General features: G+C 42.3%; 413 protein-coding genes, 2 tRNA genes and 3 pseudogenes (1 of these 418 cut by a window edge). 232 read left to right on the top strand and 186 right to left on the bottom strand.

Features of this window, described 5'->3' with window-relative positions:
* Window positions 1-42 precede the first annotated feature (42 nt).
* From OCU77_RS20975 to cutA, 3 genes are all read left to right on the top strand, one after another.
* Window positions 43-966: a DMT family transporter gene (locus OCU77_RS20975; protein WP_048900537.1), complete on the top strand. Its 924-nt coding sequence runs from the start codon at window positions 43-45 to the stop codon at window positions 964-966.
* Window positions 967-1,241: 275 nt separating this feature from the next.
* The gene (locus tag OCU77_RS20970) at window positions 1,242-3,233 is read left to right on the top strand and encodes an alpha-amylase family glycosyl hydrolase (RefSeq protein ID WP_084711882.1); all 1,992 of its coding nucleotides are present in this window, start codon (window positions 1,242-1,244) and stop codon (window positions 3,231-3,233) included.
* 137 nt (window positions 3,234-3,370) lie between these two features.
* Window positions 3,371-3,688, top strand: coding sequence for a divalent-cation tolerance protein CutA (cutA, locus tag OCU77_RS20965; protein ID WP_048900539.1), 318 nt, complete (start codon window positions 3,371-3,373; stop codon window positions 3,686-3,688).
* A gap of 95 nt (window positions 3,689-3,783) precedes the next feature.
* Here cutA and OCU77_RS20960 read toward each other — a convergent pair whose 3' ends face one another.
* Window positions 3,784-5,448 carry an electron transfer flavoprotein-ubiquinone oxidoreductase gene (locus OCU77_RS20960; RefSeq protein ID WP_048900540.1) on the bottom strand — a complete coding sequence of 555 codons (1,665 nt, stop codon included), beginning with the start codon at window positions 5,446-5,448 and terminating at the stop codon, window positions 3,784-3,786.
* A 219-nt stretch (window positions 5,449-5,667) separates the two neighbouring features.
* On the opposite strand from OCU77_RS20960, the gene OCU77_RS20955 reads away from it, so the two are divergent.
* Both OCU77_RS20955 and OCU77_RS20950 read left to right on the top strand, forming a co-directional pair.
* Window positions 5,668-6,435: an electron transfer flavoprotein subunit beta/FixA family protein gene (locus OCU77_RS20955; RefSeq protein ID WP_107302734.1), complete on the top strand. Its 768-nt coding sequence runs from the start codon at window positions 5,668-5,670 to the stop codon at window positions 6,433-6,435.
* Window positions 6,432-7,433 carry an electron transfer flavoprotein subunit alpha/FixB family protein gene (locus tag OCU77_RS20950; protein WP_048900541.1) on the top strand — a complete coding sequence of 334 codons (1,002 nt, stop codon included), beginning with the start codon at window positions 6,432-6,434 and terminating at the stop codon, window positions 7,431-7,433. The genes OCU77_RS20955 and OCU77_RS20950 overlap by 4 nt, the downstream gene beginning before the upstream one ends.
* Window positions 7,434-7,640: 207 nt before the next feature.
* Here the strand turns inward: OCU77_RS20950 and OCU77_RS20945 are convergent, their stop codons facing one another.
* From OCU77_RS20945 to pdhA, 4 genes are all read right to left on the bottom strand, one after another.
* A complete protein-coding gene (locus tag OCU77_RS20945; RefSeq protein WP_048900542.1) occupies window positions 7,641-8,441 on the bottom strand; it encodes a hypothetical protein in 801 nt (266 codons plus the stop codon).
* 302 nt (window positions 8,442-8,743) lie between these two features.
* Entirely contained in the window at window positions 8,744-9,964 is a 1,221-nt protein-coding gene (locus OCU77_RS20940) for a dihydrolipoamide acetyltransferase family protein (RefSeq protein WP_048900543.1), read from the bottom strand.
* A complete protein-coding gene (locus OCU77_RS20935) occupies window positions 9,961-10,944 on the bottom strand; it encodes an alpha-ketoacid dehydrogenase subunit beta (RefSeq protein ID WP_048900544.1) in 984 nt (327 codons plus the stop codon). Before OCU77_RS20935 ends, OCU77_RS20940 begins: the two co-directional genes overlap by 4 nt.
* On the bottom strand, window positions 10,937-12,037 hold the full coding sequence (gene pdhA, locus OCU77_RS20930; protein WP_107302733.1) for a pyruvate dehydrogenase (acetyl-transferring) E1 component subunit alpha: 1,101 nt from the start codon (window positions 12,035-12,037) through the stop codon (window positions 10,937-10,939). The genes OCU77_RS20935 and pdhA overlap by 8 nt, the downstream gene beginning before the upstream one ends.
* 470 nt (window positions 12,038-12,507) lie before the next feature.
* On the opposite strand from pdhA, the gene OCU77_RS20925 reads away from it, so the two are divergent.
* The 4 genes from OCU77_RS20925 (at window position 12,508) to OCU77_RS20910 (ending at window position 17,349) form a co-directional block, all read left to right on the top strand.
* Window positions 12,508-12,960 carry an MOSC domain-containing protein gene (locus OCU77_RS20925; protein WP_048900545.1) on the top strand — a complete coding sequence of 151 codons (453 nt, stop codon included), beginning with the start codon at window positions 12,508-12,510 and terminating at the stop codon, window positions 12,958-12,960.
* 119 nt (window positions 12,961-13,079) lie between these two features.
* Window positions 13,080-13,535: a hypothetical protein gene (locus tag OCU77_RS20920; RefSeq protein ID WP_048900546.1), complete on the top strand. Its 456-nt coding sequence runs from the start codon at window positions 13,080-13,082 to the stop codon at window positions 13,533-13,535.
* A 246-nt stretch (window positions 13,536-13,781) separates the two neighbouring features.
* Window positions 13,782-14,696, top strand: coding sequence for a cation diffusion facilitator family transporter (locus OCU77_RS20915; RefSeq protein WP_048900547.1), 915 nt, complete (start codon window positions 13,782-13,784; stop codon window positions 14,694-14,696).
* Window positions 14,697-15,894: 1,198 nt separating this feature from the next.
* A complete protein-coding gene (locus OCU77_RS20910) occupies window positions 15,895-17,349 on the top strand; it encodes an EAL domain-containing protein (RefSeq protein WP_239686062.1) in 1,455 nt (484 codons plus the stop codon).
* A gap of 109 nt (window positions 17,350-17,458) precedes the next feature.
* Here OCU77_RS20910 and nagZ read toward each other — a convergent pair whose 3' ends face one another.
* A complete protein-coding gene (nagZ, locus tag OCU77_RS20905; RefSeq protein WP_048900549.1) occupies window positions 17,459-18,463 on the bottom strand; it encodes a beta-N-acetylhexosaminidase in 1,005 nt (334 codons plus the stop codon).
* 356 nt (window positions 18,464-18,819) lie between these two features.
* On the opposite strand from nagZ, the gene OCU77_RS20900 reads away from it, so the two are divergent.
* Complete coding sequence (locus tag OCU77_RS20900; protein ID WP_048900550.1) at window positions 18,820-19,308, top strand: DUF1097 domain-containing protein; 489 nt, start codon at window positions 18,820-18,822, stop codon at window positions 19,306-19,308.
* Window positions 19,309-19,492: 184 nt separating this feature from the next.
* On the opposite strand, the gene OCU77_RS20895 is transcribed toward OCU77_RS20900, so the two are convergent.
* Together OCU77_RS20895 and OCU77_RS20890 are read right to left on the bottom strand one after the other, a co-directional pair.
* A complete protein-coding gene (locus tag OCU77_RS20895; protein ID WP_048900551.1) occupies window positions 19,493-19,882 on the bottom strand; it encodes a hypothetical protein in 390 nt (129 codons plus the stop codon).
* A gap of 371 nt (window positions 19,883-20,253) precedes the next feature.
* The gene (locus tag OCU77_RS20890; protein ID WP_048900918.1) at window positions 20,254-20,883 is read right to left on the bottom strand and encodes an outer membrane beta-barrel protein; all 630 of its coding nucleotides are present in this window, start codon (window positions 20,881-20,883) and stop codon (window positions 20,254-20,256) included.
* 317 nt (window positions 20,884-21,200) lie between these two features.
* Here OCU77_RS20890 and OCU77_RS20885 point away from each other — a divergent pair, with 317 nt between their 5' ends.
* Complete coding sequence (locus OCU77_RS20885; protein WP_048900919.1) at window positions 21,201-21,449, top strand: hypothetical protein; 249 nt, start codon at window positions 21,201-21,203, stop codon at window positions 21,447-21,449.
* 95 nt (window positions 21,450-21,544) lie between these two features.
* On the opposite strand, the gene OCU77_RS20880 is transcribed toward OCU77_RS20885, so the two are convergent.
* Window positions 21,545-22,297: a 1-acylglycerol-3-phosphate O-acyltransferase gene (locus OCU77_RS20880; protein ID WP_048900920.1), complete on the bottom strand. Its 753-nt coding sequence runs from the start codon at window positions 22,295-22,297 to the stop codon at window positions 21,545-21,547.
* A gap of 754 nt (window positions 22,298-23,051) precedes the next feature.
* Between OCU77_RS20880 and OCU77_RS20875 the strand changes: the two genes are divergently transcribed.
* Together OCU77_RS20875 and OCU77_RS20870 are read left to right on the top strand one after the other, a co-directional pair.
* A complete protein-coding gene (locus OCU77_RS20875) occupies window positions 23,052-23,567 on the top strand; it encodes an NlpC/P60 family protein (protein ID WP_390624783.1) in 516 nt (171 codons plus the stop codon).
* A 97-nt stretch (window positions 23,568-23,664) separates the two neighbouring features.
* Window positions 23,665-24,144 carry an aminoacyl-tRNA deacylase gene (locus OCU77_RS20870; RefSeq protein ID WP_048900921.1) on the top strand — a complete coding sequence of 160 codons (480 nt, stop codon included), beginning with the start codon at window positions 23,665-23,667 and terminating at the stop codon, window positions 24,142-24,144.
* Between the two features lie 71 nt (window positions 24,145-24,215).
* On the opposite strand, the gene OCU77_RS20865 is transcribed toward OCU77_RS20870, so the two are convergent.
* The 4 genes from OCU77_RS20865 to OCU77_RS20850 all read right to left on the bottom strand — a co-directional run bounded on the left by OCU77_RS20865 (window position 24,216) and on the right by OCU77_RS20850 (window position 27,436).
* Window positions 24,216-24,902: a DUF2076 domain-containing protein gene (locus OCU77_RS20865; RefSeq protein WP_048900922.1), complete on the bottom strand. Its 687-nt coding sequence runs from the start codon at window positions 24,900-24,902 to the stop codon at window positions 24,216-24,218.
* A gap of 436 nt (window positions 24,903-25,338) precedes the next feature.
* Window positions 25,339-25,908 carry a YceI family protein gene (locus tag OCU77_RS20860; protein WP_048900923.1) on the bottom strand — a complete coding sequence of 190 codons (570 nt, stop codon included), beginning with the start codon at window positions 25,906-25,908 and terminating at the stop codon, window positions 25,339-25,341.
* Entirely contained in the window at window positions 25,905-26,447 is a 543-nt protein-coding gene (locus OCU77_RS20855) for a cytochrome b (RefSeq protein WP_048900924.1), read from the bottom strand. Before OCU77_RS20855 ends, OCU77_RS20860 begins: the two co-directional genes overlap by 4 nt.
* Before the next feature lie 287 nt (window positions 26,448-26,734).
* On the bottom strand, window positions 26,735-27,436 hold the full coding sequence (locus tag OCU77_RS20850; RefSeq protein ID WP_239686091.1) for an HAD family hydrolase: 702 nt from the start codon (window positions 27,434-27,436) through the stop codon (window positions 26,735-26,737).
* A gap of 344 nt (window positions 27,437-27,780) precedes the next feature.
* Here OCU77_RS20850 and OCU77_RS20845 point away from each other — a divergent pair, with 344 nt between their 5' ends.
* Entirely contained in the window at window positions 27,781-28,584 is an 804-nt protein-coding gene (locus OCU77_RS20845) for an EAL domain-containing protein (RefSeq protein WP_048900926.1), read from the top strand.
* 20 nt (window positions 28,585-28,604) lie between these two features.
* Here the strand turns inward: OCU77_RS20845 and OCU77_RS20840 are convergent, their stop codons facing one another.
* The 3 genes from OCU77_RS20840 to OCU77_RS20830 all read right to left on the bottom strand — a co-directional run bounded on the left by OCU77_RS20840 (window position 28,605) and on the right by OCU77_RS20830 (window position 31,718).
* On the bottom strand, window positions 28,605-29,990 hold the full coding sequence (locus OCU77_RS20840; protein ID WP_048900927.1) for a class II fumarate hydratase: 1,386 nt from the start codon (window positions 29,988-29,990) through the stop codon (window positions 28,605-28,607).
* A gap of 9 nt (window positions 29,991-29,999) precedes the next feature.
* Window positions 30,000-30,383, bottom strand: coding sequence for a hypothetical protein (locus OCU77_RS20835; protein ID WP_048900928.1), 384 nt, complete (start codon window positions 30,381-30,383; stop codon window positions 30,000-30,002).
* Window positions 30,384-30,752: 369 nt separating this feature from the next.
* Complete coding sequence (locus OCU77_RS20830) at window positions 30,753-31,718, bottom strand: LysR substrate-binding domain-containing protein (protein ID WP_048900941.1); 966 nt, start codon at window positions 31,716-31,718, stop codon at window positions 30,753-30,755.
* Window positions 31,719-31,970: 252 nt separating this feature from the next.
* Here OCU77_RS20830 and OCU77_RS20825 point away from each other — a divergent pair, with 252 nt between their 5' ends.
* The gene (locus tag OCU77_RS20825; RefSeq protein WP_048900929.1) at window positions 31,971-33,341 is read left to right on the top strand and encodes an MATE family efflux transporter; all 1,371 of its coding nucleotides are present in this window, start codon (window positions 31,971-31,973) and stop codon (window positions 33,339-33,341) included.
* A 178-nt stretch (window positions 33,342-33,519) separates the two neighbouring features.
* The gene (locus OCU77_RS20820; protein ID WP_048900930.1) at window positions 33,520-34,461 is read left to right on the top strand and encodes a LysR family transcriptional regulator; all 942 of its coding nucleotides are present in this window, start codon (window positions 33,520-33,522) and stop codon (window positions 34,459-34,461) included.
* Between the two features lie 144 nt (window positions 34,462-34,605).
* Here OCU77_RS20820 and OCU77_RS20815 read toward each other — a convergent pair whose 3' ends face one another.
* On the bottom strand, window positions 34,606-34,905 hold the full coding sequence (locus tag OCU77_RS20815) for a DUF1330 domain-containing protein (RefSeq protein WP_048900931.1): 300 nt from the start codon (window positions 34,903-34,905) through the stop codon (window positions 34,606-34,608).
* Window positions 34,906-35,304: 399 nt separating this feature from the next.
* Here OCU77_RS20815 and OCU77_RS20810 point away from each other — a divergent pair, with 399 nt between their 5' ends.
* Both OCU77_RS20810 and OCU77_RS20805 read left to right on the top strand, forming a co-directional pair.
* Complete coding sequence (locus OCU77_RS20810) at window positions 35,305-36,339, top strand: zinc-binding alcohol dehydrogenase family protein (protein WP_048900932.1); 1,035 nt, start codon at window positions 35,305-35,307, stop codon at window positions 36,337-36,339.
* Between the two features lie 203 nt (window positions 36,340-36,542).
* The gene (locus OCU77_RS20805) at window positions 36,543-37,460 is read left to right on the top strand and encodes a LysR family transcriptional regulator (protein WP_048900933.1); all 918 of its coding nucleotides are present in this window, start codon (window positions 36,543-36,545) and stop codon (window positions 37,458-37,460) included.
* A 113-nt stretch (window positions 37,461-37,573) separates the two neighbouring features.
* Here OCU77_RS20805 and OCU77_RS20800 read toward each other — a convergent pair whose 3' ends face one another.
* From OCU77_RS20800 to OCU77_RS20790, 3 genes are all read right to left on the bottom strand, one after another.
* Complete coding sequence (locus OCU77_RS20800; RefSeq protein ID WP_107302732.1) at window positions 37,574-39,103, bottom strand: YfcC family protein; 1,530 nt, start codon at window positions 39,101-39,103, stop codon at window positions 37,574-37,576.
* A 297-nt stretch (window positions 39,104-39,400) separates the two neighbouring features.
* Window positions 39,401-40,963: a glutamate synthase-related protein gene (locus OCU77_RS20795; RefSeq protein ID WP_048900934.1), complete on the bottom strand. Its 1,563-nt coding sequence runs from the start codon at window positions 40,961-40,963 to the stop codon at window positions 39,401-39,403.
* A gap of 307 nt (window positions 40,964-41,270) precedes the next feature.
* Complete coding sequence (locus OCU77_RS20790; protein WP_107302731.1) at window positions 41,271-42,233, bottom strand: agmatinase; 963 nt, start codon at window positions 42,231-42,233, stop codon at window positions 41,271-41,273.
* A 209-nt stretch (window positions 42,234-42,442) separates the two neighbouring features.
* Here OCU77_RS20790 and OCU77_RS20785 point away from each other — a divergent pair, with 209 nt between their 5' ends.
* Window positions 42,443-43,333, top strand: a complete 891-nt coding sequence (locus OCU77_RS20785) for an ArgP/LysG family DNA-binding transcriptional regulator (RefSeq protein WP_048900935.1) — start codon at window positions 42,443-42,445, stop codon at window positions 43,331-43,333.
* A 9-nt stretch (window positions 43,334-43,342) separates the two neighbouring features.
* Here the strand turns inward: OCU77_RS20785 and OCU77_RS20780 are convergent, their stop codons facing one another.
* From OCU77_RS20780 to OCU77_RS20770, 3 genes are all read right to left on the bottom strand, one after another.
* Window positions 43,343-44,290 (bottom strand): FAD:protein FMN transferase, encoded by a 948-nt coding sequence (locus tag OCU77_RS20780; RefSeq protein WP_048900936.1) that lies wholly within the window; start codon window positions 44,288-44,290, stop codon window positions 43,343-43,345.
* A 179-nt stretch (window positions 44,291-44,469) separates the two neighbouring features.
* Window positions 44,470-47,484, bottom strand: a complete 3,015-nt coding sequence (locus OCU77_RS20775; protein ID WP_048900937.1) for an NADH-dependent flavin oxidoreductase — start codon at window positions 47,482-47,484, stop codon at window positions 44,470-44,472.
* Window positions 47,485-47,953: 469 nt separating this feature from the next.
* A complete protein-coding gene (locus OCU77_RS20770; RefSeq protein WP_048900938.1) occupies window positions 47,954-48,487 on the bottom strand; it encodes a dihydrofolate reductase family protein in 534 nt (177 codons plus the stop codon).
* 129 nt (window positions 48,488-48,616) lie between these two features.
* Here OCU77_RS20770 and OCU77_RS20765 point away from each other — a divergent pair, with 129 nt between their 5' ends.
* From OCU77_RS20765 to OCU77_RS20750, 4 genes are all read left to right on the top strand, one after another.
* On the top strand, window positions 48,617-49,186 hold the full coding sequence (locus OCU77_RS20765; RefSeq protein ID WP_048900939.1) for a TetR/AcrR family transcriptional regulator: 570 nt from the start codon (window positions 48,617-48,619) through the stop codon (window positions 49,184-49,186).
* Between the two features lie 395 nt (window positions 49,187-49,581).
* A complete protein-coding gene (locus OCU77_RS20760) occupies window positions 49,582-50,961 on the top strand; it encodes a metal-dependent hydrolase family protein (RefSeq protein ID WP_107302730.1) in 1,380 nt (459 codons plus the stop codon).
* 50 nt (window positions 50,962-51,011) lie between these two features.
* Complete coding sequence (locus OCU77_RS20755; protein WP_048900609.1) at window positions 51,012-51,647, top strand: DUF3299 domain-containing protein; 636 nt, start codon at window positions 51,012-51,014, stop codon at window positions 51,645-51,647.
* Window positions 51,648-51,723: 76 nt separating this feature from the next.
* A complete protein-coding gene (locus OCU77_RS20750) occupies window positions 51,724-52,968 on the top strand; it encodes a carbohydrate porin (RefSeq protein WP_107302729.1) in 1,245 nt (414 codons plus the stop codon).
* 68 nt (window positions 52,969-53,036) lie between these two features.
* On the opposite strand, the gene OCU77_RS20745 is transcribed toward OCU77_RS20750, so the two are convergent.
* Window positions 53,037-53,288: a hypothetical protein gene (locus OCU77_RS20745; RefSeq protein ID WP_048900610.1), complete on the bottom strand. Its 252-nt coding sequence runs from the start codon at window positions 53,286-53,288 to the stop codon at window positions 53,037-53,039.
* Between the two features lie 755 nt (window positions 53,289-54,043).
* Here OCU77_RS20745 and OCU77_RS20740 point away from each other — a divergent pair.
* Entirely contained in the window at window positions 54,044-55,012 is a 969-nt protein-coding gene (locus OCU77_RS20740) for a diguanylate cyclase (protein WP_048900611.1), read from the top strand.
* Window positions 55,013-55,148: 136 nt separating this feature from the next.
* Here OCU77_RS20740 and OCU77_RS20735 read toward each other — a convergent pair whose 3' ends face one another.
* From OCU77_RS20735 to OCU77_RS20715, 5 genes are all read right to left on the bottom strand, one after another.
* Window positions 55,149-57,437 (bottom strand): glycoside hydrolase, encoded by a 2,289-nt coding sequence (locus OCU77_RS20735; protein ID WP_048900612.1) that lies wholly within the window; start codon window positions 57,435-57,437, stop codon window positions 55,149-55,151.
* A 128-nt stretch (window positions 57,438-57,565) separates the two neighbouring features.
* Window positions 57,566-58,411: a DUF2861 family protein gene (locus OCU77_RS20730; RefSeq protein ID WP_048900613.1), complete on the bottom strand. Its 846-nt coding sequence runs from the start codon at window positions 58,409-58,411 to the stop codon at window positions 57,566-57,568.
* A complete protein-coding gene (locus OCU77_RS20725; RefSeq protein WP_048900614.1) occupies window positions 58,408-59,073 on the bottom strand; it encodes a response regulator transcription factor in 666 nt (221 codons plus the stop codon). Before OCU77_RS20725 ends, OCU77_RS20730 begins: the two co-directional genes overlap by 4 nt.
* On the bottom strand, window positions 59,070-60,569 hold the full coding sequence (locus OCU77_RS20720; RefSeq protein WP_084711887.1) for an ATP-binding protein: 1,500 nt from the start codon (window positions 60,567-60,569) through the stop codon (window positions 59,070-59,072). Before OCU77_RS20720 ends, OCU77_RS20725 begins: the two co-directional genes overlap by 4 nt.
* Before the next feature lie 90 nt (window positions 60,570-60,659).
* Complete coding sequence (locus tag OCU77_RS20715; protein WP_048900615.1) at window positions 60,660-61,571, bottom strand: LysR family transcriptional regulator; 912 nt, start codon at window positions 61,569-61,571, stop codon at window positions 60,660-60,662.
* Between the two features lie 220 nt (window positions 61,572-61,791).
* Between OCU77_RS20715 and OCU77_RS20710 the strand changes: the two genes are divergently transcribed.
* Window positions 61,792-64,710 carry an MGH1-like glycoside hydrolase domain-containing protein gene (locus tag OCU77_RS20710; protein WP_107302727.1) on the top strand — a complete coding sequence of 973 codons (2,919 nt, stop codon included), beginning with the start codon at window positions 61,792-61,794 and terminating at the stop codon, window positions 64,708-64,710.
* A 225-nt stretch (window positions 64,711-64,935) separates the two neighbouring features.
* A complete protein-coding gene (locus tag OCU77_RS20705; protein ID WP_048900650.1) occupies window positions 64,936-66,111 on the top strand; it encodes an MFS transporter in 1,176 nt (391 codons plus the stop codon).
* 141 nt (window positions 66,112-66,252) lie between these two features.
* Here OCU77_RS20705 and yghU read toward each other — a convergent pair whose 3' ends face one another.
* Entirely contained in the window at window positions 66,253-67,110 is an 858-nt protein-coding gene (yghU, locus tag OCU77_RS20700) for a glutathione-dependent disulfide-bond oxidoreductase (protein WP_048900616.1), read from the bottom strand.
* Between the two features lie 133 nt (window positions 67,111-67,243).
* Here yghU and OCU77_RS20695 point away from each other — a divergent pair, with 133 nt between their 5' ends.
* Complete coding sequence (locus tag OCU77_RS20695) at window positions 67,244-68,455, top strand: DEAD/DEAH box helicase (protein WP_048900651.1); 1,212 nt, start codon at window positions 67,244-67,246, stop codon at window positions 68,453-68,455.
* Window positions 68,456-68,561: 106 nt separating this feature from the next.
* Here OCU77_RS20695 and OCU77_RS20690 read toward each other — a convergent pair whose 3' ends face one another.
* Window positions 68,562-69,797 (bottom strand): leucine-rich repeat-containing protein kinase family protein, encoded by a 1,236-nt coding sequence (locus tag OCU77_RS20690; RefSeq protein ID WP_107302726.1) that lies wholly within the window; start codon window positions 69,795-69,797, stop codon window positions 68,562-68,564.
* A gap of 249 nt (window positions 69,798-70,046) precedes the next feature.
* On the opposite strand from OCU77_RS20690, the gene OCU77_RS20685 reads away from it, so the two are divergent.
* The gene (locus OCU77_RS20685; protein ID WP_048900617.1) at window positions 70,047-70,649 is read left to right on the top strand and encodes a 2OG-Fe(II) oxygenase; all 603 of its coding nucleotides are present in this window, start codon (window positions 70,047-70,049) and stop codon (window positions 70,647-70,649) included.
* A gap of 274 nt (window positions 70,650-70,923) precedes the next feature.
* A complete protein-coding gene (locus OCU77_RS20680; RefSeq protein ID WP_048900618.1) occupies window positions 70,924-71,547 on the top strand; it encodes a PEP-CTERM sorting domain-containing protein in 624 nt (207 codons plus the stop codon).
* 120 nt (window positions 71,548-71,667) lie between these two features.
* Here the strand turns inward: OCU77_RS20680 and OCU77_RS20675 are convergent, their stop codons facing one another.
* The 3 genes from OCU77_RS20675 to OCU77_RS20665 all read right to left on the bottom strand — a co-directional run bounded on the left by OCU77_RS20675 (window position 71,668) and on the right by OCU77_RS20665 (window position 75,283).
* A complete protein-coding gene (locus OCU77_RS20675; protein WP_048900619.1) occupies window positions 71,668-72,303 on the bottom strand; it encodes a CatB-related O-acetyltransferase in 636 nt (211 codons plus the stop codon).
* Window positions 72,304-72,718: 415 nt separating this feature from the next.
* Entirely contained in the window at window positions 72,719-73,810 is a 1,092-nt protein-coding gene (gene aguA / locus OCU77_RS20670) for an agmatine deiminase (RefSeq protein ID WP_048900620.1), read from the bottom strand.
* A gap of 54 nt (window positions 73,811-73,864) precedes the next feature.
* Window positions 73,865-75,283, bottom strand: coding sequence for an APC family permease (locus tag OCU77_RS20665; RefSeq protein ID WP_048900621.1), 1,419 nt, complete (start codon window positions 75,281-75,283; stop codon window positions 73,865-73,867).
* A 296-nt stretch (window positions 75,284-75,579) separates the two neighbouring features.
* Here OCU77_RS20665 and arcC point away from each other — a divergent pair, with 296 nt between their 5' ends.
* The 5 genes from arcC (at window position 75,580) to OCU77_RS20640 (ending at window position 81,546) form a co-directional block, all read left to right on the top strand.
* A complete protein-coding gene (gene arcC, locus OCU77_RS20660) occupies window positions 75,580-76,500 on the top strand; it encodes a carbamate kinase (protein WP_048900652.1) in 921 nt (306 codons plus the stop codon).
* A gap of 31 nt (window positions 76,501-76,531) precedes the next feature.
* Complete coding sequence (locus OCU77_RS20655) at window positions 76,532-77,155, top strand: TetR/AcrR family transcriptional regulator (RefSeq protein WP_048900622.1); 624 nt, start codon at window positions 76,532-76,534, stop codon at window positions 77,153-77,155.
* Window positions 77,156-77,492: 337 nt separating this feature from the next.
* The gene (gene ptcA, locus OCU77_RS20650) at window positions 77,493-78,539 is read left to right on the top strand and encodes a putrescine carbamoyltransferase (RefSeq protein WP_048900623.1); all 1,047 of its coding nucleotides are present in this window, start codon (window positions 77,493-77,495) and stop codon (window positions 78,537-78,539) included.
* Window positions 78,540-78,774: 235 nt separating this feature from the next.
* Window positions 78,775-80,622 (top strand): M3 family metallopeptidase, encoded by a 1,848-nt coding sequence (locus OCU77_RS20645; RefSeq protein ID WP_048900624.1) that lies wholly within the window; start codon window positions 78,775-78,777, stop codon window positions 80,620-80,622.
* Window positions 80,623-80,706: 84 nt separating this feature from the next.
* Window positions 80,707-81,546 (top strand): hypothetical protein, encoded by an 840-nt coding sequence (locus tag OCU77_RS20640; RefSeq protein WP_244915171.1) that lies wholly within the window; start codon window positions 80,707-80,709, stop codon window positions 81,544-81,546.
* A 164-nt stretch (window positions 81,547-81,710) separates the two neighbouring features.
* On the opposite strand, the gene OCU77_RS20635 is transcribed toward OCU77_RS20640, so the two are convergent.
* Entirely contained in the window at window positions 81,711-82,130 is a 420-nt protein-coding gene (locus OCU77_RS20635) for a DUF3010 family protein (protein ID WP_048900626.1), read from the bottom strand.
* Window positions 82,131-82,229: 99 nt separating this feature from the next.
* Between OCU77_RS20635 and OCU77_RS20630 the strand changes: the two genes are divergently transcribed.
* The 3 genes from OCU77_RS20630 (at window position 82,230) to OCU77_RS20620 (ending at window position 85,051) form a co-directional block, all read left to right on the top strand.
* The gene (locus OCU77_RS20630; protein WP_107302725.1) at window positions 82,230-82,682 is read left to right on the top strand and encodes a methyltransferase family protein; all 453 of its coding nucleotides are present in this window, start codon (window positions 82,230-82,232) and stop codon (window positions 82,680-82,682) included.
* A 295-nt stretch (window positions 82,683-82,977) separates the two neighbouring features.
* Window positions 82,978-84,297: an L-cysteine desulfidase family protein gene (locus OCU77_RS20625; protein WP_048900627.1), complete on the top strand. Its 1,320-nt coding sequence runs from the start codon at window positions 82,978-82,980 to the stop codon at window positions 84,295-84,297.
* Window positions 84,298-84,550: 253 nt separating this feature from the next.
* Window positions 84,551-85,051, top strand: a complete 501-nt coding sequence (locus OCU77_RS20620; RefSeq protein WP_048900628.1) for a GNAT family N-acetyltransferase — start codon at window positions 84,551-84,553, stop codon at window positions 85,049-85,051.
* A gap of 150 nt (window positions 85,052-85,201) precedes the next feature.
* On the opposite strand, the gene OCU77_RS20615 is transcribed toward OCU77_RS20620, so the two are convergent.
* The 6 genes from OCU77_RS20615 to OCU77_RS20590 form a co-directional block, all read right to left on the bottom strand.
* A complete protein-coding gene (locus OCU77_RS20615) occupies window positions 85,202-87,238 on the bottom strand; it encodes a methyl-accepting chemotaxis protein (protein WP_048900629.1) in 2,037 nt (678 codons plus the stop codon).
* A 481-nt stretch (window positions 87,239-87,719) separates the two neighbouring features.
* Window positions 87,720-88,793: a hypothetical protein gene (locus OCU77_RS20610; protein ID WP_048900630.1), complete on the bottom strand. Its 1,074-nt coding sequence runs from the start codon at window positions 88,791-88,793 to the stop codon at window positions 87,720-87,722.
* A 300-nt stretch (window positions 88,794-89,093) separates the two neighbouring features.
* Window positions 89,094-90,494 carry a fructose-specific PTS transporter subunit EIIC gene (locus tag OCU77_RS20605; RefSeq protein WP_048900631.1) on the bottom strand — a complete coding sequence of 467 codons (1,401 nt, stop codon included), beginning with the start codon at window positions 90,492-90,494 and terminating at the stop codon, window positions 89,094-89,096.
* A 12-nt stretch (window positions 90,495-90,506) separates the two neighbouring features.
* Window positions 90,507-90,947: a PTS sugar transporter subunit IIA gene (locus OCU77_RS20600; protein WP_048900632.1), complete on the bottom strand. Its 441-nt coding sequence runs from the start codon at window positions 90,945-90,947 to the stop codon at window positions 90,507-90,509.
* Window positions 90,948-91,218: 271 nt separating this feature from the next.
* Window positions 91,219-92,457, bottom strand: coding sequence for a mannose-6-phosphate isomerase, class I (manA, locus tag OCU77_RS20595; RefSeq protein ID WP_390624782.1), 1,239 nt, complete (start codon window positions 92,455-92,457; stop codon window positions 91,219-91,221).
* Window positions 92,458-92,624: 167 nt separating this feature from the next.
* Entirely contained in the window at window positions 92,625-94,538 is a 1,914-nt protein-coding gene (locus OCU77_RS20590; protein WP_048900633.1) for a PTS fructose transporter subunit IIABC, read from the bottom strand.
* Window positions 94,539-94,906: 368 nt separating this feature from the next.
* On the opposite strand from OCU77_RS20590, the gene OCU77_RS20585 reads away from it, so the two are divergent.
* Window positions 94,907-95,746 carry a helix-turn-helix transcriptional regulator gene (locus tag OCU77_RS20585; protein WP_048900654.1) on the top strand — a complete coding sequence of 280 codons (840 nt, stop codon included), beginning with the start codon at window positions 94,907-94,909 and terminating at the stop codon, window positions 95,744-95,746.
* Between the two features lie 61 nt (window positions 95,747-95,807).
* Here the strand turns inward: OCU77_RS20585 and OCU77_RS20580 are convergent, their stop codons facing one another.
* Together OCU77_RS20580 and OCU77_RS20575 are read right to left on the bottom strand one after the other, a co-directional pair.
* A complete protein-coding gene (locus OCU77_RS20580) occupies window positions 95,808-96,584 on the bottom strand; it encodes a PTS sugar transporter subunit IIA (protein WP_048900634.1) in 777 nt (258 codons plus the stop codon).
* Between the two features lie 16 nt (window positions 96,585-96,600).
* On the bottom strand, window positions 96,601-96,903 hold the full coding sequence (locus OCU77_RS20575; RefSeq protein WP_048900635.1) for a PTS fructose transporter subunit IIB: 303 nt from the start codon (window positions 96,901-96,903) through the stop codon (window positions 96,601-96,603).
* Window positions 96,904-97,171: 268 nt separating this feature from the next.
* On the opposite strand from OCU77_RS20575, the gene OCU77_RS20570 reads away from it, so the two are divergent.
* The 6 genes from OCU77_RS20570 (at window position 97,172) to OCU77_RS20545 (ending at window position 105,292) form a co-directional block, all read left to right on the top strand.
* Window positions 97,172-99,040: a fructose-specific PTS transporter subunit EIIC gene (locus OCU77_RS20570; RefSeq protein WP_048900636.1), complete on the top strand. Its 1,869-nt coding sequence runs from the start codon at window positions 97,172-97,174 to the stop codon at window positions 99,038-99,040.
* A gap of 188 nt (window positions 99,041-99,228) precedes the next feature.
* On the top strand, window positions 99,229-99,744 hold the full coding sequence (locus OCU77_RS20565; protein WP_048900637.1) for a GNAT family N-acetyltransferase: 516 nt from the start codon (window positions 99,229-99,231) through the stop codon (window positions 99,742-99,744).
* Between the two features lie 159 nt (window positions 99,745-99,903).
* Entirely contained in the window at window positions 99,904-100,161 is a 258-nt protein-coding gene (locus tag OCU77_RS20560; RefSeq protein ID WP_048900638.1) for a YdcH family protein, read from the top strand.
* Window positions 100,162-100,468: 307 nt separating this feature from the next.
* Window positions 100,469-102,448 (top strand): HAMP domain-containing methyl-accepting chemotaxis protein, encoded by a 1,980-nt coding sequence (locus tag OCU77_RS20555; RefSeq protein ID WP_048900639.1) that lies wholly within the window; start codon window positions 100,469-100,471, stop codon window positions 102,446-102,448.
* Window positions 102,449-102,450: 2 nt separating this feature from the next.
* Entirely contained in the window at window positions 102,451-103,791 is a 1,341-nt protein-coding gene (locus OCU77_RS20550) for an ABC transporter substrate-binding protein (protein WP_239686067.1), read from the top strand.
* 331 nt (window positions 103,792-104,122) lie between these two features.
* The gene (locus tag OCU77_RS20545) at window positions 104,123-105,292 is read left to right on the top strand and encodes a tyrosine-type recombinase/integrase (protein WP_048900640.1); all 1,170 of its coding nucleotides are present in this window, start codon (window positions 104,123-104,125) and stop codon (window positions 105,290-105,292) included.
* On the opposite strand, the gene OCU77_RS20540 is transcribed toward OCU77_RS20545, so the two are convergent.
* The 7 genes from OCU77_RS20540 to OCU77_RS20510 form a co-directional block, all read right to left on the bottom strand.
* A complete protein-coding gene (locus OCU77_RS20540) occupies window positions 105,255-105,719 on the bottom strand; it encodes a hypothetical protein (protein ID WP_048900641.1) in 465 nt (154 codons plus the stop codon). The two genes, OCU77_RS20545 and OCU77_RS20540, sit on opposite strands and share 38 nt — an antisense overlap.
* Window positions 105,720-105,887: 168 nt before the next feature.
* Window positions 105,888-106,106 carry a hypothetical protein gene (locus tag OCU77_RS20535; RefSeq protein ID WP_048900642.1) on the bottom strand — a complete coding sequence of 73 codons (219 nt, stop codon included), beginning with the start codon at window positions 106,104-106,106 and terminating at the stop codon, window positions 105,888-105,890.
* On the bottom strand, window positions 106,099-106,716 hold the full coding sequence (locus OCU77_RS20530) for an MT-A70 family methyltransferase (RefSeq protein ID WP_048900643.1): 618 nt from the start codon (window positions 106,714-106,716) through the stop codon (window positions 106,099-106,101). Before OCU77_RS20530 ends, OCU77_RS20535 begins: the two co-directional genes overlap by 8 nt.
* Window positions 106,716-107,834, bottom strand: coding sequence for a hypothetical protein (locus OCU77_RS20525; RefSeq protein ID WP_048900644.1), 1,119 nt, complete (start codon window positions 107,832-107,834; stop codon window positions 106,716-106,718). The genes OCU77_RS20530 and OCU77_RS20525 overlap by 1 nt, the downstream gene beginning before the upstream one ends.
* A 63-nt stretch (window positions 107,835-107,897) precedes the next feature.
* On the bottom strand, window positions 107,898-108,722 hold the full coding sequence (locus tag OCU77_RS20520; protein ID WP_048900645.1) for a DUF2303 family protein: 825 nt from the start codon (window positions 108,720-108,722) through the stop codon (window positions 107,898-107,900).
* Window positions 108,722-109,147, bottom strand: coding sequence for a hypothetical protein (locus OCU77_RS20515; protein WP_048900646.1), 426 nt, complete (start codon window positions 109,145-109,147; stop codon window positions 108,722-108,724). The genes OCU77_RS20520 and OCU77_RS20515 overlap by 1 nt, the downstream gene beginning before the upstream one ends.
* 294 nt (window positions 109,148-109,441) lie before the next feature.
* Window positions 109,442-110,077, bottom strand: a complete 636-nt coding sequence (locus OCU77_RS20510; RefSeq protein ID WP_048900647.1) for a helix-turn-helix domain-containing protein — start codon at window positions 110,075-110,077, stop codon at window positions 109,442-109,444.
* Between the two features lie 447 nt (window positions 110,078-110,524).
* On the opposite strand from OCU77_RS20510, the gene OCU77_RS20505 reads away from it, so the two are divergent.
* The 15 genes from OCU77_RS20505 (at window position 110,525) to OCU77_RS20435 (ending at window position 119,225) form a co-directional block, all read left to right on the top strand.
* On the top strand, window positions 110,525-111,286 hold the full coding sequence (locus OCU77_RS20505; protein WP_107302723.1) for a hypothetical protein: 762 nt from the start codon (window positions 110,525-110,527) through the stop codon (window positions 111,284-111,286).
* On the top strand, window positions 111,283-112,026 hold the full coding sequence (locus OCU77_RS20500) for an ATP-binding protein (protein ID WP_048900914.1): 744 nt from the start codon (window positions 111,283-111,285) through the stop codon (window positions 112,024-112,026). Before OCU77_RS20505 ends, OCU77_RS20500 begins: the two co-directional genes overlap by 4 nt.
* Window positions 112,016-112,354, top strand: coding sequence for a hypothetical protein (locus OCU77_RS20495; RefSeq protein WP_048900913.1), 339 nt, complete (start codon window positions 112,016-112,018; stop codon window positions 112,352-112,354). Before OCU77_RS20500 ends, OCU77_RS20495 begins: the two co-directional genes overlap by 11 nt.
* Window positions 112,355-112,431: 77 nt before the next feature.
* Entirely contained in the window at window positions 112,432-113,274 is an 843-nt protein-coding gene (locus OCU77_RS20490; RefSeq protein ID WP_144414942.1) for an antA/AntB antirepressor family protein, read from the top strand.
* Between the two features lie 25 nt (window positions 113,275-113,299).
* Window positions 113,300-113,968 carry a hypothetical protein gene (locus OCU77_RS20485; RefSeq protein WP_048900911.1) on the top strand — a complete coding sequence of 223 codons (669 nt, stop codon included), beginning with the start codon at window positions 113,300-113,302 and terminating at the stop codon, window positions 113,966-113,968.
* 198 nt (window positions 113,969-114,166) lie between these two features.
* Window positions 114,167-114,472 (top strand): hypothetical protein, encoded by a 306-nt coding sequence (locus OCU77_RS20480; RefSeq protein ID WP_048900909.1) that lies wholly within the window; start codon window positions 114,167-114,169, stop codon window positions 114,470-114,472.
* A 64-nt stretch (window positions 114,473-114,536) separates the two neighbouring features.
* The gene (locus OCU77_RS20475; protein ID WP_048900908.1) at window positions 114,537-114,848 is read left to right on the top strand and encodes a hypothetical protein; all 312 of its coding nucleotides are present in this window, start codon (window positions 114,537-114,539) and stop codon (window positions 114,846-114,848) included.
* A 182-nt stretch (window positions 114,849-115,030) separates the two neighbouring features.
* Window positions 115,031-115,342: a hypothetical protein gene (locus OCU77_RS20470; protein WP_048900907.1), complete on the top strand. Its 312-nt coding sequence runs from the start codon at window positions 115,031-115,033 to the stop codon at window positions 115,340-115,342.
* Window positions 115,343-115,580: 238 nt separating this feature from the next.
* The gene (locus OCU77_RS20465; RefSeq protein WP_048900905.1) at window positions 115,581-115,958 is read left to right on the top strand and encodes a hypothetical protein; all 378 of its coding nucleotides are present in this window, start codon (window positions 115,581-115,583) and stop codon (window positions 115,956-115,958) included.
* A 125-nt stretch (window positions 115,959-116,083) separates the two neighbouring features.
* Window positions 116,084-116,497, top strand: a complete 414-nt coding sequence (locus OCU77_RS20460; protein WP_048900904.1) for a hypothetical protein — start codon at window positions 116,084-116,086, stop codon at window positions 116,495-116,497.
* A 2-nt stretch (window positions 116,498-116,499) separates the two neighbouring features.
* A complete protein-coding gene (locus OCU77_RS20455) occupies window positions 116,500-117,000 on the top strand; it encodes a hypothetical protein (RefSeq protein ID WP_048900903.1) in 501 nt (166 codons plus the stop codon).
* Window positions 116,987-117,286, top strand: a complete 300-nt coding sequence (locus OCU77_RS20450; RefSeq protein WP_048900902.1) for a hypothetical protein — start codon at window positions 116,987-116,989, stop codon at window positions 117,284-117,286. The genes OCU77_RS20455 and OCU77_RS20450 overlap by 14 nt, the downstream gene beginning before the upstream one ends.
* A gap of 559 nt (window positions 117,287-117,845) precedes the next feature.
* A complete protein-coding gene (locus OCU77_RS20445) occupies window positions 117,846-118,457 on the top strand; it encodes a hypothetical protein (protein ID WP_053111904.1) in 612 nt (203 codons plus the stop codon).
* Window positions 118,458-118,495: 38 nt separating this feature from the next.
* Window positions 118,496-118,798, top strand: a complete 303-nt coding sequence (locus tag OCU77_RS20440; RefSeq protein WP_048900899.1) for a hypothetical protein — start codon at window positions 118,496-118,498, stop codon at window positions 118,796-118,798.
* Complete coding sequence (locus OCU77_RS20435) at window positions 118,791-119,225, top strand: hypothetical protein (protein ID WP_048900898.1); 435 nt, start codon at window positions 118,791-118,793, stop codon at window positions 119,223-119,225. Before OCU77_RS20440 ends, OCU77_RS20435 begins: the two co-directional genes overlap by 8 nt.
* A 204-nt stretch (window positions 119,226-119,429) precedes the next feature.
* Here OCU77_RS20435 and OCU77_RS20430 read toward each other — a convergent pair whose 3' ends face one another.
* Complete coding sequence (locus tag OCU77_RS20430) at window positions 119,430-120,461, bottom strand: STAS-like domain-containing protein (RefSeq protein ID WP_048900897.1); 1,032 nt, start codon at window positions 120,459-120,461, stop codon at window positions 119,430-119,432.
* A 307-nt stretch (window positions 120,462-120,768) separates the two neighbouring features.
* Between OCU77_RS20430 and OCU77_RS20425 the strand changes: the two genes are divergently transcribed.
* The 26 genes from OCU77_RS20425 to OCU77_RS20300 all read left to right on the top strand — a co-directional run bounded on the left by OCU77_RS20425 (window position 120,769) and on the right by OCU77_RS20300 (window position 146,184).
* Complete coding sequence (locus OCU77_RS20425; RefSeq protein ID WP_048900896.1) at window positions 120,769-121,323, top strand: hypothetical protein; 555 nt, start codon at window positions 120,769-120,771, stop codon at window positions 121,321-121,323.
* 54 nt (window positions 121,324-121,377) lie between these two features.
* Window positions 121,378-121,857: a hypothetical protein gene (locus tag OCU77_RS20420; RefSeq protein ID WP_107302722.1), complete on the top strand. Its 480-nt coding sequence runs from the start codon at window positions 121,378-121,380 to the stop codon at window positions 121,855-121,857.
* Window positions 121,858-121,905: 48 nt separating this feature from the next.
* The gene (locus OCU77_RS20415) at window positions 121,906-122,193 is read left to right on the top strand and encodes a hypothetical protein (RefSeq protein WP_048900894.1); all 288 of its coding nucleotides are present in this window, start codon (window positions 121,906-121,908) and stop codon (window positions 122,191-122,193) included.
* Between the two features lie 345 nt (window positions 122,194-122,538).
* Window positions 122,539-122,961, top strand: coding sequence for a hypothetical protein (locus OCU77_RS20410; protein ID WP_204375187.1), 423 nt, complete (start codon window positions 122,539-122,541; stop codon window positions 122,959-122,961).
* Window positions 122,962-122,996: 35 nt separating this feature from the next.
* Window positions 122,997-123,920, top strand: a complete 924-nt coding sequence (locus tag OCU77_RS20405) for a hypothetical protein (RefSeq protein ID WP_048900892.1) — start codon at window positions 122,997-122,999, stop codon at window positions 123,918-123,920.
* Complete coding sequence (locus tag OCU77_RS20400; protein WP_239686090.1) at window positions 123,913-125,691, top strand: terminase; 1,779 nt, start codon at window positions 123,913-123,915, stop codon at window positions 125,689-125,691. Before OCU77_RS20405 ends, OCU77_RS20400 begins: the two co-directional genes overlap by 8 nt.
* Window positions 125,692-125,700: 9 nt before the next feature.
* Window positions 125,701-127,806 (top strand): portal protein, encoded by a 2,106-nt coding sequence (locus tag OCU77_RS20395; protein ID WP_107302721.1) that lies wholly within the window; start codon window positions 125,701-125,703, stop codon window positions 127,804-127,806.
* Window positions 127,807-127,809: 3 nt separating this feature from the next.
* On the top strand, window positions 127,810-128,310 hold the full coding sequence (locus OCU77_RS20390; RefSeq protein ID WP_048900891.1) for a hypothetical protein: 501 nt from the start codon (window positions 127,810-127,812) through the stop codon (window positions 128,308-128,310).
* Entirely contained in the window at window positions 128,307-128,924 is a 618-nt protein-coding gene (locus OCU77_RS20385; protein ID WP_048900890.1) for a Gp49 family protein, read from the top strand. Before OCU77_RS20390 ends, OCU77_RS20385 begins: the two co-directional genes overlap by 4 nt.
* The gene (locus tag OCU77_RS20380) at window positions 128,917-129,402 is read left to right on the top strand and encodes a hypothetical protein (protein ID WP_048900889.1); all 486 of its coding nucleotides are present in this window, start codon (window positions 128,917-128,919) and stop codon (window positions 129,400-129,402) included. The genes OCU77_RS20385 and OCU77_RS20380 overlap by 8 nt, the downstream gene beginning before the upstream one ends.
* 612 nt (window positions 129,403-130,014) lie before the next feature.
* A complete protein-coding gene (locus OCU77_RS20375; RefSeq protein WP_048900887.1) occupies window positions 130,015-131,136 on the top strand; it encodes a hypothetical protein in 1,122 nt (373 codons plus the stop codon).
* A gap of 14 nt (window positions 131,137-131,150) precedes the next feature.
* Window positions 131,151-132,383 carry a phage capsid family protein gene (locus tag OCU77_RS20370; protein WP_048900886.1) on the top strand — a complete coding sequence of 411 codons (1,233 nt, stop codon included), beginning with the start codon at window positions 131,151-131,153 and terminating at the stop codon, window positions 132,381-132,383.
* A gap of 56 nt (window positions 132,384-132,439) precedes the next feature.
* Complete coding sequence (locus OCU77_RS20365; protein WP_048900885.1) at window positions 132,440-132,853, top strand: hypothetical protein; 414 nt, start codon at window positions 132,440-132,442, stop codon at window positions 132,851-132,853.
* Window positions 132,854-132,988: 135 nt separating this feature from the next.
* Window positions 132,989-133,462, top strand: coding sequence for a hypothetical protein (locus OCU77_RS20360; protein WP_048900884.1), 474 nt, complete (start codon window positions 132,989-132,991; stop codon window positions 133,460-133,462).
* 2 nt (window positions 133,463-133,464) lie between these two features.
* Complete coding sequence (locus OCU77_RS20355; protein ID WP_048900883.1) at window positions 133,465-134,043, top strand: hypothetical protein; 579 nt, start codon at window positions 133,465-133,467, stop codon at window positions 134,041-134,043.
* 9 nt (window positions 134,044-134,052) lie between these two features.
* Window positions 134,053-134,718, top strand: a complete 666-nt coding sequence (locus OCU77_RS20350; protein WP_107302720.1) for a phage adaptor protein — start codon at window positions 134,053-134,055, stop codon at window positions 134,716-134,718.
* Between the two features lie 9 nt (window positions 134,719-134,727).
* Window positions 134,728-138,174: a hypothetical protein gene (locus tag OCU77_RS20345; protein ID WP_048900881.1), complete on the top strand. Its 3,447-nt coding sequence runs from the start codon at window positions 134,728-134,730 to the stop codon at window positions 138,172-138,174.
* Window positions 138,175-138,176: 2 nt separating this feature from the next.
* Window positions 138,177-138,785: a hypothetical protein gene (locus OCU77_RS20340; protein WP_048900880.1), complete on the top strand. Its 609-nt coding sequence runs from the start codon at window positions 138,177-138,179 to the stop codon at window positions 138,783-138,785.
* A 29-nt stretch (window positions 138,786-138,814) separates the two neighbouring features.
* Window positions 138,815-139,042: a hypothetical protein gene (locus OCU77_RS20335; protein WP_048900879.1), complete on the top strand. Its 228-nt coding sequence runs from the start codon at window positions 138,815-138,817 to the stop codon at window positions 139,040-139,042.
* Entirely contained in the window at window positions 139,042-140,655 is a 1,614-nt protein-coding gene (locus tag OCU77_RS20330) for a hypothetical protein (protein WP_048900878.1), read from the top strand. Before OCU77_RS20335 ends, OCU77_RS20330 begins: the two co-directional genes overlap by 1 nt.
* On the top strand, window positions 140,655-143,252 hold the full coding sequence (locus OCU77_RS20325) for a phage tail protein (RefSeq protein ID WP_107302719.1): 2,598 nt from the start codon (window positions 140,655-140,657) through the stop codon (window positions 143,250-143,252). Before OCU77_RS20330 ends, OCU77_RS20325 begins: the two co-directional genes overlap by 1 nt.
* A gap of 369 nt (window positions 143,253-143,621) precedes the next feature.
* Window positions 143,622-144,326, top strand: coding sequence for a hypothetical protein (locus OCU77_RS20320; protein WP_048898931.1), 705 nt, complete (start codon window positions 143,622-143,624; stop codon window positions 144,324-144,326).
* The gene (locus OCU77_RS20315) at window positions 144,317-144,730 is read left to right on the top strand and encodes a hypothetical protein (protein WP_048898932.1); all 414 of its coding nucleotides are present in this window, start codon (window positions 144,317-144,319) and stop codon (window positions 144,728-144,730) included. The genes OCU77_RS20320 and OCU77_RS20315 overlap by 10 nt, the downstream gene beginning before the upstream one ends.
* A gap of 3 nt (window positions 144,731-144,733) precedes the next feature.
* On the top strand, window positions 144,734-145,396 hold the full coding sequence (locus OCU77_RS20310) for a hypothetical protein (protein ID WP_048898933.1): 663 nt from the start codon (window positions 144,734-144,736) through the stop codon (window positions 145,394-145,396).
* 7 nt (window positions 145,397-145,403) lie between these two features.
* Window positions 145,404-145,928 (top strand): hypothetical protein, encoded by a 525-nt coding sequence (locus OCU77_RS20305; protein WP_107302718.1) that lies wholly within the window; start codon window positions 145,404-145,406, stop codon window positions 145,926-145,928.
* Between the two features lies 1 nt (window position 145,929).
* Window positions 145,930-146,184, top strand: a complete 255-nt coding sequence (locus tag OCU77_RS20300) for a hypothetical protein (RefSeq protein ID WP_048898935.1) — start codon at window positions 145,930-145,932, stop codon at window positions 146,182-146,184.
* Window positions 146,185-146,216: 32 nt separating this feature from the next.
* On the opposite strand, the gene OCU77_RS20295 is transcribed toward OCU77_RS20300, so the two are convergent.
* Window positions 146,217-146,558 (bottom strand): hypothetical protein, encoded by a 342-nt coding sequence (locus OCU77_RS20295; RefSeq protein WP_048898936.1) that lies wholly within the window; start codon window positions 146,556-146,558, stop codon window positions 146,217-146,219.
* 195 nt (window positions 146,559-146,753) lie between these two features.
* Between OCU77_RS20295 and OCU77_RS20290 the strand changes: the two genes are divergently transcribed.
* From OCU77_RS20290 to OCU77_RS20250, 9 genes are all read left to right on the top strand, one after another.
* Window positions 146,754-148,415 (top strand): hypothetical protein, encoded by a 1,662-nt coding sequence (locus OCU77_RS20290; protein WP_048898937.1) that lies wholly within the window; start codon window positions 146,754-146,756, stop codon window positions 148,413-148,415.
* Window positions 148,416-148,551: 136 nt separating this feature from the next.
* Window positions 148,552-149,358 (top strand): S1C family serine protease, encoded by an 807-nt coding sequence (locus OCU77_RS20285; RefSeq protein ID WP_107302717.1) that lies wholly within the window; start codon window positions 148,552-148,554, stop codon window positions 149,356-149,358.
* Between the two features lie 175 nt (window positions 149,359-149,533).
* Complete coding sequence (locus OCU77_RS20280) at window positions 149,534-160,420, top strand: PLxRFG domain-containing protein (protein WP_107302716.1); 10,887 nt, start codon at window positions 149,534-149,536, stop codon at window positions 160,418-160,420.
* A gap of 80 nt (window positions 160,421-160,500) precedes the next feature.
* Window positions 160,501-160,677, top strand: a complete 177-nt coding sequence (locus tag OCU77_RS20275; RefSeq protein WP_160314711.1) for a hypothetical protein — start codon at window positions 160,501-160,503, stop codon at window positions 160,675-160,677.
* 146 nt (window positions 160,678-160,823) lie between these two features.
* Window positions 160,824-161,486 (top strand): response regulator transcription factor, encoded by a 663-nt coding sequence (locus tag OCU77_RS20270; protein WP_048898941.1) that lies wholly within the window; start codon window positions 160,824-160,826, stop codon window positions 161,484-161,486.
* Between the two features lie 95 nt (window positions 161,487-161,581).
* Window positions 161,582-162,985, top strand: coding sequence for a sensor histidine kinase (locus OCU77_RS20265; RefSeq protein WP_048898942.1), 1,404 nt, complete (start codon window positions 161,582-161,584; stop codon window positions 162,983-162,985).
* A 260-nt stretch (window positions 162,986-163,245) separates the two neighbouring features.
* Complete coding sequence (locus tag OCU77_RS20260; RefSeq protein WP_107302715.1) at window positions 163,246-165,231, top strand: hypothetical protein; 1,986 nt, start codon at window positions 163,246-163,248, stop codon at window positions 165,229-165,231.
* 318 nt (window positions 165,232-165,549) lie between these two features.
* Entirely contained in the window at window positions 165,550-167,532 is a 1,983-nt protein-coding gene (locus tag OCU77_RS20255) for a hypothetical protein (RefSeq protein ID WP_048898945.1), read from the top strand.
* A gap of 32 nt (window positions 167,533-167,564) precedes the next feature.
* Complete coding sequence (locus tag OCU77_RS20250; RefSeq protein WP_048898946.1) at window positions 167,565-168,134, top strand: hypothetical protein; 570 nt, start codon at window positions 167,565-167,567, stop codon at window positions 168,132-168,134.
* A 76-nt stretch (window positions 168,135-168,210) separates the two neighbouring features.
* Here OCU77_RS20250 and OCU77_RS20245 read toward each other — a convergent pair whose 3' ends face one another.
* Window positions 168,211-168,648, bottom strand: coding sequence for a hypothetical protein (locus OCU77_RS20245; protein ID WP_048898947.1), 438 nt, complete (start codon window positions 168,646-168,648; stop codon window positions 168,211-168,213).
* 279 nt (window positions 168,649-168,927) lie between these two features.
* Between OCU77_RS20245 and OCU77_RS20240 the strand changes: the two genes are divergently transcribed.
* The 21 genes from OCU77_RS20240 (at window position 168,928) to OCU77_RS20140 (ending at window position 189,465) form a co-directional block, all read left to right on the top strand.
* A complete protein-coding gene (locus OCU77_RS20240) occupies window positions 168,928-171,021 on the top strand; it encodes a TonB-dependent siderophore receptor (protein ID WP_107302714.1) in 2,094 nt (697 codons plus the stop codon).
* A gap of 165 nt (window positions 171,022-171,186) precedes the next feature.
* Window positions 171,187-171,966: a DUF3450 domain-containing protein gene (locus tag OCU77_RS20235; protein ID WP_048898948.1), complete on the top strand. Its 780-nt coding sequence runs from the start codon at window positions 171,187-171,189 to the stop codon at window positions 171,964-171,966.
* Between the two features lies 1 nt (window position 171,967).
* Window positions 171,968-173,296, top strand: a complete 1,329-nt coding sequence (locus OCU77_RS20230) for a MotA/TolQ/ExbB proton channel family protein (RefSeq protein ID WP_048898949.1) — start codon at window positions 171,968-171,970, stop codon at window positions 173,294-173,296.
* Entirely contained in the window at window positions 173,296-173,850 is a 555-nt protein-coding gene (locus OCU77_RS20225) for a MotA/TolQ/ExbB proton channel family protein (protein WP_048898950.1), read from the top strand. Before OCU77_RS20230 ends, OCU77_RS20225 begins: the two co-directional genes overlap by 1 nt.
* Entirely contained in the window at window positions 173,850-174,254 is a 405-nt protein-coding gene (locus OCU77_RS20220) for an ExbD/TolR family protein (protein ID WP_048898951.1), read from the top strand. Before OCU77_RS20225 ends, OCU77_RS20220 begins: the two co-directional genes overlap by 1 nt.
* Window positions 174,254-174,868, top strand: coding sequence for an energy transducer TonB (locus OCU77_RS20215; RefSeq protein WP_048898952.1), 615 nt, complete (start codon window positions 174,254-174,256; stop codon window positions 174,866-174,868). The genes OCU77_RS20220 and OCU77_RS20215 overlap by 1 nt, the downstream gene beginning before the upstream one ends.
* Window positions 174,865-176,085 carry a tetratricopeptide repeat protein gene (locus OCU77_RS20210; RefSeq protein ID WP_048898953.1) on the top strand — a complete coding sequence of 407 codons (1,221 nt, stop codon included), beginning with the start codon at window positions 174,865-174,867 and terminating at the stop codon, window positions 176,083-176,085. Before OCU77_RS20215 ends, OCU77_RS20210 begins: the two co-directional genes overlap by 4 nt.
* 476 nt (window positions 176,086-176,561) lie before the next feature.
* Window positions 176,562-177,536, top strand: coding sequence for an autoinducer 2 ABC transporter substrate-binding protein (locus tag OCU77_RS20205; RefSeq protein WP_048898954.1), 975 nt, complete (start codon window positions 176,562-176,564; stop codon window positions 177,534-177,536).
* A gap of 61 nt (window positions 177,537-177,597) precedes the next feature.
* Window positions 177,598-179,091, top strand: coding sequence for a sugar ABC transporter ATP-binding protein (locus OCU77_RS20200; protein ID WP_107302713.1), 1,494 nt, complete (start codon window positions 177,598-177,600; stop codon window positions 179,089-179,091).
* A complete protein-coding gene (locus tag OCU77_RS20195; RefSeq protein ID WP_048898955.1) occupies window positions 179,084-180,082 on the top strand; it encodes an ABC transporter permease in 999 nt (332 codons plus the stop codon). The genes OCU77_RS20200 and OCU77_RS20195 overlap by 8 nt, the downstream gene beginning before the upstream one ends.
* Window positions 180,082-181,041 (top strand): ABC transporter permease, encoded by a 960-nt coding sequence (locus OCU77_RS20190; protein WP_107302712.1) that lies wholly within the window; start codon window positions 180,082-180,084, stop codon window positions 181,039-181,041. Before OCU77_RS20195 ends, OCU77_RS20190 begins: the two co-directional genes overlap by 1 nt.
* A 13-nt stretch (window positions 181,042-181,054) precedes the next feature.
* Complete coding sequence (locus OCU77_RS20185) at window positions 181,055-182,689, top strand: FGGY-family carbohydrate kinase (protein ID WP_107302711.1); 1,635 nt, start codon at window positions 181,055-181,057, stop codon at window positions 182,687-182,689.
* 148 nt (window positions 182,690-182,837) lie between these two features.
* Entirely contained in the window at window positions 182,838-183,464 is a 627-nt protein-coding gene (locus OCU77_RS20180) for a PepSY-associated TM helix domain-containing protein (protein ID WP_193391660.1), read from the top strand.
* An 87-nt stretch (window positions 183,465-183,551) separates the two neighbouring features.
* Window positions 183,552-184,082: a DUF2271 domain-containing protein gene (locus OCU77_RS20175; protein ID WP_048898956.1), complete on the top strand. Its 531-nt coding sequence runs from the start codon at window positions 183,552-183,554 to the stop codon at window positions 184,080-184,082.
* 17 nt (window positions 184,083-184,099) lie between these two features.
* Complete coding sequence (locus OCU77_RS20170; RefSeq protein ID WP_048898957.1) at window positions 184,100-184,936, top strand: DUF4198 domain-containing protein; 837 nt, start codon at window positions 184,100-184,102, stop codon at window positions 184,934-184,936.
* A gap of 62 nt (window positions 184,937-184,998) precedes the next feature.
* Window positions 184,999-185,316 (top strand): hypothetical protein, encoded by a 318-nt coding sequence (locus OCU77_RS20165; protein ID WP_048898958.1) that lies wholly within the window; start codon window positions 184,999-185,001, stop codon window positions 185,314-185,316.
* The gene (locus OCU77_RS20160) at window positions 185,313-185,939 is read left to right on the top strand and encodes a DUF6162 family protein (protein ID WP_048898959.1); all 627 of its coding nucleotides are present in this window, start codon (window positions 185,313-185,315) and stop codon (window positions 185,937-185,939) included. Before OCU77_RS20165 ends, OCU77_RS20160 begins: the two co-directional genes overlap by 4 nt.
* Window positions 185,940-185,989: 50 nt before the next feature.
* The gene (locus OCU77_RS20155) at window positions 185,990-186,946 is read left to right on the top strand and encodes a metal ABC transporter solute-binding protein, Zn/Mn family (RefSeq protein WP_048898960.1); all 957 of its coding nucleotides are present in this window, start codon (window positions 185,990-185,992) and stop codon (window positions 186,944-186,946) included.
* 2 nt (window positions 186,947-186,948) lie between these two features.
* Window positions 186,949-187,698 (top strand): metal ABC transporter ATP-binding protein, encoded by a 750-nt coding sequence (locus OCU77_RS20150; protein ID WP_048898961.1) that lies wholly within the window; start codon window positions 186,949-186,951, stop codon window positions 187,696-187,698.
* Window positions 187,698-188,573 (top strand): metal ABC transporter permease, encoded by an 876-nt coding sequence (locus OCU77_RS20145; protein WP_048899049.1) that lies wholly within the window; start codon window positions 187,698-187,700, stop codon window positions 188,571-188,573. Before OCU77_RS20150 ends, OCU77_RS20145 begins: the two co-directional genes overlap by 1 nt.
* Before the next feature lie 55 nt (window positions 188,574-188,628).
* Entirely contained in the window at window positions 188,629-189,465 is an 837-nt protein-coding gene (locus tag OCU77_RS20140) for a metal ABC transporter solute-binding protein, Zn/Mn family (RefSeq protein WP_107302745.1), read from the top strand.
* Window positions 189,466-189,622: 157 nt separating this feature from the next.
* Here the strand turns inward: OCU77_RS20140 and OCU77_RS20135 are convergent, their stop codons facing one another.
* The gene (locus OCU77_RS20135) at window positions 189,623-190,078 is read right to left on the bottom strand and encodes a MarR family winged helix-turn-helix transcriptional regulator (RefSeq protein ID WP_048898963.1); all 456 of its coding nucleotides are present in this window, start codon (window positions 190,076-190,078) and stop codon (window positions 189,623-189,625) included.
* 415 nt (window positions 190,079-190,493) lie between these two features.
* On the opposite strand from OCU77_RS20135, the gene OCU77_RS20130 reads away from it, so the two are divergent.
* Window positions 190,494-191,033 carry an NUDIX hydrolase gene (locus OCU77_RS20130; RefSeq protein WP_048899050.1) on the top strand — a complete coding sequence of 180 codons (540 nt, stop codon included), beginning with the start codon at window positions 190,494-190,496 and terminating at the stop codon, window positions 191,031-191,033.
* 188 nt (window positions 191,034-191,221) lie between these two features.
* Here OCU77_RS20130 and OCU77_RS20125 read toward each other — a convergent pair whose 3' ends face one another.
* Together OCU77_RS20125 and OCU77_RS20120 are read right to left on the bottom strand one after the other, a co-directional pair.
* On the bottom strand, window positions 191,222-191,611 hold the full coding sequence (locus OCU77_RS20125) for a VOC family protein (protein ID WP_048898964.1): 390 nt from the start codon (window positions 191,609-191,611) through the stop codon (window positions 191,222-191,224).
* Between the two features lie 60 nt (window positions 191,612-191,671).
* Complete coding sequence (locus tag OCU77_RS20120) at window positions 191,672-192,079, bottom strand: helix-turn-helix transcriptional regulator (RefSeq protein WP_048898965.1); 408 nt, start codon at window positions 192,077-192,079, stop codon at window positions 191,672-191,674.
* A gap of 224 nt (window positions 192,080-192,303) precedes the next feature.
* Here OCU77_RS20120 and OCU77_RS20115 point away from each other — a divergent pair, with 224 nt between their 5' ends.
* The 8 genes and pseudogenes from OCU77_RS20115 (at window position 192,304) to OCU77_RS20080 (ending at window position 198,303) form a co-directional block, all read left to right on the top strand.
* Window positions 192,304-192,909, top strand: coding sequence for a YceI family protein (locus OCU77_RS20115; RefSeq protein ID WP_048898966.1), 606 nt, complete (start codon window positions 192,304-192,306; stop codon window positions 192,907-192,909).
* Between the two features lie 40 nt (window positions 192,910-192,949).
* Complete coding sequence (locus OCU77_RS20110) at window positions 192,950-193,177, top strand: DUF3820 family protein (protein WP_048898967.1); 228 nt, start codon at window positions 192,950-192,952, stop codon at window positions 193,175-193,177.
* Window positions 193,161-195,197 (top strand): recombinase family protein, encoded by a 2,037-nt coding sequence (locus tag OCU77_RS20105; RefSeq protein WP_084711787.1) that lies wholly within the window; start codon window positions 193,161-193,163, stop codon window positions 195,195-195,197. The genes OCU77_RS20110 and OCU77_RS20105 overlap by 17 nt, the downstream gene beginning before the upstream one ends.
* A gap of 120 nt (window positions 195,198-195,317) precedes the next feature.
* Window positions 195,318-195,605, top strand: a pseudogene (locus OCU77_RS20100) (M48 metallopeptidase family protein); the annotation flags it as partial.
* An 11-nt stretch (window positions 195,606-195,616) separates the two neighbouring features.
* Entirely contained in the window at window positions 195,617-196,543 is a 927-nt protein-coding gene (locus OCU77_RS20095) for a COG2958 family protein (RefSeq protein WP_048898968.1), read from the top strand.
* Window positions 196,544-196,554: 11 nt separating this feature from the next.
* A complete protein-coding gene (locus tag OCU77_RS20090; protein WP_162845620.1) occupies window positions 196,555-196,728 on the top strand; it encodes a hypothetical protein in 174 nt (57 codons plus the stop codon).
* Entirely contained in the window at window positions 196,721-197,560 is an 840-nt protein-coding gene (locus OCU77_RS20085) for an HNH endonuclease (protein ID WP_048898969.1), read from the top strand. Before OCU77_RS20090 ends, OCU77_RS20085 begins: the two co-directional genes overlap by 8 nt.
* 395 nt (window positions 197,561-197,955) lie before the next feature.
* Entirely contained in the window at window positions 197,956-198,303 is a 348-nt protein-coding gene (locus tag OCU77_RS20080) for a hypothetical protein (RefSeq protein WP_048898970.1), read from the top strand.
* 169 nt (window positions 198,304-198,472) lie between these two features.
* Here the strand turns inward: OCU77_RS20080 and OCU77_RS20075 are convergent, their stop codons facing one another.
* The 5 genes from OCU77_RS20075 to OCU77_RS20055 form a co-directional block, all read right to left on the bottom strand.
* Window positions 198,473-199,855 (bottom strand): relaxase family protein, encoded by a 1,383-nt coding sequence (locus OCU77_RS20075; protein ID WP_048898971.1) that lies wholly within the window; start codon window positions 199,853-199,855, stop codon window positions 198,473-198,475.
* On the bottom strand, window positions 199,852-200,199 hold the full coding sequence (mobC, locus tag OCU77_RS20070) for a plasmid mobilization relaxosome protein MobC (protein ID WP_048898972.1): 348 nt from the start codon (window positions 200,197-200,199) through the stop codon (window positions 199,852-199,854). The genes OCU77_RS20075 and mobC overlap by 4 nt, the downstream gene beginning before the upstream one ends.
* Window positions 200,200-200,854: 655 nt before the next feature.
* Window positions 200,855-202,549: a DUF3987 domain-containing protein gene (locus tag OCU77_RS20065; protein ID WP_160314712.1), complete on the bottom strand. Its 1,695-nt coding sequence runs from the start codon at window positions 202,547-202,549 to the stop codon at window positions 200,855-200,857.
* 507 nt (window positions 202,550-203,056) lie between these two features.
* Window positions 203,057-204,913, bottom strand: coding sequence for a UvrD-helicase domain-containing protein (locus OCU77_RS20060; protein ID WP_107302710.1), 1,857 nt, complete (start codon window positions 204,911-204,913; stop codon window positions 203,057-203,059).
* The gene (locus OCU77_RS20055) at window positions 204,913-207,066 is read right to left on the bottom strand and encodes an ATP-dependent nuclease (RefSeq protein ID WP_107302709.1); all 2,154 of its coding nucleotides are present in this window, start codon (window positions 207,064-207,066) and stop codon (window positions 204,913-204,915) included. Before OCU77_RS20055 ends, OCU77_RS20060 begins: the two co-directional genes overlap by 1 nt.
* Before the next feature lie 514 nt (window positions 207,067-207,580).
* On the opposite strand from OCU77_RS20055, the gene OCU77_RS20050 reads away from it, so the two are divergent.
* From OCU77_RS20050 to OCU77_RS20040, 3 genes and pseudogenes are all read left to right on the top strand, one after another.
* Window positions 207,581-208,651 (top strand): HNH endonuclease family protein, encoded by a 1,071-nt coding sequence (locus tag OCU77_RS20050; RefSeq protein WP_048898975.1) that lies wholly within the window; start codon window positions 207,581-207,583, stop codon window positions 208,649-208,651.
* Window positions 208,648-209,226, top strand: coding sequence for a class I SAM-dependent methyltransferase (locus OCU77_RS20045; RefSeq protein WP_048898976.1), 579 nt, complete (start codon window positions 208,648-208,650; stop codon window positions 209,224-209,226). Before OCU77_RS20050 ends, OCU77_RS20045 begins: the two co-directional genes overlap by 4 nt.
* Window positions 209,227-209,416: 190 nt before the next feature.
* Window positions 209,417-209,524, top strand: a pseudogene (locus tag OCU77_RS20040) (putative quorum-sensing-regulated virulence factor); the annotation flags it as partial.
* 42 nt (window positions 209,525-209,566) lie between these two features.
* On the opposite strand, the gene OCU77_RS20035 reads toward OCU77_RS20040, so the two are convergent.
* Window positions 209,567-210,100, bottom strand: a complete 534-nt coding sequence (locus OCU77_RS20035) for a hypothetical protein (RefSeq protein ID WP_048898977.1) — start codon at window positions 210,098-210,100, stop codon at window positions 209,567-209,569.
* Window positions 210,101-210,102: 2 nt separating this feature from the next.
* Complete coding sequence (locus OCU77_RS20030; protein ID WP_239685971.1) at window positions 210,103-211,074, bottom strand: helix-turn-helix transcriptional regulator; 972 nt, start codon at window positions 211,072-211,074, stop codon at window positions 210,103-210,105.
* A gap of 126 nt (window positions 211,075-211,200) precedes the next feature.
* Between OCU77_RS20030 and OCU77_RS20025 the strand changes: the two genes are divergently transcribed.
* The 3 genes from OCU77_RS20025 to OCU77_RS20015 all read left to right on the top strand — a co-directional run bounded on the left by OCU77_RS20025 (window position 211,201) and on the right by OCU77_RS20015 (window position 216,377).
* A complete protein-coding gene (locus tag OCU77_RS20025; protein ID WP_204375166.1) occupies window positions 211,201-211,902 on the top strand; it encodes an SIR2 family NAD-dependent protein deacylase in 702 nt (233 codons plus the stop codon).
* Between the two features lie 311 nt (window positions 211,903-212,213).
* Entirely contained in the window at window positions 212,214-214,406 is a 2,193-nt protein-coding gene (locus OCU77_RS20020) for an immunoglobulin-like domain-containing protein (RefSeq protein WP_048898978.1), read from the top strand.
* Window positions 214,407-214,805: 399 nt separating this feature from the next.
* The gene (locus OCU77_RS20015) at window positions 214,806-216,377 is read left to right on the top strand and encodes an ATP-binding cassette domain-containing protein (protein WP_048898979.1); all 1,572 of its coding nucleotides are present in this window, start codon (window positions 214,806-214,808) and stop codon (window positions 216,375-216,377) included.
* 84 nt (window positions 216,378-216,461) lie between these two features.
* On the opposite strand, the gene OCU77_RS20010 is transcribed toward OCU77_RS20015, so the two are convergent.
* The 3 genes from OCU77_RS20010 to gloA all read right to left on the bottom strand — a co-directional run bounded on the left by OCU77_RS20010 (window position 216,462) and on the right by gloA (window position 218,489).
* Window positions 216,462-216,806, bottom strand: a complete 345-nt coding sequence (locus OCU77_RS20010) for a hypothetical protein (RefSeq protein WP_048898980.1) — start codon at window positions 216,804-216,806, stop codon at window positions 216,462-216,464.
* A gap of 174 nt (window positions 216,807-216,980) precedes the next feature.
* Window positions 216,981-218,093, bottom strand: coding sequence for an alkene reductase (locus OCU77_RS20005; RefSeq protein WP_107302707.1), 1,113 nt, complete (start codon window positions 218,091-218,093; stop codon window positions 216,981-216,983).
* A gap of 18 nt (window positions 218,094-218,111) precedes the next feature.
* On the bottom strand, window positions 218,112-218,489 hold the full coding sequence (gene gloA, locus OCU77_RS20000; RefSeq protein ID WP_048898981.1) for a lactoylglutathione lyase: 378 nt from the start codon (window positions 218,487-218,489) through the stop codon (window positions 218,112-218,114).
* A gap of 414 nt (window positions 218,490-218,903) precedes the next feature.
* Between gloA and OCU77_RS19995 the strand changes: the two genes are divergently transcribed.
* Window positions 218,904-219,455 (top strand): sugar O-acetyltransferase, encoded by a 552-nt coding sequence (locus OCU77_RS19995; protein WP_048898982.1) that lies wholly within the window; start codon window positions 218,904-218,906, stop codon window positions 219,453-219,455.
* A 180-nt stretch (window positions 219,456-219,635) separates the two neighbouring features.
* Here OCU77_RS19995 and OCU77_RS19990 read toward each other — a convergent pair whose 3' ends face one another.
* Complete coding sequence (locus tag OCU77_RS19990) at window positions 219,636-220,892, bottom strand: serine hydrolase domain-containing protein (protein ID WP_048898983.1); 1,257 nt, start codon at window positions 220,890-220,892, stop codon at window positions 219,636-219,638.
* A gap of 258 nt (window positions 220,893-221,150) precedes the next feature.
* Here OCU77_RS19990 and OCU77_RS19985 point away from each other — a divergent pair, with 258 nt between their 5' ends.
* Window positions 221,151-221,978, top strand: coding sequence for an SDR family NAD(P)-dependent oxidoreductase (locus OCU77_RS19985; RefSeq protein ID WP_048898984.1), 828 nt, complete (start codon window positions 221,151-221,153; stop codon window positions 221,976-221,978).
* A gap of 65 nt (window positions 221,979-222,043) precedes the next feature.
* On the opposite strand, the gene yddG is transcribed toward OCU77_RS19985, so the two are convergent.
* Together yddG and OCU77_RS19975 are read right to left on the bottom strand one after the other, a co-directional pair.
* Entirely contained in the window at window positions 222,044-222,928 is an 885-nt protein-coding gene (gene yddG / locus OCU77_RS19980) for an aromatic amino acid DMT transporter YddG (protein ID WP_048899054.1), read from the bottom strand.
* 248 nt (window positions 222,929-223,176) lie between these two features.
* On the bottom strand, window positions 223,177-223,578 hold the full coding sequence (locus OCU77_RS19975; RefSeq protein ID WP_048898985.1) for an ACT domain-containing protein: 402 nt from the start codon (window positions 223,576-223,578) through the stop codon (window positions 223,177-223,179).
* A gap of 140 nt (window positions 223,579-223,718) precedes the next feature.
* On the opposite strand from OCU77_RS19975, the gene OCU77_RS19970 reads away from it, so the two are divergent.
* From OCU77_RS19970 to OCU77_RS19945, 6 genes are all read left to right on the top strand, one after another.
* Window positions 223,719-224,723: a LacI family DNA-binding transcriptional regulator gene (locus tag OCU77_RS19970; protein WP_048898986.1), complete on the top strand. Its 1,005-nt coding sequence runs from the start codon at window positions 223,719-223,721 to the stop codon at window positions 224,721-224,723.
* 327 nt (window positions 224,724-225,050) lie between these two features.
* Window positions 225,051-225,374, top strand: coding sequence for a PTS sugar transporter subunit IIB (locus tag OCU77_RS19965; protein WP_048898987.1), 324 nt, complete (start codon window positions 225,051-225,053; stop codon window positions 225,372-225,374).
* 4 nt (window positions 225,375-225,378) lie between these two features.
* On the top strand, window positions 225,379-226,713 hold the full coding sequence (locus tag OCU77_RS19960) for a PTS sugar transporter subunit IIC (RefSeq protein ID WP_048898988.1): 1,335 nt from the start codon (window positions 225,379-225,381) through the stop codon (window positions 226,711-226,713).
* Window positions 226,713-227,090 carry a PTS lactose/cellobiose transporter subunit IIA gene (locus OCU77_RS19955; RefSeq protein WP_048898989.1) on the top strand — a complete coding sequence of 126 codons (378 nt, stop codon included), beginning with the start codon at window positions 226,713-226,715 and terminating at the stop codon, window positions 227,088-227,090. The genes OCU77_RS19960 and OCU77_RS19955 overlap by 1 nt, the downstream gene beginning before the upstream one ends.
* Window positions 227,071-227,952, top strand: a complete 882-nt coding sequence (locus tag OCU77_RS19950; RefSeq protein WP_048898990.1) for a DUF7916 family protein — start codon at window positions 227,071-227,073, stop codon at window positions 227,950-227,952. Before OCU77_RS19955 ends, OCU77_RS19950 begins: the two co-directional genes overlap by 20 nt.
* A gap of 143 nt (window positions 227,953-228,095) precedes the next feature.
* Window positions 228,096-230,873 (top strand): family 20 glycosylhydrolase, encoded by a 2,778-nt coding sequence (locus OCU77_RS19945; RefSeq protein ID WP_107302706.1) that lies wholly within the window; start codon window positions 228,096-228,098, stop codon window positions 230,871-230,873.
* Window positions 230,874-231,007: 134 nt separating this feature from the next.
* Here the strand turns inward: OCU77_RS19945 and OCU77_RS19940 are convergent, their stop codons facing one another.
* The 7 genes from OCU77_RS19940 to OCU77_RS19910 all read right to left on the bottom strand — a co-directional run bounded on the left by OCU77_RS19940 (window position 231,008) and on the right by OCU77_RS19910 (window position 241,727).
* Window positions 231,008-235,117 (bottom strand): DUF3859 domain-containing protein, encoded by a 4,110-nt coding sequence (locus OCU77_RS19940; protein WP_048898991.1) that lies wholly within the window; start codon window positions 235,115-235,117, stop codon window positions 231,008-231,010.
* A 215-nt stretch (window positions 235,118-235,332) separates the two neighbouring features.
* The gene (locus OCU77_RS19935; RefSeq protein ID WP_048898992.1) at window positions 235,333-235,833 is read right to left on the bottom strand and encodes a hypothetical protein; all 501 of its coding nucleotides are present in this window, start codon (window positions 235,831-235,833) and stop codon (window positions 235,333-235,335) included.
* A 197-nt stretch (window positions 235,834-236,030) separates the two neighbouring features.
* Window positions 236,031-237,566 (bottom strand): winged helix-turn-helix domain-containing protein, encoded by a 1,536-nt coding sequence (locus OCU77_RS19930; protein WP_084711791.1) that lies wholly within the window; start codon window positions 237,564-237,566, stop codon window positions 236,031-236,033.
* Window positions 237,567-237,735: 169 nt separating this feature from the next.
* Window positions 237,736-239,055 carry a DASH family cryptochrome gene (locus tag OCU77_RS19925; protein ID WP_048898994.1) on the bottom strand — a complete coding sequence of 440 codons (1,320 nt, stop codon included), beginning with the start codon at window positions 239,053-239,055 and terminating at the stop codon, window positions 237,736-237,738.
* Between the two features lie 180 nt (window positions 239,056-239,235).
* A complete protein-coding gene (locus OCU77_RS19920) occupies window positions 239,236-240,345 on the bottom strand; it encodes an alkene reductase (protein ID WP_048898995.1) in 1,110 nt (369 codons plus the stop codon).
* A 10-nt stretch (window positions 240,346-240,355) separates the two neighbouring features.
* The gene (gene grxB / locus OCU77_RS19915) at window positions 240,356-240,985 is read right to left on the bottom strand and encodes a glutaredoxin 2 (protein WP_048898996.1); all 630 of its coding nucleotides are present in this window, start codon (window positions 240,983-240,985) and stop codon (window positions 240,356-240,358) included.
* 73 nt (window positions 240,986-241,058) lie between these two features.
* Entirely contained in the window at window positions 241,059-241,727 is a 669-nt protein-coding gene (locus OCU77_RS19910; protein ID WP_048898997.1) for an SDR family oxidoreductase, read from the bottom strand.
* A gap of 132 nt (window positions 241,728-241,859) precedes the next feature.
* Here OCU77_RS19910 and OCU77_RS19905 point away from each other — a divergent pair, with 132 nt between their 5' ends.
* Both OCU77_RS19905 and OCU77_RS19900 read left to right on the top strand, forming a co-directional pair.
* The gene (locus OCU77_RS19905) at window positions 241,860-242,801 is read left to right on the top strand and encodes a LysR family transcriptional regulator (protein ID WP_048898998.1); all 942 of its coding nucleotides are present in this window, start codon (window positions 241,860-241,862) and stop codon (window positions 242,799-242,801) included.
* 41 nt (window positions 242,802-242,842) lie between these two features.
* Window positions 242,843-243,319, top strand: coding sequence for a peptide-methionine (S)-S-oxide reductase (locus OCU77_RS19900; RefSeq protein WP_162845619.1), 477 nt, complete (start codon window positions 242,843-242,845; stop codon window positions 243,317-243,319).
* 81 nt (window positions 243,320-243,400) lie between these two features.
* Here OCU77_RS19900 and OCU77_RS19895 read toward each other — a convergent pair whose 3' ends face one another.
* Both OCU77_RS19895 and OCU77_RS19890 read right to left on the bottom strand, forming a co-directional pair.
* Window positions 243,401-244,339: an ornithine cyclodeaminase family protein gene (locus tag OCU77_RS19895; RefSeq protein WP_048898999.1), complete on the bottom strand. Its 939-nt coding sequence runs from the start codon at window positions 244,337-244,339 to the stop codon at window positions 243,401-243,403.
* Complete coding sequence (locus OCU77_RS19890) at window positions 244,339-245,325, bottom strand: threonine/serine dehydratase (protein WP_048899000.1); 987 nt, start codon at window positions 245,323-245,325, stop codon at window positions 244,339-244,341. Before OCU77_RS19890 ends, OCU77_RS19895 begins: the two co-directional genes overlap by 1 nt.
* A 429-nt stretch (window positions 245,326-245,754) precedes the next feature.
* On the opposite strand from OCU77_RS19890, the gene OCU77_RS19885 reads away from it, so the two are divergent.
* Complete coding sequence (locus OCU77_RS19885; RefSeq protein WP_048899001.1) at window positions 245,755-247,152, top strand: glycoside hydrolase family 1 protein; 1,398 nt, start codon at window positions 245,755-245,757, stop codon at window positions 247,150-247,152.
* Between the two features lie 47 nt (window positions 247,153-247,199).
* Here OCU77_RS19885 and OCU77_RS19880 read toward each other — a convergent pair whose 3' ends face one another.
* Window positions 247,200-247,997, bottom strand: a complete 798-nt coding sequence (locus OCU77_RS19880; RefSeq protein ID WP_048899002.1) for an AraC family transcriptional regulator — start codon at window positions 247,995-247,997, stop codon at window positions 247,200-247,202.
* A gap of 77 nt (window positions 247,998-248,074) precedes the next feature.
* The gene (locus tag OCU77_RS19875; protein WP_048899003.1) at window positions 248,075-248,383 is read right to left on the bottom strand and encodes a DUF6506 family protein; all 309 of its coding nucleotides are present in this window, start codon (window positions 248,381-248,383) and stop codon (window positions 248,075-248,077) included.
* 186 nt (window positions 248,384-248,569) lie between these two features.
* Between OCU77_RS19875 and OCU77_RS19870 the strand changes: the two genes are divergently transcribed.
* A complete protein-coding gene (locus tag OCU77_RS19870) occupies window positions 248,570-249,043 on the top strand; it encodes a PaaI family thioesterase (protein WP_048899004.1) in 474 nt (157 codons plus the stop codon).
* 54 nt (window positions 249,044-249,097) lie between these two features.
* Here the strand turns inward: OCU77_RS19870 and OCU77_RS19865 are convergent, their stop codons facing one another.
* The 7 genes from OCU77_RS19865 to OCU77_RS19835 form a co-directional block, all read right to left on the bottom strand.
* Window positions 249,098-250,426 (bottom strand): heavy metal sensor histidine kinase, encoded by a 1,329-nt coding sequence (locus OCU77_RS19865; protein ID WP_239685972.1) that lies wholly within the window; start codon window positions 250,424-250,426, stop codon window positions 249,098-249,100.
* Between the two features lie 20 nt (window positions 250,427-250,446).
* Window positions 250,447-251,130, bottom strand: a complete 684-nt coding sequence (locus OCU77_RS19860; RefSeq protein WP_048899005.1) for a heavy metal response regulator transcription factor — start codon at window positions 251,128-251,130, stop codon at window positions 250,447-250,449.
* A 188-nt stretch (window positions 251,131-251,318) separates the two neighbouring features.
* Window positions 251,319-251,699, bottom strand: coding sequence for a DUF3316 domain-containing protein (locus OCU77_RS19855; protein WP_048899006.1), 381 nt, complete (start codon window positions 251,697-251,699; stop codon window positions 251,319-251,321).
* 112 nt (window positions 251,700-251,811) lie between these two features.
* On the bottom strand, window positions 251,812-252,522 hold the full coding sequence (locus OCU77_RS19850) for a 3'-5' exonuclease (RefSeq protein WP_048899007.1): 711 nt from the start codon (window positions 252,520-252,522) through the stop codon (window positions 251,812-251,814).
* 4 nt (window positions 252,523-252,526) lie between these two features.
* On the bottom strand, window positions 252,527-254,386 hold the full coding sequence (locus OCU77_RS19845) for a DUF294 nucleotidyltransferase-like domain-containing protein (RefSeq protein WP_239685973.1): 1,860 nt from the start codon (window positions 254,384-254,386) through the stop codon (window positions 252,527-252,529).
* A gap of 69 nt (window positions 254,387-254,455) precedes the next feature.
* A complete protein-coding gene (locus OCU77_RS19840; protein WP_048899009.1) occupies window positions 254,456-256,087 on the bottom strand; it encodes a sodium/sugar symporter in 1,632 nt (543 codons plus the stop codon).
* 481 nt (window positions 256,088-256,568) lie between these two features.
* Window positions 256,569-257,309 (bottom strand): TrmH family RNA methyltransferase, encoded by a 741-nt coding sequence (locus OCU77_RS19835; protein ID WP_048899010.1) that lies wholly within the window; start codon window positions 257,307-257,309, stop codon window positions 256,569-256,571.
* A 160-nt stretch (window positions 257,310-257,469) separates the two neighbouring features.
* Here OCU77_RS19835 and rlmE point away from each other — a divergent pair, with 160 nt between their 5' ends.
* Entirely contained in the window at window positions 257,470-258,090 is a 621-nt protein-coding gene (rlmE, locus tag OCU77_RS19830; RefSeq protein ID WP_048899011.1) for a 23S rRNA (uridine(2552)-2'-O)-methyltransferase RlmE, read from the top strand.
* Between the two features lie 358 nt (window positions 258,091-258,448).
* Here rlmE and OCU77_RS19825 read toward each other — a convergent pair.
* Window positions 258,449-258,539, bottom strand: a tRNA-Ser gene (locus OCU77_RS19825).
* 186 nt (window positions 258,540-258,725) lie between these two features.
* On the bottom strand, window positions 258,726-259,040 hold the full coding sequence (locus OCU77_RS19820; protein WP_048899012.1) for a DUF3081 family protein: 315 nt from the start codon (window positions 259,038-259,040) through the stop codon (window positions 258,726-258,728).
* 247 nt (window positions 259,041-259,287) lie between these two features.
* Between OCU77_RS19820 and OCU77_RS19815 the strand changes: the two genes are divergently transcribed.
* The gene (locus OCU77_RS19815; protein WP_048899013.1) at window positions 259,288-260,469 is read left to right on the top strand and encodes an amino acid aminotransferase; all 1,182 of its coding nucleotides are present in this window, start codon (window positions 259,288-259,290) and stop codon (window positions 260,467-260,469) included.
* A 76-nt stretch (window positions 260,470-260,545) separates the two neighbouring features.
* Here the strand turns inward: OCU77_RS19815 and OCU77_RS19810 are convergent, their stop codons facing one another.
* The 4 genes from OCU77_RS19810 to OCU77_RS19795 all read right to left on the bottom strand — a co-directional run bounded on the left by OCU77_RS19810 (window position 260,546) and on the right by OCU77_RS19795 (window position 264,376).
* Complete coding sequence (locus tag OCU77_RS19810) at window positions 260,546-262,267, bottom strand: ATP-binding protein (protein WP_107302705.1); 1,722 nt, start codon at window positions 262,265-262,267, stop codon at window positions 260,546-260,548.
* Between the two features lie 2 nt (window positions 262,268-262,269).
* Window positions 262,270-262,809 carry a heme NO-binding domain-containing protein gene (locus OCU77_RS19805; RefSeq protein WP_048899014.1) on the bottom strand — a complete coding sequence of 180 codons (540 nt, stop codon included), beginning with the start codon at window positions 262,807-262,809 and terminating at the stop codon, window positions 262,270-262,272.
* A 128-nt stretch (window positions 262,810-262,937) separates the two neighbouring features.
* A complete protein-coding gene (locus tag OCU77_RS19800) occupies window positions 262,938-263,456 on the bottom strand; it encodes a hypothetical protein (RefSeq protein WP_107302704.1) in 519 nt (172 codons plus the stop codon).
* 191 nt (window positions 263,457-263,647) lie between these two features.
* A complete protein-coding gene (locus OCU77_RS19795; protein ID WP_107302703.1) occupies window positions 263,648-264,376 on the bottom strand; it encodes a nitroreductase family protein in 729 nt (242 codons plus the stop codon).
* 251 nt (window positions 264,377-264,627) lie between these two features.
* Here OCU77_RS19795 and OCU77_RS19790 point away from each other — a divergent pair, with 251 nt between their 5' ends.
* Window positions 264,628-265,419, top strand: a complete 792-nt coding sequence (locus tag OCU77_RS19790; protein ID WP_048899015.1) for a hypothetical protein — start codon at window positions 264,628-264,630, stop codon at window positions 265,417-265,419.
* Between the two features lie 218 nt (window positions 265,420-265,637).
* The gene (sgrR, locus tag OCU77_RS19785) at window positions 265,638-267,332 is read left to right on the top strand and encodes an HTH-type transcriptional regulator SgrR (protein WP_107302702.1); all 1,695 of its coding nucleotides are present in this window, start codon (window positions 265,638-265,640) and stop codon (window positions 267,330-267,332) included.
* Window positions 267,333-267,522: 190 nt separating this feature from the next.
* On the opposite strand, the gene OCU77_RS19780 is transcribed toward sgrR, so the two are convergent.
* The 4 genes from OCU77_RS19780 to OCU77_RS19765 all read right to left on the bottom strand — a co-directional run bounded on the left by OCU77_RS19780 (window position 267,523) and on the right by OCU77_RS19765 (window position 271,257).
* A complete protein-coding gene (locus tag OCU77_RS19780; RefSeq protein WP_048899016.1) occupies window positions 267,523-268,728 on the bottom strand; it encodes a serine hydrolase in 1,206 nt (401 codons plus the stop codon).
* A gap of 188 nt (window positions 268,729-268,916) precedes the next feature.
* Window positions 268,917-269,411 (bottom strand): hypothetical protein, encoded by a 495-nt coding sequence (locus OCU77_RS19775; protein ID WP_048899017.1) that lies wholly within the window; start codon window positions 269,409-269,411, stop codon window positions 268,917-268,919.
* A complete protein-coding gene (locus OCU77_RS19770; RefSeq protein ID WP_107302701.1) occupies window positions 269,408-270,415 on the bottom strand; it encodes an ABC transporter ATP-binding protein in 1,008 nt (335 codons plus the stop codon). The genes OCU77_RS19775 and OCU77_RS19770 overlap by 4 nt, the downstream gene beginning before the upstream one ends.
* Entirely contained in the window at window positions 270,412-271,257 is an 846-nt protein-coding gene (locus OCU77_RS19765) for an ABC transporter ATP-binding protein (RefSeq protein ID WP_048899018.1), read from the bottom strand. The genes OCU77_RS19770 and OCU77_RS19765 overlap by 4 nt, the downstream gene beginning before the upstream one ends.
* 298 nt (window positions 271,258-271,555) lie before the next feature.
* Here OCU77_RS19765 and nhaD point away from each other — a divergent pair, with 298 nt between their 5' ends.
* The 6 genes from nhaD (at window position 271,556) to OCU77_RS19735 (ending at window position 279,642) form a co-directional block, all read left to right on the top strand.
* Entirely contained in the window at window positions 271,556-272,983 is a 1,428-nt protein-coding gene (nhaD, locus tag OCU77_RS19760; protein WP_048899019.1) for a sodium:proton antiporter NhaD, read from the top strand.
* Window positions 272,984-273,372: 389 nt separating this feature from the next.
* Window positions 273,373-275,499 (top strand): TonB-dependent receptor plug domain-containing protein, encoded by a 2,127-nt coding sequence (locus OCU77_RS19755; RefSeq protein ID WP_048899020.1) that lies wholly within the window; start codon window positions 273,373-273,375, stop codon window positions 275,497-275,499.
* Window positions 275,499-276,029, top strand: coding sequence for a YfiR family protein (locus OCU77_RS19750; protein WP_048899021.1), 531 nt, complete (start codon window positions 275,499-275,501; stop codon window positions 276,027-276,029). The genes OCU77_RS19755 and OCU77_RS19750 overlap by 1 nt, the downstream gene beginning before the upstream one ends.
* The gene (locus OCU77_RS19745; RefSeq protein ID WP_048899022.1) at window positions 276,022-278,055 is read left to right on the top strand and encodes a diguanylate cyclase; all 2,034 of its coding nucleotides are present in this window, start codon (window positions 276,022-276,024) and stop codon (window positions 278,053-278,055) included. The genes OCU77_RS19750 and OCU77_RS19745 overlap by 8 nt, the downstream gene beginning before the upstream one ends.
* A 183-nt stretch (window positions 278,056-278,238) precedes the next feature.
* Window positions 278,239-278,541 (top strand): hypothetical protein, encoded by a 303-nt coding sequence (locus OCU77_RS19740; protein WP_048899023.1) that lies wholly within the window; start codon window positions 278,239-278,241, stop codon window positions 278,539-278,541.
* A 261-nt stretch (window positions 278,542-278,802) separates the two neighbouring features.
* The gene (locus tag OCU77_RS19735; protein WP_048899024.1) at window positions 278,803-279,642 is read left to right on the top strand and encodes a 2OG-Fe(II) oxygenase family protein; all 840 of its coding nucleotides are present in this window, start codon (window positions 278,803-278,805) and stop codon (window positions 279,640-279,642) included.
* Between the two features lie 144 nt (window positions 279,643-279,786).
* Here OCU77_RS19735 and OCU77_RS19730 read toward each other — a convergent pair whose 3' ends face one another.
* Window positions 279,787-280,512 carry a TetR/AcrR family transcriptional regulator gene (locus OCU77_RS19730; RefSeq protein ID WP_048899057.1) on the bottom strand — a complete coding sequence of 242 codons (726 nt, stop codon included), beginning with the start codon at window positions 280,510-280,512 and terminating at the stop codon, window positions 279,787-279,789.
* 161 nt (window positions 280,513-280,673) lie between these two features.
* Here OCU77_RS19730 and OCU77_RS19725 point away from each other — a divergent pair, with 161 nt between their 5' ends.
* The 4 genes from OCU77_RS19725 to OCU77_RS19710 are packed head-to-tail and all read left to right on the top strand — an operon-like array spanning window position 280,674 to window position 286,168.
* Window positions 280,674-281,756 (top strand): efflux RND transporter periplasmic adaptor subunit, encoded by a 1,083-nt coding sequence (locus tag OCU77_RS19725; protein ID WP_107302700.1) that lies wholly within the window; start codon window positions 280,674-280,676, stop codon window positions 281,754-281,756.
* Window position 281,757: 1 nt separating this feature from the next.
* Window positions 281,758-282,837, top strand: a complete 1,080-nt coding sequence (locus OCU77_RS19720; RefSeq protein WP_107302699.1) for an efflux RND transporter periplasmic adaptor subunit — start codon at window positions 281,758-281,760, stop codon at window positions 282,835-282,837.
* Window positions 282,834-283,100, top strand: coding sequence for a hypothetical protein (locus OCU77_RS19715; RefSeq protein WP_048899025.1), 267 nt, complete (start codon window positions 282,834-282,836; stop codon window positions 283,098-283,100). Before OCU77_RS19720 ends, OCU77_RS19715 begins: the two co-directional genes overlap by 4 nt.
* A complete protein-coding gene (locus OCU77_RS19710) occupies window positions 283,097-286,168 on the top strand; it encodes an efflux RND transporter permease subunit (RefSeq protein ID WP_048899026.1) in 3,072 nt (1,023 codons plus the stop codon). Before OCU77_RS19715 ends, OCU77_RS19710 begins: the two co-directional genes overlap by 4 nt.
* Window positions 286,169-286,279: 111 nt before the next feature.
* Here OCU77_RS19710 and OCU77_RS19705 read toward each other — a convergent pair whose 3' ends face one another.
* The 4 genes from OCU77_RS19705 to msrP form a co-directional block, all read right to left on the bottom strand.
* Complete coding sequence (locus OCU77_RS19705; protein ID WP_204375167.1) at window positions 286,280-287,689, bottom strand: amidohydrolase; 1,410 nt, start codon at window positions 287,687-287,689, stop codon at window positions 286,280-286,282.
* A 185-nt stretch (window positions 287,690-287,874) separates the two neighbouring features.
* The gene (locus OCU77_RS19700; protein ID WP_048899028.1) at window positions 287,875-288,507 is read right to left on the bottom strand and encodes a hypothetical protein; all 633 of its coding nucleotides are present in this window, start codon (window positions 288,505-288,507) and stop codon (window positions 287,875-287,877) included.
* A 199-nt stretch (window positions 288,508-288,706) separates the two neighbouring features.
* The gene (msrQ, locus tag OCU77_RS19695) at window positions 288,707-289,336 is read right to left on the bottom strand and encodes a protein-methionine-sulfoxide reductase heme-binding subunit MsrQ (protein ID WP_048899029.1); all 630 of its coding nucleotides are present in this window, start codon (window positions 289,334-289,336) and stop codon (window positions 288,707-288,709) included.
* On the bottom strand, window positions 289,336-290,355 hold the full coding sequence (msrP, locus tag OCU77_RS19690; protein WP_048899030.1) for a protein-methionine-sulfoxide reductase catalytic subunit MsrP: 1,020 nt from the start codon (window positions 290,353-290,355) through the stop codon (window positions 289,336-289,338). The genes msrQ and msrP overlap by 1 nt, the downstream gene beginning before the upstream one ends.
* Window positions 290,356-290,614: 259 nt before the next feature.
* Here msrP and OCU77_RS19685 point away from each other — a divergent pair, with 259 nt between their 5' ends.
* The 5 genes from OCU77_RS19685 (at window position 290,615) to OCU77_RS19665 (ending at window position 295,534) form a co-directional block, all read left to right on the top strand.
* Window positions 290,615-291,040, top strand: coding sequence for a MarR family winged helix-turn-helix transcriptional regulator (locus tag OCU77_RS19685; RefSeq protein WP_048899031.1), 426 nt, complete (start codon window positions 290,615-290,617; stop codon window positions 291,038-291,040).
* Window positions 291,041-291,089: 49 nt separating this feature from the next.
* Window positions 291,090-292,496, top strand: coding sequence for an MATE family efflux transporter (locus OCU77_RS19680; RefSeq protein WP_275576063.1), 1,407 nt, complete (start codon window positions 291,090-291,092; stop codon window positions 292,494-292,496).
* A gap of 108 nt (window positions 292,497-292,604) precedes the next feature.
* Window positions 292,605-293,093, top strand: coding sequence for a hypothetical protein (locus OCU77_RS19675; RefSeq protein WP_048899032.1), 489 nt, complete (start codon window positions 292,605-292,607; stop codon window positions 293,091-293,093).
* A gap of 143 nt (window positions 293,094-293,236) precedes the next feature.
* On the top strand, window positions 293,237-294,361 hold the full coding sequence (locus OCU77_RS19670) for an acyl-CoA desaturase (RefSeq protein ID WP_048899033.1): 1,125 nt from the start codon (window positions 293,237-293,239) through the stop codon (window positions 294,359-294,361).
* Window positions 294,362-294,622: 261 nt separating this feature from the next.
* On the top strand, window positions 294,623-295,534 hold the full coding sequence (locus OCU77_RS19665; protein ID WP_048899060.1) for a L,D-transpeptidase family protein: 912 nt from the start codon (window positions 294,623-294,625) through the stop codon (window positions 295,532-295,534).
* A gap of 402 nt (window positions 295,535-295,936) precedes the next feature.
* Here the strand turns inward: OCU77_RS19665 and OCU77_RS19660 are convergent, their stop codons facing one another.
* The 5 genes from OCU77_RS19660 to OCU77_RS19640 form a co-directional block, all read right to left on the bottom strand.
* Window positions 295,937-296,200, bottom strand: a complete 264-nt coding sequence (locus tag OCU77_RS19660; protein WP_048899034.1) for an Lpp/OprI family alanine-zipper lipoprotein — start codon at window positions 296,198-296,200, stop codon at window positions 295,937-295,939.
* Between the two features lie 178 nt (window positions 296,201-296,378).
* A complete protein-coding gene (locus OCU77_RS19655) occupies window positions 296,379-296,849 on the bottom strand; it encodes a copper chaperone PCu(A)C (RefSeq protein ID WP_048899035.1) in 471 nt (156 codons plus the stop codon).
* 19 nt (window positions 296,850-296,868) lie between these two features.
* Window positions 296,869-297,486 carry an SCO family protein gene (locus OCU77_RS19650; RefSeq protein ID WP_048899036.1) on the bottom strand — a complete coding sequence of 206 codons (618 nt, stop codon included), beginning with the start codon at window positions 297,484-297,486 and terminating at the stop codon, window positions 296,869-296,871.
* Window positions 297,483-297,944, bottom strand: coding sequence for a hypothetical protein (locus OCU77_RS19645; protein ID WP_048899037.1), 462 nt, complete (start codon window positions 297,942-297,944; stop codon window positions 297,483-297,485). Before OCU77_RS19645 ends, OCU77_RS19650 begins: the two co-directional genes overlap by 4 nt.
* 200 nt (window positions 297,945-298,144) lie before the next feature.
* Window positions 298,145-299,059, bottom strand: coding sequence for a DUF368 domain-containing protein (locus tag OCU77_RS19640; protein ID WP_107302698.1), 915 nt, complete (start codon window positions 299,057-299,059; stop codon window positions 298,145-298,147).
* Between the two features lie 453 nt (window positions 299,060-299,512).
* On the opposite strand from OCU77_RS19640, the gene OCU77_RS19635 reads away from it, so the two are divergent.
* Entirely contained in the window at window positions 299,513-299,911 is a 399-nt protein-coding gene (locus OCU77_RS19635) for a VOC family protein (RefSeq protein WP_048899038.1), read from the top strand.
* A 385-nt stretch (window positions 299,912-300,296) separates the two neighbouring features.
* Window positions 300,297-300,626 (top strand): hypothetical protein, encoded by a 330-nt coding sequence (locus OCU77_RS19630; protein ID WP_146156700.1) that lies wholly within the window; start codon window positions 300,297-300,299, stop codon window positions 300,624-300,626.
* Window positions 300,627-300,684: 58 nt separating this feature from the next.
* Here OCU77_RS19630 and OCU77_RS19625 read toward each other — a convergent pair whose 3' ends face one another.
* The 3 genes from OCU77_RS19625 to pdsR form a co-directional block, all read right to left on the bottom strand.
* Window positions 300,685-301,317 (bottom strand): hypothetical protein, encoded by a 633-nt coding sequence (locus OCU77_RS19625; protein ID WP_144414907.1) that lies wholly within the window; start codon window positions 301,315-301,317, stop codon window positions 300,685-300,687.
* A gap of 400 nt (window positions 301,318-301,717) precedes the next feature.
* Window positions 301,718-303,898 (bottom strand): proteobacterial dedicated sortase system histidine kinase, encoded by a 2,181-nt coding sequence (pdsS, locus tag OCU77_RS19620; protein ID WP_048899041.1) that lies wholly within the window; start codon window positions 303,896-303,898, stop codon window positions 301,718-301,720.
* A gap of 51 nt (window positions 303,899-303,949) precedes the next feature.
* Window positions 303,950-304,639: a proteobacterial dedicated sortase system response regulator gene (pdsR, locus tag OCU77_RS19615; protein ID WP_107302696.1), complete on the bottom strand. Its 690-nt coding sequence runs from the start codon at window positions 304,637-304,639 to the stop codon at window positions 303,950-303,952.
* A 289-nt stretch (window positions 304,640-304,928) separates the two neighbouring features.
* Between pdsR and pdsO the strand changes: the two genes are divergently transcribed.
* Both pdsO and OCU77_RS19605 read left to right on the top strand, forming a co-directional pair.
* Window positions 304,929-305,663 (top strand): sortase-associated OmpA-like protein PdsO, encoded by a 735-nt coding sequence (gene pdsO, locus OCU77_RS19610; protein WP_048899042.1) that lies wholly within the window; start codon window positions 304,929-304,931, stop codon window positions 305,661-305,663.
* A 17-nt stretch (window positions 305,664-305,680) separates the two neighbouring features.
* Window positions 305,681-305,905: a hypothetical protein gene (locus OCU77_RS19605; protein ID WP_048899043.1), complete on the top strand. Its 225-nt coding sequence runs from the start codon at window positions 305,681-305,683 to the stop codon at window positions 305,903-305,905.
* A gap of 34 nt (window positions 305,906-305,939) precedes the next feature.
* On the opposite strand, the gene OCU77_RS19600 is transcribed toward OCU77_RS19605, so the two are convergent.
* Window positions 305,940-307,151 carry a glycosyltransferase gene (locus OCU77_RS19600; protein ID WP_048899044.1) on the bottom strand — a complete coding sequence of 404 codons (1,212 nt, stop codon included), beginning with the start codon at window positions 307,149-307,151 and terminating at the stop codon, window positions 305,940-305,942.
* A gap of 377 nt (window positions 307,152-307,528) precedes the next feature.
* Window positions 307,529-308,485 (bottom strand): chemotaxis protein CheV, encoded by a 957-nt coding sequence (locus OCU77_RS19595; RefSeq protein ID WP_048899045.1) that lies wholly within the window; start codon window positions 308,483-308,485, stop codon window positions 307,529-307,531.
* A 444-nt stretch (window positions 308,486-308,929) separates the two neighbouring features.
* Between OCU77_RS19595 and fdhF the strand changes: the two genes are divergently transcribed.
* Window positions 308,930-313,108 carry a formate dehydrogenase subunit alpha gene (gene fdhF, locus OCU77_RS19590; protein WP_107302695.1) on the top strand — a complete coding sequence of 1,393 codons (4,179 nt, stop codon included), beginning with the start codon at window positions 308,930-308,932 and terminating at the stop codon, window positions 313,106-313,108.
* A 197-nt stretch (window positions 313,109-313,305) separates the two neighbouring features.
* Here fdhF and OCU77_RS19585 read toward each other — a convergent pair whose 3' ends face one another.
* The 3 genes from OCU77_RS19585 to OCU77_RS19575 form a co-directional block, all read right to left on the bottom strand.
* Window positions 313,306-313,713, bottom strand: coding sequence for a hypothetical protein (locus OCU77_RS19585; RefSeq protein WP_107302694.1), 408 nt, complete (start codon window positions 313,711-313,713; stop codon window positions 313,306-313,308).
* A 178-nt stretch (window positions 313,714-313,891) separates the two neighbouring features.
* Window positions 313,892-313,966 (bottom strand) — tRNA-Gly (locus OCU77_RS19580).
* A 222-nt stretch (window positions 313,967-314,188) separates the two neighbouring features.
* A complete protein-coding gene (locus tag OCU77_RS19575) occupies window positions 314,189-314,353 on the bottom strand; it encodes a hypothetical protein (protein WP_162845618.1) in 165 nt (54 codons plus the stop codon).
* A 359-nt stretch (window positions 314,354-314,712) separates the two neighbouring features.
* On the opposite strand from OCU77_RS19575, the gene OCU77_RS19570 reads away from it, so the two are divergent.
* Window positions 314,713-315,099: a LexA family protein gene (locus OCU77_RS19570; RefSeq protein WP_048899046.1), complete on the top strand. Its 387-nt coding sequence runs from the start codon at window positions 314,713-314,715 to the stop codon at window positions 315,097-315,099.
* Window positions 315,099-316,403 carry a Y-family DNA polymerase gene (locus tag OCU77_RS19565; protein ID WP_048899061.1) on the top strand — a complete coding sequence of 435 codons (1,305 nt, stop codon included), beginning with the start codon at window positions 315,099-315,101 and terminating at the stop codon, window positions 316,401-316,403. Before OCU77_RS19570 ends, OCU77_RS19565 begins: the two co-directional genes overlap by 1 nt.
* A 436-nt stretch (window positions 316,404-316,839) precedes the next feature.
* Here the strand turns inward: OCU77_RS19565 and OCU77_RS19560 are convergent, their stop codons facing one another.
* Window positions 316,840-317,820, bottom strand: a complete 981-nt coding sequence (locus OCU77_RS19560) for an integron integrase (protein WP_048899047.1) — start codon at window positions 317,818-317,820, stop codon at window positions 316,840-316,842.
* Window positions 317,821-318,462: 642 nt separating this feature from the next.
* Window positions 318,463-318,660 carry a hypothetical protein gene (locus tag OCU77_RS19555; RefSeq protein WP_048901139.1) on the bottom strand — a complete coding sequence of 66 codons (198 nt, stop codon included), beginning with the start codon at window positions 318,658-318,660 and terminating at the stop codon, window positions 318,463-318,465.
* Window positions 318,661-318,772: 112 nt separating this feature from the next.
* Between OCU77_RS19555 and OCU77_RS19550 the strand changes: the two genes are divergently transcribed.
* From OCU77_RS19550 to OCU77_RS19540, 3 genes are all read left to right on the top strand, one after another.
* Window positions 318,773-319,381: a hypothetical protein gene (locus OCU77_RS19550; protein ID WP_048901124.1), complete on the top strand. Its 609-nt coding sequence runs from the start codon at window positions 318,773-318,775 to the stop codon at window positions 319,379-319,381.
* Between the two features lie 252 nt (window positions 319,382-319,633).
* On the top strand, window positions 319,634-319,831 hold the full coding sequence (locus OCU77_RS19545) for a hypothetical protein (RefSeq protein WP_048901125.1): 198 nt from the start codon (window positions 319,634-319,636) through the stop codon (window positions 319,829-319,831).
* Between the two features lie 306 nt (window positions 319,832-320,137).
* The gene (locus tag OCU77_RS19540) at window positions 320,138-320,278 is read left to right on the top strand and encodes a hypothetical protein (RefSeq protein WP_162845642.1); all 141 of its coding nucleotides are present in this window, start codon (window positions 320,138-320,140) and stop codon (window positions 320,276-320,278) included.
* A gap of 334 nt (window positions 320,279-320,612) precedes the next feature.
* Here the strand turns inward: OCU77_RS19540 and OCU77_RS19535 are convergent, their stop codons facing one another.
* On the bottom strand, window positions 320,613-320,810 hold the full coding sequence (locus OCU77_RS19535) for a hypothetical protein (RefSeq protein ID WP_048901141.1): 198 nt from the start codon (window positions 320,808-320,810) through the stop codon (window positions 320,613-320,615).
* Between the two features lie 116 nt (window positions 320,811-320,926).
* On the opposite strand from OCU77_RS19535, the gene OCU77_RS19530 reads away from it, so the two are divergent.
* Both OCU77_RS19530 and OCU77_RS19525 read left to right on the top strand, forming a co-directional pair.
* Window positions 320,927-321,667 carry a hypothetical protein gene (locus OCU77_RS19530; RefSeq protein WP_038886908.1) on the top strand — a complete coding sequence of 247 codons (741 nt, stop codon included), beginning with the start codon at window positions 320,927-320,929 and terminating at the stop codon, window positions 321,665-321,667.
* Window positions 321,668-321,815: 148 nt separating this feature from the next.
* Window positions 321,816-322,490 (top strand): hypothetical protein, encoded by a 675-nt coding sequence (locus OCU77_RS19525; RefSeq protein ID WP_107303186.1) that lies wholly within the window; start codon window positions 321,816-321,818, stop codon window positions 322,488-322,490.
* Window positions 322,491-322,598: 108 nt separating this feature from the next.
* Here OCU77_RS19525 and OCU77_RS19520 read toward each other — a convergent pair whose 3' ends face one another.
* Window positions 322,599-323,156: a hypothetical protein gene (locus tag OCU77_RS19520; protein ID WP_048901091.1), complete on the bottom strand. Its 558-nt coding sequence runs from the start codon at window positions 323,154-323,156 to the stop codon at window positions 322,599-322,601.
* Between the two features lie 888 nt (window positions 323,157-324,044).
* On the opposite strand from OCU77_RS19520, the gene OCU77_RS19515 reads away from it, so the two are divergent.
* The 4 genes from OCU77_RS19515 (at window position 324,045) to OCU77_RS19495 (ending at window position 326,851) form a co-directional block, all read left to right on the top strand.
* Window positions 324,045-324,767 carry a DUF5677 domain-containing protein gene (locus OCU77_RS19515; RefSeq protein WP_048901089.1) on the top strand — a complete coding sequence of 241 codons (723 nt, stop codon included), beginning with the start codon at window positions 324,045-324,047 and terminating at the stop codon, window positions 324,765-324,767.
* A 736-nt stretch (window positions 324,768-325,503) separates the two neighbouring features.
* Window positions 325,504-325,818: a N(4)-acetylcytidine aminohydrolase gene (yqfB, locus tag OCU77_RS19505; RefSeq protein ID WP_048901088.1), complete on the top strand. Its 315-nt coding sequence runs from the start codon at window positions 325,504-325,506 to the stop codon at window positions 325,816-325,818.
* Between the two features lie 219 nt (window positions 325,819-326,037).
* Entirely contained in the window at window positions 326,038-326,667 is a 630-nt protein-coding gene (locus tag OCU77_RS19500; protein ID WP_048901087.1) for a mobilome CxxCx(11)CxxC protein, read from the top strand.
* Window positions 326,648-326,851 carry a hypothetical protein gene (locus OCU77_RS19495; protein WP_107303185.1) on the top strand — a complete coding sequence of 68 codons (204 nt, stop codon included), beginning with the start codon at window positions 326,648-326,650 and terminating at the stop codon, window positions 326,849-326,851. Before OCU77_RS19500 ends, OCU77_RS19495 begins: the two co-directional genes overlap by 20 nt.
* Window positions 326,852-327,375: 524 nt before the next feature.
* Here OCU77_RS19495 and OCU77_RS19490 read toward each other — a convergent pair.
* Complete coding sequence (locus OCU77_RS19490) at window positions 327,376-327,573, bottom strand: hypothetical protein (protein WP_048901141.1); 198 nt, start codon at window positions 327,571-327,573, stop codon at window positions 327,376-327,378.
* Window positions 327,574-327,679: 106 nt separating this feature from the next.
* The gene (locus OCU77_RS19485) at window positions 327,680-328,867 is read right to left on the bottom strand and encodes an IS4 family transposase (protein ID WP_211320084.1); all 1,188 of its coding nucleotides are present in this window, start codon (window positions 328,865-328,867) and stop codon (window positions 327,680-327,682) included.
* A gap of 200 nt (window positions 328,868-329,067) precedes the next feature.
* Between OCU77_RS19485 and OCU77_RS19480 the strand changes: the two genes are divergently transcribed.
* A complete protein-coding gene (locus OCU77_RS19480; protein ID WP_048901136.1) occupies window positions 329,068-329,790 on the top strand; it encodes a hypothetical protein in 723 nt (240 codons plus the stop codon).
* 162 nt (window positions 329,791-329,952) lie between these two features.
* Here OCU77_RS19480 and OCU77_RS19475 read toward each other — a convergent pair whose 3' ends face one another.
* The 3 genes from OCU77_RS19475 to OCU77_RS19465 form a co-directional block, all read right to left on the bottom strand.
* The gene (locus tag OCU77_RS19475) at window positions 329,953-331,140 is read right to left on the bottom strand and encodes an IS4 family transposase (protein WP_211320084.1); all 1,188 of its coding nucleotides are present in this window, start codon (window positions 331,138-331,140) and stop codon (window positions 329,953-329,955) included.
* A gap of 149 nt (window positions 331,141-331,289) precedes the next feature.
* Complete coding sequence (locus OCU77_RS19470; protein WP_048897943.1) at window positions 331,290-331,793, bottom strand: ankyrin repeat domain-containing protein; 504 nt, start codon at window positions 331,791-331,793, stop codon at window positions 331,290-331,292.
* Window position 331,794: 1 nt separating this feature from the next.
* Window positions 331,795-332,262 (bottom strand): hypothetical protein, encoded by a 468-nt coding sequence (locus OCU77_RS19465; protein WP_053111771.1) that lies wholly within the window; start codon window positions 332,260-332,262, stop codon window positions 331,795-331,797.
* Window positions 332,263-332,595: 333 nt separating this feature from the next.
* On the opposite strand from OCU77_RS19465, the gene OCU77_RS19460 reads away from it, so the two are divergent.
* Window positions 332,596-333,021 (top strand): hypothetical protein, encoded by a 426-nt coding sequence (locus OCU77_RS19460; protein WP_048897942.1) that lies wholly within the window; start codon window positions 332,596-332,598, stop codon window positions 333,019-333,021.
* Window positions 333,022-333,153: 132 nt separating this feature from the next.
* Here the strand turns inward: OCU77_RS19460 and OCU77_RS19455 are convergent, their stop codons facing one another.
* Entirely contained in the window at window positions 333,154-334,020 is an 867-nt protein-coding gene (locus OCU77_RS19455) for an IS110 family RNA-guided transposase (RefSeq protein WP_390624781.1), read from the bottom strand.
* Between OCU77_RS19455 and OCU77_RS19450 the strand changes: the two genes are divergently transcribed.
* The 3 genes from OCU77_RS19450 (at window position 333,955) to OCU77_RS19440 (ending at window position 335,679) form a co-directional block, all read left to right on the top strand.
* Complete coding sequence (locus OCU77_RS19450) at window positions 333,955-334,374, top strand: hypothetical protein (RefSeq protein WP_162489932.1); 420 nt, start codon at window positions 333,955-333,957, stop codon at window positions 334,372-334,374. The genes OCU77_RS19455 and OCU77_RS19450 overlap by 66 nt on opposite strands.
* A gap of 88 nt (window positions 334,375-334,462) precedes the next feature.
* The gene (locus OCU77_RS19445; protein ID WP_048897941.1) at window positions 334,463-335,254 is read left to right on the top strand and encodes an aminoglycoside phosphotransferase family protein; all 792 of its coding nucleotides are present in this window, start codon (window positions 334,463-334,465) and stop codon (window positions 335,252-335,254) included.
* A gap of 248 nt (window positions 335,255-335,502) precedes the next feature.
* Entirely contained in the window at window positions 335,503-335,679 is a 177-nt protein-coding gene (locus OCU77_RS19440; RefSeq protein WP_048897940.1) for a restriction endonuclease subunit S domain-containing protein, read from the top strand.
* A 520-nt stretch (window positions 335,680-336,199) separates the two neighbouring features.
* On the opposite strand, the gene brnQ (OCU77_RS19435) is transcribed toward OCU77_RS19440, so the two are convergent.
* From brnQ (OCU77_RS19435) to yjjG, 3 genes are all read right to left on the bottom strand, one after another.
* Window positions 336,200-337,498, bottom strand: coding sequence for a branched-chain amino acid transport system II carrier protein (gene brnQ / locus OCU77_RS19435; RefSeq protein ID WP_048897974.1), 1,299 nt, complete (start codon window positions 337,496-337,498; stop codon window positions 336,200-336,202).
* A 491-nt stretch (window positions 337,499-337,989) separates the two neighbouring features.
* Window positions 337,990-339,288, bottom strand: a complete 1,299-nt coding sequence (brnQ, locus tag OCU77_RS19430; RefSeq protein ID WP_048897939.1) for a branched-chain amino acid transport system II carrier protein — start codon at window positions 339,286-339,288, stop codon at window positions 337,990-337,992.
* 368 nt (window positions 339,289-339,656) lie between these two features.
* Window positions 339,657-340,337: a pyrimidine 5'-nucleotidase gene (gene yjjG / locus OCU77_RS19425; RefSeq protein ID WP_107302625.1), complete on the bottom strand. Its 681-nt coding sequence runs from the start codon at window positions 340,335-340,337 to the stop codon at window positions 339,657-339,659.
* A 238-nt stretch (window positions 340,338-340,575) separates the two neighbouring features.
* Between yjjG and ribA the strand changes: the two genes are divergently transcribed.
* Entirely contained in the window at window positions 340,576-341,628 is a 1,053-nt protein-coding gene (gene ribA / locus OCU77_RS19420) for a GTP cyclohydrolase II (RefSeq protein WP_107302626.1), read from the top strand.
* 82 nt (window positions 341,629-341,710) lie between these two features.
* Here the strand turns inward: ribA and OCU77_RS19415 are convergent, their stop codons facing one another.
* Window positions 341,711-342,469, bottom strand: coding sequence for a substrate-binding periplasmic protein (locus OCU77_RS19415; RefSeq protein ID WP_048897938.1), 759 nt, complete (start codon window positions 342,467-342,469; stop codon window positions 341,711-341,713).
* Between the two features lie 78 nt (window positions 342,470-342,547).
* On the opposite strand from OCU77_RS19415, the gene OCU77_RS19410 reads away from it, so the two are divergent.
* Window positions 342,548-344,974 carry a response regulator gene (locus OCU77_RS19410; protein ID WP_048897937.1) on the top strand — a complete coding sequence of 809 codons (2,427 nt, stop codon included), beginning with the start codon at window positions 342,548-342,550 and terminating at the stop codon, window positions 344,972-344,974.
* Here the strand turns inward: OCU77_RS19410 and OCU77_RS19405 are convergent.
* The gene (locus tag OCU77_RS19405; RefSeq protein WP_048897936.1) at window positions 344,971-345,276 is read right to left on the bottom strand and encodes a hypothetical protein; all 306 of its coding nucleotides are present in this window, start codon (window positions 345,274-345,276) and stop codon (window positions 344,971-344,973) included. The two genes, OCU77_RS19410 and OCU77_RS19405, sit on opposite strands and share 4 nt — an antisense overlap.
* Before the next feature lie 204 nt (window positions 345,277-345,480).
* Between OCU77_RS19405 and OCU77_RS19400 the strand changes: the two genes are divergently transcribed.
* A complete protein-coding gene (locus OCU77_RS19400; protein WP_048897935.1) occupies window positions 345,481-345,729 on the top strand; it encodes a GlsB/YeaQ/YmgE family stress response membrane protein in 249 nt (82 codons plus the stop codon).
* Window positions 345,730-346,227: 498 nt separating this feature from the next.
* Complete coding sequence (locus OCU77_RS19395; RefSeq protein WP_048897972.1) at window positions 346,228-348,573, top strand: glycosyl hydrolase family 18 protein; 2,346 nt, start codon at window positions 346,228-346,230, stop codon at window positions 348,571-348,573.
* A 157-nt stretch (window positions 348,574-348,730) separates the two neighbouring features.
* Here the strand turns inward: OCU77_RS19395 and pfaD are convergent, their stop codons facing one another.
* The 4 genes from pfaD to OCU77_RS19375 are packed head-to-tail and all read right to left on the bottom strand — an operon-like array spanning window position 348,731 to window position 366,056.
* Window positions 348,731-350,368, bottom strand: coding sequence for an eicosapentaenoate synthase subunit PfaD (gene pfaD, locus OCU77_RS19390; protein ID WP_107302627.1), 1,638 nt, complete (start codon window positions 350,366-350,368; stop codon window positions 348,731-348,733).
* Window positions 350,369-350,383: 15 nt separating this feature from the next.
* Complete coding sequence (locus OCU77_RS19385) at window positions 350,384-356,245, bottom strand: beta-ketoacyl synthase N-terminal-like domain-containing protein (protein ID WP_107302628.1); 5,862 nt, start codon at window positions 356,243-356,245, stop codon at window positions 350,384-350,386.
* A complete protein-coding gene (locus OCU77_RS19380; RefSeq protein ID WP_048897971.1) occupies window positions 356,242-358,281 on the bottom strand; it encodes a PfaB family protein in 2,040 nt (679 codons plus the stop codon). Before OCU77_RS19380 ends, OCU77_RS19385 begins: the two co-directional genes overlap by 4 nt.
* A gap of 26 nt (window positions 358,282-358,307) precedes the next feature.
* Window positions 358,308-366,056 carry a type I polyketide synthase gene (locus tag OCU77_RS19375; RefSeq protein ID WP_107302629.1) on the bottom strand — a complete coding sequence of 2,583 codons (7,749 nt, stop codon included), beginning with the start codon at window positions 366,054-366,056 and terminating at the stop codon, window positions 358,308-358,310.
* 723 nt (window positions 366,057-366,779) lie between these two features.
* Here OCU77_RS19375 and OCU77_RS19370 point away from each other — a divergent pair.
* The gene (locus OCU77_RS19370) at window positions 366,780-367,655 is read left to right on the top strand and encodes a 4'-phosphopantetheinyl transferase family protein (RefSeq protein WP_053111770.1); all 876 of its coding nucleotides are present in this window, start codon (window positions 366,780-366,782) and stop codon (window positions 367,653-367,655) included.
* Between the two features lie 24 nt (window positions 367,656-367,679).
* On the opposite strand, the gene OCU77_RS19365 is transcribed toward OCU77_RS19370, so the two are convergent.
* The gene (locus tag OCU77_RS19365) at window positions 367,680-368,084 is read right to left on the bottom strand and encodes a thioesterase family protein (protein WP_048897934.1); all 405 of its coding nucleotides are present in this window, start codon (window positions 368,082-368,084) and stop codon (window positions 367,680-367,682) included.
* Window positions 368,085-368,263: 179 nt separating this feature from the next.
* The gene (locus OCU77_RS19360) at window positions 368,264-368,941 is read right to left on the bottom strand and encodes a cupin domain-containing protein (protein ID WP_048897933.1); all 678 of its coding nucleotides are present in this window, start codon (window positions 368,939-368,941) and stop codon (window positions 368,264-368,266) included.
* A gap of 87 nt (window positions 368,942-369,028) precedes the next feature.
* Here OCU77_RS19360 and OCU77_RS19355 point away from each other — a divergent pair, with 87 nt between their 5' ends.
* Entirely contained in the window at window positions 369,029-369,250 is a 222-nt protein-coding gene (locus tag OCU77_RS19355) for a DUF7661 family protein (RefSeq protein ID WP_048897932.1), read from the top strand.
* Between the two features lie 119 nt (window positions 369,251-369,369).
* Complete coding sequence (gene efpL, locus OCU77_RS19350; protein WP_048897931.1) at window positions 369,370-369,936, top strand: elongation factor P-like protein EfpL; 567 nt, start codon at window positions 369,370-369,372, stop codon at window positions 369,934-369,936.
* Between the two features lie 58 nt (window positions 369,937-369,994).
* Here efpL and OCU77_RS19345 read toward each other — a convergent pair whose 3' ends face one another.
* Window positions 369,995-370,876 carry a LysR substrate-binding domain-containing protein gene (locus OCU77_RS19345; RefSeq protein WP_107302630.1) on the bottom strand — a complete coding sequence of 294 codons (882 nt, stop codon included), beginning with the start codon at window positions 370,874-370,876 and terminating at the stop codon, window positions 369,995-369,997.
* A gap of 199 nt (window positions 370,877-371,075) precedes the next feature.
* Between OCU77_RS19345 and nagE the strand changes: the two genes are divergently transcribed.
* Window positions 371,076-372,536, top strand: a complete 1,461-nt coding sequence (nagE, locus tag OCU77_RS19340) for an N-acetylglucosamine-specific PTS transporter subunit IIBC (protein WP_048897930.1) — start codon at window positions 371,076-371,078, stop codon at window positions 372,534-372,536.
* 169 nt (window positions 372,537-372,705) lie between these two features.
* Here the strand turns inward: nagE and OCU77_RS19335 are convergent, their stop codons facing one another.
* Window positions 372,706-373,527, bottom strand: a complete 822-nt coding sequence (locus tag OCU77_RS19335) for a DUF2797 domain-containing protein (protein ID WP_048897929.1) — start codon at window positions 373,525-373,527, stop codon at window positions 372,706-372,708.
* Window positions 373,528-373,697: 170 nt separating this feature from the next.
* Entirely contained in the window at window positions 373,698-374,372 is a 675-nt protein-coding gene (locus OCU77_RS19330; RefSeq protein ID WP_048897928.1) for a tRNA (adenine(22)-N(1))-methyltransferase, read from the bottom strand.
* Between the two features lie 385 nt (window positions 374,373-374,757).
* Here OCU77_RS19330 and OCU77_RS19325 point away from each other — a divergent pair, with 385 nt between their 5' ends.
* The gene (locus tag OCU77_RS19325) at window positions 374,758-375,207 is read left to right on the top strand and encodes a c-type cytochrome (RefSeq protein WP_048897969.1); all 450 of its coding nucleotides are present in this window, start codon (window positions 374,758-374,760) and stop codon (window positions 375,205-375,207) included.
* A gap of 110 nt (window positions 375,208-375,317) precedes the next feature.
* Here OCU77_RS19325 and OCU77_RS19320 read toward each other — a convergent pair whose 3' ends face one another.
* The 7 genes from OCU77_RS19320 to maoP all read right to left on the bottom strand — a co-directional run bounded on the left by OCU77_RS19320 (window position 375,318) and on the right by maoP (window position 384,752).
* Window positions 375,318-375,872 carry a protein disulfide oxidoreductase gene (locus OCU77_RS19320; protein ID WP_048897927.1) on the bottom strand — a complete coding sequence of 185 codons (555 nt, stop codon included), beginning with the start codon at window positions 375,870-375,872 and terminating at the stop codon, window positions 375,318-375,320.
* Window positions 375,873-375,875: 3 nt separating this feature from the next.
* Window positions 375,876-377,996 (bottom strand): protein-disulfide reductase DsbD family protein, encoded by a 2,121-nt coding sequence (locus OCU77_RS19315; protein WP_371703621.1) that lies wholly within the window; start codon window positions 377,994-377,996, stop codon window positions 375,876-375,878.
* A gap of 51 nt (window positions 377,997-378,047) precedes the next feature.
* Entirely contained in the window at window positions 378,048-378,518 is a 471-nt protein-coding gene (locus tag OCU77_RS19310; protein ID WP_144414890.1) for a hypothetical protein, read from the bottom strand.
* A gap of 285 nt (window positions 378,519-378,803) precedes the next feature.
* Window positions 378,804-380,732, bottom strand: a complete 1,929-nt coding sequence (locus OCU77_RS19305) for a carboxylesterase family protein (RefSeq protein ID WP_048897926.1) — start codon at window positions 380,730-380,732, stop codon at window positions 378,804-378,806.
* Window positions 380,733-381,295: 563 nt separating this feature from the next.
* Window positions 381,296-383,278 (bottom strand): flavohemoglobin expression-modulating QEGLA motif protein, encoded by a 1,983-nt coding sequence (locus tag OCU77_RS19300; RefSeq protein WP_107302631.1) that lies wholly within the window; start codon window positions 383,276-383,278, stop codon window positions 381,296-381,298.
* Entirely contained in the window at window positions 383,262-384,290 is a 1,029-nt protein-coding gene (gene gshB / locus OCU77_RS19295) for a glutathione synthase (RefSeq protein ID WP_048897925.1), read from the bottom strand. Before gshB ends, OCU77_RS19300 begins: the two co-directional genes overlap by 17 nt.
* Before the next feature lie 123 nt (window positions 384,291-384,413).
* Complete coding sequence (gene maoP / locus OCU77_RS19290; protein ID WP_048897924.1) at window positions 384,414-384,752, bottom strand: DUF413 domain-containing protein; 339 nt, start codon at window positions 384,750-384,752, stop codon at window positions 384,414-384,416.
* 169 nt (window positions 384,753-384,921) lie between these two features.
* Between maoP and hdfR the strand changes: the two genes are divergently transcribed.
* The 3 genes from hdfR (at window position 384,922) to OCU77_RS19275 (ending at window position 388,858) form a co-directional block, all read left to right on the top strand.
* Entirely contained in the window at window positions 384,922-385,782 is an 861-nt protein-coding gene (gene hdfR, locus OCU77_RS19285) for an HTH-type transcriptional regulator HdfR (protein WP_048897923.1), read from the top strand.
* Between the two features lie 305 nt (window positions 385,783-386,087).
* The gene (locus OCU77_RS19280; protein ID WP_162845616.1) at window positions 386,088-386,249 is read left to right on the top strand and encodes a hypothetical protein; all 162 of its coding nucleotides are present in this window, start codon (window positions 386,088-386,090) and stop codon (window positions 386,247-386,249) included.
* Between the two features lie 776 nt (window positions 386,250-387,025).
* The gene (locus OCU77_RS19275) at window positions 387,026-388,858 is read left to right on the top strand and encodes an Ig-like domain-containing protein (protein ID WP_048897922.1); all 1,833 of its coding nucleotides are present in this window, start codon (window positions 387,026-387,028) and stop codon (window positions 388,856-388,858) included.
* A 74-nt stretch (window positions 388,859-388,932) separates the two neighbouring features.
* On the opposite strand, the gene OCU77_RS19270 is transcribed toward OCU77_RS19275, so the two are convergent.
* From OCU77_RS19270 to OCU77_RS19255, 4 genes are all read right to left on the bottom strand, one after another.
* Window positions 388,933-390,093 carry a chemotaxis protein gene (locus OCU77_RS19270; protein ID WP_048897967.1) on the bottom strand — a complete coding sequence of 387 codons (1,161 nt, stop codon included), beginning with the start codon at window positions 390,091-390,093 and terminating at the stop codon, window positions 388,933-388,935.
* Between the two features lie 283 nt (window positions 390,094-390,376).
* Window positions 390,377-390,658 carry a hypothetical protein gene (locus tag OCU77_RS19265; protein WP_048897921.1) on the bottom strand — a complete coding sequence of 94 codons (282 nt, stop codon included), beginning with the start codon at window positions 390,656-390,658 and terminating at the stop codon, window positions 390,377-390,379.
* A 109-nt stretch (window positions 390,659-390,767) separates the two neighbouring features.
* Window positions 390,768-391,421 carry a MarC family protein gene (locus OCU77_RS19260; protein ID WP_048897920.1) on the bottom strand — a complete coding sequence of 218 codons (654 nt, stop codon included), beginning with the start codon at window positions 391,419-391,421 and terminating at the stop codon, window positions 390,768-390,770.
* Between the two features lie 79 nt (window positions 391,422-391,500).
* Window positions 391,501-392,109: a LysE family translocator gene (locus tag OCU77_RS19255; protein ID WP_107302632.1), complete on the bottom strand. Its 609-nt coding sequence runs from the start codon at window positions 392,107-392,109 to the stop codon at window positions 391,501-391,503.
* Window positions 392,110-392,216: 107 nt separating this feature from the next.
* On the opposite strand from OCU77_RS19255, the gene OCU77_RS19250 reads away from it, so the two are divergent.
* A complete protein-coding gene (locus tag OCU77_RS19250) occupies window positions 392,217-393,125 on the top strand; it encodes a LysR family transcriptional regulator (protein WP_048897919.1) in 909 nt (302 codons plus the stop codon).
* A gap of 118 nt (window positions 393,126-393,243) precedes the next feature.
* Window positions 393,244-393,705 carry a GNAT family N-acetyltransferase gene (locus tag OCU77_RS19245; RefSeq protein ID WP_107302633.1) on the top strand — a complete coding sequence of 154 codons (462 nt, stop codon included), beginning with the start codon at window positions 393,244-393,246 and terminating at the stop codon, window positions 393,703-393,705.
* A gap of 59 nt (window positions 393,706-393,764) precedes the next feature.
* Here the strand turns inward: OCU77_RS19245 and OCU77_RS19240 are convergent, their stop codons facing one another.
* Window positions 393,765-394,154 (bottom strand): c-type cytochrome, encoded by a 390-nt coding sequence (locus tag OCU77_RS19240; protein ID WP_048897917.1) that lies wholly within the window; start codon window positions 394,152-394,154, stop codon window positions 393,765-393,767.
* Window positions 394,155-394,352: 198 nt separating this feature from the next.
* On the opposite strand from OCU77_RS19240, the gene OCU77_RS19235 reads away from it, so the two are divergent.
* Together OCU77_RS19235 and gloA2 are read left to right on the top strand one after the other, a co-directional pair.
* Complete coding sequence (locus OCU77_RS19235) at window positions 394,353-394,919, top strand: hypothetical protein (protein ID WP_048897916.1); 567 nt, start codon at window positions 394,353-394,355, stop codon at window positions 394,917-394,919.
* A 14-nt stretch (window positions 394,920-394,933) separates the two neighbouring features.
* Window positions 394,934-395,320, top strand: coding sequence for an SMU1112c/YaeR family gloxylase I-like metalloprotein (gene gloA2, locus OCU77_RS19230; RefSeq protein WP_048897915.1), 387 nt, complete (start codon window positions 394,934-394,936; stop codon window positions 395,318-395,320).
* 74 nt (window positions 395,321-395,394) lie between these two features.
* On the opposite strand, the gene OCU77_RS19225 is transcribed toward gloA2, so the two are convergent.
* Together OCU77_RS19225 and OCU77_RS19220 are read right to left on the bottom strand one after the other, a co-directional pair.
* On the bottom strand, window positions 395,395-396,081 hold the full coding sequence (locus tag OCU77_RS19225) for a cytochrome b/b6 domain-containing protein (RefSeq protein WP_048897914.1): 687 nt from the start codon (window positions 396,079-396,081) through the stop codon (window positions 395,395-395,397).
* 367 nt (window positions 396,082-396,448) lie between these two features.
* Window positions 396,449-398,830 (bottom strand): fatty acid cis/trans isomerase, encoded by a 2,382-nt coding sequence (locus OCU77_RS19220; RefSeq protein ID WP_048897913.1) that lies wholly within the window; start codon window positions 398,828-398,830, stop codon window positions 396,449-396,451.
* A 207-nt stretch (window positions 398,831-399,037) separates the two neighbouring features.
* Between OCU77_RS19220 and OCU77_RS19215 the strand changes: the two genes are divergently transcribed.
* Window positions 399,038-399,340, top strand: coding sequence for a hypothetical protein (locus tag OCU77_RS19215; RefSeq protein ID WP_048897912.1), 303 nt, complete (start codon window positions 399,038-399,040; stop codon window positions 399,338-399,340).
* On the opposite strand, the gene OCU77_RS19210 is transcribed toward OCU77_RS19215, so the two are convergent.
* Together OCU77_RS19210 and OCU77_RS19205 are read right to left on the bottom strand one after the other, a co-directional pair.
* Complete coding sequence (locus tag OCU77_RS19210; RefSeq protein WP_107302634.1) at window positions 399,317-400,594, bottom strand: winged helix-turn-helix domain-containing protein; 1,278 nt, start codon at window positions 400,592-400,594, stop codon at window positions 399,317-399,319. The two genes, OCU77_RS19215 and OCU77_RS19210, sit on opposite strands and share 24 nt — an antisense overlap.
* A gap of 180 nt (window positions 400,595-400,774) precedes the next feature.
* Window positions 400,775-401,227: a DUF3069 domain-containing protein gene (locus tag OCU77_RS19205; protein WP_048897910.1), complete on the bottom strand. Its 453-nt coding sequence runs from the start codon at window positions 401,225-401,227 to the stop codon at window positions 400,775-400,777.
* A gap of 265 nt (window positions 401,228-401,492) precedes the next feature.
* On the opposite strand from OCU77_RS19205, the gene OCU77_RS19200 reads away from it, so the two are divergent.
* Window positions 401,493-402,440 carry a diguanylate cyclase domain-containing protein gene (locus tag OCU77_RS19200; RefSeq protein WP_048897909.1) on the top strand — a complete coding sequence of 316 codons (948 nt, stop codon included), beginning with the start codon at window positions 401,493-401,495 and terminating at the stop codon, window positions 402,438-402,440.
* Window positions 402,441-402,635: 195 nt separating this feature from the next.
* Here OCU77_RS19200 and OCU77_RS19195 read toward each other — a convergent pair whose 3' ends face one another.
* The gene (locus tag OCU77_RS19195; protein WP_048897908.1) at window positions 402,636-403,241 is read right to left on the bottom strand and encodes a DUF2238 domain-containing protein; all 606 of its coding nucleotides are present in this window, start codon (window positions 403,239-403,241) and stop codon (window positions 402,636-402,638) included.
* Between the two features lie 287 nt (window positions 403,242-403,528).
* Between OCU77_RS19195 and OCU77_RS19190 the strand changes: the two genes are divergently transcribed.
* Window positions 403,529-404,866 (top strand): DEAD/DEAH box helicase, encoded by a 1,338-nt coding sequence (locus OCU77_RS19190; RefSeq protein ID WP_048897907.1) that lies wholly within the window; start codon window positions 403,529-403,531, stop codon window positions 404,864-404,866.
* Between the two features lie 98 nt (window positions 404,867-404,964).
* Here OCU77_RS19190 and OCU77_RS19185 read toward each other — a convergent pair whose 3' ends face one another.
* Window positions 404,965-406,962 (bottom strand): TonB-dependent siderophore receptor, encoded by a 1,998-nt coding sequence (locus OCU77_RS19185; protein ID WP_315972522.1) that lies wholly within the window; start codon window positions 406,960-406,962, stop codon window positions 404,965-404,967.
* A 256-nt stretch (window positions 406,963-407,218) separates the two neighbouring features.
* Here OCU77_RS19185 and OCU77_RS19180 point away from each other — a divergent pair, with 256 nt between their 5' ends.
* The 7 genes from OCU77_RS19180 (at window position 407,219) to OCU77_RS19150 (ending at window position 413,867) form a co-directional block, all read left to right on the top strand.
* Complete coding sequence (locus OCU77_RS19180) at window positions 407,219-408,334, top strand: helix-turn-helix transcriptional regulator (protein ID WP_144414889.1); 1,116 nt, start codon at window positions 407,219-407,221, stop codon at window positions 408,332-408,334.
* A 96-nt stretch (window positions 408,335-408,430) separates the two neighbouring features.
* Window positions 408,431-409,870: a sensor histidine kinase VxrA gene (gene vxrA / locus OCU77_RS19175; protein ID WP_107302636.1), complete on the top strand. Its 1,440-nt coding sequence runs from the start codon at window positions 408,431-408,433 to the stop codon at window positions 409,868-409,870.
* Complete coding sequence (locus OCU77_RS19170; protein ID WP_048897905.1) at window positions 409,845-410,510, top strand: response regulator transcription factor; 666 nt, start codon at window positions 409,845-409,847, stop codon at window positions 410,508-410,510. The genes vxrA and OCU77_RS19170 overlap by 26 nt, the downstream gene beginning before the upstream one ends.
* A complete protein-coding gene (locus OCU77_RS19165; RefSeq protein WP_048897904.1) occupies window positions 410,510-411,397 on the top strand; it encodes a DUF2861 family protein in 888 nt (295 codons plus the stop codon). Before OCU77_RS19170 ends, OCU77_RS19165 begins: the two co-directional genes overlap by 1 nt.
* Before the next feature lie 160 nt (window positions 411,398-411,557).
* Window positions 411,558-412,763, top strand: a complete 1,206-nt coding sequence (locus OCU77_RS19160) for an NnrS family protein (RefSeq protein ID WP_239685881.1) — start codon at window positions 411,558-411,560, stop codon at window positions 412,761-412,763.
* A gap of 74 nt (window positions 412,764-412,837) precedes the next feature.
* On the top strand, window positions 412,838-413,032 hold the full coding sequence (locus OCU77_RS19155; RefSeq protein ID WP_048897903.1) for a YoaH family protein: 195 nt from the start codon (window positions 412,838-412,840) through the stop codon (window positions 413,030-413,032).
* Window positions 413,033-413,351: 319 nt separating this feature from the next.
* A complete protein-coding gene (locus OCU77_RS19150; protein WP_048897902.1) occupies window positions 413,352-413,867 on the top strand; it encodes a bifunctional (p)ppGpp synthetase/guanosine-3',5'-bis(diphosphate) 3'-pyrophosphohydrolase in 516 nt (171 codons plus the stop codon).
* Window positions 413,868-414,041: 174 nt separating this feature from the next.
* Here the strand turns inward: OCU77_RS19150 and nadE are convergent, their stop codons facing one another.
* Window positions 414,042-414,872: an ammonia-dependent NAD(+) synthetase gene (gene nadE, locus OCU77_RS19145; RefSeq protein WP_048897901.1), complete on the bottom strand. Its 831-nt coding sequence runs from the start codon at window positions 414,870-414,872 to the stop codon at window positions 414,042-414,044.
* 171 nt (window positions 414,873-415,043) lie between these two features.
* On the opposite strand from nadE, the gene OCU77_RS19140 reads away from it, so the two are divergent.
* Complete coding sequence (locus tag OCU77_RS19140) at window positions 415,044-415,568, top strand: nicotinate-nicotinamide nucleotide adenylyltransferase (protein WP_048897900.1); 525 nt, start codon at window positions 415,044-415,046, stop codon at window positions 415,566-415,568.
* A 46-nt stretch (window positions 415,569-415,614) separates the two neighbouring features.
* Window positions 415,615-416,145, top strand: a complete 531-nt coding sequence (locus tag OCU77_RS19135; protein ID WP_048897899.1) for a hypothetical protein — start codon at window positions 415,615-415,617, stop codon at window positions 416,143-416,145.
* A 134-nt stretch (window positions 416,146-416,279) separates the two neighbouring features.
* Here the strand turns inward: OCU77_RS19135 and OCU77_RS19130 are convergent, their stop codons facing one another.
* A complete protein-coding gene (locus OCU77_RS19130) occupies window positions 416,280-416,972 on the bottom strand; it encodes a hypothetical protein (RefSeq protein WP_048897898.1) in 693 nt (230 codons plus the stop codon).
* A gap of 283 nt (window positions 416,973-417,255) precedes the next feature.
* On the opposite strand from OCU77_RS19130, the gene OCU77_RS19125 reads away from it, so the two are divergent.
* On the top strand, window positions 417,256-418,365 hold the full coding sequence (locus OCU77_RS19125) for a 1-acyl-sn-glycerol-3-phosphate acyltransferase (RefSeq protein WP_048897897.1): 1,110 nt from the start codon (window positions 417,256-417,258) through the stop codon (window positions 418,363-418,365).
* Window positions 418,366-418,440: 75 nt separating this feature from the next.
* On the opposite strand, the gene OCU77_RS19120 is transcribed toward OCU77_RS19125, so the two are convergent.
* Both OCU77_RS19120 and OCU77_RS19115 read right to left on the bottom strand, forming a co-directional pair.
* Window positions 418,441-419,040 (bottom strand): OmpA family protein, encoded by a 600-nt coding sequence (locus tag OCU77_RS19120; RefSeq protein WP_053111769.1) that lies wholly within the window; start codon window positions 419,038-419,040, stop codon window positions 418,441-418,443.
* 144 nt (window positions 419,041-419,184) lie between these two features.
* Entirely contained in the window at window positions 419,185-420,111 is a 927-nt protein-coding gene (locus tag OCU77_RS19115) for a LysR family transcriptional regulator (RefSeq protein WP_048897896.1), read from the bottom strand.
* 181 nt (window positions 420,112-420,292) lie between these two features.
* Here OCU77_RS19115 and chrA point away from each other — a divergent pair, with 181 nt between their 5' ends.
* Window positions 420,293-421,447: a chromate efflux transporter gene (chrA, locus tag OCU77_RS19110; RefSeq protein ID WP_048897895.1), complete on the top strand. Its 1,155-nt coding sequence runs from the start codon at window positions 420,293-420,295 to the stop codon at window positions 421,445-421,447.
* Between the two features lie 184 nt (window positions 421,448-421,631).
* Window positions 421,632-421,928, top strand: a complete 297-nt coding sequence (locus OCU77_RS19105) for a hypothetical protein (protein WP_048897894.1) — start codon at window positions 421,632-421,634, stop codon at window positions 421,926-421,928.
* Window positions 421,929-422,020: 92 nt separating this feature from the next.
* On the opposite strand, the gene OCU77_RS19100 is transcribed toward OCU77_RS19105, so the two are convergent.
* Both OCU77_RS19100 and rpoS read right to left on the bottom strand, forming a co-directional pair.
* Window positions 422,021-422,569, bottom strand: coding sequence for a DUF1439 domain-containing protein (locus tag OCU77_RS19100; protein WP_048897893.1), 549 nt, complete (start codon window positions 422,567-422,569; stop codon window positions 422,021-422,023).
* A gap of 139 nt (window positions 422,570-422,708) precedes the next feature.
* Window positions 422,709-423,584, bottom strand: coding sequence for an RNA polymerase sigma factor RpoS (gene rpoS, locus OCU77_RS19095; protein WP_048897892.1), 876 nt, complete (start codon window positions 423,582-423,584; stop codon window positions 422,709-422,711).
* Window positions 423,585-424,177: 593 nt separating this feature from the next.
* Here rpoS and OCU77_RS19090 point away from each other — a divergent pair.
* Window positions 424,178-424,426, top strand: coding sequence for a DUF3297 family protein (locus OCU77_RS19090; protein WP_048897891.1), 249 nt, complete (start codon window positions 424,178-424,180; stop codon window positions 424,424-424,426).
* A 371-nt stretch (window positions 424,427-424,797) separates the two neighbouring features.
* Here OCU77_RS19090 and OCU77_RS19085 read toward each other — a convergent pair whose 3' ends face one another.
* Window positions 424,798-425,295, bottom strand: coding sequence for a GNAT family N-acetyltransferase (locus OCU77_RS19085; protein WP_048897890.1), 498 nt, complete (start codon window positions 425,293-425,295; stop codon window positions 424,798-424,800).
* Window positions 425,292-425,567 carry a type II toxin-antitoxin system TacA family antitoxin gene (locus OCU77_RS19080; RefSeq protein WP_048897889.1) on the bottom strand — a complete coding sequence of 92 codons (276 nt, stop codon included), beginning with the start codon at window positions 425,565-425,567 and terminating at the stop codon, window positions 425,292-425,294. The genes OCU77_RS19085 and OCU77_RS19080 overlap by 4 nt, the downstream gene beginning before the upstream one ends.
* Before the next feature lie 232 nt (window positions 425,568-425,799).
* Here OCU77_RS19080 and OCU77_RS19075 point away from each other — a divergent pair, with 232 nt between their 5' ends.
* From OCU77_RS19075 to OCU77_RS19065, 3 genes are all read left to right on the top strand, one after another.
* The gene (locus OCU77_RS19075) at window positions 425,800-425,943 is read left to right on the top strand and encodes a hypothetical protein (RefSeq protein ID WP_160314699.1); all 144 of its coding nucleotides are present in this window, start codon (window positions 425,800-425,802) and stop codon (window positions 425,941-425,943) included.
* 113 nt (window positions 425,944-426,056) lie between these two features.
* On the top strand, window positions 426,057-426,647 hold the full coding sequence (locus OCU77_RS19070) for a hypothetical protein (protein WP_048897888.1): 591 nt from the start codon (window positions 426,057-426,059) through the stop codon (window positions 426,645-426,647).
* Between the two features lie 174 nt (window positions 426,648-426,821).
* Window positions 426,822-427,313 carry a hypothetical protein gene (locus OCU77_RS19065; RefSeq protein WP_048897887.1) on the top strand — a complete coding sequence of 164 codons (492 nt, stop codon included), beginning with the start codon at window positions 426,822-426,824 and terminating at the stop codon, window positions 427,311-427,313.
* Window positions 427,314-427,436: 123 nt separating this feature from the next.
* Here the strand turns inward: OCU77_RS19065 and OCU77_RS19060 are convergent.
* Window positions 427,437-427,921, bottom strand: a pseudogene (locus OCU77_RS19060) (phage protein).
* Window positions 427,922-428,873: 952 nt separating this feature from the next.
* Between OCU77_RS19060 and OCU77_RS19055 the strand changes: the two are divergent.
* On the top strand, window positions 428,874-429,824 hold the full coding sequence (locus OCU77_RS19055; RefSeq protein ID WP_048897886.1) for a M23 family metallopeptidase: 951 nt from the start codon (window positions 428,874-428,876) through the stop codon (window positions 429,822-429,824).
* A 14-nt stretch (window positions 429,825-429,838) separates the two neighbouring features.
* Window positions 429,839-430,162 (top strand): bactofilin family protein, encoded by a 324-nt coding sequence (locus OCU77_RS19050; protein ID WP_239685880.1) that lies wholly within the window; start codon window positions 429,839-429,841, stop codon window positions 430,160-430,162.
* An 82-nt stretch (window positions 430,163-430,244) separates the two neighbouring features.
* Here OCU77_RS19050 and yciH read toward each other — a convergent pair whose 3' ends face one another.
* Window positions 430,245-430,568, bottom strand: a complete 324-nt coding sequence (gene yciH / locus OCU77_RS19045) for a stress response translation initiation inhibitor YciH (protein ID WP_048897885.1) — start codon at window positions 430,566-430,568, stop codon at window positions 430,245-430,247.
* A gap of 120 nt (window positions 430,569-430,688) precedes the next feature.
* Between yciH and OCU77_RS19040 the strand changes: the two genes are divergently transcribed.
* Complete coding sequence (locus tag OCU77_RS19040) at window positions 430,689-431,285, top strand: HAD family hydrolase (protein ID WP_048897884.1); 597 nt, start codon at window positions 430,689-430,691, stop codon at window positions 431,283-431,285.
* 113 nt (window positions 431,286-431,398) lie between these two features.
* Entirely contained in the window at window positions 431,399-431,914 is a 516-nt protein-coding gene (locus OCU77_RS19035; protein ID WP_107302637.1) for an ATP-dependent zinc protease family protein, read from the top strand.
* A 41-nt stretch (window positions 431,915-431,955) separates the two neighbouring features.
* On the opposite strand, the gene OCU77_RS19030 is transcribed toward OCU77_RS19035, so the two are convergent.
* On the bottom strand, window positions 431,956-432,324 hold the full coding sequence (locus OCU77_RS19030; RefSeq protein ID WP_048897883.1) for a DUF3319 domain-containing protein: 369 nt from the start codon (window positions 432,322-432,324) through the stop codon (window positions 431,956-431,958).
* Window positions 432,325-432,598: 274 nt separating this feature from the next.
* Between OCU77_RS19030 and OCU77_RS19025 the strand changes: the two genes are divergently transcribed.
* Window positions 432,599-433,540 (top strand): tyrosine-type recombinase/integrase, encoded by a 942-nt coding sequence (locus OCU77_RS19025; protein WP_107302638.1) that lies wholly within the window; start codon window positions 432,599-432,601, stop codon window positions 433,538-433,540.
* A 17-nt stretch (window positions 433,541-433,557) separates the two neighbouring features.
* On the opposite strand, the gene OCU77_RS19020 is transcribed toward OCU77_RS19025, so the two are convergent.
* The 4 genes from OCU77_RS19020 to OCU77_RS19005 form a co-directional block, all read right to left on the bottom strand.
* The gene (locus OCU77_RS19020) at window positions 433,558-434,196 is read right to left on the bottom strand and encodes a putative adenosine monophosphate-protein transferase Fic (protein ID WP_048897881.1); all 639 of its coding nucleotides are present in this window, start codon (window positions 434,194-434,196) and stop codon (window positions 433,558-433,560) included.
* Window positions 434,186-434,362 (bottom strand): YhfG family protein, encoded by a 177-nt coding sequence (locus tag OCU77_RS19015; RefSeq protein WP_160314698.1) that lies wholly within the window; start codon window positions 434,360-434,362, stop codon window positions 434,186-434,188. The genes OCU77_RS19020 and OCU77_RS19015 overlap by 11 nt, the downstream gene beginning before the upstream one ends.
* Window positions 434,363-434,448: 86 nt before the next feature.
* Window positions 434,449-435,441, bottom strand: coding sequence for a D-alanine--D-alanine ligase (locus tag OCU77_RS19010; RefSeq protein ID WP_048897880.1), 993 nt, complete (start codon window positions 435,439-435,441; stop codon window positions 434,449-434,451).
* Window positions 435,442-435,781: 340 nt separating this feature from the next.
* A complete protein-coding gene (locus OCU77_RS19005) occupies window positions 435,782-436,294 on the bottom strand; it encodes an SPOR domain-containing protein (RefSeq protein ID WP_048897879.1) in 513 nt (170 codons plus the stop codon).
* A 169-nt stretch (window positions 436,295-436,463) separates the two neighbouring features.
* Here OCU77_RS19005 and OCU77_RS19000 point away from each other — a divergent pair, with 169 nt between their 5' ends.
* Window positions 436,464-436,973, top strand: coding sequence for a DUF2301 domain-containing membrane protein (locus tag OCU77_RS19000; protein WP_048897878.1), 510 nt, complete (start codon window positions 436,464-436,466; stop codon window positions 436,971-436,973).
* 166 nt (window positions 436,974-437,139) lie between these two features.
* Window positions 437,140-439,872 (top strand): bifunctional acetate--CoA ligase family protein/GNAT family N-acetyltransferase, encoded by a 2,733-nt coding sequence (locus OCU77_RS18995; RefSeq protein WP_107302640.1) that lies wholly within the window; start codon window positions 437,140-437,142, stop codon window positions 439,870-439,872.
* A 79-nt stretch (window positions 439,873-439,951) separates the two neighbouring features.
* Here the strand turns inward: OCU77_RS18995 and OCU77_RS18990 are convergent, their stop codons facing one another.
* Window positions 439,952-440,836, bottom strand: coding sequence for a LysR family transcriptional regulator (locus OCU77_RS18990; protein WP_048897877.1), 885 nt, complete (start codon window positions 440,834-440,836; stop codon window positions 439,952-439,954).
* 443 nt (window positions 440,837-441,279) lie between these two features.
* On the opposite strand from OCU77_RS18990, the gene OCU77_RS18985 reads away from it, so the two are divergent.
* The 5 genes from OCU77_RS18985 to OCU77_RS18965 all read left to right on the top strand — a co-directional run bounded on the left by OCU77_RS18985 (window position 441,280) and on the right by OCU77_RS18965 (window position 446,412).
* On the top strand, window positions 441,280-441,609 hold the full coding sequence (locus OCU77_RS18985; protein WP_048897876.1) for a hypothetical protein: 330 nt from the start codon (window positions 441,280-441,282) through the stop codon (window positions 441,607-441,609).
* 353 nt (window positions 441,610-441,962) lie between these two features.
* Entirely contained in the window at window positions 441,963-445,301 is a 3,339-nt protein-coding gene (locus OCU77_RS18980) for a YdbH domain-containing protein (protein ID WP_048897875.1), read from the top strand.
* 47 nt (window positions 445,302-445,348) lie between these two features.
* Window positions 445,349-445,567, top strand: coding sequence for a YnbE family lipoprotein (locus tag OCU77_RS18975; protein WP_048897874.1), 219 nt, complete (start codon window positions 445,349-445,351; stop codon window positions 445,565-445,567).
* An 18-nt stretch (window positions 445,568-445,585) separates the two neighbouring features.
* Complete coding sequence (locus tag OCU77_RS18970; RefSeq protein ID WP_107302641.1) at window positions 445,586-445,909, top strand: YdbL family protein; 324 nt, start codon at window positions 445,586-445,588, stop codon at window positions 445,907-445,909.
* A 170-nt stretch (window positions 445,910-446,079) separates the two neighbouring features.
* Window positions 446,080-446,412: a PBPRA1643 family SWIM/SEC-C metal-binding motif protein gene (locus OCU77_RS18965; RefSeq protein ID WP_048897873.1), complete on the top strand. Its 333-nt coding sequence runs from the start codon at window positions 446,080-446,082 to the stop codon at window positions 446,410-446,412.
* Between the two features lie 178 nt (window positions 446,413-446,590).
* Here the strand turns inward: OCU77_RS18965 and OCU77_RS18960 are convergent, their stop codons facing one another.
* The 5 genes from OCU77_RS18960 to OCU77_RS18940 all read right to left on the bottom strand — a co-directional run bounded on the left by OCU77_RS18960 (window position 446,591) and on the right by OCU77_RS18940 (window position 451,273).
* Window positions 446,591-447,307 (bottom strand): class I SAM-dependent methyltransferase, encoded by a 717-nt coding sequence (locus OCU77_RS18960; RefSeq protein ID WP_107302642.1) that lies wholly within the window; start codon window positions 447,305-447,307, stop codon window positions 446,591-446,593.
* A 121-nt stretch (window positions 447,308-447,428) separates the two neighbouring features.
* The gene (locus tag OCU77_RS18955) at window positions 447,429-448,022 is read right to left on the bottom strand and encodes a GNAT family N-acetyltransferase (protein WP_107302643.1); all 594 of its coding nucleotides are present in this window, start codon (window positions 448,020-448,022) and stop codon (window positions 447,429-447,431) included.
* Window positions 448,023-448,207: 185 nt separating this feature from the next.
* On the bottom strand, window positions 448,208-450,457 hold the full coding sequence (locus tag OCU77_RS18950; protein WP_107302644.1) for a peptidase U32 family protein: 2,250 nt from the start codon (window positions 450,455-450,457) through the stop codon (window positions 448,208-448,210).
* Between the two features lie 101 nt (window positions 450,458-450,558).
* Window positions 450,559-450,798: a DUF3389 domain-containing protein gene (locus tag OCU77_RS18945; RefSeq protein ID WP_048897871.1), complete on the bottom strand. Its 240-nt coding sequence runs from the start codon at window positions 450,796-450,798 to the stop codon at window positions 450,559-450,561.
* 46 nt (window positions 450,799-450,844) lie between these two features.
* Complete coding sequence (locus tag OCU77_RS18940; RefSeq protein ID WP_048897870.1) at window positions 450,845-451,273, bottom strand: hotdog fold thioesterase; 429 nt, start codon at window positions 451,271-451,273, stop codon at window positions 450,845-450,847.
* A 197-nt stretch (window positions 451,274-451,470) separates the two neighbouring features.
* Between OCU77_RS18940 and OCU77_RS18935 the strand changes: the two genes are divergently transcribed.
* Window positions 451,471-452,265: a M48 family metallopeptidase gene (locus OCU77_RS18935; protein ID WP_107302645.1), complete on the top strand. Its 795-nt coding sequence runs from the start codon at window positions 451,471-451,473 to the stop codon at window positions 452,263-452,265.
* A gap of 175 nt (window positions 452,266-452,440) precedes the next feature.
* Window positions 452,441-453,367, top strand: a complete 927-nt coding sequence (locus tag OCU77_RS18930; protein WP_244915167.1) for a YeeE/YedE thiosulfate transporter family protein — start codon at window positions 452,441-452,443, stop codon at window positions 453,365-453,367.
* A 61-nt stretch (window positions 453,368-453,428) separates the two neighbouring features.
* Here OCU77_RS18930 and OCU77_RS18925 read toward each other — a convergent pair whose 3' ends face one another.
* Complete coding sequence (locus tag OCU77_RS18925; protein ID WP_048897869.1) at window positions 453,429-453,824, bottom strand: VOC family protein; 396 nt, start codon at window positions 453,822-453,824, stop codon at window positions 453,429-453,431.
* Between the two features lie 181 nt (window positions 453,825-454,005).
* Here OCU77_RS18925 and OCU77_RS18920 point away from each other — a divergent pair, with 181 nt between their 5' ends.
* Window positions 454,006-455,763 (top strand): ATP-dependent endonuclease, encoded by a 1,758-nt coding sequence (locus tag OCU77_RS18920; protein ID WP_107302646.1) that lies wholly within the window; start codon window positions 454,006-454,008, stop codon window positions 455,761-455,763.
* A 73-nt stretch (window positions 455,764-455,836) separates the two neighbouring features.
* On the opposite strand, the gene OCU77_RS18915 is transcribed toward OCU77_RS18920, so the two are convergent.
* The 7 genes in view from OCU77_RS18915 to OCU77_RS18885 are tightly spaced (at most 45 nt apart) and all read right to left on the bottom strand, a layout consistent with a single transcriptional unit that may run on beyond the window.
* Window positions 455,837-456,388: a DUF3833 domain-containing protein gene (locus OCU77_RS18915; protein ID WP_107302647.1), complete on the bottom strand. Its 552-nt coding sequence runs from the start codon at window positions 456,386-456,388 to the stop codon at window positions 455,837-455,839.
* Between the two features lie 45 nt (window positions 456,389-456,433).
* A complete protein-coding gene (locus tag OCU77_RS18910; RefSeq protein WP_053111767.1) occupies window positions 456,434-457,015 on the bottom strand; it encodes a chalcone isomerase family protein in 582 nt (193 codons plus the stop codon).
* A complete protein-coding gene (locus tag OCU77_RS18905) occupies window positions 457,012-457,557 on the bottom strand; it encodes a DUF2878 domain-containing protein (protein ID WP_048897868.1) in 546 nt (181 codons plus the stop codon). Before OCU77_RS18905 ends, OCU77_RS18910 begins: the two co-directional genes overlap by 4 nt.
* Before the next feature lie 36 nt (window positions 457,558-457,593).
* The gene (locus OCU77_RS18900; protein WP_107302648.1) at window positions 457,594-458,832 is read right to left on the bottom strand and encodes an SAM-dependent methyltransferase; all 1,239 of its coding nucleotides are present in this window, start codon (window positions 458,830-458,832) and stop codon (window positions 457,594-457,596) included.
* A 10-nt stretch (window positions 458,833-458,842) separates the two neighbouring features.
* Entirely contained in the window at window positions 458,843-459,748 is a 906-nt protein-coding gene (locus tag OCU77_RS18895) for a DUF1365 domain-containing protein (RefSeq protein WP_084711725.1), read from the bottom strand.
* Window positions 459,748-461,145 (bottom strand): NAD(P)/FAD-dependent oxidoreductase, encoded by a 1,398-nt coding sequence (locus OCU77_RS18890; RefSeq protein ID WP_107302649.1) that lies wholly within the window; start codon window positions 461,143-461,145, stop codon window positions 459,748-459,750. The genes OCU77_RS18895 and OCU77_RS18890 overlap by 1 nt, the downstream gene beginning before the upstream one ends.
* Window positions 461,142-461,373, bottom strand: the end of a protein-coding gene (locus tag OCU77_RS18885; RefSeq protein ID WP_107302650.1) for an SDR family NAD(P)-dependent oxidoreductase. The gene runs 515 nt beyond the window's last position; 232 of the gene's 747 nt are visible here — the last part of the coding sequence; its start codon lies off the right edge, out of view — the gene reads right to left on this strand; the stop codon is at window positions 461,142-461,144. The genes OCU77_RS18890 and OCU77_RS18885 overlap by 4 nt, the downstream gene beginning before the upstream one ends.

Here is a 461,373-nt window from a genome sequence, read left to right as displayed (position 1 = left end):
ATACTCTGCATAAAATTTTGATTGAATTTACGAGTGTGTTCAATGTCTAATAAGTCTGTTGGTTATGCGATGTTGTTGCTGATAGTCGGTAATTTAATAGCAGTATTTTCTGATGCGCTGATCAAAACGCTTGATGATGGTGTGGCTGTGTTTCAGTTTGTCTTTTTTCGCCAACTAACAGCCGTGATCATCTTGCTGCCATTTTGTGCCAAAAATGCGTTACCTTCTTTTACTCAAGGGCTGAAATGGCATGCGCTTCGTGCTCATATTTGGCTTTTTGGTGCTGTATTCATGGTTTTTGCTATTAACTCAATGCCACTTGCGACAGCGAATGCCATTTTTTATGCCGCTCCTCTTATTATGTTGCCGCTGGCGTTTGTTTTCTTCCGTGAAAAGTTGACTAAGAAATCCGTCATGACTGGTGTGGTGGGCTTTATTGGTGTGCTGGTGGTGATTCGCCCCACGCATATTGATTGGGCTGCAATTTCAGCTTTGGTGGTTGCGTTAACCTTAGCTGGAAATAACCTGCTGATCCGTAAGTTACCCACCAATCAAACTGTCGCGCAGACGTTATTGTTAACGAATGCTGTCGGTATGCCAGCATCATTAGGCTTAGCCTTGTGGGAAGGTGAAACATGGAACTGGACGCCGTTACTGACTGCTGCAGGCTCGAGCTTCTTTATTCTTATTTATGCCGCAACCTGCGTTGTTGCCTACCGTTCGGTTGAGAGTAATAAAATTGCCAGCGCTGAATACAGTGGTTTACTTGGTGCTGTATTAGTGGGCATTTTATGGTTTGGTGAAATACCCGAAGTGGAAATGTTGATTGGATCGGCTTTGATTATCTTGCCTTTGCTGTTACTGGCTAAAGTTGAGAGGAAGCAGAAAAAAGCTTGCGCCAACGCAGAGCAATCTACGATTGATACACCACTTGAATCTGAATTTTCACTGAGTACAGAACGGTAGATGCTGATAGTTCGTAGGTATAAATGAACGAGATTGGTGCCAGATAAAATGCAATAAAAACAAAGATTAGTATTAGTGAGGTGCTGAGTGTGACCTTGATCTCTCAGCCTTACTTCTACGCCTGTAATAAAGTGCTTTAAGGATGGGTTAATACTTGTCCATATCACAGATAATAACGATGAAATTATTGAGATATAAGACAAACAATAACAAGTAATAACTTATTGAAGGACTTCATCGTGAATAAAAGGATAGGAAAAACAACGTTAGCGATCATGGTTGCTACTGCGCTTGCGGGCTGCCAAAGCACACAAAATAGTGAAGCCTTAGGGTATCTCAGCGAGCCCTATGAATGTGCAGCACCTATGGTCGAACAATCGCAAGACCTACGTATTTATCAAGTGATGGTTGAAAGTTTTGTAAATGGTGATGACAGTATTGGTCACGGTACGGGTTACGGCACCAGTCACCATAAAGGTGATTTACAAGGCGTGATTGATTCACTGGATTATATTCAGTCGCTGGGTATGAATGCGATTTGGTTAACCCCTATTTTTAATTCTATTCCTGATGAAGGACAAAACCATTGGGCCGATCGGTTAGATGCAACAGGCTACTTTACCAGTGATTACTTTAGTATTGATCCACGCTTTGGTGATATGGATAAAGCGCGTGAATTGGTTGAAGCGGCACACGCGAAGGGGATGTATGTGTTCCTTGATGGTGTGTTCGGCCATCATAAAGATAATATCGTGCCGTCACCCCAAGGCCGCCTGCCTGCAGGAGACAGTAACCCTGTCGATTACCCAGAAAGCCTCGCTTTTTATCAGGAAGTCGCATCTTACTGGGTTAAAGAACTCAAGATCGATGGATGGCGTTTAGACCAAGCCTACCAAGTGCCACTACCTGCTTGGAAAGCGCTGCGTAAAAGTGTTGATCAAGCCTCACAGTCGGTGACATATCAAAATGCTGAGGGTGAATCTGTGCACCCATTAGGCTATATGGTTGCTGAAATTTGGAATAACGAAAACTACATTACTCGAACCGGCTACGGCCCAGAAAAAGATCCGGCTTTATGTTCGGCGTTTGATTTCCCTGTACGCTATCGCGTTGTAGAAACGTTCGCGGTTAATGAAAACAGTAATGGTGCTAAAGGTGGTGAGTGGTTAGCTGAAGGTATGAAGCTACACGATTTATATCCGCCACACGCTAAGCCAAACTTGATGCTAGGTAATCATGATCTCGTTCGCTTTGGAGATTTGTTGCAACGGGGCAACATTGCTAAACCTGATCAAGCTGAATACTGGGCACGTCATCGTGCGGCACTTTCTTTCTTAGGGGCGTATAACGGCCCGATCACCTTGTATTACGGTGAAGAAGTGGGTGATGAAGTGCCTAATTTTGCAGATAAAGCCAGCAGTGATATTTGCGCGCTGCAAGGTTATTGCGATGATCATGTAGCGCGTAGCAGTGCCAAAATTGATGGTGTAACGGCGCAATTAAACCCACAACAGACAGAACTACGAAATTATGTCGCTTCGTTAATGGCGCTTCGTGAACAACATCCGGCGATAGTGCACGGCAAGCGCACATCGGTATTAGCGACAGATGCTGTGTATGTTGATCATAAACAGAAAGGTGATGATGCCTTACTTTACATGGTGAGCACCCAAGCGAAAGCCAATATGTTAACCCTTAAAGCGGCTGATATTGCATCGGAAGGTGCTTTGGTCGATTTACAAACCCAAGCTCGTTTTACGCCAGTGAACGGTGAATATCAGATCCCATTATCGGGTTTTCAAGCGCGTTTTCTTGAAATTGAAAAACCATCGAGTATTGGGGTAACTGTTGAAACTGCCGCCGTAGTGCTAACGGGCAAGGGCTTTATGGCGCAGTGTGATAACCCTACTGTTGCAGAAGCAGGCCCTAAGACGGAAACCATGTATGTGGTGGGAGATTTTGCTGATTCGGGCTGGAAACATAAAGATAACCGTGCATACAGCTATAAAGGTGATAACACTTACCAAGTGGTGGTGGATGAAGTGGCAGGGGCCTATCGTATGCAGTACGCTACCAAAGATTGGTCACCACAATACACAGCTGAAGGGCTAGAACTCAAGCTAGGGCAAGAGAAAACCCTAGAGTTTGGTGGTTATGGTAAAGATACCGCTGTTACGCTGCCCGTTGCTGGACGTTATGTGTGGAGTTTGAAATTTAGCGATCAAGGTAGTCCGCGTCAGATCATGGTGTCTAAGTGTGCTGAATAGCCGAATACGCATCTATTATTAATGCCTATTTGTATAAGGGAGCGCTGAGCTCCCTTTTTTATTTGATATAAAATCGAGCGTAAAGAAAGAGATATAACCGTTATACTGTCGATACAGATATTAAAGAGAGAAAAATAATGACTGAGCAATACTGTGTTGTGATGACTACGTTCTCAGATGAAACAGTGGGTAAACGTATTATTGATGCTTTGATTGAGCAACGTTTAGCAGCCTGTATCCAAGTACAAGCCATCGAAAGCTACTATCACTGGAAAGGTGAAGTAAACAGCGATGCTGAAAAGCAAATGATGATAAAAACCAAGGTTTCTTTATACGGTGCAGTGGAAGCTGAAATTGTAAAGCTGCATGATTACGAAACGCCTGAGATTATTCAGTTACCTATTCAACACGGTTTGAAAGGTTACCTTGATTGGATCAATGAAGAGTGCCAATAGTTAGCCCTCCCATTGCCTGATTATTGCTGCCTAACCATTGCTGTCTAACTATTGTTGCTTGATTTTCGTTATCTGTATAAAAGAGATAAGGAAGATTACATATTGGGGTAATTCGGTCCGCCACCGCCTTCAGGTGGTCGCCAAGTAATGTTTTGGGAAGGATCTTTGATGTCACAGGTTTTACAGTGCAGGCAATTGGCGGCGTTGATTACCAAGCGTTCTTGGCCTGTATCCCCAATAATTTCATATACGCCAGCAGGGCAGTAATATTGGCTAGGCTCTCCGTTTTCAGCTAAATGCGATGTAATGGGTAGCATAGGATCCGTTAATAGAAGATGGCAAGGTTGGTTTTCTTCATGCTGAGTGCCAGAGAGGTATAATGACGAAGGCTTATCGAAGCTCAACATACCATCTGGTTTTGGGTAAGTGATAGGTTTACATTTAGCGAGTGGTTTTAAGCTTAAATGATCAGGCAAGTTGTCGTGTAGCGTCCATGTAGCACGATCTTTTAACCAGTTTTGTTCAATACTGGTGAGCATGCCTCCGAATAACTGGCCGTACTTATGGATGTTAGCCCCTACATTACGTGACTGGTAAAGCTCTTGGTACAACCAAGAATCATGAAATAACCGTTCATACCCAGGTACAGTGTGGGCAAAGCCTGCTGTGAGTTCATCATGTATTGCTTGTGCGGCGAGCATGCCAGATTTCATGGCGGTATGGCTGCCTTTAATTTTGCCAAAGTTTAATGTGCCAGCATCACACCCAATCAATAAGCCACCATGAAATTGCTGGCGAGGTAGTGAAGATAAACCGCCTTTCGTTATTGCCCTCGCGCCATAGCTGATGCGCTCACCACAGTGTAAATATTGGGCAAAGACAGGGTGGTGTTTCATTCGTTGAAATTCATCGAAGGGGCTTAGGTACGGGTTGTGGTAATTTAAATCGACAATTAACCCAACGGCGACATACTTCTCTTCCGAATGATTGCCTTCAAAGTGATAAAGAAAACTCCCTCCCGTTGTATCTGATTCACTGAGAGGAAAGCCCATCCCATGGATCACCAAGCCTTCGTGATGTTGTTCTGCTGGGATTTTCCATAATTCTTTGAGGCCCAGCGCATAGTGCTGGGGGGATTTGTTATTATCTAAATGGTAATGCGCAATAAGCTGTTTACCTAAGTGTCCGCGACTGCCTTCTGCAAAAATGGTGTATTTAGCTTTTAATTCAATGCCCGCTTCAAAAGTGGATTTTTCTTGACCTTGCTTATCTCGTCCCATATCTGAGGTTATGACGCCAGTGACTGCATTATTGTTGTCATAACAAATATCAGAAGCAGCAAAGCCCGGAAATATTTCCACTCCGAGTTGCTCTGCTTGCTTGGCCAACCAACGACACAATAACCCTAAGCTGATGACATAATTGCCATTGTTATTCATGCAGTCAGGCGCGAGGTGCTCAGGTACAACGAGGTGATTATTGGCATTGGTTAGCCAATAAAGGTGATTGCCCGTAACTTGAGAAACAATCGGCGCATCTGTGTGTTCCCAATCAGGAAAAAGCTCATCAAGAGCACGGGTTTCGAATACCGCGCCAGACAGAATGTGGGCGCCAACTTCAGTGCCTTTTTCAAGTACACAGACACTGGGTGGCGGTGTATTTTGTTGTTTTGCCATTAACATTAACTGGCAAGCCGCTGCTAACCCTGCTGGGCCAGCACCGATAATCACCACATCGAACTCCATACATTCTCGTTCCATCAAAGCGACCTCTGTGTGCGATTTACGTATATAGAAACTGGCGATTTACAGTATAAATTTAACTATAGCGTAGTTGAGCACAGTTGGATGCAGTTGACGTAAACGTAAATTAAACTAGGCTCAAAGAATCACTTTGAGGCACATGTGCCAGCCATAAAAGTAGAGAAAATACAGCGCATAAGGCTCTCAAAGATTTTTCTTTTTAAGAAGGAATACACTGTGAAAGTTCTGATTGCGATTAAACGTGTGATCGACCCTTATGTGAAAATTAGGGTTAAAACTGATGGCAGTGGCGTTGAAGATAACAACGTCAAAATGGCGATGAATCCATTCTGTGAGATAGCAATAGAAGAAGCGATTAGGCTCAAGGAAGCGGATATAGCGTCTGAAGTTGTTGTGGTTTCAATCGGTGACTGTGCCAGCCAAGAGCAGCTTCGAAATGCATTAGCATTAGGGGCTGATCGTGCTATTCATGTTGCTACAGCTGAAGTGTTAGAGCCATTAGCCGTAGCCAAGGTACTCAATGTTATTGTCCAAAAAGAACAGCCAGCCCTGACTCTATTGGGCAAGCAATCTATCGATACCGATAATAATCAAGTGGCTCAAATGCTGTCGGCGCTTACTGGCTACCCGCAAGGCACGTTTGCCTCTGAACTTACCGTTAATACCCAAGCAGTTACCGTTACCCGAGAAGTGGATGGTGGCCTGGAAACGCTATCTTTGCAGTTACCCGCGATTATCAGTACCGATTTGCGACTCAACGAGCCGCGTTACGCATCTTTGCCCAATATTATGAAGGCAAAAAAGAAGCCGTTAGCGGTGCTTGCTATTGAAGACTTAATACAGGAAAACTCTGGGATCGATATCGCGCCAAGGCAGGACATTCTGACCATTATGGTACCGCCCACACGCCAGTCGGGCATCCGTGTTGAATCAGTGACAGAGCTGGTTTCTAAATTGCGTAATGAGGCGAAGGTGATTGAATGAAAACGTTAATTATTGCAGAGCATAACGGTCAATCATTGGCGACTGATACACTTAAAACGCTAAGTGCTGCTTTCAGTTTAGCTCAGCCGATAGATATTTTAGTGGCTGGTGAAAATGTCGAGGCTGTTTGTGCACAAGCACAGAGAGTACAAGGAATACACTCAGTGTTGGTGGCTGACTCTTCTTGTTATCAATACGGTATCGCTGAAAATATCTCAGCGCTAGTCCATGATCTTGTTAATGAGCAAGCTGAGCAGGCATTGGTGGGGAGCTCGCCAATGGAGCAAAGTAAAAATACTGGCATGTATAGCCATGTTTTGGCCGCGGCCACTACCTTTGGTAAAAACATCTTGCCAAGGATCGCTGCATTGCTGGATGTGGGTATGCTGTCTGATGTCATTGATATTGAGTCGAAAGACACGGTTATTCGCCCGATTTATGCGGGCAATGCACTAGCACGGGTTCGCTCTAACGATAGGATTAAAGTGATATCGGTGCGGGCATCGGCGTTTGATGTTGCAGAGCAACGCACTGATCCGCAGGGAGCGGTTTCCGTGACGCCATTAGCAATAACTCACCAGTCTCCATTCGTTGAGTTTGTTTCGCAACAAGCGGTTGCGAGTGCCAGACCGGAATTGCCTGCGGCTCGTGTTGTGGTATCAGGAGGACGAGGGCTCGGCAGTAAAGAAAATTTTGCGATGGTAGAACAACTTGCTGATAAATTGGATGCGGCGATAGGAGCATCACGGGCCGCGGTAGATGCTGGCTATGTGTCTAATGATTTGCAAGTGGGGCAAACGGGGAAGATAGTTGCACCTGATTTGTATATCGCGATAGGGATTTCTGGAGCAATTCAGCATTTAGCGGGGATGAAAGATTCTAAGGTGATCGTTGCGATTAATAATGACCCTGATGCGGCAATTTTTGAGGTTGCAGATTATGGCTTGGTTGGGGATCTGTTCGAGATTTTACCTGATTTAATAGCAAAGCTTGACTAAGCTAAGCTCGGTTTCAGTCTAAAAATCCCATCTAAAAAACGGCACACATTCGTTGTGTGCCGTAGAGAAAGGCCTTTATTCGTAAAGGATAAAGCGTACTCAAAAGTACAAGTAATACCAAGCTAACTAAATAATGGTTAAACTATTTATTTGTCTTGGTATATCTGACTTGCGGCAGTGGATTCAATTTAATTCTAGTTCAAGAAATTAGCTTCGAGTAAAGCGATATGATTGAACCTTCACGTCTTGTCCATCGATTGCAGCCCAAGTATCAACCATCCATACATTGTTTCCCGCGAAACCGAGCTCTAAGCGAACTTGTGAGGCATCGACACCTTTAATCACGCTCACATCGGCTGATTCTGGGTAGAAGTTGTAGCGGTTATTGGCCGCTTGGTATTCACCGACAAATTGAGCAGTGCTGTTATCGACGTTATTTTTGACAGACAGTATGTAGCCGGATTCGGGTGTAAAGCTAAATTCAGCTGTCATTGCCAGTGAGTTGGCGCTACCGTTAACTTGTAAGTTATCAATGGCAATTTGTGCTGTAGTCGTTTTGGTTAATGAGCCAGCCGCATCGGCTTTCGCATTAATGGTTTCACCTGTTGTATTGCTCCAGATAGCCACTTGCCAGTTTCCTGTCAATGTATCGAGTTCTGCCCAAGCCTGTGGTTGAGTAGGGCTAGGTGCTGCGTTAGCACTTTGTTGCTGGTTATTGCCTATTTGAGCTATCGCTTCATCACGGCTTGTATGGCGTTGGTTGTTTCGATTGTTATCCAAATCGACCATAGAGCCGCTGACTCCGCCAGCAACGCCTCCCGCAATAGCCCCTTTAGCAGCAAGCTCGGCATCGCCAGTCAGCGCGCCCATGGTTAATCCAAGCAATGCGCCTCCGACAGCGCCTTGCTTAGTCGCTGCATTGGGATCGTTTTGATCAGGGTTAACACAACCTGTTAGTAAAGTAGCACTCAGTACAGCGGCGATAGAAGTTTTTAGAAAAAGAGTCATAGTTCGGTCCTGCTGGCTGTTGTTCTTTAATGTGGTGATAGTAAAGCGCAACACTGAACAGAACCTGAGTAATGAAACGTTGTTTTAATCACACAGGTGGAAATGTGTGAATGTATGAATGAGACGACAAGAAAACAGCGGCTTAGCGTATAATTGGTTATTATTTGTTACATGTCGCTTGATAGGAATATCGAACTATTTCGCTGAAAAGGAACTGAATAGCTGCAATGGATATTAAATAGAGCGTAGCCAAGCGTTCACTGTGGAACCCTTGGCTACAGTTAATGAGGTTTCGAGCCAGTCTAGCTTTCTAGTGCACTGACCAAAGCCTTCATAAATCGAGCGGCTTCACCGCCTGTACAGGCACGATGATCAAATGTCATTGAGAGTGGTAAGGCATTCACTTCTTTAGGCTTTCCGTTATCCATGATGAGTTTTTTGATAATTCGGCCAGCGCCAACAATGGCAACCTGTGGTGGCGAGACAACAGGGGTGGCATAAATACCGGCAATTGCGCCAAAGTTGGTCAGTGTAATGGTGCCGTGTTGCAGCTGCTCTCGACCAATTTTACGTGCTTTTATACCTGCTACAGTATCATTTATCCATTCTCGAATGTCTTCGGCATGAAACTCATCAGCATGACGTATCACAGGAACGTACAGGCCATATTGGCTATCTACTGCCACCCCAATGTTTACCATGCTGTGAACGCAGCGGGTCATGGTGTCTGGATCAAACCACGCATTGAGTGCAGGTTCCTTTTTACAGGCGACGACGATGGCTTGCACTAAGCGGGTTGTAATGTCTTCATTGGTTGCCCATGTGCTTAATATGGCTTCTTCTGTGATGGTAACGGCAGCGATTTGTTGGTGCGCTTTAGCCATACTGGCGGCCATACTACGGCGTGCCCCTCGAAGCATTTCAGTACCAGGTCGTTGCTGATCGCTAGCCTGATGTATATCACAGTCGAGGATCACTCCATCGGGGCCAGATCCTTGAATATGGTGCAAATCAATACCGAGTTTTTGGGCCAAAACGCGCGCAGATGGCAGGGCGGTGATCACCACTTTTTCATCGTGTGATTTTTCGCTTCCTACCCAATATTCATCAATATTGATGTTATGGCTTGCTTGAGACACATTACCGACAACGGTGGCGGCATCCTTAGTCACTGCTGGTGAGTTTGGCTTATCATTTTTTGAGGAAGCCTGCGATCTACTGCTTGTGGGTGACTGTGCTGTTTCACTCGATGCCGTATTAGTCACAGCGTGCGTTGTCGTTACGTTGGCATGTTCGTCAATTTCAACCAGTAGGCTACCAATATTAATGATGTCACCTTCATTGCCGTGTCTGCTGGTAATCGTTCCACTGTAAGGGGCTGGTACATCGACGGTAGCTTTTGCTGTTTCAACGGTAAGAATAACTTGATCGAGCGTGACAACGTCACCGATATCAACGTGCCAGGTTATGATTTCTGATTCAGCGAGCCCTTCACCTAAATCGGGCAATGTAAATGCTTTCATTTCCAACCCTCCACTAATTCCCTAGCAGCAGTAATAATGTCTGCTTCTTGAATCATGAAATAGTCTTCGTTGCGGTAATAAGGCATTACAGTATCCATTCCTGTAACACGCTTGGGCGGTGCTTTTAATAAACACATCGCGTGCTCAGCGGTACGGGCGATAATTTCGCCGCCGACACCACCTGTTTTGCAGGCTTCATGTACGATTAATAATCGACCTGTTTTTTCAAGAGACGCAAAGATGGTACGCATATCAAGCGGCTGAATAGAAGCTAAATCGATCACCTCAGCTTCGATCCCTTGCTTAGACAATTGATCGGCAGCTTGCAAGGATTCAACCACACATGCTCCCCAAGTCACTAAGGTAATATCGCGCCCTTTACGCAAGGTGAAGCAGGTGTCGAGGGGGAGCGCATGGCCATTATCTTCAACATTAGATTTTACTGTTCGATAGATACGTTTAGGTTCAAAAAACATTACAGGATCGTTGCTACGAATAGCGGCAAGCAGTAAACCATAAGCGCGTTGTGGTGAAGATGGGATCACGACCTTAAAGCCGGGCGTATGAGCAAACAGTGCTTCGACACTTTCAGAGTGGTGTTCTGGTGCATGAATACCGCCACCAAATGGGGCACGAAAGACTGCAGGGCAAGTCAAACGCCCACGGGTTCGATTGCGAAGACGGGCTGCATGGCACATTAGGTGTTCTAACGCAGGAAAAACAAAACCTTGGAATTGAAACTCCGCTACGGGGCGTAACCCTTGACTTGCCATACCTACGGTAACACCACCAATTAAGGCTTCAGCAAGGGGGGAGTCAATCACACGCTTACAGCCAAATTTGTCTTTAAGTCCAACCGTTGCGCGGAAAACGCCACCGTTATCGCCTACGTCTTCACCCAATACAATGACCTTAGGGTCACTGGCCATTTCATGATGTAAGGCAAGGTTAACGGCTTCCAGTAATGTTATCTCAGCCATGTTTCCCTCCTTGCATACGCATTGCTTTGTTGATGATGGTATCTCGTTGCTGGTGGAGATCGTCTGTGAGTGATTCGTACAAATAATCAAAGGCAGATTCGGGGGCTTGAGGGGTGATAGCGAGGTAACGCTCTACTGCCGATTCTACCGTTATACGGCACTGCTCAAGCCATTGGGTTTCGTGTTGTTCGCTCCATAAACCAGCCTGTATGAGGTAGTGTTTAAGGCGACTGATTGGCTCATATTGCCATGCTTGATGCAGCTCATCTTCACTGCGGTAGCGGCTGGCATCATCAGCTGTGGTGTGGTCACTTAATCGATAGCTAATTGCTTCTATTAGCGTGGCCCCTTTTCCTTTGTAGGCCTGCTCAAGCGCTGTACGTACGGCATCAAGCATGGCAACCACATCGTTGCCATCGACTGTGATCCCAGGGATCCCTGCGCCTTTTGCTTTGTCGGCAAGAAATGCTGCACCACACTGGATTTCTCGTGGGACTGAAATGGCCCATTGGTTGTTATTGATGACAAAAACCAGCGGGATATTCCAACTACCAGCGCAATTAATAGACTCTAAAAAGTCGCCTTTCGATGTCGCGCCATCGCCGCAGGTCACTAATGCAGCATGGTGCCCGCCTTCAATTTTAAGTGCTGCGGCAACACCCACAGCGTGAGTACATTGCGTTGCGATAGGGACACAAAATGGTAAATCACGAGAAGAAGGATGCTGCGGGGAGGATTCAGATTGAAAATCACTGCCACGTTCGTCACCTCCCCAATATTGGAGGTTTTTTTCCATGGCGATACCGCGTGCCCACATAGCTGGCATATCACGATAGTAGGGGATAAAAACATCGTCTTGTTTGAGCGTGCGACCAATGGCAATACCTATGGCTTCTGCGCCTAGGTGTGACGGGTAAGTACCGAGTTTGCCTGTACGTTGGAGAGCAACGGCTTTGTTGTCATATACACGGGTAAGCACCATATCACGGTAGTAATCCACTAACATGTCATGGGTTAGCCAAGCAGGGAGTGGAGCAACTAGCGAGCCAGTGTGATCAATAAATCGATGCATCGGCATTGCTTGAACATTCATCTCAAGCTCCTTGTCTCGCAACTGCAATTGTCAGCTGCAATAAATGAAAGCGAATGAATCAACGTTTATCGTCACAAACTCATATCAAGCGGCTATCCCTGCTGGTCTGACATCTTGTTCGAACATTTACCCTATCGTCAGAGTTTTAACTTGTTTGCTCCATCAAAGTTAGCAATAAGTGATGATAAACCTAATAGGTTAAGTGTAACTAAAATGTTAAATTGCGCTTGTGATAGTAATGAATTAATCAGTAAAGAATTCAATACAGTAGGAAATGCTAAAAACTAACAGCTTGGAGCCTTATTGTTAGAGGAATATCTCACTAATTCACGAAGTGAATAGGGTGATATGAAGAGATACCATGGGGAAAAGATCACTTTATAACAATAACTAACACGATAGAGGGTGGGTTCACTTAGAAAGTATGGCAAGATATATTACTCATCACATTGAATAAAAAAGGACTGTAAATGGAAGTTCTAGCGATTGCTAAACGTGAAAAATCTCGTGCGCCAATGGAAGAGATGACACAAGCTTTAATCACGACAGAGCAAGGTGTTGTTGGTGATTTTCGTGGTAAACCGGGAAAGCGTCAGTTAACGGTGTTGAGTGCTGAGTCATGGCAAGATGCTTGTAATGACGTTAATACCGATCTGCCTTGGACGGTGCGACGCTCGAACATCTTAGTTAGTGGTATGCGTTTTAGCGAAGCGAATGTGGGTGATGTGATTCAAATTGGCGAGGTGAAATTAGAAATTACTCGCGAAACCGATCCATGCCCGCGAATGGATGAACAGCATCAAGGGTTAACTCAAGCACTGATGCCTGATTGGCGTGGAGGTGTATGTTGCCGCGTGGTTGCTGATGGTGAAGTGAAGGTGGGTGACGAGGCTGTATTGTTATCTGCTGGTGGTGTTATTTAGCCAGACTCGCTAGCCTAAGGTTACATTTGTCTCACCCATGAGAAAAATAGCGCTTCGTCACACCGTAGCGCTATTTTCGGTCAATACTGACAATACGTATTGATGGGAAGGCTCTGATAATGAAAAGCATAGTGCTAGCTCTTTTAAGCTGTCTTACTGCATGTAGTGCCCAACAAGCTGCCAACCAACCGCTAAATGTGAGTCAATACGTCGAGCAAACTTGCTATAGCTCTGCTTCCGATGAATTATCTTCCTCGTTCGACATCTTTCTTGATGACCGTAGAGATGAGCTTGATGCGTTACGGCCAGAGCTTACCGATGAAAATTTTCAGCAATTGCACTTTGCACTACGCCATTTTTCTACCTATTGGGAACAGCTAGAAATTGAACGAAATCAAGCCTGTGAACAATGGGCTGCCTGTCAATATATCACCGCAACAAGTACCGCAACCTCTAGCATGCAACCATCGCCACATTGCGAAGCGCCAAACTTTGAATACAATGTCAGCCGCGTAAAAATGGTGACCTTTTTAAGTGATGTCGCGAACTTGCAACTCCAGCGTTCAGGCGAATAACTTTTAGGTGGTAGGCCGTTCAATGAAGCCGCTCAATACAGGCTTTAAACGGTTTTCGCCTTAAAATTTTATTTTATAAAATCACTCAATATTTGGCTATTAAGTATAAAGGCTTGATTTTAAAGCCGAGTTTACTTATACCTATTATATGCAATTATTTAACATTTAATATCATTGTCATTTTCGAAAATGATACTTAGAGTAACGTTACACATATTTTATTTTTCACTGGTGATAGGAGGTTCTATGGCTACTTGCCGTAAAATCAGTAAGGAACGTTTAGCACTTAAACTCTCTCTCGTGGGTACCATTTTGTTGGCTACCATGGGAATTGGCTATGGATTGTATGTCGGATCCAATGCCATATTGCTCGACGGCATGTTTTCACTTCTTAGCATGGGTATGACAGGGCTTAGCCTGTATACCGCTTACCTTGTAACCAAGCCTGACGACAGACAGTTTCAGTTTGGTTATGCGCATATCGAGCCTCTGATCAATGTCGTCAATGGCTTGCTTATCTTAGTAACGTGTCTTTGGGCGTTTATCGGTGGTGTGCAATCCATTGTCGAAGGCGGACACGATATTGTGCTCGAACATGCGCTTGTTTACGCTGTTATTTCAACCGTGAGCTGTTTTGCTATTTATTTTACCGAAACGCATATTGCCAAGAGTATCGAATCTGAATTGGTGCGTGTCGACTCGCAAGAGTGGATGATAGATGGTATTTTAAGTGCGGCCTTGTTAGTGGGCTTCCTTGTTGTTATGGCACTTGATTCACTTGGTTATTCTCGCTGGAATGCTTATGTAGATCCTATTTTGGTGTCTGCGTTGGCAATATCTGCATCTGTTTTACCTATTCGAGTATTAAGCCGTAACCTACGTGAAGTACTGCTTGTTGCGCCCAAAGGTAAGGTGCAAGATAGGGTTGATGGTGTTATCGCTGCAGTTTCAAAGCAGTATGAATTTGATGACTATACACACCATTTGGCCAAAACGGGTCGTCAGTACGACCTAGAAATTAATATATTGGTAGATGACAGTCCGCATTGGACAACGCAGCGGCAGGATGCGATTCGCCAAGTGATTTGGGATAAGCTGAAGGGGGAACTAGGAGACACTTGGTTATCCGTTAGCTTTACGACTCAAACTCGGTGGTTATAACACTAAAATGCTCATAACTATTTGAACTAAAAGCCAATAATCTCTTAACAGATATTATTGGCTTTTTGCTATTAGTTTTTCTTATTCCACCTTGGTAATTTATTCATTCGCGGCGAAACTTTTAGCAAGGCAAAATACAGCCCCTCGAAGAATGGGAAAAATTGGCTTGATAGCATAGTTTCGCTTTTTCTTGTCTTATACTTAAGACAATTCAAGTTAGAGAGTTGTTTTATTTTTGTACTAATGTTCGTTAGTTATTGGTTTTAGTCACGTGTAGTGCTCGTTTTATCGTTGTTTCACATATTGTGCTGAGGTAATTGTCTAATTCACGCATTACATGTCACAAGAAAATAACTTCCAGGTGTAAAAGTAAGCGTTTTGCGGTATCTTAATTCGAGTCTAAAAATTGCTTCTATTTGTCAATGAAGAGGCATTTTTTAGACCTAGTGGAAAAACTGCTTTTTGCTCATATTTGCAGTTTGATATAATTTAATCTTATAAGGTCAGTTTATGGAAATCGTTTTAGTTCTTGCATTTATTGTTGGTGGCATTTATGTCATTACGCGTGAAAAAAAATGCACTAAAAACGTTGATTACTCGCGCGACTCACTTTAATTCTCTTTTTGCGATAATCAAATCAATAATACCAATCTAAATGTCTGTTTAGATTGGTAGTTTTTAATATTTCTACTGTTCAGTACTTACTATTCTTTACCTCCTGCTTTTAACCAAATACCAGATCTGACATCCATTTCCCAGCCAACCCACGCTATGCTTTTTAGGTGATGCTTATGCGTACAAGCTATTTCATGTTTGTTCACAGTGCTGTCACTATCTGTCTGATTTTGTTTTGTATTTTTTGTAACGCATAATCCATAAAGACATGATCTATGTCGTATATATAGTGACGATTTTGCTTGTTAAGTTGTCAATTTATCAATATCGTTTATTAACACACGGATGTGCCTTGTTGCACATGAATAATGACATTTGATTTCTAATTATTTCATTGTATATGCCTTCACATAGTCAAACTTCACCAACATTGAAAATGAGCGCTTTGTTCAGCTCAATGAATCTAGGCAACTGGTTAGTCAGCCTGTTATTTATGTTTTTTTGCGGCGTATTACTTGTTTCGACAAGTGGTTATGTGTCAAAGCTTTATTTGCGGTACACCATAAGTAGCGATGCAAAAAACATGCTTCAACAGTACAGGAAGCAAGTAGACTCTTTTGATGGCAAGCTTGAGATGCTGTCGAAATTATTTTTGTTTGACTGTATGGCATTAGATCGCCATCAGCTAAAGCACATTACTTATAATGATTACGCATTGCGGCGTTTGTCACTGCATAACTTGGATGGTTCTCGATGCTCTAGCTTTGAAGGTGCAAGTGGTGAAGATACGCTGGCGCCTTTGATTCATGCGTTGTCTGCACGATCGTCTCTTTGGGTGACTTCTGGTTCGCGAAATGAACAAAATTTATTGGTTGCGCAGTGGAAAGGCGAGAAGGGATCGCTTTATGTACACATGGAACCAATAGTCACTGAGGCGATCCGCCACAAATATTGTGAAAACTGTGTATTAACCGCTATTTCAGCTGCTAATAACCCGACTATTTCATTTTGGCGAGGTGATGCGGCACTATTTTCACAGCCTATCTTGTTCAATACTCGTCTTGATAATGGTATTAGCATTCGGGTGTATGTCTCAGATGAACTGCTTTCTATTTACCACAACAAAACGATCCTTCCGTTACTGTTACTTGGCATAGGGCTCGGTTTTATTGTACTTGTGGTGCTCCGATTTTTTGAATACCGGAAAATGTCGTTACATGCTTTGGTTGAGCAGGGGATATTGCAGCGAGAGTTTATTCCTTATTACCAGCCTATTGTCGATGTTTCTACAAATAGTCTGTATGGCTGTGAAATGTTGGCACGTTGGAAGCGCCATGGGCAAGGTTTAATTTCACCTATGGAGTTTATCCCTTATGTAGAAAAAAGTGGGCAAATTTTACCGATTACAGAGCAGCTTATTGAAAAAGCGATCGGTGATGTTTCCAAGCTTAATTGGGGAAATACTCACCAAGTGATCAGCGTGAATATTGTGCCCGATCAGTTGGAACAGGTTGAAGTCTTGGCGAATTCACTTGCTGTATTGGATGAATCGCCACTGCTATCCTCGCAGCTTGCATTTGAAGTCACTGAGCGTAAGCGTTTTACAAATTTGGCTATGGCATCGCAAGTCATTGAAACGTTGCGCACACAAGGTATCGACGTGAAATTGGATGATGCAGGTACAGGCTATGGTGGCTTTAGCTATATTCAGCAGTTGGATATTCGTAGTTTGAAAATCGATAAAATGTTTGTCGAGACCATAGGAACCGCTGATCTTAAGCTGTCACTTTTAGACTCAATTATTGCGTTTGGCCGTGAAGCCAAGATGGAAATGATAGCGGAAGGCGTGGAAACCGAAGAGCAGTCTATCTATTTAGCTAAGCATGGCGTCACATTACAACAAGGGTTCTATTTTGGTCGACCAATGCCATTTAGAGATTTTGCGTATTACTGTAAGAGTATGGTTGCTCGTCAGTCATTAACAAAGCGCTTTCAGATACCACCAACGGTTTTGTATAACACTAACTTGGCTGATTAAGTGGTTGCTTTGGTGATTGTAATTCCAATAACTAGGTTTGTTAAATAACCCGTCAGCTAGGTGATCTGACGGGTTATTTAGCTAATACGCCATTAACGAATTGGAAACGCTAGGCATTGGCGGCAAGCCACTCTTCTCTTAAACGTTGAATCCTTATTTGGGTTGTTTTCCAACGCTCTGTGCGAATAAGATCGCGGTATTCACCGCATGGGCGCTTAAGTAAAGTGTCCAATATAGGCACTTGTGTTTGCGGTAAGCCGTCAAGCGCTTCAATGGCACCTTCGCGGTTATTACATAGCATAACCATGTCACAGCCTGCTTGCTGGGCGGCAATTGCACGCTCGCTATAATTTCCGAGCACGTCAGCCCCTTTCATATTCAGATCGTCAGAAAAAACGACGCCCTTGAAGCTAAGATCGTCACGAAGGACTTTTTTGAGCCAATATTCAGAACCACTTGCGGGCTGGTCATCATACGCATCAAACACAACATGAGCCGGCATCATTGCATCTAGCAGCTTGTGATCAATCAGTTGTTTAAATACTGTCATATCGTGCTGTTTGATGGTGTCACGAGAGTCAAAAGGCGTTTCTAAGTGAGAGTCGGCTAACACACCACCATGACCAGGAAAGTGCTTACCTGTTGTCGCCATTCCCGCTTCTTTCATACCTTTGATAAATTGTGATGCGTAAGTAAAGACTTGCTGAGGGTCATCTGAAAAAGCCCGGTCGCCAATGGCTTTACAGTCAAAGCCAAGGTCTAATACTGGAGCTAAACTGAGATCGATGTCCATTGCTAGTAGTTCAGCAGCCATAAGCCAGCCACCTTGTAACGCTAATGTTTGTCCTTCTTTTTGAGAAGCAAAGGCTTTTGCTGGTGGAAGCAGCGTGAATTCATCGCGGAAACGTTGGACACGTCCACCTTCTTGATCGACGGCAATAAGAAGTGGGCGGTTTGCGGTTTGACGGATGTCTTTGACTAATGCACGCAGCTGGGCGCGGTCATGGTAATTCCGAGCAAAAAAGATGATACCACCAACCGTTGGGTGTTGAATTATTTCACGTTCTTCAGCATCTAACTCGTAGCCAGATACATCAAGCATTAATGGACCCATGGTCACTCCACAGTAGTCTTTGTAACAGCGTCATCTTCTTGTATTTGGCTGTTACCAGTACATTATTTTTAATGGCAATAACTTAGCATAGTGGTGAATATCCGCAATTTATTATCGATAGTGGCAATAATTGTTTCTACTGGTGGATACTAAGGTGACAGGTATAAATTAACTATTAAGCAGTTATTGAGCGTTATTTATACGTGCCTGTTGTTTAATATCAATATTTGGTGATTGGCGTCACATGTTCAATGTATTGCTTGAGTATGATTGCTCATTTATGTGATCAGTGCTGCTGAGTTGATTGCCTTGCTTGTTTAGACTGTTTCCTTAATAAAATAGTTAGGTTGATTCATATGTCAGTGCTAGTTGCAATCGCAATCACTACGGGTATTTTGTCGGGAATTTGGGGGTGGGTTGCCGTCTCTTTAGGTTTACTCAGTTGGGGCGGTTTTCTTGGGTGTACAACGTATTTTGCATCACCAAAAGATGGGCTGAAAGGGCTTGGCTTGAGTATGGCGACCAATCTGAGTGGTGTTTTTTGGGCCATGGTTATTATCAAGCTTTCTAGCGTATTTAGCATAGAGATCATTGGCTATGTGGTAACTGCGGTTGTTGCATTCTTTATGTGTGTCCAAGCAAAGCAAACGTGGCTAAATTTTATTCCGGGCACCTTTATTGGGTCATGTGCAACCTTTGCTGCAAACGGTGACTGGCAGCTTGTTGTGCCATCTTTGCTATTGGGGGTTGTGTTTGGTTACTGTATGAAGTCTTCAGGTTTATGGTTAAAAGAAAAGTTAGATGTGTCGTCTAAAGCATTGAATTCAGTCGATGAAGCCCAGTAGGTATTATTGAGTGGCCTTTCAAGGAAGGTAGTCAGTAAGACGGGTGCAAAGAAGAAGTTTCAGAGGAAAGCCTCTCTCAACACTGTTGAGAGGGGCTTTTTGTTTTATACCGGTACGACTATGAAGAGCTGTACCGTAATGAGCAATCATAATATTGATAGCAATCTGTCTTATAAGATGAAATTTAAAGTGTTTCTGACAATTGCGGATATTCAATCTGTGTTGTTTCAGGTTTATGGTTAAAGTTAGGTACTGTAGTACGTCCCAACATGGATAGCGTTACAAGCCATGTTGCATAAGGGATTTTAGCTTCGCCATCACGCCAGCGCTTAATCATACGGCCCGCATTACCACGAGATGCTGAAGACCCCAGCATGTAAGCAATGTCAGTTTCTGACAGACCAAGTAGGGCTTTCAGTGAATCCAAAGCCTCATTGATCTCATCTTGTGACGGGTGTTGCCAGCCTATAAGTGGTGACTTGATATTTTGCGGAGCATTATGGTTGTCGGCTAACCATTGTAAAAACGTTGATGTTGATTTCATAAATCGGAAGTCGGTAGTTAATTTGTCCATAGTGAGTACGCTTCTTGTTTTTTCCATGATGGGGCTATGGCGACTTCTTAATGAGTCGCTTATAGCCAGTGGCTTTTATTCGTAATCTGCCTCTAAAGCTAGATGAACGAATTTAATGTACATAATTTTTTAAACACAGCATCCTGTATTTGAACGGTGTTTGATTGATGTGGATTCTATACCGATATAAGCATGTTTATCAATATTACTTTCTAATTAATACATATAATAAATTAGAATTGATATAACTTAAGATTAATAATCCTTTATAATCATGATTTAACATCCATTATGGATGTGCTTTGGCTAGTGATCTGGATTTTATAATTTTTAGCAATATTTGGAAAATTAGATTTCACTAAGAATATAGCTTAAAAACGATAGTTGGCACCAAAATATACAACGGTGAGCATGTTGTTTGTAATTTTTAGTGTATCACTTGACTGCTCTTTTTTATTTTTAGCAGTGCTCTGAAGTACGGAAAAACGCATGCCAAAATCGAGCGTAAAGTGTTTTCCTATACGGCCAGTAATACCTGTTTGCGCACCATAGGTAAAACCTGAAGAAGTAAAGCTGTAAAAGTCATTTTGACTGTCTACTGTCTCTCGTTGATGAAAGCCAGCGTGAATACCAGCATAAGGGTTCCAATGACGCTGAGGTAAGAATAGGTACTCTGCACTAATGAGGTGCTGAGATATACTATCGGTCGTCTTCATCATGAGACGATTATTGTCATTGTATAGCTCGGTTTCAGCATCATGCTGTTCAAGTGTGTAAAATATCCGATATTGATTGGTATCTGATATCCAGCCGATATCAATACCAAATCCACCGTAGACATCCGAAATCATTAATGGATCTTCATTTGTGTTGCCAGAATCAAGCTCTTGGTTATAGTCGATTGCACTCAGCCCTAACTTACTGCCTACGTATACAGAGGCATGTGCAGAATAAGATGAAAACAGTAAGGCTACAAAAATTATTCTTATAGTTTTAGTCATGACGAAAGCAGTTGTATTTATTGGAAAAGCGTATCATATACTGAGTTAGTGTAATAATAAAATATTGTTTTATTGCTAAGGTGTCCTTATTGGAAGTTGCCTTTGCTCATGTTGGTTTATATTTAACGGTGAGTGCTTAAAAATGCTTCTATATTATGAACTTGCGGAAGCTTTGCTTGTCGGAGCAGCCGTGTGAACTAATAATGAAATTAATTCAATAATTTCATTTCAAGTACAACTAACTGTTCATTCTGGGTTAAAAATTAAGCGTTAACAGCTATAGTTAATACGATAGAATCGCTATGAAGGAGGCAGTTATGGTGCTTTCAGAGTGTAAAAGTCTTTATCAAGATCAGCATTTTATTGAGGCTAGAGTTGTACATGACTTTCTAAGTGCGGGTTGGGGGGTACATTTTATTGACCAAGATGGGCAAGATCATCCTGTTACTGATACATATGGCATCCCTTGTAGCTTTGATTCTTTGCAGCAAGCAGAAGCCATTGTCCATCAAGTAGGGGATTGCCCTATTGCAATTGATTCGTTGTTCCGTTTTGCTGAACGGTAGCGTTTGATTCTTAATTTTTCGATATGAAGTGCTCGCCAATAAAAACAGCCCAAATTTGGGCTGTTTTTTTATTCTTATTTGAAGCGTTCTGATGTTTAGTCGGCTTGCAATGAAGCGCCTTGTTGGGCTTCTAATTGTTCAACTTCTTTATCGAGTTCTGCAATTTTGTCTGCCATCAGTTTGTGGCAGTGATCAGCTAAAGCTCGTGCATCATTGGTTGTGTATGCCGATACATCTATCGGTTCTAGCATTTCAGCAATCACGACACCGTTTGTGCGACGGTTTAGGTCAATTTTGTTATGGGTTGTGCTTACACACATAGGCACGATAGGAACACCTGCTTCAATTGCCATACGGAAAGCCCCTGTTTTGAATGGCAATAGACCACGGCCTTTACTGCGTGTGCCTTCTGGGTAAATCCACACCGACAGATTACGTTGATGAATCGCTTCAACAACTTGCTTGATGGTGTTACGTGCTTTTGATTTGTTTTCACGATCAATCAGGATATTACCTGTGATCCAATAAAGCTGACCGAAAAAAGGTAGCCACAATAAGCTTTTTTTACCGAGTGATACGGTGCGAGGTTGGAGCATGCCCGGCGCAGTGACGAAGTCAAACACGCTTTGGTGATTAGAGATATAAACACTGTTACCTGCATTTTTTACACGCTCTGTACCGCGCTGGATAAGTTGTAGCCCAACCAGTTTGTGAAGTTGATTAAACCAACGACAGAAAAAGTGGACGTGCTTAGGATCGCGCGGGCTGAATAAGCAATAAATAAGCGCGAAAAGTGTCATGAAGATGATAAAAAATGCCGCAAGCACTATGCGGATAAAACTAAGCACATTGACTCCCTAATCAAAGCTGAGGCCGTATCATACTGATACGAAAAAAGTATAAAAACAAGTTTACTTTACATAAGTAGGTTTAAGAGTTCTGGTTTTAATTCACAGAATGGTAACAAACTTATTTTTCAAAATAAGATGTAATTGACTGACGTGGTATTACATAAATCTTAATAAGAAACAATACACTAGTTGGATTGAACCACCATGTAGCATGCATTATGAAAGGAAATATCCGTGATAGCTAGGGGCTGTTGAGCATTCGTGGTGATTTTTACAGCAATTGTGGGTTCTTTATACAAGCTTGAGTCGGTGGGAAGCGTAGTACAACATAAACTCAACATACAAAATAGTTTATTCAGTCGGATTTATTTCCTCACTTTTTAGTACTTTCATTATTGAGTGTTAGAGCAGTATGACGTAGCAATTTGTACTCAGTGAGTCGAATGTTATTTCATTATATCTGTGATTTAAATCCAAAAGGTGAATATTTAAACGAATATGTGTTGGATATATTCATTGGCCATATGCAGTATGACTGAATGATTCAACAGCATCTTGTTTAGTAGATAATTGACTATGGTTGAAATATATTCAGTATTCTTCTTTAGGTGCTAAGTGTTTGATTAACATGGTTGAATTTCTTCTGTTGTGTGGAGTTTGAGGCTTACGCTTGTAAAGCCTCTTTTTTTTCCGATTTCTTCCTGTCTTTGTCACTCTTCGTCATCCATAATGAAGGTATCATTTCTTGGGAGTGTCACTGCGCGTGCTAAACGGATTTTATACTTCTACCTTGCTATTTTTCTTTCTCACCCTTACTGGATGTTCATCGTCAAAGCAAGTTGTTGCGCCGCAGCCCTCAACGTCGACTGTAACAACAACACCAGATATTCAGACTCAATCTCAGCTCAGTTTTGTTAACGTCTATGAAGAATGGAAGGGGACGCCGTACCGCTTAGGTGGAACAACTAAACGTGGTATTGACTGCTCGGCTTTTGTACAAGTTGGTTATTCTGATGTGTATCAAACACTGTTGCCACGGACGACGGGCGAGCTTGCAAAAATGGGAAAGTCAGTTTCAAAACAGCAGGCTAAGTATGGTGACTTAGTATTCTTTAAAACGGGTTATCGTTTGAGGCATGTGGGTATTTATATTGGCAATAATCAATTTATGCATGCGTCCACCTCTAAAGGAGTGATAGTTTCGCGTTTAGACAACCCTTATTGGCAACGAGCGTTTTGGCAAATCAGAAGAATGCCTATTCATTAACCTTGTTATCCACGCTTATTTTCCTGTTAGTTACTGCTCGCATAACCTGAAAACTAGGATCATACTTTAGCTGTCGTAATCTCTTTTGGAGGTGTCTATGGCTATGGCCATAACGGTGGGGCAATTCTTATGTGCTCACCATATCGATTTTAGTGTTGCTCACCACCGCCACACAGATACATCGTTTAGTTCAGCGGTGTCTGCACATGTACCTGCAGCTAATGTGACAAAAGCCGTGTTGCTTAAGACGGTTGCAAATGAATATTTGCTCGCAGTTGTACCTGCGAATCGTAGAGTCATGGTAGATAAGGTCAATATGCTGACAGGAAAAGTGTATACCTTAGTTGCAGAGCATGAGCTGTCGCAGATATTCCAAGATTGTGAACCTGGTGCGGTTCCGTCTTTGGGGCAGGCTTATTCAATACCTATGTTGGTCGATGATGCGCTGATCGATAAAGATGAGTGGTTTATGGAAGCGGGGGATCATGAAAACTTGATCCATTTGGATAAAAAGCAATTCATGAAAATTATTCGAGGGTGTCAGCATCGAAATATCAGTAGTTACGCAATGCCGTAATGTGATGTGTTGTTGTAAAAAAGGTAGATGAGAATCTACCTTTTCTTGTTGTGGTTCAGGGTAAAAAGCGATTAAACGTCGTCAAAGTCGCCAAAATCATCACCACCAAATCCCTCATCACCGCCGAAGAAGTCGCCACCCCCGCCAAATAAGCTGTCATCGCTATTATTTGCTAAGGTATCGTCATCAAAGCCAGCAGAGCCAAAACCACCGTCGCTTGAATCATTAAAGCCCGCGTCACCAAATCCGCCTGTGCTGCTATCGGTATAATCCGACGCGAAGCCACCTGTTGAATCATCAAGAAAGCTGCTAGCGCTGTCTTCTGCTGATGCCAGTGAATCTGCTGCAGCACCATCATCGTTATTGAAGAGTGCGTTGCTGATCATATTACCCGCCACCATACCAACAGCGACAGAGGCGGCTGTTTGCATAAAACTACCGAATGCACTTGGTTGATGCGCAGGTTGAGGCGGCTGTGGAGCCGGACGGTTGCCACCCATCATTTTGCTTAATGTGCCACGGTTGGCTTCTGATTTGTGGTGTTCAACACACTTTTCTAAATAATCATTTTTTTGTTTCAACTCTTTAAGCGCCATTTCTTGTACAAGCACTGCTTGAGTTAGCTTATAGATGGCGTCTTGCTGCGAGCCGATTTCATCTTTGATCAGCGTTTCTGCATCTTGATCTTTTGTTTTTTCAGGGCTTTGTTTTAGTTTGTTAGCCACATTTTGGATGAGTTCTTTTTCTTGTGGAGTCATGTTTACCTTCTCATTTCGCTAGTGGCGTCAGTTATGGGGAGTACCATAATGGCCATATATTCTGTTTTAGAACGCGTATTTTATTATGGTTACATCCTAGCGCACTGGAGATGTTTCTATCTGTTAAGTTACGTAAATCTTTTCGCTAATTGCAGTATTAATGCGCAGTTCAGCGCTTTTTAAGTGCAAATTCAGCATGTAGTCAGTATTCAGTGCACGGGAGAGAGTAAGACAAATAGGGGGATGACGCTAAGTAAAAACCTTGATTGATAGGACAAGAAAACTGAATCGACGTTTCTAACGTCGCAATGTAGAGAAAAAGAAAAGGATAAAAGGTAGTGTTGGGGGCTTTAAAACATAAGCCCGCAATAGCTGCGGGCTAGGTCGCTAAAATACAGCAAGATAACTTGTCGAAATTAGACGCTAATAAAGGTGCTTATTGGCGAATCCCCTCAACATGCAGTTCTAAATCGGCATAGCTTGAAGCCCCCATTACAGGAATGTCAAAGTCAGCCAACTCTATACGTGTTGTGCCGGTAAAGCCTGCACGATAACCACCCCATGGATCATCGCCTTCACCAACAAAATGTGCATCAATAGACAGTGGCTTGGTTTGGCCGTGTAGGGTAAGTTCACCTTGAATTTCGATGTTACCGTTGCCTTTATCTACAATTTTATTACTGGTGAAATTTGCTGTAGCGTATTTCTTTACGTCGAGAAAGTCGTTGCTACGAATATGCTTATCGCGTTCAGCATGGTTAGTATCCAAGCTAGTAGTATCAACGTTTACATTCACTTTTGATGCAGTAACATTCGCTGGATCGTAACTAAAAGTTCCATCGAAAGTGTTAAAACGGCCTTTGATAAAGCTATAGCCAAGGTGCTGAACTTTTAAGTTGATAGAGGCGTGCGCACCTTGTGTATCAATGACGTAATCAGCAGCTGTTGCTAGTTTAGGTAGCATAGCGGCAGAAAGTAAACTTAGAGCGATTAGAGGCTTTTTCATGACTTTGTAACTCCTAACATTTTTCTTAAAGTATTATCTTTATTTATGAAGTGGTGTTTTAACGCAGCAAGCGCATGCAGTGCTGATAGACCGATTAAGGCAAAGGCAATGTAGTAATGCACCTCACCTGCAAGATCGGCTTGGTTGTCAAACAACTCACCAAGTGCTGGTACTGAAAACCAATCAAATACGTCAATGGCACGTCCATCTGCTGTTGAAATCAGATAGCCTGAAATAAATAAACCAATGAGCAGTAGGTAGATAACGGCGTGTGCTAATTTAGCGCCGATTTTTTCCCAATTTGCGCCTTCAATGGGTGGGTGTGAAGCAAACAGTTTCCATATCAAACGAAAGAGGGTAACCGCTGCCAAACATAGACCAATTGATTTATGCCAATGAGGGGCTGGTTTATACCATTCTGAATAATAGTTGAGATCGACCATCCATAAGCCTAGTGCAAATAATCCAATCACAGTCAGCGCTGTCGTCCAGTGAAGCACGATTGATATCGGGTCATATTTTTTGACAGTGTGTTGCATAACCTTTGCCTTCATCTCATTAGGGGGCGAGCAATACGCTAGCCTTAACTGATGAATTTATTGTAGAAGGAAAATATTCAGAGAACAGGTGAGGGAGTTGAACAACTAGGTCAAAAAATTTGAATGAACTTAATAAGGTTCCCTTACCGGCACAAAAAAGCCCTCACCATGAGGGCAAACTTCAATATTATCAGGGTGATGTATTGAAGGTTTGGCGATAATTTTTATTGAACTCTTATGTACTGAATCGCTTGCTGCAAAAACTTAGTGTGCCATGCACGTTAGGGTTAACGCAGAATATTATTATCGTGACGCCATTCCATAATCGTCCAATCTTTCATTTGTGCGTGCATAGCCAGTGTTGGGTCGGGATTAACGGCGAATGGTTTGTCGACAGCATTGAGTAAGGGTAAGTCATTAATAGAGTCACTATAGCCATAACAGCCTTTATATTGGGCGTCATTAGAGGCTAGCCATGTCTTCATTCTGGTCACCTTTCCTTGTTGGTAACTGAGTACACCTTTGGTATTGCCAGTATAAATGTTATTCAGAGTCTCAAGCTCGATAGCGATGGCATCATCAGCCCCCAACATATTCGCGATAGGCTTTACGAGGTGTTCTGAAGTTGCTGAAGCGATGATGACGCTGTCACCTCGTTTTTTGTGCCATTCAATGCGTGCTAAACCATCTTGGTAAAGCGCCGGTTTGATTTTTTGCTCAATAAATTCGTTTACCAGCTCTTCAATTGCCGTTCTGTCTTTGCCAATCAGCGGTGCCAATGTTGCTCGCATGTAAGAATGCATATCCATATCGCCTTTGGCATAGGCTAACATCATCTCTTCTTCTTCAGCTTGTAATGCAGGTAAAGCAATACCTTGTTCGACTAAAAATGCGGTCCACAGACTTGCAGAGTCTGCCGCGATTAATGTGTCATCAAGATCGAAAATAGCTAAATAAGGACGATGCTTTTTTACTGTACTGTCTATCACCAAACTCTTTCCTTTGTTATGTCTGATTTTTGACTGATTTGATGGGTAAAGACTAGTGGTAATATGTGACATTTCTCTTTCAAAAATGTGTAATTTTAATTTTTATAGGCTGTGTAATCGTAGAAGTATGTTAGATTTGTTTCATATAGGGTGTTGAGCCGCGGTTTGAGGTGGCGAAAATTCGCTTTTAGTCAATAATTCGACACTTGGTTGTGTGTGTGATGGTTTTTTGACGTAATCTATATCTTATACTGATACCTTATGTAATTATCTAGCCTGTTTGGTACGACGGGCAGTATTTTTTGGGGATGTGGTCTTTATATGTTGTTAAATGAGTTTATGTAGTGAATAAAATATTGAGAACTGTTCACGATATAGAGCATTACTTACGTGGTACCACATCTGATGGTTTTAGCTTCGTATATCAAGATAAAGTCATTAAAAGCGCCTTTCAGCCGATAGTAAAACGCGATAAAACAGTCTTTGGTTATGAAGCCTTAATGCGCATTTACGATAAAGAAGGTTTACGTTTTCAAACAGAGCCGTTTTTTACGTCCCGACATTTACCTATTTTCGATAAAATTAATATTGATCGTCTTGCCCGTGTCATTCATCTTCGTAACTTTGCGCACTTTATTCGCCAAGGTGCGTTATTCCTTAACATGAGCCCTGATGCATTGATCGACAATCGTGACTATAAAACAGGTAATAACCTCTTGTTTCCTCGTGTGAAAGAGCTTGGGCTAAACCTTCACGATATTTACTTTGAGCTATTAGAACACCACTGTACTGATGACCATCGATTGAATAACGTGTTACGCAGTATGCGGGGGAAAGGGGTTAAGCTCGCAATGGATGATTACGGGAGTGAAGCCTCATCGGCAACACGTGCTTTAACGGTCAAGCCCGACATCATCAAAATGGATAAAAGTCTATTACAAGAATACCTTAGTGGTGCGCCAGAACGTTTAAATGATGCGTTGCGAATAGCAAAAAAAGTAGGGGCGAAAGTGCTGCTAGAAGGCGTGGAAGATCAGCATGCTTATGATGTCGCGATGATGCTCAATGTAGACTTTATGCAAGGGTACTATTTTGGTCGGCCTTTACTCTTAAATGAATTTGTGGAGCAATCGCGGTTAGTCAATTAACCGCGATTGTGTTTGAAATGCTATTGCGCAATCCCACCTTGAGTCAGCTTCGCTGGGTTGAGTAATCGTTCTAGCTCACTTCGGCTTAATGCAGTTTCTTCTTCTGCGACATCAATGATTGCCCGCTGTTCTTTATATGCTTTCTTGGCTATTTCTGCCGCTTTTAAGTAACCAATCACTGGGTTTAGTGCAGTTACCAATATTGGGTTTTTGGCTAGTGCTTGCTGAAGGTTATCGTCACGTACCATAAAGGTCGCAATCGCTTTATCGGCTAATAGGGTAGAGGCGTTGGCAAGTAGCTCCATACTTTGAAGCAGGTTATGGGCTATAACAGGTAGCATAACGTTTAACTGGAAGTTACCAGATTGTCCCGCGACTGTGATGGTAGCATCGTTACCTATCACTTGCGCAGCAACCATAGCAGCGGCTTCAGGGATCACTGGATTAACCTTTCCTGGCATAATCGATGAGCCTGGCTGCAAGGCTTCAAGCTCAATTTCACCTAACCCTGCCAGTGGGCCAGAATTCATCCAGCGCAAGTCATTGGCAATTTTCATGATTGCTACAGCTGTTGTTTTTAACTGGCCCGATAAAGCAACAATGGCATCTTGGCTACCAAGATTGTAGAAAAAGTTATCGCTAGTGGTAAAAGCGATTTCGGTTGATATTGATAGGTTATTAGCAAAAATAGCGGCAAATTGCGGATCAGCGTTGATCCCTGTGCCAACGGCTGTCCCGCCTTGGGCAAGCGCACTGCTATTTTCTAATGCGTGTTCAATGCCTAGTTTGGCTTTCTCAATTTGGGTTTTCCAGCCTTGTAGCTCTTGTGTGAGTGAAATCGGCATGGCATCCATTAAATGCGTACGCCCTGTTTTTATCACCCCTTCAACTTGAATACTTTTTTTATCGAGCGCTGTGTTTAGGTGGGACAACGCAGGTGATAGATGCTGGTGGTAGCTTAATGCGGCACTGACTTGAATTGCGGTTGGGATCACATCGTTGCTGCTTTGCCCCATGTTCACATGATCATTGGGGCTCACGGTTTGACCAAGCTGTTCACTGGCTAGTGTCGCAATTACTTCATTAGCATTCATATTTGAACTGGTTCCAGAGCCTGTTTGAAAGACATCTATAGGAAAATGTTCATGGTATTGCTTGTCGATGATCTTCTGGCAACTGTCAATGATTGCATGTGCAATGTCGTGATCGAGCAACTTTAATTCAAGGTTACTGCGTGCTGCCGCTTGTTTTATGTATGCCAATGCTTGAATGAAGGTGGTTGGCATTGGTATTCCGCTAATGGGAAAGTTATTGATAGCACGCTGTGTTTGAGCTTGATAAAGCGCGTCTTTTGGCACGTGCACATCGCCCATGCTGTCGGTTTCTGTTCGGTATTGGATAGTCATGAAAGGTCCTTAGAAGCCAGATGTATGTTGGACTTGTCTGATTTCTCGCTGTAATGAGAGGAAGCGCTGTTTACCTGTTTGCGAGTCGCCATAATATTTCTTTAAGGCGAGCAGCGGACAATGCAGATAATCCCAACAGACACGACGAAAAATACGCGAATGACCACGATGATCGATGGCTTTGAGTAGATTGAAAAACACCCGCCGTAGGAATAGTTCTTGTAGAAGCGGATTCGGGGTTTGGGTCCCTGATTGGTAACAAGCAGCAAGTGTTATCCCTGATTGAATAAAATCAACAATGACGTCTGGTTCAAAACCAGGAACGATGTGCGGGTTAAGAAAGCGATCTTCAGCAGAGAAGAAAGCTTGGTAGCAACTTGCTGTTTGTTTCATGCGAGATCCGATGTTTAATTTCTGTAGTGATAATTATTATCATTTAGGGTGGTTGCACGCAAGTAGAAAACACGATGTTTGTATAAATACCTACACCATTAATTTTCATCTCGTTCTTGTTGGTCAAGGTTACAAATAAGTACGTTATCGGTTTTGTCAGTAGAGCCACAACCTAACTGCAATTTTTGTTCAGTGCTAAGTGTTTCTTACTACGTAATATTCTGCTTAGTGAATCAAGAGTATGGATATAAACAAGCTTAGTGCTCTAGTCAGAATCTGCTATGAAAATGGTAGCATTTTAGGGAGGTGTAGAGGGAGCATTAGGTGGTGAGCCTTGGGCTATGCCCCTCTGATGTCTTAAGTATGATTTTATAGGGAAGCTGTTTGGATTTGCCAACCTTTGGTTTTGGCTAAGACTTCAAATTGTTCTCGTTCTAAAGCGACTTGCTCTTTGAGCCAAGTGATAAAGGTTCGTGTGATGGCATTTTGTTTTTGGCAAACATAGGCATAACGCCATGGACCCTCAATGATAGTGACGGGGTGAGGGAGTTGAAGAAACCCCTTCTCAAGTTCATTCACAACCAGTAGTAAGTCAGTCATTGCGATGCCTTGCCCTGCCATACAAGACGTTAGCGCCATATCTAAAGTGTCGAAGGTTAATCCATTGTCTTGATGTGAGAAGCGAATTCCTGATTGTGCAAGCCAATTGCGCCAGTCAGATCTGTCTTTAGTTGGGTGTAATAAGGGAAAACAAAGTGCTTCTTCGAGTGTTAGTTGTTGGGTTTCTGGTGCGATCAATGCTGAATAGACTGGCGCGAGTAGCTCATCACGTAAAAAGATCGAATCAAAGCGATTTTGAGGCTTATCTTCATAGTTATAGATCGCAATGTCGTATTCATCATTCGCGAGGCTAACCTCATCGCTGCTATTGCCTATGATGGAAGAGAGGACAATATCGATATCGGGCTGCTGTTCTTTAAATGAATGCAAGCGAGGAATGAGCCAGCGTACTGCTAAGCTCATGGCTACATTCAAGCGTAAAGTGTTGTCATCTTGGTGTTTAAGTTGATCAATATGACCATTTAGTTCGCTAAACTGGCGAGTTAGTAAATCAGCAAGTGATTTACCTTCATTCGTTAATGTTAAGGCTCTATGCTGCCTTATAAATAGTGCAATACCGATATTCTCTTCTAACTGTTTTATTTGGCGACTGACCGCACTTTGAGTCACATTTAGTTCTTCTGCTGCGAGTGTAAAGCTTAAATTGCGCGAGGCGGCTTCAAATACACGTAATGCGTTAAGTGATGATGGCAATGAAGCGTGTCTTTTTTTCAACTTAGCGACCTCTTGCATGAGTTTTATGAATGCAAGAGTGCCGAAAACTCGTTTGAAAATCAATGCGAATAGCACTACCTTGTGAGAGTAAGACGCAAGTTATTTTCACGCTGTAGCTAAAAAGCAGTTGAGGCAAGTATCGGTAACACACTTTTTCACTTCCCTCTGTCCATCGAGATAACTCACTGCCTAGCCATACAGTTCAATCGCATATTCAAGCAAATCTAATAATTCCGTGAGCACTAAAGACGAATGAAAAAGCTGATAAGCCTAGCTATACCTTTAATTATTTCTCAGTTGATTGCCCAACTTCTTATGTTCACCGATGTTTGGATGATGGCTCAACTGAACATTCTCGCAATCGCTGGCGGTGGCTTGGGTGCGTCTGTGTATTCGTTTATCTTCATTATTGCGGGCAGTACAGTTGGCTGTGTCGCTAACTTAATCGCTATTGCTTACGGTAAACAAGTGCGTCAGCCAGAAAAAGCTGATCAAGAAGTTCGTTCCTCGTTAAAGGGGGGGATTCTTCTTGCCGTGATATTAACGGTGGCACTGCAGCCGTTGTTTTACACTATGGATAACTGGTTACTGCATGCTAAACAAGATCCGCAGGCCGTTGTTCTCGCTATGGATTACTTTCATGCATTGAAATGGTCTATGTTGCCAACACTCTTTTTACTTGTATTACGTAGCCTAGTCAGTGCATTTGGTGATACACGCTCAGTTATGGTGATGTCATTAGCGACTGTGATGCTCAATGTCCCACTCAGTTATCTATTGGCATTCAAGCTAGATATGGGGATTGCGGGCTTAGGCTACGGCACATCGTTAGCTGCATTCATTATTATGTTGGGTTATGGCTTTTGGGTCTTTAGCCAACCACGTTATAAAAAATATAATCCTTTGATGTTAATAGGTGAGTATAAGCTGAATGCGATTACACCACTGCTAGGTATTGGTGTACCGATTATGATTGCCACCTTGCTTGAACACGCGTTGTTTTCTGGGGCGGCTTTATTAGCGGGTACCTTAGGTGCTGTGTCGTTAGCGATTAACCAGATTGCGATGCAATGCTTGAATTTCTCGTGGAATATCGCTTTTGGTTTTTCGCAAGCGACCTCTATTCTCGTTAGCCAGCATGTCGGCAGTAATGAACCGCGTTTGGTGCGTCATTATGCTAAACAAGGCTTGATCGTGGTGACAGCAACCAGTGCAGTGATCGGTGTGTTGTTAAGTATGTACCCAGAATTTTTAACACAGGTGTTTAGTGTGGAAGGGGATGCGTTAGCAACCGATCTTGTGAAAGCCTTACCTGGTGTCATGATCATGGTTGCATTGTGCTTTGTGGTCGATGCATGGCAACTGGCAGCCATTAGCATTTTACGTGGAATGAAGGTTGTGATAGCCCCAACCGTCGTCACTGTTATCGGTTATTGGCTTGTTGGCTTACCTGCTGCTTGGTTCTTAATGGATACGATGGGACTTGAAGGTATATGGGCGGGTGTGGCTCTGGGCTTAGCGGCAACCGGTATTTTGTTAATGGCTATTCTCTACAAAAGTGTGACTGACTTTCAACGTAAAGCCGAAGGCGTAGAAGCCCATTCCATGGGCGTAGCTGTCTAGGCCTCGATCTGCATACCATAAAGCGAACTGGGTGACATTTAGGTGGTTCGCTTTTCCTTTCGCGAGTGTTCTTCATTCGCTTTGTCTATCGTATCTGACAAGATTCTGAGTGTGATGATGGCAATATCGTCGTAAGATGAGAGTCATCTGATTTATGCAATAAGATCGAGGAAGATCGATGTCTATTACCAACCAGTTGTTATTGTTTCTGGATGTTGTACAGCAGGGGTCTTTTACGAAAGCCGCACTACTGCATGATATGGACAATTCATCGCTTTCGAAGCAGATAAAAAAACTTGAGCAAGTGCTTGGGGTGCAGTTATTGAATCGGTCAACCCGATCTTTTTCTTTAACGTCGGCAGGGGAAGAGATCTTAGAGCAAACACACACACTTGTGGAGACATTAGACAATATAAAAAATATTGCTGATGCTTACCAATCTGTGCCTAAAGGAGAACTGCGGATAACTTCTCCAGTCTATTTTGGGCAAGAATACCTGCAACCTGTGATTTCACAGTTTATGCAGCTGTACCCTGATGTAAAAATAAATCTATCTTTGGATGATAAGAAAGCCGATATTATTGGCGATCATTTCGATCTCGCTTTTCGTTTGGGTAAGTTAACAGAATCGAACTTAATCGCTCGTAAAATTGCAGAGACAAATTTTATTGCTGTTGCTGCCACCGCTTTTATTGAAACGCATGGACTTCCTCAAACACCAGACGAGCTGATCGCACTGCCTGCTGTTGTTTACAGCAATGGCACGCTTACGCTTGATCAATTGAGCACTCGAGAAAGAGGAAGCAGTAAGCCATTTGATATGTATAAAATGCAGGGAAATTATAAAGTCAGCGATGTGCGCACTATGATTGGCGCAGTAAGGGATGGTCTAGGCTATAGCCTAATTGATATTTCTAATTTAGATCAGCATATGGATGAACTAGGTTTGGTGCAGTTATTACCGCATTATGAAGTATCGACGAGAGAAACGGCTATTTATGCGATCTACCCTCACCGAAAGCAAACTATGCTAGTGAAAGAGTTTATCAAAGCGGTACAAGACTATATTGGTTCGCCTCCTCGTTGGGAATCGCACATTATCAGTGCTTCCAATACGTAGCCTGCATTTGGTGAGACAACTGTGTAATCGATCAAGTAAGCGGCAACATCAGATGTAAAGCAAAGGAAGAAAATAATAGCAAAGGCGAACTGCCAATCAGTTCGCTTTTTTATATGTTCTTACTCATTACGTTAGGCTAAGGCTTCATAGCTTATCGACAATGAATGCGTTTAGGTTTTTGGTTGATGCTAAGCGTATGGCTTTAGCGGGTGCATAATCTGGGTCATCAATCCACGCTTGTGCTGCCGATCGGCTTGGAAATTGGAGTACGACTTTGATATCAGCATCATGACCATCAAGTTGTAGGCCTTCATTGGTGGCGGCGAGTAGTGCACCACCATGTTTTGCAATAGTGCTGCCTGTTAGTTCGTTAGAGCCTGGATTGTATTTCGCATATTGTTCTGGATCGGCAATATCGTAAGTTAGAATAAAATAAGCAGTCATGAAGGTTAACCTTGTTCTTTTGTAGGTTCTCGTTTTGATTGATGAGAACTGTTTTGGAGGCGTTATCATGCCGTGAAGGACGGCTCTGAAAAATAGTTCTACTTTCCAATCATCTTGGAACTTTTTATCCATAATCTCGCGAGAAGTGAGAGAGAGCAGCCTTATGGTGTTGGTGGGTAATCATGCTTATTATCAAAAATAAATTGAAAGTATTTCTGTCATAGCATGGTTTTTCTTATGTAATCTTCACGTTATTGTTTATCCCATGCTTTATTTGAAAGCCTAGTGTTTAAAGCGCCCATACAAATTAACGCTGAGCGATAGTTTTAGACGGCTATGTATTGCGGTACTTAGCATAAAACCCGCAGGCGGATAACAATATTATCGGAGAAACATATCATGCCAGTCCCTTCTACAATGCAAGCTATCGGCTTTACTCAATCATTACCTATTGAACAGCCTGAAAGCTTGGTTGATTTCACAACAGCAATGCCAACCCTTGGTGATGATGATTTGCTGGTAAAAGTGAGTGCGAATTCGATTAATCCGGCGGACGCAAAAATTCGTGTACGTGCAGCGGCAGATAAAACATTAGAGCAGCCTCGTGTGCTTGGGTTTGATGCTGTGGGGATTGTCGTTGCGACAGGAAAAAACGTAGCGGGCTTTGCGACTGGCGATCGTGTTTACTATGCTGGCGATGTGACGCGATCAGGATCAAATGCAGAGTATCAAGCCGTTGACCACCGAATTGTGGCCCATGCGCCACTCAGCCTGACTGATGCAGAAGCTGCGGTAATGCCATTGGGCGCATTAACCGCGTGGGAAGCCTTGTTTGATCGTTTACGCATCAAGCCTACTGAGAAGAAATCCCTACTGGTCATTGGTGGTGCTGGTGGTGTGGGTTCTATTACTATTCAATTGGCGAAACAGCTGACTAATCTGACGGTTATAGCAACGGCTTCTCGTCCTGAAACCGAACGTTGGGTAAAGCAAATGGGAGCAGATCATGTTGTTAACCACCGTGATCTTGTAAATTCTGTGCGTGAGCAAGGGATCGAGCATGTCGATTACATTTTTAATGTTGCTGATACCAAAGGACATTGGGATGCCATGGTAGAACTGATTGCACCACAAGGTATGATCAGTTCAATTGTTGAATTTGATGGCGGCATCGACTTGTCTCAACTTCAAGGCAAATCGGTGGGCTTTATTTGGGAACTGATGTTTACTCGCTCGCTATTTAAGACGGATGACATGATTAAACAGCAAGAAATATTGTTCCAAGTGGCGAACTTGATTGATGCTGGCCGTATTCAAACGACGCTCACAGATACTATCGACGGTTTTGGTGCCGATGTGATGAAAGAAGCCCACCGTCGCATTGAGACTGGTGCATCAATCGGCAAAATTGCGATTAACTTTGCTAACAGCTAGGGTTAAGCTCTCAACAGACTTTCAATGACGATCAATAAGCCCGCTTATTGATCGTTTTTTGTTAGGGGCCCATTTGGCGCGTATTCATCTTACTTTTCTTTTATCTTGTATTGAGTAGGCATTCAAGTGCTTGAAGCATAAATTATAAGCATTATAATTTCCTCACTATTATCAAAAAATTTTAGACAATCAGTGAGAGAGATATGTTGCTAGAAGATCTGCAAATTATACTGAAAGTCGCTGAGTTCCGAAGCATAACAGCCGCTGCAGCAAATTTAGATATGCGCACAGCAACGGCGAGCGCTGCGGTAAAACGCGTTGAGAGCGCATTAGGTTTAGAGCTTTTTATTCGTACAACGCGTCATTTAAGGTTGTCGAGTGCTGGTGAACGTTATATCCCACAGTGTGAGCAAGCCTTACTCATGTTGGATCAAGCAAAGCAAAATATGAAAGATGGGTTAGACATCGTTGACGGTGAACTGCGTATCGCACTGTCATCGGATTTAGGTCGAAACCTTGTGCAGCCTTGGCTTGATGAATTTATGGATGCGTATCCTCAATTAAGTGTCCGCGCCAATATTAGTGATAGCAATGTTGATTTTTATCGAGACTCTGTCGATATGGCCTTGCGTTACGGATCGCCAACCGATGCCAATATGTACGGTTTTAAAATCTGCGATGTACCTCGTGTACTTTGCGCGACAAAAGCGTATTTAGCGCAACATGGAACACCTAGTGTACCGAGTGATCTTACTCAGCATAATGCGCTGCTTTATCAGCTTCATGATGTCATTCAGGATGTCTGGGAGTTTTCAGCAGATGGTGTTAAACATAAAGTGAAGCTAACCGGTAACAGGGCATCAAATGATGGCGATATGGTACGGCGTTGGTGTATCGCTGGACACGGGCTTGCGGTGAAATCCAGTTTAGATATGTCACAAGATTTGCTTTCAGGTAGCGTCGAAAGTGTCATGTCAGCATATCAGGCGACGCCTACTGAGCTGTGGTTAGTTTGCCCAAGCCGACAATCGATTACTCCGGCGGTGCGTTTGTTACGGGATGCTTTTAGAGAGAAAACAGCAGTGATACTTGAACAGCTTGCAGATAAAGGTGTTATTTAAGACTGTTGTACAATGCCGTAGAGCCTTGATGAAAGAATGCCGTTCATGATTTTGAACGGCATTGTTGTGCTTCACTTGAGCTTCTTAATCTCGCTTTGTTGAAAGATCAGCAATTAAATATACACACTGACTAGCAAGGTCGTGGCGGATAAGGCTATTAATATCCCTAGTAGTGGCAATACAAATTTAAGCCACTTATCAAAGGTGACATTCACCATCGCCAGTGATGCTAAGACTAAGCCTGTTGGGGTAATAAAGGCCATTAATCCCATACCAAATTGGTAAGCACTGACAATATTGTCACGAGGTACACCCACTACATCCGCTAACGGTGCCATGATAGGCATCGACAATACGGCTAAGCCTGAAGAAGACGGTACGAAGAAAGATATTCCCGCGAACAAGAACATCATCACTACGATAAACACGCCTTTGTCCATACCATCGACCATTGCGGCACTGGCATGCAAGATTGAATCACTGATCATACCGTTATCCATTAGCACAGTGACCCCACGAGCAATCGCAATGATCAAAGCGACCCCCAATAAGTCGTTAGCACCTTGGATAAATTCAGTCACAAACTGCTTTTCAGGAATGCGGTCAACGATGGCAATAATAATGGATGAAACAAAGAACAGCGTCGTCATCTCTTCAAACCACCAACCTAAAGATGATACGCCGTACACCATGATGAAGAAGGTTGATGCAAACAAAATCAGAATGAGTGAGTGATGTTTTTCAAGTTTACTGTGATCTTGGTCGGCTGACACATTTTTCAAGAAACGCGCTTCGATCTCTTTCTTTTGGTTATAGATCAAAGATTGAGTTGGATCGGCTTTTACTCGCTTAGCATAGCGAATGATGTACAGCATGCAGGTAACAGTACCAACAATAAGCAATGCAAGACGAGAGTTAAGCCCAAGTGTCCAGTTAATGCCTGCTGCGTTAGATGCGATGATGGTCGAGAACGGGTTCACGGTTGAACACATGGTACCGATTGAAGAACCTAAGTAGATAGCAGCAAGTGCAACGATAGCGTCATAACCTGCGGCGATAAAAATGGGCACTAGGATAGGGTAGAAAGCGATGGTTTCTTCGGCCATCCCAAAACTGGTACCGCCAAGGGAAATAAGCGCAGTAACAATCACAATTAACCAGGTTTCTCGGCCTGTCATCACATGTGATAACCGGTTGATCCCTGCACTGAAGGCTCCTGAGTGATTAACGATACCAATAAAGCCACCGATGACTAACACAAAGAAGACCACATCTATCGACTGATACATCCCTTGAATAGGCGCTTGGAATAAATCCATGATCCCTTGTGGATTCGGGTCGACGGCAGTATATGAATTGGGGATCCCAACAGGTTTATAGATATCCCCATTCACGAATTTTTCTAAGTCCGCTTTAATACCGACACTATCGAGACTGTCTTGCGTCGCGGGTAGATCTGAAGTGGTGCCATCAGCATAGGTAATTTCAAACTTATCGCCCTGATACGACAGTTTGTTATATACCCCCGCGTCAACCACCCAAGTAAGTAGTGCAACAATTGCCGCGACTGCAAATAACACAGTATAGGCGGATGGAAAGCTCAGCCCTTTTTTGGTGGGTGCTTGTGTCTCAGTATCACTCATACGCTAACAACTCCATGTTGGTGATTGTAGTTCATCGCTGTTTTGTTTGTTTCTTGCTCTTTTGTCGAGTTTATAGGCTGAATTTAATACTGTTCGCTAGATTAAAAATCGTACTATGTCGCAAATTTGTAGATGTATTAACTAATATTTACCGTTAAATCTTATATTTTCGACTTTCGGCATTCTCTGCAGTGTTCTCTTGAATGAGTGCATTATGAAATGACCGTTAAATCAATGAATCGAAACACAAGATGAGTACCTTAAGGCTTTAATCGTCAAGGGTTTATTAACTTGCGATCAGTCTTTGCTCTTTAATCCCGCGTACTTCACACCAGATAAATGCGCCATATCTTGATGCCAGGTTGCGAGATCATTTTTGTTGAAATCATGTAGGTGATGATGACCACAGGCACGGGCCATGACTTGCATCAGTTCGACAGAGGCTTCGAAAAAGTTATGTAATTGCTTGGCTGATTTCTCGACGTTTAAGCGCTGGCGCAAATCAGCTTTTTGGGTTGCAATCCCTGCGGGGCAGTTGTTGGTGTTACACATACGCGTAGCGACACAGCCGATTGATTGCATTGCACTGTTTGAAATTGCGACACCGTCGGCACCTAATGCCATGGCTTTGACAAAATCAATTGGAACTCGTAATCCACCAGTAATGATCAGGGTGACTGTGCCGCTCATGCCTTGTTGATCAAGATAATGCCGAGCACGGGCAAGGGCTGGAATAGTCGGTACACTGATATGATCACGAAACATTTCAGGGGCCGCACCTGTGCCACCACCACGGCCATCAAGGATGATGTAATCGGCGCTGGCATCTAAGGCAAATTGAATGTCTTGTTCTATGTGGTTTGCGCTGAGCTTAAAGCCAATAGGGATACCGCCCGTTATTGATCGAACATGATCGGCAAAACGTTTGAAATCATCGGCTGTGACTAAATCTTTAAAGGTGGGCGGAGAAATGGCCGCTTCACCTTCTGGAATACCGCGTACCTGAGATATTTTCCCGGTATTTTTATTGCCCGGTAAATGGCCGCCAGTCCCTGTTTTTGCGCCTTGGCCACCTTTAAAATGAAAGGCTTGGACATTTTTCAGCAAGTTTTCATCGTAACCAAATTGTGCGCTGGCAAGCTCATAAAAGTAGCGTGAATTTGCTGCTTGCTCCTCGGGTAGCATGCCGCCTTCACCCGAACAAATGCCCGTACCCGCAAGCTCAGCCCCTTTGGCGAGCGCTGTTTTAGCTTCTTCTGATAACGAACCAAAACTCATGTCTGAAACAAATAAAGGAATGGATAATTTGAGTGGCTTGTTAGCATTGGGGCCGATCACTAATTCAGTACCAACGGGAATATCTTCCAGTAAAGGTTTTGTGGCCATTTGGGCAACCATGATTTGCAGATCGTCCCAATGTGGTAGTAGGTGGCGGGGTACTCCCATGGATGTCATCGGCCCATGATGACCCAGTTTAGATAACCCTTCACGGGCAAGCTGATGGATAAAAGCAACGGTTGGCTCTTCTATGGTTGGAGTGGCTGCAGGCGCTGTTGTCGAGGGTGAACCGGTTGCAACTTGAATCTGCACACCAGGCCCTTCGTTACCGACTTGTTCTGCTGAAAATTGCTTGTGGGAGCCATCGCAGAAAGGGGCATTCGCAGTGTGTTTACATTGGCAGAGGTAACTGTCCCCCGTTTCTTCTGCGGTAAAGCTTTTGGGCTTGAACCCAGTTCCCGCATGTGAGCCGTCGCAAAAGGGCTGGTTGCTCGAACGTCCACAGGCACAAAAATAATATTCTTGTCCTTTTGTCAGTTCAACTTTTATGGGTTTGTTGTCCGCAACGATTGGTTTATCCATTCTTTTACCCTTATTGGTCAAATTGCTTCTATTTCATCAAGCGCACGATGCCATTGTTGCTATGGCGCGCTGATGAGTTTCCGCTGAATTCAGACAGTGGCACTGTGTGAAAGTACTGTGTGAAAGTTTTGACCAAGATTGGCAATCTTGCCATTTGTGAAGGAGTAATGGGGGAGGCTTCGGAGGGCTGTCGCGATAAGTTGACACGAACTAGCGAATTTACTTTATGAAATAGGCCAGTTCGTATTGGAATCAGTCGTTTTATATGGTGTATAGAGATCGAATGTGAAGAGGTGAGAGGAGGTGGTTAGTCATAATATCCCGCTCGTACCGTGGCGCCAATAAAGTTACAAAGTAGGCGTTCCGCATGGATCATAGAGATATTTCCCACATCGCATGAAGGCGTAATTTCGACCAAATCCATGCCTACTACACGACCTTTATTAACCAGCCCATGTATCAGCTTATGAAGCTGAACCCAGTTTAGCCCTCCTGCTGTTTGTGCCAGTACCGCTGGCATTATGGTTGGATCAATACCGTCTGCATCTATGGTTAAATAGTAAGTACCGCCATCAGGAATTGAAGCTAATACGTCATCCATGCCCTTATCATGTAATTGATAAGCTGTGGTAATTTTGCTGCCGTGAGCAATAGCATCTTGTACTTCTTGAGTTTGAGCGCTGCCAATACCTCGCATACCTATTTGATGAATGGCTTTGATGTGCGGAAGTTCAGAGGCTCTGCGTATCACGCTCGAATACCCATTCTTTTCACCATTGATTTCATCACGCCAATCAAGGTGAGCATCAATATGGATCAGTGTTATTTCTTTATCCAATACCTCTAAGGCTTTCATGATTGGAATAGGCACACCATGATCACCGCCTAAGGTGATAAGTACGGAGTTAGCTGAAAATGCGGTGCGAGCAATGGCTTCGGCATTCTCATAATGTACAAGAGGGTCGGTTAAACTGGCACGTGCATTGCCACAGTCGACGATGTTAAGGCTTTTGCCATCAAGCAATGTTCCACCTAAATCAAAATCGTAGTTGTTAAGCGTCATCTCAATTTCAGTTCTTGTCGACCAATGACGAATATGATCAGGGGCGAGGCTTTGGTCATTCGCCATGCCATCAACGCTATAAGCCATCCCAAAAGGTACGCCTAATATTGCTATATCCGCAGAAAAGTCATCGAAATTTTTAACCAGAGGAAAATTTAAGAAAGTTTGTGGCGCTTTTGTTGGTGCTTCATTGAGTAACTTGGACATACCTATTCCCTTGTCTATGTGATCGTAGAGAAGCTAGATGGATATAAAGTTGTGTTGTGAGCAGCGATAGTATGAAGTGATCGCTCTTTCTCTCGATGGCTCTATCAGAGAGTTGGTGTTTGAAGACATATTAAGTAGTGTTTATCGTTGAATAAAACTAAAAATACTTATATATCTTTAGTAAAACTAAATATGCAGGTGTGCTTGAGATGCTAGATCATCGAGAAATGGAAACGTTAATAGCGATAGTTGATGGACAAAGTTTTGATAGTGCTGCGCGTCATTTAAATATTTCGCCAGGTGCAGTGTCGCAGCGAATAAAGTCATTGGAAAATCGTGTTGGTAGCTCGGTGTTGATCCGTAGCACGCCCCCTAAAACAACAGCGGCTGGAGAGCAGGTCTTAAGCTATGCGCGTAGGATGTTTCTGCTGCAAAATGAAATGAGCTTAGCGTTGAAAAATCACCTATATTCCGGTGAGCTATCGCTTTCTATTGCCGTAAATCACGATTCATTAAGTTGTTGGTTTATCGATGTTGTCAGTTGTTTTAGTGATCACCCACACTTGTCATTTGATATTCACACCTCGAATACAGTCACTACCCAAGCCTTGCTGAAAACTGGGGACGTCATCGCTGCGATAACCTCTAACGGTAATCAGATAGCCGGCTGTAAGACACGATACTTAGGCAGGTTGGAATATATTCCTGTGTGCTCCCAGTCTTTTTATCAGTCGCATTTTTGTGCTGGTATCGATAAGCAAGCATTAATGACTGCTCCTATTGCTATTTTTGACAGAGAAGACGATTTAGCTGAGCGGTTTGTTGCGGGGTATGGCGTAAACGTTGAGCAGGTGAAAACGCATTATATTCCAAGTTCTCATGTCCTTTTAGATACGGTTAAAAAAGGGATAGGGTGGACCATGATCCCCAAGTTATTGATTGATGATCAGTTACTGAAATCTGAGTTGGTAGTGATGGATAATCAATCTTTGTTTGTCGAGCTGTATTGGAACACATGGGAGCAAGTATCAGAGGTGATATCGCAGGTAGAAAAGCAGGTTATTGCGGTGTCTAAAACAAAGTTGATCCAAAATGAGTAAAGCACTGTGCTATTTGGCGTAGCTGATAGCGCTTCCATTATCAATTAACCCTTGAGTCACGTGGACTTCCCCACGATTTGAAACAGCGATAGCTTCTATGCCTGCTTGCTGATTTAGGTAATGAAGCGCCTCGATTATCGAGGGTAGAAAGCCGGCGGTGCTCCATATTTCACCATCTATAGAATGTTTAGAAATGATCGTGAGGCTGGCAATGTCGGTTGAAATCGGCATGCCTGTTTTTGCATTCAACAGGTGATGATAGCGCTGGCCATTCGAATGGAAAAAGCGCTCATTTATGCCAGACGTCACCATAGATGCACCATGAAGAGGAACTGCGCGAATGATGGAACCTCGTTCCGCAAAAGGGTGTTGAATGCCGACATTCCATGCTTGGTTGGCATTGTTTGGTGAATGGCCGATGGTTAAGACATTCCCACCTAAACTGATAAAACCATGCTTAACGCCAGCGTTTATCAGTTGCTTTTTCACTTCATCAGCAAAAAAGCCTTTGGCAATAGCGCCTAGATCAATTTCCATATGGGGTTGGCTGAGGAAAACCGAGTGATTGTGCTCGTTTAAAATAATGTTTTTAGGATCAACCAAGGACAGTTTGGTTGCTATTTCCTCTGGTGTGGGCACCTTGGCATCATTAAAGCCGATACGCCAAGTTTTAACCAGTGGCCCTATCGCGATGTTAAAAGGGTTGGCAAGATCTTCACTGATTGTTTTGGCTATTTTGATCAGGTTAAAGAGATCGGGTTGGACCCTAACAGGTGAAATACCGGCATGACGGTTAACGCGCATTAATTCAGAATCAGCTTGATTCACGGTGAATCGCTGAGCGTATTGATGAAGTTGGCGATAAACATCTTGAATTAGTTGCTCACCGTTTGAATGGTGAACAACTAAGTCTATGAATGTTCCCATCATTTGGAATCTGGTTTGATACTTTGCCATTGAGGTGTGATTACCTGTGGGTTAGACGAAAAAGGGTCATGATTGAAACGTAAGAAGAGGGAAGCCGTGCCTCCCTCTGTGAATGCCAACCTTAATTTAACGTTAAGGAAATAGTGAATGTTTGCTCTGTATATTAATATCAAGCACCAAGGCACTATCTCCTTAGCGTCTCACTAGGCTTAACTGCGGTTGGCTGCACTTTCACCGGCAATACGACCATAAGTGAAGATATCAATTAATGCGTTGCCACCTAAACGGTTACCTGCGTGGATACCCCCAGTGATTTCCCCCGCCGCATATAAGCCCGAAATGATCGCACCGTCTTTGTTGATTACCCGTGCTTTTGTATCAATCTTTAGTCCCCCCATAGTGTGGTGAACAGAAGGTTGACGTGGCGTGGCATAGAAAGGAGCGTTTTCTACTTTTAAGCCAAATGCACTTTTGTTGAACTCAGGATCATGCCCTTGTTCGACACAAGCGTTGTATTGCTGGATAGTTTTCGTTAACTCCGTTTGTGGCATTCCAATTTTTTCAGCCAGCTCTTCAAGGGTATCAGCTTGAATGATGATGCCTTCTTTGATTTCTCGCTCGATAGTTTCCTCAGAGGTATTCGCAGCAGTTTGACGGATCTTGTCATCAGCAATCATATAAATCAGACCACCGTTATCAAAGAAAGCTTCAGATAGCACATCGCGACTGCCGCATTCATCCACAAAGCGTTTACCTTGTTGGTTAACGAAGACAAAGTTCTCTGGTGGAACGATCAGTCCAGTTAGCAATGCGCCAGATTTAGGATCACCGATTGGCATGAGTTGTACAAACCCCATACCGACCAGGTCTGCACCGGCTTTTTCACCAATTTCGATACCATCACCGATGAGTGCTGGGGAGTTGGTTGTTTTGATATCATCGGCGATCTCTTTCCAGTACGAGTTGTACTTTTTGATCATCTGTGTATTGGCACCAAATCCACCTGAAGCGAGTACGACACCATGATTCACTTTGATGACAAGTTTGGTACCGTTCGCTTGTGTTGCTTTGATACCGATGACTTTGCCATCTTCGATCATCAGATCTGTAGCGCGTGTATCGGTAATGATGCGGCCATTTTGTTCTTGAATACGCTTTTGCAGTTTATCAACAAACTCAACGCCTTTGGGGCGTTTAGGCTTGTGTGCGCGACGCCATAATGCCCCAACAGGGATTTCAACAACGCTGCGGTCAAAATCGATGCCTTTTTCGCTTAACCAGTCAATTGACTCCATTGCACGCGAGGTTAGGGTTTCGACTAAATCGTATTGGCCATAAATCGATTCACCGTTCAGGTCGGTGCGTTTACCACCGAGGTAAGTTTGAATACGGTGTAATTCAACAGAATCAAATAGGTATTGCTTGCCGCTTGCGAGAGCGCTGAAGTAAGTATCTAATTGTGATTTAAGTACTTTAAAATCAGCAAGGTACTCATCTGTAAATTCTGACTCTGGCGTTTGAGCCAGCGCCATTAGGGTTTCTTTTTCGCCTGGTAGTGCGGCGAAATCATTTTGCCATTCAGGTTCAGCGGCATTTACCCAACCACCAGTACGCACAGTGTTGCCACCAATTGCTGGGAATTTTTCGAGTAAAATAACCGACTTGCCTTTATCAAGTGCTGTCAGTGTGGCACTCAACCCCGCGCCGCCGCCACCAACAACGACGATATCTACGTTTTCTTCGATGGTTTTAGATGACCACTCAACCGCTTCTCGGGCTTTACAGCGTAGCGCTTCTGAGTTACCACCAGCGAGATCAACCGCATTGGACACACCATCGATAACGGCTTGGCTACTAACCGTTGCACCAGAGATCACATCAATATTTAAGGTTTGACCATCGATAATTTGTTGTGGAATACGTTCAAATGCAGGGTTGGCAATACCGTCTGATTCTTTTGATGAGTCAACCGTAATTTCAAGGATCTTATCTTCTGAGAAGGTCACAGTGACAGGTAAGTTACCATTATGACCACGGCCATAAGCGGTATACTCACCGGAATCAAACTTAATTTGAACGTTTTGTAACTCTTTGATGCGCTGGTGTTTTAGTGCTTCGGCAGCACTATCTACAATCATATAATCCATGATATCCCACAGTGGGGTAGGAATGAGCAAGGCTTCTTGCTGGGCAATGTCCGCAAATTCAGCACAGGTTTCATTCTTTAATGCTTTAGCGGCCCATGTTGGTTCGACTAAGTAGCCTTTACCCACACTCACCATGTCGTAGCCATGTGCGAGCGCCTTTTCTGCATCGGTCGTTTGTGCAATACCACCGACTCCAATGACTGGTATTTTGGCAACGGCTTCAGATTGAAGCTGACGGTATTTAGTGATGAGTGGCTCTTTATCGTCAGGGGTAACAATAGAATTACGTACCCAACTACCCATTGAAAAATGGAAATAATCCAAGCCGTGTGTCGCCAGCTTATCTAGCAGGTACATGGTATCGTCGAAGCGGATACCTGGCTCTTCAATTTCTTCAGGTGAGAAGCGATAACCGATGATGAAGTCCGACTTATTATGCGATTGTGCGACTTGTTTGGTTTTATCTAAAACGGCAAGTGGGAATCTTGTGCGTTTCTCAATATCGCCACCCCATTGATCATTTCTACGGTTGGAGTGTGGAGAGAAAAATTGTTGGATTAGATAGGTGTTTGCACCGTGGATCTCAACACCATCAAAACCAGCCAAGATGGCGCGGTTAACAGCATTACCGAAATGCTCAATCATTGCAGCAATTTGAACTTCGGTCATTTCAAGCGGTGTTTCAGCGTTATCCCTAAGTGCTGCAACTGGACTCGCTGAGATAGGTTGGTGACCACCATTGAATTCTGGGTTTGCCATGCGACCAGCGTGATAGATTTGCAAAATAGCTTTGGAGCCTTTTGCTTTGATAGCATCGGCAAGTTTTTTCAGTCCCTTGATTTTGCTATCAGTATCAATACCCAATGCTCCGGGGAAAGCACGGCCATAATTTTCTACGAAGGCACTTTCAACAATAATGGCGCCCGCATCACCGGCGCGAGAGGCGTAATAGGTGATCATCTCTTGTGTCACGCCGCCATCAAAAAAAGCGGATTGAATCGTCATTGGCGCCATTACGATACGATTCTTTAGCTGGACCCCTGATTGAAATACGATTTCATCGACTAACTGAGTCATCAATTTTTCCTTTTTACAGATTAATTTTCATATAAAACAAACCTGTAGGATTAGTTATTTTTGTTCAGGTACGTTTTATATGAAAACTGGGAATCTAAACTGGATATAAAGAGCAGGTATGAAAACACCATGACCCTGCGGTAACGCTTCACTGCGTCTATAACCACAAAAATTATATTGATTTAAAATTATGAGTAAAATGAATGGTTTGCATTGTTTGTATGACATAAACACATAAATGTTATTGTCTGATGATGAGAGAGCTTGGTAAACCTTGGGTAATCGTCAGTGAGGGCGTATACAAATCCCATTAATTATCAGTGTGTTAATATTGGTTGTTTAACAGGGAGGGAGGTATGACGTTTAGCGGTTTTCATCATTCATGATGAGTGGATGGCTTTGTTATTATCAACGCCGTTAAGCGCTGATAATAGGTATGTCGACTTAATTATCCGTAGTTTGGTATCAATTACTTATTACGTAAAAAGCGGTTTTGTACAATACAGCCTAAAAATTGCTGCGACTCAATATGCTTGAATTTTAACGGTGCTGCTAGTTCGCCAAACAGTGAAATACCACCACCAAGTAACACGGGAATCGTGGTGATGATCATTTCATCGATCATGTCTTCTTTCAGAAAGTTTTGGATAGTCACGCCACCATCAATGTAAAGGCTGTTGAAGCCTTGCGCATTAATTTGACCAACTACGTCTTTTAGCTCTCCCTTTACGAGGAAGATTTTGTCTTCATAGCCAGCAGGAACCTCCGCCATGGTGTTGCTCAAAACAAAAACAGGCTTTGGGTAGGGCCATTCACAGTCAAAACTGAGTACCATCTCCATAGTATTGCGGCCCATCACAAGGGCATCAATGCGATCGATAAATGTGCTGAACCCCATGTCAGATCCCTCAGGGTTCGGAATTTCGTGTAACCAATCAATTTTGTTGTTTTTGTCTGCAATATAACCATCAAGACTGGTTGCGATATAAACGATATTCGACATTTTTGACTCCGCGTACACTGATCATTTAATACCAATCATGACTTATCTAGATGGGTATCGGTTTGCAATTTATGTATAACACTATAAAATATTCTACAGTGTAGAAATTAATTGTAGCGAGTGATCTCCATGAGTGTCAACGATAAAAAACGAGGCCGTCCGAGCGGAAAGGGGAGCCAGCTTAGCCAAGCGGTTATTATTGCGCAGGCGAAGAGTTTAATGCAGGCAGAGGGGAAAACGCCGAGTATTCGTAAGCTAGCGTCGGCATTGAATGTTGATGCGATGGCGATTTACCATTATTTCAAGAATAAAGATGCGCTACTTGAAGCGATTACTGTTTCTTTAATTTCAGATGTCTATGAGCCCGTGGGTCACCAAGATTGGCAGAGTGAATTAGAGCAACTCTGCCACAGTTATTTGGCACTGTTAGGGCAGTATCCTGGTTTATTAGAAACCTTGTTAACGATGAAATCAGCAGGACCCGCTCAGGTTTTTATCGAGCGATTTGACCTTGTGGTTGCGCCTTTAGGTTTACAAGAAACAACCCGCACCGATGCGCTTAGCTTGCTGGTGGACTATTTACACGGCTTTGCATTGGCGATGAAGTGTAGCGATGGCGCATTGACTATCGATATGTGCCAAGGCGCTTTGACCCTGTATTGTCGTGGAATGTCGAGTGAAAGGGCGGTCAACATATAAGCCCGCGGTAATAACAAAGCGTTATGCATTGTTAGAGCATAGTCAGAAAAGAGTTCTATTTCTTAATATAAAGAAGTGCTTGTATATATGGGTTATTGATATTTTCTTATCTATTAACCTTATTATATTAAGGTTATTATATTAAGGTTATTATATTAAGGTTATTATATTAAGGTTATTATATTAAGGTTATACATGCTCAAACTCATGCTGTTAATATAATGCTGTTGTTTTGATTCTATATATTATTCTTAGTTCTTGAATTCTATTTTGTATACTTTATTGACAATATAATACGCATGGTCTTAACTTTTGATGAGATTTTCACCCTTTATATCTCAACTTTATGATTGTGATAGTAAAGGTGAAAATATTTTATATAAAAGGGACTGAACATGAAGATTGTTATTCTCGCGCCACTACTCATCTTAATGATATCAAAAGCTTTTTCTGCAGAGGAAAAACCTGTTGCACAAATACTATTCAAGAATGTCGATATATTTAATGGTATTGAAAATAAGTTGTTTGAAAATCATTATGTATTGGTTGAAGGGAATATCATTAAGACCATTTCTGATAAAGACATTAAAGTTCGAGATGACGCGACGACTATTGATGGGACGGGAAAAACCCTCACGCCAGGCTTTATTGAAAACCATGCGCACTTGATGCTCATGGGGCCAAATTTACCAGCAATGGAAGCAAATATGACTTGGGAGGATTTTGCTATCCATGGTGCTCGAATGGCAGAGATGTATTTGATGCAAGGCTTTACGACGGTACGTGACGCAGGTGGGGCAAACGGTGGCTTAAGGAGAGCCATAGACGCAGGGGAAATTGTGGGTCCACGTTATTATCCATCGGGTGCTTTTCTTGGTACTAGAGGGGGACACGCTGATTTTGCCAATTTCACGGCTCCAGTGGGTAGTGAAACCAATTTTGGACGCCTGAATATGGCGCAAGAAGTTGATAGTGTTGCTGACGTTAAAAAGTACGGAAGAAATAATTTCCGTATGGGGGCGACTCAATTGAAATACATGCAGTCTGGCGGAGTCGTGTCAGCATTTGACCCTTGGCAACTTTTGGCGGGTTCTCCTGAAGAAATCAAAGCTGCTGTTGCTGTCGCTGAGAGTTATGGTAGCTATGTAATGGCGCACTCTTACCGTAAAGAAGCCATTCTTAGTGCTCTTGATTCAGGAGTGATCTCGATTGAACATGGTTTTGCTTTTGACTGTGATATTGCCAAAGTCATGATTGAAAAAGGCGCATATATAACAACTAACTTAACGGCATTTGATCCCGGTCTTTTGGATATTCCTGCCGTTAAAAATGTAGCTTCGAGTTTAGCAAAAGCGAAATCAGCAAGTGAAACCTTTAAAAACTACATCCCTAATATGAAGAAGTGCCCAGTTAAACGGGGGTTTCAGACTGACTGTGTTGGCTCTGTAGATGCTTGCAACATTCAAATAGCTTACGAAAAACATTTAAATAATGCGTTCTTCGGCCCTTATGAATCATTGAAAACCCTGACGTCTGTAGGGGGCGAGATATCTAAATTAACCGGTGATTTTACTAATCCATACCCGAAAGCTAAGTTGGGCGTGATTGAAACTGGCGCGTATGCCGACATCTTGCTGCTTGATGGTAATCCCTTAGATGATTTTTCTGTCGTGGGTACGGGTGATAAATGGTTTGATGCTGAAAAGCGGCCTGCAAGCCCTGAAACTATTGAGTTAATAATGAAAGATGGCGTTATTTATAAAAATACCCTTTAGTTTTTATTGTGTTAATTACTGCCATTTGAGTGTTTGATGAAAGGGGCCGAATGTTGAAAAGACTTATTCCTTTTTTATTTTTTTTTATATCGTTAGGGTGTTTTGCTAACGATCCAATCACGCTTGATTGGCAAACATTAAGGCCTGAAGTAGGCCCTAATCCGGTGATACTTCCTGAACTCAGCGATGAAAATAGGCGCCAGATTCAACAGATTTTTACTTTGATGAAGTCTGATGATCCGCAAGCTTTGGACCGAATAACACTAATTAAAAAGCAGTTAAACGCTAAAGGTGTTGACGCAGATGAACTGCTTGAATTACGAAGGCTGTACATACAAGCGCAAAAAAAAGTGGCTGAAACGATCACTACGGCCTTCGATGGTAAGCATGTTCGCATTCCCGGCTTTCTTGTCCCCATTGAGTTTTCTGATGCTATGGTGGTGACTGACTTTTTACTCGTTCCTGTGGCTGGAGCTTGTATTCATATGCCGCCACCGCCAGCAAATCAGATAGTCCGTATATCTTTTCCTGAAGGTTACAAAATGAAAAACGTTCAATATCCAGTTTGGGTTGAAGGCGTCATTGCTTCATCTGTTGAATCGGAAGATGTCTATATCGTAGATGGAACCAGTAATATCACGATGGGATACAGTTTGAATGCTTCTAAAGTAGTTGATTACCAATAGCTTTAATTAGGAATGATGAGCAATCTAACTGTCGTGAATAATGCCTGAATGTTAGCGCGATTTGATAGGGCTAGTTATGCAATACTCGAGTATAAACCTTAGTGGATTACTGTTTACTTCACTGTTCTCTGCCTCGGTAGCAGGGGCAAATTTTGGTGGACCAGACTCTGTCGATAATACACTTTCAGAACAATCAACTGATAAACGTTCGTGGCGCGATGATCTCTCGCAAAGCGGTGTGAGCCTAGGGGCTGATTATAATGCTATCGGGTTTACCTCTGCCAATGGCAGCGACGGTAATCGAGTTAATACCAGTGGTGGTGTCGCTCGCTTTTATGGCCAATGGGACATTATTGAACTTGATACTAGTAATATCGGCAGCCTAGTGTGGAAAGTCGAACATCGTCATGCCTATTCAGATTACCCACCGAAAGATTTTAGTTTTATATCGGGTTTAAGTGGTGAAGAAGGCTTGGGCTACATTGGTCTTATTCAGCCTGCGTTTAATGATCAAGGCGCACGCCTTACGAATCTTCATTGGAAGCAGCGTCTCAATGACGGTAAAACCTCAATCATAATTGGCTTCCAAGATGTGACGGATTACGTTGATACTTATGCTTTAGCTAGTCCATGGACTGCTTTTTCCAATCTTGCATTTCAAACGGGTTCTGGCGCAATGGGTCTACCAGACGATGGACTTTTGGCGCTATCTGCGGCTCATATGGTTACCCAAAATTTTTATATTGTGGCAGGTTTGGCAGATGCCAATGGTCGCTCAGACATAGATGAGGTATTTAAAGGTTTTGAGACTTTGTTTAATAAACACGATCTTTTTACAACGTTAGAGGTGGGTTGGACTGCTTCGCAAGAACAAATATATACAGATAATATTCACCTGACGTATTGGCACATCGACCCAACCTTTAATGACGATGGCAGTACCAGGCACAGCGCGTTTGCAAGCCAAGGGCTGAATTATTCGTTGAGTTACTTTGCTACACCGCAGCTGATGCCGTTTTTTCGTGGTGGGTTTTCACTTGAAGGTGATGCAGCGTTATATGATGTTTCTGTCTCGGCTGGGCTTGGTTACTTTGGATTAGGTGCACCAACGCATAACCTTGGCGTTGCGGTGAATTGGAGTCAAGCAAATAAAGAGGCGTGGGGAATGAATGATAGTCAATCGGTTATTGAGGTTTTTTATAACATGCAGTTTGGAGAGTTTATTCAGCTGACACCGGATATACAGTGGATCAATAACCCTATACTTTCGACAGAGAGTAACGCCTTTGTCTTTGGGGTAAGAGGGCGGATTTTTATTTAAACGGTTTACGATGACATGGTTCGGTCAATAAAAACGCCACCCAATGGAAGGTGGCGTCATGTCTAAAATTAGTGCTTATTACGCTTTGGACCTGTGCGAACCATCTCTTTACCGTTTTCATAAACGTCTTGAGAAATCCAACGACCCAGCAGTAATTGATGCTTATCATCTAACACAGCAACAAACGGACGGCCGTCGGTGTTGTTGGTTGCCATTGCAATACCTGCAACGTTTGTTAGACCAAGACCACCGTCTTCAACTGAAATAAGAAAACGCTCAAGTTGGTCTAGGGTTTCGATTACATCATTTTCGATATTCATGATTACACTCTGTATTGTTACTTGTATTGCTAGTTTACGCCTAGCAAGAACGCTATATACCGCGTACTTTACAGGTGAATAGTCGAGAATAAAACTCTCAGCCTGCTATTCTGGTTACTCTATAACTATCGGTATGATTTCTGCTCATAAATTAGTGTATAGCCTTACATTAGAGGTTTGTCATAAGCATCTGGTATTGCGGGCTTGCATACGGCTGATATGTCCTACTGGATAAGTATGGCCACTATGTTGATTATCTTGGTTGTTGTTTCGAAAATGAGTATTTTCCATGCCGATTTTAGAGAATGGCATTAAGCATAAAAAGTTGTTATTCACGGTTAGTATATATTTAACTTTCTTCCTATTGTATATGCCTATTATTCAGTATACTTTATATTAAAGTGACATCTTAAATGCAAGGTAAACACCTAGAATAGTTTAAGCGTTTATCCAAGAAGACGTATTGCAGTTGTCATTTTAGCTATTGAGTTTTAATTGAAGGTTGGCAGTTAATAATTGCTCTTAAATATTATCTTTTACATTGTTGTACCTGCCATTTAGGCTGATTGTGATGGTAAATAAAAGATATAAGGAAGGACGTTATTATAAAAATATCATATAAAAAACACATCATAAATGTGGCATTGAGTTCGGTTGTTATCGTGTGTACATCTTTTGTTGTATTACTTTTCTATGAACATAAAAAAATTTACGAGAAAGTACACTTTGAAATAAATAAGGCAAAAGAGTATTCAGTGTTAAATAAACAAATAATCATTCACTCAGAACTAAAAGGAAAGGGAGATTTAGTTAAAACACTGTATATGATAAAGGAGTTTAAGACATTAAATGTAGCCTATGAAAATGGGACTAACATCTCTAACTCTGAATTAGTAACATCAGATTTTGATAGTAAGAGTCGATCATGGTACCAATGTGCAAGAAAAAAGAAGGCGAATGAATACTGTATAAGTAACGTATATGAGAATGCTTTTCCACCTTATGATTTAGTCTTTACTGTATCATACCCAATTTTTGTCAATGATTTACTTTTAGGGGTAGGGTTAACCGATATACGTAAAGAAAGTATAGATAAGGGTAATTATGTTCTTAAATTTAAGCGCTATGATCAAAAAAACAATGCAATTTACCTCGATTTTGAATTAGGTAGAGTATTTGATTTATTTACCTTGCTCGTGCCTCTATCTATCTTGCTGGTTTTTATTAAGTTGTTGATACTAAATTACTTGTATGGTCTTAAAATTGATGGCCTATCGGGGTTAAGAAGGAGAGATACATTTAAAGAGCATAAAGTAGACAAGAGAACAAAGGCATTCTGTTTTTTTGATCTTGATAACTTTAAAAAGATAAACGATAACTACGGTCATGATGTCGGTGATAAAACGATTAGAGCTTTTTCTGATTGTATTAAAACGAGTATCAGGGAGTCTGATGTGGCGTTTAGGTGGGGAGGAGAAGAGTTCTTAATTATTCTTCGAGGTAATAAAGTATCATCGTCAGATATCCACTCAATCTTAGATCGTTTACGTTATAAAATTGAGAGTATTGACCTAGAGGGAATCCCAAAATTCACCGTTTCTATTGGTTTTGCTGAATATAGGCATGGTATTGATATTGCTCAGTGTCTTAAAAATGCAGATGTTGCATTGTATCGTGCAAAGCAAGCAGGGCGAAATTGTGTCATGGGTTATCAGTATAGCTAGTGATTAACATTTTGTAACCATATTGCCGTTATATAATATTGTCATTGTGTTTTTGATTATATTTGCGCCGCGATATTTAGAATGAACACAGGTCAGTGACATTCTAAATGATGCGGCGCAGTCTAAGTGATAAAAGTTAATTAAACGCTTTACTCGACCAGTATACTTTTTCCCCTGTGATTAATTCAGCAACGAGGGAGTGTGCTGCTAATTGATCCTGACCATATTTAAAAGGTTCACCTGAAAAGTTAGCTGTAATTATACTGCCATCACTGAAGCGAGTTTGTTGGATGTTTCCTTTATTATCTAACCATTTAAAATCTATAAGCTGTTTATTCCACAGCTGTTGATGAATCGGTTCATAGCCTGCTTGGTAGTGTTTCAGTGCCTTTATTCTCGGACTATTGACACTTTTGGCTTCATCACGGCTGAGATGAATCATGGCTGGTGTGTTATAGAGCATCGAAATCAAATCACGCTCTGTTTGCACGTTACTGAACTTGAGGCTATCGCTGTGCCAGTGGTGGCTGTTAATCACTTCATCATGAAATACGGTTTGGTATAAGGGTACGCGGTATTGTGGTGCAAACAGCAGTGTTTTATAAGGCGCTTTTACCTTGGCTGATTTGAAGAAGAAATCAGGCTTATGATCGGGATACCAACGTCCAAGATAATACGGTGAGTTTTTATTACTCTTCATGTCTTTATCTGTCCAGCCAAAGCCGACTGTTTCTAAGCCATGAGCAAAAGCTGTCCCTGTCGTGGTTAAGCTATTGCCATCTTCTGAGCCTAATACTACCCCCGTATTTTTTGCTATCCAGTCCATGCGATTGTTAAACCCATTAAGCATCTGGGATTCATTACTTTTAGCATGGTAATCTTCACGTGCCATTGCAGTGCCATCAACATCTAAAAATAGGCTATTGAAACGCCCGTATTTCACTATGTCTTTGACCCTTTGCTGAACGTACTTTAAATCACATATCGGGTTGAGGTAGTAGCCATTGCCTCTAAAGCCTTTTTTCTTGGTGCCATCCGCAAGCTCAATGGCACATTGCTTACGCATCGCATTCGGTAATTGGGCTGTTAGCCAACCATCATTTAAGCCCAGCGGAATGGCGGTATTGTAAGAATCGTAGGTTGCTACAAGGTAGCCTGCTTGTTTGGCTTTATCGACCATCTCTGGTTGATAGAAAGCGGGTATCCAATTGTCTAGCCCTAGCCAGAGTTTGTGAATACCTGAGTTTTTGAGTGATGCAATCATGTCTTCTGACAGTGCCTGTCCCCACTTTTTACTATTATTCAGATAAGGCTGGGCATGCTGTGCTAACCATTTCTTTCGTAACTGAACGGCTTTAAATTGTGCTGCAATGCCATTGTTCGTCAGGGTTGGTAGAGGGGCCGGATACTTAGTGCGAAGCGAGGCATTAATACTGTCGACCAATAATTGTTTATGATAATGGCTTAGCCAATCCTTACCTTGAGTGAGTGCTTTGAGTTCCTTATTCGCTTCTGTGGGAATGGCAAGTGTTGAACGCGTAAAGTACCAGTCTTTAAGTTGCCACCAGTTAACCACGTCTTCTGGACTTATCCCGTCAGAACCGAATAGGTACACCTGAGAAGCGCCAATCATCTTTGCCACATTCGGCGTTGTTTTAATTTTTTCTGCAAGGGGAGTCGCTAAACCTTGATTGATTCGGTATTGGCGATAGCGTTTTGCGCCATCGAGGCGTTGATCATCAAGGCTGATCTGCACATCAAAAGGCTCGGTTTGATTTAGTGGTGTAAATTGGTGAGAAGCGAACATATCCACCTGCTTTTGAGTGCTGGAAAAAACTAAGCGGTTGTTTGTTGCATTCAGCAGCTGGACAGTGACATAACGGTCGCTGTTTTTCGCTGTCCAAAAAGGCATTTTTAAATCTTGAGTTGTGTTAGCACCCGAGTGGTTTTGCTCCAGATACTTGCCCCAAGTGGCATTATTAATGGGAATGCGCATCCCTTCACTAAAAGGCAAATAAAGCGTTTGGGTCTCTTTTTGTGGCAAATCAAACCATGCCAATGTCATTGGGTGATTTCTCGCGATAATGACGTTGTTATCGAGGCTAAAAGAGAGTGTTAGATTGTCTTTCAAGCTTGCTTTAACGTGAATGTTACTGGGTTTCAGCGTCCACTCGGCTTGATGAGGTGAAGGCTGAACGAGCTGATTGATGGTCTGAGGCTTTCCGTTGACCGTTAAGTTTGGTGAATTGACTGTCATGGAGGTTTGGTTCGTCGTTTGCCAGTCTAATTTTAGAGATGCAGGCGTAATCGTGACGACTTCAGCAGCATTTTTTAATTCGATGCTGAGTGCACGAGCATTTACTGAAGGCGCAGCCAATACGGCTATCAATGCTGCGAGTGGAAAAGGTTTTGTTACGAGTGACATGCTTAACTCCGTCTGTGTTTATTACGGTTATTAAACGTTATCTCTGCCTCTCAATTGTCACCTGTTTGTCTCTATTTCTGAAGTGATAATAGCTTGATGAGCTGTCTTAATAAAAAAGCTTCTGGTCGTTAAGGTTTAGCTGAAAAGGGAATGGCAACCCTATGGATATACTCAATTTTTACACCTGATTGGTACTCAAAAATAGAGGCTGATGCACTTAAATAGCTCGCCTTGTTGGAAGGTGGAGAAGGGATAAGCGTGTTTGTTTCTGTATCCGTTTTACTCTGCGTTACTTTTTTGAGATCTATAGGTCGCTTTAAGCCAATTTGGTTATAACCTTGATCAAACCACTGCCAGCTCAGCGCGGGTGGAGAGCAGTGTGTAACCGTTTCCGGCAAATGGGTTATAAGCTGGGGGTTACGCGTTCCCTTTCGGGCTAGCCAATTTTCAGTGTCATTGTCTGCAATAAGGAGTGGATAGCGGTTTGTACCAATCTCTAATTGATAAAGCCCTGCTTGGGGTTTCGCGAGCAGATCATCGGTTTCCCACTCTTGATAGCCACTATTAGGCAATAGCTTTCCTTCGAGTAGTTGCTTGCCCTGTGGGTTATACAGTGTAAAGTTTTGCATCAGGCTCGCTTGTTCAGCAGAGAACTTGATTTGATAGCCAAGGCTGGACAGCCCCGAACGACTAATGATGGCTAAAGATAGGGTCGCAGGTAAGTGTGGTGGATTACTCATTAACTCTTGCCCACAGCTTGTCTGTGCCATTATTTCATTTTTGATCGGTTGCCAATGAAGGCTATCTATATTGGATTGGCCAACTGCAAGCAGCAGCTCTTGCCAAGCTCGCTGCGGGTGCGCCGCGAGTAATGCATCGAGTGTTGGTTGTAACGGTGAGTTGGGAAACCAAGAAGCTCTCCCAGCGATTGGTGCTAGCAGGCACCCTATTAAGGCGAGTGTTTTTATTTTCATGACGTAGTTGCCTCCATTAGGCGGTAACCAATGCCACGATGTGTTTCTATATTGAGTTCAGGGAATTGCTGACGAAGTCGCAAAATATGATTATCGACAGTGCGTGTCGTTGGAAATGCCTGATAGCCCCAAATTTTGTTGAGTAGCTCTTCGCGATGAAAAACACGCCCTTGATTTTGGATTAATAAAAGCAATAGCTGAAACTCTTTAGGCTTGAGGTTTATCTCAGTGCTTTGCTGCTTAACAATTCGCTTAATAAGTCGTTTTGAGGGGTCAATGGTCAGTGATTGGTAGCTGATTTGCCCGGAACCTATAGGGCGCAGTTGGGTTATGATCCTTGCCAGTAACTCTTCTTGGGCAAAGGGCTTAGTCATATAGTCTTTTGCGCCAGTCATCAGCCCTTCTACGCGCTGCTCTACATCCACTTTTGCTGTCAAAATGATCACAGGTACTGCTTTCAAGTTAAGCCAGTACGGCAAATGTTTGAGGCTATCGCCATCATCCAGTTGGCGATCAAGTACCACTAAATCGGCTTTAAACCAATATTTCTCTACGTTGTGAGATGCTGTTACCCAAGTGCATTCAAAGCCATGAGCGACAAGGTACTGACGTAGGCCATCGCCTAGTAATACATCGTCTTCAATCAGTAATATATGGCTCATAACGGTAGCTCCAAAATACATCGGGTTGGTTTTCTTTTTATGATTAATCGTCCGCCCATTTGGGTCATTAATCGCGCGACGATGCTCAGCCCGATCCCCATATTGTTGGGGCGTTGTTTAGGCGATAACTCGGTTAACCAGCGTTCAAACAATGAAGGGAAATACCCATGATCGCAAACACTGATACGTAGTGTGTTTGGCGATTTTCCCTTGGCTTGTATTGTTGGTAGTAGCTCAACCTTAACGCTGACTTCACCTTTCCCATGTTGCTTTGCATTGTTGATCAAGTTGTCTAAGCAGAGCGACAGCCAATAAAAAGGCAAAGTAAGTGTACGGTTACTTTCATGTTGATAGCCACTGTATGTAAAATCGATCTCATGTTTATCACAAACATGTGTTAGCCATTCTTCGAGCTCTGCGGTTTGTTGTATCAACTGTTGGTTCTTATCGGTACTCAGGTAACCTTTGCTAGTCTCAGTTAGTTGGGCTAATCGTTGGTGATCGGCGAATAACCGCCACATTGCTTGCTGAGATGCTTGATTTAGATTATCGAATTCGTCCCTAAACATTTCGACTGTTAGCCCTAAACTTGCAATAGGTGTCCGTAGCTCATGGGTCAGCAGTTGTAGGATAAAACGCTTATCTCGATTTTGTTGCTGCCTTTGAAGCAGGCTTTTTAAGCCAATAATGACCATACCAAACAGAAGTAGTATTGAAATGAGCTTTAATGGCGTTGTATTTGGTTTCTGGTCGCTTAAACAGAGATTGCTGTAACGAAAGGCGCAGCTATTCCCATTCAGTTTGATAGCGAGATCATTAGCTATGGGTTGCCAAACCTTCGCGGGTATTTTTTTCCAGCCACTTTCGCCACTTAGCCATAAATCTTCTTTTTCGAGCCAAGCTCGATAACCATTTAATAGAGCATCACGTCCTTTCGGTGAAAGCTGATTAAAGAAGCCATGTAAAGGGTGCGCGGGATTGTCCGCACTTAAATAATTCTGAAAAGGAACACTGATATTGGTGATGCCTTTTTGCTCGAAGTAGCGATCAGCATAGCTTGCGCCAGCGGGATGGCGAAGGGCATGCTTACTAAACCAGCTTAAATCGAGTACATCGCTATCTTTTTTATCACTTTTTTTTCTTTGAATAGAACAAATCGCCAATTCAAACTCGATGGCCGTTTTAAGTTTCTCATTACTCGATGTAGGAGTTAAGCACGTTGAACTCACCGTGGCCAACTGTTGAATATCTTGCCAAGTGTAATGGTCAAAATCTGGGTATTGCACTGCAGATTGCAATAACGTGTTCGGGTATTGGCTTAGTAACTGTTGCGAAAGTGTCACAGGGTTATCGCGCCAATTTTGTTGATAAAAAGCCAGCCACTTATCTTGCAAACTCATTGTATTCGCGACGGCAGAAATACTCGTGATCAGTAGCACTAACAATAAAGAGACTTTTTGCCAATAGAAGCCGTTTGAAAACCGAGATAAGCGCATAAAGTGGCGATGAGATAAGAGAAGATGTACCTAATGGTATCGTTTTTTCGTTTTGATTTGTAACCCCAGTGTCAACATTGTCGTTAAGCCTTACGATAACTTAGCAGCGAGTTGAGTGATCTTTTCCATGAGTACCAAGTGAGATTCTGATGTCTCTCTTCGATGATGGTAAATGCCCACTGTGCCTGCATTGGGGGCTTTTTCCATGGTTAGACATCGTAGGCCAAAAGATTCCAGATACGTTTGTAGCGCTTTGGTGTAAGACATAATTGCCACGCTACTCTTAAGAGCATCGATACTGGCAAGTAAAGAATCCAGCTCATAGGTTGCGCGTTCATCAAGTTGCTGGCGATCACGCTCGTGTTGTTTTGGGGTTGGGTTGTCGACGATATGACTGAATTTCTTCGCATCATAAGTGACCGAGAGAGCTGGGTATTCGTGCAGCATGTCGTTGGTGACTGTTTTGCCTAAGAGCGGGTGATCAGGTGAGACAAAATAAGCGTCGGTCGTTTGAAAGAGAGGGATAAAAGTCACATCACATTTTTCAGATAACCCCACGATTTCATGGCCAATGAAAAACTCGATCTCTTCATTGATCAATGAGTCCATTAAGCAGAGGTGATTACCAAATTCAACATGGGTGGACGCTAGCGGTGACAGTGTAAGGTGTTCATCCAGTGCTTGCTTTACAAACAGTGGCCACCACGCATCGCCAGTGCCGATTTTAATTTTGCCCTCTTGATATTTTTTCCTCTCGCCAATGCTTTGTACCATAAGGTTGTATTCATGCTGCATCGCATTACTATGACGATAAAGAATACGCCCATATTCGGTTAATATCATGCCCTTCGATGTTCGTTCAAACAGCTCGACATCAAGGTTTTCTTCAAGTTTCTTTAGATTACTGGTGACTGTTGGTTGGCTCAGTCCTGCCATTCTTGCTGCTGCGCTAATACTTTTACAACGCGCGACAAGTAAAAACTGTTGTAGAGATTTATCCATGTCATATTCCTTAAAAGTGCGAGCCATTTTGCACAAATTTACTTGCAAATCACAAATTTGAAATCATGCTCAAGTCAGAATAAACATATTTCATGGATCTAGATCACGGCTGGTCGTCGCGATATAGCTTTTATCTATGACCTGGCGTATCCCACCTATTTTTCCTGCAAGAGTGAGTTTTTTACACTGGCGCACAAAATAATGAATGGAAGGGATGAAGATGAAACCGAGTATTATCGCGCTTGCTGTCGCATCATGTATCGGGCTTGCCGGGTGTAATTTTAACTCTGACTCACAAGAGAGTGTAAATATGCCGACTGTCGCACCGAAACCTGAGGATAAACCCATTATCAGCGAAGATTTGTATCTGCGCGGTTTAAATGGTGATTGGGGCACGGCAACGCATGCCAAGCTGAACTATTTAGGTGATAACAAGTACGAAACAGTACTTCGAGTGGCGCGCGGTAGTAACCAGTTTAAGATTGCCGATCCTGGTTGGCAGCTAGAATACACCCACTTTACTGAGCCCACTGAATTTGACGTAGCGCAGGACTACGATCCGAAACCGGACACAAATGAAAACTGCATGAACGATGACTGTAACTCAGTCATTACTTTTAAAGAAAAGGGCTATTACAAGTTTTCTGTCAGTTTTGCCGATGAAAGCCGTGCAACTATGACGGTAACCAAGGCGACTCAAGCTGAAGCCGAGAAGTATTATTCAGAGGCCATTATAGATCCAGCCATGGTTCACAAAGGCCATCAAAGTAAAGAAGCAAAGCAATTTTCCAACTTTGATGGCACTAAAGATACCGTGGTGTTCTCTGTTAAAGATCCACAAGCCAAACAGCGTGAATTCGGTATTTCAACAACGACAGAGTTACGCGATGCCTTGGATCAAGGTTTAATCGTCAACGAGCAAGCAGGCCCAAGAGTGGTGACGGGTGATCTTGCCTTTGATGCGCTGTTTGCGATGAGCCTGAAAGAGCTAAGTCAGTTGTCGGTATCTGAAATCAAAGACGGCAACTATAACTACAATAAGCCAATTAAAGCGGAAGTGTTTGAAACAGGTGCCAAGTGGCACTATGTGTGGACCCGTGATTTAGCCTATGCGGCAGATCTCTCGTTAGCATTGATGAACCCAACACGGGTTGAGAATGGACTTAATTTTAAATTGTCTGGCTTCCGTGCCAATACTGGAAAGCAATACGATGGCGAGCAAATTGTCCAAGATACAGGAACGGGAGGGAGTTGGCCGATCAGCACCGATCGTACAACGTGGGCGTTGGGTGCAGAGCGATTACTGTCTGCACTAGACAGTGAAGCGTATGAGCAATTTGCAGAACGAGCCTATAATGCGATCAGCAATACACTGGAAGCCGATCGCTTAGCGGCCTTTGATCAGCAATCTGGCTTGTATATGGGTGAACAGTCCTTCCTTGATTGGCGAGACCAAACGTACTCAACGTGGACACCGCAAGATGTGAACGCTATTGGTAGCAGTAAAGCCTTGTCGACGAATGTAACTCACTACCGAGCGATGCGTTTAGCGGCGAAACTGGCTGAGCAGTTTGATTCGAGAAATGCGGTTAAATATAACGAATGGGCTAAGCAGTTAAAATTAGCGATCAATGATAAGTTCTGGAATGCACAGCGTGGTATGTACGTTAGCTATTTATTTGATAATGGCAAAGATATCGCGGTAGATAAATATGACATGCTTGGTGAAGCATTAGCGATCATCAGTGGTATCGCGAGTGATGAGCAAGCCAAGAAGATCATGAGCAATTACCCACACAGTGAATTTGGTGTGCCCGTGTACTTCCCTCAGCAGCCTGATGTCCCCGTCTATCATAACCGTGCGATTTGGCCGTTTGTGACGGCTTATAGCTTGCGCGCAGCGAAGCAAACATTGAACGTGGCCGCAGCGAATAATGCGGTGCAATCTTTGGTGCGTGGAACAGCCACGAACTTATCTAATATGGAAAATCTCGAATGGCTATCAGGTAAGTCATTTATTATTCATAGCGATCATGGTGCGGATGCCAGTCTTGATGGCCCTGTGATTAATTCACAGCGTCAACTTTGGTCGGTTGGTGGTTACCTTAATATGGTGGTGGAAACGATTTTTGGCATTCATACTGAAACTGGACACATTGCCGTTAGCCCGTTTATTACAGGGTGGATCCGCAATAGTTTATTTGCGCATTCTCAGCAAATTACACTCGAAAACTTTAGCTTCAAAGATAAAACATTCTCAGTCACTATCGACTTGCCACCAGCGAACGATGATATGTCTGGTTACTACCCAGTTGATAATGTACAAACCGATAAAAACGGTAACTACCATGTCACTTTAGGTGCGTTGGTTGGAAATGATGACACGATCAAGGTTATCACGGGGGTGAAGCCTTACGCGAGTGATGATAGTCGTGTGTACTCACCGAAAGAGCCAATATTAACAGCAAAGGCGCTTGATAATGGTGGTGCTAAAGGCGTTGCGATTGATGTTCAGAGTAAATACAAGGTTAACTTGTACCGCAATGGGCAGCTTATTCAAAAAGGTGTCACAGCACAGCAATATACTGATACCTCACAAGGGTTTGCCTGCTACATCGCCGAAAGTGTTAATGACCAAGGTTTTCGTTCAAACCCAAGCCAACCTGTGTGTGTGGGTGATGAAATTCGCGTCAAACTTGAAGGTGATTACTACACACTTAAACAAGGCGTTTCTGTGGTAACGGTTGATCAAAATAGTGGGCCTGTAAAAAGTTTGACTAGCTTTGTCGTTCCTAAGACAGGGACTTATCAAATAGCCGCTTGGTATAACAATAACCTCGGTCAGCTTAATACAGGGATCACGAATACGGTGAAGAAGATCGAAGTGCTTGATGATGCGGCTAAGGTGGTTGGTCAGGGTTATATACAGATGGGGCATATTGGCGAGAACAAAGGGATGCGTTATTCAACCCCAGTTGAAGTCAGCTTAGAGCAGGGCAAGGTATACCAGTTTACGATTAAGGATCATTTTAATATGAGTTACCTTAAATCGAATGAAACATATATATACGCTGGTGGTGTTGATGGGATAAAGAATGAGGCGAAAATTGCTGATATTCGCATTACACCGTTACAGTAAATGCCTTAAACCATGTGTCTAGTAAATAGCCGTTGAAGTAATTCAGCGGCTTTTTCGTTTCTGCCGTTTCTAAAGTTATAACTTCCTTCTCTTAGTAGTCTTAAAATTGATTGTTCGTTTATGGTGAATAATGAATTCAAAATTTAATCAATTATCAAATTTAATTTAATGAATATACTGGCCCCATACTTTCCAAGACTCACTAGTAAAAGAATTGAGATGATTATGAAAAAAGAAAAAATGCCACTGCAAGTATGGATTTTGACCTTAGCAGCGTTTGCTATCGGTACTGCTGAATTCGTGATTGCAGGTCTGCTTCCGCAAATCGCAACCTCACTATCAATTACCGAGGGGCAAGCAGGCTACCTCATCAGTGCATACGCGTTAGCCATTGTTTTTGGCGGACCGATTCTGACTATATATCTCGCTCGATTTAATAAAAAAGCAGTACTAGCCAGCTTGATGGTGCTGTTTATTCTCGGTAACGCGATGTCAGCCTTTGCCCCTAACTACACAATTTTAATGATAAGCCGAGTGATAACCGGCTTAGTCCAAGGTCCTTTTTACGGTATTGGTGCGGTTGTTGCGACAAACTTAGTGTCTGAGAAAATGGCAGGCCGAGCGGTTGGTCAGATGTTTGCAGGTTTAACATTGGCGAATGTACTGGGTGTTCCTGGTGGCACTTGGATTGGCTTGCAATTTGGTTGGCACAACACTTTCATTACTGTTGCCGCTTTAGGTCTGATTGCTATGGTTTTCATTCTTAGCGTGATTAAATCAACAGGGCATGGTGAAGCGAAAGATGTGAAAGCACAGCTAATGGCATTTAAAAACCCAATGTTGTTGATGAGCTTGGCGATCACCGTATTTGCATGGTCTGGTTTCATGACGCTTTATGGTTACATTGCACCCATTGCTACTCACATTACAGGCTACGGTGAAGAGGCTGTAACATGGATTTTGGTTATCGTTGGTCTAGGCCTAATTGTAGGTAACACTGTAGGTGGACATTCTTCTGATAAAAACCTTCATAAAGCATCTATGTTCTGGGCATTTGCAATGATTGTATCTTTGGTGCTTGTTGGTTTAACTGTCGGTAATCAGTTGTTATTCGTTGCAGCAGCATTTGTTTTTGGTATCGCTTCTTTTGCAAACGTACCAGCAATGCAATTACGAGTTATGAATCATGGTGGTGAAGGTCAAGAGCTGGCTGCAACAGCAAATATTTCAGCATTTAACTTAGCGAATGCATTCGGTGGCTTCCTTGGTGGCATGGTGTTGGACAGTAACCTAGGCGCTGGCATGATTCCTTACGCAGCCATTATTGTTCCTGTATTGGGTTTGATATTGATTTCGGTTGCCAATAAACGTGAAACGTTAGCACTGGCTACAGCAAACTAATACTAAGTAACATCATCGAATCAAGTTGTTTGATAGAAAATAAATAATCCTACGCACGATAAGAAAAGCACCCAGCTGAGCTGGGTGCTTCTGTATTAAATATGGTGCAGTATTAAGAAGTGAGGCACTAACAAGCCTGTACTAGTTTTGCTTTGCCATTACTTTATTAATATCTTCTGCGCTATGGCGTTCAGGCACTTGTTCCCATTCTTCACCCCAAGCTCGATTAACTAACCTACCGCGCTGCACCGCTCTTCTTTCAGCAATTTTCTGTGCCCATCGCACAACATTTTTATAGCTGGCAACATCAAGAAACTCAGCAGCATCATACAGTTTGCCTAGCACCAAATTGCCATACCATGGCCAAGTGGCTATGTCCGCAATCGAATATTCATCGCCTGCTAAGTAAGTATTGTTGGCTAATTGTTTATCCAGCACATCTAACTGGCGTTTGGCTTCCATGGTGAAGCGATTTATCGGGTATTCAAATTTTTCTGGGGCGTAGGCATAGAAATGACCAAAGCCACCGCCTAAATAAGGTGCAGATCCTTGCAACCAAAAGAGCCAATTCATGGCGCTTGTGCGTGTTGCTAGGTCTTTAGGCAAGAAGTGACCAAATTTTTCTGCGAGATAGAGCAATATCGCGCCAGATTCAAACACGTTAATTGGTGTTTTACCTGAGTTATCGACTAATGCAGGGATTTTTGAATTTGGGTTTACACCGACAAAGCCAGATGAAAACTGGTCACCGTCGCCAATACGAATAAGATGAGCGTCGTACTCGGCCTCGCGGACCCCAACAGCAAGTAGTTCCTCAAGCATGATAGTCACTTTTTGCCCGTTTGGCGTGCCCATTGAATAGAGCTGTAATGGGTGTGAACCAACAGGCAGGGCTTGTTCGTGTCTTGCGCCAGAATCAGGGCGGTTGATGCTTGCCCATTCGCCACCATTGTTATCGTCCATTTCCCAAACGTTGGGTGGTGTATATACCTTTGCCATAGTGTGTCCTTTTGATAGTACAAGAAAAGAGATGCGGTGCATCTTAGCGGCAGATTCTGCTAAACTACGCGGCTATGCTTTCAGCCATGTTTTTATCATAGCTGCTAATTACTATTTTCTACCGAGATCCTACATGTCATTCTCTAAGCTTGGATTACACGAATCAATCCTAAAAGCCGTCACTGAATTGGGCTATACCAGTCCAACACCTATTCAAGAGAAAGCCATTCCCGCTATTCTGAAAGGGCGTAACTTAATTGCTGGCGCACAAACAGGTACGGGTAAAACGGCCAGCTTTGCACTGCCATTGCTAACAATGCTTGATGATGAAGTAGAGGTACGTGCAAAACGTATTCGTGCGCTTATCTTAACACCGACGCGAGAACTGGCGATTCAGGTAGAGAAAAACATTGCCCAATACAGCAAGTATTCTCAGCACACCTCTTTAGCTATGTATGGTGGTGTTGATTACGCCGATCAAAAGCAACGCTTGATTGATGGTGTTGATATTCTGGTAGCGACTCCGGGTCGTTTGCTGGATATGTATACTCAGCGTGCGTTGCATTTTGATGCGCTTGAAGTTTTGGTGCTTGATGAAGCAGACCGCATGCTGGATATGGGCTTTATTGAAGATATCAATAAAATCATGGAACGTTTGCCAGAAGATCGTCAGAACCTACTGTTCTCTGCGACGTTATCTAAGCAAGTCCGTGCGTTGGCTAAAACTGCAATCGAAAACCCTATCGAGATTTCAGTACAGGTTAATGCGGATACTGCACCTAAGATTGATCAATGGTTAATTCCTGTTGATAAAGACATGAAGTCATCATTGCTGAGCCATTTGATTAAAGAGAATCAGTGGGAACAAGCGCTGATCTTTATTGAGACCAAACACGGTGCGGCTAAGCTGGTTTCTCAGCTTGAAAAGCGTGGCATTGTGGCAGAAGCCATTCACAGTGGTCGTAGCCAAGCTGCGCGTGAGCAAGTGCTTGAGAAGTTCAAATCAGGTGAGCTGAAGTTGCTGGTTTCAACAGGTGTAGCTGCGCGTGGTATCGATATAGACGATCTTGATCGTGTTATTAACTACGATTTACCTTACCCAGCGGATGAATATGTTCACCGTATTGGTCGTACTGGCCGTGCGGGCGCATCGGGTGAAGCGATTTCATTAGTGTCGAAAGACGATTTCAAAAACCTGTGTATGATTGAAAGTCGCTTAGGTCACTTATTAACACGTAAGTTGGAAGAAGGGTTTGAGCCGCGTAAAGAGCTACCAATCTCGATTCTAAACTATGTGCCAAAGAACAAGCGTAAACCTGCGCGTGACAATAATAAGCGTCGTTAACACACAAAATTTGTTTGAGCACTTATATTGAAAATTCGTGCTTATAGCTAGAAATGGCGGACTCAACAAATGAGTCCGCCATTTTTGTTTTCGGCTTAGCTAGAGACTAGATACGTTCGAGTAAATCTTGGTAAGTCTTAGAATCTTTATCTGCGTCTGCACAAACACTCAGTAAGTCGTCGATAAAGTGGTGGAGTGCACGCTGCTCTATGGTACGTATTTGTTGTTGCTGTTGTGGCGTTAGCATGTGATACATAGACGCCGCACCAAAATCACCAAAAATGATGTTCGCATCAGCATCAAACAAGGTGTTGTGTGCATACAAATCACCGTGACACACTTGGTTATCATGTAAGTGGGCAAACACATCTTCCATTTGCTGGATAATCTTGGCGATATCCGCGATAGGTAGGGTAAAGCCGGCTGGGAATGTATCGCGCGTACAAGTCTTTAGGCTAGGGGGTAAACCTAGGTTGCTGAAGTGGGCTGGGATCAAATTCATGATCAGGGCCAGATAGCCATCTTCACTGACTTGGGCAAGTGATTGTACCAAGTTCGGGTGATTACCGACCTTTAAGCACGCTTGTAGCTCGTCTTCAGGGTAGCCATCACTGGTGACTTCGCCTTTAAATACTTTTACTGCAATATCCGCAGGAAAGCCTGCATGGTTACCGTTCCAGCTTGCTTTCGAAATAACACCTGAGGCGCCTTGGCCAAGTAATTCTGCCAGTTCAAATTGCTTAGATGATACTGATGGAACTGTTTTCACTTTCAATGTGGACAGGCAAAAAGGGTTACCAGCAAAAGCAAACCACGCCAGCTTCGGTAGCTGGAAAAGCTGCTCTGGACATTGTTGAAGGTTATTTGCTGAAATGCGCAACAACTCAAGGTTCTCTAACTTCGCCATGCTTTGTGGCAAAGCTGTCAAACAGTTACCGGCTAACGCCAACTTTTGTAGGCGAGGGCGCTCACCTAATGAATCTGGCATCACCTCGATACGGTTATCTGTCAGGATCAACCAGCGTAGCTTAGGGGGTAAAGACGCTTCTGGTACTTGATTTATATGGTTAGATTTAAAGCCAATCATTTCAAGTTCAGGGCATTGCCCCAGTACCGCAGGCAGCGTATCGAACTGGTTATTCGAAGCAAAAATGATTTTGAGTTTAGTTAACTTTGACAGTTCGTCTGGCAATGAACTTAGTGCATTACCTGATAAATCCAGCACTTCTAATGTATCAGCTAAGGTAAGAATTTCGAGTGGGAAAACTGTTAAGCCTTCTGCAAGCTTGAGGTGTTTAGTACCGATAAGTTCGCCAGATTTTAGCTGAGAAAGAGTATGCAAAATGATGGATCCGTATAGAGTGAAAATAAGCGGGTGTATTCTACTCGAAAATGAAGGAAAAAGGCTCAAAAGCAAAATCTTTATCAATAGCATAAAAACGTCCAATGATTCTTTCGTGGCTTTCACTGCTAATACATTGATTTAAAGGTAAAATAACGAGGCTTATCGTTACGATAAAGAAATTGAATTGTTGCGACGGGGGGATGGTTATATAACGCGCATCCCTGAATAATTCGCAATGAAATGTTGATGAACAAGTTAATTGAAGCGCTAGATACAAACGGTTACTACATCTGGGATGACTTTCTTTCAACTGAACAAGTAGAAGACTTAAAAGCATGCATGCCAGATGAATGGAAGAAGGCATGTATTGGTCGTAACGATGACGTGATGCGTGAAGCTTCTATTCGCAGTGATAAAATCCATTGGTTAGCTAATAGTCAAGGTGCTGCCGTGGACGATTTCTTGTCTCGTATGGAGTCCATTCGTCGTGCTGCTAATCAACATTTCTACCTTGGCTTATTTGAATACGAAGCGCACTTTGCCAAGTATGAAAAAGGCGATTTTTATAAAAAACACCTCGACTGTTTTCATGGTAACGAAAACCGCCGACTCACGACTGTGTTTTACATGAATGACAGTTGGAGTGAAGAAGATGCAGGTGAGCTAGTGGTCTATGATTTAGACGGTAATATTATTACAACGTTACCTCCGAAATCAGGCCGTCTGTTTGTGTTTTTATCTGAGCAGTTTCCGCACGAAGTGCTGCCAACCAATAAGCCGCGTTTTAGCATCGCTGGCTGGTTCCGCACTAATGGCGTGACTGGTAATCAATTGGATATCGCGCAGTAAATTTTATTGCAACTGATTATCACCCTTACTTCCCTTATTGTGGGAAGTAAGTCTATTGTTTGCTTAACGCATTCATTACGACCAATAAATTCGTCAGATTTTTTTACACCTTTGTAAAACGTCTTTTGCTAAAAATCTATTTATTCCTTTTAAATTAATACGTTAAATTAGTCTTAAAAATGGGCCTACAACTTGCAGTATCTCATGTGTTCAACAATACCTTGGTTGATTAAGCCAAAACTAAATTGCTAAAACACAAGACAAAGAGGTTGATATGGATTTTCATAAGACATTACTCGGTGCAGCAATTGTTGCAGGAAGTTTGACAGCGACAGGTGCCCAAGCAGCTATTATTGACATCTTTGAAGGTGTCGGAGCTGGCGAGTTGCGAGCCGATTGGGAAGCGGCTGTAGGCTCTTTCTCAGAAGAAGATTTTACGGGTTTTGCTAATGACGGCAGTGAGGACTTTATTATCACTACCCAAGGCAGTGGTCATACTGGTTTTGGTTTTGCGAGTGATCGTCTAAATGATCGATTAACACCAAGCAATAGCACAACAATCACTTTTGATTCTGATATTTTTGCGTTTGGTGCCAACTGGGATTTAACGCCTGCAGGGCAGGGACTTGGTATCCAAATCAACGCTGGCGGTGAACTTTTAGTAACAGAGATTCCTTCTTCATTCTCTGGTGAGTTTTTTGGCTTTACGTCTAACATGGCAATTACGTCAATTATCTTGACGGGGGGAACCGATCCTGGTGGCGTTGCTGAAACGTACAATGCAGATAATTTTGTATACAAAGTGCCAGAGCCAGCAAGTATTGCACTCTTGGGCCTAGGTTTAGCTGGCATCGGCTTTAGCCGCAGAAAGCAAGCAGTCAAACTTAATCAGTCATAGCGTAAATAATGGTCAACACGCTTTATTATTTTGATTATTAGCGTGATGTAGCCAGTAATGATAATCCCTTACTGGCTGCTTGTTAGCACAAAAATCTACCTTTTAATAAGGTATTATGACCTAACAATGACGCTCAAAGGCGAGATGAGCTCGCTCTAGTGCGTCGATATTATCGCTACAGATGAGATCTTTTAACGCTTCGAATTTGGTTTCTGACCAATCATAAATCTTTAAAACCAATAATCGTGCGATAACATCTTCTGCAAAGCGTGTACGAATTACTTTTGCTGTACTACCACCTACAATGGAATAAGGTGGGATATCCTTAGTGACTACGCTGTTTGCTGCAACAATGGCCCCTTCACCGACAGTAACACCTGGCATTATCATGGCGCGCATACCAATCCAGCAGCCATCTTCTAATATAGTGTCCCCTTTAGACTGATAGGCATCTTCAATTTTATCCATAAAAGGATACAGCGAGAACCAATCTGCACGGTGGGTATGGTTACCACCCATAAGAATGACGGCTTCAGCGCCAATACACACGTAGTCACCAATAAAGAGTTTATCTATCTCCCAGCGTGGCTCCCAGTGTTTACTGACTTCATCACCATGGAGGTAGCGTACGACGGATTGTTCAAAGCCGTTATCGTATGCACCGCTATAGTAACTGTGCGTTCCTTTTAAGGTGATATTTTTGTTTTGTACTGTCTCATGGAGCATTTCCATTTTTGACCAATGCTTAACTGTCATTGTATTGCCTTGTATTTGCTTGCTTTGAAGAATAGGCCGCAAATGGACTGCACGCAATCAGGTAGCCGTGACACATTAAGTGATTACGGATGAGTTCATAGTCGGCTGATTGTGTGTGTCTTTGGCGGCAGTAAATAGTGAATATTTACTGCCTTAGCTAAGCAATCAGCGGGCGCTGAAGGTAGGCGATAGGTGTAAAGAAGGTACGTAACGGAATACGTGTATTTATCAACATAGTATGTACCTCCTTTATTGGAAATTAATTGAGTAGCAAATGATAGCCCTTTCTTCGTGTGAGTCAATACATCAAGTGGAGCATGATGTATGACCATCATAAAAAGAAACGCCCTTTATCTTTGTGATGAAAGGGCGTTATTGTTCAAGGCTACTCACACTTTGTGAGGATCAGCGTCAATTACACTTGCGGAATTTGCTGGGTAATGCAGTGAATATTACCGCCACCTAGTAGGATCTCTCGTGCATTCACACCTGATACTTGATAGCCCGGATAGATCGTAGCCAGTAAATCGGCCACTTCATCATCATGATCTTTATCGAGTAGTGGGTAAATGATATGTTCATTCGAGATTAAGTAGTTAGCGTAAGATCCAGCTAAACGCTCACCTGCAACTCGCTCCATGCCATCTGATGCATCAATACCGCCGGCTTCATCTTCAGTGATAAAGAGAGGGCCTGGCATAGGTAACTTATGCACTTTAATATGACGTCCTTTGGCATCCGTTTCTGTTTCTAGTACGTCTAGCGCCTTACGTGAGATTGGGTATTGAGGGTCATTTTCGTCATCACACCAAGTGAGGGCGATTTCGCCAGGGCGAACCACGTGAATGAGGTTATCAACATGGCCATTGGTTTCATCGTTAAATAACCCCTGTGGGATCCAAATGACTTTTTCGATGGCGAGGTGCTCTTTCAGTACGGCTTCAATTTGTTCACGTGTTAAATCAGGGTTACGGCTTGGATGGAGTAAACACTCTTCCGTTGTATACAGCGTCCCTTCGCCATCAACATGAATAGACCCCCCTTCAAGCACGATAGGGGCACGGTAACTATTGTCACCGAGTGTTTCACATACTTTACGCGCAACAGCATCGTCTTTATCCCATGGGAAGTACAAGCCATCAAGTAAGCCTCCCCAAGCGTTGAAGTGCCAATCAACCCCGCGACGTTCACCATTATCATTTACCACATAAGAAGGGCCGATATCACGCATCCAAGAATCATCCGTGCTCATTTCGAGTAACTGAATGTTGCTGGGTAGCATGGTGCGGGCGTTTTCAAATTGATGCGCACTGACCACCATGGTGACAGGGGTTGTTTTGGCGATAGCGGTCGCGACAGCAACAAAGGTCGCTTGCGCTGGTTTACCACCGTAGCGCCAGTTGTCAGTACGCTCTGGCCATGCCATCCAAATTCCCGCTTGTGGCTCGTGTTCAGCAGGCATTCTGAATCCATCTTGTTTTGGGGTGGTATCTAATTGCTTAGTCATGATCATGTCCTTATTCGTTTTTGTTTGAATTCGCAGATAAAGCAGGGGGGGGTACTAAGCGGTGTGCTCTTCATAAGTCACCGTTTTCTCTGATTGTGCTTTTTTCTTAACAGCTAATGTAAGCAGGTACTCACCAATCCCGACTGTGAGCAGTACACCAATTAAAACGGGTGCGCTGTATACCCAATCGACAGAAAGCGTGAAAAGATCAGGGAAGATAAAGAGCACCACTGCTTGAGCAATAGTGAGGAAACAAACGATGCTGAGTAGCCACTGCACGCCCATGCCACCCGGTACACGGAATGGACGTTCACGATCACCATCTGCAACACGAAGTTTTAAGTATGATGGGAACATGAAAAGGTATGGCAGTAAGAAAATACAGCTAGAGAAGGCAAACACAGACCAGAACAGTTCATCACTACTTTGCGCAAAAATGGCATAGGCGATGATGACAACAGTCGATAAGATTCCTGTTATGTTGTTTGCGCCAATCGGTGTGTCGTGTTTTTCTGACATCTTAGCGACAGCATCAGGTAGCTCACCTTCACAAGCGGCTTCTGCAGCGGCACGGCTTGCACCCATTGTCCATGTCACCATGTTACCGATGAAGGTTAACAGTGCCATTGTACCAATCACATACACCATGCTTTGGCCAAATAGACCAGTGCCAAACAACTTACGTAATGTGTCAATAATACCTGCAACTAGGCCTATATCTTGAACGGGCAGTGCCATCAAAATACCCACAGTGCCAAAAACATAAAGGAAAGCGGTAATTGCAGCGGCAAGGAAAATTGACTTAGGCATGTCGCGTACGTCTCTCATTTCTTTGGTCATTGTCGCGACAAGTTCGAAGCCCATAAGGTTGAAAACTAAAGCAGGTAAAAAGGCAACCCCAGTATCTAAACTTGGCATCATGGCTGAAATAGAGAATTCATTGGCAACGCCGTGCTTAGCGGCATATATAAATCCGCCAAAACCTAACACTGAAATAACCGTGATTTTTAATATTGCGCCAATATTCGTTACCCAAACACCCACATCGACAGAGACATTACAAATCCATATGGTTAACCATGTTAATGCGATACAAATAATGATTTGCCAAAATAAAGAAAGGCCAGGTGCGAATAACTCGGCAAACATACCTGCAAACATAATATATACAGCAGGCATCCATAATCCGACATTTATCCAGTAGAACCAAGTGGTTCTTACCGCCCATTTATATCCAAATGCTTTTTTTACCCAGTCGTAAATACCACCATCACCAGGGTAAGTTGTACCTAACTCAGAAGTGATTAAACCGTAAGGAATAACAAATATAACAAGTGTCACTAACCACCAGCCGATGGAACTCACACCAATGGATGCTGAAGCAGTTAATGTATCAACGACGATAACGGCACATAAGCTAAATAATGCTAGGCTCGTTACCCCCATTTTTCCTTTGGATACTTGCGCGTCCATAATGATTCTCCGTATCTATATTATTTCATTTATTGGATGTTGCGAAACGTTGCTCTGGTGTTTATTTAAGCAGGGAGGGATATTTACTTTCGTTATGAGAATCACTTATCGGTTTAATACTGATATATGACGAGCAGGCCGTGATGGAATAACCATATTTTAGGGTGAAAATAGGTGAGACCGCGAAAATTGATTCTGATCAAATGAATAGTGTGCTGACAGACGTAAGTTTTTATTCAAACCCGTGGTGGTGAAAAACAAGAAAACGTGATTTGTTGATGAAAGAGGGTGAAAGCATGAGTGATAACAAACCTATTATTGTCGTGGCGGTTGGCGGTAACGCTTTGCTACAACGCGGCGAGTTGATGAGCTATGAAAACCAGAAAAGCAATATCGCAGTGGCAACACAGGCGTTGGCAAAATTAAGTGAAGCGTACCGTGTGGTCATTGTTCACGGCAATGGGCCGCAAGTAGGTTTGTTGGCGTTGCAAAACCTTGCTTATACTGACGCACCACCCTATCCACTAGATGTGCTTGGTGCAGAAACACAAGGCATGATTGGTTATATGATGGCGCAAGGTCTTCAGCAAGCATTGCCAAACGGTAAAGTCAGTACTGTGCTTACACAAATTGAAGTGGATGCGAACGACCCAGCATTTGATGAACCAAATAAGTTTATTGGCCCAGTTTACGACCATGAAACCGCACAACAGAAAGCGACACAATATGGTTGGTCTATCAAAGCTGACGGTGAGTATTGGCGACGTGTCGTGCCATCCCCTATGCCACAAAAAATTGTAGAGCTTGATGGGATACGCACATTATTAGCGGCGGATCATACGGTAATATGTTGTGGCGGCGGAGGGTGTCCTGTGATTAATGCTGGAGAGGAATTTGGCTACCAAGGGGTAGAAGCAGTTATCGATAAAGATTTATCAGCGGCAGTGCTTGCCAAGCAATTAGGTGCTGAACACTACTTAATCCTGACTGATGGTGAGTATGTTTGTGTGGATTGGGGTACACCAAACGAAAAAGCCTTACATCAGATCAGTGTTGAAGATATTCAGCAGTACACGTTTGCTGCTGGGTCTATGGCGCCAAAAGTTGAGGCATGTTGTGAGTTTGCGACAGCAACAAAAGGCATAGGTCATATCGGTTCGCTCCACAAAGCCAGTGAGATAATGGCTAATCAATCGGGTACACATATCCATTTATAACAATAAGCATAATGCAAAGTAGGAAGCACGCATGAAGCGAGAATCAACCGAGAAGCGATTGGAACGGATACACACAGCTATCACGAACTTAGTCGCGCACAGAGATGTTAACGCGATTTCAATTTATGATGTTGCTAAAGAAGCCTCAATTGCGGCGTCAACAGTTTATCACCATTATCCGAATATTGAAGCACTCATTTATGGACTGATGGAGGGCATATTTGCAGATTTTACCCATGTGTTAGATGAAGCGATAAAGCCAGAAGAGATCCGTCATTGGAGTGATATTAATCGGATGATAGAGCAAGGCTTTGTTGATTATTATCGAGGTAATCCGCTCGTGCAACGTATATTGCTTGGTCAGCATACTTATACTTCTATACGTCATGCTGATGCGCAAAATGATCTTTTGTTAGCGGAACATGTAGAAGCTATTTATCGACGTTACTTTGTATTACCTGAGCTGCCAAATGATGTGAATATTTTTGCTATTGCGCTACAGGTTGCAGATAAGGTTTATTCAATGAATTATCGCGAAAATGGCGATATACCACCTGAAATGGCGCGTGAAGCAAAAATATTAACGGAAGCCTACTTAGGCACTTATTTACCACGTAATCTTCCTCGAATAAAGGCAGACCCGACATTGAATTGATTACTACACTTTACTCATGATATTTATCACATTGTTTTTGTGATTGTATTGTTATTTAAGTCAGTACTTTTGTGCTGGCTTTTTTTTGCCTGTGACTTTTTAACGGTATCAGAATCAAATATCGATAAAGACAAATAACGCTGACTGATATTTGTGATGTTAATCAGGAACTAAATTAGCTTTTAGTATCACTGACCGATTAGTGATTCTAGTTTAAGATTTAGTTTTTTATTCTGGCAATAATGATTCCAACAAAGCGGGAAACATTAGTTTCTACTTTCAGTTAATACTTATTAAATTTGCAACTGAATATCATAAAGAATAAAAGGAATATATTATGAAAATGCCATCTTCAAGTGCAACTAACCTAAACAAAGAAGGTTTACGTCATTTCCTTAAAACTCAGGATTACACTAAAAAAGAATTGAACGATATTCTTGAGTTAATGGCAATGTTAAAAGAAGCACGTAAAGAAAATGCATTACCCCAGTTGTTTAAAGGTAAATCGGTTGCAATGATTTTTGAACAACCATCAACGCGTACTCGCGTCTCTTTTGAAACAGCGGCAACAATGTTGGGTGGCCATGCGCTATTCTTATCACCTAAAGATATTCATCTTGGCGCAAAAGAATCGCTAGAAGATACAGGTCGTGTTTTATCACGTATGGTAGATGTGATCATGGCACGTGTTGATGAGCACAGCACAGTCGCAGGGTTAGCTGAGCAAGCTAGCGTACCTGTTATCAATGGCCTGTGTGACTGGCTACACCCAACTCAAATCATGGCAGATTTATTTACTATGGTAGAGCACCTACCTGAAGGTAAGTCTTTGAGTGATTTGACGGTAGCCTTTGTGGGTGATGCGACCAATGTGGCTTCTTCGCTGATGTTTGCTTGCACTAAATTTGGCATGACATTCAAACACATTTGCCCTGAACGCTTTAAAGCGCCGCAAGAGTGGGTAGAAATTGCGCTGAACAACTGCGAAACATCTGGTGGTAAGCTGGTTATTACCGACAACACAGACGAAGTGGAAGGGTGTGACATTATCGTTGCTGATAGCTTCTACTGGTTTGGTCAAGAAGACGAAAAAGAAATTCGTCTATCAACCTTCATTCCTGAATATGTTGTGACGCAAGAATTGATGGATAAAGCAGGTCCAGACGCTATGTTCATGCACTGCTTGCCAGCGAACGATCAGCGTGAATGTACACGTGAAGTCATGGAGTCACCACGTTCGATTATCTTTGATGAGGCAGAAAACCGTTTAACAGCACAAATGGCACTTTTGGTGTACTTCACACATCACCATATTCAAGCGCCAACTGAAGCAACTTTAGCCATGCATAAAGACAAAATTGAAGGCTTCTTAAAAACGCTATAAAAAGTAAATATCTCTAAATAGACACCCCCTGCTTATAGAGGCTCGTTAGTGTAACGAGCCTTTTTTTATTTGGGCGTAAGTACTGCAGGTTCAATAAATGCGATGCTATGTGGCAATATCACTAAGAAAAGAAAGCGTTATCTTGCTGACTGTGCTAAAAAAACAGTGAATTATAAGGAATTTATTTGCTAGGCTTATGTCGTACTAGCCTAGATAGTCATAATAAGGGACGAGCATGACCGCAACAGCCTACCTCAATACATTAAACCAAGCATATCTAACCGTTCACCGTGAGAAAGAAGACTTTTTCTGGGAAACTTACATGGGAACCAGTGATGATCATGATGGTTCGGCAAAAGCCCAAACGGCATGGACAAACTTTATCAGTGACGCGGGAAAAATTGCTGAAGTAAAAGCACAATTAGCTGCTGCAGATGCGATTACTGATAGCAAAGAACGTGAACAAACAATCACTGGCTTGAAAGGGTGGTTAGCAACCTTTGAGTCGCATGCACTTGAGTCACAACAAGCTCAAGCCTTAAAAGCTGACATCATTAAGTTTGAAGCTGATTTGTTTGAGAAAAAACAAAATCACGCTATGTGCTATATCGATGAAAATGGTCAGCAGGCAGAAGGGTCGTTACCTGTACTGGGGGCGAACATTCGCAACAGTGGCGATGTAGGTGTTCGTCAGTCATCGCATCAAGCCTTGCTGGATCTTGAACAATGGTTATTAACCAATGGTTTCTTAGATTTGGTGAAGCTGCGTAACAAATTTGCACGCTCACTGGGTTATGACAACTTCTTTGATTTCTCGGTTGTAAAAACGGAACAAATGACGGCTAAAGAGCTGTTTGTGATCCTTGACGATTTTGAAACTCGAACACGTGCAAGTAACCAATCGAGCTTAGATGAATTAGCGAAAAATCTAGGCGAATCCGCGTTACAGGGTCACAACTTCGTGTATTCCTTCTCGGGTGATGCAATGCGAGACTTGGATGCTTATGTTCCTTTTTCACAATCACTGCGTCGCTGGGTGGAATCTTTTGGGCGCTTGAATATTGATTACTCGGGCGCTGAGCTTACGTTAGATTTACTGGATCGTAAGGGTAAGTATCAAAATGGTTTCTGCCATGGTCCTGTACCTTCATTTTATGACCAGGAAAGCTGGATCCCAGCCAAAGTAAACTTCACCAGTAACGCTAAGCCTGATCAAGTGGGTAGCGGTTACGATGGCATCAATACCTTATTCCATGAAGGGGGGCATGCTGCGCACTTTGCCAACGTTAAAATGAACTCACCGTGTTTTTCACAAGAGTTTGCCCCTACATCTATGGCGTATGCAGAAACACAATCTATGTTCTGTGACAGTTTGCTTGAAGATGCTGATTGGCTTAAACAATATGCATTGGATGCAGAAGGTCAGCCAGTACCCGATGAGGTAATTAAAGCCTTGGTGGATAGCCGCCAGCCGTTCCGATCTTATATTGAGCGTAGCATTTTGGTTGTGCCGTATTTTGAGCGTGCGTTGTATCAATTGCCTGAAGATCAATTAACACCAGAAAATGTTACTCAGCTTGCCCGTGACATGGAGCGTAAGATTTTAGGACTTGCGTGCAGCCCACGTCCGTTATTGGCTATTCCGCACCTATTGTCAGATGAAGCAGCATGTTCATACCAAGGCTACTTGTTAGCGCATATGGCAGTATTTCAAACTCGTGCTTACTTCACCGAGAAATTCGGTTACCTAACGGATAACCCAGAAATCGGCCCATTACTGGCTGAGCACTACTGGCATGCTGGTAACAGTGTTAATCATAATGGCACCATTATGCGCTTAACGGGTGAAGGGTTTAATGCCAAGTATCTGGCTGATGAGTGTAACTTATCGAAAGAGCAGGCATGGGCACTTGAAAAACAAAAAATTGCTGCATTAGCGGATCGTCGCCGCGCTGATATTTCGCCATTAAATGCCACGATTTCTATTGTGGATGGTGCGATGAAGCTAGCGGATAACAGTCAGTCTGATGGTGTGATGTGCCATGACTTTGAAACCTACATAGTGTCAACGTACGGCCGTTAATACATTTTTTTAGTGATATAAAGACCTGCCTCGTAATGTGTCGCAGGTCTTTATTGGTTGTAATTTGGGATGAGGAATGGGTAGATGCCAATGCATAAAGCTTATCAGTTGCTACCACTCAAGGCATCATTCTTGATGAGCTTGATATTGGGGACATTAACAGTAAGCGGGGGGGTGACCGCAGGTGAATTTGAGCCTAAAAGTCATGCTGTCGTTGGGTGCCCTGGCGCGATGTTTACCCAGCAAGCCCGTGTTTTTGATGCAATCACGATTTGTGCAACAGAAAAGGTCGGCATGGACAAACTTCACCATGCCGCTAATGTGACGGCGAAATGGCTTGATAACAATGATGATGGCATTGTCGATGAACCTGCTTTATTGCCAGCACTTCGCCAACAAGGTGCGATGTTGTTCATGAGCGCAGAAGGTTTTTCTGATGAGGCCTTTGATATTTTAATGCCTGAACTCGAACACCGTGTTGGGCAGGATCTTGCTGCAAACGAAACGGCACCCATGATAGGGCGAGACGCCTCGCAAGAAGAGATCCATCACCTTATCGTGAATGCGGGGTGGCAATTTGTTTATCCGCAGGTTTTTAGTAGTCAAAAAGACCAAGCAAGTGCTTTGTATCAACAATGGGAAAAAGCAGAAGCTGCGGGGTATTACGATTATGGCGATCCAACCTGTGATGATGAGTGCAAAACGGTTGAGTTCTTTTATTTAGCGACAGCGGCCTATTTAGGTTCTGATGCGGATTTAAAGTCTGATGAAATGCGGATTAAAGATAGACGTTCATTACGTCAGCGTCTTCCGGGTATTGTCGATTTAATGGAATCGTCTGACTACCATTATCCCACGTACATCTGGCCTGATGGCCAATATCAACATGCCAATAATATTCGCTATTACGGCACTGATCGCTAAATGTTTCGTAAGTAGTGCTAGGTAGTTGGGGGTATGAGTGCTGGCAAAAATAAAGCGAAGCCTGTTGGAACAGTACTTCGCTTTATTTGTATCATTACAGACCAGTTGCTAACGCAGCTTGGTGGGTTAGCCCATCACGCTGCTTGACTGATCATTGTCAGTAATTAGTTCAATTGCGCGTAAGCTGTTGTGAATGCAGCTTCTTGGAATTGGCGTAGGCCAGTGCTACGGAAATCAATCATCAGTGGGTTACGCTTAAGAGACTGTTTGATTTCAGCTGTGCTAATGAACTGAACATCAAGGCCATCGATAAGTTGGATTGCTGATTCAAGCTTAAAGCCAATCGCGCTGCCAGCAAACTTACCGCGTGTTTCACGGGTACGGATAACAACTTGATCAACTTGGTAGTCGTCTAGTAGCTTTTTAAATGCGAATTGGAAGTCACGCATTTCTTGGTTATCCAATGAATCCTTGATGATGAACTTTTGAGTTCGGCAATCAGGGATATCAATCATGCCACTATTTTTGTTTAACATGCAGATAATAGCTTCATTGCTACGTAACTCAACAGCACAAATTTTCATGTATTCACCTATCATTTGATTAGTGGGCAATTTTAAGCATTTTTGTGAAGTTTGTCAGTTGTGTTTTTCAGTTAAATCCGTTTTGGGTAGAAAAAGAGTATGTATTTAAAGTTACCACCACCGTTATTAATGATAATTACCTTTGGCTGTATGTATTTGTTGGCGCAACATTGGCCATTATGGGTGTTTTCTTTTTGGGGACAGCAAGCTGTTGCCTTGGTGTTATGTTTACTTGGTGCACTCTTGGGGTTATCAGGTGTGCTGTCGTTTTCCAGAGTACGTACGACGGTTAATCCGCACAAACCCAAAAATGCATCCAGTTTAGTGACGAGCGGCATTTATCAGTATTCACGTAACCCTATGTATTTAGGCTTAGTGCTCTTTTTGACTGCCGCATGGTTTTATTTAGGTGCGTTATCACCTGCTGTGATGATCATCATTTTTGTTAGCTATATGAATCATTTCCAAATTGAGCCTGAAGAAGAGGCGCTTAAGTTGAAATTTGGGGAGGCTTTTTCTGACTACTGCCAGCAAGTAAGGCGTTGGTGTTAATACTAACATTTCAACTAACTTATTATGCTAAGTTTGCAACTAACATGTAGCTTTTTAGCTCAACTTAGTAGGTTGTTGTTTTGTGATGCTCGTCATATTTAGAAATTTTCCCTCTTTTAGTTATATATTGAAGAAATATTTCCCATAAAGGGGCTGTTTTATATCTCATAAAGCAAACCTTTTTTATGAAGTTAGCGTTATATTTACCCACATAATAACTAAGGGCATGAATGCCTTTTCTAATAAGCACTTAGGCAGTGGCTACTGCCTTTCGCATACTCTAGTGGTGAATAACGTGAACAAGCAATTTTGGAATGGTTTTACTAATATCGTTAAGAAAGAAGTTGTCCCAGCACTCGGTTGTACTGAGCCTGTTTCTGTTGCGCTAGGGGCGGCCATTGCGATGCGCCGACTTGCCGATTTAGACCCGCTTCAAGACGAAGCTCGTAATGAGCAATTACGCATTGAAGTTTTGGTTTCACCTAACCTCATGAAAAATGGTATGGGTGTCGGTGTTCCAGGTACGGGTATGGTAGGGCTACCAATTGCTGCCGCTGTTGGCGCACTGGCGGGTGATCCTGATGCTGGTCTTGAAGTGTTAAAATCAATCACGCTTGACGATGTCGCTAAAGCAAAAGTGCTACTTGATGAGCAGCGTGTTTCTGTTGGTGTCGCGGCAGTTGCTCATATTCTTTATGCTCAAGTGACGCTATTTGTTAATGAACAGTCGGTTTCTGTCACTATTGCAGATGCGCATACTCAAGTTATCGAAATCCGACAAAATAACAGTATTATTTACACAGCAGAACCCGTTCAAGCGAGTGATAAATCGCAGCAAGATGCTTCACCGTTTGCCGATGCCACGGCACTTGATGTCTATGAGTTTGCAACGACAGCACCACTAGAGGATATTGCATTCATCGAGCAAGCTTATCAACTTAACGATGCCTTATCGTTAGAAGGGCTAACGGGTAAATACGGTCTGCAAATCGGTGCCACCTTCCAGCGCAATATCGACCGTGGTTTGCTAAGTAAAGACTTGCTGACTGATATTATGCGCCGTACGGCTGCAGCTTCAGATGCGCGCATGGATGGTGCCATGAAGCCCGCGATGAGTAATTCAGGCTCTGGTAACCAAGGTATTGCGGCGACTATGCCTGTTGTTGTTGTTGCAGAGCACTTAAAGGCCGATCGTGAAACCATGATCCGCGCATTGATGCTGTCACACTTAATGGCGATTTATATTAAGAGCCATCAAAACAAATTGTCAGCACTGTGTGGGGCGACAACGGCATCCATGGGCGCAGTGGCGGGTATGACATGGTTGCTTGGTGGTCAGTTTGCACATATTAGTGCAGCTATCTGTAATATGATTGGTGATATTACAGGTATTATCTGCGATGGTGCGAAAACCAGTTGTGCAATGAAAGTATCGTCTTCAGCCAGTGCTGCTATTAAAGCGGCAATGATGGCCCTTGATGGTATTCGTGTCACAGGCGAGGAAGGCATCGTTGATAATGATGTGGATGCGACGATTCGTAATTTATCCGCATTAGCCAATGGCGCAATGACACAAACAGATGTTCAGATTTTAGAAATCATGGTTCAAAAGTAAGGGCTTAAATTAAGCCGCACACTAGATTTATATGCTACTTATAAAGCCTTTCTACCTTTACGCTCGGTAGGAAGGCTTTTTGGGTTTTACTGCTGTGATGTTAACTTCAGCTGCGTGTGATCCCTGATTGACTCAAATTAGTAGTTAAGGTCTTTTGTCTACGTCCCTCTTATTAATCGTAATGATTTCAGCGACAAAGTTTCGTAAGATGCTGTTCTGATAATAAAAATGAAAGTAATAAAGACGCTTAAAAATGACTTTTAAAATAAGAAATGTATCTTTAGACGATGCTGAAGGTATTACGCAAGTGCTCAACCCTATAGTTGAAGAGGGCTTGTACACAGTCTTAGATACCACTTTTACTGCTGCAGAAGAAAAAGCTTTTATCCAAAGTTTTCCCAAGCGAGGCATTTTCACCGTTGCTGAACATCAAGAAAGTGGTGTAATTGCTGGTTTCCAACCAGTAGAGCCGTTTGCAGATTATACACGTGCCTTTGATCATGTTGGTATTATTGGTACGTTTGTGAGCAGTGATTTTCATCGCCAAGGTATTGCTAAGTTGATGTTCCAAGCGACATTTGAAGTGGCAAAAGAGAAGGGATACAGAAAGCTTTTTGCATACGTTCGTAGTGATAATGAGCGTGCTTTGGCTGCCTACCTTAGTCAAGGCTTTGAAGTGATAGGGACGGCAAAGCAGCATGCCAAAGTTCGCGGTGAGTATGTTGACGAAGTGCTTATCGAGAAGTTCTTGTAATACTTTTTCGATTCGCTTTTTTTCCTTGCAGGATCAAGCTAACAGAGCGGATGCCTAATTTATATAAACAAGCGAGATAAAAAAGGAGAGGCGAGTGCCTCTCCTTGTTTTTTGTCTTTGGCACTTTCTTTGTGCTAAAGCACGTTGCTGCTAGTGGAAGTAGTCAACTTGTTGTTGAAGTTCCTTCGACAACCCTTGCAGGTTATTAGCACTTTGCGATGTTTGAGCGGCAATATCGCGCCCTTGACGGTTCAGGTTACTGATCTCCGTTGCATTGGTGGCAATTTCTTGTGAGACTTGCGCTTGCTCTTCTGAAGTAGCAGCTATGACTTCTGATTGGGCTGCAATAGACGTCACCTGAGTCGTAATCCCTTCTAACGCTAAACCGGCTTGGGTTGCTTGCTCTGTGACTAGCTTCCCTTTCTTCTGGCTCTCAGACATCATGGTGACGGCACTGCTTGTACAGCCGCGTAGTTGTTCAATAATACCTACCACTTCTTTCACTGATTCTTGTGTGCGATGCGCCAGTGTCCGAACCTCATCGGCGACCACGGCAAAACCTCTACCTTGCTCGCCTGCTCGTGCTGCTTCAATTGCTGCATTCAATGCTAATAAGTTTGTTTGTTCAGCAATTTCATCGATCATGCGAGTCACTGACTGAATGTTATCGCTCTCATGGCTAACTCTATCAATAGCGTCTGCCGACTGTCTTAACTGATCATTTAACTCTGCGACTTCAACGCTAACTTGTGAAACTAACTCTGAACCCGAAGCGCTATCCTCATTAGCAGAACGGACGCTTTCAGCAATGGATTCAACTTGTTCAGCCACTGATTTCGCAGATGACGCCATCTCTTCGATAGCGGTAACAACTTGCTCTACTTGTTCTTGCTGAATATCTGATTGACTTAGACTGTGTTGCGCATCGTCAGAAACACTGGTTGCTTGGCCTTGAACTGATTCGCTGGTATTGCGAATTGAGCCAACCAGTTCATTTAATTTGGCGGCCATATTATGGACACCACCTGTAAGGCGTTCGATTTCATTACCTGAGTGGATATTACCTTGCTCCATAGATAGAGTGACTTCACCTTGGCCTAGACGATCCATGTAGCCTGCGAGTGTGGTTAGAGGTGTTGTCATTTTATTTAGGTAAAACCCTAAAATGATGAAAGTAATGATGCCAGCAACAAGTGCGACAATAACAATAATAGTCAGTAATTGCTGACTACCTTTGGTTACTTCTTGAATGAATGTGCCACCGAGTAGCTTCCAATTCCAGCCTGGAACTTCTGTATAGACAAGGTATTTTTCACCGACGACGCCATTATATTCAAATGGATACTTGATTAAGCCACTTGTGGATTCGAAGAGTTGAGCAAAAGGTTTGTTACCGTTGTAGTCGGCAACATTAAGAATAGATTCACCTTTCTGCTTTTTCTCTGGGTGGTACAGATATACACCTAGGTTACTTTTGTCATTATCAATCACTATGGTGTAGCCAGTATCACCCCAACGAACATTACTCACGCTCGAAAATACGGCTTTGGAAGCTTCTTCAATAGAAAGTCCAATAAAGGAAATAGCAACAACCTGTCCATTTGCATCTTTAATTGGAGAGTAATAGGTAAGGTAATCGTGGCCAAATAACACAACCTTGGCATAGTAAGGTTGGCCGTTCATCAGCTTGTTATAGCCAGGGTGGTTTAGCCCTAACTTACTGCCAAGAGCGCGTTGTCCGCTATTGTTTTTTAGTGATGTCGCTACGCGTACAAAATCGTTACCTGATGCTACAAAGAGGGTTGCGATAGCGGTTGTATTTTGAGTAAAACGGTCAACGACTTCAGTATCGTTGATCATTGATTTACCATTCAGAGTGACATTTTGTACGGACTGTCCAGCAAAGTTGACGGTATTGTTTTCAATTTTAAGACCGTGCATATAACCGAGACGAAATGCACTTTCCAGTTCTTTGGCACTTTCTAAATAAATATTGAATTGTCCCGCAATACTTTCAGCCATGGCTTCCAGTTTAGATTGTTGCTCTTGTAGTGTTTCTTCTAGCAAGATATCTGCGGAATTACGATAAACAATCGCAGCTACGGAAGAAAAAGCGATTATAAGTAATACGCTAATCACCAGCTTTAATTGGAAGCCGATGCTTTTATTATTAATTGTTTTCCACATTATGTTCTATCAAGGACTGAGATCCTATTACCCTCTGTAGAGATAAAGGCGCAATAATGTATTCGGCAAGGGTATGTGTAAATGATTGATTATTAATAAAAGTGACAATTGCGCCTTTTATTGATCTGTATTATTTAAACTTATTAAAAAGTGAAAAGTAAAATTACGCATTTAATGTGCAGCTGAGTTTATATTCTTTGGTGAAAAACTGATGCCGCATCATGGGTGTGAGTGATTATTGAACAGTGGTGAGATGCCCATTTTTATTATTTATAAGCTTATCGTCTTTTATCTGATTTTAATTTGATGACTATCACTTATTTTTATACCTCAAGGTGAAGAAAATAGTCAGCACTTACTTCGTTCATGCTATTAATGAGTAAATTAAGCCATGATCTTAATTATTTCCTCACGTTTTGCTGTGTATAAGCAATACGTGAGGAAGTTTGAATTCTGTTTTTATATTAGAATAGATGAGAGATTACATGCCGTTAATTACAGTATTTCGAAACGCTGCGTTGTCATCAAGACTATCGTAAGTAACGCTATAAGGTTGCATGACATAATCAAATGCAGCTTGGAATTTAGAGATTCCGGGCTCTGTATTTGGCGCAATATGATCGTCTATAGAGCCTGAAATAATGTGTCCGCGCCATTTTGTTGCACCTGATTGGTAAGTATCACTTTTGCCGCTGCATGACGTCGATTGTGGGTCGATAGGGTTCACCATTTCACCATTGTTAATTGCTTTTTGGTGAGCAGTTTTACAGCTTTGTTCAATTTGATTTATGACCTTAAAAACCTGCCAAAAATCTTGTGTGCGAGCCCCTTGCGTATTGAGGTAACGCAGTACCATATTGTATGCGCCATATTCACTGCTTGCGTCAGTGAGTTTTAAATTGACGGCCTGTTGCAACCCATCATGAGTGACTTGAGTTGGTGCCATACCTGTTTGTGTAATAAACGCATTAAGTTGGCTATCGCTAGCGGTCTCATTAGTAGAAAGTGCGGTTGCGACAGCTTCAGCAAACCAGGTGTGAGAATCATTGAGGCCAGTAGGACCGATCAAGCGTGCTTGGTAAGTGTGTTTGAGTTCGTGTTTGATCAGGTTATCTAAGTTTTCACCTGAACGATTTGGGCCAATAACAAAACCTAATGCGTTACCTGCACCGTTGGAGCCTTCACTGGCAATGACACAAACTTCTAGTGGATGTGTGTAATCAACGTTAAGATCTGCCCATGTATTCCAGCTGTAAGCTGCTAAGTCTATGTTGAACGTATTTTGTGCAATACGTACAATTTCTTGTAACTTATCGTCACTGACATTGCCTTTTTTACCAATAATAAAATGGTCAGTACGGAATTTTGCATTCTCATTAAAACAATGGCTGGTTGCATTCATCGCTGAGTCATCATTTTGAACCTTAATGTGCGGGTAAAGGTTACTGGGTTCAGATTGATTGTTACTCTCAGAGTTATCGCTATCACTTCCACAGCCATTTAACCCGATTGATGAAATTAAGCATAAGCCGATCAATTTTGTATTAGAACGCATAAATTCCCTTAATGTTTGAACTGTAAATAACGAAAAGGGATTGTAGATGTCTGATGCGACAGGGTTATGATTGGGGTCAAAAATATGCTTTGTTGTTATGATGGCAAGGGGCGTTTTGATTATATTCCCCCGGGGTAAGTGTGAATGGCAGATATGAAAAGGCGCTGATTACTCAGCGCCTTTTTGTAGAGAATATGGGGGAATCTTATTCTCCATACTTAGTTTTATACACTCAGGGTATCGTTTGAACAAGCTTTGCTAGCCAATGACTTTGTAAGTAATTACTAGCGTAAAGCCGTATTATCCTTGAATCAGTGTTGCTGCTTGTTTCATTGCTTCTTTGGTTGAACATTCGAAGACGTTAGCGTTTGCAAAGCGGTGTGCGTCTTTCACTTGGATGTCGTGCGCCAAGATAACAAGCCTTGCGTTAGCAACATCTAAGTCAGTAATGCGGTTTTGAATGCCATTTTGACCTTGGGTTTCAACTTTGATCTTGATGCCTGCCGCTGCGCCTGCTTTTTCTAGTGCTTTCGCTGCCATAAAGGTATGAGCTACGCCAGAAGGACAGCAAGTGACAGCAACAACATCGTATTCGCCTTCACCCGCAACAGGTGCTGCTTGTACTGGTGTTGTGTTTTGAACCAGTTCATCTTCCGCTTCTTCTTGTGCAACAGGTTTCCAGAAACCAACGATAAGTGCTGTTGTTAATGAGCCAAGTGCAATACCGACAACATACATTGGAATGTTGCTAGAAACTGGTGCTGTGATTAAGCCACCCCAAGGTGCATGTAGTAGTACATCGGTTAGGAAGCCAAACACACAGCCTACGATACCGCCGGCAACAATTGATGGAAGAACACGCATTGGATCATTTGCTGCGAATGGGATTGCACCTTCAGAGATACCAATAGAGCCCATGATCGCTGCCGCTTTACCTGCTTCTTGCTCTTGTTTGGTAAATTTCTTTTTGAACATAAAGGTAGCAAGTGCCATACCTAGAGGAGGAGTACAGATTGCAATGCCCACACCACCCATTAGCCAAGGTTGAGTATCAACTTGCGTTTGAGCAAATAGGGTTGCCACTTTGTTGATTGGGCCGCCCATATCAAAGGCCGTCATGCCACCTAAAATAGTACCTAGAACGATTTTTGATGCTCCTGCCATAGATGCCAGGAATTCGTTCATCGATGCCATAAAGAGCTTAATTGGCTCACCGATGCCCCAAAGAACAACACCAGCAGAAATTAGCGTGCCAAGCAGAGGGTAAATAAAGTACGCACCTAGCGCGGTCATATTTGCTGACAGTGGGATTTTCTTCAGTTGGAATACAACGCCACCAGCGATAAAGCCTGCCACGATACAGCCAAGGAAGCCACCGCCCATATCAGCCATGATTCCTGATGAAATCATCGCGGGTGCCAGTGCCGGTTTATCTGCAATAGAATATCCGATGAAACCACCCAAAATAATTGGGAATAACACTAAACCTTTAATACCGATATTTGAAATATCAGCTAATAATCCATCAGCTGGCACCGCACCTTTACCTGATGCCATTACTGCAAGAGCAAGTAATACACCACCCGCTACAATAAAAGGTAGCATGTGAGATGTGCCAAATAAAAGGTGACCTTTTAAAACACTTAGCGTCTTTTTAAAGTCGCTGTTATTGCTAGGTGCTTGAGCTGTTATTGTACTCATGATTATTGCGCCTTATGAATTAATTAAAGTAGTTAGAATTTGCTGTTCATCTTTCGCGTTATGGATATCTTCAATAAATTCTTCGCTGAATTTTCCAAATAATTCTTGAAGAACGTAAATATGGTGATCAGCACCGTTATCAGGCGATGCAATCATAAAGAATACGCTTGGTTTGATACCGTCTTCATCGTCGTAATCAATCCCGCCAGCCTTTACACCAACTGCGATTGCAGGCTCTATGACGGCTTTACTTTTTGAGTGTGGGTAAGCAATACCATCGGTTGATGTGACACTTATGGCTTCACGAGTTTCGACGTCGTCCAAAAAACTTTCTTTACTGTTGATACGATTATTATCAAACAACATTTGAGCAAGTTCGGCAAAAACTTCTTTTTTTGTATTCGCCGATAATTCTTTTTTAATAAGATTAACGTTTGTTAGTTTAGTGATCATTTTGTGACTCGAGAGGTATTTAAGTAATACGTTTAAATTAAGCCATGATGAGAAAATCAGAAATAGTAAAAAAAGACCATCAACTATACTTTTGTATCACCCTATTTTAAGTGTGACTAACGTCATTAATATTATATCGACAAGATCACATTAATTAAGCTGGTTCATCAAATGAAGTTATAATTTCAATTAAATGCCGAAATAAAAAAGCCTCGCATAAGCGAGGCATTGTTAGTGTTGAATCATTTTAGGGCGTATTTAGGCTTACCATTTAGTTATAAGCGCGTGCGACACGTCCAGCACAGTCAATTTGGTAGCTTTGTGCATAAGCAGGAATAAACACGGATTGGCCTTTTTCAATCACACAAGATTCACCGTCTGGGTGGGTGAGCGTCATGCCTTGGTCGAGCGGAAGTAAAATCTCAGCACTATGTGTGTACATTATCCTTTGGTGGGAATGTTGAATAATGGAAAACTTGAAATCATCAACAGGGATAGGGTAGTCCCAAATATCATCCGATTTATTGGGCTGCAACAATAAGCTATCAAAGGGCTTTTCATCAAAACGTGTACAGGCGACCAACTCGTCGATATCCATGAATTTAGGCGTCAGACCGGCACGCAGTACATTATCTGAGTTCGCCATGATTTCAAGACCAGTACCTTTGATATAAGCATGTGGAGTTTCCGCATCTAAGAACATGGCTTGCCCTGGTTCCAGCGTAATCACATTAAGCAGCAGTGGTGCAAATAAGCCGACATCGCCAGGGTATTGGTGCTCAAGTTCAGCAATTAAAGCAAACAGTGGGTCATCTGATTGATTGGTATATTTCTTGGCATATTCATTGGCATAGCTACTCAGTTTGGCAAGCGCCTGATCTTTTTGTTGGCCTGTCATCGACAGCAAAGCAGAAAAGAAAGTCGCGAGCCCTTGAGGGGTTAGGTTGGCTTTGAGTTCGTCTAACCATGCTTTGATCTCGGGGATCGCAAGCTGCTCAAAGTTGGCAATGATCTGATCGATTGATCGAAAGCCATTCATTGCTTGATATGAGGTTAGGGCGTAAACCAATTCGGGTTTGTGATTCGGATCTTTATAATTACGATTAGCCGCATCCAGTGGAATGCCTTGTTGTTGCTCTACAGCAAAGCCTCGTTCAGCTTGTGCTTTGTTAGGGTGTACTTGGATAGATAAGGCTTTTTCTGCGGCTAGAATTTTAAATAGATAGGGCAGTTCACCAAAACGGTTAGCGATCTGCTCGCTTAAAAACAACCTGTGGTTACAATCGATCAGCGTTGAAAGCTTGGTCGCGTGCTCACCATAGCCGACTGTCGAGCAACCATTAGGGTGTGCCCCCATCCATACTTCGGCTTGGGGCTCTGCGCTTGGATTTTTTATATCAAAAAGCTGATTAATGGATGATGTACTACCCCATGCGTAGTGTTGAATCACATTCGTCATTGGGAAAAATTTACGCATTAGTGTCGGAATGAGCGCGAGTTGCATCATCATTTGTTGTTGTTGGACAAGTTGCGCTGTTGCTGGGTTTATAGCTTGTGTGGAAGCAACCGCAGTGGCGAGAAGATCAGACATCAGAATCACCATGAGAATTTAGGGAAATATGAAATTGGCTTGAGCAGATCAGCTCAAGCCATTGATGAGTTACTTGGAGTAAGGCGCTAGGCAGTTACTGCGATGAGCTTTGCTTTGCGCATTTTTTTCAATGCGACACAAGTCAGTGCTGTTACGATTGCGCCAGCAGCCATACAGATCAGGGCCAGTAGTGGATGGTTCATCGCACCAAGCAAGGCAACAACAGGCCCCCCGTGTGCCACGCTATTTGTGATACCGAAAGAGAACGCCATCACCGCTGCTGTCATAGAACCAAGTACGTTTGCGGGAATGACAGAGAGTGGATCTTGTGCGGCAAAAGGAATCGCACCTTCAGAAATACCGACTAACCCCATGGCGCCCGCGGCTTTACCTGCTTCAATTTCTGATGATTCAAACAGTTCGAACTTACGGCCTAGCGCTGTAGCTAGCGCCATGCCCAAAGGTGCAACAGGAATGGCACATGCCATTGCGCCCATGAATTGGGTTTGGCCGCTGGCTATCATGCCCACAGAGAACAAGAAGGCGACTTTGTTGAACGGACCACCCATATCAAAGCCAGCCATACCGCCGAGTACGATGCCCAGTAACACTACATTGCCTGTACTCATGCTTGTTAATAGCTCGGTAAGACTTGTCATTAAATCAGCGATAGGGGCGCCAATAACAAAGATAAATAGACCAGCAATGAAGAGTGAGCCTGTAATTGGCGCAATCATAATAGGAACAAGTGGCTGGATAAATTTGTGGTAATTGATAGAGACAATAAACTTCACGAAGTAGCCGACGAGTAAACCCGCGACGATAGCCCCGATAAAGCCAGTACCTGCCTCTGCGCCATAGAATGAGCCATTGTTAGCTATCCAGCCGCCAATGAGACCAGGTGCAAGAGCTGGGCGATCAGCAATAGCGTATGCGATATAGCCTGCAAGAATTGGGATCATTAAGGTGAATGCCACGACACCCACATCTAAGATCTGATTCCACATGCTGCCAGCTGGGATTGCCATGCCAGCTTCTGAGGGTTCGCCGCCAATGGCTAACGCCAGTGCGATTAACAACCCCCCGGTTACGACAAACGGAATCATGTGTGAGACGCCGTTCATTAGGTAGCGGTAAAGATCAGAGCGTGCTTCAGAGGCTTTACTGGAGATTGAGGTTTTATCGGAAGTTGAGCTTGTCGATTCGGCTTCATAAGCGGGGGCCGCAAGCGCTTGAGTAATTAACCCCTGGGCATCACGAATTGGAGCTTTTACATTGGTTTTGATTAAGCGCTTGCCTGCAAATCGGGTTAAATCGACTTGTTTGTCACATGCCACAATAATGGCATCGGCTCGTTCAATCTCTTCTGGTGTTGGGCTGTTCTTAACACCGATTGAACCGTTGGTTTCAACCTTGATGCCGTAACCTAAAGCTTTGGCCCCTTTTTCTAAGGCTTCTGCTGCAAGGTAGGTGTGGGCAACACCTGCTGGACAACCTGTTACCCCAATTACAAAGCCTTGCTGTTGAAGGGAGTCTGGTGCTTCAACGGGTTGTTGTTTTTCGAGTAACAATGCTAAGGCTTGCTCGTTAGACGCAGCATTCATGAAGCGGTCGATGAAACCCTCTTCAATCAGTTTTGACGATAATTCAGCCAGCACTTCAATATGGTGATTATCACCACCATCAGGCGATGCAATCATGAAAAAGAGTTTAGATGGCAGCCCATCTTCGGCACCGTATTCTATCCCTGTTTTACTGACACCAATGACGACAGCTGGTGTGATAACGGCTGCGCTTTTTGCGTGAGGAAGGGCAACGCCTTCTTCAAAACCTGTATTACCTTGTGCTTCACGTGCCTGTATATCAGCAAGGAACTGTGCTTTATCAGAAATGCGACCTTGTGAAAAAAGAACCTCAATGAGCTCTTTAAATACCGCTTCTTTTGAAGTGGCTTGAAGATCCAATGTAATCAATTCTTGGTTGATTAATTTGGTGATCATGTTTAACCCCTAATACTTTTATTGTTGTGCTAGGGGTATTTTGAAAGTTAGTGGTAGGAGTCTGTAGTGCAGAAAAAATACATTTACTAGAGGATTGTAGCCACCGAATAAGAGTGTGATTTTGATCGTTAACCTTGCGGTTCTTTCAAGAAAACCAAGAGGGCTTGAACTGCTCTAGGCCAGTGACAGCAAGGTGTGGTGATATGTTGAGCCAATTTTTTTAGCGACGCACTTACTAGAGATTTACGTCTTTAGCTGGATTTTTGTAACCTTGAATAGAAATTGTGATTTTGCTCAATAGCTAATAATTAAGACAAGAGGTATATCTATACCGCATAGCATTACAAATGCGTTTTGAGAGTTTGAAAATGGTATTTCATGATTTAATTTCTTCGGTGCTTAACGAACGAGAGCCGTTAAGCAATATCTGGTTTGCGGGCGATTTCCACACACCGCCACAGTTTAGTTATCAGGTGAACTTTCCACGATTAGAGCTAGTGTTGGACGGTGAGTATATTAATGAATTGGAAAGCCATGAGCGGATGATCACTAAAATCACAGCCAAAACGGGTGATGCGATTTTTGTGCCGCCTAACTGTTGGAATAAACCTGACTGGGACACTAATTGCTCAGTGCTGAGCATGTTGTTTGGTCGTCGCCAATTAGGATTGAGTTTGGTGAGTAAACGAAAAGGTGAAGCCAGCTTTTATGATATTCAAAAGCACAGTATCCAAACACGTTCAGGTTTTGCTATCGATAATATTCTTGAGGCATTGAGTTCATTGGCACGCGAAAGTAATAAGAAGCCAATGGATGAACTCTTATTACAAGCCTTACTGCAGTACAGTAAAACCATGCTTGATGCTCCTATCGAGAAATCGCACAGCCGGGTACAAGACCTGTACCAGGGCATTTGTATCTATATTCAGGAAAACTTCCACCGCCCTATAACACGTGACAGTATCGCATCGCGTTTTAGTATTTCAGCTAATCATTTATCACGCTTATTTCGTCAGCAAGGTCACATGACTTTAGCTGATTATATTACTTGGGTACGTATAGATAGGGCGAAATTTATGCTCAAGAAGTACAACTTTAAGCTCAATGAAGTATCGCTTCGCTGTGGTTTTAAAGATGTGAATTACTTTTGCCGTGTATTTAAAAATCGTACGGGGCGCACACCAACAGATTACCGTGGATCTATTTGAATTAAAGAGGGGCTATTGAGTGAAATGAAATAGCCCCACACAAGCGTTGGCATGCACTGTGTTATGGCAGTAAGCGCGACATGGAGTACATCAATAAGGCTTGTAGATCGATACAGCTCTTAGTGAGAAGTAATCGTTCAGGAAGTTGCTCACACAATAAATTACGCGTCAGGTTCGTTGCAGAGATAATTTGTTCGCGGGTTGGTTTTGCAGGCATCACCAGTGCTATAGCGAGGTGAACTTCCCCCATTTTTGATTCCCAGTTAATCGGGTTATCACTGGAGATAACGGCGACAGAAATATGGTCAATGTCGGTAAACATCACATGGGGAAGGCCGATACCCGGTGCGACACAAGTTGATGACCGTTCTTCACGCTTGATGAAGGCGAGGATCAATTCATCCGGTTCTTGAGGGTGAATCAGCTGTGCCAGCCCCTTTAAACATTCAAACTTAGTTAATTCAGTCTGCGCTTTGGCATAGTGCCATTGGATCTCGCTTGGAGGGCAAATTTGAGGCAAACGTGCGGTTAACTGGCTCGAAAATTCATAATTAATGTGTGCGCCTATTAACGTAAAGTGCTCGGCAATGATGTCTTTAATCACAAAGCATGCTAATTCGGCATCAATGCCTACAGCCGTTATCTGACACAAATCACCATTAACCAAACCTACTTGTAGCATAGCAACAGATTTGGATAATTTGGCCGTACGATTACGCGTAATATTAATAATACGAAGTGTGCTTTTGAACTTTTTTGATAGATGAAGCAAAGGCTTAGCCACATACGCGCTGGCATTGGCATCATCGACAAAAAAGGTGATTTGGTATTCGTTCATTGGCTATATCGAGTGTTTATTCGCGGCAGTGAACGAGGAAGACTTTATCTACGTTGAGTAATACGTCTTCAATAGGAATACGTATGGTGTGCATTGCTTCGAAGCGTGCAGCATGTTCAACCTCAATGTCAGAGACGATTAATACTTTATCTGCTTGGGCGATATCATGCGGTGTCAGCTGGTTTTCAACCCCCATTGCACCTTGTGTTTCAACTTTGATGTGAACATTGTATTTGGGGGCTGTTTTCATGAGTGCATCTGCTGCCATGTAAGTATGCGCAATACCTGTAGGGCAGGCTGTGACAGCAACAATTTTCATAATTTTTCTCACGTCCATTTTTGCGGATATTAGCACAGCCGATACGGAATACATTATTTTGAATGCGTTAAATGAAAGACGCATATCACAGTTTGAATACCATGTTACATTTATCCAGTTAATGCTTCTTTAGTCCTATATAACCCACAGGGGCGGATCGCTAACCTAAGCCGAGCAGAACTCAGCTTGGACGTGCAACAAAGCGTGAAGACAGGCTAAGGTAATCATTATTTTTGACTGAGCATATAAGGGTAGTTTAGGGATAACAATGGACATTACAGACCTGATCGAACCAGAGATTATTTGCTTAGATCTACAGGCCAAAACGAAAGAAGCCGTCCTTCAAGAGTTGGTCGATTTATTGGATGGGGCTGGCAAGCTTGCCAATAAAGAACAATTCTTGGCCGATTTATGGAAGCGAGAGGAAATTGGCAATACCGGCTTTGAAGAAGGTATCGCTATTCCTCACGCAAAGAGTGATGCGGTGGCAAAGCCAGCGGTTGCGGTGGGGATCAGCCGAACAGGTATCGACTATGGGGCTGAAGACGGTGAATTATCAGATGTCTTTTTTATGCTGGCATCGCCAGATGGTCAAGATCATCATCATATTGAAGTGTTAGCTCAGTTATCCACTAAGCTGATTGAAGAAAGCTTTATCACTCAGCTTAAGGCGGCGGAGTCCATTGACGCTGCGCGTGCACTTTTAACCGATATAGAACCAAGCGCGCAGACCCAGCCGGCTTTTTCATCTTCGAATTTTGCGCCAGTGCCGCTTAGTCCTTTTAAGCAGCGTCTTGCGCACATTAAAGAGCACTTGCTATTTGGCACTTCTCATATGATCCCTTTCATCGTAGCGGGGGGCGTATTGCTATCCTTGTCTGTCATGATTTCAGGGCATGGTGGTGTGCCAGAGACAGGCGTGCTTGCCGATATTGCTCAAATGGGTATTGCTGGGCTGACTTTATTTACGGCCGTCTTAGGTGGTTATATTGCTTATTCCATTGCCGATAAGCCTGGCTTAGCCCCCGGTATGATAGGTTCTTGGGTTGCTGTTAATCATTACGATACCGGATTTTTAGGGGCCATTGTGGTTGGCTTTTTTGCTGGTTTTGTTGTGCGAACACTTAAGAAAATCTCATTGCCCGATAGCATGAGTTCACTTGGCAGTATTTTCATTTATCCGCTAGTGGGAACTTTTGCGACATGTGGTGCTGTGATGTGGGTAATAGGAGCACCTATTGCTGATGCCATGGTTACCTTAAATGCATGGTTAACGGGCATGGCGGGTTCAGGCAAAGTGCTGCTGGGTACGATTTTGGGGGGAATGACAGCCTTTGATATGGGTGGCCCGATCAATAAAGTGGCGACACTCTTTGCTCAAACTCAAGTCAATACTCAGCCCTGGCTTATGGGGGGCGTGGGTATAGCGATCTGTACACCGCCACTGGGGCTTGCTTTGGCGACCTTCTTATCACCGAAAAAGTTTAAGCGTGACGAACGTGAAGCGGGTAAAGCGGCTGGGATCATGGGAATGATAGGGATCAGCGAAGGGGCGATCCCTTTTGCGGCCGCTGATCCTGCGCGTGTTCTACCTGCGATTGTCGCGGGTGGCATCGTGGGTAATGTAACGGGTTTTATGTTTCATGTCCTAAATCATGCGCCTTGGGGCGGTTGGATTGTATTGCCAGTGGTTGATGGCAAGCTAGGGTACATTATCGGCACCTTAGCTGGAGCATTGACTACCGCTTGTATTGTCATCGCCCTGAAGAAGAACGTGGTTGAAGATGATCAACAAGACATAGCTGCGGGAAGCTACGGTTCGGTGGAAGGTGAAGGAGTAGCCGATATTCTTGCTGTTACCTCTTGTCCGTCAGGTGTGGCCCATACTTTCTTAGCGGCAAAATCGTTAGAGAAAGCAGCTTATGCGATGGGTGTGCAAATCAAGGTGGAAACGCAAGGTGCCAACGGCATAAACAATCGCATCAGTGAGCGAGATATCGCCCGCGCTAAACTTGTGATCTTTGCTCACGATGTTGCGATTAAGGAGCCTGAACGTTTTAAGAATATCGCCATTATTGATGTGAGTACTAAAGATGCCATGCTTAACGCCAGTGCTTTGATCCAATCGAAGCGTTAACCAAAATCACAGCCACAGAAGTAAAAAATCAAAACGTAAATGTTGAAATTTCTGTTTGACCTGTCTACAAGTTTACACTTTACAGTGCACGCCTTATCAAGAGTTGGTGATGTCATAAATCATCAACAGTATATTTAATACTTAGGCCATAAAGCGGCCTGTATTAGTGATTAGACGAAAGGTTTGTAATGAAAATTAGAGCGCAAGAAACGTCAGACAATAATGCAATAGAAACCCTTACTTATCGCGCATTTGAAGGTCATCCTCACCATGCTCCAGGTGCGAAGCCGACAGAGCATTTAATCATTAACGGACTCCGTAATGAGGGGGCTTTAACCCTCTCATTAGTTGCGGAAGATGCATCAGGCATTATTGGGCATATCGCTTTTTCTCCTGTTACAGTGGCTGGTATCACTTCTGCGTGGTTTGGGTTAGGCCCAGTGTCTGTGTGCCCCAATCGACAAGGTGAAGGCATTGGGAGTCAGCTGATAAATATTGGCGTTGAGATGATGAAAACGCGTGGAGCGGAAGGCATTGTTTTGCTTGGTGAACCAGAGTATTACGGTCGCTTTGGTTTTAAAGCTCATTCTAACCTGACACTTGCTGGTGTACCTGCTGAGTATTTTTTAATGAAACAGTTAAGCACCACGGATGTTGAGTTACCAACAGGAAATGTGGCTTTTCATTCCGCCTTTGATGGTTAAATTGAATGCAAAGTGCCAGCTTAATACGCTGGTGCTAGGTAGGGGGGGAGAGATAGTAAGGTGATAGCCTTAAACTTAGTTAGTTTGCGTGGCAAACCTCATTTCTTTCAATAAATTACTTCTATACTGATGAGTAATCTGACAGAAGAGGGAACGCGGATGCTAAATGAAAACCATGCTTTTATCTTAGATTTTCCTGAACTCAAATTAGATATTGTTCAACTTAATCATGATGACCCAAGCTTTAAGGCTGACCTTCAGCAGTATCATGAATTAGATTACGATATTCGTCAGTTGGAAGTGTCAGGTAGCCCGATTGATGATAACGACATGCACAACTTGAAACTTCAGCGTTTAAAACTGAAAGATCAGTTACATAAGCAGCTTATTCAACATCACGACAACGCAAATAGCTAGCTAATCCTACCGACTCATTAATTCACGGTTATACCTCGTAGCCAATTGGCGTCTATTTCATAAAGAACTAGGCGTCAATATCCTCACTTTTGTCTCTCAGACTGCTAGCGTTATCTTCACTCTTGCCGTTTCTGGTTATCTTACTCGTCTTGCTTGTTTTTATAAATCTGTGATCTATTTAATAAAATTGATTTTATTGCTTTTAATTCGAGGTGTGAAATAAGTATATTGCATGCTGATGGGATATTGACTGTTTGAACAGTAATTTCCACGCCATTACCGCTACGCATAATATAAGAAGTGAATTATGTCTCTCTCGATAGTACAAAGGACTATTGCTGGTTTCGCATTGATGTTTCTCTTAATCGCCATTGTTGGTGGTATTAGTTATAGCAACACCAATCGCATACATAGCCGTCTACTTGATGTAACAGAAAACTCTACGCCTATGGTTATTTCGTCGAGCCAGCTTTTGGCTAATCTTCTGGAAAGCCAGCTTATGCTGGTGGAATACAGAGCGACGGATGATACGTCAAAATTACCAGCACAAAAGCAGGCATTTGAACGAGCAAAAGCGCAGTTTGAACAAGCAAAAATGCACGTAATTTCACAAGCGAACAGCGAGCAAGCTCAGAACGCACTTCGCCCGGTATTAATTGCTTCTGAACGTTTCTTCCTATCCGCTGAGTCTGTGATTTCACAACATGATCAATTGGTTTCTGTGAATACGCAGCGGACTGAACTTAATGAAAAGTTTCTTCGATTAGAAGATACCTACCAATGGGCGGCTAATTTGTTGTTGCAACGTGCAAGCGTGAAGCGTTCTATGCACAATCGCGCAGAGTTGATTACTAGCGGTATTGGTCGAGATTTAAAAAATCTACGTCGAGCCAATGCAGAAACTGACTTAGGCGCATTAGGCAAAGTATTAGCAAAAGATATTGAAATCGCGAGTCAGCGATTAGCTCGCATTAATGTCGAATCGGATGTTAAAGCGCGTTACAGCCGCAACTTGAATAAAGTGCGTGATCTGACATTAGGCAGCCAAGGATTATTGGCTGTGATGGCTGAACAGCAAAGATTAGGTCATGCCATTTTAGCGCAAAACCAACAAGCGCTTGCGCATGTCGTTACGACCCAAAATGCGTTAGAAGATTACGTTAATTATGCACGTCAGGTAGCAACACAAAGCCGCCAAGCTGCGGATGAAGCGGTTTCAAATGCTGAGCTAATGATTTTGTTTGCTGCCTTTATTTCAGCGGCTGTTGCGTTGATCGTTGCCATTTCTACGGCAAAGAGCATACATACACCGTTAAAATCAATTAATGCTGTTTTACGTAAAATGACAGCAGGTGATATGACGCAACGAACAAACTACCAATCTTCTTGTGAGTTTGGGGCATTATCACAATCTATTGATCAGCTATCTCACAGTATGGCGGACATTTTAAAGCAAATTAATCAAGGTTCAGCCCGTTTAGTGGATGAAGCCAACAAAACAGCCAATATTAGCGAGCAGGCGATGGGGCGTGTAGAAGATCAAAAAGCACGAACCGATCAAGTGGCTGCTGCGATTTCTGAATTAGAAGTTAGCGCTAAAGAAATCGCTCGTTCATCGGATTTAACCGTTGTCGAAGTGAATGAAGCGAATTCAGCAACGCAAGCTGGGCGAGATCAAGTGGCACAAAACCGTTTGATCACAGAGCGCCTTGCTAACGACATCACTGAGGCCGCTGGCATAACCCGTCACTTAGAAGGTTTTAGTAATAATATTGGTAGCATCTTGGATGTGATCCGCGGCATTGCAGAGCAAACCAATCTACTTGCATTGAATGCTGCGATTGAGGCAGCGCGAGCTGGTGAGCAAGGGCGAGGTTTTGCTGTTGTTGCCGATGAAGTGCGCGCATTAGCCAATCGAACTCAGCAGTCGACGGAAGAAATTCAGCATATGATTCAAAACTTACAACAGAGTGCCGCCGAAGTGGTGTCTGTGATGGCTCGAAGTCAGCAGCAGACTGATGAGTGTGTTGAGCAAAGTCGTTTAACTGATCAAACTTTGCAGAGTATTGCTGAGCGCATGATGCAAATAAATGAGATGGCAGAACAGGTAGCACTTGCGACAGAAGAGCAGATCTCGGTAAGCCAACAAGTTGCTGAACACATCAATGGTATTGCGCATGTTGCTTATAACGCAGAAGCAGAAGCTCGAGAATCAGCAGATAGCAGCGAAGCACTGTCAATGCTGGCATCGCAACAACAAACATTAATTGAACGCTTTAAGGTGTAGTGATGATGGATCTACGTAATAAACAACCCATGCGTCGCTCACCGCGTACAATGACTACTTGGTGTCTAGCAACAGTCGTCAGCGTTGTGGCTTTAACTGTTAGTACGCCCGATGTTGTGGCTGCTGATGCTTCGATTCAAGGAAGTGTTGTGATTGACTCTTGGCGTAATGACAATGCGGTGTGGGAAAAAACGATTATTCCTGCATTCAACAAACATTACCCCAACATAAAAGTGGCGTATCGTGCGCCTACTGATCCTTCAACATTTAATGATCAGCTTGCTAAAGATTTGGCAGCAGGGACGGCGGGTGATTTGATTGCATGTCGCCCATTTGATGCCTCTTTGTCGCTATTCAAACAAGGTTATTTTAGCGATATTACTGAAATTGCAGGAATGGAGAACTTTCCTAGTTTTGCACTCGGCCCATGGCAAACAGATTCTGGCGCCCAAACCTTTTGTTTACCTATGGCATCGGTAATCCATGGTTTCTTTTACAATAAAGCCGTGTTTAAAGAGCTGGGGATGGAGGCGCCAACAACAACAGCGCAATTTACGCAGGTACTTGAACATGTTAAACAAAGTGGTAAGTACGTGCCTTTGGCTATGGGCACCAAAGATAAATGGGAAGCGGCTACTATGGGCTTCCAAAATGTGGGACCTAATCACTGGAAAGGTGAAGATGGTCGTTTAGCGCTTATTCGCGGTACGGAGCGCTTTTCAGATAAAGCCTACCAAGAAACATTTCAACAATTAGCATCATGGCAACCTTATTTAGGGCAAGGTTATCAGCAACGGGGTTATAACGACTCGATCACTTTATTTAAGTCGGGTAAAGCCGCTATTTTCCCGGCGGGCTCTTGGGATATTTCAACCTTTGATAGCAGCATTGAGCTTGGTGTGTTTCGCCCACCAGTTGAACATGCACAGGGAGAGTGTTACTTCAGTGATCATACTGATTTAGGTATGGGATTGAACAGCAAAGCGAAGGATGATCCAGCGGCCAATGCATTCTTACATTGGATGACGACTGCAGAATTTGCAGAGTTAATGACGAATGCGTTACCAGGCTTTTTCTCGTTATCAAATCACTTTTTTGATGTGAAAAACCCCATCGCAGCAGAAATGATGGCATGGCGTGATGAATGTGATTCTACAATTCGCAATTCAGCTCAAATTTTATCACGTGGTAAGCCAGAGCTTGAGAATCAGTTGTGGCAAACGAGTGTTGGCGTAATCAATGGCACTATGACACCAACTCAAGCAGCACAAACAATCCAGCAAGGGTTAGTGTCTTGGTATGAACCTCAAAAAAACGCAAAATCATCCCCTGTGTGCCAGTAAGCATTAATCACATTTAAAGTCACCGAAAGGCATTTTTGTAGATAAGCAAAAGTGCCTTTTTTGTTCCCTATTGACTGAAATCGCATTGAAATAATAAAAAATGACACTGATCATTGCAGCTAACAGAAAGGTTAATTAAAATACGAATAGTTAACTGACAAGATTCTGAAATATCTACCATCCCCTCGTGTAACCATGTAATATAGTTAAAACAGATAGTTATAGTGATTTTAAGTGCCATTTCATGGCAGTGGTGATCATTGTGTATCTATGTGTTCTACAAAAATGTGTGTGTATATTGTGTATATATACACACTCGCAAGGAGTGAGCATGGCACTAACAGACCGACTATTAAAATCTAAATCATCCACCCCTGAAGGTGCTCATAAAGACTATCCTGATGGTGGTGGATTGCTTGCAAGAAAATACAAAACAGGAGCAGTAGCTTTTTATTATCGTTATCGATGGTCAGGCAAACAGGCCATTGTGAAAATTGGTACTTATCCTGAAATGCCACTTAAGCAAGCAAGAGAAAAGCACCAAGAATTTAAGCGCCTTATCGATTCAGGTGTTGATCCTCGTAGGGATAAGCAGAGGCTAAAGGAAAGGATAACTTTTAAGGAAGGTATTGATTATTGGTATAAGCACTACGTGCTTAAAAATAGGAAGGAATGCGGGTGGATTATGGCTGCGTTTAAGCGCTGGCTCTATCCTACAATTGGTAATTGGGTTATCGAGGATGTTAACTCAAGTGATTGGATTAGTGCGTTTCAAAAAATAACTGCACCAATGATGGCTAAACAGTTATTTATGGAAACGAAGGGCGCTATAAATTACTTAATCGTTCTTGAGATAATTGATTCATCTAAGCTGCTGCATCTTAAGATGAAGAACATTGTGACGCTTCCGCCTCCTACCCGTAGGATCTATACATTTGATGAGTTGAGAAAAATGTATAACGTGATTAACAATGATTCAGTTGCTTACGAGAATAGGGCGGCTTTGCTGTTGGTTATGTTTTTCGGGTGCCGGATCGGTGAATTACGCCGGGCAAAAAAATCAGACTTTAATCTAAAAGAAAAGTTGTGGACTGTTCCCGTTGAAAACTCAAAGAATAAAACAACGATTACCCGGCCAGTTCCTGATTTTTTGGTGCCAGTTATAAAGCAACTTATGGCACTATCTTCAAATGATTTATTAATACATGGACGTCGAGGAGTTGGGTTAGATTCACCCGCCTTTAGTCTTAGGATGAAAAGGGCAGCTCTAGCCGCCGGGATAGATGATTTTCGCGCTCATGGATTTAGACACACCATATCAACAAGGTTAGCTGATATGGGTGTTGAACCGTATATTGCTGAAAAGTTGCTTGGTCATAAGATGGCTGGAGTGATGGCGGTGTATAACCAAGGCCAGTATATTGACCAGATTAATGCCGCCATGAATGCTTATCACGATAAAATTATCGGCACCAACGATCCTTTGTTGGTAGCGAGTTAACCAGTGAAATAATTGCGTCACATTGTTCTTCTGTGACGCTAACCCAATTGATCATACGTTCACTATTATCAAGAGAAATAAGGGTTGAGGCTTGACCTATTTTTTTTGCTAGTTTTAGCGCAATATCGTGTTCTTCGGATTGATCTCTTACTGTTAATGATTCACCGTGGACGTTAACTTTTTCACCTTCAATATGAGCTGTGAAAATGTTATATCCAGCTCGATGTTCTTTACCATCGCTCTTTCTAAAGCGTATTGTGCTTTTAATATCTAGGTTAGTTTCGCAATCAAAGAATTTCGCAGTGGTTGATGTAACTGTGACAGGAATGAAAAAAGTACCCATCGTTCTTCCGCGAGTCATACCTGCTAATGAAACAGCAATAGAGATAAATACCTGATCGCCTTTTTTAATGTGTTCAAACTTCATGGTCAATCCTTGTATTGCAATGTAAATATTTGTTTGCAGTGGCGACACCGATATTTTGGGTCGCCACTGGTATAGTTAATTATCTGTACTTGCCGAGTGCCACATAGTGGGCATGATACCCGTGGGAAGGTATTTATAATTCTTCCAAGCCTTCCGCCATAGTTGGATTTAGAGGAAGTCATACCCTTGTTCTATCTCCCATGCTTCAACATCTGCAATACGCCATACAAGGCGAGGGGTAGTAATAACAGGTTCTGGATAGCTTCTATTTTTACGCCAGTTATATAGACCTTTTTTTGTGAAGTTTTCACCATCTTTTTTTGCAAAAGGTGAGTATCGGATTAACAATGAATCCATGCTGATTAGTTTTGGTTTTTCATTATCCATTTTCAATTCCTTCTAGTTGTAATTCTAATTCGCAAATATGCGGCTCGCGCCACCCGTACTCGTCCAAAATTAAACTTGGGTATGATTGGTTACCAAATACAGACCAATTTCCTTTCGACACCCCACGGTGAAATAATTCGATTTTTCGTTTATAACCGAATAGTTCCATTATTTTGTCGCGAACTTCACTTGGTTTCTCGCTATGCCCGCCAACTGGCGATGAAAACACCGCACGAACAGAGCGGCTAAGAGGTTTCACAGTTCCTTTTATGGCTATTAGGCAAGATTCAGATCCGGCTCGCGTGTAGTAGCCCATACCGAAAAATGGATTGCCTAAAACTGTTTGCTTAATCCAAACAATCCCATTCATGTTCCTGACTTCAAAGCCCCATGCTTCTGCCAGTTCAAAGGCTTCTTTACCCATTGCACCAACCCACCACATGATTAACATGCAGTTATCAGCGGCCAGCTCTCCAACTGGCATTTCTTTTAGTTCTTCTAGTGTCATGGTGTCGTAAAGCTGCGATGCTCCACTTTTCATGCTTCCACCCGTTTTTTTGCTATTAAATTGCCAAGGAGGATCGCAATAAATAACATCGAATTTTTCCACTACTTAAGTCCTCGTTGTTCTCTTGTCCAGTTTGCTGACTCCCATTCCTTAACGTAGGTCTGATCTACACTTCGGCGGATTTTCTCGGCGGATTTTTCACTGATTCCTTTTACTGACTTAGCCAACTCGTGATCTGTAGAGTGCATAACTGAATAAACAGAAAAGTAATTAGCATCATTTAGTAGCTTGAGTTCGCGTGGTGTTATAGCCCTGCCGCATTCATCAAGTCCGGTTTCTTTTGCCCATTCCATGCGATCGATTAAATGAGAGTGAGAGACAGATAAGCGTTCGATGAATAGTTCTTGTAAGTCGCCATAAAGATCCGTTGGCATCTTTCCTTCAAGATCAGTACAAGATGGCATGAACGGAACAAGATAATCAGAAACAGATACGGTGATGTTAATCGCCCAATTGGTCCTAATAACAATATGGAAATCTAAATCGCTTATTACGCTTATGTTTCTAGCCACTGGAATGTAAGTTAGTCGCCACCCAAAGGTGTAGATGAAACATTCCAACCCATCTTTCCCGGAATAAACTTTATTTTTCACATCGCCATCAACATGTGTAATGCGTTCTTGTAGTGAATCAGCAAGCTCAGTAGCCTTTAGTGCGGTATCCATTAATTCAGCGTGGTCGCGTTTAAGTTTTACGTTATCTTTTCGATAAGCTGAGTTCTCACGCTTCATTGCATTTATTGTGTTAAGGCGTTCGTCTGCTACCTTGTTACGTTCTGATAATTTTCGCTTAAGAGCGTCAGGATCGAGAGATTTAAGTCGTTTTAGCTCTGTGCGCATATCGCTAAAGTCCTTAGTTCTTAATCTCAATGAGTTGAACTCAGAACGTAGTTTGGTAAGTTGCTCGATGTGGTTAAGGTCTTCTTCTTCTGCTGTCTTGATTAACTCAATGACTTTTAATTCTAACGTTTGGTTTTTTGCGTCAGATTCTTCCAGTTGAAGGATAAGAGCGTTGTATTCATCGGTATCTTGCGCCAAAGAGCCATTAACAAGTTCTGCATGAGTCTCAACAAGCGATGACACGTTTGATAGCTGGCTTTGAACCATGCGAAGTAAATTGTTAACTGACACATCAGTTGGTTGGTATTTCTCTGTTGTCATTGGTCATTCCTTGTTATTTAGGTGAAATCGCCGAATTATCGGCGATTTGTTTTTTATCAGTTATTAAAATTCACCAATGTACGTCGGTACGTTCATTTCCATGTCTGATTGTTTCTGAACGATGATTTCTAAGAACTCAAAAGCCATTAGTTCTTGGGTTTCTTCCAATCGCTTAATGCGTAGAGTTAGGATTTCATTGCGAACAATGGAAAGGCGCATTTCAAATTTACGTGACTCTAAACCGTGGTAGGGTTCACATGTAAATACAAATGCCGCAGGTATAACTAAATCTTCTTTTGTCTTCGTTGCAACACGTTCGTATTCACTTTGCTGTTGGCTAAAGTCTTGCACTTGGCGTTCAGAACCGCGAACTACTTCAAAGTTAAGATCACGAATGGCCGCGCTTGCTTTATCCATTTCGATGACTTTACCATCACTTGAAAATGCAGTTAGGAACTCACTGTAATCTTCCAACCACTCGGCCATTTCTTTTTGTGGCATTGGTGAGCCAGATAAGTTTAGGAGTGCTTTGTATGGCGCTGTTCGTTTTAATGACAAACTTGCACGGTGGCGTTGGTGTCCGGCCTTATCTCGTGTGCCAACATCAAAAATTGTTTCAGCTTTCATGGTATCGGCGTCAACAAATGTTTTGGTGCCATCTTCTGCATGGTCTTTATTGTATTTAATGAACTCATCGATAACATTTGTTTCAAATTTACCGCGCAAGCTGTTGCGGTGTTCTTGGTATGCTTCAAGATCTTGTAATTTGTACTCACTTGGAATTGCAATAACCTGGGAACTTGTCTCTGCATCCTTTAGTTGGTCAAGGAATAGGGGCGCATTGCCATTGTTAACAAGTGTTTGGATCGCTTCTGGAGTTAATGACATTAGTAATTTCCTACTTTCAATTGATTGATACCTGCTGGAATATCTAGCTGGCGCTGGTGGTTTACGTCCAATTTAGGGCGGTCATAAGAGAGTTTGCCGCCATAGCCAACAAAGGCCACGCTACCATATTGGAAATCTTCTACTTTAGAGCCATGGTTCACTTTTGGCTCTGTTACTTTAATGCTGCTGATCACGTCAACAATTGAGTTATCCGTGGTTGAGTTAGGCTTAATATCAAGCTTGAGTGTGATCGTGCCCTTTTTGTTTGAGTTGGCAACAGCAAGGGCAACGTTCGACAATGCTAAACCTAAGACATTGGCAATGACACCTGCATCAAGTTGCTGCATCAAGGTTGGGAAATCAGTTGTGCGATCTGGTGTTGCTTGTTTGCTGGTTTCTTGAACTTCTTCTATGGCTTCTGTCATGGTTTACTCACTGTTTTACTGTGGTAATATGACCAACGTTAAAGAGGTTTGGTCACTTCTTTAACGGTCAAACCGTTTTAATTTATGGTCTGGTCATACCTTGTGGAGATAACCGCCTTTAGGGGCGGTTTTCTTTTGTTTGTAATTCATCGAACGAATACAAGAATAATCAAACAAGGACAGGAAGGGAAGCGATTGGGAATAAATATTTTTGAAAATTTAGATTTCGAAATGTAACGGGCTTATTTAAAAGCCCGTTAAATAGCAGTAATTGGGGGAAGATTGGAGGATATGTTAAAAAATTGCGTAAGCGGAAAATGTAGCGATGAGAGTCTGATCATTTATTTCACTAAGCCTTAAGTCCATTGGTAGTTCATCATTTAGTGATTTCAAAAACTGTCTGCCATGGGCTGATTGGAACTCCATGACCTCTACATTAGATTCCGTCTTAACCAAGACAACTTGACCGCTCACAGGTGTCTTTGTGACATCAAACCACATATAACCACCCGCATAGTATTTGCCTAGTTTTTCAGACACTCTGATCACTATCTGATTGTGAGAATTACCAATTGGGCAAGGTAAACGTTCTCGATTGGTTTCTAGGAGCGTTTGTGTAAGCTCTGATAGGTTAGCATTAACTAATTCATTCAACGTCACTAAAGGTGCGCCGTGTTCAATTTTCGAGGCAATTATATATTCGTCTGCTGTTGGTGAGCCTTTCCCTGTCGCTAACCATTCCAACCTACATTGTAGTGATTCAGCAAGCCTAACTGCTGAATCTAGCATGATGCTTTTGTCAGGATTGTTTTTAATATTAGTTAAAACTGCGCGGCTAACACCACTATCTTTCGCTAATTTAATGCTCGTTGGGATCCCTAAATCACGCTTTCTTGTCTCAATATTACGAGCGAGAATTGACATCGTCATTGGCTATACCTCTGTTGTTGTTAAACGTTTAGTTGCGCATGGTATGCGAATAAGAAACATCGATTATAAACACAACGTGTGACTGTTCAACTCGACAAAATTGAGTCTTTGTTTGCTTTTAGATGCAATTCATCATTTGACAATCTTGATGTTTCCGATCAATGATTGCTGTCGTTGTTCGGGTCTTTTTTGGCTAGAACGAAAAAACCCACCGAGGAGGTGGGTTTTTACGGCAGCTAAGTATCTAATTTCTTTGGCGAGAAAATACTTAATTGCTACTAACAAACTGGGTCAGTCTAGCCGCCAATAGCTGACTATGCAAGAGGCACTTTTCGTGAATAGCTTAGTAGCACCTCACTTCATAATTACACTCTCTGATTTATATAAGTTGATGCCCATCACCTTATTCGTGCCCGCTTGTATCTCTATCTCCTTTGGGGGGCACATATGCAATATCTCGTAATGATTAACCAAGCAAAAGCCATTGAATGGGGGTTAAATGCCAACCAAGCCAGTCTTATGTCATTTGTCTATGATCTTGAATCGTGGGGCAGAGATGTTGTCGCACATGGGAAGGCTTACAAGTGGGTAAGTAAAAACAAAGTAGTCCAAGAATTACCGTTGTATTTTAACAAAGCCGATACGGTCCATCGTGGGCTAATTGAGCTTGAGAAAAAAGGGTTAATTTCTCGCAACTTCACCCGTTCTCAGTCATTGGTTAAGATTACAGATAAAGGCCGAGAATGGAGATTCGATGCCAGTCAAGGGTCGGATTTAAATCCGAGGGGGGTCGGATTTAAATCCGAGGGGGGGTCGGATCTAAATCCGACAGATCCTATAACCATAGATCAAGTAACCATAGATCCAGATCTAAAGCCTTTGTCTGAAACTGACGTTTCAAAAGATGCGATAGAAAAATCTTTCAAAATATTCTGGACTGCTGGGATGAGAAAGCTTGGCCGCAAGCAAGCACTCGCGGAGTTCAAAAAGCATGTCACTAAGAACAATCTCGACCATGAGCAATTTGCCACCATGCTGGCGGAAGATATTCGCAATAGGATTCAAGCGAGGCAGCAAGGTTTTGATCTGCTGCATCCTGAGCGGTATATCAAAAATGAACGCTGGACGGATGAATTAATTCAAAACCAAATGCCGCATGATCCTCATGCTATGGGAACGAACTATCGGAAACCAACGGGGTGGGCATGAGCATTTTCACTAAGATACTAAAACGCGCTGGTGATACGTCAGAGGTGAGTGTCAGTAAAGCCATAGAAAACCATAAGCGATTCAGGGAAGATGCTGAATCTAGGCAGTTAGAGCACTTTTCACGACAATTTAAGGAACACGCAATCAAAAATGCGCTAAGTGGTTCGAGCATACCTCCTATCCACCAGCATTGCAGATTTGATAACTACGAAATTTACGACAACAACCAAGTTAATGCTTTGGCGTTTGCCAAGTCATACGCAGAAAGAATCGGTAAAGACTCATATCAACCTAGCTTTATTTTCAGCGGAACTTGTGGAACAGGTAAAAATCATTTATCAGCGGCAATCTGCCTATCTGTTATTAATAACGGCGGAATGGCGAAGATGATAACGCTCAATGAACTACATCAACAATTTAGATCTAGGTGCTTTGGTGAATCGCCAACCATGAAAGAAACCATCTTCATGGAGAACTTAGCAAAATTGGACTTATTAGTTATTGATGAGGTAGGGCTACAGTCAAACAGCCCGGCTCAAAAGATTTTTATCGATCAGGTCATCAACGACCGAGCCAATAAAGCATTACCAACAGGAATGATTACTAACTTGGACTTTGAGGGATTCACTAGATCTGTAAGTGCTAGGGTGTTAGATCGTATGCAAGCGTATGGCGGCGCTTGGATTAATTTTGAATGGGAAAGCTACAGGACGAGAAAGGTTAATAATAATGAGCATTGAGCAGCGGTTGTTAAATATTGGCGAACGTCGTCAAAGGTTAGGGTGGTGTGCCGTACCGGAAGTTCCAGCGCTTGATCAAGAATTAGCTGACGCCATGCTTGGATATAGCAAATGTCTATACGAGGGCAAAAAGAAAGCGGCAGAGATCAACAATATTGCTATTAAAAATGGGTACGAGGTTTTGGGCGAGAATTTTGTTGATTCGTACAACTGGATGTATGACGAGTCACGGGTTATGCATGTAACTAACCTATCTCGATGCTTGCTTGAGTTGGATAGCCTCGAAGTTGTATTGGAATACTTTGAACGAGAAAAATGCCGGTTGTAATTTTTTTGCTAATTTGGTTGTCGAACGATGAATCTTGTCGTTTATTTGTATTTGAATCGTAATGAGGGTTTTTGATTGTGGACAAGGGGCGCAGGTTTTACACATTAGAAAATGTCAGTAAAAAGCAAATGGTACAAATTTTTGAGATAAGCCAGCATGAAGCGGGCTTGGTGATGAAGTATAGAAAGAAGTTACCTGTTCTATTTGATGAGGTTGATTCAGAGGAGGCGCATAGCGTTAATCTTCGTGAACTTCACAAGCAGTTAGAGGTTAAAGATCATTTTAGCGACTGGATTAAGCGAAAATCAGAGAGGTTGCAAGTCGTTGATTTAATTGAAACGGATATATCCGACCGAATGAAATCAATAGCTTACGACGCTGATATTTTAAAGGAAACACAGCTAACGGCTTATGGACAAGTGGATAGGATTGAATATCACGCAAAGCCTGATGCAGCAAAGATGATTTGTATGCAAGAAAACAATGATGTTGGTGATTTGGTTCGCCGTTACTTCTTGCTGTGCGAAAAACTGTTACATCGTATCGCCACGCGAAATCCCACGCGAGTTTCATGTATCGACACGTCTAATGCGATCTTCAAAACGTTAGCGGCACGTAAAACAGCGAACCCGGTAAAAATCAAGTCGGCTCTTGAGAGAAATGTTTGCCTAGTTGCTACCGGAGCGGTGCCGAAAGCTTGGCGCGATGTTTTGGGTGTTAAGAACGTGCGGGATTATTTAAAGCACCATGGAGATAGGAAAGAGCTACAGCGCTATGAGGAAGTATTACGTTCGTGTGATTTCTTAACAAAAGATCCCAGTGTTGGCTCTGTAAAGCTGGTGGCCGATCAGTTAAAGCGTGTCTTTGGTGAATCAAATATCTATGACAAATATCTGTCGATTCAGTCAGCACAGAAATAACAACTTCCATAAGGCTATAAGACCAATGAAAATCAAAACTCCGTATAAGAACTTCACGTTTAGCGACGATAAGAGCGATTGTAGGTTCAAATTAGATGTTAATGCGTCTGTCGTTTTAGATGGTCAATTGAATCGATTCACCATCGGACAAATAAAAATCTCTCCTTGGCCTCAAGACGTACCTAGCCAACTAGAGGAAATGATAGAGCGATTCATTGATAATTGGTTTGCTGATATTTGCCCACAACCAGAAGCTGATTATCTTGGGTTACTTGCACTGTCTGACTATAAGCCTTGGGTTGTTATTACAAACGCTCGTAAGTTGGGCAAGTCTTTTTTCGTCTCAGCTGATCTATCAAACTGGCTTCCGTACTACCGCCAATTAAAAATAACTAAGCGTGAGGTTGAAGCGCTTTATGAAACGAATGACGATTGGGCTAACCGTATTCTTGACGGTGCTTGTGTAAAAGCGATGGCGGGAGAACTTGAAAAAACCAAGATTTTACATCCTCTGTTTAGTGATTTGGAGTTACGTGAAAATGATGATTCATTTCAGCGATACGTTGACACCAAAAGAGATATAGAAAGCGCACTGGTTAGCCACGGTGTTGCTTATTGTCACATTTCGGCTGATGGCCTTGATCTTATTGATTCGTCAGAGGTTCGCAAAGGAAGCGGAAAAGGCGAATTATGAGCGCTTTTATCAATTGTAGTTGTGGCGGTAAGGCTTTATATGACTGCGACGGATGCGGCCACGAATGGGTAACATGCGAAACATGCAAGTTTGAAATTGAGCGTTACCAGTCAAAAAGCATAGAAGGTGATTGGGGTGAAGCGGTAAAAGAAAGGCACACCAACGCACCTTGTCGCAGGTACTTGAGGGTTAAAACCAATGAGTAAGCGATATAAGCACAATATCGGTGAGTCCTTTAGCTCTAAAGAGCTTTATGGAGCCATAGAAGATTACCCGGTTTACAAACCAACCCGTCACCAGTTAGCAAACCCGCCTCACAAGGTTATCACTTACGCTGAGGGCTACGGCCATGCAACTGCAACATTCTGGTGCCTTACGCATGGTGAGTGGTACACAGAATGGAAGGTTCACCGTCACATTGATCGTGTTGATTTTGCAAGCTGCCAGTGCCCGCAATGCATAGAGGAAGGTATCTATTCTCATGGTGCAAGTGTCATTGGTTAGATGTGACAATTTATTTTATCCGATCTGAAAAATTAGCGGGTACTTAGAACAAAAGGAAAACAAGATGAGTGAATTAATTAACAGAGAGCCATTACATTACTTTTACCTCGTTTCATTTGTGTGGTCTGGTTTTGATGGAGAAAAAAAACATGGAACTATAGAGATTGGTTTAGAACGTAAGTGGCACCCATTCATAACGAATGCTATTGACCAATACATTAAAGAACAGATCAATGTTCCTGTGGATATTTTCGCGGTCACATCAGTATTTGAACTTGGTTTATATAAGAAATCACAAATCAATGAATTAAAGAGGCAAGGCGAAATGATGTATCAATCTTTAGTTTCTAGTCAGCTACAGGTGAGAGGAGGTTAAATGCAATGGTTGCGGTTCAAGTCCTTTGATGTCTCTCACATAACTAGCAACCATGTAGAATTGAAACGTAAAGTTGCAGTATTTTCGTTTGAATATATAATCATCGTTCGTTAATCTACTGTTTGCGGGCGGGTTCGTTAGTTCTCGATTGCATACATAAAGGCTAAAGCAAGGAATGACCGATGACAGATGACACGAATAAAAGCACTGCTCGTGAAATGAAGCAAGAAGTGGGTGCGGTTGGCTTTAATGCTGCTCTACGTCTTATATCTATTAATAAATCATGCACTATAAATGAGGCCGCAGACTACGTATCTATTCGTCTTGATCGCGCCATTGAGCAGATAGAGCATTGGCGTAAACATGGTGTGCCTCCTCATCAAGTAGATCGCGTTGTTGAACTACTTAAAGAAAATAAAATACCGTTCGGACGCCATCAACTTAAGCCAACAAATGAAATTGTTGCTATGTACTACTGGCGTAATTCAAATTAAATAATGGCAGTAAAGCCAAACAAAGAAAGGTGAATAGTGATTGTTGTTTTGTTTGGCTTTGTTGTCCTTGGATTTGGTTGTGCTCTATTTGTAATTTCAGTTTTGTCTATCTTTGAGCACTACAAACTAACACTAACACCACAAGCAGCTTGGCGAGCATTGATTATCGCTATATTTCTAATGATTAGTGGCTTCGCAATTAGCCCTTTGTGGTTCTTACAAATGGCAGGATAAAAATATGATTGATAGTAAAGAAAATCTTAACCACTTCACTGACTTGGCATGTAAATCCGCTATTGATGACTTCGTTCTATCCGAAGGCGTTAAGATCACGCTTACATTGGCAAAGCCTGTTAAAAGTGGTGACAGTCTTATGATTAGTGCTGATGTTAATTACTTCCCTGTTACTAATGACGCACTACTTAACCACATTGGGGCGTTGTTAACGCCATTGATTGCTGAAAATACCGAAAAGCTAATACCAGAAATCGTTAGCTCAATAATTAAGGAAGCTAGTGATTTCAATCAAGGCTTGGGTGTCGATTGCGATTGCCCTCTCTGCTCGGTTGAACATGAAAAACATGCAGATGAAGAAGGAACCAAAACAACTCAATGATAAGCAGAAGGTATTTGAAGAAGCTAACCGCCTCGGATTGTATGGCTTCATTATTAATATGGCCGCTAATACAGGGCACTTACAAACAGTAATTATCTATGAGAACAACAAGGAATCAGCGAAATATGAATCTACCAGAGTTAACACCAAAAGAGCTGTTATTAGCGGAAGGGATTGCGGTTCGCAGCCAATCGCTTCAATCGGAAATTCTGGAACAGGAGTCAGAGCCAAGCCAGCCGCTACAGCTAATCACTACCGCCGGGGCAAAGGCACTTAGTCGTATTGAAGATGATCACACAGCATGTATTGTGATGGATTGCCTAATTGAAGCGTTGGCTTCTGCTAACGTTACGATCATCGTTCGTAACCAACTCGCACTTGAAAACAAACAACTTGGCGAAGAATTGCAGCAAACGAAGCATGAGCTTGAACAAGCCAATGAATTAATCGATATGAGCAAACCAAAGCCTGATGAAAATAACCAGGATGGTGATGTTGAAGGCATTGAAACAGGGCATTTTGAAGAAGTAGAGGCGTAACAATGGACGCATTACAAGCGAACAACATTCTTATGCGCGATATTCTAGGCTTTAACGAACCGGATTTTGCAACAGCTTATGTAACTATTGCTTATACCGACCAATCAGAGTTAGACGCTAAAGGGATCAATTGCAATGAACTTGCCATGCGTAAGAATTTGGCATCATTGTTATCCGAGCGTACCGGAACTATAACGGCGCTGGTGGAGGCTGCAATTCAAACTAAACCGCAGTTTTGCGCGTTTGCATTGACTAATCATCTTGCGTGGAAGTCGCTTGTAATGCACCGACTAAGCCAAGAACGTGCGCGTATTCCATCATTTGAGGTTGCGCACTTCTTTTTGTCTTATCCTGACTCGCCTAAATTTTCAGATGCGTGTGATTACGTCATGGAATCAGGAATTGACGTACCAAGTGAGTTTCGCAAAGAGTTCACTGAATTTTTTAATAGTTCTGTTCACGAATCACTCTACCAAGAGGGTCAAGGCGATGGAAAAGGATGATGGCAAAAGGCGACAAGTTTTGTCGCTAGTGGAAATGCTAAAAATTAGGCTTGATTACGTAAATATCGACAAAAATACCAAGGTTCAATTAGAACTACACCAACGTAACAACATAATGTTTTTATATCGCGAGCTTGGTATGGCTATTGATTGCAACCAAGCATTTAAGGCCACACATCTTAGTGGTTTACTTAAAGGGTTACTTGAGAGAAAGGTTAATCCTGACTTACGTTTTCAATATAAGAAAATTAACGAAGCAATACATGAGTTGGAGAGCCAATTATGAGTGTTGGGCAATACGGTTTAGCGGCCTTTCTTGAGCAGTTTAGTTTAACTATTAATGATCTTGTGGATGAATGCGGACGACCACGAGACACGCTTTACACATGGTTTAAGAATGATCGCCAATTACTTCTTTGTGTTATTCGTTCCCGGCTATCTTCTGATTTCGTATCGATTACGGATGATGTTAATAAAAAACTAACCTCAACGAGAACATAGTAAAAACATAAAAAGCCGCCTTTGTGCGGTTTTTTTGTATTCGCTCAATGCTCCTTGTTTACAAATAAATACATCAGGTATATATTTCATACTCAAACGTAAACAAGGAATGACCAACCATGATAACGGCTTTTCAATCAGACCAAGCTCTTAAGCAGCGTTTAATCGCATCCCGGCGTCCAGCGTCAAAACTTATCTCAGAAAAGCATAAGCGTATTGCTAAACAGCTTGTGAATGCGGGCTACTCAAAAAAAGCTGTTTGCACGCTATATAGCTGTACATACAAGGATCTTAAGTGACTAAACCGAAAAATATTGTATCGCTTTAAATATAGGTGAGGATTTATGGCAATAAGAACACTTAAATATGACGTTAAAAGAGGCAAGGAGCACCATCAGTTTGGGAGGCATCATAAGAACTACGTAAATATTTTAGGTATTAGGTTTGGAAAGCTTAAAGTTATAGAACAGAAAGCAGGATGTGGCGTTAAGTGTTTATGTGATTGCGGACGAGAGCATATTGAAAGTAATACTGTTTATCTTCGTAAAGGGACAAGAAAAAGTTGCGGCTTTTGCAACAATATGGCAAACCCAAAGTTTAACCGAGACGAAGATGCGGTAATTATAAACAATGCTGGAATATTAAGCACAAAAGAAATTGCGGATATAGTAACAGCAATAGGAAGGCGCATAGCAAGCATATCAACAATAAAAAATAGAGTTGCAAGAATAAATAAATCAAGGGTTGAGAAAATATCTTTAAGGCGTAAAGGTGAGTTATATCCACATGCTAAAGGTTCAGATTATGACGTTGAGCTTTGTAGGTCGCTGTACGATGAAGGTATTATGCCAAAGGAAATATCAGAAAAAATGGGAATGACTCGAAGTCATGTAAGTGCGATTGTTTATTACCACTCAAGGACTGAATCAGCAAATGGGTTTAATTTTCACATATAGCTGCACCTACAAAGATCTTAAGTAAAAAGGTGGTAATAATGAATAATGAAAGAATCGGCCAAGCAGTAACAATATTGGATCTTATTGAAGGTAAACAAGGTGATTTATACAGCACCTTAAAGCCTCTTTTAATTGGTGAACAAACTGTCGCCATTACAAGAGAGTGTATTGAGTGTACGGAAGATGATTTTGATGAAGATTGTGAAATTTGCGGCGGGAAATGTGAATACCAATACAATGTGGTAATACCGTGGACTACACAAAAAGAAACAATTGCAATGACTTTTAAGTACCTATTAAAGATTGCAGGAGTAGATAAAGGAGGTAAACACCATGCTTAACTGGATTACTGAAAATCAACACTTAATAATTAAGATTGTTGTCGCGTGTCTTCTTGGTTTCAATATGTGGCTGGCAAATTGGAATAGACGGCGCAATGAAATGTTTAAAAAGCTAACGTTAGTTGCTGAAACAGAGGTAAAACGTAATCGCGATTTAACAGAGTCTTTTGAGTCACTTCTGATGGTTAGCAAAATAGGGAAGGAAGAAAGAAACGGAATTTCTCTTATTTCAGAAGAATCAGTGCCATTTTTAACTGGTGAAGTGCTTTATAATTTTGGAAGGTCAGTAACTGTAAGCGATCTAAAAGAACGGCGTGAACGATTAAGTAGAATTGTAGATGGTGAAGGCGAAGCCGTGGAATACATGAGGATGGTTCACGGTGGTTATCACCAAGCAATGATAAAACTAATGAGAAAGAAAAGATAAAATAATTATGGGGTATCTCATAAGCCGCCAGTAAAATGGCGGCTTTTTCATTTCTGTAATCATTGCTCTTGTATTTTATCGCTTAACTGTATTTACAATCGTAAGTATGATGGTTCTGTTAAATATTTAAACTTAAGACAGTTTTTCTCAATGATACGGCCATCTATCTTATAATAAGAAGGATGGCCATTTTCAGAGTGAGAGTTAAGTGTTGATAGCTCGTTTGATCCAAGCTTCAACTTCAGGGTTAGCTTTTATGTAGTCAACATGAATATCTGGATTGCGTCGAGCGTAAACACGGAATATTTCATCTGTAAATGCTTGCCCAACGTACTCAACATCGTTGAAGTCAAAAATAACACTCTTAAAGTTCTCAATGCGTGTTAGAAGCCTTTTAGCTTGAGAGCGAGAAACTAGGTTCTCGTTCCCAAACTTGGCCAAACTCACAGGAATGATCGTTTTATTGAATGCAAAGCAATCATCATCATTATCAGTGAATTCCGCAAAAACGTTTTTATCAACTCTATCGGAGTCGATTGCAATGTCCATAAACACCCAAGTTCCCTCCTTATTTTTTTGGTCGTCAAACATGATATCCATGTCGATGTCACAGCGATGACCATATGAAAACTCGTGAGAGTCAATATAGAACTCGTCAAACATTCTTGATGTGAAGAAAATACCTTGACCAGAATGATTGTCAGGATCAGTTGTCAGCTTTCCTTTTGACAGTTCAACTATGGATTGTCTTTCATCAGGAAGATCCTTTAATCTCTTGATTCTTCGGAATATACCTTCCCCGTCATCATGAATAGCAATACGAACTACTTTTTCATCTCGATGAACAGCAGCATAGATGAACTCTCCATCAGAGTGATCTATTGCATTATTATATATTTCAGTAAACCCATAAAAAATGATGTCTGATACATTTTTGGGCACTCCCTCAGTAACCCATGAAAAGTTACTCATATACACTTGGTGTTCAGATAAAATTGGTGTAATTCGCATAATTAGAGAGTTATCTCTAACTGGACCTAACTGATAGACTTTGCTTCGAGTTGTCCCCGTTGCAATAATGCGCCCTTCTTTTTCAAGAGCCTTTATGTGCTTGTTTACTGCTTGTCTAGAAATATTAAATATATCAGATATGTGCTGAGCTATATCATTAGGGTGGTGCAGTACATCTCTAATTATTTGTTTTCTAATTTTTTGTGTGCGCTCAGTGATAGCCATGATACATCTCAAAGGAATAAATTGACAACTTAATGCTAGTTTATTGTCAACCAAAGTTCAATCATTTTGTCAACTTCTCATCTTTTTAGTGATCTTGCTGATGGATAATGTTGTGTTTAAAGGCGAAGCCGTGGATTACATGAGGATAGCTCACGGTGGCTATCACCAAGCCGCCAGTAAAATGGCGGCTTTTTCATTTCTGTAATCATTGCTCTTGTATTTGATCGTTTACCCGTGTTTACAAGCGTAAACACGGGGTTTATATTTAATATTCAAACATAAGACAGTTTCTCTCAAGGACACGACCATGAACAAAAATGAAGTGAAAGCTCGCCAGCTTAATGAACTAACGGAAACATTCCTTGTTCTTAAGAATTTCGTATCAAAAGAGCCAACCTTTGATGAAGTAAAACATAAGATTTACGAGTTGGAGAAAGGCGATAATTTGATTATTAAAAATATAATAAGAACGGCCTTTGAAACTGGCTTTGCTTTTGTCTCGTCTTTGGAAGGTATAAGAGAAGAATTGGACTCGATCATCGATGAGATTCAAACAGAAATTACATTTAGGAAAATGTCATTAGCCAACAATAAGGAGCTAGCGACAATTAAGGGAACATTGATTACTTGGGAGGTTAATCGAACAGCTAAGATTAATAGTGAAGAAATTAGCCGTTACTCAAAAGTCTTCACTACGCCAGAAGGCGCACAGCACTATTTAAATAAGCGTAAGGTAAAATTAACAGATACAAATAAAGACCTAACTGTTACCTCTGATGATCATGGTGAACTTGAACTATATAACTCGAAATTAAATAAAGAAATCACTTACCGTGTTGCTCCTCTGTATCTACACATTTAATCATATTCGGCTGGCGGCTACTATCTGCCAGCCGTTTAAGGCAAGGATAATACAATGCTTCTATCGAAAAAAGAAAAAGAACTTTTAGAAAAAAAAGTTAAAGAACTTGTCGCAAGAATTCAAACATCTTCAATTAACGAATCAGTAAAACTACAGCAAATGATTCAGCGAAATAAATCACGATTGGATCTACATGACGCTGTATGTCAATTCCCAAATCTTCGCATAGCGAAAAGGAGATTGATTGATTCTGTTTGGACGCTAGCTTTTTTAGATATTGGCAACAAGCAAGCACACGTCTTGTTGTATGGCCGTGAGTTTATCCCAAGCTATTGCATTGAGCGTGAACTACCATCGGTTAATTGTATAGAGAGTGATACATTTGTCAGTTCGAGAACGCTGGCAGCATTTGAGTACCAAGGTGAATATTTTGAAGTGTTAAATCTAAAAAATATTTTTTCTTACAATAGTTCGTTAGAGGAAGTTTCCCAACTTCTTGACGTTGCAAAATCTGTTTTAGAAACAGAAATGTGAAATCGATGGTCACTTTAATTTTGTTGGATAACCATAAGGTATTTAAGAATGAAAAAGTTAATAGGTTTATTTTTGGCAATGGTTGTTTTTAGTGGCTGTTCAACTATTCCTGAAGGTGCGCCAAAGTGTACAGTGCAAATTAGACTTGATACGCCAGTGTTTTGGTGCGGTGAGAATTGCGTACCTGTGATTGAGGCTCCATTGGTTAAAACATATAAGCGGTTTGATAAAACTCTTTACCGGGTTAGAAGTTTGAACGTTCACGGACTACTAAGTGAGTCAGATATTGTAACTATATTGCCTGAGAAAGAGATTTGTACAAAAGCCTACATGTGAACCTCTGCTAGAGGAAACAATAAGAACGAGACTTAGACAACCTCGATAAGCCTACCAACTCCAAGTGGTAGGCTTTTTTTTGTTTGTCATTTGCGAGTTGATAACGCTGTGTATTGCGCCGTGTATAAGTGCAGTTTTGTTTGAGTGTGAATTACGGTGTAACACTTTGATAAATAAAACATTGCCAAGTAAATACAACACTAATAGGAGATTAGTTAAAAAACAGGATATTTTTTGCTCTCGCTTGCCCTTGTTGGTAACAAAATGCATCGAACGCTTACTTTGCAGTGTTATTTGTTATCATCCATCTACACGGAATTGTGTATAACCAAGCAAAGGTGAGTAGTGACAGTTTTCATACCGATGAGGCACCTTGGCAGTCTCGCACCAAAGACAGAGAAGAAAACAAAGCCTAAGACCAAGGAAGAAATCAGAAAGGCATACATTAAGCTCCACGCTCGAATACAGCGTAACTTGCTTGGCTTACCTAAATTTGAGGCCGAAGTTCGTTTCCATCCTAAACGTATGTGGCGGATGGATTACGCATGGCCGGATCTTAAGATTGCTTTAGAGGTTCACGGTGGGCACCACGCTAATGGCCGTCACAACCGGGGCGTTGGTTTCGCCAAAGATAGAGAGAAGATGAACGAGGCGCAGCTTCTTGGCTGGCTCGTTATCGAAGTGACATCGGACAATATACCTCAAATGAGAGAGTGGATTGAACGCGCCATGGAACATCGAACGCGAACAAGTGGTGACGAACAGTGATAATATCGCGTGTTCAGTAGATCGGAGGTTTTCAGGTGAACACATACAATTGGAAAATTATTAAAAAACAATACATTAACGAACATGCTGAAACTGGTGTGGATGTTAAAACGTTTTGTGTTCGCAATGGTTTGAACTATTCAACTGCAAGAAAACACTTAAATAACAAGTTGTTAGGGAAAGAACAGAACAAAGAACACGAACAAGAACCAAAGAACACAGAACAAAACAAGAACACGGTATCGAGATCGGCGAAAAATAATAATGCCAACGTTAGAAAGTCAAAACGCCAGCCAGCAAAATCCGCCGATTCGCCCAAACAATCAAACAGAGGCGGGAAGCGTAGCGGTTCCGGTGCACCAAAGGGTAATAAGAATGCGTTTGTTCACGGCTTAATGAGCCGTGCCTTTGGTGATTTGGTGAAGTACAGCCACCAAGTCGATGACGAATTTAAGCTTGAGGTTCACAAGCTTGCCTCCATACAGGCGCTTGATCATTTCGTTAAGTACAAAGATGAACTTGAGCAGTTCCTCGAAGCGTTACCAGAAGACAAGGCACCGACAGAACTTGAACAGGAAACCATTGATAGGTTAGAGCGCCGTATCGAGTCCAGCTTTAACAAGGTGACTTATCACACCGGGAAGTTGGAGGCATTAGAAACATCGATGGCGAACCGTAGATATACAAACAGATCCACCAGCAAAGTGATCGCGCAAACTACTCATGTTGAAGTCGATACGAACCTCAAACGTAAAGGTATTGGTTTGGCCGAGGCCAACACGAAAAAAGCCACCGCACAAACAGAACTCACCATGCACGAATTGGACATGAAGCAGCGTGAAGGCTTGGGTGATGATGATGATTTGGGCATGTTGTTGGATGAGATACAAGACACTACCGATGATGAGATCTTGGAACGCTTCAAGGCACGTGGTGGAGAGCTAACAGAAGATGAGTGATTTTGTTGCTGCGGCCAAGGATGTGATCAACGGGAGTAAGTTTAACCCGGCAATGCCGATGCTTACTGATTTGCAATTCAAAGCATTGTCACGGCCAGAGAAGCGGCGATATTTCCGTACCTACATCGCCAATAAGCATTGGCGGTTAAATAATCTCTATAAAGTTGAGAATGAAACCGGGAAGGTAGTCACGTTTAAAATGCGTGATGCACAACGTGAGCTGTTTGAATCTGCGCACACGTTCGAGATTATCCTTAAGGCTCGCCAGCTTGGGTTTAGTACGTTTATTGATATTTACGCGCTTGATAGTTGTTTGTTCACCAAGAACTATAAGGCGGGCATCATTGCTCAAGATCTTGAGAGTGCCGGGGCTATCTTCCAAACAAAAGTAGTTTTCCCATATAACAACCTTCCAACCTACATAACGTCACGTAAGCGAGTGATACAACGTAACGGTGGTAATAATGGCGGTGGTTTGAAGTTCAGTAACGGATCAAGCATTCGAGTGGCTACTTCCTTCCGTTCCGGTACGCTTCAATTTCTTCACATATCAGAGCTAGGCCGTATTTGCGCAGGTGCACCACAAAAAGCTAGGGAGATTCAAACGGGTTCAATGCCTACAGTCCATGAAGGCAGTAAGTTGTTTATCGAATCAACGGCAGAAGGTGCAGCCGGGTTATTCTTCGACTTATGCAAGAAAGCACAAGAGAGGATCATGAGTGGGATACCTCTTGGTGCCAAAGATTTTAACTTCCGTTTCATACCTTGGTTTACGCATCCTAAGTACCATTCACCAGTGCCAGCGGCAGGACTCAAACTCTCAAAATACTTTAGAGACTATTTTCAGGCAGTCGAAGAAGCAACAGGGGTTGTACTGCGGGATACACAAAAACAGTGGTACATGGAAACCTATGAAAAGTACGAAGAACACACCAAGCAAGAATACCCGTCTACACCTCAAGAGGCGTTCTTAACATCCGGTCGCCGTGTATTCAGCCCTATTAGCTGTATGAGAGCAGAAGGACGAACAGAGAAACCACTGCTTGTTTATGACGTGAATCCTGCAACTGGGAAGATGGTCAATGTTCGCGATGAAGTGAATCGTGAAGGCCAAAGCGAGAACATGCAGAAAGGGTTGCAAGGTTATCTGCTTATTTGGGAGCTACCAAGTAGTGACAAAGACTATGCACTTGGTGCCGATGTTGCCGAAGGCTTAGAGCATGGTGATAGATCGTCAATTGATGTACTTGATGAAAACGGGGTACAGGTTGCCCACTGGTTTGGTCATCTTGATACGGACCAGTTCGCAAAGGTCATTGCAGCAGTTGGGAAAATGTATAAAGGCGCTGATGGCCGAGCAGCATACGCCGCACCAGAACGAAATAACCATGGTCATGCTGTATTGAATGTCTTACGTGATATTTACCCGTCAGGGCGAATATACGAAGAAGAACACCACGATAAAGAAGATGAAGATGAAGGCACCGGGAAACTTGGGTGGCTAACCACACGTAAATCGAAGCCCATAATTATTTCTAACTTGATTGAGCAACTGCGCAATAATACCGATGGCATTAGGTGGATTGGCACAGTTTCAGAACTCAATACATATGTTTTTGATTCAAAAGGAAGCATGAACGCCATCGCTGGCGGTTTTGATGATCAGGTCATGAGCTATGCGATTGCGCTTGAAATGGTTGTAAGAATGCCAAGAACAATTAAGAAATTAGCATCCCGCACCAAACGTAGTAGCGATTGGCGAACGAAGTAAGGGTAAAAAATGAATTTGAGTGACGACCATAGTAAATCGGACGGCAAAGGTTTTAACTTAACCCAGTTAAGCCGTCTATTGTCTGACATTGACGTACAACCAAACTGGCGAGATCCGGCACAAACATGTTGTGACTATTATGATGGACACCAGATAAGCTCTGAGGTGAAAGAAACATTAATCGATCGTGGTCAACCTGTCTTAATCAATAACCTTATTGCACCAACGATTGATGCAGTTTTGGGTATGGAGGCCAGAACACGAACGGATCTTATGTTGGCCGCAGATGATGATGACGGCGAACAACTTCAAGAAGCATTGCAAGAACGATTCAAGGACGCATGGCGATTAGCCAGAGCAGACCGAGCGAATGCAGACGCTTATAGTTCACAAATAAAGTCAGGCTTGGGATGGGTTGAAGTAACACGTAACGATGATCCATTTTACGGCGGTAAATACAAAGTTAAGCCTGTGCGCCGTCAAGAAATGTGGTGGGATTGGCACGCCAATGAAGCCGATCTCTCTGATGCCCGGTGGATTATGCGTAAACGTTGGGTTGATGCTGATGAAGCAATTAGTTTTTTCCCTGATCATGCCGAAATTATTAAACAAGCCATCAATAACTGGGCTGACTTTGCCGATGTTGAAAGTTACCAAGAACAGGATAGTGGGTTGTTAGCTGCATACCATGAGTTTGATAGTTGGGATCGAAACCAATCAGAATGGATGGATCAGGAACGTGGGCGGATTTGCCTCCAGGTTATTTATTACAAGACCTTTCGCCGTGGTTACGTGTTAGACCTACCAAACGGTAGAACGATTGAATATAACCCTACTAACATCGCTCAATCCGTTGCTGTGAAAATGGGTAAGTTTACACCGCGTGTTGCTGCATGGGCTGACATCCGTGAAGCGTGGTTTGTTGGTGTCCATAGAATTGTCGATCGTGAATGTGTTGCACCGACCGGATACTTTCCTATTGTACCTTTCCTTGGATACCGTAAAGATAAATCAGGTGAGCCATACGGCATCATTGACCGCATGATCAGCAGTCAGGATGAAATCAACTTTCGCCGCATGAAGCTCACTTGGTTACTACAGGCCAAGCGTGTTATTGCGGATAAGGACGCAACAAACATGAGCCGTGACGACCTTCTTAATGAGGTTGAACGTGCTGATGGTTACATTGAGTTGAACCCTGATCGTAAAAACAAGAAAACCATAAGTGAAGCCATCCAGATACAGCAAGACTTCAACATCGCAAGCCAGCAATTCACGGTTATGCAAGATGCTATGAGGCAAATACAGGATGTTGCCGGGGTTTATAACGCCATGATGGGGCAGGATTCCAGTGCCACCAGTGGTGTTGCTATCAACTCGTTAGTTGAACAAGGCGCGACTACGCTTGCAGAGATCAATGATAATTATCACTACTCGCGAACACGCGTTGCTGATTTGCTGATGGCCTACTTGATTGAAGATCTTGCCAAGCAATCAAATATCTCTGTGACCGTAAATAAAGACGATGTTCACAAGCGAAAAGTAGTTCAACTTAATGTTTCAAATGATGACGGTAGCGTAACCAATGACGTTAAGCGCTGGAAAGGTCACATTGCACAAGCCCCAGTCCAACAAACTGCAACATATCGCGCTCAAATGGCACAGCAGCTAACCGCGTTGGTTGCTCAGTTACCGCCAGAAATCCAAATGGCAACCTTAGATATGGTTGTTGAATTGATGGATATTCCAAACAAACAAGAGATCTTAAACCGCATCCGTCAAACGCTGAATATTCCTAAACAGCAAGAAGATATGACAGAGGAAGAACTTGCAGCACAGCAGCAACAAGCTGAGAAACAAGAGCAAATGGAACAGCTACAAATGCAGCAAGTGAAAAGTGAGGTTGATCTAGGGATGGCTAAGGTGGCCGAACTGCAAGCGAAGATTGAAAAACTTAATCGGGATATTGAATCAGCAGATGTTAGTGATCAGAAAGTCGAAGCGGATACGGCCAAAGTGTTAACCGAAGTTCAGCAAGTGAAGGCTCAAGCAGACAATGCGGTGAATGCCGTACTTGAAAATCTTGATCAGCAGTTGGCAACTATGGAGTTTTAACCTATGTGGGATGAAGTAAGAAAGATAGTTAGTAAAGCAGCACCTCTTGTCGGTTCATTGCTTGGTGGTGCACCGGGCGGTGCCGTTGGTTCAATGGTCGCTAGTGCGTTAGGGGTTGAAGATGACCCAAAGGCAGTTATGGCCGAGCTAAAGCGTAACCCTGACGCATTGCTCAAAGTTACACAGTTAGAGAATAGCAACGCAGAAAAATTACAGGAACTCGCGCTAGAAAAATACAAAGTAGAGCTAAATGATACTCAGGATGCTCGCCAAGAACATGGCGATCACTGGATGCCAGCCGCTCTCACTATGATTTTAGCGCTTATGGTAACTTTGATGTTCATTTCATTGATATGGGCGCAAATTCCAGAAGCGTATAGCCAAGTTGTGATCATGATTGTCGGTGCCGTTCTTGGTGCCTTTGGTACTGCTATCGCGTTTTGGCTTGGTAACAGTCGTGTGTCTGGTGTGAATATGCCAGCTTTTAAAAGGAATAAGAAATGAAAGAAGAACTTAAAAGCTATGTGGTAGAGCAAACTCGAATTAGCGAACTTATGCAAGAGTTTGGGTGTACGGGTAAGCATGTAAAGCCTAAAGATATTCTTGATCGCATTGTACAAGTTGAGTTCAAGACCGTGGTGATCTGCGGTAAGCAATTTATGTATTGCGGGATCGCATTAAAGAGCAATAACCCTAATCGACCTTTTGTTGTGGTTGGTAAGCCGTCAGTGTGTATTGATCCGGCGAACTGGCGTGATGCTATCGGCCATGAAGTAAGTTTTAACAACTCATTTGAGGAGATATACAAACTTGAAGCATATCGAATGATGACGGAGTACAAGCCTGTAGAGCCAGAGCATAACGTACCTAAAGGATTCACACGTTACAACGGTGTAAATATCACGCGTGATGCTTATCAGCTAAAAGATGAAGATACCAATAACTTTGGAGTTATTGGTAGTGGCCGTGCCATGTTGGAAATTGCCGGGGAGCAGATTAAATTTTCATTTAACTGCCAGTCAAACCAAATCAAACCGGGTGATTTCATCGTCTACTTAGATGATGAAGATATTTATCACTGTTCAGAGAAAGTTTTTACGGAGCGTAACTATGTTTGATCCAAGATTGCGAAGCTATAAGCCTAAATACTTTCAGACATTTGAGCTATGCAGCCGCCGGGCATATGCTCGCCGTGGAAATAAGGTGTTAACTGGTATTGATACCCGGTTACTTATCACCATGGATACATTGCGCGAAATATTAATGGAAATAGACCCAGATAAGGCCGCGCTAACTTGTTGCGATTGGTACTACGGCGGTAAGCGTCAATATAGTTGCTTGAGACTAGCCAATGAACCGTATTCAACTGACTTTTCACTGCATAGCCGGGGTAGTGCCGCCGACTTGATTAGTAAGCATTATATGGCTGATGAGTTACGGGCGATCATTATTAAGAATAGAGACCGACTACCATACTTAACAAGAATGGAAGAAGGTGTTAGCTGGTTACACATCGATGTTGCTAATTTGCCTGAAGAAGCATCGATCGATGAAATTATGATGTTTACGAAAACTGGCGAGGTTCGGTACATTTGACGTTACTTAACACAAGTCGGAGCATAATTCCGGCTTCAATCAAGAATATAAGGAAGTATTTGCCATTATGGATTGATGGGTATTCAATCCTTAATTTTGGTTGTGGGAAGTATTGGAGGTGAACTGATACCTATATAAAACAAAGGCTTAAGCCGATTTTGTTACATCATTATGATAAGTATGCTTGTGAGCCGTTCTATCCAGAGCGTGATATTAAAGCTCTATATGACAACTTTTATGATGTGGTATTTTGCTGTAACGTCTTAAATGTGAACGATGATAATAATTTACCATCGGTAATTTATGATTTACATTCGCTGAATTGTGGTACATTTGTCATCCAGATATACGAGGGCAACAAATCAGGTAATGGTGGTTGTACTCGTGATGGGTATCAAAGGAATGAGCCTGCGGAGAGTTACCGGGAAATCATCCATGAAGTTTTCGGTGATTCGACAATTGAAAGAAAAGGAAATGTCCTTTTAGTAACACGCTAAACAGGAACATAAAAAAGCCAGTCCACCGCCTTTGCGGGGGCTGGCTTTCTTGTTCGCAGTGCGGCGATAAGCACACCAACCAACGTAGCTATACGAAAAATAGCCAGAGGGGAAAATGACTACAGAACTTGACCAAGCACTTTTATCGGGAAGCGTTGACGATATTGATAAGTTACTCGAAGAAATGAACCTTGATGACGATCTAGGGATTTTGAGTGGCGATACAGGCGGCGACACGGACACTGGCAATAACGAAATGGCTGTAAGCAAGGAAGAACCAACGATCCCAGAGGTCATTGATACTACTAAGCAAAATGGTGACGGCAACCAAGTTGATGCAAATAGTGGCTCGGATACCCCGAACAATGGAAGTGTGAAAGAGATTGACGGACAACTGTATGTAGCAGTCGATCCAGAACAAGCGGCAATTGCCAGCAAGGACGGTAAACACACCATTCCTTATTCTGTTTTGGAAAAAGCGCGTAATACCTCAAGCGACTATCAAAGCAAAGTTGCTCAACTGCAAGAGGAATTAGGCCAAGCGACAACCGCTAAACAAAAGGCTGAATTGTTTGCCAAGCAACTGGAAGAAGCCGGGATCACTCCTGACAAATTACCAGATGAATTGCTTAGTGATCCAAGTGCCCTTGAGAGCTTGCAAGATGAAATGCCCGGCGTTGCTGGTCAGGTTATCGCAGCACTCGTTAAGCGACTACAACAGCAACCAGCACAAAGTGAACCAAGTACCACTAATGAAGCAAGTAATGTCGAATCCGCCTTACAAGCGGAGGAAATGGCAGAGCTACGCGGGTGGGAAACAGGCGATCCAGACCGTTGGGATATGGCGTTAATTATCGACAACAAGTTAAAAGATGACCCCGCGTTCTCAGCGATGCCACTTAATGCGCGTTTCGCAGAAGTTCAGCGACGTGTGAAAACAGCGTTTGGTGATCCAGTTCAGGAATCGATTCAACAAGAGTTGTCGAAGAATGATAAGGGTAATCAAGCGAACCAACCACCAGCGGAACAAGAGAAACAACCACTAGGTCAGGCACCGCAACAAAACATTATTCCTAATTCGCCATCACAGCTTGGCGGGAGTTCGACTGACACAACACAGGCAGCACATGAGGCACTGGCAAATCAAGATCCACTGGCTCTTGAGCGGTCACTATCTAGTATGTCGCCTGAAAAAGTAGAAGAATTTCTGGCTAACGCGGTGATTGCATTAGATTAGTCGGAGTTAATTAAATGACTGCTATCTCTAAATCGCAAGCTGCTAAAGCGTTTGGTGCGGCGCTATTTACATCTACGCGCCGCAAAAACACTTTTGTAAATATGTTGACAGGTTCAGCACCTCAATCTGTGCAAGCTGACCGCAACCGTAATAAATCACAAACAGAAGCGGGCGCTCCCGTAGTTATGGTTACTGACTTGTCACGACAAGCTGGTGATACCGTTGAAATGGATTTATTCCACAACCTTAATGGTCTGCCTACCATGGGCGATAAAAAGATCGAAGGTCGTGGTGAGTCACTAGATAAAGTTGAATTTGAACTAAGCATTAACCAAGGTCGCCATAACGTTGATTCAGGCGGCAAGATGTCACAGCAACGAACTAAGCAAAACTTGCTACAAGTTGCTCGAACTATGCTTGGCAACTATTTCAATGATCTACAAGATGAAATTGCCACTTACCACTTAGCGGGTGCGCGTGGTGATTTCATGCCGGAAGATATGATCGTTCCAACGGCAGATCATCATCTATTCGCTGAAACCATGGTTAACCCAATCACAGCACCAACAGCCGATCGTCACTTCTTTGGTGGTGATGCTGATGCTATCGATGGCGCTAACGGTATTGTCGCGGCGGATAAGCTAACGCTATCTAAAATCGATGAAATTGCGCTGTATCTCGAAGAAATGGCTCACCCAATTAAGCCCGTCCGTTTTGAAGCTGATGCGTTATACGGCGAGTCTCCATTCTTTGTGCTGTTCGTTACACCACGCCAATGGAATGACTTATGGACGGACGCGCAAGCAAACGGAAAGGTCACGGAATTAATTGCCAATGCTGTTAACCGCTCCAACGGCTTTAAGCATCCGCTATTCCAAGGTGATCGCTTAATGTGGCGCAACATTCTTGTTCGTAAATACAGCAAGCCAGTACGCTTTAATTCGGGTTCATCCGTTCAAGTTGGTAATGGTAACGGTGACGGCAAAGAAAACACCGTGACAGCCAAAACGTTAATTGAGCGTGCAATCTTGCTTGGTGCACAAGCATTAGCTAACGCATACGGCAAAACATCGTCAGGTGCGCAGTTCAACATGACAACTAAGAAAGTAGATCATGACAATGGCCGTGAAACGGTGATTGGTTGGATGAACGGCTTGAAGAAAGTACGTTTTGAAGAAAAGAGCGGCCGTGTTAACGATTACGGTGTAATGGTTCTCGATACCGCCGTGGGCGGTTTATCTAAGTAACCCGGTTGACTGGCAGAAATGCCAGTCATCAATGATTTTGGTAAAGGATAAAGATCATGGCTATTAAACAAGCTCCTACTTTAAAAGACGTTATTTATAACGGTACACATGGCAACTTATCGGTTGCTATTGGCAAAGTACCTCAAGGCGTATTTGCAGCAACTGATGTGATCGAGCTATTGAAACTTGATGCTGGCGTAAAGCTAGTTGATTTAACGCTAGTCGTTACTAACGTTGATGCTAAGGCTGCATCAGCAACCGTTGAAGCCGAGATTAAACCAAAAGGCAAAACGGCTATTAAGGTTTCAGATCTTGATCTTAAGGCTGTCGGTGATCAACGTGCAGAAGGTTGGTTCCCTAAAGAACTCTATGATGTGCCTTGTACGCTACAGCTTAAGGTTACTGGTGCATTTAAAGCGGATGATGAGGTTTACTTTAAAGCCTTCACCACTGCGGTTGGTTCTCTATAAGTTAACCGATAAGGCTAACTAGCCAGCCATAAAGTTGGCTGGCTTTTTTTTATGAATTTCCCCTCCTGGTTAATTTGATTACGGATAAAACAGGAAGGAAGCAACACCTTAATTTATAACAAAAGGGTTTTGATCATGACAGATAAAATGAAAATCGTTTGGATTGGTGAGAAAGATTTAAAAAAAGTAAATCGACAAGGCCGTGATTACTTCTTTCCTCGCGGTCAAGTTGTTAGCGTTCCAGAGCATATTGGTTATGACTTACTACAGCTTGTAACGTGCTTTGCTTTACCTGAAACAGCAGACAAGTTGATTGCTAAACAAAAAGAAGAAAAAGAAACTCGTGAACGTCTTGAAGCCGAAGCGATTAAAGCGAAAGAACTTGAAGACGCAAGCAAAACGTGGCGCGTATTCATTGATGGCGATGTATGTAACATTTCAAAATATGCAAAGGCTAAACTCGAAACTGTCATCGTTTCGGAAGAACTAAACATTGATCCACTAGACATTAACCAACCCCTTGGCGTTACAGCAACGGAAGCGCTACGCATGGCGGTGCGTGATGCTCTACATGCTAAAAGTGGCAACCCTGAGTTACAGGAAGCATAACAATGAGCGCACTATCTGATCTTTATCAAGTGGTGCGCCAGCGTTGCCCCGGCGTCATAGATTTTATGATGCTTGATGCTCTCGTTGATGCTTACCGCGAATTTTGTCATCAATCAGAATTCCTGATTGAATCGCAAGACTTGGTCCATCCAGCAGTAAATAAACCATTACCAATTACAGCAACAAAAGAACACACCATTCTAAAAATAGAATCGGTTAAAACTAAAGACAGTCGTGGTCGTGAAAAAGAACTTTATCAAGATTCTGATTATGATTTTGATGGAGGTTCAATCACGTTTAATAAACCTCACGATAACGCCATAGTATCTGTAGTTGTTAAGCCAAGCCGTGGTTTTGATTACTTACGAGTAAACGACTACTTAGTTGAAAATTTTGGTGAAGCAATTGCAGCAGGGGCGGCTAGTCGATTACGCCTCCAAGTTAACGAGAAGTGGTTTAATCCTGATCTTTCAGCAATGTATCAGCGTGACTTTATTGAAGGATACCGGGATGCATACAGACTGCGCCGGGAGCAATTTAATACTTTCCATAACAAAACACGAAAACGTCAATTTTATTAAGGTGATGAAATGGCAAATACACTAATTAAGGCATTTATTGACAAAGCCAAGGTGAGAGTCGTTGATGAAGACATGATCCGGTGGGATTTGCCATTTTGGATAACTGCATTGAATGATGCTATCAATGCAGTTATTACCATCAGGCCGGATGCTCACGCAAAAACAGCAGAGTTTTCTTGTGTGGCCGGAACCATACAAACGCTTGATGAAAACTTTAATATCTTATTAGACGTGATCCGCAATGTTAAAGGTAAAGCGGTTCGTGGCCTTGATGATATGGAAATGCTTAATAACTATAGGCCAGATTGGATTGAATCAATCGATCAGAAGGCCGCAGATTGTTATATGCAGGATGAGAGTAATCCGAACACGTTTTACATTTACCCCGGCGTTTCTGACAAGCACAAGCTATTAATTTCGGTATCAATGTTTCCTGATCCAGTAACTCAAAATGGCTATGCGAGTAATGAAACGATCTCTATTTCTCCTGCCTATGACAATGCGATTATCGAGTACATGATCTACTTGGCTTTCATCCGTGATGCTGAATTTGCATCAAATGCAAGCAATGCAGCTCTTGCACAACAAGCATTTTTTAGTTTGCTTGGTGTTAAGAGCAAAGCAGATTCTCAATTCTATAAAAGCTACCAGAGAAACCAGCAAACCCCAAAGTAAGGAATAACCATGGCAACTAATTGGTATCGAACCGGCACTATAAGTGTAACGGCAAATAGTAAATCCGTTGTTGGTGTAGGAACTAAATGGATTGACGCAGGGAACAAACCACTTGCTGGCGATATTCTTGTATTGGGTGGCGAGTTTCATGAGATTGAAACGATCACCGATAACGAACATTTATCATTGTTCACACCATTCTCTGGTTCTACGGGCAAAGGCTTAAAATATGCGGTAATAAGAAATACATCGCTAAATATTAGCTCGCGCATTGCCGCGTCTGTCTCTCGCGCAATCAACTCAAAGCAACAACTTCTTAATGAAATAGATGATTTTCTAACAAGCAATGCTAGTTCTGTGGTTATACATAACTCTTTCGGTGAGCCTATGTCATTTATTCCACTACCAAAGTTAACATCTATTCTTCAAACAAATATCAAGAACATAGCTAACTTACAGAAGATTTATAACGATGCTGTTTTAGCTAGAGATAAATCAAAAGCCTATGCGGATCATGCTGCGAAAAATCTAGCTGAAACGAAGAAAGTAAAATCTGATGTTCTGACGCTTAAAGGTGATACAAACACCATTAAGAACGAGACGAACACAATAAAAAACGATACTGCAAAAATTCAAGCTGAAACAGCTAAGATACGTGATGAAGCCAAAACAATTAAATCTGCAACAGTGCATGAAAAAGAACTTGCTCATGCAGAAGTTGTTAAGGCTGCTACAGAGGTTAGTAAGGCTACCGCAGAGGTTGTTAAGGCTAAATCACAGGTGGCTGCCGCAAAATCGGAAGTCGTGAAGGCCAAAGCAGAAAAGACCGCAGCGGCAGGAAGTGCGTCTGCTGCTGCTAATTCTGTTACTCAAGCCCAAGGAAAGGTTGCGACAGCTACAATCCTTGTAGCAAAGGCAAGAGAGTGGGCAGAAAAACAGCATTTGCATGCCGTTGAAACCGATCCTAAAGGGGCTAAACATTTTTCCTCACTTCATTGGGCGCAAGAATCACAGGCTGCCGCAGATTCTGCCGGGGACTCTGAAACAGAAGCAAAAGCCGCTCAGTCTGCTGTTAATAATGTAAAAAAAAGTGTGGTTGCTATGCAGAAAGCAATCGCGGTCGTTGAGGCTGGTGTTAAGTCAGATCTTTCTAAATCAAAAACACTAACGGCTCAAATTCAAGCGCAGCAAGCGAAAGTTATAGCTGATATTGCAGACGAGAAAAAACGCCACGGTGAAATTAAAACGATCGCAGCTCAGGTAACAGCCGATAAGAAAAATGTTGCTAGTCAGCTTATTACTGCTGCGAATATGTCCAGAGTCTGGAATGATGCCGGGAATTTCACCCCAACAGCAAAAAAAGAGTATCCAGCTCCACCAAGTGGGTCACTAACAGTTTTATACACGATTCGTGGCATAACAGGGGCTAATTACGAATTTAAAACTGGGGTATTAAAAGGCGTTCTTGCTAAAAATAGTGGGATATTACTTGGGTTCAAAACATCATCAGGTTGGCTATGGGAATACATGGCCAGCATCGATGGTAGTGCTTTTACAGTAACGATAAACAATAAAACAGGTCGAAACATTAAGCTTACTGCGGCAGATCTCGGTACGTTAACAAGCGCACAAATCAGCAGTAGCTACCGCACAAAAAGCGATTACAACTTCACAGCTAAAGATCTTGAGATAGCTAATAAAAAAATACTATCACATGGATCTCAAATACTGGTTGCCTCTGCATCGGCTAACCACTTTGGTAGTGAATCAAAACAGTTGGTTTTACATACTAAGGCTGCAACAAGCCCGCAAATTGTTGTTGGCCGAACAACTAAAACACTCGCTACAACGCAAGATATTACTTCTCATATCGCAACCTCAGCATTAAAAATTGATGGTTCTAACCAGATGGATGGAACTGTTACGTTTAAAGGATCTAGACCTCAAAATATATATGACCTAGTTAATTTATCCACTGGTGCCCGTGGTGCAAAAAACCTACTTCGTAAATTTCGAGGTGGTAACGGTGATACGATCTGGCATGAAACGGTAACGGGAGGCCATTATCGTTTGGCAACTGGTACCACAGATTCAGTTGAAATTTTAAGGCTAGATTCTACAGGTGGATGGCTTGGTGGACATCAGATCTTTACCAAGGGGTATAAACCAACAGCAGCAGATGTAGGTGCATTAACGCAAGCGACCGCAGACGGCCGTTATCTTGGTAAAACAGCTAAAGCAGTAGATAGCGCTAAGTTGGAAGGGAAGACGAAAGCGCAAGTTGTAGCGGAAGCTCGTAGCGGGTATTTAACCGCCGCAACTGCCAAAACTAGCTATTTGCCTATAAATGGGAAGGCTGCGGATTCAGCAAAACTTGAAGGTAAGACGAAATCAGAAGTTATCGCGGAAGCTCGTAGCGGGTATTTAACTGCATCATCGGCAACAACTAAATTCCTTGGTAAAACGTCAAAAGCTGTGGATTCAGCAAAACTTGAAGGTAAGACGAAAGCGCAAGTCGTTGCGGAAGCAAGATCCGGTTATTTAACATCAGTATCTGCAACAAGTAAGTTCCTAGGTAAAACGTCAAAAGCTGCGGATGCGAATCTATTGGATGGTATTAACAGCAATGGTTTTTGTCGTGCATATTCAGGATCAACTGGAACGGGAGCAGGTAATTGGACAACAGATCAATTTGTTACATGGCTAAAGTCTAAAGGTGCGTTTAACCAACCGTATTGGGTCATGAGAGGATCATGGGATTATGCTGGTAATAAAAAAATTACTGATACAGGAATTGGGATAATCCATCTATCAGGTTGCGTTATCGAAGTGATTGGAACGGTCGGTAATTACACTATACGAATAACTACGCCGACCACTTCTAGTGGTGGTGTTAATAATGCCCAATATACCTATGTTAATAATGGACCAACATATTCACCATCTTGGCATAGAGATTACAACACAACATATAAACCAACAGCAGCAGATGTAGGTGCATTAACGCAAGCGACCGCAGACGGCCGTTATCTTGGTAAAACAGCTAAAGCAGTAGATAGCGCCAAGTTGGAAGGGAAGACGAAAGCGCAAGTTGTCGCGGAAGCAAGATCCGGTTATTTAACATCAGTATCTGCAACAAGTAAGTTCCTAGGTAAAACGTCAAAAGCTGCGGATTCAGCAAAACTTGAAGGTAAGACTAAATCGCAAGTTATCGCGGAAGCTCGTAGCGGGTATTTAAGCGCAACAACCGCTAAAAGTAGCTATTTGGCTATAAAAGGAAAAGCAACGGATTCAGCAAAACTTGAAGGCAAGACTAAAGCGCAAATTGTTAGTGATGCCAGATCGGGATTAGCTTCAACATCTTTAATCAGTTCAAAAATTAAAGGTAAGGCAGGTAAGGGTGCTCCAACGGGAAGTGATATTCCAGCAGTCGGCGGTCTATTTGTTAGGTGGTAACTATGTCAGGTGAAATGTTTTTCAATGATAAAAATGTAAATAATAAGGCTAAGGAAGCTTGGTATAACGATAATGGGCACCAAAGGAAGGCAAAAGAAATTTGGTATAACAATAATGGTTCTTTAGTAAAAGTTTTCTCAGGACTTGAGTTTATCTGGTACAAGCGTGCTCGATATGGCTGGGGGTCAGTTAAAGGTGATATTGGGTTTCTTGATAGGAAAGTATATATAATGTTTAAAGGGCTAAAACAAGGCTTTAAACATCATATTCAGATTGGTAGTGATGGAAATCCAGACCATGAAAAGCCTATTAATATCGATGGTATATTTTCTCTTGATTTAGATAAAAAAGCATATGTACTAATAAAGAAGGGTAAATATTCAGATGATTTAGGCGACACAATACAAGCTAAGTTGTGGGTTGGGCATGACGATGTTAGCAAGGCTAAAATAATAACTTATGAAAAAACAGCAAGTATACCAAAGGGTTTTAATATGAATGGTGGGCATTTGTATGTTGCTGATGCGAAAGATAGCTCATTATTTAGATCTTCTTTTGCTGTTAATAGAACATACGTCAACTGGCAAATAGGTCGAGTTAAAAATATTTAAGTTATTGTTGATTTTTATAGGCTGAAATTATGTTCAATAAACTATTCGAAAATAATCCGCTTGGTATTTTAATGCTTTGTGCTTCTATTGTTGGGTCTGGATATGTAATGAATTACCGATTGGATAGTATTGATAAAAGCCAGCATGATATGGCAGAAGATATAGATACTATACAAAAAGATGTTGGAGACCTACAAAATGCAGTCTCGGCTTTGAAAGCTGTCAATGAATACAAAGAAAAATTGGAGGGTCATTGATGCCTGTTATAAATTTAATGGCCTTTGCTGGCGAGCGTCCAAAACAAGCACCTAGATCACTGCCAAATGAATATTCGACTAAGGCGCTAGATTGCGATTATCCTGTAGGGAATTTGGAGCCGTACAAAAAACCTAAAGTAATATCTGAGAAGTTATCATCGGTGAATAAAACGATCTTCAAATATGAAGATAAGTGGTGGTTTAAATGGGAGTCTGATGTCGATGTTGTTTTATCTCCAATAGATAATGATCCTTGGGGGCGTGTTTACTTCACATCAAAACAAGGTTTACGCGTTACAAACAACCAGATATTTAACGGTAAAAATGATTTACCCGCTGCAAGTTTTCCTCTTGGTGTTCCATCACCAAAAAATGGAGTAAATGGTGTCGTTGTTCCTCCGACACCAAAGCCTGCAAAAGATGAAGCAGAAGATGATGAAACTCGATTTTATGTATTTACTTATGTAACTGAACAAGGTGAAGAAAGTGCGCAATCTCCACTTAGTAATCAGCTTGAAATTAAGTATCCATCAAGTGAAGTTAAGATAACTTTCCCGCCACAAGGAAAGTTGCCCGGCAATGTAACTAAGCGGCGTTTATATCGTTCTGGTACTGGTGGTGGTGTTTCTGATTTTTATAAGGTTGGTGATTATAACTTAGCAACATTAAATATCATCGATAAGCTTGAAGAATCAGAGCTTGGTGAAACACTTCAATCTAGGAGTTTTGAGCCACCAAATAAAGCTATGAATTTTTTAACATTAATGCCTAATGGAATCTTAGTTGGTGGATACAAAAACAATGTATGTTTTAGTGAGCCGTATTTGTTACATGCTTTCCCGCCAGAATATCAACAGACTACTGAACATGAAATCGTTGCTATGGAGTCAGTTAGTAATCTTCTATTGGTTGGAACAAAAGGCTATCCATGGATATTTCAAGGCACATCAAGTGATGCTATGTCAGGGCGTAAACTCGAATCGATGCAAGCTTGTGTTAGTAAGCGTTCAATGAGAAACATTGACAACTTGATAATATACGCATCACCACATGGGTTATGTGCTTTCACAGGTGATGATGTCAAGTTAATAACGTCTGATGTAATTAATAGCTCACAGTGGGAGGCAATGAAGCCTGAAACAATTGAAGCATATTATTATGATGGTAAGTATCTAGCGTTCTATGGGGATAATCTTGATAAATCATTCACGTATAACCCAGATACAGGGTCATTAAATTTTTATTCATTTGGAACTGACTTAGGCTATACGGATCTTTTTACCGGAAAGTTCTATATGCGGTCAGAAGATGGTAAGTCAATTGCAAAATGGAATAACGGAGCAATCAAAGACTACGTTTGGAGGTCAAAAGAATATTATGGGTTATTGCCAACATTTAATACGCTGTATGTTAGGGCAAAAGATATTAGCTTGGTTGGTTTAAGAATCATTGTTGATGGAAAAGTCATACATACTTATACAGAAGGAAGCTTGAAAGATAAACCTGTTAGAATCCCACCAAAGCGCGGTAATACATGGCAGTTTGAAATTTTTGGAACTGGAATTGTTGAGCAAGTTTGTATTGCCACTAGCATGGCGGAGGTTTACGGGTAATGGTTGCCAAAACGCTACAAAATAAACGCTCGTCACAGGGCAAATTTTCAGCTATACCGCATAAAACTGGTAGTGATCAGGTAATGGATGCCGTGGCATCAAACTTGGAACAGTTAACTGGTATGCGTGGTGCTGGTGGTAAAAAAGCAGTATTGTGGGAAGATCTTAAAGGATTAGGAATTGCTGAATTAAAGAATGGTAAATCTAAAACTTTAATTGACCTAAAGCGACTTGCTAGTAGTAGAGCGTCTACTGGCAATAATACTGGAGGTGTCATCACTGGAGGTGATGTAGTAGAAACACCAACACAGCCTAGAAACTTAGTCGCAAGTTCAGGGTTTGGTGTGGTAACTCTAACGTGGGATACAGCACCATATAAAGGTCATGCATATACAGAAATTTATCAAGCTACAGAAGATAATTTCAGTAAGTCTGTTCGTATAGATACATCAGCATCTAATATTGACGCTTTGCCATTACCACAAAAAGGTGATTTTTACTTCTGGATCAAATTCATTAACGAAAAAGGTGCAGCCTCACCTATAAACTCAACAAATGGCACTCATGCAAAATCAGTTGTTGATACCAAATTCCTGTTAGATTTAATCAGCGGGCAATTAAAGCTTCATCCTGAGTCTTTAGGATTAAAACCTGAAAATTTAGGAATAGATTTAAGTAAGTTTGCAAATGCAGAAGTTGTGGAAAAACTTGATGTTCTTTTGGCAGAAGCTGCTCTTGAAAATTCACTTACCACCGATGAGCAGACAACATCACGTAGAATTGAGAATAAGGAATTAAGTGCAACTATAAAGCGTGATTATTACACTGCAATTAATACTGATAGTGCTATTGCTGCTGCTGTTCAGCAACTAAAATCTTCGATTGAAGATCCTAACGGCAATAGCGTTATGGCTACGCTTACTTCTCAGTACGCAACTAAGGCAACTTTAAATAAGTCTGTAACAAGCTTAACTAATAAGCTTAAAAGTGAAATTGGTAAGGTAAACGCAACACTTAAAAATGATTACGCAACCAATACAACTTTAAATAATGCGATTTCTCAGGCAAAAACATCATTGCAATCAAAGATCAATGATCTTGATAGCACGCTAACTACAGACTATAAGACGTGGGCAGATACTAATAAGGCTATTAGTCAGTTAAGGACGTCTCTTACATCAGCTATTAATAATGGTGGTGTTGCAAACAGCAATTTAAAAAATACAGTAGCTCAACTTAAATCAACGTTACAGCAAGATTATGCGACTAAGACAGAACAAAGCACTGCAATTAGTAATCTTAAAACAGCGTTAACTAGCACGATCAATGGGGTAAAAAGCGATTCAACTAAAGCATTGAATTTAGTTAAGTCAGACCTTACACAAAACTATGCGACTAAGACATCGCAGACTTCGGCTATTAGTTCTTTGCGCACTTCATTATCAAGCTCACTAACGAAAGATATAAATACAGCCGCCAGTTCAGCGGTAGCTGACGCTAAAAAGGAAACCACAAAACAAGTCTCGTCTTTGTCATCTAATATCGCGCAAAGTTATGTCACTAAAACAAGTCAGGGAACCGCACTATCTAATTTAAGTACCACATTAACGAGTTCGATCAGTAAAGCTGCAAAGAGTGAAACAACTAAGCAAGTAAATGCGGCAAAGGCTGCTGTTAATAAAGAAACAACTAAGCAAGTAACAGAGGCAAAGGCTGCTGCTGCCAAGTTGGTAACGGATGCAAAGGCTGCTGCTGCTAAGTTGGTTGCTGATGCAAAAACCTCTGCAAATAATGAAACAACTAAGCAAGTAACAGAGGCAAAGGCTGCTGCTGCCAAGTTGGTAACGGATGCAAAGGCTGCTGCTGCTAAGTTGGTTGCTGATGCAAAAACCTCTGCAAATAATGAAATAACTAAGCAAGTTAACTTGTTAAAGGCAACTCTAAAAAAAGACTATTTCACTAAAACTGGCACAAATTCAGCTATATCTCAGGCTACAACAACATTGAAAACATCATTAAATGGTGTGTCATCAAGTATCACAACGTTAAAGCAATCAATATCAAATGTTAAAGGTGGTTATACAGCATTATGGGGGGTTAAAGCTGACATAGGCAAGCTTCATGCAGCAGTAGGTTTAGTCGCTAAATCATCAAAAGACAATACAGTAGCTAATGCAGTCTTTACTATTAAGAACGCAGGTTTCAGAGTTGTATATGACGATGGAACGGGGAAGGAACACGCGACTCCAATTTTTGGAACGGTAAATAATCCTGACTACACGCCTAAAAACGGTAAGCCTAAGCAGTTACTCGCGATCAATACGGCAAGTATTAAGGTTGCGAATATAAAAGATTTGGTGACGGGCAGTATTGTGGCTGACTCGATTGTTGCTAGTAGTACAATCAGCGCACCAAAACTAAAAACACCGACCATAAACGATATTCACTCTAAATTTTACGTTGATAGCACAGGGCATGTTCAATTAAGGGATGTGCTGATTAAATCTGGTAGCGGTGCTTCACGTATGGTTATCACTCAAGACCGAATAGAGGTTTATGAAAATAATCATTTACGTGTGCGTTTAGGTCGTCTGTAAGGGGTTATAAGTGGCATTTGGAATAACTATCTATCTAAATGATGGTACTAATTTTTCTCATGGGTACATCCCAAGAAATGTTATTAGACAGCAGACTGTAAACACATCTACACGGTCGGGGCTTGGTAGGCATGAAACAGGAACTATTTACCGAGGTGTAACCCCAAACGTAGATTACAAAGGGAATTTTGAGTGGATCGTCGTTCCTTCTGGTACGCCAGCATATTGGGGTGGGATCTTTATTTGGCATCGAGGTGATAACATTTACTACGAGAAATGGCATTGGAATAACCAGGGGGGAAATCGCCCTAGTGGTTATGATCAAGTGTTTTATGCTCATTCAATTACAGCGATAGGGATAGTCACACGATGACATACGGTTTTCTTGTCACAAATAGCGCAGGCAAAGAGATCATTTACGGTAAAGAGTACATTCCTGTTTGCGTGTGGGCTGGATACTTAAATGTATCTCTTTCTAGGAGTGGTTATGTCGATCTTGGTGCTTCTTATGAGGGGGATTACATAATATTTGCCCGTCATGTTAGTGGTAGTGTGGTAGCGCCAACACTATATGCCTCCAATTCACGAGGAAAAATAAGAGTTAATTGGAGCGCCAAACCATCATCAGCTTCACAAGCGCCACAGGGCGTATTGCCATCGGGTAAAATCAAGGTTTATGTTGTTGGTAGAACGCCGAGAAATACCAACATATCAGGTAAGTGGGGCGTTGCGCTTTATGATTCAGATGGGAAATTAGTCTTTACTGGAACGCTTCCACCAGCGCCAATTATCGGAATGAATAGCAAGCAGAAAGGGTACCCAAGATTTGGTGCTCATAGCGCAGTTATACCAAACAGGTGTAGGCAAAAAACAGAGGCTCATGGGGTTATGAGGCCAAGTGGTACTGACGAGTATTATTACAACTGTATAGTGAGTGGGTCAGGAGTGGTTACTTATGGAGTGAGTATCTATATGAACACAGTGCCTCAACCAGAGGCTGCAAGTGGGGCGTGGGATATTCCTTATGCTCTGATCGCTATAGACACGACACATGCGGATCGGATATGGAAATAATATTTAAAAAAGTTAATTACGATATTTATCGTTCCATGCTTGAAAGGAAATTAATGTGTGTGGCGACTCGTGATGATATACCAGATCTTGTTGAAGACACGTTTAGATTATTGAGGGATGGTAAAGCTCATTTGTTCTTATGTCCTACTGGTGGAGCGATTTTAGAGCCTGTTATCGATAATGGTATTGCTTGTATCAATGTCGTGTTTGGTTGGAATACTAATGGACGAGGCATATTAGATTACAGCGGCGTTTATGAAAAATTGGCTCGTGATATTGGGGCAACTAGGATAATTAGCTTTGCTCGTAGAGAGGGGGTATTCAGGTTATGGAAGCGCCAAGGCTTTTATAAAGTGGGATACAATGAGCAAGGTCTTATTAAGTTTGCTAAGGATTTGAGGTGATATATGGGTAAAGGTGCCGGGAAAGTTGAAGAAACTGAATATCAAAAAGCCATAGGTAAGCGAGCAGGTGCCGAGTGGAATAGATACCAAGATGTATTTGTACCTGTAGAAAATGAGTACATTCGTCAGTCCAAAAATATGAATAGTAAGGAGACTTACAAAGGTGTTGAGGGTGATGTAAACCTTAATGCAAGATCTGCAAATGACGCAGTCACTGCGCAAGTCGAAAAGAGTATGAATGCAGCCGGGATAAATCCAAATTCAGGTAAAGCAACGGGTACGATAAATAACATATCCACTACTAATATGGGTAATCAAGATCAGGTTGCTGGTCAAGGACAACATAGTGCGACTGAGCGTTATATTGGTAATCAACAAAATGTTGTTGCCATGGGGCAAGGGCAGAAAACGACCGCAACTGCCGGGTTACAAGATATTGCCAGAGCATCCGGACGTAAAGCTACAGATTCCGCCATACGTGAAGCTAATGCCGTATCTATCCCTGCTGTAGCTGCTGGTGTTGGTGCGTCTGCCTTAGCTGGTACATCGGCAGGACGTGAAGGGTTATCTAATGTTGGTAAAAATATTAAAGCGGGTTTATCTGAATCTGGCGGTGTGCCTATTGGTGCAACCAACCAAGGTGGGTATGGAACAAGAATGGCGTAGGTGAACTATGAATTTAGATAGAAGCGGAAGGTTTGATAATTTTGGCAATGGTAGTGTATCAAGCAGTATCAAAAGGCCAAATGCTGATCTTGATACTGGGCGTTACCCGGATGGTGGGTTATCTGACCGTGGGAGGGTTGATCTAAGCCGTGGTGGATATTCGAATATGATGGCGCAGTTAACTAGGCAGCAATATGCAGATTATTTAAAACGATTCCAACCAACTGAAAATTCGCTAATAAAGAATGCTACAACTAACGATCTTTATGATTTGCAGGTGGCAAGAAATAATGAAATTACCTCAGGTAATTACAATAGAACAAATCAGCAACAGGCCGCAGCTCAAGAAAAGTATGGGTTAACTGATAGGCGTACAGATCAACAAAAACGAAATCTCGATACGACACGCGGTTTAGCTCTTGCTTCTATGAACAATGAGAGCAGACAGGCGATCGGTGATCTACAGCGAAATATTATGACTGGTGCTGCTGGTGGTACTCGACAACATATTAATAAATTGAGTGAGCAATAATATGGGTTATGGTTTAGTTGATGTCGGGAGAAATACTGCCCGTGGTGCTTTGAGTAGTTTGTCTGATCTTGATAAACAGCAGGCACAAAGAGAATCTACAAATGAAATGCTAAAGTCACAGAAGAAGAACCAAAGAGCGCAAATGGCTGGGTCTGGTGCCATGCTTGGTGCTTATGTTGCTGCTGGCACCTCGGTAGGTGGTCCATATGGTGCCGCTATAGGCGCTCTAGTTGGGCTAGCTGCTTCATACTTTTAGTTAAGGGGCGGTTTCGCCCTTTAGCCAACTGACTAAGGTTTGTAATTATTAAATTCAAACTTTCTAATATGGGCATTGCATCGCATTTTAAATATGAATTGCACTTTTTCAGTGCTTATTTTCTCAGGAACCTCTTTAACCTTATACACCTTTGCTCCCTCATTACCTATCTTGGAGTCTAATATTCCACACGAAACCATATTTTTTAAAATATGCCCAGTAAATGTATAACTTGATTTTGTCTTGCGAGATAAGTTAACCAATGTACGACCATCAATATAATATGGGTTTTCATTGATTGCATCGCGACAGAGTATTCTATAGATCTTCTTTGCCTTATATTTGATTTTTAATCTTTGAAATATCTTAAGCATTACCTTTACCATTAATTTTGTGCCACATTATTAGGGTAAATCATTTGATATTCAGTTAAATGGCTATAATTGGTATCTTATATACCATAGTTGGATTGATAATCATTCTCACTTTGCGCATTCAATAAATCACACCTAATTAGTGGATGTATTGATCGTATAATATTGACACAACTTGTATGTAGGTTAATTAGTATGGCGAATGTAGCTGGAAGTTTTGCACAAGGTATGCAGATTGGTGGCGGGCTTATTGATATAGCTAATCGTAAAGAAGATAGAGATAATAGGCTATCTAGAAACAAAGTTATTGAAGAACGTCAAGATACTCAATGGGAACAGTCACAGCAAGACCGTGAACAATCGCTTGCCGATAGAGATACAGCTCGTAAAGAGCACAATAAAGACCGTGATAGAATAGCTACTATTCAAGGCCGTGAAGATGTAGCTTGGAGACATCAACAAGAAGAATATAACCACCAGAAAAAACTTAAAGAGCGTCAAGAAGGGTATAATTCGGTCTTTTTGCCTGCAATTGATAAGGCAATCTCAAGTGGTGATTTTTCAGGGTTAGAAACCCCTGAATTTCATAGCTATGTAAAGAAAAATCCTCAGTTTGACTTAGAAAATATATTAGGTGATAAAACAGGAACTGCGCTTGGTGATGCAACTCAAATATTGCGTGGTGCTGCAAATGGTCAAATTCCTGATGAAGATGACCCCAAACTATTGGGTGCAGTAAATTCGTTATTTCCAGAAATTACTAACGCAGAAGGTTTGCCAAGTATTTATACCGATGGAAAAGGTAAGCAGTCAGGGATTACTGGCCGCCGTATATCAGCAGTGCATGTAATGCCTAATGGATCCTTAACTATCCAGCAAGAATTGACATTAGATGACGGCTCTAAGGTAAAGGTTCCCGTTACCGAAAATCGAAGTAGTGATCAGAATGATACGGTAATGCAAGTACCAATGAGTGTGTTTAGTGATCGTATGCACAGCTTGATCCAATCTCGAAACCACCTTAAACAGACTCAACTTAATAACTACCGTCAATTGCAAACAGGTAGATCATTAAACCTTGATAATGATGGAAAGGTTATTACTAAGAAGAATGGTCGAGGCAGTATACGTTCTGGTGGTTCATCTACCAGCACAAGCTCATTGGTAAAACAACAGCTATCAGAAGCCAATGATATAAATACTAGATATGATAAGCAAATTGCAGACATAAAAATGCAGGGGCTGGAACCAGAAGAAGAAAAAGCACAAATAGGTCAGGTTGAAAATCGCAGGGTATCATCAATAAAAGCTCATGATGATTTGTACTCAGGGTTAACAGACATTAGAAACAGTGATCTTCCAGAAGCTCGCCACCGCAGTGCAGCGGAGAAAGTTTTAAAATCTGTAGTTAAACAGTATGACGCTTATGAATTTGACGCCAACGACAAGTATCAAATTAAGCAATATGTGTTAAACAATCCAAGTGTAAGTTCTGACGATATTCAAAGTGCTATAAGTGCAATGATAGAAAGTGGTGATGTAACTAAGAAAAACAGCAATAACAATACAAGCTCAAGTGATCTCGTAGCTGAAATTATGAATAATGGAAGCAATCAAGATTCAGGCGCAGCAAGAAATAATAATTTAACAGAAGAAATTAAATCTCTACCATCAGGTAATGAGGTTCAACCGCAATATGGTGGTGAACTAGGTACAGCATTACCCGGATATGAAAGAGGGGAGGGGTTATCTAGCTATGGCCGTCGTGTTGCTGAAGGTGTTAGGGATGGGGCAAATAACTTTGTCGATACAGCTAACGGTTTACAGTCTAGCCTACAAAACTATGTTTCAAAATAGTTGATTTTAAACTCAGTGTGCAGCCATCCTTTAAGGATGGCTATTTTGTATGTGAAATATAAGAACTACGTTTAGTGTGATTAATACTTATTCGTATTGGGTTAAAATGCTATAAATTCAATAATAAAAAGCCAATATGATGGGATTTGAAATTTTACAAAATAAACACATAAAGTCAGTTTTTTGTATAGCTGCATTTTCATTGCAAGGATGCGCGATTAATCCATATACTGAATTTTATCAATCATATGTTGATGGTAAAGATTTGGGTAATTATTCATATGTTTTGAAAAAAGGAGAAGAACCAGAAGTTTTAAAAGGTGACTTTGATAAAGTAATCTCAATAAGAGATTCTTACTTAAGAAATAACTATAAACAGATTGGATACAGTAGTTTTAATGGGTCAAAAAGTAGTTCTGATAGTGCCATAAAACAAGCTAAGAAAGTTGGAGCTACTGTAGTTTTGATTGCATCTGAATATGCATCAACTGAAAATATACAACAAACACTTCTTTTGCCACAAACAAGCACCACAAATACTTTCGGTATGGTAGGAAACTCTACGGTTAATCTTTACGGCACAACGCAAAGCATGCAACAAACAACACTGAATAAAACTATTGATAGATATGATCAAGCCGCAGCTTATTTGGTTAAACTAAAAAAAGAACCAGTGTTTGGCGCTGTAGTTAGTGCACTAGATTTCAAACAAAAGCAAGAAATAAATAGTAATAAAGGTGTTGAAGTTAAAATAATTATAGATGGAAGTCCTGCATATTTAAACGATGTTTTAGAAGGTGATATATTGACAAAAGCTAATGGGAAGGAACTTTTAAACCCTGATGTTGCCGTTAATATTTTGACTAGCTTCAAACATGGAGATGTTGTTAACTTGGAATATTGGCGAAAAGGTGAAAAACACATAAAAGAAATAACGTTATAAGCTTATATTTTTGTATAAAAATTCTTATTAAAAAGCCAGATATTAGTCTGGCTTTTTATTGGCCGTAGTAAATGGTGTTTTTGAACGCGCCAGCGCTGTATTCGATGGTGAATCTTTATCACCGATGGTCAACATCAGATCGTATAATGAACCAAACTAAGTACAGGGGTGGTTCATGGATTTCAATGATGCAATGGCTAAAGTCCAAAAGGACAAGGCCAACCAGAACACATCAACGTTTGGTGATGTAGTTGATATGGCTCAACAAGGCGTCATCCAAACAGGCGCGGGTGTGGCTAACTTTTTCGGGGCTGAAAATACCGCCGATTCACTTAACAAGTGGGCGAACGAGCAATATGAAACGTTAACGCCAGAAATGAAAACCGCCATGACGAAAGATATTATCAATGATGATATGTCGTTTGGCGAAGGCGCTAAGGATTGGCGTACTTGGCTTGGTACCGCATCTAATATTATGGGCGGTATGGCTGCAACCATGGTTCCGGGTGGCCTTGCGGCAAAAGGTGTTTCAATGGCTGGCCGAGGAGCTGCGGCGCTTAATGTTGCCGGGCGAACTATCACCGCAGCAGAAGCGACCAATGTTGGAACCAACGCATTGCTTAACCTTGCGGCAGGTAACGGCGGTCAAGCGGCAAATGTTAGAAATGACATAGAAAACCTTTCTTACCAAGATCTGATGAGTTCACCAAAATTTCAGCAGCGTGTGCGTGATAACGTTACATCCGGGATGGAAAATGAAGCAGCACTTAATTCCGCACGATCTCAGATAGCACAAGAAGCGGGTGATTCCGTTCGTACCGACTTCACTTTGGGTGCCGTTAACCTTATCGCTGAAACATTGGGTGATCAGGCTTTCGGTAAACTTCTAAAGGGTTCAATTGGTAAAACCATCAAAGGCGCAATTGGTAAAGGTATGCTTTCAGAAGGCACAACCGAATCAGTGCAGGGCGCAACAGAGCAATATCGATCTAATGTTCGCACCAATGAAGCTATGGGGGTTGAGGGTGATAACAGCGAAGGAGTAGGAGCGGCCGCGCTCGAAAGTGGTTTACTTGGTGGGATGATGGGTGGTGCCGCTGGTGCGCCCGGTGGGGCTATTGCACGTAATCGCCGCCGTAAAGTTGAAACAAGCTTTCAGAAAGTAGCAGAAGATGCAGTAAGAGGTATGAAAGCGCAAGGTATGGATGAAAACGCCATAGCTAAAGCGTTACAACCTAAATTTGAAAATAAAGCAACTGAACTTGGGTTTGATGCAAATGAAGCTACCGCACTTGGTGCCCAAGCTGTAGCGCGTGCGTTTGGTAAACTTCCGTCAGCGCAAGAAACTCATGCAACAGAAGATCAGGCAGAAGCGGCAGCAGCACAGCAGCAACCAGAACAACCGCCGCAACAGCAACCGCAGCAACAGCCAGAACAACAACCGCAACAACCGTATTCAAGTACAGCTCATGGCGCGTTAACGAATGATGCTACAGATCTTATTCGCAGATTAAACGCATTAAAAAAACAAGCTGAACAAGGGGGTGATCGCGAGCTATCAAGCCAAATAGGGCAGGATATGAACCGTATCTTTAGCGGCCGTACTCGTTTGGTTAAAGATACTGAGGCAGAGCCAATTTATACGCCGGAAGATCGTGAAGGTTTCCGCAATATGATGTCTCGAATGAATGAGAGTTACTTCTCACAGCCAGTAGAAGCCCAAGCGGAACCGCAACAAAGTGCCATGTTTGATCCTGAGACTGGAGAAGTTATTGAAAGTGCGGTTCAGTCGCAACCAGTAATTCCCGAACAGCCGCAAGAGCAAGCGCCACAAAGTGAACCTGAGCAAAGTGAACAATTTCCGGCAGTAACAGAGGATGTTGACCAAGCACAAACTCAACTAGCCACCAGCATTAGCAATGGTGATCTTGGTTTTGCGAACGAACAAGCCCAAGGTGATGAGCAATTCAGAGCTGGCTTACGCCGGGCAATGGATATTTCACCAGCCGCAGTTGTTCAGGTAGCTGAAATGCGCAAGTCTGGGCAAATTAACCAAGAACAGGCTATCAGTGCACTACAGCGAATCATCAATTCAGTTGAGTTAAATCAGCGTGATCAGCTTGCCCCAACGGAACAAGAAAATTCATTACGTAATCAACAAGCATTAGAACGAAATTCACAAGAACAAGCTTATGAACGAGGACAGGGCGGAGCATATCAGCCTAACGTTGAGGAGTCAGAGGCGTTCAGACGAAATCAGGCTCGATTGCAACAAGGATTCCAAGAGCGAAGCCAAACAAACGCCGCTAGTGGCAATCAACAGTCTCCCGGTGAGCGTGATATTACACCGCAGCAATCCCGTGTAACAGATCAGACCGTTCGTAATGCACCACAAGTAGAATTTGATCGCTGGTCTGATTTTAATGCTGGCGATGAGAACGTTGATCAGCGTTATGATCGAATGGCGAATGAATATGAAATGAATCCGGAAGATGAGGAAGATACGTTTTTCCGCCGTGAACCTCATATTGTCGCCCAAGAGCCAGCACAGGCACCACCAGAGCCAGAGCAGCGCCGACCTCGCCATAATGCACGTCAGGCTAAAAAAGCAGAACAACGAAATGAGCAAGCAAGACAGGAACTTGAACAAAGTCGCTTAGACCAAGAAGAAGCAGAACGACAAGCTAATGCCCCAGTTTATCAAGCAGGAGAGGTTACAAATACCCCTTTCGCTATTGCATTGGCTAAACGAGCTAAGATCCCGAATGCAAACACTAGCACGTCAGGACACGCAGTTAACCAAAGCACACAAATGGGTATCAATAGCCGAGCGCTTGTTATGGCCGTTGGGGATGAAGTGGGTGATGTTGGTGTTTTGCCCGAAAACTCATTTGAAACGGTTTTTAATGGCCTAAGTAATGACGCACAGCGTGAAATATTCAATATGGTTTACCCTGACATTGAATACACCGGGCAGTCACTAAACGATAACTTTGACACGATTGAAATCAATAGAGCTTGGGAGTGGCGCAGAGAGGAAGCACAAAAACGTGAGAACGCCAGAATAAGAGCAGAAACCGCAACGCAACGTGAAGCGGCAGAGGCCAAGATTGAAGAAGAAAAGGCCATAGCCGCCGCCGCTAAAAAAGCTCGTCTAGCAGAAGAACGCCGGGCTAAAAGAGCTATCAAAGTTGGCGACAATATTCCTAATGTTGTTGTTAATCGCCTATCGACGTACCAAGTGAATATCACGCCAGTTAATGACGCTGAAAAGTTGCGTGGAAAGCCAATTAGAGTTGAGCGCAATACAGCTAATAAAACTATTACGGCCACCGAGTTGGGCAGTAACACCTTAATTCGCGCAACGTATGGAACTCGCGACCCGGAAGGGGTACGGGGTGTTGATCGTGCTTCTGCGGTAGTTGGTGATTTTGGCACGCTGTCGGATGCAATTGATTGGATTAATGAAGCCGTAAGTTATCGGTCTGAAATTCAGCTCGAAGCATTACGCCGCTACGAAGCAGACAAGGCGAGTAACAATACAGAGCAGCGCCAAGAATTTAACCGATCTTGGGATAATGTTTTAACTAAATCGGATCGCCGCCAAGCACTAAAAATTGCTTATCCAGACTTTGAAACGCATAACATTAGCGCCAGAGCTTCTTTATCGGGTGATGCTTTATCCGTTGAGGCATACAACAAGCTTGAGTCAATCATTTATAACTGGGGTAAAGAGACAGCACCAGAGCCAGAAACCGACACTAACGGTGATATTCAAATATCTCATGGCGGGTTAGGCGTTACATTCAAAGCCTTTGATAATGAGCTGAATAATGGTTACAACCGTTCAACCCATTTAGGTAAAGGTCGAGACTTTAACCAAGAGTTGCAAGATGGTGCCAAGGACATAATCAATCAACTTTCTTCTCGTAATTTACTTGATACGCCGGAGCGAAAAGTTAAAGCGAAAGAAATGATTCAGAATTGGATTTCACGCCAATCTGATTTCTTGGCTTGGGAGGCTCGCCATGCTGAGAAAAACCCTAGCTGGTTAGTCACAGGACGCGCCGGGCGCAACAATGACCGACACAATTCAGCTAATGAACGCCACATGCGCGATTTTAGTAACAAGGTTGATGCAGTAAGTAATTACCGTAAATCGATTGTTGGTGCGGTTGAGTCAATTCGTAATGAAGAACAACGAGCAGCACACCAAGCTAGTGGTGAAGAAACCGCAAAGAAAAATCTTGAAAGTGATGTTATAGGTTACATCGTTCGTGATGTTTATAACTACATCAAAGATGGTAAGGGGGTTGTGGCCGCCGATAATAAAAAGTGGGCGTTACCGAAAGCTAAAAAAGCGTTAGATAATTTAATTAGCTTGGATCCAAGCCGTGCGGATGAACTTATTAAGAAAATTGATAATTCAATTCAAACTGACTCACAGGGTAAATTCACACTTAAAAATGTTCTTGGTGGCCGCCGTTCAGCAGTTGGTAAGCTGGTGGATGATCGGGTCAGTGGTTCGGTAAGAGAGGAGGCGCAACAAGAAGCGCCAGCAACCGAGACACCAGCAAATAACGCTATTACCCCAGTAATGAGAAACGCTGTAATTCGTAAGCTTGCAAAAATTAAAACGGCAGAAGATAAAGCGAATACGCAATCAGAAAAGCGATATAAAACTGAATCACTTTTGTCTACAGAGCGAAGCAGTGCCGATAGTAATAACCCTAAGATGCGAGCAGCTAATCAAAGTTATAAACGCGCTCAAGAAGCACTCAAAAAAGCAGAGTCAGAGCTTGATGACTTATTTAAGCGTTACCGTGATGAACAAGGCGGAACAGAAAGTGCGTGGGATGATCTTGTTAATGGGCAACAAGGCCACTTAGATGTTAATTCATGGAGTGATTTAAATAGCGATAATCCACCAGCAGAAAGTAATACGGCTAATGAAGAATCAAATACGACTCAAGGAACGCCAACAGTTAATGAAGCGGCAAAAGCAATTGATAGCGTTCGTGAGTTAATTGCTGAAACATCATCCTATAAGGTCGGCCAGCGTGACAGGGCCATAATCGCTTTAAATAAGTTATTAAAGACCGCAGGGATTGAAACGCATGATGAATACGTTATCGGCACTAAGTTGCGTTCATCGTATGAGAGTGAGCGAATTGAAGGATTGAGACTTGCGGCTGAATTTCTTGGTGTGTCTTATGAGCCGGAGCCAACACCACCGACTGGTGGCGGGAATAACCCAAGTGGCAATACTCGCGAATCATCAACTCGAACGCAAACCAGCACACGCGGCCGTGGCCGATCTCGCCCTAGCTCAATCAATGGTTACATAGCTGAAATTCGCAAGGCGAATGATGGTGATTTGGAACGTAGCGAAGTGTTAGAGCTTATCGATCAATGGTCAGAAGATTCAGGCAAGTTGCTTGATGATATGGCATCAATGACGATACCTAACATATTCAAAGTTATGGGGGGCGGCTTTGCCGCTCGCTATAAAGGTGAGCGGAAGGATACCGTTGTTAAATCAGCGATTAATAGAATTGGTAGTGATTTTAACTTTGTAACCACCGCCGATGAAATGACAACGATAAGATCTTTGCCTTCGGTTCGCCTCGATGTGGAGAGTATGAGCGATGAAGAATTTAATGCCATTAGGGATAAGAAGAAAGCAGCGGCGGCAGAGGCTCAAGCGGAAACAGAGCGCCGTAAGTCAGCGCTTGGTAATCCGCAAACGTTGGATGACTACCAGCGCTACGCGCAAGCTAACGGTGGTGGTATTCAAGCTTTCAGTGATGAGCAATTAGCAACATTCGATCGTCTTTATGTTGAAAACCAACTTGAAAAACAGGCAGCAAGGCATGAGCGCCAGTTAGAGCAGCAAGCAACGGTTACAGCAGTTGAAACAAACGGTGATCTCTCTTTATCTAAGATTGATTCTTTCAATGATAAGAAGGGGGTAAATCGATTTGGTGCGGCCTTTGGTGATGTGGATTCAGACCAGTACGCTTTGATGAAAGATAAAGCGCGTCAACTTGGTGGTTGGTACGCTCGCAAGTGGCAGCAATTGCCGGCACGTTTTGATTTTAAGACAGAGCAAGCGCGTGATGATTTCTTGTCAGTAATGGGCGGCCTTAACGTTGATCAGTCAGAGCGTGTTCAGGCTAGGGCAGAAGTAAAAGCAGAAACGTTGCAAGAACACCAATTTAATACGTTAACCAAGAAGGCCGATTCGTTACAGATTAAAGCCGATGAGCTTCTTAATGGTGATCGCCAAACTAATACCGCTCGCCGGGCAGCTATGGCAGCAAGTGCGGTGGCAAAGGGTGATCGATTTGAAGCGCAAGCAAACATCATGCGTAAGATTGCAAGCGGTGTTAAATCCGGTGATTTTAAGATCCTTGGTAACTTAACGGATATTACCCAATTAGATGAGTTAACCGGGGTGATGAATCGCGTTAAGTGGGATATGCCAGAAGAAGTAAGGGAGAAGTACGCAAGCCGGGATAATAACGGCAACTGGAGCTTATTACCTGAAACAAAATTTAATGACATTGCTAGATACGTTAAATACCCGGCGGCACGATCTCGCCCGGAAAGCTTGCGATATATTGCCGATGAGATCAGAGATAAGCCGGGTTTTAAAGCCATTGCTAAAAAGATAGATAGCAACCTTAAGAATGTTGGCAACAATGAAATGATTAACCTTAATGGCTCTCAGTGGGATGGGGTTGTTAAGAAGGTGAGAGAGATTGCCCGTAATCCGGCTAAGTTTGGCATCTACCGCGCAGAACATATTAATGAAATGTTCAAAACTCAAGATCGTTTAAAGCGTATGGGTATCAATGGTGCGATTTCATTACGTGAGGCATTACGTGAATACGAACAAGCCAATAACGGCAAGATTAGCACCAAGCGAGAAGTGACTCGCCTTGAGACATTAACAAATAAGATCACTGATATTATTCGCGGCAATAGAAACGCGTTTAATGACTTTTTCCCTACACCAGAGAACGAAGCCCAAGACGTTGTGCAGCGTGCTGATATTAAGCCGGGAATGAAGGTTTTAGAACCTAACGCTGGTATGGGGCACCTTGCTGATTTGATTGCTGAAAAAGGAGCGGATCTTGATGTTGGAGAATTAGCCAACACAATGGCAGAACTACTTGAAGAAAAAGGGCATAACGTCGTTGCGGGTGATTTCCTTGAATATAATCCTGGGGAGATTTACGACCGTATTGTGATGAATCCTCCTTTTAGCAATGATTCCGATATTACGCATATAAATCACGCGTTAACAATGCTTAAGCCGGGTGGCAAACTGGTTGCTATTACCAGCTCGATGGCTGGCGATCGTGGAAACACCACGAACAAAAACTTTCGCCGATACCTTGACGAAGTTGGAGCCGTTGAAGAACTGCATGAACCGGGCGCGTTTAACCAAAGCTTAAATAAAACCGGAGTTCGCACAAAGGTTATAGAAATTGATAAACCCGATTCAGATGTAAATTTTGACAATATTCGTTTCAGCAAAACAAGTGAGGTTGAATCTAAACCACGCGCCAGCATGACGCCGGATTCAGTGGCTACAGTGGCACAAGCATGGTTAGATGATTATGAAGGCTTAAAGTCTGCGAATGTGACCGTTGTTCCTACTATGAATGATTTATATGACTTAGTGGAAACGGAAGAAAACGCGAATGTTAAAGGTGCATGGTTATCTGGTGATAACCGTGTCGTTCTGGTGGCCGAGAATTTGGAAAACATCGCGGATGTTCGTAGAACCTTACGCCATGAATTGATTGCTCATAATGGCCTGTATGGAAATCTCACCACCGAGCAACAAAAAGCACTGACACGCAAGGTTAACTCTTTACGTGGTAATAGTTCGTTAAACGATATTTTCACGAGTGTAGATAGGGCTTATAGAACAGCCCCAGCAGACGTTAAAGCGGAAGAAGTGATCGCTCGAATTGCTGAAAATGAAAGTGGTTCACTTAGAAAGTTAGCAGACAAGGTTATATCTTGGGTTATGGGCGCATTGCGTAAAAGCGGCGTTCTTAACCAAGAGCGAGTAACGCTATCAGAGATCCGCAATATGATAAATAACACGGATAGCGACTTAAGAAAGGCGAACGGAAAAACCACGTTAAGCAATATCGTTAGGTTCAGTAAAAAAATCTCAGACATGAGCGAAGACGAAGCCCAACAATCTGATCCAGCTATGAGCGTTGCCGATGCCTTAAGCGCCCAGAATGATAGCTACTTTAAACAGATGCTTGGTAAAACAAGTAACGGTTGGATCGCAAAAACATTCGATTCGATTAAAAACGGCGGATGGTCATTACTTAACTTGCGTCAAATAGCTGAGGTTGGGAGGAATCGTGTAGGTCAAGATGTTGGTAACATTCTTGATGGATATGTTGAGAACAAAGATTTATTCACTACGCGAAAAACGGACTTGATCGAAAAGGTTAGCAAACAAGCCGAGGCACTTAACCAATTCCGCCGGGATAATCCCGAAGAATCAGAACAGGTCTTTAACTTTCTGCATGACGCGACTTTAGCAGATATTGATCCGTCAGAAGAATATAGAGATCAGACGGCAGAGAAAACCGAAATGGTTAAATCGCTAATTCGTCTTTATTCTGAGTATGGCGGTGAAAATTCTAAAAGGGCGAAAGAAGTACGCAAAGAACGCGAGAAGTTAGAGAAAGAGATTAAGGGAGAAAAACGCCGGAAGATTAAACACCAAGCTTTGCGTGATAAATTCTTGGCTATGTCACCAGAACAGAAAAAAATATTTCAGGATGTTCGTGACCACTATATAAGCCAGCGTGAGGAAATGGATAAGGCGTTAGAGGACAGAATCGCAGATCTAGCTATGGCCGGAAGCGCTAAGTCTGGTGAAAATACTTACCATAGATATATGATGGAAAAATCCCGTCTTGGCTTTTATGTTCCTCTTGGCCGCTTTGGTGAGTATTGGTTATCTGTTATGGAAGATGGCGAAAGTCGTTTTCAGATGTATGAAACCGAAACGGACATGATGCAAGACTATAACAAGCTGGTGGCAGCGGGTTATCAGCCTAACATGGGTAAAAAGCTTGCTGATGCCCACTCTATGCAGAACGTGAGCACGGGTTTCGTGTCTGACGTTCTTAAATCGATTACAAGTTCAAATACTAACGATCAGGCCAAAGATGCATTGCGCGATGATATTTATCAGTTGTATTTGCAGACTATGCCGGATCGCTCTATTCGCCGTGCATTCATTCATCGAAAAGGGATCGCGGGATTTTCGGAAGATGCCGCTCGTGTACTTGCAGATCAAGGGGTAAGGCAAGCCAATCAACAAGCACGCCTTGAGACTGAAAAACGCTTCACTGACTTGATGGATACACTTAAAAAAGAGACAGAAAGTAGTAACAATGTTTCCGCTGGGCGGTTGTATAACGAAATGGGGTTACGTCACCAATGGATGCTTAATCCACAGCGTGCAAAATGGGCACAGAGTTTAACTGGGTTTGGTTTTTTCTGGCAAATTGGTGTGTCACCAGCATCCGCGCTTATTAACCTGTCTCAAAACTGGCAAGTTGCACTACCTGTTATTGGCTCAAAGCATGGCTTTAAAGATACGGCCGCAGAAATGGCGAGTTTGTCTACATTGTTTGCTAAAACGTTCGCAGCTAAAAAGCGTGAAGTTGGGTTTAATGGTGAAATTGATGTTTCGAATGGGATATTGGGTTCAGTCGTTAGTGATGATGAGCGAAAAGCACTTAAACATGCAATTCAGATAGGTGCAATTGATGTAACCCAAATGGCGGATTTATCCGGCATGGCTGAAAGCGATAGCACTAGCTATACAGGCCGCATGGCTAAGGTTCAGCAATGGATCGGTAAGCCGTTTCACTGGGCAGAAGTGTTAAACCGTGAGGTTGCGTTCTTGACAGCTTATCGTATGGCTAAAAAGAATGGCTCAAATAATGATGATGCGGTTAGGTATGCAGCGAAAGCAACTTGGGAATCACACTTTGATTACTCAAGCCGAAACCGTGCAAGGTTCATGCAAGGCGATGTTGCGGCTGTAGCGCTTCAATTCCGCCAGTACAGCCAGAACATGACTTACTTTTTAGTAAGTAATTTCTTCAAGGCGATTAAGGGTAACGATCCAGAAACTAAAAAGTTAGCGCGTAGACAATTATTATCAACCATGGGGGTTACGTTTGCTATTGGCGGTCTTAATGCAATGCCTATTGCAACACTAGCTGGGATTGCTAACTTGGCTTACGCGGCTGCGGGTGATGACAATGAACCATGGGATGCTGAAACCGAATTGAAAAACGCGATGGCTGAAACGTTTGGTGAGGATTTAGGCAAACATATTTATTATGGAACCATGCCGAGTGTGTCTAGCCGTATAAATATCGACTTCTTGCGCATGTGGGTACAAGAAAATAATGCGGATAACCCATACGACTGGGTACTAAATATGGGGCAGCAATCCATGGGTGTTACTTTCGGTACTGCTTTAAGTTTTGGCCGTGGCCTTGGGTATCTTGTTAACGGGCAGACTTTACGGGCGGCTGAGTACACGTCACCAAAATGGATTAAAGATGTTTTACGTACCGCTCGTTATGCTCGTGATGGTGGCAACGTTACTAATCGCAATGGTGAGATTTTAGTTGATGACATATCACCACTTGAATACGTTTCACAAGGGCTTGGTTTTACGCCTTCACGGTTAGTGATGCAATATGACATTAACAGTGCATTGAAAGGTTATGAGCGTGAGGCTATGAATCGTAGGAAAAGTTTGATGAATGCTTATTGGCTTGCGTATCGCAACCGTGATCATGATGGAGTTAAAAGTATTCAGGCTAAGTTGCGCGAATACAATAAATCGTCATGGGGTCGAGTTCGTCCGATAACATCGGACGTATTGAAAAAGTCAGTAAAGCAGCATCAAAAGTTATCGAGCAAGGCAGTTAACGGCGCGCATTTTAACGATAGTTACATTAAGTTATTGAATGAGAATCAATACTGGTAACGAACATTTCATAATTGGCTATTAAATCATATGCAGTAATTTGCTATTTTGTTGGAACGATTAAAAAAAAAGATGTGTATATGAAAGAGTTGGCTACTAATTTGAAAGTTATCGCACAGTTGATGGAACTTGAATGCATAGATGATAACAGCAAGGAGTTCATACAACTATCTGTCCTACGTGCAGCGGAAGTTATTGATATTAATAGTAAAGATGATGATACTTTAACTACAAAAACCGCTTTAATCGAAAACTAAAATTGTGTATATATGTGTGTATATGGGTGCTATTTAGGCACCCTTTTTTGTATCTATAAGTTGTTGAAATAAATGCATTTTAATATCTTGTTTGATAATCATTCATGAAATATAATACGAATAGTTTCTATTAAGGTGTAATTAACGTGTCTCGTGTTTTAGTCATTGATGATGATGTGCAGCTATGTGAATTATTGGCTGATGTATTGGCGGCTGAAGGCTATGATGTTGAATGTCGACATTGTGGCGAAACTGCGTTGGCATATATGCAAGATTATCCTGTGGATCTTGTATTACTTGATGTCATGTTACCGAATATTGACGGTATGCAAGTCGCACGTAGAATTTGTCAGCGCTTTGCTACACCGATTCTGATGCTAACGGCACTCGCAGATGAAACATCCATGATGGATGGACTACAAGCGGGCGCTGATCATTATATGCCGAAACCCTTTCGAGTGCCTGAGCTACTTGCACGTATGACAGCGATCCTACGCCGTGTTGGGTTAGAGCGACAGCGCCAATCTCAACATTGCAGCGAACAAAATTTATCACAGCAAATTGCACGTTTGCCTTTGACTGGTACAGAGTCAGAACTATTGGAATATTTGATTAAGCATCATGAAGTGGTGGTATCGAAAGCTGAACTTCAAAAAGAAGTATTGAAAAAAGACTTGAGCCCATTTGACCGCAATCTCGATATGCATATCAGTAATATTCGCCGGAAAATGGTGCAGTCTGGCTTATCCAAACAACATATCAAAACCATACGTGGTAAAGGTTACAGCTTTTTAGCCATGGCATCATAATCTGTTCTAATACGAAGATAACCACTGTGTCTATTTAAACTGGCACTCGATTTATTAGGCTGCGCAAAGCGTAGCCTTTTTTGCGTTGAGGAAACATGCAAAGCATTCAATCAGTCCGATTCTCCCCAAAAGCCTTGTTTAAGCTTAACCGACAGGGATCGTTAGCCTATAAACTCTTCTCGTACTTTGCTGTTATTTTACTGCTCATTTTGGGGCTACAAAACATTGCGGAACATGCATTGGTTAAGGCTCTGCTACATGTACCCAGTCGAGTACAGAGTGAAATGTTAGCCCTTTCACTTCAAGCTGAAGTCATGATTGCAGAGGGGGATATGGATGAGCTTGCCGATTGGGAAAGAGGCCAAGATTATTACCTTTTTGTGCTTGATAAGCAGCAAAACGTACTTAGTGGGCGTGAAATGCACCCACATTTTAAGTTCAAATTAAACTTTGTTCGTAGCCTAGATACAATTTTAGATGACAGAGTGAATCAGCCTATCATCGCTGTACCATTAGATGCCGGCAACCAGCTTGTTATTCAGTTTCCACACGAAAAACACCCAGCTCATACGTTTCGTTACTATTTTGCAATAAGCCAAGTTGTTATTGCAGCATTGATACTGACTGTATTTTCTGCATTATTAGCGCGTTACTTACAGCGTCCCCTGACTCAACTACAAGAAGCGAGCCGCCGTTTATCTGAAGGTGATTTCTCCGTGCGTGTTGCAAGCGAAGTGGGTGAAAGTGTCAAGGAGTTTAGCGAGCTCGCGAAAGATTTTGATCACATGACTCATCGTATCCACGAGCTTGCAGAAAAACAGAAACGTTTAATTCGTGATGTATCCCATGAACTCAAAACACCACTAGCGCGCCACGCTCTGGCTTTGCATCTCTTACGTCGTCATTTATCGGATGAACAGCAGATAATGGCTGATAGGCTAGAGAGGGAATCTGATGAGATGAATGATTTGGTTAGTGAAATTTTAGAATTCAGCCGATTAGAAAATGCGAGTTATGATCCACAGCTCGTACCTATTCAGCTAGAAGCACTATGTTCATTGCATGTACTGGAAGCACAACATAGTAAGCTTCCAGGGCAGACCATAACTAGCCATGTGAGTAAAGCGTTACCCCTAGTTATGGCTGATAATCGATTAGCTTCGCGGGTTATTAAAAACTTGGTGGGTAATGCGATTAAATATGCAGGTGAAAATGCCATTATTCATGTGTCTGCTTATGAAGCGGATAACCTCGTGAAATTAGAGATTACGGATAATGGGCAAGGGATCCCACCGTTGCACTTAAAACATATTTTCGACCCCTTTACTCGTATTGAAAATGCACGCGATAAGTTATCTGGTGGCAATGGGTTAGGGCTTGCGATAGTCAAAGAATCTATGGCGGTGATGAAAGGTAGCGTGACAGCAGAGAATTGCCAAAAAGGAGGGCTAAGGATAACTCTGCGATTCCCGAAATCACAACGAGATGACTTGAGATAAGGCTATTAATATTATTCATAAAAGGTATATTTTAATTCTTTTTGTGATTGCTAGGTGATAAATAAAATAACTTCAAATTCATATGAATTATGAATCTATATATCGACAACTATTGATAACTGAGTGCCAAAGCGTAAAATAGCAATCATTGAAGAAGTGCTACTCATCGTAGTTGGCAGATAACTAATTGTTTCCTAATCAAAGGGCGTGAAAGCGCCCTTTGTGCTATTGGGAATATAGAAATAGAAAGAAATTATTATATGCATAGATATGTTTATATTTTGTTGCTGACTGTATTTATTACGGCATGTGGCAGTGGTGATGGTAATTCAGAGCAGCAAAAAGTATCTAAGCCTCCGAAAGCGACCAATGTTGCACTGAGTGGTATTGAGCAAGGCGATCAGATTCAATCGGGTCAAGAAGCGATTGGTCAGTACAAGTTTAACTCTACGAGTGTTCCACCAGGGCTTGATGCCTCGATTGGCTACTGGGAAACTGAAGCCGGAATGAGTATCCACCGTGGATTTAAATACCGAATTCCTAAAGACAATAGCCTCGCGGGTATAAGAATCCGTTTCTGCGTTATTCCCTTCAATCGAGCAGATCGAAAAGCAGGAGAAAAAGCCTGCTCAAAATATGTGTTAATCTCACCAATATATTTTAACGATACAAATCATCTTGTTAAGATTTTATCGAATGCATATTCTCCTGAAGAAGTTGGGTCTGAATTATTAACCTTTGTTGTTGATAAAGATGGTGAAGCGCCAAATGAAGAGTTTACCTATCGTTGGTTGCGTGACGGCCAAATTATCCCTAATGAAAATCAAGCTTCTTATTGGCTGACAGTGGATGATGAAGGTAAGCATATTTCAGTATGTATTATAGATTTAACCACAGAAACCTTAGTTTCATGCTCAGAGGAAACAAATGCAATTAATGCCGCTACTGGCACTGCGCCTTTTGTGGTTATTAAGCCGTTACCCACTCAAGTAGAGTCAGGGAATACGTTAGTCCTAGACTATGAATTTGTCGATTTTGATAACGATAAAGAAGATATCAATATGACCTCATTCTCGTGGTTTATAGATGGTAACCGTACTTCATCGGACCAATCATTACATATTGATGATTCGATGCTTGATAAAAAAATAAAGGGTTGTGTTACGCCTTATTCATTAACGGGCTGGCCGAAATCAGGTGAAATGATCTGTACAGAGGAGGTTACTGTACACGCTATTCCTGATGGTATACCTCAAGCTATGAATGTTGCTATTTCAGGACATCGCTTTGAGGGGGAGCGGCTTCAAGGTACTTATGATTACTATGAAAGTAACAGTGTGCCAGAAACTCAAAGCGTTTATAGATGGTCCATTATTCATGGTGATATAGAAAAAGATGTAAGTAGTGAACCATATTACAGGTTACAAGCTGGAGATGAAGCCAAGGGGAATAAAATCCGTTTTTGTGTGACTCCCCAAAATAGTCATACTCAGGGGCTTCCTCGTTGCGTGACAGAAAACATAGCATGGCTTGATGGTGCCGGTGAGCTTAAAGAAGGTGGTGAGATAACGGCAACTCTTACTGGTTACCCTGAATTTCGTCAATCATATTGGCTATCAACCAATAAAAGTGCCGTATTTCCGCTGGCTATAAGTACAGAGCCGAATACTATTTCTCGACTTCTAATTGGTCCGACATTACCAAGCTTTATTAATTTAAGAGCGATAAGCTTATGTGTCTCTTTTGACAATGAAATATTAAATAGTGATGATGTATGCCGTGAACTACCAGCGAACCATAAATTAACACGATCTATTACAGTAAAAGGTGATAGTGGTTATCACGCTGCAATGAACATCAATAAATCAGTTAATATAGATCGTGGATATTATCTTCATCGCCCTGAAACTTGGGCGGAGTTTAGAACCTTGCCTGTAGAAATGAAAGAGAAATTTCGCAGTGCAGAAGCGTCATCTTTAGCGAATAGTGACTTAATCGGCTTGAAAATGACTCCTCAAGATGCGGATAGATATTGTCGATTGAAGTTTGGTGAGCCAGGTATTGCTAGCACATATATCTATAAGCGTTATGCAAATAATGATAACTATAATTGGCCCGAAGAACTTGTTGAACAAGAATTTGTAACTAAAGAGTTGAATGATTTCTTTGTTATAAAAAACGGGAATTTAGTCGCGGCCGACAGCCATAAAAAATATGCTTTTGAGTGTGTATCCCTAATACCATAATAACTTAAATATACATCCTTGCTTGGGATAAAACACAAGCAAGGATAGCCCCTGCCTAAAAGCCTCATTATTTTATCTTACGTCTTTTACATTAGTAAAAAAAGCCACATTTAATATGGATGTCTATCTGTGTCGGTTTGGATGATTTATTTAATGTTCTAATCCCTTTTTTCAATTACTTATGTTGCAGTGGATGTTTTTTAACGTTAATTTAATTTTATAGTTGGAAAATTTTTTATTTAAATTAAAATGTACACTGTACAATACCCTGGTGTTGTCTGCTTTAAATAGTAAAAAATAAAAGTAAAGTTGATTTTTATGTATAAGAAAATATCTGTGATGCTGCTTACCACCACCTTAGTTGCTTGTGGTGGTGAAGGTAGTGGAGCGAGCTCAACAAAGATTGTCTCTTACCCTGAAGCGGTAAATGTCGCATTTGAGAACCTGGAAGGAGATGTCATTGAAATTGGTGATAACCTGAAAGGGACCTATAGTTTTGTATCAAATACTACTCCTGAAGAAATGGATGGTTCTGATCTTTATTGGGAAATTGATGGCAGTAGTGTTTATAAAGGCAGTACCTATCGTATTCCAATTGATAATAATTTGGTAGGTTTAGAAATTAGATTTTGTGTTAAGCCTATTAATCGAGGCAACCGTGCTGAAGGCTCTAAAACCTGCTCAACATCGTTACCTATTGAGAGCAAGTACGTTCCTCAAACACCGAAGGTCTCGATTCCGAACGCAGCCACTAACAATACTGTTGGTTCGCCTTTAGATGTTTGGGTACTTGATAGCAGTGACTATGATACGCGTGTTCAGTGGTATCGAAATGAAAAGGCCATACAGGGCATTACTCAGCAGCAATATTGGTTGACGCGTGATGATGAAGGCCACCAGATTTCTGTTTGTGCATTTGATAAAAAAACGAACATTAAGTTAGCGTGCTCTGCTAAAACCAATGCCATTCAACCACGTACTGGTGAGCGACCTGATGTTGATATTACCGCGTTGCCAACCAAGATTGAGGTTGGTCAATCACTATATCTAGATTACGACTATTCCGATCGTGATAGCGATAAAGAAGATAAGAGTAGGGTGTCATTTGGTTGGTATCTAAATGATAAGAAAATAGCGACTACCCGTTCTTTATCACTAAATGAAAGCATGGCGGGTAACCGTGTAAAAGGGTGTGTAACGGCCTATGCGCAAACAGGCTTGCCTAAGAATAGTATTGAAACTTGTACAGCAACTGGAACGGTTTGGGCTATTAAAGGTTCGATTCCTCGAGCGATGAATGCTGGTATAGAAGGCGTTCGATTTGGTGGTCATAAGCTGACAGGTGTATATAAATACTATGATTTAAATAATGACCCTGAGTCTGATAGTCGTTATGAATGGAGTGTGATTAAAAATAATGTTGCCACTACGGTTAGTTCCGATCGCACTTATACCTTGCAGGTTAGCGATGAAGGTAAAGGCAATAAAATTCGATTTTGTGTGACGCCTGTTAATGCCAAAGAGCAGGGTAATACGGAGTGTGTAACAGAAGATATTGCCTGGTTTGAAGGGCATGGCCAACTGATTGAAGGGGGAGTGATAACACCACATCTCTCTGGCTACCCAGACTTCAAGCTTTCATATTGGATGTCAGCATCTAAGATGATCACTTCCGCTATGGAATTAGATTTTACAGATAATAAGGTAAAGCCTGTTAGTGTAGATAAACTAGCCCCTTCATTTAATAACTTATATCCAGTGTCTCTTTGTATTTCTTTAGATGAGGAAATACAGAATAGTGATGATATTTGTCGAGAAGTTAAAAGTAACGTCAAATTAACGGCTGGAATGATTTTTGATAATAGTGATAAAACTCGCGTTGCCATGAACTATAAGCGTGAAGTTAAGGTCACAGTATCAGGGAAAAAATATCGAATTCGTCGCCCTTATACATGGGAAGAGTTTAAAGAGTTAAACATGGATAAAGATCCAGGCTTTAGCTCAGCGGAGCCCAGCATTATTCTTGATGCATCCAATGTGGTAAAGGGACTGAAAATGACACCCAAGCAAGCTAATGACTTTTGCTTACGTACATACGGTGCACCTGGCGTAATTAGTTCGGCAATCAATTTTAGTGATGGTGTTATTCCCGGTGGTAGGCACCAGTGGCCAATTTATCTTACAACACAGCAATTTGTGACTAAAGAGCCTGACGGTAAGTATGTTGTTGATTCAAATGAATATGTTCCAGCTAAGATGGATAGCAAGTATGCTTTCGCATGTTTAGCTGTCGCTGAATAGTATTATTCATAAACTTATTTTGGTTATTGTCGATGTTAAATAGACTCATATTATTAGCAACACTGATGCTTTCTGGCTGCTCAACGCATTATGTTAACTTAACTTATAAAGGACATCATGTTATTCAGAAAACGCCAATCATTAATAAAGTGACAGTTTATGATGAAAGAGGCACTGATAAGGATTGGTTAGGTGCAATACGTCACGGTTGGGGCGGAAGTTTAAAAACATTACGCACAAAAACAGTTACGAGCGATACAATTAAAGGTATGTATATTGATGCCTTAAAGCAGCGTAACTTGTATACATCTGATGATCAGGCGCCTTACAAAATTGTGCTGACTTTAATGAAGGTTGATGCAAGTCAATATGTAAACCGTGAAGCAACAGCTTCGATTAAAGTGGATCTTTTGAATAATATAGATTCAAAGGTTGTCTTTTCTCAGTTGTTTGATAACTATCAAGTCTCTGATGGTAATGGATTTGATACCGCTTTCTTTGGTAATGTCGGAAAATTGCGCTTATTGGCAGAAGAAACAATTAATCAAACTATAGATAAATCTATTGAAAATGATGGGTTTACTCAGAAATTGATGAAATAGCCTTGGTGATACTATATAAAAACGGACCAGAAGGGCCGTTTTTATAATGAATTTAAGGTGTTCGCAAAATAGTAAATTATTTATCTGCAATAATTACATTTTTGTAATGTTTGGCACGTGCGCGAAGGTAATCGACATCAGGTGGAAAATCTTTATTAGATTTAGCATGGCGCATAACATCAAATACTTTAAATTCAGTCAAAATTGCATAGCGGTAAGGGGTAAAGTTGCCTTTGATTTGTAATGTAGGATCAAAGTACTCATCACCACGTTTAATAATCGCGTGATCAACAATCTCGCCTTCGTTTTCACAGCGGTAACCTAATACGTAACGATCGCCTTTCGTGAAGATTACATTCATATAGCTGTTATAAAAACTTTCGTCTTCTGTTGTCGTACAGCTTTCTAGTAGTTCTTCATCCATCGCGTTTACAGTTACAAAACGCATATTCTCAGGTTTAAGGTTTAAAGCGGCTAGTTGTTCATGCGCAGCTTCGAGAGTCAGTTGGGTCACTTTTTATACCGAATAATCAATAGAATCCACTACATTATACATCTTAATACAGCAAGTTCACCTCAAAGAATACGCATACGTTACTAGCACAAAAGTGCCAGTAGGACACATTGTCCGTTTACAAAACTTTACGAATGCAAAGAATGTAAATTTAACTGCAAATAATAATGGTTATCACTAATATTTCGCTAAATTTTGCAGTGGCCGAAAGGCTGTGATGAGTACTAGACCCTAATAAACAAAATAGCTCATTACACATTTATTTGGAGATAACGGATTATGTTTTCTAAAAGTCAGCTGGCTTTACTTATTGGTGCTGTGCTTACAGTGCCAGCAGCTTATGCAGAAACAACACAAGTTGATGAGCATATGGTTGTTACTGGTCGTGATCACGGCTACAAAGCGGATAACAATACGACTGCTATGCGTATTGAAGCAACCCAACTTGAAACCCCTGGACAAGTTGCCATTATTGATGAGCAAATCATCAATGAGCAGCGTGCAAGCACACTGGGTGAAGTGCTAAAGAATGATGCAAGTGTAAGTGCGGGTGGTGACAGCCGTAACCGTGAGCGTTTTTCACTACGTGGTTTTGAAGTAGGTAGCTCATCTGGCTTCTTACGCGATGGTAAGCAACATTGGTCACACTACCGTCAGCCAGTCGAGTTACTAGAGCGCGTAGAGGTATTAAAAGGCCCGGCAGGTTTGCTCTACGGTAAGTCAGCGCCAGGTGGCTTGATTAACATGGTTTCTAAGAAACCGACTCATGAAACACAAGTTAGCTTGAGCCAAGATATTGGTTCAAATAATGACTCTCGCACCGTCCTTGATGTGAGTGGCGCGTTAAACGAAGACGAAACGCTTCGCGCACGTACCGTTCTTTCTAAGCAGACGAAAGAATCTTGGCGTTCATACAGTGATGGCTCTACACACTCGACAGAGCGTGTCGTTGGCGGTGTGTTTGTTGACTATGACGTTAACAACGATATTACTGTTTCTGTGCATGCTGATAAGACAAAAGATCACGGTAACGTTGATTCAGGTGCTTATGTTGTTGACGGTAAAGTTATTGGTGGCGATGAGCGTATTTGGGATGCGCAATGGTCGAAAATTGAAAATGACGTAGAAAACTATGGCTTTGATGTAAATGCACAGCTTTCTACAAACTGGGCGTTAAAAACGGGCTATAACTACCAAGATTTTAAGCGTAATGATGTAGAAAGTTTCCCTGATTTCTCTAAGTACGCAACTGACGGCACTATTGGTCATGGTGGTAGCGATCGTAAAGATCACTGGGTATTCCAAACAGCTTACGTAGACTTCACTGGTGAAGCGAATGTACTGGGTATGGATCACCAGTTACTACTTGGTGCAAACTGGCTAGGCTACGATTATAAGCGTAACCAAGCTAGTTTCACGAAAGTATATGTTGAACCAGGTAATCCTGTACCATCACCTGAAATCAACACGAGTAAGAAAGTTAAGAAATCACATTCACACACTGATTCTTACGGTATCTACGTTCAAGATATGGTAACTATTACCGATCAGTGGAAAGCGTTGGCTGGCGTACGTTTTGATGAACAACGTGGTAACGGCATTAAAGAAACAGCGGTTTCTCCTAAAGCAGCAATTATTTATCAGCCAGTTGAGAATGGTTCAATTTATGTGAACTACTCTGAAAGCTTTGAGCCAAAAGGCCAAGTTTCTAACTCAAGCAGCCGTCAATATGTTAACGATGGTGAGCAACTAAAGCCTGTTAAAGGTAAGCAGTACGAGCTAGGTACTAAGTGGGAACTACTTGATAATAGCTTGTTCGTGAGCGGTGCTGTATTTGATATCACGGAAGTAAACTCACCACTAGATGTTGAATTAAGCAGTGGTAAGTGGAAAAAAACACAAGACGGCGAACGTGTTCACCGTGGTGCTGAGTTAGCAGCGCAAGGTTATGTAACTGAAGACTTCTCTGTAAGCGCAAGTGCTATGTACTTAGATGCTGAGTACACGAAACATGAAACTTACCAAGGTAACCGTCCTGTAGATGTACCTGAGTTTTCTGCAAGTGTTTGGTCACGTTATAGCTTCGTAACAGGTACTGATATGAACTTAGGTGTGATTTACGTTGGTGAGCGTTTTGGTGATGCGGCAAATACATTCCAAAAAGACAGCTACACGCGCGTAGATCTAGGTGTTGCACACACTTACAAATACGATGAGAAGTTAGACATTGTTGCTCGTCTAAATGTTGAAAACTTATTTGATACTGATTACCTAGCGGGTGGCGGTTCAACAAGTTCTAAATACCCAGGTGCGACAAATGTGGTTATCGGTGAAGGCCGTAACTTCATGGCTTCAATTCAATTCCGTTACTAATTGAATCTAAGGGGAGGGCAAATGCTTTCCCCTTTATTTGTTTAAATGAGATTTGTTTTCAATTAGAATCGATATGATTTTATAAGCCCGACTTGGTTCGGGATTCTTTATTTTTAGTTTTTATTATTTTTTCTATTACGTCATTTTATGTTTAAGAGTAAGAAAATGAAGGGATTTAAGCCTTCGCTAGTATGTCTAGCGCTTAGTATTGCCATGGGTGCACAAGCCAATAGCTTGGACAGTGCTCGTGCTGTCGAAAATAAGATGAACAAAGCTTCTGCTGTTAGTCAGACCAAAATTGATAAAAGTGCAGAAGCGACTTTGACGATGCAAGCTGAGATTGAGCAGCTTCAGGAAGAAGTGAAGAACTTGACGGTTTACCGTGATCACATGGCACGCTTAGTGGCGAACCAAGAGCAAGAAAGTGCCAGTTTAACCGACCAAATTCAGGGCATTAAAGAAACGCGTCAAGGTGTGGTTCCTTTAATGTACAAAATGATCGACGGGCTAAAAGTTATTATTGCTCAAGACAAACCGATCAAGCGTGATCAGCGCTTAGCGCGTATTGCCAAGCTTGAGTTGATGATGTCACAAGCCGATATTAGCGATGCTGAAAAGTATCGTCGTATTTTGGAAAGCTACCAAATCGAAATGGATTACGGCACTAAATTGGGTGTGTACCAAGGTGAGCTTACACTTACCTCAAACGACACGATTGAAGCTGAGTTGCTTTATCTGGGTCGTATCTCGCTAGTGGCTCGTAGTTTAGACGGTAAACGCTACTGGACGTGGAACGATCAAGATGCAGGGTGGCAAGCTCTTGATTCACAGTTTGCGTCGGGTGTGGATAAAGCCTTTGCGATTGCCAATAAACAAGTAGCACCAAGCCTGATTAACCTGCCTGTGTCTTTGAGTGCAGCATTAAACAACGTGGAGAAAAAGTAACATGAAAATCAAAGCGTTAGTTGCAGCACTTTGCCTATTTAGCTTACCGCTTACGGCAACAGCGAATACCGAATTATTACAAAGCACGCAACAAGAACAAAAAGTACAACGTTCGCACGACCAAGCGCGAGAGTCTGGCTTTAAGCGCACAGAACAAAGTATCAAGGCACAAAGAAACGCCCTGATTGCGAAGCGTAACCAATTACAGCAAGAAACAGAGCAGCTGAGCGATACCTTTAGTGATAATGAAAACAAACTTGCCATTCTTGAAGAACAATTACGTTTAGAAACAGGCAGCTTAGGTGAGTTATTTGGTGTGGTTCGTCAAGCCGCAAAAGACTTGAAAAGTGAGCTAGGTGCTTCTGTTACCGCCGCTGATCGTCACCAATATAATCAAGTGATCAGTGACATTGTTGATGCTAAAGCTTTGCCATCATTACCTCAGCTAACAGGCTTGTGGCTAAGTATGGAAGAGCAGATTAAGGCAAGTGGTGAACTTGCTGATGTCAATGTGCCATACATTAATGGTGAAGGGCACAAATCAAGTGTTCATGCGTACCGCTTGGGTAGCTTAGGGGTGATTGCCGATCACGGTTACATCGATTGGGATGGCGCTAAAAACACCGCAAAACCTTACTTAAAGCAGCCAGATAATGGGCCTGTATTTGCTGATTTTACTCAAGCAAATCAAGTGCAGTCGGTTGTGGTTGATCCATCACGCGGCATGATGTTGGCGCAACTGGCCAATGAACCCGATCTGAAAGATCGTCTCGCGCACGGTGGTGTCGTCGGTAAGATCATTCTTGGCTTGTTAGCGATTGGTGCTGTGATTGCTCTGTTCCGTGGCGGTAAATTGATGATCACTCGCCAACAGATCCGGGCGCAGTTGAAAAATCCAGAACAACCGGGCAATAACCCACTGGGTCGTGTCTTGTCTGTTTACGATAAAGAGCAAAATCGAAGTGTTGAAGCGCTTGAATTACGCTTACTTGAGACCATCGTTGATGAGCAGCAAAGCCTAGAGAAAGGCTTATCCATGCTGAAACTATTAGCGGCATTAGCACCTATGCTTGGCTTGTTGGGGACAGTAACCGGCATGATCGAAACCTTCCAAGTGATTACTCAGTTTGGTAACGGTGACCCGAAAGTGATGGCTGGTGGTATTTCAACGGCCTTGGTAACAACGGTTCTGGGTTTGATCTCTGCAATGCCACTATTGTTAGCGCATAACGTGTTAAGCACACAAGCTGAGAACATCCGTAATATCTTGGAAAAACAAGGCATCAGCCTCGTTGCTGAACAAGCCGAGAAAGTAGGAAAAGCAGCCTAATGGGATTCAGTCTTTCAGAAGCCTTGCATTCAACGGTTTTCGAAGCCTGGTGGTTGTCACTATCACATTTCATGGACCAAGGCGGCCTTATTTTATGGTGGTTGGCCGCCGTGGTTGTTCTGTGCTGGTTGTTGGTGATTGAACGCGTCTTGTATTTATTTGTGACGTATCCTGCTCAGAAAAAGCAGTGGTTAGCGCAATGGCATCAACGCGACGATCAAACATCTTGGTATGCGCATGCTATCCGTGATGGTTGGCTAAGCGAAGCGCGTATTGCCCTTAACCAGAATCTAAATTTGATAAAAGTGTTAGTGGCTATCTGCCCTATGTTGGGCTTACTTGGCACCGTAACAGGTATGATCTCGGTATTTGATGTGATGGCAACGCAAGGCAGTAGCCAGCCACGGTTAATGGCATCAGGTATTTCTTTAGCGACCTTACCGACGATGGCGGGCATGGTCGCTGCGTTAGCGGGCATGTTTGTTCACGCACGTTTAGCCAAAGCGTGCTTATGGCGTGAGCAAAAATTAGAAAAATTATTAAGGAGCCGATGATGAGACTTAGTCGTCCATCTTCCGCACGTGAAGAAGCGCAAATCGATATGACTTCGATGCTGGATATTGTATTCATCATGTTGATTTTCTTTATTGTGACGAGTTCTTTTGTGCGCGAATCAGGTGTTGAAGTGAATCGCCCACAAGCGAGTAATGTTGTGAGCAAAAAAGATGCAGGTATCTTCGTTGCGATTACTTCAGCCAACGATATTTATATTGATAAGCGTGTTATTGATGTAGAGCGTGTGCAAGCAACGTTAGAACATTTGTTGCTTGAACAACCGGAAGCCTCATTAGTGATTCAAGCTGATGAACACGCTTATAACGGCACCGTCGTTAAAGTGATGGATGCGGCAAAAGGTGCGGGCGTTAAGAGCATTGCATTGGCTGCGGAGAAGAGCTAATGCGTCGATTATTGATCGCTTTGCCTCTAGCGATTGTGGTGACTTTTGGTTTATTTACTTTTATGGCATGGATGGTCGATAACGGCCACCGTGGTAAACCAGAGTCTGATGAAGTATTGGCGTTTGATATGGTGATGGTAGAGCAAGAGCGTGATGCTCAGCGTCGTCAACGTGCCGTACCAGAAAAGCCTGATACTCCTGAGCCACCGCCAGAAGCGAAACCTATGGCGAAAGTACAAGCTGTTGCTACCTCTATGCCGAACACTCCGACCTTAGCATTAGATGTCGCTGCGACAGGTGTCGCGATTAGCATGCCTGAATTTTCGGATTTTGGTGCGAACCAACAAGCAATGCCTCTCTATCGAGTTGAGCCTCGTTATCCTGCACGTGCACTAAAGCAAGGTGCTGAGGGCTTTGTGGTGATGTCGTTTACGATTGATCCGCAGGGTAGGCCAACGGATGTCGCTATATTAGATGCAAAACCACGTCGCTTATTTGAAAAAGAAGCGATTCGAGCACTGCGTAAATGGAAGTACCAGCCTAAGGTTGTTGATGGTAAGGCGATTGCGCAAGTTGGACAAACGGTAAGACTGGAGTTCAAATTAAGCAAATGATCAAGACATTCACCAAAACCCTAGTGCTACCTTTAGGCGTAGCACTTGGTCTCGCTTTAAGTAGCAATATCGCCGTCGCAGGTGAACAGCTTTCGCAATATACGGCGGGCAAGGTTCAGCGTGCGCATCAGTTGCAGCAGGACGAAAAAGTAGCAGAGGCGATTGAGTTATTAGCGGCTTTAACGCCGTCAAAAGCTTATGACAAAGCCTTTGTCCAGCGCATGCTTGGTGTCTTTTATTGGCAGCAGGGAAATACCAAGTTAGCGATTAGTAATTTAAAAAAAGCTGTCGACAGTGGTCTGTTGCAAGATGAGCAAGCGTGGATCACCCAACGTATGCTTGCGGATATCTTGTTATCGAATGAAGAATTTAAACAAGCGTTACCGCATTATTACGCGTTAACCAAGGCTATCCCTGAGAATCAAAAAGCTGATGAGCTTTGGCTGCGCATTGCCCAGTCGCATTATCAGGTAGAAGAGTGGAAGCCTGTGCTGTCGGCAATGAAGCGTTATGAAAACCTACATCGCAAAGATGAAGTGCAACCATTAACCATTAAATTAGGGGCACAACTTCAACTGCAACAATGGAAATCATCGCTGCCAACCTTACAACGTCTGATCCTTTTAGAGCCGAACAAGCTAGTTTGGTGGCAACAAACCGCGGGGATTCAACTACGTTTAGGGCGATCAAAAGATGCATTGGCCACTTTAGCACTTGCTGATCGTCAAGGTGTCGTTTTAAGCCAACAAGATTTGCGAACGCTTGCGCAGCTTTATGCCCAGCAGGGTATTCCAGAACGTGCTGCTAAGACACTAGCAACTTTAGATAACGCTAAGACGGATCCACAATTATTGGCTGATCAAGCTTCTTACTGGCAAATGGCCAAAGAGTGGGATACATCTATTCACTATTGGCGTTTAGCGGCGGCGAAAAACAATAAGCACCGTTGGGCATTAGCACAATTACTCTTGCAAGAAGGGCAGCACAAAATTGCCTTAAAAGAGTTGGATAAAGTGTCAGGGCGAAAATCAGATGTAGAACTCGCGCGCGTACGTGCTTACTACAAACTGGAATCGTTCGAACAAGCACTTATTCACGCTAAACGCGCCAACAACATTGAAGAGAGTCCTGCGTCAAAAAGCTGGATTAAGTATTTAACGCAGATGCGTAAAATGCAGCAATCACAAGTGAACGAGCCGCAACTAACGGCAATTTAGCAGCAACCTTCTTTCTATCTGTACTTATGTAATAAAAGTACAGGTAACATCCTATCTGTTTGTCTAACTCCTGAAGCTCCCTCGATGTTTATCGGGGGAGCTTCACGTTTATTTGAGATGAAATGTAATACCGATGGAAAAATCAGACTTAAATCATAATTGAGAACTTTATTATTAATAGCAAGCTAGATTACACATGTCTCAAATGTTTTCGATAAATATTAAAGCTTGAAATGTTAATTTTATGTGAACGGTTCGATCTTAATATGTTGTTTTGCTCTTTATTTAGTTGGTTTAAATTACGTCGCACTTACATTTTAACAGTCTGATAACTGTGTGGTATCTGTGATGCTACACTAATGTGCATTCATCACACATTCCCGACCTGTTCCAGTTTGTGCTTGCTTAATCCCCTATATTCACCTCATCGAATCTCCAATGCTCTACACACATAATAAAAGAAAGGATTGATAACGATGAAAAAGGTTTTGTTCAATGTTGCAGCCCTTACACTTGCTTTAGCTACGGCAGGCGTTCAGGCAAAAGACTATGAAATTGTGAACGTCGTGAAGGTGTCTGGTATCCCATGGTTCAACCAAATGAACAAAGGTATCGATCAAGCAGCTGTTGATTTTGGCGTGAATGCGCGTCAACTTGGCCCATCAACCCCAGATCCTGCTCAGCAGGTTAAGATCATTGAAGATCTGATTGCCAAAGGGGTAGATGCAATCACAGTTGTACCTAACGATGTGACAGTTTTAGAGCCTGTATTTAAGAAAGCGCGTGATAAAGGGATCATTGTCCTTACTCACGAATCACCAGATGGCCACAGTGCAGACTGGGATATTGAAACAATTGATAATCAGGCCTATGCCAAAGCAACCATGGATGAGCTTGCTAAGAATATGGGCAAGAAAGGTGGATACGCGGTTTACGTTGGCTCCTTAACGGTACCGCTACACAATAACTGGGCGAACTTGGCCATTGATTATCAAAAAGCGGCCTACCCAGATATGTATGAAGTGACGAGCCGTATGCCGGTTGCAGAAAGCATTGATGCATCATACGCGGCGACCAATGATCTGATGAAAGCACACCCAGATATGGCAGGTATCGTTTCTTACGGTTCACTCGGTGCTATTGGTGCGGGTGAGGCCATTAAGAAGAAACGCGCTAAGAATAAAATGACCACGGTTGGCATCATGATGCCAAGTCAGGCTGCACCGTATTTGATGCGCGGTGAAATTGATAAAGGCTTCTTATGGAATCCAGCGGATGCGGGCTACGCCATGGTTGCTGTTGCTAAGCAAATGTTGGACGGGAAGAAAGTGGCTGATGGTGTGACTGTCGACAATCTTGGTGTGGCAGAAATCGATAAAGAAAATCGCGTGATCAAGTTTAACAAAATCCTTGAAGTAGATAAGTCAAACGCACGTGAATTAGGCTTTTAATCGCTCTATCTGTAAACCTATACAGGGCAGTGCAATGCTGCCCTTTAGCTGGAAATCCATCATGTCAAATGAAGCATTTATTACCTTAAAGCGTGTATCCAAACATTTTGGTTCCGTTAAGGCCCTTGATGGCATCAACTTAACCTTTAATAAAGGCGAAGTGCATTGTCTTGCAGGAAAGAACGGTTGCGGAAAAAGCACATTATTTAAAGTTATCTCTGGGGTTCATGCTCCTGAAAAAGGGGCTGAGATCATCTTGGATGGTAAAAGCTACTCTAAGCTAAATCCGCAACAATCCATAGAGCATGGTATCCAAGTTATTTACCAAGACTTATCGCTATTTCCCAACCTGACTGTCGCTGAAAATATTGCGGTACAAGATCATATGGCTTGGACCAAAGGTTTGGTTAAGCAATCTCGTCTAAATACTATTGCCCAAACTGCGATGGATAAAGTGGGCGTCTCGCTACCGTTAACCAAGCGTGTAGAGCAGCTGTCGATTGCTGAGTGTCAGTTGGTTGCTATTTGTCGCGCCATGGCCTCTGATGCCAAGTTGGTGATCATGGATGAGCCGACAGCATCGTTAACCCGTACTGAAGTGAATAACTTAATTAGTGTTGTTGCAGATCTTAAGTCAAAAGGCATCACTGTGGTGTTTGTTAGCCACAAGTTAGATGAGGTAATGGAAATTTCTGACCGTATAACGGTTATTCGTGATGGTAAAACCATAGGCACTTACCCAGCAGAAGAAATGGACAGTGATGAGCTGGCTTTCTTGATGACAGGGCAGCGTTTCGAATTTTCGCCCTTGGGTGAGTACACACAACAGGGTGACGTGAAATTAGAAGTGAACAACCTGACTAAAAAAGGTCAGTTTGATGACATTAATCTACAAGTACGTGCTGGTGAAATCGTGTCAATAACAGGGTTGCTTGGTTCTGGTCGTACTGAATTATGTCTCGCGCTATTTGGTATGACCAAGCCTGATAGCGGTCAAATAAAAGTGAATGGTAAACCTGTGACGTTTAGCTCGAATAGAGAAGCAATTGATCACGGTATTGGTTATGTGTCTGAAGACCGAATGAGCACAGGCTTAGTCATGGAGCAATCGATCCAAGACAACACAACAGCGACGGTTTTACCGCGATTAAGAAAACAAAATGGCTTCCTCGACCATATCAAGGCAACGCGTTTAGTTAGCCAGTTAATTTCTTCGCTATCAATAAAAGTGGCAGATCCTCTGTTACCTGTGACCAGTTTGTCGGGTGGTAACGCGCAGCGCATTTCTATTGCGAAATGGATTGCTGCAGAGCCTGAGGTGTTAATTCTCGATTCACCGACTGTCGGCGTAGATATTGCCAATAAAGAAAGCATTTACCAAATAGCCAAAGATCTCGCACTAAAAGGCATGGCCATCATTATGGTGAGTGATGAAATCCCCGAGGTGTTTTACAACAGTCATCGTGTCATTGTGATGAAAGATGGGCGCTTCTCCCATGATTTCCACTCTACGACATCATCAGAAAAAGAGATCATGGAGGCCGTCAATGCGTGATCGTATTCACTTAAATTGGACTGCATTAATCAAGCGTCATGAGTTTTATCTGGCCGCGCTGATTGCGTTGATGGTTGTTGGGTTGGCTGTTAGCTCAGAAGATTTTCTGACCTTAGGCAATATCTTTGATATGTCGGTAAGTTCAGCCATTTTAGGCATCATGGCTTGTGGGTTGTTTGTGGTGCTTATCGCGGGTGGGATTGATATTTCATTTCCAGCAACTGCTGCGATTGCTCAGTACGTGATGGCGACCTATGTGCTATCTGTGGGGGGCAATTTCTTTATTGCTTTTCTGATAGCCGCTGTTGTCGGTATGTTACTTGGTCTTATAAATGCAGTGCTGGTGTACAAACTCAAAGTACCAGCGATTATCATTACAATTTCAACGCTGAATTTGTTCTTTGGTTTGTTGATTTACTTTAGTGATGGCGCTTGGTTATACGGTTTCCCTGATTGGTTTATGGATGGGGTAGAGTGGTTTACGTTTGTTGGTAGCGATGGCTACGACTATGGGCTCTCACTGCCAATTATAACCTTGGTTGCCGTGGTTTTATTTACGTCATTCTTAATGTCTAAAACACGTCTTGGGCGTCAGATCTATGCGATGGGCGGTAATGCGGATGCTGCAAGTCGCATCGGTGTGAACTTATTTGGCATCAACTTATTTGTTTACGGCTATATGGGCGCTCTTGCGGGGATCGCTTCTGTGGTTCAAACCCAAATCACTCAATCTGTGGCGCCAAACTCATTAATGGGGTTTGAGCTGACGGTACTTGCTGCTGTGGTATTAGGCGGAACAAGCATGACAGGCGGTAAAGGAACATTGATGGGCGTGGTGCTCGGGGTGGCGTTACTGGCAATCATGAAAAATGGCCTCACTTTACTTGGTGTGCCTTCTTATTGGCATGCGGTTGTTACCGGTCTCATTATTGTATTCAGTATCAGTATGACTGCGCTGAATGAAAAGAAACAAGCATTACAGGGGGCATAATGGATCAGGTATTGAACGCATTAAAGCTACCGACGGACAGAAATATCCGTTATTTGTTAGTTATCCTCGTGAGTATTATTGCCATTATGGCAGTAGCAAGTGGTGATACCTTCTTCTCGATTGCCAATTTACAATCGATGTCATCGCAAATGCCATTGCTAGGAATGTTAGCGCTTGCTATGGCTGTGTGTATGTTAACGGGGGGTATTAATCTTTCTATTATTGCTACAACCAATGCCTGCAGCTTAGTGATGGCGAGTATTATCACCATGGCACCCGATAATACCATGGTACTGCTGCTGGCTTTGGTGGCTGGTTTGGTGACTGCGATTGTTATTGGCTTACTCAATGGTGCTTTGATTGCTTATGTCGGGGTTTCACCCATACTGGCAACCCTTGGCATGATGACACTGATCAATGGCCTGAATGTATTGATTTCTGGCGGTAGTGTGATGTCAGGTTTCCCTGATGCATTATTGGTGATCGGCAATGGTTCGATAATGGGTATTCCTATGCCATTGTTCCTCTTTGCCTTTTTCGCAATAGGTTTGTGGGGGTTACTTGAACATACCAGTCTAGGTCGCACTATTTATTTGATGGGGTCAAACGAGAAAGCAACGCGTTTCTCTGGCATTAACACCCAAAAGGCAGTGCTGTATGTCTATGCTATTTCATCGATTCTTTGCTGGGTTGCAGCTCTTATTATGATGGCAAAATTCAACTCTGCCAAAGCAGGCTATGGTGAGTCTTACTTATTAATCGCCATTTTAGCCTCGGTACTTGGCGGGATTAATCCAGACGGTGGTTTTGGTCGAATCATCGGCATTGGGTTGGCATTGGTTGTATTACAGACGTTAGAAAGCGGGTTGAACTTACTCGGTGTGAGCAGTTATCTAACGATGGCTCTTTGGGGTGGCATTTTAATTCTATTCATTACCCTACAGAAACGTAAAGCTTAGTGGAGAGAGCAAGATGAGTATTTATTTTATTGGCGTTGATGTTGGTAGTGGTAGCGCTAGAGCTGGTGTTTTCGATGCCTCTGGTCGAAAAGTCGGTGAAGCTAAGCGTGATACCCAAATGTTTAAACCACGGGCAGATTTTGTTGAGCAATCGTCAGAGAACATTTGGCAAAGTGTGTGTATGGCAGTAAAAGATGCTGTCTCTAAAGCGAATATTGACCCCGTCCAAGTCAAAGGTATTGGCTTTGATGCAACTTGTTCACTGGTTGTGCTTGATAAAAAAGGTCTACCACTCACAGTGAGTCCAACAGGCCGTAGTGAACAAAATATTATTATGTGGATGGATCACCGTGCAATAGCGCAGGCTGAACGGATTAACGCCACTGAGCACCCAGTATTGGCTTATGTTGGCAACCGAATTTCTCCTGAAATGCAAACGCCTAAGTTGCTTTGGTTAAAGCAAAACATGCCAAATACTTGGTCTCAAGCGAAGTACTTTTTCGACTTGCCTGATTTCCTTACTTGGAAAGCAACGTTTGATGATAGTCGCTCACTTTGCTCTACCGTATGTAAATGGACATACCTTGGTCATGAGAATAAGTGGGATGCACACTTCTTTGAACGTATTGGGTTAGAAGATTTATTGGCTGATGATGCAAAAGCCATTGGTAATGTGATTAAGCCTATGGGCGCGCCTGTTGGGGAAGGCCTGACGGCACATGCTGCTAATGATTTAGGCTTAATGCGTGGTACGCCTGTTGGTACCTCGATTATCGATGCCCATGCTGGTGGTATTGGCGTCTTAGGTGCGGCAGGTATGGCGGGCGAAACGGCTGACTTTAATAAGCGCTTAGCACTGATTGGTGGCACATCATCGTGCCATATGGCGGCATCAAAAACAGCACGCTTTATTGATGGTGTTTGGGGGGCTTATTACGGTGCCATGATCCCCGATCATTGGTTAAACGAAGGTGGACAGTCTGCGACAGGGGCGTTAATTGATCATGTGATCACTTCGCATCCACTTTATGAATCAATGAAAGTACAAGCAAGAGAAGAGGGAACAACGGTTTATCAGCTGTTGAATGATCACTTACTGAAGCTTGCTGGTACCAAAGAAAATATTGCGTTTCTGACCAAAGATATTCATGTGTTGCCGTATTTTCATGGTAACCGCTCACCACGCGCCAATCCGAACCTGACCGGTACAATGACAGGGCTAAAAATGTCGAAAACCATTGATGATATGGCGCTGGCATACCTAGCGACTATCCAGGCAATAGCCTTGGGGACTCGGCATATTATTGAGGTGATGAACCAAGCAGGGTATGAAATTGATACCATCATGGGCTGTGGAGGTGGTACGAAAAACACGATTTTCATTCAAGAGCATGCGAATGCAACGGGTTGTGTGATGGTACTGCCGGAAGAAAGTGAAGCCGTATTATTGGGCTCCGCTATGTTAGGCTCGGTAGCGTCTGGCTTTTATTCCGATATTCCTAATGCGATGAATGCGATGAGTCGTATCGGGCGCGCAGTGACACCTCAAACCGATAGAATTAAGCGTTTTTATGACATGAAATATCAAGTATTTCACCAAATGTATGAAGACGATATGAAGTATAAACAGCTGATGTCTGAATTTTAACCTTACCTCTCTATCGCCACCTCTTTACCCATAAGCCGCTGCCCAGCGGCTTTTTTTCGCCTAATGTAAACTTTGTAAATTGAATCACAATGAAAATTATTATCACTTAAAATACACTTCATTCTGATTCACCACTGAAACGTAATACATGCTTAAGAATAAAACAGTGCAGCTATGGTCACGTCGACTGCATATCTACATTTCCATGGCCTTACTACTTGTTGTGCTGTTTTTTGCCATTACAGGCATCACGCTTAATCGCCCACATTTATTCGTGAAAAGTCAGCCAGATATTACTGAGATTACCTTAGCCATCCCTGAAGGTTTATTACATTCAGATAAAGGGCGGTACAGCCCAGATGAAGTGCGTTTACTGGCTTATTTAACCAAAGAAGCGCAGGTTTCTGGCCAGCCTTCAGGCTTCAATGTTTACCGTGATATTGAAGATGGTGAATTAATCGAAGGCGAAATCGCTGTTGATTTTAAAGGCCCTGGCTTTAACTCGGCGGTTTTCATCGACATGACAACGCAAGAAGCGGTCATTGAGAAGACTCATTATGGCTTAGTTGCTGTACTGAACGATTTACACAAAGGACGTAACAGTGGGGAAGTGTGGCGTTGGTTCATTGATATTACCGCCTTATTAATGGTGTTTTTTGTTTTAACGGGCGTGTGTTTACTCATTCCTAAAAAGAAAACACTTAAAACATCCATGCAATGGATGACGCTAGGTACCGCCGTCACCCTAATTATCTTTTTTGTTGCAGTGCCTTAATAGCCAAATCGCTCTTTAGGCTTTGCAATCACAATGCGCCAAGTTAACTCACCTGAGTTAATTGCTCCATATATCAAGGATTATCTGATGAATTTGGCATTAAAAACCGTGTTGAAGTCCAGTGCACTTGTCGCTGCATTATCAGCACCCTTAATGGCACACGCAGCGCCACTTCCTACCAATGCGCAAATGGATGTGGAATTTGAAATACCTTATATCAAGGCATCGCCATACGCTCGCCCATATATTGCAGTCTGGATTGAAGATGCGAACCGTAAGCCGATACGTACCATAGAGTTATGGGTTGGTAAGGATGAGTGGCTAAAAGATTTGCGCACTTGGTGGCGTAAAGTGGGCCGTTATGATCGGGAATTGGTTGATGCTGTAACGTCTGCGACTCGTACTGTTGGTGAATACCGATTTACGTGGGATGGACTCGATGATTCAGGTGAACGTGTTGAGCAAGGTGAGTACACCTTCTATGCCGAATCTGTTCGTGAGCACGGTGGCCGTAGTGTTATTCGCCAGAAACTGAATTTAGCGGATAAACCTTTCAAAATTGATATTAAGCCAGCAGTGGAAATTGGCAACGTCGCGCTGACATACAAAATTAAATAGGACTTAAGAGAACAATCATGATCAAAAATAACAAAATGAAAGCGGCCGCTCTTGCGTGCACACTATTGACGGGTTTAGCGGTTTCAGCGTCTGCAAATGCACACCCTCGCTGGATTTTGCCTTCTCACTTTACCGTATCGAAAGAAGGCGGTGACTGGTTAACATTTGATGTGACAGCTTCACACGGTACCTTTGTGTTTGATAAGCCTGCGGGCAGTGAGTCAGCGCAAGTATTAATGCCTGACGGCCGTTTTGAGCGTCCAAACTTTGTGATTCGTGGTAAGCGCCGTTCTATTTTTGATTTCCACTTTTCAGAAGAAGGCACGCACAAAGTTGCTGTTAATAACGAGCCATCATACTGGACCGAATATAAAGCGGGTCGCCGTGACACCGTTAAATGGGTAAAAGCATCGAAAGCTGAGCGCGATATGTTACTCCCTGAGAAATCACGTGATGTTATTACTAAGATTAGCTTCACTCGTGCAGAGTCTTACATCACAGTGGGTAAGCCAACGCAAAAAGCATTGGAAATCGAAGGCAAACTGCTTGAGCTAAAACCAATTACACACCCAGCAGATATTGTTGAGGGCGAAGAAGTGACATTCCAAATGTTCTTCAATGGCGAGCCTCAAAAAGGTGTTACTGCCGATATCACACGTGAAGGTAGCCTTTACCGTAACCACCAAGAACAAATCGAAGTGGAAAGTGACAAAGACGGTTACATCCGTTTTGTTCCTGAACATGCTGGCCGTTACCTAATGCGTGCCCATTACAGCGGTGACCTTAAAAACCACCCGCTAGCAGATAAAGCTGGTGCGAATGTTCACCTAACGTTTGAAGCTGTTCTTCAGTAATTATTCTTAGTTTTCATAATAAGCCTGCCTCGGTAGGCTTTTTACTCTTTTTCGAGGTTGTTATGCAAAAGCAAATCGCGCTTTTCTTATTCTCATCAGCAGCGCTTTTCTCTACGTCTGCTCAGGCGCACTTTCCACTAATGAGCTGCTGGTTCGCATCTGATCAAGTTGTCTGTGAGGCGGGTTACAGTGATGGCAGTACAGCCATTGACTACGATATCAATCTTTACGATTACGATGATAATTTGATTGCAAAAGAAACAACAGATAAAGCATCTAAAGTGAGTTTTGCTAAGCCAGATACGGATTTTTACATTGTGTTTGATGCTGGCCACGAAAATCCAGTTGAAGTTGACGTTGTCGAGATCAAAGAGAAATGATCACCCAAACTGTGCGCTCCGATAACGGTGGCCGAGAAGGGAAGTGGGTTGCTTTATCCATTTTGCTGATCTTGATGATCTCGGCGGTATTACTTCCTTATCACCAGCAACAAGCAGGTACTGCCACGTTACCGTCTCACCAAATTGCGCTCACCGATATAGAGCAAGCGTCATTAGGACTCATTGCTGATTTACGTCTAGCGCATGAAGAAGTCAGAAACTTGTACTTTGATGCTCGCGATTTAAACGCATCTGAACAGCAGGCGAGTGTACTAGAAACTGAACTGACCAAGAGTTCATTAAGCCAATGGGCTGATATTGATGAACTGCGGGAAATGTGGCTGCCTCCTTTTATCGAAGACAAAAGCTGGGATTTCCAAGGCAAGCACCAGTGGACATTGATTGCACCTGCGACATACCAAGGTATTGCACAAGCATCTGGTGGCGCTAAGTCTTTGGTTCTTGTTGCAGTACATGAAACACCTGAAATTTGGTTAGATCTCAATAACAACGCAGCAGAACTTCTTGCATCAGAAACTGTGATTTCTGATAAAGCCTTGATTGATGCAGGCTGGATTCAAATTGCTTTTGAGCAAGCGAATGCTACCTCTCACGGACATTAAACTGTCTTTTTGCTTAATACATCGATACCCATACTGTCAGTGGTAACACAATGATAAAAATACTATCACCCGTAATTTCAGCTCAATCTGTTTTCTCCAAAGCACTTTTATGTAAAGTGGCTTCGCTATTTCTTCTTTCTGCTTTTAGCTCTTTTTCTCATGCTGCCGACAAACTCAATATCGGTATTACGTTGCAACCGTACTACAGCTATGTAAAAGCTGTTGTTGGTGATAAAGCTGAAATTTTGCCTTTGGTTGATGCCGGTTTTAACCCACATAACTATCAGCCACAGCCAAATGACTTACGCCGTCTACGCGAAATGGACGTGATCGTTGTCAATGGCATTGGTCACGATGATTTTGCAATGAAAGTGATCCAGGCAGCTAACCGCAGCGATCTTATTGTGATTGAAGCGAACAAAGACGTGCCTTTACTGCCAGCTATGGGTCAGTCTGTTGGTGATGGGGCGGTGAATCCACATACCTTTGTTGGTCTTTCAACCACGATTCAAAAGGTTTACACCATCGCCAATGAGATGGCGAAAATCGACCCAGAAAATGCACGTTATTACCGTGCTAATGCGCGTAAATACGCAACAACATTCCGCAAAATGAAACACAACGCCATGATGACGTTGGGCGACCTTGATACGGCCGGTATGACGGTAGCCACTACGCACAACGCGTACGGCTATTTACTGCAAGAGTTTGGTGTCGATGTCGCAACTGTAATTGAACCTGCACACGGTGTAGAACCTAGTGCGAGTCAGCTGCAAGAAACGATCGAGAAAATCCGTAAATCAGGAATTGATGTTCTATTTTACGAGCTAAACATGCCGAACCGTTATGTGGACACGATTGAGAAAGCAACGGGGGTTCAGCTATACCGTTTTTCTCACATGACACACGGTCCGTATGAAGCAAAAAAAGTGGAAGTTGAAACGCGAGAAAACCTAAATACCTTGGTTGAAGCCATGAAATTCGCCGCTGAAAAGAAAGGTAGCTAACTGTGGGACCTTCAATTGAATTAAGAAATGTTGGACTGACGTATGGTGAAAACGTCATCTTGCAAGACATTAATCATCGTTTTTCTGCTGGTCAGTGCCACATTGTTATGGGGCCGAATGGTGGTGGTAAAACATCGCTTTTGCGCTCAATTCTGGGGTTAACGCCTTTTTCGGGTGAAATTGACATTCAATGGGAGCAAAGCAAGGGCAAATTGGGTTACGTACCCCAAAAAGCCATGTTTGAAGGCAGTCTGCCACTGACAGTGATGGATTTCATTCTCTTAAACCAAAGCAGTAGCCCGTTGTTTTGGCGTCAAAATGCCAAGAATAAAGCGCGTGCGCTGACTCAACTTGAACGTGTTGGTATGGCAAACCGTGCTGATCGTCGTATGGGTCAGTTATCGGGTGGTGAGCAGCAACGTGTATTGTTTGCTCAGGCGCTGCTCGATGATCCTCAGCTACTAGTGTTAGATGAGCCGACCACGGGTATGGATGAGCAGGGGGTTCGCTATTTAGAGTCCTTGATTCATGAATTAGTAGCCGATAATCGCACAATTTTGGCGGTTCACCATGATGTAACTGCTGTACGCCGTTTAGATGGCCATGTGCATGTGGTTAACCGCAGTGTTATCGATAACGGCAGTGTCGCGGAAGTGTTGGTGCCTGAAAAAATTGAACGACTCTTTAATCATTACACTGCAGCACCTGCGGTATCTTCAGTCGACGCCGAAAACAAGAAGGAGGTCGCATGATGGATTTTGTTCGTCAGTGGGCACTCTTGGGTGTGGATGCAGGATGGCTTAGCGAGAGCTTTTCATATGCCTTTGTTGTAAATGCCGTTGTGGCAGCCTTGATGGTTGGTCCTTTGCTCGGTGGCTTAGGTACTTTGGTTATCGCTAAGCGCTTGGCTTTCTTTTCTGAAGCTGTAGGCCATGCTGCATTAACCGGCATTGCTCTTGGGGTTTTACTTGGCGAGCCGCCAGATAATCCAATTATTGGTCTGTTTAGTTTTTGTATGATTTTTGCGCTTCTGCTGCATTTTGTACGTAACCGAACCAATGTACCTTATGACACTTTAGTGGGGGTATTCCTTGCCTTAGCATTAGCGGTAGGTGCGGCTTTATTGATGTATGTGGCACGTAAGATTAACGTTCACTTACTCGAAAACGTCCTTTTTGGCTCGATCCTAACAGTAACAGACAGCGATTTACTGCTATTGGCAGGCAGTTGCCTGTTGATTGTACTGGTGTTGATCCCCACGTTTAATCGGATTTTATTAACCTGTATCAGCCCTGATATCGCCCGCGTACGCGGCTATGCGACTAATTTTTATGATTATCTATTTGTAATGATGATCACCTTGGTGACCATTGCTTCAGTAAAAATTATCGGTGCTGTGTTGGTCGGTGCGCTATTGCTGATCCCAGGTGCAACTGCTCGTTTGCTCACTAAAAATATGGGCAGTTTTGTGGTGTTATCGGCTGTGTTAGCCACTATTAGCTGCTTAATTGGAACCATTCTTCCAATGGAACTTAAATTGCCTGTCCCATCGGGTGCAGCGATCATCATCGTCTCCGCTATTTTCTTTTTGACTGCGACTTTCTATCGCATCGTACGTAAAGGGTAATCTTGTGCTTCAATCATTATCTACTAAAAGTGTACTTTCTCTTACTGCGTTAGCCATGGCGTTATCAAGTACAACGGCACTCGCAAAAGATATTCTCACGGCAACACCTGTGACTTATATGCTGGCGACAGAGCTGACGAAAGGCACAGAGTTAACGACTGAGTATTTACCGCCTAAGCGTTACGGTGTATCGCGTTTACCTAATTGGTTTAGTAACCAAGGGGCAGAGGCGACTGAGAAAGCGGCAAAAGAGGCGACGGTTGCATTAACCTTAGGTGCAGTTTGGGCAGCGGATCCTCTGTATGTTCATGCTCGCCAAGGCAATATTAATATTATCGAGGTGGATGCATCACAGGCGATATCACCGCGTGCCACAGGCGTTGCAGCCTTGCGTTTAGATGATGGTTCGTTATCCCCATTTGCATGGCTAAACCCTTCTAATCTAAGCCGCATGGCTGCGATTGTGAGTGATGATTTACAACGCGTATGGCCAGAGCAAGCTGCGGTGATTAATAAAAACCAGCAGTCGCTAATGGTGAATGTGCGCCAGTTGATAAACCAGCAGCAACAGCAACTTATCGAAGCTAATATTGATTCAGTTATTTTATTATCCACCGAGCTAGAAGATTTTGCGTCGGGTAATCAGCTGTTTGTTGTGGATCGTTTAACGACACCAGAGCTGGAATGGACTGATAAAGATAAAGCCAACTTGAAGTCTGCGTTAGAAGAAGACGAAACGTTATGGGTGCTAACAACCCGTAAAATGAGCGCTCAATTGAAATCGCTGGTTCCGAATGCAGAACGTGTTCTTGTGATTGACAGCGTAGATCGTTGGGGCAGAGCAGGCATTGATACTAAAGCGCCGCTTAAGCGTTGGCAGCTAGCGTTATAATTTGTTGTAACGTAAATAACTAAATGAGCCTGAGAAGTGATTTTCTCGGGCTTTTTTTTCAAAGCTTAAAAATCATATTGTTAGAATGAAAAAAGCTTCCGATGAAGGAAGCTTTTAAAATATGATTTGATGTTGTAGAGACATTAGCTGATCAGGCTTAGTCTAACCACTCGTCTTCACTCCAAATAGGGTTCAGGCGTTTGATGCAGGTAACAAAAGCTTTTTTCATTTCTTCTTGCTGTTCAGCAGGAATGTCTTGAACGCTTTCTTCTAGCATTTCTGTTAGTACAACAGAAAGTTCATCATGAATTACTTTACCTTTCTGAGTAATGAAAATGCGCTTTGCATTTTTATTTAGCTCATCAGGTGTTGTTGCAACTAAACCATGTTTTGTTGAGTGACGTAGGATACTACTGATAGTACCTTTAGATCTCCCCATACGGCGTGCAAGTACGCTAGGACGTTGTCCATCTTCAAAATCGAGTTCAATCAGTAACGCAAGACGTTCTACATTCAGTTCTGGGTGGCGACGTACCACTTCTGCTTGAACTTTGTTTTGTAGAAAGTGAGAAAAAGTTACAGATAACCCTGCTAGAGTTTCATGTGGTTTCATAATGCTCTCCTATATGTTTAACATCTTATATTGTTTATCGATAAATACAATCCGAGAGCCTTGTTTTTTTTATATATTATGAGATGTATTTAACTAAATCTATTTTTTGAGAAGAAAAAGGTACCGAACTGTCGCTTTTCACTATGCTAATAACGGCATGATTTATAGTGATATTGTTTGTGTTGATGAAAGTGATTTGTAGGAAGGTAAAAATGAGTATCAATGGATGCTGTATTAACAATTGCAACAAGATTTAAATTTGAACAATAGAAAATTTACATCCATTTTGCCCGTATTTTCTATTGCTCGACGTAATAATATGCCGCCTGATGCGTAGTGAGGTTCGGTGTGCCTCTGGTATCGTTGTGAAAAATCATTACAATGGCGCCTTCGTTTTTTATTGAGTGCCATCACTATGCGATTATTAAAGTCCTCTACACATCCTGATTTAACCGAGTTAGCGGGTTCGGTGTTTCATCGTCGTGCTGCGAGAGGAATCATTTTAGATGGCGACAATATTCTAATGCTTTATACCGAGCGTTATCATGACTATACCTTACCTGGTGGTGGGGTAGACGATGGTGAAGATTTGGTTGAAGGTCTGATCCGTGAGCTTGAAGAAGAAACGGGCGCGCAAAATATTCGCGATATTCGCGAATTTGGTATGTATGAAGAATATCGCCCTTGGTATAAGCCTGAGCATGATATTGTTCACATGGAATCTTACTGTTACGTTTGTACAATTGATGCAGAATTGGGTGAAACCAAGTTTGAAGATTACGAAATTAAAAATGGTATGAAGCCAGTTTGGATGAATATCTTTGAAGCGATTGCCCACAATGAAGACACCATGGCCAACAGCGATAAGAAAGGCATGTCAATTGAGCGTGAGACCTTCTTATTGAAGAAAATTGTCGAGGAGCTGATTGAACAGCCTCTACAGAAAGCATCATAAGCTTTACCGCTGATACTATGCTAAATGAAACCACCTTCGGGTGGTTTTTTGTTATTTGGTGTATTCTTTCTTCTCGGCTCTTAGCGCTAGTGTGAGGACATATGCCAAATACGAATCAGGTGATGTCACAATTCTGGCATCACCTGATGTGCCTATGATATGCGCTCTTTATATTTACTCTCTGAGCGCTATAGCTCCTGCATCAGCTGAATATAATTTCCACAGGTATCGTCTAATACCGCTATCATGACTGTACCCGCTTCCCTAGGCGCGATAGAAAATTGAACCCCCAGTTTTGTAAGCCTCTCGTACTCTTTCTTGATGTCATCGACAGCAAAAGAGGTCCAAGGGATCCCTGCTTCTTTTAAGGCGTTTTGGTATAACCTTGCTGGTTCAAATGCCATAGGTTCAAGTAATAGCTCAACCCCTGCTTGTTCTTGCGGAGAGACGACAGTTAGCCATTTGTGCTCACCGAGAGGGACTTCCGTTTTCTTGATAAAGCCTAAAATATTCGTATAGAAATTTAATGCCTTATCTTGATTTTCTACAGGAACGCTTGTTACGCAGATTTTGATCACTTAAATACACCTGTGCTGTTATGGAATAAGTAAACGATAGCCAAAGCGCCGATAAAAAACTTATTCCAGATTGCTTTTATGGTGTTTTTGGAACTCTCTTGGTGAGTACCCCGTACTTTTTTTAAAGACAGAAGAAAAGGTCGTGACGCTTTCATAGCCTACTTCAAAGCAGGTATGGGTGATGGAACGCCCTTGCCTTAGAAGCACTTTAGCTTTTGAAATGCGCATATCTTTCAGATAATGGCGCGGAGTGATCCCATACATTCTTTTAAATACGCGTACATAGTGGAAGCGAGACATAAATGCAGCTTTAGCGAGATCGTTTAATTCAATGTTTTCGGAATAATATTTCTCCATGAAGGCCTTGGATTGCCTAATAAGAGCGTATTGCTTGGGTTGTATTGAGTCCTCGCTGGCCAAACGATCGAGCTCTTTTTCATAATATGTCTTAGGAGGAGAGGAGGGCATTTAATGTCTGGAGTCTATGAAAAGTACACAATTAATTCTAACACGTTCATGCCTAATAGCTGTTAGCCCCTTCACTCTCTTTGCTCACCGTGTCCCCACATCATTGACTAAGCAAAACGCTTTATATTTTCTCTCATAATCTGATTAATCACTTCGCTGGTCCTGCCTTGAACGAGAAATCATCTATAGTTTTAATCATCACAACGTATTGTAAGGGAAAATGAATGTTTAAAGCTAAAGCGCTATTGGTTGCACTCGCTATGGTCAATGCCCCTGCGGCACTCGCGGATTGGGTGTTAGAGAATGACAGTTCATCGATAAATTTTTTATCCGTTAAAAATGCAAGTGTTGTCGAAACTCATCGCTTTTCGGCACTACAAGGCACGCTATCAGATTCGGGGAAAGCGCATGTTGTGATTAGTTTAGCGAGTGTTGATACCAATATAGACATTCGAGATGAGCGCATGCGTACCATGTTGTTCAATACTGATTTGTTTCCGAGTGCAATTTTGGATGCTCAGCTTGATCAGAAACAGTTAGCGGTAATGCAAGTCGGCCAAACCATGGTTTTACCAGTTTCTTTTACCTTAGAGCTTCACGGACAGCAGCAAACACTAGAAACGAATTTGCAGATCATCAAAGTTGAAAATGGTGACCTTCTTGCTAATTCTCTGCAGCCTGTGGTGGTTGATGCGGCCAAGTTTAAGTTAGATGAAGGGGTAGAGGCACTACGAGAGGTTGCTAAGTTGAATACTATAGTGCCGAGTGTACCTGTTTATGTTTCACTTCATTTTAAAAATACCCAAGTGCCATTAGATAGTGATAAATAACCTTGGTATTATCTATGCTTAGTTAATACAGGTTTGAGCTATGTTTCAGAAAGAACACTTGGTAAAGCTCGCGAACATGAAAATGCCATTTGGTAAATACAGTGGTCGCGTGCTTATTGATTTACCAGAAGAATACTTACTCTGGTTTGCCAATAAAAATCAGTTTCCCTCGGGTGAGTTAGGTGATTTAATGCAGCTCTGTTTAGCCCTCAAAATAGATGGCTTGGATTCTGTGGTGAGACCCCTTAAGTATGGAAACTACCCCTAAAATCTATAATTATGCTCGTGTTAGCACCACGAAACAGTTGCAAGGTGTTGGCTTAGAAACGCAGCAACAGAAAAGTGTCCTCGATGACTTATCCAAAGAACATAACCTTCCTATTGATGATGAGAATTTCGTTGATCAGGGGCTAAGCGCATACCATGGTAAACATAAGGAAGGGGCGCTTGGCCTTGTGTTATCTCGTATAGAAAGTGGTGAAATACCCTCGGGCAGTATTCTTGTTGTTTTCTCCCTTGACCGCCTTTCAAGAGAAACCGTTAACGTCGCAATGGAGCAATTACTTAGTATTATTAACCGTGGTGTGCGTGTGTATACGCATATTGATGGCAAAATGTTTGATGCTAAGAGCCAGAACTTGACAGCAGATCTTATTGTTTCGTTGATTACAATGCAGCGAGCAAATGAGGAATCAGAGACGAAATCGAAGCGCACCATTGCTGCTGCTAAGATTGCTTTAAAGCGCTGGAAAGAAACAGGTAAACCACAAGGTGCTCTTGGGCGCACGCCATTTTGGATAGATCAGCGTACAAACACGTTTAACATTAATGCAGACGGTGTACAGAAAGCGGTTGAAATGCGGATCGCTGGCTACGGCGACTTAAAAATCAAACAGTATTTAGATGCCAATTTCGAATACAAGCCGACAAGGCGGAAGGGCACAGTAAAACAATCCAAAACATGGGATTACATTGCAATCAGCCAGCTATGGGGAAAACGCTCATTGATTGGTGAAAAAACCTTTACGATAGAAGGTATTGCTCATGTTATGGAAAATTACTACCCAGCACTAATTGACGATTACACATTCCGTAAGCTCCAAATCCGAACAACTAAAAAGCGAGGAAGAGACACTGGAAGCGGCAAAATTCCATTACTAAAAAGCCTTGTTCGTTGTGATATTTGCGGTGGTGCAATGGTTTTTATGGACAAAGGCGGTGACAGAGTCAGCTATGTGTGCAATTTGGCGTTGAAGGGCGAGCATGAGCGCGAACTCTACAATGCCAATATGCTGGATTTGTTGACTCTAGGGATTTGTAAAGATGCTTATCTCATAGAATCTGACAAAGCAAATAACGCTACCCAAGAAAATAACAAGTTGAAGCTAGAAGCTGAGTTGGTTGCGGAAAAAGAGAACCGAGTCAAGTTATTAGAGTATTGCCGAAGAACGCCAAAAGAATCATTCTTTGAGCTTCTTGAAGAAAGTGAGAATAAAATTGACGAGCTTGAAGACAAACTGGATGCCCTTAACAACGCTGATGTAGTCTTAAGTGCAGATGAGTTAGCCAGCTTGCCTGATATTTTTACTGATGATGTTCGAAAAGACTACTTACACCCTGAACGGTTGGCAATTCGCAATAACCTCTATCGTTTTATTTCTTCAATTACTTTGAATCGTAAGTTTGAACCTTGCAGTGATGCCAAGACTAACTTCGCCAACTGCGTCGATATCACTTGGCACTTCAAAAATGGTCAAAAGCGAAGACTTGCGATGTTGCCCTACGAGTACACAAAGACTGAAGGTGGTGGCGAAGGGCTTTATCTGCCATTTGTGTATATGTATGGCAGCAAGAGCCTTATCAAAGTAGAAGATGGTGATCAGCTTTTGTCAGATATTTTGACGAAACTTCACAAACTAGACCTAACGAAGTGCCTGTATCCGAGCAAAGGGCAGTATCAATGGAGTCGACGTACTCTAGAGTGTGGGAAAACCTATTGGGTTCCGCTTGATGAGGCTGTCTTTATCGAAAAGGGGATGAAAATTGTCGCAACGAGTGTCAACGGTACTGAAAAGGAAGGTAAAGGTCTTAAGGCAGAAGAAAATTACCTTTCCCTGATGTTTAATGACCCATCAACGGATGATATCGTTTACGACTATCCTGATTCTACATTCATTGAATTAGTCTGTAAGTTTGGCTTCGCTGAAACGCGTGATTTTACAGATTTTTTACGGGATAATCACTTCAATAGAGAACTCTACTCATCACTCGACTTTTTGATGTCGTAAGAGTTGTTCGTTTTATTGTTGATAACGCTTCTAGAGCGCCGATGAAAGGCGAATAGAGGCGTTATCTTCCAGAGTACTTGATATTGATACGATTTCTATGGACAGCTTAACTCAACTTTTCTGCAGGCAACTTGGCTAGAAGGCATATCTTCATTTAGTATCATGCTAATGTAAAAACAATGGGGAAGCTGCTCAGCCAAAGGCACTTTGATGCTTAATCCTCACTTAATCAAAGCCCCCTAAAGAGTGGATTGATTACGTGATCTTACATGAACTTTGCAATATCGCAGAATACAACCACAGCGAGCGCTTCTAGCGCTTATTAACCAGCGTGATGCCTAACTGGAAAGAAGTAAAGAGCAAGCTAGATGGTATCTGGCTGAATTGTATTTGAATGAGCGAGAATAATAAGAACGACAATGAGTAAATTATCGCAATCAAAGAAAATAGCTATCTTCCTACAAGAGAATCCCAATCAGCGATACACGGCTAAGGCTATTGCAGAGGCGATCACTGCACGTTATCCAGAAGATTATTTAGATAAACGAGCGAATCCTCGCTTTGAAACCGAGCAAGAATTTATCTCACAAGTTGTCGCTGAAGTTGGCGCTCAAAAACAAAGTATTCTTAATCAATCAGATAAGATCAAATGGCAAGATAAACCACGTCCTAGAGTGTACTGGTTTGATGATGGCTCGTTGTTGGGGAATGACGAACCTCAACCCGAAGAAGAGCTATCAGACGAAGCGCCGATAAACAATACGTTGAGTGAGCATGATTTATATCCGATCTTAATGGATTACCTAAAGTCAGAGCATCAACTTTACTGCCTACGAATCGATGAAAAGCGGTCAAAGAATAATTTAGGTAGCGGTGGCAATCAGTGGTTGCACCCCGATATTGTCGCGATGGAACCTGTTGCGCAGCAATGGCATCAATACGTTAAAAGTTGCGTACTTCAAGGTGGCGGTCAAAGCGTTCGCCTGTGGTCATTTGAAGTTAAGAAAACCCTAACAATGGGCAACGTGCGTAAGTGTTTCTTCCAAGCGGTCAGCAACTCGTCATGGGCTAGCGAGGGCTACTTAGTGGCAACGTCGATTGCTGATAGCCGTGTTGAGCAAGAACTGCGTATGTTAAGCGCTTTGCATGGTATTGGTGTCATTCTGCTTTCTGTAAGCAATCCATCAGAAAGTGAGTTGCTGCTACCAGCTAAAAAGCGTCCTGAGGTTGATTGGCAGTCCGTGAACCGAATTGTCGAAGAAAATGCTGATTTCAAAGACTTTATCGATCTTGTTTCTAACTACTACCAAACAGGTCGTGTTCGCAGTAAAGATTGGAACCACTAAGGAGAGCCACTATGCATTGTCCCTCTTGCGAAAAGAGTCTTGATTGGGATTGGCTCGAAGATGAGTGTATCGAACCGCATGAAGTGTTTGAGTGTCCTCATTGTAGAGAAAATTTGCGTTACGAGATTGATGAAGGCACGTATCTTGGCGCACAACATGTAACGATTGAAGTTGTGGATGATTAAGAAAATGGCAAATACATACCTTTTTCAGGGTAACCCTAGATATTACGATATGGATACCTACTTGGCGACTCATTCATATATCTACTGGCGTTGTCCAAACTACAAAGACAAGATTCAAATCGGAGACAAAGCCATATTGTGGCGAGCTGGTAAAAAGGCAGGCATGATCGCTGTTGGGGTAATAGTCGAAATACCTACGCCAGCCTCAAAAATCCAATTTCCTGAATTGTTGGGACAACGTTTCTGGACTTCAGATGAAATGGATGTCGATGATATAAAGATCGGCATTAAAATTAAAGACGTTCGTTTAACTTATGATGAAAGTTCTACATCACGAGAACACTTCAAATTGAATCCCATAGTCAGTAAGCACCGCATCATAACTAACCCCACAGGAACAGTATTTAAACTCGAAGGTGCCGTAGCTGATGCAATGTTCTTGGATTGGAATAATACTAGTGACTTAGAAATAGGTGAGTCTACATCTAGTGAAATTTTTGATTCTGAGGGTAAGTATCGTTATGTGCTGCACAAGAGAAGAGAGCGTTCAAGTGCTTTGCGCAAGGCGAAAGTTAAGCATTTTCTGACAACCAATGACTTCATTCATTGTGAACTATGCCGTGTAAATCTAAACGAGAAATACCCAAGTTCTCTTTCTGAGGGATATATTGAAGTTCATCATATCAATCCAATATCAACACTGGCTGAGCACACACCGACTCACATCGATGATTTGATATTGTTATGTCCTAATTGTCATCGAATGGTGCATCGAACGAAAGATGCGGAGAAAAACTTGGAAGATTTGAAGGTGTGGTTTTTAGATAAGTAATATTTATTTAATGCAACTAAATATGGGGGGGATGTATTAACATACTATTATTAGCTCCAAGCTGAATAGTAAATATACATCAATCATCGCCAAGAAATAGCTTCTATTATTGCTTATTCTTGTTTCACGAAAATCCCTTTTGATACTATAACAAGCTTAAGTACCGCCTATGCGATGCGTTATTACCATCGGTTTTTATTCACTTATAAGCAGATGAATTGGCAGGTTCTCGATTACAATTAAAAAGTTGAGAAAAAAATTTGTATTTGGCGATGATAAGTCAAAGTATAACTAAACATCGAGCAAGAATTGATATTGCTAGTTTTAATATAACCAAGTTATCAAGTGATGATTGCACTTTTTTAATAGATTTTTTATTCTTATAAGAAATACTTATGGAAAACATTTCTAAAAAATGCAAGTCAGTTTATGAAGAAGCTTCTGATAATGCAGCAAAATATGAATACAGCAAACTGAAAGTAGAAGACTTAGTTATTGAACATTGTCTTGAAAAGGGCTTTATTACACCAAGTGATGTCACCGAAAAGAAACGTAAGTACCTATTAGTAAAAGGGTTTGTTGAAATATCACTTGACGCGTTTAGGCTTGTCGAGGATATTAATATAAATGATATTACTCAGCATAATCTTAATGATTATTTAGAATACAAAAAGAAATTATCAACACGAATTATTAAAGGGATGTCAGAAAAGTTGTTGGCTAGTTTGCCAGATTTTAGATGATAAAAGCATGGCATTAAAATTCAATGCGTTGCACGGTTCTTTGATTTTAAAATAAGTGAAAACTAATATATTGATGAGAGAAGTAGAGGTGTGATGCTGTATCCCTAGAGTTCTTTATTAATCTGACAGTAACCGCTTTGTGTGTGGTTACTGTCAGATTATATTTTGGCTAGATTTTTTGCTCGAATTGGCTTCCCATTCGTTTAGTGGGAGATACAATACAAACTTGCTTTAATTGTTTGAAAGCACGCTGGTGTTTCAGTTCAAGCCTCCACTTACCAGTTAATTCAAGTAATCTATTAAGGTCACGACAGTTGCATTGAGTTTCTTGATAGATGTCTCCAAATCCTCGCGCTTCTGCTTTTCTTCGGTTAATGCTTCCTGCAAGTGTTTTAATTGTATCTCTAAGTTTTGTGAGGACTTTAAATACCCATGTTGAAGAGCTTTTAAGTTGATTAGTATGGTTGTTAGCATATTGATTTATTTTGTTTTTATCCTTCTTTTCAAAGGTTTTGTTAACTGGCAATACAAGAGTTTTGGGTTCTCTTTTGATTTTACGATTTGATGACAAGGTTGAAATGGCGTGATTTCGTATTCCAGTGTCAGGTATCTTCCTAAGATTATTCCCGCAAGCAATATTGCTAGGCTCAGGCACATTGGATACAGCCAATTGTGACGGCGTTGATTTGCTAGGTGTTGGTCTATAGAGTTTTCGACGATGGCACGCGATATGCTCATTTCGTTCTTTAAGCTTTTGTTTGTTTGATTTAAGTCGTTCGTGATGTTGACAAGCAAAGCTTGCAGTTCTTTCTGCCTGTTTTGCTGTGCTAATTTCAATTCCTGTGTAAGATTTGCCATAAAGTTCGCCTTTGAGGCGTATAGGTTTTTGGTATCCGTCTGCTTTAAAAGAGATAGATGATTTAGTGTTGCGAGTGACAGTCACACCGTCAATTTTGTTTAATGCATCAATCACATCTTGCTGCTGATTCAAAATACCATTTGCGGCAAGCTCAAATAGATAAGCGTCTATTTGTGCCATCAGCTCTCGCCTTGATTTTGAATTGTTACCTGAAGTAAAAGTTCTAGCCCTTGATGGATCATTGGGATCGGTAAAACCAAAGGTGTCGTTGGCAATACATTTCCATGCATCAATACGCGTCATATCTCGTCTGTGGACGTATGGCGTTAACGCTTTTCCTGTGGTCAGTTCCATGTTCACTATATGGAAGTTCAGCTCCAGTCGCCCTTTGTCTCGGTGTTCAATCCAGACAATGTCGTATTGCTGTGAAGTAAGTCCGCTCATCAAAGTATGCTCAAATGAAACCATCAGTTGCTGTTTTTGATGAGCAGGAATGTCAACTTCTTCAAAGCTCAAACAGCCGTATGTGAATGCCTTTGAAAAGCGGCTTGCCTGCTTTAACCATTCCCTTGTTATTTCTGGGTTGCCAGATAGTAACTGAGGTGCAACTGAACGGCGTTTAGTGCCGCCTTCCAGGTACTTCAAGCCGTTCTGAGCAGATGAGTGATCACCTTTGAAAAATTTAACTATCATGGTGTTTGTTGGATTAAGGTACTTAGCTGTGAATTCATTAGTACAAGTTGTGCTTGCACCGCCACTAAATCCACGAGTGAACCAGATTTTTTCACACTATTTATATGGCGTGCGATTTGGTTAATGTTATTTCCAATCAATGCAACATGACGTATTAGTGCTGGATCTTGTTTGAATATTTTGTAGCGTGCTTTTGCGTGACAGGTGTTGGGGCTAAGTGCCACTGCACGCAACCACATGGATGTATTGCCATTTGCATTGGCAAAAATTTGCTGCTTTTCTTCTTTCGTGACACGTAACTGAATGTATTCCGTTCTGGTTACTTTTTTGATGCAGTTCATCATATTTCGGCTTTGCTTTTATGCTGCGCAGCAGCTTTAGGGAGGGGATTAAAGGGGTAGGAACGTACCACTTTGCCAGCGATTTGGAAATGTAAGGAACGTCATGACAAATCTATGCTGGCTAGATAATCACCTCTTTATAAATATAATAATTAAATTCAGAGGATGCAAATCATCGAATTGAATAGCTCAGTAACGGTGGTAAATTTAATAATTTGGTTTTCGTAAGGGTGCTGTTCTTGTTTGTATTAACACCGACGATAGCGCCTTGATACCAACGATCATTTTGAGGTAGGAACTTGCCAAGCTAAAGACTGGATTTATCGTATTCGTCAGAAAGGTATGGATATTTTTAGATCTAATCATTTGGAATGGATAAATGATTAACATTGATTTGTAGATTACCTAATTTGTTTTAGCTGTGATTGCATTAAAAAGAAAACATCAAGAATATTGAGGCTTGAACTTTTTAGGTGGTTGTAATTGAGTGGCTGATCAAAATTAAACATTGTGAATGTGAATGTGAATGTGAATGTTAGGGGGTATGTATGATCACTTTTCTTTGAAGCTGTGAAATTAAAAATATAAGCTCAGACCTTTTTGATGGGAATGAGCTTTTATTTAGAGATTATTTTGCAGGTGATGCAGGTGATGCAGGTTACTCTCCCTGATAATCGGTATGGACTAAATATCTTTTCGTGGGTTTATCTACTGAAATAATATATCCTTTTTTTTCTAGCAGCTTTAATGCTTCATCTCGCTCTGACGATTTTTTTAAATTCTTCCAGCCCTTTTGCGATAACTGGTGCTTAGTAAAGTCGGGGTAAAGCTTCGCTAGATTACTTTCTAGTGATAGGGCAGAAGGGCTCACAGTGTTGCAATTACTCATAGTTAATATTCTTTTAGTGTGGGATTTTAAGTATTTCATCCAAGAGATTGCTCGAACCAAACTTTTCTTCCCAACTTTTAGTGCTGGTTCAAAAGGTTGATTTTGCGAATGTGCAGCAGCTTCATCAATTAAATGAAAAGTAAGAGCTAGTTTTGCACAGTGTGCAGGGCGTTTAGCAAACATAGATTGCCATTGTTCTGGAACTGTTTTTTCTTCTTCGAGTGCTTGTTCAGACCACCTGTTCCACATCAATTGAGCATCCCTATTGAATGAAAATTGAGTAGGATTGAGTGGGGAATTTAATTCTGCTACTTTCTCATACATCATTTTCAATTTTTCAATTAACCAATAATTTGGCCTTTTATCGGTGATAAAGGACTTATTTGAATCGGGATATACAGACATTTGTAGTAAGCGTTCAAGTAGACCATCATCCTTACGCCCCGCCATTTTTTCAGTAACTAGCGGGAGTATTAAAGAAGGTTGAATTCCCCCGAAAACATTTACAATAACTCGTTCTAGCTCAATATTTTCTCGACTAATCCTTTCCTGAATATATTTATTTTTTGAGCCATTATAAGCTTCAAGGTAAAAAGAACGTTCATGCTCCCTACCTGTTTGATTTAGAGTAGAAAGCCATCCAGATAATTCATCTCGATAAAGCAATACGCCAGCAGGGTTTGACTTCAGCCTTTTACATAATGCTTCAACAGTGCAGTCGTTGATGTATATATTTCTTGCAAGAGCTTCAGTCGGCGGCGATAACTGTTCAATCTCTTCTAAGTAGCGCATACCCTCAGCATCTTTATTCGATTCAAAAGCCTGTTTGGACTTAGCCTCCAGAGTAGATACCTTTTGGTTATACATTGATTTTTTAATCTCATACGCACGTTTTTCAAGTCCAGACTGTTTAGAAATTACAGTATCCTGAACCTGTTGTAAGGGACCAATACCGCAACTTGCTGATGGTGTTTTATTACCTGAAGCGTTAGCAACCATTGCACCCCATATAGTTAGTGGAACAACCCAGTTGTCGTTTTGTTTAGGTCGAATTTCAACATTGCCCCCTGCAATGGCTGCAATAGAGATTATTGTGCTGATTGCAGAAAAGTCTGGGGCTGTATTATTGATCCTGTATGCATGTTCGAAAATACACTCTCTTATCGATGTAGGTAGCATCATACGATTTAGAGGCATGACTGGAGCTAATTTATTAACAATCAGAGGTTTTTTGTCTGTCCACTTTATTTGTGTTTCAGGTGTTTCAGGTGTTTCAGGTGTTTCAGGTGTTTCAGGTGTGTCAAGGTTACCTGCATTACCTGCATTACCTGCATTACCTGCATTACCTGCATCTATATAAGAGATATCAGTTTGACTATGTTCAGATAGATCGATAGTTAGTGTTTCGTTTTTCTCTTGATATGGGTTTAAAGTCTCTCGACTAACAAAATTATGATTGTTCATAGGTTTATTTTTTTGAATCATAAGATTTGATTTCGATTAAAGTCAAGGGGAAAGAATAAAAAAAGCAATTTATTTGACTTGGCTAGCTGTGGTTGACCAGACCAGACCAGAGTAGTGCCCTCTGTTTGTAAGGGCTTAAGCGCTTTTTGTCGATTTTCTGCTTGGTAGAATTTTACAATTCAAGGAGGAAATGAACTCTCAGAATTGAGAGGATCAGTTTAAAATTTGCTTCGATCCGAAGTAATTTACTAAAAGTAAGGACTTTCCGATAATGAGCTGGGTATGTTCATGGCTTTAATGTTGGAATATAAGATTAAAGGACTGGAAAGTGTTATTAGGACTTTGATGTGTGACTGACCTCGCCATAAAGAACCAAAGTGAGTTAGTGTAGGGAAGTTGAGTGTGGGTTATAGCTCAAGTGCAACAGCTTTGAATATAGTAGATATTCTTAAGGGGGGACTCGAAAATCCCTCCATCTTTATTTACTAAGATAGTTGTGATTATTCCTCAAAAAGTGTGAATACAACTTTCTTCAAAATATCCTTTTGAAATAATCGCAGCCTTAGCTATTTCAACATCAGGCACAAATAGTACTATAGCTAGATCTTTTTTTGCTCTAGAGCAGCAAACATAAAGAAGACGTCTTGTTCTGTCAGTTACAGAGTCATTACCACTATCTAGATTAGCTTGATCTTTTTCGGACAATGATGTGAAACCAAAAAGTTTTCCGTATGAAAAGCTATTATGGTTGCTTTCATCATCATTTATAACAAGTAATACTCTTTCAAATTGAGCACCTTTAACACCTTGTTGTGTAACAAATGGAGAAATATCATCAATGTATGATTTGTATGCAAGTATTTCTTTTGCTGGGCAATTAAGAAATGCATTAATTGCTGATGTTTGTTCTGATTCAACATAATCTCCATTTAAATAAGGAATAAACCTTTCATCAATGTTAATCGTTTTTCTATCATATATATATGCTAATAAATCCCTAAATGTCACCTGACTATCTGGTCTAAGATTGTTTGAAATATGGTAGATGTCATCAGACAGGTTATTCAAGGTTTGTGATAGGTCACTATCTAAAATCGATTCTGCACTAAGTAGGGGAGATATTGACCTTAATATTGATATTACTTCATAATCATCATTTCTTAAATGTGCTTCAACTAGTGGTAATATGGATTTTAAAAAGTCCTTTAAAACCCATGAAGTACCATCTAGTAATCCATTTTTTAAACTGTGGTTACCATTATCATTAAGTGCTGAATATATTGAGTCGAATTTTAATCGTAAAGCAGCCATTCTATGAATTAGAACTAACATTCTTATGTCTTTGTTATTGCTGTTCCATAATGGGTCTTCACATGTCTCTGATAAATAATTCCTAACATATTCTAATTTACTATGATGATTACTATCTTTGTTATAAATGAAGATGTTAACACTGCCGTCAAGAAGGTGAGGTGATCCATCTACTTCTAAAACACGTCCACCAATTTGTACAAGATCATCGCTTTCTGCTCTTATATTTTTGATTGTTTTTAAAACTTCTTGTGGACATCTGAAGTTTTCAGGTTTGTTAATGGTTAACCAACCTTCTTCAGGCACAATAGTGCCAACTCCTTCCATGTATATTTTTTGCATAGGATCACCAAAGAATCCTAGATAAAAATCAACATCTACAGTTTCATATATTTTCTTTAGAGCAATAACAATATTTTTGTTAGTGTCTTGACTTTCGTCTATGAATATAACGGGGAATCTTTTTGCTATAATCTTTCTTAATAAGATATTATTAAGAATTATTTCAGGTACCATCTTTAGAATATCACTATGTCCGAGAACTCCATTAACATAATCACTTCCCATTCCATAGCTTAGGCTTTCTAATCGAGATATTTGTGGGATTATTTCTTCATATCTTGCAATGTCTCGCCTTAATTTTACACGAGTGCGTTCCTGTGTTCTTTTCTTTGCAATTCTTGATTCTGCTTCAGTTATTTTATTATTAAGGTTATCTATTATCCATTGAATCATATCTTTCTTAAATGGTTGAATTATTCTCCAGAGAAAGCTATGAATTGTAGAAATATGGAAAAGTTCTGAATTACCAATATCATCAAGAATTTCATTAACGGCCACTTCAGTATATGTTATACATGCTATTTTCTTGTTTTGTGATAGATATTCCTTAGCCTTAACTTGCTTAAGGTGATCAAGTGCTTTAATTAGCGAAGTGGTCTTGCCCGAGCCTGCGCCAGCAACCATTACAAATCCAGATTTTTGCTCTCTAGATAATAGCTCTCTTAAATCAATGTCTGCTTGAGTATCAGGTGAATTAATTCTACTAGTCATTAGCCTCTCTCCGATAAATCGATAACAATCTTGCTTTCGAGCCAATCTAACCCTTCTTTTATATATGTAGGAACATTCCAATCATCTGTATCTTTCATTATTAAACCGAGAGCAAATTCAGTTTTGTTAAAATGCTTAGCTTTAACGCGGTTATGGATCTTCTCAATTAATACATCAAGTGACTTCTCATCATTCTTTGCAATTCTTAGCTTTATATCTTTTTGAGCATTGCTTTGACACCAAGCTAAATTATCAATTGCAAAAGAAACCTCAAGTGTTCGGCCTGTTATGTTTTTTGAAGAGTTATTCCAACTTACATTAGTTGGAGTTTGGTATGCGACTCTAACATAACCATTTTCGCTAGTTTTTTGTTCATTACTAGCTTGGATTAAGTCAGAAATTTGATTAAGTTCCGGTAACCACTGTATTAACATCTGATTGGATGTAACAGCATTTTCTGTTTCAACTAAGCATGCTGTTCCATTTACCTCATCTTCATCCTCCTCTTCATTAGATGTTTCTGAAGGAACTGAACCAGTAACACTATCAATATCTGTAATGATTAGAGTTGTTAGTCCTAGAAAATCAATTAAAGGTTTGAATTTATGTCCATAGGCACCACCAATTTCAAGTATTGTTAAGTAACATGATTTTAATTTTGGATTTGAGTTTTCAATCATTTGCGGTAAAAGTAGACGCTCAACATTCCCTTCAACTAATACTGCCGCGTCTGCAAAAAATAAATCACAATGTGTCAACTTCAAGTATTTTTGAAGAAAATCTCTTATTGGCTTTTCATCTTCTTCGAAATAGTTATAAAATTGACTAAGATTAAGAACTTTAGTTTCTTTATTATTTAAATCTCGTCGAAAGTATCTTATTGGAATAAACCCTTTCTCATATAATATGTGGGTAGAATGTGTTGTAACAACTAGTTGAGTTTGTAAATGTGTATCGGAGTGATCTAGTGCAAGTAGATCCATTACTTTTCGAATGAAAGCTTGTTGAAGTTGAACATGAAGGTGCGCTTCAGGTTCTTCAATAAATATTAAATGTAAAGCAGGGCGTGACTCTTCAATATCAAGCCATTGTGTATGGATATCAAGTAATTCGATTACCATATATATTAAGTTCTTATACCCTAATCCATTATATCTATCGGGTAGTATATGACTGCATCTATCGTCTTCTGTATCTAATGAGTAATATACCTTAGCCCCGTCATTATTCGATAATATTGTTGTAGGGTTTAATGATGATTTAATTACGAGGTTTGGGTTTGATAATCCGGGGTAACCTAAGTGTGATAGACTGTCTAAAGTTGGTTCAAAAACCTTAGCAAGATGGTCATTTAGTTTTGACTCAGAGGTTGAGAGTGCTTCAATAGTTTCATAGTCATCTTCGAGCTTTTCTAGATTTCGTTCATAGAAACGACTAAGACGTTTTGATAACTCCTCAGATCTGTTGCCTTCTGAGTTATCGGATAAGTGACGTTGTGCATGTAGAAAATCAACTTTTATTAAAGAGTTAATTAGCTCTTTTCCGCTTTTTCCTTTCTCCCTTGATATTAACTCTGGTTCATAATCTTCAGTTTCATTAAATTCCTCATTAAACTTGGAATGATCGAGAACATAATATTTAAGTTCATATTCTTTTTTCAGGTTTTGTTCTAGGAATTCTTTCAGGTTTTTAGGCTGAGGTTGAAATGTTATTTCTCCTGCTTCATTTGTTAAAGCATTAGATCTAGCTTCTGCTTTTGCTTCTTGGTAACGAACTAAGAGTGAGCGGATATCTATAGGCGAGAATTTGATTCGTATGCCTACGTAGTTTCCTTCCCATTGCAAACTTGGTAATAGTTCGATTATCCGATGTAAATTTTCTTCATTGACTTGTAGCCAGATGTCTAAAGAAATTGTCGGTGGCGTTGCTTCTCTAATATTGCCACCAACCTCTATATTATTCCAACTATCAATATTGAAATCGTGTACTGTGAATTTATCCTTTGAAGCAGCCGTGAAAAGTTGTAATGCGTGACCTGTAGATGTTTTTCCGCTGTTATTGGCTCCAACAAAGATTGATAAATCTCTATCGAGTTCAATAGTTACATCTTTGAGCCTACGAAAATTTTGAATTCTTAACGCTTTTATATGCATAGCTAATCCTAAGGTGTATAACTAATCTGACTGTTATAAATGGGGGATCCATGCACGAACCATTCACCTAACTAGATACATGGAATTAGGAGGGAGCCTTGAATTCCCCGTGAACAGTGAGTGTATTCCTAGTTAGTCTTTTATCAAGTTTTTTGTAAGTAAAGTAAGGCATGTCTAGATGGTTGTTCTTTTCTAGCATCATTGACCAGAAGGAAGCTGTTTTTATTGGACTCAGAGCAAGGCTTCTCGGATGGTGAGTGTTGGTTATGCTGATGGCACTTACGCTTGAGTTTAAGATTGAAGGGTTGGATATCGTGTAAAGCCGCTTAAACGTATGTTGCCTTAACCCGATCAACTTGAGCGGAAACGGGAAGCCTACACGTATGTTGTGAGCTTTTTCTTTGGGGGTGGGGGAGCAAAACCAGTTGATATTGCCATTAGTTACCACTGTTTTAATAAACAGTGGTATTATCCTAACTTAATCAAAGGACTAAGAGATACGGTGAGGTGCTAGGTGGTCGATAACCCAATAAAGAAAAAAGAAATTAAAGCTTTTTTAGATTCTGATAGCACTGCACTCAATACTTTCCGTACCCTCACTCTGTTTGGCAGGAATTCAGCAACCTATAAGTTTGCTCTTTGCCACTCGTTGATGCAGCAATCAGCTATCTGCGAACTGAAATATGAGGATGTTCAAGAAATATTCCTTAAAGAACTCGTTCGACACTACCGTAAAAACAATCACCAGTTTGCAAAGAAAGAAAATGCTTTTACTCATAGCATTGACCAATACCTGAACACGGAACAGTCTGAAGCTGACTGGCAAAAGCTAAATAAAACAGCTGGTAAATATATTTTCAATGATGTGTTCAGAGCTTTCCAAAATGTAGGCTCGGGAACAATCGATAAAGAGTATTTGCTCTTTGAAGATGTACGTAAAGACAAACGTATTGTTCTAACTGATAACTTGGTAGAGATTCTAGAGTCAGAGAACTTAAAGAAGCTGATCAATCAAGAAAACCAAGCTCGTTGGAGAGTTATTGAAGAGGCTTGGAAAGCTGAATTATCACCTAATCTTCTTCAATACAATGATACCGATGGTTTATTCTACTCCGTCACTGCAAGTGAGCGTATTGGTTTACGTTCGGCTGTAGATACATTATTACCTTACCAAAATGGTCGTTGTTTCTATTGTAATAGGAAAGTGAGTAAGTTTGTGATGAATCACAGCGATGATTTTCCTGATGTTGATCACTTTTTCCCATTTTCTATAATGAAGCACTTAGGCTGTGACTACCCTAGCGTAAACGGGGTTTGGAATTTAGTGATTGCTTGCCGTGAATGTAATCGAGGTAGTGATGGTAAGTTTGATGCACCACCTCAAAGTGAATTTTACACAAAGCTATTGGAACGGAATATTCTGTTTTTTGAAGAGCATAAACACTCTCTTAAGAACTCAATCTGTTTGAGTTTGAGAGTACAAACAAAACTGCAAATTGTAAATAAGATGAACACTATCTATAAGCACTTTAAACCCATTAAAGGCTGGCAACCTAAATATACCTATGCGAGTGAAGATGTATGACAAATTACTATATTGAGAATGCAAAGAGCTTTATCGATGATACGCTTTTTGTTGATATGTCAGAGATTTATACTCCTTTCCTAGATCGGCTTGAAGTTGGTGCAAAGATTCTAGATATCGGGTGTGGATCTGGTCGAGATTTGCTTTTCTTTAAAAACGCAGGGTTTGTGCCAACTGGCTTAGAGCCTTCAATGCCTCTAGCTGAACATGCAAGGAACTACGCTAAAGTTGAAGTTTGGGGAAATACTATCCAAGGCTTGAAAACTGATAAAAAATTCAATGGCGTGTGGGCATGTGCATCACTTTTACATATTCCGTCTAATGAGCTAAAAGCCTGCTTTCAAAAAATTGCTAATTTAGTTATTGGTGATGGAGTGATTTATGCCAGCTTTAAACATGGTACATTTGAAGGCATTCGAAACGGACGTTTTTTCAACTTCCAAACATTAGAAACGCTTCAATATCATTTACCAGAAGCATTAAAAGTCGATGAGTTTTGGATTTCTTCTGATAAAAGAAAAGAAAGAAGTGATGAATGGCTAAACATAGTACTGAGCTGCAAAAGAACTAACTAATTCATATTGCCCTTGAGATGCTTTTATGATGATTCTTTGCCAACTCTTTTTGGGGAAGTTTATGGTTACGATTTAGAGTTAGCGCTGAAAGCCATTTTTCTAACGGGAGTGCTTAAATATCGCTCTATCAGTTAACAAAATTTCGCCAAAAATGCGATAAACCCCAAAGAATATTGTTTATCTTTAGCTTCGCAAGCAGGGCTTCCCTGAGGGGGAACTGGGTACACTGCTTGCGTTGGCATTAGAGTTTAAAATTGAAGGCTTAGAATCTGTGATTCGGCCTTTAAAGCAGGTGTAACTCCTCTGAAGGCCTTAAATATTTCACTGCAATCCCCTGCCATTACTGATCAGCTTCGGGGTGGCTAATATTAGGGTCTGCATAAAATTGAGTGCTAACTTCAGGAAGTAGTAATACCCGAGAGCCTGAATTAAATATACGAAATGCATTATCAGCAAAATTTGTAGATTTCAGGCTTTGGCTATTGTAGCTGGGTTGATGCGCATAAATGAGGAGCGATTCGAGATTAGAAATTGTTATTCCTTTGGTTTCTTGAAATTTACCATACCTTTCTCGCTTGTCTTCTCCCCAGTTTTTCCAGTTCGAGAAAACTCCACATGTCGCGATGTAAATGCTACACATGTCCGCTTGGTTAGAAATCCAATTATGCTGCCGAATACGCTGATCAGCTGTTTGTGCTTCTGTTTTCCCAATGTAAAGCAGAGTGCTAGTACCATAGACTGGGTGAGGGCCATAAATTTGATATAAACAGTGAGCGCTGTCTTGTACGGTATCAATATTATCTATGGTGTAAGGGCCTTCCCAGTAGACATCAATGATTGGCGGGTTGTGTATAAAATCATCTCTAATTGTCATGTCTAATCCTCATAGTATGAAATACTTGTAACTAATATATCTTTGATCTCTTTGCGTAGCGTTTCGGGAGATAGCACAGTAGCGTGATTACACATTGATAAAATCCAATGCCTTAATTCATCGGTATCATCTACCGATGCGGTCAAAATGAAATCATCCTCTTTGGGACTGAACACTTGATCTTTAGATAGTGGTGTTTCTGTTAAAATCTCCGCTAAGATAGGGGTAATCCATAGCTTTATTGCTAACTTATGCTCACTTCTTATGACTCCCATATTTCCATTTTCAACATAATTTGAAAGGGAGAAGTCAGCGTCGATATCTGCCGCTCTTTTTGTTTGCTCTGCTTTAATTACGCGGCTTAACAGTAATGATCTGATATCCTCATAGCCATCATATTTTCCGACAAGGTATGAACGTTCGCTACGCACAACAATGCCATAAGGGTGAAAAGTAAAGTCGTTTTCTTCGCTTGTTGTCAATGACTTATAGGTAAGTCGTAGGCACATTGCTGAGAATAAAGAAGCGTAGATCGCCTCTATGGTTTCAGCTGAAATATCACTTGTGTGTAGAGGCTGCCCTTTTGTGTGAACGATTATCTTTTGGGGCCATTGACTCTGAGGTTTTTTGTTTTCTGTGACTAAAAATTGATTCGCCGTTCTGATATAAGGATCCAGTCGTTCACGCATGACGGGTGGAAGCAAGTTAGAGAGATATTTATCAGCCATCGTAAAGGTAATGGCCGTTGTTAAATCATAATCTGGCAAGGTTAATTCAGCATCTTTCGTTAGATGCCACCCAATAGGCTTACTTTCGTCACTACATACTGGAAACTTGCTCGCAAGTTCGACTAAATCCCTCTGCACAGTCCGAAGTGACACTTCTTCACCCTCATCCATTAATTGTTGTTGGATTTCTGGCGCTGATATTTTCCTGTGTCGAGATAACTTAGCCAATACAGATAGTTTTCTCATTCCACTGTCCATTATATCCCTTTATATCAGTCGGTTATTGGTCTTATTCTTGAATGATACGCTATGCGTCAGCATATGTCGCATACCATATTATCCTTAATTCCAAAGGTTTAAGCATGGGTGCAAATGATGGTGAATGAGATAAAAAAGAGGAAGATCGTTGTTTTTACAGGTGCAGGCATAAGTGCCGAAAGTGGACTAAGTACTTTTCGAGACAGTGACGGTTTATGGGAAAATTATTCTGTTCATGAGATAGCAACGAAAGGCGCTTTTGAACACAATCCTGAGTTGGTGCTGAACTTTTACAACCAGCGTAAAATCGCGGCTGCAAAAGCATTGCCAAATAAAGCTCACATTGCATTAGCTGAACTAGAGGCCGTCTATGACGTAATTATTATTACGCAGAATGTTGATGACTTGCATGAAAAAGCTGGTAGTTCGAAAGTTATACACTTGCATGGGCAGTTAAATCGCGCCCAAAGTAGTCTTGATTCTACGATTACTTATGACTGGGATAAGCCGATTTATATTGGTCAACATTGTGAATTAAATAGTCAATTAAGGCCTAATGTTGTGTGGTTTGGTGAACCAGTCATGCAATTGGAAGAAGCGCGAAATTATATAAAGTCTGCTGATAAAGTACTTGCCATTGGGAGCTCCCTAACTGTGCAGCCAGCCGCAGGACTACTCAAAAAAGCCCCGTATAAGGCAGAGAAAAAGCTTGTTTCTCTTGATATTAAAGGGAGAGTGCCATTTGGTTACAAGTTCATCAGAGGTAAGGCCGCAAGTATCGTTCCTGTTATATGTAAGAATTGGCAAGCGTTATAAATCAACAGAGCCGTTCGCTTTCTTCATTATTACGTATTTAGCTGTGATTCACTCTATGTATGACTGAATAGGGATTGTTTCGTTTTATCTCATTGTTATTTAGTGGTTTTATTGAAAGTTATTACCTGTATGGATAAATTGTAGAAATCGTCAATTTTTAAATATAGCTAATTTTAATAATGTGACAGAAGATCTCAATCTTATAAAAAACAGTACATTGAAGTAGAAGTTTCTATACCTAAACACAAAATTTGATGACTAAAATAAGTTTCATGGCTGTGACAACCACAGCGACTTTTGTGGAAATAGAAATGTTAAAACGTAATGCACTCCAACTAGCAATATCTGTAAGCATCGCTGCTTTCTCTGGTGCAGCATATGCTGATAGCGCAAAAATGGTTAACCCGGAAGCGGGTGTAGTCGTTGGTTACTGGCACAACTGGTGTGATGGCGCTGGTTACAAAGGTGGTAATGCGCCATGCGTGACATTGGAAGCGGTGAACCCAATGTACAACGTGGTGAATGTTTCCTTCATGAAAGTGTTCGATGTGGCTGAAGGTCGTATTCCGACATTTCGTTTAGACCCAACTATAGGTTTGTCTGAACAAGAATTTACTAATCAAATTGGTGAGTTGAATAAGCAAGGTCGTTCTGTGTTAATCGCGCTAGGTGGCGCAGACGCACACGTTGAATTGAAAAAGGGTGATGAGCAAGCATTTGCTGAAGAGATCATTCGCCTCACCGATGTTTACGGTTTTGATGGCTTAGATATCGATTTAGAACAAGCAGCTGTGACAGCCGCTGATAACCAAACCGTGATTCCTGCCGCGCTGCGTATCGTGAAAGATCACTATAAAGCGCAGGGTAAAAACTTCCTGATTACCATGGCACCTGAGTTTCCATACTTAACTTCGGGCGGTAAATACGTGCCATACATAGAGAGCCTTGAAGGTTACTACGACTGGATTAACCCGCAGTTTTATAACCAAGGTGGCGATGGGATTTGGGTTGAAGGCGTTGGCTGGATTGCTCAAAACAACGATGCGTTAAAAGAAGAATTTATTTACTATATTTCAGATTCACTCGCCAATGGGACGCGTGGCTTCCATAAAATCCCTAGTAGTAAACTGGTATTTGGTATTCCATCAAGCATTGATGCTGCCGCAACAGGCTATGTACAAGATCCACAAGATCTCTACGATGCATTTGAGCGCTTGAACAAGCAAGGGCAACCATTACGCGGTGTGATGACATGGTCGGTGAACTGGGATATGGGCACCAATGCGTCAGGCCAAGCCTACAGTGAGACGTTCATTAACAACTATGGCCCATTCGTACATGGTCAAACACCACCGCCACCAGCAGAAGGCGAACCTGTTTTTAAAGGGGTAGAGAATACTCGCGTGTTGTATGGTGAGATGTTTAATGAATTAGCGAATGTTACGGCGTTTGATAAAGAAGACGGTGACCTAACAGGTTCAATCGTTGTTGAGGGCAGTGTTGATGTACGTCAGCTTGGGACATACGTCTTAACTTACCGAGTACAAGACAGCGATGACAACGAAACCGTCAAAGCGCGCAGTATTGAAGTTTATAGCCAAAAGCCGGTATTGAACGGCGTGAAAGATACCAATGTAATGATTGGTGCAACGTTTGATCCTTTAGCCAATGTCACAGCAACGGATGCGGAAGACGGTGAATTGACCAATCAGATCCGCGTAACAGGGGCTGTTGATACAAACCGTGCAGGTAGCTACACGCTTCAATATTCGGTGACTGATAGCGCCAACCAAACGGTGCGTGCTGAGCGTAAAGTTGTTGTGAGTGACGGCAGTAGCTGTGCCAATGAATGGAATGCAGCCACAACCTATGTAGAAGGCGACCAAGTTTCGCATAATGGTGCGACTTGGGAAGCAGGCTGGTGGACGCGTGGTGATGAACCAGGCACAACTGGTGAGTGGGGCGTGTGGAAAAAAGTGTCCGACACCACATGTGGCGGTGAAACGCCCGATCCCGATGTGGATACAGAGCTTAATGTATCGGGCCTAGCGCCAGAGTATCTAGCTGCAAATGGTGAAGTGCGTTTGTCGCTAACGTTAACTGCGAATGAAGCGCTTGATGTCACCGTGATGGCAGCTAATAGTGCAGGCGTTGTGATGAATCAAGCGAAAGTAAACCTTGTTGATTCCAAAGCGATCACGCTTGATATCTTTAACGCTGATGCAGGTCGCTACACATTAGACGTCGCGGGTACAACAGCGGACGGTGAAATGGTGGTATTTACCGCGCCATTTACCATTAAAGAAGAAGGTACAGTAACCCCACCTTCTGGTGATTATCCACCATATCAAGCGGGTGTGAGTTACCAAGCGGGTGACAAAGTGCTAGGTGCTGATAACGGGGTTTATGAATGTAAGCCGTGGCCATTTACGGCATGGTGTGCCAGCGCATCGTATGCCCCAGCTGATAGCTTGTATTGGCAAGATGCTTGGACCAAGTTGTAATGAGTGGTAAATAAAGTGTCAATTGGTTTAATTGAATAGCTGCTTATTGAGTAAAGCGCCACAATGTGGTGCTTTTTTCATTTCAAAGTGTTCATTATGTAGTAAGAGTTACATCAATTTTTATCTCTGTGGTTGAGTTGACGCTTCACTTGAGATGAAGATAGAATTGATGCCATCACCTCAATAGGATTTAACGCCATAATGAAGTACTAACTTCCTGACATCCAATAAATCTCAAATCATTTGGACACTCGGGGTTAGTGGGCGTTACTTCGTCATCTCTATCTTGCAGAAAATATCACTATTGTCATTAAAGAACGGTTTACCTGTTCTTCGACGATCGTACTTAAGTAACGACCAAGCCCCTTTTACAGTTTAAAACGTAAAGGGAGGTATTTTATGCCTGCATTATTTACACACAAATTGTCATTTCAGTTCGATACGGGCGAGTGGTTATTTCGCGATATTAACTTTAGCCTCACTGACCGCCTTACTGGGATGGTAGGGCGAAATGGCGTCGGTAAATCTGTATTTCTATCGCTATTATTGGGCGAAACAAGCCCTACTTTAGGGAAGGTGACATGTCAGGGGAAAATCGCGCATTATTCCCAGTTACTGTCAGATTTGTTAGCGAGCAAACAACAGATTGCTGATTATCTGGGAATCAAAGAAAAGCTGATAGCGTTACGAGCTATTGAGCAGGGAAGTTGTGAACAACGCGACTTTGACTTGATCGGTGAAGATTGGGATATAGAAGCGCAAACGCTTAGCGTGCTAAAAGCATTGCGGATTGATGCCCGCCTTGATGACTATTGCCATGCTTTAAGTGGTGGACAATTAGCACTGTTACAGCTGCATCTCTTGTTTCAATCAGACGCAGATATTTTGTTACTCGATGAGCCCTCTAACCACCTAGATAGCCAAGGTCGGGCATGGTTGATTGAGCAACTTGACCAATTTGATGGGCAAGTGCTGCTTATCAGTCATGATCGAAACTTACTCCGGCATGTTGATGCTATTTATCAATTAACAGGCTTAGGGTTAGGTTATTTTAAAGGGAACTATGATGTTTTCTTGGCGCAATCAACGGCCAAATTTGAGGCCTTAGATAAAAAAATCTCGTACCTTAGTGCTGAACAAAAACGATTAGAGCGTCAGGCGCAAGTTAACAAAGAGAAAGCACAACAGCGTGAAGCGCATGGAAATAAGCTAAGGAAAACAGGTAGTCAGCCCAAGATTTTACTCGATGCCATGAAAGACAAAGCTGGGCAAAGCCGATCTGCTGCTGTGACCAATCAACAGAACCAGCAAGAGCGAAACCTCGATAAGCTTCAAGCACTGAAAAAACAAAGGGAGCAGCTAAAACCGCAGACTTTGTACCTGCAACAATCTTCGGTGGTGAAGAAAAGGTCATTATTGAATATTGAAAAGTGCCGATTGAAGTATGGGCGTGGGAATCCATTGTCATTCACTCTGTCGCATGCTGAACGCTGTTATCTGCAAGGTGATAATGGTTGCGGTAAATCAACCTTGTTGAAAGCAATCCAAGGCGTACATTCTGACTATACAGGTTCGGTTAAATTGAATGTTGACGCTGTCTATCTCGATCAACATTTTGGCTTGCTTGAGCACGAAACCACTTTACTTGAGAGCTTACTCAAACACTGTGATGGTTTAACAGAAAGCGATGCACGAATTTTATTGGCGGGAATCGGTTTTCGACGCGATGTCGTGTATCGCAAGCTTGAATGCTTGAGTGGGGGGGAGAAAATGAAGCTGGCTATGCTTATTGTTAGCCATGCTGCGCATTCGCCATTACTGCTGTTAGATGAACCCGATAACCATCTAGATATCGAGTCAAAGCAGATTTTAGCTGCTGCACTGAATGACTATAAAGGAGCTTTCATTTTAGTGAGCCATGACAGAGATTTTGTTGCGGAGGTTGGAATAAATAAAACCATCGCTATGTAATCGAGAGGGCAAAATAGAGTCAATTAAGCGCCTAGAGTTAGAGCGCTTAATTTTTAGTACACAAAGGCTTAATATGTAAAAACCTTAGTGCTTAAATGTATTGCTTTCATTGTCACTAGTTGCCGTCAAATCGCCCGCTGGATTGATCAAATGTGGCAATATTTTAGGTAGATTTAACTCGATATCTTGGTCTTGCACCGGATCGATCACTTCGTTATACCAGCCCAGTAAGCCTAATACTGAATAGCCAATCGCATCATCGCTTTCACGGTGTTCCAAAATAATCTGTAGAAAGCGTAGGATTGCTTTGTCATTGGATTTTGCTTGCTCACGCGTCTCATGGAAGATCTGTGTGGCTTCAACAACCAAACCTTCGTATTCAGTCTCAATTGCGACCTTAAATGAACCACCATCAACGGAAATTTTCATATCAATACAGCCTGTTATTCTAATTGCTATGAATTTTAACGGATAATCCAAGGCTTGTCGCTAAACGGCGAATGGATTGAGGTATCAAAATAGCAACCTCATCATTGTTGAGGTTGCTATTAGTTCTATTACTTATGATCTGATTTCTGGTCTAGCGTAATGCATATAAGAAAGCTAGATAGCCAGTCGATATTGCGCATAAGTTGGGTAATCGGTTAACCCTTTTTCGTCACCGCCAAATAAAGTGCTTGGGTCGTGTTGTGCTAGTGGATGACCTTTTTCAATACGGCTTGGCAGATCTGGGTTTGCCACAAATGGACGACCAAAACCAACCATATCAGCCATACCGTCTTTAATGGCTTGCTCTGCACGTTTGCTATCGTAGCGACCGGCATAAATAATGACGCCTTGGTAAGCATCACGTACCGCTTGTTTGAAGCCTTGTGGTGTGTCTGGTGCATCGTCCCAGTCGACTTCTGCAATGTGAAGATAGACAATTTTGTATGTGTTTAGTAAAGCGGCAGCTGCGGTATAAGTGTCTACAGGGGTCGCATCAACGGTGCCATTTAATGAAGTGAATGGTGCTAAACGCACACCAACACGATCAGCGCCAATGGCATCGACCATAGCGGCAACCACTTCGCCTAAGAAACGTAAGCGATTTTCAATCGAGCCACCGTATTCGTCGGTACGGTTGTTGGCTTCAGAATCAATAAATTGGTTTATTAGGTAACCGTTCGCTGCATGAAGCTCAATGCCATCAAAGCCTGCTTCAATCGCATTGAGGGCGGCTTGACGGTATTGCTCTATTACTATGTTAATGTCAGCTTTAGTCATCTCTCGAGGTTCAACGACATCAACAAACCCTGGCTCATCCGTACCATTGTCGATAAACACTTTTACGTTTTCAGCTTTTAATGCTGAAGATGAAATTGGTTGTTCTCCACCAATGTTGTCAGGGTGGGTTACGCGACCTACGTGCCAAAGTTGGGCAAAAATAGCACCGCCTTGTTGGTGAACGGCGTCAGTTACTTTTTTCCAGCCTGCAATTTGCTCTGCTGTGTAGATCCCCGGTGTCCAAGCATAGCCTTGCCCCATGGCTGAAATTTGTGTGCCTTCAGCAACAATAAGCCCTGCTGAGGCGCGTTGGGCGTAGTAAGTCGCCATAAGTTCGTTGGCTGCGTTGCTTGGCTGGCTGGCACGAGAGCGCGTCATTGGAGGCATGACAATTCGGTTTTTAAGAGAAAGTGTGCCTAGCTGAATAGGTTGAAATAATGCATTTTTCATGTGTTCTTCCTCAGAAAATTAACCTAGTTGAATCAATTCGATTTGGTAGCCATCAGGATCGGTAATGAAAGCGATATGGGTTGTGCCACCTTTCACTGGGCCGGGCTCTCGGGTGACCTTGCCACCTAAGGATTTAATCTTGTCGCAGGCGAGATAAATATCGTCGACACCGAGCGCTAAGTGACCAAAGGCATTGCCCATTTCATATTGGTCAGTGTCCCAGTTATGGGTTAACTCTATGGTCGTGCCATTTTCTTCATACCCAACAAATACAAGCGTGTAGCGATATTCTGGATTGTCAGAACGATCAAGCTCTTTCATTCCAAGTACTTTGGTGTAAAAGGCGATTGATTTTTCTAGGTCAACAACGCGGATCATGGTGTGTAAAAATTTCATATACGACCTTTGTAAGTGTGAGTTAGCACTGAGCGGTAGGGATGTGACGAGCTACCTAAACCTCATTCGATAGAGCAATCTTAATGGTGATAAGGGATAAACTTAAATTATGGTTTTTTATTAATATGATAATTTTAGGTTATTGTATTTTGAGTGGTTCACCATCGAAGTACATTCAGTTGTGCTCAATAAGTCGGCTATTGATAGGGTGGCTTATTATGCTTTTGGGAATGTGCGAGCCTGTTCACCTTTATTTAAGGCCACATATTTTAAAGTTTGGCCGCAAGCTAAACGGTGATGGTTAGATTGTTTGCCAAAGCAAGCTTGCGCACATCAAGAACCTTGTGGGCAAACAAGATCCAACAAAGAAAGCAGAATAAAAAACTGAATAAAGAGTAAGTGTGGAGTATGAAGATGACTGAATTTGAAAAAATGGTGCAAGGATCGAATTTTAATGGGCTCGATCCAGAAATTGCCGAGATCAGAAATCGTTCGTTTGCGCTCCAGCAAGAGATTAACAAAGTCCCCGTTGGGCATGCTGAACATCTGTGGCAACAGCTTCTCGCAAGTATTGGCGAGAAAACGCTGATTTGCCCACCGTTTCATTGTGAGTTCGGTAAAACGATTTCTATAGGCGCCGGGACTTTTTTGAATATGGGCGTCACCATGCTTGATAATGCACCGATAGAAATTGGTAATAATGTACTTATTGGTCCTAGCGCCCAGTTTTATACGGCCAGCCATAGTTTAGATTATCGTGAGCGTCGGGCATGGGAAACACACAGCAAACCGATCAAAATCGAAGATGATGTATGGATTGGTGGCAATGTTGTGATTAACCAAGGGGTGACGATAGGGGCGCGTTCAGTGATTGCTTCAGGTTCTGTGGTGAATAAAGATGTTCCGCCAGATACGCTGTATGGTGGTATTCCTGCCAAGAAAATTCGAGATTTGGATAATCAGTAACTAAATCGAATTAGTGTGTATGGCGATCCCCCCCAATCAGTACGCCTTTTATTTGGTCGCTATGAAGCGAGGCAGTGAAAGTAATATGGATGACTCAGTCGCGCTAAGAGAGCGTTAGGGTGAGGGATGTACAAAATAGGCGAGCCATGCTGCTCGCCTTATTTTTTTATCTAAATCAGCTTATTTAAGCTTATTAATAATCGCGTTAATAGCACTGATCATCTCAGCATCTTTAGCGTCATCAATCGAAGTTGGCATGCTTGCTTGACGAATGACCACAACATTTTCTGTTGGGTCAACGTAGATCCACTGCCCGAAAATTCCCAATGCCGTATATGCTTGGTTCTCGTTATTAGTGTGCCAAAATTGGTTGCGGTAGCTCCAACCTTCTAAGGTGGCGCCATCATAGCTGTAACCGCCTTTTTCAAATTTCACTGGACTGCCACCAGCTTGAGTTGATGCAATAGCCGAAGCCGGTAGTATCTGTTCCCCATGGAGGTTCTTACCTTGATCTGCCAGTAACTGGCCAAATTTTGCTAGGTCACGTGCGGTTGCATTTAAGCCGCCAGATGCCAGTGAGGTGCCTTCTTCGTCAACAATAACGAAAGCGTCACGCTCGGCACCAATTTTAGACCAAATACGTTCTGACATGATTTGATTGAATGACTTGCCTTCTACTTTTTCAAGTATCCATGCCACGACATCTGTATTTGCTGAAATGTAATGAAATTCTTCACCGTGTGGCCGATCACCTACTTTTTCAAGTGTCTTTAAGAACTCATGAATAGTCTTTGGGCCATTGTAACCGTCTTCCATTGGCGCAAAGCCAAATGTCTTCATGTGTTGAAACACTTCAGCGTTCGGATTTTCATAAGCCTCTGAATATTTCACGTTGTTTGTCATGTCCATGACTTGTCCCACTGTTGCATCGGCGTAGGCTGAACCTTTTAGTTCAGGCACAATGGTTCCCACAAGTGCGTCGCGATCTAGTTTTCCCTCTGCAATCAAAGTTGCAGCTAAAATACCAGTGAACGATTTGGTTACACTCATCATTTGGTGCTTTGTACGTTCGGTTTGGCCATCAAAGTATTGTTCATGTGCCACTTTGCCATCTTTCAGTACAATAAATGCATCAGCTCGATGCTCTTTGAGCATTGTTTGTAAGTCCATCTTTTTGCCGTTGTGCGTAAATTCAACGCTGCCTAACTGAGCCTTGGCACTTTCTAAGATGATTGGCGCCATAGCACCAGCGTCGATGTTTTTGGTTTTCATAAACTCTTGCATGTTTTTGTAGGTATAACGGTTTTGATCCGCTGCAAGTAGGTTTGATTCTGTAATACCCATATCGGCGCGAACCTTACCTTCTGATGGAACTGCGTTGGCAAGGCTTGAAACCATAAGTGTTGCTAGAGTTAGAGATAAAAAAGTCTTTTTCATGGGGCTACCTTAAATTGGTCTGGAACAGGAATGAAGCCAAGTTTAAGGGAGCAGCTAGAATAGGGGGAGTAAGCACCTTGAAGCTTGACTAATGGGTTGGTGCTTTAACTATTAAGCGTGGTAATAAATATTGGCGTACATGGATTATTAATGTTTGATTAAAACTGTTTTTGATCAGCATACTGCTAATTATCACGGAGGGTAATTAGCAGTATGCTGATAACTCATTGATACAGGGTTCTGTAGCATTTATTCAAGTTGGGAGTACACCATGACAAAAAAATTCTGGTAACAGGGGCAACGGATGGCATTGGCTTAGAAACGGCTAAAAAGTTGGTTGCTCAAGGGCATCAGGTTTTATTGCATGGGCGTAACCAAGCTAAGTTAGCTACAGCGGAAACTATGTTAGCCAATCTTCGTCAAGAGGCCGGCGCTGATGCGGTAATAGAAAGCTTTGTTGCTGATTTGTCTGTAATGAGTGATGTTGTTCAACTGGCTAATGATATTGCCCAAAAACACTCAACCATCGATGTCGTGATTAATAATGCAGGTGTATTTACCACGCCACAGCGAGAAACTGCCGATGGGTTAGACGTGCGTTTTGCGGTGAATACAATCGCTCCTTATTTGTTAACTAAACATTTGATGCCTTTGTTAGGAGCAGAAAGCCGTGTTGTTAACCTGTCGTCAGCAGCGCAATCACCTGTGGATGTGTCTGCATTGGCGGGTAATGGTCAACTTTCTGATGGTGCAGCGTACGCACAAAGTAAATTAGCTTTAACCATGTGGTCTCGCGTGATGGGATTAGCGCTGAAAGAGACAGGACCTATGATTGTCTCGATTAACCCTGCGTCTATGCTTGGTAGCAAAATGGTAAAAGATGCTTACGGTGTCGCAGGTGGGGATCTAACCATAGGTGCTGATATTCTTTGTCGTGCCGCGCTATCGGGCGATTTTGCAGGTGCATTCGGCCTGTATTTTGACAACGATATTGGTCAGTTTAGCCAACCCCATCCTGATGCGCTTAATGAAGCAAAAGCACAGCAGGTTGTCGATACGATTGATGCAGTCTTGGCGTCTATTTAATATAAAGTACCCCCCAATAAATGTTTGTTTATGGGGGAGGGTAATCAGAGTTGAAGGGAGGGGCGCTACCTTTTTCTCGTTAAAACCCAGCATGTTAAAGATGCAATCGTTACCATGATAACCCCTTGCCAGAAGGTCGCAGTGAGTTCGAGATCAAGTAGCATCGCCGAAAAGAAAGTCGAAAAAATAGGGGTGAAATAAGACATAGTGGCTAACATCACCATATTGCCGTTAATGATGGCAATATTCCAAAGTGCATAGCCTGCGCCCATTGCTGTCGCGGCAAGCACCAAATCTATGCTTGCGTCTATCGAAAACGTTAACGCTGGTTCATTGCTAAAAGCGTATTTGATCCATAGTGCGATGGCGGTGCCAATGAAGAACCAAGTGATCGCATTTTCACCTTTTGCTAAGCGTTTAGTGAGGTTGCAATAGGTTGCCCACAAAAATGCCCCAACAAAAGCCAAACAGTAGCTAATAGGGTTTGAAGCGATATTTGTTGTTAGTTGAGTGATTGATAAACCGTCCTCACCACTTACTGTCCAAGCAACTCCAAAAAATGAAAGCGCCATCGCAGGGTAAAGAGCTGGGTTAACCGACTTTTTACTGGCTAATACGGCAAGCAGTACAGTGAGGCTTGGCCACAAGTAGTTAATGACACCCATTTCAACGGCTTGATGGCGATCGTTTGCCATCCCTAGCGCTAGCGCCAAACACATTTCGTATGAGACAAATAGCGCGCCACCTAATATTAAGTATTTAATAGAAAAGCGTTTAAGGTTGGGTAAACCAATAAAAATAGCCAGTAGCGTTGCACTGACGGTATATATCATTGCTGCCCCACCTATGGGGCCTAATTGTTCGGTCACATTACGAATGAAAGCAACATTTGTGCTCCACAATAAAATGGCCATACAGCCAGCGAGTGTGTATTTGTGAGTGGTGTTCAAGGTGGATACCGCAATAGTTAAGATAAATGGCAAAACGCGGCTCTGTAATGCCTAAAAGGCGTCATACCTAATGAGGTTAAAAGGTAGAAGGAAAGTGTTCGGTTTACAGAGCAAGAAACATGATGTGTATCGTAGGGATACTTTTCACCCGCGCACAATACATTAGGAGTTGGTCTTGCGAAAAGGGAAAAGTGCCAAAAGGTGCAATATATTTTCCCATGACGCTAAAGCATGCATCACTACGGAACTCACGACTCGCCAGAAAACTCAGCCAGCGCCGACATGGCAATATCAACTTTCTCTTTCTGAACAAAAATATGGTCATGATAATAGGCGGCAATTACATTGGCACTGATATCATAGGAGGCTAATTTACTGGCAACGGCTGCTGTTAAACCTACAGCCTCTAAGCTCGAGTGTACGGTTAGGGTAATGAGCTTAAAAATACCATCAAAAGGTAAGCCTGCATTGCATGCATCTTGTCGCTTTAATACCAGTGTCACACCTTCATCTTCATGAAAGAAAGCGATAGGTTCGAGTGTGAGGTAATCTTTGATCGCACCGGTGACGGTACAAAACACATAGTCATCTGCTTTCACTTTTGGCGACATTGTTTTGAGCAATTCATTTAAGTCAGTAATTGCAGCCATACCATTTCCTTCTTATTTATCGTGCGACACCCTGTTTTTATTATGGGGTAACTTGTGATGATGCGCTGTTAAAGATATTGAAATCTGGTATCTTCCTTAATTCAATAAGTTGTAATTTTGAATGTTATGCCGAGGGATGAATGGCGACAATATCGGATGTATCTCGCATTGCTGGTGTTTCAAAAGCGACGGTATCACGTGTTATTAATGGAACAGGGCAGGTAAAAGAAAGTACCCGTTTATTGGTTAGGCAGGTTATGTCTGAGCTTAACTACAAACCCAGCTCGGTCGCGCAAGCATTAGCAACGAAAAGTGGCAATAGTGTTGGTCTAGTGCTCTCTGATTTCACGGGCAGTTATTTCGGTATCTTGTTAAAGCAGGCATCTGTTAGCGCTGATCTGATGGGAAAGCAGTTATTAATTGCAGATGGGCATAATCACGCAGAATCTGAATTAAAAGCAGTGCATTCACTGGTGGAAAAAAAGTGCGACGTCATTGTGCTGTACAGTCGTCAATTATCACCAGAACAGATCATCGCACTCAATCAATCGATTGATATTCCTTTGGTGAACGTAGGCCGTGAATTACCTCAAGAAGCAGGTTATTCCATTGCTTTTGACCAAAAGCATGCGGTAGAGATGGCAGTGGAGCATCTTATTCAACTTGGTCACCGTTCTATGATGTACTTAGGACCAAAGCCGATTACTCCAACATCTCACTCTCGGCTGACCGGCTTTCAAGATGCCATCAATCATCGAGCTGAATTAGGGATCTCGGCTCAGTTTAGTACGTCTGAATTTGGTTATATTGAAGGTTACCAGGCAGGTAAAAAGATAGTAGAAAGTGGGAACTTGCCGTTATCCATGGTGATTGCTTCGGATGATATTGCGATTGGCTGTATAAAAGCGCTGAACGAGCATGGTATACAGATCCCACGTGATATCTCTATCGTAAGCATAGATAATGATCCTTGTAGTCCGTTTGTCACTCCTTCACTGACCACAGTTGATGTCCCAATTCAGGAAGTGATGGCACAAGCTATGTTGGTTGCTCAGCAGCTGGTAGAAAAGAAAGAAACGTTTGAATCAGACATTATGCGTGGTCAACTCATTATTCGAGACTCAACCCAAGCTGCTTCGTCGTAATACCGTTTACTCGCCACATCCTCCTTTTTGATGCTCAATAGGCTGCTTTTTCATAAATGCCATGGGGACACAGTCTATAGAGCACCTTCGCTATTCTTCTAAAGATGCTCACCCTCTCAAATCGACGCTTGGTACTCACTTCGTTGCATTTAAATAGATTGACTGGCTTGGCAATTATTAGCAAATAAGCATGCGCTTAACTGCTTCTCTTAGTATAAATGAAACCGGTTTCAGTAACCGGTTTCATTGATAAGTAACATGATTAGTTTGACGGTATTGAATATCAGATCGTGACGACCAAATTGTGACTATCTAAGGAGAGACAGTATGAAAATATTTTTATGTTGTGCTGCTGGCATGTCGACCAGCATGCTCGTGAGTAGGATGGAGCAAGCGGCAAAAGAAAAAGGCTTAGTATGCGAGATTTCTGCACATTCCATTTCAGAGTTTGAAGAGTGCATCAAGTGGAGCGATGTTTGTCTAGTGGCGCCGCAAGTTAAATTTAAGTACGAAGAATTTAAACGTATCGCTAATGAGCAAGGAAAGGGGTGCGGTCTGATCGACATGATGAATTATGGTTTGCTAAAAGGTGACGCTGTCCTTGCGCAGGCTGTGAGTTTGTATCATGCACATACAGTCACGGAGGGGTAGCGCAATGGCTATATTTGATCGAGTCCTTAATTTTATCGAAAATGTTGTTGCTCCGGTTGCAGGGCGAATATCCGCTCAAAGGCATGTGAATGCAATTAAAGATGGCTTTGTTTCAACCATGCCTTTTTTGATCGTGGGTTCTTTGTTACTGGTATTAGCCTTTCCCCCATCTGAAGGCAATTTCTTCTTCGATGGTTGGCATGGGTTAATCGATATTATTGGCAAAGAAAATATCATGGCGCCTTTTCAGTTAAGCATGGGGATTTTTGCTTTATACGCTGCGTTTGGTATTGGCTTTAGCTTGGCGGAGTCTTATAAATTGCGGGCGATGAACACGGGGATGTTATCAATCTTTGCATTCTTGCTTGCTGTGGCACCAATGCTTGATATAAAAGATGTTGGTGGTGTACTTCCTGGTGCGTTTCTTGGTGGAACGGGTGCATTTACCGCTATCCTTTGTGGTTTGTTAGTACCCGAGATGCAGCGTTTACTGATCAAATATAATATTCGTATAAAAATGCCAGATGCTGTTCCCCCTAAAATTTCAGCATCATTCGATCTTCTTATTCCTATTGTCTTTATTTCCTTCATTATTATGTCGATCAACGTATTTTTAGGTCAGTATGATTTGAAAATACCTTCAGCAATCATGCAGCTTTTCCAGCCTTTAGTATTGGCTTCTGATAGCTATATTGCTTGTTTAATCGCAGTGCTCATGGTTCAGCTACTTTGGTTTAGCGGGATTCATGGTGGTTCGGTTGTGGGTGGCATTATTGGCCCTATGCTATTGATCAACCTTGGCTTAAACCAAGATGCTTTGGCTGCTGGGCAACCATTACCAGCAATATTTATTAACCCTGTTATGGATTTCTTCATCTTTGTTGGTGGGGCCGGAGGAACATGGGGGTTAGTGCTCTTGATGATGCGTTCTAAAGCCACTCAGCTAAAAACAATCGGTAAAATGTCGATAATCCCGGGAACATTTAATATCAATGAACCTGTTATTTTCGGTACCCCGATAGTGATGAATCCTATTTATTTCATTCCTTGGTTATTAGCACCAACCTTGAATACGACTATCGTTTGGTTAGCGTTTAAATCAGGTTTCGTCGCTAAAATTATTGCAATTCCACCTTGGACAATGCCAGCACCGATAGGGGCTATTATTGCAACCAATTCAGGTACCGCCGCCTTAGTCGTGCTGAGTAGCTTAATTGTCAGTGCCATCGTGTTTTATCCATTCCTTAAAATACATGAAAAACAACTTCTTGCTGAAGAGAAAGCCATGAATACAGCAGCAGAAGGCACAGACGACCTAGTACCGACGGAGGCAAATTAATGGACATGGATATTCAGTGTAGTGACGACATTACAGAAGAGTTTTTGATGACCTTATTGTGTCAAGTGGGTGAAGCGCGTGCAGCCTGCATGGAAGCGATGCACGTCGCGCGGCAAGGTGATAATGAAAAAGCATTACGCCTATTAAAAGATAGCGACCAAGCCCTAGTCACAGTCCATAAAACACAGACTGCGTTGATCGGTTTTGATGAAGGGGCAGGCAAAGTCAAAATGACCTTAATTTTGACCCATATTCAAGATCATATTATGACCACCATGCTTTGCCGAGATTTAGCCGAAGAGATGGTGGCAATTCAGCATAAATTCACGCAATTAGAAGCCCAAAGGAATGAAAGCTATGCAGAAGCGAATATTTGATTATACCGCCCATGATTTTGAAATGGCCTCTCGTCAGCAATTGGTAGAGAGTATTCGAAATTCTGAAGGGCGCACCGTTATGGTGGAAAATGTTGTTGCGATTACCCCCCCCATAGACATGGTTTCAGGCGCAGAGATCGCAGCGGCTTTTGGTGCCGATATGATCACATTAAATTGCCTTGATGTAATGAAACCTGCGATTAAGGTCTTGTCTGAAAATCCCAATGAAGTCATGACGGTTTCACAAGTAAAAGCTGCAACCGGGCGCTTAATTGGCTGCAACCTAGAACCAGTGCCAGATGACGTTAAGCATGTGGACCTTGGTCGAACGGTCACCAAAGAAACAGTCGAAAAAGCGATTGAACTTGGGTTAGATTACGTGATGCTAACAGGCAACCCGGGTAATGCCGTTACGCAGGAAACCATTTTGGATGCGATTGCTTTGGTACGCAATGTTTCAAAAGATATCATCATTATTGCTGGTAAAATGCATGCGGGTGGGGTTGGGAATGACTATAACCTCAATATCGTTAGCCAATTTGCTGAAGCAGGCGCAGATGTCATGATGTTCCCGGCGCCTTATACCACACCAGGAGTCAGTGCTGATATGGCAAAATCCATGATGGATGCAGTGCATAATAGCGGTATGTTAGGCATGTTAGCGATTGGTACGTCACAAGAGGGAGCATCGCAAACCTACATCGAACAGGTTGCCATGGCCTGTAAAGCAGCAGGGGCTGATATTGTTCATATTGGTGATGGCGGCTATAGCGGTATTGCACCCCCTGAAAATATCATGCAATTAGGGCTAACACTTCGTGGGCGACGTCATCAATATAAAAGAATGGCGAATCGACGTTAATTGCACAAATAAATATTAAATAAAGTTAAAAGGTAAATAAAGAGGCATATATTTATATGCCTCTGACTTAACTTTATTAAAAGTTGTTGAACCACATCATTTAAAAATCTTCGTTATGTTTTTTTTATCATGGAGTAGATAAAATGAATCAGATAAAACTTCCGCTTAAAGTACTAGCGGTTGCCTTAATGTCACAGCTTGTAATTAGCAACCCTGCTTATTCCGAAACATTCCATCCAAAAGCCAATGAACTCGAATTACTATGGAAGGTCGTTGACCATGATATAGGCGAAAATATATTTTTAGGAAGCTTAACCATTACTAATAATGGAACTGAAACGCTTAGCGATAAAGATTGGTCACTTTATTTTAGCTCAGTAAGGCCCCCCGCATCTGTTTTACCATCAGATAATATAGATGGAATAAATGCACGAAAACAAATGTTAGACCAAAACGTATTATTAAAAAATGCAGACGATGCAGCTAGCGGTGACTATTTTGTACTTGAGCCTGTGGCTGGCTTTAAGCCTATTTTACCGGGTGAATCTAGAGAGATCATGATCACCGCGCAATATTGGCAGATGCTGAAGAATGATTCTCCATCAGGTTTTCATATCGCATATAATGGCCAGGCGCCTCATGCTATCTCCGTTGACGTTATGATGGACCCATCTGATCCTAAGCAGACGCGGCAGAGCATTAACGATAATATGCCGGTTCAAACCGCCCAATTACGTTTCACTGAAAATAACGCAGAAAAATCGCAGGTTTCGGTGCAGCACCAAGTTGTTCCTCAGTTGCAGGCGGCTGAGTTAAAAGACGGTGCATTCCTAACGTTATTAGGCTGGACTGCTTCTATCAAAGCACCAGAAAGTTTACATAATGAAGCATTATATCTACAAAGCTCGCTTAAAGACTTAATGAAGGGCGATTTCCCCATTAATGCGACAGAGCCTAATATGGCGGGCGTCATAAACTTAACTATTAACCCATTATTAGATACAGATGCTGATGGTGTCGCAGATAAGGAAGGTTATCGATTAGATATCGATCCTTTCAATGGCATTACCATTGAAGGAAAAGACGCAAGCGGCGTATTTTATGGTATTCAAACATTGCGTCAGCTGATACCGAATGATGTTTATCAATCTTCTGTTAGTGCAAATAAAATGCAACATGCAGTATTACCTGCGATGACTGCACTTGATGCTCCAAGATTTGAGTATCGTGGCATGATGCTTGATGTTGCCCGAAACTTCCAAAGTAAAGAGACTATTTTTAAATTAATTGATTTATTAGCTTATTATAAAATTAATAAATTTGAAATGAACGTAGCTAACGATGAGGGGTGGCGTTTAGAAATTCCAGGTCTTCCTGAGTTGACCGAGTTTGGTGCAAAACGAGGGTATGACTTAAGTGAAACAAAAATGCTTCATACTTTTATGGGGTCAAGCAATGAATTTAATACTGGAGATGGTATTGAAGGAAAGCCTAAGAATATTATAGAAGCGAATAATGGGGTAAAACCCGACTTTCAAGGATTTGAAATTGCTCAGCAGAATTTTTTAGGCAAAGGTTGGGGGTACTACACAACTGAGGATTTTAAAGACATATTAAAATATGCAGCAGATCGTCATATCGACGTCATATTAGAATATGACTTTCCAGCACATGCCCGTGCTGCTATTAAAGCGATGGAGTACCGTTACAATAAATATAAAGAGACAGATCTTGTTGAAGCCAATCGCTATCGCTTGATTGATCCTCTAGATAAATCTGAGTATTACACACCGCAGTTTTATACCGATAATATTGTGAACCCATCGCTAGACGGTACTTATGCTTTCTTAGAAAAAGTCATCAGCGAAACAAAGGCAATGTATGACGCCGTGCCTAGTGCGGAGATAACTCGGTTACATGGCGGCGGTGATGAACTCCCTCATTTAGGACCAAATGAATGGTGGGCGAAGTCGCCAGCTATACAGCAAAACCCTGAAACCGCAGGCAAAACAGATGCTGAGTTATTTGATTACTTTTTCATGCGCTGGGTTTCCATTATTAATCAAAATGGATTCAAAATGGCGAGTTGGGGTGATGTACTAACCCATAATGGTACAGGTAATGTCGATTATGGTGAGTTGTACCCTATATTCTGGAATAACGTGTGGGGGTGGGGTAATGAACATCAAGCCTATGTCTTTGCTAACAAAGGTTATGATGTGGTGCTATCGCATGCGACCAACTTGTACTTTGATTTAGCCTACAATAAACACCCAGACGAAGTTGGTTATCACTGGGCAGGTTATACCGACACAAAAAAAGCGTTTGAATATCGACCATTTAATATTTACGCCAATGGGAAAATAGATAAACTGGGTAATCCTGTTGAATGGAATCCAAACTGGGTTTCATTGACGGAAGAAGGTAAACGTAATGTAGTTGGCTTACAAGGTCAGCTATTCTCTGAAAACTCGAAATCCCCAGAGATTATGGAGTATTTGGTTTTCCCTAAATTATTGGGTGTTGCGGAGCGTGCTTGGGTAACTAATATGCCAGCAGAATTGCCTATCGATCAAAGTGGTAAAACGCCAATGGATCAGGCTTGGGATACCTTCTCTAATACCTTAGGGCAGTTCGCTTTAAGTAAACTGGAATATATTCAGCCTGTTGATATCTATGAGCAGTTGCCACCTCAGCATGGTGTGAATTACCGAATCCCTCTGCCTGGTGCAGTTGTTGATGCGGGTAAGTTAAAGATAAATACACGTTTCCCTGGTTTGAGAAATCAATATTCGCTTGATGGTGGTAGTACGTGGCTGCCGTATTATGCACCAGTTGATGTTAACCATGCTGGAACGATTAAGACGCGTAGTGTGACAGTCTCGGGTAGAAACAGTCGCACCGAAGCAGTTCAGCAATAACGGTATTTTTTACTAACGACAACAAGCCAGTTAGCTCCCCCTATAACTGGCTTTTTCTTGTTGTGTAAAGTGGTTACTTAAAACAGATGAGTTTGCGACGTCGTGATGGCGAGGCCTGTCGTTAACCTGCGTGATTAAAGTGGTTGATAAATGCCAACATCCTGTATGACTTTCTTTGAAATTCGATTCATCACTCGAATAAACAGTCTACGCAGTAAGCCAAACTTGATATTAACGATAGCAATCCGACATAGCTCCCCCGTTGTGCTATAGCCAAAATACACTCGCATGCCTTTGCGGGCGAGATATAGTGCTAAAACATTCGACGCATTGTTTTCATTAGGTTGAATGAGATGAACCGCCTCCTTTTTAGTGACTTTTTTTCGCCAACTTTTTGCATCTCGTTGTACTGCATCTATGGTGTTTGGCTCTCCGAGTAAGAGAATTTTACTTTTTATACGGCTTTCTAAATAAGGAAATACCTGATTTGCCGCGGGATACCAACTGTCAGGCTGGGTTTGGTTAAGGCGAATATCTACCATTTCTAACGCGCCCTGGCGTAGGTGGCTATATACCTGAGTAACTGGCGTTAGCAGTTTATTTCCTAATAGTAAGCCATTAGTTGATTGATTATGTTGTACTAAGTCCAGTTCACCGCTTGTGATGTTTAAGCTGCCAAGGTGTGCAACATCTAGGGTTTCATCTTCAAGTAAATGCGTCAGCTCGCTGATATGGCTACGTTTGTTGTCCATTACATGAAAGGTTTTGTCGGCGACTAATAAACCAGATGGGTCGTGGATCTCAAACCGATAAATACCGCAGATATTGAGTGTACGATGCGACATAGTCCAACCGACATAAGTGCGATGACCGAGTGAAATACTTGTCGTCCACTCTGATAAGTATCCATCTTCACTGTGCATATAAGGGTGGTGAAGCTTGATGGTGAGTTCTAATTCTTGGGCTAACTCCTCTTCATCTTCGTCATCAGGGAAGTAGCCTAGCTGTAAGCCAAATGAGCGACCTAATTCATTCTCAATGAGCAGCGTCTCTTTACGGTGCTCAAGTTTATAGAATAAGTGGCAATCGCTCTCTTCTTGCTCTTGCTTTATTTCTTCGAGCTCTTCTTCTGTCGCCCCTTCGACGAAGATCCCATAATGAACAACTTCCACTTTTGATATGTCAGCTTTGTGGTATTTCCCGGCTTGAATATCTGCGACTAAGTCACGGACATGACGTGAACTGTGTGAGGCATAGCTGTCAATGAGAGGTTGAAATTCTGGGTGACGAGCCAAGGCTTTGAGCAAGCTTAATAGTTCTTCTACCTGTAACTTAGCTATGTAGTGATTGATATCGGGCTTATTGGCAAACCAAGGGTAGCTTTCTTCCCACCCTCGGTCGAGTGAGTAAGATAGTAATTCACCAATATTCGCGCCACTATCTTGCACTTTTTGACAAAAAACAGGCAAGGTTATTACGTTTTCATTGTAGAGCAGATCAAGCCCTAAATGTGGTCTTGCTGCGAAGATACGCATAATTGCATCTTGTCGGTGAGGAGAGGCGAGGTAATACAAGGTTTCTAACTCAGCCATGCCATACAAGGTATCGAAATCACGGACGCGGTATTGGTCGCAAAGGGTGAGAATGGTATCGACTTGCTCTACGGTTAATGGTGTCGTAGAAAGTAGTATCTCACTAAATTGTTGAAGAGCCTGCGCTTCATTATTTTCCATTGCTTGAGGTGATGTGTGGTTACTGCATATTTGACGACGAACTTTTGCCATCATTAAGTAATGCACAGTCTCATCAAAGTAGCTGATGGTGAGATCAGGATGAGCTTTACGCAGTGCGATATAAAACTGTTGCTCTCGGCGAGGTAAAATATACTGTAAGGCAGCCTGTATACTTTGCTGATCATTGTCAGCATCTTGTTCTACGATCCATTGTTTGAAGAAGGGAGCGAGTAGTTCTGCTTCATCATCATCCCAACCTATGTCATCCAAAATGGCTTCTATTTGATAGGCGAGGGCGGTTAATGGCGTTAACCCATGAAGCTGTTTGACGAAATTTGCACTTGCCTGGTTTTTATTTTCCTTGGGATCGGAAAAGAAATACGCCAACATTCGGCTGGTTTTACAGGGGGCAACACGTAACCAAAGGGTGAGAAAACGTGTGCAGAATTGCTGCAGTGGAGAGCTGTCTAATTGGGCGACGACTTGGGCGCATACTAAGAGTTTTTGTGCGTTATCGCTGAAGTTACGTAAGAATTGATAGTAGGGTTGTACAGGATTAACCCTTTCCTTTCGTTCGTATCGGATTAACTGGGTTTCAAAGCGCGTCAGTGTTTCTTCCAGTTGATTATGTTGTTGCTTGAGGTATCCATCAACAAACTGCCAATCCGCAGCGACTTTGCCAAGACCTTCCTCATTAGGCGCATCATAGATATAGGGCTTCTCATCGTCATGGCAAATAAAATAGCTTGTTTCGTTTAAATCACGATAGATCAGATTTTCTAAATTTTGTGCTAATTGGTTAAGCGCGTATGACGATAGTTCATCATTTTGGTCATGTACTTTGTCCCATTCCACAATGGCGGCACATAAAGCCAAATGTGTAACAGCGTCGAAATCTTCTGTTTGGGTTAATTGAGTAATAATAGCGATCATTTGGCTGCGGTGGCTTTGTATAAGCGTGTAGCAACGCTTGAACGCCTCATATTCGATACTACTGCTATACCCTGAAAACTCACCGATATGGCGGATTAACAGTGCTTGCCAGTCACCGTTGTAGCGTGCAATAAAGTCTTCATCCGTTAGGAGTTCATAGGTTTCGACTATCTCGTTGGCGAATTTGGGATGGAATGCTTGTTTGTTGTTCCAATGGTGAAGAACATCAAACATGCGCAGTAGTTTTTGACGATTAATGGCGAGAATGTCTCCAGTGTCATCCTCATCGTTCCAATCCACGAGTAGATCGTAAATGATGGACGCCATTTCGGCGTGGTAGCTGTCAAGGCCACCGACATGGTATTCGATTTTTTTGTGAATGTTGAAGTTCCCTGCTTTGGCGACAGCGGCCATATCACAAGGTGCTATTTTTGATAAAATATTCGGGTTTTCACCTGTTTCAACAAAATGCCAAATAGCCTCTCCATGTTCAAAGCCTTCTGTGACAAAAGCTTTCCAGTCTTGTTCGCCTGTACCGTAAAAGTAGTAATTATCACGATAGTAATCGTCTTCATCTTCAATGGCTTTCGGTGCCACAATTGGGCGACCTAAATATTGCTCGATTTCAAGTTTAAGCTCGGCAGCAATTTCATCACCCGGTGAATCTATGAAATTTCCGAGTAATACTTGGTGGTATTCTTCTTGCCCAAAATAACACTCTCCTTGAGCTGGAGACATTAGGGTATGAATAAAACTTTCGACTGGGTGTTCTTGATAGTAGCGACTATCATCTGTGTACTGTAAGTAGTCCTGGTCGGCAAAACGCTGCTTCAAGAGAGATTTAAACGTGTCAAATTCGGCAGGGTCACGACGGAAAATGCGCAGTAATTCATTTTCAATCGGCTCATCCTGATCAGCATGTATATCGTAATGATTGCGGTGCTGTAGGTTAAACATACGTGCTCTTGCGCTCGTATTATCACAGTAACAAAAGGCTTTTAGCGTGTGGTGGTTGTAGCCTAAATGATGAGTCAGTATGGCTAACATCTCTTCACCAATTGGCGCGTGCTCTGTATCCCAATAAGGGATGGTATACCCACCAAGTAAATAAGCATTGTGAGGATAGGTTAATGCAATCATGAATAATGGCAGTAAGCCCATGACATCACATTCAGAAATCCACATCTCAGATGAATCATTGATCTTACGAGAGATATTGCAGATGAGCTTTGCCGTTTGTGTTAGCTGTTCTTCCAATTCCGGGTGTTGGCAAGCTCGAAGGAAAAATGCGGTCTCAGAGGGAAGTTGCGTTGCACTCAGTATTTTTTCAGGGCTAAGGTTTTCTGTGCTGTAGTCACTATACCCCAATGTGAGATTAGCGAGTTTGGTGCCGTAAAGGCTTCCAATGCGGTCATCACTACCTGAAATGACCTTGAAACGTACGTGGCAATGAAAATCTGAAAATGCACCATCGGTTTCAAGTAATTGACGATAAGTGATCAACCCCTGATATAGGGATTCGACTGATTGTGGGTCATAGGACACCACAAATTGGGAAGTGTTTAAAGCAACAGACATAGTAAATACATAATACCAATGAGAAGAGGGGCTCAGAGTAAATGCTAATGTTATTTATGTCATTGGAAACATACAGATAAATTATCGTTTTAAGCTCTATCGCACATTAGTGCTATTGAATTGTTCTTTACATGGTGAAAATAGGCACGTAATACATAGCTGTATAACGTGCCAATAAAATAGAAGGAATATTTAATTAAAGGTGGTAGTAATTATTACTTTCCGTTTTCATTACGGATATACATAAGAGCAACCATACCAAAACCTAGGAATTGCCATAGGTATTGACCATCACTCGCACCTGTAATCGTTTGTGTAAATGCCATGCATGATGTTACCAATAACGACGCAATACCCGCTCTTAGTAGCCATACTCGCTCTTTACCTTGCATAAATTCACCCGCAATAACAGAGCGAATAATAAGCAGGAATGGAATACATTGCAGGATGATTAAAATAGGGAACATGAAATCAAATGTTGGGCTAATAAATAGGTGTCCAACTGCGCTTTTATCCCAAGTGCCGACAATGTAGGTTTTCCAACCTACCCAAGTATCGCCTTGATAAGCTGTCTCTGGAGAAATAAAGCCAAGGAGTACACCACATACTTTATCGATGAAGCCATTCTTAAACCAAAAGACAAATAAGAATATTTGCACTGGGATAATGTTGAATGCGAGTGATTTGATGAAGGTTGATTTTTGAGTGTCTTTCATAATGTTCACATCTATTGATTTATGGGTATGATTTGTTGATGTGAAGAGTATGGAGATAAGCAAATTTCACGTAACTGATGCAAGACAAACTCTGAAATAAACATACAAAAATCAAACAGCGAAAAAATGCATGTTTGGTGTACGATAGCGGTGAAAGCACCGTGCCATAAGGGATTCACGGTGCTGAAATTAGTGAGCTAATCCGCTTGTTTGGCTGTAGGGAAAAGGTTTGATTTTTGTAAAGATGCTTTAAGTTCAGCAAGTTGGCCCTTTTGCCCTTTACTCAAGTGACTAAAGCGCTGGTAATTGTACTCAGCGCCTTTAGGGTTATTGGCTTGTTGATCCGCGATACTCAGTAAGTAGTAGCTAAGCGGGCTTGGTGAGTTTTCAGCAGCATAGAAAAGATAAGGGTATGCTTGCTCACCTTGCTGATTAACAATAAGGGCCAGCCCTAGGCTAATATTGGCAATATTACAGCGTGGATTCTTTTCAAAAGCTTCTTTAGCATAACTAAGTGCTAACCGTTTATCTTCACTGCTGTTGGTATTTAAAGAATTCATCGATGACATGTAAGAAAACAAAGCCTCAAGTAAGTAATTATCTCTGCCTTGTCTTTTAATCATTTCAAGTTCAGATGATAACCCTTTAAAACTTTCAGCACCTTTACCTTGATAAAAAAGAGAAATACCTTTTGAGATAGCTTGCCAATCATTATAGTTTTGCACTGAGGTGACTCTATGGTTCGCAAAACTATAATCAGGTGTAGTAGGTGATATGGTCGTTTTTAACGAAAGAACAAGATCGCCAATTGCTGAAAAGAAATCATCCTTAGTAAAAGTGACATCAAGCTTTTTTATTTCACCAGAATGTGATGGTATATCGATAAGAAGCTTAAGGTGATATCCCTTTTTAGTCTCTTTAATCCAGCCCTTGAGTGAAATAGCGTCTGGCGTTAACTGTTTTCTTGCCGCAGGCGTAAGTTGAGAATAGTGATAACCCACAATATTATTTGATGAGTTAAGGCCAAAGAAAAGGTAGTTATAGACATTGCGAGCGACAGTGAGATCTTTATTTTGGTCTAATTCAATATCATGAAATATAACAGGGATGACTTTCTTATTTTCGCTCGCTGTCAGGTCAATCGCTTCACTATTTGATTGCGAAAAATAAGTGATGCTTGTTGATATTGTCAGTAATGCAGCAATAATGATGGAAAAAATCATTAAACGCTTCATTGGTTGCGTGGCTTTGACTGTGTCTTTATTCGCATTTGTCGGACATGGCTGGTTGCTTGTTACAGCAGGCTTCGCGCGTTGTTTTTCTGGTGTATTGTCTGTCAAATTGCCTGGTAAATGCTTTGGCAAACTGCCAGAAGGTATACGGCTTGATAGTTCCTGTTCAATCACTTCTATGTCGAACAAGTAGCCTTGTTTGGGAATGGTTTTAATTATTGAATATGGACGTTCTTGATCGTTTAGCTGGCATCTCAGTTGGCTGATGACTTGGCGAACTAAATTGTCAGAGACTTGGCTACGATCCCAGACGGCCTCCGCGATTGTTCTGGCGTTTTGTACTTTGCCTTGATGTTGAATGAAGAAACTGAGCATACGCGCTTGAAGCGGTTCGAGATGACGCTCTTCACTGCGATCTTCTTCAATGATTAGACGGTTTTGTTCTGGTATAAAAATGACTTTAGAATCAGTGCCTAGTCGATAACTTACAGCTGATGGCATAACTTCCACGCGACAATAAAAAACAGCAGTGATGAGGTTATTAACTTTGCTGTTCAGAAGCAAGCAGTAGAGCGGTATCTTGCTTATTGAAACATCCTTGATAGGCATTTAATCCGTTAAATGAAGTTGTGTCAGCGAATTAGAACCGGTGCACCTGTCAATTAGGATGTTACTCGGGGTGAAGTGGCCAGTCTGCAGCGTCGACCGCATCAAGGTTGCCATCAGAGGTATTACCTTGCCATTTCCGAATAAAGATACCGCTAGGATCGTACTGCTCTGTTTGTTTTTGTAGATTGAAGTGCCTGTGTTCCCTCGGATTGGCACCTACACCCGCAATGTACTGCCAATTACCCCAGTTAGAAGCAACATCATAATCCAGTAAGTGTTGTTCAAAATAGCTAGCACCATATCGCCAATCGACGCTGAGTTCATGCACTAAGCAACTGGCAGCTAGCTGCCTGCCACGATTCGACATGTAACCTGTGAGGTTTAGCTGCTTCATACAAGCATTCACTATGGGGTAGGGTGTATTACCTGTGCACCAGCGACGAAAACGCTCACTGTAGTAGCTCGTATGTGGGGCTTTGTTTTTGATCCCTTTAAACATAAATAAATCTTTCTGGTAGCAGTGGGCATACCATTGAAAATATTCACGCCATAACAGCTCGAATTTGATCCATTCAGTAGATGAGTTTTTTTCAACGCGATTGTGGTAGGCGTCGAGTGCTTCAATGATCTTTCTTGCAGATAAACAGCCCAATGCAAGCCAAGGTGAAAATTTGGTGGAACTTTGCCAGTCATCAAGGGCATTTCTTGTTTGCTTATAGTGGCTCGGCTGCTGGCTAGCGAAATAGCGTTGTAGGTGCTCAATACCAGCTGCTTCACCACCACAGAAGCTATTATGGCTAGGGGCTTGTGGTTCAATTGGTAAATTGACACGCATATCAAGAATTTGTGATGGTGGTGGCGGAATATGCGCTATGTGATCTAAGCTGGTTTGGATAGGTTGGCTCTCGACTAATTTCCTAAATTTAGAAAAGCTAGCGGGTAAATTTGAAAGTTTAAAAGGAAGCTCTGCTTGATCGAATAAGGTGTGGGTGGCTGTTGTTGTAAAGTTTAGAAATGGGTAGCGTTGCTCTAATAATTGCCACTCTTTATTTTCATAGTAACCTGCATTCTCACTGCGGTAGAGGGCGGTAACATCAAAGCGTGTGATAAGTGATGGAAGAGCTGTCAACGGTGACTCAAACAGTACTAATAACACCTGTTTTTGATTTGTAAGTTGTTTGTTTAAGCAAGCCAATGATTGCAGCAAAAATTGCTGACGAGCTTGACCAATAGAGCGAATCGAAAAAGGCCGTTGGTGGGAATGGCTGTAGGGGAAACAATAAACACAAATTAATCTGTCTACTTCTTGTGCGGCGAGTGATAAAGCACGGTTGTCGTGTAAACGAAGATCGTTTTGAAATAGAAATAGCCCTGTCATCATGTTCTACAACCTATCGAAGACCCTTCAGCTATTACGTTGTATTGTATGATAAGGATCTTTTGAAGTGTAAGATCAGTTTAGTCAATCGAAGAAGATAGCGTTGATCGTTTTAAAGGTCTGTTAGTAACAGACCTTTTTTCATTTGTCGCCAAGGCGAGGAGTTACGCCTGAGTGCCAGTGTTACTCTACCGCTTCTGCGATTTGCATCGCGGGGTAATCGATATAGCCGCGTTCATCACCGCCAAACAAGGTTGCACCGTCTAAATCTGCAAGGTCATAATTGTTTTCTAGACGAGACACTAAGTCCGGGTTAGAGACAAATGGGCGACCGAAGGCCACTAAATCCGCATAACCTTTGTTAAGAACCTCATTAGCGCGTTCTTGGGTGTAACTGCCTGCCACAATGATGGTATTGGTAAAAATTTCACGTAGCTCAATGCGGAAACTCTCAGGAATAACGGGTGCATCATCCCAATCAGCTTCAGATAGGTGCATGTAAGCAATATCTCGCGCTTGTAATTGACGAGACGCTTCAAGAATTGTTGGCACAATATCAGGGCAGTTCATGTCTTTGAATGTAATGAAGGGCGCTAAGCGAACGCCAACTTTATCCGCGCCAATCGCAGCAATAACAGCATCTACCACCTCAATTAAGAATCGAATGCGATTCTCACGAGTGCCGCCGTAGTTGTCGGTACGTTTGTTGGAATTGGTGCGAAGGAATTGGTCAATGAGATAACCGTTACCGCCATGAATTTCCACACCATCAAAGCCAGCTTCAATGGCTCGTTTTGCTGAATAGGCAAAGTCTTTAATAACACGATCGATATCGCTTTGATCCATTTCACGAGGTTGAATACAGTCAACCATGTTGCCATTACCTTGATCATCGGAAATCCAGACCTTGGTTTCGATGGGTGCAAGGGCAGAAGGCGCGATAGGTAGCTCACCTTTTTGGAATGTGGGATGAGAAACGCGGCCGACATGCCATAGCTGACAGAACATGGCAGCACCTTGTTCGTGTGCTGCTTTCGTGACAGGTTGCCAGCCTTTGACTTGCTCATCGGTGTAAACACCAGGGGTGAATGAATAACCTTGTGAGTCATCAGAGATTTGAGTGGCCTCAGAGATGATTAACCCCGCTGTTGCACGTTGTTGGTAGTAAGTCGCCATCATATCATTAGGAATATTACCGGGTTGGCTAGTGCGTGCGCGTGTCATGGGTGCCATAACAACACGATTTTGTAGATCAAGGCTTTTAAGTTGTGCTTTTTCGAATAATTTTTTCATCGTCTTTATCTTATTTTAGTAATTGAACATTCGTTTCTTTGCTGACAAGTTCCATCCATTCTTTTATAGATGGTTCCCAATTGATTTCAGCGGCACTAAAGAAACCACGAAGAATAGAGAACAGAATGGCTTCATCAACGATAGCGATAGGAGTCGTTGAATCGAGTTTCAGTAATGTGCCTGCTTCACGGATCAAGGATCCCACTTCTTTTGCTATAGTGGGGGTATCTGTTAGCAGCAGATCAAAGTTAAGTGCTTCGGTTTCTTTTTTACTGCGCCAAGCACGTTGAGATGATGTGGTTTTAAATTCTGCGAGATCCATTGAAGACCATCGTGGGTAACCAATTTTCTGTAATGGCAGGAAGGCGCGACGTTGCCATTCTAGAATTGCTTCAGATGGAATATTGGTTTGAATTGAGTCAGCAAGAGATAAAAAGTGACCAATAATATCTAAGCTTTCAGCAATTGCTGTTCCATCATCTTTCACTAAGACAGGGACTTGTTTGCTACCAACGATATCGGTCGTTGTTTTGTCATCATCGTAATCAATGGTTACTACATCAAGTGGTAAATTCAGCATGCCAGCAACAAAGCGTACACGGGCGCTGAATGGGCAATGTTCATAAATGTAGAGTTTCATGTTTATTCCTATTTGTTGCTCTAGCGAAAGGTAGAGTCGTTATATTTTTTGCTATCGAGAGAGTTAGGTGGAATTAGTTAATTAATGCGCCGCCATCAACATCGATGATAGAGCCTGTCATATAGGGGTTAGTGATCGCCATTACATAGGCTTGAGCGACATCTTCTGCTGTACCAACACGGCCTGCAGGAAGGGTATTACGTGCATTTTCATACATGGATTCACGGTTTTGTTCATCCATTCCTTGGTAGGCGGTCGTCATTGTCAAACCAGGGCTGACAGCATTAACGCGAATAGGAGAAAGCTCTTTTGCTAATACTTTTGTAGTGGCTTCTAGCGCGGCGTTAATGGCTGTTTTGGTATAGGTATTTGCAATCACTTTGCGTGATAGCATTCCTGTGGTTAACGTAATCGTACCATTCGGTTTAATATAACGGCTAGCATGTTTAGCAGCGTTAATTGATCCCCAGAACTTAATATCAAAAGCCGCTTTTGCGTCTGGAATTTTCACGTCTACCACTTTACCGGCGGGTGCCGCAGAGCCTGCTGTAATGATAAGATGATCAAAAGCACCTATGGATTCGAAGTAAGCGTGCACTGATTTTTCATCGCTGATATCTAGGCCTGTTTGACGGCTAGCCACATGGATAATGTTTTCACTATTCTCAAGTTGCTTTGCGACAGCTGCACCTATACCCGATGTACCACCTAGAATGACATAGCTCGTTTTATCCTGACTCATAATCCTTCTCTCTCTGGTTGTTTTGTTTATCTGTTTTTCTTTGATGCTTGCTATTATATTTGTTCGACTAATTTTGATAATTGGGTAAAATTCAAATTCATTATTTAGTTAGAATGAACAATAGAGGTGTAAGTGGATAAATTCTCTGATATGACTATGTTCGTCAGTATTGTTAAGCGCCAGGGGTTAGCTGCGGCAGGGCGAGACCTTGGACTTTCTCCCGCGACCATGACGGCAAGGCTTCAAGCATTAGAAGAGAGGTACGGTGTTAAGTTACTTAACCGTAGTACCAGACATCTAGGTTTAACGGATGCAGGTGAACTTTATTACAAGGCCTGCCTCGACATTTTGGATAATGTTGGCGAGGTAGAGAATCTTATCCAAAATGGTATGAAGGAAGTTAAAGGGCCGCTCAGAATTTCTGCACCTAAAGATATCGGCAAGCAATACATCATGCCGATTTTGAATGAGTTTGTTGCGCAATATCCAGATGTCGTGCCTTATTTATACCTTGATGATCGTATCTCAAACATTGCTGAATCTGGCCGAGATATTGTTATTCGCTATGGTGAATTGGTTGATAGTAGCTTGATTTCACGCCGTTTATCGCCAAGCCGACGGGTTTTGTGTGCATCACCAGAATACCTTGCAACACATGGCACCCCCTTGAAGCCTGAAGATTTGGCTGCGCATGATTGTTTGGTGATGTTGCGCAGTAATGAAGAACTGAAAACTTGGCATTTTCAAGAACGAGATAAGAAGGTTTCGATAACTGTGTCGCCAAAGCGTTTTTCTGACGATGGCGAGATCATTAGGCAGTGGGCATTAGAAGGGGCAGGAATTGCACTCAAATCTGTACTGGATGTTCAGGCAGACATTAACAGTCAGCGCTTAGTGACGGTACTTAACGGCTATATGAAGAACTTTAATACTTCAACTATGGTCTCTAGTGCTGATTTGAATGTGGTGTATATCAGTAAGCAGTTTCAACCTAAACGGATTAGACTGTTTTTAGATTACTTGTTTGAACGTTTTCCTGAGTTGCTAGAAAAGTCAGGCGACCTACGTAGCTAGCGATCACCTGTTTTTTTTGTTTATTGATTGGATTGTATCTGATGGAAGAAATGTATTTTGCGGGTGGGTGTTTGTGGGGCGTGCAAGAATTTATGAAACACCTACCCGGTGTGATTATGACAGAGAGCGGGCGTGCAAATGGTACAACGCATACCACGCAAAGTGACTACGATGGTTATGCGGAATGTGTGCGTACTCAGTTTGATCCTCAGCAGGTGACGATTGCGCAGCTAATGGCGTACTTCTTTGAAATTATTGATCCTTATAGCGTCAATAAACAGGGTGATGATGTTGGCGAAAAGTACCGTACTGGCGTGTACAGCGTTAACCCTTCGCACCTTAAGCAAGTAAAGGCGTATATTTCGGCGCGAGAAGACAGTGATAAAGTGGTGGTTGAAGTGTTACCGCTGGTTAATTACGTCAAAAGCGATGATGAACATCAAGATAGACTGACACGTTTCCCCAATGATTATTGCCATATTCCCTTTGAGTTATTGAATAAATACAAGAAAAAGTAATGAAGTGCCTTTCGTTGTATCAAAATGCGAAGCCCAGCAGCTTGGTGCTGGGCTTGTTTCACGAGCAAATGGATAAAGCGCCTATTGTTTGATGACGGCATTTGCGATGGCAATGTCTTGAGGGGCTATTCCCGTAAAATCAGCAATGGTCAATCCTGAAGTGCTAAAGCGTGCTTGGTCTTTCAAGAAGGTGCCAAACTCTGTGCTCTTACGTTTTATGTGTTGCTGACTTCTATCATTGTACAGATACTGTAATTCACCATGATGTGAGCATTGCGCAAGGCTATCGGCCAAAATAAGGCTCGCATTTTGAAGCACGTTTTCAGTAAGTTCTTGCTTACCCTCGGTATCACAGCCAAAGGCGTTGATATGAGCATTCGGCTTTAACCAGTCATAGATGATATAGCCGCTGGTTGCGGGTGTGACAGTTGTGATCACGTCGCAAGATTCGCATAAGGCTTTTATCGACTTGCAAGGGACAACCTCAATGTCATGCTTAGCGAGTTGCTCTTTGAGTGACTGAATATTTTCTGACTTAATGTCATAGGCTAACACTTGATTAATTCCAAGAGCGTGGCAGGTGTAAACGCTTTGAAAATACCCTTGGATACCGCACCCTACAATGCCGAATGTTCGTTCTGAATTATCGCCGATCATGGTTTGAGCCATAAGGGCGCCAGCGGCGGCTGTTCTGTGGTCGGTGAGTATGCCTTCATCTTGTAGCATGTACTCGGGAAAGCCCGTATCAGCGTTAATAACCATGATGCAACCGTATGAGTTAGGTAAGCCTATTTCGTGGTTGGTATAGCTTCCTGATGCGATTTTTATAGCGGCATATTTCTGAACATGACTAATACCATATTTGATGTGCAGCTCTCCGTTCGGTAATGGCATATGGCCAACAGGGGGAACCACATATTTTTTGTCACTGTAATCGATATAACACTGTTTGATGATTGCTATCAGCGTAGACATATCAGGTAAGTTTGCTTCGATTGCTTGTTTATTGATAATTTCCATTATTTCACCATGGTCATTGCTGAGTTAAAGGTTTCGTCGCTCACGTTGCTGCCGCAAAGCACGATACATACGTTCTTATTTATATATGCTTGTTTATTTTTGATGAGCGTCGCGACAGCTACCCCAGCTGCGCCTTCAATGATCATGGCGTGATTTTCTTTAATCAGTTTCATCGCTTCCGCTATTTCATATTCAGTGACCGTTTCTGTGTTATCAATAACAGCCATACAGAGTGCTAGTGTGATGCTGCCTGCTTCAATACCGCCCGCAGTACCGTCTGATAGGGTATCGAACTCTACTACTTCAATGATCTCCTTAGCTTCCATACAGGCTTTCATTACTGGGGCATTTTCAGGAAAGGCGCCGACAATTTGAGTGTCAGGTTTATGCGCTTTGATGTTTGAACCAATACCACTGATGAGGCCACCACCGCCAACACTGGCGATAACAGCGTCTACATTTGGTGTTTGCGTTAAAATTTCCAAGCCAATAGTGCCTTGGCCTGCAATGATATCTTGGTGGTTATAAGGGCTAATGTAGGTGGCGCCCGTTTCTTTCGCATCTGCTAGTGCGACAGTTTCGGCATAATCAGCGCTGCCATCAACCTTAATTAGGGTTGCGCCAAGCTGGCTTATTTTCTTTTCTTTCTTGTTACTGATTTTTGCAGGAACATAAATAGTGACAGGGATCCCTAAGGCTTTTGCTGCCGCAGCCGTGCCAGCGCCATGGTTACCTGAACTTGCTGTTAATACACCAGTACTTTTGAGTTCTTGAGGTAAGTTCATCAGAGCGCTTGATGCACCTCTGATTTTGAAACTGCCTGTTGTTTGTAAGTTTTCACACTTTAGGTATACATTACCGCTGCAAATATTTGATAGTACAGGGGAGTAAAGCATTGGCGTTTCATATACGCCTCCCTTTGTATAAAAGTCGCTGTCCAACAGTTTTTTTGTTTTTTCTACAATGGTCTTTTTATTATTTTCCATATTGTTAACGCCTCATAGTTAATTCAAGGGCAATTTATATCAGGCGTTTTTAGCTGTAATTTACATATGTAAAGATTGATATGTTTTTTTATGAAATATCGAAAATAATATCAAGCAATGAGATTTCGCTGTGTATGCTTTTGACTTGCTTTATATGTGATTCTTATGTCGCGAGTGAACGGTAATGTGCTTTAAAACAGGGAATTTAATCGTGAAAATATTTCCTAGTTTGAGTGTTTTTAGCTGATTAAAGTGAGCGTATGGCAGTAAATGGCCAAAATGCGGAACAAATTGACTCTTAATTACACTCTTTTTCTTCCTGTTATATTCATCAATACTAGCGCCATGTTCCGCATAATTTGCTAGATGCTTTCCGTTCAACTATGCATAAAGCAGCATAAAGGCCAAGGCGATAAAATAGAGGCGTGTATGACTCATTTTCCGAATGATTTTTTATGGGGTGGCGCGATTGCGGCTAACCAAGTTGAAGGCGCGTATGCTCAAGATGGTAAAGGGTTATCTACCTCAGACATGCTCCCTTCTGGCATTCTTAGCCCCCACCAAACGCGTGAAGAGAGAACTGCTGGTATCAAGGATGTCGCGATTGATTTTTATAACCGCTACCCAGACGATATCGTCTTGTTTAAAGAGATGGGCTTTAACTGCTTACGCTTATCGATAGCGTGGACGCGTATTTATCCTAATGGGGATGACCAAGAGCCGAATGAAGCGGGCCTTGCTTACTATGACCGCATTTTTGATGAGCTGGCTAAGCATGATATCCAGCCGTTTGTGACCCTGTCACACTATGAAATGCCTTATGCGCTGGTGGAAAACTACGGTGGTTGGGCTGATAGAAAGCTAATTGCGTTTTTTGAGCGTTACGTCAGCACTGTTTTTGAACGCTATAAAGATAAAGTGAAGTTGTGGCTGACGTTTAACGAAATCAATATGTCGCTGCATGCGCCATTTACCGGTGTCGGTTTACCTGAAGAGGCGAGTGAGCAGGCGATTTATCAAGCCATTCACCACCAATTGGTCGCTAACGCTAAAGCGGTAAGCTTATGTAAGCGCATTATTCCAGATGGCAAGATTGGCAATATGCTATTGGGTGCGATTAATTATCCGTACACCTGTAACCCTGATGATGTGATTGCTGCCATGCATGAAAATAACAAATGGCTGTTCTTTGGTGATGTGCAAACACGCGGTAAGTATCCTGGTTACATGCTGCGATACTTCCGCGAGAATAACATTCATATCGAAATGGAAGATGAGGACTTAGATACTATTGCCCAAGCCTCGGTCGATTTCATCTCTTTTAGCTATTACGCCAGTGGTTGCGCAAGTGCTGATCCTAAACAAAAAGAAGTAGGTAACATTGTTGATAGCGTGCCAAACCCATATTTAGAGAAAAGCCAGTGGGGGTGGCTCATTGATCCTAAAGGGCTGCGGATTTTGCTGAATCTCCTTTATGACCGTTATCAAAAGCCGCTTTTTGTGGTTGAAAATGGCTTAGGGGCGCGTGATGAGATCGGCGAAGATGGCGAGATCCACGATGATTACCGCATTCAATACCTCAATGATCACCTGGTTCAAGCACGAGAGGCCATTGCTGACGGTGTCGAGTTAATGGGTTTCACTAGCTGGGGACCGATAGATCTGGTTGCGAACTCGACGGCAGAAATGAGTAAGCGTTATGGATTTATCTATGTCGATAGACACAATGACGGTACGGGCTCACTCATTCGTAAGCGTAAAAAGAGTTTTCATTGGTACCAAGAGGTGATTAATACCCAAGGTGGCTCCTTGGTGGATGAGCGCTAACCTATAGCTTAACAATTGAAGTTAAATCCTCGACTTGTTCGGGGATTTTATATGGTTTGGTAATAGTTTAATGAGAAGTTTTGTTCTGTCAGATATCCACTTGGTGTTGATTGAGTATAATATTTAAAGTCTTTAATAAAATGTGATTGATCATAATAACCATGATCGAATGCGACAGCTAAATACTGAGTTGATTGAGCGGTTAACAGCGCTTTCAGTGTTGATTGAAAGCGAGCCGTACGTTCAAAGTATTTTGCATCGACACCCGTAAATAATTTGAATTTACGTTGAAATGTTCTTTCACTACATTTTAATTGGTGTTTGACCTCAGTAATACTGTCACTTTGGTTTTGGTAGTAAATCTTATCGATAGCCCATTGAAGTGCAAAATCTTGATTTGTGACTTTAATCAGTTTTTGTAGCAGCCATTGCTCTAACAAGGTTACTCTTGCTATATCGCTTTTCGCTTCAATAAGCTGTGCGAGCAAACTTGTTGGTAATAGTTGCTCTGTGGAAATAGCTTGGTCTGATAGCTCAGTCAAAGGCAGACCAAATAGTGTGAAAAAACCCGCGGATCGAAAACGAATTGAGAGTAGTTTTGTTTTACCTGTTGCTTGAAATTGGATTAGTGATTTTCGAGGGCAGACAAGAACACTATCATTAGTATGGAGTTGTGATTGTTGATAAGTTTTGAGTTTTAATAGATCTCCAAAGTTGAATAGCATTTCAACGCCAGTACCAGGCAGCATATTTGGGAGTGTCGTAATATTGTTTTGTTCCCAAAGCCAAAAATGTGCAATGTATTGGCTTAATTTAGGGGTTGGCTTAATCCGTTGTGTGTACATAATGGCTATGTTTCCTACCACCTCTAACATTCATAATGTGGCCATTAGAGGTGGGTTGTAACTGTTTTATATAGGGATCAGAATAACGCATCACCGCTGATAAAGTCTAAACATGGATGATTATCAAAGCGCACAGCTCCTACATGCAATCGTCCATTAGCGGCTTTTACCACATTAGCAACACCTTGGTGGCCAAATCCCCCACAGAGTTCAGCGGCTTTGATGCCTTCTTCAACTAATGCGTCTATTAATTCACAAGCTTGTTGGTAGTTAGAAACAGCAACTGTTTTTACGTGTACTTCATTGGTTCGTACCCAAGAATAGTCTTGAGAAGGATCTGCATTTGGCGCGACGAAAATAAAAGCGGCCTTAAAAATAGCGGGCATAATTTAGCTTCCTGTTGAGTGTTGGGAGCAATGCTACATTCAAGGTTGTGCTTGATATTGTATAAATTCGTCATCGGGCGCAACATTAGATTCCACTCGGTATAAGCAATAGTTTATAGCGTATGCCAATAACTAGGCGTATAAACAAGACATACCATGATGGGTATTAAGTAAAAAGAGTGGAAAATGGACAACCCAAACCAAAGTTTGTTACAAGCCGAAATAGAAAAGTGCGAACCGTTTAAATCGACACATTTAGTCGAGAAAGTGATTAAACACCAAAGTCATCAACATTGTATGCTATGTGGTACAGAGCCTACTTTTGGCTTAAAACTCGACTTTTATAATGATCAACATGGTGCGGTCTGGAGTAGAGCAAAAGGCAGCATACACCAGCAGGGCTACCAAGGCATTTTACATGGTGGCTTTATCGCATCATTGCTAGATGCGGGTATGTGCCAAGCGGTATTTAACCGAGGCATTGAAGCTGTCACGGGTGATATGAATATTCGTTATTTAGCAGAAATTCCCCTTAATGCTGAGATGCTAATTCGTGGTGCAATAACATCATCTTGTTTAACCCTCTATAAAGCTGAAGCTGGTATTTATGTTGGCCAGCAACTAGTGGCTAAAAGTACCGCTCGTTTTATGAAGCGATGAATCGCGGGTGGGAAGATTAAATGAGTAATTTGCTCTTCCTACTAAACTGGCGGTTTACATCCCATCCTTTTTCAACATTAAGCTAAATGCTGTTACTCGTTGGATCGAGCTAACACTAATGTCCCCACCATGTGCTTGAGTTATCGATTTAGTAATGGCAAGCCCTAATCCAGCCCCAACGCTGCTGGTATGTTTGCGCGATTTATCGGCGCGATAGAAGCGATCAAAGAGATAGGGTAGTGAACTAGCGGGAATAGGTTCGCCAGTATTGATGACTTTTATTACGTTGAAGTTGTCATCGGATGATAGTTGAATTGCAATCGCTGTATTTGAGTCACAATGGCGCAAAGCATTAGACAGTATATTGCTAATAGCACGTTGCAGCATTTGCTTGTCACCAAATTGGGCACCGCCTTCTGTTAAATTGAGTTCGACGATATCAATTGTGACATTTTTATCTTCAGCCAGTAATTCGTAGTATTCGATCAGTGGTTGAATAATAACGGCCAATGTAAGTGGTTCTTTATTGCTATGGAGTAGTTGATTCTCTGATTTAGCAAGATATAAGGTATCTCTAATTGTTTTGTTTAATCGCTCAATTTCTTCTGCATTGGAGCCGAGAATATCTTGATACTCATCGATGGTGCGCGCTGATGATAAAGCAACTTGAGTTTGCGTCATCATATTGGTGAGTGGGGTTTTCAATTCGTGAGCAATATCAGAAGAGAATTCACTGAGTCTATTAAAGCCACACTGTAAGCGATCCAGCATTTTGTTTTGTGTCTCCACAAGCTGAGAAAGCTCTACAGGTAGGTCATTGCTTGGTATGCGAATATCAAGTTGCCGAGTGTTTATATTGTTAAGGTAGCTTTGTAGTCCCTGTAAAGGTGCCAATCCTTTTTTAACGGTGAATATGGCGTAAACACTTGAAATAAGGCTACTGATAAGAAATGTCCAAATTAGCACTATATCTAATTCGTTGATAAAGCTGTTGTGGTAACCCGTGTTCACTGCCAAGACAATGGCATCGTATTGTGGATGCTTAATCTTGAATCTGAACCCCCTGTAACTTTCGCCACCTTCCTTCCATTCTAATGCATTCTGATGTGATAGTGCTGGGGGGAGAGGCTGGTTGGAATTGCTATAAGTGAGTGCCCCATCATGATTAATGACCCAAAGGTATGTGAAGTTTTCTGTCAGTGCTGGTGATGAATTGCTTTGAAGGTCATCTAATGTCGCAGCGACTGTCAAAAACTTACTATTGAGTAGTTGATAATCCTGAGCATAGAAATGATGTTTGATGGCATATTGGACAATTAAAGCAAAAGAAGCGAGAACTATAAAGGAAGAGGCCATGTACAGTGCAATCAACTTTGTTGCCATTGAATTTTTCAATGTCAGCCTCATACACTTAGCTCTTCAAGTTTGTACCCCATACCACGCACAGTGTGGATGAGTTTAATTGAGTAGGGTTTGTCTATTTTGGCGCGTAATCTTTTCACTGCGACATCAATGACATTAGTATCGCTATCGAAGTTCATATCCCAGATTGTTGATGCGATGAGTGTGCGGGACAAGACTTCCCCTTTTTTATTCAAAAACAGCTCAAGCAGTGAAAACTCTTTGGCGGTTAAAGCGATAGTATCACCACCTCGACGCACAGTGCGTTTTAATAAATCCAACGAGAGGTCAGCGATGGATAAGCTTGTTGCGGTTTTTGCGTGACCCGTTTGGTGCCTGAGGGCATTTTTGACTCTGGCCAGCAGTTCAACAAACGCAAAGGGTTTAACAACATAATCATTTGCGCCTAATTCAAGGCCTTTGACTTTATCATCTACCTGATCTTTGGCCGATAGCATGATAATGGGGGTATCTAGTTGGCTACCACGCAGTGTTTGTAATATCTGCCAGCCGTTTAACTTAGGGATCATGATGTCGAGAATAATGAGATCATAATGATTGCTGGTTGCTTGGTAGAGTCCATCGACACCATCCTGCGAGAGATCGACCACGTACCCTGATTCGGTAAAGCCTTTTTTCAAATAGCCGCCCGTTTTGGGCTCATCTTCTACGATTAATATTTTCATTCTTCAACTAGTTAAATTGCTGGGGACTTTATTGCTGTGAACGCGAAATTATCTTATCTCATCTAATATGATGAGGTCATTGGTTTTATGGTTGCTTGCTGGGGGTGATGATTCTGTTCGGTGGTCATTGCCTTACTATATGTAACCAGAGGCGCAATGATAGCCTCTGGTTAGTTTAACGGAATGAATTAGTTATTCGAATCGCGCTCAGGATAATGGAAGCTGACGTTTATTTTCCCTTTATAACTTATTTGGCCATCAGTATTCATAAACTCTTCTACTGTTACGTAACCACCTTCATTAAGGTGTATTTGGCGGCGATCTATGTTTACACCTGAGATTTTGAGTTTTTTGCTTAGTTCTACAGGCTTAGCTTTGTTGAGCTGATGAAGCTGGCTTAATCCAAGTTGATAGGCTTCTTGTTTGGTTTGAACCGCATCTGTTTTAATGGTTCGTGCCCCCAATCTTTCCACGACATTGCCTGCAGAGTAGCCAAACTGGCTTGCAAATACGCTTGTGCTTAATAGAGTGAGTGTTGCTGTCACTAAGGCTGCTTTGATCAGTTTCATTTGTTTTCCTTTACGGGTTCTTGGTTAACTTGAGTTCATTCTATTCCTTCGTTGATGACTTAAAGCGGGACTGAAACATGACATTTTTGTCATAATTCTGATGGGTATATAGCTAGTTCTGTGAGGCTTTCATTAACACTTCTAGCTGAGCGGGTGATGACCCAAATAAGCCATGCAATTGGGCAAGATAAAGTTCAGCCGTTGCAATAGCATCCATGAGGGCGTGGTGAGCAGGGTAGTCAGGAAGGTGGTAAGCCTTACGTATAGAAGCAAGGCGCCAGTCTGGTTTCCTTGCGCGAAGTTGGTTGCAGTATTGTTCAATTTTAAGTGTGTCTAGCCAAAGTACGGGGAGTGATGGTAACTGATAATGTGCTTGGATATGATGTTCTAAGAATCCTTTTTCAACCACACAACCGTGGGCGATCACGACTTTGCCAACCATTGCTTTGAGTAACTGTGAAAAAGCGAGGTTTTCTTCTAACCCTGCTTGGTTTAGCTGTTCGGGTAATAGGTGGTGAATGGTAGCCGAATGAGCCGTAATGGGGGATTGACTACGGACTAAATAATGGTGGCCAGTACTTAGGTCTATGATGCCTTTTTTTATCTCTACCCAGCCGATACTCAATACTGTGTTTTTCGTTGGATCTAGTCCATTGGTTTCAAAATCTATCACAATAATATCGAGCAATCTTGCGTCCGTGCGGTTGTCAGGAAGTGGGGCATTGACCAATGATAGCAAAGGTTCAGATTGGACCTGTGACGTTAGCAGGCGTTGCTGCGCAGCCAGTTGTTTTAATGGTGAAGGCTTGAACCAAGCGAACATATTCTTAGGCCCCAAACTTCATTTTTATTGCGTCCTGAAATCCACTTACGATTCTAAAAGCATCTTTTAAATGCTGGCGGCTAAAACTACCAAAATGATCTGGGTTTAATGCATTAGATAAAGGCTTGCCACTTCGTAAGCAGCGTAGGTGGTGGCTATAGCGTAATTGCATCACATATTGATAGGTACCAATTAGATCTTGATACGAACTGTCATTTATTGACTGTTTATCTAAAGCAAAACGTAAGCGGGCTTCGGTGGACAACATTTCTCCACCATCGTGAAGTGCATAGATCCGCGCGAGATCGACTAAGTGACCTATAGCGGCTTTCTTTATATCGAGGCGCCTGCCATTTTTCCCTTCTTTTTCAAGTACGAGGTTATTGAATATACCAAGAGGGGGCCGTGTTTTAAGGGCGTTTCTGACTAATGCTGACATTAAGCGTACATTGCCTTTAACCTGTGAAATCCGCTGTTTATCTAGTGTCTGAAAAAGCGTTTCGTCACCCGCAAGTGGGCGGATTTCTAAAAAGACCGTTAGGCTAAGCAACATGTCATATTCAGGGTTATTTGCCCATTTACGGTAATACTGCATCCACACATAGAGTGGCTGGCACCATTTGGGTGTTGCAGCCATGAAACGGCCAGTACAAAGCGTATAACCACATTCCGCGAGACCTTTGCAAACATACATAGCGAAGTGGTTGAAATAGGCGCGATCGCTGTCTGTTGCATTATCGTCGAGTACTAATGCGTTATCTTGATCGGAATTGAGGTGAATTTCTCCACGTGCATGTGACCCCGCTGCAAGCCAAACATAGCGACAAGGTGTTGGACCGAGCGCTTTTTCCGCTAAATGAATGAGTCGATGAGTAAAAGCATCATAAATCATTGTCAGTACCTGACCAATGAGCTGAGGTGGTAGGTTAGCCTCAGCCATTGCCTCAAAGATTGCTTGTCGCTCAATCGCCAATTTAGCCAGTTCTTCTAATGATTGACAGCACCCAATCTTTTCAATTAAAAAAACGGCTTGTACGCTATGCTTTTGCACCAGTAGCTGTGGGGTTATTAATCCAACGACCTGTTTATTGGCATCTATCACCGGCACGTTTTGGACGTTATGCTTCATCATGAGGCTGACGGCTGAAAGCACCAAGTCATCATTACCAATCGTCCAAGGTTGTTCAGTCATAATCTGGGTTATGGGTAAGGTGATATCTACTGCATCAGCCACAACGCGTTTTGTCATGTCTTTGTCCGTCACCATCCCAATCAAGGTGTTGTTTGCGTTGTTATCATCAAGGATAACTGCGCAAGAACTGTCTGTTTCATGACGCATGAGGCGAGCAATGTCCTGAATGGTCATAGAGGGAGATGCTTGAACAATATGAGTGCTCATAACTTCTTTAATTGGCTTGAAAAATAATCCTTTTTCTCTCTCAGACCATTGTACGTCCACAGTCGATTGCAATCGTTGGTTAGCGCTTAACGCTAATTGCTCAGTGACTTTGGGGTAATCGGTCACGTTGTGTAATAACGAGGCGTAATCGAAACGATAGATCAGGCAGTTTTCTAATGCATTCGCTCGATAGTTGTCATGTTCGAAGCTAAAGCCAAAAATATCTTTTTCGCCTAACTGAGCACGCAAACTGCCATCAGGAAGCCGTTGCTCAATCACGCCTGAACGGATAATAAACAGGTTTTGTTTTCGGGTACTGCTTGCAGAGAGTGATTCGCCTTTGCCGAGGAATTGGATTTCTGTGTTAGCGGCTATTTTATCAAGCACTTCGTTAGGGAGTGGGGCAAAAGGCTCTATCGTTTTGAGGAAAGCTACGATATTAGGCAGTAATGTTGAATCCATCATAGTGTCCGTAAATGAAAAAGCTCCAACCATTATGGCTGGAGCTGAAGATATAGGAGGAGGTAAGTAAAATTACCAGAATAGGGTGTACAGTACCGCTAACGCTATCATGATGCCGTAAGCCGCTAGATTGAAGCTGCGGTCAGTTGCGAACATAGATGCAGTTACAGAAATGCCTTTTGGATCGTCATCGTTAACCGATGTGCTTAAGCTGGTGAATGCAATCACAACAAGGGTAAACAGTAATGTGTATAGCATTTGATCCATGAATGGCATTGATAGTGGCATCACTTTCAAGAACAGTGCGAATGGGATTGAGCTTACCACACCGATAATGGCACCTTTGCTGGTGGTTTTCTTCCAGAATAGACCCAGTAAGAACACCGCAAGGATACCTGGGCTTACTAGGCCTGTATATTCTTGAATGTATTGGAATGCTTGGCCAATGCCGCCCAACATAGGTGCGACTAGACACGCAATAATCAGTGCTGCAATGGCTGCCATGCGACCAACGTTAACCAGTTTGTGATCGCCAGAGTTAGGCGCAATGTATTCTTTGTAGATGTCCATCGTAAAGATGGTCGCTGTTGAGTTAAGCATTGATGCTAAAGAGGAAACAATCGCAGCGGCTAATGCTGCAAACACAATGCCTTTCATACCGACAGGAAGAAACTGCGTCAGCCAAGGATATGCTTTATCTGCGTGTGCGGCACTAGGCATGTTGTTTTGTGCAATGCTACCTAGGTTTGCCATCAATTCAGGATCATTGGTGATAACGTAAGCAGCAATACCAGGTAGCACCACAAGGAAAGGAACAATAAGTTTAAGGAATGCAGCGAATACAATCCCTTTTTGTGCTTCGGCAATCGATTTAGCCGCCAAAGTACGTTGGATGATGTACTGATTGAAGCCCCAGTAATATAAGTTAGCCACCCATAAGCCACCGATAAGCACAGCGATACCTGGCAAGTTCATGTATTGCGGGTTACTTTGATCTAGGATCATTTCAAAGTGTGCAGGTGCCGCTTCAGCCATTTTGAATAGGCCGCTAAACCAACCTTCATCACCACCGATGTAACTGACAGCCATGAAGGTTGTCATGAAGCCGCCAAGTACTAAGAAGAAGACTTGGATAACATCGGTCCAAACGACAGCAGAAAGACCGCCGTAGATAGAGTAAACAAGGGCAAAAAGAGCAAGGCCAATAATAGAGTACATCAATGGAATACCAAGAATGGTTTCCAGCGCCAAGCCACCAAGGTAAAGAACGGACGTTAAATTAACGAAGATATACAGTGCAATCCAAAAGATCGCTAAAATGGTTTTTAACTGTTTATTAAAACGCTTTTCGACAAATTCAGGAATGGTGTATATCCCTTTGTCGATAAAGATAGGTAGAAAATACTTACCAACAATAATAAGCGTAATGGCAGACATCCATTCATAAGATGCGATGGCAAGGCCAATTGAGTAGCCAGAACCTGACATCCCGATAAACTGTTCTGCAGAAATATTGGCAGCAATCAGTGATGCACCAACTGCCCACCAAGGTAGAGATTTACCAGCAAGGAAGTAATCCTCAGTACTTTTTTGTGCCCCTTTCTTATCACGAGATACCCAAAGGCCTACACCAATAATAATGGCGACATAAAGTGCAAAGACTGTTATGTCGATAAAGCTCAGACCATTTTCCATGTTCAACATTATTTTGTTCCTGTTGTATTGTTATCTGCGCAAGATTGTAAACGTTTACCCTTGGTGAAATTGTTACAACTGTCACATCTGTTAATATTGGTACGTAAATCGATATTTTTGGGTGGTTATTGTGGCTTTGATGCCAAAACAACCCATTGGGGTCATATTCTCATTATGCTTCCTTGTGAAAGCGATTACACAGGTGTGGTTATAAATGAGGGAGGAGGGCGGTTTTTACAATCGGTCTTTTTGTGTTATTTGCATCATCTAAAGTCACTGTCTACATATACGAAAAAGCCAGCAAGTTATGCTGGCTTAATTTATATGACGGAGTGCTACGTGTGATGGAATATTCACTTAGCCCCTTTTGCGGAGGCTTATGATCTGAATGTTGGAAGAAGCGAAATAACTTCAAACAAGTAAACTCTGTCGCTCAATATATTTTTTACTATAAGGGGAAATCAATTTATGAGCAGTTGTAATAGTGCATTTATATCGATAATTGATAAGCACATATATTAACAGCACTAGCCAAGTTTAATGAATCAATCTTGCCGCTACCTGCGATAGTAAAAGGCTGAGCGTTACAATCAGCTAAAGCTTGTTTTGGTACGCCACGGGCTTCGTTACCAAATAGGTAACATTCATAGTCGGAAAACTGGGGTGTATTAACCTTATCACCCTGCATATCAAGATAAGCAAAACGTTTAAAACGCTGATTTAACTCAGTAAGCTCAACGCCTTGCTCGATAGGCAAGTGGAAAATAGCTCCCATGCTTGAGCGCACGACTTTTGGATTGTAGGGATCGACGCTGTTGTTACTTAATAACAAGCGAAAATGCCCAAACCACGCTAGGCTACGCAAAATAGTGCCTAGGTTGCCAGGATCTTGTACTTCATGTAAGTAGATACAACGCTCACCATCTTGTAGAGGTGCTTTCTCTGTCTGAGCGGGTAAAGGAACACAGGCGATGATACCTTGTGGTGTTTTGGTATCACTCAGTCCAGCCATCTGTTTTTTATTTATCTCAATGATCGTGTAAGAGTGATTGAGCTGCTGTGCCCATGCTTGATACTCATCAGTCACATATAAAATGGTGTTTTTTAGATAGGGCTGAGCCAGTGCTGCTTTATCCAGTTCGAGGATGAGGTGTTCCCCTTCGACTAAATAGTGGCCAAACTGCTCACGGTATTTTTTTTGATGCAGCTTCTTTGCATTATCCAGTTTCATAGATGGTCCAGTTTCATATATTGTGCCTTACCAAGTTTTCGCAGGGATTGTACTCTTTTGTTTAGCAAAATGTCACCACTGGAAGTCAGGAGATATTTGCAAAACAACAGGACATGATTACAATAGCGCTCCTATATTTTACCAGCACGGCGAACAACCTATGGCACGTTCAAAAACCAGTAAAAAATGGCTCGATGAACACGTTAACGATCCTTATGTAAAAAAAGCTCAAGTCGATGGTTATCGATCGCGAGCAAGCTATAAGTTGATTGAAATTAACGAAAAAGATCAGCTGATCAAGCCGGGAGATATCGCTATGGATCTTGGCTCTGCACCAGGCGGTTGGTCGCAGATTGTCGCTCCGATCGTTGGGGATAATGGCAAGGTGATCGCCTCTGATATATTGCCTATGGATAGCCTGATGGATGTCACCTTTATTCAGGGCGACTTTACTGATGAAGCTGTGTATGAGCGTATTTTGGAAACCCTAGAGGGCAAAGGGGTTGATGTGGTTATCTCGGATATGGCACCTAACTTGAGTGGCGTAAAAACGACTGACCAATATAGCTCCATTTATCTTGTTGAGTTGGCTCTGGATATGGCGCGTAATGTCTTAAAACCGGGTGGTAACTTTTGTGCTAAGGTTTTCCAAGGCGTTGGCTATGAAGAGTATGTTAAAGATGTCCGAAGCTCTTTTAGCAAAGTAATTATTCGTAAGCCTGCAGCTTCACGTCCACGCTCTCGAGAAGTATATGTGGTAGGTAAAGGGTTTAAAGGGTAGCGCAATTCAATTTACTCCCCTTTTATACTTTTTCATTACGATAAATGTGGCGAGGTTAGAAATCTTATTTAACTTTCTAACCTTTCCTCATTCCCTTTTCTTGTATTGGAAGTTTGTTTTTCTACGCCATTCCATTCATCCAGATCATCGGATGGTGCTATAACTTCAACACTATTAGCAAAATCGTATAAAGCTCTGCAGCTTATCTTTAATCACAAAGTTCGGATGAAAAAATGCTGAAATTTCAGCGTTTTTTTAATAGGGTGGAGTGCTTTGGGGCGGCGGATTTGGAACAAATCCTTTTCACGTCAGCTCAAACGCAAAAAAGGCGCTAATAAATTAGCGCCTTTCTTAAATGTGGCGGAGAGATAGGGATTTGAACCCTAGATACGCTACAAACGTATGCCGGTTTTCAAGACCGGTGCTTTCAACCACTCAGCCATCTCTCCGTAAGTGCGGTGAATAATATAGATGAAGCTGGTGTCTGTAAATAGGCTAGCGACGTGACTGTTGGGGTTTTAAACACTTTGTGTTTTCAGTGAGTTATTTGGCTTTGATGTGTGCACTGAGGTGTTGGTTATTTCAACAAAGTCAGCATGTTAGAACAAACATGCTGACAAATTATGTGGGTAGAATTAGTAAGTTTCATCCAAAATAACCAGCTTTTTCATAAAAGCTTGGATTTGAGTTTCATTGTTGCTGTGAAAATCTGTCGTTGTTTGGTTAATCACACCTTCAGGATCTTCATTGGCAGTATGGAAGTGGTAAGTATTGTGGAAATTAATGTCCAAGCTGACGTTGTCATCGGCAAGTGTGATGCTATAACCATCATAACTCTCCTGACAGGTTATTCCGTCTAACTGGCTTCCTTTTTCACCTATGATTTGACCTTGTGATTTTATTTTTTCGCATACACTTAGCAGCGTACGAACATCAGCATTGTTTCTCATGACTGCCTCCTCAATGTGCATATTTCCATTTATTTCTTTACTTACTCTTACTGTAGAACGCTGGTAGCACCTTTCCACTGTAAGTTGAGCTTTCATTAACTAAGATCAAATAGAATACCTTCAGATGTCACACTTTCTCGCTTTTATGCGCCAAAATAGTGGTTGTTGAGAGTGAATAACACCGTGATATTTTTAACGAGTGTGATACTTTGAACATATTACTAGCCTGAAATGGAATTTTTACGCAATGTTTAAACAACTTAGCCCTGCACAATTAGATCCTATTTTGTCGCTTTCATTAGCATACCGTGAAGATGTGCGAGCAGATAAAGTCGATTTAGGTATTGGCGTGTACCGCAATACTGCCGGTGAGACACCTATCATGCAGGCTGTTCAAAAAGCACAGCAATTATTGTTAGCCGAGCAAACCACTAAGGCCTATGTTGGTTTAGCGGGCGATGAAGTATTTAACCAATCCATGATGGATCTGTTGTTGAAAGGCACATCAGCGTATTCTCGAGCTGCTGCGGTACAAACGCCAGGTGCGAGTGGTGCACTGCGAATGCTGGCTGATTTAATGCACATTGCTCAGCCTGATACCACGGTTTGGTTAACAAACCCAAGTTACGTTAACCATAAACCTGTGATGGAAGCGGCAGGCTTAAAAGTTAAGTTTTATCCTTACTTTGATAAGGCAACAAAACAAGTAAATAGCCAAGCCATGTTAGCTGAGTTGGCGAAAGCAGGCCCGAAAGACGTTGTGCTATTGCATGGTTGTTGCCATAACCCAACGGGTGCCGATATCACTTTTTCAGATTGGCAAGCTATAACCGAACTGGCTAATAAGAACGGCTTTTTGCCATTTGTTGATATTGCTTATCAAGGGTTTGGTGACGGCCTTGAGAAAGATGCTGCGGGCTTACAGTTCCTTGCTGATAACGTTGAAGAAATGATCATTGCGACATCTTGCTCTAAGAATTTTGGCCTGTACCGCGAACGAACAGGCGCAGCCATTATCGTGAGTGATTCACTGAAAGAAGCACAGAAAGCGAAAGGGCGAATTTTGAACCTAGCGCGTTCAACTTATACTATGCCGCCTGATCATGGTGCTGCTGTTGTTGCCAAAATTTTACAAGACGAAGTACTAACACAAGCTTGGAAAGCCGAGTTAGTAACAATGAATCAGCGCTTATTAAATTTACGTACTGGCTTGGTGAAAGCGATTCAAGCTGCTGGCTCGAATGAATTTGATTTTATTGAAAAACATAAAGGTATGTTCTCGGTAACTGGATTGTCCCCAGAGCAAATTGGCCGTTTACGTGATGAATTTGCTGTTTATGCTGTGGCTGATGGCCGCGTCAATATTGCGGGCTTGCAAGAGCAAAAAATTGATTACCTTGCCAATGCACTAGTGACAGTGTCACGCTAGTTACTCTATATAGCTGATTGCCACTTTATTATATCTTTTCATTGAAAGTGACGATGATAGAGCTGGGGTGGGGGTACTATAGCCCCCATTTTTCTATTATGTTACGTAATTCAGATGACTGATAAGGCTTGCAGAGAATATCGTCCATCCCTGCATTTAAACAATCCTCTCTTTCTGCTGTTGTTGTTCCTGCTGTTAATGCCACTATTGGCTTGGTATAACCTTGCTGGCGTAAAGTTTTGGTGGCTGTATAACCATCCATGGTGGGCATTCGACAATCCATCAAAATAAGGTCGAACTCCGTGTTCTCAAGTGTATCGAGAGCAATTTTCCCATTGTCTGCAATTTCAGGTTCTATTCCCATTTTGTTGAGCATGAGTTTGATGATCATCTGGTTAGTTTTTAAATCCTCAACGACTAGAATGGAGAGCTTGTCGAGTGGCTTAGAGATAGGTTTTGCGGTGGTTTCTTCTACTATCGGTTGATGATCGTGAATGGCAAGAGGGAGGATTGCTGTAAAGGTAGAACCTTTGCCTAAATCGCTGACAAGGGTGATCTCACCGTCCATTTGTAAAGTGAGTTGTCGACAAATTGCCAGCCCTAAGCCTGTACCTTCGTGGTTACGTTTACTTGAAATGTCCACTTGGCTGAAGGGTTTAAACAATTTACATTGTTGGTCGATGGCAATACCACAGCCAGTATCTTTGACTGAGAAAACAAGCTGTTCATCTCGCCAGTCAATGTGTGCATTAACGCTACCGTACTGCGTAAATTTGATCGCATTACCAATTAGGTTTACGAATATTTGTTTAATACGATCTTCATCGCCGATGAGATAAGGAGGGATGTTGTCATTAATGGTGACTTTAAAATCAAGCTGTTTTTCAGATGCACGATGCATGAAGACGGCTTGAAGCTTTTCGGCTATGGAGTAAGTATTAAAAGGGGCATTAATGAGCTCTAGCATACCAGCATTGATCTTGCTGTAGTCCAACAGATCATTAATGATCGCGCGGAGTAATTCACCAGAGTGGTTCAGTGTTGTGAGTAATTTGCGTTGGTCAGTATCGAGTGAGCTTTCACCGAGCAATTCAGCCGTGCCCAGTAAGCCATTGAGTGGGGTGCGGAGTTCATGGTTTATCATTGCAAGGAAATCGCGTGTCGCTTGCTCCGAGGCCTCAGCACGTTCACGGGCTTGTATTGCCAAAGCAAGGGTTATATGGCGGCCTATGGTAGTTCGCAGCATTTCGCCGAATAGCGCGATATGCTTTTGGATCGTCGCTAACCAAGAACCGTTTGCTTTGATTCTGGCGGCAAAAAAGCCCACTATTTCATTATGATAAGTCAGTGCAACCCAATATATCCCTTCTGTCTCATCCCAGTAGCTTGAGGTGGATTGTAATGCCTCGGGGACAACCCATTGTTGGCGGCGGCCACTAAAAAATTCGCCATTAAAATCCATCGTACTTAGGGGATTAATATGCATGCAAACCGCTCGTACAGAATGGCTATCAACCAGTTCATTGGCGAGCTGATTGAGTAAGCGGGGGGTGAGTGATTGCGAAAGAAAGCGTTGGCCATAGCTAAGCAGCATAGTTTCAATTTTTGTTTGGTATGCCAAACGTTCAGAATCTAGCTCTGCTTGTTCTTTTAGCTTTTCGGCTGAATGCTGCAATAGTTGGTTAGCATTGTATAAATCGAGACTTTTTTCTTCTAACAGTTTCTCAGCCGCTTTGCGGGCTGACTTTTCTCTGTCGAGCTTTTTTAGTAATAACTCAATGTGCCGTTGCTCGTTCATAGTTAGCTAGCCACTAACTGAATATGGAAACGAACATGGCTTTGATCTGGCTTGATAGCGTCCATTTCAACATGGATTTTTTGATTAAAATGGTCAGCACAACCTTGTATCAAGCCAAGGCAAACATGCGACATACAGCGAGCTGAGTGGTAATCCATCGTCATGATTGAATTCGTTTCAGAAATAAAATCAAAACGAGGTGGTGTCGCATCAGGGTAGAGTTTTTTTACTTCGATATGGATATGTTCTTCTACCTTGCGAATAAAATCGAAGGTGGAGGTTTTATCATTAATAGGGATAGGTAAACTTTTAAGTAAGCGTGAAAAAACGGCTTTGCCGTAAACTTCTTGTAAATCAGTGGCGGGAACGTCAGTGATTTTACTCAATGTGATGATCAGTTTAACGAGATCTTTATGGTCATAACTTCCTACAGCTGTATAGCTGCCTTCATCAAAGGCTTCATCTAACATCTGTTGGCAAATTTCCAAGCCAAACGCGTCTTCAACGATATCGAGAAATTCGGTGAAAATGATCCCTTTCATTGCGCTTTCCTATTTTTATTCCCTGTACCGCAAGTATGGTAAGTGAAATAAAAATCGTCAAAAATCAATTACAAAAAGAGATGATATGAAACAAGCTGACCATTAGGTCAGCTCATATAGAAGGGAGATTACAGCGCAGTTTGCTCTAAGTGAACAGATTGATTAGTGGGCGCGACTTGAGTGGATAGGTAAGCGGTCATTTCTTCTATTAAATCATCTTGATTTGGTAAAGGGAGCGCATGAACATCACAAATCAGAGCGTCCTCTTTGTTTTGGAATACCATGCCACATGCAGCTGGCTTTCCTTTGAAAAAGCCGACAAATAAGGTTGCTGCTGAATCGGTTTCAAGCATTATTTGGGTGAGGTATTCCATTACAGCTTCTCGTTGTTGCTCATCGTTCCAAAAGCTCGCTAACGTCATGGCATAACGAATTGTTAGCGGATGGCAATCAACGGGATAGAAAGAGAGGCTGTTAGTACGAGCCGTAAGCGGTAAAACGAGTTGTGAAGTAGAAGATGAGGCATGAAGTGCTTGGTACAAAGCTAAACCGCTTTCACTCAATGCGGTAGGGTATTCTGCATCAGCGACGTGACTTGCCATCCAAGTATTTTTTGATTCTTTTAATTGCTCAATCATTAACTGCATAAATTCGTTTCTGTTGTTGAGATGTCACCACCTTACCGTAAATAAAATCAGCATGATATGGTTTATCAACAAACAATTCGAATTGATGGTATTTAGACCGTAATAGCAGCAAACGACGCTGGTGTGGCGACAGCGTCGTTGGTTTTGTCAGCAAAAAGCCAGTGCAACACCTGATGGAGGACTAGGTAGTGCTAGTGCTCAAAGATGACTTCAGCGTTATCAACGCGGTGGCGTTCGCTGTAGATGCCATCTTCTGCACGCTTGCCACAGCCAATTATCATGGTGATTTCTGCACCTTTGGGTAGGTTAAGAAGGTGTTTGGCTCTTACGGAGTCAAAACCTTCCATTGGGCAGGTATCATAGCCTTCTGCTCGCATTGCCGTCATAAATGTCATGGCGGCTAAAGCACTACTCTTGTGTAAGCAAACACGCACATCAGCTTTACTGACTTCACGCATCATAGGTTTGTTACGGCCTAAAAATGCGCATAACACTTTTCGTGCTAAACCATATAAGCCAAAACGGTCGTTACGGTACACAAATGGGATCAGTTTTTCATAATACTTGAGTGCACGCTTAGAGGTTGCGTCTTCACGGCCTTCGAATGCATCACGAACTGTCTTTGCATTCATTTTTGCTCGTGATTCCCACTTGTAAGGCGTTACGACAAAGGCAACGAGTTCGTTAGCGGTTTTAGCGGCATTTTGCCCCATACAAATACGGCTTAATTCAGCGCGTTTATCTTGGCTAACAACGCGATGGAACTCCCATAACTGCATATTAGAGCTGTTAGGTGATAATGCTGCTAGTTCTAAAGATCGAGCGACAGCTTGGTGATCAAAAGAGGCACTTGCATCATATTTACGTACAGAGCGTCGGCTATGAACAAGCTGCTCAAAGCTTGGTTGTTGTTCAGTCATAACAAATATTCGATAGAAAAGTTACCGTTTTTCTACCTGTATTTTGTGTCTATTTCAAGCTGCGGTGAAAAGACTTTAGCGACTTCATTGATATTAGGCAGTCAAAATAAATATGAATGTCATGTTGAATAAATAAACTTGAACTTGCTCTATCTTTTTGCAACTTGATGCGCAATAAACAGGCAATTGGTCTAACAAGGTTATGAATGATTTATTTCTCTTAGGCTGGCTTATCTCGAAAGGGACTTTTTATGCAAACAACGAACATGGCATCGCTCAATCCTATTCAGGGATCAACTCTGATTGATCCTAATATTTACTTTCTTCAGATAAAAACATGGTTAGAAGCGGGGAAAGCACTCGAAACGATTACGGCAAATCAACTTCAGCAAGCTGTGGGTGGCAGCTACCAAAATGCTCTGCAAGTATTAGAAGAATTGGACAGTTACATTGAAGGTGAACGGAAGGAAAAGAGTGGCTTAGATTTCCCCTTTAATATGATTAATCAAATGCATAACGCATACTACGATGCTTGGCGTGTCATGTTTGGCTTAAGTTTTACGCAAGATGGGGCTAAGACAAATGAACAAGCAGTGGAACTCAATGAAAAAAAAGCTGAATTAGAAGCGGTTCAGGCGCGTTTAGATGCAAAAAACACGGAGCTAGAGCAGGTTTCTTTGAACAATGAAGCAGCACTAAATGGGTTACACAGTGATCTTGCTAAGGCTGTGAAGGCGAAACAGACAGCGCAACAGAATACCCGTAAAGCAAAATCCGCGCATACTGCGTTGCAAAAAGAGCATGATAACTTAGTTAAACAGCATTCAGCATTAACGAAATCTCTTAAAGACCAGCAAAAATCGACTGAAAAAATTAAATCAGAGTATGAAAAACTTGTCGAAGATATGGAAGCGCAATCTAAGCATCAAATCGACGGGCAGCGTAGGCATCTTGATGAGTTGAATGAAGAGTTGGTGGCGTTGAAGCAAGAGCTTGCAACAAAAAACCAGCAGCTAGAACAGCAGAGTGAAAACCAAAACTGATGTTGTTTAGCTGATAATGTAAAAACAAGGGCAGCGTTGGCTGCCCTTGTTAGCGATGGACGATGCAATCTCGATGCTTGGGGGAGCATCGGGTTTCAGGAGCACACTTTTCCACAAATCATCATTAAAAAGGGGATAAGTTTGTTCATCAGTTGCTATTTTAGATGTAAAATAAGGAAGTAAAAACAGAACATATTTAAAATTTAGGTTCCCCTTTTATGAGTGGTCAACGGTTAAAAACGCAGTTCCATCGCCTATATAGCCATTTTTCAGGTCAAGATAGCGATACAACACTACAAGATATTGCGGAAATTCTTTTTTGTACCCGACGTAATGTACGTATGGTTATGAACAAAATGGCGGATAAAGGCTGGATTGATTGGCATCCTGCGGTTGGCCGCGGCAAGCAGTCTCGCTTGGTTTTTCATAGTACAGACAATGAGTTACAGCAAAGTTATGCGCGTAAGCTCGTAGCCCAAGGTAAGCTTGAACCTGCGTTAGAGGCATTAAATAATGATGCCAATATGCTCGCGCAACTTATCCAAGAGCAGTTGGGTGTATCGACGCAACAAGGTAAGCAAGTTGTTCGTTTACCTTACTATCGCTCATTTGGTGATTTGAATCCGCTGTTACCCCTTCGTCGCTCAGAGCAACATATTGTTCGTCAGGTTTTTAGTGGTTTAACGCGAATTGACGAAATAAAAGAGGAAGTAGAAGGCGATCTCGCGCACCACTGGGAAGCTCTTTCTCCTCGTCATTGGCGCTTCTATTTACGTCCTGCTGTTCGCTTTCATAATGGAAAACTCCTTCAGTGCCAAGATGTGATAGCAACACTGAATGCCGTTAAACAGCAGCGTTTGTTCAAGCATATCCAGACTATTGAATCTATTGCAGCCCATACGATCGATATTCATTTAAAGCGTGATGATGTCCACTTGCCGATACTGTTAGCGGATACGCTTGCCGTGATCCAGCCTGAAGAAATGTTGACTCACCGTGATCCAGATGCCTTACCGATCGGCACAGGCGCTTATAAGGTGATTCAAAATGATAAGCAGCGTTTAAAACTCGAAGCCTTTGATCAGTATTATGGCTTCAGGGCCATGATAGATATTGTCGATATCTGGATCCTTGCGGGTTTTGATGTGTTTTATTTGAAGCCTGACTCGGAAGAACAGGAAGTCGGTAAGCGTGCTATTTCATCTCGGTTACACCTTGATGAGGGCTGCAATTATCTGATGTATAACCGCCAAACTGGACTAGCAAACAACCAAGATTGGCTAACCTATTTTTCTCAGCGTTTTTCGACGCTGGCGATGCAGTGTCTGTTAGATCAGTCAAAATTTAGTGAATTACGTTTAGTAAACGCTTATGGGTTGCTACCTGGCTGGGTTCATAACCCTGCTGTGAGCGTGTCTGCCGTTAAGCCGCCTGCAAAACGCACTGTGACTATTGCCCACCTGCAAGATCATCCTATTTATCCTTTGATCGTTGAGAAAATGAGCCAACTACTGGGTGAAGATGGGTTAAAAGTGAAGGTGTTGGCACTGACGACGGCAGAAATGTTGTCGGGGAAACAAGCGAGTAGGGTGGATATTTGGATCAGTGGGATGAGTGTCTTTACCAAACGTGAAGATGCGATATTACCGTGGCTCTACAATTTTGATCATCTTTACCGTGCGATGCCTGCCGATGATTTCAAAGCCATGGATGCTTTAATTGCAAAGTGGCGTAGCGATAGTACGTTAGCCTTTCCTGCCCATGATATTGGTTTACTCTTAGTGCAAAATCAGCAGATTCAGCCTTTGTTTCATGCCTGGTTAGGCGTAGATAACACAGGTGAATTGCAGGGGATGACAGCAAACTCATTAGGATGGTTTGATTTCACTGCGGTTTGGAAAAAGCCTGTTTAAGGGGTAATTATCTGATGTATACGTTTAGCCAATATATACAAGCGATTATTAGGTGACGCTGACGTTTGATTATACGATTAACTCACATTGCAATTTTTGTGTCGCAACGCGTTAATTGTTGCTAGTGCCTTTATGCGCGAATGCTATGCACTGATGTTAGGTATATTTGTTATGTCGCGCTGTTTTGATTTTAATTTGTCTTTGTTGGTTCAGGAGACCAATCTTGGCTGTTAAACCATTGGCCAATTGGTCGCCAGATCATATCGATCATATTCTTGTACCATGGTGCTTTCTCAACGGTTTCTGCTGTAACGATAGGTTGCTCGGTGAGTAACTCTTCATTCAAATACCATTCAACTTTGCCAACTGTTGTTCCTTTTTCGATTGGTGCTTCAAGATCATGGGTGTAATAGACCTTGTGTTCTAAATCCTTCCTTTGACGGCGAGGTACAGTGATCACACCACCTTCACCTAATTCAACCGTGACATTGGCTGGGCTGCCATACCAGACACGAACAGGGGCGAGTTCTTTATTATTAAACGTAGGTTTTAAGTCTTGGAAGAAACGGAATCCCCATGTTAAGAGTTTCTTACTTTCAGCTGTACGGGTTTGGGTGCTACCTGTGCCCATGACAACAGCAATTAACCGTTGATCGTTTTGTTCGGCCGATGAAACAAGGCTGTAGCCTGCTTTAGAGGTGTAACCGGTTTTAACACCATCGACATTCAAGGTTGAATCCCATAGTAGGGCATTACGGTTACCTTGTTTGATTTTTCCAAAAGTAAAAGATTTTTCTTTGAATAAGCCATAGGTGTCGGGTAAATCATGAATAAATGCACGTGTTAACAGTGCCATATCATAAGCGGTTGTGAATTGATCATCAGCATCTAACCCATGTGAGTTTGTGAAATAGCTGTCAAGCATGCCTAATCTTTCTGCATGGCTGTTCATCATTTCAATGAATGCAGATTGATGACCAGCCACGTGTTCAGCTAAAGCGACGGTTGCATCATTACCTGATGAGATAATAACGCCGCGATTTAGATCGTCGACGCTGACTTCATCCCCAACATTCAAGAACATTTTTGACGATCCTGGGAATTTTTTACCCCATGCATTTTCACTGATGATCACGGTGTCATCGTTGGCGATATGACCCGCTTGTAATTCGTGCCCGACAACATATGACGTCATAATTTTAGTTAAGCTGGCAGGTGCGAGGGGTAAATGTTCGTTATCGCTGGCGATGACTTGTCCTGAGCCATAGCTCATTAACACCCAAGCTTTGGCACTGACTTCTGGCGGAGAGGGGAGAGGGGCGGCATGACTAAAACCGACAAGCATGGATGCCGCTGCAACAAGTGTAAATTTAACAATGGTTCTGACTGGCGTCATTGCTTATCCCTCTGTCACTTTTCATTCCTACTTTGAGCTTAGTAAAATATTGTGAGAGTTAGGATAAATTTATGATTTAAATGAAAAGCACCCAAAGAGCGCCTGATTAAGTTCGTCGGTATTGGACTCAGTGTGTGAGTGAGTCGGCTAGCCATTTGGTAGTGACACATGGCCAGCCGAAATAGGCGTTATAAAGAAGCGTAATTGTCTTTTTTCACCAAGGATTCGTAAGAGAGGTTGAGGTTATTTTGTCCTTCCATAAAAGCGACATGAAGGTTAATGATCTGCGTGCTTTCATCCTGCCATTGTTGAGTGTTTTGCTTCTGACAAAACTCCATCATACCTACAATCATTCGGTCGAGCTTTTTCAAACACCACCGCTTTAAATCAGGCTCAAGCGTTTGTTCACAAATCATGCTTTGTAGCTTCGCATAGCCGAATTGCTTATAACTAAAGGCTTTATCTATGTCAGGTAGATCCTGATAATAAAAGCTTAAGCGCTGACAAGCATCCAGCCAGTAGGCGAGTGCTTCGTTGTGCACTTCACAACTCACATCGGTGAAAATGATATCGGGTGCATGATTAAGTGCATCGATCAGCGTTTGGATATCCCGCTGCTGGGGCGGTGGTGGAGTCTGGTACCATACCTTGATATTTTCTAACCAAGTGTGGAGTTCTGTCATGCAACCTGCTCCTTGTCTGTGTGGGCTGAAGTGGGTATTTGTGCTGCATCCCAGTTGGCCACATAATGGTTATCGCCAACTTTTTGGAATCCTTCTACTGACTTCAAGCTTAGCTGACGAATCTTATCTGCACTGACTGAGTAATCGGGCTCTGATTCGAGTAATTGATGGAAAGGTAAATCTGGGTCAGGAACGGCAGAGATTAATAGACGAGTATATGGGTGCTGAGGGTTTCGTAAAATACTCCGAGTGTCACCCCACTCAACAATACGGCCGCGGTACATAACTGCTGTTTCTTCCGCGACATAGTGCGCAGTTGCTAAATCATGCGTGATGTATAAGAAACCTATCCCCATTTTATCTTTCATTTCTTTCATTAGGTTCAGCACACCTAAGCGGATCGAAACATCAAGCATGGAGGTTGGTTCATCGGCTAAAATCACTTCAGCACCTACAGCAATGGCGCGTGCTAGATTGATACGTTGACGTTGCCCACCACTGAGCTGGTGGGGATACTTCTCTAAATCTGAATAAGGCAATTCGACTAAATCAAGTAGCTCTTTTAAGCGATCTTCCACTTCACTTTGATTGGCAACTTGGTTGTGGATCATGAGTGGACGGGTTAGGTGGTGCTTAATAGTATGTGTTGGGTTTAACGAGCCAAATGGGTCTTGGAAGATCATTTGAACTTTGCCCCGATAATCTAAAATATCTTTTCGTGATTGTAAGGATTGGATATTTTGTCCTTTAAATAGGATTTCACCATCGGTGACATCATGCACTTTGGTAATTAAGCGAGCGCAGGTACTTTTGCCACAGCCCGACTCTCCCACTAATGCAAGGGTTCGGCCTTTGTATAGATTGAAACTAATATCATCAAGCGCGCGGAATATCTCAGAACTTCCGAAACCACCACCCGCGATAAACTCTTTAGTGATGTTTTTCACTTCAATAATAGGTTGTTCGTCATGGTTTGATGAATTGCCTGCTATAACCTGACTCATGCGCCTATCTCCTGAGATACATTGATTGGTTGGGCTGCTTCTTCATGAATATTCGGGAAAGAGGCCCAAAGTTTTTGAGTGTATGGGTGTTGTGGGTTATTGCGGATTTCTTTTGATGTGTTCACTTCAACGATTTCGCCGTGTCGCATAACAGCAATGCGATTACAGAGCTGGCTCATAAGAGCGAGATCATGGGTGATGAAGAGCACCGAGAAATCGAATTCATTCCGAAGTTGGTATATTTGTTGCAAGATCTCGCGCTGGACAACAACATCGAGTGCTGTGGTTGGTTCGTCCATAATGATTAATTTCGGATTGAGACATAGCGCGATAGCGATGACTAAACGCTGGCGCATACCGCCACTAAATTGGTGGGGGTATTCCGACAAGCGTTCACGCGGAATGTTGACTAAATCGAGCAGTTTTTCTGCCCGCTCTTTTGCTTGCGCATTACTGTAACCAAGGTGGTGACGCATCACATCAGCAAATTGTTCCTGAACAGGGATCACTGGATTCAACGAGTTCATGGCACTTTGAAAGACCATGGCGATTTCTTTCCAACGTACCACGCCCATTTCAGTCTCAGTTAGAGAAAGTAGATCGCGCCCTTGAAAATTAATAGAACCATTTGTGATTAGCGCAGGTGGCTTATGTAAGCGATTAATGGCGAAAGCGATGGTACTTTTTCCACAGCCTGATTCACCTGCTAAACCGAATATCTCACTTTTCCCTACATCAAAACTGACGCGTTTAACGGCTTGAAAGTCGCCATTATCCGTTACATAGGTAACTTCAAGGTCTCGAACTTTAACAAGTGGGTTAGGGTGGAAAGCTTGTTCCATGTCTTTCTCCTGATAATTCTCAATACGAAATAACCTTGATTGAAAACTATTATCATTATCAACTAATGTAAAGCGTGATTTTGCAATAAGTGATTCAGCTAGCAAAGTTTATTAACGTGTTACATTAAAATATTGTTGATTAAATGTTATTAAATTTGCCGCGTTACGATGTTGTTCACAGTAGTTTTTTGTTAAGCCATCTATAGTGTGAACTTTATAATTTTGATTCATAACTTTATTTTTGATTAACGGATAACAGGGTTGTTATCTCATAAAGCATTAGGGAGTTTTGCGTACTATGAACATTCGTCAACTTTCACTTGCGGTGGGGCTTTTATTCTTTGCTCCTCTGACGTTTGCAAGTGGAACGGTTATTGACCTGACACATTCCAATATTGGTTATGCATCTTTGGTGATTTTTGCCATTGCGTATTGTTTAGTTATGGGGGAGGAGTATTTACAACTTCGAAAATCTAAGCCTGTATTGTTAGCCGCTGGCATGATCTGGATGATGATAGGTTATGTTTTTCAGCAAAATGGTCAAACAGAGCTTGCTAAGCAAGCATTAGAGCATAACTTGCTCGAATATGCGGAATTGTTACTTTTCTTGCTGGTGGCGATGACGTATATCAGCGCGATGGAAGAGCGGCGCTTGTTTGATGCGCTACAAGCTTGGATGGTGAGTAAAGGTTTTAACTACCGTACTTTATTTTGGTTAACCGGTATTCTGTCATTCTTCATTTCCCCTATTGCCGACAACTTAACAACAGCACTCTTAATGTGTGCGGTTGTAATGAAAGTCGGTGGTAGCAATATTAAGTTTATCAATATTGCATGTGTGAATATTGTTGTGGCAGCGAATGCTGGGGGAGCGTTCAGTCCATTTGGGGACATAACAACCTTGATGGTGTGGCAGGCTGGGCATGCATCATTTAATGAATTCCTTTTATTGTTTATCCCTTCTGTCGCCAATTACCTGATACCTGCTGTGATCATGTCGTTTTTTGTACCCAAAACGCAACCAGATACGATTTGTGAGCATGTTGAACTTAAACGTGGGGCAAGGCGCATCGTGTTCTTCTTCTTGCTAACGATCACGACAGCCGTTGCTTTCCATGGTTTCTTCCATTTCCCACCAGTAATGGGAATGATGATGGGACTTGCGTATTTGCAATTTTTTGGCTACTTCTTGCGCAAGACGCTGCCAGGCTCGTTAGCGAAAAAAAGGGCTATTGCCGAGGCTAATAATGATGAAGAAGCTTTGAAGCGAATAGGTTCTGTTGTGCCCTTTGATGTTTTCCGACGTGTGTCGCATGCCGAATGGGATACCTTACTTTTCTTCTATGGTGTCGTGATGTGCGTAGGCGGTTTAAGTCTAATAGGGTATTTAGGCGTTGTATCTGAAGTGCTGTACACCCAGTGGGATCCTATCATGGCAAACAGTATGGTCGGCATACTCTCAGCTATTGTTGATAATATTCCTGTGATGTTTGCTGTTTTAACCATGAACCCAGAAATGACCTTAGGTAATTGGTTGTTGGTGACGTTAACTGCTGGTGTGGGTGGTAGTTTATTATCGGTTGGCTCTGCTGCTGGGGTGGCACTAATGGGCGCTGCACATGGTAAGTATACATTCTTTGGTCATTTAAAATGGATGCCTGTTATCGCACTTGGTTATATTGCGAGTATAATTATGCACCTATTACTAAATGTTAATTCATTTTAATCCTTTATAGATCAGCGCCTGATTTTTAAAATTAGGCGCTTATTTTTCAATTCGAACAAACATTATACATTTCCTACTAAGCCTTTATTCCCTCTGAGTATTTTGTAAATAAACTCCCTTCGGTTTTAAGTGGTCGACTTTTAATCATTTGGTACAAACTATATATATAAAACAGCTAAATTAATGGGACATTCAATAAAATTAAAGCTCTTTAAAATTAGTTGCTTATGTATATATGCACATAAATCGCATGTGCGCTGGTTAAAAGTTCACCTGTATGTCTGGATACCAAGTCTTGAACATTGGTACAATAACAAAGTAAGACAAAAAAATATTATAAACGCTGCAAATGATTAATTATAAAAAGCAGTCATGAACAAGAAGTTACTGTGAAAAAATTTTCGAATATAACCCAAGCTATTACAGCCAAGAAACTGGTTCATTCTTTCTTGTTGCCAACGAGCTATATCTTATTAAGTTCTCCTGTTAATGCATCGGCGGAACTTGAAACATTAATGGATATGTCATTAGAAGATTTATCTCGCGCATCGGTGACATTAACCTCAGTCGCAAAAAAAGAGCAATCGCTCAATAAAGTACCCGCAGCGGTTCATGTTATTACTGCCGAGCAGATCCGCCGTTCAGGGGCCCGAACAATACCAGAAGCTTTGTCGCTTGTGCCAGGGATGCATGTTGCACGCCTTTCAGAAAACAATTGGGCGGTTTCTGCGCGCGGTGCTAACGAAATGCTTTTTAACAAACTGTTAGTCTCAATTGATGGGCGCAGTATTTTTAACCCTATGACATCTGGCGTTATTTGGGAAAACGCGCAGATAATGATGGCAGATATAGATCGTATTGAGGTTTTACTTGGTCCGGCAGGCACAATGTGGGGCGGGAATGCAGCAAATGGGGTCGTGAATATCATTAGCAAGAATGCTGATGAGACTTTAGGTTTGTATACCGAGACAACAGTGGGCGGCGCCAATCACCAAGACGTTAAACTGCGCTTGGGCAGTGCAATTAATGACAAAACAGATGCACGAATTTCTGTGAGTGGCATGCGTTCGGACTATGCGGTTGGCGAGGAAGGAGACTTCCGTAACTATAACATCAACATGCGTGTTGATCGGTCGACTTATGACAGTGAGTTAACCGTTCAATTTGGTGGCTATAACACAGATATACACACTGAAATAGAAACGGTTCACTTTGTGAATATTGCGCTAGCCCCTGAAGTATATGATGAAAACAGCCGTGGTTTGTTCGGTATGGTGAATTACGACACTGAAATTGCTACGGGTGTGTTAAGCGTAAATGTGTGGGCTGATAATCACAAATTGGATTATGAATACTTTAAAGGGAATTATCGTAACTGGGATCTCGATGTTTACTACCGTTTACCAGTGCTTGCGGCGAGTGAGCTAACAATAGGAGGCGGTGCTCGCTTTACACAAACAGAAGTCTTACCCTTCTTAACGTTAGCGCCTACAGAGTTTAGAAAGGGCACGCGAACACACCTCTATAAAGATCAGGTGTCGAGTTACGACACCTATAATATGTATTCACAATTAGAAACCGCGGTAACGGATAAGGTAACGACATATCTTGGTCTTAAAGTTGAATATTTTGGCTTAGTTGACCGCTACGAATTCTTGCCTCAGGCTCGCATATCTTACGATTATTCTTCTCAACATCAATTTTGGACGGGCCTGGGTCGTGCTGTTGTCACACCTTCGATCATTGATACCGCGTCGACAGTGGTTGATCTTTCAGTTGAGCAAATAACGCAGAACAACTATCAAGATACATCGACGATTGTACGCGGTAGTGAAAACCTAAAAACGGAAGCGGTAACCACGTTTGATCTTGGTCATCGCTACTTTTTGTCGAATGCGTTTAGTACCAGTACGACGCTTTTCTATAGCCAATATGAAAATATTCGCGGTATCGGTAAAGATAATACGCAACCTATGCCACCGATTGACATCAGCACCGACCCTTGGGGCCCAGCACCTTGGGAGTCAACGCCTGAATCAATAGATATGTATCAGTATATTGATGATATTAAAGCGCAAACATGGGGAGCTGAACTGGCTGTATTTTGGCAGCCGGCGTCTAATTTTAGAGTGAATGTGAACTATGCCTACCATCAAGTATTAGCCGCTTGTAATGACAGTGATGTTTGTCTTGATCATTCGAGGGCTAAGCAGGAAGAGCCGCAACCAAATCATATCGCCAGTGCACACACGATGTGGGATGTAACGGATAGCGTGCAGTTCGACATGATGTACAAATATATTCAAGGTAATGATAGCGGTAGTGAGGATCTTGGCTGGGATACTATTTCAACGCTTGATGCGCGCTTAGCTTGGCAGCAAAAGCGTGATTGGCCTCGAATTGAATTACTTGTTGATGGTATTTTTAACACAAAACCTTACTATGAATCTAACCGCAGAGCTGCTTACGAGCTTGAGCGTCAGGTCTATCTAAAAGCAGTTTGGGTGATGGAATAATGAAACGAGTACTGCTCAGTGCTTTCTCATTGCTGATGTGTATGTCAGCAAGCGCTGGTGTAACATTCAACCCTGATAAAGTAAAAGCGGTATATATAGTACGTTTTGCTAATTTTATTCATTGGCCTCAAGAGTCTTCTCTGAAGCAAATAAATTATTGTGTTATTGGTAACAACCAAGTAACCAATCTGCTGGAAAGTATTTTGGTTCAACATCAAGTGCGAAACATTCCCGTTGTCTTTCGTCAAGTTAATAATCAAGAAGAGCTTGATGATTGCCAGCTTGTGTATTTAACGCCTGAAAGTTGTCGTCTCGGTGAATTGAAGATCGACAGGTTAGGCTTGGTCACTGTGAGTGATGAACGAGCATTTTCTGAATCGATGGGGATGGTTGAGTTTCGAGAAAAATCGGGGCGAATTGTGCCTGTCATTAACGTCGATAATGTCGCTAAAAATAATATAACGATTCGTTCTCAGTTGTTGCGTATTTCTAAGATAATTTCTACGCCGCAGGGGGTAGAACATGATTAGCTTTTTTAAGAATTTATCGATCCGCCGGAAAATGACGATACCGGTCAGTGCTATTCTGATTTTTATTTTCTGTGCTTTTAGTATATTCAGTGTTTTTTCTGTATTCAAAACAGAGAAAGATAATTTGTTGGCTCGTTCCTTTATCTTGGGAAAAGGAGTCGTCATTAATTTAAAAGCCGCGTTATTATTTGATGATCCCCTGAGCGGCGAAGAAATATTATCTGCATTTCAGGCCGATAATATGGTTTATCACGTTGATGTGATTAAAACCGACGGCACTGTATTCGCGAGCTATCGCCGTTCTGTTGAGGACAATCAGAACATTGATGTGGAAGACAGTTTTTCGGTATTAAGTAAAACAAATTTCGATCATTATTTTGGTTCTGAATTTCTTTATATTTCGATCCCTGTATTCGTTGCAGATATTAATGTCGCAATAATGAATATTGGTATCTCATTGGAAGAGCTTCACCAAGCGAAGCAAGCTGTACTGCGTTTTTGCTTTATATTGCTGTTCCCCATGTTTTTGCTGCGCTACTTCTTATTAAGGCAGTTACAAGTTTGGGTTGTTCGACCAGTAGAAAGTTTAAGTTGTGCAATGCAAAGCCTGACTAAGATCCGGAAGATTAAGCAACGCCCTGTTGTACATGCTGACGACGAAATTGGCAGCTTAGTGAAATGTTTCAACGATATGCTTGATAACTTGGATGAGCGTGATGAGCAGATTTCAGCATCAATCGAACAAGTTGCAAGTGAAAAAGCCTTTGCTGATGATGTGATATCAACAGTGCAGCATGCGTTATTAGTGCTTGATCGTCACGGACGTATTGTGTTGGCGAATAGTGCATGTGGCAATATTTTTAAATGTGTATCTGGTGATATTCGCGGCCTTACATTGCATGAAATTATGAATTCGGGCTTTTGGGATATACATAACGATGCGCTAAACCAAGTGTTGAGCTTGAAGGGTAAGACGTTCGAAAAAATAGTGAAAGTTAATGATGTGGCAGAGCAGCCACATTACTACAGTGTAAAAGCGCGTCCTTTGGTTGAACGCCATCAAGTGCTGATTGCTATAGAAGAAGTGACGCAAAAATACTTAGCAGAGAAACAACAACGTTTGGCTGCACGTATTTTTGAACAGAGTCGTGAAGGTATCATAGTGATCGATTATGAAGGAAGGGTTCAAATGATAAACCCATCATTATCCTCGATCATGGGGTACAGCATTGATGAATTGATGGGCGAGAAGATTAACGACTTCCTAGAAATTGAATACTTCGAAGAAATCCGTCATACCATTGAAAGCGGTGGTGGTCGTTGGCGTGGTGAGATTCTAGAAAAGCATAAAGATGGCACTATGATCCCATTAGAAGTGCGCGCGAATGTGATCAATAGTAATAGTGGTGAAACTGCTCAGATAGTAATGTCGATAACGGATTTAAGTCATAAAAAAGAAATAGAACAGCTGGAATACTTGGCTCACCATGATGCGTTAACAGGGCTGGCGAACCGTAAGCGTTTATTTGATGTATTAGAAGAGAAAACGCAAGACTATCGCGCGAACAACACGCTATTTGCTGTCTTGTATATTGATTTAGACGGGTTTAAACCTGTAAATGATACCTATGGACATCATGTTGGCGATGAAGTACTCAAAGTTGTGGCGAATCGTATGGAAGAGAGTGTACGAGAAAACGATTTTGTTGCACGTTTAGCAGGGGATGAGTTTGTCATCTTAGTTGATGCGATTCATTCGTCGCAAGAGGGCTTATTAGCAGCAGAGCGAGTCTCTACTGCAATCAGTGAGCCCATGAAAGTTGCAGGCTATACGTTAAATATTGGTGCTAGCATTGGCTTTAGTGTGATAAATGGCACGGATGACGCGTCTATTGAACAAGTACTTCAAAATGCAGATGCTGCTATGTATCGTGCGAAAGAAGACGATCAGAATGGCATTATTTGCTCAGAACAATGCGGTTGCCAGTCAGGTCGTCGTCATGTGTTAGAAACCGTCGATGTGTAAGTAGAAGAAAAATGGACGATGAATGCGAGGTGTATGCTTAGGTGAAGGCTGTCTCGACTTGGTATTTGCAAGTATGCATTTTTTGTGAATTTTAATTTAAACATGCTGTGTTTGACTACACTATGTAGTGCAAGCCATACCAAGCTGTTTAAATCACCAAGGTATCAATGAGGGGGTACCACCATGTTAGCTGAAAGCAGGCATGTTTTACTGTCGGGTAAGAAGTCGCAATTTGCCGACATCAAAATAATACCAACAGGGATGATAGAAGTAGATATTCCTGATGAAGCAAAACACTATCAAGCTGATTTTGACCAACTGTGTTTTTATACACACAATAAAAATACAGAATTAGTGTGCCGCTCTGGCCAAAAAGATGACACAGTTCATTGGGCATTAGATCTTGCCAATGATGATGCACGTGAATTGCTGAGCATGATAGAACGCGCAGAAGACGAATTTGAAATGCTGATGCGAAGTTTATAGTGCTTAACGTTATACCCTGAAACCCTACCTATGTAGGGTTTTTTTGTCTTTAGGAGATTAAACAGCATGTTGGCGCAAACGTTTGAGCAAACGCTTGCTTGTTTCCTGTTGTAAACAGTGTGTTTCTTTTGTTTTGTTGGGTTTACCCTTGTAGCTGAGGAGTTATATTCATAAAATCCTGCGCATAACAATGATATTGCTCAATGACTTCTGCTATTTACACAGTGGAAGAACGTATAATCAGCCGAAAGAAGCCTCAAAATGAAATTAGAAGCCGTTGACTACACCGCAGAGAATGCAGAACAGCTGTTTGTTGAATCCCTACGCAACACAGGTTTTGGCGTGCTTAAAAATCACCCAATCCAGCAGCAGTTAGTAAATTCAATCTACGAAAACTGGTATACATTTTTCAATGATGACAGCAAAACAGACTTTACATTTAATGTAGAAACGCAAGACGGTCTATTTCCAACTGATGTGTCTGAAACAGCGAAAGGGCATTCGAAGAAAGACATCAAAGAGTTTTTCCACTATTACCCGTGGGGCCAATGCCCAGAAGCACTTCGTGCGGAAATTCAGAATTACTATGAGCAAGCAAACGCACTAGCTGCGGAGTTGCTTTCATGGGTTGAAAAACACGCGCCAACTGAGGTTTCAGGTAAATTTAGTCAACCACTATCAAGCATGATTGAAGATAGCGAGCAAACACTGCTTCGCGTATTACATTACCCGCCACTACAAGGTGATGAGGAGCTTGGTGCAATCCGTGCGGGTGCGCATGAAGACATAAACCTTTTGACTGTATTACCTGCTGCGAATGAGCCGGGGTTACAGGTATTATCAAAAGACGGTGAGTGGCTAGATGTGCCATGTGATTTTGGTAACCTGATCATCAACATTGGTGATATGTTACAAGAAGCGTCTGATGGTTACTTCCCATCAACGACACACCGCGTTATTAACCCTGAAGGTTCAGATAAAACGAAATCACGTATTTCACTGCCTCTATTCTTGCATCCTAAGCCAGAAGTTGTGCTTTCAGAGCGTCACACAGCGGGTTCATACCTGACTGAGCGCCTGAAAGAGCTGGGCGTGATTTAGAACGCTCTGCCTAGTGAAGATATAGGCTACTGGAAGATAGAAAAAACGGCAGTGCTTGGTAGCACTGCCGTTTTTTTGTATTCGAATCGCAGCGACTATAGCGCTCATCGCATGACACTGATCAGCATCTTCATTCGCTTATGATTATTCTTGAGTATCACAACCCCATTCGCAGGGTAGTTCAATCAGAATATCTTCCAATCTTTCCGGGTGAAGCATTTCTTCTTCTGTGACGTTCAAGCGCATTGCCATGTTGCGATTAAATAATTCCCAGTGGTTAAGCAAGCATTGGGAATAGCTCGCATCATCATGCTTCCATGTTTCAATTAAGAAGGGCTTGAGGTTTACTGCACCGTTAGCAAATATCATCATTTGCCATTTCATTTCCCATACACTTAATTCTGCTTCGGGAAAATCTCGATGAAAAGTATCTACTAACTGATTGACGAATTCTTCAAGTTCACCATTGCTATCAAAAAAATAATCCATTAATTCATCACCTTGGCGGATACCGTCGGTGATCAATTGAATCGGCTGCTGATGAACTAGTTGCTGTGCCAATAGCATGGTGATGAAGCGGTACAAGATAAGGTTACTTGGCAAATCAGACGGAATGCTCTCTTGGAGCTTATACATGTAAGACAGAAAGTAGACATGTAGGCAATCACTGATGTTATGCCAGATCTTCTCTTTACTACCGAAATGATGACGGATCAGGCTGTGAGATACGCCTGCTTGCTCACTAATATTCCGTAGTGAAACGCGCTCATATCCCTGTTCGCAAAACATTTTTGCGGCAGTTTTCATAATTAGCAGCTTTGTTTCTTCGGCGGCCTGGGCGCTGCGACGGCCTTGCTTTCGTTCTGTCATCATCATAGTTACTTAATTTCCCACATCTTTTTTACCAGAAATTCGTTTTGTAGTCACCCTTGTGCTCACAGAAATCCTTTATTGTCCACTTGTAAAATATACTTGATCTTCGATGAGATCAACATATACTGCACAGGTGTACAGCATATAAAAAGAGAGACATGCACGTGATAGGACAACAGCCTTTAATTAGCCCGCTGGCTAAATTAGCCGCAATAGCCTTACTCAGCAGCGTTTTAGTTGGGTGTAATCAGGCGAATTCAGAGCCCACTACAGATGTGATTAAGTCAGTGAAGCTTTTTGAAGTGCCGGTGAACACAGCGCAAGAAAGCAGTGAATTTCCAGGGAAAGCAGAAGCCGCACAACGTGCACAGTTATCATTTCAAGTGCCTGGTGAGGTACAGCAGATGCTTGTGAATGTTGGACAGAAGGTCGAAAAAGGCCAAGTGCTGGCTGTGCTTGACGATAAAGACTATCGCTTAGCGTTTGATGCCAAATTTGCTGAATACGAATTAGCGAAAAGTCAGTTTGAACGTGCGCAGCAACTTTATGCGAAAAAACTTATCAGCACTGATCAATTTGACCGTAACGAGACTAGCTATAAAACGGCAATTGCAAACATAGAGCAGGCAAAAACAGATTTAGAAAATACCTTAATTACTGCACCGTTTGATGGGGTAGTTTCGCTTCGCCTTGTAAATCAACATCAATTTGTTGGCGCTAATCAGGCAATATTGAATATTCAAAATGTGGATAGTTTAGACATTGCTTTTAATTTGCCAGTGACTTTCGTGGAAAAAATGGGATTAGAAGCGATTCAAGCAACGCCAGCATGGGTTGTCATGGATAATTTCCCGAATATGCCTATCCATGCCGAGTTGAAAGAAGTGTCGACTCAGCCTGATTTAGACACTAACACTTATAGCGCAAAAGTGACCATCCATCGCCCTGATGATTTAAACGTGCTGTCAGGTATGGCAGGTAAAGTGCACTTTGCTCAAGCTGAGTCTGCTTCAACATTGATTTTGCCTGAAGGTGCGTGGATAGAAAAACGCGATAGCATAGGTACTGTTTGGCAATTTAACCCTGCGACTTCAGTTATTGATGCTTTAGAAGTGAATCTCGATGAAAACGGTAGTGTGACCGATGGTTTACCGCAAGGTGCTGTCATTGTTATCGCTGGTGCAAAAGATTTGTACTCAGGCCAACAAGTGCGCGCTTGGACTCGTGAAGGTGGGATCTAAGATGTTGAAGAAAATCTCACTTCTCGCTTTGTCGATGGCATTTCTACAAGGTTGCCAAGAGCCGCCTGCTGCTGTTGAGCAAAAAGCTTTAGCCGTATCAACATTAACTGTATCGGACCCTGTTGAGAGCCAATACCGTATTTTTAACGGTCAAGTGGAAGCCGCAGAAAACACACCGTTAGCTTTTCGTGTTGAAGGTGAACTGAAGCGTGTATTGGTGAATACGGGTCAAGTTGTGAAGAAAGGTCAGCTGCTGGCCGAATTAGATGCGAGTAAGTTTGAACAAAAGCAGCGTGATGCTAGCGTACAATTTACCTTAGCGTCTAAGCAATTAGCGCGTGGCCGTGAGTTATATGCTCAAAAGATGATTTCTAAAGCTGAATTTGACGAATTAACGGCAAATCAACGCTTAACCAAAGTCGCACTCGATTCTGCTAATGCGCGCTTAGGCTATACCCGTTTAGTTGCGCCTTTTGATGGCATGATCTCAACTTCACCGAAGGAGTCCTTCGAAGCGGTTTCGCCCGGTGAGGTTGTACTTAGCCTTTATCAAAATAATAAGGTTTATATCAATATTCCAGTTTCAGACAATGTGATAGCCATGGTAAATCCTGCGCAAAAGCGTACGGGTTACCAACCAATGGCGAAGTTTGGCACAGACAAGCAGGCGTTCCCGGTGCGTTACTTTAAGCACACCAGTGAGCTAGAACCTCAGACACAGACTTACCGTGTATGGTTTGAAATGCCACAACAAACCCCTGCCATTTTACCGGGTACGAGTGTTGCGTTAAGCGTCAACATGGCGGAGGCAGGGCTGAGTACCTTACAAGGTTATCAGCTCCCTATGATTGCGCTGCAAGCAGGCCAAGAAAAAGGTCAGTTTTATGTTTGGAAGCAACAAGAGGGTGCCGCGCACAAGGTTGAAGTAGGTATCGAACAAGTCAATAACCAAGGTGCGATCGTCAGCAGTGGCGTGGAGCTAGGCGACGTTTTGATCACCTCAAGTTTACGTAAACTTCGTGAAGGCATGCCGACATCTGTCGTTACTTCAAGTCTTGTAAATAAGGACACTGCGCAGTGAAGAAGGCTGTATTCAGACACAAACGCGCACTACTACGTTGGGGCGTGGTGATAACGTTGACCCTTGTTAGTGTGTTGCTATTAAGTGAGCTGGGGCAGTTTTTAGTGTGGCAGTTTATTGGTGAACAAGTGCCAGGAATTGAAATTAAAGTATCGCCAAACAATGCGATGCAAGCGTACCAAAGTGCAGAGTATAACGCGCTAAGTAGTGTGCTTAACATAGAGTTGGATTTAACAACATTAGCGGTGGAGAAAATACGGTGAGCATTGCCGAGTATTCAATAAAAAATAAAGTGATCAGCTGGCTATTTATCGTCATTCTGGCTGTCGGTGGTGTGACATCGTTTTTAGATCTAGGGCGTTTAGAAGACCCAGCTTTCACACTGAAAGATGCCATGATCATTGCAACCTACCCGGGGGCAACATCGACGGAAGTAGAAGAAGAGCTGACTTATCCTCTAGAAAAAGCCGTCAGGCAATTGCCTTACATTGATAAGGTGACGTCGACCTCGTCTGCGGGAATGAGCCAGATCATGGTTAGCATGGACATGATTTATGGCCCGGATGATCTCCCCCAAATCTGGGATGAAATGCGCCGTAAAGTGAATGATCTAAAGCCGACATTACCTGCAGGTGTGCAGTCGGTAAAAATCATTGATGACTTTGGTGATGTTTTCGGTGTCATGATCATGATGACAGGAAAAGGTTACTCTTATGTTGAACTAAAGCAGTATGCCGACTACTTAACGCGTGAATTAGAGCTTGTTGATGGTGTGGGTAAAGTGAGCATTACTGGCGACCAGCAAGAGCAGATCTTCGTTGAAATCTCGCTTGATCGCATGGCAGCGTTGAACCTAGACATGAACACCATTGGTGGTTTACTCAACCAACAAAACAGTGTTATTGCGTCTGGCGAAATGATGATCAATGGTCAAACACTAGCTATTCGCCCTAACGGCAACATGAACAGTGTTGAAGAGTTAGAGAACCTTGTGATTCACGGGCGTGACACAGGTAATCTGATTCACCTGAAAGATGTGGCGACTATTACGCGTGGCGTACAAGAAAAGCCAACCAATGTTGTCACTTATAACGGTGAGTCAGCCATTAATTTAGGTCTTTCATTTTCTGCTGGCGTAAACGTTGTTGAAGTGGGGGCAAAAGTTGATGCGCGCCTTGCTGAATTAGAAAGCTTCAAACCTGCGGGTATAGAGCTAAATTATTTTTATAACCAAGCCCAAGAAGTTGATAACTCGGTTCAAGATTTTATCGTTAGCCTAGGACAGGCCGTCGCGATTGTTATTGTGGTCTTATTATTTGCGATGGGACTTCGCAGCGGCTTGATTATTGGCTTGGTACTGTTATTAACAGTATTTGGCACCTTTATTTTAATGGATCTGAATAATATTGAGCTTCACCGTATCTCCTTGGGTGCGCTTATTATCGCCCTTGGTATGCTGGTGGATAATGCCATCGTCGTAGTCGAAGGTATTTTGGTCGGCATGAAAAAAGGCCGAAGTAAAGTACAAGCGGCAACCGATATTGTGAAACAAACCCAGTGGCCATTGCTAGGCGCAACAGTGATTGCGATTACGGCCTTTGCACCGATTGGTTTATCGTCAGATGCCAGTGGTGAGTTTATGGGGTCTTTGTTCTGGGTACTGTGTTATTCATTGTTTTTAAGTTGGGTCACTGCGTTAACGCTAACGCCGTTCTTAGCTGACTTATTGTTAAAGAATGAGCCTGAACAAACGGAAAGCGAACAACAGAACCAAGATGACCCATACAAAGGCGTGCTCTTTACTGTCTTTGGTGCATCACTCAAGTTTGCATTGCGATTCCGTTGGCTAACCGTGGCTGGCATGGTGGCCTTGTTAGTAGGGGCTGTGATTGGCTTTGGGCATGTTAAGCAGTCCTTTTTCCCGCCGTCAAACACGCCGATGTTCTACGTGGACATGTGGATGCCGGAAGGGACCGATATTCGTGAAACCATTAAACAAACGGACAAAGTCGAAAGTTATATTCGTAGCCAAGACGATGTTGAATTTGTTACGACCTCAATTGGTCAAGGCATGCAGCGTTTTTCTCTGACTTATCAGCCAGAGAAGAGTTATGAAGCGTATGCGCAGCTTCAAGTGAGAACGACAAGCCGTGACAATATGTTCGACTTGTTGAACAAGCTAGATGCATCGTTATCGAATGAGTTTGATCAGCCAACTTTCCAATTTAAACTCATGGAGTTTGGCCCGTCACCGGCCTCGAAAATTGAAGCACGTATTATCGGCCCAGATCCTCAAGTGTTGCGTGATATTGCCGTGCAGGTTGAAGATATCCTGCTGCAAGATCCTGAGTCTCGTAATGTGCGTCACGATTGGCGTGAACGTACGAAAGAGCTAGTGCCGCAGTTTAATGAATCGAAAGCGCGTCGTTTAGGTATTTCGAAAGAAGAATTATCGAAAACTCTACAGATGGCGTATGGCGGCAGCACCATAGGTGTAATGCGTGATGGTACGCATATGCTACCTGTGATTGCGCGTTTACCTGAAGTTGAGCGTGTTGATTACGATACGTTGAAGAACTTAAAGCTGTGGAGCCCAGTGCAACAAGCTTATGTTCCAATCGAACAAGTGATTGACGGGGTAGATCTCGCATGGTCAGAGCCACTTATTCAGCGTCGAGACCGTAAGCGTACTCTAACGGTATTAGCGGATCACAATGTATTAGGTGATGATACCGCCGCGACCTTGTTTGCGCGTGTTCAACCTAAAGTGGATGCATTACCACTGCCAGTCGGTTATGAGATCCAGTGGGGTGGTGAGTATGAGTCATCAAAAGATGCGCAAGAAGGCATGATGGGCTCTATGCCTATGGGTTACTTGCTGATGTTCATCATCACTATGCTGTTGTTTAACTCGCTCAAGAAACCGTTAGTCATTTGGGCAACAGTGCCTTTGTCTATTATTGGTGTTTCAATTGGTTTATTGGTGACGAATACACCGTTTAGCTTTACAGCGCTATTGGGTTTATTAAGCCTGAGCGGTATGATTTTGAAAAATGGCATCGTGCTTTTAGATCAGATCAACATTGAGCTTGACCAAGGCAAAGAACCGTACCACGCGATTATCGATAGTGCCATTAGCCGTGTTCGCCCTGTGAGTATGGCGGCGTTAACGACGGTGCTGGGTATGATTCCATTGGTGTTCGATGCATTCTTTGACTCACTGGCTATCACTATTATGGCAGGGCTTGGTTTTGCAACTGTACTGACACTGATTGTTGTACCAGTGATATTTGCACTGTTCTTTAATGTGAAGGCACCAGAAAAAGCATGATAATATAGTGACATCAGATAGCTCTAATCGGGCCGTTTGAATACAAAAAGGCCGCATGAGTATGCGGCCTTTTTTATTGAGAGCGAACGAGAGTAGTACTAACCTCGCGTGTTATTGCACAGTCTCGCCACTTGCGATAACGGTTTTACGAACTTTATCGGCGAACGCTTGGGCTTCCTGACGCACTTCATTCTCATCAATCGTTGTCATAGAACGATCTTGCATTAGGATTTTACCGTCTACGATGGTGTGTTTCACATTCATGGCGTAAGCAGAGTAAACCAATGCAGAGTATGGGTTATACATAGGCACCATGTTTGGTGCTTTTGTGTCCACAATAATGATATCAGCGAGCTTACCGTCTTCAAGTGAGCCAATCGTGTCTTCCATATGCAAGGCACGCGCAGCGCCGATCGTTGCCATTTCGATCACTTGTTGTGGTGGCATAGCAGCGCGGTCATGGTTGATCAACTTATGAACTTTAGCCACTTGGTTGAACTCATCAATGGTGCTCAGTGTGTTACCCGACATAGGACCATCGGTGCCCAAGCCCACACGAATGTCTTTTTCTAGCATCTTGGTAACAGGTGCAACACCTTTTGCTGATTTGATGTTAGCACTCATGTTGTGCGCAACACCCACATCGTGTTTTTTCAACAAATCTAAATCGCTGTCAGACGCATTGATCACATGCGCGCCCACTAATTTATGCGTTAACGCGCCAATGTCTGCCATGTATTCAATTGGTGTTTTGCCGTTACTACGTTTCGCAATCACTTCATTTTCACGCTCAGACTCTGCAAGGTGGATCATTACAGGTACGTCATGTTCTAGCGAAAGTTTTGCAATTTTTTGTAAGATTTCTGTGGTGTTGGTGTACGGTGCATGTGGTGCAAATGCAGGCGTAATACGCGGGTGATCTTTGTATTCTTTAATAAAGTTAAGTGCGTACTGGATGCCTTCTTCTGCGTTTGCTGCATCAGCAACAGGGAATTTGATAACAGATTCACCTAAAACAGCACGCATGCCAATTTCATCGACTGTTTTTGCTACTTCATCTTCGAAGTAGTACATGTCGGCATAAGTAGTAACGCCACCTTTAAGCATTTCAATGTTACCAAGGCGTGCACCGATGCGAACCATCTCACGAGACACCAACTCTTTCTCTAGTGGGAAAATGTATCTGTGCAGGCGATCTGGCACATCATCGGCTAATGAACGGAAAACTGTCATTGAGACGTGAGTGTGAGTATTGATCAAACCTGGCATCACAATATCACCGTCAGCATTGATGGTGCGCTTAGCTTGATACTCTTTAATGTCGCTGCCGTCAGTCACTGCAACAATTTTGTTGCCTTTAATTGCGACCAAGCCATTATCAAAAATTTGGCGATCTTGGTTCATGGTTAGAACCGTTGCATTTTGAATAAGAAGATCAACGTTTTCAGTTGCGAAGCTTGATGTACTTGCAAGCGAAGCGGCTGCAAAGGAAAGGGCTAGCAGTGTTTTTTTGAACATGATGAATACCACAGTCACGGATGATGCGCAGATAATACTGAGATCTAAAATCTTGCAAATCAGTTCTTAATTATTTGCGCACTATATGTGATGCAGCTCTAGTTTTAACACTGAGTGAACGGGCTTTTTGGCGAATATAGCAGCATGTTTTAGCAAGCGAAACGTTTGCGTTAGGTGTGTTTTGGTCATTATGCAGCGTTTATACGAAAATGGCCTGTTAGCACAATATACTTATGAAGTATGGCGTGATCACTGGTACGGTGAAGTGGATGATGTATTTGTAGGTGGGCATCATCAATCGCATAACTGTCTTGCAGGGTGTTTTTTAAGCTAGTTGAGCTGCTAAGTAAACGGATACCATCTTTTACATAGTTATCTATTTCTACAGGCAATTGGCCAAGCCACCATGCAGGGATCTCCTTGCTGGCTTTGCTGCGATCAAACCAATGATCTGCAACAACCAATAAATGGTTTTCTTGCTCAGGGTTTTGTTGAGTCAGTACACTATCGACGGCTGTTAATAGCGCTTGGCGACGCGCTAAGTTGGCACTTAATAAGCGGTGTGCGACGATCCAAATCGTAAAAGACTGTGTTTGTAGCTTAAAAATAGGTTGAGGCAGGTTGTTGGTATCTTCAATCTGGCTAAGGTCAGCGTGAATATCAGACTGCAACAGGGTCGTCATAATACGACGGCAAAGAGCTTTACCTAAGTGGTTTTCGCGCATACCACGGTTGTGTACCGTAGGGTAATGCTGTTCGCATAATTGTTGGCAGTCAGCTTGAAACTGCTGGATACTGACAGTAAGTAGATCACTGACCAAGGTGGAACCTCGAAAACAACATGAAAGACAAAGTGTTAACTGAATAATACCGCTAAGATCTGATTATCCTAGCAGAAAATTCCACGATGTCTTACAAGAATTGCTGAGAGAGCGACTTTTTGCTGGTTTCAGCATCAAGAAGCGTGAAGCTACCCCCATTCAACTACGTATGTTTGATCATTAATATGCTTCTTGTTTATTAGTTTGCGGTGACGTTTTTCCTTGTTGCCGTTTGCGGTAACCAACGTTTGAATGTCTTCCATCTAAGTGCCAGCAGTAAAATCGAAATGCCAATATAAATAGCCGGTTCGATAATGCCTGATTTAACAGACCAATAGTAATGAATGGGGCTGAGTACTAATGCGATATACACAGTATTGTGCAGTGTTTGCCATCGTTTCCCTAGTTGTCTTTGCAAGTACTGATTCGATGTCAGTGTGAGTAAGAATAAAATAGCCCAGCTGATAGCACCAATGGCAAGGTATGGGCGGCTGACAATTTCACTGCCGATTAACCCCCAGTCAAAGCCAAGGTCGAGTGTGATGTAACTCAGTAAATGAAGACCAGCCCAAAAGAAGCTGTATAAGCCAATCACTCTGCGTACTTTTATCAAGGCCGCTTGCTTAAAGTGCTTAGCGATTGGTGAAATCAGCATGGTAATAATTAAGGTGTTAAGGGCGGCTTTACCTGTAAAGTGGCTGAGCCCTTGGACTGGGTCGGCCCCCAATCCTTCAGTGATGACTAACCCTACCAATAACCCGACAAAACCAAGCGAGATAGTATGGATAGCCAACTTGAGGTAAAAAATATGATTGGGGGTTAATCGCATTAGTAATTTTTCCTTAAATCCATGCCTTTATACAAACTGGCCACTTCTTCTTGATAACCATTAAACATGGTTGTGGGCTGTCTGCGGCTACTGAATAAACTGCCTTCACCGATAAAACGCTCACTTGCTTGGCTCCAGCGTGGATGATCAACTTGAGGATTGACGTTGGCGTAGAAGCCGTATTCATTCGCGGCGAGTTGATTCCAAGTTGTTGGTGGTTGCTTGTCTGTAAGCCTGATCCTGACGATGGATTTAATGCTCTTAAAGCCGTACTTCCAAGGAACAACAAGGCGGAGTGGGGCACCGTTTTGTGGCGCAAGGTTTTTCCCATACAAACCAACGGCAACTAAGGTTAATGGGTTCATGGCCTCATCTAAACGAAGGCCTTCAACATAAGGGTAATCAATTCCACCTCCTAAACGGCGAGAGGCTTGTCCTGGCATTTGTTTTGGATCGTATAGGGTCTCAAAGGCGACATACTTAGCATCACTTTTGGGGGCGGCAAGTTTAATCAAATCCGCAAGAGGAAAACCAATCCATGGGACATTCATTGACCAAGCTTCCACGCAGCGCAGGCGGTAAATACGCTCTTCTAATGTGAATTTTTTGAATAAATCATCGTAGTCCAGCGTTAGTGGTGAGTTAACCATGCCATCAATTTCGACCTTCCATGGGTCGGTAACAAAGTTACTGGCTAATTCGGCTGGCGAGGCTTTGTCTGTGCCAAATTCATAGAAGTTATTGTATTTCAATATTTTGTCTTCAGGTGTTAACGATAAAGGCGCTTGGTATTGTTGAGGCTTGGTGGCATTAAGCACGATGCGTTTATCGAGGGCTGGCGAGGCCTCTTTTTTATCTGAAAAAATATCAAAGATCCCAGCCTGTGCTTGGCTTGCGATTGGCAAGGTTGCTAACGTGATCCCAAGTTTTTTTAGAATATCGCGACGCTGCTTATAGACAGTCTCTGGGGTGACGTCGTTTTCATTGATGGCCCATCGAGGCTTCTTGATTAATTTCATCCTTGTCTCACTACAGGTATTAAGAGGTTATGAGTATTGACCTTGCTAGTCGCATTTTTCTTTCACTATTTTTGATTTTTATTGCGATTAAAACGACTTAGCAAGCTATTAGGATCACTCGCTGCCATGTTAGGAGGAGAATTGACATGACTGCGATTGTAAATAAGTGACAGGGTCGCGTTGAAAACTTTGACCAATATTTAATAGTTAGTTAGACTAACTAACTATTAAGGGCGGTGATTAGAGTGGGACTGGTATCATGCAGCTAAAAACATCGTTAGAACACATTGAACGCTATAGCGCCAAGCTGTGGCGATTACATTGCAAAGAAAATAAAAATGAGATTTCACTGAGTTTCAATGAATACGATTATCTCAAAGTGATTCAGTATGCCGATGAGCCAATGCGCTTGACGGATATCGCAACAAAATTAGAAGTGAGTAAACCATCGGCTAGCGCCATGATAGTGCGCCTTGAAAAGCGGGGCTTGATAGCCCGATTAGCATGTCCCGAGGATGCACGCGTGAATCATGTTGTGCTAACGGATAAAGCCAAGGTGGAACTCGACCATGATGATGCTATTTATGCCAATTTCTCAGATGAAATAGCGGGCGCATTATCCCCACAAGAATACCAGCAGCTTGAATCGCTCTTAGCGAAGTTGTTTACCAAGTTGACGATATAAGGTCAGCTTTACCTGTATGTTCACATGACAATGAACGAGATTTGTTAGTATGCAAGATATGCAACAGATGGTTAAACCGACAGAGTCTATTACACGTCAATTCTGGCGTTACACATTGCCAACCATAGCCGCAATGTTAGTGAATGGCCTATATCAAGTGGTCGATGGTATTTTTATCGGTCGATATGTGGGGGCACAAGGTTTAGCAGCGATTAACGTGGCGTGGCCTATTATTGGTACCGTACTGGGTATTGGCCTAATGATTGGTGTAGGTACGGGGGCTTTATGCTCGGTAAGTAAAGGCGAGGGTGATCACAACAAAGCACAGCGTATTCTATCGACTGGCTTTATCTTTTTATTGATTGCAAGTATCGCGGCGTCGTTGATCTTGTTTCGTTTTGGTCATGATTTGCTTGTTTTGCAAGGTGCGACTGGTGAAGTGCTTGCATTGGGCCATCAATATATCTCGGTACTCGCATTTGCCGTGATCTTTGCTTTTGGTTCGATTGCCGTGCCGTTTTTGCTACGTAACGACGGTCGTCCTAATTTTGCAACAGGATTGATGGTACTGGGTGCGATTGCGAATATTGCATTGGATTATGTGTTGATTGCTTGGTTTCAGTGGGAGCTCATGGGGGCTGCGATTGCAACGGCTATCTCTCAGAGCCTAGTGACCTTAATTGGCCTTGGGTACTTTTTTACTAACAAAGCAGATTTGCGTTTAACACGAAAAACATTGTCATTCTCGCTAGCGCATTGCCGCGGCATTGCATGGATTGGGCTATCGAGCTTCTTCATGTATGCATACGGCAGTTTTATGGTAGCGCTTCACAACGTACAGTTTATTAAATACGGTGAAGTCACTATGGTGGGGGCATATGCGATCCTTGGTTACATTGTCACGGTTTATTATTTAGTGGCTGAAGGTGTTGCGGGTGGTATGCAGCCATTAGTGAGCTATAACCACGGTGCCGGTAATCAAAGCAATATCCGCAAAGCATTGAAACTGGGTATGGTTGTGTCTGTTGTTGTGGGTGTGTTATTCGTTATTTTAGTGAATATTGCCCCGTATCAATTTGCGAGCATTTTTAATAGTGAGGACAGTGCGCTGATCGACCATACGGTACTGGGATTGCGTCTGCACTTATTTGCCATGTTCCTTGATGGCTTCTTAGTGGTTGCCGCGGCTTACTACCAGTCAGTCGGGAAAGGCTCGAAGTCACTGTTTGTCACTATTGGCAATATGCTGGTTCAGCTGCCTTTCTTGTTCTTACTGCCTATGTGGTTCGGGGCAGAAGGAGTATGGTTAGCGCTACCATTATCAAATATTGCATTAAGCAGTGTCGTTGGCATTATGCTGTATCGAGATATAAAGCAGCTTGATGCGCTACATCTAGCTAAACACGCAGAGCATGGTGCAAATGCATCAGAAGCAAGAGCCGAAACAGTAGCGTAAATGATGTAAAGTATTGAAAGGGCAGCTTAGGCTGCTCTTTTTGTTTGCGTGTCGTATTGCTTTAAGCATGCGTGCTGTTTTTATTCATCATGTTATATAGGTCATACGGTGAAGAATTTTCATCTTAATCTTGAATTGCAACATATCTATTTAGAAGTGAACGCAGAACGCTTTCATTATTTGCCGATCTTCTTTGAATCTTATTACTGCCACTTACATGGGTTAGTTACCAAGAATGACAAAATTGATTGGGAAGGGGTGTTCAAGGTTGCGCCGCGTTCGTTACAGGCACGCGGCATTACAGACAGAAAGCAATTAGTGAGGGAGTGGTTTTTACCATCATCAGTGCTTATTGGTCAGTTAAAAGCTATGGTGCGGGACGATCAATTGTCGCTAACTGCATTGCGCACTGTGCTTGAAAAAAAGCTATTTTATATTGTGATCACCCGTGAAGAACATGCCAAACTTAAGCAACAAGGTGGGCTGAAATCGATGCCAGCCTCTTATTATCAAGCCGATCATCAAGACTATGGCGATCCATTTTCGCGCTTTGTTAATGCGGGGATTCATCTGAATAATCAATGTTTACCGCAGTAACTAGCATTGCTCCATTGCAATTTGGTTAACATTATTGGTGTGTTGTTTACATTTGTTAACATAAATCGCAAATAGTCATTGACCTACAAATTGTCGGTGATTATTCTAGCGTACACTTGTTCGCTGAGTTGAGAGTTATGCAGATGGAAACGAATAAACCGCCAGTGATTTGGCTAAATGTGGCAATTTTTAGCTTAACTTTAGGTGTCGCTGCGATAGGCACCCCCTTATATGCGTATTACATTGGATTTGATTGGGCACAATGCCTGATGTTGTTGGTTGCATTCAGTTTTTGCGGCTTATCGATCACTGCGGGCTATCATCGCCTTTGGTCACACAAGACCTATGAAGCGAATGGGGTACTAAAGTTCATTTTTGCTATTGGTGGGGCGTTTGCTTTGCAAAATAGTATCCTTCATTGGTCTTCTGATCATCGTGTTCATCATCGCCATGTTGATAACAACGACAAAGATCCATACTCAGCGAAGCGCGGTTTTTTTTACAGCCACATAGGTTGGATGCTGCGTGAGTACCAAGCATCACGCTACACTGATTATTCAAATTGCCGAGATTTACAAAAAGATAGTATTGTCATGTGGCAACATCGCAACTATGCATGGCTGGCACTGGTAACAAACTTTGGCTTTCCTTTCGTCTTCGGACTGATCCATGGGGATGTATGGGGGGCATTACTATTAGTCGGTGTTGTACGCTTAGTCTTGAGCCATCACACGACGTTTTTTATCAACTCACTGGCACATATCTGGGGCTCTCAGCCATATACGGATAAAAACACGGCGCGTGATAATGGGTTCTTAGCTTTTTTAACCTTTGGTGAAGGCTATCATAACTATCACCATATTTTTGAGAATGATTACCGAAATGGTATTCGCTGGTGGCAGTTTGATCCGACAAAATGGTTAATTAAAGCCTGTTCATGGTTTGGTTTGACCAAGAACTTGCGTAAATGCCCTGAAGACCGCATTGAAAAGGCGCGTGCAACCATGCTGCTTAAAACACTCCAAACCAAATTAGCAGATGCGCCAAATAGCCAAGTGCGACTTGAGCGTTTAGAAGAAGAATACGACGCCTTGATGCTGAAAATTTCAGATTATTATAGTGCACAAAAACGCATGCTTGAATTACGAAAAGCGCGACTAGTGAAGCATTACGAAAACTTTGAGTTTGTTCAGCAGTACGAACAAATGAAATCTCGCCTTGATGAACAACGTAAAGCGTGGAAGTTGCTGACAGCGCAGTATGCGTAAGTTTGTGCTATCTAGAGTACTACTGCGGTAAGTCTCATACTAAATATTGCAAGTGATGACCAAAAGGTGGCTTATGCCACCTTTTTTGTTATTCGGATGACAATAGCGTGAGTTTAATCGTGTAGTTTGATCTGCTATAACAATGAATAAATAGCCTCGGTATTATTCCTGAGAGCAACTCAATCAACGAACAGCAAAGAATTTGCCATACTTATAAGATCATAAGTTAGTTATGGTGTTGATATGGCAGGAGGCGCGGCAGTGTATCGCTCATTACTTATATCATTAACATGCTTAGCATCATCAATTGCCAATGCAATTGAATATCCACTCCCAGAAGATAATAGTAATTTGATTGGTACCATGGAGTACTATCAGGTTGAAAAAGGCGATAGTCTTGCTGATATTGCAAACGAATATAACGTGGGCTTTTTAGCGTTACTGGAAGCGAATAAAGGCGTCGATCCCTTCCTGCCTGCTCCAGGGAAATTACTTGCGATCCCAACGCAGCTTATTTTGCCTAAGGTTGATCGTGAAGGTATTGTGATTAATTTGGCAGAATTGCGTTTGTACTACTTTCCTGACGATCAGGATGTCGTGCATGTTTTCCCTATCGGCATTGGGCGAGTAGGGCGAGAAACGCCATTAATGACCACAAAGATCAGCCAAAAAACCAAGCATCCGACATGGACGCCTACCGCGAATATTCGCAAAGAATACCGCGAAAAAAGAGATATTGAGTTACCAGCCGTTGTACCTGCTGGCCCTGATAATCCTCTTGGCGATTATGCGATGCGTTTAGCCCACGGCAATGGACAATATTTGATCCACGGAACCAATAAAGACTTTGGTATTGGCATGCGGGTGAGCTCTGGCTGTATTCGAATGAATCCGTGGGACATTGAGTGGCTGTTCCCACAAATACCGAAAGGCACTAAGGTGCGTATTATTGATCAAGCACTCAAGCAGACAGAAGAACCGGATGGTTCTTTATATGTAGAAGTTCACCAACCGCTTTCCAAAACAGAATCTCAACTGGGCAAAGATAAAACGGTAAAAGCCAATGAAGATCTTTTACTGACGATAGCGAATGACGACAGGGCTTACGCTCGCTTAAATGCTGCGCTGAATTTGCAGATGGGTATTCCGGTAGAGATCAAAGCGCTGAACTAGTTAGCAGTGATGTGTCTGGAGTCTTCTTTTCTACTATCTCCCTAGGTTAATTAAGCGCGGCCTCCGCGCTTTTTTTATTCTTTGGTGTTTATCGCCATTCACCTGGTGCGGTGTTCAGGTCCTGTTACCCTAATCCTGTGCTTAGATGACGATATAGTTGCAGAATGTATGAATTGACTAGCATGAAAGCTATCGCTTGCTATATAGATGGATAAAGCGCGAATTTTGGGAAAAGTAAACAGAAAAAGTAAGAGTGGGCGATATCAAACCATGATGGCGATGGCAATGAAGGTTAGGCATCAGCTATCAGCTGCTCTTAAGGCAAGAGGTTTGACGGTATAAAGCCTACAAATAACAAAAAGTGGTGCAGCTAAGTGCACCACTTTTTCATTACAATATTGCTTATTTTGTGTATGAGCTAGCCATGTTGTCAATACGCTGATTAGCACGCATTGCTTCTTGGTATGCTGCATCAGACGACGCTTTCGCATCGTTCACCGCGCCAGCCATTTGATCTTGTTGGCTTTGTAGCGCGCCAACTTGGTCAGATAACATGTCAACTTTGTTAGTTAGTTGTTGCATTGCGTCTGGCTCATCAGAACTAGAACAACCCACAAGAGCTGCACTTAAGATGATACCAGCAAGGATAGGTAATGAACGATTCATTTTTTTACATTCTCCTAGTTTGCCACTACAAACCGAGTAACAAAATGTTTTAGTCGGCAAATTGATTATGGCATAACTTCCTAAAAATGCTCGTTAAAAAATCTAATTGTTTAAAAATAGCGCTCTCAATCGCGAGAAATCTGTCTGTATCGCTGATGTTTACTTGGTTTTGGAATGCTTATTGGGTTTTTGTTTTTGCTGTGTGATCGTGTGCTTTCTTCATTCCTGCCATCACTTTTTTCACTGGGATTGACAATTCTTTTGTCTCCCCATTGGCAAATTTCAACGTTAGCTTAACGCTTTCTCCCTCTTGCAAGCTGTCTTTTAAGCCCAATAGCATGATATGCATGCCACCTGGTTTCAACTCTGCCATGCCATTTGCAGGGATCGCTATACTATCCACTTTACGCATTTGCATCATGCCATCAGCCATAATGTGATTATGTAGCTCAACAACATTTGCAGCATTGCTTTGTGCATCAATAATTTGGCGACTTGCGTCGTCCTTATTCATAAGGTGCATGAAGATGGCACTGTTCACGGCATTTGGTGGCGTCGCTCGTGCATACGCGTCATGGATCATGACATCTGCTGACGCCGTTGCTGAAGCAAGAAGAAGAGAGGAGAAGGCAAGTGTTTTCAGTTTCATTATTATTTCCTTATATGAGCTAATTTGCCGCAAGCTGCTGGGGCAGGTTACGTGTAATAGCATCGACTAAAATGGCGCTGTTCAATGTATGTGGCACTTTTTCGAGTAACGTGCCATCAGGTTGTAATAGGTAAAAATATGAACTGTGATCGACCGAGTACTTCATCGCCGAATCTTTCATCTCGGTTCGCATGTAAAGGACACCGTACTTTTCGGCTAATGCCTTTATTTGCGCATCTGAGCCAGAAAGGCCAGTAATGCTTTTGTTGAAGTAGCCAGCATACTCAGCGCTCTTTGCGGGGGTATCGCGTTCAGGATCTAATGTGATAAAGGCGGGCCACAGCTGCGCTAAATTATCTTGCGGTAATGATTGTAATGCGGCGGATAACACAGCAAGTGAGGTCGGGCAGACATCAGGACAATGAGTATAACCAAAATAGACGACACGTAATCGCTTATCATCTTGAGCAAATAAGTTAATGGTATCTTCACCACTGTATAGAGCGTTAACATCAACACTTTCAAGTTGAGTTGGCGTGTGCGAGGCAGAAGTAGGGGCTTCACTTCGGTCCATGATATATCGGGTTAGTAAGCCAGCCCCAAGTGCTAACGCTAAAACAATCCATTGGAATTTCATTTTGTCATCCTTACTGAAATGTGCAGAGGGTCGATGGGTACATCAGCATCGATAGGTGCGACAGTACCAAACCAAGTCATAGCATCTTCCGTGCATACAGGGAGTAATAAATCACCTGAAAATTGCTGATTTTTGTTGCGGGTGAGAATGAGCCTGTACGTGCCCATCATCATTTCATGCCCTTCGAGCGAAAGCTGCAAACGGTCGATATCTTTTGGTATAGCATCCCAATTTACAGATAAGGTATTGCTGACCATCGGATTAACAAGATCCTTTTCTAGTGACAAACTTGCTTCATTAACCTGACATGGCGTACTGGTCAGTTGGCACTGAGAGGTGAAGGGTGCCGTCGGGCTTATGTAATGATTGATAAGCTCGTAACTTGCGATGCCGAGAGCGAAAAAGATGAAACTTTTTACAGCCAATGTTAATGATGAAGATGAAAGTGCTAGGTTCATAGTAGTTGATTGTTTTGTAACAATTTTGTGAATCTTACCACTTATTTTAACAATCAACAGCTTGAAGGTTGGTTTCTGTGAGCGAGCTAGGCTAAAGCCGTACTTTATAGTGAGAAATTTATCAAAAGGTTTGATGTGGGTGTTAGTTGAAGGGGCGGAACTTAGAAGGAGAAAGCGCCATTGAAGGCGCTTTGAGTAGATTATTTGTCGCTTGCGAACTTCTCTAAGCCCCAGACTAAACCAAAACCTAGGATCATTGCGATTACCGCATAGATGATAAGTGAAGGTTGTCCCGTTACTTGTTCAAAGTTAAATGGCGATAAGTTCTGTTCGAGGAGTGGCACTTGCTGACCGCTAGAATTAGTACGCCATGTTAATGTTTCTTTCCACGGCCAGATTTTGCTTAGTGTACCAATCATTAAGCCCGTTAAGAAGGTGAGGGCGATGTCACGGTAATTGCGTAGTACCCAAGATAAGACATGCGAGAAACTCAGTAATCCAATCACACAGCCTGTCGCAAAGAGTGCCAGAGTCGCAATATCCAGTGATTTCGCAGCCGCTAGGATAGGCGCATACATGCCCAGCAGAAGTAGAATAAAACTGCCTGAAATACCCGGTAAAATCATGGCGCAAATCGCAATTGAACCTGCAAGTAGCAGATTAAGTGAGGTTGGCTCCATGTGTAGCGGGTGCAGTACTGTTATGCCGTAAGCGAAGGCAGCACCAGCTAGCAAAGCCACAACGCGGCTTACTTTCCAGCTTTCAATCTGCTTTAGCATATGCACCACAGAAATAATGATTAAGCCAAAGAAAAACGACCATAGTGGGATTGGATGCGTGTGCAGCATCCAGGTGATAACGCGCGCTAAGGTAAAAATACTGGTTAGGATCCCGCCAAACAACAAGATCAAAAAGACGCCGTTAATGTGCTCAAATGCGGCTTTAAAGCCGTTTTCGCGCCAGATTTTTAGAAGGCTCGGGTTTATACGGCGAATGCTTTCCAGCAGTGTATCGTAGATCCCTGTAATAAACGCAATCGTGCCACCAGAAACGCCGGGAACAACGTCGGCTGCGCCCATTGCCATACCTTTTAAGAAGGTGAAGAGCTTACTCATTATGTCCTTTTTACCTTGTATCGAAAGAGATTTTCCGCTGCATTATACCCTGAGCTTAATGAAAAGTGACGTTATTCATGGTTCATTCTTGTTAACTTTTTGATTTGTTAAACTGTGCTTGAACTTAGACCGTTCGTAAGCAAAAGGCTGTTTGGAAACTTTATTCAGTATAATTAATTTAATAATCATACGCTTACCTATAAGGTTATCTATTATTAAAAAGCAGAACTATTTCTAAAATCATTAAGTTTGTTCTTGAAAATGTGTCGCAAGTAGCAAAGCTATGATTTAAAACAAGGTTTAGAGCAATAATGACTTGACGGTATAGGGACCAATTGCCACAGTTGAAATATATACAGTGCAATGCTTATTGTGCTTGTAACACTTATTACTTTGGTTACTTCCCCAGTTTCACCAAAGCATAAAAAAACGATAATCAGAGGACGATGAGAAATGATACCTAGAGATGCAACATTACGTGTTGTTCGCCCAACCGATAACCTAAAAGCCATTGCGGTGATGTACAGCAAAGCCTTGGGTTTTGAAATGGTCAAGCAATTTGAAGATCATGATGGATTCGATGGCGTTGTGCTAGGTCATACCAACCACCCTTACCACCTTGAGTTTACACAGCAGCATGGTGTAACCGTAGGTCGAGCAGCTACGTTAGATAACTTGTTAGTTTTCTACATCGCATGTAGCCGTGAATGGGAACGCGCGTGCCGTAATATGATCGATGCTGGCTTTAATGTTGTAGAGTCAAACAACCCTTATTGGAATGGCGTTGGTAAAACATTTGAAGATATCGACGGTTATCGCGTTGTACTTCAAAATCGCGATTGGGCGCTATAAGATCGCACCATAGTGTTAACGCTTAGGTGCTGTACTGCCTTACAGAATATATTGAATTCTTTAGTACGTTATCGTGTTAATGCTGTAATTTAAGAGGGTATAGCCGTTGGCTATGCTCTCTTTTTTTATGACCCGCTTTTTATATCTATGTTTATTTTTTAGCAATACACATTTTCACTGTACGCCTTTTTACTTATTTTCTCGAAAGTACCTCGCCGTGTTTATCGAGAGCACCATTGCTATTTTGTCGATTTTCCATCGATTTAATCCAGTCTCATATTCTAGTCAACCTGATGTTGTGTTCTTTGCTTAACTGATAGTGCCAATCTGGATCAGTAAGTGATCCACGGTATTGGATAGGAAGTGAGGGGATGAGGTGCTGGCAATGAGAGATAGGATCATGCGAGAAACTGGCTTAGAAAAATGTACAGCCAATAAGCATTTAGTTCAGAAGCACGGTTTTAGATGCGGGGTCGGGGCATTGTTTTTGTGCTTAAGCCCATTTGCTCAGGCCGAGTATTTATTATCGAAACAAGAATATATCCAGCTTTGTTTAGATACCTATGGCGCAGACATGATCACTCAATCTGTGTGTGAGCAAGAATACATTGCTTTAGTGGAAAAAGAGAAAGAGTTATTGCTTGATGTTGATAGCGATGACAGTGAACATGCTTCGGCAGACAGCATTGAGTTAGACTCTCAAGAAGAAAACTGACGGCTAAGAGCCGTAAGCATAAGCTAGCTTAGCTGAATTCACTTGAGCGTTAGCTGTGTTAGATATTGTTGTTAATCTCTATGTATTGTTGGATCGGTTCAGAGTGGATCAGATTCGCAAACACCGAACAAGGCTCTGTGGGGAATTCAATTTTATGTTGCTGGTTGCCAATAATGGTGAGCAATTGGTGCTCTGCGTTTTTTTTCGCGTCTAGTCGCTGTTGGGTATTAAAGTACACCAGTAACGGTGACATTAGGTTTTGATCCACTTGCTGTAATAAGTAATAGCAGTGATTAATCGACATGCTATTGACTAAGAGTGAGATGGCTTCTTTGTTGGTTTTGATTGTATTGACGTCAACATTTAACTGCAACAAGCGTTGCCAGACATGGGTTGATAGCAACCCCATGACGACATATTCAGGTTTCTGATAGGCATTGAGTAAGGCTTTTTCGTAATCATCACGCACGCTGTTTTCATTTTCGTCTGTCCCAAATAAGCTGTCATTGCTCATCTCGATAAACGCGGGGAGTTCCGTTGAACTCACTTGCCATTTAGCCAGTAAAGTTAATGCACTGTATTGGTTAAAAGGCAGATCTATGTGGTGATTAACATCGCGCGGTTCACTTTGACTCGGCGCTGCGTACGCTGTGAGTAAGATGAGCATTAAACTGCGATAGCCTTGTTTCACCCTATACAACCCTTTCAAAGATAACATCACGATACCGCACATTATTTTCGCTCTAAATTACACGTTGGGTTTAGAAAATAAGCATTGTTGCCGCTTCTTTGAATTAAGCAATTCATGAAAGGAATGAATGGGAATCATGATTGAAAATGGGTGATGCGTTTCATGTCATTTCAGATTTTTTCCGAGGTGGTATAAATAAAACGCTATAGCTCATGGTCGTTCAGGTCTTATCTAGCTGCTTCGCATATGATGAATTTATAAACGCTAATGGTATGGTGTATCGCGAATGCTGCGACACACGTTAGGCGTTGTTTTATTGGAGATAACAATAATGCATGACTCTTATTTTGAACTCTTAATTGCTGTGGTTGCCATTGTTATGACGGTAATACTTTACCGTTTAACTATTTTGTAGCTTTTCTGTATGAGGTAGTTTGATTGTGACTTCTACCCCAGTTCCGTCAGCGTTATTGTTAATGTGTATATCGCCATGATGATAATGGGTAATTAGGCGGGCAATATACAACCCCAATCCAAGATGCGGTTTACTTTTCTTCTCTTGCGTTCGAATCGATACCATGGAATTTAATAATTGGTTTTCCATGTTTGCAGGGAGTAATGGCCCATAGTTACTGACTGTTAGTAGGGCATGGTCTGCTTCATTGTGTAATACCACATTGATTGGTTTATCGTTTGGACTAAATTCTTCTGCATTGGCTATCAGCTTATCAAGCAACTGCGCCAGATAATCCGGTGCACCTTCAAACATCAAAGGCTGTTTTGGCACGTTGACGCTGAATGTCTGCTCAGGAAACGCCATTTGATAGCCCTGCAAACACCCTGATACAAGCTCGTTCAGCGGGAAGGTTTCTTTTTCTGCGCCTTGAATGCTTTGTTCGATGCGGGTGGCTTCCGTCATGCTTGATAGGATGGTACTGAGCCTATGGATACCATCTTCTGCACGCTCAATGTAACGCTGTGAATCTGCATCGGTATTGTGCATCGATAGGTTTTCTAGCGATGAACGTACCACAGCAACAGGGGTGCGGAGTTCATGAGACAAGCGTGATGACAGGTTCTCAAGGTAATGGTGGTATTGGCCTAATCGACCCACCATCGCGCTCAAACTGCGTGATAAATCACCAATTTCATCTCTGTCTTCACTGGCTTCCATGTCTTGCTTAATTCGGCCTTGGCTATCAATGGCGATTTCAGCTTCATCGCGCAGTCGTCGGATACGAGAAGAGATATTAGAGGCAAACAAAAATAGCGTTAATGTACCAATGGCAATAATGGCGATGAACACATTAAAGAGCTTTTCTAGCGCGCGATTACGCAACATTTGAATGCCCACGGTTGATTCTTCGGCAATGACAGCCCCCATCACTTTGTCACCCAGCCATATTGGGTAGGCCGCAGAGAGGATCAATGCTTTGCCATCGGACGACATCCGCCATTGTGAATAGCCGCGCCCCTGTAACGCCTGTGCAACGGGCACGCCTTTTAGCCAAGCGGCATCTTGCGCATTGTCTGAAAAGGCTTCGGGTTCTGAAATGAAAAAGCGGTAATAAATGGGGTGGATATAGGCTTCTTCAAACTGCGTCCACCATGAGTTATCACGATCGTCATACTTTACTGAGGTCGACCATACACCATTAGAATCTTGGATATCGCCACTTTGCGCTAGCACGCGCTGGTGGCGGTCGATAACCATAATACGTGAACTGGTGTGGCCCATGCCTTTAAGGATCTTATCAATTTCAGGCGAGGGGATTAATACCGTGCCTAAGCGACTCGCTTGCGAGGTGTTTGAGGTACCAATAATGGCATCAATCATCCGATTTGATTGATTGTTGACATCATAAAAGGTGAAGCCTAATTTGCTGCCAAGATCCGACAGCGGTAGTCGCAATTCAATGTTGTAGCCATTATCTGTGGTACGCCAATAGCCTTGGATATGATTAGCAGGAGAGAGGTTACTAGGATCAGCAATATCCCCATTAACCTCAAAGGCATTTACCCAGCCATCTTCATAGGCCGCAATCACATAGCGGTGAAACACATTATCATGTGAAGTAAAAGCTACAATCAGATGATCATTTCGATCGACTCGCAGTGAATTTTTTCGACGCATCACAGGGAACTGGTCATTAACCTCAAACATGGCATACAAATACCCTTGATATTTCCCTATCGTGTGACGAAAGCTCAGGCTATCAGCTGAGTACGGACGGCGGCTAAATTGGCTAAACTCACGCCCGTAGTGAGTCATGTTGGTTTGGTATGCTGTCCAATCGGCTAAATGGCCATCCAGTTTAATTGGTGATTGCAGGCTATAGGCGTATAAGTCACGGCCTTTTTTGACGTTGCTGAGGAAACTAGCTTGATCATTAAACAAGTTAGGGCGCTCATTCAAGGCCGTTGCCACTGCACGGGTTGTCCCAATCAGCGTCTGTTCTTGGCCTTGACGCAGTAGTTTCTCCATTTCCCAGACATATTTGTAGCCAAGCCATGGCAGTGCCAATAGCAAGCTGGAAATGAGAATAACCTTGGTACGAAGGCCTACTGCGAATTTAAACATAACGTGTCCTACAATCTCTACTCTTGCTTTTTATCATCGATATACCGTGGTTTACTCGCCGCCCCAGCGATAACCCATGCCGTACACGGTATCGATGCGATCAAACGCGCTATCGCTTTGTACAAACTTTTTCCGAATGCGTTTAACGTGCGAGGTAATGGTGCTGTCATCTACCACAACCTGCGCTTCTGTCATTAGGTCTTGACGACTTTTTACATGACCTGGGCGCTTAGCAAGCGCATAAACCATCCAAAATTCGGTGACGGTAAGTTCGACAGCTTGCTGTTTCCAACATACCTGCATGCGGTTCTTATCTATGGTTAAGTGTCCGCGTTCCATCAGACTGTCTTGTTCAGTGGGCATCGCCATTAAATCACTGCGTCTAAATAAGGCTGCGATGCGGGCTATCAAATGGGGCAAGCTGGTGTCTTTGGTCAAGTAATCATCAGCCCCCATTCTTAATCCGCATACGGTGTCGAAGTCGCTGTCACGGGCGGTTAAGAAAATAATCGGCACAGTCGGTGACATCGCTCGTAGTGATTGACATAACGAGAAGCCACCGTCGATCTCATCTTGCAGGCCGATATCAATAATGGCTAAGTCAGGTAACTTTTGCTCAAAGGCGTGTAAGGCATCAGGGCGGTTGTCGTAACCATGCACCATATAGCCATGCTTTTTGAGTACGTCGGTGTAGTTCTCTCTTATCGCTGCTTCATCTTCAACAATCGCAATATTCTTCATTATCGTTTCTGCTAATAGTATTTAGGCCGATTGGGTTGAAGTGACTATACAACAAAAAGTTAGGGAAAAAAGGGGGGAAGCCAGATTGCCTTTTTTTTGCCACATTTGATCAGCACATTGCCTTTTTTGCTCCCTAATATTGCCAGATCTTCTTGGTTTAATTACCTCATCGAAACGGCGACGACATTATCCAGCCCCATTCAAGAGTCAGAATAGGCTTTTGTCCCAACAGACGGCCAGGTAACTCGGCAACGCCAACCTTACTAAAGAAAGAATGAGGAACATCATTATGAAAAAGCAGCTTATCTCAACACTTATCGCCGCAACATTTGCAACCTCTATGATGGCTCCAGCCGCTTACGCAGATGAAGCCGTAAAAGATGAATACAAAGTGGGTCAGCAAGAACAATTAATTGGTGCAGGCTCAGGCGCTGCTGTGGGGGTGTTAGTGGGTGGCCCTGCTGGTGCGGTTATCGGCGCAATCTTCGGTGGCATTATTGGTACTACGGTTGGTCAGGAAGATTACATTAAGGCGCAAGATGCTGAAGTGAGTGAATTAACTGCGCGTAATGCCGAGCTTGAAAAAGTCAGCCAGCGCTATAACCAAGCACAAATTGAAATGGCGCGTTTACAGCAAGCGAATGACAACCAACGTCAAATTGATTTAGCACTAGAGATGAACGTTCATTTCCGTACGGGCTCTGCAGAGATTGAGCCGCAATTTCAACGTCAGCTAGATGATATTGCGGAGTTGATGAAACAAGCACCAGATGTAAATTGGCAACTTGCGGGCTATGCCGATCGTCGCGGTGATACCCAGAAAAACCTAGCGCTTTCAATGCGTCGTGTGGATGCGGTACGTGATTATTTAGCAATGCGTGGCGTGGATAGCGATCAGTTTGAGATTGATGCCATGGGTGATCAGTTCCCGGAAAAAGCAGAGCAAAATTTCGAAGGTGACTTCTTTGACCGCCGTGTAACCTTGCGTAGCCAGCAAGACGATACCCGCACCGTACAGTTTTAATTGCGAGGCTCTGTTTTATGCCAACAAACCAGCATACCGAGGAGGCACCATTGTGGGTGCTTCCACTGGCAATTCTTGTGATATTAGCGCTACAACTGGCGGTTAGTTTTGAGGATGCTCAGCATCAGAAGATCAATACCTTACATGGCGAGACACTCCAACTATGGCAAGCATCGGAACAAGCCATCAATACCGCTCCTAACAATGAAGGGAGGCATTCAGATAACCGTATTGTGGGTTAAGAGGGGCAGAAACTTTGCCTGTGTTGTTAGCGGTTTACTCATGGCTATAGCGTGGCGTTGAAAAAGACGATGGAGGTGGTGACTGGGGTAGATCTTCTATCCACTGGCACAGGGTTAATGCTTGCTTATGGGCATCGAAACTCTCTTTGACCTTTTTACGAGCAGCCATTCCCATCACCAGACGTTCGTTGGGAGCTAGCGAAATAAACTGGGCAATGGCTCGTGAAAGTTGTTCGACATTTTTTTGCTCAACGATATAGCCAGTAGCAGCGGTGACAATTTCTTTACAACCAGATAAGTCTGATGTGATCACGGGAACGCCAACAGACATGGCCTCTTTTAATACTAAAGGGCCGGTATCAACACTGCCTGATTGTGCGACGCAAAAGGGGGCAACTAAACAATCGTAATAGGGAAGGTGTTTAACGATCCATGCGTGTGTTTTGGCACCTATAAAGTTGATATGGCCAGATAGCCCGAGCTCATGAGCTTGTTGTTTGAGTGTATCAGCCAGTTCACCGTCACCGATAATATCGAGTGAAAATGAATATTGGTTGATTAATGGCTTAAGGCTCGAAAGAAGGTACGTCAGCCCTTTTGATTCAATTAATCGCCCAACAAAGACAAACTTTAATTGGGGTGAAATAGGGCGCAACTGCGGGGTAAACAAGGCGGTTTTAACACCACAGTGCAAGACCCGAATATTTCCTTGATAGGCGTGATTAAATTTATCAGCCATATAGTGGCAGACGGCAATCACCAGATCGGCGTGCTTTATTTTGGTCGCTATATCAAAGGGGGTTTCATTCACATCGTGTCCATGACCAACAAAGGACACAGTGATCCCTGCTAATTTTGCCGCGGCGATCGCATGGGCTGCTGTGTGCTGGCTAAAGTGGGCATGAACATGGTGAATGTTGGCTTCGACAAGCTGAGAGGCCAGTTTCAAACTGTGGAAAAACAATGAGCGTTTAGGCAAGGATTGTTGTTCGTTAATGAATTGCCAACACTTTTTTATTTTGTCAAAAGAGAGAGTGGTTAAAAAAGAAAGATAAAAAGTCTCACCTATTTTTTTAACGGGATACATCATTTTTTGTTTATTGGTGGGGGTACTTGCAATGGTGTTTTTTTGAAAAGTAAACACCATGACTTGATAGCCGCACTCTTGTATCGATTCAACTTCGGTACGTATAAACGTCTCACTTAATACTGGAAAGGTTGGGGCAACAATCGCGATATTTTTCATTCTGGCTCTCATGAATATAGTGCTTTTTTATTTAAAGCAAAACTTATGCCGTATGAAAATTCACTGAAATATAAAGGTGTGTTGCAGATTGCAATGCAAGCAGCAAATTAGACACTGTTATTTATGAAATATAAAGGATGATAGGGATGGATTATTTAATCACACTGCTCGAAGATCGTAATTTTATTATGCTGTTAACAAAAGTGACTGTGTTGCACCTTAGCTTAGTGTATTGTTAGGTGAATTCAAATTTATCGCTTACCCAATTATTTTTGATGGTTAAAATAACAGCGTGATCGATTTTGTAGGTAGCGCAAAGCAAAAAACTCGCACAAGGCGAGTTTTTGTCGGTGTAGAGCTTGGTTTATCGCTGCTGATTAATCAACAAACTCAAAGCCAAGCACTTCACGTAAGCGGTCTTGTACCACTTCAACTAAGCGATCAGGCTGGAACTTCGAAATAAAGCGGTTACAACCGACTTTTTTCACCATGGCTTCGTTAAAGCTACCGCTGAGTGAGGTATTCAAGGCAATGAATAAATCGCTCATGCGTGGATCGTTTCGTACTTCATGCGTCAGCTTGTAGCCGTCCATTTCTGGCATTTCGGCATCGGTAAACATCATAAGAATTTCATCGTGGATGTTCTTACCTTCATCACACCATTGCTTGAGCATGGTTAGTGCTTTTAAGCCGTCGCTTTTCTCGATAACTTCTAACCCGAATTGGGCTAGCGTATCTCGAATTTGTGCACGTGCAGTGGAGGAGTCATCAACAATCAGGATCTTACGACCAGGCATTTGTTCGACTAACTTCTGATCAAGTACGTCTTCTGAAACCTGCACATCATACTGGATGATCTGTGCCAGCACTTTTTCTACATCTATGATGCTAACAAGGCGCGTCATGCCCTCACGTTCAAGTTTAGTGATCGCCGTTAGGTAGTTTTCTTTACCCACTTGAGATGGAGGTGGCTGAATGTCTTTCCAGGTCATGTTAACAATGTTCATGACTTGACCGACTAAGAAGCCTTGGATGGTACGGTTGTATTCAGTAATGATCAGATTACAGTCTTCGTTGCGCTCGATAGCACGCATGCCAATAGAGTAACGAAGGTCGATAACAGGGATCGACAGCCCGCGGATATTGGCAACGCCACAAATGTTAGGGTGTGAGCCCGGTAACATGTGTAAGTGTGGCAGCTTGACCACTTCCTTCACTTTGAACACGTTAATGGCAAAAAGTTGTGATGTATTGAGTTGGAAAATAAGCAGCTCCAGTCGGTTTTCACCAACTAACTGGGTGCGCAAATCAACTGAGTCTAAAAGGTTGCTCATAGTCTTTACTAATATTCTTCACAGAAATTGTTATGTTTATCATTAAATTATAAAGGGCTAGCGGTATGAAGTCACGCCTTATCGCTTGTATATAGTTAGCGACCTAAGGTCACTTTTCTTTAATGTTTTAATTAGGTAACTCGATTTGATAATTATTATCAATAATTGAGGCTTAGCATATAAGCGCTTTAAGTTCATTTCTTGCGCGAATAAACGTCCTTAGTGTCCCAAATCAAAGAATTTTCCACTACTACCTTCTATGGTGATCGGATAAATAAAATTGATGATATATCCGTCATCCTCGGTGCGCTTTGTATTTATCCCTACCGCTCAATATTGAACAGAAGCTAATAATATGTAGGGCTGTTACCCCAAACAGTATGGAGCCTCTTTGAGTTCTCCTCTCTGAATAGGCGTGCCGAGCATTATAAATAGAGGCAAGCAATGATTAATGTCACGATTGATGGGCAGGAGTATGCACTAGATGCGGACCTGTCACTGCTTGATGCAGCAAGTCAGCATCAAATTGAAATTCCGTCTTTGTGTGGATTGAACCAGAAGGGCGAAAAAGTCCCTTGTGGTCTTTGTGTTGTAGATGTCGAGGGACAAGGTATCCAACGTGCGTGTGAAATTAAACCTCAAGCAGGTATGACGATCACCACCACGTCAGAAGAGATAGTATCAACCCGCCAAAAAGCATTGAATCGTATCATGTCTGATCACTATGCAGACTGTGAAGCACCTTGCCAAACGGCATGCCCTGCAGGTGTGGATATTCAATCTTACCTTTACCATATTTCGCAAAACGACCATCAAAAAGCGGTAGAAGTGATTAAGCGCACGCTGCCTATGCCTTTATCCATTGGTCGTGTTTGCCCTGCATTTTGTGAGACCGAATGTCGCCGCAGTATTGTTGATGAGCCTCTGGCTATTCGTCAGTTGAAGCGCCATGCGGCGGATATCGATCTTGCTGCTCAAGAAAGCTATGTACCAGAACAAAAGCCCGCGAAAGGTAAATCCATTGCGGTCGTGGGCAGTGGCCCTGGTGGCTTAACCTGTGGTTATTACTTAACTAACGAAGGTTACAACGTCACTGTATTTGAATCCATGCCCCATGCGGGGGGCTGGCTACGTTACGGTATTCCAGAGTACCGTCTGCCAAAAGCGATTCTTGATCAAGAAATCGAATTGATGTGTCGTAACGGTATGCAAATCGAAACAGGTAAAAAACTGGGTGATGATTTTACCTTATCGCAATTGAGCGATGACTATGATGCCGTCTGTTTGGCTGTTGGCGCATCTAAAGCGGTTGAAATGCACTATGAAGGCAGTGAGTTTGATGGCTGTTATCTAGGTGTTGATTACCTCAAAGACTATGTGACCGATAAGCAATACACCACGGGTAAAAAAGTGGCTGTCATCGGTGGGGGTAACACCGCGATTGACTGTGCAAGAACTGCGGTGCGTGCGGGGGCGGATACCACGCTAATTTACCGCCGTACCCGTGATGAAATGCCTGCGGAAGATTACGAAATTGTGGAAGCCGAACACGAGGGTGTGAAATTCCACTTTTTGACTAATCCTGTCGAAAACATTGCCGATCAGAATGGTCGTGTTTACGAAGTGAAATTGGAAAAAATGGCACTGGGTGAACCTGACGCTTCTGGTCGTCGTCGCCCTGAAGCCACGGGTGAATACTTCACTGAAGCCTTTGATACTGTTATTGCAGCTGTATCGCAAAAGCCTGATTTGTCTTTCATGGACAATGAAAAACTCGACTTGCCACTAACACGTTGGAACACGCAAGATGCGAACCCAGAGACCATGCACTCAGGTACGGGCAATGTGTTCAGTATTGGTGATTTCCGTCGAGGCCCTGCCACAGCTATCGAAGCGGTAGCCGATGGTCGAGTTGCGGCAGAGGCGATTGATCGCTTCTTTAACGGTTCGATGGAACACATTCCTGTTAAGCCGTTTAATTCGCAAAAAGCACCTAAACTCAAGCAAGTGGATACTAAGCAGTTCGAAAGCCTTAAGAAGGTGATGCGCTCTGTGATGCCTGAGCTAACAACGCAAGAACGTGAGCTGAGTTTTGCGGAAGTTGAAACGGGCTTTAGTAATGAAGATGCGATTCGTGAAGCCGAGCGCTGTCTAGAGTGTGGTTGCCAAGCCAATACAGATTGTAAGCTGCGTGACTTTGCGACTGAATATAAAGTCGAAGAAACCGAGATTGATTTAACTAGTTGCCAAAAATTCGCGGTCGATAACACCTCTGAATTCATCGTATTCGATGCCAACCGCTGCATCAGTTGTGGTCAGTGTGTTGATACCTGTAGTAACCAAGCGGTTCATGGTGTATTGAGCTTTTTGAAAAATGAAGATGGTACCAGTGCGAACCGCCCTGAATGTCGTCCGGGTTTTGAGAAGGGTGGGGATAAGGGCTCTGACAAGCGTTACGGCATGGGCGATTCAAATTGTGTGCAATGTGGCGCTTGTGTGCAGGTTTGCCCAACAGGTGCATTGACCGATGCGCGTGATAAATCCCAAGGCCGTATCGAAATGCTCAAACCAGTCGATACCATTTGTACCTACTGTGGCGTGGGCTGTAAATTGACCATGCTGGTGGATGAATCACGCAACCAAATCCGTTATGTACAAGGTGCCAAAGACTCACCAGTTAACCAAGGTATGCTGTGTGTGAAAGGGCGTTTTGGTTTTGATTTTGTTGGCAGTGATGAGCGTTTAACCACGCCATTGATCCGCCGCGATGGTGAGTTGCAACCTGCAACGTGGGAAGAGGCGATCACACTTGTGGCCGATAAGCTTTCTTCTATCAAAACGCAGCATGGTGGTCATGCATTGGCGGGCTTCTCGTCGGCGAAAACCACCAACGAAGATAACTACGCGTTCCAGAAACTGTTCCGTCGTGAACTGCTAACCAATAACATCGATCATTGTGCCCGTTTATGTCATGCATCGACAGTTACAGGCCTTGAGGCATCCATCGGTAGTGGCGCGATGACCAACGATATTCCATCGATCAAACATTCTGATCTGGTGTTCATTATTGGTTCTGACACCACTGCGGCTCACCCGATCATTGGTTCGCACATTAAGCAGGCGTTGAAGCAGGGTAGTGCTCGCTTGATCGTCGCCGATCCGAAGAAGATCGACATCGCAGAACATGCAGAGCTGTATGTCGCGCAACGTCCAGGTACCGATGTGATGCTACTTAACGGCATCATGCAGCAAATCATTGAAAATAACTGGCATGACAGTGCTTATATCGATGATCGCACCGAAGGGTTCGAGGCGTTAAAAGCTGAAGTGATGCAAGAGTCATACTCGCCAGAAAAAGTCGAACTCATCACGGGCATTAAAGCCGCTGATGTGAAAGCAATGGCCAAGATGATAGGTACCGCGGAACGCACAGCTGTTTATTACTCTATGGGCATTACTCAGCACACGACAGGTCACGACAACGTGCGATCTATCGCTAACCTACAAATGCTGTGTGGCAATATAGGTATTGAAGGTGGTGGTATTAACCCACTGCGTGGTCAGTCTAATGTGCAGGGAGCATGTGACATGGGCGCGTTACCAAACAACTTCCCGGGTTATCAGAAAGTTCATAATCCAGAGGTTCACGCAAAGTTTGTTGAAGCATGGCAGCAGCCAGCATTACCAAGCGAAGCCGGGCTTACATTAACAGAAATCATTGATGCGGCTTGTCACCATAAAGTGAAAGGCTTATTCGTGATGGGTGAAAACCCAGTGTTGAGTGATCCGAATCAAGCGCACGTGATTGAAGCATTAGAAGCGTTAGATTTCTTGGTTGTGCAAGATATCTTCCTAACAGAAACCGCGCAGTATGCAGATGTTGTTCTGCCTTCTTGTTCATTTGCCGAAAAAGAGGGTCACTTCACCAATACGGAACGTCGTGTACAACGTATTTCAAAAGCGGTTAATCCACCGGGTGAAGCGAAAGAAGACTGGCGTATTATTCAAGATGTGGCTCAGGCGATGGGCGCAGATTGGCAGTACACTTCTGTGAAAGATATTACCGAAGAGATCACCCAAGTGACGCCGCAATACGCAGGTATTCATTGGGATCGCGTTGGCCGTGATGGTTTGCAATGGCCGTGTCGAGATGACAATCATCAAGGTACGCGCATCATGCACACTGAAAGCTTTACCCGTGGTAAAGGCCAGATGGTTGCTGTTCCATTCCATTATGCAGCTGAATTACCAGATGACGAATACCCGTTGGTATTAACAACAGGGCGTTTGTTAGAGCAGTTCCATACAGGCACGATGACACGAAAAACCAAGGGGTTAGATAACCTTGCTGGCCCTCGTGTGATGATGTCGGTAACGGACGCCGAGCGTTTAGGTATTCGCAATAGTGAAATGGTGCGTTTATCTACTCGTCGTGGCTTTATTGAAGCGCCAGCGTTTGTGACGAAGCGTATGCAAGTGGGTGTGGTGTTTGTACCTTTCCATTTTGCGGAATCACCAGCGAACCGTTTAACAACTACAGCAACGGATCCGCATGCCAAAATCCCTGAGTTTAAGGTAGCGGCAGTGAAATTGGAAAAAGTGCTTGAAGAAGCGATAGCATAAGTTGATTGCTGCACAACCATGAGGGTACTGTTGCGCTTATGGTTGATGCCTTGAAGATGTGCTTTATGAAGCCAGTGGGTATTCCTGCTGGCTTTTTTCGTTGTTCGTCTATGTGTTATTTTTTAACTTAGGTGTTTTTAGCCTATGCGCTTCGAGCAAAGAGAAGGGAACGACTTACATTGTGAATATTTGCGTTATTAAGCTGGTTTAAACCCTTTAGCTTGAGTGATGCATACCCACGCAAAAAACACCATGAAGACGAAATCATTGAGTCCGTAAATACTGTAAAACATGCCCGCAAAGAGGTCTTGGTCATAAACAGCGCTTAGACTATTGTTTGTAATCCAAATGAGCCAGGCGATCACATAAACTAACTTTTCGATGGCGAAGGCAGCAGCGAGCCATTTCACATTCGATGTGATGAATGCGGTACCTAAGTAGGCGAGGCCCCAGATCATAATCATGAGTAAGCCAAAATTCGACATTACAACGGGGTCAAACTGATTAATGACGGTATTTGTTAATGCACGCGAGAACACCATTACGCCGCCGATATTCATCAATGCGGCAGCGATGAAGCCTAACTTTATGGTATCGAACTTCATGTTTGCTCCAGTGTTGTTTTTTATGAAAATCTGAGTAGGTGAGGTGCTCCAATGTACAGTCTAGCAAAAGCTTACAGTAGCATTGTATAGCGGACTGATAGTGATTAAATGATAGATACAAGAAAACACGCATTAAGCGTTAGGTTTAAAAAGCTGGGATTGTAACTAAGAAGAAAACTGGAGCGGGCAGCGGGAATCGAACCCGCATCATCAGCTTGGAAGGCTGAGGTAATAGCCATTATACGATGCCCGCTTTATGTCTGAAGTGAATTCAGAAGGTGATTTGCATCGAACGAGATACATAATGGCAAAATTTCAGTTTAAATAAAGCGCTTATTTTTCAAGTGTGACTCATGTCACATTTATGGTGTTTATTTGCTTAATAAACAGTCTGTTAGTGTTTTTTATCGCAGGGCTCTGAACAATTGAGGCCGCTTGTTAAGCTATCTTTCTATTGTCCAGAGCGCGAGGAAAGTTAGTATTCCCCTTCCTGTTGTTTTTTCTGTTTTATCTGCCAGTGTTCTTGCGGATCATAATTGTCATCGCAAATATCAATGGAAAACCCCATATCGACTACTTCTTTCAATGTGAGGTTATCGGCGAGCTGGGCTGTTTCACCATGAGAATTTTTAAATTCCATAATTAATCTCCCTTGATGCATAACATCTGTGGTTGTGCGAGTGAAGATCATTAGTTACGGCTTTTCTTTATCAGTATAAAAAGCTGCTTGGATGAGCATGAAAGAGCAAGCCAAGTAACATGCCTTCAGTGGTTTAAATATAGGACTCAATAGCTGGTTTTTCCTGCTCGTATCCTGTTGACTTGCGCTAAGCATGATTTTTAACAGTGACATGAGTTGTCTTCTTATTCAGCATCATAGCCTTATGGTGATTTAGTATACATTCACACTATTAAACCCATATAAAGAGTAACGTTTTTGCTTGATTAGAATTAAACTGTATAAATGTACAGTTGTTTGTTTTTTCAATGAGGCAAGACATGGCATTACTTCCTTATTTCACAGAGTCTGTCCGCTGTGGCTTTCCGTCTCCTGCTGATGGCCATGAAGAAAGCTTAGATCTTGATGATTTTCTGATCCGTAATCCAAATGCGACTTTTATGTTGCGTGCGGCAGGTGACTCTATGACAGGTATTGGGATCTATGATGGTGATTTACTGGTCGTTGATCGTGCAGAGCCTATTGCACCAGGAAGAATTGTTATTGCTCGGATTTATGATGAGTTCACGTGTAAGCGTTTAATTCGCCATAGCGGTGCTTGGTGGTTGAAAGCAGAGAGCAGCACGATGCCGCCTTTTCCACTGCCTGAAGACTCTGAAATCTTTGGTGTTGTGACGCGTAATATTCACGATTTGTTGAAAGTATGATGACTGCTGGATTTGATGGTCACCGAAATCAGGTGTGGGCGCTAGTGGATGCAAAGTCTTTTTATTGCTCTTGCGAACAGTTGTTTGACCCTAGGTTGGCGAATAAGCCGCTGGTGGTATTGAGTAACAATGATGGTTGCTGTGTTGCTATGACGCCAGAAGCAAGATCTCTAGGAATAAACCGAGGGGCACCATGGTTTAAAGTTGCTCGTGAAGCTAAGCAATTAGGAGTACAAGTTCGTAGCTCAAATTACACCTTATACGCAGATATGAGTCGACGGTTTATTGAAGAGCTCAGTTGTTTTTCTCCGCATGTTGAGCAATACAGCATAGATGAAGCATTTGTTCGGTTAGACGGGTTTAAGCTCGATGATTTGACTGAATATGGTCGTGAAATGAAGGCAACGATTGAGCGTAATATTGGGTTGCCAGTGCGTGTTGGAATTGGTGCGACACCGACTTTAGCGAAACTTGGGAATCAAGCAGCTAAGCAGTATGAACACAAAGTGAGAGGTGTGATTCAGATTGACTCTGAACACAAGCGCCGTTGGTTACTAGAGCGTACGGATGTGCAATCAATATGGGGTGTTGGTGCAAAAACAGCAACACGCTTACAAACAGCAGGTATCGCTAACGCGCTACAACTTGCAGACAGTGAACCTTCGGATATTAAGCGACTTTGGAATGTTGGATTGGCTCGTACAGTGTTAGAACTGCAAGGTATCGCTTGCATTGATCCTAGGGATATTGATGACGTTAAAAAACAAATTTTATCGAGCCGTAGCTTTGGCGTGGGCATCACTCAGTTTGATGATTTAAAAGCAGCACTCGCATTTCATTGCCAGCGCGCGGGCGAAAAGCTTCGCCGACAGGGGAGCCAGGCGAATGTAGTAGGCGTGTTTTTGCGTACTAATCGTCATAAAGACGCGCCACAGTATAACCGAAGCTGTGCTGTCCCTTTAGCGTGCCCAAGCCAAGACACTTATAAGTTTTTAGACTGTGCGCTAAGCCAGTTAACACAAATTTATCGAGCTGGTTATGAGTACCAGAAAGTTGGAGTGATCCTTGATGAACTATCGGATGCAGGGAATAGCGCTTTTCAACTCGATATGTTCGACACCAGTGCATTGGTTGAGTCAAAGCGACGAGATTTAATGTCGATCAGCGATTCGATCAACTCTCGTTATAAAAATGGATTAAAACCAGCCTCTGTCATGAGCTCAACAAATTGGCATATGCGACAAGCATTTCGTTCGAATCGATGGACGACACGGCTTGACGAACTTCAGTTCGCGTCTTGTTAGCTTGTCTATATTTCCTGTCACAGTATTAAGATTTCATATCGCCTCTTTTGGCTTTATTAGCGATATAAGCCAAACCGTTAGAAAGTAAGATTAATCGTATTGCTTAGCTGCTGTGTGTCATGGCATTCAATGGAGCTCAGGTAGCTAAGTATAGAGTATACGGATTACCTTGAATAATACGTTAAAAATCAGTTGCCTTTATGTGTAACAACTAAAAGCATTATTGCATAATAGTGTAAAATAATTATCCCTACTTTTCACATTGCATATTTTTAACAAGAGAAAAGTGTGAAATATAAAAATAATATTCAACTGTTTGATGTTGGTTCTCATTTTGGAGTTTGTAATTGTGTAGTATGCTATTCCATACATAATGACGAGTAAAATTAGACACTCAAAATGAAATGAGTGTGGCGGTAGCGTGGCTAAAGTTGCGTTATTTATCCATCGGACTTATAACCCCACAGTGATGCATTCCGACAACGTGAGTATAGATTTGTGTTGTTTTTACATCTGAGTGGCCAAGTAGTTCTTGGATACTTCGAATATCAGTACCACTTTCTAATAGCCGTGTCGCAAAGCTGTGTCTAAAGGTATGGCATCCCGCTTTTTTGGTAATCTTTGATGCAGCTATTGCCAACTTCATCCGACGTTGCATTGTACGATCCATGATGTGGTGGCGTAGGTGCCGCCCTGTACGGGGATCTTTGCTGATCTTCGGGGCTGGGAAGAGGTATTGCCAATGCAAAGATTTTGCATGGTTGGGGTATTTTCTGGCTAATGCAAAGGGCATATAAACTTCACCCAGATTATTACTGAGATCTCTATCATGGGTGAGGTTAACTTGTGTTATTTGCTTACTAATATCCGCATAGAGTGATTTAGCGAGTAACGTTTGCCTGTCTTTATTTCCTTTGCCACTTCTTACTGTAATGGTACCTGCATTAAAGTCGATATCATTAAGTCGGAGTCTAAGCGCCTCGTTCAAACGTAGCCCACTGCCATACATGAGTTGTGCAATGAGTTTAAATGGATAATCTAATACCTCTATCACCGCTGTCGCTTCACTATGAGAGAAAACAACAGGAAGTTTGATCGCTTTCTTTGATTTACAAAAGGCTAAGTCTTCAACCTCAAGTTTTAAAAACTCGCGACACAAAAAGACTAATGCATTCAGTGCCGTCTTTTGCGTATTTGGGGAAACATTCCGCTTAATCACAAGAAACTCAAGATACGCTGAAATATCACCCGATCGAATGTCACTTTGATTTTGATATTTCCCATGTCTGATGAAACGCACAGCCCAATATAAATAGGTTTTCTCACTACTATAGGCTAACCCTCGCGCTCGCATATAACGGCGATAACGTTGCGTGAAACTCTCGGAGTGCTGTGTTAATGGAGTAGGTATATCCATACTTTTAAATATAACTGTTTTTATATACAGTAAGGCTAGGTCAGATAGACTCTGTATACAAGGGCCGAGCGCAGGCGATTACCAGAATTAGTAGTGATAGCAAATAACGCTGAAAATGAGTGTAAGGTCAGTTTCAAAAAGGCCGTAAAGAATCATTCGTCACTGATACGTATATCTACCCGCGCTGGTAGGTTTTACGACTCGGTTACGTAGAAGAAAATGTTACCCGACTAGGTTGAGTTCTTTTTGTGTGCTTAACTCCGCTGTTGCTATGAGTTGGTCAATTCCAGATAAATTCGTATGCAGTTAGAATCGTTCTTTGTTCATAGCGGCTTCTTATTTTTAAACGTCTCAATGACTTGCGAGAATATTCGCTGATAACCGCGCTAACTTCTCTATTTGGTTTAACCATGGTTCGGCCGTGGCGGTTGATGCTCCGCGTACTCACCAGTTCTTAAATTTCTCAGCCATTACCGCACCATCATCGAGGAATACCGCTTTCAATATTGTGGTCGGTGCGCTGGCAGGGAAGTGGTTACATTTTGGTGGTTGCCGAAAGAAATAGAATTGTGGGCGATGTTCGCGGCTTTAGTTTAAGCTGCCTTTTAATCAACATTGGCACGCGTTTCTGGTTCATCTTTTCTAGGTAAACCATAGTGCTAACTTCATCGTAGCCGCTATTTTGTGGGTAAACGCGCAGTGATTTTTGTGGTTATAGTTTTGAATTTGTCTGCCTTGAGTTGGGTGTTTGTCGCGCTTAATCAGCGTCTTTTTTAATTGCATTTCATCATGGCAGGCAAGCTGCTTCACCCAAGTCGAACGGCCGGGTAACAATGGCATTAATGTGACGCCTGACACTCGGCGGTTTTGGTTTGAAGTGTATTTGGTTTAGTAATTTCAGCGTTGGCGCACCTTATGCCAAGGCGTTAGCACTCTATAAAAAGTGAGAAAAATGTTCAATCAGAGTGAAGTTAAAAGATTTATCATGAAGTATGGGAATAAAGTTATATTCCCTAACTTTGCTAATAAGTTGACCTCAACTATTGTTATTAGTGGTCTTGGGTTAATTGTCACGCCAGCTCCTATTAAGGTGGTATTTTTTAATTGGTTAATTGATGTTTTTAATCTTAACTCAGGGGTACCAGTAACACTTCCCGACGTTAGTTCTGGAACCGCAGATTTTACATACGGACTTACTCTGGTTGCTATAGGCTTGGTATTTAATCTTATTAGGTATTGGTTTGAGTTTAAAACAAATGAACGTGAAAGTGCGGTAAAATTAGAGCATCGGAAAAAATTATTGAGTGATGTTCGTAAAGCTCTTAGCGTTGATGGTCTGACTAATCGTCAATTTAGAAAATCAACAGAATATGCTCAAATTAAAAAATATTTGAGTGCTGATACTATCAAAGCTGTTGAAGGTGAACACACAAAGGGGCCTGGCTCAAGTGAAATCATACGTATTGTCGTTGGTGAGGCTAGAGGTTCAGGTGTGAACCCTTTCAAAAATAGTGTATTAGATGAGCTGGCTGATATAGAAATTGAATGGAATCTAATTTGATCCCAGAGTGCTAACAAAGCAATCAAGGTGACCCCTTACACTCGGCATTTTCGGTATGGAATTCGGTGTGCTTTGCTAGTTCAGTGCGGGGCACCTTATTGCAGGCGTTACCCGACTTGGTTGAGTTCTTTTTGTGTACTTAACTCCGCAGTCGCTGTGAATTGGTCAATTCCAGATAAATTCGTATGCAGTAAGAATCGTTCATTGTTTATAGCGGCTTCTTATTTTTAAACGTCTCAACGACTTGCGTGAATGTTTGCTGGTTACCGCGCAACTTCTGTACTTTGTATTAACCATGGTTCGGCCGTGGCGGTTGCGACTCCGCGTACTCACCAGTTCTTAAACTTCTCAGCTATTGCCGCGCCATTATCGAGGATGGCCGCTTTCAATAATGTGGTCGGTGCGTTGGCAGGGAAGTGGTTATATTTTGGTGGTTGCCGTAAGCCGTAAAATTGTAGGCGTTGTTCGCGGCTTTAGTTTGGGCTGCCTTTTAATCAATATTGGCGAGCGTTTCTGGTTCATCTTTTCTAGGTAAACCATAGTGCTAACTTCATCGTAGCCGCTATTTTGTGGGTAAACGCGCAGTAATTTTCGTGGTTATAGTTTTGAATTTGTCGCCTTGAGTTGGATGTTTGTCGCGCCTAATCATTCCAGTTCTTAATTGCACTTCATCATGGCAGGCAAGCTGCTTTAGCCAAGTCAAACGGCCGGGTAACAATGGCATTAAGGTGACGCTTAACACTCGGCGGTTTTGGTATGAAGTGTATTTGGTTTTGTAAGTATGGCGTTGGCGCACCTTATGCCAAGGCGTTACCCGACTTGGTTGAGTTCTTTTTGTGTACTTTACTCCGCGATCGCTGTGAACTGGTCAATATCAGTGAAATCTGCATGCAGTAAGAATCGTTCATCGGTCATAGCGGTTTCTTATTTTTTGAATTTCTCAACGACTTGCGTGAATATTCGCTGGTAACCGCGCCAACTTCTGTAGTTGGTATTAACCATGGTTCGGCCGTGGCGGTTGATGCTCTGCGTACTTACTCGTTCTTAAATTTCTCAGCTATTGCCGCGCCATTTTCGAGGATAGCCGCTTTCAATATTGTGGTCGGTGCGTTGGCAGGGAAGTGGTTACATTTTGGTGGTTGCCGCAAATATTCGAACTGTGGGTGTTGTTCGCGGCTTTAGTTGGGCTGCCTTTTAATCAATATTGGCACGCGTTTCGGGTTCATCTTTTCTAGGTAAACCATAATGCTAACTTCATCGTAGCCGCTATTTTGTGGGTAAACGCGCAGTAATTTTCGTGGTTATAGTTTTGAATTTGGCAGCCTTGAGTTGGGTGTTTGTCGCGCTGAATCAGCGCAGTTTTCAATTGCATTTCATCATGGCAGGCAAGCTGCTTTAGCCAAGTCGAACGGCCGGGTAACAAAGGCATTAAGGTGACGCTTAACACTCGGCGGTTTTGGTTTGAAGTGTATTTGGTTTAGTAAGTTCAGCGTTGGCGCACCTTATGCCAAGGCGTTATGCATATTGTTGGAGTTCGTAGTAAAAATGAATAGTAGTGAAAATTTTAAACTCCTTTGGTGGGCAATTTTGCTCATAGCTTTAGGTGTTTACCTTTGCGGTAGGTACCCAGTTTTAATCGAAGGGCAAGCTAATTACTTTGATACTGTTGTTTTTCTTGTTTGGGTTGCAGTTGCTCTTGCCCCAATTTTTAAAGATATGAAGCTTTTTGGTGTACATCTTAAACAAGATATCGACCAACTGAAGAAAGATCTAAATCACCAGTTGGCAATGATGAAGGTGGAACTTCAGTCTAGTATTGAAGTGTCGTCATCAAATAGTAATCATGTCCATATTGGCGCAAATCCAATGGTTCCAGCTTCTGATGCTGACTTACCTGATATTGAGAAGCATATAGCTGAAACACTCAAGAAATATGGGGTAGGTAAACCTACAAATGGAAGTACAGCTAGTCTCGTTGGTGAGAGTATCGACCGAACAAATGTAGAGCTATTTAAGGTTCGTTACTCATTTGAAAAGTTGGTTAATAACTATGCACGACTTAATGACATTGACCCTAGACGTAATCCGTTTAATCGAACCATAAAACTAATGGCTAACAAAGGTACAATTAGTTTCGAGCTAGCGGAAGGTATCCTCGAAATTATGGCTATTTGTAACTACGCGATTCACGGAGAAGAGGTCTCTTCCAAACAAATAAAGTTGGTAGAGAAATCTGCAAATGGTTTGTATGAGGCATTGAAAAAATCACTAAAATCATATGCATAACAAAGCATTTAAGAGTGATTCCTAACGCTTGGCATTTTTCATTCCATCGTTGAGTTCAGTGTTTTCGGTGGTATGGTTGGGTTCCGTGGTCGCGTTACTCACACCTTAATGCGGCGTTAGGCAAATTTATTCAGTTAAGGAGCATGAGGTGGAAATAGATTTTTTTGAGTCAGGGTTAATGACTTTTTGTCACGACGCTAAAATTACCTTTCGGGAAATCAAGCGATTCCATGATTTAACTGAATCAGCTTGGAAACAACAAGACGATGATTTGCAGGAATTCCTTTCAAAGGAACTGGAAAGCATTCCCGAAGAGCGTCATGACGATTACATTTCTAGCTACGGCCAAGACTTACATGAAAATCAAACTCTGTTTCCGAACATCCACAGGTTTTCAATTGTTATTTCGATTCATAGTTATTTCGAAGATACGCTAAATCAGTTAGCTGATATCTTAGAAAAGAGTGTTGCAAACGCTCAAAAGTACAAGTCATTTAAGAGTAAGTTTAAAGGAGCGACCATCGCTTGTGCAAAAGCTTATATAGAGAAGGTAGGGGAGTTGGACTTAGCATTCTTAGAAGCTAACTGGGAACAAATTAGAATGGTAAATCGTTTAAGAAATCAGCTGGTTCATGAGGCTGGTTTTCTACCAAGATTAAGTGACCATGATATAAATAAATATGTTAGCACTAATGAATTTTTGTCAGGAAGACCTAATTCTAAAGTATCAATTGAACCTATGTTTATCGACTTCTACATTGAGTTGATAGTTACTTTTTTCGATGAACTGGACCAGGAAATTACAAGGTTTATGCAAAAATAATTTGCCTAACAAGGCAATCAAGGTGATGCGTTACACTCGGCGGTTTTGGTACGGAGTTTAGTGTGCTTTGTTGGTTCAGTGGGGCACACCTTATTGCAGGCGTTAGGCTCACAGGTTGAGTTGACCTGGACATAGAACCTCTAATTGTCTTGCGACATCTTTACATGTAACTATGTCTTTTTTTGTAAGCTCATTATAAATACTATCAAGCGCACCAGTCGCTGGGTCTAAGTATCTAGCTTTTACGAGATCAGAAGTTAATAGTGTAAGGTCTGCGTAATTTTGCATCCCACATGTTGTTACTAAGACTTTTTTAAGTTTATTAAAGGCAAGGCGTTTTTTGTCGTCATGTTGGGCATCGTATGGGCAATTTTTGATACGCAAAGACTTACTAAATAGTTCAACATTATCTTTGATGTAGCCAGGTTTGGTAAGGTTGTTTGAGTCAAACGCATGTGCGATGGATGAGAATGTGATAAGGATGACCATCATCTTGGTGAATTCACTTTTAAAAATTGATTCTAAACCTGCAAAAATCGTCCACGGGGTAAGTATTGCTGTAAAGAAAAAAGTTAAAGCTAAAAATGGTGCGTCCAGAAATATTTCGTAAATAGAGAAAATAAGTAAAATTAAGGTAATAGCGATAGTTGTCCCTAGTTTGAACATATTCACCTCATTAATTTTTGTAATACTGTGTTTTTGTACAGTTTTTTGGTTTTAAATGCAAGCCTAACAAGGCAATCAAGGTGATGCATTACACTCGGCGGTTTTGGTTTGGAGTTCGGTGCGCTCTGCTTGTTTGGTGGGGCACACCTTATTGCAGGCGTTACCCGACTAGGTTCAGTTCTTTTTGTGTACTTAACTCCGCTGTCGCTGTGAGTTGCTCAATTCCAGATAAATTCGTATGCAGTAAGAATCGCTCGTCGTTTGTAGCGGCTTCTTATTTTTAAACGTCTCAATGACTTGCGTGAATATTCGCTGGTCACCGCGCCAACTTCTGTAGTTGGTTTAACTATGGTTCGGCCGTGGCGGTTGATGCTCTGCGTACTCCCAGTTCTTAAATTTCTCAGCTATTGCAGTACCATCATCGAGGAATACCGCTTTCAATATTGTGGTCGGTGCGCAGGCAGGGAAGTGGTTACATTTTGGTGGTTGCCGTAAACAGTAGAATTGTGGGTGATGTTCGCGGCTTTGGTTTTGGCTGCGTTGTTATCAATTTCATTGCAAATGTAAGGTGCGGCTTCACTAGGTAAACCATAGTGCTAACTTCATCGTAGCCGCTATTTTGTGGATAAACGCGCAGTAATTTTCGTGGTTATAGGTTTGAATTTGTCTGCTTTGAGTTGAGTGTTTGTCGCGCTTAATCAGCGTCTTTTTTAATTGCATTTCATCATGGCAGGCAAGCTGCTTCACCCAAGTCGAATGGCCGGGTAACAAAGGCATTAATGTGACGCCTGACACTCGGCGGTTTTGGTTTGAAGTGTATTTGGTTTTGTAAGTTTAGCGTTGGCGCACCTTATGCCAAGGCGTTAAGTGTATTAGTAGGATTCTTTAATGAAAGAAATATTGTCAGAAGCGATTACATTTTCATTGAAAAATGTATCAAACTTTGAGTTTAAAGATAGAGATGAAAAACAGGTATACTCTGTAGCTATTTATTGTTCAATAATCGAGTTGGCACAGTCTTTCTTTACCCTTATTGATACCAGAAATTCGACGGGATCTTTATCTATATATCGAACCTTTCTTGAAAATTATATAGACTTAAAAAACTTAAAGCTTCACGAGTCATATGAAAATGAGCTTGCTTTTCAAAATCTTGTTTCAATGAAAGAGTCCCTAGAAGCGGCAAAGAAAGGTAATGTGTTTCTTACCCCTTTAAAAAAGCATGCAAAAGAAAAGCTGCCAGAGCTACGTGCTGATATAAAACGATTAAAAACAATAGATGATAAACCTTTAAGTATTTTCAAAAAATTCAAATTAGCAGGAATGACATCTGAATATCTTGGCTTCTATCCCAAGCTATGTGCGGAAGCTCACTCTAGTGTATCTGCGATATTAGATCGCCACATTGAAGTAAATAAAATTAATGATTCATTAGATATAAGCATTTTTAAAGAGAAGCCCGAAGACGAATATTACTACTATCTTTGCAACATGGCACAGCACCTGTTGGATGCAGGTGTGATTCTTTGTCAAATCTTGGCAGATGAACGGATTAATCAATTTGTGGAACAGCGTGATTTAGTCAAGGTAAAGGTGGAAAAATACACTTAACAAACTGTTCAAGAGGGATTCGCAACGCGTGGCATTTTTACTATGCGTTGGTATTAGTGTTTAAGGTGGAATGCGGCGGCTTCGGTATTGCGTTGCTCACCCCTTAACAGGGCGTTATGGCTACAAAAGATAGTCGTATTTGAAGCTCGATATTCTGAAATATTGGCAGCGATTTGCATAGGTTAAAAAGCGATAAGGCTGGCAATCCTATGGTAGCTTCACTGATGTTTAACTACTTGTTTAGTAGCTTTTTATCAAGAGCAACCACTTCCCCAACATCAGTTAAGGGGGTAGCTTTCATAATCTCATCAGTTATTCGTATTTCCCTTCCACTCTACAACGCGCAGCTAGTTATCTCTGCTTGATCCAGCAAAAATCATATTCATTTGTCTAACGTAAAAGTGGCGCTATTTCTAAAAGCAACGTTAACTATCAACAATATGATTTTAAACAATAAACTTGTAAAGTTCTCTTATCGTTAAGCACTTGGTGGTATATCATGCGTGCGAGCAGAAAACTACATACTTTGCTTGGCGGTAGCGTGGGAAAATTGAACACCATACGCTCAGAAAAGTAGCCATAACAAAGCCATCAATACGACCATCAACGCTCGGCATTCTAGGTCTGAATTGGCAATGGTGTTTTCGGTGGTCTCATCAACATAATCGTAATACGTTGCGGCGTATTATGGCGAGCGTTATATGCTTGGAAGAATCAGTAAGGAAGCAGGTGTTTAATGGTGAACAAAATTACATTTTTCACAAGGCTAGAGCACCAGATTCTTTCTGGTAAAAAGACTGCAACGATTAGGGATAAATCTGAAAGCCATTATTACCCAGGGCAGGTTGTTGAAACATTTACTCACGAAGATGGGCGGAAAATCTGTAGACTAGAAATTGTCGGTGTTGAGCATGTGAACTTTAACAAACTCAACAGAAAGCACGCAAAAGCAGAAAATCTTCCATTTGTCTTCATGCTCAAATGGATTTTGCGAAAGATCTACCCAACAGAAAAAAGCTTGTGTTATATAAGCTTCAAAGTCGTTGATTAACAAGTCTGCAAGCTATGAAACCCCTTGAGCCACGCATATAACAAACTGTTCAAGAGGGATTCGCAACGCGTGGCATTTTTACTATGCGTTGGTTTAAGTGATTAAGGTGGTATGCGGCGGCTTTTGTATTGCGTTGCTCACCCCTTAACAGGGCGTTATGTTACTAATTTAAATTGGGGTTGATATTAAGTTGTTTGCATTAAACTTAAGTGAGAGTTAATGGTGGAAAATACAGTTGAAACTGTAAATCTTGATCGTAATGAGATCAAAGGCACAATTGAGCATATGGAGTTCCTTTCGTATGGAACAATACAGGTTTTTGAGCGACGATCTAATCGTTTAAAAATCCTGAGAGCTTGGTTAACTTTTTTAGGTATTGTCTTACCCGTAACTATTGGGGGGATGTATCTTTCTTTTGGGCAAGGCGATGAGTTGATGGGACTCATTGTTAGTATTGCAGGGATTGTTGGTGTTATTCAGTTAATACTCTCCACATGGGCTTTGGTTTCAGGGTGGGATAGTAAATATGAAGCATCAATTAAAGCAGTTCAAGGGAATACAAGTATATATAATCGTTGTAAACGGTTTGTAAGTACTCCTCCTGAAGATGATTCGGAATTTCTGAGGTTATATAATCAGATTTTAAACGATGCTGAGAGTCAAGAGTTAGCAGATTTAACTCAACATATAACAAATGCAGAAAAGAATTATGCATATGTATCTGCATTAAGTTATTACGACCGTGCATGTCATGCTTGTAATCAAAGTCCAAACGAATCAATAAAACAAAGATACTGTTCTAGTTGTGGTCAAAAAAAGGTAAAGGAAAATGAGTCAAAAAGTAGCTGATATTCTTCTGGCTGTTTCTCAATTAAATAACGCTGAAAAAGCAGAGTTATTACACCGAATTGGTAATGGTGGTTTTGGTGGAAGAATTCCAGGTAACGAAGAGTTCAGAAATAAAGGAGAAGGAATGGATGCAATTAATTTTGCACCACGAAGCCGAGGTAAATGTCCAGCCTGTGGACGTTAAAGTAACATAACAAAGCAATTAAGGTGATGCTTTTTACTCGGCATTTTTGGTAAAAAGTTCGGTGTGCTTTGCTAGTTCAGTGGGGCACACCTTATTGCAGGCGTTACCCGACTTGGTTGAGTTCTTTTTGTGTACTTTACTCCGCGATCGCTGTGAACTGGTCAATATCAGTGAAATCTGCATGCAGTAAGAATCGTTCATCGGTCATAGCGGTTTCTTATTTTTTGAATTTCTCAACGACTTGCGTGAATATTCGCTGGTAACCGCGCCAACTTCTGTAGTTGGTATTAACCATGGTTCGGCCGTGGCGGTTGATGCTCTGCGTACTTACTCGTTCTTAAATTTCTCAGCTATTGCCGCGCCATTTTCGAGGATAGCCGCTTTCAATATTGTGGTCGGTGCGTTGGCAGGGAAGTGGTTACATTTTGGTGGTTGCCGCAAATATTCGAACTGTGGGTGTTGTTCGCGGCTTTAGTTGGGCTGCCTTTTAATCAATATTGGCACGCGTTTCGGGTTCATCTTTTCTAGGTAAACCATAATGCTAACTTCATCGTAGCCGCTATTTTGTGGGTAAACGCGCAGTAATTTTCGTGGTTATAGTTTTGAATTTGGCAGCCTTGAGTTGGGTGTTTGTCGCGCTGAATCAGCGCAGTTTTCAATTGCATTTCATCATGGCAGGCAAGCTGCTTTAGCCAAGTCGAACGGCCGGGTAACAAAGGCATTAAGGTGACGCTTAACACTCGGCGGTTTTGGTTTGAAGTGTATTTGGTTTAGTAAGTTCAGCGTTGGCGCACCTTATGCCAAGGCGCTGGCGGATCCCCACATAATTTACGCACGATAATTGTTCCTTGCCATTAGAATTAGGGTGGATTGCGCCCAGCGTATTGCTGGTTCATTGATGTGATATTCCAGCTTTCGGAAGACCTCTTTTCCTAGCCTTACAAATGATAAAACGCGCCTGTCTTTTACTGAATTTGCCTGAAAGTGGCGGTGCCAACCGTTATGTTCTGCAATTATTCCAAACCACCAATAGACCATAAAAGCGAGCAGACCAATGAGCAGTAAAATGTCGAAGCGCTTAGGGTCATGAGTGCGGCTTTGGCGTAAGCCAAAACCATATTGTGGACTTTTTAAGTCTCGGAATGTTTCTTCAATTTGCATGCGTTTGGTATAGAGCCTGACGATACATCGAGATGAAAATATATTGGTTGGGATATTAGTCGCTAGCAGCCAAGGCTCTAGTGCTGACTTTTTATGGACTGCCTGGGCGGAGAAGTGTTCTCGACCTTTTGGCCGGTCTTTACGTTTTTTAGGTGTTTGTTTTTTATAGAGATGAAGATGACATTGCAATGGGTTTCGCTTGGCTAGCTGTGTGAATCCGACATATTTAGGTTTGCTATTCGCTTGATTAAACAACAGCTTGATGTGTTGCCATTGGTTTTTTATTAAGACGTTTACATCTCCTCTTACGCGTCCAAGATAACACCAACCCATGTCATTAACTTGTCTAAACCATGTATTACGAAAGCCAGCATCAGTCACGATGATAGGGATGACATGCGAGGGTAAAACAGCTTTAAAGTTATCGAGAAACTGTTGATGACTACGTGGAGAGTTGTAGTTTTTGAAGGTAAAAGTTTGCTCGAAAAGCGTAACAGAACGACCATCTACAGCAATAGATGCTCTAAGTACCATGAGTCGTTCGTATTCGCGGATATCAGCCCAATCGACTAAGACAATAGGCTGTGTATTGATCGAACAAAATTGATGACAGTGCCACCGATAAATATCGAGTCTGTCATGGTGCAGGTGATTATTACCTAATAAACGGTCAACGCGCTTAATACAGTGTTTCGTTTTGGCCTTTGAAGGAAGAGAACGTCCTAGCAAAGTCAGTGTAAGTGCATCATTACTAAGCAATGATTGCACCGAGTCCATGAGTGATTTTAGTCTTTTTTTGTGAATGTTAGGGCATTGATTTTCCAGCGACTCGTGTAGTATTTGAATATCACGCATCTTGCTTTCAATCTTTTGTGTTTGTGGTGAATTCATTAGATCAGAAGGTAAGGTGCGTGTCTACTTATTGAACTACAAAGGTATTTTGTGGGGATTCGTAAGGCCAAGGCGTTAAGTGCTAGTCAAATCAAACGGTATGATGTACAGTATGTGGTTTAATTATACATAAGTTAAGTTGAAACACTTTGTAAGGAAAGTTAGTGAAATTACTTAAAAAGATACTTAAATGGTTTGCTATTATATTTATAGTTCTTCCTATTAGTCTTGGTATTATTATAAGCTTGCTTAGTGACCAAGAAACTGCGCCCGAGAATCAACTAGTTCAAAAAGAATCAAGTCTTACAAAGTCATCTAAACCTAGCTATCAAATCGAACCTAAGTTTATACGTAATTATGAGTTTTTGAATATTCTAGGAGGGGAAGAAGAAGCCCCAGGTGTTGAGTTTTTTAATTATCACAGTCAAGACCCTGAGTTTACAGGTTTTTACGTTTTATATTTAGATGGCTCAATTGGTGAATATTATAATATTGATAGCATAGGAATGAGAAATGTAACAGTTCCTAAAGAACACTTGAACGATATTATTAATACATTGATAGCGGTACAGGATAACTTTATTGCTATAAAAGCGAAAGATTTTTCGTCTATAGCTGGCGAGTGTATAAAAGAAAATCAGCATATATACGATAGTAATATTGAATACTCTGTTTGTGCTTATGAAAATAATAAAAAATCATATAGCGCTTCATTTCAATATGGTAATTCTTTAACGGGAATGGCAAACTTCAGCTTTACAAGCTCTAAGTTGGATTCTTTAAATGAGATGATCACCATACTCACAGCTGAGTCTCAACCGACGAAAGAGCATAAAAAGCTATTGATAGATTATTATAATAAAATAAACTCGGTTAGTATTCTTTAGACTTATATTGTTAATTATTCGCACTTAACAAAGCCATCAAAACGACCACCAACGCTCGGCATTCTAGGTATGAGTCTGCTTCGGTGTTTTCGGTGGTCGTATCAACGTTTTTGTAATGCGTTGTGGCGTATTATGGCAGGCGCTGGCGGATCCCCACATAATTTACGCACGATAATTGTTCCTTGCCATTAGAATTAGGGTGGATTGCGCCCAGCGTATTGCTGGTTCATTGATGTGATATTCCAGCTTTCGGAAGACCTCTTTTCCTAGCCTTACAAATGATAAAACGCGCCTGTCTTTTACTGAATTTGCCTGAAAGTGGCGGTGCCAACCGTTATGTTCTGCAATTATTCCAAACCACCAATAGACCATAAAAGCGAGCAGACCAATGAGCAGTAAAATGTCGAAGCGCTTAGGGTCATGAGTGCGGCTTTGGCGTAAGCCAAAACCATATTGTGGACTTTTTAAGTCTCGGAATGTTTCTTCAATTTGCATGCGTTTGGTATAGAGCCTGACGATACATCGAGATGAAAATATATTGGTTGGGATATTAGTCGCTAGCAGCCAAGGCTCTAGTGCTGACTTTTTATGGACTGCCTGGGCGGAGAAGTGTTCTCGACCTTTTGGCCGGTCTTTACGTTTTTTAGGTGTTTGTTTTTTATAGAGATGAAGATGACATTGCAATGGGTTTCGCTTGGCTAGCTGTGTGAATCCGACATATTTAGGTTTGCTATTCGCTTGATTAAACAACAGCTTGATGTGTTGCCATTGGTTTTTTATTAAGACGTTTACATCTCCTCTTACGCGTCCAAGATAACACCAACCCATGTCATTAACTTGTCTAAACCATGTATTACGAAAGCCAGCATCAGTCACGATGATAGGGATGACATGCGAGGGTAAAACAGCTTTAAAGTTATCGAGAAACTGTTGATGACTACGTGGAGAGTTGTAGTTTTTGAAGGTAAAAGTTTGCTCGAAAAGCGTAACAGAACGACCATCTACAGCAATAGATGCTCTAAGTACCATGAGTCGTTCGTATTCGCGGATATCAGCCCAATCGACTAAGACAATAGGCTGTGTATTGATCGAACAAAATTGATGACAGTGCCACCGATAAATATCGAGTCTGTCATGGTGCAGGTGATTATTACCTAATAAACGGTCAACGCGCTTAATACAGTGTTTCGTTTTGGCCTTTGAAGGAAGAGAACGTCCTAGCAAAGTCAGTGTAAGTGCATCATTACTAAGCAATGATTGCACCGAGTCCATGAGTGATTTTAGTCTTTTTTTGTGAATGTTAGGGCATTGATTTTCCAGCGACTCGTGTAGTATTTGAATATCACGCATCTTGCTTTCAATCTTTTGTGTTTGTGGTGAATTCATTAGATCAGAAGGTAAGGTGCGTGTCTACTTATTGAACTACAAAGGTATTTTGTGGGGATTCGTAAGGCCAAGGCGTTATGGCTAAAATAGGCCGATCGAAATCAGCCTTATTATTAAGCATTTTCATCTAGCATCTTCAACATGTTTATGCGATGTGTTGTTGGGTTTTGTTTGATTAATCGGTGTATGAATTCTTCTAAATTTTCATTTGATGTGGGGTGCTTTGCTTCAATATTTGCTCCATTTTTGATTAAAAAAGTAAATGCTTCTATATCATCCATTAGAGCTGCGCTATGTAACGGCGGTAGGTGTTGGTCGTCATGCTTATTGATGCTGTTAATATTAACCCCTTGGTTAATTAGCGATTTTGCAACTCTAAACTTATTGTGAGTATTCGCATTTAATATAGTTGTGATCCCATGCTTATCATTGACTTCATTTATATAATCATCACTAACACCAATGTGCTCAATATAAAGAGTACATGAATTTTGATTGAGAAAAATAATATTGCTTCCAAGAGAGCAAAGAACTATTCGTTCGTCACTTATTGACGAGATTAAAGCCGAAATGATAAGTGAGAAGACTATAATGAATAGCGATAACTTTTTAAACATATTAAGCTATAACCTTAAGTTTTTTATTGTTCGGCAATATGTAATTTGGTCTTATTAATGGTGTGCTTGAATTCATTGCAATATCATTAATGAATTGATGTAATCGTGTTTTGTGCTTTATTCGTAATGCATTGATTACAAACTCATATATCTTTATTTGTCTCAAGTCACTTTTTGTTGCATGTTTAAAATAATGAGTCGCAAATCCTTTGGCAACTTTTTGTATAACCTTTTTGATTGAAAGGGTTGGATTTACGGTGCTTTCCCAAAGGCTCTGAATAAAGCCTATTTTAAATGAAGCATCAACAGCTTCTATAAGTAAAGCTTGTGCAAAACCTCTGACTCTATTGTCAATTACAATGTTGTCAATGAGCGATTTTTCAGTACCAGAAAAAATAAATAAAAGTATTTCTTTTGTTTCTTCTTCATTGAATTTTAGTTCATGAACATCGAATTTTTGCAAGTACATAACTTTTCCTTTATTAATGGATGTTGTTTTTTATAACTTGCAATTAATGTTGTAAATGATTATTGCTTAAGATTTTTTGCATAATGGATTGATCACCGATTTTCATGAAATATGACATTGTCAGTTTCTTCTCCTTGAAGGTTCTATCACAGAATAGCCATAACAAAGCCATCAAAACGACCACCAACGCTCGGCATTCTAAGTCCGAATTGGCTGTGGTGTTTTCGGTGGTCTATCAACATTACCGTAATACGTTGTGGCGTATTATGGCGAGCGTTATGGCAATGTTAACTCTATAGCTGTCTAGTTTTTACTACAATTAATGGAATTAACTTGAGTATAAACAACAGCGAGGTGGCGATGAATCGGTTTATAACGTGGCTAGGAGGTACTGTCTTTGCAGCTGTTTTGGCAATGTCACTTGGTTGGATTACCAACCCGTTTGATAAGCGATGTAATTTTGAGGGTACTACTATTTATATTTATCATTCGGCAAAACAACGAGGACTTGCTGCATCGATAGAAGATAAATTATTTAATTGCAATGTGGATGTGCAAGTTAAGAGTAGTAGTTATCCACAAGAAGAACCAAATTTAAGATATTATGTCGAAAGCGACAAAGAGAAAGCTATACAACTACAACGTGTTATCAATGCAGCTGTTAGTGAACATGCAGAGTTGAATGTCAGATTTGAGCTTAATAGTCGTGTTGATGCTATGAAAGTTGATAGAGAAAATCGCTTTCATGTGTATTTTTGATGTTAAAAGTAATAATGACTGTATTTGATTACATTCAAGTACTTCTAGCTGCATCTTTACCAGTTTCGATTTGCCACTTTTGAATCTACAAATCATTGCCATAACAAACGACTATGGCGTCAATAGTTAAATTTAAGCTGTTTTGGTATCCCATAAGGCGCCATCTCTCAGCATGGAGTTTAGGATGATAACCATCTTCCTGACGCAGGCGATGATGGCCACTTTTTTGGGTTTTCCTTCAGACAGTAGTCGTTGATAGGTGCTCTTAAATACCGGGTTACACTGCATGGCAGACATCATTGCCATGTATAAAACAGTTCTGACCTGAGGTCCCCCGCCTTGTATTTTTCTGAGCCCTTTATAGCGCCCACTTTCCCGACTCATGGGCGCGACACCGACGAGGGCTGCGGCTTGTTTGTTGGTGATATAGCCGAGTTCGGGAAGGTTGCTAATAATAGATGCAGCGGCAATTTTTCCGATACCGGGCATGCTTTGTAGTAGTTCATTTTTGGTCTGATATTCAGGGCAGCTTTCAATCAGCGCTACGATTTTCTTTTCAGTCTTTTCGATCTGATTTTTGAATGCCGTCAAGATTGGCTTGATGGTCATAGCTAGGTGTTTGGGCAGAATTTGTAGTCGATTCTTTTCCATAGTTTGCATTGAGAGAAGCTGATTTCTTCGGATGACCAAATCCGCCATAAGCCGCATAGATTCAGGCTTAAGCTGGGTTAATTCTGGCTGTATTGCATGGGCATAGTGAGCGATAAGCTTGGCATCGAGTTTATCAGTTTTAGCACGTTGACCGATGGCGCCGGCAAAGCGCTTGACGTGAACCGGGTTGGCAATCACGTAAGGAATATTGGCGTCGGCACAGGCAATAATAAAGGGCATTTCTAATCGGCCAGTGGCTTCAATAACGACACGTTGCGGCGAGTGCTGCTTGGGAGTGAATTTATAGCGACATGTGATTGGGAGGCTATACAATACGAGCCAGGTTATACCGGTTATAGTTACGCAACGTTAGTCCCGAAAGGTGCGGAAATTGATGAGCAGTATGTAATTAATCGGTTTGAGATTCCTTGTGATGATACTTGGGAGTTGACTCGTGTTTTTGTACAGCATCCAGATTTAGGCACCTTGTATTATCCAGTCTTTTCGATAGCAGGGTATGAAGCCACAATGTCGGGACATGCGTTAGATGATGCTTTTAAATCGCAAATGCTTGTACATAGTCAAATATATTCTTCTGGTGAGCTTCAATCTGAATGGACCAACAGCTTGAGCTTGTTAATGATGTGGGTCGCAATACCAATATGGCTACTAACTGGTGTTATGTCAGTTTTTGTAAAATAAAAACTTTAACCTAGCTTGCACGGCGTGCAGTCGAACTTTTACAAGTTATTTTGTTATAGCGCAACCTTATTCATAAACAAGGAGAGTTATGGAAGATCTAAAAGGTGGTCGAGAAGGACTGATCCATCGTTCAGATGATAAGGTCTATCGACCAAGTGGGTTTTGGTCTCAATCCATTCATAAGCTTTTGCTTCACTTAAAGAATGAGAAATTTAACTCTGCTCCGAAATCATTTGGTTTCGATAGTCGTGGTAACGAGATCGTATCTTACGTATCAGGTGACGTTTACAATTATCCTTTAGTTGGTGCTATTTCATCGACTGAAGCATTATGTTCAGCGGCTTTACTTTTGCGTAAGTATCACGATGTGACAGCGTCCTTTGTTCAGAGTAAAAACTGCAATGATTTAGCATGGCTTTTACCTGCAAGGGAGCCTCAAGAAGTAATTTGTCATGGTGATTACGCCCCATACAATGTTGCATTGAGCGGAAATACCGTTGTTGGTATCTTTGATTTTGATACCGCACACCCAGCTCCTAGAATTTGGGATGTGGCTTATGCCGTTTATTCTTGGTCACCATTTAAAACTAATCCACATGATTCGTTAGGTGATCTGCCTAAACAATCAGCTCGTGCAAAACAGTTCTGTGATTCTTATGGTTTATCTTATGCGGATCGTACACAGTTAGTTGATACCATGATATCGCGTGTTCAAGCCTTGGTCGACTTTATGCGTGATGAAGCCACTAAAGGTAATGAAGCATTTATTGCGAATATCAAAGATAGTCATCATTTGGCTTATTTAGCAGACATTGAATATTTAGAACGAAATAAAGAGCAAATTACAAACTGCCTGGTAGCTAACAATCACGATGCATAGTTAATAAGCTTACATTTTAAACCACTATTTGTGATGACTTCTTGAAATCAGCCCTTTGCACAGAAGGTAAAATGTAAACCTAGTGATAGGATGAGGCATTATTTTCACTATTATTTAAATAGATATGGAGAAATCTGTATTTTAATTAGACAGTTAGCGGCTTTCCCACTGTGTAAAGAAAGGGAGCAATTCTAATTTGGATGGATTACGTTATACTCAGGACAGAATTTGTATTAGTGAGATAAATCATGCTTGATAATCTATCAATTGATCCTGAAGCGATCAAAAAAGAACCTGAATTACCGATTCCAACATTGGAAGAGCAACAAGCGATAGTTGCTGAGTTAAAGCGTTTAGAAGATGCTGGTGAACTGACGCCTGAGATTCTATCAGACTTCATGACAGGCAAACGTAAGCCTGAGTAAGCATGAGTCTTCTAAGTGGCCGCTAGATCATAGTGTTCATGATAGAACATACACATTTTAACAAGTAAAAACGGCCACTATGAGTGGCCGTTTTTTATTTGGAGTGTGATAAAAGTACTATTTATCCTTGTGTCACTATATGGATTTGTGCACAAGGTCAAAATTTAAAAGTGATGAATGCATCGCAAAATGATGAAGGGTTCATTCTTGTGCATTGGGTTTTATAGTAATTTACTTGCTGTGAATTTAGTGGAAAGAGAGCAATCCCATGCGATGGTTATTCGATTTTAAAGGAATGAAAACACGCTATAAAATCATAAAGAAGCAGCATAGTTACTTTCTTTATGAGCGAAAGTTTTTCTGTATATGGAGAACAGATGGTTGTGTATATCAATCAAAACATGATGCGAGTAGTGCTATTCCCTATTGATGCCAGAATGGGTGCAGTTTGCATTCGATGTTGCTTGGCTCAAAAAATCCCCTGGTACTGAGTGCACAGGGGATTTTTATATGTATTTTATCAGGCAGTGCAGGTTTTTTGCTGATTGATGAAAGACCGCAGTGAATTCACACTAAGCACGACTAAGCAAGGTATTAGCCAGCTAGCATGTGCATTGTATAGTGGAAGCATATCTTGTAACTGGCTATGAGCAACACTTGGCATTAAGTCTAGGATAGACAGCGCATCAAGGGCGCCGAATACTAAGGTCACAACAAGAACAGAAACATGACTTGGTTTGAAGGCTGAGTTGATTGAGCTAACAAAAGAAGCCATTACCAGTGCGATAGCGATAGGGCACAGAAGCAAAATAGCCGGTAGACTAACTTGAATGATCTGTGCAAGGCCAAAATTGGCAACAATGCATGTAAGTGTCACAACAATGACAGATGTTAGTGCAAACGGTGCTTTGAACGATGAACGGTAATATTCTGCGCTCGCGTTTGTTAGCCCTACCGTTGTTGTTAAGCATGCCATGATGATGATAGCGGCAAGTAATACTTGGCCATACTCGCCAAAGATACCATGCACATAAAGTGTTAAGATCTCACCACCATTTGTTGCACCATTTGCGACAGTGCTTGATGTTGCTCCAACATACCCCATCGCGAGGTAACAAGCGCCCATGAGTACTGCATAAATCCCAGCGACATAAAGTGATACGCGTGCTACATCCTTTGGTGCTGTAACACCCTTGGCGTTAATTGCTTGAATTATCACCCAGCCAAAACCGACAGCAGCGATACCATCCATTGTCATATAGCCTTGGATTAAACCATGTGTAACCGCACTATTTTGGTAATCAGCACTTGGTAACTGAGGCGCACCTAAAGGTGATATAAGGGCAGCAACTGAGAGTGCGATTAGCATTAAGATCAATGCGGGTGTCATAAACTTACCAATGTAATCAACAAGCTTGCCAGGTGTGAAAGCAAGTAGCAAAGTGACAGCGCAAAAGATAAGAGTAAAAACAAGTAGGTAATCACCATCTACAAAAGGTTTAATGCCCATTTCATAAGCAACGGTTACCGCTCTTGGCATACCAAAGGCAGGACCAATCGAAGTAAACAGCAAAACCCAAAATGTTTGACCTAGCCACGGTGGTAAGGATTTGGTTAGGTTGTTTGTATTAGCAATACGGCCCAAAACAATTAAGGTAAACGCTGGCAGGCCGACCGCCGTGATCAAAAAGCCCATCATAGCTGGTAATAGGTTTGTTCCAGCTTCAAGTCCCATAGAGGGTGGGAAAATTAGATTACCAGCGCCAAGAAAAAGGGCGAATGTCATTAAGCCTATGGCGAGTAAATCTTGTGTTTTCAATGTCGTATTCATTGACTGTCCTACAATCTGTGTTGTGTGAACCGTCTAACGAGCTAATGAAGGGATAAAGTAAATATAGAGGGATACTACCTTTCCATCAGCTCGGCTGACGGAAAGTTATCACCGTCAGCCTAGCGAATAATCGCTAGAATAATGATGATAATTGAGTTTGTTGCGCGCACAGCTAACTCAGTCTTATATGAGTTTTTTTCAATGACTTTAGCTGTAAGTGAAAACATGATGAACCTATATTCAATTTCGGCAACGCATTTACAATATGCGTAATAATGCGAGATGTAAAGTGTTACCTTGAACAAAAGACTAACTTTTATTGAAAGCTTATTTTGCTTGATATGCTAGCGTGATAATTGAGCGATTAACACTATTGCGTGTGATATTAAACCTATTGGCCTCACTGGAACTCGGGGGCTGAAGGGAAGGAGATAACTAAGTTACCGCCAGCGTGAATTATCTGGCGGTAACTTGTGCTGTTATGCCGTTTCAGTGTTTGCTATTTGCGAACGGAGCTTAATATTCAAACCTACAAAGATGAACACAACAGGGATAAGCCAGCTTAAGTGGTATTCGTAGAGAGGTAACCACTGATTAAGCTGTGTGTTAATCGCATTGGGAATCATATCTAACACAGCAAAGGCATCTATGCTGCCAAAAATAGTTGCAGCAATCACCACTTTGCTTTGCTGGCCTGTTTTAACAACATGTTTGGGCAAAAAGATAATGCTTAGGATCAGTGCGATTGCGATAGGACAAAGGATCAAGATTGCAGGTAAGCTTACGGTTATGATTTGCTCTAAGCCCACATTTGAAACCGCCGCGGTTAGAGCGGTTACAACGATAGCACTACGATGAAAGGGAGTCTTGTATGTATTACGGTAGTACTCAGCATTTGCATTTGTTAAACCAACGGTTGTTGTTAAGCATGCCATTAAAGTAATACCCGCAAGGAGTAATTGACCCGCATACCCAAACTCACCAGCAGCGTAACGCGTTAGGATTTCACCACCATTGGCAGCATTCGGAGCGATAGTGGATGACGTTGCTCCCAAGTATCCCATCGCTAAGTAGCAAAGTGACATAAGTGCAACATAAATAAGCGCAATCCATTTACTGTATTTCATTAGGTCAGCTTTACTGGTAACGCCTTTACTCTTGATGGTGTTAATGATCACCCAACCAAAAGCAACAGCTGCAATGGCGTCTAACGTCATGTAGCCTTGGATCAGTCCGTTAACAACAGGTTGCTCAAGGTAATCTTGTGTTGCGGGTAAGCTAGTACCTAGTGGATTAACAAGCGCAGCTACAGCCAAAAGGGTTAACATAGCGATGAGTGTCGGTGTCATTATTTTACCGATGTAATCGAGCAATTTACCTGGTTTCAAAGCTAATGCTAAGGTGATGGCACAAAAGATGATAGAGAAAGGCAGCAGTAAATTAGCGTCTGTAAAAGGTTTAATACCCATCTCGTAAGCGACAGTAACAGCACGAGGAAGAACGAATGCAGGGCCTAAAGTCGTTAATACTAAAAACCAGAAGGTGCGGTTCATCCAAGAAGGGAGTGCACTCGTTAATTTTTCCGCAGATGAAAGGCGGCCTAAGACTAGAATAGTAAGGGCTGGTAAACCAACGGCTGTTAGTAAGAAGCCCGCAATAGCGACTAACCAGTTTTCACCAGCTTGCTGTGCCATTAGTGGTGGGAATATGAGATTTCCTGCTCCGAGGAACAGCGCAAAGGTCATAAAACCTATCGCTGCTAAATCACGCTTTTTCATGAACTAACCTTTTATTGTAATGTTTGCATTTAGGTCAGCTTGGCGTGGGGAAATGTAGATTTGTCACTATTTCATCAGCCAGGCTGACGAAATAATTTATCTGTCAGCGTTAGTGAGAGACCACGACGACGACAGAGACCACAGTGTGAGACGCATTCGAAAGTGCGCTTGAGCATACGTTTTTGCTGTTAGTAAATAACATTGGCATGATCCACATCTGTGTTTAGTAAGAATGACCACAACATAAAGGGATATGTTGTGGTTGTAAAGTATTAAATTTCGATAGGTTATTTTGAGTATATGCGCCCAGTGCAGTGAATTTGTCTTATTGGATTACTCAATGCTGCTTATTGCTTAGCTTCGTTGTGTTAGTAATGTGTTTTTAGCATTGAATGCAGTTCGTTCAGAGAACTGACTTGGTAGCAGGGTTTTACGCCATCTGGGGTAGGCAGCCCAATAGCATTTAACCAACAAGTAGAAATTCCGACATTATTACCGCCTAAAATATCTGAGTGTGGGTTATCGCCAACCATTAAGACATCACGTTTGTCTGGGTTTCCCATTTGCATAAAAGCATGTTCAAAAATTCCCCGGTCTGGTTTTGCAACACCGACTTGCTCAGAAATAACTAAAGTAGAAAAGTGTTCAGCTAAACCAGTGCGCTCTAGTCTAATTTGCTGAAGCTCAGTAAAACCGTTAGTTATGATGCCTAATTGCACTTTTCCCTTCAGAAAGTCTAATAGTTCTTTTGCACCGGGTAATGGAGCACAAATATCGGCCATAGCAGTTAAAAATGCGCTGTTAAGCTCAGCTGTTGTGACCTCTAGCTTATGTGCCCAAGATTCAAAACGTGTGTGCTGCAGTTCTTGAGCTGTAATTTTCCCATCTTGATAGTCAACCCATAGTGGCTTATTCACTAATTGATAATGCGCAAAGTCATCTTGGCTAAAAGATATGCCGAACCGACTAAACATGAGTTTTAAGCCTTCGTAGGCATCAAAGTGAAATAACGTTTCATCCGCATCAAATAGAATCCATTTGAAGTTCATTCTTTATCCTTCTGTAATGCAAATCAAGGTGAGCTTTTGTTCTTATATTTGCGTGTTTTTCGTTATTTTAAGTTGCATTGGCGTGCGCGGCAATTCTAATGAATAAAATCGTCAAATGCTACATGATGAATATTAAATGGACTAGACTATAAATTGTGTCGATAAAAACAGGCATATTTGTAGAGTCTAAAAGACATATCATGGCTAGGGATACTGTTAACGTTATGGAGTAACCAGAATGGTAGACGAAATATTCTTTTATGAGCCTCACGATGATCATGGATTTTTATCCAATTTTGCCGCAAGCCCAATATCATTAAGCGATATAGTATGGCCAACGAGTGAACATTATTACCAAGCACAAAAGTTCACTGATAGAAGCATCCAAGAGCATATTCGTAATGCAGCCACACCCGATGAAGCGTTTAACTTAAGCCGTCAATATCAAGATAGAGTCAAGCCAGATTGGATGGAAGTAAGAACGACGGTTATGCGCTTTGTTGTTTTTGAAAAATTCCGTCAAAACCCTAAATTGACCCACCAACTTGTTTCCACTGGAACTCGTGTAATCAAAGAGCACTCACATAAAGATGCCTTTTGGGGAGACGGTGGTGATGGAAAAGGCCAGAACGAACTTGGTAAAATTTTAATGGAAGTACGTAGCCACTTTGCACAGCAAGAGCCTTTTAATCATGTCCATTTTGTTGATAGTGCAAAGTTACCGACACAGTGGGGAACCTTCCAAATGTATGGTTTTACGGAGGTTTCTACCGGGAAAGAGCACTTAGCTTTAGTTTATGGTGAGTTAGACCCTGAAACGCCACCACTTATCCGTTTACACTCGGAATGCTTGACTGGTGATGCGTTATTCAGTGCTCGATGTGACTGTGGTTTTCAGCTAGCGAGAGCAATGGAAAATATCGTTCAAGCTGGTAGTGGCGTACTTTTTTATTTACGACAAGAAGGGCGTGGAATAGGGCTGATTAATAAGATTCGCGCTTATCACTTACAAGATCAAGGTGCAGATACAGTTGAAGCGAATGAGCAATTAGGCTTTAAAGCGGATATGCGTGACTATACCTTTTGCCGGGGGATGCTGAGTTTTCTTGAAATAAAGTCAGTGAGGCTTATGACTAACAACCCTCGAAAAGTAAATGCGCTTAAAAATGCAGGGATAGAAATTACCGAGAGAGTGCCATTACAAGAGGGTAATAACCCTCATAATCAAGGGTATTTGAAAACAAAAGCAAATAAACTTGGGCATATGTTTGATAAAAACTTTGTGGGTTGATTTATTTCATTGAATTAAAAAAAGGCGCTTGATATAAAGCGCCTTTGTTGTTTTAGAATAGGATAGTGAAATAATGCATACTTTAAATGTACTTGTTGACGATAATATCGAGTTCACCGCTATCTTTCATTGATTTTAAACGTGAGTTTATAAAAGATTGAATCGATTTATCCATATTAGGATCTAATGCTAAATAAATAGGATAGTCAGGAATAACCTTATTAAAGGACTGTGTTTTGTATTGCTCGTTATCTAAGCCTAATTGTGAGAAATTGTATTTTATACGTGAATCCATTTCTACAAATGCAGCGTCACCCTGTAACTTTTTAACAATGCGAAAAGCAGCTTGATAATCCTTAACTCGGAGCTCTTCGATATCACCTGACTTGATGTAGGGAGTCAGTTGAGGGTAATCAAACCCATGAAGCAAAACAACTATTTTGCTGTTCATGTCCTTCATGTCAGTAAAAGTAAATTCATTCTTTTTACTGCTTAAAAGAACATGCTTGACGGTATAAATTGGCTCTTCTGATAGGTTTTCAGCCTGTACGCCTCCCCAAGAGGGGCTACCATAAGTGATCCAATTGGGCTGTCCACCATCCTCAAGAATTGAGATCATTCGATTAAAAGGGTATGAGTGATAGTTAATCGCATAACTGCTGCCTTCAAAAACTTTTTTTACAATGTCAGTTACTATACCACTGTGCTGGTCGGCTTTATTTTCTATCTGAAAAGGTGCAGCTTGCTTTGAAATTACATAATAATTGACGTCTTTTGCAGAGGCTATTGTTGTAGTAAAGGAAAGTAATGCTGAGATGGATACTGTTATGAGCTTTATCATTAAAAATCCCTTTTTATCAATTCCATTTGACTGTCTATTATTAGATTAGTTGAAGAAAAAATAAGTGTGAGTTTAAGGATGAACAAAACGCATCAGGATCACAATAAGTCGAGAAAGTTGGGGCTTGCTAAGCAAATGCTTATTTATATATTACTTGTCAGTAGTGTATTAACGCTTTTTACGACAGGTATTAATCTGTATTTGGATTATCAGCGTGATTTAGTCGGTATTAATGACCACCTAGACCAAATAAAAGAGACGTCGTTAGCCAGCCTTACATCGAGTTTATGGGTTGAGGATCGAGAGCAATTACAGTTGCAAGCAGAAGGGATTTTTCAGCAGCCACAGATCCACTATTTAGTAATAAGGGATGGAGATGGCGTTATTCTTCAGCTAGGGGAGGAATTACAAAAGTACAAACATGAAAAATCATGGCCAATGACGTTCGCAACTGGTAGCCGAGAATTTGCGTTAGCGACATTAACTGTGCAATCAGATTTGTACCAAATTTATGATGGTCTTCTTAGTAAGTTTCTGATTTTACTTGTTTCTCAGGCAATAAAGATTTTCTTTGTGGCTGCATTTATTCTGTTTATTGTGTATCACGTCATTGTTAGGCACCTTGCGCAGATGTCATCCGTTGTGAGTGAGTTTGATGAAAGACAGCTTCCCCGTTTTTTGATGCTAAAAAAACGCTTCTTTAATGATGAAATTACCACATTACAAGAAAGCTATAATCGCTCCGTGGCACGTATCCGTGATCATTATGATGAGCTTGAGCAAGCGAAGGAGCAAGCTGAAAACGCCAATAATAAAAAGAGTGAATTTTTGGCAAACATGAGCCATGAGATCCGAACGCCTATGAATGGAATCATTGGTCTTTCATCGTTGTTGCAGGGGATGCCTTTAAGATCAGAACAGAAAGAGTACGTTGATATGCTGCATTCGTCGTCTTTGTCTTTGCTCGATTTGATCAACGATATACTCGATTTTTCAAAAATCGAATCAGGCCAAATGGTCCTAGAGAATACCCATCTTAACTTGTTTGAGCTTAATAAAGACGTTGAAAATATCTTCCTTGTGAAAGCTGCTGAAAAAGGCTTGCAATTACAGTGCTCAATCGATCGACGCATTTCCCCTATGTTAATCGGTGATCCAACGCAACTGCGACAAGTGTTGGTTAATTTAGTGAGTAACGCCATTAAATTTACTGATAAAGGGTATGTCCAATTAAACATACACTACGTCTCAGAAGGTGATGAGGGCATAAAGGTTAAGTTTGAAGTGCTTGATAGTGGTATTGGTATACCGGCTGATAAACACCAAACGATTTTCGAAAAATTTCAGCAAGCTGACGGCAGCACTACCCGTGAATATGGAGGGAGTGGCTTAGGTTTAGCGATTTGCCAGCGTGTCGTGTCATTAATGGGAGGGGAGCTATGTGTTCAAAGTGAAGTGAACAAAGGTAGCCAATTTTATTTCACTCTTGATTTTGCGCAAGATCAGCGAGCAAACCCAAATGGAGCAACAAATAAGGATAATTCACTGAAAGGAGCAAAAGTGTTGCTGGTGGATGATCGCATGATGAATATGCGAATTACGTCAGCTCAGCTTTGTGGCTTTGGTGCGAATTCTATTTGTTGTGAAGATGCACAACTGGCGGCACAGTTTATTGATGAATCAATTAAGAATGGATCACCCTTTAACTTGGTTTTGCTCGATAAATGGATGCCTGTCATGGATGGCTTTATGTTAGCGGCGCAGTTACGCCAGCAATTTGGTAAGCAGTGCCCTGTGATGATGATGATCACTGCAGGCCCTGATCAGGCTGACGCTGATAAAATGACTTCTGCTGGCATCTCTGCAATTTTGACCCGTCCGTATAAAGAATCGGACCTAAAATGGCAGGTTGAACAAGTATTACAAGGAATGACTCACCAATCTTCCTTGCCGAGCGAAAAGGAAAAGCAAGATGACAGTCTTGAAACTATCGATAAGCAGCCAATTCCACGGCGAGATGAAAGTGGAACACCGACAGTATTGACGTTAGAGAAAGTGGCACCAACTGAGAAAGTCGCTTTACAAGAGAAGGAAGAACCAGCCAGTAAAGGGCATGTTCTGGTGATTGAAGATACCTTAGTGAATCAGAAAGTGGCGAAAATGATGCTTGAGAAGATAGGTATGACAGTCACTGTTGCATCAAACGGGCTTCTTGGAGTAGAGCAATTTGAAGCAAACAAATTTGATTTAATCTTAATGGATTGTCAAATGCCTGTCATGGATGGTTTTGACGCCACTCGGCGTATTCGGGCCATAGAGGCGGAAAGGGCTGATGTTGATGCGGTTCCAATCATAGCGCTAACGGCAAATGTGCTAAAAGAAGAAAGAGATAAGTGTTTTGAAGCGGGTATGGATGATTTTCTTGCCAAACCCGTCAATCAAAAGTTATTGCGTGAGACTGTGCTTAAATACGTAAAGCAATCAGAGCAGACAGTTGCTCATTAATTCATCGCAACTGTTTCAGCGGCAGCATTCATGTCGTTATATAAGTCGACAGAAATGGTCATTGTATTTTGTTGTGCATTTTCAGAAATATCACTAATGACATAGTAATCCGACTCATTGCTTTGCAGTGAGTCATCAACAAGGCGAAGTAAGCTCGCATTGATATTACCTGTAATTTCAATGGTTTCTATGTGTGCGTATTGACCAAACTCTATTTCTACTGGTGACATTAATTCTGGCGCGGCAGTGGCGTAAGTGCTGAGTAAAGCGAAAACTGTTGCGATGAGGCGTTTCTTAAACATGATTTGTCTTGTTGAGTTGGTGCATGAATAATGAGTGTGCCCGAAGCGATTAACCCAATTGTCAGTGCTGAGTAAAAAGTCCGGCTCATATTTGAAAAGGATTATTGGTGATTCAACGACTACGTTTAGTGTTAGCGCGATACTAACTTCGTGTGGAATTGCAGAGTTGGTACTGCTATCTCTCTTGGTTATGGTGGAGGTGATATGGGTATTTTTTCGTGGATTATTTTAGGTTTAATTGCAGGGGCGTTAGCTAAGTGGCTAATGCCTGGCAAAGATGGCGGCGGCATTGTGATGACAATGATTTTAGGTGTCTGCGGTGCTTTTGTTGGTGGCTGGTTGGGCTCCTTTATTGGCTTGGGCAGTGCAGATGGCGTGAATATAGGGAGTATAATTACAGCGACACTTGGCGCCTTTGTCTTACTCTTTCTCTACAATCGCTTTGTTAAATAGACCGTGAGAACAAGGTGAAATCAATGCCTTTCTGGTTCTAAACTATCGCTTAATTTGATGCAGCATGTACAACGCGTGCTGCATTTTTATTTTCAAGCAGATACTCTTCTTTTTTCCTTCGTCCCTCTGATTTTCATTCAAATCTTCTTTTTTAGCGTCGATATGTAAACCTTTTAATTATTTTTATTGCGAATTATTTTGTTGGTTCGCTGGGTGTAAATTGGAACACATCCAAAATAACGCATGTAAAATTTACATGATAGTTACATTTGGCTTGGTTGAGTGTCTAACTCTGAGATGTTTTTTTAGCCAAAGAAAAAAGATTAGCTAACAATAAGAACTGAACTCGCCTTAGGCAGTCAGGTTTACGTGAGTCAGCATTGTTAGCTGTAAGTCGATAGCCATACTCATCCTGCTTTGAGCGAGTATCAATACGCATAAATGCACATAATGCATGCATTATTAATTGATATAGCTAACCATTACACGGAGTTAGAGATGCAAAAGGGAATGAAACAAAGCAAGATCGCTTGTGCCATCGCTGCCATGCTTATGGCGGGTACTATGGGTTCAGTACAAGCTGCACCTACACATGATAAGAATGTTATTGGTTACATCACTCAATGGGAAGCGTGGAAAGGACCTAACGAAGGCTTTAGTGTGAAAGGTGAGGCAACACACCTGAATGTGGATATGGACATCTACTCAATACTAAACTTTTCTTTCTTCGGCGTGGCCAAAGATGGCTCATTACACAGTGGTGATTTACGTAATAAAAGTATTTATCAACCTAACGCGGTGCAAGAACCCGGTCCATTGCTTCACCCTGATGTGTATTCAAGCTGGGATTTCCATATTTTATGGGGTGAGCTGGAATATATTCATCAATACCCGACAGATGAACCATGGAATGCGGATCAACTGAAAAAAGTTCAAGATCAAGGGTTTGTTAAGCATGGCAGCGGTTGGATGCATCAGCCAACAGGTATCACAGGTCAATTCCCTATACCACTGAAAAAAGCTGGTGGCGCGCCGGGCTTGATTGATTTAGCTCACCAAAAAGGTGTCAAAGTTATGGCATCGCTAGGTGGCTGGAGTATGTCTAAGCACTTCCCTGAAATGGCCGCTGATCCTGTTAAGAAAGAACGTTTTATGCAGGATCTTGATAAGCTGATGGCGCTTGGCTTTGATGGTATCGATATTGACTGGGAATACCCAGGTACAGGTGGCATGAACTTCGAAGGAAGCCCTGAAGATTATGCTAACTTTGAATTATTGATGGAAGATATCCGTACCCGTATTGGGCCGAACAAATTGCTAACGGCAGCCTTTGCGGCTTCGACGGCAAAACTGGAAGGCTATGACTGGGCTCGCCTAGCGGCTTCAATGGATTACTTCAACATGATGACTTATGACCTAAATGGTGGTTGGTCAAATGTAGCTGGGCATAATGCGCCGCTTTACCCTTACCCAGAAGAAGAATTCCAGGGCTTAGATCTTGATTACCTTAGAACTTGGATGGCTGCCAAAGGTATCCCATCTGAGAAAATTAACTTTGGTGCCGCTTTCTATGGCCGTGGTGTTCAAACAACCGAAGCCACTGCGTATGTAGGAGCACCGACAGATAAACGATCGGTAAACTTTAGTGTTGATGGCCCATCAGTGTCTGCCGTGGATCTGGATAACTGGAAACAATTTGAAGGTCAACCGAACTACAATTACCTGAAAAAACAAACGGGTTGGGAGCATAAGTGGGATGCGTCAGCGGAAGTGCCATATGCTGTAAAAGGCAAATACTTCTTAAGTTATGACGATGAAGCATCTATAGCTAAAAAAGCGCAATACATTGTTGATCATAATCTTGGCGGTGTGATTGTGTGGCAAGTTCATGGTGATGTTGAGTGTGCTGGCACATTCGTCAGCTACGGCAGCAAACTTAAACAATGTACCGATTTACGCTCGCCGCTGGCAGCAGAAATTGATCGCGTCTTTAGCGCAGGAACCGTACCGAATGCAGCGCCTGTGCTAACTGTTCCAGCAACACAGTTGGTAAATTCTGGTCAAGTTATTAGTTTTGATGTTTCAGCTACCGATGCTGATGGCGATGCCTTGAGCTTTACAGCGACAGGAGCAACTGTGGTTGATAACGGAAATGGCACTGCGACTGTAACGTACCAAGCACCTAATAGCGCAGTGGATACCACTGATGTGATTACGGTAACGGTAACGGATGGGCGAAAACAAACGGCGAAGAGTGTCACTGTTAACGTGAAAGGTTCAGGTGCGGTCGAGAATAATCCACCTGTACTCACTGTACCCGCAACGCTAGATGTGAATAGTGGTCAAGCTGCGGTGTTCAGTGTTTCGGCAACGGATGCTGATGGCGACGCATTAACCTATACCGTCTCTACTGGTACGGTAACACCGACGGCGGCAGGTGCCGATATTAGTTTTACCGCCCCAACAGTAACGGTTGATACTGTCATGAATCTTGTTGTGACGGTATCAGATGGTCAAGCCAGTGCTGAATCAACAGTGGTGGTTACGGTGAAGGCTGACGGTGGCAGTGGTACGACGTGGGATGCAAATACCATCTATAACACAGGCGATACTGTTACTTATAACGGCGTGAAATACACAGCGAAGTGGTGGACCAAAGGTGAACAACCGGGAACCAGTGCGGTATGGGCTGAGTTTAATGATGGAAGCACGAAAACGTGGAGCGCAGACAAGGTTTATAACGGTGGTGACAAAACTACGTTTAGCGGCGTAACTTACAAGGCGAAGTGGTGGACTAAGGGCGATCAACCTGGCAATGCTGCGGGTCCTTGGACGGCACTTTAATCACTTTGCGATTAGTTAATATTATCCAGTGGTTTCCATTACTGGTTAGGGACTAAAAACAAAGAAAAGTCCAGAAACATAAAGCCCAGAAAACATCATGTTTCTGGGCTTTATTATGTCTGCTAACTGATTAGCGAGAGATGATTCGCAAACACAGTTAAATCATTTTCTCGACAGGCTTCCAACGTGCAACATCAGCCGGTAGTTTGATGCCTTGTGATGCGAGCAAGTTAATACGTGCTAAATAAGCCGCACCATGCATCAGGTGTTTGGCAACATCAGCAGCTTGGCGGTTTGTGTAATCATCTAAATAACTGCCTTTTGCCCAAGCATTAAACGCACCAAGCGCAGGGCCAGCCCAAATTTGGTAATCCATTTCGCGGCCAGCTTCGCCAGTGTTTGACCAACGACTAGAAAGACCAAGGTACCAACGGAAAATCAAGGCCATTTTGCGCTTAGGGTTGCCTTCGGCACGCGTAATTTGTTTTGGATCGCGCTCGTTAAAGTGCGCCACGGTACCTGCCCAGATGTCATCGAGTGTGGAGCGGAAAACCTGAGTTTCTAGCTTATGACGCTCATCGGCAGGGATCGCTTCAATCGAGTCATAACGGGTGTAAATTTCATAAAGCTTATTGGCACGCATAGGGAAGAGCGTACCGCGTTTTACTACTTGTAATTTAACACCCATTTCAAACATGTCGGCAGCAGGTGCCATGGTGACGTCGGCCATCTCTGTGGTCGATAGCAACTTACGCGTATGTTCACTCGCACCTGCTTCAATACACGCTTGGTTGACAGAGCCTGTCACAATATAAGCAGCGCCCATATTGAATGCAGCCAGTGCGGCATCGGGTGTACCCACGCCACCACCAGTACCGACACGGAGCGGTGTCTTGTATTGGTATTTAGCTTGAATTTCTTCTTTCAACGCTAAAATTGTTGGCAGTAAGGTAACTAGGGGGCGATTATCAGTATGGCCACCAGAATCTGCTTCAGCGGTAATATCATCAGCCATTGGAACGAGTTGTGCTAGCTCCATTTGCTCTGGCGTTATGCGTCCTTCATCGACCAACCCTTGCAGCATTTTAGCAGGAGCTGGCTCCATGAACTTGCTTGCGACTTCAGTACGGCTGACCTTAGCGATCACCTTGTTAGCGATAACAATGTCGCCTTTTTGATCGCGGCTTAAACCTGCAGCACGGTATTGCACGATTTGCGGAGTTAAACCTAAGAAGGCTGATGCTTCTACAGTACGTACTTTATGTTTTAGGAATAGCTCAACGCTACCACGCTCTAGTGCTGGCTCACTTGGGCTATGGATCAAGTTAAACGCATAAGGGCCGTTAGGCAGTGCTGCTTGAATACGCTTGATTGCTTGCTCCACACGCGAAGGAATTAACCCCGCCGCACCGAATGAACATAGAATGCCGGCTTGACCGAGAGCAATCACTAGTTCTTCAGATGAAATGCCATTTGCCATCGCCCCAGCGTAATAAGCGTATTTCACGCCGTGTACACGACAAAAATCACTATCACCAAGGCTTTGTGTGCCAAGTGCTGGCGCAAATGCACTGACTGGGTGTGTACTGCTAGCGCTTGCGCTATCCCCTGAGGTCAATTCTGCCTCTTGGCTGACCCCCAGCCCTTTTTCTGGGTGATTGATGACGTAGCAGCCTCGGCTCAGATCTTTTAATACTTTCGCCATTGCATCTAGATTGAACTCGGTGGCACTTTCTTCAACTTGCCATGGCCAAGGAGAAAGCTTTTCGTTATTTAGGGTTGTTTGCGTTGTCATGTTTTAATCCTTAACTCAAGCTTCTTCAATACAAATAGCGATGTCTTTTACTTCGTAAATACGTAGGCCGTCTTTACTCAAGTTGGCGTCACCAACAATAATGCGCTTACCGTCTTCATCTTTAATTGCTGTGATGTGAACATCGAGCGACATTTGCTTGTTGAGTGGGTTGATTTGGCCACGGTATTTCCATTTCACTTCTGATTGGATTTGACCAAATTTAGGTGAACGGAAGCCCGCACCAAGATCTTTGTTTAGCGCGTAGGTTTGCATTAACTCAATAATGGCTTCAACACCTAACGAACCTGGCATTACTGGATCTTGATGGAAGTGGAATTGGAAGAACCAGTCACTTGGGTCGATAGTGCGCTCAGCGTATAAGTAACCTAAGCCTTCTTTACCGCCATCACTGGTGATTTGTACGGTATCAATAAAGTTCAAGCGACCGCCTGCAAGCTGGTAGTGTGGTTGTTCTTCACCTGTCGCTGATATTGGCGCGTTGAAGTAACGGCTGGTTTTATCCAGCAAGTTGATTGTCACATCTGGGGTGCGGTTATTATCAACATGCCAAGGCTGGGTAACTTTACCGTTATCAAGACCAAGTTGATCTTTCAATGCTGCGCCTTTGAAGTAACCAAACACTGCAGTGCCTTGATAGAAAGGCACGCCATCTGTGCTTAGCTCAAAGCTGAAACTCTGAACAATGTTGGTACCCATCATGACAGTTGAAAGTAGGCGAGAATCGTTAACGATAGTCTTGCCGCGTAGGTCAACGTTACGTAGCATCTTGCCGCTACCATCAAGGTTACGGAAGAATAACTCTTCACCTGGGAAACCAAGGGTTGTGCCCATGTAACCAGAGATAAAGCCGTTTGGTTGCAGGGAAATTTCCATCAATACTGAGTAAGGCATCAATGCTTGATGGCTGTTTTCGTCAAAGTACCATGCGTTTTCAGGTACTTCGTATTCGGCAATACAAGATGATGGTGTTTTGAAATCACCACGGGTGCCATTCACTTCAATAACACGAGTGGTGAGCTGTAGATCACCACATGGGGTACGCGGTGGGATCATACCGCGGTAAATGGAGAAGTCTGGGCCAAAACATTTTTCAATATCGCCCGTCGCAAATTCAAACATGTGGTACGGCGTAAAGGGTACTGTGTCTGGGGTGCGGTTTGGGTAATCTGGCGTGATCGGTGCCTCTACGTGTTGTAGTGGGATCACACCTTTGTTGGTCGCGGTTGCTAAATCAGGGATTTGCGCCATTAGCGGGGCATTCGCTGATGCAGCTTTGCTTACATTCGCTTGTGATGTGCTTGTCGCTTCAATATTTGTTTCAACTTGTGCCGTTACGTCTTCAACAACGTAATCAGACGAGCCAAGGTAACGCGTGCATTCTTCTTCTTCACGGATCATCACACCCAGATTTTGGAAATCCACCACGACTTTGCCATCAAGCAAAATATCGATATTAGCCTTGGCGTATGGGCGAGGGCTCAAACCAATTTCTGTCACTTCCATACGGTAAGTTAATACCGCAGATTGTGGTAATACTTGTCCACGACAACGTACTTTTTGTGGTGCGTTTTCAAGCGGTTGGAATCGACCATTTTGTACTTGAGTGTGCATACCTAGGTACATCATGTAGAACTGCAGTAATTGACCACAGCCTTCAGCCATTAAAGAACCCGCCATTACAGAGTCGTCTTTAAAATGACAAGGGAAGTACCAGTGTTCAGGCTCTAGCTGTTTATGACCTTCTATCAAGCCTAGTCCCCACGCGCCACCTTGTGGTTCTACGCGACTGACTTGCTCAATCATCATGAATTTTTCAGAGCTAAAGCACAATGAAGGCTGGTGGCGATCTGAAATATGGCTATCACCAAAACAGGCTGCAATGTTTGCGCTTAGCAAGTTGTGTAGCGTGTGGTAGTCGAACTGCGTTTTCTGGCAATGAAGCAGTGGGTTGAAGCGTTGCTTAGTGGCGAGGTTACGCGCTTTGATTTCGTCTTCAGTACGGATAACGCCTTTACCATCAGCCAGTTCTTCATCGGTGAAGAAACCTGCACAGCCGTTATCCATTTTCAGGATCATCTTATCGCCGACAAAACATTCGTACGAGAAGAAGAATAGCAAAGTATCGCCATTACGGGCGAAGTGATTGATCGAGATGTCGTAACGTAGAGTGTCACCACCGCGCGGTAAATCACCAAGGAAGGTCAGGGTACAATCGAGTAGGCGGTATACACGCTCACCTTTGTTTTCAAAGTCGATGCCTAAGTAGCTGATCAGCATTAAATCACACTGGCCTGATTCAACGGCAACGGCCCAAGGAATTTGTCCATCCACCAAGTAAGGTGCGTCGACAGGAATGTCATACTCTGTCGTCATGGTACTTGGTTTGTATTCCAGCATGGTTGCATCAAGTTTAGTGACACGCGAAACCAAGAGGTAATCCGTGGTTGGCAACCTTACACGACGTGAGTAGTTGTCGATAATGGCATAATCAGGGCCAAAGACATTAGCAATATCCCCTTCGGCATATTCAACTAAGTCATCGTAATCCCAAATGCATGGTTTACGAATTGGCTTTACAGGCGCTGCGTAGGTGTTTATAGGTTCGACAGCGGCTGTTGCTGCATTAGCTAATGCAGGTGCAGAGTGGGGGTTATAACCCGCTTCCATCTGTGCTGTGACTTCGTTTAATTGTGCTTTTAGTAAAGCATCAGCCATCTTCAACCCTTGCTCACGATTTTGTAAGAAGGCTTGGTGAACTTGTTGAGCAAGTTGTTGGTTCTCGATAAATGCCGCTTGCTGTGATGCTGCTGGGCTGTTTGTCTGAGTCTTCTGGCTGTTATTAGCGGATAGGACGTTGGTCATATTGCTTTGAATTCCTGTTATCGGCGTTTGGCGTGTGGTTGCCAAAATCGGGGATACGGATGCTTGCTGCTTCTGTCGCTGCGCTGGCATAGCGGATTGAGGCTTTTGAGCAGGCAGCGTTGCTACAACTGGATTAAATACTGGTTGTTGCGGTTTAATTTGCGGTGCTGTATTCGCGACTTTTTGCTGAATTGACGTTATCTCAGGGAGGTCTGCTGTGACTATGTGTTGGTAAATGTCACGCCCACCTAGTGTGACTTGCTTAATGAGCTGACGCTTAGTGTCACTTGCTAGTTCATTATCTAGTCGAGTGTTTAACGCGTACGTTTCGGCTTGCGATTGCGAAACGAGCAATTGCGAACATTGGTTTTCACTCACACTGGCGATAATTGCGGCTTTAGTTGGTTCATGCGTTGCTGTGTGATTTAAGGTGATTAAACCATGCAGCAAACTCGCCATACCTGAAGCGGCAAAGCTATGGCCTAAACGCTGGTTAGCGAATACAGGCTGTGCAGCAGGTAGGGGCAGTTGCAATACATCTGTGCTGTCAGGAGCTTGGTTGATTTCCAATACCTTGATGGCAGAAGCCGCTACACCTGATGATGTTAATAAGTGATCGGTGACAGTGTGACTTCGGTTGGTTGCGCTAAAACCAGATGCACTGATCTCGCCGTAACTGTCGGTTACTTGGGTGTCTGTCGCATCTCTTAGTACCAGAGCACCAGCACCTTCACCAACATGCCAACCTGAATCTCGTACTGTCTGTGTAGAGTGGGTAGCTATAGGGCGAATGCTATTTTTCAAGATAACTTGTTCAGCACTGCCACTTAAATCCACTGCCGCGATCACAACTGCATCCAGCGATTCTTGGCTCATGAGGTTTTCAGCTACATCAATACAACGAGCGACAGATTGCTCGGCAGCAGAAATCGTGAACGCAGGGCCATTAAAGTCCCATAGCGACGCAATGCGCGATGCCATGATATTTCCGATGAAGCTGGTGTATTGATTCAGCTTGGCGGCGTCCAACACACTGTCCATAGCAATGGCTTCAAGAGATGCATATTCTGATTCCGTTAGCGTAACACCCATGTTCGTCAAGCTGTCTGCAAGCTGAGTATGTAGGTTTACGCGGCCACGGAACTGATGCATTTCAAGCTCAGTTTCCATCGCAACAAGTACCGCAACTTTCTGGCCTGATTCAAGTTTTGCATCACGAATGGCTTCATCAGCAACTTTCATTAATAAGAGTTGCTGTGAGATTAAACGATCGTCTTCGTTTGGGGGTACTTTAAAGCGCAAGAAATCCAACTCGAATTGATCGATATAAGCGCCATGCGGAATGGTGTGTAGGCCAAATTGGCTTAATAGCTCTGGGTGTTGATCTAAGCCTTTCCAGCGTTTTTTCGGTAAAGCCACAAAGGCGTTTTCGTCATGTTGAATCGCATGGCTAAGGGCGTTAATGGTTTTTAATGAGCCAAAGTGCGAAGCAAGACCTGTCACTTTTAATGCAGTTGAGTGACGCGGTAACGCATTTGTTTGTAGCGTAGTAGCTGTAGCCGCTGAGCTTGTAGCAGCAGTGCCCGAGTTAGTTGCTGAATAAGCTTCAAGTAATAGGTGAGCATTACAGCCGCCAAAACCAAAGACTGATACGCCAGCACGACGTGCAGGGTTGCCTGCTTTATCTGGCCAAGGCTGTACTTGAGTCGGCAGTGTTTGAGCACCAAATAAACCGTCAGGTGATGACAGTGGTTCTGACAGGTTAATACTTGGAGGTAGTACACCTTCTTTCATTGCAAAGATCATTTTCATGATCCCCGGCATACCTGCGGCTGTCAGTAGGTGACCTAAATTTGATTTTGCTGAACCAATCGAAGGCACTTGGCTGCCATTCAGTTTGTCAGCAAAGAAGCGCTCCATTGAGGTTAACTCAACTTTGTCACCCAGCGGTGTACCTGTTGCGTGGCACTCAATCACTTCAATACTTTCTGGTGACAAATCGGTGGCTTCATAAGCGCGCTCAAAGGCTTGTACTTGGCCTTTGCTATTTGGGCTTAGCACAAACTGGCCGCGACCATCATTCGATAGACCAATGCCACTGACTACAGCATAAATATGATCGCCATCGCGTTCGGCATCTTCAAGGCGTTTTAGTACTAAAACACCAGCGCCTTCGCCAGCGAATAAGCCTTTACTATTGCTATCAAAAGGAACTGATACCCCGTGGTCTGGGTAGGCGTGGAAAATCGAGAAACCCATATTGATGAAGAATGGGTCAGCGCCAGACACTGCACCTGCTAGCATCATGTCTGCTTTGCCGGTGCTTAGGTAATCACAGGCAAGCTTTAGAGAGTAAACAGAGCTAGCACACGCTGCATCAAGGCTGAGCTGGGCACTGCCTAGGCCAAGTGCATCCGCCACAATTTTTGATGCGTTATGAGCTGCGGCGCCATTTGCAGTATTCAGCGTGTGTGGTTGGCCGTTTGATGGCAATAATGAAAACTCTGGATTAGCCAGTTTGTCTTGTAGCGCTTTTTCTACTGCTGAATGATAGATCGGCAGAAACAAGTCATTTGAACGCGTCGTTGGGAAAGATAAGGCACCCATGATAATGCCAGTGCGTTCGAGTAGATCGTCATCAAGTGCAACACCAGCATCAAGCAGTGCTTTGCGGCTGGTATCTAACGCCCATAGAAAGCTATCGTCTAAACCATTGAAATAATCAGAGGGTAAACGGTAGCCATTCGGATCAAAGCTGAAGTTTTCAATGTAACCGCCTTTATCACAGTAAAAGCGGTCTGATTCACCTTGCAGGCCTTGATAAGCGTCAGGGTTGGCACCTAGCTTTTCAGGGCGCAATGTTGTGCGTGAATCTTTTTTATCCAGTAAGTTGTTCCAAAAGCCCTTTGGTGTATCGGCATCAGGATACTGATTGGCTAAACCAACAATCGCAATTTTTGCTGCTTTGTTAGCCGAATGGTGCTGAGAACTCATACTGGCTCTCCTTGTGTATGAAGGGTAGATTGGGCCTCTAAAGAGGCGAGCTGGTGGGTAAGACCGTCAACTAAAGGTGCAATAGATAAAGGCACTTGCTGGGTGATTAACTGGGCGATGCATTTCAATAAGGTGTGAATGTCATCACCGCCTTTGGCATTCGTTGCCACAGCAAGGCTGTCCGTTACTTTATTTGCACGATTGATTTTGTCGATTAAGGTACTGGTTTGGCGGTCAGCGCCTAGCTCAATGAATAAACGTGCGCCGTGTTCTCGCGCTGCACGAATGAGCGCAGTAAAGTCGAGGGTTGAGCAGAAGGTATCGGCAATGGAGGTCGCAATACTCTGTCTATCCAGATTTACAGGTTGATTAGCATTTTGAGGCAGTAACTCGGCTGCACTGATAAAGCGAATATGGTGAGGCAGTGCGTCACACAGTGGTTGATTATAAAAATCAGTCACCTGAGTATGCTGACTCCAAGCGGGTGTGGTATGCATAGCCGTAACACGGTTAGAGGCAATACCACGTTTACCCAGTTGTTTGAGTAGATCGCGACAGCTCTGCTCGCAACCTGCCAGAATACAAGTATCACCTTGGATAATAGCAAGGTAAGCACGAGGGTATTGCGGCAATAATGCTTCAATGGCTGCAGGTTCACTGCGGACAAGGAAGCTATTCCATGAAATTTCTTCGTCTTGATTGAGCTGCCATACCTCACGTACGGCTGTTAATTCACCTGAGATTGCAGTGGTGAAAATTGGACTTGTTTGGGTCATTTCAATCAAAGCGTGGGGATTACGCCACACACCTAGGCTTGCCCACATAGAGGCTTCGCCTTTGGAGTAACCTAGCGCAAAATCAGGCTTGACCGAAAATGACTCACACAAGAGTTGCGTCAGGATATAACTGCTGCCAACACCTGCGATAGCGAGTTCGCTAAGTGTCATCTCTTGCGGCTGATTACTGGTTTGGTCATGGCTTGCCGCATAAGTTTTATCCGCTTGTAGCATTTCCTTTAAATTGCCTTCACGCTCTAATCGGGCGTAAAGTCCTGGGAAATATTGGTAAAAATCACGTAGCATTCCCGGGTAGACAGTGCCTACACCTGGGTAAACAAAAGCGATTTTACCTCGGCTATCAGGTGCTGGAGAAAAGTAACTGCCTGCAGGGGTTTTATAGTCGATTTGTTCTGCAATAACCTTGGATAACACCTTGGTAAGTGCATTGATTTCTAACAACACCGCATCGGCCGACGTACCTTGCAATACTATGGCGAATTGTGAAGATGACGATTGCGAGTCAGCCTGAAAGCACACTAAGTTTTGGTGCATTAACTCGATAAGAACCGAAGACTGTAGCGCAGGGTTACCCAAGTGCTTGTTGAGCTCTGCAAGCTTGGTTGATAGCTCGGCCTCTGTATTTCCCGTCACAATGAAAAATAAACGCGATGAATCGAGCAGTGGTTTCGCTTCTTTCAAGCCCGTCGCTTGGGTTAACACAAGGCTAGTGTTGCTAGCTTGGCTTTTAGCGTCTAAAGCTAGGTTTTCGGTATTAAAAGTCAGGCTAGCAACCCGCGCTTTATTGGGTTCGGTAAACCAATACTGGCCGTCATCACAACCTTCTTGCGTGTATTCAGGTTGCTGATGCCGTGCTGCAATGTCATCAATCAACTGGTACAGCGCTGAAAACTGTTCAACGGCTGTTGATGCTGTAGATGTTTGCTCAATACTAATGTCGTCGGGCTGGCGACGTGATTGCTCAACCGCAAGTGATAAACTTGTCGCAAAGCCAGATAAATACGCATGCGGGTGAATGCGATTTTGAGCGGCTGTTAAGCCAGCCATTAATACAACTGAAAGACCAGACTGAGACGTTAATGTGACGGCTTTGCCTTGGTTAACTAACTGAATAGCAGTATTCAGTGCAGTCGTGAAATCGTCACAGAGCTTGAGGTTTTCAATCTCTAATGACGAGGGTAAAAGGTTGGCAGAAAGCCCAGCGCGAGGCTGGGCTAAAAGAGCGATGCGCAATGGCATCGCTTTATTAGTAGAAGAATCAGCCACTACGACAGAAGCTCCTTTTCTGATTGAGTTTTCACCAAAAACGCCTCATTGAGGGTTTTGCTGATGGTCACTTTAGCGCCTTTCATTACGGCACTTAGGCGTCCATCTTGGTGGTATAACGCAATATTGGCTTGCAGCGAACGGGCTGTGCTTTTAATCACTTCCAGCTCGATCCAACCGCAGTCACCAGTTTGCATCGGTGAATACGAAACAAATTCGCCAATCGCAGATGGCAGGCTAGCCGAACCGTATTTCAATCTTGCCCATACCAACATCGCTTGCAGTAAGTAATCTTCTGCAAATGGCTGACAGCCACCAGCATGCTGAGTTGGAACAAAAGAGCCACAGTCGCTATCTGAAATAACAGGTAGCTGGCATTGCGCGATCAAACCTTGGTCATCAAAGCGTGTCACCGCTTGAATACCTTGCAGGCGAGGCCCATGAAACAGGGTGCCATTACTGTATAGATCATTCGCGGTTGTCACAGGTTTCGCTGAATCGTTAATAAAGGTTTTTTCTAAACCTGCAGCTGCCGTGTCGTTACCAATAACAAGTTGCGCTTGATATTGAGGTCGACCACCACAGCTGATTAACGCTTTCCACTGCGTTGCCATTTTTGCATCAGGTGAAATATTCAATGTGAGTGTTTGCACATCATCATTTTCAAAAATCACACCTTTTAGTAGCTTGTAGTTGCGAACGCTAACGTTCGCCCCTAACCATTGCTGTGCTGCTTCACGCATCCATTGGATGGCGCATACTGTTGGCAACACTGGGTTGCCAGCGATACAGTGATCCTTGATGAAAGGCATCGCTTTCGGGTCAAGGTCGCGTGTTACAGTGATGCTTGTCTTCAGCGGACTCTGTGCTACCTGCATAGACTCCGCATTAGGCTTTTTTACAGCGTTCTCCTTGCTATCAGTACCTTGCATGCTAGTACCGATAAGCAATTGAATACCTGTTTCATTTAATAGCTGACTGCTGAATAGATCGGCACCCGCTTGTAGTGGAATAACGTACACACCACGATCAGTGAACATTTTCTTCAGGGCTGGGTTAACCATGCCACCATCCCAAGGTCCCCAGTTGAAGCTCATTACTTTCGCTTCAGGATGACGAGCTGAGAATTGCAGCGCTGCTTTGTTCAAAATGTCGTTAGACATGGCGTAGTCACTTTGGCCTGTGTTGCCATAGAAACCTGCCGCCGATGAGAACATCGCAAGCAGTTTTAGTTTGCTGTTATCAAGCACGTTAAGGACTGCTTTCAAGCCACCGACTTTGGTGCCGTAAACAAGGTTAAGCTCGTCCAAGGTTTTATCTTGGATATGTTTATCAGCAAGCACACCTGCACCGTGGATAAGGCCGGTAATACCGTCGATTTGTGACAGTGTATTGGCAACAGACTCACGGTTAGACACATCAAGGCTGATGTACTCAGCGCTTGCGCCTACAGCGGTAAATGCAGATAGAGCAGCGTTAATTTCAATACCGCTTAATACAGGACGAAGTAGGACATCGACTTTCTTTGGCGTTGGTTTATCACCTAAAGATTGAAGGTGGCGAATAGCCGCTGGCTTCAATTCATTGTCTTTCTTACCTTGCGCCCATTCAGGTAGCTCAGCTGCTGTAATATGTTTACTACGGCCAGCAAGAATGAAATGTGATTGGCATTGCTTAGCAAGTGACAGTGCACATTCGAACGTCACACCTTTTGCGCCACCAGTAACGAGCACTTTGTCGTTTTTGGTGAGCTTAGCGGCTGCATTCTTTGTCTCTGCCTGGCCTGCTTCAACAGCAATCAAGGTTGAACGTACTGTGTTTTCATCTACCAAGTTAAAGCCAACTTCTACCGCTTGGGTATTCATATCGAATAACTCAGCGTAAATAGCATCAGCAAGGTGGCGAGCATCTAACGCTGGTGCTGCATCAAGTGCACGGCAGAATACATTTTGCCACTCATGGCTCAGGGTTTTAGTTAAACCCGCTAGTGCCGCCTGGTTGAGTTCTGCTGATGCTAGTTGTGCTGAATCAGCATAACCAAAACCACCATCAATACGGCTTACCGTGAAGAAAACACGACGGCTTGTTGAATCTGCATTGTTTAACTGGCTGTTAAGCCATTTAGCGAACAGGAACGCAACGTCGAGGTTGGCTTTTGCTTCATCATTAAGGGCAACAGTGGTTGTATCTGTCACTTCTGATTGAGGCTGAAGGTGAATAAAGCCAGCAATTTCTTGCTGATCTTTTTCGATATCAGTGATAACAGCTTGAATGCCTGCGTCATCAACACTTGCTAAGTCGTAGCTTTTGATTTCTGTGCTTAGTGGTGATGCGGCAGATAGCGGACTACGAACAACAGCGACTTGTAAGCCGTTTGCTGTTAATTTCTCTGCTAGAACACCCGCATTGTGACCATCATCTGTGATCACAACACATGCATTTTTAGCAAAGCAGTCTGATAGTTTATCTACCGCTGGTAACTTTTTTAGCGCTACCTCGTTATGCGGAGGAAGATCGGCGTTTGCTGTCGAAATCGACGCTGTCGCGACAGGTGCTGGTTTGTTAGCCGCTGGTGCAGTAGCAGAGTTAGCAGCAAGCTTACTTTGCATGTAGGTTACGATTTCACCGAGCGTACGACACTCTGCGAGATCTTCTGGATTCAGCTCTGGCAGTGAAGGCAACTGGTCTTGCACTGTCCCTAGGATTTCAACGCGCTTGATAGAGTCGATACCAAGGTCAGCTTCCATATCCATTGCAAGGTCTAGCATTTCTGCAGGGTAACCCGTTTTATCCGCTACAACGTCTAACATGGTGCTTTGCACATGCGCTGCGTCTAAGCCGTTAGATGTATCTGTTGAAGCTGCTACTGGCGCTGCTGTTGAAGACGCTGGTGTTACAGCTGAAGTAGCAGGTAATTTGCTATTCATGTAATCAACGATTTCGCCAAGCGTACGACACTCAGCTAAATCTTCAGGATTCAGCTCTGGCAATGTTGGCAGTTGATCTTGCACTGTGCCTAGAATTTCAACACGCTTGATAGAATCAATACCTAGGTCTGCTTCCATGTCCATTGCAAGGTCTAGCATTTCTGTTGGGTAGCCTGTTTTATCAGCGACTACGTCAAGCATGGTCGTTTGTACTTGCGCAGCGTCTAAACCGTTAGATGTAACTGTTGAAGTCGCAGCTACTGATGCTGTTGCAACAGGTACCGTTGCGACAGGAGCAGCAGGGAGTTTGCTGTTCATGTAATCAACGATTTCGCCCAGCGTACGGCACTCTGCTAAATCTTCAGGATTTAGCTCTGGTAGCGTTGGTAGCTGATCTTGCACTGTGCCTAGGATTTCAACGCGCTTGATAGAATCGATACCAAGATCAGCTTCCATGTCCATGCCAAGATCGAGCATTTCTGTTGGGTAGCCCGTTTTATCAGCAACAACATCAAGCATGGTGGTTTGTACTTGCGTAGCGTCTAAACCGTTAGATGATGCGGCTACTGGTGCAGTTGCTACAGGTGCCGTTGCGACAGGAACAGCAGTTAGCTTGCTGTTCATGTAAGCAACGATTTCGCCTAGTGTGCGACACTCTGCTAAATCTTCTGGGTTCAATTCTGGCAGTGTTGGCAGTTGATCTTGCACTGTGCCTAGAATCTCAACGCGTTTGATAGAATCGATACCCAGATCAGCTTCCATATCCATTTCTAGATCAAGCATTTCAGTTGGGTAACCGGTTTTATCAGCCACAACCTCTAACATGGTGTTTTGTACTTGCTCTGCGCCTAAGCCGTTAGCTTGAGCTGCTTGAGCAATAGGTGCTGCTGATGCCGTTGCAGACGATGTGTTCGCAGGCATTTTGCTGTTCATGTAGCTAACAATTTCAGCAAGCGTACGGCACTCTGCCAGATCTTCAGGGTTTAGTTCAGGTAGGTTAGGAAGTTCATCTTGAACTGTCCCTAAAATCTCAACGCGCTTGATAGAATCGATACCCAGATCAGCTTCCATATCCATTTCTAGATCAAGCATTTCAGTTGGGTAACCCGTCTTTTCAGCTACAACATCGAGCATCACTTTTTCAGGGTTTGCAACAGGTGCTGATACCGTGATTTGTGGGGCTGCCGCTGATGCCATAGTGGCTGAAAGTGACGGCGCTTGAATAGGTGCAGCAGCTTGTGGAGCCGTTGGTTTTGGTTCAACTGGTTTTGGCTCGGTTTTAGCAACTGGCGCTACTGCTTGAGTCGTGACTGTTGGTGTAGCGATTGCCTGCTTTTTAGCAACAGGTTGAACTGGCGTTTGAACTGCGGCTTGTACAGGCGCTTGCGCTGGGATTACTTGTGCATTAACGCGTGTAACGGGCTGTGTCGACACCATACCCAATGCAGCAGTATTGCTGTTTGCTTGCTGTGCAAGGTAATTAGCATGGGCTTTTAAGGTATCAGCTTGATGCTGGTGGAAGAGTTCCATTGAGCGCTGTAGGCTTTCTGGAATCGCAACGCCAGCTGCTGCCATTTTCGCTTGCTCTGTCATCAGTGCAGCGAAGGTATCGCCATACTGCTGTGGGATAGCAAGGAATTGTTGATGAAGTTCAGCAGCTTGCTGTTGTGCAGCGAAGAATGCAGTTAATGAGTCATCACTTGCTGAAGCTAATACTGATGCAGGCGCAGTTGCTTGCGGTTTGGTTTGTACGCTAGCTTGTGCTGTTGCAGCAGTGTCTGCCACTGGAGCAGGCACTTGCACTTCGCGGATCTCAGTTTTAATCACTTCTTTTTCCACAATTTTCTCTACCACTTTTTCAACTTCAACAATTTCAGTGAGCGGGGCAATGGCACCTGTCTCTAACGACTTCGCCATCTTCTTACGCGTCGCATCACTGATGTAATTAGTTGCATGAAGCTTGATGTTCATTGGCGATGCAGCAGCAGGCGCTGCAATTTCAGCTTGGTATGGGTCAATAGTGCTTAATGGAACACCAGCAACGGCCAGTTGTACTGCGGCTAAACGTAACTGCTGATCGCTGTCACCTTTAGGGTTTGGGTTCAAGCTGATGACGCATAATTCATCAGACTTAGCTTGCAGTGTTTTCTCAACCAGTTTTTGCAGGATGTTCTTTGGTCCGAACTCAACGAATACGCGTGCCCCTGCTTGATACATGGCTTCTAACTGAGTGCTGAAGCGAACAGATTGCAGCATGTGTTGTTTGAAGGCCTTTTTAATTGCCTTACCATCTTTCTTGTACAGTTCACCCGTTGCGTTGGAATACAAAGGTAAAGTAGGGGCAGTAAAAGCGGCTTTATCAATTGCAGCAGCAAAGGGCTTTTGAGCGTGAGCAACCAAAGGTGTGTGGAATGCACCAGAAACAGGCAGTGGGATTGCTTTGAATCCTTGCTCTGTCAGTGCTTTGGCTGCTTGTTGTGCGCCAACCGTTGGGCCAGCGATAACAAGTTGGCTTGGAGCATTGTAATTAGCAATGCTGACGCCGTCGAAAGCACTGATGCATTTCTCGACATCGGCAAGCTTGTCGGCATCAAGAATAACGGCGTACATAGTGCCGCTGTCGCCTTCGGCTGGCTTAGCGGCCATCGCATTACCACGCTCAAACGCGAGCTTGTAGTAATCATCTTGCGAGATCACACCAGATGCACACAATGCACTGAGTTCACCAAAGCTGTGACCTGCAACCATATCGGCTTTAAAGCCAGCCTGTGTCAATAGATCAAATTGACCCATAGCCATCACACCAATTGCACTTTGTGCGTTGGCTGTATTGGTAAGTGTCGCCTCTTGAGCGGCAACATCTTCTTTACTGAAGGCTGGAATAGGGAATAGAACTTGTGAAAGAACCGTTTTCTTGTTCTGGCCGAACACCTGATCGGCTTTGGCTAATTGGTTACGCATTTCAGGGTAGTAACACGCGAGTTCACGACCCATATTCAGGTATTGTGAACCTTGACCTGCAAACAATGCCGCAACTTTGCCTGCTTGTTTGTCGCCAACCAGTGCAGAAGCGCGGTAGCTAGTTCCGTTTGGTAGCTGCCATTGTGTCGCGTCTTGTTTTTCTAGCTGCGATAAGGCTTGAGTCAGTAATGTTTGTAGTTCATCCGCTGATTTAGCAACTAAACCTAAACGCGCATCACCAGCGGCAATGTCACGAAGGCCATGTGTTTTCGCTAAGGCTGAAAGTGTTGTGTTACCGGCTTGAACAACTTTGATTTGCTCTTTTAGGTCAGCAATCAGGGCATCACGAGAAGACGCAGTGAATAGAAGTGTTTGTGCCACTTCACGTTGACGGTATTGATCGTCACGTTGGTGCTCAGAAGTGTACTCTTCAAGCACCACGTGGAAGTTAGTACCACCAAAGCCAAAAGAGCTGATACCTGCACGACGTGGTGTGCCATCAACACGTTGCATCCAAGGACGCATTTCTGTGTTGAGGTAGAAAGGCGAATCTTCGATGTTCAGTTTTGGATTTGGTTTAGATACATTAATCGTTGGCGGTAATACTTTGTGATGAAGGGCGAGGGCAGCTTTGATTAAGCCCGCCGTACCTGCTGTTGACTTGGTATGACCAATTTGTGATTTCACCGAACCTAAAGCAATGTGTTGCTTTTGGTCATTGCCTTCACTAAATACAGAATTCAAGCCGTTGAATTCTGCCACATCGCCTGCGGCAGTACCTGTACCGTGCGCTTCTAATAAGCCCAGCGTTTGAGGGGCAAAACCAGCATCATCGTAAGCACGTTTCAGTGCTTTGGCTTGGCCTTCAGGGCGCGGTGCATAAATACTTTTGAATTTACCGTCTGATGATGCGCCAACACCTTTGATTACTGAGTAAATACGGTCGCCATCGCGTTCTGCATCTTCAAGTCGCTTCAGGGCGACCATACCGATACCTTCACCAATCATCATGCCTTTTGAATCGATATCGAAAGGCTGGATGGTTTCGTTGGTGGTGAAAGCGGGCGTTTTCGAGAAGCTCATGTACATGGTCGGTGAGTTATCTGTACACACACCACCAGTGATCATCATCTCACTGCGACCATCAACCAGCTCACCCAATGCCATGCGAAGTGCGGCCAGTGAACCAGCACATGCCGCATCGACCACGCAGTTAATACCACCTAAATCGAAGCGATTGGCAATACGGCCCGCAATAACGTTACCGAGTGAACCTGGGAACGAGTTTTCTTCCCAATGGATGTACTGATCTTGGAATTTTTTGATCAGCATTTCGCTGTCTTGTTCGCTAATGCCACTGCTGGCAAAGACTTTCTTCAGAACAGGGTATTGCAAACGCGCATTTAAGCTTTGGCTGATTTTTTGTCCGCCACCGACACCTAGGGTAATACCAATCTTATCGCGATCGTAACCTTCAGGCAGTTTGGCATCGGCTAACACTTCTTTAGCAACAATCAGAGAGAGCAGCTGCGACGTATCCGTTAATTCAAGAATATTTGGCGGAAGACCAAACTCCATTGGGTTGAAATCAACTTCAGGCATGAAGCCACCACGTTTACAGTAAGACTTATCTGGCGTGCTTTTGTTTGCATCGTAATAGTCTTCAGGGCGCCAGTGCGTATCTGGAACTTCTGTAATCGCATCAATTTTTTCACTAATCAAATCCCAGAACTTATTTAAGTAACGAGAGTTAGCAAAAATGCTTGCCATGCCAACTATAGCAATAGGCATGTCTTTCAAGCGTTTATTGAGTCGCTTATCTTCTTGCGATTCAGGTGTGGTTTTTGGGGTTTGGCTCATTATGAGTCTCCGCTCAGCACTTGTGTTACGGGTGCTATACATTCGGTGTAAGTGTTGCGGCTAGGCAACTGATGAAAAAATAAAAGGTGAAGCATTTGAGGTAAGCGCAATAGTGCGCTTATTAAAAAATAAGTAGAGGCTGGATAGAGCCAGGATGCAGGGTGAGTAGAAAACGGCATGTTAAAATGCAGCTTTACTATCGAGGTGGCGTTTATTACCAAGATGGCAAGGTAAAATCGTCGGTTTTTCCATAGTGCTCGTATCCATTACTATCCTGTAGAGCAGCAGCGCTATGCACCTGATTGAATTAAAATTCTATCGGTGAGTTATCGCTGAATCAGTCAATGGTTGAGCAGCCTACCCGAGGCGGATAGTGGTTACAATCGCCTGAGTAAGAGGTTGGATCTCTTCAGACCAGTTAAAAAAACTGAATTCTTACATTTTGTGATGTTATTGGGTTTAACTTGTTGATATGTAAGTGTGGTTTTGTGTTTTCTAGTGTAAATACTCAACTTTTCATGTTGTGGTGATCTGTGTCGCATTTTGTGTAAAAAAGTTTAATTGAGTCTTGATTGGTAGGGGGTGGTTTGCAATTGCTTTTGATTTTTAATGGTCAGTCATCTGACCTGTTTTATGTTGTATTAATTGCTTGTTGCTCAGTTGTTTTGACGGCTTGATACCCTATAATGCATGGTTGGATTAGGCATAGGTTACAGATAATTGATGACTGAAAATACAGTGGATTTGTGGTTTCTTACCTTGCCCAAAGTAAATAAACATTCAGATGCTAATATGCACTCTAGCCACGCGACATTGATTCATCGGGCACGTACCTTACTAAGCAAAGATGAGTTAGATAAAGCGATGCGTTACCGACAGCCTTTAGCACGTATGCACGCTATCTACATACGTGCATTTCTTCGTGTGACGCTGTCACGCTATGCAGCTATAAAGCCTCATGAGTGGTGTTTTGAATATGGTGAACAAGGTAAGCCATATTTGTCGAGAGCACAGCGACAGCAAACAGAGCTGGCTTTTAATCTCAGCCATAGCGATGAACAGGTGCTGTTGGCTATTACACAAACGGCTGATCAAGAGATTGAACTTGGCGTGGATATCGAGTTTGAAAGGGAGCACCTATCTGTTAGCACTATCATGAAGAATTATTTTCACCCCCTAGAAATAACAGCATTAACGCAGTTGGAATTTGGCGATCAGCGTCGACGTTTTTTTGATTTGTGGGTACTCAAAGAGTCCTATATAAAGGCGACAGGGAAGGGGCTTGCACACGCTTTAAGATCATTTGGGTTTGATTTTTCTTTTAGTCATAAACAACAGCTTTCACTGGTGAATGAAAACGATGAAAGTGAACATTCGCTTGAACTCATCACTGGCATTGTTTTGGACGTATTGTCGTCTAGGGCGGAAGATGATAAGAACAAAAATGTAAAAAAGCAAATAGAAACAATCACTTGGTCTACCTACTTGGGGCGCTTGTCTGCGGCTTGCCGCTTTGGCTTAGTGGTAAAAGGGCGTAAGCTAGAACCGTCATCTATTCACGCCCGCCAAATTTGTCTTGAAGATGTACTGGCTAAGTAACTGTGATTGCATTACTCGGGTTTATTACACCATGGATGCCATGCTATCTAGTAAATCCTGTGGGATCGGTTGTAAGCGTTTTTGTTTATCCAAGCAAACCATTTCGATATTACCAATAACGGCTGCACGTGTACCATTAGGACGCCATACTTCTTGTCGCCATAGGGTTTTGTATTTACCGTCGAGGGTGACACTAGTGCGAATGTCGCAGACTTCAGCAAACTCGACACCATCTTGAAAAACCATGTTCGCTTTATAAACCGCAAAGCCAAGTCCATGGTCATTCCATAAGGTTGCGAGCTTATCGCTGTCGATTACGTGCTCACGAGCGCGTTCAAAATATTTTAGAAAGTTTGGGTGATAAACAACACCTGAGTGATCGGTATCTTCGTAGTAGATTTGTACAGGATGATGATGAATGGTCGTCATTGTCAGGCTGTCTCTATTAAGTCGTATTTAGGGAATGCAGCGAGGGACTTCATGAAATTTTTCAGCGAGCCCCTAAGATAAGCAAGACACTCTACATGACAGGATTTATAAACTTAATCGCTTTCGTACTGGTCATAGCAGCGCGAGCAGGGTTTTAGTGAGTATCAAGCAGCTTTGCGCTATACCAAAGCTAAGTGACCTGTCTTAACTAATATGATGGTGTCTTCGTTAACATAAGGGCAATGCATACTTTGATGTGGGCTACGTATCCAACTGCCCGCAGGATAACAACCGTTTTCATCTCTGAATTCACCTGAAATCACGTATATTTCTTCGCCACCAACATGTTGATGAGGCTGAAAAAGCTCCCCAGCAGGCCATTTAACAAGTGCGGTATGTTCGTGACGTGCTCCTTGTATAGAACTGTCTTTAAACGCATGTAATGGCATCACTTTTAATCCACCAATGCCATCTAGCCAAGGTGCTGTTTGGGTGTTGATATTAACTTGTTGGCTATCCCTTTTGTTGAATTGATTGAGCTTTACAAAAATTCGACAGCCCTGTCGGCTAAAAGGGGCGTGCTGGGATGCGGGTGGATTACGAATATAGCTGCCAGCAGGAAAATCTCCCGTTTCATCTGAAAATACGCCATCTAATACAAAGATCTCTTCACCTAATGGGTGAGGGTGAGTCGGAAATTTGGCTTGTGCGGTGTATTCAACGACGCTAGTGGTGTGCCCAGATTCAGCGGCTTCTCGTTCTAATGGTTTTCGGCGGACACCACCTGATGGGCTGGGTAGCCATTCCATTAGGTTGGTATCAATAACAATGCGTTGACTAAAGTCCATATTGAGCATGTTTGCTCCCCTGAGTCGGTGTGAGTGTATGCTTGGCTGATTATCAGTATAGTGAGTGGTAGCAGAAACTAGGATTGTGGGTAAAAGATGCTAATTCGGTTTAATGTATACGGTACGATCATGGCTGTTCAGCGCAAGAATGAGGAATGGTTACTGTTTAAAGAGTCAGAAACCTCAATGCGTGTACGTATTTACGATGTAGCTATTCCGGCTGAATTGCCTGCTGAAGTATTAGCTCAATATCTGGCTGATATATTTCATGAGCATGCTTGTGAGCGTTATTCTGAGGTTGAGCAGTATAAAGGGTGAAAAAATGGAGAAATGTCACAGAAAAATGGCGAATAAATCAGCTATTCATAATTTCTTTATTTGCCTAAAATTGAGTTCGTGGTAATTTCTACCCACAATCTATTACTGGATGTCAGACTATGCCAAAGGCAAGTGAAATCAAAAAATTTGCAGCCATTGAACTCAATGGCAAAGTATTGTTAGTGAAAGAAATTAAAAAACTAACTCCGAGTGGTCGTGCTGGTGCAAGCCTTTACCGTATGCGTCTATATGATGTCGCTACGGGCGCAAAAAGCGATGAAAGCTTCAAAGCAGATGAAATGATTAACCTTGCGGACTTCCGTCGTCATCAAGCATCATTCTCTTACATCGATGGTGACGAGTATGTCTTCATGGATAACGAAGATTACACGCCATACAACTTCACCAAAGAGTCTATTGCTGAAGAGCTTCTTTTCATTACTGAAGAAACTCAAGGCATTCAAGTTCTTACTGTTGATGGTACCCCTGTTGCAATCGAACTACCTGCAACGGTAGACCTTGTGATTGTTGAAACAGATCCTTCAATCAAAGGTGCATCTGCAAGTGCGCGTACTAAACCTGCTGTACTAACAACAGGCTTAACAGTGCAAGTACCTGAGTACATCGCATCTGGCGAGAAGATCAAAATTAACACAGCTGAACACAAGTTCATGAGCCGTGCTTAATTGATAAGCTTTGCTTGTTAAAAGCCCGTATACGTGTAAGCGTATACGGGCTTTTTGTTTATGCTAATTCTGATTTAACCCACTGAATAAAAGCGGCAATTTTAGGCCTATGCTGCATGGAATCCATGCAAAGCAGTGCGTATCGCTGATGAGTTTCCATGGCCGGAAATGGCGCCAATAATTCACCCGCTTCGATGGCTGGCGTTAAAAACCGCAGACGGCCAATGGCAACCCCAACCGATTTTTTTGCAGCTTCAACGGCTAAGCCTTGTTGGCTAAATCGGTAACATTGTTGATAGCTGTCTATCTCACTGTTGATCGACTTTAACCAGCGTGGCCAAGCATTTGATTGACTTGAGTGTAGGAAATTGACGGAGGATAATCCTTGGCTACCTCGCTCTAACAGACGGTGTTCTTTTGCATACTGCGGAGTGCAAACAGGCAAGTACATTTCATCAAATAATGGCAGACAATAAACATTTGGCTGTTGATAGTCCCCATAGTAAAACGCCACATCAAATTCTTCCTTGTCTAGCTCGACAATTTCTTCGTGCAAGTTGACCACTAAGTTTAAGTTAGGAAAGGTTTGCTTAAATTTAGCAAGCCTTGGTACCAACCAATCTCGCGCAAAACCATGAGCCGTTAAAATACGAAGATCACCACTGAGATCGCTAGACTGAATGTTATCTATCTCATTAAAAATAGTAGAGAGAGAGCGGGCGAGGGTATTGTGTAAACGTTCGCCTTCTGGTGTTAAGGACAACTGCCTCGTTCCCCTAATAAAAAGACAAAATCCTAGCTCTTGCTCTAATACCTTGATTCGGTGACTAACGGCACTTTGTGTCAGGTGTAGCTCTGCGGCTGCAGATTTAAAACTCATGGTTTTAACTGCCACATTGAAGGTATGCATGTTTTTTAGTAGTGCTTGTTTAGAATCCATATCATAGCTACAGGTGAAATAATTTCACTTATAGTAACTTTAATTTCGTTTGTCTAGCCAGTTATTTTCAGTTTATATATGCCTATCTTCTTGAAAATTAGCACCTAAAAAAGTTTATTTATTGCTATTAAAAAGTGTGTGGCGCTAATGGGTTAAAGAACAGATGCATTTTCTTTATCTATAAATCTGAGGTTCAACAATGAGTATTTTGGGTTACATGCAAAAGGTAGGTAAGGCACTGATGGTGCCAGTCGCTACTTTACCAGCTGCGGCAATACTGATGGGGATAGGGTATTGGATTGATCCTGTTGGCTGGGGGGCTGAAAGCGTATTGGCTGCTTTTCTGATTAAATCGGGCTCAGCCATTATCGATAACATGGCCGTTCTTTTTGCCATTGGCGTGTCTTTTGGGTTAAGTAAAGACAAGAATGGTTCTGCTGCGCTTTCTGGTTTCATCTGTTTTATGGTACTGACAACGCTGCTATCACCGGGTAATGTTGCGCAGTTACTTGGTGTTGCCACTGATGCAGTTCCTGCTGCATTCAATAAAATAAACAACCAGTTTATTGGTATTATTGTGGGTATCGTTTCTGCTGAAATCTATAACCGTTACTCAAGTGTTGAGCTTCCCAAAGCACTGGCATTCTTTAGCGGTAAGCGTTTAGTGCCTATCTTAACGTCAATTGCGGGCATGATTTTGGCGTTTGTTTTCATGTATGTTTGGCCTGTCGTGTACGACGCATTAATTATTTTTGGCACTCAGTTACAAGGACTTGGTGCTTTAGGTGCTGGTCTATTTGGTTTCTTTAATCGCTTAATGCTTACCGTTGGGATGCACCACGCGTTGTACCCAGTATTTTGGTTTGATGTGGTGGGGATTAACGATATTCCTAATTTCTTGGGTGGTGCACAATCCATTGCTAACGGCACTGGTATTCCGGGTCAAACAGGTATGTATCAGGCGGGTTTCTTCCCTATCATGATGTTTGGTTTACCAGGCGCTGCTTTGGCTATGTATCACTGTGCTGATGCGGCCAATAAGAATAAAGTATTCTCCATCATGTTAGCTGCAGCAATGGCTTCGTTCTTCACAGGGATCACTGAGCCACTAGAGTTCAGCTTTATGTTCCTTGCTCCAGTCTTGTACTTCATCCATGCTGTGCTGACGGGGATCTCACTGTATATTGCTGCTAGCATGGAGTGGATGGCAGGTTTTGGTTTTTCTGCGGGTCTGGTTGATTTTGTACTATCAAGCCAGAATCCTCTTGCGACAAACTGGTACATGCTAATCCCACAAGGCATTGTATTCTTTATGCTTTATTACAGCGTATTTAAATTTGCGATTGTTAAATTTAATCTAAAAACGCCGGGGCGTGGTGAAGACATGAATGAAGCAGAGCAAGAAGAAGATATTGAAGGCTTAACAGCAAGCTATATTAAAGCGATTGGCGGTAAGCAAAATATTGTGGAAGTCGATAACTGTATTACACGCTTACGCCTAACGGTAAAAGATTCAGATCTTGCTGATAAACAAGCTTTGTTAGCACTGGGTGCAGCAGGTGTGGTTCCGCTTGGTAAGAATGGTCTTCAAGTTATTGTTGGTCTTGGTAAGGTCGACAAGGTTGCGAATCAAATGAAGCTTTCTTTGGCTGCATCATAATCTAGATTACGGGCTGCACTATTGGGTGTTGCTCGTAAACCTTCCCCCTGTGAAGTGCAGGTATTTAGTCAGCGCAGATCTCTGCGTTCTGCACTTCACCTTTATACCTTCATTATTGAGCTGCTTAAATAAAGCGGCTTACGCCAAGCCGCAATAAATAATGCTCTGATTAAGCGTCAACGGTAATTTCATAGCTGGTGAATTTTCGGATGTTGATCACACCAGTGTCAAACATCAAGTATTGGCCTTTAATGCCTAGCAACGTTCCTTCTACAACAGGCTCTTTATCAAAGTTATGTGAGCTAATCTTGGTAGGATGCTGAGTGACAGGGTAACTGATGTTAACCAGATCTTCATCTAATCGTTCAATAGCATCGCTGCCGAAGGTGCCAGTCAGTTCTTCAAGGTTCGCTTCAATCTCAGGGATCAAGCGTTTTGCTTCTGCGATTAAATCTATGTCTTTATTATCGCCTTTAAGCATGGCGCGCCAGTTGGTTTTATCGGCTACAAGCTCGGCTAATGCAATTTCGACTAAACCAGACAGTTTACGTGTTTTAACTTTGAAGATAGGAAGTGCCTGAGTTGCTCCCTGATCTATCCAGCGAGTAGGAAGCTGAGTATGACGCGTAATCCCAACTTTTAATCCTGAGGTATTCGACAAGTAGACATAGTGCGGTACCATGCAGAAGCTATCGCCCCATTCAGGTTCACGGCATGTCCCTGCATCGTAGTGGCAAGTTTCTGGTTTCATGATACACATATCACAACGCGCAAGCTTTTTCATACAGGGGAAACAGTGGCCCTGTGAGTAGCTTTTCTTAGTTTTCTTTCCACAAGCATCGCAAAAGATGTTGCCAGTGAAAGTCATCTTTAGTGGTTTACCAATCAGTGGATTTAAAGCGAGTAGGGATTCGCCCACTGGGAGTTGGTAGTCGACTGTGCTGCTTTCAGGGCACAAGCTCGACTTCATTTTACTTAACGTTCCGTGCATGACTTTGCTCTATTTTTATTGTTAAGCCTAGCTACATAAGCCATGGCTGCTTTGGTAGCGTCCATGACGAATATAGAGTGGCGTTATCGTTCTATTATTTTATCGTAATTGCTCCGCGAAATGATCGATTACGCAGAGATAGTTTCTGAAGGCTGAACAAATGAAGGGAATTAGAGCGTTATGGACTGGTAAGCAGCAATAATGTGGCTAACATCCATGCTATTACCATGCTGAATACGTTGATAATGCTCTAGTGTTTTCTTTAAATAGTGTTTAGTAACTTTGGCTTGCGTATCTGAGTCTGCTTGCCAGATGTGACTACCAACGAGACTCACAGGGTTGTTCTGGTTACTTTTTGAAGAGACAAAAATCACTTCATAAAATCTGTGATTATCTTCAACTAAGACTTCATGCTTCAAATTGAAATCAAGCGTATTCAACTTTTGGCGTAATGAATACTGGTGATGAACAGGGCATAGCAAGAAATCGATATCCATTTTAGGATACATTTTATGTATGACTTCAATAAACGTAATCATCAAATCACCACCGACACCAGCAATAATAATGAGGTGCTTGCCTTTGTATTGGGCTAATGGCAAGGCTGCAACACTCAAGCAGTGGGTGTGCCAGTTTGATGTGGAATTGGTGTAAAAACGTTGCAGTTTGCTTTCTAGTTCATCTATCAGTTCAGGAACAATATCAACAAAGTGGATATTGTTGGCTGCTTGTCGTGATAACAAGGCTGCGCCAAGAAACCCATGATCGCAGCAACAATCCCAGATGTGGTCATATTCTGGTGTCACCATTTGTTCAATCGTTTTGAGTCGTTTACTGAGTTTCAAAGGAGGTATGCCTGTGTTGAGTATATAACCAAACGCATTGTAATGGTTTTATGGCTTTGAGCGAAGTTTACGGAGCTAAAATTGATCTGATAGACAAGGCGTGAGCGAATGATAGGTTTCCGGCTGCTAGTCTAGCTTGAGCGAAATGTGAACCTCTCGGTGCTTAGTTGTAAATCAATGTAAGTTTCATGTGAAAATCATTTACTAAACCGAAAGGCTTGATAAGATCGCTTCATCGAGTTGAATATAGTTTTGCTACATATAGTAACGAAAGCTAGATCAACGAGAGCTATACCAACAAGCGTTATAACAAGAATAGTGATACTCACTGCATCAATGGCAGTAAGACCCAAGACATTACTACAACAAAAGCATGGAAGAAGCGATGAAAGTAAAAATGATGATAGCTAGCCTTACGCTGCTAGCAACCAGTGTGTCAGCATCTCCTTTTGAAAAGCCTGAAGATGCCATCCATTATCGCCAAGCGGCATTTTCTATGATTGCAGCAAACTTTGGTGATATGGCGGATATGGTGAAAGGCCGTAAAGACTGGAACCAAGAAGTATTTAGTAAGCGTGCGCAATACATTTCAACATTGGCGTTGATGCCTGCTGAGGCATTCAGTGTTGATGGTTCTGATAAGGGTGACACCAAAGCGAAACCTGAAATTTGGACCGATTGGGACGGCTTTACCGTTAAGTTAAACAAGTTCCAAACGGATCTGACACAACTCGCGCAAGTCGCATCTCAAGGTGATGAGCGAGCGACAAAGAAAGCGTTTGGTGTTGCAGCTAAAAACTGTAAAGCCTGCCACAGCGATTATAAATTCCGCTAACGGCGACTGTAGACGTGTACAAAAAAACACCCTTGCTAGTTTAATCGCAAGGGTGTTTTTATTCGTTTGACTTGGCAAAGCCATGCTTGGTTTATTTTTAGCTAGGTGCCTTACTTAGCAAGTGCCATTCGTGCCCAAATACCAGGGGGAGTAGAAATCCCAGTGGTGGATGAGACGATTTTACCATCGCGAAGCACCATGACAGTTGGCGTGGCGGCAATTCCCCATTGATGCCCAAGTTGCCCTGATGGGTCGTTTACAACAGGAAACTGGTAATCATGGTAATTCATGTAAGCATTTAGCCTATCATTCTCACCTGATGTCATTGCAACAGAAATAACAGTGTAATCATCATTCATCCAATTAATAGTCGGACTCACAAATTTACAGATGCCACACCATGTTGCCCAAAAATACAGTAACACTGGCTTCTCGTAGCTGAGCGATACAGGATCATATTGCTCACCATTGATGGCGGTATATACCGTGGGTGCGAGTGTGTTCTGCGGGATGGATTGATTACGCCACCAATCCATTGCAGTGCTTACAATCAGCATAATAAGTAGAAGGGTGAATCCTTCTTTGGCCCACTTTTTAACGCTAGAGCCTTTAGTTGATTGCGATGGTTTCACCTTCGATTTTTTAGCATTCGTATTGTCGGACATGGCTTAGCCCTTATCGCTTGAAGTGCTTTTGCCTTCAGCTTCAGCGATTGCGGCCATGACGTCATCTTTGGTTAGAATAACAGGTAGTGCGATACCTTCTGGCGCGTTAGGGCCATAAACAATGTTAAACGGCACACCAAAACGGCCGTATGATTGTAAGAAGCCGGTAACGTAATCAGATGGCGTTGTCCAGTCGCCACGCATCAACACAATATTGTCTTGATCCAGTTTATCGTAAACAGGGTTTTGCAGCAGTACACCGATTTTGTTGGCTTTACAGGTGATACACCAATCAGCCGTGACATCAACAAAGACGGTTTTCCCTTGTGCGACTTCTTGGCTAATCGCTTCGCTTTTCAGTGGTTGCCAAGCATGATCGGCAGGCAGTGGCGTTGACCATTTATCAGCCGTCAAACTACCAATAAATAAACTGCTTGCACCACCTAGTAAGATAACCGCAAGGGTGATTACAACACTCTTACGGCCTTTTACTTGGCCCAAACGCCATAATAAAAGAATAAGAGAAGTCACAGCGAAACCAACCACAGTCCCTGTACTCACAAAGCTAGTCATTAAGCTAAGTAGCCATAGACTGGTCGCTAGCATCATCAAGCCAAATAGCGTTTTAACACCGTTCATCCAATTACCCGGTTTAGGCAACTTAGATGCAAGCTGAGGGAATAGGGCGATTAACAACCATGGTGCGGCCATGCCAATTGCCAGCGCGGTGAAGATGGCAAATAGAGTAACAATATCAGCACCAAGTGCATACGCGACAGCAGTGCCTAAGAATGGCGCACTACAAGGCGTTGCAAGTAAGGTTGCAAACATGCCTTGAATAAAGTGACCAAGGTGTGAGTTATCACCGCGGGTGGCTAGCCAAGTATTGGTACTGCTTGAAAGGCGAATTTCAAAAAGCCCCAGCATATTAGCGGCAAATGCACCTGTTATTACGATCATTGCGCCAATAAAGTAAGGGCTCTGGAATTGGATACCCCAGCCTAATGCTTGCCCAGATACTTTTAATGCTGTTAAGAACCCAGCCAATAGCCAGAATGAAACTAGAATACCCGCCGCAGATGCAATGAACTGAGTACGAATTTGACGACGTTCCATGCCTTCAGTTGCGATAATACTGCTTAGTTTCATACCGAGGACAGGTAGAACACAAGGCATAATATTCAGAATCAGACCACCAATCAGTGCAAAAGCAATGGTTTGCCAAATACTTGAACCAATTTGAGTGGTAATTGGCAGCGTCGTGGCAATAGCTTGCTCTTCGACGGCCAAGTCTGTATCGGTAACTGTCACATTTAACGTTTTGTTGGTTAAATCTGGTTTACCAAACCAACTGCTTACTTTAAAGGTTGCAACTAATTGTTGGTTATCTTTGGTAATACTCGGGGTGCTGAATGAAACGTTCTCTAGTGCTTCATCGTTACTATCAACAAAAATGTCAGGTTTAGACCAAGCTTGAGTGTTGCTAATAAGCACAGATAGCTCTTGTTTGTCGTTATTCCAACTTGTTTGATCTATGCTTACATTCGCATTGTCGGTAGGAACATTACTCATGCCTTGGTTGTACAAGTGCATTGCATCTGTTGATGGCGTGAGTTGGTTAGGGATGAAATCCATCACGACTTCGTAGTCAGTCAGTACACAAATCGTGGTACAAGATGACATGGTTAACTTGCCAGACAAAAAGACGGGCTTGTTAAAGTCATTTACTTTAACCGTCATGGGGAAGACGACTTTATGCTTGTAGCCTAATGTCTCAACGCCTAAAAACTCATAGCGTTTTGGCATAGGCCAATGCCATTCAAGATCACTGATATTGTTAGACATTTCCCAGTCAATCTTGGGAGCAACACCACCTTCACCCGGTGATCGCCAATAGGTTTTCCAATCTCCTTCGAGATCAACCTCTAGTAAACCTTCAACAGTTTTGGCTGCTTCATCAGTCTGGCCAGTTAGCATGAAACGTACTTGCACGGGCGGGTGCATCGGGTTGGTCAACCAGCCCGTTGTGTAGTCTTTCGCTTGGGCATTAAATGCAAACAAGCTGAAAAGTAATGCTGCGAACATGGTCAACAGCGTATTTTGAGATGTAATAGCTTTTTTCAACGGTATAACTCCAATAAACACAAAAAATTAAATCTGGATGATTCGATGTGTTTATTCTCTAAATACACAGAAGGTTAAATGGCGTCTCTGAGTGGACGGTATTGGCTCTGTCAGTGCTGGCACAAAAGAATGCCCAGTACATAATAAGCTTAACAGAATGAAAATGAAGGGAAGATAAAGCAAGCCAAGTTCGAGGGATTGCCCGTGAATCTGAAGCAGGTGATCGCTCATATCACACTGTTTTTGTGTAATAGGGCTAGATTCGATTAAGGTGTTTGCATCCGATGTTTCTGTTGCTGCCGTTTGAATAAATGCTTGTATTGTCGGCTGCTGAGTCGTTGGCGAATGTGCAGGATTTTGCTCGGAATGGAGTGCTGAATTTTGTTGCGAGTGCGAGGCATTTGGACATGATGAAACCCACCCTGAACGCTGACTTAGGCAAAGCGTTATTACTACCCAAACAAGTACCAAAGCAACTTTAGCAATCTGTGGTGATGAGTGTCGAAAAAGCGTGGGTGTCATTTAAGCCTTACATTAATCAGCGATGCGGTGTTATATCAAATAATTAAGTATTCGAAATACAATCAGTTATTACCACAGTATGACCGTGTCACAACTGAAAAAGTTTCGTCTATTGTGATGTTTTTATCAAAAAGCACAAGAATAAATGAGCAAGGTGCGGGTTATGCGAAAAAAAATTCGGTTTTATGCTGTGAGAGGTGAAATATTGCTTGTAAAGCAGAGCCGAATATTGAGCACTTCTTGCTTGTGAATAGCAGGAAGTGCTCGCGGCTGCTAAGAGTCAGTTTAGAACTTGATGAGTCCTGCTTGTTCTAAATAATCACAACGGCCTTGTTGGCTTAAGGTGCCATCATCATTTGGAACAGCGTTAATGGTACTGTCCCAATCAGGAGTAGGGTTAAAACCATTTTGATCTATTGTCCAAACAGTATCTTGTTCATTGGCAGTATTTGATGGTGCAAACATCGTAGGCTTAAACCATTGACGTGACACCGTATCCATCATGATTGCATCACGTGCACTTGCGTTAGCCTGCATAGAGCGAATGTTTAAGTTTTTGTTGAATACAAAAGGTAACTCGTCCCCTTGGCACACACCACTTGTACATGAAATCGACAGCAAGAAAGAGGCATCGATTGGTCTGAAGGTTAAATCAGATTTGTAGTTGTAGTGATAAAGACGCGATTTGTTTTTTTGTGCCACCATACGACTTGGGCAAGTAAACAGCACGTCATTTGTCATCATTCGAGCACGCTTAACGGTTTCTTTGCCAATGATCTCGCCACTTTCATCTTTATTCATTTGGTAATGTGGGATAGCCAGAAATTGATCGGCTTTAGGATCAAGCCCATTTATGAGCTTTATACCTTCCCATGCCAGTTTAAGTGCCTCTGCTTTATCTGGGAATTGGCTGTCAATTGCCTTATAGATGAGTTGATCTACGCCGAATATGACATTGACGAGTAGTGGGTAAGTGTCTGATTTGAAGTTAAGCTTCAAATTAACGGTATTACCATCACCTAAATCAATTGGAATCACTAAATCATAATCAACCATAAACAATGGTTCGATATAGCCCAAAAAGGTATTGGCTTCATCATTGTTGAAGCTGAGCACTGTCGGCACTTGGAAATCAGCTTTAGTAGGCTGTTTTTTAACAACGCTGTCTTTAGGTGATTTATAAGGCCAACCTCTAGTCTCTATGTATGGCGCAAACGCCAATACTCCTGCTCCATAGGGCTGCATGTAAAGCGGATTAATTAAGCTATTTGCTAAAACCAGAGGGTTCTTGGCGTGTGCACCGACTTGTAAAACCTCTGTCGTTGATAAGTTAGCCCAATCAACAGGAGTCACATCAGGTCCACCAAAGGTTTTATCTTTAAACCCTTCCAGTGAGCTTGCTAAATTTTTAGCAGAATTTCTTGTCTTATAAGGTAAACCGTAAGGGTTGCTCTGCATGATGGCGCGCTGGAATAGCTTTTCGTTTGTTTCAGCATCAATAGGGTTGAGCTGGTGGATACCCACAGCCATTGCCCCAGCACCTTCACCAAATAGAGTCACGTTATCTGGATCACCACCAAAATCAGCAATGTTGTTTTTTATCCATTTAAGCGCAGTGCGCTGATCCTTGATGCCATAGTTACCGCTTTCATCATCGTTTTGGTAAAACGAGCCGAAGATACCTAAACGATAATTAAGTGTAACAGCGATAAAGGGATTACCGTTTTTGACGCCGTTTGCCACGATAGCATCACCGTGATTAATCGCATTTGAGCCTGAACCTGTTTCAAATGAACCACCGTGAATGAAAACATACACAGGCATAGCGGCTTGTTGATGTTCTTTGGTCGGGCGCCAGATATTCAAGTAAAGGCAGTCTTCTGACATTTTTGTCGTGTCATAACGCGCAACACTGCCTTGTGGACATTGTTTGCCAAAATCAAGAGCTGGCGTTTGCGCTGAGTTTTTAGGTGTGTAGAGTTCAGGGTTTGAGAAGCGTGCAGCTTCCGCGTACTTAATCCCTTTAAAGGCTTCGACGTTATCAGAAATGTTTTTGCTGTCTTTTACTGGCTCAACAGTGCCTTGGTATTGCGTACCATTTGCTTTTGCATAGGTGTATGTCAGCGTGCTTTCAGTGGTTGAATCTGAGTCGTTGTTACAACCAGCAAGGACGAGTCCTATCAAACTAGCGATAATTAACTTTTTATTTAACATGGTATGTGTTCGAGCTTAAGTGTAATGAGATAAAAGGCTGTCGATGTTGTGTGAAATAAGCGTCTATGCCTATGTTAATAGACTTTTTATAGTTTTTAGAAGAGAACGAATAAAACGCACAGAGCATATATAAAAGTGAGGCATAGCGCCTAACGACATCGAACTAACCGTTCATGAATACCACTTTCCATTCTATCACCACGATTAAGAATGCCACTTGATTACGTGTTATAGGGAAAGTCTAAATTTTAATTTTTGTTGTTCATTTACTGACGCGAAAAAGGCGAACAATAGACGAAAAATTTGCGCTATTGTGACGTGTTTCTCAAAAATCACAAGAGGTAATGAGGGGCTATTTTTACCAAATATAAGTCTTTATTCAGTAACGTTTCCTAAGTGTAATTAAATTGTTGTTTAAGTTGGAAAGGTGGGGGCGGGCGCGTAGTAGCGTAAGGGGAAAAATAGCTAACGAAAGACAAAAGAAAAGGCGAAGTATCACCTTTTCTTTTGGTTATACCTGGTGTTTATTTGCTAAGTGCGGCTAGAGAATGCCGCACTTGCAATTACCGAATAGAGTTAAGAAGAAAGTCCATCACAGGATCTGCTTTTGTTTCAAGCGTTAATGCTTTTGGCATGTACGCTGGTTTTTGCAAAATGTCGCGAGCAATCAGTTCTTCTAGCAGAGGCTTGAATTCAAAGCCTGTTTTGCCGACAAACAGTGATGTTAAGTCTTGCTCGTGGTAACAATGCAATGCATCTTTTAAGCCGCGAAGGTAGAGGAAGTCTTTAGTGAAACCACCACCACGGTATACGCGTGCTGTAATTGTGAAAGCATCGTCATCAGACAATTTGTAGTCTTGTTTTAGTGCATGGAAGGTATCACCAAAACTTTCACCGTTAACCATTTTATCAACCGCAATAACACGTAGCGCCAGTGTTTTTAGACGATGCAAAGGGAAGCTACCTGATAGGTGCTCACAAAGAATCGCTAAGCCTTCTTGCGTGTGGGTGTTACCTGGCAGACCCAGCTTCAACACTTTCAACGGTTGGTTGTCTGCGTTTACGCTCGTGACTAAGTGAACGCCTAATTCGTGCTGAATAAGGGCGTCTAAGTCGCGTTCAGTAAAGGTGCTGTTTACGTTTACCTTGATGCTACGTCCACTTACCATGGCTCTTGCAATTAAGGTTTTCGAACCAACCACATTACACTTGAGTCCATAATCAGCTGCGGCAGCTTTAAACGCAGCAATGGCATCTTTTGCATTCAGCGTTGCTGGCTCTTTCTCTTGATATTCACAAGCATGAAGAATGAACTTCGCGTTAGCAATATCACGATCATCTGGCTGCCCGTAGTAACGTAGTGAGTTGTATAAGAACTCATCGGTACCTATGCTCGTTAGCAAGTCGATACGCACTGCGAGTTGGTCAATTGTTTTGCGGTACATTTTTTGAATGTCAGCATCACGAATATCTTCAACAGGCAAGCGATATAGTTGCTCACGGAATTTGTATGGATCAAGATCCAGTTGTCGGTACGTAAAGCTTGGCTGGTACGTAAACGGCTTATGTAAGAATCGACGCTTCTCTTGTTTTAAGTTCGTTGGGTTAATATAACTTAGTGTATTAACACCACGCGCAATCGAGAACAACTGGCGATCCAGCTTTAGCACTTCTCTTGGCAACTTAGACGCAAGAATATGGCTACTTGTTAAACGCTTAACTTTAGTTTTACGACGCAAAGTGAATGCAGCATGTTCCGTTACCACGGTTTTCATGGCTTCTTTCATTTTTTCAATGACGAGTGGGAAGCTTTCACCACCCACTTCGTTCATGAAAATCTTTTTCACTTCAATCGGTAAAATTAACGTCTTTTTAAAATGTTGTTTTACAAAGCTAGCTTGGTAACCCATGCCTTTGAATACATCATTCTCTTTTGCCGATACAGCAATATTCGGCAATTCAACGTTATTAAGCTGACTTAAGCACTCATCAATTTCTTTACGCCATTGCTTTTTATTGATTTGCTGCGTACCTAAATTAAAGGTCGGCGTATCCGTCTCAATACGCTGGTAATTATAGGAATGCACATCATAAATTAAGCAAAGGCCAAACTTACTTTCCAGTGTTTCAATTAAGCACTTTAAAATACGGTAGTATTTTGCGTGCTTATCCAGTGATACATTTTTTTCGACATCCGTCAGCGGGGTAGACCATACGTCTTTGCCCCATGCTTGATCGTAAATGCACTGATCACTCGGACGGTTTAGATCATACTCATAGCGAGAGTCTTCACCTTGCAAAATAATCGGTAACGAAGAAATAAAATCACCCGTGAACGGATCTTCTTCGTAGTAACGTTCTTCTTCAGTTAATTCACATTTGCTCATCAACTCAGTACGGAAACGATGACCATGGTGAATAGCTGTCGCAATGTATGGCTGATACTCGCTAATGCGAACTGTTAAGCTGCCGTCATTAAGTTGCGCTTCGAATGGAACTAGATGCTGGATCTTATCCAGCACCTCCTGCTCAGTAAGCTGTAGCATCAGCGATAACCTTACGGAATTCATTCTTCCGTGTAATGCTCACTTCTTTTGCTACAACAACGCTTTCAACGAAATCTAGAACGTCACGTTGTAACTTAGTACGGTTCAAACGGTTGATACGTGTGATACCGCCAGGGCTTAGTACATTGACTTCAACCAGTTTGCCGTTGATAACATCAAGGCCAACGAAGTACAGACCATCGCGCACTAATTTAGGGCCAATGTGTTTACACAGACGTAGTTCTTGTTTGGTTAATACGTGTTTTACTTCTTTACCACCAGCATGGATGTTAGAACGTACGTCACCTTGGGCTGGCACACGACGCATTGCACCAATTGGCTCACCGTTTAGCATCATGATGCGAACGTCGCCTTGCTCTGCACCTTCGATGTAATCTTGTAGGATCACGTAGTTGTGATCATCACCGATGTAGAAATCCAATAGTGATTTCACGCTTGATTTCGCACTTTTCTCTACAAGGATTACGCCTTTACCGCCGTAGCCATTAAGAGGCTTAAGGATCATGCGATCATTTGTATTTTCATCTAACACGCGCTCAAGGTACTCACGGTTCTTAGAAACGTGGGTTACCGGGATAAACTCGTTGTTTGGATCAGGCAGTGATGCTGTGTATAGCTTATTGTTTGCTACACGTAGGCCATCAATGTCGTTCATGATGAAAGTATCATCACGTACTGAATCCAAGAAGTTCAGTGCCATAGTGTCTAGCGGTGGGTTTGCACGCATAAAGATAACGTCAAAACCAGCTAGTGGCAGTTGTGCTTTTGTAAACTCAGCTTTTTTGTAAAAACTGGGAATATTGCTAGAGACTTCTTTGTTCTTTAATACATTACAAAATGCGATAGCCATGCTGTCGCGCATTGTAAGGTTATTAGGTGTTGTAATAGCAACCGTGTGACCACGAGCTGCGGCTTCATGTATTAGGCGCAGAGTTGAGTCCGTTTCTGGTTCAACGCGATCCCACGGGTACATAACAAAACAAATTTTCATAGCAAATTACCGAATATAGAAGGCCGTTTGATAGGCCCAAAAAGCAACCAGCCACCCTAGGTTTGATTTGGAGGGTGGCTGGTCGTAAAGAAAATAATGAGGTTACTGAATCAGTAACTGAAATTAATAATCGAGGTCGTCCCCGCCCGTGTCATCGTCGAATGATTGACTTTGTTTGCGCACCGATGAACATAAGGTGTAACTTTTCACCTTTTGGCTAGTTCGATTGATATATTTCAACCAACACTTAGCAAAATCAGATTGAACGTTTAGCTGACCACTTGTTTCAGCGACAAATTGACGTTCAACTTCACTCATTGGTTCGATTTCACCTGCGAACAGGCGTGACATGGTTCGGCCGTAATTCTCTAATAGGGTGGATTCAGAAATTGTGAAAACACCTGAGCGATTAAAGCCACGTGGGAAATTTTTATCGTCGTAAAATTTACCTTCACTTCTCATTAATTCAGTTCCTGATGCTGATTTTTCGCAGATATTCGTTGAGAGAAGTGAAGTTGTAAATCAAAGAATTTTCGTGATGACGATAAAAAATATTCATCGTGCTTTTGCTACACTAAGGTGTACTATCGCGTATTAAACTCCCTTCTTTATTTTTGATGAGATTTGGCTCGTGGATACCGAATTACTTAAAACATTTCTTGAGGTTACAAAAACACGTCACTTTGGTCGTGCGGCAGATAATTTGTATTTAACACAGTCAGCGGTCAGCTTCCGCATCCGTCAATTAGAGAGCCAGTTAGGCAATCCTTTGTTTTCGCGTCAGCGTGGTAACGTGCATTTGACACCTGCAGGAGAGCGTTTACAGCCTTATGCTGAAGCTATATTGCAAACATGGGGCAGGGCAAAGCAGGATGTGGCATTAACTGATAGCTTAAATTCACAGATCTCCGTCGGTGCATCACCAATGTTCTGGGAATTTGATGGGATCTCTGAGTGGATCCATCGCATTTATGCATCTATTCCTGGATTGGCTCTACGTCTTGAATCTGTGCCGCGTCAAAGCATGGCAAAGCGTTTGTTTGATAAGAGTGTTGATATTTCGTTGACCTGTGAACCACCACGCATTGAAAGTATGCAGGTTAAAAAAGTGCGCGAGTTTCAATTACAGTTGGTCAGCCATAAACCAAATTGTTCATTGGCGGATGCTAAAGATTTGCCTTTGGTATATCTCGATTGGGGTACGCGCTTTTCGGTTGAACACAGCCGCGTAATAGAATTGGATAAAACGCCAATCTTGCACACGCACTCAAGTAAAATGGCACAAGAATACATTATTAATAACCCTAGTATGGGTTACCTACCTTCGCCAGTGGTTGCACAGAGTGTTGAAGATGGTTTACTGCATGTCGTTGAAGGAGCACCTGTGATGGAGCAGCAGCTTTACTTAGTGTGGAGTGAAGACAATGAGAAAACTGAGCTGATAGCTAGCATGCTTGATGTACCATTTAGTGAAGTTATTGAGAGTGTATAAGCTGCAATTTTGAATGTCGTGTTCGATGAGTGATTTTTGTTGTGATAGCGAAAATTACTCATTGTACACAGTGGCCTCAGCTAGATTACCCTTCGCAGTGTTGAGGTGGTTTGAATAATATTCATCATAGCCGTTGATGAGTCTTGTCCTACACTTTTTTGAGTAAACCACGGACAGTTTAGTATTTCTGTCATATTCGACGATTATGATGCCATTGAACGAACGGTAATACGCAATATCAACTGACGTATATTGTTTAGATTCAATTTAACCTTTATTACTCTGGATGTTTTCAGGAAACGAAAATGGCTAAGCTAGATCAAAAATTTTCTAAAGGCTCAAGGTCTAAGTCTAAATTTGATGGTGAAAATGAATTTATCGAGTTCAATTCACAATCTAAGAAGAAGAAGCGTCGTCCAGTACGATCGCGTTACGATAGCCCAGAGTATGGTGATTTAGATTTCTAACGCTTAAGATTGCTTAGTGCAAAACTAGGGACAGTATAAAAATAAAAAGGCATCCAATTGGGTGCCTTTTCTATAGGTGCTATTTGAGTATAAAGTAAGCGTTGTCATTTATGGTCATTATCCCTCCGTTTCAGTTATATCAAGCTGTTAATTCTTAGCATTAAAATCAACGCTATCTCTAATATTTAAATTCTTCATTTTTAATATCACATATTTAAAGTCATGTGTTTTTTATTGATTGCCTTCATTTATTCATCATTACGTGATTTTTAACGATTTCATATTATGTCAAATTCGTAATAATACTGTTTCCACTTATGCTTAAATAATACAGTTTAAGAAAAATACTCGTATTAAATTTAGTTAGAGTCGTAATGATCTAAATAAACTAGCTTTAGTCGACATAGCCAGATCCCGCATTTTGTTCATCTCGCCACTTTGGGTTAAGGTTGACTCTTTTTGTTAAGTGCATGATATTTAGTGCTTTATGCTCGCTCTGAGTGCGCTACTTTTTGTATAAAGCAAGTCTCAACCATGTATAACAAACGTTTTGATGTCAAAATAACGCTTCTAATGGTGCGCTGTAGACAGCAAAAACGCATAGAAAACAAGCACTGTTTGAGAGCTGTTATCATTTGCAAGTAAGTGCAAGATACTGTTTAATCTTTTTCTCTTCCATACAAAACATCTATTTACGTTGGCTTCGTTATAGCGAGTCTTAATAGGTGATCGGTATTTTAATAATTAGAGTTATACAGAAAATATAGGAGAATTTTGTGCGTAAACTACTTGTTTTATGTTCATTAATTATACTTGGTTGTAACAGTGGTACATCTACATCTACATCTACATCCACAGCAACCACAAATAATATCGTATCAGTAGAGGTTAGTTACGAGAATATATCGGGAACGTCGGCAGCAAATATACCAACTCAATCTTCATCACCTTTTAGTGCTACCGCCTATTTCGAAAACAAATCAAAACGTGACGTTACCAAAGAGGTTAATTGGCTAAGCTCTGATCCTGCGGTGGCAACGATAAATGATACAGGTGTAGCCAAAGGTATTAAGGAAGGAACCGCTACAATAATGGCCTTGTATAAAGGTTTAAAAAGTAATGCGATTGATCTTAGTATTTCAGAGGCAAGGCTTTGGCGTTTTAATATTGATTTTTCTTCAGACTTTTCAGGTGATCTACCGAAAGGTGTTTCATTCCCGCTAACGGCAATGGCGACATATAATGATATGAGTCAAAAAGAGGCCACCTCAGACGTTGTTTGGCATACAAGTGATCCAAACATTGTCAGTGTCGACGCAGATGGAGTCGTGAGAGGGATTAACTTAGGAAAAGCCATAATAACAGCAACCTTTAATGGGAAAGAAAGTAATACATTAAAAGTTACAGTTAGTGATGCCGTCTTTACGAAGATTCGAATCCAACCCAATGAGAGCATTTTGCATCCAATTCCCGTTGGCTTTACACAATCAATGGTGGTTGTGGGTACCTTGAGTGATGGGGTCGAATTGGAATTACGAGATGGTATTGTTTGGTCAGTTGAAGATGATGCTATTGCAACAATAACAAACCTCGGTGTTGTTAAGGCACATAATGAAGGTGAAACAACAATAGGCGCTCAGTATGGCAGTATTAAGAGTGCATCATTACCAATTGTAACGACGACAGTTTCACTCGGGGAAATCGTTCTTTCTGCACAGAGAGGAGTACATCATTTACCTAAAGGCAATAAATTACAGCTGCAGGCAATTGGTACTTTCAGTGACGGTTCTAAGATAGATATTACAAGTGATACTCTGTGGTCAAGCGATGATGAGAGCATTGCCATTGTGAGCAATAGTGGAGCGATCTTAGGTGTTAATATTGGCCAGGCTAGTATCACCGCAACATTTGCTAATATTCAGGCTGATTTTAATATTGATGTTAATCGCGCACTAACGAGCTTTGAGATTGTTACGCTGGGGAGTTCAACGTCTCATAGTTCAAAAACAGTTAACAGTGGCGATATCCTAGTAGAAGATCGGGACATTACTTTAGTCTATCGCGGGGATGACATTGAGGTCTTTGTGCAATCTGAAGCGCAGTATGTTCAGGCTTCAGATGCTGGACATGATTTCATTGTGAAAAGGGATCAAGAGAATAATATTGTTGGCTTTGCTGGTTATGTGAAGGTTTATAGAACAAGTAAAGAACACATGTATGATGATAGTTTTTATACAACGTTCTTCTCTGCCAATTCAACTCGAAGCCAAGCAGATCTAGGTTCAAATTATAGTGGGGAGCTTTTTTACTCGGCTTTACCTAAAGATGAAAAGCCATTAACAGTGAAGCTTGGCCGTGTAACACTAAGCTTAAACGAGGGAGATCCTGCATGTACAGTCTCTGGCCGAGATGTATATACATGTGTTGATGCTGAGGTTAATGGCCAAAGCTTTATGTCTAAACTCTATGATAAAAATAGAAGACGACAAGGCGATCTTTTTGTGAAATTTTACGGCGATAGCGGTGAGTTTGCCTCTGGCTATATTTATGAAGAAGCTTATCAGGGCAATGCCAAGAAAGTGGATGTGTTCATATTAACTAAGCAATAATAAGTTTAATGGCGAACCTTAATCGGTTCGCCTTTAATCGTTTTAGCGGGCTCTGTAGAAAGCTATCTCAGCAATTATGCTTGTTTGATTTTAACAGGGCGCTGATAACGTTTTCCCATCAAAAAGCCTAATCCAAACGGTGCGAAAAAGATCACCAACGAAAATAAGATCAGATAGACAAGAATGTCCGATAGCATAATTGTTAATTGCTCTATGGCACGTTGCACAACATTCTGTGCAATCACATCAAGATCTTTCGTTATATTAGCGCGCTCCACCGTCACCATCTCCCCAATCGCAATGCGCTCACGTTCAACCATCACTTCTAACGCTAAACGTTCTTGTGAAATCACACCCAGCTTGGTGTCTGCTTTCTTATCAAAATCGTCCAGTAATGGCTGTAGCACTTTCCCCATTTCAGCTGCTAACACTTTCATGTATTCGGGATTGTTGACCACAAAATCTTGAAACTTTAGCGATGACTGATTGATATTTTCTAACGTTCGACTTAGTTGCTCGCTATCGATTTGGCTATTACGTGCGAGTAGTTCCGCTTTCCACGTTAATAGTTTAGGGCTTAAGCTCGATAGGTTACTTAAGCGATCAGATAAATCACCAAGTGCCTCAGGCATAGTACCTATGGTAGTGATAGCCTCACTTTCATCAATTTTGTTATAGCTTAGCCAGTCATTAAATGCAGGTGTGCGAGCAAAGGAGTTGCTATCAAAAGGATGATTGGTAACGAAGTTATTCACAAAAGTGCGTGATTGCTTAAATTGTTGAGGCTTCAGCACGCGTTTGGCGAGTTTCTCTATTTCAATCGCGAGCTGGTGGCTGGTATTAACAGCAATGGTTTGCTCGGTGCCAAATAATGTGTTTCCGTCACCAGAGGTGAAATACATTTCCATTTGGCGGGTGAATACCCAGCTATCAATAAGGCCTGCGAACGGTGAAATTTGATAAGCAGATTGTTGTAACCCTTCATGCGCATATATTTTCCAAAGAATGGCAAAGGTATAAACATCATCATTATCGGTATTTTTAGTTGCGATATCATCAGCGGTTTCTTCTACATGTTTAAAGAAAACAGCGCTATATTCGCGTGTGAGTAGGCGGATATTGAGCTCTTGCGTTGTAAGAGGCGTTGACTGAGAGTCTAATTTTACTTCGAGCAATGAACACCCAGAAAGTAAAAGTATAAGTGCGATAAACGATAGAAAACGAGTTATGTTCATGGCGGTGATGGTTGCTAATTGTGCTGTCAAAAAGGAAGGTTAGTCTAAAAACTAAGGCGTATAAAGTCTAATAGATTCGTCGTAGAATGAATTAAAAATTAGCTGACTTTCGTTGAGCGTCTTTACTCGGTGGGGGGCGTATAACGAAGAACCAGAGAAGGCGTTTTAAAACAGCTTTCTTTTAGGTGTTAGCTTGGATCGTGAAATGAGCGAGGACAAGGTTGGCAGCGATGCTTGAATAAACACAGCCAATCAACGATAGATTCGTTAATTGGCTGAGCGATTAGGCTGGAATTCGATTATTGCGCACTAGCGCGCGACGAATGTTCTTACACATTTTACCAAATTGGTAAATTTCATCGAATGTTGGTGATACACCACGGCTTAATTGGTGCTCCCAGTAGGTCAGATCGGTATCGACCAGTTCCATGAGTTTTTTGGGGCATCCCATGCAGCTGTTATCTGGGCCACAAACAAAAGTGTCTTCTTGGTATATTGGGAACTCTTGCTTAACAGCATCAATGATTTGCTGCATCGCCGTCATTCTGTCTGGTTTTTTACTCATAACAAAAGTCCGAAGGCAATTGAGATGAGCATTATAAGTTCACTCTGGAATAAAGCTACTCCGAAAAAGAGGTAGCTTAAAATGTATTACTGTTGCTCGTGGCGAATACTCAATGCTGGAATAACAATACGTACGCGTCATGTACGCCTTGGATTAGCATTTGCATGCCAATGACCGTTAAGATTAAACCCATAAGTCGTGTCGTTATGCTAATGCCACTTTCGCCAATTTTATCGATTAACTTAGGTCCGTATAAGAAGCAAATGAAAGTGATTAAGCAAAGAGAGGCAAAAGCGGTGATCGTAATAATGATGTGTAACATTTCACCCGATGCCGAGTAGTTCATCGCAGTTGCAATAGTGCCTGGACCTGCAAGGATAGGTAAAGCTAGCGGTGAGATGGCAATGTCTTTACCGTCGTTAGCTTCATCCTCTGTATCTGTCGCGTCTGATGGAGAATGCGTATGCAGCTTAGATGGGCTACCTTGTAGCATGTGGTAGCCCACTAAAAATACCAATATTCCACCAGATAACCGAAGTGCAGGGAGTGTTATTCCAAACAGTTCAAAAATCCCTTTACCTAAAAAGCTAAACGCGGCAATGATAAAAAAAGCAGTCGCTAAGGCTTTAACGGCCGTTTTTTGTCGTTGAGAAGCTGTTTGATTACCAGTCATACCAACAAATACAGCAGTATTGGCAATTGGATTCATCATGGCGAAGAAACCCATAAAAACAGTGACAGCCATTGTTGTAATTTCGTGCATGATAACACCACTTAATGTGTCATTTATCTTGTAGTATCACTACCTTAGCACTGCTATCAAACTATTGCTGCATTAGTTATTATTTCGCTGCTAGCATGACCCCGAAACTTACAAGCCCAACGCCACAAGCTTGATTTAATTTCTTTTTCATCTTTAGAAGCTGCTTTTGAAAAACAGGCGAGGTAAAAACAACCGCGACTATGCTGAACCATAAACCGTGTAGTGCGATCATATAGATGCCGTACATGAGTGCCATGTGTGAACTGCCTGTATCTAAGGCGATCACTTGGCTAAAGATGCTCAAGAAGAAAAGCATTGTTTTGGGGTTTAGCACATTACACAAAAAGCCTTGGATGAAATGCTGCCTGTTACTTTGGTTTTTATGACTCTCGGTGAGAGAACCAACATCGGCTTTTGCCGTGATAATACTCTTCACACCAATGTAAATTAAATACGCGGCACCACAATAGCGGACAAGGTTAAAAAGTACTTCATTTTGTGAGATTAAGTAACTTATTCCCAGCATCGAGTACCCGATATGAACACAAATAGCAGCGCTAACACCTGCCGCTGTCCAGATGCCAGCTTGTCTTCCTTGATTAAGGCTGTTCTTCAGTACTAAGACGAAGTCAGCACCTGGACTTATCACTATCAGTATCCCTAGTGCCGCTAGACTTAGAAACTCCATATTAACTCCAAATAATCGTTATTGATGAGATAGAGCTACATTGTAAGTCGCTTTGCTGCTCTCTATAATCGAAACTATATCGTTCGATGTGTGAGATAAATTCACAGATGAGACATTTGAAATCTTTTCATGTTTTCCATGTGGCAGCGACATCTGCCACCTTCAGTGAGGCTGCGTCAAAGCTCAACATAACGCACGGTGCTGTGAGTAAGCAGATAAAAGTACTAGAGGCCTATTTAGCTCACCCCTTGTTTGTTAAGCAGGGCAGGAATGTGATGTTAACGAAAGAAGGAATACTTCTGAAAGGTTATACAGAGCAGGCATTTCAAGCGTTAGAAACAGGCGTTGCACAGTTGTCTCAACTAAAGAATCAACACTTAGAGGTGTCGTGTGAGCCGACATTGACCATGCGCTGGCTAATGCCGCGTTTGTCCGACTTTCATCACCAAACAGGCACTGATGTTCGGTTATCCACCGCCGGTGGCCCCGTGAATTTAGGCGTTTCGGGGTTATCTATGGCTATTCGACGTGATGATTTTGAGCTTGAACATGACTATAGGAAAACCCATTTGGTTGATGAGTGGGTTGGCCCCGTCTTTTCTCCCGAGTATTGGGAGAAAGTTAAAAATGATTTAAGTAGCATAAAAAAGCTGAGTAGCTTAACGCGCCCACATGCATGGAATGAATGGATGGCAAATTATGGTGGTGTGCTCGATTTTGGTCAAACTCATCAAGACTACGCACACTTTTATTTTTGCTTTCAAGCTGCTGTTGATGGTCTAGGTGCGGCAATCGGCTCGTACCCGCTTGTTGTCGATGATCTAAAAAGAGGTAATTTGATCGCACCATTTGGTTTTATGCTATCGGGGCATCGCTATATTTTGTTGAGTGAAGATAAAACGATGAGTGAGCATAGCGTAAAAGATGAAAGTGAAGCGCAGTTTACTCAATGGTTGAAAGATAACTTATCTTGCTGTGAGCCAAGGTTACAAGAACAAACCGGCTTATACTACTGACCATCACTTTGGGTTATCTTCTTTGATGTGTATGGCGCATATTTAACGAAAGATCGTTTTCACTCTGTTAATAATGTGCAAAATAGCGAGTCTTATTGAATAGAGATGGTAGTGAATAGTGGTTGCTAAACTTGAGCTTGCAAATGTGGCAGATGCTTTAGTGCTTAAAGCACTTTGTATGGAGGCATTCACGCCCGATTTTGAACAGTATGGTGGCTTTCCACCAGGTGTTGAGGACATTGATTGGCATTTAGCCCAGATCACAACAGGGCACTACTACAAAATTTATTACAACGATGAACTTGCGGGTGGGATATTAACGGTTCCAACAACGGATGTCGAAACCGAGATAAAGTTATTCTATATCACTGGGGATTTTCAAGATAAGCAACTTGGCTCAAAGGTCATTGCGTTAATTGAACAGTGTTACCCAATGACAAAACAATGGTCATTGGTTACGCCCTATAAGTCTTATCGTAACCACCATTTTTATGAGAAGCAGGGCTATGTGAAGGTGGGTGAGTTGCAACCTGAACCCAATGATGAATTCAGATTGTTTCAATATGAAAAGTGCTGCTAGTTGATTGCAACATTGATGATTAACTTTTCATTGGAGTCAGCTTTTGTCGCTGAAAACGTCTACAGGTTTACGCTTTCTATGTAGCCAAAGATATCGTTCACATCTTTTTCTGTAAGTGTGGTTTGAAATGCTGGCATCAAACCGCCTTGACCATTATCACCATCAAGTACTGAACTGATTAGTTCTTGTTTCAGGCCAAATGGGTTTTTAAGTTCATCATAGATATTGTCTGGACTAATTGTCAGTGTTCCTGACGCAATTCCATCACCGAGCCCTTTGTTACCATGGCAAACCGCGCAATTCGCTATAAATTTCGATTTACCATTCGTTAAGTTGTACTCCCCATATTGGTTATCGGTCCAAGCTTTAAACCCGAAGAAACCAATGCTACTGAAAGCAAGTAGACACAATGCGATCATTGAGACAGTGAATAAAGAGAATCTTTTCATATTACATTCCTTCGAATAGCAAAACAGATAAGGCTAACACCTTATATGGTATGCCATGTCGAAAAAATGTCAAAAGGCTTTATTCGTATCGATTTTTCATCTTGCAATATTTCGAACGATGTTCATAATCTTGTTTGAACGGCGATATACCATTCTAAATACGGTGAGCGTCTGGTGAATAGCGATAGGAAGTAAGTGATGAAGAAGTGGTTAAACGCATTATTAATGGCTAGCTCACTAACAGGCTGTGTGGTCTACCCAACTGAACGTGTTTATCTGCAGCCTATTATTCACACAGCGACCAGTAACACAGCTGCGAGTGAATTAGTTGCGAGTCAAAGTTGCGGCTATCATGCCGCTAAATACGATGGCTTGAAGCAAACCCTGAGTGACTCAACAATGACTGTTTTTCCGTCGTATGTTGAAGACGAGCCTTTATCATTTACTCTGGTAGCGCGATCGTCAGTTGCTGATTCAGCAGATGCGCTCCAGATGAAAGAGAATATTCGAGTTGTTATTAATGATGATAAATCATCTGTCTATCCATTTGCTGTTGTACAGATTTTTGAAAGAAGGCAAGGGGAAGTTATTTCTCGCTGGTATAAAGCGGAGATCGAGGTGCCAGCTAAGAACGTTAGATCATTAGGTATCTATGTCAAACCGTTTATGAAGATGGATACATCAGGTGCTGAGCCGGCTGAGATTGAGTTTAATTTTGAAAAGGCGGCTGTTTCTGATATTTATTATGGCTCGATTAATTGTTAAGTAAGGCTTAAGAGATGCAGCTAAGCGGCATTCACCACGTTGCGATTATTGTCTCTGACTACGAGAAATCAAAGCATTTCTACACATCAATACTCGGGTTGCATGTTGTTGCTGAAAATTACCGGCACGCAAGGGATTCATACAAACTGGATTTACAATTACCCGATGGCAGCCAGTTGGAAGTCTTTTCTTTTCCTGATGCGCCACAACGACCAAGCTACCCAGAAGCGCAAGGTCTACGTCATTTAGCCTTCACTGTTGCATCAGTAGATGATTATACAGCATACCTAGTTTCTAGAGGCGTCAGTGTTGAGCCGATCAGAGTGGATGAATTTACTGGTCGTCGATTTACTTTTTTTGCCGATCCTGATGGCTTACCGCTTGAGTTATACCAAGCCTGAATTTGTTAAGATAAAACAAGAGCAGCATCTAGACTGCCCTTGTTGATGAATGGATCTATGGTATTTGTTTGGGGCTAGAAAAGGTAAATGATAATGTCCTTGGCCCACAAGAAGTAAATAGCTGTGGCAACTGCCACAAAAACACCCCAACCAATTGCACCATTGCGCATTTTAGGCGCAGCCTGATCTGCGAGTTCCTTTTTTCCATGCAGCATAGGGCCAATAAGGTCGATGCTTTTTAAGCGATACAGCAAAATAGCGGCAAGGTGTAAACCAATTGCACCAAGTAGGAAGTCAAAATTTAGGGCATGAAGCTCAGTTAGCCGACTACTCAAATCACCGCTGACATACATAGCAAGTGGTCCTTCTGATACGATATCATCATTCGCAAATAAGCCTGTAGTGAGCTGTGCGGCAATGAGTACAAAGAAACCCAAGACCATGTAGCTCCCTGCTGGGTTATGGCCGATATCGCTTTTATGTGGGTGAGCCGTGTGGGCAGGTTTTGGCTGATGAAGCTCACCGAGGTGTTGAATGACTGCTCTCGGAGAATGGAACAGGCTTGCTAATTTAGCAGTCTCGCTGCCAAATAAGCCCCAAATCAAACGTGTAATAAGTAAGGCTAATAGTCCGTAGGCAATAGAAAAGTGCCAATCCATTAAACCTTCAGTCCCTGTATACCAAAGCCCAGCGATACAGATGGCTTGCAGCCAATGATAGCCGCGAATGAAGCCATCCCAAATTGTGGTTTTTGTGCTCATGGTTACGCCTATTTAACGAGTTGTTAATATATGCGTATTGTGTCATTGGTTATTTATGAATTCCATGCTTATGCGTCATATTTTCAATTGTTTACAATTCACTTAACTTTATACCAATCTAACTAAGTAACTGATCGTTCTTACTGGTTAAAATCAATGATAACTGCGTTATAGGTTTTGTTGATAGAACAACTGGCTATCTGCAATCTACGCCTTGTTTTCAGTGCTTTTTCCTGCGCAATCACCTGAACATTTACTTACCCAGATTGGTATTACCTATCAACCAGGCTGAAAATACCCAATATAAGAAAGGCCAGCATTATGCTGACCTTTATCGTTACTGAGCGGTATCGACCTAGGATGCTATTTAGCGGTTTTCAATTCGGTTGTAATCCAATAAGCCTGACTCAATGGGGTAATTACTTTGGTAAGTTTGATTCAAACGATCACTGAAAGGCCAGAATTCAGGGCTGGTACGGCGAACACCAAATTCATCGAGTAGTGCTCGATAACTTTCTTCTGACTTAACTGCTAATACTTTCTCGGTTAACGCTGGAAGTTCGGCTTCTTTTACGTACCAGAATGCACCAGGATAACTACCTAATATGCCTCTAACTAAGGTGACGTTGTCACGACTAAATAGTCGATTAGATTCTTCATCAAATAGGCTAGAGATATTTTTATGGGCACTGTTACGTACTAAGGTAAATAGCTGTGGGGCGGTATTGGTATCGTTAGGCTCAACCATGATATAGCTCAACTCAGGGAAAAGACTGACGTGTTCACCTTGGAGTCGACCAATGGTTGTTAACGCTGCGATCCCTTGATTGCTCAACGCTGCTGTTGATAGATCATAGCGGGTAGGTTGAACTTGAGCTAAGTGCGCTTTCAGTTTATCCAATAGCTCTTTTTTTGGTGTATCTGTTAAATATTTAATACCTGATGGCTGTTCAAACTCGTTGATATCACCCTGAATGAAGTGCTTTAGATCTGTACTCGCGCCCTGATACCAATCTGCGAGTTCTTGATGACGTACTTCTTCTGGTAATAACGATAAGAAGTTTGATTCGCCTTCCATACGCAAAAAGTCCATATACATGCGTGTGACAAGCTGGTGGCCGAAGTTACCATATACATCGAACCCAGCAACAAGTAAGTAATGTATGCGTTCAAGTAGTGAGTAATCTAATACCCAAGCAGTTTTTGGCTGCTCACCAACTAAGCCTTTAGTAACAGTTGCGCTATCAAAATGGCGGAAGACGGTCAGCGATGCATTTGGATTTATACCAGCACCGTCCCAAATAACCTGTGGGGTAAGGTGTTCACCATTTTTAAAGGTTGCTTCCATGAAATCATTTTTAGCGCGAAGGAAATCCCCTTGCTGCTTTGCATACCTCAACCAACTGGTAATTGGCAGAGTATTACTTTCTTTCTCGGCAGGCATACGAAGGTTATGTGCTTGACGCTCATAAAAAGCATTCACGCTAGGAAGATTTGCCATATCTGGGTCAACAAAAAACACCCAGAAGCGATCATTAATAACATTAAGCGCAAGCTGCCCACGGCATACAGGGCCTTTAATAAAGCCCATAATGGTATTTTGAGCGTTATCTAGCATGAATTTGTAGCGAGCTTCGACAGGAAGCTGGGTAAAACTCACCATAGGGTTGGCAGAAGAGACAGGATCGTAACTTGGTAACTCTGTGACCGTGTAATTCGGTGTTAGGAAGAGTTCTTCTAAACGTGCCATTTTGGCGTCACTCAAGGCATATGGCATGTGAGTTTTATCAACGATAGTTTCACGAACTTGAACGAAACGGTAGTAGACACGATCAACATTAGGGGCATCAAATGGGCGGCGAGTCGCAATAAGGTCAACAGGTTTACCAGGCGCGGTGCGTGAGCGAACTAAGTTGAAAAATACAGGTTGCTCTTCGTCATCGAAATACAGGTGTGCAACGAATAGATGCTCGAAAATGTAACGACTGGTTAGCTGCTGTTTGAGAGAGTCACCGTTGAGGAAGGCTTCCCAATCTTTGACTTTTTCAAGTGTTGATTGCGGCGCTGGCGGTACGCTTGCCATTGGTGCTCCAGCCTCTAGCCAAGACATTAAGGTGTTATTCTCATTATCAGCCAACTGCGGCAGGCCATAAGGCATACCCCATTCAGGATAATCTTGCTCGTATTTGGCCATTTCTTCGATGGTTGGGCACTGCTGATCGCGATCTAGCGAAAAGTCCCATTCATCATGATCCAGCACTTTTTGATTTGGCAAAGGGTGGGCTTGTTTTAGCTGTAACATACGTGCCATAACACCAGCTTGTGTGTTGGCTTCCGCAGACTGATCACGTTCGTTTAGGACAGGGTTAAAGCCAAGCTCTCGCCATTGTTCGGTCGATTGCGCATCAATGAACATACGGGTGAGGTTGGAGGCTAATAAGCGTGTCCCTTCATAGACTTTCTCTTTGTGGGCACCGCGATCGATACCTTCAGCCGATGACATTTTCAGCTGACACGGTGCGTCATAGCAGGCATGGCAAACAACGCAGCGGTTTTCAATGATAGGTTTAACTTCGGTGAGGTAGTGTTCTGCAACTTTAGAATACGAAGGCGCAATACGATCGCGAGGTATGGATTCACCGTAGAGTTGATCGTAATTTAGGCCGGCATATACCGCACACCCAGAGAAGAGAACTGTTGTAAGAAAAACAATGAAGCGTTTTCTATTTTTCACTGTTGGGAAAATCATGGAACCACGTGCCTGCTTTGTTGGATTATAAAGATTTAAAATATTTTTTTATTAAGTGATTATAACATGAGATGCGCAGATCACATCTTGACGAAAAGGTAGTAATAACCATAGCTTAACTTTGTATTCTTCGTTGCTCACGGTGCGCGCTAAGCATAGAGTAGAAGCAATATTGACTATCGTCAGCATAACCATAGGGGAGTAGGCATGTTTGGTTTGAAAACAAAAGGCAGAGACGGTGTTTCCTCTGGGGTGTTTCTTATCGGATTCGGTTTGTTGTATCTCACACAGTGGTGGTGGCCTGGTTTGATGATACTGCTAGGAGTGACAGGCATCGTCGATATTGTGATGAGCGGACATTGGAAAGATGCGCTAAAAACGGCCGCTGTTTTTCTTATTGCTGCCGCAATGCTTTGGGGCTTGGTTTGGACAGGAATCATGTGGAGTATTTTGATTCCAGGTACATTGATTGCGGTTGGGATCTTTTTAGTCTATCGCGGTTTTAAATAAGACATCTTGTTCATTGGTAGCGTGTACCCAGTATAAACCTGATTTCTCACAAAAAATTAGGCTTAGATGATTATGGTGGTAAAGCAAGTGGTTGAATGCAACTTGGCGTCCATCGTAGATCACTTGCTCGTGCTTTTCATTTTCTAGGGCAAGTGAAGACTGGTTAAGGCTATTCGTTTTGTTTGGTTGATAGGCCCAGTGGAACATTTCTGGGGTGATTTTAATGTAAGCCATCACATTTGGTATGTCATCAGTTGGTATTGCTTGGTAGTTTGCAGCTTTAATAGAAAGCACGTGATGTAGCTTACTATTCTTATTGGCAATATAAGAGATAGATGAGTATTTAAAAGCATTATTTGGTTCGTTAGAAATGAAATAATGGATCACTTTTGATTGAATTTTTGAATCATCAATATAATTCAAAAACACTTTTGCCGCGGGTTGACGTGCAAAGTCTGTCTGAATTTTGGCCGTGTCTTTTAACTCGCCTTCGTTACTCAGAATGTAATTTTCAAAGGTCGGCCAGTCTTTCAATCGCATGCTATAGGACAGGTCCGTGCCTTTTATGCATGTGCTGTCATCATCAAGTTCACACCAAGCGATTGAATAAATGTCTTCATTTTTATAAATGTAAAGCCGGTGATTTTCAAGAATACGTGGGCTATGTAGAGCATTATAAGACTGATAAAGCGCATTCATTTTACTGGTGAGATCATCCAGTACATCGTCATCTTTACCAACAACAAGTATTTCGTTTGTGTCTAATGAAATCTGACGGGAATGGAAGTCTTGCAGGTTCAGTGTTGGGCTTGATTCATATTTGAATAATACAATGATGATAACAAACACACAGATGACTGCGAGAAATGAATAACTGATACGCTTAGTACGGCTTGATTTATTTGTCTTTTTATCGTGAGGTAACTCACCTAGCGCGAGAACTTCAAAATGGCAGATTTGATAACCAAGACGTGGCACCGTCTCTATAATTTCGCCCTTTTTGGATTCCTGTAGTTTTATTCGCAATGAACGTATTACTTGGAACAGCGATGCTTCTGTAACTTCACGTTCAGGCCAGCCAGCTTTAATTAGAGCTTGTTTCGTTGAGGGGCGATGGCTGTGCGCTAGCAGATAATTAAGAATACAGCGCTCAGATTGGTTTAATTCTTGCGTTGCATTATCAGATTTAATAATACCTAGGCTTGGAATAAAGCAAACACCAGTGGGAAATTTGATTTGTTCGGCCTGAGACATATTTCTATTATCGCTATGGTTAACTATAGGGCGAGATACACTGAAATTAACAAGAATATTGCTGTCAGGTATTTATGGTGTGAACAGGTATTAATTAGCTATGTTCATCATTGTTTTAACTAATTAGAAATTACAGGATAGCAACGATAAAGGGAAGTTTCCTTCCCTTTAATTACAGGATTATTTTTTGAAAATTTCCTGGAATTCACGCTTCATTGGTGGATTACGACGAGCTTGCTTAAGCTGCTTAGTCAAATCCTTCACGCAGTTAGTTAGTACTTTGTCTAATAGTACTGCTTTGTAATCTTCTTGCTCTTCAGCGCTCATATCTTCAGGTAGTTTTGTATCTTGGAATTCACCAAGGAAATCAACACCAGAGTATGTTTGGCTTAATGCAACAAGTGCGTGGAATTGTTCGAAGTTATCAAGAACATTTTGTGCACTACCTGGAAGTGTATTCCACGCTTCACGAGAAGATGACTCAGAAACGTTATAAACACTTACAAGCATTTCAATTAGCTCTTCAGGAACTTCTTCAAACGCCGCTACTTGACGAAGTTCTGGTGAACAGTCATCCAATGATAGTTTTGTTTCTTCAACGATTTGCTCGTCTTTTTTCTCGATCTCAGACATAGAGAGTTCCTACAGCTTAGTATGAATAAGGAGGGGAATCCTAATGCCCCTCCGATAAAAGTCAATAAGATGTTTATTTTATTGAGCATTCACGGCTTATCATGGCTAAAGCGGTGAAGAGTCGCACTTATCTGAGCTCAAAATTGTAATCTAGGTCACGCTGATGTGTACAAAATGACCTATGTGACGACATCGCCTAGGAAGGCTAGATATATGTGCTATAAATAACAATATACAAATCTATTTATATCAATAGGATGCTTTCATGGAAGCAATGCGTGTCTTATTAGTTGATGATGTTCATTTAGAGCGTATGCAACTTGCTATGCGATTACAGCGTCTTGGTCATGTTGTCGAAGCTGTGGGATCTGGCCATGAAGCCATAGAAAAGTACCCATTGTTTGATCCTGACTTGGTGTTACTCGATATCAGTATGCCCGATATGAGTGGTGTTGATGTGGCGAAGCAGCTTCGCCTGCAGCATGAAGAATGGGTACCCATCATCTTTTTAAGTGGCCACGATGAGCCAGAAATGATTGCTAAAGCTATTGATATGGGCGGCGACGATTATTTGGTAAAACCCGTCAATAAAATTGTCTTGGCCTCAAAACTTAAAGCAATGCAACGTATTGCGCACATGAGACACAAACTCAAAGAAGCTTCAGTACAATTAGAGCAAGCGAATGAGCGCCTTTCACAGCAAGTGAATGAAGATGGCTTAACTAAATTAGCGAACAGGCGACATTTAGATCAAAAATTGGCTGAGCTCATTTCAATGCATGGTCGGAACAACTTTTCGCTGACGATCATCATGATCGATGTCGATCACTTCAAGCCCTTTAATGATTACTACGGTCACTTGGAAGGTGACAGGTGCTTGCAGCTGGTTGCTGGTGAACTCAAATCTACTTTTAGTCGAGCTGGTGAGTTGGCTGCTCGTTATGGTGGTGAGGAGTTTGTGGTCTTGATCAGTAACTGTGATAAAACGCAAGCAGTAAGAGAGTGTGAACGTTTGAAGCAATGTATCAAGAAACTCGAAATACCCCATTCAAAATCGACTACCTCTAACATTATCACAGTAAGTCAAGGCATGGTTTCTTGGGTACCAACAGGCTTGGAAACACCAGAAAACATGTATCAGATCGTAGATAAGGTGCTCTACAAAGCGAAGGAACAAGGGCGTAATCGCTTTGTTGCTGCAGAATTTACATAATAGAAAAAGCCAAAATAGAAATATAATGAGGGAGGCATGAAGCCTCCTTTTTTATTATGCGTTAGCTACGATTTGGTGTGTTCGGGTAAACATAAAGAGAGGTTCAATTAACGTCTCTTTATGTTTGAAAGTAATTGCTAGTATTTATTTAAGGAAGGGAGCTTTAAAGAAGCGATTTGTTTGCTGCTTTATGCATCAGTTTTTATTGGTATCAAATGGTTTGATCATGAAAAAAAGACCGAGAGCAAAAACTGCGCCTAGCGTATCGGCAAGCATATCTTTTTGCGCATCCCAGATATCGCCCTGTGACCCTAAGAACTCAATTCCAGCTTCGCCACCAGCGATAATGGCGTACCACCATTCAATAATTTCATAACCTGCCGCGACAGCCATAATCGCAAATAGAGCGAAAAAGGCCGCGAGATTGGGTTTGCATTCCCCACGTCTTACTAGCCATTCTGCGATGGGAAAGGCGTAAAAACCAACAGTGAAATGTGCTACACGATCAAACATATTACGTTCAGTGCCAAGAAGGCTGTTAAACCAATCGAAGGGGACATTCGCAAACGTATAATGCGCTCCGACAGTATGGCCGATGAGCCAGCAAAACATCAGTATGTAGGCGGTGTGACTAAACTGAAACTTAGGATAAGTGAACATTAGAAACAAAAAAATGATGATCACTGGGATAACTTCCGCCACCCAAACTTCACGAAAAACGGGGTTAATACCTAAGGCTATAAACACAATGCTAAAGATTAAGGCTAAATAATGGGGAAGGGCTGGTGGTAAAAACTTCATTATATGGTTCCCTATACCTGTAAGACATTGCTAACTATGGCAAAAATGTGCTTCAGAAGGAATAGCCTATTTCTCATTGTTTGGGATTACTCAATTGACGTTAACACTGGTGACAATCGGGATTTAACTGACTTTTCTATACTTTACACTAGATTATCGGCTAAGAATTTGTGTTATAATCCGTTGCTAACATTTTTCACTCCAGTGTGACCAAAGTCACTATGGGTGAGTAATTAAACAAATTTGTACATCTATAACGCTGTAAGCGTTTTTACCGGAGCATCATTTTGCATTTTAAAGATCTTGGATTAGACCAGCGACTGTTAAAAAAAATCAACAACCTAGGGTTTGATCAAGCGACTGAAATTCAACAACAAGCAATTCCAGTAGCCATGCTTGGCAAGGATTTGTTGGCCTCATCAAAAACGGGCTCTGGTAAAACATTGGCATTTTTACTGCCTGCGATGCAGCGTATGTACCGTAGTAAGCCATTTACTCGTCGTGATCCGCGTGTGGTTGTATTGACGCCAACACGTGAGCTTGCGAAACAAGTTTTTGCTCAGCTTCGCACCCTGAACGCAGGCACACCATACGATGGTGCCTTAATTGTTGGTGGCGAAAACTTTAACGATCAAGTTAAAGAACTACGTAAAGACCCTATGTTCGTGGTTGCAACGCCGGGTCGTCTTGCCGATCACCTTGAGCACAAGAGTACTTACCTTGATGGTCTAGAAATGCTAATTCTTGATGAAGCAGACCGCATGCTTGATCTTGGTTTTGAAGCGCATTTACGCAGTATCCACAACGCGGCCAACCACCGTCGTCGTCAAACATTAATGTTCTCAGCTACGCTGGACCATAATGATGTATTGGATATTGCAACCGATATGCTAGATGCACCAAAGCAAATTGCCATTGGTAGCTCTGCAGAAGAACATAAAGACATTACCCAACGTTTCATGCTGTGTGATCACCTAGATCACAAGCAAGCATTACTGGATAAAATCCTTGAAACGGAAGATTACAAGCAAGTTATCATCTTCACTGCAACGCGTGATGATACTGAACGTCTAACAAAAGAGCTGAACGAGCGTAAGCTAAAAGCTGTCGCATTGAGCGGTAACTTAAACCAAACGCAACGTAACAGCATCATGAGTCAGTTTGAGCGTGTATGTCATAAGATTCTTGTGACGACAGATGTCGCTTCTCGTGGGCTTGATATCGACAACGTATCGCACGTTATCAACTTCGATATGCCTAAACACGCTGAAGAGTATGTACACCGTGTTGGTCGTACTGGCCGTGCGGGTAACAAAGGTGATGCGATTTCTTTAATTGGCCCTAAAGACTGGCGTAGCTTTAAGAATGTTGAATCATTCTTACAGCAAGACATTTCATTCACCACGATTGAAGGTCTAGAAGGTAAGTTCAAAGGACTTAAACCTGCACCTAAGAAGAAGTTTGTTAAGAAGAAAACGACAAACAAACCTGTTGCAGCGAAGAAATCAACAGCACCAAAAGCGAAGAAGAAAGTGGATAAGCGCTTTTACGATAACGTGGCTGTGGGTGAAAACGTGTTTATGCCTAAGAAACGTAAGCCTGCTAACCCAAGCGCTGAAGATTAATATCAGCCTGTAAGCATTTGAATAATGAAAAACCAGCCAATTGGCTGGTTTTTTGTCTTGTATGTCGTCAAATACCCATTTAACGCATATCGGTATGATCAGAACTGATAAGCAGCGGAGACTTTAATGTTTCTACCTGGTTCATTATCAGTTAAATCAATTCCTCGTGCCGATCCTGTGCGAGAAGCATGCGATGCGTATTGCGCATCGAATAGGTTATCGACACCAAATGTCATGACTAAGCCATCCACTTGGTGCGGCGCCCATTGCGCAAAGAGGTTATGCACATTGTAAGCATCTTTGACTGCAGTACCTGTCATCACATTATCTTCTTCTAGTACAAACTGCGAACGCCAACCTAGGTATAAATCTAGATCATAAATGGTGTAATCCAGGCTCAGATTAATACTGTCACCCATGTCGGTGCTTCGCTTGTTTCCATCAAGAATAGGGGTGTTATTCGTTGTATTCTTGTTATCAGATTTAGCGTAAGACAATTTAGAACTAAAGGCGTCATACCCATAAAAAATGCTGGCTTCAAAACCTTTAATTTCAGCATCACCGTTATTATAAATATCGTACTGGCGTTTAGCGCGGTTATAGCCTGTTTCTAAATGGTCTTTTAAGTCCGTTTTAAACACGGTGAGGTTAGACGCAAAGCTGTGTTGTCCTATGTCGTAACTGAACTTAGCACCACCTTGGGTATTTAGCCCCGTTTCAGCTTTGATATCATCGGCAAGATAAGCCACTTCTTGGTATTTAATAAAGGACTCAAGCAATTGTGGTGCTTTGAATAATGAGCGCGTACTTGCAAAGAAAGTAACATGCTCATTGAGTACATAGTCGGCTGCCAGTGCCCAAGTTACATCACTGAACGAAGTATTACTTGTGAAAGCATCTCGTTTAAAGTGGTCGTAACGGATCCCTGGTGTCATTGAGAATGCTTCTGTGAATTGGAATCTGTTTTGTAGGAAAACAGCACTGGCTGTGCCTTTTTCTGATAACGCAGAACCCGCACCATATTGGCTCTTACTTTTTTGCTGATTATAGTCAACTCCATAGGTGAAGCGGTTATCAATGCTGCTGAGTGTTAGTTCACTTGTGGCCGTTACGCGAGCACCAGTGTTGGTATTAATCGCAGTGTTGACGGAACGACGGTTACTTGGCCAGCGGCCAGGAATAGCAGATTCATCACGTTCTAGATCAATGGTATTTCTATATAAACTACTCTTTATACTGAAGGCTTCGTTGTGGTTATAGCGATGGTTTAGCGTTAATGTGTCTCGATCATATTGAGTAGGGATAAGCGTTGTTTTTGATAGCGAGGTATTCGCGCCGCCTGACATATCAGGCCGCGGGCTATAGTCGCCTTTGTCACGATAGCGATCATAGGTTAATTCAAAGCGCTGTTTATCTGTCGGCTCCCAGCCTAATTTAGCGAGAATGTTGTTAACTTTGCCTTCAGCACCGATTGTCTCCTTGCCTTCACCATCTTTGAAATTCCCGCGTTTGATCATGTAACCATAGAGCATGGCGTCAATGGTATCGGTTAATTGGCCATAAACCGTCGTTGACCCTTGTTGTGCGTCATTACTGGCATATCCACCAAAAACACGTGCGCCATATTGCTCATCAGGGCGTAATAAGTCTTTGGCATTTTTGGTTTCGAAATGAACCGCGCCACCAAGGCCACCATTCACAACAGAATTTGCACCCACTTGAATATCGACAGCTTTAATAATGTCAGGGTTAAGTGTGAGGTTACCTATGTGGTGAAACATATTGGCGTATTGAGAGGCGCCATCTAAACGAATGTCTAAATCCGTTTCGTTAAACCCCCTGATATTAATGCGCTGATTGACGGAGTGAGTGCCGCCCACATCGACACCAGGAATATCGCGTAATAAGTCTGAAAGGTGATCCGCTTGTTTAACGGAGATGTCTTCATCACCTAGGTACTCTGACGAGCTAGAGACCTTTGTACCCCATACGACAACCTCTTCCATATGAGAGGTGACATCTTGCTGATCATCAGCGAAGGCAGGCTGACAAAACAATGCAGCAGCAATAGAAAAACTAAGCGTAGATAGCGGCATTGATTGGCGAAATGATGTAGATGAGCACTTATGGCTTTGATTGTTATTTTTATGGCTTGGCATGTTAATCCCTAACGATCGCATTATGTAATGATCTTAATGATATTTATTCGCGATTGATAATATGTTGCAATCAAAGCAGAATGAAGTAATTAACGTAATGCGTAATCGTCTGTGGGTTATGACAAATCATCGCCCAAATATTTAAAGCGAGAATAGGATGCAAAATGTTTAGAAGCACCAAAAGGAATGAACAGTGATAGGGGACAGTAATGAAAACGGAAATCGAACTTCATCCGTGATGGGACGACGTGTCGTTATGACATCAAAGGTTGAAGAGGTAGAGAGTAAGAATAATCGTGCTGAGTGCACTGAATCTGAATCAACACGTGCGAGCACCAATACCCCTATTCAAAAAATTATTACGTCGCAAAAAACTGAGCGTAAAGTGTTAGTTGAGGGGCAATTCTTAGCCGAACGATTTCCTTCGGGCATTTCCGTTATGGGCGGCGATATTCATGAGCTCGCTAATACTACTGTCTTAGCAACTGCCGGCAGAGCACTGCACATGGTCATAGTGTTAGATGGTCAATTAGGTTTTGGTTATGATGAGCAAGATTTTCATTTACGTGGGCAAGTGCGCTGCGCATCGTCGATTAGCTCTACAGACCCCGTACCGACAGCTGTGATTGTCGATATTAAAAGGCGTTGCTCGTTTAGACGCTATTTAACAAAAGGGCGAGTGCGAAAAATCAATATTATTGTCCCTCATGCTTGGTTTGAACGTACGCCAGCAGATGAAAGTGGATCGAGAGATGCCTTTTGGCAACACTTTAGTCAGCATCTTTCAACGGTAGAATGGCAACCCTCTCAAAATGTGTTGAGCTACTGTAACGAGATGCTGACCGCCATTGATTTCGATGATAAATGGCAGCGTAATATTTATATTGAAACACGCGTCACCGCGATTATTGGTGAAATGGTAAATGATGTTATTCAGATGCCGATCAAGCCAAGCTATCAGCAAATTACGGATCCGATTCATACATCAAGCGAACACTACGATGTACTTTGTGCTGCGATAGAGTATATAGAGTCTTATTTACATACTGATTTAACGCTTGAAGAGGTAGCGAAACAATCAGCGATGAGTGTGAGTGCATTGCAGCGTAAGTTTAAAGATACCTTCTCGTGTACTGTGTTTGACTATATACGACAGCGACGGCTGGCTAAAGTGAAAGAAGCGATGGACAAAGAGAAGATAACAATTGGTGAAGCGGCGTATATGGCGGGCTATAACCACCCGTCAAATTTTATTACAGCATTTAAGCGCCAGTATGGTGTCACGCCTGGTGAGTTGACCAATTCTTGAACAAAATTAGATGTTTTTTTCAATATTCGGCTTTACTTGTTGTTATCGATGACATTTTTCTGACATTGACTCAGTGTTGAGTGCTAAACTAATCGCATGAAAAAAACTGCTTTGCTACTTTCACTATTCTTTTCAGCGGCTTGTACGGCGTCAGTACAAAGCTTGCCTGAACGTTTAGATGCTGTTCGCTCTGATTTATTGTTGAGCGAACCATTAGCAACGTATGATTTCCGCCAGCTACAAAGTTTATACCCACATGCATTATTAAAGCCTTCGAACTTGTTACCGCAAACGGCAAAATATCCTCTTAAATCAATGACCCGGCTTTATGCTAGTGCGCAAAGCTGTAAAGGACCTTGGCCTGTTAGCCCGCTTGTGACGCAACCTGTGGTCTATACACGTGCAATTTGTAATAACACTAAATTGCCAGCAGGCTGGTTTATTCGTTCAGGTTATATTCATCCAGGTGGTGGTAGTTATGCATACCGATATATTCAGCACCACCCAGATAAAGCTGAGAGTTTGTCGCGTTTTCTTCATATTCAAGAAAAGCCGCTAGCACCAACCAATACTGAGTTAGGTCGTTTACAGCGCATGAATAGTGAAGAGATCGATGTCTTCATTGCGGGTGCTGAGGCATTTGTGTCTAACGGTGAATTGTGGATCCGTAACGGCAACGAATACCATGTCTATGGTCAGCCAACTTGGTCGGTGGTATTAGAACGCTACCAGATCTTGTTTAAACGCTTAGACAATACCGATTTTTGTTTAGCAAAAACGGGTAATGTTTGCTGGCAAGACGAAGATCGCTCGCAAGTCACTTTCTATTTACTGGTTGGCTTAGCGGTAGCTAATATTGCTTTGTTAGTGGGTTGGGGTGTTTACCGCTTACGTATTCGACGAAGAGCAATGCAAGAGCGTATGCTGGTATTACAAATACTGACGCATGAGCTGCGTACACCGATCGCTAGTTTAGCGATGACAGTTGAAGGTTTTCGCCGTCATTTTGATGCTTTGCCTGAATCACTCTATGATGAGTTCAGAAGGTTAACCGATGATTCACGGCGTTTGCGCCAATTGGCGGAAGCCAGTAAAGACTATTTACAGGCGAACCAGCAACAATTAAGCGTTGCGCCTGTCGAGTCGTTTAACGAATGGATTGAATACTTGGCTGAGCCGTATGACGTTAACTTGGTACTGCCTGAAGATAGAGCGGTGTCACTCAACGTATACTGGCTTGGTACGTGTATAGATAATTTATTATCTAATGCACAAAAATATGGCGTAACGCCAATTACATTAACGTCATCGTTCAAGGATGGAAAACTGATCATTAAGGTTGAAGATAATGGTCAGTTGGGGGCTAAAGACTGGTCCCGATTACGCAAACCCTTTGTTAGTGAAAAAGGCTTAGGGCTTGGTCTTACAATTGTTGAATCGATGATACGTAGAATGGGGGGGCGCATGAAACTGATTGGCCCACCTACCACATTTATTTTGGAGATACCGTGTGAATCAAACTCTGCTACTGGTTGAAGATGACCACAACCTTGCTGATGGTTTGCTCGAAGGATTGAAACAAGCAGGCTACGAGTGTTTATATGCCGACTGTGCAACAAAGGTTGCTGATTTGTGGGGTAAAGCCGATTTAGTCGTGCTAGATCGCCAACTGCCAGAAGGTGATTCACTGACTTACCTTGATGGCTGGCTTACGATCAAGCAAGTGCCCGTTATTTTACTTACTGCTATGGTTTCTGTAACCGATAAGGTTATGGGACTAGATTCAGGTGCTAAAGATTATCTGACTAAGCCTTTTGCGGAAGAAGAGCTACTTGCACGTATTCGTGTACATTTACGTAATGGCGACAAAACAGCGCCAGCCGCTAACATTATTAAAGTGGGCGAAATTGCGATTGATCTGGATAGCCGTGCAGTTACTCATAATGATGAAAGTATCACGCTAACACGGACTGAATTTGAACTGCTTGTCTTTTTAGCTAAGCATGCAGGGCGTGTATTTACTCGTGATGAGTTGCTGGATCAGGTGTGGGGGTACAATCACTATCCAACCACGCGAACCGTTGATACTCATATTCTACAGCTTCGTCAAAAACTGGCGGGCATTGAAATTGAAACCTTGCGTGGTGTGGGCTATCGAATGAAAGCGGCTGATTAATGAAGCTGCTGCGGCTTTCAGCGTGTCTATTTATGCTTCACTCGGTGTTTTATACACCGAGTGTTTTCGCACAATGGTTCTTAGGACAAGATTTATACACGGTTGCCCATCAGCGTTTGCTGGAAGGAAACACATCTGAAAGTTTCGATACCATCATTCAAGCATGGCAACAAAGCCCCGCTGTAGAACAACGCAATAATCTTGATGACTTGCTAAACCTAGCAATCACAGAGGACTGTGGCCGCAGCTTAACCCAAAATGTTTTGCCGAACTGGTTGTCGAATTTATCGATTCGTCGTGAAGTCATTCAGAATTTGAACCAAGTGATGTTGAAGCTATCGGTAACTGGGGCTGCTCGTGTGCCTATTACAGATGTGACGTTTGCACGCTGGCCTGACAGCACACTTATTTCTAGTTCGCCCGTAAGTGAAGAAAATGGTGACTTTTCTGTTGAAACGAAACGACTGGAACTTCCTATTGCGGGCGGCTTATATAAAATTACGCTAACGAACGAAAACAAAGAAAGTTGGAGTTCGTGGGTATTACTCACTTCACCGTCAATCAAGCAAAAGATAGGCTGGAAAGACAGCAAGAATTGGCGAATTGAAAAGTCGCAATTGCCGAATCAAGCATGCCCGTCGCCTGTGTTGTCTATTAACCTTTATGATCTGAATGATCTTAGTTGGACACCTGTCTGGACGGAAGAGATCGATGGCCGCCTACCTACAACACTACCTGACATTGATGTGCCAGATGGACGTTATTGGTTAAGCGTTGGCTTGATCGAAAGCCGATGGCAAGGGGATGTGTCTATCTTGGATATTCAGCGCATAACTAGGCCTGTTGATGCACAAACTGCCATTGAAGCTGAAGAGACTAAAGAATAAAAAATAAGGATCCATATACCCCGTCCATCACTCAAACCCCTGTGTAGTCGCCTTGACCGCTCATAATCTGTACTGATCATATCGTCTAATCATAAAGATGTATTTTACTTATAACTTTAAAGGTGTATTATTAATGCATCTTTAAAGTTGAGTAATCACCATGATGCAAATCCTTGATAACGAGAAAGAACAGAAAATCATGCCGCTGTTCCGTCTTGCTTTCCGTCCCTTTTTTCTAGCTGCCAGTGCCTTTTCAGTTATCGCTATGGTGGTTTGGGCTTTATTCTGGGCAGGTTTACTGGGCAATCATCAGCTCATGTACGGTAACCCTGTATGGTGGCATAGCCATGAAATGCTGATCGGTTTTACTGGGGCCGTTATTATCGGCTTTTTGCTGACGGCCGTTCAAAATTGGACCGGTAACCCAGGTGTCAGAGGCAAAAAGTTGGCTGCTATCTTTGGCTTGTGGTTAATAGCACGCGTAGGTTTGTTATTTGGACAACCTCATGTTATCTGGATGATCATCGATCTCAGTTGGATCCCGCTTGCAGCTTACTTTTTGGCCAAACCAATCATTGAGCGTCGCCAATGGAATAATTTGTTTTTTACACCTTTACTGATTTTGCTGACGCTTATTAACGCGGCTATGCACCTTAATAGTTTAGGTTTTGCACAATTTGATCAGCACCAATTAACATTGGCATTGGTTACTGTTATTTCAGTGATTGTGCTGGTGGTTGGTGGACGTGTGATTCCATTCTTTACATGGCGCGGTACAGATACAGCGCAAATCACGCGTCCTGAGAAAATTGAATGGTTGGCACTGATTCCTAGTTGGTTATTGCTGCTTAACGTATTGCTGCCTGTTCCTGAAGCGATTAATCAGTATTCGCTACCAGCTTTATTCCTGATCACGGGTATCAGTAATTTAGTTCGTTTTGCTCGCTGGCGTACATTTAGTACTTGTAAGGTGCCATTACTGTGGTCATTGCATTTTGCCTATGCCGCAATGATCGTTGGAATGTTATTATTAGGCGTTCATTATGCTGGTGGCCCTGTGGGTTATAGTAGCGCATTGCATTTCATTACTGTAGGTGGAATGGGCGGTATGATCCTAGCGATGATGGCGCGAGTGTCATTAGGGCATACGGGACGTAACCTAAAGGTCGGGCGTATTGTTATCGCCGCGTTTGCTATCATGATTGCTTGCGTGCTTGTCAGAACGTTGGTGGTTATGCTGCTACCTGCAATGACCCTTAATGGATACATTATTTCAGCCATCTTATGGGCCGTCGCATTTGGTATTTTTACGATAGTGTATTTCCCTATTTTAACTAAACCTCGCTTGGATGGTCGTCCAGGTTAAAACGAGAGGAGTGACACCATCGCCAATTGGCTATAGAATGTCGCTCCTTTCAAGATATCAGGCGCATTATTATCATGTTTAATTCAACTACACTGACTCACGCAGAACAACAAATTGCCGCAGAACGTATTCACGAGCTAATGGCAAACGGTATGAGCAGTGGTGAAGCTATTCAGACAATCGCCAATGAAATCCGTGAATCTGCAGCGCGTGCTAAAGCGCAACAAAAATCTGAGCAAGAGTTAGCAGAAGACTTTGACTCTGAATAAGTGACTCAGAATAAGTAATTAGGAATAAACAAAGCGCTGGATTCGTAAGGCGAGAAGCTTAAGTTAGCTCATGATACGAAACGCTGGTTTATGAATGATTCGAGAGAACGGCACCTTCTAATGGAGGTGCCGTTTTTTTATCCAAATTGTGCGTCAAATCTCATACAAAAAACCGAGAATCAGCAACCCTGTTAAGTTCAAATATACTAATACTGTAATTAAGGCTAATGCCTGTTTCTTATTCAAGATTCTATTGCAGCCAGTAATGAGTTAACACCATGGGAAAGCGGACATCCATTTTGTATGAAGGTGAAAAGAAATGAATAATCGTTATCTAAAAGCGCGGACCTTAGCAAGGAGCAAGCACAGTGGGCAGTATTATGGTGAACTTCCTTATTATGTGCATTTAGAAGCGGTTTCACGTTTAGCGACACCCTTTGGCACAGATGCAATGATCATCGCACAACTTCATGATGTGATGGAGGATACAGAAACAACGGTTGATGAACTCGCATCAGATTTTGGCTTTCTTGTTGCCGATGCTGTGAATTACATGACTGATGGCAAGTTAGAAGATCGCGCTAAACGCAAAGCCATGATTAACCAACGACTCGCTTCGTTAGATGCTGATGAAGAATCAGCAAGATTGGCGCTGATCGTTAAAGCGTGTGACAGGCTTGCAAATGTGAGAGCCAGCAAGTCATCCTCAGAGCGTCATTACGATATGTATAAATTAGAGCATGCATCTTTTAAAGAAGCTGTGTATCGCAAAGGATTATGTGAAGCTATTTGGTGGGAACTGGATAATTTGATTGATCCTATGACAGAACAGTAATGTTCATGATGTCTTTTATCTGTTTCGTAAAGTGCGCGTCATAAAGTCATTAACGTAAAAAGAAAAGATCAGGCCAGAACCTGATCTTTTTTATGTGCTGGTAAACATCAGGGTGATGTTTGTATCTGTATCGCTAGCCTTATGAAATAGTCACGGGGATAGCAAGCTCGTAGATTAATCGTAAATCGTAGGGATAGGCTTACGTTTGTGCTGAGTCGCTTTGTAAATGCTGATTAGGCGCTCAGAAACGTGGGCTTCTACCACTTTCCCTTCTAAAAAGTCATCAATTTGATCGTAGCTAACTTGCAGCGCATCTTCGTCAGCTTTTTGAGGCGCTAATTCTTCAAGATCAGCTGTTGGAACTTTAACAACTAGCTGCTCTGGGGCACCGAGCTTTGCCGCTAATGCACGTACTTGACGTTTATTTAAGCCAAATAAAGGAGCAAGGTCGCAGGCGCCATCACCAAACTTAGTATAGAAGCCCGTAATATTCTCAGCCGAGTGGTCTGTCCCCAAGACTAGACCGCCAACAAGGCCAGCGATTTCATATTGTGCAATCATACGGGCACGTGCTTTTACATTGCCCTTAACGAAATCAATTTTAGCGGAGTCGTTTGGTATAAGCCCTGTACCTTCAAGTGCGAGTAGGGTACTTGCGTGTGCGCCATCTACGCCATCTTTAATATTGACGCTAACAGATTGTGAAGGCTGAATGAAAGATAACGCGATTTGCGCTTCATCTTCATCTTTCTGCTCGCCATATGGAAGACGTACTGCGATAAACTGATGATCTTGCGTGCTTGATTCGGCATTGAGTTCATTAACCGCCAGCTGTGCTAAGCGGCCACAGGTTGTAGAATCTACGCCACCACTGATCCCTAATACAATTGATTTACAGCCTGATTGCTTCATCGTGTTTTTAATAAAAGCGACACGGCGTTGAATTTCAAAATCCACGTCAATTTCTGGTAGAACGCGCATTTCTGCACGAATTAGCTGTTCCATCGTTACATCTTCCTCGGGCTTTGCCCAAATTGTGTTCACTTGAATCCAAAATGGCTACAATTGTGAATAAATGCGTTAAAGCTTTAGCAAAATCATGCGATAACTCTAACTGATGATCAATGCTATTCTGGCATTTATTTACAGAAACGCATAAATAAGAGGCTTAAACGCATGTCACAATCTATTGCTGTATTTGGGAGTGCTTTTAATCCACCCAGTTTAGGTCATCTGTCTGTTTTAAAGCGACTATCACGTTTTGATCGAGTTTTGCTATTACCAAGTTATGCCCATGCATGGGGTAAGGTGATGCTTGATTATGATGCGCGTTGTGAACTGGTGTCTGCTTTTATTGAAGATAGTGGGCAAGCAAACCTTGAGCTATGCCGTATCGAAGAGACTATGGCGGTTGGTGATGAAGCGATCACGACGTATGCAGTATTAACAGAGCTACAAAAACAGATCCCTGACGCTGAGTTAACTTTTGTGATTGGCCCAGACAATTTGGCAAGTTTTCATAAGTTTTATAAGGCAGATGCGATAACAGCGTCATGGCAAGTGCTTGCTTGTCCTGAAACGCTAAAGATAAGAAGCACATTAATTCGTGATAAACTTGCAGGGAGTTGCTCTGTTTCACAGCTAACAACACCCAAAGTAGCTACTATGCTAATGGAAGACCCTCGATTTAAGTTTGGATGATCCTTGTATTGGATAAGTAAGCCCAAGTGATTTATAAGGCATTGTTTTGAGTGTATGTAAGATCAAATTAACGTTACTAGGTATCAGCGGTGTTTTATTCATCTCTGCTGACGCTTTTGCACTCTCCTGTAACCCTTATTCAGCGGCATCTGTTATTTCCAGCGAAGATACCTTGCATGATCGCCGCTGTAGCTTAGTGACTCTTCCTGAATACCTTATTGATCCTGATCTACTTAACTACAGTGATTCGCCTAACTGGCAAGAAGATCATGAATTTAACGGTGAGTTTTGGGATGGTTGGACTGGGTTAGTTGAAGATGATTCCCCTGTGATGAGTGCGCGTGCTGCTTCTACTTTTTATGGATTAGGTTTTTGGATGCCTGACGAATACAAAGAGGAAGAAGTCGATATTAAGAATATCAAAGATATACAGGATCTGATTCGACAGTACGGATTATTGATGTCGTTTGGTGTAGGTGGGGAAGATCCTGACTCGTTGCGTTTTAGGTTTGATTATCGTTGGCATGAAACCCAATCTAGTGATGTCTTTTTACAGTTAGAGATCCCGCTCCAGTAACCTTCGCCATGATTGAATTCGCCATACCTGTAAGTTTCGCACTTACGCGGCGGCATTAAAAAAGCGATGTGTTTGAACCTGTGTTCATCACATCGCTTTTTTTATACGTACAGCACAATAACGGTTACTGAGGCTTACGCATTTAAAGCGGCGAGAGGCTTCCCTAGAATTGGTAAAGACAGTGTCTCTAAGTATTTAAGTTCTACGCTGAGTTCTTCCGCTATTTTTTCTGGTTTACGGCCAGAACGCGCAAGTCGTAATGCTTCACGCATAAGTAGCGTAACTTCAAGTTCTGCTAAATTGATATGCAGTTTTTCTGAAATCACTTTTGCAGCAGGCTGATCTGTTACCTTGTCACCTTTAAGGGCTATTTTAAGTGATTCTTGGTAATGTTTACTTAGTTCAGGGCAAAGGGCTTTGCTATCAACCTTAATATTTACTAGTTGATCTTTCAGCACGCCAAGTAGACGCCCGTATGGACCTTCCCATACTTGCTGTTCGGGAGCGGTATTTTCAAGCTCAGCAAGTAAAGCGCAAACAAGAGGTGAGAGCGAAAAGAAGCCAGCTTCGCCGCAGACTGGGTGAGTGACACGCGCTGAAATATCAACACGCTTAATTTCACTACCTGGCAAAATAGTTAAGGCGTGTAAGCAGTCGAATGGAACCCAAAAACCATGTCCTTGTGGGATCAAATGCTCGTTTTTACCAAGGCGGATTAGTGCCGCACCTTGTGTAACAGCAACCATATAAGAAGTCATACTTTTACGGCGTGGGCCAACAGATAAATAAGGGTGCTGCTGGTGGGTAAACTCAATAGCTTGTTTCATACGTATTCTCTTGCAAAAAAGCCCGCACATAGTGATAGCTTTTAGCTTGATCGTCAACACATCTGGTTGAAGACACAGATTAATTGGTGACTTTTGTAACGGAAAAGCAAAGCCTTGCTGACATGGTTCTGAATTTTGAGGTATTCTGATTGTAAATTGGTCGTAGAGTAGAATATTTACTCTGGTAAGACCTCCAACCATGTGGCTTATTACGCCACATCACTATGAATGCAGTTTTTTCTGCGTAAAATAATCCAGTTTTTATTATTAATGAAGCATAATTGTGCATACGACTAACGATATTTATAAAGAAATTCGCCCATACAACGACAGCGAAGTTAACGGTGCAATTGAGCGCCTAGTGAATGACGATGAGTTCATCACTGCTATTCTAAATTACCGCTTTCCGCAGTTATCGGGCATTTTTGGTTGGTTGCTGCGTCCGATCATTCGTCGTTTCCTCGTCAATAAATGGTCTAACATCAACACGGTAGAAGATGTTCAGAATCATGTTGCTAAATACATGGCGGCAACGCTAGAGCAATCATGCGATGCAATCACGCACAGTGGTTTGGAAAAGCTAGATAAAAACAAAGCTTACTTATTTGTTTCTAATCACCGTGATATTGCGATGGATCCCGCGATTGTTAACTGGTGTCTGTTTAATCAAGGCTTCAAATCTGTTCGCATTGCGATTGGTGATAACCTCCTCAAGAAACCTTGTGCAACAGAACTTATGCGCTTGAATAAGAGCTTTATTGTTAAGCGATCAATTAAAGCACCGCGTGAAATGATGAAGGCACTTGGTCTATTGTCGAGCTACATTGCTGATTCTATCGAAACGGGTCATTCAATCTGGATCGCTCAGAAAGAAGGCCGTGCGAAGGATGGTAATGATAAAACTGAACCGGCTATCTTGAAAATGTTCAATATGGAAGGGCGTAAACGTAAACAGAGTTTCTCTGAGTTTATGGCTTCATTGAACATTGTGCCTGTTGCGATCTCTTACGAGAATGATCCGTGTGACATTGCGAAAGCGCAAGAACTCGATCAAATTCGTACCAAAGGCAGTTATGAAAAAGGTGAACTTGAAGATATCGATAGTATTATCAAAGGTATCGTAGGTGAAAAGCGCCGTATTCATGTTAGCTTTGGTGATGTGATTGGTGCTTCATTTGAAACACCAGAAGATCTGGCTGTAGAGATTGATCGTCAAATCACACAGAACTATAAATTGTTCCCTGCGAACTATCTTGCCGCTGACATTGAACATGAATCTGTTACCGCGCAAGAGCGCCAAATGTTTGAAGATAAGCTTGCATCACAATCCACGGGTGTCGCTGATATTTTGAAAAAAATGTATGCCTACCCAGCGGAGAAGCAGCAAGGCTAACGGATATAGTATCGAATAAGAGACGAAAGCGAGTGAAGTGATTCACTCGCTTTTTATTTCTGAAAGCAAAGGATGCTATTTCTTTCCCGCGATCGGGCTCAGTGTTCGGACTATCGCTTGTGGTGAAATCACCTCAACACGTCGGTTTTGTTGTTTATCTAAAATAGCTTTCCCAGTAACTACAGGCTCATCTTTTCCTGCTGCGATAATTTGTAATCTTTCTTCTTCAATACCAAATACCGCTGTTATATAGATAGCAACGCTGAAAGCCCTTTCATAAGACAAAACGATATTATCTTCATCGCTGCCATCATCGTCGCTATGCCCAACGATAACGAGGTAAGTGTCTGGGTAGTTTCTTAATCTAATGGCTATAGGGTCTAAAATAAGTTGAGCTTGAGTTGTAAGATCGTAGCTATTTACATCAAATAAAATGACATCGCGATGTTCGGGTAGGGTTGTCAAAAGAACTTTAGCGTCAGGAGATGGAGAGGTTGAGCGTGACACTGTAACATCTCTATTGGCGTTTGTCCCTAAGCCGTCATTACTGGCATCATTCACACAAGCGGTGATCGTTAGGCATAAGAACAAAGCGCTGAACCGTGTTATGGCAGCCTTGATAGTATTTGCGTGCCAATAAGGCATCAAAAAATGAATACCATGTACATATCGCATTGCTAAACCTAAAGCAGAAGGGGTTACCCTTAAGGTTTAGCGGAAAGTGACAGGATCACAACTTCAATATTGAGAGGCTGGGTATTCTTTTTAACGAAAAAACAATTGCGGCCACACAAGTAGCCGCATAACAGCATGAGAGGCTTAACTTAATATCGGATTAGGCTTGCTATATGGGAAGACAGACATGCGGTCAGCCATGAAATCGATAAAGCTGCGCACTTTAGGTGCGAGGTATTTTCGTCGTGGATAAACAGCGTAGATAGGCAAATTGACGTTTGCTTTCCACTCAGGCAACAAGCGAACCAATTTGTTGGTGTCGAATTCATTTGTGATGAGGTAAGTCGCCAAGTAGGCGATCCCCAAACCCGCAGTTGCAGCGTCGAGTACGGCGGGTGCATTGTCTATACGGTAATTACCGCGAGCAGGGACAGATTGGTTAACCCCATCACGACTAAATTCCCAGTTAATATATTGGCGTTCGCGACTTTGGTAGGTAATGCAATTATGACGACGTAGTTCACTCGGCGTTCTAGGTTCGCCGTGTTCCGCAATGTAGTCAGGAGAAGCAACAACGGCAAATTCACATTCCGCCAGTTTACGCGCAACCATGCCTTCTGGCGGGTGCTCATGAATCGCAACCCAACAATCAAACCCTTCTTCAAGTAAGTTAGGTCGGTGATCAAATAAACTCACTTCAAGTTCAAGATCTGGGTGAGCTTTTTGAAATTCAGCCAGTGCCGCAGTGATATGGATGTTGCCAAATGATTGCGCTATCCCAACACGTAATACACCCTTTATTTCATTACGATAACCCGCAACCATAGCTTCAGCTTCATTAACAGTATCAACGAGTTGCTGTCCGTATTCGGCGTATTGAAGGCCGATATCGGTTAGTGCAACAGCGCGAGTGCTTCGCTGAACAAGTTGGCAACCTAGACGTTCTTCTAAAAAACGAATTTGTTTACTGACTTGAGATTTTGAGATGCCCAGTCTTTCAGCTGCGCGGGTAAAGTTTTGTTCATGGCCGACTGTTGCCAAGATAACCATCTGTTGGAGATTTTCTAGCATAAAGGAATACCGTTATCATCGAAGGGGTATTATACCACTGATTTTAAAGTAACTTAATCAGCCTTGTATATGCACCGATCAATCGCGACTAATAATTAATAGTATTAATTGAAACTATCAATTTAAACGTTTTCATTAATTTAATGCGAAAAAGTAGAATTCATGCATTACAGGAGGAGTTATGTTTGAAGTTTTGATCCGCTTTTTTGTACTTGGTTTATTTAGTTTCGGTGGGCCTGCGGCGCATATAGGCTTTTTTCAGCGAGAATTTGTAACCAAAAGAAAATGGTTATCAGAGAATGATTTTACCCAAGCTGTCGCGCTTTGCCAGTTTTTGCCGGGCCCCGCGAGTAGCCAGCTAGGTATGTATATTGGTTTCAAGCGTGCGGGCTATCTTGGCGCAGCCAGTGCATTTGCTGGATTCACATTTCCATCGTTTGCCTTACTCACATTCCTTGCAGTGGCGAGTGCTGATTCCATTAACACTGATGCGATGAGCGTTTTCATTCAAGCTGCAAAATTGTTAGCTGTGATTGTTGTAGCTGATGCAGTGTGGGGAATGGCTAAAAAGAACTTAACGTCAGCGGCAACGATTGGCGCGGCGATCCTAACCGGTGCTTGGGTAACATTTTCAACAGGGCTGCTTGGTCAGATTATCCCAATCCTTGTTGCAGCATTTGTCGGTATCTTAATTAGCTATAGAAATGGTGATACATCTAGTAATGACAAAATGAAGACACCTAAAATCATACCTCATAAAGGTTTATTAGCGAGTTTCTTTGTATTACTTGTGAGCTTGCCACTAATTAGCTCATATAGCGCTGAGCTGGGGTTATTCAACATTTTCTATCAAGCTGGTAGCTTTGTTTTTGGTGGGGGACATGTCGTACTTCCATTATTACAGCCGATGCTAGAAGGTATGATCCAAAGCGATGATTTCCTAGCGGCTTATGCTTCTGCGCAGCTTGTTCCTGGTCCTATGTTTACCATGGCCAGTTATTTAGGGGCGATAGTTTTACCTCAATCACCTGTTATAGGTAGCGTTGTTGCAACAATTGCGGTGTTTTTACCTGGTGCTTTGTTGCTATTTGCTTTTTTGTCGACTTGGGAAGCTATTTTTGCACACTCAAAACTGAAAGTTGCTATCACTTTAGTGAATGCAAGCGTAGTTGGTTTACTAGCAAGTGCATTTGTATCTCCTGTGATTTCTAGTGCCATTATTACATGGCAAGATGTAATCGCTGTTACCATAGGGTATGCGTTACTTAAATACAAAAATATCCCTGTTTGGTTGCTGGCTATTCTACTTGGCGGTTATACCATCGCTATCCATTAAGTCAGGGTGTTTTATTGAATAAAGGTGCAAACAGCACCTTTATTTTAAGTAAGCTAACGCACTATAACTTTTATGCTGTTCATCAAAAATTTTATCATACACCATATTAATAATGCAGAGTCTGTTAAGCATTGTGTCAGAAAAGAGTGCTAATCTAGTTGAAACTAATAACGAATTCACGCCTATGACACTGCCTCGGAAAACACGACAAAACCTAACGAATTACGACGTTGTTGAATTACTTCGTGCTGAGATTGAAGATTCAGAAAGAAAAATGACAAATAAGCTTTACTTTGCACATGCCATAAATGTTGTTTTGTTAGCTGTATTTATTATTTTCTACGTTTCGACAGAAAGCCAAAATGTTCGTGACTATGCAGCAGAAGCAATGCAAAAAGCATTCGAAGCAGAGCGGGCCGTGCACATTATTGACGAAGCTGCAGGTACCAATTTCTTAGAAAGGGCTAAAAAGTCGGACTAACACCGCTGGGGCTGTGCAGTTAAACAAATACTGATGTATCCACACATTGGTGATACACCAGTATTGTTAGTTAAGAGCAATACGTTTTTATACTAAAAATCGATAACGATTTTATTTCCTTTGATCAGCAACTCAGGCTTAGCTGATTTTAATAAAGACTGTTTAAAATCATTTTCATCTAACCTATAAATAGGGCGCGTCGATATAAGCTCGCCAACTAAAGAAACGATAGGTGAGACGAGAGGTTTAGTTAAAAACATACCGATCTCAGGCGGAGATAGCTGAAGGTCTTCCAACTCTAGGTGCTTAACAAATATTGCGCCTTCTTCTTTATCGTAATATGGTACAGCGCTGAAGCTCATCGTTACATCGATAGCCTGAGGTTTTTGTCCCGTTATTACAACATTCGCTTTAGCGTTTGCGTCAAGGTTAACTCTGTCTGATGCAACGCGGCCAATGCCGACAGCAATATCATCAAAAGCTACATTTGCATGCGCAATGCCTTTAATACCAACGGTTCTTTCAAATTGTGCGTTCTTATCAAGGTAAGATTGCACCTCAGACTCTGTTACCGTGTAACTCGCGCAGCCAGAAAGTAATAGCGCGACAACAACAGGCAGTTGACGAATAATTTTTTGCATAGTGATTTTATTGATAATTCTAAAACTTAATTATCGACTAATGTTATCAAATTTAGCTATCGCAAGTATGAGACAAATAAAAAACCTCTCGTAATCATCGATCACGAGAGGCTTTTATAACCAGTTTAGCTAGTTTTGGTTATGCACTTTCAGCAAATAGAAGCTCTAAATTATAGTTATCACGCTGCAATGCATTTTTTAATTTACTTAAAGAGCTAACTTGAAGCTGTCTAATACGTTCACGTGTTAATCCAACTTCATCTGCGACTTGTTGTAATGTTTGTGCTTCATAGCCGAGTAGGCCAAAACGACGACACAGAATTTCACGATCACGCATGTTTAAACTTTCAAGCATAGCAATAGCGAGTTTGTTAATGTCTTGCTCGTTTGCGGCTGTATCTGGGTTCATCGAACCATTATCAGAAATAAACGCTGACATACTTTGTGAATTCGAATCATCTGTGATTGCCTGATCAATTGACACAACAGGCGCATCGAAAGCCAGTACACCAGAGATATCTTCAACACTTCGTTCTAACTTTTCAGCGACTTCTTCTTGGCTAGGCTCGTGGCTTGTGTTGCGCATTAGTTGTTTGTGCGTGCGAAGAATCGTATTAATTTCTTTTGAAACATGCACGGGTAAGCGGATAGTACGTGCTTGATTGTGAATAGCACGCTCGATCGTTTGTTTAATCCACCATGTCGCATAAGTCGAAAACCTAAAGCCGCGTTCCGGGTCGAACTTATCAACAGCGGTAATTAAACCAATGTTACCTTCATCAATCAAATCGCTCAGCAGCATACCGCTGCCGCGGTATTTTTTAGCGATACTTACCACAAGACGAAGGTTACTTTCGATCATGACTTGTTTAGCACTTTTATCGCCAGTTAGGCATTTTCGGCTATACAAGACTTCTTCTTCTTTAGTAAGTAGTGGTTTGTGAGAAATTTCTTTTAAATACAGGTGAATTACATCTGCATCAAATGCTTGTGATTCGTCATTTTTGATATCCATATCAATTCCCCTAACAACAAATGGTAAAAGTAACTTCCGCGTATACTTATTAACAACTTTTATACACACTAACATACAGAAATCGCATATACCACCAAGTGACTATGATATTTTGACTTAATGACATTAGACTTTAGTCGTATGAGAAGCGTTATTGATTGGCTGTAAGTTATTGTTTATAAAGGAAGGTGTTTTTATGGAATCACAGAGCCAATATTTTCCCATTTATTCTCACCTGAAATAACTTCAATTTAGTCTTAGAAATGAGACGTTGCATACTTTTAACAATATTGTGAATAAGCATATGGCGGGAAAATGATCACATCTGCATCAGTGCAGCCTAAGCAATTTACTTTACAGTTACATTAATATTAGCTTTTAAACCATAATTGATCGTCGACTAAAATGAAGCGAGTAGGGAACAGCCATCGACTTTGATAGATGAGCATTTCATTACTTTTCATCAATTATCTATTTAAAATCATATGATTATGAACACTCAGTATTTATAGGGTATTTATTACAACGACTATTGAGCGTTACAACTATATTGTCTACAATAGCGAGCTTTTTATTTATTACAGGTTACGGACATGAACGACGCTAAATCGCAACCAACTCTTCCTGATCACCTATCAGGTAACCCTCGCAGCCCACACCATGTGGCGGAGTGTTTTGAACACAACATTGGTATTCGTCTGAACGGCAAAGAGCGTTTTGACGTAGAAGAATACTGTATTAGTGAAGGTTGGGTAAAAATCCCATCACCTAAAGCGTTGGATCGCCGCGGTCAACCTATTCTAATTAAGCTAAAAGGTACTGTTGAAGCTTTCTACAAGTAAGTTGCTTTAATACCTACCGATCAAGAGCCTAAACACTTTGGGCTCTTTTAAATAATCCTACCGTAAATATCTTCACGTTATACCGCTACACTTGGTAACCAAATTCCTGCTTCTGTTACTCGTTTCTATATGCAATGCATTTAAATAAATTGATTTTCTATTTAGGTATCATGACGATGGTTACCAAACTGTTCTCGTTTTAATTAAATCAACCAGACCCAAGGTTATCAATGCGAATGACTAAACACGTAACTTTAATACTGCTGTTAGGAAATAATGGATATTCGCCGATGTTGAGTATGAAGTTTGGTGTTATTTGCTAGTGTAGCGTGGGGGAGCTTATTGCAGGAGTTAACCGTAAAAAGTGATGATCAGTCGCTAATGCTAGCTCGGACATCAGAGATGGTTATAAAAAGTTTGTTTTCTGTATCTTGAAAAGCAGTGAAACCGTATTTTTCGTAAAAGTATTCGGCACCATCTTTTGCGTCGACGATAACAAGAGGAAAAGCGACAGTTTCACTTGCCATTAGTAGCTTTTTCAATGCGTCAATCAGTAACCATTCGCCATAGCCGTTCCCTTTGTATCGTTGATCCACAGCAAGTCGTGCAATTAGCCCACCAGAGCTTGCATTCTGATGTTTCTTTAATAATTTGAGTGGTAATAATGTCAAATCAATGGGGGTCATAGTTAGCGTGTAGTAGCCAACAACATGTTCTGCGCAATTAGTATCTTCAAGAACAAAAGTACGCGTGTTGTCTTTTTTGGCCTGCTGACTAGCCATTATTTTCAGATAGTTGTTTAGAGCATCAATACCACAATCAAAGCGATGACGGTCGTGTTTGTTTTTGTTTAACTGTACCGTCTTCATTGCTGTGTCTTATCCTTGTAACGATCTGCTGCTTGCTTTAAACGCAGGTTAGGTTTTGCAGGTTCATCAAGTGCATCCATAAGCATCATTGCATCGCGTTGGCTGAGCTTGAGTGCTCGTTCACGTTCCATAATCTGTTTTGCTTTTTCAACTGCGGCACTTAGAACAAAGGAATTAATACTAGACATACCGGCAATAGCAGCAGCCTGCGATAGTAATTCTTGAGTATCGATGTCTACACGAGCAGTGATACGAGGTAGAGCTGTAGCCATAATTATCTCCTTAAGTGTCAAACTGGCACATGTGAAGTATCGCATGGTTATTAGGTACTGGCAATTTTTGTGACACTTTGGCACGTAGTTAACAAAGCATAAATACGAGCAACCGCACGGCATTTTAGCTCTTAATCTCATAGTCACGGGCGCAAATTTCCTTTGGTCGCATCGTTCGCGGTTGGCCTGTGGGATATGTTCCGTAACGAGAAAAAGTAGGAGAGTAACGAGTATGGAGTTATATCAAACCATACTCGTGGCTGCGGCCACGGGTTTCTGCTCTGCTTTTGGCACTGGGATTGCCATGAAAACGGATATTGCTTGGATAAAGAAGATGTTAGAGAGCCATGATAAGCGAATTTCACGTCTTGAATAGTTGATTAAGTCACTGTGATAACATTCATTCGATGGTAAACTTATGTTGCTTAGTAAGCTGGTTTCACGCAGAGCATACGTGAATGCTAATGTTAGGTTTTTAAGGAGAGTAAGTTGAGTTTATCTTTTGAAGATTTGATTGAGCGGCATATGTCCACTCTAGATACAGAGACTATCCACTCCTTTAGGAAAATTTTTTCCAGTGCTGTGGACAACGAGTTTTCGAAAATTGAACAAGCACGTGCTGTACACGACGACATGCAGTTTATGTCAAAAGAGCATGAGTATATGCACAGCTCATGGATTGAAGATGATGCAAATTATATGTTTAGTGTTGTCGACTTGGCTAGCGAGTTGTGCATTTTGGCTCTTTATAAGAAGGTTGAACTTAAGCACAAAGAACTGGTTAGATTTTTCAATCTTACAGATAGCGCAAGAAAAGCCTCTAATTGGGATGTACTACTGAAATTATTGCCACAAGAGGTAAAAAATCTGCCGGAGTTCGATGCAGTAAACGAGTTACGGTTGATAAATAATGCAATTAAACATGAGGGTGTAATTAGTCAACAGTTAGCAGAAAATTATCCAGAACATGGTCAATGTGGTGAAGAGTTAACAGACTTAACTGCTTCTTTTGAGCGGTTAGAGCCGGTAGTTTGTAGGTATGTAATTGAACTGCATGCAATCTTGAAGTCCAAAACCTAACAAATTGTTCAAGCTGACAGCTAACCTGTGGCATTTTTGGTTTGGTTGAGTTTAGTGATTACGGTGGCTTTGCTTGGGTCTCGTGGCGGTTAGCTGCAACTTAACAAGGCGTTATACGGCTAAGAGTTAACACTCAACCGCCTAAGACTACACGAAATATGTAAGAGGTAGTTCATGCCTGATTATGGCAACAAATACGAAGATTTTTTATTCCATAAAATAGATGACTCAGATTTACTGAGTGGCTTTCTTATTGGACATTTGGTAATTGAAATACTTCTTGAAAAAATAGCATCAAACTATGATATAAAACTGAAGGAACATTTTCTGTCTCTGACACATAGTAGGAAAATCAATTTTTTGAAATCTCTTGAATTAATTGACGATGGAACAGCTAGCGGTCTTCAAAAAATAAATAGAATGAGAAATAAGTTTGCTAATGAGCTGGGATATGAACCAAATAAAGGTGAGTTGTTAAACCTCATAAGCAATTTAAGGGCTAATTTTTGTGACATTACAGGTGGACTAGAACAACTACACGAAGCACTTGAAGAATGTAATACACTTCAAAGCGCCAATGAAAAATATGGTTGTGGTTTGGCTGACCTGTTTATTCAAATCGTATACGATTTAGAAGAATATAGAAAAAATGAAGCCGCCGTATAACAAAAACATCAAGGTGACGCTTTACGCTCGGCGGTTTTGGTTTTTAGTCCGATGCAACCCTTACATGAGGTAAGTCCAAAACATAATATGCATTTAAGAGTTACTCCCAATATATGACAAAGGCTAGGGAAGTTGACGCAAACGCTTCTTGGCTTTCTCGCGATACATCTTCTTTTTCTCTTTAGTTACCGTGTCACTTTGTGGCTGTTTAATGCGGCGGCCACCACGAAACGGTAACGGCGTCACCACATTGGATCGCACGGGTATGTAGTCCAGCTCGTACATACGCTTTAACTGATGATACTCATCAAACCGTAACGCCATCGAATCCAGCTCTTTGGGGCTGAACATTCGACCTTCGGGCGTGATAATCACACAGCGCTCCTCATCAACACGAAATCCCGTCCAGTGGGTCAAATCTCTTAATACTAGACGGGCAAATAGCCACGAACGCGAATCAACAGCAGTTTTTCAGCCATCGGATTAACGTCCATCCAGCCAGATAACCAACGTTTTACCGTGACGGGCTGAACATGAAACCATGCCGCGCCTTGGTGAATATCATCGAAACAACGCCAAAACAGCTTAACAAACGATTCGTGGAGCATGATGTACCTCGCAAAAAATATCTAAGTTTGATTTTATTTTTCGATTGATAAAGTATGTGGTGATAGTTAAAACCGATTGTCATTAACAAAACTAGATATCGAACCAAAGCACAAACTTATCAAGCGCAGGCAAGATAACCACAGCAACAAACTGATAAAACCACAAATATGTTATATAGATAATTGTTTCCAAAGGATTTTTACGTATTGAAATCATAGGTTTCGTCATTAACTCAGAATGCATCCAGGTATGTTAAAAAAATACCACTCTCAGTGCGCATTATGTAAGTTATGTTAAATGTGAATTTGAGGTAGGTATAATTTCACACCCGATTTGTCTCTGCTCTCTTTTCTGCTCTTTAATCTAATTAATAGCTATCTAGTTCGCTGCATTTAACCGTATTGCGCATTTACCATAAAATAGGTAATAAACACCTATGTTTAAGTACTGCTGCAAATATTCAGTTTGCATGGTGCTTCAATATAAGTGTTTATTAGAGCTACCAGCTCATTGGCTTCTCGCTTGCTTACAGAGCTTAAGTTAGTATTCAGCAATCTTTTGCTTGCTGACTTACTAACTTATCAGGCATTAATCCAAATACAGCATTATGAGCAAAACAAGTCACACTACTTTCTAACTTTGCTTTTAATTCGTGGTCATTGCTAATAGTTGAATACCAGTAATATTGATTGTCACCGATAAAGCCAAATCACGATCCTTTTCCCATAATTCATAAAATGAATCTTGGTATTGCTCTGCAATAACGCCAAGTCGTGAAAAACTTGCATGGCGTTAGCTGCAAAATAATGCCAGTCCCAGGTTTTATAGCTTCTGGGCAACGAATGTCGGAGTTTGGCTCATATCTCGCTCGGCTCTATCATAAAGTTATATTTAAGTTGCCCCTCATAGTGGTCGCTTCTCTATCAAGAGATTTTTAGATAAAGACGCCCCATGAAGAATCGGATTATTATTTCAGTATCAACAGTTAACGGTTCTAAACATTTTCATTTGGGGATGAAAGCGCAGAAACGCGTTCGTTATGCCGTGATTGCAACTGCTGCAGTTTCATTACTTACGCTAGGTTCAATATTCTATCTCGTGAATGAAGTTGATTTTGCGAAAGGCAAGCAGGAAGAGCTAGAAAGACGCTCTTACACCTTAAATGAAGAATTGGATGCGCTTAACCAGCTTAAAGATGACCTTGAGCATGATCTTGATGAGAGAGAATCCAAGCTTTCCTCTGTATCCGATCGTTTAGGTGAGTTAGAAAACTTACTGGGTGTTAATGCTAACAATCATGATCCAATCGAATCACGTTTAGACGTTGCTGCAATCAATTCCGCAGTTAGGGTTGCAGTGTTAGAAAGTCTCCCGAACGGTGCACCTGTTAAGAATGCTCGCCAATCATCACAGTTTGGTAAGCGGAAGCATCCAGTAACTGGAAAAATACGACTACACGCTGGACTGGATTTTGCCGTAAACATAGGAACACCAATCTATGCCCCTGCTGACGGTGTTGTTGAGACAGTTAGGCCAAGTAATAAAGGTTCTGGCAACTTTATAAGGCTTCAACATTCATTTGGCATTACGTCATCTTACTCTCACCTTAAAAAGTTCGCCGTTCGCAGTGGTGACTTTGTAGATAAAGGTGAATTGATTGGCTATTCAGGCAACTCAGGCTTGTCGTCTGGACCTCATTTGCATTACGAAATTCGTTTTGTCGGTAGGCCATTAAACCCTCGCCCCTTTGTTGATTGGAGCATGGACAATTTTGAACATATTTTCGAAAAAGAGAGAAAAATAAAATGGGTATCTTTAATAAACAAAGTGGAGCAACGAGTCAGCTCTCAACTACAACTGTCATCGCAAAAGGTTGTAACATCACTGGAGAGCTCCAGCTAGCATGTGACATTCAAGTGGATGGTATTGTTGAAGGTAAATTGCGTTTAGAAAAAACACTAGTCGTTAGCGACTCTGGTCGCTTAAAAGGTGATATATATGCCGATAAGATCATAGTAAATGGTCTTATTGAAGGAACCTGCTATGCAAACGCCATCGAAATTCTGGATAAAGGTAAAGTAACAGGTACGATTTACTGTGATGATCTGAGTATTGAGCGCGGTGGTAGTTTCTTAGGAAGCACTTACCCAGCAGAAAAAGAACAAGTCGTAACACTTGAGCCAAAAGAAAAAGCCACAGCGAAAAAAATGAAATCAGAGCACAAAGCCGTTAACGAATAAATCGCATTTAGTCTCTCTTTGAACGTTAACAGTAAAAAGCTCACAATACTGTGAGCTTTCTTTTTAGCATATCGACTTGGGCTTAACCGCCAGCAAGTTTTACAGTATGACCTTTTTTTTCAAGGGTCGCTTTAATCACATCGCGTTTATCGCCCTGGATCTCGATGTTGCCATCTTTTACTGCGCCACCACAGCCACACACTTTCTTAAGCTCTGCAGCAAGTAGTTTCAATTGTGGGTCTTCCATATCTAGCCCAGTCACAATACATACGCCCTTGCCTTTACGGCCTTTTGTTTGACGCTGGATTCTGACAACACCATCACCCTGTGGTCGAGATGGTTTTTCTTTTTCTTCTTTAATGCGGCCTGTTTCTGTAGAAAACACTAATCGGCTGTTATCACTCATTATGTAACAATCTCATGAATTTACTGGGTTTTGTGAGTTCAGTATTAACTTCACTAATCTCACTTGCACAATCGTTGTTGGGTCATATTATCAATAAATACTCGTTGATCGGAAACTCTTATGATTCGGAATGTCGTTTTTGACTTTGGTGCAGTGTTGTTTGATTGGAATCCGAACAAAATTGTGACTGAATTCACCTCATCAGATTATGAGCAAGAGCAACTACTTACCAATGTGCTTGGTCATGCTGATTGGCTATCACTCGACCGTGGCACAATGCTAATGGCTGAAGTAATTCCTAAATTCTCTGCCCGTGTTGGGTTTCCTGAATCAAGAATGGAAGATTTCTTTGAGCATGTTCAAAACCAACTCACACTTATCGATGTTTCCGCTAACTTAGTAGAACACTTATTAGCATTAAACTACCCGCTTTATTACTTAACCAATATGAGCAATGCCTTTTTTGAAACCTTGAACGACAAGCATGCGTTCATTCGTGAATTCAAGGGAGGCATAGTATCGGCAAACGAACTATTAATTAAGCCAGAACCAGAGATATTCGAATTGCTTTGCCAACGTTATCAACTGAGCCCCAGCGAGTGCCTATTCATTGATGACAACAAGCAAAACGTTGAATGCGCGCGTGAACTTGGCTTTGAAGCGATACAATTTTTACCAAGTGAAGCATGTATACGTCAAATTATGGACAAACTTTAGCTGGTTAATGGCATATTCAGCTCGATTGATTAAGAATAGTGATACTAAGCCTGTTAATGATGTTCAATTGGCTATATTTATTAAATAATAATAACTAATCATCAGGAGATTCTGTGAAAAAATTGGCAATACCAGCAATTTTATTTGCGGCAATATGCACCGCACTGCCATCTATTGCTTCAGCAAAAATGCAAGATGGTAAATCTATCGTTGGTCAAGTAGAGACGATTCGCGTTCACGAGCTAAACCTCGATTACAAAGCGCGTATAGATACCGGTGCAAAAACGACATCTATTCATGCTGTTGATATTAAAGTAACAGGAAAAGACAGCGACAGTGATGACATGCGCGATCACCTTGGTGAAACCGTAGAGTTCACGACTTTAAACGAAAAAGGCGAAGAAGCACGTTACAAAGGCAAGATTGTTAAAGTAAGTAAAATCCGAAATGCCCAAGGTGTAGAAAGACGTTATGCCGTTAAGATGGATTTAGGCTGGAACGGTGAGCATAAAACTGTCGCAGTAAATTTACGAGATCGTAGCAAACTTGATTACAAGCTATTGATTGGACGCAACTGGCTAGAAGGCAACTACCTGGTTGATGTTGAAAAGTCTGATGATGACGATTAAGCATCGGTAAAAGCCAAAAAAGAAACGCCCAACTGGGCGTTTTATTTTTTCTGTTGAGCAGCAAGTTTTGCTAGCACCATATCAAGATGCTTTTTTATTGCTGCCGGTGAGCCTTTTAGTAATTGGCCACGTAATAATACGTACCACTCATTCGGCTTACCGCTGTCATTCATCAACTTAAACCCTTTATAGTCTTCTGATTTTTGCTGGGTATTTCGTTGTGCTGTTTCTTGTTGAGCAAAACTTGCAGGTGACATGATCGTCTTCATATCACACCACCAATCAATGCTTTTTTTCACTAATGTAACTTTGCCAGCGAGTATTTTACCGTTGATGGTTACTTTCCAATCATCTAGATCGCCGGATGCATTTTCTAGATGATAACCACGGTATAACAGCCGTTTTTTCATAGAAGCTCTTCCACATGATTAACTAATCACAAAAGCACGCTTACGCATAAGCGCAGACTACACATTGAGTAACATTATTTAACATATAAATGCTTTTATACAACAGTGTATACACGCTTAATTGAAGCACTATCGTCCATTTGTGTACAGCATTCTGAAAGCTAAATGGGCACTTTATTGAGTTTTTTTGAATTAGTTGATGTTTGTATGGATTAAACGTTCAAATAGCATACACTATATGAAGTTATAGTGCATTAGAGGTTGTTTGTTAGTAATGGATAGAAAAGAATTGATTAATCACTTCTCTAAAGAAGTAACAGATATTGCCTATTGGCAGACTATGACGGAAAAACGTTATGCTCACCGGACCTTAGTTGCATTTAATACCGACTGGAATGCCTTTGTTTGCTATTGCCAAAACATTCAAGCCTCCCCTTTACCAGCAAAAGTACAAACTGTTGAACGCTTTATCGCAAGCATGGCGCCAACACGTAAGCTCGCTAGCTTAAAACGCTACATAATAACGATTCGATTAGTGCATAGAACCCTCGCCTTGACAGATCCATGCTCCCATACTCAAATACGCTTATTGATGCAAGGCTATCACGAGGAAAAACAAGATGATAGTAAGCAAGCAGAAGGCTTGCACGCAGACCACATTTCTCGCCTTTTACTCGCTTTTGAATCCTCCCCCAACATCAAAGATATTCGTGATCTTGCTATTTGGACGGTCGCTTTTGATGGTTTATTAAAACGTAGTGAGTTGAGTAATATTTGCGTTGATGATGTAAAAATCGATGACGATGGTTTCGTAACCATCCAATTAGACAATAAACAACTTAACCTAAGTGAAGTCACATCCACAGCATTTACTCGTTGGTTAAGCGAAGGGTTAATAGCCGATGGATACGTGTTCAGGCGCATAGATCGCCATGGTAATATTGGCGAAAAGCCGCTCGACCACTCCTCTATTTACCGTGTGTTTCGCCGTGCAGGTGATGAATTAGGGGTTTCAAGCAAAGTGATATTTTCGGGGCAGTCACCACGCGTTGGAGCCGCTCAAGATCTCGCGAATGAAGGAGCAACGCTTAACGAAATACAATCGCAGGGGCGTTGGAAAAGCCCAGCGATGCCTGCTCAATATATAGGGCAGAACAGTAAGAGAGATAAAGAGATGGATAAATTTAAGAAAGACACACCATGGGATAATGACTAGTTAAATCAATACCCTACCTATTCATGTGGACTATCACTCCAGTGTTCCCTATAACCTGTATTACAATTTATAGGGGCTGTAATTTGCTGAAAAAGCCTAATTAATGGTGCTAAATCACCAAAATAACCTGCGATATTGGCATCCACCCAATCTGTTAGAGTGATACCCTCCCAGCAAATCTCGTAACCAGCATTAATGGCGAGAATTTCAAAAAATATACGCTGTACACGCCCGTTTCCTTCTCTGAACGGGTGAACAACATTAAGCTCACAATAGTAATGTGCAATACGCTCAATAAATGCCGAAAGCGACAGGCCAACAAGGTGGTTTTCTTTTTCAAGCTCATTAAACAAACGCAGTGCTTCACGTTCTATATTCATAAAATGACAAAAACGCGTTTCACCTTTTGTAATATCAACATGCCGTGCCTGACCGGCCCATGAGTATAAATCTTGAAATAAAATGTGGTGGATTTGGAGCAGATATTCGAAGTTTAATTGGGAGAAATCAGGTTCAAAATGCTCAGCACGTACACGCGTAAAATCACGCTCTGCTAAAGCGAGTTGTTCATCATCAGTAATGCCCAGTTTATTGATTAAAACTGATGAATGAGGATAACAGTCAGGGTCGTGCGTGACGCCATATTTATCTCGCATACTCTTTTCTTAAACGCTGAATTTTTTCAACTTCACTTATCGCTTTAGTGCCCGTTTGTTTTTGATCAGGTAAACCCAACTCAAACCCTTCCAGCTGAAGACTTGCCCGATAATTTCGCGCCTGCAGCTGTTTAAAGCGCGATCGTTTTTTCTCATCATCTAGCATAGCGCTACCTCTATGCATCTATCCGAATTATTACAGCTATCACTAAAAACGCCAGTAAATCACTGGCGTTTTTACAATTCTAGGTTTTATTTTACAGCACGTTTTACCGCTTGCTCTAAGAAACCAACAAACGTTTTACCGCTGTGTTCTAACATTTTAGGGAACATGGAAATCGGTGTCATACCAGGAAAGGTATTGATTTCATTAAGTAAAATTTCTCCTTCATCGCTTAGGAAGAAGTCAATGCGAGAAAGATCTTTCAGCTTCATTTGCACAAAGGCTTTGCGTGCAAAACTACGAATATCTTCTACTTGCTGTTCAGTTAGATTATCAGCTTCAACGGTCGTTTGGGAGTGACTGCCCGCGCCGTATTTTTCATCGTATGAGTAGAAGCCATCTTCAGGTGCTGCAACCTCACCCGGTTTAGTAATGATCAATTCACCGTCATATTCAAACGCAGCAATTTCTAATTCACGAGGTTTAATCGTTTTTTCAATCAAAACCTGATCTGAATAAGTAAATGCGTTGTTTACAGCATCAGTTAATTCAGACTCATTCGTGACGCTGTAACAGCCCACTGATGACCCCTGACATGCCGCCTTAACGAACACTTTCCCCCACTTATCAAGCGCTACTTTCGCACTCTCATGCGCTTCTGCGTTATTTTCACTTAGAAATAGATACGGTGTATTAGGAATATCTAGCGCGTCAAACCACAGTTTAGTGGTAATTTTATTGAAGCAATTCGTGCTCGCTTCTGCACCACAACCTAGGTATGGCAGTTTTGCCATGTCTAAAAATGACTGAAGATCACCAGTCTCACCAGGAAAACCATGTACGCAAGGCACTACATAATCAATTGTTTGTTTTTCATCGCCACATTGTAAAGTACGATCTAGATTAAGCTGACATGATGTACCATCTTCTAAAAACCAACCGTCACTCTTCATTTCTACACGCGAGTAGTTGATTCCATCAATCTGCTTTAGCGTTTGCTCAATATAATTAGCAGAAATAATTGATACTTCGTGTTCAGCAGAACCACCGCCGCACAGTAGTAAAACGTGGATAGCTTTCATTATCGTCCCTTGTGGTACTTCAATTGGTAACCGAGTGTTTACCAAATTAATCATATTTGGACTGGCGTAAGAATACAAAGTAGAGAGACACCAACCCCATTTATACCCAATAGTAATCAAAAACCCCCATTGATGGCAGCATCTCGATCGGGTTACGTGTAAAAACCACAATAATTGATTACTCAGCGGTGTTATCTGCTTAAAAAGTCTTCATTTAGAGATGAAACTTAAACATGGCAGGCCCACACTCAATCAATCGTTGGTTTAGTAAGGCTTGTAAAATAAAAAAGAGAGCGCGATGCTCTCTTCTTATAATGCTATGCCCTTTGCGAAATTGTTTTTAGTTCAACTTCGTTAACTTAGGATTTGATGAAGCTTTAATATCATCAATTTTACGAATGAATGGTCCGTAATTTTTAATGTCTTGTGGTAATGCATTCAATGCACGCTTTGCTTGTTCGCGTGTTTCATATTGGCCAAATAGCAAAGTGTACCAAGGCAAACCATCAAGCACTTTCTTATTTGTCCATACAGGTTGATTTGACGGCAATTTATTCATGTAAGTCGTAAAGCCTTGGTTATGACTCAGGGCTAAAACTTGAATGGTGTAACCCTCTTTCGCCGCTTCTACATATTGATATGTAGGTTTAGTTTCTGTTTTAGGTTCGACTTGTGTTTCGTGACTAACTTCCGTTGTTGTAACGTTCTGTGCTGTTTCTTCACCTTGCATGGCAGCAATTTGTTCTGCTGAATACACTTCTTGAGAAGTTGAACTGACAATCTCTAATGACTCTGTATTTGACGCACACCCGACAAGTGCCGTTGCTACAGCTAAAACGGCGATTTTTTTCATTGTTATCCTACCACTGAAAATTTCTGCAATTATTCTGACGCGACTTCCTATACCGATCAAGCAAAACGTTACGCAAGATCAATAACTATCTGCCCTCTGTCACAGGAATTAGTAGTAGAATCCCCTCGTTATCTTTATTTTTCTCAATAACATTTCTTTGGAGTGCTAAATGGCAGATCCACATATTAAAAGTCAATTAGACATTATCGATATTATTACTGTTCTTCTGTATCGTTCTGCATTAACCGTGGCAGCTGCGACGCTTTCAATCATCGCATGGGAGGCGCAAACCGCAACAACAGCACTTGTCGCTGCCGCATTAATTGCTTCATCAACTGTGCACATTTACGACAAACGTTTTCGCTGGCTCATTCAAGGTAGTGGTATGTTTGCCGTCATTTGGTTATTAGCAGGCCTATGGCAACCGCTCGCTCTTGGAGCTGCTCTGTTTGCATTCAGCGCACTGGCAGTAAAAGAATATTTCTGTTTTCAGTTAAAAGTACTCCTTGCAACTCCTCTTGTTTTAGCAGGCTTCTGGTTTTGTCTGGTGTTCAATCAGCAACAAATTAGTATCTTGTTTAGTATGGCAGGTGCTATTTTGTTGGCTGTAGCAGCCGTTGCTAAATGGCGTATGCCACTTCATTTCGATATTGGTGATAAGAGCCGTTACCAAATATAGCAACTCTATTTTCTAATGTACTAGCAAGGATGCTTGTACTTCTTACGTCATCGCTCACTTTTATAAACGCGCAATATCGCGTCTGATCACACCCCAAAACCAATAGACAGAAACTCGCAGCCATATCCGCTAGAATCAGTAAGATAAGATGACGGTGGAGAGAAAAATGAACGGACTCGATAAGTTACTCAAACCTAAATCCATTGCTGTAATCGGCGCATCTGATAGCCCTCATAGAACGGGCAATGTTGTTATTCGTAACTTATTATCTGGTCACTTTCATGGCCCTATCATGCCTGTCACCCCTAAATATGACGCAGTAGCGGGTGTATTAGCCTACCCAACAATTCAAAGCCTACCCAGAACACCCGATCTCGCTATTCTCTGCACTAATGCTCACCGTAATGTCGCTATTATTGAGGAACTCGGCAAGAAAGGTGTAAAAGTCGCAATCGTGCTTGCGGCCGGCATGAACAATTTGCCACAGCATACCGTATCAGATGTAGACGCTGAAAATAATCAAGCTATCGAGTCAGAAGAATCACGGATGTTCGCCATAGCTCAACACTACGGTATGCGAATTGTCGGCCCTAACAGCATGGGACTCATATTACCTTGGCTCAATTTGAATGCCTCGTTTTCACCTATTCCTGCCAATAAAGGTAATATCGCTTTTATCTCTCAATCTGCCGCGGTTTGTACCACCATTTTAGATTGGGCAAAAAACAAGAAAATTGGATTCTCTACCTTTTTATCACTTGGTGATGCCTGCGACATTAACTTCGCAGAGCTACTTGATACACTTTGTCGTGATAGCAAAACCGAAGCGATTTTGCTGTATGTCGATTCGGTGAAAGATGCTCGGCGATTCATGTCTGCTGCACGAGCTGCGGCGCGAAATCGCCGTATACTGGTAGTGAAAAGTGGTCGGACGCAAGCAGGCAGCATGGCGGCACAAATTCATACGGGGGGCGATGGCGGGCTTGATGCTGTTTATGATGCAGCCATTCGGCGCTCAGGGATGCTTCGTGTTCACAACACCCATGAATTGTTTGCTGCTGTCGAAACATTAGCGCACTCAGTCCCACTGCGCGGTGAGCGATTAGCAATACTGACCAATGGCGGTGGCCCTGCCATTATGGCAGTGGATGCCTTATCTGATCGTGGTGGAAAACTCGCCACACTGAGTGAAGACACAATCAATCAGCTTTCTAATATTTTGCCGTCTTGCTGGTCACACTCAAACCCTATCGACATTATTGGCGATGCCGATATTGAACGATACGAAAAAGCAGTAAGAATCCTGCTTGATTCCGATGACTTCGATGCGCTGCTTTTGATGCATTCTCCATCAGCCATTGCTGATGGCAACGAAACAGCCAAACGCCTCGTTCACCTGCTGCAATCACACCCAAGAACCAGAAAATTTAATATTCTGACAAACTGGGCTGGAGAAAATGAAGCGACAAGCGCAAGACAGATCTTTGCTGATGCGGGTTACCCAGCTTATCGCACCCCAGAAAGTGCCGTTTCGGCTTTCATGCATTTGGTGGAATACCGCAGAAACCAAAAACAGCTAATTGAAACCCCAGTCTCTTTTGGTGAGACAAACGCTAGCCCTAAGCTGGTGAATGCCATGCTAAAGGAGCTACTTGCCCAAAATGTCCACCAATTAGAAACCCATGATGTCAGGCCGCTACTGGAAAGCTATGGCTTTAATACACTGCCCACTTGGATTGCAAGTGATCCAGCTGAAGCTGCCCATATTGCCGAGCAAATTGGCTACCCTGTCGCCGTAAAATTACGTTCACCTGATATTCGCCATAAATCGGAAGTGCATGGCGTCATGCTACATTTACGCACAGCGGCTGAAGTAGCAAATGGTGCGCAGGCTATTTTAGATCGTGTTTCGCTCAACTACCCAAGCGCCCGAATTGATGGATTACTAGTACAGCAAATGGCTAACCGTTCAGGGGCTCAAGAACTCAGAATAGCGGTTCACCACGATGCGATTTTTGGTCCCGTCATTTTATTAGGTGAAGATGCCGCTGAATGGGACATCCATAAAGATGCCGCCGTTGCCATTCCACCATTAAACATGGCGCTTGCGCGTTACATGGTGATCAATGCCATTAAGACAGGCAAAATCCGCCAGCGTCGCCTACCCGAGCAATTAGACATTCCTGCCTTATGTAAACTCTTGGTGCAAATATCACAGCTCATTATTGATTGCCCTGAAATTGCAGAGCTTGATATTCACCCTCTATTAGCATCAGGTGAAGAACTGACAGTGATTGACGCCTCTATGACAATCAAACCCTTCACTGGCGATAAACAAGCACGACTGGCTATTCGGCCTTACCCAAAAGAGCACGAGCAAACTGTCGAACTGAAAGATGGCCGTTCGATTTTGCTGCGTCCTATCTTGCCAGAAGATGAACCTAAACATGCTTCGTTTATCTCAAAGGTATCGGTAGATGACTTGTATCGACGCTTCTTCTCTGATGTGGGCGAATTTAATCATGAAGCATTAGCAAACTTCACCCAAATTGATTACGACCGCGAAATGGCGTTTGTGGCAACCACAAAAGAAAAAAATAGCGAAGGTAAAGATGACGAAGTAATTATAGGTGTGACACGGGCATTATCTGATCCCAATAATGAAGAAGCAGAATTTGCAATTCTTGTCCGTTCAGATCTAAAAGGCGTTGGCTTAGGACGAATTTTAATGGAGAAAATAATCGATTACTGCCATAAACGTGGATTACAGCGAATGACGGGAATGACCATGCCTTCTAACCGCGGCATGATCATGTTGGCACAAAAGGTCGGCTTTCATGTCGACATTCAAATGGAAGATGGCGTGGTGGAAATGTTGTTAGCATTGAACAATGAATAATAAACAAAGTACGCTAAGCTAAAGCCCCCACTCAAATGTTCATTTTTCACCCTCTAGTGCGAAGTGAACATTATCAGAACTACTCCTTCCACTGCTGCTTTAGTTGTTGAATGCACCAGGTTTTTGCTTTACCCATGGTATTGCGGTTCCACGCTAAAACAACATCAAGTTCATGAGCTATATCTGCGTTAATGCGTACCAGCTCACCGCGTGCAATTGCGTCTTCAGCGTATTGGGATGACAATGTCCCAATGCCCACACCCGCTTTTAATGCCACCAGCTTATCGTGCATAGTGCTCACCGTCAGTAGCGGCTGATCATCTAATATATTGTGTGAAATAGGCGGCATATTACGAGCGGTATCCGCGACAGCTATCACGCGATATTGTAAGCGAACTAACGGATCAAGTGGATCGTCATGCTGCAGAATCGGATGGTCGGGATGAGCAACCCAATACCCCGTTAATTTTCCTAACGGTTCAATCTTCACTTCTGGTGGAGCAACGGTTGGGGCTGGCGCGATGACTAAATCGGCCCTGTCTTGCGCGAGTGCTTCCCAACACCCCGCAAGAATCTCTTCTTGAAATCGCAGCCGTGTTTTACTTTTCTTGGCCAAACCATCAACTAAAGGCAACATATCAGCAAAGGAAATTAAACCGTCGTAAGCAATAGTAATATCAAGCTCCCAACCGTGCGCTAATGCACTGGCATCTGCCACCATTTCATCAGCCGCTTGTAAAAGTTGTCTACCTCGCTCTAATAACAACTTACCCGCTTTGGTAAATGCCGCCCGATGACCAGAACGATCAAAGATAACGAGATCTAAATCTTGCTCTAATTTTTGGACTTGATAACTTAAAGATGAAGGAGCACGACCCAATTCTTCAGACGCAGCAGCAAAACTTCCACGCCGATCTATGGCGTCTAATACCAATAAAGCCTCAAATGATAATAACTTATTCACTGCAACTCCCTGTTATGCGTCGCAAAGCCTCTAATCAAATATCATACCCTGCTTTTCTTTATTTCCCTATAGAAGCCTAATTTAACATACTCACAAAACTGACTATTTAGTCATTAATAATGATATATCCCCGAGATATTTTTAACCAAGATGATAATTTACGCAAAAATACGAATAAAACCAGTCATATAAAGCAGAACATTACTTCGCTATTGATACGCAAACAAATGCATTCGTAATTTCAATTTCCCTATACTTATTTCCCACCAAAATCGCGTAAATATTCAAAATAAAGGAATATTCAATTACTTGATCTGGGTTAAGTTTTGTATGATAAATATTATATATAGTAATTACATCAATCACATGGATGAATTGAAACGCGAAACGCCTTGAAATTTATAAGGCGTTTTTAATCAAAGGTACTCACAATAAGGATATTCATGAAACACTTAACGAGCGATCTTACTCAGGTTCTTGAACAGTGTAAGCAAACGATCGATCTTCAAGATAAGTCACATTCGAATCCCTATCTGATACCGAATCCAGAGCTAGCAGAATGCTCAAAATTACAGTATTCACAACTCGAATGCGCAAAACATCATGTTGATGTGATAGAGCAGCTTTTAACCAATGCATTAAGTGCCCTAGAACAGCATGATGAATTACTTGCTGAAGAAGCAATTCAAAGCGCGCTTGAGCATGTCAATGCCCAAACAGCCAAATCTGCACCAATGGATATGATTCTTTGCGAACCTGTACTAGCAGGTTAACGCATAAGCAACAAAGCACTACTGACACTATTTTACGGCTTTGCCGATTTATCAAATTCTAATAATAAGAAATACTAGCTACAACATGGAATCTCTCACCAAAGGCGATTGTCCTGTCTAATGCCTGCGGTGAGAATTTTTTTATCTGTATATTACTGACCTTCTCCCAAGCGAGCATCAGTATTTCCACCGACTTTTCTACATTCACCCAGCTATAAAAAAGGCTTCTTTACTCGCCTTTATCCCTTTTATTTACCCTCTGAAATCTCATCATCAATACACCTTTATAATTATGCTGTTAGTGCAGAATAGCTATATGCTTTAAGAAGTGTTTTAGCATAAAGAGCATACGTGTGAACGAGGATGTAAAACCTATCGCCGATCCACCACTGAAGCCTATTAAGCGATTTCGCTTTATACGTAAGCTACTATTTGTTTTGTGCTGTGCCATCTTGATCCTTGCCGTTGGGATTCCAATGTGGCTTGCCAGTAAAGGGATCGTCATTAATGCGATCTCTGGTATTCGCTTATTCCCACAGATCCAAATCGATCATGTATCTATTGATATCAGCGACACCAAGATCAATGCACATCAATTAACGATTGATAAATATTTTGACGATCAGAGTGCGATCTCTTCAGCTTCATGGCGCATTTCAGCAACAACAACGGAAGTATTCTTACCTAGCGAGGTACAAGCCTATTTGAAGGAAATTGGTTATGATTTTCCGTACTTCTTACTCAGTAATACTGCACTTAACTTTACCGATCTTTCGAATCCCTACGTATTCAGTGCGAGCTCAGATTCACTCAGCGTGCAAATAAACCTCCCTTTGGCACAGCCTCGTATTCAACACCAAGAGCTGAACAACATACACTTAGTGATAGCCACTAAGCCTTATGTGGCCATTTCAGGTATTGTCGAAGGCGGGCAACTCAATCTATTTATTCCTGCCATTTTGAATAAGCTGGCAACGGAAAGTAAAAAGCAAAACAGCCACATAAACAAATCCAGCCATAGCGTGGCTCGTTCAACACCGGCTCCCACTCATCAACAAAAACAACAACAAAGCACGCCTATTTATCCAACTCAACTTGCTAAGGGCAATTTTTCAATATCATGGCAGGATGACGCTATACCGCTCTCTATCAGCGTGAACAAGCTAACCCCCCAATGGGAGATGTTACCGCCAGAAGTGCCACAGCAGCTTACTGAGCTCCATTTTGAGATGGATATTGAACAACCCGCACAATCTATCAAACTACAAGCTGAAAACATTCATCTCGGGCACCCTAAAGTATTGCCTAATTTCATTCAACGTAGTGACCCAGACCATCAAGGCCTGCATCTTGGTGAAACCATCGCAAGCCTTGCAACCCTGCCACTGAACGTGCTTAAAGTGAATCACTTAATCTATGGCGATCTTATACGTGATGCCAAAGTCGTGCTCAAAACACCGCGCGCGCGTGATGAACGTGAAGACAGACAAGCAAGATTTAGAATGGAAGGAAAAGTTCTCGGGCCTGACCCCTATGATTTGAAAGTTCTGCTCAAACACAAAAATGATAAAGAAGCGAACTTTAGCGGGCTAATTAAAGGCCCAAAAGGCAATACATTAGATTGTAAGGCCGAAATAGAGTTTATCGACCCCTTACCACAGATGCTCTTTTGCCAAGCGAACTTTAAGAATACCAAGGACATAATGAGTCGTTTTGCGCTGACTCATCTCCCCAGCGCAGAGCTAAATGCCCCAATCACTGTCACAGCATCAAGGGTGGCGAGCACCAAATATAATCAAGTTGTTGATAGGCGGCTAATCGATGCTTATTACAAACTGGCCGTACAGCTCCCTTCGACACTTAATGTAAAACTCAACCAATTTGCACTGCCAGGTAAACACATTAGTGATCAGCCTGCATCAACTAATGTAGAGACGATTACATTGAGCACCGATGGCGTACTCAATCTCAAAGCGCATTACCGTAATCGAGTGCTAAAACTCAGCCTTGAAGATGATGAAGAAAAGATTGCACTGTCAACGCTATGGGGTGACAAAATATCTTTACTTATCGATGATTTAACATGCCAGAACCCAGAGTTACAATGTCACTTAAGTGGAAAAGCCAGCAGTAAAATAGCCCAATTTTTACCACTCAAAGGTATTAAACTAAACGAATTAACGGCTCAAGCTGACTATCAGTTTTCATGGTCAACGCAGGCTTACGGGTTAATACTGAGCCAGCTTCAGCTAAATATCGACACTATTAGCCTTGAAGAACGCCTACTCGGTAAACACCTCAACTTGCTAAATGCTCAGCAAACTGCGTTGCAAATTGACCGTTTAACCATGAGTAAAACTGCAGAAAACACTTATAGTCGGCTACTGCTACCGGAAAACTCTCTGATCACACTCAATACCAATCTCTTCGGTGAGCAAACAATCAGAGATCAAGATGGCCAACCTATCCATCAAACACATCAAGTAAAACGCGCTCTACTACCCGTTCAGAAATACGAAGCAAAAACAGAATTAGTTTTACAAGGGCTCAACTTCACTCTGGGTAAGACGTTTGCGCTCTCTACACGCTATGACTTAGCGACTCACTTAAAACAAAACAACCAACGTTTTCCTAAGTTCTCAACGAAAGGTAAGCTCGCTTTAACCCCTGAAAATTGGCACTTTGACGGCGAGTTAGATAATTGGAAACAAGCAAGACTCGCTAAATACACGGTTCGCCATCAACCCAAGCACGAACAGACCACTATAAAGTTACACCGTAATGAAATAACATTTAACAGCAAGAAAACATTGAAGAAATACTACTTCCCCCAATTTCCTCTCGACTACGATTTTACCCAAGGTAGTATCAGTTACGATGGTCACTTGACGTTACGTGGTAACAATCTTTATGGCCGAATGGGTTTATTCAGCAACCAGCTGACAGGAGAATTGTATGGCTTTCGATTTGGCAATGTGAATACCTCCATCACGACAGACATTACACCAAAAGGGATTAAATCGCGGCACCCTATTAGCATCCATGCTGAACTTTTCCATGCTGGCGCATTGTTTGAAGATATTGCAGCTAACTTTGAATTTGATACCCACCAGCAGCGCTATCAGCTACAACGCGTTCATGCGGACGTATTAGGCGGCAAGATCAGTCTACATAATGCAACCAGCTCCAGCCTACTTAATGTACCCCCGCAAAACATTCGAGTACATGGTCTCGATCTTGCAGCACTTATCCAATTGCTGGAACAAGAAGACATAGAGCTAACAGGTATTGTTGATGGTGTGATCCCACTTGCGATTGAAGATGGCGCCCCCTCGATCAAGTCGGGACACTTACATTCGCGATACCCAGGCGGGATCTTACGGTATTTAGAAGGATCGGCGATTGATCAGAATGTCGAAGCCGCGGGTGAAAATAGTATATTGGTCGTTGGTAAGATTCTCAAAAATTATAACTACCACTCACTGGCGATTGATCTAGACTATTCTAAAGACGGTCAATTAAATGCAAGTTCACGATTTAAGGGCTTTAATCCTAGTTTTCAAAATGGACGCCCTGTACACCTAAATCTGAATGTGCAAGATGACATTCCAGCGTTACTCAAAACTATAAACGCGATTAACTCGTCGCAACTGGAAAGTCTTTTTTTAAAGCAGCTTGGTTTGAATGAGTAGATCTCTTTGATTAATTTATGCGCACATGTAGTTAAAGGTCGTAACCAATGGATATCATACAGCTTAAATTTTCATTCTCACTCACACTCCTCGCCGTACTCTTTATTGGTGCTACGTTAGGAATGATGGGATGCACACCAACCGTACAGGTTGCAGCATCAGACAAACCGATAGAAGTTAACCTGAATGTCAAAATTGAACATGAGATTAGGATCAAAGTCGACAAGGAAATAGATGACTTATTCAGCGATGACGATGTATTCTAGTTCGGCAGGGAGAATGCCATGAAAAAATACCTAATCTTTCTATTCGCTTTTTTGATATCAGCTCAGGCCTTTGCGCTCGAATTACAGGACGCCAAAGATCAAGGCCTCGTGGGTGAAACCAATAGCGGTTTTGTTGCGCCTATTACCTCTTCTCCTTCATCTGAAGTAAGAAAGCTTGTTGCAACCGTTAACCAGCAACGTAAAGCCAGTTACAAACGTATCTCTGTCTCTCATGGTCTTAGCCCCTCTGAAGTGGGTCGACTCGCCTATAAAAAGGCAGTGGATAAAACACGCCCTGGTCATTACTACCAAAATAGTGCGGGTAAATGGGTAAAAAAGTAATCGCAACTTAACCCTGAACACGACCTACCACTTACTCACCTGTTCTTTCACAGTATCTGCTTTATTCACCCAAGAATGACTTAAATAAACCAATATTGCTAAAAGGGTTTTATTGAATGTCGATTTTGCTGTATAACCCCTGCTTCTTTACTTTGTTACAGGTGACTGCAATGTCTAAATTCTTCTATAAAGGCCGTATCGAGAAAAAGCCTAAGCACGAAAGCTACGGATTCAATACTAAACGTAGTGCTAAATTAGGTACCGAGGACCAGCCACTGACTCTGATCGTAAACAACGAAGAGAAAAAAGAAGAAATCATGGCGATTTTGGCTGACAACGCACTTGTGGCAAACATCGAAGTTTCAGCAGATAAAGAAGAAAACCTGGTAGAGTTAAATGGTCTATTAAACAAACCAACAACGACCACGTTTGAAAAAACGCCTAACCGTAACGACCCATGTTCTTGTGGTAGCGGTAAAAAATACAAAAAGTGTTGTGCATAGCACGGGACTTAGAACGAATCGATTTACCGAGATAAAGCGCTCATCGTTCATCAAAAAAGCTGCACATTAATCGTGCAGCTTTTTTTATACTTAATTTTAGGACTAAACATTATCTCAAGCTGCTCGATGTTAGCGTATGATTTAATAAGTCATTTAATCAAATAACTGAGTCTAGTCGCTAAGCCATTTTCTGACACTTAACAAAAATGAAATTCGGATTTTTCGAAAGATGCTCATAGGTTTTTTCATCAATGACTTTGGCTTTTTCATCAACCTTGCCTTCCGTAATCTCAGTCACAGCTAAGCCATTCGATGTTATCGCTGTCATGATTTCTGTAAGGGAGCGGCGATAGAAAGTTACCTCAACAGGCTCGCCTACAGTATTCCATGTTTCAGTGATGCGTTCACGTTCAAAATAATTACCCGATAAACTGCATTCAAAATCAGCAAATGGATGATGAGTTGAAAACACCATATAACCACCCACTTTTAAGACACGATGGATCTCTTCAAATACAAACGACAGATCTTCAATATAATGCAGTACTAATGGGCAAATAATCACATCAAAACTGTTAGGTGCTTCGTTCGGTAACCCCTTTGTAAGATCATGGGCATATGCCGTGATACGGTTGCCAAATAGCGTACCCAACTTATTCGTCACCAAGTTGATCATATCTTGCGAGTAATCAATACACGTCACTGTTGATGCACCTTGCTTGAACAAGTATTCGGTATATACGCCAGTACCGCACCCTAAATCAAGAATATTGCAGTCTGTTAATTCGCCCAGCATAGCTTGCAGCGATGGGCGCTCTAAATGCGCGTTATAGATATTATTTTGAACAGCAGCATCGTACTTTTCAGCATGCTTTGAATACAGTTCAGATTTCATACATAGCCTAAGATAGAATTAAATAAATGGTTAAGCTCAGCAGGTGGAACCAAACAGCTTACTTTGCATTTTGCGGCTAAATAACAAGGCAAATTAGCAATGCAAGACAGGATGAGCATTATCACCTGTTATTATTGAACCTATGCTGATAGAAAGTCACTGATTGCTCAGATAAATCAAGTAAATGATTTTCTTGAGTCATAAAGCCAAGTCGCTCTAACACGTGGGCTGAGGCTGGATTGTCTTTTTCAACCCCACCAATCAATCCTAAAATCGAAGGCTGTGTTTCACACCAAGCCATAAAACCTTGTAAGCACTCTTTGGCAAAGCCCTTTCCCCATTCGGCTTCATCGAATAAATAACCGATGTGCGCCATGCTGGCTAATTCGCAATGATCCGCCGATGCTTGGTACAAAAAAATGAAACCAATTACCCGAGAACGAACAGCTTGCGCTTGTTCAGTGACTGATACAACAAATAGCCGACTGTCAGCCACCATTTTTTCAAGCCACTGTTGCGCTAATGGCTCAGTGTTAATACCTGAAAAATACGGTGGAAGTGATTTAACCACCTCAGGTGAGAGGATGCGGGTAATTTGATGAAGAAAGTCATCGTGATTGGCGACATAAGACGCAAGGTTGTCTGTACTACACTCGTCGACACTCAGCCGCGTAGTAACAAATACAGGCATATGGCCTTCTTTATGATGCGTCATCTTTTACTCCTTAATCACACGCTATTAGCAGCATATATCAAGAAGGTAGAAGTTAGAATAAGAAGTGGGGATATTGCCCCTCAGGTTGATGAGGGGCAGAATTTACTAATGCAGTCGCGATACTAACAGCAAGACCTAAGACTCAGAGCAGATCCCTGGTTCTGCGCTAGCCACTATGACGCTAATTACAGGCCTTTTCGGTATTGTGCGTTACTGGTTTGCGTTACAGCGTCACTCAATTCGGCAATTGCAGTCTCGTCTTTGTTGATTGCACGTGTGAACAAACCTATCAGTGTCGCTTTATCAACCGAGATTTGAGTGTCCGTTTTAATATCACGTAAATCCACAAAGTAATGCGAAAACTTGTCTGGCATATCCGTAATGATGTCAGTATTCATGAAGTTAAACTGACTATACATGGCGTTATGATCACCCTTTTGCTTATCAATGATAAATGATGACTCACGCATATTGATGATCGATGCCGTTTTCTTACAGCCTTTTAGACATTTGGAATCAAATGCTTTCACCTTACAGCCAACCGTTTGATGGAACAGGCACTGGCGACTCATTAAGATCATGATTGGGTGATAAATACTGTGGTGAAGTTCAAAGCCACTTGGGCGAATAATTGGCTTAATTTGCTTCTTATTCAATTCATTCGAAATAAATGCACCACGACAGCCAAACTCTTGCTTCAAGCACTCAAGGCTAAATGAATTAGATAGGTTTAGGTATGGCCCTGCAACCCATTCGATACCCAGCTCTATCGCTAAATGAGCAACACCAGTATTGTTAGTGACGATACGCTTAGGCTTCACCGTTTCAAGCAACGCTTTGGCGGCTTCAAAATGGTCGCCAATCAAGATAGCAGGGAACCAAGGAACCAGATCTTGGTGCTCAGTAAATAGACTCACCATTTTTTTCACTTCGGTATGCAGTGAGTCAGGTAACTGGAAATACACTTTTGCACCCGCAGCCTGACAAGGCTCGATATCTTTCTTATTCGAGATAAGTACCGTTAGCTGTGGTGTTTCATCAACAACAGCTACTCGCGGTAAGCGAGGTGTATCTACAGGTTCAATCAAAGGTTTAGAACCATTTAGCCAAAAACTAATACGATCACGCAGTACATTTAACGCTTTAAATGCAATAAATACGTTATCAGCCAGCTGACTGATGTCGATATTTGTTAGTTGATGATCATTATCGCTGATGCTCTTAAACGATGAAGCCAGCAGTTCTTCATCAATGCTACGGCCATTTTCGCTCGCCGCAGCCAAAGTACCTTCCGTTTCTAACGTGTATTCAGCATCGCCTGCTGTTACACGCACACTCAAGGGCTGCCCTGCACTGCCTGAGAAATACAGATTCAGCGGTAGCTTATCAATATTCAGGTTTTGAATTTTCTCAGCAACAGTTTCAATAATCACTGTCTTATCGTCATACAGCTTTTGCTTCACTTGCTGAATGCTTTCATCGGTTTTACAGCTGTAGATCTTAGTAAAATGCTGAATCGAGTTATCACGAGGATTATCAATAAACATATTTTTATTGATATCGCCTTGTAAGTACGAGTTCGAGAAATCACGGTTAAAAACGGTATATAACGAAGACTTATCCGTTAATAGCGCTTGATTATCACAATAGCGTTGGATTTGCTGATTCCACTGATCAACGACAGTGTACACATAGTGGGATTTCTTAATGCGCCCTTCGACTTTCAGCGAATACACACCTGCATCTGCCAGTGCTTCCATGTCTGAAAATGCCGAGTTATCTTTCATGTTCAGCGGATAATCTTTGCCTGCATTAGTCGTTTTATACTGATCGCGACAAGGCTGGCTACAGCGTCCACGGTTACCCGAGTTACCATTTTTCACTGAGCTGATATAACACAAGCCAGAGAAGCCGATACAGTAAGAGCCGTGCACAAACACTTCCATTAACATGTTGTGATTACGGCCTACCGATGCAAGGTGCTTGATCTCATGAATGTTCAACTCACGCGATAAGTTCACACGGCTAGCCGTTAGCTTGCTCAAAAAAGCAATCTGACCTTCGTTATGGGTATTGATCTGAGTCGATGCGTGCACATCTAACGTTGGGAAGTGTTTCTTTAGAATATAAAACAGACCGAGATCTTGTACGATCACGCCATCAATCTTGGTATTCACCAGCTTATTGATTAAACGAACCAATGCCGGGATTTCACTTTCTAAGATAATAATATTTAGAGTAAGGAAGATCTTACAATCGTATTCATGCGCTAATCGAACGATGCCATTTAAGTTATCAAACGTTAGATTGGTTGCCCTATTACGGGCATTAAAATTATCTAGCCCACAATAAATGGCATCTGCGCCAGCGATGATAGCCGCCTTGATTGACTCAATATCACCACCTGGTGCCAATAACTCAAACTTGTTTCTCATAGTGACAGAACTCACGTAATACACTCTCAACCTTACTTTTTGTGCGGAGTATTTTACGTGGTTCACACTTTTTGTCTAATCGTAGATTATTTGTGACTGAATCAGGTGTTTTTTACCGCAATTCCAATCGCATCTGCCAGTGCTTGCAGCTGTTTTTCATCATCTAAACGCACCGACCACTGGATACCACTACCTGTTGCTGTGACCACATTAGCGCCACGACCGATTAATGTCACTTCATCAACCTGAGCTTGCATGGTGACGCGTGCTTCACCATCAATACGTACAACCAGTTCATGTTGATTGGCAATGATCTTACCTGTTGCGAAATTAATAACCATTTATGTTCCTGTATACTCGTTGACTCATTTATTGCTTTTATACTAACTAATCTGCTTTCTTACCTAATACCGCCATGGTGATACGGCTGGTACAAATTAAACGGCCGCGTTCATCCTTCAACTCTATTTGCCAAACTTGGGTTGTCATACCGGTATGAAGCGGTGTTGTTTTCCCTGTAACCGTACCCGTGCGCATAGGTCGAATATGGTTAGCATTAATATCTAAACCCACACAATAAAGCCCTTCATCTACGCACATGTTCGCGGCTACTGAGCCCAGGGTTTCAGCTAACACAACAGAGGCACCACCATGCAACATGCCAAAAGGCTGATGGGTTCTGGCATCAACAGGCATGGTTGCAGACAAACTATTGTCATCAAATTCGGTATAGCGAATACCTAAATGCTCAACCAAGGTGTTTTTTGAACTCGCATTGAGCTCGTCTATATCAATTTTTTTATGCCAAATCGCCATGGTTGCTCCTTATATTTTGAGACAAATCTTAATCGCTCTCGCAGTTATATAAAAATGCTTTTTCAATAACTTTCAATTTCATACATTCTTGCTTCATACTTAGAAGTAATTAAATGGCATGAAATGTGAGGCCGTGAAGCTCGAATCTTATGAACAACGGTCTCTACACACTATCAAGGAGCGAATGGAGCCTCGCTATGCGTCAATATACTCATTTATTACTGGGTGGTTTAGTTGCCAGCAGTATGCTGTTAAGTGGTTGTTCTAGCTCTCCAACGGGCAGGCAGCAAATGCTGTTGTTTTCTGAAAATGACATGTCTCAAATGGGCGCTCAGTCATTTGAACAACTCAAGCAACAAGAAAAAATCAGCACAGATGCAAAAAAACAACGATATGTTCAGTGTGTCACAGATGCAATAACAGCAAAGGTAGGCCCGCTACAAGGTTTTGATAAATGGGAAGTGGTGGTCTTTGATAGCGATCAGGTCAACGCCTTTGCTCTACCGGGCGGAAAAATTGGTGTTTATACTGGCTTGCTAAAGGTTGCGACCAATCAAGATCAACTGGCGACGGTAATTGGCCATGAAATTGGTCATGTATTAGCACAGCACAGTAATGAACGTTTATCGCGTTCTCAGCTGGCCGATGCTGGTTTACAAATCACAGGAGCAGCAATAAGTGGTTCACAATACAGTGGCGCAGCCATGGCTGGCCTTGGCTTAGGCGTACAGTACGGGATCTTAATGCCTTATGGTCGCGCGCAAGAATCTGAATCTGACATTATTGGCCTTCAGTTAATGGCTGAAGCAGGCTTTGACCCCAATCAAAGCGTTTCACTCTGGCAAAACATGGCGAAAGCATCAGGTGGCAACCAACCGCCAGAATTGTTATCGACCCACCCTTCGCACGATACCCGTATTGATGATTTGAAAGAAGGTATTGCATCGCTGCCAGCTTATAACCAAGCCAAACCAAATTGTGATGCAATCTAATCAATTAGACCACTCTCACTCAATAAAGGCGTATCTGTTACGCCTTTATTGGTTTAGTCCTGCGTTTATCCCGTATTGATTAATCGAGTCATACCTATAACCACCATCCCTTTATAGCTCCGCTATAGTTATTACTCAGAAGAAAAAGAAACGTCATAACGATTTGGGAGGCTGCATGTGGACGTTTATTATTCCACTGTTTCTTGCCCTTGCAGTTGGCTACTTAGCACAGCGAACAGGACTGTGTATGGTGCGTGGTACTCATGAATTGTGGGCTAAACGCCCTGCTTTTCTGCTGACGATTTTACTATGTGGCTTTTGGTTTTGGTTGATTTTACCCAGCGACATGACATTGCCTGAGTCATTTAGCCATCAGCGTTACAGCGTCACACTTACTTTTCTGATCGGTGGGTTTTTCTTTGGCTTAGGGGCCTCGTTAAACGGAGGATGTAGCGTCTCTACCATCAGTAAACTGGCCAGAGGACATTATCACATGCTAGCCACTATCTCAGGGTGGGTTGTCGGCTGGTGTGGATTATCATCGCTGCCATTAGTACTCGATTACCCTGCCATTCCCGCTGTTACCACGCCTTCTTTAAGTGTGGTTATCGTATTATTCACCTTGGTCGCTCTCATCTTTTTCATCGTGCCAACAGAACGCAGAGCCATCTTACTCGGCATTATTCTTTTTGGCGTACTGGCAAGTATACTGACTTTACTCATGCCTGAATGGTCTCCGAGCCAATTGCTGAAAGACATTACCGCAGCTTCTATTCATCACCAACACGATCGTTGGCCAAGCCTATTGCGCTACTTGGTTATTCTTTTCTTAATTATCGGCATGGCGCTTGGCGCAAAGAAACGGCTGTCGCTAACTGAATTTACCTTAAGGCCAACACAATTACTCAAACACTTATTTGCTGGCTGCATTATGGGTATTGGCGCATCACTGGCACTGGGCGGTAATGATTCGCAGCTACTCTTGGCATTGCCCTCATTTTCACCAGCAGGTGCTGTATCAATCGTGATGATGGTGGTTGGAATAAGTTGTGGGATGGGATTAAAACGCTGGTTCAAACTGAACAAGCACACAAAGAGGTAAACTTGAAATAAACATTAAAAACCAGCAGCAAGGCTACTGGTTTATAAAAGTATATGTCGCTTTATTGGTATCGACCATGTCGCCACAAGAACTCAATTTTGTAACCATCAGGGTCTTGCACAAAGAAGAACTTAGCGAGTAACTCACCATTGCGGAAAAATTCTTTAATTTCCGCAGGTTCATAACCCAACGCTGTGAGCTTCTTATGCTCAGTTTCAAGATCGTCTACAGCAACTGCAATATGCCCATAGCCAGAGCCGTGCGTATAAGGCTCTTCAGTCCCTTCATTCCAAGTTAATTCTAGCTCCATGTCATTCTCTTCATTACGAAGATAAACCAGCGAGAAACCATCGAAATCCAGTTGTTCCGCAATATCAAGATCTAACGCTTGCTTGTAAAACGTAAGCGAAGGTTCAAGATCTTTAACTCGGATCATGCTGTGAATAATTTTAGCCATCTGACACTCCAGTCTGTAATCAGTTCTTATCTTGTTATTGCGACTGATAATAGCAACACAGCTACCATGGCTCAATATTTTCTCATCTAACCTATTGAGATCACATTAAGTTTTCTATTTGTGATATCCACGCCCATATTTCATGTCGCAGTGTTGTAATCTTATTTTATGAGGAGGCGCTATGCATTTAGAGCGTATTGAGATTTCAGGGTTCCGTGGCATCAAACGTATGTCATTATCGTTCGATGAATTAACCGTGTTAATCGGTGAAAACGCATGGGGTAAGTCTTCTCTACTTGATGCGCTAAGTATTGCATTACCGACTGATGCCAATTTTTATACCTTCAAGTTTTCTGATTTTCATGTCGATTACGCCATTGGCCATGAAAAAATGTCTCAGCTGCATATAGTGCTCCATTGGCATGAAGATTACCCATCAGAATCAAAAGCACGCCGTTATCGTAGCTTTGCCCCACTTTGGGTCAGAAAAGACGGCATCAAACACCTCTATTACGAAATTTCGAGCACTATCGAAGGCGATAAAGTAACGACAACTCGCTCCTTTTTAAACAGTAAAGGACAACACATCACATGCGATAACAACGATAAGCTTGTGAAGCAATTAATGGTGCTCCACCCTGTGGTACGCATTCGCGATGCACGGCGCCTGCATGATAAAAACCCGCAGAATAACTCTGTAGATAAACCTCTAACGCAACACACGGGCAACCACTCATCGAAACAAGGTGCACAAAACGGACATAACGGTAACGGCCATGCTTCCTCCTCACCCCATAATGGTAACCATACAGAATCAGATCTTGTGGCTAAAAATAATCGGATTCAACGTCGGTTAGACAACACGTGTCGCCGCCTAATGACTAGCCCAGGGCATGTTAATTCGGGGGAACTCAAAAGCAGCATTAATGCGCTACGTTCATTAGTGGATCATTATTTTGCCTTTACGCCACACAATCGCAGCGAAAAATTTAATCGAGCCCATTTTCCTAGCTACATACAAACCAATACCAATCCATTAGAGCAACTTAGCCAGCCGCAAATGACCAAACAAAGTCGTTTAGTCTTGATGGGGCTACTTAATGCCTATATTCGAGCGCGTGGACCAGTTGAGCTAAAACGGATCTCTCGGCCGATTATGATTCTGGAAGATCCTGAAGGACGATTACACCCGACGATTTTACATCAAGCATGGGCATTCATAGATAGCATGCCAATGCAAAAGATCTTAACCACCAACAGCCCAGATCTTATTTCAACTGTACCGATCCATAGCATTAAAAAACTGATCCGCGAGCCTGATAAAACACAGCCTCATTCGCTCACCCCAACGACCTTGTCAAAAGACGAAGAGCGGCGCGTTTCTTTTCATATTCGGCTACATCGCCCTAGCGCTATGTTTGCACGAGCTTGGTTGCTGGTGGAAGGTGAAACGGAAGTCTGGCTGTTTAATGAATTAGCGATGCTATGTGGCTACCACTTTGCTGCGGAAGGTGTACATATTATTGAATTTGCCCAAAGCGGCCTCAGACCCTTAATTAAAGTCGCCCGTAGCATGGGTATAGAATGGCATTTGGTGTCTGATGGCGATATGGCTGGGCGTCGCTACGGTGACACGGTAAGAAGCATGTTGGGTAACGATGCAGAACGTCATCGCTTAACCGTCTTGCCCGACAGGGATATTGAGCATTTCCTTTACAATAATGGTTATGAACCTTTATTTCGAGAGCTAGCCAACATTACCAGCGATGCTCCCATGCCACCGCGTAAAATCATTCGACGGGCATTAAAGCGGTATGCAAAACCTGATGTTGCGCTGGCAATGGTGGCCTATTCAGATGAACACGGCCAAGAAAAGATCCCACTGCTGATTCGTTGGATCTTAAAACGCATAGTAGCCATGTCGCGCGGACTTGGCTAGCCGATACAGTACGATCCGCACTATTGCGGATCTTACTTCTCATTTTTCACTTCTAGGGTTATGGCTTCAGGGATTATTGCTTTTCAAAAAACAGGGTGACTTTCCCAACTGTGAAGCCAAATTTACTCATGTTTGCCACATTGAACATTCGCACCTGATCTTGTCGATACATCCAATCATCAAAAGCAATATCGTAAGTGGTATCATCCACAGGTACACGCAGGGTATATTGCCAGTTTAAGGCATTGCCCGCTACGATTCCTATCGCTTCACCTATCACATCATCCGCCTCGCCTATGTAGGTGCCATCCGCATTTTTTGTAATGCTCCAAATACGTTGCTGCTTTTCACCATCATCAAACACAAAGTCTTCTGTTAGCGTTAGGATATTACCTGTCACCACCCCACGGATTTTAACGTCAAATCGGCGAGTTTGTACCCCACTGCGATCTTGTAACATGCCCCAAGCCAGAACATCCCCTTCAAAATATTCAAACAGCTCAAATGACGGTGTTGTGGCATGGTATTCGTCAATCGCGTTTGAACAGGCTGATAAATGTAAAACAAAAACTAAGGCCACTAAGCAGCGCAAAAGCGCAAACTGAGAAAAATAGCGCGATAGCATGATAGCTCCCTTTTCAATCTTATTGTTAGATGGGTCTAGATCCAATTATGATGACTGCCCAATAAGTTGCTGTCTTAGTTTTGGATAAGCAGTTTGAGGTGATAGCCAAATGTTAATAAAAGCAGATGAGACTTTTGGGCTAGATAATTGACCGAGTTGAATAATGCCTTGCTTGTTTGTTGCATGTTTCGCGTTTGCATCGAAATAAAAAGTGCCGCCTTGTGCGTTTAACTCAAAAATAAGACGATCCCCCTTTTTCACATCGGGCCACAGCACGGCAAGTTCTGATAACCATTGCTGACGTTGACTGACACTGAAGCCTAAATGCTTCCACTGATCATCGGTAGCTTCCAGAAGATCATCTTTATCTATATCTCTCTGATACCGGATGACTAAGGCCATATTCTGCTCACCACTGGCTGCATTGCCACTGTATGAACCTGATGGTGTGCGTAATTCAGAGTGGTAGATGTCCCAAGGGCCCCACGTTAATTTTGCATAACCCACCGATTGCCAAGTCAGCCACTGCGGAGTGGTGTTCCCCGCACTCGCAGAGGCTATTGCAGAAAATAAAAACGTTGTTAGCGCAAGGCTGATAGTAATAAAGGCTGTTGTTAATGATTTCATGATGACCTCTGAGATGCTGAAAACATACTCAGAAGCGTTAGTAAAATGTAAGAAAGAGCCAACCAACATAAAGCAACCATCAAGGCGGTATTCACCCAGCCTAACGGCCATTCAACGGCTTCTAGTCGGTTTCCTCCAATGTAACTCAACATACCACCAACACTTCCTAATACTATAAGTACGTTGGAAGAGTAAGATTGGATTACTTTTCTGCTGATCCATATAAAAGAAGTAAAACCAAACCACATCAAAATAAGCCATAGAGGGAAGCCACCATCAGGGAATAAATAAAAACCCGTATGATATAAAGTGGCATCCATTACGATTCCGATCAGGCTTGCAGATAATACAAACCGCCAGTTCACAGAAAAAAACCACCAGCTCATTATTAGCATAAGCACTAGCAGGTAAATAAAGCGATACTGCCCCCACACTGCCAATATCCAGTACACATTAAAGCCGCAGGTAACCATTAGAAATTGCAGTTTATCTTTTCTATCACTGCTTGGTTTATCTGCACCTGTTTTATTGGTTGAGGGCATATACCGTCTCCATACATGATTTGTTAACCAGCCCTGCTAACAACGCCATTGCGGACGACTGGCCACAAGCTGAATTGTACTGATGCTGCGTTCCAAAAATCCGCCTTCGCAATAGCAAAAATAGTAGCGCCACATACGAATAAAGCGTTCATCATAGCCAAGATCGTGCAACCTTGAGGTTTGCTGATTAAACGCCTGATGCCAGTCCGATAAAGTTTGAGCATAGTCCAAACCTATGTCTTTCAAATCTCGAATCACAAAATCAGAGTGCTTGGTCATTTGCTCAGCCAACACAGTGACAGACGGTAAAAATCCCCCAGGGAAAATATGTTTTTGAATAAAATCAACCCCACGGCTGTAGCTCTCATAACGCTGATCAACAATGGTGATAGCCTGAATAGCCAATAATCCATTGGGTTTCAGTAATGACTGACATTTCTTGATATAGGTTGTCAGGTATTCTTTACCAACAGCTTCGACCATTTCAACCGACACCACTTTATCGTATTCACCGGTTAAATCGCGGTAGTCATCAAGTAACAAGGTCACTTGCCCGCTTAACCCTTCTTGCTCTATGCGCGCTTTTGCCCATAGGTGCTGTTCTTTAGAAATGGTGGTTGTAGTGACTTGGCAACCGTAATGTTTCGCGGCATGAATAGCTAATGCGCCCCAACCCGTACCAATTTCTAATAAATGATCATCTTTGGTCAGTTTGAGTTGTTGGCACAAACGATCCATTTTATTGAACTGCGCCTCGGCTAAGCAATCTTGCTCTGAATGATAAATCCCACTTGAATACAGCATCTCTTTGTCGAGAAATGTTTCATACAAGGCGTTACCTAAATCGTAATGAGCTGAAATATTATCGCGAGCATTGTCCTTATTGTTACGACGTAACTTATGAGACACGACTTCACTAACGCGTGTCATCCAACCCGTCTTTGCTTCGAGCTTATCTAACGTCGGTAAGTTTCGCGCTAATACTTGGACAACTTTGGTAATGTCTGGTGAGTCCCACCATGCATCAATATAGGCTTCACCCGCAGCAATACTACCGCCAGATAGTAGACGTTTATAAAAGCCGCTGTGATTGACGCTCAACTGGGCTTGTAGTTCGGCGTGTTTATCCCCGAAGAAATGCGTTTCACCTTCACGCTCTATAACGGTTAATCCCACGTTGTTGAGCTGTGCTAAGACTTTAAAAATGACTTTCCTTGCAACATTTTGCATCGGAGTTACTTTTGCTGGTTGTTGATTAATATCACTTCTTAACATGGGTAATTCCTTACTTTTTCAATTCTGATGCTGCACTTTCAGGGTGGTCATGGAACCTCACCCCCTTGATCCACAATTTGAGTGCTTGCCAGTAAATCCCTATCACGACTTTGGCTGTCATTATTGGTGTCACCATCATCTGTTTGCGTAATGATGAAGAGGTAAACGGTTCGTATTTCATCATCATACTGGCATCAAATATCTTGGTGATGGCCTTTTCTACTTCTATATCCGTATCAGGTGTTGCTGAACTATCACAAGCAGGATCTTCACCGTGCACTTCAAGGTGAACACGTAATTGCTCAACCGGTTGTTTAATCTGCCAACGGTATTCTTGTTCCATCGGATTAAATGGTGAAACATGAAAAGCTTTTGGGGCTTGCCATAAGCGGCTTTCCCAACGCGATACCGCAGGGATCGCATAATAATGGCGTTCATTCCAAGGTGTATTACTCACCTCGGCAAGCATGTATTGCCACTCCCCCTGTTCATCAAACAAGTAATACAAATTAAGTGGACTAAAATAGAGGCCAAAATACCTAAGCTGGCACAATAGGAAGACTTTTCCTGTTATTACCTCACCCGTGAGTTCTGCAATCTTGTCTTGAGCGCCCTGCTTCAATTCAGCTAGATTACTCGCTTGACCATTAAGATAATCTGTGACCAAAAATCGTGCGGGATGCCACTTGGAAAAACCAAAACCGTTCACTTTGCTGGCTAATTCCTCTACCTCATCTAAATCAATAAATGGCATAAAGAGTGGATACTCAAAACTGTGTACCACAGGCGTAAAACGACGATGACGCACAGTCCCAACATAAATGCCGCTGCGCGACTGTGCCGCAGACTCGTATTGAGATAAGTCCGAAACTAAGGCTTCACCCTCAGCGGTAGATTTTCTGATCACGCTGTCCATTAGTACTGACCTGAGTGATTATTTGAGGGCATAAATGCTGCAGCATGCGAACTGGACACTCCTTGCGCATCATTAACATGACTTTTACTCATCAAGCTTTCATTGATGAGGTTTATATTCTTAACGACATCCAGTGCACTGCGTACGCCATCTTCATGGAAACCGTTATACCAATACGCACCGCAGAACCAAGTATTTGCAAGCCCATTAATACGAGGACGTTGCTGTTGCGCGGCAATGGACTGAGTTGTAAACACCGGGTGTGCATAGGTAAAAGTACGCAAGATTTTATCTGGATTAATACGGTCAGTTTGGTTGAGTGTCACACAGAAAGTTTCAGGTGACTCAATCCCTTGCAGTATGTTCATGTTGTACGTTAGTGCCGCTAAACGCTGGCTTCGCTCGTCTATTCCTTGGTGACCATCAGATAGTGACGCGGTAACATCATCACTTTTCGGCAGGTGATAATTCCATGCTGCCCATGCAGCACGCGACTTAGGCAGTAGATTGGTGTCTGTATGCAGTACCACTTCATTATCTTGGTAAGTCATGGCAGACAGCACGTCGATTTCATCTTGGGTTTTATCACCCAACAAGGCTAAAGCTTGATCGCTATGACAAGCGAAAATAACATGATCAAACTGTTCGTCTCCCCGTGTGCTGGTGACTGTCACACCATTTGTTTGGCGTGTCACTTGCTGAACCGGCGTGTTTAACGCGATAGATTGTTCAAAAGCAGGCGTCATTTTCCGAATGTACTCACGTGAACCACCGGGAATAACAGCCCACTGCGGTCTATTGGTGACATCCAGTAAGCCGTGATTTAAAAAGAAACGCAGGAAAAAACCTAAGGGGAAACCGCGCATGTCCGAAAGGGTTGATGACCAAATTGCCGCCCCCATAGGCAAAATATAATTAACCGCAAAATAGTCACTAAAATCATGCTGTGCTAAAAATGCACCTAGGGTTTGAGACTCACTCACATCGCCTTCACTGGCTGCCGCTTTCGCCAGTTTGTTAAAGCGTAAAATCTCATTCAAAAAACGGTAAAAAGAAGGCCGGAATAAATTACGCTTTTGGGCAAACAAGGTTGAAATTGTATGACCATTATACTCAAGTCCAGTGTCTTCATTACGTACACTGAAACTCATTTCGGTTGGCTGACCAACAATACCCACTTCTGCCATCAGTTTTTCAAAATGCGGATAAGTGCGATCATTGAATACAATAAAACCCGTATCAATCGCATACTCACCACTATCAACTGCCACATCTACAGTTGCGGTATGTCCACCAATGTAATCATTCGCTTCGAATAACGTGATGTCGTGATCTTGGTGCAGATACCAAGCTGAAGTCAGCCCAGAGATCCCTGAACCTATAATTGCTATTTTCATGCTGCCTTCCCTGTCATACGTTTAATGACTGACTGCTGTAACCCCATAGGTAACAACGCAATTGCTTTTAAGATAAAGCTGAATTTTTTCGGAAAATGAATTTCTCTATTACCCGCTTGAATTCCTTGGCGAATATAATAGGACGCAACTTCAGGCGTCACCAGCATAGGCATAGGGAAATCATTTTTATCAGTGAGTGGCGTTTTAACAAAACCAGGGCTAACCAAA

It is taken from the genome of Photobacterium swingsii (assembly GCF_024346715.1).
Lineage (GTDB): Bacteria > Pseudomonadota > Gammaproteobacteria > Enterobacterales > Vibrionaceae > Photobacterium > Photobacterium swingsii.
The sequence above is the reverse complement of the archived record's forward strand: the minus strand, read 5'-3'. Positions and strand labels throughout refer to the sequence as shown.

Excerpts from the sequence above, each read along its gene's own strand:
- OCU77_RS20415 (WP_048900894.1), top strand. The coding sequence starts at position 121,906 with ATGAAAAAGTTAATAGGTTTATTTTTGGCAATGGTTGTTTTTAGTGGC.
- OCU77_RS19240 (WP_048897917.1), bottom strand. The coding sequence starts at position 394,154 with ATGAAAAGATTCTCTTTATTCACTGTCTCAATGATCGCATTGTGTCTA.
- OCU77_RS19370 (WP_053111770.1), top strand. The coding sequence starts at position 366,780 with ATGACTGAAAATACAGTGGATTTGTGGTTTCTTACCTTGCCCAAAGTA.
- OCU77_RS20060 (WP_107302710.1), bottom strand. The coding sequence starts at position 204,913 with ATGACTAGTAGAATTAATTCACCTGATACTCAAGCAGACATTGATTTA.
- OCU77_RS19570 (WP_048899046.1), top strand. The coding sequence starts at position 314,713 with ATGGCATTACTTCCTTATTTCACAGAGTCTGTCCGCTGTGGCTTTCCG.
- OCU77_RS20250 (WP_048898946.1), top strand. The coding sequence starts at position 167,565 with ATGTTAAATAGACTCATATTATTAGCAACACTGATGCTTTCTGGCTGC.
- OCU77_RS19400 (WP_048897935.1), top strand. The coding sequence starts at position 345,481 with ATGGGTATTTTTTCGTGGATTATTTTAGGTTTAATTGCAGGGGCGTTA.
- OCU77_RS20140 (WP_107302745.1), top strand. The coding sequence starts at position 188,629 with ATGGCGTTATCAAGTACAACGGCACTCGCAAAAGATATTCTCACGGCA.
- OCU77_RS20340 (WP_048900880.1), top strand. The coding sequence starts at position 138,177 with ATGTCAGGTGAAATGTTTTTCAATGATAAAAATGTAAATAATAAGGCT.
- OCU77_RS20750 (WP_107302729.1), top strand. The coding sequence starts at position 51,724 with ATGCAATACTCGAGTATAAACCTTAGTGGATTACTGTTTACTTCACTG.
- OCU77_RS19000 (WP_048897878.1), top strand. The coding sequence starts at position 436,464 with ATGGCAGATCCACATATTAAAAGTCAATTAGACATTATCGATATTATT.
- OCU77_RS20560 (WP_048900638.1), top strand. The coding sequence starts at position 99,904 with ATGCTAAATGAAAACCATGCTTTTATCTTAGATTTTCCTGAACTCAAA.
- OCU77_RS20720 (WP_084711887.1), bottom strand. The coding sequence starts at position 60,569 with ATGCGCTTATCTCGGTTTTCAAACGGCTTCTATTGGCAAAAAGTCTCT.
- OCU77_RS19405 (WP_048897936.1), bottom strand. The coding sequence starts at position 345,276 with ATGTTTAAGAAACGCCTCATCGCAACAGTTTTCGCTTTACTCAGCACT.
- OCU77_RS20890 (WP_048900918.1), bottom strand. The coding sequence starts at position 20,883 with ATGACTAAAACTATAAGAATAATTTTTGTAGCCTTACTGTTTTCATCT.
- OCU77_RS18985 (WP_048897876.1), top strand. The coding sequence starts at position 441,280 with ATGAAACACTTAACGAGCGATCTTACTCAGGTTCTTGAACAGTGTAAG.
- OCU77_RS19015 (WP_160314698.1), bottom strand. The coding sequence starts at position 434,362 with ATGCTAGATGATGAGAAAAAACGATCGCGCTTTAAACAGCTGCAGGCG.
- OCU77_RS19440 (WP_048897940.1), top strand. The coding sequence starts at position 335,503 with ATGCTTGATAATCTATCAATTGATCCTGAAGCGATCAAAAAAGAACCT.
- OCU77_RS18945 (WP_048897871.1), bottom strand. The coding sequence starts at position 450,798 with ATGGTTATTAATTTCGCAACAGGTAAGATCATTGCCAATCAACATGAA.
- OCU77_RS20210 (WP_048898953.1), top strand. The coding sequence starts at position 174,865 with ATGATCAAGACATTCACCAAAACCCTAGTGCTACCTTTAGGCGTAGCA.
- OCU77_RS19005 (WP_048897879.1), bottom strand. The coding sequence starts at position 436,294 with ATGAAAAAAATCGCCGTTTTAGCTGTAGCAACGGCACTTGTCGGGTGT.
- OCU77_RS20925 (WP_048900545.1), top strand. The coding sequence starts at position 12,508 with ATGGAAGTTCTAGCGATTGCTAAACGTGAAAAATCTCGTGCGCCAATG.
- OCU77_RS20435 (WP_048900898.1), top strand. The coding sequence starts at position 118,791 with ATGCTTAACTGGATTACTGAAAATCAACACTTAATAATTAAGATTGTT.
- OCU77_RS19415 (WP_048897938.1), bottom strand. The coding sequence starts at position 342,469 with ATGATAAAGCTCATAACAGTATCCATCTCAGCATTACTTTCCTTTACT.
- OCU77_RS19445 (WP_048897941.1), top strand. The coding sequence starts at position 334,463 with ATGGAAGATCTAAAAGGTGGTCGAGAAGGACTGATCCATCGTTCAGAT.
- OCU77_RS20035 (WP_048898977.1), bottom strand. The coding sequence starts at position 210,100 with ATGACAATTAGAGATGATTTTATACACAACCCGCCAATCATTGATGTC.
- OCU77_RS20810 (WP_048900932.1), top strand. The coding sequence starts at position 35,305 with ATGCCAGTCCCTTCTACAATGCAAGCTATCGGCTTTACTCAATCATTA.
- OCU77_RS19485 (WP_211320084.1), bottom strand. The coding sequence starts at position 328,867 with ATGCGTGATATTCAAATACTACACGAGTCGCTGGAAAATCAATGCCCT.
- OCU77_RS19975 (WP_048898985.1), bottom strand. The coding sequence starts at position 223,578 with ATGGCTGCAATTACTGACTTAAATGAATTGCTCAAAACAATGTCGCCA.
- ptcA (WP_048900623.1), top strand. The coding sequence starts at position 77,493 with ATGAAAATGCCATCTTCAAGTGCAACTAACCTAAACAAAGAAGGTTTA.
- OCU77_RS20500 (WP_048900914.1), top strand. The coding sequence starts at position 111,283 with ATGAGCATTTTCACTAAGATACTAAAACGCGCTGGTGATACGTCAGAG.
- OCU77_RS19900 (WP_162845619.1), top strand. The coding sequence starts at position 242,843 with ATGGAAGAAATGTATTTTGCGGGTGGGTGTTTGTGGGGCGTGCAAGAA.
- OCU77_RS20970 (WP_084711882.1), top strand. The coding sequence starts at position 1,242 with ATGGTTGCTACTGCGCTTGCGGGCTGCCAAAGCACACAAAATAGTGAA.
- OCU77_RS20425 (WP_048900896.1), top strand. The coding sequence starts at position 120,769 with ATGAACAAAAATGAAGTGAAAGCTCGCCAGCTTAATGAACTAACGGAA.
- OCU77_RS19585 (WP_107302694.1), bottom strand. The coding sequence starts at position 313,713 with ATGAAGTTCGATACCATAAAGTTAGGCTTCATCGCTGCCGCATTGATG.
- OCU77_RS19205 (WP_048897910.1), bottom strand. The coding sequence starts at position 401,227 with ATGTCTGAGATCGAGAAAAAAGACGAGCAAATCGTTGAAGAAACAAAA.
- OCU77_RS18925 (WP_048897869.1), bottom strand. The coding sequence starts at position 453,824 with ATGGCTAAAATTATTCACAGCATGATCCGAGTTAAAGATCTTGAACCT.
- OCU77_RS19220 (WP_048897913.1), bottom strand. The coding sequence starts at position 398,830 with ATGATTTTCCCAACAGTGAAAAATAGAAAACGCTTCATTGTTTTTCTT.
- gshB (WP_048897925.1), bottom strand. The coding sequence starts at position 384,290 with ATGAAAATTTGTTTTGTTATGTACCCGTGGGATCGCGTTGAACCAGAA.
- OCU77_RS20630 (WP_107302725.1), top strand. The coding sequence starts at position 82,230 with ATGTATTTAAAGTTACCACCACCGTTATTAATGATAATTACCTTTGGC.
- OCU77_RS20075 (WP_048898971.1), bottom strand. The coding sequence starts at position 199,855 with ATGATAGTTAAATTTTTCAAAGGTGATCACTCATCTGCTCAGAACGGC.
- OCU77_RS19140 (WP_048897900.1), top strand. The coding sequence starts at position 415,044 with ATGTCACAATCTATTGCTGTATTTGGGAGTGCTTTTAATCCACCCAGT.
- OCU77_RS18910 (WP_053111767.1), bottom strand. The coding sequence starts at position 457,015 with ATGAAATCATTAACAACAGCCTTTATTACTATCAGCCTTGCGCTAACA.
- yghU (WP_048900616.1), bottom strand. The coding sequence starts at position 67,110 with ATGGCAAAGGTATATACACCACCCAACGTTTGGGAAATGGACGATAAC.
- OCU77_RS20145 (WP_048899049.1), top strand. The coding sequence starts at position 187,698 with ATGGATTTTGTTCGTCAGTGGGCACTCTTGGGTGTGGATGCAGGATGG.
- OCU77_RS19855 (WP_048899006.1), bottom strand. The coding sequence starts at position 251,699 with ATGAAACTGATCAAAGCAGCCTTAGTGACAGCAACACTCACTCTATTA.
- OCU77_RS20825 (WP_048900929.1), top strand. The coding sequence starts at position 31,971 with ATGAAAAAGCTGATAAGCCTAGCTATACCTTTAATTATTTCTCAGTTG.
- OCU77_RS19130 (WP_048897898.1), bottom strand. The coding sequence starts at position 416,972 with ATGAAACAAGCTATTGAGTTTACCCACCAGCAGCACCCTTATTTATCT.
- OCU77_RS20195 (WP_048898955.1), top strand. The coding sequence starts at position 179,084 with ATGCGTGATCGTATTCACTTAAATTGGACTGCATTAATCAAGCGTCAT.
- OCU77_RS20535 (WP_048900642.1), bottom strand. The coding sequence starts at position 106,106 with ATGGATAATGAAAAACCAAAACTAATCAGCATGGATTCATTGTTAATC.
- OCU77_RS20870 (WP_048900921.1), top strand. The coding sequence starts at position 23,665 with ATGGCTATGGCCATAACGGTGGGGCAATTCTTATGTGCTCACCATATC.
- chrA (WP_048897895.1), top strand. The coding sequence starts at position 420,293 with ATGTTTGAAGTTTTGATCCGCTTTTTTGTACTTGGTTTATTTAGTTTC.
- OCU77_RS20600 (WP_048900632.1), bottom strand. The coding sequence starts at position 90,947 with ATGATCACTAAACTAACAAACGTTAATCTTATTAAAAAAGAATTATCG.
- OCU77_RS19520 (WP_048901091.1), bottom strand. The coding sequence starts at position 323,156 with ATGTTCAAACTAGGGACAACTATCGCTATTACCTTAATTTTACTTATT.
- OCU77_RS19725 (WP_107302700.1), top strand. The coding sequence starts at position 280,674 with ATGCACGTGATAGGACAACAGCCTTTAATTAGCCCGCTGGCTAAATTA.
- OCU77_RS20645 (WP_048900624.1), top strand. The coding sequence starts at position 78,775 with ATGACCGCAACAGCCTACCTCAATACATTAAACCAAGCATATCTAACC.
- pdsR (WP_107302696.1), bottom strand. The coding sequence starts at position 304,639 with ATGAAGAATATTGCGATTGTTGAAGATGAAGCAGCGATAAGAGAGAAC.
- OCU77_RS20460 (WP_048900904.1), top strand. The coding sequence starts at position 116,084 with ATGAATCTACCAGAGTTAACACCAAAAGAGCTGTTATTAGCGGAAGGG.
- OCU77_RS19310 (WP_144414890.1), bottom strand. The coding sequence starts at position 378,518 with ATGACACCCACGCTTTTTCGACACTCATCACCACAGATTGCTAAAGTT.
- yjjG (WP_107302625.1), bottom strand. The coding sequence starts at position 340,337 with ATGAACTTCAAATGGATTCTATTTGATGCGGATGAAACGTTATTTCAC.
- OCU77_RS19075 (WP_160314699.1), top strand. The coding sequence starts at position 425,800 with ATGGAGTTATATCAAACCATACTCGTGGCTGCGGCCACGGGTTTCTGC.
- OCU77_RS19890 (WP_048899000.1), bottom strand. The coding sequence starts at position 245,325 with ATGGAAAATAATAAAAAGACCATTGTAGAAAAAACAAAAAAACTGTTG.
- OCU77_RS20215 (WP_048898952.1), top strand. The coding sequence starts at position 174,254 with ATGCGTCGATTATTGATCGCTTTGCCTCTAGCGATTGTGGTGACTTTT.
- OCU77_RS19410 (WP_048897937.1), top strand. The coding sequence starts at position 342,548 with ATGAACAAAACGCATCAGGATCACAATAAGTCGAGAAAGTTGGGGCTT.
- OCU77_RS20080 (WP_048898970.1), top strand. The coding sequence starts at position 197,956 with ATGGAAAACATTTCTAAAAAATGCAAGTCAGTTTATGAAGAAGCTTCT.
- OCU77_RS20605 (WP_048900631.1), bottom strand. The coding sequence starts at position 90,494 with ATGAGTACAATAACAGCTCAAGCACCTAGCAATAACAGCGACTTTAAA.
- sgrR (WP_107302702.1), top strand. The coding sequence starts at position 265,638 with ATGAGTGGTCAACGGTTAAAAACGCAGTTCCATCGCCTATATAGCCAT.
- OCU77_RS18995 (WP_107302640.1), top strand. The coding sequence starts at position 437,140 with ATGAACGGACTCGATAAGTTACTCAAACCTAAATCCATTGCTGTAATC.
- OCU77_RS20695 (WP_048900651.1), top strand. The coding sequence starts at position 67,244 with ATGTCATTCTCTAAGCTTGGATTACACGAATCAATCCTAAAAGCCGTC.
- OCU77_RS19965 (WP_048898987.1), top strand. The coding sequence starts at position 225,051 with ATGAAAATATTTTTATGTTGTGCTGCTGGCATGTCGACCAGCATGCTC.
- OCU77_RS19560 (WP_048899047.1), bottom strand. The coding sequence starts at position 317,820 with ATGGATATACCTACTCCATTAACACAGCACTCCGAGAGTTTCACGCAA.
- OCU77_RS19235 (WP_048897916.1), top strand. The coding sequence starts at position 394,353 with ATGAAGAAGTGGTTAAACGCATTATTAATGGCTAGCTCACTAACAGGC.
- OCU77_RS18930 (WP_244915167.1), top strand. The coding sequence starts at position 452,441 with ATGTGGACGTTTATTATTCCACTGTTTCTTGCCCTTGCAGTTGGCTAC.
- OCU77_RS19600 (WP_048899044.1), bottom strand. The coding sequence starts at position 307,151 with ATGAAAAATATCGCGATTGTTGCCCCAACCTTTCCAGTATTAAGTGAG.
- OCU77_RS20485 (WP_048900911.1), top strand. The coding sequence starts at position 113,300 with ATGAAAATCAAAACTCCGTATAAGAACTTCACGTTTAGCGACGATAAG.
- OCU77_RS20155 (WP_048898960.1), top strand. The coding sequence starts at position 185,990 with ATGATAAAAATACTATCACCCGTAATTTCAGCTCAATCTGTTTTCTCC.
- OCU77_RS20300 (WP_048898935.1), top strand. The coding sequence starts at position 145,930 with ATGGGTTATGGTTTAGTTGATGTCGGGAGAAATACTGCCCGTGGTGCT.
- OCU77_RS18950 (WP_107302644.1), bottom strand. The coding sequence starts at position 450,457 with ATGAGAAACAAGTTTGAGTTATTGGCACCAGGTGGTGATATTGAGTCA.
- OCU77_RS20960 (WP_048900540.1), bottom strand. The coding sequence starts at position 5,448 with ATGGAACGAGAATGTATGGAGTTCGATGTGGTGATTATCGGTGCTGGC.
- OCU77_RS20015 (WP_048898979.1), top strand. The coding sequence starts at position 214,806 with ATGCCTGCATTATTTACACACAAATTGTCATTTCAGTTCGATACGGGC.
- efpL (WP_048897931.1), top strand. The coding sequence starts at position 369,370 with ATGCCAAAGGCAAGTGAAATCAAAAAATTTGCAGCCATTGAACTCAAT.
- OCU77_RS20760 (WP_107302730.1), top strand. The coding sequence starts at position 49,582 with ATGAAGATTGTTATTCTCGCGCCACTACTCATCTTAATGATATCAAAA.
- OCU77_RS20975 (WP_048900537.1), top strand. The coding sequence starts at position 43 with ATGTCTAATAAGTCTGTTGGTTATGCGATGTTGTTGCTGATAGTCGGT.
- OCU77_RS20570 (WP_048900636.1), top strand. The coding sequence starts at position 97,172 with ATGGACATTACAGACCTGATCGAACCAGAGATTATTTGCTTAGATCTA.
- OCU77_RS18935 (WP_107302645.1), top strand. The coding sequence starts at position 451,471 with ATGCGTCAATATACTCATTTATTACTGGGTGGTTTAGTTGCCAGCAGT.
- pfaD (WP_107302627.1), bottom strand. The coding sequence starts at position 350,368 with ATGACAACGCAAACAACCCTAAATAACGAAAAGCTTTCTCCTTGGCCA.
- OCU77_RS19040 (WP_048897884.1), top strand. The coding sequence starts at position 430,689 with ATGATTCGGAATGTCGTTTTTGACTTTGGTGCAGTGTTGTTTGATTGG.
- OCU77_RS20735 (WP_048900612.1), bottom strand. The coding sequence starts at position 57,437 with ATGTCACTCGTAACAAAACCTTTTCCACTCGCAGCATTGATAGCCGTA.
- OCU77_RS20520 (WP_048900645.1), bottom strand. The coding sequence starts at position 108,722 with ATGTCATTAACTCCAGAAGCGATCCAAACACTTGTTAACAATGGCAAT.
- OCU77_RS20665 (WP_048900621.1), bottom strand. The coding sequence starts at position 75,283 with ATGGACGCGCAAGTATCCAAAGGAAAAATGGGGGTAACGAGCCTAGCA.
- OCU77_RS20330 (WP_048900878.1), top strand. The coding sequence starts at position 139,042 with ATGCCTGTTATAAATTTAATGGCCTTTGCTGGCGAGCGTCCAAAACAA.
- OCU77_RS20175 (WP_048898956.1), top strand. The coding sequence starts at position 183,552 with ATGAATTTGGCATTAAAAACCGTGTTGAAGTCCAGTGCACTTGTCGCT.
- OCU77_RS18920 (WP_107302646.1), top strand. The coding sequence starts at position 454,006 with ATGCATTTAGAGCGTATTGAGATTTCAGGGTTCCGTGGCATCAAACGT.
- OCU77_RS20710 (WP_107302727.1), top strand. The coding sequence starts at position 61,792 with ATGAAACCGAGTATTATCGCGCTTGCTGTCGCATCATGTATCGGGCTT.
- gloA2 (WP_048897915.1), top strand. The coding sequence starts at position 394,934 with ATGCAGCTAAGCGGCATTCACCACGTTGCGATTATTGTCTCTGACTAC.
- OCU77_RS19280 (WP_162845616.1), top strand. The coding sequence starts at position 386,088 with ATGGCTAAGCTAGATCAAAAATTTTCTAAAGGCTCAAGGTCTAAGTCT.
- OCU77_RS20780 (WP_048900936.1), bottom strand. The coding sequence starts at position 44,290 with ATGGCAAAGTATCAAACCAGATTCCAAATGATGGGAACATTCATAGAC.
- OCU77_RS20255 (WP_048898945.1), top strand. The coding sequence starts at position 165,550 with ATGTATAAGAAAATATCTGTGATGCTGCTTACCACCACCTTAGTTGCT.
- OCU77_RS20170 (WP_048898957.1), top strand. The coding sequence starts at position 184,100 with ATGATCAAAAATAACAAAATGAAAGCGGCCGCTCTTGCGTGCACACTA.
- OCU77_RS20260 (WP_107302715.1), top strand. The coding sequence starts at position 163,246 with ATGCATAGATATGTTTATATTTTGTTGCTGACTGTATTTATTACGGCA.
- OCU77_RS20540 (WP_048900641.1), bottom strand. The coding sequence starts at position 105,719 with ATGAAGTTTGAACACATTAAAAAAGGCGATCAGGTATTTATCTCTATT.
- OCU77_RS19810 (WP_107302705.1), bottom strand. The coding sequence starts at position 262,267 with ATGAACGAGCAACGGCACATTGAGTTATTACTAAAAAAGCTCGACAGA.
- OCU77_RS20310 (WP_048898933.1), top strand. The coding sequence starts at position 144,734 with ATGGGTAAAGGTGCCGGGAAAGTTGAAGAAACTGAATATCAAAAAGCC.
- OCU77_RS18905 (WP_048897868.1), bottom strand. The coding sequence starts at position 457,557 with ATGCCCTCAACCAATAAAACAGGTGCAGATAAACCAAGCAGTGATAGA.
- OCU77_RS20615 (WP_048900629.1), bottom strand. The coding sequence starts at position 87,238 with ATGTGGAAAACAATTAATAATAAAAGCATCGGCTTCCAATTAAAGCTG.
- OCU77_RS19750 (WP_048899021.1), top strand. The coding sequence starts at position 275,499 with ATGAAACGAGTACTGCTCAGTGCTTTCTCATTGCTGATGTGTATGTCA.
- OCU77_RS20285 (WP_107302717.1), top strand. The coding sequence starts at position 148,552 with ATGATGGGATTTGAAATTTTACAAAATAAACACATAAAGTCAGTTTTT.
- nagE (WP_048897930.1), top strand. The coding sequence starts at position 371,076 with ATGAGTATTTTGGGTTACATGCAAAAGGTAGGTAAGGCACTGATGGTG.
- maoP (WP_048897924.1), bottom strand. The coding sequence starts at position 384,752 with ATGAGAAGTGAAGGTAAATTTTACGACGATAAAAATTTCCCACGTGGC.
- OCU77_RS20945 (WP_048900542.1), bottom strand. The coding sequence starts at position 8,441 with ATGACTCTTTTTCTAAAAACTTCTATCGCCGCTGTACTGAGTGCTACT.
- OCU77_RS20680 (WP_048900618.1), top strand. The coding sequence starts at position 70,924 with ATGGATTTTCATAAGACATTACTCGGTGCAGCAATTGTTGCAGGAAGT.
- OCU77_RS20320 (WP_048898931.1), top strand. The coding sequence starts at position 143,622 with ATGACATACGGTTTTCTTGTCACAAATAGCGCAGGCAAAGAGATCATT.
- OCU77_RS20275 (WP_160314711.1), top strand. The coding sequence starts at position 160,501 with ATGAAAGAGTTGGCTACTAATTTGAAAGTTATCGCACAGTTGATGGAA.
- OCU77_RS20465 (WP_048900905.1), top strand. The coding sequence starts at position 115,581 with ATGATTGATAGTAAAGAAAATCTTAACCACTTCACTGACTTGGCATGT.
- OCU77_RS19195 (WP_048897908.1), bottom strand. The coding sequence starts at position 403,241 with ATGAAGTTTTTACCACCAGCCCTTCCCCATTATTTAGCCTTAATCTTT.
- OCU77_RS20815 (WP_048900931.1), bottom strand. The coding sequence starts at position 34,905 with ATGACTGCTTATTTTATTCTAACTTACGATATTGCCGATCCAGAACAA.
- OCU77_RS20160 (WP_048898959.1), top strand. The coding sequence starts at position 185,313 with ATGATCACCCAAACTGTGCGCTCCGATAACGGTGGCCGAGAAGGGAAG.
- OCU77_RS19880 (WP_048899002.1), bottom strand. The coding sequence starts at position 247,997 with ATGTACACACAACGGATTAAGCCAACCCCTAAATTAAGCCAATACATT.
- OCU77_RS19845 (WP_239685973.1), bottom strand. The coding sequence starts at position 254,386 with ATGATGGATTCAACATTACTGCCTAATATCGTAGCTTTCCTCAAAACG.
- OCU77_RS20130 (WP_048899050.1), top strand. The coding sequence starts at position 190,494 with ATGCGATTATTAAAGTCCTCTACACATCCTGATTTAACCGAGTTAGCG.
- OCU77_RS20745 (WP_048900610.1), bottom strand. The coding sequence starts at position 53,288 with ATGAATATCGAAAATGATGTAATCGAAACCCTAGACCAACTTGAGCGT.
- OCU77_RS20385 (WP_048900890.1), top strand. The coding sequence starts at position 128,307 with ATGAAAGAAGAACTTAAAAGCTATGTGGTAGAGCAAACTCGAATTAGC.
- OCU77_RS19865 (WP_239685972.1), bottom strand. The coding sequence starts at position 250,426 with ATGGCAACAAAGTTGATTGCACTGTACATGGCCTCTTCCTTTATAGTT.
- OCU77_RS19380 (WP_048897971.1), bottom strand. The coding sequence starts at position 358,281 with ATGCCATTGCGCATCGCTCTTTTAGCCCAGCCTCGCGCTGGGCTTTCT.
- gloA (WP_048898981.1), bottom strand. The coding sequence starts at position 218,489 with ATGAAATTTTTACACACCATGATCCGCGTTGTTGACCTAGAAAAATCA.
- OCU77_RS20110 (WP_048898967.1), top strand. The coding sequence starts at position 192,950 with ATGTTTCAGAAAGAACACTTGGTAAAGCTCGCGAACATGAAAATGCCA.
- OCU77_RS20240 (WP_107302714.1), top strand. The coding sequence starts at position 168,928 with ATGTTTTCTAAAAGTCAGCTGGCTTTACTTATTGGTGCTGTGCTTACA.
- OCU77_RS20290 (WP_048898937.1), top strand. The coding sequence starts at position 146,754 with ATGGCGAATGTAGCTGGAAGTTTTGCACAAGGTATGCAGATTGGTGGC.
- OCU77_RS20390 (WP_048900891.1), top strand. The coding sequence starts at position 127,810 with ATGTGGGATGAAGTAAGAAAGATAGTTAGTAAAGCAGCACCTCTTGTC.
- OCU77_RS18955 (WP_107302643.1), bottom strand. The coding sequence starts at position 448,022 with ATGACGCATCATAAAGAAGGCCATATGCCTGTATTTGTTACTACGCGG.
- OCU77_RS19720 (WP_107302699.1), top strand. The coding sequence starts at position 281,758 with ATGTTGAAGAAAATCTCACTTCTCGCTTTGTCGATGGCATTTCTACAA.
- cutA (WP_048900539.1), top strand. The coding sequence starts at position 3,371 with ATGACTGAGCAATACTGTGTTGTGATGACTACGTTCTCAGATGAAACA.
- OCU77_RS20675 (WP_048900619.1), bottom strand. The coding sequence starts at position 72,303 with ATGACAGTTAAGCATTGGTCAAAAATGGAAATGCTCCATGAGACAGTA.
- OCU77_RS20640 (WP_244915171.1), top strand. The coding sequence starts at position 80,707 with ATGCCAATGCATAAAGCTTATCAGTTGCTACCACTCAAGGCATCATTC.
- OCU77_RS19495 (WP_107303185.1), top strand. The coding sequence starts at position 326,648 with ATGAGTCAAAAAGTAGCTGATATTCTTCTGGCTGTTTCTCAATTAAAT.
- OCU77_RS20705 (WP_048900650.1), top strand. The coding sequence starts at position 64,936 with ATGAAAAAAGAAAAAATGCCACTGCAAGTATGGATTTTGACCTTAGCA.
- OCU77_RS20580 (WP_048900634.1), bottom strand. The coding sequence starts at position 96,584 with ATGAACGAATACCAAATCACCTTTTTTGTCGATGATGCCAATGCCAGC.
- OCU77_RS20495 (WP_048900913.1), top strand. The coding sequence starts at position 112,016 with ATGAGCATTGAGCAGCGGTTGTTAAATATTGGCGAACGTCGTCAAAGG.
- OCU77_RS19925 (WP_048898994.1), bottom strand. The coding sequence starts at position 239,055 with ATGATGACAGGGCTATTTCTATTTCAAAACGATCTTCGTTTACACGAC.
- OCU77_RS20790 (WP_107302731.1), bottom strand. The coding sequence starts at position 42,233 with ATGTCCAAGTTACTCAATGAAGCACCAACAAAAGCGCCACAAACTTTC.
- OCU77_RS20090 (WP_162845620.1), top strand. The coding sequence starts at position 196,555 with ATGCATTGTCCCTCTTGCGAAAAGAGTCTTGATTGGGATTGGCTCGAA.
- rlmE (WP_048899011.1), top strand. The coding sequence starts at position 257,470 with ATGGCACGTTCAAAAACCAGTAAAAAATGGCTCGATGAACACGTTAAC.
- OCU77_RS19375 (WP_107302629.1), bottom strand. The coding sequence starts at position 366,056 with ATGAGCCAAACCCCAAAAACCACACCTGAATCGCAAGAAGATAAGCGA.
- pdsO (WP_048899042.1), top strand. The coding sequence starts at position 304,929 with ATGAAAAAGCAGCTTATCTCAACACTTATCGCCGCAACATTTGCAACC.
- OCU77_RS19850 (WP_048899007.1), bottom strand. The coding sequence starts at position 252,522 with ATGTTCGCTTGGTTCAAGCCTTCACCATTAAAACAACTGGCTGCGCAG.
- OCU77_RS20190 (WP_107302712.1), top strand. The coding sequence starts at position 180,082 with ATGGATCAGGTATTGAACGCATTAAAGCTACCGACGGACAGAAATATC.
- OCU77_RS20470 (WP_048900907.1), top strand. The coding sequence starts at position 115,031 with ATGACAGATGACACGAATAAAAGCACTGCTCGTGAAATGAAGCAAGAA.
- OCU77_RS19260 (WP_048897920.1), bottom strand. The coding sequence starts at position 391,421 with ATGCACGAAATTACAACAATGGCTGTCACTGTTTTTATGGGTTTCTTC.
- OCU77_RS20920 (WP_048900546.1), top strand. The coding sequence starts at position 13,080 with ATGAAAAGCATAGTGCTAGCTCTTTTAAGCTGTCTTACTGCATGTAGT.
- OCU77_RS19500 (WP_048901087.1), top strand. The coding sequence starts at position 326,038 with ATGGTGGAAAATACAGTTGAAACTGTAAATCTTGATCGTAATGAGATC.
- OCU77_RS20935 (WP_048900544.1), bottom strand. The coding sequence starts at position 10,944 with ATGGCTGAGATAACATTACTGGAAGCCGTTAACCTTGCCTTACATCAT.
- brnQ (WP_048897939.1), bottom strand. The coding sequence starts at position 339,288 with ATGAAAAAGCGTGATTTAGCAGCGATAGGTTTTATGACCTTTGCGCTG.
- OCU77_RS19185 (WP_315972522.1), bottom strand. The coding sequence starts at position 406,962 with ATGCCGCTATCTACGCTTAGTTTTTCTATTGCTGCTGCATTGTTTTGT.
- OCU77_RS18970 (WP_107302641.1), top strand. The coding sequence starts at position 445,586 with ATGAAAAAATACCTAATCTTTCTATTCGCTTTTTTGATATCAGCTCAG.
- OCU77_RS20515 (WP_048900646.1), bottom strand. The coding sequence starts at position 109,147 with ATGACAGAAGCCATAGAAGAAGTTCAAGAAACCAGCAAACAAGCAACA.
- OCU77_RS18900 (WP_107302648.1), bottom strand. The coding sequence starts at position 458,832 with ATGTTAAGAAGTGATATTAATCAACAACCAGCAAAAGTAACTCCGATG.
- OCU77_RS20575 (WP_048900635.1), bottom strand. The coding sequence starts at position 96,903 with ATGAAAATTGTTGCTGTCACAGCCTGCCCTACAGGTATTGCGCATACT.
- OCU77_RS20135 (WP_048898963.1), bottom strand. The coding sequence starts at position 190,078 with ATGAAACCACATGAAACTCTAGCAGGGTTATCTGTAACTTTTTCTCAC.
- nagZ (WP_048900549.1), bottom strand. The coding sequence starts at position 18,463 with ATGGGTCCATTAATGCTTGATGTATCTGGCTACGAGTTAGATGCTGAA.
- OCU77_RS19115 (WP_048897896.1), bottom strand. The coding sequence starts at position 420,111 with ATGCTAGAAAATCTCCAACAGATGGTTATCTTGGCAACAGTCGGCCAT.
- OCU77_RS18940 (WP_048897870.1), bottom strand. The coding sequence starts at position 451,273 with ATGGCGATTTGGCATAAAAAAATTGATATAGACGAGCTCAATGCGAGT.
- OCU77_RS18915 (WP_107302647.1), bottom strand. The coding sequence starts at position 456,388 with ATGCTATCGCGCTATTTTTCTCAGTTTGCGCTTTTGCGCTGCTTAGTG.
- OCU77_RS19030 (WP_048897883.1), bottom strand. The coding sequence starts at position 432,324 with ATGAAAAAACGGCTGTTATACCGTGGTTATCATCTAGAAAATGCATCC.
- OCU77_RS20180 (WP_193391660.1), top strand. The coding sequence starts at position 182,838 with ATGCTTAAGAATAAAACAGTGCAGCTATGGTCACGTCGACTGCATATC.
- OCU77_RS20045 (WP_048898976.1), top strand. The coding sequence starts at position 208,648 with ATGACAAATTACTATATTGAGAATGCAAAGAGCTTTATCGATGATACG.
- OCU77_RS19250 (WP_048897919.1), top strand. The coding sequence starts at position 392,217 with ATGAGACATTTGAAATCTTTTCATGTTTTCCATGTGGCAGCGACATCT.
- OCU77_RS19150 (WP_048897902.1), top strand. The coding sequence starts at position 413,352 with ATGAATAATCGTTATCTAAAAGCGCGGACCTTAGCAAGGAGCAAGCAC.
- OCU77_RS18965 (WP_048897873.1), top strand. The coding sequence starts at position 446,080 with ATGTCTAAATTCTTCTATAAAGGCCGTATCGAGAAAAAGCCTAAGCAC.
- grxB (WP_048898996.1), bottom strand. The coding sequence starts at position 240,985 with ATGAAACTCTACATTTATGAACATTGCCCATTCAGCGCCCGTGTACGC.
- OCU77_RS19910 (WP_048898997.1), bottom strand. The coding sequence starts at position 241,727 with ATGAGTCAGGATAAAACGAGCTATGTCATTCTAGGTGGTACATCGGGT.
- OCU77_RS19160 (WP_239685881.1), top strand. The coding sequence starts at position 411,558 with ATGATGCAAATCCTTGATAACGAGAAAGAACAGAAAATCATGCCGCTG.
- OCU77_RS20635 (WP_048900626.1), bottom strand. The coding sequence starts at position 82,130 with ATGAAAATTTGTGCTGTTGAGTTACGTAGCAATGAAGCTATTATCTGC.
- OCU77_RS19780 (WP_048899016.1), bottom strand. The coding sequence starts at position 268,728 with ATGACGCCAGTCAGAACCATTGTTAAATTTACACTTGTTGCAGCGGCA.
- OCU77_RS19945 (WP_107302706.1), top strand. The coding sequence starts at position 228,096 with ATGAATCAGATAAAACTTCCGCTTAAAGTACTAGCGGTTGCCTTAATG.
- OCU77_RS20105 (WP_084711787.1), top strand. The coding sequence starts at position 193,161 with ATGGAAACTACCCCTAAAATCTATAATTATGCTCGTGTTAGCACCACG.
- OCU77_RS19065 (WP_048897887.1), top strand. The coding sequence starts at position 426,822 with ATGCCTGATTATGGCAACAAATACGAAGATTTTTTATTCCATAAAATA.
- OCU77_RS19680 (WP_275576063.1), top strand. The coding sequence starts at position 291,090 with ATGCAAGATATGCAACAGATGGTTAAACCGACAGAGTCTATTACACGT.
- OCU77_RS20365 (WP_048900885.1), top strand. The coding sequence starts at position 132,440 with ATGGCTATTAAACAAGCTCCTACTTTAAAAGACGTTATTTATAACGGT.
- OCU77_RS19645 (WP_048899037.1), bottom strand. The coding sequence starts at position 297,944 with ATGAACCTAGCACTTTCATCTTCATCATTAACATTGGCTGTAAAAAGT.
- OCU77_RS18895 (WP_084711725.1), bottom strand. The coding sequence starts at position 459,748 with ATGGACAGCGTGATCAGAAAATCTACCGCTGAGGGTGAAGCCTTAGTT.
- OCU77_RS19655 (WP_048899035.1), bottom strand. The coding sequence starts at position 296,849 with ATGAAACTGAAAACACTTGCCTTCTCCTCTCTTCTTCTTGCTTCAGCA.
- aguA (WP_048900620.1), bottom strand. The coding sequence starts at position 73,810 with ATGACTAAGCAATTAGATACCACCCCAAAACAAGATGGATTCAGAATG.
- pdhA (WP_107302733.1), bottom strand. The coding sequence starts at position 12,037 with ATGAATGTTCAAGCAATGCCGATGCATCGATTTATTGATCACACTGGC.
- OCU77_RS19640 (WP_107302698.1), bottom strand. The coding sequence starts at position 299,059 with ATGAGTAAGCTCTTCACCTTCTTAAAAGGTATGGCAATGGGCGCAGCC.
- OCU77_RS19555 (WP_048901139.1), bottom strand. The coding sequence starts at position 318,660 with ATGCCATTGTTACCCGGCCGTTCGACTTGGGTGAAGCAGCTTGCCTGC.
- OCU77_RS19820 (WP_048899012.1), bottom strand. The coding sequence starts at position 259,040 with ATGAGAAACAATGCTGATGTTCGTACGCTGCTAAGTGTATGCGAAAAA.
- OCU77_RS18960 (WP_107302642.1), bottom strand. The coding sequence starts at position 447,307 with ATGAAATCTGAACTGTATTCAAAGCATGCTGAAAAGTACGATGCTGCT.
- OCU77_RS19860 (WP_048899005.1), bottom strand. The coding sequence starts at position 251,130 with ATGAAAATATTAATCGTAGAAGATGAGCCCAAAACGGGCGGCTATTTG.
- OCU77_RS20205 (WP_048898954.1), top strand. The coding sequence starts at position 176,562 with ATGAAAAAGGTTTTGTTCAATGTTGCAGCCCTTACACTTGCTTTAGCT.
- OCU77_RS19795 (WP_107302703.1), bottom strand. The coding sequence starts at position 264,376 with ATGACTGAACAACAACCAAGCTTTGAGCAGCTTGTTCATAGCCGACGC.
- OCU77_RS20805 (WP_048900933.1), top strand. The coding sequence starts at position 36,543 with ATGTTGCTAGAAGATCTGCAAATTATACTGAAAGTCGCTGAGTTCCGA.
- OCU77_RS20755 (WP_048900609.1), top strand. The coding sequence starts at position 51,012 with ATGTTGAAAAGACTTATTCCTTTTTTATTTTTTTTTATATCGTTAGGG.
- OCU77_RS19300 (WP_107302631.1), bottom strand. The coding sequence starts at position 383,278 with ATGCTACAGCTTACTGAGCAGGAGGTGCTGGATAAGATCCAGCATCTA.
- OCU77_RS20020 (WP_048898978.1), top strand. The coding sequence starts at position 212,214 with ATGTTAAAACGTAATGCACTCCAACTAGCAATATCTGTAAGCATCGCT.
- mobC (WP_048898972.1), bottom strand. The coding sequence starts at position 200,199 with ATGATGAACTGCATCAAAAAAGTAACCAGAACGGAATACATTCAGTTA.
- OCU77_RS20620 (WP_048900628.1), top strand. The coding sequence starts at position 84,551 with ATGACTTTTAAAATAAGAAATGTATCTTTAGACGATGCTGAAGGTATT.
- OCU77_RS19660 (WP_048899034.1), bottom strand. The coding sequence starts at position 296,200 with ATGAATCGTTCATTACCTATCCTTGCTGGTATCATCTTAAGTGCAGCT.
- OCU77_RS19995 (WP_048898982.1), top strand. The coding sequence starts at position 218,904 with ATGACTGAATTTGAAAAAATGGTGCAAGGATCGAATTTTAATGGGCTC.
- OCU77_RS19840 (WP_048899009.1), bottom strand. The coding sequence starts at position 256,087 with ATGTTGAACATGGAAAATGGTCTGAGCTTTATCGACATAACAGTCTTT.
- OCU77_RS19055 (WP_048897886.1), top strand. The coding sequence starts at position 428,874 with ATGAAGAATCGGATTATTATTTCAGTATCAACAGTTAACGGTTCTAAA.
- OCU77_RS19120 (WP_053111769.1), bottom strand. The coding sequence starts at position 419,040 with ATGCGATATGTACATGGTATTCATTTTTTGATGCCTTATTGGCACGCA.
- OCU77_RS19550 (WP_048901124.1), top strand. The coding sequence starts at position 318,773 with ATGTTCAATCAGAGTGAAGTTAAAAGATTTATCATGAAGTATGGGAAT.
- OCU77_RS19215 (WP_048897912.1), top strand. The coding sequence starts at position 399,038 with ATGTTTGGTTTGAAAACAAAAGGCAGAGACGGTGTTTCCTCTGGGGTG.
- OCU77_RS20565 (WP_048900637.1), top strand. The coding sequence starts at position 99,229 with ATGAAAATTAGAGCGCAAGAAACGTCAGACAATAATGCAATAGAAACC.
- OCU77_RS19595 (WP_048899045.1), bottom strand. The coding sequence starts at position 308,485 with ATGAGCAACCTTTTAGACTCAGTTGATTTGCGCACCCAGTTAGTTGGT.
- OCU77_RS20585 (WP_048900654.1), top strand. The coding sequence starts at position 94,907 with ATGGTATTTCATGATTTAATTTCTTCGGTGCTTAACGAACGAGAGCCG.
- OCU77_RS20115 (WP_048898966.1), top strand. The coding sequence starts at position 192,304 with ATGTTTAAAGCTAAAGCGCTATTGGTTGCACTCGCTATGGTCAATGCC.
- OCU77_RS19080 (WP_048897889.1), bottom strand. The coding sequence starts at position 425,567 with ATGGCTACAGCTCTACCTCGTATCACTGCTCGTGTAGACATCGATACT.
- OCU77_RS20510 (WP_048900647.1), bottom strand. The coding sequence starts at position 110,077 with ATGACGATGTCAATTCTCGCTCGTAATATTGAGACAAGAAAGCGTGAT.
- OCU77_RS19635 (WP_048899038.1), top strand. The coding sequence starts at position 299,513 with ATGATACCTAGAGATGCAACATTACGTGTTGTTCGCCCAACCGATAAC.
- OCU77_RS20590 (WP_048900633.1), bottom strand. The coding sequence starts at position 94,538 with ATGATCACCAAATTAATCAACCAAGAATTGATTACATTGGATCTTCAA.
- OCU77_RS20005 (WP_107302707.1), bottom strand. The coding sequence starts at position 218,093 with ATGAAAAATGCATTATTTCAACCTATTCAGCTAGGCACACTTTCTCTT.
- OCU77_RS20325 (WP_107302719.1), top strand. The coding sequence starts at position 140,655 with ATGGTTGCCAAAACGCTACAAAATAAACGCTCGTCACAGGGCAAATTT.
- OCU77_RS19870 (WP_048899004.1), top strand. The coding sequence starts at position 248,570 with ATGGACAACCCAAACCAAAGTTTGTTACAAGCCGAAATAGAAAAGTGC.
- OCU77_RS20765 (WP_048900939.1), top strand. The coding sequence starts at position 48,617 with ATGAGTGTCAACGATAAAAAACGAGGCCGTCCGAGCGGAAAGGGGAGC.
- OCU77_RS20855 (WP_048900924.1), bottom strand. The coding sequence starts at position 26,447 with ATGCAACACACTGTCAAAAAATATGACCCGATATCAATCGTGCTTCAC.
- OCU77_RS20380 (WP_048900889.1), top strand. The coding sequence starts at position 128,917 with ATGTTTGATCCAAGATTGCGAAGCTATAAGCCTAAATACTTTCAGACA.
- OCU77_RS19765 (WP_048899018.1), bottom strand. The coding sequence starts at position 271,257 with ATGGAACAAGCTTTCCACCCTAACCCACTTGTTAAAGTTCGAGACCTT.
- OCU77_RS19020 (WP_048897881.1), bottom strand. The coding sequence starts at position 434,196 with ATGCGAGATAAATATGGCGTCACGCACGACCCTGACTGTTATCCTCAT.
- OCU77_RS20770 (WP_048900938.1), bottom strand. The coding sequence starts at position 48,487 with ATGTCGAATATCGTTTATATCGCAACCAGTCTTGATGGTTATATTGCA.
- OCU77_RS19960 (WP_048898988.1), top strand. The coding sequence starts at position 225,379 with ATGGCTATATTTGATCGAGTCCTTAATTTTATCGAAAATGTTGTTGCT.
- OCU77_RS19650 (WP_048899036.1), bottom strand. The coding sequence starts at position 297,486 with ATGAAATTCCAATGGATTGTTTTAGCGTTAGCACTTGGGGCTGGCTTA.
- OCU77_RS19210 (WP_107302634.1), bottom strand. The coding sequence starts at position 400,594 with ATGTCTCAGGCCGAACAAATCAAATTTCCCACTGGTGTTTGCTTTATT.
- OCU77_RS20610 (WP_048900630.1), bottom strand. The coding sequence starts at position 88,793 with ATGCGTTCTAATACAAAATTGATCGGCTTATGCTTAATTTCATCAATC.
- OCU77_RS19530 (WP_038886908.1), top strand. The coding sequence starts at position 320,927 with ATGAATAGTAGTGAAAATTTTAAACTCCTTTGGTGGGCAATTTTGCTC.
- OCU77_RS20345 (WP_048900881.1), top strand. The coding sequence starts at position 134,728 with ATGGCAACTAATTGGTATCGAACCGGCACTATAAGTGTAACGGCAAAT.
- OCU77_RS19770 (WP_107302701.1), bottom strand. The coding sequence starts at position 270,415 with ATGAGTCAGGTTATAGCAGGCAATTCATCAAACCATGACGAACAACCT.
- nadE (WP_048897901.1), bottom strand. The coding sequence starts at position 414,872 with ATGGAACAGCTAATTCGTGCAGAAATGCGCGTTCTACCAGAAATTGAC.
- OCU77_RS20785 (WP_048900935.1), top strand. The coding sequence starts at position 42,443 with ATGCTAGATCATCGAGAAATGGAAACGTTAATAGCGATAGTTGATGGA.
- OCU77_RS19815 (WP_048899013.1), top strand. The coding sequence starts at position 259,288 with ATGTTTAAACAACTTAGCCCTGCACAATTAGATCCTATTTTGTCGCTT.
- OCU77_RS18975 (WP_048897874.1), top strand. The coding sequence starts at position 445,349 with ATGGATATCATACAGCTTAAATTTTCATTCTCACTCACACTCCTCGCC.
- OCU77_RS19465 (WP_053111771.1), bottom strand. The coding sequence starts at position 332,262 with ATGTACTTGCAAAAATTCGATGTTCATGAACTAAAATTCAATGAAGAA.
- OCU77_RS20355 (WP_048900883.1), top strand. The coding sequence starts at position 133,465 with ATGAGCGCACTATCTGATCTTTATCAAGTGGTGCGCCAGCGTTGCCCC.
- manA (WP_390624782.1), bottom strand. The coding sequence starts at position 92,457 with ATGATGATGCAACTCGCGCTCATTCCGACACTAATGCGTAAATTTTTC.
- OCU77_RS19670 (WP_048899033.1), top strand. The coding sequence starts at position 293,237 with ATGGAAACGAATAAACCGCCAGTGATTTGGCTAAATGTGGCAATTTTT.
- OCU77_RS19885 (WP_048899001.1), top strand. The coding sequence starts at position 245,755 with ATGACTCATTTTCCGAATGATTTTTTATGGGGTGGCGCGATTGCGGCT.
- OCU77_RS20010 (WP_048898980.1), bottom strand. The coding sequence starts at position 216,806 with ATGAAAATTTCCGTTGATGGTGGTTCATTTAAGGTCGCAATTGAGACT.
- OCU77_RS20865 (WP_048900922.1), bottom strand. The coding sequence starts at position 24,902 with ATGACTCCACAAGAAAAAGAACTCATCCAAAATGTGGCTAACAAACTA.
- OCU77_RS19360 (WP_048897933.1), bottom strand. The coding sequence starts at position 368,941 with ATGCTCAATATGGACTTTAGTCAACGCATTGTTATTGATACCAACCTA.
- OCU77_RS19320 (WP_048897927.1), bottom strand. The coding sequence starts at position 375,872 with ATGTCCGACAATACGAATGCTAAAAAATCGAAGGTGAAACCATCGCAA.
- OCU77_RS19990 (WP_048898983.1), bottom strand. The coding sequence starts at position 220,892 with ATGAAAAAGACTTTTTTATCTCTAACTCTAGCAACACTTATGGTTTCA.
- OCU77_RS20795 (WP_048900934.1), bottom strand. The coding sequence starts at position 40,963 with ATGGATAAACCAATCGTTGCGGACAACAAACCCATAAAAGTTGAACTG.
- OCU77_RS20305 (WP_107302718.1), top strand. The coding sequence starts at position 145,404 with ATGAATTTAGATAGAAGCGGAAGGTTTGATAATTTTGGCAATGGTAGT.
- OCU77_RS19730 (WP_048899057.1), bottom strand. The coding sequence starts at position 280,512 with ATGACAGAACGAAAGCAAGGCCGTCGCAGCGCCCAGGCCGCCGAAGAA.
- OCU77_RS19970 (WP_048898986.1), top strand. The coding sequence starts at position 223,719 with ATGGCGACAATATCGGATGTATCTCGCATTGCTGGTGTTTCAAAAGCG.
- OCU77_RS19920 (WP_048898995.1), bottom strand. The coding sequence starts at position 240,345 with ATGAAAAAATTATTCGAAAAAGCACAACTTAAAAGCCTTGATCTACAA.
- OCU77_RS20715 (WP_048900615.1), bottom strand. The coding sequence starts at position 61,571 with ATGGATAAATCTCTACAACAGTTTTTACTTGTCGCGCGTTGTAAAAGT.
- OCU77_RS20225 (WP_048898950.1), top strand. The coding sequence starts at position 173,296 with ATGGGATTCAGTCTTTCAGAAGCCTTGCATTCAACGGTTTTCGAAGCC.
- OCU77_RS20420 (WP_107302722.1), top strand. The coding sequence starts at position 121,378 with ATGCTTCTATCGAAAAAAGAAAAAGAACTTTTAGAAAAAAAAGTTAAA.
- OCU77_RS20940 (WP_048900543.1), bottom strand. The coding sequence starts at position 9,964 with ATGAAAGCATTTACATTGCCCGATTTAGGTGAAGGGCTCGCTGAATCA.
- OCU77_RS20655 (WP_048900622.1), top strand. The coding sequence starts at position 76,532 with ATGAAGCGAGAATCAACCGAGAAGCGATTGGAACGGATACACACAGCT.
- OCU77_RS20055 (WP_107302709.1), bottom strand. The coding sequence starts at position 207,066 with ATGCATATAAAAGCGTTAAGAATTCAAAATTTTCGTAGGCTCAAAGAT.
- OCU77_RS20885 (WP_048900919.1), top strand. The coding sequence starts at position 21,201 with ATGGTGCTTTCAGAGTGTAAAAGTCTTTATCAAGATCAGCATTTTATT.
- vxrA (WP_107302636.1), top strand. The coding sequence starts at position 408,431 with ATGAAAAAAACTGCTTTGCTACTTTCACTATTCTTTTCAGCGGCTTGT.
- OCU77_RS20370 (WP_048900886.1), top strand. The coding sequence starts at position 131,151 with ATGACTGCTATCTCTAAATCGCAAGCTGCTAAAGCGTTTGGTGCGGCG.
- OCU77_RS19335 (WP_048897929.1), bottom strand. The coding sequence starts at position 373,527 with ATGCACGGAACGTTAAGTAAAATGAAGTCGAGCTTGTGCCCTGAAAGC.
- OCU77_RS19395 (WP_048897972.1), top strand. The coding sequence starts at position 346,228 with ATGCAAAAGGGAATGAAACAAAGCAAGATCGCTTGTGCCATCGCTGCC.
- OCU77_RS19735 (WP_048899024.1), top strand. The coding sequence starts at position 278,803 with ATGAAATTAGAAGCCGTTGACTACACCGCAGAGAATGCAGAACAGCTG.
- OCU77_RS20230 (WP_048898949.1), top strand. The coding sequence starts at position 171,968 with ATGAAAATCAAAGCGTTAGTTGCAGCACTTTGCCTATTTAGCTTACCG.
- nhaD (WP_048899019.1), top strand. The coding sequence starts at position 271,556 with ATGAACATTCGTCAACTTTCACTTGCGGTGGGGCTTTTATTCTTTGCT.
- OCU77_RS19605 (WP_048899043.1), top strand. The coding sequence starts at position 305,681 with ATGCCAACAAACCAGCATACCGAGGAGGCACCATTGTGGGTGCTTCCA.
- OCU77_RS20350 (WP_107302720.1), top strand. The coding sequence starts at position 134,053 with ATGGCAAATACACTAATTAAGGCATTTATTGACAAAGCCAAGGTGAGA.
- OCU77_RS20165 (WP_048898958.1), top strand. The coding sequence starts at position 184,999 with ATGCAAAAGCAAATCGCGCTTTTCTTATTCTCATCAGCAGCGCTTTTC.
- OCU77_RS20475 (WP_048900908.1), top strand. The coding sequence starts at position 114,537 with ATGAGTGAATTAATTAACAGAGAGCCATTACATTACTTTTACCTCGTT.
- OCU77_RS19930 (WP_084711791.1), bottom strand. The coding sequence starts at position 237,566 with ATGCCATCAGCTGTAAGTTATCGACTAGGCACTGATTCTAAAGTCATT.
- OCU77_RS20030 (WP_239685971.1), bottom strand. The coding sequence starts at position 211,074 with ATGAGAAAACTATCTGTATTGGCTAAGTTATCTCGACACAGGAAAATA.
- OCU77_RS19475 (WP_211320084.1), bottom strand. The coding sequence starts at position 331,140 with ATGCGTGATATTCAAATACTACACGAGTCGCTGGAAAATCAATGCCCT.
- OCU77_RS19490 (WP_048901141.1), bottom strand. The coding sequence starts at position 327,573 with ATGCCTTTGTTACCCGGCCGTTCGACTTGGCTAAAGCAGCTTGCCTGC.
- OCU77_RS20900 (WP_048900550.1), top strand. The coding sequence starts at position 18,820 with ATGTCAGTGCTAGTTGCAATCGCAATCACTACGGGTATTTTGTCGGGA.
- OCU77_RS19895 (WP_048898999.1), bottom strand. The coding sequence starts at position 244,339 with ATGGAAATTATCAATAAACAAGCAATCGAAGCAAACTTACCTGATATG.
- OCU77_RS19305 (WP_048897926.1), bottom strand. The coding sequence starts at position 380,732 with ATGTTAAATAAAAAGTTAATTATCGCTAGTTTGATAGGACTCGTCCTT.
- OCU77_RS19790 (WP_048899015.1), top strand. The coding sequence starts at position 264,628 with ATGCAAACAACGAACATGGCATCGCTCAATCCTATTCAGGGATCAACT.
- OCU77_RS20915 (WP_048900547.1), top strand. The coding sequence starts at position 13,782 with ATGGCTACTTGCCGTAAAATCAGTAAGGAACGTTTAGCACTTAAACTC.
- OCU77_RS20430 (WP_048900897.1), bottom strand. The coding sequence starts at position 120,461 with ATGGCTATCACTGAGCGCACACAAAAAATTAGAAAACAAATAATTAGA.
- pdsS (WP_048899041.1), bottom strand. The coding sequence starts at position 303,898 with ATGTTTAAATTCGCAGTAGGCCTTCGTACCAAGGTTATTCTCATTTCC.
- OCU77_RS20265 (WP_048898942.1), top strand. The coding sequence starts at position 161,582 with ATGCAAAGCATTCAATCAGTCCGATTCTCCCCAAAAGCCTTGTTTAAG.
- OCU77_RS19515 (WP_048901089.1), top strand. The coding sequence starts at position 324,045 with ATGAAAGAAATATTGTCAGAAGCGATTACATTTTCATTGAAAAATGTA.
- OCU77_RS20440 (WP_048900899.1), top strand. The coding sequence starts at position 118,496 with ATGAATAATGAAAGAATCGGCCAAGCAGTAACAATATTGGATCTTATT.
- OCU77_RS19100 (WP_048897893.1), bottom strand. The coding sequence starts at position 422,569 with ATGCAAAAAATTATTCGTCAACTGCCTGTTGTTGTCGCGCTATTACTT.
- OCU77_RS20095 (WP_048898968.1), top strand. The coding sequence starts at position 195,617 with ATGAGTAAATTATCGCAATCAAAGAAAATAGCTATCTTCCTACAAGAG.
- OCU77_RS20910 (WP_239686062.1), top strand. The coding sequence starts at position 15,895 with ATGCTTCAACAGTACAGGAAGCAAGTAGACTCTTTTGATGGCAAGCTT.
- OCU77_RS19685 (WP_048899031.1), top strand. The coding sequence starts at position 290,615 with ATGCAGCTAAAAACATCGTTAGAACACATTGAACGCTATAGCGCCAAG.
- OCU77_RS19950 (WP_048898990.1), top strand. The coding sequence starts at position 227,071 with ATGCAGAAGCGAATATTTGATTATACCGCCCATGATTTTGAAATGGCC.
- OCU77_RS19325 (WP_048897969.1), top strand. The coding sequence starts at position 374,758 with ATGAAAGTAAAAATGATGATAGCTAGCCTTACGCTGCTAGCAACCAGT.
- OCU77_RS19385 (WP_107302628.1), bottom strand. The coding sequence starts at position 356,245 with ATGAGTTCTCAGCACCATTCGGCTAACAAAGCAGCAAAAATTGCGATT.
- msrP (WP_048899030.1), bottom strand. The coding sequence starts at position 290,355 with ATGAAATTAATCAAGAAGCCTCGATGGGCCATCAATGAAAACGACGTC.
- OCU77_RS19955 (WP_048898989.1), top strand. The coding sequence starts at position 226,713 with ATGGACATGGATATTCAGTGTAGTGACGACATTACAGAAGAGTTTTTG.
- OCU77_RS20480 (WP_048900909.1), top strand. The coding sequence starts at position 114,167 with ATGAGTAAGCGATATAAGCACAATATCGGTGAGTCCTTTAGCTCTAAA.
- OCU77_RS19805 (WP_048899014.1), bottom strand. The coding sequence starts at position 262,809 with ATGAAAGGGATCATTTTCACCGAATTTCTCGATATCGTTGAAGACGCG.
- OCU77_RS19775 (WP_048899017.1), bottom strand. The coding sequence starts at position 269,411 with ATGACAGAACTCCACACTTGGTTAGAAAATATCAAGGTATGGTACCAG.
- OCU77_RS18890 (WP_107302649.1), bottom strand. The coding sequence starts at position 461,145 with ATGAAAATAGCAATTATAGGTTCAGGGATCTCTGGGCTGACTTCAGCT.
- OCU77_RS19270 (WP_048897967.1), bottom strand. The coding sequence starts at position 390,093 with ATGAACATAACTCGTTTTCTATCGTTTATCGCACTTATACTTTTACTT.
- OCU77_RS20840 (WP_048900927.1), bottom strand. The coding sequence starts at position 29,990 with ATGACTATCCAATACCGAACAGAAACCGACAGCATGGGCGATGTGCAC.
- OCU77_RS20545 (WP_048900640.1), top strand. The coding sequence starts at position 104,123 with ATGGCACTAACAGACCGACTATTAAAATCTAAATCATCCACCCCTGAA.
- yqfB (WP_048901088.1), top strand. The coding sequence starts at position 325,504 with ATGGTGAACAAAATTACATTTTTCACAAGGCTAGAGCACCAGATTCTT.
- OCU77_RS20315 (WP_048898932.1), top strand. The coding sequence starts at position 144,317 with ATGGAAATAATATTTAAAAAAGTTAATTACGATATTTATCGTTCCATG.
- OCU77_RS19155 (WP_048897903.1), top strand. The coding sequence starts at position 412,838 with ATGTTTAATTCAACTACACTGACTCACGCAGAACAACAAATTGCCGCA.
- OCU77_RS20860 (WP_048900923.1), bottom strand. The coding sequence starts at position 25,908 with ATGAAAAAGCCTCTAATCGCTCTAAGTTTACTTTCTGCCGCTATGCTA.
- OCU77_RS19355 (WP_048897932.1), top strand. The coding sequence starts at position 369,029 with ATGCTAATTCGGTTTAATGTATACGGTACGATCATGGCTGTTCAGCGC.
- OCU77_RS20400 (WP_239686090.1), top strand. The coding sequence starts at position 123,913 with ATGAGTGATTTTGTTGCTGCGGCCAAGGATGTGATCAACGGGAGTAAG.
- OCU77_RS19745 (WP_048899022.1), top strand. The coding sequence starts at position 276,022 with ATGATTAGCTTTTTTAAGAATTTATCGATCCGCCGGAAAATGACGATA.
- OCU77_RS20950 (WP_048900541.1), top strand. The coding sequence starts at position 6,432 with ATGAAAACGTTAATTATTGCAGAGCATAACGGTCAATCATTGGCGACT.
- OCU77_RS20730 (WP_048900613.1), bottom strand. The coding sequence starts at position 58,411 with ATGAAAATAAAAACACTCGCCTTAATAGGGTGCCTGCTAGCACCAATC.
- OCU77_RS19165 (WP_048897904.1), top strand. The coding sequence starts at position 410,510 with ATGAAGCTGCTGCGGCTTTCAGCGTGTCTATTTATGCTTCACTCGGTG.
- OCU77_RS19025 (WP_107302638.1), top strand. The coding sequence starts at position 432,599 with ATGGATAGAAAAGAATTGATTAATCACTTCTCTAAAGAAGTAACAGAT.
- OCU77_RS19200 (WP_048897909.1), top strand. The coding sequence starts at position 401,493 with ATGGAAGCAATGCGTGTCTTATTAGTTGATGATGTTCATTTAGAGCGT.
- OCU77_RS20455 (WP_048900903.1), top strand. The coding sequence starts at position 116,500 with ATGGACGCATTACAAGCGAACAACATTCTTATGCGCGATATTCTAGGC.
- msrQ (WP_048899029.1), bottom strand. The coding sequence starts at position 289,336 with ATGCGATTAACCCCCAATCATATTTTTTACCTCAAGTTGGCTATCCAT.
- OCU77_RS19365 (WP_048897934.1), bottom strand. The coding sequence starts at position 368,084 with ATGACGACCATTCATCATCATCCTGTACAAATCTACTACGAAGATACC.
- OCU77_RS20550 (WP_239686067.1), top strand. The coding sequence starts at position 102,451 with ATGATGGATCTACGTAATAAACAACCCATGCGTCGCTCACCGCGTACA.
- OCU77_RS19540 (WP_162845642.1), top strand. The coding sequence starts at position 320,138 with ATGAAGTGTATTTGGTTTTGTAAGTATGGCGTTGGCGCACCTTATGCC.
- OCU77_RS20200 (WP_107302713.1), top strand. The coding sequence starts at position 177,598 with ATGTCAAATGAAGCATTTATTACCTTAAAGCGTGTATCCAAACATTTT.
- OCU77_RS19575 (WP_162845618.1), bottom strand. The coding sequence starts at position 314,353 with ATGGAATTTAAAAATTCTCATGGTGAAACAGCCCAGCTCGCCGATAAC.
- OCU77_RS19940 (WP_048898991.1), bottom strand. The coding sequence starts at position 235,117 with ATGTCTGTTGCTTTAAACACTTCCCAATTTGTGGTGTCCTATGACCCA.
- OCU77_RS19535 (WP_048901141.1), bottom strand. The coding sequence starts at position 320,810 with ATGCCTTTGTTACCCGGCCGTTCGACTTGGCTAAAGCAGCTTGCCTGC.
- OCU77_RS20120 (WP_048898965.1), bottom strand. The coding sequence starts at position 192,079 with ATGCCCTCCTCTCCTCCTAAGACATATTATGAAAAAGAGCTCGATCGT.
- OCU77_RS19085 (WP_048897890.1), bottom strand. The coding sequence starts at position 425,295 with ATGAAGACGGTACAGTTAAACAAAAACAAACACGACCGTCATCGCTTT.
- OCU77_RS20185 (WP_107302711.1), top strand. The coding sequence starts at position 181,055 with ATGAGTATTTATTTTATTGGCGTTGATGTTGGTAGTGGTAGCGCTAGA.
- OCU77_RS20295 (WP_048898936.1), bottom strand. The coding sequence starts at position 146,558 with ATGCTTAAGATATTTCAAAGATTAAAAATCAAATATAAGGCAAAGAAG.
- OCU77_RS20835 (WP_048900928.1), bottom strand. The coding sequence starts at position 30,383 with ATGAAACAAACAGCAAGTTGCTACCAAGCTTTCTTCTCTGCTGAAGAT.
- OCU77_RS19630 (WP_146156700.1), top strand. The coding sequence starts at position 300,297 with ATGAGAGATAGGATCATGCGAGAAACTGGCTTAGAAAAATGTACAGCC.
- OCU77_RS20820 (WP_048900930.1), top strand. The coding sequence starts at position 33,520 with ATGTCTATTACCAACCAGTTGTTATTGTTTCTGGATGTTGTACAGCAG.
- OCU77_RS20375 (WP_048900887.1), top strand. The coding sequence starts at position 130,015 with ATGACTACAGAACTTGACCAAGCACTTTTATCGGGAAGCGTTGACGAT.
- OCU77_RS20895 (WP_048900551.1), bottom strand. The coding sequence starts at position 19,882 with ATGGACAAATTAACTACCGACTTCCGATTTATGAAATCAACATCAACG.
- OCU77_RS19565 (WP_048899061.1), top strand. The coding sequence starts at position 315,099 with ATGACTGCTGGATTTGATGGTCACCGAAATCAGGTGTGGGCGCTAGTG.
- OCU77_RS20085 (WP_048898969.1), top strand. The coding sequence starts at position 196,721 with ATGATTAAGAAAATGGCAAATACATACCTTTTTCAGGGTAACCCTAGA.
- OCU77_RS20065 (WP_160314712.1), bottom strand. The coding sequence starts at position 202,549 with ATGAACAATCATAATTTTGTTAGTCGAGAGACTTTAAACCCATATCAA.
- OCU77_RS19010 (WP_048897880.1), bottom strand. The coding sequence starts at position 435,441 with ATGAAAGCTATCCACGTTTTACTACTGTGCGGCGGTGGTTCTGCTGAA.
- OCU77_RS20025 (WP_204375166.1), top strand. The coding sequence starts at position 211,201 with ATGATGGTGAATGAGATAAAAAAGAGGAAGATCGTTGTTTTTACAGGT.
- OCU77_RS19105 (WP_048897894.1), top strand. The coding sequence starts at position 421,632 with ATGACACTGCCTCGGAAAACACGACAAAACCTAACGAATTACGACGTT.
- OCU77_RS20220 (WP_048898951.1), top strand. The coding sequence starts at position 173,850 with ATGAGACTTAGTCGTCCATCTTCCGCACGTGAAGAAGCGCAAATCGAT.
- ribA (WP_107302626.1), top strand. The coding sequence starts at position 340,576 with ATGGTAGACGAAATATTCTTTTATGAGCCTCACGATGATCATGGATTT.
- OCU77_RS20525 (WP_048900644.1), bottom strand. The coding sequence starts at position 107,834 with ATGACAACAGAGAAATACCAACCAACTGATGTGTCAGTTAACAATTTA.
- OCU77_RS20555 (WP_048900639.1), top strand. The coding sequence starts at position 100,469 with ATGTCTCTCTCGATAGTACAAAGGACTATTGCTGGTTTCGCATTGATG.
- OCU77_RS19470 (WP_048897943.1), bottom strand. The coding sequence starts at position 331,793 with ATGTTTAAAAAGTTATCGCTATTCATTATAGTCTTCTCACTTATCATT.
- rpoS (WP_048897892.1), bottom strand. The coding sequence starts at position 423,584 with ATGGATATCAAAAATGACGAATCACAAGCATTTGATGCAGATGTAATT.
- OCU77_RS19740 (WP_048899023.1), top strand. The coding sequence starts at position 278,239 with ATGTTAGCTGAAAGCAGGCATGTTTTACTGTCGGGTAAGAAGTCGCAA.
- OCU77_RS19800 (WP_107302704.1), bottom strand. The coding sequence starts at position 263,456 with ATGCAGTTAATGATTGAGCAATTAAAAGAATCAAAAAATACTTGGATG.
- OCU77_RS19255 (WP_107302632.1), bottom strand. The coding sequence starts at position 392,109 with ATGGAGTTTCTAAGTCTAGCGGCACTAGGGATACTGATAGTGATAAGT.
- OCU77_RS20360 (WP_048900884.1), top strand. The coding sequence starts at position 132,989 with ATGACAGATAAAATGAAAATCGTTTGGATTGGTGAGAAAGATTTAAAA.
- OCU77_RS19935 (WP_048898992.1), bottom strand. The coding sequence starts at position 235,833 with ATGAAAGACACTCAAAAATCAACCTTCATCAAATCACTCGCATTCAAC.
- OCU77_RS19225 (WP_048897914.1), bottom strand. The coding sequence starts at position 396,081 with ATGAGCACAAAAACCACAATTTGGGATGGCTTCATTCGCGGCTATCAT.
- OCU77_RS19090 (WP_048897891.1), top strand. The coding sequence starts at position 424,178 with ATGAACGACGCTAAATCGCAACCAACTCTTCCTGATCACCTATCAGGT.
- OCU77_RS19875 (WP_048899003.1), bottom strand. The coding sequence starts at position 248,383 with ATGCCCGCTATTTTTAAGGCCGCTTTTATTTTCGTCGCGCCAAATGCA.
- OCU77_RS19345 (WP_107302630.1), bottom strand. The coding sequence starts at position 370,876 with ATGGATTCTAAACAAGCACTACTAAAAAACATGCATACCTTCAATGTG.
- OCU77_RS20395 (WP_107302721.1), top strand. The coding sequence starts at position 125,701 with ATGAATTTGAGTGACGACCATAGTAAATCGGACGGCAAAGGTTTTAAC.
- OCU77_RS19835 (WP_048899010.1), bottom strand. The coding sequence starts at position 257,309 with ATGAAACTGGATAATGCAAAGAAGCTGCATCAAAAAAAATACCGTGAG.
- OCU77_RS20800 (WP_107302732.1), bottom strand. The coding sequence starts at position 39,103 with ATGAGTGATACTGAGACACAAGCACCCACCAAAAAAGGGCTGAGCTTT.
- OCU77_RS20280 (WP_107302716.1), top strand. The coding sequence starts at position 149,534 with ATGGATTTCAATGATGCAATGGCTAAAGTCCAAAAGGACAAGGCCAAC.
- OCU77_RS20235 (WP_048898948.1), top strand. The coding sequence starts at position 171,187 with ATGAAGGGATTTAAGCCTTCGCTAGTATGTCTAGCGCTTAGTATTGCC.
- OCU77_RS20335 (WP_048900879.1), top strand. The coding sequence starts at position 138,815 with ATGTTCAATAAACTATTCGAAAATAATCCGCTTGGTATTTTAATGCTT.
- fdhF (WP_107302695.1), top strand. The coding sequence starts at position 308,930 with ATGATTAATGTCACGATTGATGGGCAGGAGTATGCACTAGATGCGGAC.
- OCU77_RS19545 (WP_048901125.1), top strand. The coding sequence starts at position 319,634 with ATGTTTGCTGGTTACCGCGCAACTTCTGTACTTTGTATTAACCATGGT.
- arcC (WP_048900652.1), top strand. The coding sequence starts at position 75,580 with ATGAGTGATAACAAACCTATTATTGTCGTGGCGGTTGGCGGTAACGCT.
- OCU77_RS20450 (WP_048900902.1), top strand. The coding sequence starts at position 116,987 with ATGGAAAAGGATGATGGCAAAAGGCGACAAGTTTTGTCGCTAGTGGAA.
- OCU77_RS20775 (WP_048900937.1), bottom strand. The coding sequence starts at position 47,484 with ATGACTCAGTTAGTCGATGAAATCGTATTTCAATCAGGGGTCCAGCTA.
- OCU77_RS20725 (WP_048900614.1), bottom strand. The coding sequence starts at position 59,073 with ATGAGCCATATATTACTGATTGAAGACGATGTATTACTAGGCGATGGC.
- OCU77_RS20505 (WP_107302723.1), top strand. The coding sequence starts at position 110,525 with ATGCAATATCTCGTAATGATTAACCAAGCAAAAGCCATTGAATGGGGG.
- OCU77_RS20445 (WP_053111904.1), top strand. The coding sequence starts at position 117,846 with ATGGCAATAAGAACACTTAAATATGACGTTAAAAGAGGCAAGGAGCAC.
- yciH (WP_048897885.1), bottom strand. The coding sequence starts at position 430,568 with ATGAGTGATAACAGCCGATTAGTGTTTTCTACAGAAACAGGCCGCATT.
- OCU77_RS20685 (WP_048900617.1), top strand. The coding sequence starts at position 70,047 with ATGAACAAGTTAATTGAAGCGCTAGATACAAACGGTTACTACATCTGG.
- OCU77_RS19265 (WP_048897921.1), bottom strand. The coding sequence starts at position 390,658 with ATGAGTAAAAAACCAGACAGAATGACGGCGATGCAGCAAATCATTGAT.